The following is a 353,333-nucleotide window of genomic DNA, read 5'->3' on the forward strand; positions in this document are numbered from 1 at the left end:
GCCTCTCTCGTCAGCACACTGCCACGATGCCCTTGTTGTGCAGCCCCTATCTCACCGCACCGCAAAACAAGACGAACGAGGCGTTTGTGACACAGTAAGAAATTTCACCGGTGAAACACCGTCCGCGAAGGCCTTTCAACGGGAGGTCACAAGGCCGCTTCATCGCGCGATCAGCAGCGCGAAAGGCTCGTCCAGTGCCCGCGCCACGAAGGCGCGGTACTTGCCATAGGCCGGATGGCCCTTCTCGACGCGCCCGAAGGACGGCGTTCCCCCCAGCGCCGTCGCGGGCACATAGATGATCGGCGTCGAGACCGGCATCAGGCTCATGCCGCGGCCGGACTGCAAGGTCGTCAGGATCCCGAACATCTCGCCCGCGATGGTCGGGCGCGAGATGATGACGAGGCGGTACTGCCCCATCTTGTTGGTGATGAGATAGATATAGCCCGACTGATGCGGGATCGACACGCTGCCGTCCTGGGTGAAGGCCGCATCGACGCGCTCGCTCTCCCGGAAGACGAGATGCGACTTCTCCTCATGCCAGGCGATCGAGGTACGATAGGCATAGACCGAATCGGGGTTGGAGAAGGATGGCCTGATCGTCACATAGTCGCCCTCGATCCATGACACTGCGGGCCTGGCATAGGAGCCAAGGTCTTCGGGCGCGATGCCGGCGTGGCGCGCGGCGGCCGCCAGCTTCGCCGGGGACGAGCGCCTGAGGGTCACGCCCAGCGCCGCTTCGAGGCGCACGATGCTCGCCAGGGTAAAGGGACGCTGGCCGGACAGCGCCTTCTCCAGGGTCGACAGGCTGATCCTGGCCTGGTCGGCCAGATACTGGCGCGTGATGCGCCGCCGGGCGAGCGCCTCGCGGACGATATCCGCGACGGCGTCATTGTCCTCAGTCGAGAGGGTCTGGTCGGTCATGGTGAGCGATCAACTGTCAAACAGCATGATTGTGGGGGATGAGCAAGACCGTACAAAACCGTACATTTCAGCATCGCCTTGTCCAAAACAAGGCAAGCGCTGCCCTATAGCGGCAACCGGCGGCCAAACAATGGCGGATTGCCCGCTCGCGGCGCAAGGGCAACCGGCCCCACATGGTGGAGCCACGGCCTTCCGATAGCGGGTGGGCCGTTATGGAGCGGAACCCCATGTACCGACTATTGCTCACTCTGCTGGGCGTCATCGCCATGTCGCTCGGCGCCGCCGCGGGCTTTGTCTCGCCCTCGCAAATGGGCACCGGCGCCCTGTTGCTCAACACCACCGAAGCCGGGAAGTTCGTCGAGGCGCCACGGATCGCCACGGATTTCGACATCACCATCACCGGGCCGATCGCCCGCACCCGCCTCACCCAGCAATTCCGGAACCCCACCAATGGCTGGATCGAGGGCACCTACGTATTCCCGCTGCCGGAGAACGCCGCCGTCGACACGCTCAAGATGGTGATCGGCGACCGTGTCATCATCGGCGACATCAAGGAGCGCCGGGAGGCCAGGCAGATCTATGAGGAGGCGAAGGCCAAAGGCCAGAAGACCGCTTTGCTCGACCAGGAGCGCGCCAATATCTTCACCAACCAGGTGGCCAATATCGGCCCCAATGAGACGATCGTCATCCAGATCGAATATCAGGAAGCGATCCGGCAATCGGGCGGCATCTTCTCGCTGCGCGTGCCGACCGTCGTGGCACCGCGCTATGTGCCCGATCCCAAGATCGTCGTGTCGGAGAATGCGCAGTTCTTCACCGTCAAGGACAGCGTGCCCGATCGCGACAGGATCACGCCGCCCGTGCTCGATCCGCGCAAGAGCGCGCCGGTCAATCCCCTGACGCTTGCGGTTCATCTCAATCCCGGCTTCGCGCTCGGCGATGTGATGAGCTCCTTCCATGATGTGACGGCCGAAGAGGCGCCGGGGGGCGGCAAGCTCATCGCCCTCGCCCGTTCCGAATTCGCCGATCGCGATTTCGAGCTCACCTGGAAGCCCAGGCCGGGGGCTGAGCCCGAGATCGGCCTGTTCAGCGAGACCGTGAACGGCAACGACTATGCGCTCGCCTATGTGATGCCGCCGGCACAGCCGGCCGCCCGGAAGCGCATTCCACGCGATGTCGTCTTCGTCATCGACAATTCGGGCTCGATGGGTGGTCCCTCGATGTCGCAGGCAAAAGCCAGCCTCATCTATGCGCTCGACCGGCTCGATCCGGCGGATCGCTTCAATGTCGTGCGCTTCGATGACACGATGGATATCCTGTTCCCCGACACGGTCACGGCGAGCCGGGACAATGTGCAGCTCGCCAAGGGCTTTGTCGGCCGTCTCGAGGCCTCGGGCGGCACCGAGATGATCCCGCCTTTGCGCGCAGCGCTGCGCGATGCCAGGCCCGACGACCAGACCACCTTGCGCCAGGTCGTGTTCATCACCGACGGCGCCATCGCCAACGAGCAGGAGATGTTCGACATCCTGTCCATGATGCGCGGGCGTTCGCGTGTCTTCATGGTCGGCATCGGCTCGGCGCCCAACACCTATCTGATGACGCGCGCCGCAGAGCTTGGCCGCGGCAGCTATGCCATGATCGGCGAAGGCGGGCAGGTCGAGGAGCGCATGCGCGAGCTCTTCGCCAAGCTCGAAAATCCGGCGGTCACCGACCTCAAGGCCAGCTTCGATGCGGCCAGGGCGGAAGTGACGCCGGGCATGCTGCCCGACGTCTATCAGGGCGAGCCGGTCATGATCCTGATGAAGATGCCGGAGCGCACGGGCAAGCTCACGCTGTCGGCCAGGATGGCCGAGCGCAACTGGAGCATGGACCTGCCGCTCGCCCAGGCCGAGAAAGGTGCTGGAATCGCGAAATTATGGGCGCGGCGCAAGATCGATGACGCCGAGGTGGCGCAGACCATGGGCGCGATCTCTACGCCTGAGGCCGACAAGCGGATCCTCGCTTTGGCCCTCGAGCATCACCTGGTCAGCCGGGTTTCGAGCCTCGTCGCGGTCGACAGGACGCCGTCACGTAAGCCCGGCGAACGGCTGACGCAGGCCGATATCCCGCTCAACCTGCCGGCCGGCTGGGATTATGAGAAGGTCTTCGGCAAGGACAGCCCCGGGCCGGCCGCGCTCGAGCGCGATGCGAAGCTCGACGTCACGCTGATCGCGATGTCGAAGCAGCCGGTGAGCGCAGAGCCCCATGCGGTGAAGACCGTCAGCCTGCCGCAGACGGCGACGCCGTCCGGGCTCCTGATGTGGCTCGGCGCCCTGCTCGCCTTGCTGGCGATCGTCCTCGGCCTGCTCGCGCGCCGCACGAGGACCGCATGACGAGCCGGACCGACAGCCTGCCCATCTTCTGCATGCGGCGCTCGCGCCGCGCCCGGCAGGCATTGCAGGACCTGCTGGCCCGCAACCGCATCGCCTCTCCCCCTGCCGGGGAGAGGCATCCTCCCCTCGTCCGCAAGGACGAGGCGGAGGCCGAGCCGTCGGGTGAGCGCGCCCGGTTGCGGCCGCGGCTGCCGACGCTCCTCTCCCTCCTCTGTGCTTCCGCCGCCCTTGCTCTTTTCGGCGAGGGTCTGTGGATCAAGGCAAAGGCCGAGCTTGCCCAGATCCTGCTCGATCGCGCCTTTGCGCAAAGCATCGCCACCGGCCGGCCCGTCAAGCCGTGGCGCTGGGCCGATACATGGCCGATCGCCCGCATCAGCGTGCCCCGCCTCCAGACCACATCGATCGTGCTCGCCGGCAGCAGCGGACAGGCGCTGGCCTTCGGTCCCGGCCATCTCGACCAGACGCCACGCCCGGGAGAGCGCGGCACTGCCGTCTTCGCCGCCCATCGCGACACGCATTTCAGCTTCCTCGGCGAACTGAAAGCCGGCGATGAGATCAAGGTCACCCGCAATGACGGCATCACCTTCACCTATGAAATGACCGGCGCCGATGTCGTGCGCTGGAACGAGACGAATATCGATGCCGGCGCCCATGGATATAATCTGGCGCTCGCCACATGCTGGCCGCTCGATGGGGCGTTCGGCGGGCCCTTGCGCTATGTCGTCCATGCGCGGCTCAAGCCGCAGGTCATGTTCGGCGACACGAAGCCTGGGGTGGCGCTGATCTCGGCGGCGACTTCGTCACCGAACAATCGGCAATCGACAGCGAACAGGGTGATCAGCAGATAGGCTCCCTGATGATACGGAGGATATCCCCTCGACGTTTCACCGGCGCCGTGCGAAACCCTGACCCGGGAAAGATCGGGGAGCGGACATGGCGACGGCGAGGCGTGTGCTTGTCATTCTGCGGGCGGGCGACCAATCATTGCACCCGGAGTGGTTCACGAATGCCCCTTCCGAAAGGCGCAACTGGGATCTCCACCTCAGTTATTTCGGCGACCTTCGCCGTCCATTTCGAAACCGCTACCCCGACATAACGCTCTCCTTCGAGAAGGGCACCAAGTCGGTCGGCACAGTGGCTTGTCTCGAAAAGCTGGGCAGTCGGCTGGACGAGTATGACTGGGTGTGGCTTCCGGATGACGACTTGTGGGCCGATCTGCCGACTCTCAACCGCTTCTTCGAGATCGTCGCGGAGTATGATCTCGATCTGGCGCAGCCGGCGCTCGGCGCCGGGTCCTATGCTGCCTACCACATCACGGCGCAGCGCCCGCACATGTGTCTGCGCTTCACGACTTTCGTCGAAGTGATGGCACCGTGTTTTTCAAGGAAGGCGCTGCGCCTGTGCGCCCCCTATCTTGGCGCTACGCGGTCGTCCTGGGGCATCAACTGGATGTTTCCCAAACTGCTCGGCTATCCGCAGCGGGGCATCGCCATTGTCGATGAGACACCCGTGGTCCATACGCGGCCGCACGGACACGGCCCCAACATAGCCCTGACGCATCAGGCGGGATTCGCTCCGCAGCAGGAAATGACCGACTTCATGAAGCTGCACCAGCTGGAGAAACGGCTCGAGACCTGGGGCGGGATCGATCTTGCCGGACAGTTTGTGTCAGACCCTGCTGAAATCGACAGTGAAGTGGTGATGGTCCGGTGATTTGCATAGAGGGATGTTCGTTGTAGATTGCGGCAACCCGTCCGCTTCCGGAGGATCTGAACCATGCGGCTTCTCGTCTTTCAGCATCTCGCCTGCGAACATCCGGCGGTCCTGCGCACTTTCCTCAGGGAAGACGGCATAGAGTGGGATGCGGTCGAGCTCGACGAGGGCGCGGTCATTCCGAAGCTCGAGTCCTATGACATGCTTTGGGCGATGGGTGGCCCCATGGATGTCTGGGATGTCGAAGAGCATCCCTGGCTCATAGCGGAGAAGCGCGCGATCCGACGCTGGGTGCGCGAGCTGAAGCGGCCGTTCCTCGGCGTCTGCCTCGGCCATCAGCTGCTCGCCGACGCGCTCAACGGCACATGCGGCCCGCAGCGGCCGCCCGAGGTCGGCATTCTCGATATCGAGCTCACCGAGGCCGGCAAGAGCGATCCGGTGTTCGCCGGCCTGCCGCACAGGATGAAGGCCCTGCAATGGCATGGGGTGAAGGTGGCGCAGGCTCCCGAAGACGCAGTGGTGCTGGCGCGCTCCGATGTGTGCGCCGTGCAGGCGATGCGCGTCGGCCGGCATGCCTATTCCATGCAGTATCATGTCGAGCTCGAGCCCAATACGATCCCCGACTGGGGCAAGGTGCCGGCCTATGAGAAGGCGCTCGCCAAAGTGCGCGGACCCAATGCGCTGCGGGGACTGGCCAGGGAGGCCGAACCGCTGATGCCGGGCTTCATCGCCAATGCACGCCAGCTCTATCGCAACTTCATGGCGGTCGCCGTGCCGGTGGCGGCAAAATAGATCCGGCCTAAGCCCAGCCCAGCAGTTCCAGAAGCCGGAGCAAGCCGTAAGCGAGGCCGCCGGCGGCCGGGAAAGTCAGCAGCCATGCCCAGACGATGCGCTCGATCACGGTCCATTTCAGCGCGCGGTCGGGGCGAGGATTCTCATGTTTCCCGTCATCATTGCATCAACTCCATCGCCGGCCGTGCGGCCGCGATATGCCCAGGGGGCGATGCTGCAAGCTTGCGCAGGGCCGGAAGAAACCTGTTGCGTCGCATGCCTTTGTTCAGAAGGGCGGCGGCCGCGCAGTATTTCGAGCAATGCCTGGTAGGGTGCTGGTGCGCCGCGCGCAGCAGACGATCAGCCAGCCCATTGCCATGCGCCGATTTGGTTTCCAGGATGAGGTGATCATCATCGACCGCATAGAAGGATCCCCGATCATAGAAACGCAACCGGCTATCGATCGTCATGCGCTCCCCTCCCGCTTTGGCGACAAGCGTCATGCGGACATAGCGCATGTCGAGGGCACGCAGCAGCTCATAGGGAAAGACCCGGCCATACTGCTCGTAATACACACGGTGGACATGGGTAAGCGCGGTCTCATCCAGCGTGCCGAACTTGGCCGGATCGTAGGGCAGCCGCTTCTTGACCGTCACACCGCGTTTGTCCTTGAGCTTCACCTCGACGAAACAGAGTCCCGCATCGCTGTATTTCCGGATACGCACCTTCACGCGGCGACGACGGCCCTGATGGTGATCGAAATAACTCTGCCGGTCGCTGTTGTCGAAGTAACAGGTTTCGTAAGTGAAGGCGCGCCGCCCGTCGATTTCGAGGATGTCGAAATGCCGGATCAACACCGACGCGGCGGCGCTCAAAACGGCGGCATCAACCACATATTTGTTGTCGAGCCGCTCCAGCATCTCCGCTCTGGAGTTGAGAGCGGCCAGGCTGATCGGATCAAAATCCCTTTCGGGCCATTGATCAGCGCGTGCAATAGTAGACATTGAGCCTCGCCATTTCGGTGATGTAGTCGATCTGAAGAACCTGATAGGACAGAACCGCAACACCCAGCCGCTCCGACAATTCGGCGCGCATGGCCGCCGGGTCGGACAGCAGGGCCACATGGATCTCGTCGAGGGTGACCTTGGCGCCGGAAACCGACTGCAGAACCCTTGGATGGTCGACGACGAAGGCGCCTGCGAGAACGAAGAGCACCGCCATCGCCGCGAAGGGTACCGTGGTTCCCTGCACCGACGAGATGACGGCGATCGCCACGCTGCCGAAGAAATAGGTCATCTCCGCCTTGCTGAGAGGCTCCGAGCGGAGCGTGAAGAGCGCCAGGATGGCAAACAGACCGAAGCCGGCGGCAACGCTGAAATTCACCGACGACAGGATGGTCAGGACCGCGAAGATGAAGATGTTGAACAGAGCCGCGGCGGTGGCAAGCTCCTTGTCGCGGTAGCGCCGATAGTACATGCCGAAGACGAGTGCGCTCATCCCGGCGAGATTCAGGCCTATCCTGGCGGCTTGCGACAACGCGGGATCCTGGAGGATCTGCTGAATGGTGGATATGTTCATTCCAGCTCCTGTTCTTCCCGCGCGTTTCCCGCCACGCTGGAAGAAGAACGGAGGGTTTCCGGTTCTATTCCCGCCGAATTTCGAATTATGACGCCCGCATGACACTTTCTTGAAGATGCATGCCCCGGGCAAAACTGGAGGATTTTCCGCAGCCGCTCAGTACAGCGCCCTGCAGCCTCGCCTGAATGATCGAGCAAATGTCGGGAGCTTCCCGCGAAAATGTTCAACGGGAAGCATCAAAATGCACGTCACGCCTCTGGAAAAGGAGAGGTGACTTTATCGCCCCAATGCGCCCAGGACACGCACCCAGCTTCTGATGCCACGGTGGAAGCTCGAGAGATTGTATTTCTCGTTCGGACTGTGGAGCGCGTCGTCATTCAGGCCAAAGCCGATGAGCACGCTGTCCATGCCCAGCACATCCTTGAAATAGCGCACGATCGGAATTGAGCCGCCGGAGCCGATGAGTGCCGTGTTGCGGCCGAACTCATCCTTGAGCGCTGCGGCGCTCTTGCGGATGAGGGGGGAGGTTTCCGCGATCTCGCTTGCCGGGCTGCCGGGCCCCGAAGAGGAGAATTCGATGCGGCAGTCCTTCGGCACCTGCGCCTTGGCGAAAGCGCGGAAGGCCTTCTGGATCTTCTGCGGATTCTGCTTGCCGACGAGGCGGAAGGTGAGCTTGGCATGCGCCTGGGACGGAATCACCGTCTTGGTGCCGGCACCGGTATATCCGCCCCAGATGCCGTTCACCTCGGCAGTCGGCCGGGCCCAGACCTGCTCGAGCACACTCTTGCCCTTTTCGCCCGCCGGGACCGAAAGGCCGACTTCCTTCAGGAACTTCTTGTCGGAGAATTTGAGCTTTCCCCATTGCGCCTTGACGTCCTTCGGCAGATCGCTGACACCGTCATAGAAGCCGGGGATGGTGACCTTGCCGTTCTTGTCGTGCAGCTTGGACAGAAGCTTCGACAGGATGCGGATGGGATTGGCGGCCGGGCCGCCATAGGCGCCGGAATGGAGATCGACACGGGGACCGGTGATGGTGATCTCGTCCTTCACCATGCCGCGCAGCCGCGTGGTGATCGCCGGTGTCTTCTCGTCCCACATATTGGTGTCGCACACGAAAGCGGCATCGCAGGAGAGCTCCGCCCTGTTCTCCTTCAGGAAGGGAACGAGGCTGGGCGAGCCCGATTCTTCCTCGCCCTCGATCAGGATCGTCGCCTTGACCGGCAGCGTGCCCGTCTCGGCGATCCAGGCCCGCATCGCCTCGATGAAGGTCAGGAACTGGCCCTTGTCATCGGCGGTGCCGCGGCCATAGAGGCGCACGACGCCGTCCTTGCCGGTGCGCTTCTCGGGCTCGAAGGGCGGGGTCGTCCATTTATCGAGGGGATCGGGCGGCTGCACATCGTAATGGCCGTAGAACAGGAAATGCGGGACCTTGCCCGCTTTATCCTTCGGCTCGAAATGCGCCACCACCATCGGATGACCGGGCGTGTCGCGCAAGCTCGCTGAAAAGCCGAGCGCCTCGAGGTCGGCGGCGACGCGCTCGGCCGCCCGGCGGCAATCTGCTTTATAGGCCGGATCCGTCGAAATCGAGGGAATCCGCACCAGGTCGAAAAGCCGGTCGAGGCTGCGCTCCAGCCCCTTGTCCGCCGTGCTGAGGATGTCGTCGATCCTTGTCATGATTTGCCGCGCCCCTGTTGCTCCGCGATGCCGGCGATGATGCGGGTCCAGCTGCGGATGCCTTTGCGAAAACTGGAAAGATTGTATTTCTCGTTCGGGCTGTGGACACTGTCATCCTCGAGCCCGAAGCCTACCAGCAGCGTATCGACGCCGAGAAGCGACTTGAAGGTTCCGACCACCGGGATCGAAGCGCCGTCCGCCATCAGCACCGGCTCCTTTTTCCACTCATCCTTGAGTGCCGCCTGCGCCAGGCGCACCCAGGGGCTCGATTCGGAGACCGTGACCGCCATCGAGTCCCCGCCTTCCGATTTGTAACGGACCTTGCAGTCGGCAGGCAGACGCGCCTTGACGAATTCCCGCAGGCCCTTGCGAATGCGCGCCGGGGCCTGGCGGCCGACCAGGCGGAAGCTGAGCTTCGCCATGGCTTGCGCCGGCAACACGGTCTTCGAGCCGGCGCCGGTATAGCCCGAATAGACGCCATTGATCTCGGCCGTCGGCCGCGACCACATCTGCTCATGGACGGCATAGCCTTTCTCGCCCGCCGGGATCGAAAGCCCCACGCCCTTGAGGTATTTCTTCTCCGGGAATTTGAGCGATTTCCACTGCCGCCTTGTGGCCAAAGGCACCGGATCGACCCCGTCATAGAAGCCGGGAATGGCGACCCGGCCATTGCGGTCATGGAGATCGCCCAGGATCTTCGTCAGCACACGGATGGGGTTGCGGGCCGGTCCGCCGTACAGGCCTGAATGCAGGTCCTTGGAGGGGCCGGAAATGACGATCTCCTCGGAGATGCAGCCGCGCAGCCGTGTCGTGATGGCGGGGGTCTTCGCGTCCCACATGCCTGTATCACAAATGAACGCCACATCGGCCTTGAGCCTGGTCCGGTTCTTCGCGACATAGCGGTCGAGATGGGTCGAATCGCCCTCCTCGTCGCCCTCCAGCAGGACGGTGAGGCGGAACGGAAGGCTGCCTCTGGCCTTGAGCCAGGCACGGCTGGCCTCCAGGAAGGTCATGAGTTGGCCCTTGTCGTCACAGGCACCACGGGCAAAAATCCGAGTCTCACCATCTGCACCCTTGCGCAGTCGGGGCTCGAAAGGCGGGCTTTCCCACAGCTCCAGCGGGTCGGCTGGCTGAACATCGTAATGGCCGTAGAACAGGATGCGAGGCGCATGGGACGGCAAATCCTTGGGCGCATATTCAGCCACTATCACCGGCTGGCCGGTGGTCGCCTCGATTCGCGCCTCGAAGCCCATATCCGCGAGCAGGCCCTTGAGCCATGCCGCAGCGTCACGACAGGCTCCGTGATAGGCCGGATCGGTGGCAACGGTCGGAAATCTGAGCAGCTCGAACAGGCGCGCGAGGCTGTCGTCGAGGGCGGCATCGACGCCCTGCAAAACATCGTCAAGACTTTTCATCTACAAAAACCTGAAGGAATTTCCCCGGTGAGTACCATGCAGTCTCTCATGCGCCATAATCCTTCGGCAAGGGCCGCAGAATGACGCAAGCGGCTGCCACTTTCTCGCTTCCGCGCGACAGCCTGCAGGCGCATGAAGCCAGCCAGCGGCTGACGCGCTTCCAGCGCCGCGGCTACCAGCGCTACCTCATTCTGCGCCAGAATGTCGACCTCAATTTCTTCTGGGCGCGGCGGTGGTTCTTCATCACCATGCTGGTGGGCTTCCTGCTGATCGTCGCGCCGACACCGGATGGCCTGACCGAGGAAGGGCAGATCGTGCTCGCCATGTCGGTCATGGCCACCATGCTGTTCGTGACCGAGGCGGTGCCGCTGCCCACCGTGCCGCTCCTCATCATCATCGGCCAGGTGGTCCTCCTCAAGGTCGACCCCACGAAAGTGGCGCAAAGCCTGATGACCGACTCGGTCCTGTTCATCATGGGCTCGCTGATGCTGGCGGTCGCCATCGTGAAGCAGCGTCTCGACCGGCGCATCGCCTGGTCGATCGTGCAGATGACCGGCACCAACGTCTACTGGATCAGCTTCGGGATCACCGCGGTCTGCGGCACGCTCGCCGCCTTCATCGGCGAGCACACGGTTGCCGCCATGATGCTTCCGGTCGGCGTGACGCTCATCACGCTGACCTCGCAGGAACCGAAGAAAGTGCATAATCTGGCGGCCGTCATCCTGTTCTCGATCGCCTATGGCTGCTCGATCGCCGGCGTCGCCACCCCGTCGGGCGGCGCCCGCAACGCCATCATCATCTCCTACTGGAAAGACCTCCTCTACGATCCGCTCGATCCCGCGACGCGGCGCTATCTCATGGATTACCTGACCTGGGCGGTCTATGCCTTCCCGATGTTCCTGATCCGCCTGCCGATCGTGGCGGCGATCCTCGTCTTCACCTTCAAGCCGGAAACGACCGACATGTCGCGCTCGGTCTCGCGGCTTCGCACCCAGGTGATCATGGACGGCCCGCTCAAGCCTTCGGGCTGGCTCACCATCCTGATCTTCTGCCTGACCATCCTCGGCTGGATATTCCTGTCGCAGCATCTGGGCCTCGGCGTCATCGCACTGATCGGCGTCGCGGCCTTCCTGGTCTTCGGCCTGGTGCGCTGGGAGGATATCAATTCCGGCGTCAACTGGGGTGTCGTCCTGCTTTACGCGGCGGCGATCTCGCTCGGCGTCGAGATGACGGAAACGGGTGCGGCCGACTGGGTGGCGAAGAGCTTCCTGGCCTTGCTGCAGAATATCGGCGCCGGCAGCGGCCTCGGCTTCAATACCGCGATTTCGCTCCTCACCATCGGCGTGTCCAACACGATGACGGCGGGTGCCGCGGTGGCGGTGCTCGGCCCCGTCCTGCTCAACACGGCCCATGTCGCCGGCCAGGACCCGATCATCGTCGGCTTCCTTACCGCGATCTCCTCGGCCTTCGGCTATCTGACGCCGGCCGCGCAGCCCGCTTTCACCATCATCTATGCGTCGGGCTACCTCAAGGGCAGCGACTTCTTCAAGATCGGCTCGCGCATGATGATCGTCTCGGTCATCATCCTGCTCGGACTCGCAAGCCTCTATTGGCCCTTGATCGCGCGTTAGAGCAAATCCCGCCAAGTTCGGCGAAGTGGATTCCACTTCGCCGGGATGCGCGCTAAGATCGAGTCGCGGAAAGGAAACTGCGAGTGTTGAAGAAGCTGTTCACGCGCACCAGGCTCAGCGACCGGCAGGAGCGCGCGGTGCAGAAGACCCTGCAGAACCTGCGCCAGCAGCGGCGCAACCGGTTCCGCATCCTCGCCTGCATCGATGGAACGGAAGAAGCCTTCATCACCGTCCAGTTCGCCGCCCGCCTCGCCCTCAACGACGAGTGCGACATCATCGTCCTCTATGTGCGCCCGATCGACCAGGCTTTGTGGTCGGGCGGCCTGCAATTGCGCATCGCCCGGCAGAACATGATGGATTCGGGCTTCGAGCTGCCAGGGGTGCGCGACCTCAAGCGGGCGCTTTCCATCCTCAAGGAGGAAGGCATCGATGTCGAAAGCTGGCCCAAGGAAGCCAGCCAGCAGGATGCCTGGGGCGACCCCGCCGGCGACACGAAGGTGGAATATATAAGCCCCAAGGGACGCAGCGTCGTGCTCAAGCTCAAGACGGCGCCTGACGCCGCCAACGGCATCCTCGATCAATATGAGCTCGGCCCCTACAATCTGATGATCCTGGGCGAGCCATCGCGCTGGCGCGGCGAGTTCAAGGCCTGGTTCGGAACCGGCGTCGTCCAGGAAGTGGTGACCCATGCCCCCTGCTCGGTCCTGGTAGCGCGTCCGAGCCTCGACAAGGAAGGCTTCTTCATCTGCACTGACGGGTCCTCGCGCTCGATGCAGGCGGTGCGCCGCGCCGCCGTCCTCGCCCATATGATGGGCGCGTCGATCACGCTGTTTTCGGTGGCCCCCGACGAAGCGGCGCGCCCGGCGGCGGAAGAGGCTGTCGCCAATGCCAGAGCCCTGCTCAAGGCCATGAAGATCACGGTCACCGATACGCGCACCGCGGTGGGCGACACGGCGGAGGAGATCATCGAGACCGGGTCCAGCTACCGCATCATCGTGGTGACGGATGAAGGCCGCTCGCGCCTGCAACGCATCTTCAAGGGATCAACGGCAAGCGCCGTCGTTCATGATGCGCGCACCAGCGTCCTCGATGTCAGATAGGCCTTGCGCCAGGCCGGAAGCCGTCAGGACTGGCCCGGCGACATGGCATCGAGATATTCCTCGAGATGCTCGAGATTCTCGAAACGCATCCAGCCATCGTCGGTCTCGGCCTCGACCGTGCCGTCGGACAGGACGCGCGCCGGCCGGCCTCTGATCAGACGCTCCTCGACGACAAAGAGCTGCGTGTCCTCGACTTCAGCCTCTTCCGCGGGCGGCTCCTCGACCGGCGGCGGGGGTGCCGGAGGCTCAGGTTCCGTCACGCCGAGAACGTCGTTGAGCTCGTCCTTGGCCTTGTCCATGGCCGCGATCGTTTCCTTGCTCTCGGCGACGGCCCGGCTGGTTTCCGCTTTCGATTCCTCGATGAGGGCATCGATCTTGCTGACCGATGACGCGGGCTCGACGACGGGGGTCGGAACCGGGAAAGGCGGCGGCGAGTCCGTCACTTCGCTGAACTCGGAAATCGTCGTCGCGGCCGCGACAGCGGGCGCTTGGCCCGCATCCTGGCCCGACAGCCAGGCGCGCAGGTCACGGGTGGCGGCAGCGGTCTTGTCCATTGCGCCGATGACGCCGCCAAGTCCGACAAGACCCAGGCCGCCGACAAGCAGGACCGCGGCGACCTCGGGCGTCAGCCCCAGGACCTGCATCTGGCCTGGTGAAACATAGATCAGTGCTCCAATCACCGCGCCGGCAGCGGCGACGATGATGCCCAGAATGATCATCAGTTTCGACATGGTTGACCTCTTCCCCACTGCACGATTCGCCGATTAAAGCGAACATATGGTAAATCTTGCGTTACTGGCGGGTAAGATCAAGCTTTTATGGGCATTTAGGGTGAACGCCAAGGCTTGGAAAAATCAGTCCTCGATCACGATCCGGGGTGACTTCCGGACAGTTCCGGTCTCGACCTGGGCCCAAACCTCCTCGGCGATCTTGCGGAAAATGGCCGCATGCACGCCCTGCGGCAGGGTCGCCACGACCGGTTCGCCGGCATCGGAGCGGGCGCGCACCTCCATGTCGAGCGGCACTTCACCCAGGAACGGCACGCCCAGACGGTGGGCCTCCTCGCGGGCGCCGCCGTGGCCGAATATCTCATGGCGCTCGCCGCATTTGCCGCAGATGAAATAGCTCATATTCTCGATGATGCCGAGCACCGGGACACTGACCTTGCGAAACATGTTGAGCCCTTTGCGGGCATCGAGCAGCGCCAGATCCTGCGGCGTCGAGACGATCACCGCCCCTGACAGCGGCGTCTGCTGGGCCAGCGTCAATTGTGCATCGCCCGTGCCGGGCGGCATATCGACGATCATGATGTCGATCTCACCCCAGGTGACATCGCGCAGCATCTGCATCAAGGCCGACATCACCATGGGGCCGCGCCAGATCATCGGCGTGTCCTCGGGCACGAGGAAGCCCATCGACATGACCTTGAGACCGTAGGCCTCCATCGGCTGCATGAGCTTGCCCTGCATGTCGGCGGCCTTGGGCTTGCCCATGATGCCGAGCAGCTTGGGCAGCGAAGGCCCATAGACATCGGCATCGAGCATGGCGACGCGCAGGCCGTTGGCCTTCAATGCCAAAGCGAGATTGACCGCCATGGTCGACTTGCCGACGCCGCCTTTGCCGGATGCCACCGCCACGATATGGCGAAGCCCCGGGATGCCGGCGCGCAGATTGGCCGTCTTCGGCGGCGCCTGCTTGCGCTCGGCGGTGAGCGCCACCATGACTTTCTCGACACCGGGCAGGCTTGCGACAACGCGCTCGGCTTCGCGGCGCAAGGGTTCCATCGCGGCCGTGTTCGCGGCATCGGCGGTGATCGCGAACATCACCCGGTTGTTGGCGATGACGATGTCGCTGATGAGCCCGGCCGAGACGACATCTTGCGTTGCGCCGGGCAGCCTGAGGTGGCCCAAAGCCTCCAGTATCTTCTCGCGCGTGATCTTTTCCATCGGCCTCGCTTAGAGCAAATCCTGCCAAAGTTGAAGACTTCGGCGACGCCAAAGTCAGGAAGACCCGTGCGCAGGGAAGAGAGCTGCAATTTCCTGGCGCAGGACCGGCAGAAGCTCATCGGTGAACCATGGGTGCTTCTTCAGCCAGGCATTGTTGCGCCATGACGGGTGCGGCAGCGGCAGCACGCGTGGCCGCAGGGCAAGAGCCAGGCGCCAGTTGCGTACCGCGGCCGTCACATCCGCACCGGCAAGATCGCCCATGTGCCAGAGCTGGGCTGGTCGGCCCAGGCAGACGATGAGCTCGATCGCGCTCAGATGCGACATGAGCTCGTCGCGCCAGGCGGGCGCGCATTCGCGCCTCGGCGGCAGATCGGCGCCCTTGGCATTTTGCCCGGGAAAGCAGAAGCCCATGGGAACGACGGCAACACGGCGTTCATCATAAAAGAGGGTCTCGTCCATCCCCAGCCATTGCCTGAGCCGCACGCCGGAGGGATCGGTGAAGGGCCGCCCCGAAGCATGCACCCTGGTGCCCGGCGCCTGGCCGGCGATCAGGAGCCTTGCCGTTGAACTTGCTTGGAAAACCGGCCTCGGTTCGTGCGGAAGGGGGCGGCCGCGCGGCGCTTCGATGCACAGGCGGCAGGCCCTTATGCGCCGGGTCAGACGCTCAAATTTCCGTGGCATGGTAAACACATAAGATCATTTTTAGCGTTTTCTCGAACAGGGCTTTAAGCCGGCTCGTCTATCCTGCGCCACGGGACGACTTAATGGGCGAAAATTCCGCAGGCCACCATGCTGATGACGGATGCAAAGACAGTTCCCGCCGATGGGATCGAACACGGCGTCGTTCTGGGGGATAGCGAAACCATACCGTGGGAGCGCGACCTGCTCACGCTGTTCGCGCAGAACCAGATCAAAGTCATCCTGGCGCTCCCCCTGTTCGCTGTCCTCTTTGCGTCGATCACCCTTCTGTGGACGCCCTGGCACCAGACACTGACTTGGTTCGCCTCGGCGCTCGGCTGCCAGCTCATCCAGTATTGCCTGTGCCGGTTCTATCTCAGGGCCAAGCCGACGAAGTCCAAGTTCCAGGAATGGCTGGGCATCATGACGGCGTCGGAGTTCCTGACCGCCGCCTGCTGGGCGGCCCCCCTGTTCCTGCTGTGGGACAACGCCACCGACCTGCAGCATGTCTTCATGGTGGCGTGCCTGATGGTCATGATCGCCGCGCGCATCATGATATCGGCCAACTTCATGCCGATCATCGTCGCCGGCACCGGCCTCATGACCTTCGCCCTGGCGCTGCGCTGCCTTGGCGAGTCGGGATATCTTTACGCCGGACTGGGTGCCCTCGCCATCGGTTGCCAGATCTTCTTCGTCTTGCTGGCACGCAAGCTGCAAGAGACGGCGCGCGACATGCTGATCTTCAAGGCGCAGAAGGAGGAGCTCGTCTCCAGGCTCGTGGTCGAGCGCGACCGGGCGGAAGCCGCGAAGGCCGATGCCGAGCGCGAGAAGCAGCGCGCCGAGGAGGCCAGCAAGGCCAAGTCACAGTTCCTCGCCACCATGAGCCACGAGCTGCGCACCCCGCTCAACGCCATTCTCGGCTTCTCCGAGATCATCAGCCGCGAAATGTTCGGACGCCACGAGGTCTCCGCCTACAAGACCTATGCCGATGACATCCACAATTCAGGCAGCTACCTGCTGAGCCTCGTCAACGACATCCTCGATCTGACGCGTATCGAGGCGGGACGCCGCGACGTCCGCGATGAACCGCTCGTCATCGGCGACACGCTTGAAGATGTGCGGAACTTCGTCGCCTTCAGGCTCAAGGAAAGAGCGCAGACGCTCGTCTTCGACATTCCGCCCATGCTGCCTAAAGTGATGGCGGACCGCCGCGCCGTCAGGCAGATCTGGATCAACCTCCTGTCGAATGCCGCGAAGTTCTCGCCGAACGGAAGCGAGATCACCGTCAGAGCCGCCTATCGCGAGACGGGCGAGATCGCGGTCAGCTTCATCGACAACGGACCCGGCATGCCGGAGGAGGAAATCGAGACGGCGATGCAGGCCTTCGCCAGAGGCTCGCTCGCGGTGAAGAAGGCCGTCGACGGCGCGGGCCTCGGCCTGCCCATCGTCAAGGGCCTGATCACCATGCATGACGGCCGCTTCGAATTGCGCAGCAAGCCGGGCCAAGGCACCGAGGCAACGGTCGTCTTCCCGCTTGCCCGCGTGCTCAGCGGACCGCGCGCCGAGATCGTCGCGGATGCCGCCGCCTCGGCCAGCCAGCGCAAGCTGATCGCCATTACGAGCTGATCGCTTTATCAGCTTTCCTTGTCGCTGACGCCGGCGCTTTCAAAGGTCGCCATGCCGTTGTGCAGATCGGCCGCCGCCTTGATCAACGCGGCGGCAAGTGCGGCGCCCGAGCCTTCCCCCAGACGCATGCCGAGATCGAGCAGCGGCTCCTGGCCCAGATGCTTCAGGAGCCGGCGATGGGCGGGCTCGGCCGAGCAATGGGCGGCGATGCAATGGTCGAGCGCCGCGGGTGCGGCGGCATGCAGGATGGCGGCGGCGGCGCTCGCCACATAGCCGTCAATCAGCACCGGAACCTTGGCATGGCGGGCGGCGAGGATGGCGCCCGCCATGGCGGCGAGCTCGCGCCCGCCCAGCCGGCGCAGGACTTCCAGCGGGTCCTTGAGATTGCCGGCATGGAGGGCGACCGCGCGCCCCACCGCATCGGCCTTGCGCTTGAGACCCTCCTGGTCGACACCCGTGCCGGGGCCCACCCAGTCGGCCGGGCTCCCGCCATAGAGGGCATGGCAAATGGCCGCCGCAATGGTCGTGTTGCCGATACCCATCTCGCCAATGCACAAAAGGTCGGCCCCGCCGGCAACGGCCTCCATGCCATAGGCCATGGTCGCAGCGCATTCGGCCTCCTCCATCGCGGCGGCTTCGGTGATGTCCCGGGTCGGCTTCTCGAGCGCCAGCTCGAAGACCTTGAGGCCCAGATCGAAGGTCTTGCAGATCTGGTTCACGGCAGCGCCGCCTGCCTGGAAATTGGCGACCATCTGCTTCGTGACGTCCTGCGGATAGGCCGCGACACCTTGATTCACGACGCCATGATTGCCGGCAAAGACCGCAACCACCGGACGCTCCACCCTGGGGCTGTGGCGTCCCTGCCAGAGGGCCAGCCATTCGGCCAGGTGCTCCAGCCTGCCGAGCGCGCCCGGCGGCTTGGTCAGGCGCCGGTCGCGGGCACGCACCGCCGCGGCAGCCTCCTCGTCCGGTCCCGGCAAATCCCGGAGCAGGCGGCGGATATCGTCAAAGGGCAGGCCGGTCGTCGCGTTCATATTTTTTCCTGAGTTGGCACGGGGGGATGTTGCCCCCCTGATAGCCGCCGCATAATGATCGCGCCATGGCTTCCCGTCGCTCCGGAACCGACATTGTGAAAGGCTGGACCGCCGACCTCGCGGCGTGCGTCGGCTTTCTGACCCGCCTGCCGATGCCGGCCGAATTGCCCTTCGTGCCGCTTTCCGAGGCCATGCGGGCCTTTCCCCTGGCCGGCGCGCTCATCGGTGCCTTGGCGGGATTGGGGCTTGCGGCGCTGGCCGGGCTCGGCCTTCCCCCGCTCGCCGCCGCCGGCCTGATCCTCGCCGCGCTGGCTCTCCTGACCGGGGCCCTGCATGAGGATGGCCTTGCCGATACCGCCGACGGGCTGGGTGGCGGGAAGGACCGCGAAGGCAAGCTCGCCATCATGCGCGACAGCCATATCGGGAGTTATGGGGTTCTGGCCCTGATCCTGGGCCTGCTCGTCAAGGCCGCCTGCCTGGCGGCGCTCACCCAGGGGTCCTGGCTCCAGCTCATGGCGCTGCTTGCCGCAACTGGCGGGTTTTCCCGTGCCCTCATCGTCTGGCTGATGGCCTCGACGCCGCCGGCGCGCAGCGATGGCGTGGCCCATGGGGCGGGCCAACCTTCGGATTTCACCGCCCGGAATGCGCTGCTGATCGGGGGAGGCCTGGCCCTGGCGCTGATCCTCTTCACTTATGGGCTTGTTCCGGCCCTGGTCGTGGCCGGCGCCGGGGCGGTGGCGGCGGGCGCCGTGCGCTTCCTGGCGATGCGTCAGATCGGCGGGCATACCGGCGATATCTGCGGCGCTGTCCAGTTCGCCAGCGAGACGGCGATGATCGCCGCGGCGGCGGCAACCCTTTTTTAACCACGACTGCGGAGCGGGCTTCCGCCTTTACCCCTCCTTGATGGCAGGCTGTGAAGACTGACAGTCCTTAGTCTCATCAGGCAGTCCGAGAATGATGATCTGGATAACCTGCTTTGCCCTGATCGCCGCCGCGCTCATCGCGACGCGCTTGATCAACCGGCCGAGCATCGCCCTTCCGACGCTCGCGGTCATCGCCTTGGCGGCGGGTTTGCAGGCCTATATCGAAGCCCAAACGGTGGAGGGCCTGCGGCCCAGCCTCGATGAACCCCAGCTGTTCAGCGCCACCGAGCTCAAGGCCGACAGCAGCGGGCACTATATCGCCAAGGCCGACATCAACGGCACGACGATCGTCGTCATGGTCGATACCGGCGCCACCGGCGTGGCCCTTTCCTATGAAGATGCCGAGAAGGTCGGCTTGCGGCCGCATGGCCTCGATTACGATGTGCCGGTGAGCACGGCCAATGGCATCGTGAAGGCAGCCCGTGTCCAGCTGCGCCGCGTCGAGGTGGACAATGTCCGGGTGCGTGACGTGGACGGCATGGTCCTGCCGCAAGGCGTCATGCGGGGATCGCTGCTCGGCATGAGCTTCCTCGGCCGGCTGTCGAGCTTCAGGATCGAGAACGGCGTCCTCTATCTCAAAGACTAAGCCCCTTGTCCGGCATGGCGTTTTCCAGCACAACGATGCCGTTTCCATGCCTGCCACACCCCCAGACAAGCCTATTTTGGCTTCCATGAACGCGCTTGCCTCGCAAGAGATCGAAACCCCGTGCATCAAGGTCTGCGTGATCGACCCGGAGACCGGATTTTGCGTGGGCTGCGGTCGCACGCGTGGGGAAATCGGGGGCTGGCTCGCCATGAGCTCGGCCGATCGGCGGCAGATCATGACCACCCTGCCCGAACGGGTCTCGACCCTCACATTGCGCAAGAGGCGCAAAGGCGGCCGACGGGGCCGGCTGGGGCTCGAATAGTATCAAGTTGCACAAGTCTAAAATTTCCTTATCTTAGCGCGGTCGCAGCCGGGTGGCTGTGAAGGAGTGGAGGACGAATATGCCGGTTGGCACGGTTAAATGGTTCAACACCACCAAGGGCTTCGGCTTCATACAGCCGGAGAGTGGGGGCGCTGACGTGTTTGTACATATTTCGGCAGTGCAGCGCTCGGGTTTGACCGGGCTGAATGAAGGCCAGAAAATCTCCTTCGAGCTGCAACAGGATCCCAAGCGGGGCAAGAGCTCCGCCGTCAATCTCAAGCCGCTTTAAGTACCGACTACTGATCGGCAAAGTCCTCGCGCTTTGCCGGATCTTTTGACGCCTCGGGGGCGTCCTTTCCAAAGCGAGACCTAACTAACCCGAAAGCGTGGCTTCTGCGGCAATGATGGGTCGTGCCCATCATGGGAGGTGGATCATGCGTTTCCTGGTGACGGGAGCGACCGGCAAGGTTGGCCAGACCTTCATTGCGCGGGTGCTTGCCCATCCCCTTTTCGCCCAGGCCCGGATCACCGCGCTCTGCCACAATCGCACGGTGGCCCCCCATGAGCGCGTCGACATCATCCGAGGATCGATTGCCGACAGCGCCGTCCTCGCGCGCGCCATGGACGGCGTCACGCATGTATTCCATCTGGCGACGGTGAAGGAAGATCCGGCCCAGGTGATCGATGTCTCGATCAAGGGGCTGTTCCTCCTCCTCGAAGCGGCGCGCACCAGCCGGACGCTGCGCCAGCTCGTGCTGGTGGGCGGCGATGCGGCGGTCGGGCACTGCTTTGTCGACTATCCCGAGCCCGTCACGGAAACCTCGCCGCGGCGCGCTTATCCCGGGGTCTATGCCTTTTCGAAGGTGCTCGAGGAGGAAATGGTCGAGCAATACCGCCATCAGTATGGCTTGAACGGCACGATCCTCAGGGCGCCCTGGATCATGGAGAAGGACGACTTCCGCTATGCGCTTGCCTTTGGGACGGACCAGTTCGGCGGCCCCTTGTGGGACGAGCTGATGCCGCCCGAGGAGAATCTGCGCCATGCGGCGGAGAACCGGGCTCCCCTGTTGCTCGACATCAACAACCGGCCGCTCAAGCGCAATTTCGTCCATGTCGAGGATCTCGTCTCCGCGATGACCATTGTGGTGGACAATGACGCGGCCCGCGGCCAGCTGTTCAATGTCGCGATGACGGATCCGGTCGATTATGGCGAGGCGGCAGCGATCCTGCGCGAGACCCGCGGGATGCAGCCGGTCGAGATCAGGTCTCGCTTCCACTCGAATGCGCTTTCCAATGCGAAAGCGCGCGCGGTGCTCGGCTGGCAGCCGCTATTCGACTTGCGGGCGCTGATCGAAGCGGCCTTCACCTATCGGCGCGCCGCCGATGATCCGCGCAAGATCTGGTATGTCGGATAGCGGCCTTCTCCGCTATTCGCAATGCGAGACGGCGACCCAGCCGGAAAGCCTGGCTTCCGCGACAATGACCGCTTGCGTCTCATAGCATCCGGCCTTCGCCGCCAGCACCTGCTCGGGCGGCCGCAAGCCCTGCACCGGAATGAAGGCCGCCTCTCCCTCGCCGGGCCGGACCGAGCGGCCTTGCGTCGCCGCAAAGGAGGAGATCGTGCCCGCCAGCGCCGAGCAATCATAGCGGCCGCGCGATCCCATGAGGCGGATGACCTCACCGTCTTCGGACATGAAAATGTCAACGACCCGCAAATCGACGTCATCGTCTCGGCCCCGGTCGAGGCAGGCCCGGATGCGCGGCGCATAGTCGGGGATGCGTTCCGACCAGTGCGGCTGGCGGCCCAGCAAGGCTGCAAGACCTGAGAGCTCGCGCCAGGTGAGATCGATCTGGCAGGCGATGACGCCGCCCGCCTCGCCCTGCTCGATCATCGGGCTCTGGCTGAGAGCGGCGCACTCGGCGGTGCGCCAGGCGCGGAAGGCCTCCTCCGCGGTCGACGCCTGGGTGCCGCCATCAGGCGCGGTCGGCGTCTGAATATTGACGGCGGCGAGCGATGTTTGGAAAGCGCGCGCGGTGATCGCATAGACCGTGTCGGCGGCCGCGAAGAGGCCATCATAACAGGCATTGGAGGCGGCACCGCGCGCGGAGCAGGCCTCGACCGCGCTTTGTGGCAGATGCGGTCCGGCAAACAGGCGCTTCAGAAGATCGAATACGGCGATGCGCTGGGTCAGCCGCTTGCCATAGCAAGCCGCCGCATTGGCCGAGGCGGCGCAATCCTCGATCGCCGCCTCCCAGTCTTCATTGGCCTCGGCCAGCTCGCTGCGAAAGGCCGGATGCATCGCCGCCGCCTTGAGCAGCGCTTCGCGGGCGCCAAGATCTTCATTGAGCGCGCGCAAGGCGCTGTCGGTGCAGACGAGCGTGGCCGCGCCATCGCAGGAGACATTGGCGGCAGCCGGCGTCGCCAGAAAGCTGCCCGCCAGCAGCAGCATCGCAAACAGAATTTTCATGTGAGATTGCCGGATGGCTGATGACGCTCAGAACTGAATAGCGAAATTGGCCTGGCCCGCATAGGAGTCGGTCTCATCGACGATAAGGCCCGCCGTCTCGCCCGTGAGGGTCAGTTGCATATTGGTCGCGAGATTGAGGGTCAATCCGGCCTGCAGGCGCAGATCGGCCTGCTCATCGATCGAGTCCGTGCCGAGCCCTTCCGTATCCGTCTCATTGAGGAAGGTGTAGTCGATGAAGGCACCCGCCCAGGGCTCGACGGAGGTGGCGCCGCCGGTTGCGAAAGTATGGCCCAGCACCGTGCCGCCGGTGAGGATCCCGGTCTCGAATTTCTGTGCGGGATTGATGCCGTCGGAATACTCATCCTGCCATTCCTTCGACCAGGCGAGCGTGACCGAGGGCGACAGCCGCGTGGTGCCGAAATACCAGTAGCCGGTGAAGCCGGCCGAGAGCTGGACGCGGTCGGAATCGGTCTCGCCGCTGCTGGCGAGATCGAGATCGGTGTCGATCGCCGCATAGGTGGCAAGGCCACTGAAGACGATATTGGGGGTGACCGTCACGCCGACATAAGCGCCACCGCCCCAACCTTCGGTGGTCTGGCGGATGGGCAATACGCCGCCGGTCTTGAGCCGCGAGGTCTCATAGGTGCCGAGAAGACCGAGCACCGCGCCAGTCGACAGCCGGTAATCGATGCCGATCATGCCGTTGATAAGCGGGCCTTTGCTGTCGTCCAGATCGTTGCTGCCTTCGATCCAGCTGTATTTGCCGTCGATCCAGGCGTTCCACAGGCGCTGCTTGGCGGGCTCTGCCGGCACATCGGCGGTAGGCTCGACCGTGATGCGGCCATCGCCGGCGAGGCGGGCAGCGACATCTTCGGGCCTTTCGAGCATAAGGCCGGCGGGCTCGGGCATATCGCCGCCATTGGCCAGCAGCTGACCGGCGATGACCTTTTGCACGGCATCCGAAACGGCGATCAGCGCCCGCGCGTTGACGACGGGCTTCAGACAGGCATTCACTTCGGAATTGTCGACCTCATTGACGCCCGATATGCCGCTGCAATCCGCCGCAACGGCCCGGGTCCCGGCCGGAAGGCCCAGGACAGGAACCACGATTGCAGAAAAACCCAGTAAGGCACGCAGTTTCATTGCAGCTGGCCCGGCAAATCAGCCCGTCTTGTCTCCATTAACACTAAGTCAGGGTTGCAAGGCAAGCCGCGATGTTCGCGCGCCTATCGCTTCCCGCCGTCCTTCTCGGGCTCGATGATCGGCCGGTTCTTGCGCCGGTCGGGCGGCTCGATCTCGGGACCGGGCAGCGGGCGGCCGGGTTCCGGCGGGATGGGTTGATCCGGCGGCGCCGGTGGTTCCGGCAGGTCGGGTTGTTCGGGCGTGGGGATCGTGGCCATAGATCATGAACGACAAGTGTGGCGCGATTGTTCCCCGGAAACCGTACCGGTGCGATCAACCCGGCGATGACGGCGAGCATCACTTCGGTCTGAAAGCGCCGGTAGCCTAAGCGGAGATATCAAACGCCTGCTCGGCAGCTCACTCCGCCGCTTCGAGGCGATGCACCTGCTCGGCCACCGCCGCCAGCGCCTGGTCCACGATCTCCACACCCGCACCCCGGCGATGCGCATTCTCGGACAAAACGCGGCGCCAGAAGCGCCCGCCCGGCTCGCCATGGAACAAGCCCAGCATGTGGCGCGTGATGCGCGCCAGTCCGGGCGTTCTTGCCAGCTCGGCGGTGATATAGGGCTTCATGCGCGCGACGATGTCGGCGCGCGTCAGCGCCGGCGGCGCCTCGCCGAAGAGGCGGTGATCCACATCGGCCAGAATCCACGGCGTGTGATAGGCGGCGCGCCCCAGCATGACGCCATCGACATGCGGGAGATGGGCCTCCGCCTCATCCAATGAAGCGATGCCGCCATTGATGATGATGGTGAGCCCGGGCCGCGATTTCTTCAGGCGATAGACGCGTTCGTAATCGAGCGGCGGGATCTCGCGGTTCTCCTTGGGCGAGAGTCCTTCGAGCCAGGCCTTGCGGGCATGGACGATGAAGGTCCCACATCCGGTCGCCGCCACGGTGGCGACGAAGCGGTCGAGATCCTCATCCTCGTCCTGGTCGTCGATGCCGATCCGGCATTTTACGGTGACCGGGACGGACACGGCTTCCCGCATCGCCGCGACGCCCTCGGCGACGAGACCGGGCTCGACCATGAGGCAGGCGCCAAAGCGCCCTTCCTGCACGCGATCCGACGGGCAGCCGACATTGAGATTGATCTCGCAATAGCCGAAGTCTTCGCCCCATTTCGCCGCCTCGGCCAGGAGCTTCGGATCGCTGCCGCCGACCTGCAGGGCGACCGGCTGCTCGTCGGGGTCGAAACCGATCAGGCGCTCGCGGTCGCCATGGCGGATCGCCTGGGCGGTCACCATCTCGGTATAGAGCAAGGCATGGCGCGTCATCTGGCGGTGGAAGAACCGGCAATGCCGGTCACTCCAGTCCATCATGGGGGCGACGGAAAATCTGTGAGGCGCAAAATACCTTGTACCGTGAGTTTTATCAATATCTTGTGCCACTTTATTCACGTCTCATTGCCGCTCGTTTTGGACCAAATCCGGCCGTTTTGACCCTAGATTTGGTCCCGTGGACCAAATATAATTCCCGTGGACCAAATCAGAAAGTGGGACATGGGTACCATCTCGCCACGCAAGCGGAAAAACGGCAGCGTCGCCTATCGCGCGCGCGTGCGGGTGATGCGGGATGGCGTGACCTACCATGAGACAGAGACCTTTGACAGGCGGCCGGCGGCAACTGCTTGGATGAAGCAGCGTGAACGCGAGCTCGCGAAGCCAGGCGTGATCGACCGCGTGAAGACGGCCGACGCAACCTTGGCGAAAGCCATCGATCGCTACATCGAGGAATCCGTCAAGCAGATTGGCCGCACGAAGGCCCAAGTGCTGAAAGCGATCAAGAAGTTTCCCATCGCCGATATGCCCTGCTCGACGATCAAGTCGAAAGATATCATCGAGTTCATGCAATCACTGACGGCCCAACCACAAACTGTCGGCAACTACGCCAGTCATCTTGCTGCGATCTTCGCCATTGCACGACCGATGTGGGATTACAGCCTCGATGATCGAGAGATGAAGGACGCGATCAAGGTCGCACGCCGCTTGGGCATTATCTCGCGCTCCGTCCAACGTGATCGCCGACCAACGCTTGAGGAACTGGACAGGTTGTTGGCGCACTTCATCGATAGGCGCAAGCGTGCTCCCCAAGCGATGCCGATGCACAAGGTTATTGTCTTCGCCCTCTTCTCAACTCGCCGCCAAGAGGAAATCACGTGCATTGCCTGGGATGACTTCCAGAAAGAGCACAAGCGCGTGATGGTGCGAGACATGAAGCACCCTGGTGAGAAGATCGGCAATGATACCTGGGTGGACGTTCCGCCGGAGGCCATGCAGGTCATTGAAAGCATGCCCAAGAGGAAGCCGGAAATCTTTCCCTACTCCACCGATGCTATCACCGCCAACTTCACGCGCGCGTGCAAGCTGCTTGGCATCGAAGACTTGCATTTTCACGATCTGCGTCACGAGGGAATTTCACGCCTGTTCGAGATGGGCTGGAATATTCCTCACGTCGCTGGGGTCAGCGGACACCGATCATGGGTCAGCCTCAAGCGCTATACTCACATTCGAGAAACAGGGGACAAATACGCTAACTGGACCGGCCTTCAAATGGCTATCAGCGCGAATTGAGATCGAGGTTCGCGCAAATCTGCTGGGAACCCCGCGCTTCGGCGGAACAAACTTGCTGTGTTCACAACTGGCGCCCGTTTTACCTACAACATCGACGGGAACCTGCGACTCGACTGTCATGTCATCTCCTCCTGCAAGAATGGAGAATAGACATGACCAGAAACCCAGATCGCATTCATATGCTTATGGGCTCATACGAGATCGACAAGCCAGCGGAGCCGCCGAAGCATGCCGGCCCTCCTACAGTTCTATCTGGGCTACCGAGGACAATTCGCCGACACGAGCTGCATATGATCGTTCCGCTTGCCGATACCACTATCTACGAGATGGAGATCAGAGGCGAATTCCCGCGCCGTTACTATCTCACACCTCGATGCGTAGTGTGGGACCTCGGCGAAGTCGAGACTTGGCTTAGGCAGCGCCGCAAGGACAGCGAGGCTGGCCGCATCAGGAAGGCGCCATCCCCAGATGTTCGCTTGCGCAAGACGCGGCCGATGAAGAAGCGTTGAGTCTGCCTCGACAGAGCTATCGCCCCGCATGGCGCGATAGCTCCCGAGCAGCAGTGGCCGCCATTGAAAGCTTGGCCTTGCTGCCTGCCTACTGGCTTTTCTGGCGCCGGCAAGATTCCAAGGACTCAGCGCAAACCCGTGTCGCACTGACCTCGATCCTTGCGGTGATCATCTGGTGGAGCTTCCTAATTGGCCACGTCCTCAACAACATCATGGGCTTTGCATCGTGACGCCGTCGCCCCGCTTCCGCCTTTTCGCTTGCGTATACGGAGTCGCTTTCGCCGTCCTCTACGTGATCGCGGTGAAAGCCGATCTTGCACTCTTCACCGTCTATCCGGCGATCGGCGTGATCCTTCCTGGCACACACCACGCCAGGGATGTTGTCGATCCCGCGGTCGCATTCATCAATCCCGCTATGTACTGGTACGGGTGGACCGCCAGTGCAGCTCTGGGCGCGTTCCTCCTCGCTATCGTGGCCGCTGCGATACCCGCGCAGTGGACGACAAGAGTTTGGGCAGGATTGGTATGGGTCGTCCCGGTAGCTGCGATGATCGCTTGCATATATCTGACCTTGCCATGGTTTCGACTCTAGGCAGGAGAGCATCCAAGCTGACCGCGGCGGCTCACGTTAGGCGACACTTCCGCGAAAGCGCGGCAGGCGCAACGCATTCGCGGTTACCATCACAGTCGGGTTTCGGCCAGGATCGCCATCCAGAGCGTGGTTGCGCTAAACAGCGTGGCGATCAGAACGATCGCTTTTGTGAGGGTGTCGACGCCATCGCGAAACAGCATCTCGCCGAGGTTGATCGCAAGATCTCGGATCTGTCAGCGCTTCGCCGGGAGCTTGCCGACTTCATCGGACGGTGCGGTTGCGGCACTATCGCAGATTGCCGGATCGTTGCGGCTTTAGGCCCACCGCACGCTACGCCGCCCGATCAGATGCAGCGTCAGCTCGGATCGACTTGAGTGCATCGGATGGTCACACATCCGTGATCGACCTTGTCCCGTCGAGGCTTTGCCGTATCCTAGGAGTGCTATGACGCATCGGCCCATTCGGCGGATACTGGCACTATTCCTTGCCGTCTTCGTGACGGTGGGTATGAGCCTGTCGGCTGTACAGGCCAGTGACATGGCGGCCAAGATGACCATGTCCTCCGACATGAGCGGTTCCTCAGACGACGGTTGTCAGGGCTGTCCAGCCGGTGGGGGTGATGATGGCGCCATGGCCTCGTGCCCGCCCAACTGCATGGCTCCCGTCCTTGCCTTGCTGCCCCACGTACCGAGCGTCGCGGGAGTTTTCCTCTCGCCTCTGCAGCCAGCGGCATATCCGGTGCTGAGCGGACGAACCGCTTGGCCTGACCCCTACCCTCCTAAACCCAGCGATCTCGGCTGACGCATTGTCGGCTGTCATAGACGGCTGATCCCTGCGTCATGAGTGCGCCCACGCGTGCTTGAGCACGCAATGGCGCGTCGCGAGCGGCGACGCCGGCATTTCAGCGCTGGCGACCTGCGCCGCGCACCGAGACCGCAGAAGGGTTCGAGAGTGAACAATAGATCAAGTCGTCTCGTCTCGCGTCGGAGATTTCTCCTGGCGAGCGCAAGCATTGCCGTCAGTTCGTTGCCGTTCGTCCGGCCGTCGCGCGCCGCCACGGGAAACGAACTTCGTATCGTCGCCGCGCCAGCAAAGGCCTTGCTCATCGACAGGGATCGCCCACGAACCGCGGTGTGGGCCTATGACGGGACGATCCCAGGCCCAACGCTTCGCCTCAAGCAGGGTGAGGCGGTTCGCATCGTCGTCGAGAACCGGCTCGACGAGGATACGACGGTCCATTGGCACGGCATCCGTCTGCCGAATGCCATGGATGGCGTGCCCGGTTTGACCCAGGCGCCGATCAAACCAGGCGAAACCTTCACCTATGAATTCACGCCACCTGACGCCGGCACGTTCTGGTACCACCCGCATGCCAACAGCCTCGAACAGCTCGGGCGCGGGCTTGCCGGCGCACTGATCATCGAGGAGCGGGAGCCCATCGTCGTCGATCGCGAGATGCTGTGGGTAGTCACCGACTGGCGCCTCACATCAGGTGGCCAGATCGCCTCCGGCTTCGGCAACCGCATGGAAGCCGCAATGTCGGGCCGGATCGGCAACACCGTCACGCTGAACGGCGTCGTCCCCGAAGATCAACCGGTGCGTGCCGGCGAGCGCATCCGCCTTCGCCTCGTCAACGCCTCGCTCGCGCGCATCATGGCGCTTCGCTTCGAGGGCCATCGGCCGGTCGTGATCGCGACCGACGGCCAGCCCTGCGATCCGCATGAGCCTGTGGGCGGCCGCCTCCTGCTCGGTCCCGCCATGCGCACCGACGTCGTCCTCGACATGGTGGGTGAGCCGGGCCGGCGCTATCGGATCATCGACGACTTCTACGAGGGTCTCGCCTACTGGCTCACCCACCTCGCCTACACCGATGACCCGCCGCTGCGCAGCGACCCTCCCGATGCCCCGTTGCGCCTGCCAGCCAACCCGCTGCCCGAGCCCGATCTTTCCAGTGCCCAACGTCACGAGCTGAAGCTCGAGGGCGGCATGATGAGCGGCATGGGAATGATGGGCGGCGGCATGATGCAGGGCATGGGCGGCATGATGGGGCACGGCCGTGCCGTCTGGACCATCAACGGTAACTCCATGACCGGCGATGGGCACGCCGGCATGCCGCCGCTCGTCACGCTCGCGCAAGGGCAAAACCACGTCATCACGCTGCGGAACGACACGGCTTGGTGGCATCCAATGCACCTGCACGGCTTCAGCTACCGAGTGCTTGCCCGCAATGGAGCGCCGGTCCCGCACAACCAATGGGCCGACACCGTGCTCATGGCGCCCAGAGACTCGGTCGACATCGCTTTCGTCGCCGACAATCCCGGCGACTGGATGCTGCATTGTCACGTCACGGATCATCAGACCGCCGGGCTGATGACGGTGCTGCGTGTCGGTGGCGGGAGAAGCAAGACATGAAGCGCTTCATCGCATCCGTCTCCGTCGGCTTTGCTCTCCTTTCGGCGAACAGCGCACCCGCAGCCGACGGCAATGCCAAGCGTGGCGGCGAGTTCTATCGCGCCTGCGTCGCGTGCCATTCGCTGGAACCTGGCGTTCACCTGACAGGCCCCAGCCTCGCAGGACTCTGGGACCGGCCGGCTGGCAGGATCGATAGCTTCGTTCGCTATTCGCCCGGGCTGAAGTCGGCCGACTTCTCCTGGGATGCGGACACGGTGAACGCCTGGCTTGCCGATCCGAATGCAATGGTGCCGGGCACGTACATGGTATTCCGCGGAATTGAGCGTGATCGGGACCGCGCAGATCTCATCGCCTTCCTGAGAATTGCCATGGCCCAGGGTGGGGCGAAGACGGTGGTCGAGCAGAAGCTCGTGCCTCCTGATTATGTCCGTGGTCAGCAACCGGAACCGCTGTCGGGCGCTCTCGAACACGCGCAAGTCACCGCGATCCGCCATTGCGCCGACAGCTACTTCATCGCGACGGCCGACGGCAGAGAGACCCCCTACTGGGAAATGAATGTCCGCCTGAAGGTGGATAGCCGCGGTACCGGGCCTGCACCTCGCAAGCCGGTCATCACCGGCGCCGGCATGATGGGCGACCGTGTCTCCGTGATCTTCTCCAGCATCGACGAGCTCGAGCGGTTCGTCGCGGAAAAATGCTGAACGCAACAACCTCGACCGAAAGGACCTTGTCATGCTTCGACTTCTCGCAATCGCCTCCCTGCTTTTCCTGGGACTTGCCCGCGCACACGCCGAGGACGTGCGCAAAGCCACACTCTACAAGAACCCGCAGTGCAGTTGCTGCGAAGGCTACGCAAACTATCTGCGCGCCAACGGCTTCAAGGTGGAGGTGAAGCCGACCAACGACCTCACCGAGATCAGCCGCAAGGCCGGCGTGCCTGAGGATTTTCAGGGCTGCCACACGATGTTCATCGACGGCTATGTCGTCGACGGCCACGTGCCGGTGAACACTGTCAACAAGCTCCTTAGGGAGCGCCCTGCCATCGCCGGCATCACCCTGCCCGGCATGCCGATGGGCTCGCCCGGCATGACCGGCGCCAAGACCGTTCCCTTCACGATCTACGCCGTCACAAAGGATGGCAAGGCGCCCACTGTCTACGCCACGGAATGAGGGTGCCGTGACACGTCTAGGAAACCTGACGAGATGACACACGATACAACACCGGTGGACTTGACTAATAGCTCCACTCGCGAGGTGGAAGCATCGCGGCGTCGCCTGCTCTACGTCGTTCCGATCGCAGCCTTTACCGCTTTGGCTGTCGTGCTCGCCTGGGGGCTTACGCGCAACGCGCAGGAGATTCCCTCGGCGCTGATCGGCAGGTCCGTTCCGGAATTCACCCTGCCACCGGTCAAGGGCCGAATCCTCGGCCTCTCGAGCGGCGATCTCCGCGGTGAGGTGTCGCTCGTCAACGTCTTCGCCTCTTGGTGCGTGGCGTGCCGCGCGGAGCATCCTCTGTTCATGCGCATTGCCGCGAACAAGACCGTACCGCTGCACGGCATCAACTATAAGGATCGGCCTGACGACGCGGCCAAATGGCTCGACACGCTGCGCGATCCCTACACTCGCACAGGCGCCGACTTCAATGGCCGTGTCGCCATCGACTGGGGCATCTATGGCGTGCCCGAGACCTTCGTGGTCAGCGCAGACGGGCGCATCGCCTACAAGCACATCGGGCCGGTCAGCGAGGAGGCTCTTGCGAACACAATCCTGCCTCTGATCGCTCGGCTCCGGGCGGAAGCGACGGAGGCGCAACGATGAGGTCACTCGCTGTTGCCCTTTTCGCTGTCGTGCTTGCATTCGCCGGACCTGCGCTGGGAGCGGAGGCGCCGCAGAACTTCGTGGTGCATCAGGAGCCGAAGGCCCTCCCGGAGCTGCGGTTCAAGGATGGCGACGGCCGACCCAAGAGCCTTTCCGATTTCAACGGCAAGGTCGTGCTGCTCAATGTGTGGGCGACCTGGTGCGGTCCGTGCCGGAAGGAGATGCCGACGCTCGACCGCCTACAGGCCGGGCTCGGCGGGCCCGGTTTCGAGGTCGTTGTCCTCTCGATCGATCGCGCGGGCATCGATGTCGTGCGCAAGTTCTTCGGCGAGATCGGGATCAAGAACCTTACCCTCTACATCGACGAGGGCGGCAAGGCGCTGCGCGAACTCGGCATTTTCGGCCTGCCGGCGACACTGCTGATCGATCGCGAGGGCCGCGAGATCGGGCGTCTCGTCGGGCCAGCCGATTGGGATACGCCGGAGATGGTCGCGTTTATCCGCGGTCATCTCGGTCAGAACTCCTGTTCTGAGAAGACAGAGCAGCAAAACGTGCCAGCTGCCGACGTCCCGCCTGGGCGCGACCGAGGTTCAGCACCGGCTCCCGAAGGCGGCGCGGCAAAAATCGAAAGCAAGGAGAAAGCCCCATGACAGATACGAGATCACCTGAAGCAACCGAGACCCCGCTCTCCCGCGACATTCTCTATGCGCTCCGCTACTACCTCGGCGGCCGCGGGCTTATCGCCCTGGCGACCATCGCTCTCGCCACCGGCCTCGCCTTCAACTGGAGCTGGCTGGTCGCAGCCGGTATTGCGCCGTTGCTCATCACCGCGCTGCCCTGCCTCGTGATGTGCGCGCTTGGCCTGTGCGTGAACCGAATGGCCGGTCGCTCCTGCGCAACCGAGGCGGCAGCTGAAAAGACGCTCAAGCCTTCGGCCGTCGAGGTCACGGCACCCGTGTCGCTGGCCGAACCGCCGGCGGAGACCGAATGCCAGGCGAGCGTTCTCGTGCAGTTGCCGGCTGCTTTGCGCGAACCCGAATCCGAAACCACCCAAAGGAGTATGCACGATGCGTAAGTCCACGAAGATCCTCGCCGCCACCGCCGCAATCATCGCGGGGCTCGCGGTAGCGCCCGCCCTTTTTGCCCAGGGCTCCGGAAATACCGGTGAGCGCACACCCATGATAGAGAACGGGATCATGGGCCAGGGTGGCATGATGGGCATGATGGGTCGGATGAGCCGAATGATGGAGAGCTGCAACACCATGATGCAGTCCATGATGAACGATCGTGGCTCCGGCGCCCCCAACGACCGCGGCATCGATACGCCGCGCAAGCCGGACAGCAATGGCTGAGGCAGTCCGGTGGGCGACTGAGCGCCGCCACCCGCACTAAAAAAGGAATACAGCCATGCGTAGCTTCCGAGCCCTGCTCGCTACGGTCCTCGCCGCTTTGGCATTCGCAGCGCCGGCGTCGGCTCACCATCCGGGGACCAATCTCGACGAGGTGATGGGCGACAAGGAGAAGTATTTCCAGGCGATCGACAAGCCCGCTCCATCCTTCGAGCTCGCCGATGCCGAGGGTCGACGCGTTCGATTGTCGGACTTCGCCGACAAGATCGTCGTCCTTCACTTCATCTATGCGAGCTGTCCCGACGTTTGTCCGCTGCATGCGGAGAAGATCGCCGAAATCCAGACTCTCATTAAAGACACGCCAATGAAAGGCATGGTGCAGTTCGTCACCATCACAACCGATCCGGCGAACGATACCGCCGAGGTCATGAAGGGATACGGACCGGCGCACGGGCTCGATTCGTCGAACTGGATCTTTCTCACAAAGCAGGCCGGCCAACCCGAAGACGTAACCAGGAAGCTGGCAGGCGAGTACGGGCTCAAGTTCGTGAAGACCGAAGACGGCCTGCAGATGCACGGAATGGTGACGCACATCATCGATCGCGGTGGTCGCCTAGCCGCGAAGTTTCACGGCCTGCGCTTCGAGCCGGTGAACATGGTCCTGTACATCAACGGCCTGACCAATGCCCAAGCACCGAAGCGGGACAGGAGCCTGTGGGAACGGATGAAGGATTGGTTCTGACATGCCCGACCCACGGCCCGTGCGGAGGCGAAAGATCGGCAGCAGGAACGCGCTTCGAAGCCAGGACGTCTTGAGCTATGCCTGAAATCTCCAATATCGGCATCCTGACCGCGTTTGCCGCCGGCCTGATCTCGTTCCTATCGCCTTGCGTGCTGCCGCTCGTGCCTGGCTACGTCTCCTACGTCGCAGGCCGCAGCGCTATTGAGAATTCGACCGGCGGCGCCATCGCGCTCAGGATGCCGGCTTTGGGTCTCAGCCTCTGTTTCGTCCTCGGCTTCTCAACCGTCTTCATCGTTCTAGGCGCAAGTGCGACGGCATTGGGCCAGCTTCTGATTAGCTATCGCTACGAACTCAACATCGTCGGTGGCGCAATCGTCATTCTCTTTGGACTGTTTCTGGCCGGTGTCGTCCGCCCTTCCTGGATGATGCGCGACGCGCGCTTCCATTCCATGCTTCCAAGCGGTCGGCCGATCTCGGCGTACGTGCTCGGGCTTGCCTTCGCTTTCGGCTGGACACCGTGCATCGGTCCGATTCTCGGCGCGATCCTGACCGTGGGCGCGGCCTCGGCAACCGTTGCCAGCGGCGTCACCTTGCTCGCTATCTATTCGCTTGGGCTCGGCGTGCCGTTCCTGCTGGCGGCCCTGTTCACCAACGTGCTGACTGCCCGCCTCAAGGCGATTGGCCGCATCGGGCGTCTACTGCAGATGGCCGCCGGCGGGATCATGATCCTGATGGGGCTCGCCATGATTACGGGTCGGCTATCCGCCTTTGCGTATTGGCTGCTCGACGTCTTCCCGGTGCTGGCCACGATCGGCTGAACCGGCCTAGTTGTAACAGGTCAACCTCCGTCAGAGTCTAGCAGTCAAACCAGTTCAGGCGATTGATGCGGCAGTGCCCGGACAGGGCATCAGTGACCAACATGAGGAGACCACGATGATGGATCGCATGATGGACGGCGTGGGCTGGATGATGGGCGGCATGACGGTGATCTGGATTCTGGTTCTGGTCGCGCTCGTCCTCGGGGTTGCCGCGTTAATCAAGTACTTGAGGACTTAAGGGCGCGTCGGACACGAGCCCCCGCTGCCAGGAATTGAAGGAAGCCAGGCATGGGATTCTACGAGGACCGCATCCTGCCGCATCTCGTGCATCTTTCGATGCGCAACCGCTATCTCGTTCCCTACCGGGAGCGCGTCATTTCGGCGGCAGAGGGCCGAGTGCTCGAGATCGGTATCGGCTCGGGCCTGAACCTTCCATTCTATCGATCAAACGTCACCGAGATCCTCGGGCTCGATCCTTCGCCGCGGCTCATTACCATGGCCGAGCGCGCAGCAAGGGGCTCATCCAAATCTATCACGTTCGTCGAGGGTTCGGCCGAAGCAATCCCCCTGGAAAAGCTTTGCTGACGGAAGCATGGATCGCTTTGGGAAACTGAGCGGCAACGGTTCTCCCTACGCTTCGCGCACCGTCTCTAGGATCCGGCTCTTGGTGATACGGCCGAGATAGGGTGTCGGCCGTCGGTCGCCAACCGGCTTCGACCATGTCGAGTTTGACCGCGCGCGCCAGGCGTTTGCTGCGGACCAAAGTTTGTGCGCCCTCAAGTACGCTGGTGTAACGACTTATAGAATTGCCGCGGCGCGCCGGGACTCGGCTCGAACGTGAAGCACTCACAATATTTATCAATCGACTGCATCACGCCCAGCAGGGATGGACCAGAGAAGCTAAGTGTTTGCCCTGTACCCCAATGACTGAGAAAATTTCCGACGATGGCCGCCATGTTGGCGTTCAGGCCAGCGACCTGCGCCGCGTCAAGCACGAGAGAGTTGGCAGCCTGGTGTAATTTCACCGCCGCTTCAATCGCCTGCAAGAATTCGTGCGCCAACTGCTTGTTGTCATTGAACGCAACGTCGACCGGCACCGGTATGCGCAGCCGGCTGATCAGATCGCTGAGCCGGTATTCGAGATACTGGCGGACTCCTTCTTTGGCAAAATCCACCTGGCCCGCCTGCAGCATCGAGATCGTTTGATCGCGCACCTTGTTAACCGCACCAGCCTGCGGCAAAACGGCGAGCTGCGGAACGCCCTCCAGCCGCTGATGCCACCAGGTTCCTGTGTTGCTGTGTTTGTTGAACAGCTTCTCGAGCATGGTGTCGTGGCTGAGCAAAATGACTTGCAGCCCGCCAACGTTGGCCGGCCGCGCGAATGTCGTTCTCAGCAGCTCCACGAGGAAATTCTGATGGCCCGCGTCGAAGCTTGACGTCACGTCGTCAAGCACGATGAACTTCGGCAGCCCGCCATAAAGAGACGCGGCCGCAAGATAGAGAGAAATCGCAAATGCGTTGCGGAAACTCTCCGAAAGCAACGCCTGCGGCGAAAGATTCGGCAGCCCATGGAAATCCGCGAGCGCGATCTGAAGATCTTCGCTGTTCGCACGTTTCGTCACGGTCGGGACAACGCCGAAGAACGAGAGCTTGTCGAAATATGACCTGAACACCGGATCGACAGCGGTCAACCGCGCCTTACTTAGAGCGCCTTCCGCGGCGCCGAAGCAATCGGAGGCGGAATCAAGGAAGCGCTTCACCCGCGTGACCAGGGCCTCCCGCACCTGTTCGGCGCCGGCGGCTTTTTCAGCCTCGGCAAGCTTGCACCAGTTGGTCTGCAGGCGACGCGCTGCCTCGACTTTGCGCGTAACCTCAACGGAGGATGGCGGCAGCTCCTTCTCAAGAGCGTCTTGTTCGGCAGCGAGATCTTGCTCTTTCTGATCGGCGCGCGAGCGTAACGTTTTCAGCCACTCCGCCAGCTTCCCCGCGTCCTGGGAGGCGAGTTCTCCTTTCTCAGCGCGCGGCCGTGACTTCGCAATTAGCCTGCTATCGGGGCTTTCCTCCAACTTCGACTCCAGTCCGACAAGATCGGACCACCCGGCCTCGCCCCATTCTTTCGCGATCGCCGTGCCAGCTTGCTCCAGGGCATCGAACTGCGAGAGCTTGGAGGCGATATGCGCTTTCAGGTCGTGCGAGCCCTTCTGATCGCAAAGCGGGCACAGGGCCGGATCGCTCCATTCCGGCAGACCAAGCGCCTTTTGCCCGGCCTGGAACAATGTCAACATGAGGTCGCCGGCGGTTTCCGCGAGCGCCTGATCGCGCGCCTTTGCGAGCGCCAAAAGCGCGGTCGCGCGCTCGGGTTTCGGAGCCTCGGCGTTGAGTTTCTTCAACTCCGCCCGCTCCCGAATGCATTCGCTCAGGCGATCCCGCTTGGGACCGCCTTCGGCCGCCTTCACCGCCTCTATGCAGGCATTGACGTCGATGTCGCGAAAAACCTTGTTCTCGCAGAGCGGCTTTAGTGGGCCGATCTGTTCCAGAGCATGGTGGCACTTCGCCTGTGCGTCGGCACCACTTTGTGCCGCCAAAGGCTGCCCTACCAGCACCGCATAATCTGCCGCGATGGCGGCGCGCGCGTCCGTCGCTCCTTTCTCCTCCCGGCCGCGAAGCTGCGCATGCTCGGCTACCGCAAAATGGTTATTGAAGGCCCGCGTGTTCGCGATCGCCGCAAGCGACTGGCGCATGGCGCTGTATTGGGCGAGACCGAGGAGGCCCGAGAAGGTGCGACCGCGATCCAGGGGCTTCGCTGAAATGAAACTTTGGAACGTATGACCGTCGAGAAGGACGAATTCGCGGTTCAGCAATCGCAAAATGCCCTCAGCGTCTGCCGACGGAGTCGATGATACGGTGCGATTGCCTTGCGCATCCCGCTTGACCGTTATGGCTATTTGCTGACCACCCGGCTCGGCGATCAGTTTGAGCGTGATCGTCGCTGTGCCCGACGTGTTGAATTTATTCAGATAGTAATCAGCGCCGCGCTCACTCGCCGGCAAGTCTTCAAGCCACGGAACCGCGCCGCAGATCGCGTACCGGACCGAATCGTAGACAGAACTCTTGCCGACGCCGTTCACCGCCGAGATGCTGTTGACCTTGTCGACATGAAACTTCAGTTCGAGCGGCTTGCCTTGATTGTTGATGCCGCGAAAGCCTTCGATCGAAAGGCCCTCAAGTAACCAACCAGTCGCAGAGATCGCGGCGGCGGCGGCCGCCGTCGCGCTTTGGCCGACAGCAGCCGATCCACTCGCGCTCGCGTTCGTCGCTGGGGATGGTTTCTCGGCGGCAGCAAACAAGTCGTTCAGAATATCCTGCTGGTTGTAGGTGCCCTGTGACAGCGCCTTGAATTGAAGCTGCAGTTCTGCAGCGAGCGCGACGTCCCCTTCCCCCATGTGAATGAAGAAAGCCGCGACATTCGCTTCAAAGATACTGTTCTCGTCGAACGTGAAGTTCCCGCTTGTTGTCGTCATCGCCGCCTCACTGCGCTTCCGACGCCTGCCGCGCGACCGTGCGCGAACGCCGCGGCAAGCTCGCGCAAAGCTGCGCTCTCTCGCTGCCGACCAGGTCAACGACCCATTTCTCATGCTGAGGCAATACACGCATCCGAGCGTTCTGAAGCGCGGCAAACACCGCATCTGCAAGGGCGGCGGCCCCCAAAGCTGCAATCACCGCGTCGTGGCAGAGCACATCGACCGTGCTGGCGACCTTCGTTGCCGGAAACCGCTCTGAGCAAATTCGTCGTGCCTTGCGCTCGTCAATTACGGCAACGGCCTTTCGCTCCACCGCATATGCAAGAGTAGTCGCTTCGCCGTCATCGAGAGTGTCCGGCCCATGACCGATTACGAGATTCTCGAAGTTGGGCTGAGAAAGACCGGATATATTCTCAACTCGAACGACGCCGTCGGCCACCAGCTTTGCCATGAGTTCGCCGTCATTGCGCCCGCTCTGCGAGTCCTCCTGCAGCTCCTCCAAAACAACGTCCGTCACGATCACCTCATTGGGCAAAGTGCGCAAGATTGCCCCCGCGCACCCCGTGGCGTTGAGGTTGATAGCGGTGCTGGCATCCAGCACGAGCTGCGTCTCGGAGTCAGCTAGGCAGGAGAGCCCCATCGGCCTCGCCCCCTTCTGAAATCTCCAGATTGTCGAGCATCTTCCGCAACTCGACTCGATCAATATGCAGCATCCGCATCAATTGGCCTTCACTCAGCAATCCACGACGCCACGCCTCTCCTGCCAATAGCGCAAGCCGCAACGTCGTAGGCCGGCGCGAGTCCGCTTTCTGAGCATCTGGCACGCTCAAATCGCCGAGAACCTGCGCTGCCTGCTGGTCGGTAATCCCATCGTTCGCCTGAAACCACTCCCAGGTGCCCGGCTTGGTGAGCTTTAGTTCCTCAAGTCGACGCACCATTGCCTCGCGCGAGACGCCAAAGGAATGAGCGAGAATGATGACGTGGCGACGCGTAAGCTTGTCCGAGCCCAACGTGACTTCCTTGAATTTCTGCATGACGGCTCGCGCGGGCGTCAAGAATGCGATTCCAAAGGCGGTGGCGTAACGCTCCTCTCGCGAGTTCTCAAAATGATCGAGTTCAAGAACTTCCGGCTGACGGCGCGTCGACACGAGGTGACCAAGTTCGTGCGCCGCCGTCTGAGTTCTTCGTTCGCGAGGATGGTTCGCATTCAGCATGATGCACGCGCCAAGAGCATCATCATAGGCGAATAGCCCGGAAATCTTTCCGTCGAGCCGGCGAATGTAGACCCGAACGCCTAGCTCCATTTCCAACAGTGTAACGATATCGGTCACGGGACTGAGGCCCAGGCCCAGCCATTGCCGAAGCTCAAGTGCATCCTGCTCGGCCTGCGCGCGGACATCGCCTGGCACTATCGAACGCTCAGGAGGATAATTGCGTTGCCGCTGAACGCCGAGCAATCCTTCCAGCTCGACTTCAGCTTTTGCGAGATTGGAAAGTTTCTGGACCGCGTCCTGGATAGGATCCTTATCTTGAAAGAGCTTGCGGAATTTTGGAGTGAGGTCCGCCTTGACGGCTTCCTGCCGCAACATCTCGTTGATGGACGTCTTGTATAGTTTTGCAAGCGAACGCAGCTCTTCCAGCTTGATACGACGCTGTCCTTGTTCGATCGCAACCAACGTCGTCCGCGCAATATTCACCGCACTAGCCGCATCCGCTTGAGTCAAACCAGCCCGATCACGGGCTTCGCGCAGCCGCTCGCCGACTTCCAAAGGCGTCATGCTTTCAAGTGCGCCATTCATTGCGTCCACCCAACCCAGCCGGCTATGAATGATTTTGGTCCGAGTGACGCCATGAATTCCGTCCATTCCCTTTCATGCTGTAAGAGTAAGCGATCGATCTTTGAGCGGATTTCCTTCTCCGGAAGTCCGATGACTTCCGCGAGTTGGAACGCGTGAAAGTCTAACGATTGGTCAAAGTGCGGCGCGCGGCGCAGCGAGGCCAGATGGTCGAGATGCAACGCGCCTGCGATCGCATAGTGACGCTGCGCCCGCGTAATCTTGGTGAACCCCTGAGCTGCGCCATCCGCAAAATCGGCAGCAGCGAGGTTCTCCCAGATATAGATGTCATTCGACTCATCTAGTCCTGCCGCATGAAGGCTCATACGCCGAAGCATACAGGCCGCGCAGATGCCGCACTGACGGCGGTGACCGCCCACGGAGACTTGTCGATTATCCTGCCAACACGAGCGCGTTATACGCCATTCCGACGAGCGGCTATTTAAGGCAGCGTAAGCCGCGAGCGTTTCGCCCTTCGTGTACCACAGGCGCGGAAACTCGAATGCGATGTCGCGGCCAAGCAGCGCTTTGAGGAAGGCCGACATCTTCTTCGTGAAACGCGGATGGTTGCGGAAATCTTCATAGGCTTGCCCTACCGTCACAAGAGCTGGCCCGAGGGCACCCTGCCCGCTTTCCGGAACAAACACTTTGTTCGCCTTCGCGAGATAGGCCGCGAGCCCGCTCAAAACGGCGAATTTAAAACCACGCGAACGCGCGCTGCTTTCCACAAACCGCCGTTCAGATGGACGGACCTTATACGGTACGGCTGTAAACGGCTCTTTCCGACCGTGGCCGTCCTTCGGACGATCCGAAGTCTTTGGTCCAAGACGAACGCGGACAATTTTGTTGCCGTGTTCTTTCGCGAGAAGGGCGCCAACCGCGCGGGAGTCCAGACCATCGCTGAAGGGCACCACACCGAGTGCCTCGGTCGGAAGGTTGAAAAGTCCCTGCTGGGGCGAAGGGGCATCCTTCTTACGATTGACGAACGTTACCTGCCACCGATCCCCGGTCAGCAGCTCCAAGGCATCATGTAGGCTGTCATGAACGGCCTTACTGCGCCAATGCGCAGGATTGTGGACGGGAAGATTGAGGGCGATATCCCGGCCCCAGCCAAGCGCCGGTCGCCGCTGCGTCTTGTCGCAAAACTCAACGGCCGCCGCCAATAGCAGCGCGTCAAAGATGACCGGCTCCCACTCTGCGAAGAAATAGGAAGCTAGCGGCTCAGCCGAGAAAACGAGATTCGTTCCGATCTCGCACTGCGTCCAGCCTGAACGTGCCCGCCGTCCCTTCTCGACGACGCTTATTCTGACCAATGGCAAATCATCTTCATCACTCATGGCAACCTCACGCCGTCATCGAGTTCTTGTTGTTTTTGGGATTGGCGCGACGGGGCACTGGCTTCAAGACCTGCGGCGTGGCGTGCGAATGCGTCGATCGGGGCGCGGGAAACAGCGTCATTGATCCGCGTGCGCACATTTGCTGCACGCGTTTCGTTGCTTTTCCTGATGTAGTGCTCCTCGACTTGAAGCGCTCCCCTCGCCGCGCGTTCACGCAAGGCGTTGGAAATCCCCTGACTGAGAGCGTCGGCACCTTGCTGGCCTTTGGCGAGAGCCTGGATCACATGGTCGACGATCAGCCGCCGTAAGCCGCGACCCGCCGACAGGTCGCGGCGTGCAGCCTCGAGCTCGGCAGCCTTGTTGTTCGCGAGGAAAGACGTTTGCCTGACGTCGCCTAGCAGAGTGCGAATATTGCGGATCAGATCGTCGCACCCATGTTCATGCCAGCCCTCTTCCAAGGCGGGCAAAACTTTCTCTGCCACCTGCTCTACCTCGAAGGCCGTCTGGTCAGCCCGCTCCGCGAGCTTCTTCCAGCCAGCCGTCATGTTCAGACTCTTATGCGGGCCATCGCTCATGACGAATCTCCATGTCAGATGGATATCAAAAAATAGCTGACAATGTCAAATCTCGAGGTTTGCGGTGAATGGACGGCCTATTCACCGCAAAAGAGGCGGTGAATATGCTTGTGTCTGCGGCGAATACAGGCCATAATCACCGCAGGAGATGCGGTGATTATGGCAACGTACTACCATCAAAGGCCGGAATGGCCGAAATTCATTTGGGATTCCAAGGCGCTCGCCGACCAGCTGGCTGCCGTCCGGCACCGCCAAGGACGACTAATCGGCCGCATGGAGGGCCTCGGATTTCCGTTGCGCGACGAGGCCGTGCTCCAGACGCTGACGCAGGATGTCCTCAAGTCTAGTGAGATCGAGGGCGAAATCCTCGACGCCGATCAGGTGCGGTCCTCCATCGCGCGGCGGCTCGGTATGGATATCGGTGCGCTGACGCCCGCCGACCGCGACGTCGAAGGCGTCGTCGAAATGATGCTCGACGCGACGCAGAATTTCGACAAGCCCCTTATAGCCGAGCGCTTGTTCGGGTGGCATGCATCCCTGTTTCCAACCGGCTATAGCGGCATGCACAAAATCACAGTCGGAGCATGGCGAAGCGATAAATCGGGACCCATGCAGGTCGTCTCGGGACGCGTCGGCAAGGAGCGCGTGCACTATGAGGCTCCCGAAGCAGCCCGCCTTGATCAAGAAATGAAAGCGTTTCTTGAGTGGTACAACGCGGAGAGCGACATCGACCCGGTACTCAAAGCCGCGCTCGCGCATCTTTGGTTCGTGACCATCCATCCCTTCGACGACGGCAACGGGCGTATCGCCCGCGCGATCGCCGACATGTCGCTCGCCCGATCAGAGAAAAGTCCGCAGCGCTTCTACAGTATGTCTTCGCAAATCCGCAAAGAACGGAATGCGTATTACGACATGCTGGAGGCGACGCAGAAGCAAGACAACGGCGACGTCACCCCGTGGCTGCAATGGTTCTTGGGTTGTCTCGATCGTGCATTCGAAGGCGCTGAAGAAACGCTCGCGACGGTGCTGAAGAAGGCCAAATTTTGGGAAGCGCATTCGACAGCCGACTTCAATGAGCGTCAGCGCGATATGATCAACCGCCTGTTCGACGGCTTCTACGGCAGCCTGAATACGTCGAAATGGGCAAAGATCGAAAAATGTTCCGCCGACACGGCCTTGCGCGACATCACCGATCTCGTTGAGCGCGGCGTCCTGAAGAAGGACGCCGGCGGCGGGCGCAGCACGAGCTATTCATTAAACGAGACTTGGATCAACGAACCCTGATTGAGAAGCGCATGTTTGATTTTAAAACCTATCTGTCAAAGCTGGACGAGGCATTGCGCGCAAACAATGCCACCGAGCACACACATCGGCCTGCGCTCAAGCAATTGCTTGAAGGCATAAGGGACTTGCGAGCAACCAACGAGCCGTCGCGCATCGAATGCGGGGCGCCGGATTTCATTATCACGAAATCCACGCATACGATTGGATACATAGAGGTCAAGGACGTTGGCAAATCTCTCGATGATGCCGAGCAAGCCGATCAGTTAAAGCGTTATCGAAAGTCGCTGTCGAATCTCATATTGAGCGACTACCTGGAATTTCGTTGGTACGTGGATGGAGAACTCCGGCAGGAAGCGCGCCTGGCAAGCAGACAAAGCAATGGAACGCTCAAAGTTGATAAGGCGGGCGTTGCTAAAGTCGAAGCCCTTCTGAATAACTTTCTCAATCAACCGCCAATCAAAATAAACGCTCCGCGCGACCTCGCGGAAAGAATGGCGCGGCTCACCCATATCGTCCGCGACATCATTGTTACGGCCTTTGAAAAGGATATCGCTTCGGATTGGGTCAAGGGTTGGCGCAAGGCATTCTCCGACGTGCTCATTGCCGATCTTGATCAGGCAAAGAATACGCCGCAGTTCGCAGATATGTTTGCGCAGACGCTTGCTTACGGAATATTCACGGCGCGCGTTATGGCCGATCCCGGGGCGAGATTTACGCGGGAAGAAGCGCAGCGCTTAATTCCTCGGTCCAATCCTTTCTTGAGAAACTTCTTCATCGATATTTCCAATCCCCGGCTCGATGACGAGCCGTTCGCATGCTTTGTCGATGACCTCGTTGCTCTTCTTGGCAACACCGATATGGCCACCGTCCTTGCGAATTTTGGCCATCGCACGAAGCAAGAAGACCCGGTGGTGCACTTCTATGAAACGTTTCTGGCAGCCTACGATCCCAAGCTACGAGAAACGCGCGGTGTCTACTACACGCCGGAACCGGTGGTGAGCTATATCGTCCGGTCCGTCGATAACATTTTGAAGACCCAATTCGATTGCCCGACCGGGCTGGCCGATCAATCGATGATTACGATCAAAAATCTTGATCAGAGCCTACGTGTCAAAGGCAAGAACAGTGAAGTCCGCAAAACAACTCAAAGTCATAAAGTCATTATTCTGGACCCGGCAACCGGCACGGGAACATTTCTCTATTCCGTCGTCGATTTTATCCGCCAACAATTCATTGCGTCGGGTAATGCCGGAATGTGGCCGGGGTATGTAAAACGACATCTGTTGCCCCGTCTCTTTGGATTCGAATTCATGGTCGCGCCATTCGCGGTGGCGCATTTCAAACTGAGCCTGCAACTTGCCGGCCGCGACCTCGCCGAGGATATCCGCGATCAATGGGCAGTGCTTCCTGAAGGTAGCGACCGCCTCGGCGTCTTTTTGACGAATACGCTCGACGAGGCCCACGAGCACACGGCCATGCCGCTCTTTACCCAGTGGGTCGCTCAGGAGAGCGCAGCCGCAGATGCAATCAAAATGCATTCGCCTGTGCTCGTTGTCATGGGCAATCCGCCGTACTCCGGCCACTCTGCAAACCATGGCCAGTGGATTGACGATCTTCTTCACGGGGCGGGTAAGGACAAATCGGTATCCAGCTATTATCACGTCGATGGGCAGCCGCTTGGCGAACGTAATTCTAAATGGCTTCAGGACGACTACGTTAAATTCCTTTGTTTTGGCCAATGGCGTATCGAACGCTCCGGCCAAGGGATTCTTGCCTACATCACCAACCACGGGTTCTTGAATAATCCCACGTTTCGAGGGATGCGCCAGTCATTGATGAATACGTTCTCGGAAATCCACGTCCTCGATTTGCACGGAAGCGTAAAAAAGCGAGCGCGCAATCCGTCCGGTGAAACGGACCAAAACGTCTTTGATATTCAGCAAGGCGTTTCCATCGGAATTTTTATCAAGCATTCAGGAAAATCAGGCCCGGCGAAGGTGTTCCATGCGGACCTTTGGGGAAGCCGCGCCGAGAAATATAATTGGTTGTTTGAAAAGGATCAGGGCTCGACGGAGTGGGAAGAACTCACTCCCCAGGCTCCGTTCTATCTCTTTAAGCCGCTGGATACGACGAGCCTCGCCGTTTATCAGGCGGCTTGGAAGATTACAGATATCTTTCCGGTCAACGTCCTTGGATTCCAAACGCACCGTGATCATTTCGCTGTGGGATTCGATTATGCCGATATGGAGAATCGTTTTCGGGAAATGCGTTCCGCGGCGCTAAGCGACGACGAATATCGGGAGCGATTCAAGCTTCGAGATAATCGAGACTGGAATCTTGCGGATGCGCGCAAGGCTCTGAGGTCGGACGCAGATTGGCAGCAGGGTCTGGTCGATTGCTTGTACCGGCCTTTCGATTGGCGCACGTGCTACTTTAGTGAAGTCGCAATGGACTATCCCCGCCGTGAGATTAGGCAGCACGTTTTGGGTAAGAACAATATTTGCATACTCACCTCGCGCCAGCAGGCCGATGCCGGGTTCATGCATGTTCTTTTGAGCGAAGATCCCGCGGAAAGCTGTGCGGTCTCAAACAAGACCAAAGAACAGAACTACGTGTTCCCTCTATATTTGTATCCGAGCGCAGAGGCCGATGCCGCACCCGAACTTTTGTCGCAGGCATCCGACTGGCCAGCAGACGACAGAAATGGAGGTCGCACTCCAAATCTGAAAAAGGAGTTTGTAGCCGCGATTGCCGAGGCAACCGGGCTGACCTTCGCGCCGGCTGGAGACGTTACGCAGGCCGGTCGGTTCAATCCGCCAGATGTTCTTCACTACATCTATGCCATTCTACACAGCGGCAGCTACCGTGAAACTTACTCACAGTTTCTGATGTTGGATTTTCCTCGGATCCCCGTTCCGAAATCGGCTGATGAATTCATCCAAGTTGCCCAGCTTGGCGGGCAGCTTCGTTCGCTGCATCTTCTAGATGACTCGGTTTCCATACCCAAGGAAGTGCGTTTTCCGGTAGCAGGCGATAACACCGTGGCGCGCGCGCATCCTAAATTTGTCATGGAAGAAGGTTCGCCATTCGGACGCGTCTACATCAATACAAGCCAGTTCTTCGACGGAATAGCCCAGGAAGCGTGGGACTTCGAAATTGGAAGCTACCAAGTACTGGAAAAGTGGCTGAAAGATCGCCAGGGGCGCCAACTGTCTTATGATGACTTGACGCAATATCAAAAAATCCTCGGCGCGATCAATGGCACCCTCAGTGTTATGACTACCTTGGATCAAATTATCGAGTTTTAGATGTGCTGACACTCCTGCAGCTGCCTTGTTGAACCGGTCTCGCGGCGGGCGAACGGCCGACGCTACGCGTTCGTTTTCATGGCATTCTGACCCTTTGTCTCCGCCCTCCGGCTTCGATTCCTCGCGCAAACGCTCTCCGGCGCAGCCGGGGCCAAAGCGCTGCGTCTGCGATTAGATCGGCTGCGCCATCTCCAGATAACGGCAGAAGGCGTTCGCGAGCTGCATCTGCTGCGGCGTGCGGCATTCTGCCTCAAACAGCAACGGCGAGCCGACAAGGATGCAAACGCAGCGCGCTCGCGAGGTGGCAACATTCAAGCGGTTTGCACTGTAAAGAAATTCCATGCCGCGCGGCGCGTCCGCATGACTCGAAGTGGTCATTGAATAGATGACAATCGGTGCTTCCTGCCCCTGAAACTTATCGACGGTGCCGATCCGGGCACCCAGCAAGCGATCTTGCAATTCGAACACTTGTGCGTTGTACGGCGCAATAATCAGGATGTTGTCGAGTGCAACAGGAGCCTCTTTTCCGTCCGGCCCTATCCACGTCGCCTTCGATGCAAGAATCTCTTCGACCAAGGCCTTGATAACGTCCGCTTCCTCGGGGCTGGCGCTTTGATTGCCTTCATGCTCGACAGCCAGGTAGCGCAAGCCAGAGCCATTCACGCGGCCTTGTGACTTGACCGCCTGTTGCTGCAGGCCGGGTTTCGAGCGCAGCCTGTCTTCGTAGAACAGCTCAGAAGTGAACGAGCATATCTCCGGATGCAGCCGCCATGTTTCTTCCAAGAACAGCCCGCGGTCAGCAGTGACAGTGGCATGTTCGCCCAGGATGTGCTTGAGCGCCGATACGTCCGTTCCTTCCGGGTGACTACCCTGCAATGGCTGTTCGAGTTGACGCGGATCGCCTAGCAGCACAATCGTCTTTGCCGCATGCGATACCGCTAGGACGTTCGCGAGCGACATCTGCGCCGCCTCGTCGACGAACAGCACGTCGAGGGTTTCGAAGGCCTCAGGGCGAGCCCAGAGCCACGACGTTCCACCGGCCACCGGACAATCGGGCCCGAGCGAGGAGAAGATTTCAGCGTTGTCGGTTGTAAGCCGAATCCCAGGAACGTCGTCCGCCTTTTCAGACAGCTTCTGGATGCTCTGAATTGGCTTGCCGTTCTGTTTGCAGGCGCGCTGAATCTCATCCAGCAGATTGCGGATGACTTTATGGCTGTTGGCCGTGATGCCGATCTTCTTTCCCGCTGCAACAAGGGCGCAAATCATACGAGCGCCGGTGTGCGTCTTACCCGCGCCTGGAGGACCTTGAATGGGAAATGCACACGCCTCGAATGCCGGCGCGATACGAACCGCTGCGCTAAGCGTCGTCTCGTCCACGTTTCTGATCGGCTGTCCGCCGATTTTCGGCGCCTCCAATAGAAGGAGATCGCGCGCTGCCTGATAGCGTCCCGGCCTCGTCATTCCATTTGTTATGACGTATTCGGCGATGCGGACGAGGGCCTCTGCCTGCTCCTCCGTTCCAATCACCTTGTGCGAGAAAACTGCTTCCGGGTGCAGTGAAGCCGTATCCTTCCGCTTCTTGATGTCTACCGTGCGGTCGTCAAGAGAGATCGCATCGATTTTTCCGAACGGCTTCCCTCCAACCGATCGCAGGTCCTCGTCGCCACGCAATTCCGTTTCCTGCGCCGGGAAACCGTAGCGGTGAATAGGCGCTTTCGCCGTTCCTCCAACGTTGTCGACGAAGATCAGGCCGGAGATCGCAGCCCGCTCGTCGAGCAAATCCTCTGCTGACAAGGCTGACAGGCGGAAATACTCCCACCAGGTCGCCTTTATTTCGCGGCCGTGGAAATCCAGAACGTTGCCCAGAAGCCAGCGTGCATGCTCTTCCGTCGTCCGATCGGCCACATCGACAGGAACCGCCTGCGTCAGGCTTTCGACGAGCGGAGCGATGCGCTGCTGCCATGCGGTCAGCTTTTCGCTTGCGTCACCGCTCTTGGCTTCAGGACGGTCTATCGTCGCGCCTCCTGTGACGAGTTCGGCCCGCAATCCTTCGAGCCAATCACGCAGGGCCCACGCCGACAAACAATCATCTTTGTTGTAGGCGTCGACGGCCTTGCGATCGGCATCTTCTATGCCCTGGACATCGCCGAGCTCAAGGCAGGCCTGGACCTTGGCAAGTATCTTTCCGGCGTCGGACAGATCCTGCGCGCGCTTATATTCGTAAAGCGGCTCCAGCTTCTTGATGGAATAGCTCTCGACGCTGGCGCGGATGCTGTGGCGGATCACAGCGAACAGGTCGACAAGCACGCCGCTACGCAGCAAGCGATCGAGTTCTTCTTCGCGCGTCGCATATCGGCCCATGAGGCGCTTCAAGGCGGCAGGTTCGTACGGCGCGAAGTGATAGATGTGCAGGGCTGGGTATGTTTTGAGCCGATCAAAGACGAAGTCGACGAACCGCTCAAAAGCCGCTCTTTCTTCGGCGGGAGTGAACGACCATTCCGCACGATGCTGCGCTTGTCCGCTTTCGTTCTGATAGGCATAGCCGAACAGGAATTCGAGCCCGCCGCCCCGCACGAAGGGATCGCCTTCAAGGTCGAAGAAGATGTCTCCCGGCGACGGTTCGGGCAGACAACAAAGCCCGAACCCGGGCTGAATCGGCAAGGCTTCATGAATGACCTTACCTTCCGTCCGTCCCTTGACCTGCATCCGCGCCTGCTCGCGAATTTTCTCGTAGCTCTGAGTGGCGCCACGATCCGGTTTCCACGGCCAGGGCAGAGCAACTTCCGCCAGCTTCGCTGTCGTGCCGACATCATGGCGTTTCAGTTCGCCAATCTGGCTTTTCGAGATTCCCGCGACAAGCGAGAGGTGATCGTCCTTGCGTCGTTTCCCATCGCAATGCTGCCGCCACCGGCAAATGTCGCAGTGCGGATTTGGGTCGGGATAGAGATCGCCGCCCGCGCCGTTATCGACGGAGTGTTCGAGGCTGCGGCGCACGCGGCGGTAATAGGCCGAATAATCTGTCGTGCGATAGATTTCCGGTTCAAAGCCCGTCTCGGGCGTAACGACGTAGCTAAATTCGGGTAGCCTCTTCTGCACCGATGAAAGCAGCGCCGCATACAGCGAAAGCTGCAGGACCGTGCCGCCCTTGGTCTCCTTGGCAAGCTTGGTGTCGACGACTTCATAAGACCAGGCGCCGAAGACGCTTGGCTTCTCGACGCGGCGAAGCACGTCAGCCCTTCCGCTCCATCGGCCGTCCTGAAGTGCAGCCTGGACAACAATGGGTACGCCAGCCCTCATGGCCGCGACGGTCTTATCCACGGCATCCGTTTCGACGCCGATTCCGTCGATCGGGATGATCTCATCTCCCTGCCCTTTGAGATGATCGATGTACGCCTTTTCATGCTGCGCGCCGCGTTCCGCCAGGATTTCCAAAACAGGGTCCCAAACCGACGGCTTCACGATTTCGCCGCGCGCGACCGCGAGATCGAGCGCGGTCAGGTAGCGGCAGTTGAGATGCCCTACGAGATCGCTCGCCGTAAGATGGATCGTTTCGCCGCCCTTGCGCATCAACGCCACGCTAGTGCAACCGGGGCGTGCCCCGCAACTCGGCACTGAATTTTTCGGCTAATTTCATGTTCGTGCGCGTCGACCGCACCCGGCCGACCGGGCTCTCGTGAACGGAGCCACGCGAACGCTTTGTCTCCGCCATCTGGCTTCGATCCTTCGCGCAAATTTTCCGACCGCTGCCGGAGCCACCCGCTGTAGCACTTGAAGCGGCCGTATTGGACGCCCCTGATGAAGCCTTGCGAGACCTTCGCCTCCAATCGCCACTACATCAGCCTCCAATCGCCACTACATCAGAAGCAGGGCTCCGGATCGTGCGTCGCGGATCGCCATCGTGCGCCGCTATCGCCTGATCCACGGCCATGTCGAGCCGTTCCGATTCCGACATGGAATTCGGCCCCCGCCGCTTCTGACATTTCGAGTTCCGAATTGACCTTGCTCAGTCAATGTTCTTATTTTGTTCTCATGAAGTCAAGCAACGAAACCCGCAGATTTGCACCTTCCTGGTATCGTTGGAGCGGCTTTTTCAACGCCACCCCACATCTTATTAGCGTTGCGTCGTGCGTTTCTCTTTTGTGAAGCCCTTGTCTGTCGCCATGAAGCGCTGGAGCATCGGCGCGACCAGCTTGGCCGGATCGGGTGGTGCCGCCTCGCCAGAGGTCCGGGCGAGAATCTCCGCGTAGGCGACAAGATCGCGATGAACGGCAGCCGGCAGCTCGATGGTGATCTTGACCGGTTTATCGTCGGGGATGGCAGAGAGTCTCAGCTTGGTCATGACGGCTCCTTCGCGGCGCCGTAGGGCTGCATCACCAAGTCGCGATTCACGATGATGCGGACCGGGAAACCCGGCCGCACCGTGAGCGTCGGCTGGACGTTGAGCTGGCGGCGCACGATCTGCTGGCCGACGTCGGAGGCGGAATCCTGTGCGCTTTCGCGAATGGCGCGCGCGATCTCGCTCTCGTTGTCAATCGAGAGCTGGGTGCCGACACCGAGCAACGTCGAGAGCGCTGCGGCACGGAAGAGCTGACCCCAGTGATAGTCCACCTCGTCCTCGAGCCCGGAATATCCGCCGGCGTCGGCTCCCTGAAGGCGTTCCAGCACGATCGACGTGCCGTTGGGCATGACGACACGATTCCAGACCAAGAGAACCCTGGATTGCCCGAACGCGACCTGACTGTCGTACTGGCCGATGAGCCGCGCACCCTGAGGGATGAGAAGGTGCTTGCCGCTCGGGCTGTCATAGACGTGCTCCGTCACCTGCGCGGTGATCTGGCCGGGCAGATCGGAGTTGATGCCGGTGATGAGCGCGGCGGGAATGATGGTGCCCGCCTGCACGACATGTGGCGAGGCTTTCTCCTGCACGCGGTCGGGACTGACCGTGCGCCGATCGGCCGCTGCGTTGACGAAAGCGAGCTTGCGGTCCTGCATGTTCTGCCTGGCGCCCGGATCGAGCGGCGGCGTCTCGGTCTGCAGCGTCAGGCCGGTCGGATCAATACGGGTGGCATCAGGCGTGGCCGGTCGGGTGTCCGGCGCTTGCGCACCGCGGCTGTCGGTGAACACCTTCGCGACACGCGCCGACTCGATCTCGGCAAGGCGACGCTGTTCTTCCGGGTCGGCGCGTGGTGTTCGAACATCCGGCGCGATCACGGGACGGCCTTGCTCCTGCGCGCGCAGGATCGGTCGGCCGAGGTCTCCCGGCAGCGCCGGGCCAAGCTGCGGAACCCCGGAATAGTCCTTGGGCAGGCCGGCCAGCCCGTCGGCCGCGGTGCGGTTTTCAGTGTTGTAGAGTTCGGTCGTGGGCTGCTTGGCACGACGATTGCTGTCGAGTGCCCAAACGAGCGCGCCGAGGATGGCGACGGCGCTGACGCCGCCCAGGCCGATCAGCACTTTTCGGGAGAGGCGCGTGACGCGCGGCGGCTCCGGCCGCAAGCGGAGCTCGGCGCGGATGTCGCCGGAAGGCGGATTTGGCGCATCGGTCATCGGAACAGCCCCGCGCTGCGTCCCGGCCTGCCGTCCATGCGGACGATCCGTACGCGCCGCTCGCTGTCCTTGTCGCCGAGGCGCAGTTCGGCCGCAGCAAACAGCCGGTCGACGACATAATAGTTCTGGCGCGCGCGGTAGTTGACCAGCTCGGAATTACCGGACGGGCCGATGACGAAGAGCGGCGGCATCTCGCCCTGGCCGATACCGGACGGAAACTCAATATAGACCTTGCTGCCATCGTCGAAGGCGCGGAGCGGCCGCCACGGCGCGCTGTCGCCCTCGATCGCATAGCGAAAGTTGAGTTTGGAGATGTCGACGCCGGTGGCCACCGGCTGCATCAACGCGGCCTGCGTGTTCTGCCGGCGCAGCGCGATCAACTGGTCCTGCGGATACTGCCACGAGACTGACGCCATGTAGGTCTTCTCGGTCGAGCGCAGCTCCATGTGATAGGTACGCAGATTGGTGTTGATCACGAGATTAGTCTGAAGGTCCGGCCGCGTCGGCTTGACGAGGATATGGACCTGCTGGTTTTGGCCGGAGCCGCTGACGGTGTCGCCGACGATCCATCGCACGGTGTCGCCCGCCGCGACGGGACCGGAACCGACGAGCTGCTCGCCGGGCTGCAAGGCGATGTCCGTGACCTGGCCGGGCGCGGCGTAGACCTGATAGAGCGCGCCGGCCGCGAAGGGATAGACCTGCACCGCGTTGATGAAACCGTTGCGGACCGGTTGCATGCGTGCGGCTTCGTTGGCTTGCGCGATGCGCGCCTTAGGATCGGTGGGCTCGGGCTTCTGTTTGGCCGAATCGACTGGCTTCAACTGGCCGGGCAGCGGCAGCGGCTTCGGCAACTCGACCACCTTCACCGGACCGACCGGATCTGCGCTCAGCACGGCGGGCGCCGCGTCGTCGTAGTCGATGTCCGGCGGAATGAATTTGTTGGCACAGCCGCCGAGCGCCGTTGTCGACACCATTAGTGCGATCAACGCGAGTGAACGACGGCCTGCTCTTGCATACCTGCATCTCTTCCCTGCCCCATCCATCATCCCATCTCCTTCGACCAGTTGATTGCATTGACAAACACACCCAGCGGATTGGCGCGCAGCCTGTCGGCGGTGCGCGGCTGCTGGATCACGACGGTGAGAATGGCGGTCCAGCGTTCGGTCGCCGCGAGTTGCCCGTTCTCGTAGCGTCGTTCCTGCCAGGCGATGCGGAAGGAGTCCGGCGAGGCGCGGATGACGCTGGAGATCTCGATCGCGATCTGCTGCTTGCCGACCTTCGTGAAGGGATCGTTGGCGCGCGCGTAGTCGTTCAGCGCGATGGCGCCGCGATCGGTCGCGTAGTCGTAGGCGCGCAGCCAGTTTTGGCGCACGATGACCGGATCGGCCGGAATGCTCCGGACTTGCTCGACGAAGCGCGCGAGATGCCACGCGATCTGCGGATCAGTCGGCCTGTAGTCGGCAACAGCCGACGCCACGGCCTGTGCTTCGCCGAACTTGTCGACCTGCACGACCCAGGGAACGACGGTGCCTTGCGTCGATTGCCAGACCAGCGCGACAGCAAAGCCGCCGGCGAGCGTAAGCGAGCCGAAGGCCATGAGCCGCCAGTTCGCCGCCTGGACGCGGGCGGAGCCGATCCGCTCGTCCCAGGCTTGTGCTGCACGTTGATAGGGGGTCTCGGGTTCGGGCGTGCGCGCGTAACGCACGGAGGGTCGTCTGAAGAGATTCATCGGCGGTCGTCCTGATCGAGTGAGACATTCATGGAGCCGCCGCCGTGATCGCCGGAGCGGATCGCGTGGGCGGCGGCAGTGGCGCCGTGGCTCATGGTCTGGCCGCGCTTCATTCGAGTGGCCCAAGCCGGCGGGGCCGAGGACGCAGAAGCACCAGCAGAGAAAGCATTGCCAGCGGCCGAGGCCGAACCGGCGGCTGGCGACGTGCCGCCGGTTGCGGTCCATGCACCGGCCCGGCCGGCGCGGTAGCTGGAGCGAAGGGAGTCGGCGGCGCGCGACATGGCCTGCCGCACGGGCTGGACCGCAGCCGATGCGCCCGCCTTTGCGACGCCGCCGAGGCCGGCGGCCACGGCGCCCATGCCGCCCTGCCCTGACGTGGATGCCGCAAGGCCATAGGCGGTCGACGTGCTGCCGGCGAGATGCGCGCCGCCGCGCGCGGCAGCCGCTGTCATGCGTGCGCCGGCTCCGGCGACGCTCGCCGCGCCGCCCAAGCCTGCGCTCGCTCCCATGACCCCGGCCGCCCCGATGCCGGCGACGGCGAGGCCGGTGCCAACCGCCGCCCCTGCGCTGAGCTGCGGGGCACCGGAGACGAGGCCGGTGGCGATGCCGGGACCGAAGATCGACAAGCCCATCAGCGACAGGGCGCCGAGCACAAGCGCCAGTGCGTCGGTGATCGTCGGCGATCCGGAGAAGCCGGATGTGAACTCACCAAACAGGCCGGAGCCGATGCCGACGATGACGGCAAGCACCAATATCTTGACGCCGGAGGCGACGATGTTGCCCAGCACCTTCTCAGCGAGGAACGCGGTCTTGTTGAACAGCGCGAATGGGATCAGCACGAAGCCCGCAAGCGTCGTCAATTTGAACTCGATCAGGCTGATGAAGATCTGGACTGCGAGGATGAAGAAGGCGATCAGCACGATCGCCCAGGCGATCATCAACACCATGATCTGCACGAAGTTCTCGAAGAAGGAGATGTAGCCCATCAGGTCGCCGGCGGCCTTGAGGATGGGATTGCCGGCGTCGATGCCGACCTGCGCGACGCGGCCGGGCTGGAGCAGATCGGACGCCGAGAGCGACGATCCACCGGCCTTGAGACCAAGCCCGCTGAAGGATTGGAAGACGATGCCGGCAAGCCGGTTGAAATTGCCGATGATGAACGCGAAGAAGCCGATATAGAGCGTCTTCTTGATGAGCCGCTGAAGCACATCCTCGTCGGCGCCCCAGGCCCAGAACAGGCCAGCGAGCGTGATGTCGATGACGATCAGCGTCGACGTCAGGAACGCGACCTCGCCGCCGAGCAGGCCGAATCCGCTATCGATGTAGCTCGTGAAGGTTTCGAGGAAGCGATCGATGACGCCGGTATTGTTCATGGGCGCGGCCGCTCCCCTGCCCCGCCGAGGAAATGGCGGCGGCTGTCGGACCAGGCTTTCCTGCACGCAGGATCGTCGAGGGCGGCCGCGCCGATGTCGCGGCAGCGAACCAGTTCGCTGGATGCGGGCTCGTCGCCCCGAGGTTGAACGGTCTGGGCGGGAGCATCCTCGGTGCGGTCCGGGCGCAGCGCGATGGCGCACGCGGCCATAACGGCGGCGAATGCGAGGACGGCGAGCATCCGGGTAGCGATCTTCATATCCATGCCCACGCCCTCAATCGTGGAACATGCGGACCGTCGTGGGGCTGTAGGCGCTTCCTGCCATGAAGCGGCCGAACTGCTCGCGCGCCTGCTCCTGCGCGGCCGCCTGCCGTGACTTTTCCAAAGCGTCGGCGCGGCCCTGCGCGGCGAGCATCGCCGTGAGGTCTGCGAGTTGCCGTGCCTGGACGCCGAGAAGCTGGTTGCCGGCCTGCGTCGCCTGGAGCACGCCGACCGCTGACTGGCTGGCGCTGACCAGCGTGCCGGTCTGCGAGCGCGTCCCCTCGATGTTCCCGACCGCGACAGCGCCGGCCTTCAGCGAATGTTCGTAGGCCGACAGCGACTGCTGCCAGCGTTCTCGCGCCGAAACGACGAGCTGCTGGCTGGTCTTGTCGGACGCGAAGTTTTGGAAGGTCGAAGCGAACTGTTGCTCGATGGTCTGGACGTTGTAGGCAAGCCTCTCCGCCTCGCCCATCAGCCGCTGCATCTCCGAGAAGTTGCCTTGAATCTGCGAGAGCATCGACGTTGGTAACCTGGCGAGGTTTTTCGCTTGGTTGAGGAGCATCTGCGCTTCGTTGGCGAGCGAGGTGATCTGGTGGTTGATCTGCTCCAGCGTGCGCGCGGCGGTCAGGACGTTCTGCGCGTAGTTCGACGGATCGAACACGATCAGTGCCGTAGCCGGCGCGGCGCCATACGCAATGCCGACTGCGAGTGTGCCGGCGGCCAGCGCATTGCGCAGACGGGCGGATCGGGACATTTCCTTCATGGCAAGTCCTCCTGTTCGGTCGGATTGACGGGAACGGACCCGCCCGCGGTCGCGGACTGGTCGATGACATTGGTGAGGTCGGGAGTGAGATCGGCCGCCCAGGCGAGGCCGTTGGCGTGAAGCCAGGCTTCGAGAAAGTATGGCCCCGGACCATCGCGCAGCAGCTCGTCGATCAGTGCATGCGCGGCCTTGTCGGACGATGCGCAGAGCGCGAGCGCGACAGACCCAAGGCCAAGCTCGAACAGGCGATTGCCACGTCGCGACTGACAGTAGTAATCGCGCTTCGGGGTCGCCCGCGCGATGATCTCGATTTGCCGGGCGTTGAGTCCGAACCGCTCATAGACGGCGGTGATCTGCGGTTCGATGGCGCGCTCGTTGGCGAGGAAGATGCGCGTCGGGCAGCTCTCGACAAGGACCGGCGCGATCGGCGACGCCTCGATGTCGGCCAGCGACTGCGAAGAAAAGACGACGCTGACGTTCTTCTTCCGCAACGTCTTCAGCCATTCCTTGATCTTGTCGGCGAAGCCGCCGTCATCGAGTGCGCGCCAGCCTTCGTCGATAATAAGTAGGCTCGGCCGTCCGTCGAAGCGGGCGTCGATGCGGTGGAACAGATACGAGAGGACGGCCGGCGCGGCCTTGGTGCCGACAAGTCCTTCGGTCTCAAAGGCTTGGACGTTCGCCGTGCCGAGATGCTCATGCTCGGCGTCGAGCAGCCGGCCGTGCGCGCCGCCGATGCAGTACGGCCGCAGTGCCTGTTTCAGTGTTGAGGACTGCAACAGGACCGTGAGGCCGGTAATGGTGCGTTCTTCAATCGGCGCAGAGGCGAGCGAAGTCAGCGCGGCCCAGATGTATTCCTTGACGTCCGGCGTGATGGTGACGCCTTCGCGTAGGAGAATGTCGACCAGCCAGTCGGCGGCCCACGCCCGCTCGGGGACGTGATGGATGAGAGCTAGCGGTTGGAGCAAGACAGAGGTGGACTCCGCGTCCTCGGCGAGCGAGCCGCCGAGGTCCTGCCAATCGCCGCCCATCGCGAGCGTCGCGGCCCTGATGCTGCCGCCGAAGTCGAAGACGAAGACTTGGCTATTGCGATAACGGCGGAACTGGAGCGCCATCAGCGCGAGCAGCACGGACTTGCCCGCCCCGGTCGGCCCCACGATCATGGTGTGGCCGACATCGCCGACATGGAGCGCGAAGCGGAACGGCGTCGCACCTTCGGTCTTGGCGTAGAACAGTGGCGGGGCGCCGAGATGTTCGTCCCTCGCCGGTCCGGCCCAGACCGCCGACAGCGGCATCATGTGCGCGAGGTTGAGTGTCGAGATCGGCGGCTGACGGACATTCGCATAGGTCTGGCCGGGGATGGAGCCGAGCCAGGCTTCGATCGCATTGACGCCTTCGACGATGCAGGTGAAGTCACGGGATTGAATGACTTTCTCGACCAGGCGCAGCCTCTCGTCGGCGACGGTGCGATCGGCGCCCCACACCGTGACGGTCGCGGTCACATAGCATTCGCTGACCTGATCTGAGCCGAGGTCTTGCAAGGCAGCATCGGCATCGGCGGCCTTGTTGGCGGCATCGGTGTCCATCAACACCGATTGCTCGTTCGTCATCACTTCCTTCAGGATCGCTGCAACGCTCTTTCGCTTGGCGAACCATTGCCGGCGGATTTTCGTGACGAGTCGCGTCGCATCGGTCTTGTCGAGCATGATCGCGCGCGTCGACCAGCGGTACACGAACGCGAGCCGGTTGAGGTCGTCGAGGATGCCGGGGAAGGTCGTGCTCGGGAATCCGATGACGGTGAGCGTACGGACATGAAAGTCGCCAAGCCGCGGCTCCAGCCCGCCGGCGAGCGGCTGATCGGCCAAGATCGCGTCAAGGTGCATCGGCGTCTCGGGCACGCGCACACGATGGCGCTTGGTCGAGATGGTCGAATGCAGGTACGTCAGCGTCTCCGAGTCATCGAGCCATTCGGCTTCCGGCACGAAACCTTCGACCAAATTGAGCACGCGGTCGGTACGATCGACGAAACTCTTCAGCAGCTCCCATGGGTCGACACCGCTGTGCTCGCGGCCCTCGTAAAGCCAGGCTTCCATGCGCGACGCTTCCTCAGCCGGCGGCAGCCAGACGAAGGTGAAGAAGTAGCTCGACTCGAACAGGACGCCTGAGTCCTCGAACTGTTCGCGTCGCTCGATGTCGAGAAGTGCGGAGGCGGAGTCCTGAAACAGGCTCTCCGGATAGTCGGTCGCGGGATGGCGCTGCGCCTCGACGAAGATCGCCCAGCCGGAGCCGAGACGGCGCAGGGCGTTGTTGAGGCGCGCGGTCGTGCCGACCAGCTCGGCCGGCGTGGCGCTGTCGAGATCGGGACCCCGAAACCGCGCCGTCCTTTGGAACGATCCGTCCTTGTTGAGAACGACGCCCGGCGCGACCAAGGCGGCCCAAGGCAGGAAGTCCGCGAGCTGCGCGCTCTTCTTCCGGTATTCGGCGAGGTTCAGCATCGGCGCACCTCACACGTCCATATGCGCCGGGTAGCGCAGGTGCCGGCGGCCGACGTCGACGAACTGCGCGTCACGCTTTGCGGCCCACACGGCGGCGAAGTGCCCGATCGCCCAGATGACGAGGCCGGCGAGCCACAAGCGCAGTCCGAGACCCACCGCGCCAGCAAGCGTGCCGTTGGCGATGGCGACCGTGCGGGGCGCGCCGCCGAGCAGAATCGGTTCGGTGAGTGCGCGATGCACCGGCGAGAAGAAGCCGCGGACGTCTTCCTCCATTAGACCAGCGCTCCGCCGCCAAAGCTGAAGAAGCTGAGGAAGAAGGAACTGGCCGCGAAGGCGATCGACAGGCCGAAGACAATCTGCACCAGCCGCCGGAAGCCGCCCGCGGTGTCGCCGAAGGCGAGCGTCAGGCCCGTCGTGATAATGATGATGACCGCCACGATCTTGGCGACCGGCCCCTCGATGGATTCGAGGATCTTCTGAAGCGGCTCCTCCCACGGCATCGAGGAGCCGGAGGCATGGGCTGGCGCCGCCATCAGCAACGTGATTGTGGCCAGCGCCGTCGCTGCGGCAAGGCGGCGGCGAACACGAGACAAGGCAAGTCGGGTCATTCAGAGTCTCCTTTCGAGGGCTGTGGGGATGGGAGCAGCGCATTGAGCGTGCGGTAGTCGCCGGTGGCCGGATCGAGCCCGTCGACATGGGCAATCTCGGCGAGGCGCCGTTCGGCGCCGCGGCCGGACAGCACAGCGACGATGTCGATGGTCTCGGCGATGAGCGCACGCGGAACTGTGACGACAGCCTCCTGAACGAGTTGCTCCAGCCGCCGCAGTGCGCCGAGCGCTGTGTTGGCGTGGATGGTTCCGACCCCGCCGGGATGCCCGGTTCCCCAGGCTTTGAGCAGGTCGAGGGCTTCACTGCCGCGCACCTCGCCGACCGGGATGCGATCGGGACGCAGGCGCAGCGACGACTTCACGAGATCGGAGAGCGAAGCGACGCCGTCTTTGGTGCGCAATGCCACGAGATTTTGCGCCGCGCATTGCAACTCACGCGTATCCTCGATCAGCACCACGCGGTCGGAGGTCTTCGCCACCTCCGCCAGCAAGGCATTCGTCAGCGTGGTCTTGCCGGTCGAGGTGCCGCCGGCCACGAGGATGTTCTTGCGCCGCTGGACCGCGAGCCGGAGCACGTCGGCCTGCGCCGCCGTCATGATGCCGGCCGCGACGTAATCGGCGAGCGTGAACACGGCGACCGCGGGCTTGCGGATGGCAAAGGTGGGCGCCATCACGACTGGAGGCAAAAGACCTTCAAACCGCTCGCCGGTCTCCGGCAGCTCGGCCGAGACGCGCGGGCTGCCGGGATGCACCTCGGCGCCGACATGATGCGCGACCAGGCGCACGATGCGCTCGCCATCCGCCGGAATCAGCACGTCCTCGGTGGCGACGAGTCCTTCGCGCAGCCGATCAACCCAGAGCCGCCCGTCGGGATTCAACATCACCTCGACGACGGCGGGGTCTTCGAGGTAGCGCGCGATCGCCGGGCCGAGCGCCGTGCGCAGCATCCGTGCGCCGCGCGACAATCCTTCGTTGTTGTAATGATGCGCCGACATCCCGCCCCCATTCCAGCCATCCGCAAGACGGTCGGATGGCGACGGGGACAATCAAGAAAGGCAGGAATGGCACGCGGGCAACAGGATTTATTTGAAAATTCGTACTTCGTCGTAGCTCATCGTAGGGCGTCGAAAAAATACTTGAAGTGTTCGGCGCTGCTAGCGATTTCCGTTACGGCTTGAGAACAGATCACGGCCGAATCAGCATGGCCTCCTTGAAAGCATTGCGTAGCGTATTGAGCACCGGATTGATGTTGTCCGGTTTCCAGCAGACGATATAGCCGAGCCGCGTGGCCCCGTTGCCGTCATGCAGGGGTCGGAAGACGACGCCGAGGCCGGTTAAGCCCGACGCGGATTCGCATTGCAGGCTGATACCCTTGCCGCTGCCGACTTCGCTGAGAATATTGTCGCGGTTGAGACGCAGGGTAACTATCTCGGGATGATCCGACGGCGCCGCCAGATGACGGAGCAGGATGTTCCGGATATCCACGCCGGGATCGTGATGGCTGATGATGAAACGCTCGCCCTTTAGCTCTGGCCAATAGATGACGGGTTTGTCCGCAAGAGGATGGCCTTGCGGCAGCGCGACCACGAGATGTTCCGACCAGAGCGCGAGGGAATCGAAGACGGCGCACTTGCCGGGGTCGCCCAGGATGAGCGCCGCATCGACCCTTCCGGAATGAAGGCCGGCGATTATCTCGGCGAACGGCGCCTCGAGGAGCTCAAGGTCGATGTCACGATAGCGCTCGCGGAAGTCGTCGATGAATGCGCGCAGCGCGCCTTGCGAAAGCGATTTGTATAAACCGACGACGATGCGCCCCAGCGTGCCGGCACCGCTTGCTCTCGTGCGCTCGGCAAGACGGTCGAAGTCCTCAAGAATGCGGCGCGCCTCGATGACAAATGCCTCGCCGGCCGGTGTCAGACGTGCCCCTGCGGTCGAACGAACGAACAGCTTGACCCTAAGTTCCTCCTCGACCTCCTTGATGCGCTTGCTGATGATCGGTTGCCTGACATTGAACTCATGCGCAGCGGCGCTGAAGCTGCCATTGCGGGCGCTGGCAACGATATAGCGGAGATGGCGCAAGTCCATCCTTATCTCCTTGACGGCGTGGCGGCTTGTGGTTTGCCGACCCTTGCTTTTGGTCCTTCTACGATGCTCTCCCAGTTCGGGGACCTAGACGATTTGGCCGCGCCTCTTCGCTACCAGGAGCTTGACATCCCTCGACGATCTGCATGACGAAAACGGCGATGACGAAAGGAATTCCTCGTTGAAACGAGAGCAGGACAGGCTTGCCTCGTCTTCGGCGTCGTTGCCTCCCGATGCGATCACAGCCGCAGGGCATTGTTTGGCCAACAATATGGCTGACCGTCAGTCAAAACAAGCGTATCAATTTCAGACGGCAGCCAGATAAACAGGGATACGAAAGCGCAAGTGCATTCTGAGCGTCGACGCCCTAAGATCATGACCGTCAGTCAATACCGAATTGGTGGAGATACGCATAATGTCCTCGGCGGCAGGTAAGAAGCCCAGAACTAAACCTCCCGAGGCACGCCGTGAGGAGTTGATGGACGCCGCTCAGGCTCTTTTTCTCGAAAAGGGCGTCATGCAGACGACAATTGAGCAGATCACCGTCGCCGCAGGCGTCGCAAAGGGCACCTTCTATCTGCATTTCTCTTCGAAGGAAGATGTGCTGGTAGCGCTCCGGCGCCGCTGGCTCGCGACGTACTCGGCCAGAATCCAAGCGGCGGTCGACAAAAGGCCCAGTGCCGATTGGCCGGGCAAGTTGCGGGCCTGGGTTCGGGCCGCCGTAGACGGCTATTTCGAGACCGTGGAGATCCACGACCTCGTATTCCATGAACCGGTGCCCGCCTCGACGAAGGCGATTCCAGTTGGTGAATCGGCGCAGCAACTCGCGAAGTTGCTCGAATTGGGGAACAGGGCGAATGCCTGGGCGATCGATGATTGTGCATTCGTGGCCGCGTTCTTTTTCAGCGGGTTTCACGGAAGCGTCGACTATGAGACTTCAAAGCAGAAGCCGGTGGGACGATCGGCGTTGGTGAAGCGGCTGCAAGAGTTGATGTTGCGGACGGTTCAGCCAATCGGCGTCACACCGGTCTAGCCTTGGGAGCCGCCAACCTCATGCGCGACCTTTCACGTCGACAACTTAGGCGACCTCCGCCTCGGCCGTCGCCAGGAACCGCGCATAAGCACCTCCGCGCCCGACAAGATCCTCGTGACGGCCATGTTCTGTAACGGCACCGTCTTCTAGGACAATGATGCGATCCGCGCTACGAATGGTGGATGGCCGATGAGCGACGATCAACACGGTTCGATCTCGCTGCAACTGAGCTATCGCGGCCTGGAGGGCATGTTCGTTCTCGGTATCGAGATTGGAGACAGCCTCATCCATCACAAGGATTGGAGCGTCCCGGAGAAAGGCACGAGCGATCGCGATGCGTTGACGCTGACCGCCCGAAAGTCGAGCGCCCCGCTCGCCACATTGCGTCTCATAACCATCAGGCAGCGTGGAAATGAATTGATCCGCTTGAGCCAGCCGGGCGGCCTCGCGAACGGCTTCGGCGGAGGCGTCTGGCCTTCCAAGGCGTATGTTGTCGGCGATGCTGGCGTCGAACAGGTGCACATCCTGCGGAACGACCGCCACTAGTGAGCGCAGCACGCTGATCGGCATTGCGCGAATATCGATGCCGCCGATGGTAATTCTGCCCTGGAGCGGATCCCAAAACCGCATCAGCAGGTTCACGCAACTGGTCTTTCCCGCGCCGGAGCGCCCGACCAGCGCGACGGTCTCGCCAGGTGCGACTGAAAAGCTGACATCGCGAAGCACTTTGCGTTCGCGATCGTAGCTGAACTCGACGCGCTCGAAGCGAATCTCGCTTCCGCCCATCGGCTCCGCCTGCCCCTCATCGCGAACCCGCGACTTCTGGTGAAAGATGGCCAGCACCCGCGTCGCGGCCGCCCTTACCTCGCCCAAGTTGCGCGCGTTTCGCGTCACCTCCGCGATCGGCAGCATGGCGGCGGCGGGGAGGACGATGATCATCGGCAGGAGGTCAATGCTGATGTGACCAGCCTTCACGAGCAGAACGCCGACCGAGATGGTCACCAGGACCGCGCCGGCCAGAAGAAAGTCGTTGGCGGCGTGCTCCAAGCCCGATCGCGTTCCGTAGCGCCGCTGCGCGTGCGCAACCAAGCCCGCCTGCGCCATCAACCGTTGGAGTCGCGATCGGACCTGCCCAAAGATCACGAGCTCACGCAGCCCCTGGATCGTCTCGACAACATCGCCATTGAGCGTGCCGATCGCTTCAGAGACCAGCCGCCCTTGCGCATCGGCCCGCCTGCCCAGCCAAAGCGGAATGGAGGCTAGCAGCGGGAGGAATGGGAGTAGCGCCAAGGCTGCCGCCCAGTGGACAAAGGCCAGGCACACCAACGCGCCGAGCGGAACGACAATGGCGCTCACATAGTCGCCGAGCATGTGCGCGTAGAAGAGTTCAGCGAGGCTGGCGTCGGTGGCCGCGATCGACGCCAGCTCGCCGGAGCGCCGTCCGAGGATTTCCGCTGGGGCTGCCCGCTCCAGGCCATCGAAGACCCCAAGTTGGAGCGTCTCCACGAGCGCGTAAGCCATGTCGTGTGCGACATACATATGGAGCCAGCGCGCCGCGGCCGTCACCACTACGGTCGCGCTCAGGATCACGGTGGTCGGCAGAAGCTGTCCTCCCGTGAGGGCAAGGCCGGCAAGTCGCGCGCCAACAACGAGGCTCGCGACGGTAGCGGCCTGGGCTAGAACGCAGAGCGCGACAGTCAGGATCAGCAGAGTCCTGTGAGACTTCAGCAGTGGGATCAGTCCGAGGATGCCGGTCTGGTCCCGATGTCCAGCAAGGGGTAGTGAGCGAACGGCAACGGTAGAGGTCGTCACGCGGCTTCCTCCTGCATCTGAATGAGCTGGGCGTAGAGGCCGGTCCGTCGGGAAAGTTCGTCGTGGGAGCCGCTTTCTACGACGATGCCTTGATCCAGGACCAGGATGCGGTCCGCGTCGACGACATTGGACAGCCGGTGAGCGATCACCAGTGTCGTTCTTGATCGAGCGAGCGCTGCCAGCTCATCCATGATGGCGGCCTCGCTTGCAGGGTCGACGTTCGACGTGGCCTCGTCCAGAATCAGGATCGGAGCGTTCTTGAGCAGCGCCCGGGCTATGGCGATGCGCTGGCGTTGACCGCCTGAGAGTTGCGCTCCGCGCTCGCCGATCTCCGTCGCATAACCCTTGGGCAGGCTTTGGATGAAATGATCGATGTGCGCCGCCTTGACGGCCGCCTCGATCTCCTCCCGAGTGGCGCTGGGCTTGGCGATGCGAAGATTGTCTTCGATCGTGCCGTGGAAAAGGAACGTGTCCTGCGAGACGACGCTGACCAAGCTGCGCAGGTCGTCCAACGCCATCTGTCTAATGTCCAGCCCGCCGATCCGGATCGTCCCCGCCTCGGGATCGAACAGGCGCAGAAGCAAGGCCGCGAGCGTCGTCTTGCCGGCGCCTGATCGGCCGACTACCGCAATCGTTTCTCCCTGATCGATATGAAAGGACAAGTCACGCAATGCCGGTTCGCTGGTGGCCTCGTAGCGGAATGTCACGCGCTCGAAGGCGACATCCGTGCGGCCTGGACGAGGATGCGTTCCGCCATCGTGGATCGCAGGCTGTTCGGCTAGCAGGTCCAGGATCGGGCCCACGGCACCACTCGCCGACCAGGCCGTATGGAACGCGTTCTCCAGCCGATCGAGCGGCCGAAAGGCTTCTCGCGCGAGCATCAGAGTCATGAACAGAACAGTCGGCGTCACCTGTCCCGACGCCGCACGCCAGGCGTTCAAGCTCAAGACGGCCGCGACGCCCCCTAGCGACAAGAATCCGGTTATCCCGCTGCGCATGAGTGTGAGCGACAAAGATGTCATGGACTCGCGGCGGAGTATTGAGGCGCGTTCGGCCAGGGAGCGACGGCGACGCTCGGCTGCGTCGAATAATTTCAGCGTCACGATGCCTTGCAGGCTATCGAGAAAATAAGCGTTGAACGCGCCGAGCGCGGCGAACACGCCCGAGGACGAAGGCATCCGCCAGCGCAGCCAAGCTTGGTTGGCGAGCACCAGAATGACGATCGAAGCCCCAAGGCAAACCGCGGACTTCCAATCGACAATCAGCAGGCAGAGTACTACCCCGGAGCAGCCGATCCATGCCACGAAGATCGCTGGCAGATAGCGGCTGTAATATGCCTCAAGGGCCTCGACACCGGCGACGATAGTGGCCTGAAGGTCGCCGGTCTGATGGCGGATTAGATGACCGGGTCCAAGCTGCACGAGTTTGTCCAGCAAGCGCTGCCGCACACGTTCTTTGGTCTTGCGGCTGATCTCCTGGGCCGCGAGCTCGGACAACCAGAGAAGAACCGCCCGGATTGCCGCTGCCGCCGCGGCGGCTGCAATCCAAAGGAAAATCTGGCGGAACCCGCGTTGCTGGAACGTTGCCGCCAAAGCGAATGTCAGCGCCAAGCCCTGCGCCACATAGCTGGCGACAACGGCGGTTCCGAGAACAATGCCTGTCACCAGCGAACGGGTGACGTGTGTGGCAAGGGCCAGAATGGGTCGGTTCATACGAGCACCTGACAAAATGCCCAATGATATTGACTGACGACCGGTCATTCGTCAACATAGATGCGAATTGTTCGCAGGTCGCAGCTGCCGCAAATGCGTTCCGACGAGGTGTTGAAGCCTCACTTGAGGCGTCCGTTGCGTTTCCTCGCTGCCTGAGCGGAGAGCGCCCCGTCCAAGTTGACACGCATGCAATGTTATATCATTACATATCCACGATGACTGACTCTCGGTCATAATATTGCTGAGCTACTGGGTCTGTCAGAAGGTTGGGGGCACCATGTTGCGTTTCGTTAGTTCGTCCTGTGCCGTGTCAGCAGCTATCGCTGCATCGACGCTTTCGGCCTTTGGGCAAGATGCGGTGACTCTTCCGGAAATCGTCGTCACGACCAGGCGCGCCCAGCCCGCTCCCGCGCAGCGATCCGCACCCGCCCAGCCCGCGTCGTCGCAGGCACCTTCCGTGCAACCACAAGACGCCGTCGAGCAGGGCGCAAGCCTCGTCATCAATCAGCCGGAAAGCGTCTCTGTGGTGCGGCGACAGCAGATTGAGCAAACACCGGCACAGTCGATTGACGATGTCTTGCGCACAACGACGTCTGTCAATCTTGGGTCTGGGGATGCTGCTTCCTACCAGATTCATCCCCATTCAAATACGATCTCCATGCGCGGACTCGGAGGCACTCGAGCGCTCGTTTTGCTGGACGGGGTGCCATTGAATGACCCGTTCGTTGGTTTTGTGCAATGGAACCGCGTGCCGTTGGAGAACATCGAGCGCGTGGAAGTCGTGCGCGGAGGTGGCTCGCCGCTATGGGGCAACTACGCGATGGGCGGCGTGATCAACATCATCAGTAAGACACCGGATAAGAATGAGGTGTCGGGAGAAGCCGGATACGGCAGCTACGGCACGTACCGTGTCAATGGGGCCGCCTCCTACGTCGCTTCAGATGCTCTCAAAATCAGAGGCAATGTCAGCCAGTGGGGGACCAACGGCTTTCAGCAGGTGGCGCCCAGTTACGGCCCGATTTACGTTCCTACATCGTTCGATGCGTTTAACGCGCAGTTGAGTGCTTTTTTCAATCCTGATCCGAGCCTGCATGGCTATGTGCGGTTCAACGGCCACCGCAACGATCAAACCCTGCTCACAAGGCTCAGCACCAACAATCAGGAGATCTACGATTTTTCCGGCAGCGTGACCAAGACCATCGGCGCCTCCGATGTCACGCTGACCGCCTTCCATCAGCACACCAATTATTCGAACGCCAATACCAATACGCCGTCCGGCGTACCGGCCGGCTTTGGTGAATACGTGCAAAATCGCCATACCAATCCGACGGATTCCACCGGTGCTTCGCTGCTGTGGTCGACGCGGATCAACGACGTGTTCCGACGTGTCACCCTCGGCGCCGATGTCCATAGTATCGCCGGCCAGGATACGGCCGACATATTCGCAGAGAACGGCACGCAGGTTCGAACCGACATCGGACGTGGCAAGCAGCGCTTCCTGGGTACGTTCGCTCAGTTCGATATATTCCCGACTGAACAGTTGGAAATGCTCGCGAGCGTCCGCTACCAGAATTTTTTGAACTACGATGGCTTCAATGGCGTGACCGGCGCTGGGGCCGTGCCAAGCACATCGGCCGACAGCGTCGATCCTCGTCTGTCGGTCCGCTATGCGCTTACGCCGAATTTCGCGTTGCGTGCGGCAGCCTATACGTCGTTTCGCGCCCCGACCCTTAGCGAACTCTATGGCTCGTTCAGCGTGCCATTTGGCATCTTTTCTGGGAACTCACAGCTCAAGCCGGAGAAGTTGAAAGGCGCCGAGGCCGGTTTCGACGTGAAACGGGGACCGATTCTCGGCCAAGTCATCGTGTATACGAACGAGATTACGGATTTCATCACGAACAGGAATCTCGACCCCTCCGAACTGCCTCCGGGATTTTTCTTCGGCTCTCGCAAGATCAACGCGGGAAAAGCCAAGTCGGACGGCCTGGAAGCCAATCTTGAGTGGTTGATCATGCCGGGCCTGAGAGCGAACTTCGGCTACAATCTCTACGACTCCAAGATTGTGGAAAATCAATTCGAGCCGGGGAGTGTCGGCAAGCAGCAGGCCGGCATTCCGCTGCAGATGGCGACCGCTGGCTTGGCCTATAGCGATCCGCGCGGATGGCGCGCCTCGGCGCGCGTGCGCTGGCTCGACAGGTCGTGGGGCGACAACCTCAACACGCTGCCAATCGATTCGCACTTTGTGGTCGACGCTTCATTTGGCTACAAGCTCACAAAACAAAGCGAGTTGTTCTTAAACATACAAAACCTGTTCGATAGGAGATATATCGCAGACAACAGCGGTATCTATCCTCCGCTGTTCGGCACGCCGTTCTCGGTTTTCGGCGGAATGCGGGCCACATTCTGATGTCCCGAGCGCCAACCCGCGGCCAGCTCTATGCCATGTTTTGGCGGTGGCACTTTCTGGCGTCCCTGTTGGTCATTCCCTTTGTGTTGTGGCAGAGCACGACCGGCACGCTCTATCTCTGGTCGGAATGGTGGATGGATGTGAGCCGCCCGGAACTGCGGTTCGTCGAACCGTCGGCTGCGCGGGCACCGCTGCGCGACCAAGTCGCGGCGGCACTTGCAAGCTCGCTGCTTGTACCAGCGACTGCCGCGCGCCCGGCCCACTCTCACGGCGCAACAGATTCATCGCCTGCTGCGGCCGGCGCTGTCGGCGATCCACAGAACGGGATTCCGGTGGACAGCATCATCGTCGCCGACGATCCCCATCGCAGCACGACCGTCCTGCTGCAGAGCAGCAGCGGACTTTCCTACCCGGTGTTCGTCAATCCGTACGACGGGCACGTCCTAGGCACCCTAAAGCCGACCGAATGGTTGCCCGGTCTTAGTCGCTCTCTGCACGGTGGATGGCCATTAGGCAAAGCCGGGAGTTGGCTGCTTGAACTCGCCGCATCTTGGGCGATCGTCATGATCATAACCGGCTTGTACCTCTGGTGGCCGCACGGGCGGAGCCTTCGTCAAGCGCTGTGGCCCCGTTTCAGCGCCGGACCGCGAATCCTTCTCCGCGACCTGCACGCTTGCGTGGCCGTGCTGTTCTCGGTTGTTTTTCTTTTCTTCCTGATTAGCGCGCTTCCGTGGACAGCATTCTGGGGCGAACAAGTGCTGCTGCGCGTGCAGATGGCGCTCGGCCAGGAGAGCCCTGCTGGCTTTTCGCCCGGTGGCGCTTCGGCTACGCAAATTGCGGCTGCTTCCCCTTCCCTTGACGAGGCCGTTGCCACAGCGCGTGCCCGTGGCGTCAAGGGACTCCTTGAAATACGCCTCGCCCCCTGGCCGGGTGCGCCATGGTTCATGACCAATCGGACGGCGAGTCTCGCTGACGATCGGACCGTGCTAGGCGATACCAGAAGCGGCGCGATCGTGGGTGACTTTCGCCACGACGATCATCCGCTCATTCCACGGCTGGTCGCTGTCGGCATTCATGTGCATCAGGGCGACTTTGGCCCGGTCAATCTGTGGCTCAATACCGCGTTCGCGTTATCGCTCGTGTGGCTGAGCATCACGGGGATAGCGTCATGGTGGATTCGCCGGCCGAAACAGGCCTTGGGCGTACCGCCCAAAGTGCGTGTGCGATGGCCCCGCCCGCTGGTCGCTGTCGTCGCGACCATGTGCCTCCTGCTGCCGATCTTTGCGGCATCTGTCCTAGCCGTTGCCGGCATCGAAAAACTCGCGCGGGGATTTTGGAGCAGTCCTGAAGGTGAGCGCTGTTAGGAGTATTACATGCTGTCAACCGAACATCTGACCAAGCGCTTCAACGGCCTAACGGCGGTCGACGATCTCTCTCTGAGCGTCGCGCCCGGTGAAATCTTCGCGCTGCTCGGCCCCAACGGCGCCGGCAAGACGACAACGATCAATTGTTTCCTCGGCTTCCTCACGCCTGACCAGGGTCGGGTGTTGGTTGACGACCTCGATGTTGGAACGCATGCGCTCGAAACCAAGCGACGCCTTGCCTACATTCCCGAGCAGGTCAACCTTTACGGCCATTTCTCCGGCGTCGAGAATCTCGCCTATTTCAGCGAGCTTGCCGGCGCGAGCCATGACGATGCGGCGCTGCGACAATTTCTGTCCGAGGCCGGCCTGCAAGCCGATGCCCATGACCGCCGCGTGAGCGGCTATTCGAAGGGCATGCGACAGAAGGTCGGCATCGCCATGGCGCTCGCCAAGAGTGCGAAGGCACTTATTCTCGATGAACCGACGAGTGGCCTCGACCCCAGCGCGTCGCACGAGTTCACCGTCTTGCTGCGGCGGTTTGCTGCGAGCGGCGCCGCCGTGCTGATGGCGACCCACGATCTCTTTCGTGCCAAGCAAGTCGCAAGTCGGGTCGGCATCGTCCGTCACGGCAAGCTCGTGCATGCGCTCACCGCAGCTGAACTCAGTCACACCGATCTCGAGAAGCTCTATCTCGAGACCATGGAGTCCTGACAGCCATGATCGCGACCATCGCTCGCAAGGAATTCATCGAGCTCATCCGTGACGGCCGGTTCCGTTGGGCCGCCGCTATTGTCTGGGCGCTCTTGGTAACGGCCCTTGTGGCAGGCGGTTACTATCAGCGCGATCTGGTCACGCAGCAGCGCGCGGCGCAAGCCGCCGAACAGGCGCGGTGGTATGCGCAAGACCCGAAGAATCCGCATTCAGCCGCCCACTATGGTCTCTATGCCTTCAAGCCGCGCCTTGCCCCGGCGTTTCTCGACCCAGGCGTCGAGCCCTATACGGGGATCGCGGTCTGGCTTGAAGCGCACAAGCAGAACGAGCTGATATTTCGACCAAGTGAAGACGCGACAATTGCGCAACGCTTCGGCGACATGACAGTCGCCCTCGTGTTGCAAGTTGTGCTGCCGCTCGTCATCATCATGCTCGGATTCAGCGCGTTTGCAGGCGAGCGGGAGCGTGGCACGCTGCGCCAACTTCTCAGCTTGGGGCTGAGGCCGCGCGACCTTGTCACCGGCAAAATGCTGGGTTCTGCCGCCGCCCTGGCGCTCATCGCAGGGCCGGCAGCGCTGCTAGGCGCAGCGACCCTCGCATTGATCGGGCCGGCTGGTGGCGAATTGCGATTTGCCCTGCTGGCAGTCGCCTATCTGCTTTATCTTGGCATCTTTCTGCTTCTCACTCTGGCCGTATCTGCGCGGGCACCCTCGTCGCGCTTTGCACTGGTGGTCCTGCTGGCGTTTTGGGCGGTGAATTGCTTGCTTGCACCCCGCCTGGTGGCCGATTTCGCCGCCGAACGTCATCCGCTGCCGGAGGCGGTCTCGTTCAAGGCCCGAGTGCAAGCGGCGCTGCACGACCCAGCCGCTACGTCGGCAATGATGAAAGCCCGGACCGCTGAACTGCTTAAACAGCACGGCGTGACGCGCGAGCAGGATCTGCCAGTCAATCTCGCGGGCTTGAGCCTTCAGGTCGGCGAGGAGCATGGCTACGAGGTCTTTGACAAATTCTACAATGAACTCTACGCGCCGATGGAAGCGCAAAACCGCCTGTTGCAGCGCGCCGCTGCATTCTTCCCGCAGCTCGGTCTCCAGGCGATCTCGATGGGGCTTGCGGGCACTGATCTCGCCCAGCATCGCGATTTCACTCGCGCAGCGGAAGAGCATCGGCGTGTGGAACTCAAGATCATCAATGATGACATTCTTGAGCATCCCGTAAAAGCCGGAGACATCCATCTCGGCGATCGCGGACTGTGGGCGAAAGTACCGGCCTTCCACTATCAGGCACCCGACATCGGCTGGGTGCTGTCAAACCACGCGCTCACACTTGTCCTCCTCCTTCTCTGGTTTGGATTCGCTGCCTGCCTCGCCTGGACCGGTGCGGTGCGACTCCGCCCGCTATAGGTGATTCCATGTTCAAGACCGTTTTTCGGTGGGAGCTTCGGGCACTGCGACGGGATCCTGCATTTTGGGCAGCGCTGACTTTTGGCATTGTTGCACTTGGCTTCGCGCTTACCAACGGCGAACGCTGGCGTTCGCATTTGGGCGGCGTGCGCGCTGCGGCTGCACAGCAGGACGTCTCGGCGCGCGAAACTGCTCGGGCGACAGCGACTCGTATCAACAGTGGACAGCAACCTGCGTCCTTCTTCGATCCGCGTAACGCTCTTGTTTATGCGAATTACCTCATGTCGCATTACGCAGTCTTGCCGGCGACGCCACTTGCGGCGCTTGCCGTCGGCCAGAGCGATCTCCTGCCGTCGGCTCTGCCGCTTACCCCTGGTCGCCTGCCTTCACTCGCGGACGGTTCTGAGCCGGAGAACCCCCATCGTCTTCTGATCGGCCGTTTCGACCCTGCGTTTGCAGTGATCTTTTTGTTTCCGCTACTGATCATAGGACTGAGCTACGCGTTGCTCGCGGGCGAGCGGGAGCGCGGCACTCTGACGCTCATGCTGGCGCAACCACTGACGCTGCAAGCACTGCTCGTCGGCAAGCTAGTGCCTCGAATCCTGCTGATCGTTGGATTGCTGCTGGTTTTCGCTGCGATTTCGGCAGCTAACGTGCCTGTTTCGGCTTGGCCGCGCCTCGCGATTTGGTTTGCTGTCGCTATCGCCTACACTGCTTTCTGGTTTGCCTTGACTGCGGCAGTCGTGACTCGGCGCGGCAATACGGCCACGCACGCAGTGACGTTGGCGGCCGCGTGGCTGACACTGACGCTGTTGGTGCCCACGCTTGTCAATCTTGTCGTCAAGACGATGGTTCCCGTGCCCTCGCGGGTCGAATTGATCCTTGCGTCGCGTGCCGCGACCGATCAAGCCACTGCCGAGCGTAGCAAGCTTCTCGGCGCCTTTTATGAGGACCACCCGGACCTTGCTCCTGCCGGTGGTGATGGCCTACACGGCGCAGACTTCATCACGCTGCAGTTGGTGACTGGCCAGAGGGTCGAGCGCGATCTTGCGCCTGTCCTGGCTCGTTTCTCTGATCAACTTGCCCGCCAGCAGCGCCTGGTGGAGAAGCTGCAATACCTTTCACCGGCATTGCTCGCGCAATCGGCATTCGCCGATGCAGCAGGAACAGGTCCGGCTCGCTACGCTTGGTTTTTCGAGCAAGCACGCGCACATCATTCGGAACTACGAGCGTTTTTCGAGCCGCGAGCGTTGCGCAAAGAGAAGTTTGCCGCATGGGATGACGTACCTGGATTCTATTACGTGGAGGAACCGATTATCTCTGTCGTCACGCGTCTTGCGCCTGCCGTCGGAGCACTTCTCTTTGTGGCCCTCGGCTTTGGTCTTCTAAGCTGGCTGGCGCTACGCCGCCAAATTGTCGCGTAGTCATGTGCACTTTCCTTATCGATTACGCGGGCTCTACAGCCTTTGTCAAAGGAGCCCACGAGTAATGAAAGGGCGAAAGAAGTTCGGCAGAGCGCTTCTTGCTGCAATGCTGCTCCTCAAAGGCGACGGCACACCGGCCTGGTCGCAAGACCAAACACAAGAGCCGCCCGTCGTTTCCTCGCCTCTTGGACCCGCCGCAGCGACTCTGCCCTCAGAACCCAAGACCGAGCCGCCGGCGAGGCCTGAGCCCCCTGCTACGGCTTCGGCGACGCTGCCCCAGGATCTTTCCCCGTGGGGTATGTTCGTTCAGGCCGACATCATCGTGAAGGCGGTGATAGTGGGACTGGCGTTTGCTTCATTGGTGACCTGGACGATCTGGCTCGGCAAGGGCCTTGAGCTTGCCGGCGCCAAGCGCAAGGCGCGCAGCGCAACCCGAAAGCTGCAGCGCGCCGACAGTCTGTCCGAGGCGCGCCAGGCGATCGATGCGGGCTGGACCCGCTCAGGCCCGGTCGCCAATCTCGTCCACGCCGCTGACCGGGAGGTCGAGCGGTCCCCGAATCTTTCCGCGGAGAGCGTCAAGGAACGCCTTGCCATTGCGCTGTCGCGCATCGAAGCAAGCGCCGGTCGCAGCATGGCGCGCGGCACCGGCTTACTCGCCACCATCGGTGCGACCGCGCCGTTCGTCGGCCTGTTCGGAACCGTGTGGGGTATCATGAACGCCTTCATCGGGATCTCGCAGTCGAAGACAACAAACCTTGCCGTGGTGGCGCCCGGTATCGCCGAGGCATTGCTGGCAACCGCGATCGGCCTCATCGCCGCGATCCCGGCGGTGATCATTTACAATGTGTTCGCTCGTGCCATCGCCGGCTACCGCGCGTTGCTCTCCGATGCATCCGGTGAGGTCCTGCAGCACCTCTCCCGTGATCTTGAACGGGATCACGTGGGGGCGACGCGACAGGCTGCCATCGACCAGCCGTCCCGGCCGACGGCACTACGACCTGCGGAGTAGCGCCATGGCCGTCACGCTCAAAGACCCCCAAGATGGTGACCTCGCCGAGCTCAGCGACATCAATGTCACGCCGTTCATCGACGTGATGCTGGTTCTGCTCATCATCTTCATGGTCGCCGCGCCCATTTCGACTGTGGACATTCCGGTCGATCTGCCGGTGTCCAATACGCAACGGCAGCCGCGGCCGGACAAGCCGGTGTTCCTGACCGTGAAGCCGGACCTGACACTGGCGCTCGGCAACGGAGATGTGCGCCGCAGCGCGCTCCAGGCCACGCTCGATGGGCAGACCAACGGCGATCGCGAGCAGCGAGTCTTTGTCCGCGCCGATGGCGTCGTCGCCTATCGCGAGTTGATGAACGTCATGAACCTGCTGCGGCAGGCGGGATATCTCAAGATCGCGCTGGTAGGCTTGGAGGACACCGGCCAGTCGACACCGCCACCGGCTCAACCTCCGACGCAACCGTGATTGACTGGCGCGATCCAGATAGTTGGCCTGACCGTAAGATTACAAAGCTTTCCATCTTACGCTGGACCGTTGCGGTCGCGCTCGTCATCGCTGTACATGGCGCCGGCGCCTGGCTCGCGCTGCATTGGCGACCGGCGCAGGCCGTCGACGGCGGGCCGCCCGAGGCTGTCATGATCGAGCTCGCCCCGCTCGCGGTTGCACCAGAGCCGACACTGACCGACGTCGCACCCGGACCGCAGGTCACGGAGACGCTCCCCGATCCGACGCCCGATCGGCCAGAGAAGCCCCCTGAAGAGGTTCGTGAGACGCCGGCACCCATCGTTGAGGAAACGCTAAAGCCGATCGAGGAGACGTCCGCGCCGACACCCCCGCCGCAGGTCGAGATCCCAAAGCTGCCCGAAAAGGAAAAGGCTGAAGCCGCGCTCACGCCGCCGCCGAAGGCGCAGAGGCAGGAACGTAAGCAGCCACCGCCGAAACGCACGGCCTCTCCGCGCACGAGCGCGCCGAGCGTCAGGGCGCAACAGCGCGCAAACCATATAGCCGCCCCGACCTCGAGCGCGGCGCAGGTCCCGGCTGCCGCGGTGGCCACCTGGCGAAGCGCGCTAATGGCCCACCTCAACCGCAACAAGCGCTATCCTCCGGGAGCCACACAGGGGGTCGCGTCGGTCGTCTTTACCATCGACCGCGGCGGTCGCGTCGTCGCTGCCCGCCTGGCCCGCTCGTCCGGAGATGGAATCCTCAATGCTGAAGCCGTCGCTCTTGCACGACGGGCCAGCCCTGTCCCCGCGCCCCCTGCAGGAATGGGAGGCGGAACTCTCTCAATCTCCGTGCCAATCAGATTTGATCGACGGTAGAAGCAGAGATGGTAGTGCCTGTGAATGACGGTGCAAACGGCAAGATTGACTTTGGCCTTACGGTGTCTCCGAGACGCTATTGTGGCCATTTTATTGTGGGTGGTCGCGAATAACAGACCTGTTCGGCAGCATGAGCTTCTTGGTCGAAAGCATACGCCGGCCGGCGCAACCATGCAGTAGTCGATCGCGCCCGTTGCGACGTGGGGCCAACCGCGACACGCGCGGCGCGATAGCGATCAGATTCGACGTTTTTCCACCTATTAACCGTTATCTTCAGGAATTTCCTGTCGAAGTTTCGGACCTTTGGCGAGCCGGCGTCCTAGCGCTTCGAGGAATTTATCGTAGCGCTCGCCGCCCTTGGCGTGGGCGGCGGCCTGTGCGCTTTCCGGCAAGGACGCTGTCGATGTCAGCCAGGCGCGAATGAAGATGGCGAAGGCTTCGTTGGTGATGCCGATATCGCGCTCAAGCCTCTGAATGATGCGGTCGATCCGATCGAGACGCTTGGCGATCGCTGCTTCCCGGCGCTCCTCGGCATCGGGCGAGAGGAAGGAGACGATAGCTGCCTCGGCAATCATCGATCGCGACTGCTCACGGCGGTCGGCGTGGTCGTCGAGGCGCAGCGAGATGTCCGGATCGAGATAGACGGACAGCCGCTTCTTCTTGCTGGGCCGCCCCGTCTTCTCGCGATACTGCGACATGAAATCACAACTCCATGCCGTCGCCGGGGTCCAGAGCGATCCGTCGCGCCATCAGTCGCATGTCGCGAGCCAGTGCGCGGTTCGTCACAACCTCACGCTCCGGTTCATCCGTATCGGGATCGAACTCGTTGGCCGGTGGCTTCGCCGACTCCGGCGCGATGTCCTTATGCCTTTCAAGGCCGGGCTCGCGGCGCAGGCCGGCGTTGGCCGGATCGTCCTCCGGCTTCCCTACCCCATCTGTCGCGTGCGCGGCCTGTGGTCCGGCCGTGTCTTTACCTGCCGGCATCGTCGCCGCGACCGGCTTCAGGCCTGACCAGTCGTCGGGTTTCGGCGCGAGGCCCGCTTTCGGATTCTGCGGAACAGGCAGCAGCCGTTCCTTGAACCTCCCATCATCGTAATAGCGCGCCTTCTTGGCGCGAACGGGCGGAACGCCGGCGACCATCACGATCTCGTCCTCGGGCGGGAGCTGCATCACTTCACCGGCCGTAAGCAATGGCCGCGCCGTCTCGGAGCGCGAGATCATGAGATGGCCGAGCCAGGGCGCCAGACGATGACCGGCATAGTTCTGCATGGCGCGCATCTCCGTTGCCGTTCCGAGCGCGTCGCTGACTCTTTTCGCGGTCCTTTCGTCATTGGTCGCGAAGCTCACCCTGACGTGACAATTGTCGAGGATGGAGTTGTTCTGTCCGTAGGCTTTCTCGATCTGGTTGAGCGACTGCGCGATCAAGAATGCTTTGATGCTGTATCCGGCCATGAACGCCAGCGCCGATTCAAAGAAGTCAAGCCGGCCGAGCGCCGGAAACTCGTCGAGCATCAGCAACAGGCGATGGCGCCGATCCTTCCCGTGCAGGTCTTCGGTCAGCCGCCGACCGATCTGGTTGAGCACGAGACGCACGAGCGGCTTCGTCCTGCTGATGTCGGAGGGCGGCACCACGAGATAAAGCGTCGTCGGCTTCTCGCCAGACACGAGATTCGCGATACGCCAATCGCAACGAGCCGTGACGGCAGCGACGACGGGATCACGATAGAGGCCGAGAAACGACATGGCGGTGGAGAGCACGCCAGAGCGCTCGTTGTCGGACTTGTTGAGCAGCTCGCGCGCCGCGCTGGCGATGACGGGGTGCGGTCCCTTCTCGCCGAGATGCGGCGTGGTCATCATGGCGGACAGTGTCGACTCGATGGGTCGCCGTGGGTCCGACAGAAAGGCGGCGACGCCGGCGAGCGTCTTATCCTTCTCGGCATAGAGGACATGGAGGATCGCCCCGACCAGCAATGAATGGGATGTCTTCTCCCAATGGTTCCGTTTCTCCAGCGAACCTTCGGGGTCGACCAGCACATCGGCGACGTTCTGAACATCCCGCACCTCCCACTCGCCCTTTCGCACCTCAAGCAGGGGATTGTAGGCGGCCGAGTTGGCGTTGGTGGGATCGAACAGCAGCACACGACCGAAGCGCGCGCGAAAGCCCGCGGTCAGTTCCCAATTTTCACCCTTGATGTCGTGAACGATCGATGCGCCGGGCCAGGTCAGTAGCGTCGGCACCACGAGACCGACACCCTTGCCGCTTCTGGTCGGTGCGAAGCACAGGACATGCTCTGCGCCGTCATGGCGCAGATAGTCGCGGTCCAGCTTGCCGAGCACGACACCATCGTCGCCGAGCAGGCCAGCAGTTCTGATCTCCTGCCGCTCGGCCCAGCGGGCGGACCCGAAAGTACGGACGTCCTTCGCCTCGCGCGCGCGATAGATCGACATGAGGATGGCGACGACGATCGCAACGAGGCCGCCGGATGCGGCAATGGCGCCGCCCTCCAGAAAGACGTGCGGCGCATAGGCATCGTAGAAGAACCACCACCAGACGAAGGCCGGCGGCGAATAGACCGGGAATCTGCCGAGCGCGAACCAGGGCGCGCCGAGCTGCGCCTGAAAGCCGAGCCGCCACGCGGTCCACTGCGTCGCGATCCAGACCGCGAGAAGCACGATCGCGAACACGACGACGATCTGGCCCCACATGACTCGACTGGCGGACACAGCAAGCAAACCTCTCTGCGCGGTTCAATGCTCCGAAGAAGAGCAAGGAATGGGAAGGTTTCAACTGCGTTCGTGTCAGTTATCGTAGAGCAGCGTAAGCCATCGCAAAAATACTTGTCGCGTGCGGCGCGAACAAATCCGCGCCCGGTCATGGTTTCGGGAAAGCAGTCATGGGGATGACTGTCCCATCGGGCTTGATGGCTTCGAGGACGCATCGGGAACGGATCGCAATGCGCGTGCTTTCACTGAGCAGCCTGAGCAAGCGGCGCTAATCGAGCGGCTCGATTTCCACCCTTGCGATCGGAATCGGTTGTACCGGGTCTCGGCGCCCGTCTCGTAACCGGCGCGCAGTTCGCAGCTTATCTGCGCCGCAGCGCCGCGTGCCTCGCTCCGGTGTCGAAGAACCCGTAGTCATCGTCACCGAACCAAATCGCGTGGAACGTCGTCGAAAGAGTTTCGTGCATTACAGTTCCTCGTGATCGGAGGACGATGAGCAATGCGCGCGATATGCATCCCGTCTTCTTTCACGGGTCATTTCGGAGGCGCGCAGCGGCTTAAGCCGGCGGCAGGTGCTTCAGCGGGTTGAGATGCGGCACGCCAAGCGGCGCGAAATGACGCTCGTTGGCCGTGAGGACGATGAAGCCGCGTGCAGCCGCCGTCGCGGCAATGGCGATGTCCTCAAAGCCGGGATCGTGCGACCGCGCCCGGTCGAGGATCGCGCCGGCATGACGGGCTTCCTCGATGCCGAACGCCAAGATGCGGCCGGCGTAAAAGTGCTCGACCGCGGCAAGCCAGCGGCGCAGGCGCTCAGCCTTCGCCGTCGCACCGATCCTCATGGCGCGGGCAATGCCGGCCTCGATCTCGGCGACGGTCACGGTCGTGATGTAGAGCTGATCGCCATGCTGGCGCACCCACGCCGCGAAAGCATCGGGGCTGATCTGGCGCTTAGCCGGCGCATCGGCCGAGACGATATTGGTGTCGAGCAGGTACACGGTCAGAGGTCAGTGTCGCTCAACGCGCGCGCAGGCTTGCGCCGCCGCTTGGGAATGTCGCCGGGCTCGCCGGGGAAAGCCAGCAGCAAGTCGGCAAAGCTCGGCACCTTTGAGATGCGCTCCCATTCCTCGAATGAGACGAGCACGGCTTCCTTGCGGCCATGTCGCGTGATGACGGTTGGCTCACCTGCCACGGCCCGATCGACCACGGCCGACAAGGTTGCCTTGGCGTCCTTGAGCTGGATTTCCTTCATGGCAGCTTCCTCAATATGACTACCAGTGGTCATATATATTGCTCCTCGGTGAGAAGGACAAGCGCTTTCGAACAGCGATCCGGATCCGGTGTCAGAGCCCCAGTCCCCTGTTACGGCCGAACGACCAGTCCACGCCGCCATCGGCGCGGGCGACGCCGGAGATATGCTGACCGATGTGTTTCTCGATGGATGGCGTCCAGGGCACGAGCTTGAAGCCGAGCCCATCGTCGATCATGGCGAAGCGACCGGAGGCAAGCGCGAAGCGCTGCCGGTAAACGCCGGCGACATAGTCGCCTTCAGCGGATTTCTGGACCGGCATGCCGGTCTCGGCCGCGAGCCTTTTGCCGAGGACGTCCAGCTCACGTTGGCGCAGCGCGCCGATGAGATTTCGGTTGAACACGACGCGTTGACCGTCCCGCCGGGCAAGGCCCTCGGACACGAGATGATCCGCCCGCGCCTCCATCGCCTGTTTCACCTCCAGGCCGAACCCGCCGCCGAGATCGGCCGGATCGCGGGAGACGAGTTGGCGGTCGAGCCAGGTCGCGCCGCTCGCCGTCGTTTGTGCCTCGACGGAAAGATCGGAGCGCACGGCAATCGCCACGCGGCGTTCGCCCCGCGCATCCTCGAAGGAGCGAAGCTCGACGATCGAGCCCGGCGCGCCGTCGCCGGCGGCATCGAGATCGGGGAGCTTGATGTGGTGCGTGCGGCCATCAACGCCATCGACGACGACATAGACCGTGCCACGCAACTCGTCGTCGAGGCCGTGATCGACCAGGCGGCCGATGATCGGTCGACCGTGGGTTTCTCCTGACAGCACATAGTCGGTCAGGCCGCGCTCGATGCCGCGCTCCGTTAAGGCGCGGTGCATACGCTTGATGATGTCGCCCCGCTCGCCCAGTTCGCGCAGCGTCGATTCCGCCCCCTCCGCCATCACCCACTGGCCGGGGCCGATGGTCTCTGCGAGATCAAGGCTTTCGAGGTGGCGCAGCCGGCCGACCTTGAGGGATAGATATTCGTCGGGTTTCTGGTCCGGAACCGGCGCGAGGTCAATGACGCCATTCCGGTCGGTGTCGCGAACAAGCTGGCGATCGAGCTGCGTCCAGCGCTCGGCCGCGACCTGACGCTCCAACGAGCGGCGGATATCGATGTCGGTGCGTGGCCCGAGTTCCTGGGTGATGAGATCCTGTGCGCGGTTGCGCATGCCTTCCTTGATGTAGTCGCGGGCGATCACGAGGTCTTGGCCGTCATCGGCGCGGCCGCGTAGGATGACATGGACATGGGGATGCTCCGTGTTCCAGTGATGGACGGCGACCCAATCGAGCTTGGTGCCAAGGTCTTTTCCCATCTGAGCCATCAACTCGCGGGTGAAGGTCTTGAGATCGCACATCTCCAGCGCGTCGTCGGGCGAGACGATGAAGCGGAAGTGGTGGCGATCGTCCTTGCAGCGCTCGGCGAAGTCCTTGACGTCGGCATCCTCGGTTTCCGGTCCGAACATGCGCGCCTTCTCGCCGTCGCGGGTCACGCCGTCACGGCGGAGATAATTGAGATGAGCGGTAAGCGGCGCGGAGCGTGCGGTGTGCCGGACCACGCGGGTCTTGATGACGACGCCGCGCGAGTGGCTGCTGATGAGGCGGTTGGCGCGGATGCTCGCCACGCGGCCACGCCCGAAGCGCGAGCCGCGGCCCGAACTGATCTTGCCAGAGCGCGAGATACGGCCCCCGGCCCTCTGCGCGGCGGCGAGCGCCTGGGCGACGAAGGGCTTTGCCCGCTGCGCCCTCGACGAGCGAATACGGCCTGGCCGGACGTGGAAATCGTCGTCCCGGCTCATGGGCGATACCGCGATGTGCGATTTGCGTTGAAAGCGTTCAACAAATTGACACCGCGCACCTCGCAGGCACTCTCCGCGATGTGCGCAAAACTCCAGAAATCGCAATCAGAACAACCGCCCGACCGAGCCGCGATGCGCGGCTTTTTATCCCGCCTTCGTGCGGTTGTTGCCTGCGTTGCCCCGCAGCACTTCGCCATCTCTACGATTACGTTTGACGCAAAGCGTGGAAACGCGATGCTCATCGCTGTTCTCCATCGGCGCGTGGCCTTCGCACGAAGATGCCATCGGAGGGCGGCACGAGCGCCGAAAGATCGACGATCGCAGGTGAGCTCGATGGTCGGCCGGAAGGAGGATCGGCCGTCTCGGACTCGCCATCACGGTGGACACTGGATCGTCCGACGAAGATCGGCCCAAGTGACCATGATGCGCGCGACGCGATGCCGGCCAGGCGCATGACGGGGACTTTGCCGTCGATCATCGGCGCGATCCTCACGACGTATTCGACGGTCTCGGCCGGCAGCGCGCGGCCGCTCGAAAGGTGTGCGTCATAGCGCGTCGGGCCTGCATTATAGGCGGCGAGCATCGCGGCGATCGAGCCGTAGCGATCGTGCATTTCGCGCAGGTAAGCCGCGCCGGCCAGAATGTTGGCGCGCGGCTGCCAAGGGTCGCTCCCGAGTGCGTGGCGCGCGCGCAGCTCGTTCCAAGTCTTCGGCATGATTTGCATCAGACCCATCGCGCCCTTGAGCGATCGCGCGGTCCGATCGCCGGCGCTTTCGACGGTCATGACAGCGCGTATCCATCGTTCGGGAATGGCGAAGCGCTTGGCCGCCTCGGCGATGTGCGCCGCCCACGGATCGGATGATGCGATCGTCGAGACGCGACGTGTGGGCGGCGGATCAGCCGACGCGCAAGATGCGGCGGCAGCGATCACGCCGCACACGATCAGCATCGCCATGACCGTGTTCGCGGCGTATGCACTGCTGTCCCGGCGCGCCGTCAGCCTGCCATCGTGCTCGCTTCGGTCAAGGACAAGGCTACGCCGGCCGCGATGCGGCCGCCCTTGACCTGCGCTGCGCGCGACGGCCACCTGACGGGCGATCGGGTCGGAGGGATGATCCGCGATCCGATCGATCAGAGGGATGACGAGAGATGAGATTCGGAGCGGCGCGCGCATTGTCTCAACCGCGCCTTTCCGGCTTTCGCCGACGGTTCGTCTTGCCGTTGGCGAGATCAACGATGAAGCCATTGGTGAGGCGCACGCCGAGTATCACGTCGTCCAATCGGTAGTTGTTGTTGTTGCCTCTGAGGCGATAGCCTGCGTCTTCGACGACGCGCACATCGAACCATTGATGCGGCTCGGTCTGGCCCCAGTATTTGCTCCGTCGTTTGATACGCGCGACGAGTTGCTGATCCATCGTGTCGGTCTCCGTTGGGGTAAAAGCCGGACAGGGATGGTCTCAGCCCTTGTCGTCTCGCTTCGATGGCCGGCTCCACATCAGGTTCCAGACCTTGGCATCGGCCTCGGACTGGAACAGCGCGGCGCGCAGCGGCTGGGTGAAAGTCGGATCGTCGAGGGTGATCGAGAGATAGTCGCCGGCCTTCTCACCGCTGCGATTCCAGGCGGCGCCGACTTCGCGGTCATCGGCGGCGAAGATGCGATGATCCGGCGCGTTCTCGGCGTCGGATTTCTCGACCGGACGAATGGTCAGCTCGACATCGAGCGTGAGCGTGCGAACGCGACCGCTGAAGCCGGCCCTGGTCTTCGTGAAAGTGCCGATCTGGGACATTGCAATGATCCTTTCTTGGCTTGGGAAGCGAGCCATTACGGCTCGTCGGAGACCGGCTCGCGGAGGGCTTCCGCGGCCGGATCGGCGGCATCGGCGGTCCAGACGGGAATGGCGCGACCGATGATGGTGGTGATGGGAAGTGGCCCGAAGTAGCGGCTGTCGAAGCTGTCGGGGCTGTCCCAATTCATGAAGAAGGCTTCGCCGTCATGGAGCGTGCGGCAGCCTTGCCAGTCGGGCAGCGGTCGGCCGCGCGTGTCGCGCGCGAGCGCCTGTCCGTAGATTCCGTCATAGGCGATGATGGCACTGCCGCGCCGGCAGACTCTCGTGCCACCGAGCGCCAGCACGCGCTTGATGAGCGGCAGGCCGCGCGGCAGATAGCGGCGCTCGTCGAGAATCGCTGCGAGTTCGGCAGGCGGCATGACGACGGCGAGATCGGTGACGTCGACACGATTGCCGGGGACGATCCGGTAGAGCCCGATCGGCACGCTGGCGGATCCGTTCCAAATGAAGCGGATATCGGTGCGGCTCCAGGCCGGCGCGACGATCAAGGCCGCGCCGGCGAGCATCGAAACGAGCGTTGCGGGGCGTGTGCTCATCACAGCACCTCGCGGCGGCGCAGCCAGGCGCGGTGCTGCTCGTGGCTGTAGATGCGGATGGGCTCGTTGACGCCGATGCGATGGTTGAGATGCCGCCAGTGTTCCGGCGCAACGTCGACCGGATCGATGTCGAGCGCTTCGATCGCGTCGATCGCGGCAAGCACACGCTGCACCTTTGGCCAACCGCTGATCCGCAACAGGATATCGCCGCCCGGACGGACGAAGGGCAGCGTCTGATAAGGCTCGCCACCTCCGACAGACCGAACGATGTCGATCCGTGAAATAATCGTGCCGTATTCGTTGGCCGCCCAGCGGACGAAGGCGAAAATACTGCCCGGCGCGAAGCTGACGATGCGCCGATGACGGTCGAGACGCTGCTCGTCGACGATCCGGCCGAAGCGAATGCGGTGCTCGATGCGCTTCTCGCGCCACGTCAGTTCAACAAGCGTAAGGTCGCCCGGCTGACTGATCGCGCGCAGCCCCGCCGTCATGGCTGCGCTCCTTCGGCGAATGGCAGCACCGATGCGATGCGCCCTCGCGCAAGCTTGGCCATGCCGGCGTCGATCTCGCAGCCGAGATAGCGGCGACCGGAGAGCCGACAGGCTTCGCCGGCAGCGCCCGATCCGGCAAACCAGTCGCCGACCAGCCCACCTTGCGGGCAGCTCGTGCGGATTAAAATCTCGATCAGGCCGGACGGCTTCTCAGTCGGATGGATCGCCGTGCCGTGGCAATTGCGCGCGTAGATGACGGAGCGCATCAACCGCGGCCCGCCGTCCTCGCTGACATAGTGGCCGGCGTCGATATGACCGGTGTGCGGTGGTCGCATCTTACGCCGCACGGTGCGCGCCGTCGCATCCGGCGTGGTCTGCACGTCGTTGTATACGGCGCGCCACGGCACGTCCGTGCGATGAAACTGCGCGACCAGTTCATGGACGCGCTTGAAGCGGTCGGCGTGGAAGCTCGTGCCGTTCTGCTTCTCCCACACGATTTCCTGCGCATAGCGCAGGCCGGCGTCGGTAAACTGCTCGGCGGTTGCCATGAAGCTGCGCAGCGCGCCGAACACCCAGAGCGAGCCCGACGGCTTCTGCGCGGCGCACGCCAGCGTCAGCCAGCCGTCGACGCGGCGATCCCAGGAGAGCGATGTGTCCCCGTATGGCGAATCGGCCAGGATCAAGTCGAAGGGACCCTGCACCGGCATCAAGACGCGACAATCGCCGGCGATTACGGAAAAGTCGGGGATCGTCACGGCGCGATCTCCGACGTGTGGGCGGCGCGATGCCGCCGCCGTCCACAATTCCGCGACTTGGCGTGCCGCGTTAGCAAGAGTCCGAAGGACTCTGAGTTAGCAGAGTTAGAGGGGGCCGATTCCGGCTTGCTGCGCCAAAGTGTTACGGGGCGCGCGCGTTCCCAATAGTACGGGACTCGCGTTCCCAATAGTGCGGGTGTCGGCGTTCCCAATAGTACGGGTCCATTCACACCTTTTGCACCGGCGCGAGGCATGCTCATCGCACCCCTCCCCACCTGCGCGGCGTGACGGCGCAATCGGAAGCCGTGGGTCGGAAGATCAGGCGCTGGCGCCCATTCGGATTTTCGGTCAGCGCCAGGCGGTAGCCGGGCAACGGCTGGCGCTGGACGATGGCGCGCAACTCGAAGCGGAAACGGCGCAGCGGCGACAAGCTGCCGGACTTCAGATGCAGATGCGGCAGGTCGAAGCTCCAGCCGTGCGTCTGCCGGCCGCCATGCTTGCGCACGAGTCGATACAGCCAACGCTCGAGCCCGCCGGTCAGATGGAAATAGGCGCGATCGATGGTGAGGATCAGCGCGTCGTCGAGGACGCCAGCATAGAACCAGTCCGGCAGGATCAATTCGATACCGAGCGGTCGGCCGGTCGCGTCGAAACGCTCTTTCCATTCGTTGATCCAGGAGAAGCGATGCCGCCGCCGCTCGGACGGTTGGCGGATCGATGTGACGACGGTGGTGGATTGCAGCCGGTCGAGCGCCGCCTTCAGGCGGTCGTAGCTCAGGCCGGAATCGCTGCGACCGACGAAAGTGAGGATCTCATAGGGCGTGGCGGCCATCAGGCGCGAGGTACGTAAGCCGCGGTCGCGCGCATCAACGATCTGACTGGCGGCCCAGATCAGAACGTCGGCGTCCCAGATCGTGGCCATGCCGTGCTCGGCGGTCGCCTCGACGCGGATCGACACTTCGCCCATGCGGAAGTCGATCGGCGTCACGCGGCGGACTTTGGCGAGCGAGAAGAACGGCCAGGACATCAGATCCTGCGCGTCACGCGCGGCGATATCGCCGGCGCGCGCTCGGAAGAGTTCAAGCTGTTGATCGTCGTATGGGCGGCGCGCCGACATGGCGACGATCAGCGCGCTGCGCCGGCCGCATGGGCGGCGGCGGGTTCAGCGGTGGATTGCCGCGCACAAGCGTCGATCCATGCTTCAAGGTCGGCGATGGTGTAGACCACGCGCCCGCCGAGCTTGTGATAGACCGGCCCGGTGCCGTCGCAGCGATACTTCTCAAGTGTGCGTGGGGAGAGACCGAGAAGGCGCGCGGCCTCGGGCGTTCGCACGAAACGCGGCCAAGTCTTCTCGGTCTTCTCCGGCATTGCGGGGCTCCGTCGCAACCGCCGTCATCGCGGCGAGTCGGTTGCGACGATGGCGAAGAATCCGCGGTCCGGCGGAGTGACAAAAATCGGGGGTCTCTAAGTAAATGTCCCCCCTCCCATCAGCGGTCGGCATGGTGCTGCGCGAGCCAGCGCAGATATCCGCCTCCGATCATGGCGCGGCAGGCGTTCAGGATGCGCGCGAGCTGACGCCGTTCCGGCGCATTCTTCCAGTCGATCGCGCGCAGCGCCTCGACGTCCCTGTTGAGAAGGATGCCGGCGACGATGCGACGTGAGGCGCCGGATTCGACACCATCCCATGCGCGCAGCATCAACGCCGCGCGATGAAGCTGGAATTGGGACAGGCGCTGTTCGCGCGGCCAGCGGCCCGCGCGCTTTCCCTCCAGCCGCCGCACCAAGCGTCCGGCATTGCGATGACGCCACCAGAAATGCGGATCGACCGGAAGGACGATCGCCGCATGGACCGGCTCCGCGCCGGTGTCGAACCAGAGTTGGTGATCGCCCTCGCTGTCCGCGGCAACGACGTGCAATCCGTCGCCGGTCAATTCTCCGAGGATGGGCAGCGCGCGCGGATCAGGCAGCGAAGAAGCCGCGAAGCCGGCCGGGGCAGCAGTGACAATCAGCGTGGCAGGGAAACATTGCGCCCGCCACACAGGATGGGCCGTCGCTGCCGATGCAGAAGGGTCGGCCGGGAAACGCCAACCCCCAGCGGCGCGAGAGTCGGACAATGGCTTCCGTCCTCGTCGTGCCGCCGGCGGCGATCTCCGTCAGCGCTGTTGCGTAGTCCTGCCGGTATTGCCTGTTGCGGCGGAGAAACTCGAAACTCACACCACCGCGGTCGAGGTGGCCCAATTCAATCTCGAATTGCGGCGATCGCCAGTCTTGAAGCGGCTCCATATTGTTTCCTTCCACCCCGCTCTTTGGGAATGATTCGTGTATCGGGGCGGTGGGAAGGGCTGGAAGACGGATAATCGGAATGGGAAGCATTCGTCATCAGAACAATCATGAGTTGCATATTTTGAAGAAAACTTTATGAAGAATTTGGCATGCGGCTCACTGCATCCGCGGCTGGAGAAGATGCCGATAGCCGTGCTCTGTCATCCAGCGCGCACGCGCCAAGTGACTATCGTGCATTTGCTTCGCGCGCTGGGGATCGGCGTCAACATCGAGGCCGAAAACGATCTTGACCACCTCGCGCCAATCGGCGCCCTCCTCGGCTGCGTCGAGCAGCCGAAGGTAGGTAGCGAGATGTGCTTCATCGTAGGCGTTCACCCGGTCGGTCAGCGGCGGGCTGTCCTTGAAAGCGGGCTTGTTCATTAGCCGTGTTCCCCGAACCACCGCTCCCCACTCTGACAAATAGATTATTGGCCTGACCCGCAATAGATTTGCGACAGCGCTCCCGTGGCCGAAACGGAATGACGTCATGCCACAAAGGCGATAGCAGGTCGCCTTCCACGGCGAATCTCAGACCAAAGCCAGCCGCCAACCATACCGAATAGGAATGATCGTTCCTAGAACGATCGTTCCGATTCTGGCTCCGATGCGTCATGGACCTAAAGGAGGTCATGGCGATCAACATGCGTCGACTGCGCTATGACAAGAAACTGACGCAAGAGGAGCTGGCCGCGCGGTCGGGGTTGAGCATGCGCTACGTCGGCTCAATCGAACGAGGCGCGGTATCGGCGAGCGTGAGCGTCTTGGGCAAGGTCGCGGAGGCGCTTGGTGTCGATCCCTGCGACCTGATCCGGGTGCAGAAGCGCTGATCATCACGGCCTTAAAGTCCCACATCGGTGTTCGACATTTCCGTTCGGGTGATTGACAAGTTCGTGTGTGGATCGCGAGCCGGGCGCAGCCCGGCGAGCGGCGGCCATATTGCCCATGCACGGCGGCGCCGCCGATCCGGCATTTGCGGATCGGCGAAAAATTCCGAAAAAGAAAGAGCCGCGCCGTCGATCATGACGGCGCGGCCTTATCTGTTTACGCGGCCTTCTCAAGCAACGTCTTCGCCTTCCCCTCCAATTCAAGGCGCCTGTCCTGATGCGCCTTGGTGCGGGCGTGCGCCGTCATGCCCTGCACAAAGTCAAAGATGCTTTCCGGCGGGCGGCCTTCCTCCTGCAAGACGGTCTCGATGATCTTGCCGGTCTCCGCCTTGCTGAACCCGCGCTTGCGCAGGAAGGTTTCGCGGTCGTCGTCGGTGCGGGCGACGATCTTCTCCCGCGCGGCCTTGATGCCGGCCACGAACGGCGCGGGCGAGGAATTGGCGAAGCTCGTCAGCGCGGGCGCTGCTTCATGGGCGAAACGCTGCGCGGCAAACTTGCTGTGCCGGATGGTGATTTCCTCGAAGTTTTCGCAGCCCCACAGATTGCGGTTCATACAAACCGCGCGAAGATAGAAGCTCGCAATTCCGAGGGTCTTCGATCCGACTTCGCTGTTCCACGCATAGAAGCCCCGGAAATACAAATCCGGCTCGCCGCTCGGCAGGCGTCCCGCTTCGATGGGGTGCGTATCGTCGACAAGGAAAAGAAAAACGTCCCTGTCCGACGCGTAAAGCGTGGTGGTGTCCTTCGTGATGTCCACGAAAGGATTGTGCGTCATCGTCGCCCAATCCAGCACGCCCGGCACCTTCCACATCGTGTCACCCGTGCCGTCGCCCGCGATCTTCATCACGGCGGCGACAAGTTCGTGATCCCAGATGCGGCCGTAATCGGGGCCGGTCACGGCGCGCAATTCGATGCGGCCGTCTTCCGCCTCCAAGGTCTTCACAAGCTCGGCGCGATGCGACAGCAAGCCATGCTGCAGGTTGATGCCTGCCAGCGGCGCGGGAAGCTGCCGCATATAGGTCGCGGGCGCGCCGACAAGGCTGCACAACTGCCCGAAACTCCAATGCGTGGGCGCAACGGGCTGCTCCTGCCCCGGCACGATCAACGCAAGCCGCTCCGCATTCTCCCGGCTCGCCTCCACGCGCACGGCGCGGCTCTCCACGGTGCGGGCCTTGGCGCGATCCGCGCGCGTCTTCACGGCGTCGTAAAGCTCGGTGAGCGACAAATAACGCTCGTCATCGGGGCGCGAAAACCACTCCGACGAAACCCGGCCGATGCGCTGCCCTCGCGAGATATCCACGCGGAAACCGCTGTTGACTGGCTGACTATACTGGTTGCTGCTGATGAAGTTCATTGTCCTGTCCTTTCCCGTTAATGCCGAAGGCATGTCCCCCGACATGCCTTCCGGGGGCGCGTGAGCGCGCGGGGATGGAGGGGGCACATGCCGGCGCGCGGGGCCGGGCTGCGGGACGAGCGGAGCGGATGACGATAATGATGCGGGCGTTGTAACGGCCGCTTTGCGAGGCCGCGGCCCTGCCCTGCAACAGGCGGCATTTGCGGGGAGCAAGGGGTAAGACCCCTTGGCTCCCTACTTGATCGGCAAGGCTTCAGCCGCAGCCGATCAGGACAATGGGAGCGCAGCTCGCCGTATTCCTTATCTTGCGGCGGCGGACATGAGCATGACGAAGCCCCGCTTGCGCGGGGCCTCGCGGTGGCCGGTCTTAGTCAGTGGCGCGACGGCGCGACCAGATGAGCGCCAGATCCTCGCCTTCGCTCTCGACCAGGCTCGCGTAGATCGGAGCCGGGAACGACGGATCGTCGAGCTTGACAGACAGGTAGTCGTTACCCTTGTCGGATTTCTTCTTCCACGCCGCTCCGAACTCGGTGGCGCCGGCGAACACCCGGAAGTCCGGACCCTTCTCGTTGTCGCCCTCGGCGGGGACGAACTTCACCGACTTGACGTTGAGGGTGAGCGTCTTGACCGAGCCGCTGTAGCCGTTCTCGGTGCGGGCGAAAGTGCCGATCGTAGCCATGTCGTGGTTTCCTTCTGCTGATCGGGCCGCGCCCATCGCGGCCTCGATGGTGGTCGACAGACCGGGGACGATCGGCCCGCACCCCTTCGGGGCTGGAACGAAGTGGAGGGCGGCCGACGACAGCTTTTTTGTTTCGCGATGCAAAGCCGAAGGCGGCGGAAAAAAGCTGGCGGCGGACGTTGCGGGATTAAGATCGAGGCGACGCCCCTCGTCGCCGGTCTTCGGTCAGACCAAACCAATCGAGGATGCCCGTGGGGGCGGCTTGAAAAAGACAGTCAGAGGAAACCGCGATGTGGCGATAACGATCGGATGCACACTTTCCCGCATCGCGCCGAGAACGGCTGCTCAGGCTCCATCAAGCAATGACCTGAACCCCAACGCCAAGACGATGAATCCTCTACGTCGCCGTCATCGACAACAACGGAAGGAGTCGGACTATCCGGCTTTCGCTCGCATCGCCACCTGTTCGGCCCGGCAAGTAAACAGTTCGACAAGGGCAGCGACGGCCTGCCAACAATCCGTTGCGACGATCCGCCCCCGGTCTCGATCAAACACCGTGCGGGCATGGTCGAGGGGCGAAGGCGAGGACCCGCCTTTGTCATGTCGGATGCCGGCTGCTGACTGACACCGGCCGACGCGAAGTTACGACAAGCCGGGGCGACCGCCAAAATGTCCGCCACTGCCTCTCTTCGCGTCAGGGATCGTGACCGAAGGCGAAGACCCGCAAGGGGCTTCGGAAGCCGCCGCAGGCGGCGCGTAGAGCCCGGCCCGCAGGGCGACGCCACAACTTTCATTGAGAGCGATTCTGATCTGCTCGAAATGAAACAGCCCTCATTCGTCGTTAAGATCGAGTGCATTGCGTAGATGATAAATCGCTCATGCCCGTAAATCTGGACACGACTGATGACCACACTTCCAGATGACGATCCGTTCGCCGTCCTCGAGAACTCCCGCGTCGCGTCGGTGTTACGGCGACTCTACAGCGAAGCCAACCGCCAGCATCTCTCGATCATCCGCCACTTCCTGCCGCATACGTTGTCCTATCTTCGTCGGCGTTTCATGCCGTTCTCTGAGAATGAGATGAGCGGATTCTATGCCGATAAATACATCGCCATCGTCGAAGACCAGGGCGCATTTGCCTATCTGACCGCGCGGGCACTTCGAGCGCGCACAGTGGTCGAGTTCGGCACGTCGTTTGGTCCGTCGACGTTGTGGCTCGCCGCGGCGGTGCGCGCCAATGGCGGCGGCCGCGTCGTGACGACGGAGATCGTGCCCGACAAGGCGCGCATCGCGCGGCAGCATTTTGAGGACGCGGGCCTCGCGGATCTGATCGACGTGCGCGAGGGCAACGCGATCGACAGCCTTGCGACCGATCCATCGGACATCGATTTCGTGCTCAACGATGGTTTTCCGATGCGGGCGCTCGACATCGTGAAGCTGCTGGCGCCGCGCATCCGGCCGGGCGGCGTGGTGCTGACCGATGACGTTGGCGGCTTCCGGGGCAATTATAAGGGCTATCTCGCCAATATGCGCGATCGCGCCAACGGCTTCGATTCTATGTTGATCACGCTCAAGGGAGGCACGGAATATTCCGTGCGCCGATAGCGACGTTCAATGAACCGACTCAGCTTTGTGAACCGGCGGACGCCGCTAGCCTCATCGCGGCGGCCGCGCCGACGAATGCGCCGCCTGCGAGGCAGAAGACTTGCCGCCAGACCGGCGACGGAACGGCCTCGCCGGTCACGCCATGCACGAGCGCATAGCCCGCCACGGCGGCGGGCGCGGCGAATATGAGCGCCAATACGATCCGCAGGATCGGGGAGCGCAACATGGAAAACAGAAGGGTCAGAACGCCGAACGATGCTACGCCAGCGAAAATGCCGACGATACCCGCGCCGATCCATCCGGCTCCGGTGCCGTAGGCGAAGCGCGTCGCCGCGAGCGCCAGCATAAACGGCAGCGCATAAATCGCCAGCGTATAGGCGAGAACGCACATCATGCCGATCAGCATCACGGTGACGACGATCATTGCGGTCATGCCGAGCTTTCCTATTCGAGGAAGACGATCCGGCGCGTCACGACGGCGCGCCGGATCGCGGTTTCAAGCGACGATCATCCCGGCGCTGCGCGCGAGCTTGGCGTAGGTGCTGAGCCGGTGTTCGGCCTTGAAATAGAGGTCGCGCTCGACCGGCAGGCCGAGCTTGCCCCGCACGTCCTGAATCTCGCTGAGCATCAGGTAGCCGAGTTCGGGACAGCCCATGCCGAGGTCACACAAGCCGAACAGATTCACGTCGGAGCCTTCGGGATAGGCTTCCGTCAGCAGCCACGTCGCCGCCGCGTCGGGCGTGAACAGCTTCACCACCGGAAACGGATCGAAGCCGTCACGTTCCTCGCTGGTGCGGCCATTCTCGATCAGTCTGGCCAGCAGTTTGCCGGGGATCAGGACTTCGGTACAGGGAAAGCGCGGTGTCATGACACGCTCTCCCATGCCGGTTCGTTGATCCGGTAGCGGACGCGGAAGGCAGCGATGGCTCCCGCCTGCCGCGCCAGCTTGCGGCTGAGCGCGTCAATCTCGCCGCGCCGCTCGAAGCGCAGCGCCGCGACATTGGCCTGAAAGTCGCGCTCGTCGGCGCGGCTCCAGGTGGCGGACGTGCGGCCGGACTGTCGAGCCTTGACGCGCCTGCTCGTGGTCATGCGTTCCGCGCGCGCTTCGATCTGCCGTTCGATGACGGCAAGGTGGTGTTCGGTCTCGGCATGCGCCGCCTCCATGCGGGCGAGCATCGCCCGCTGCTCTGCATAGGTCTTCATCGTCATGGTTCCTGATGTCGTGCGGTCGAGGTCTCCGGCCGCGCCGATCAGGCGCGGCCGGAAAACTCCCCGTGCGGTGCCGGCAAGCTGGCCGAAGCCGCGCGCGGCGGCCCCGGCCGTAGCGGTTCACTCGGCGGCGACGTTGAAGCCTTCACCGGCGTCGGCCGCGACGGGAACGTCCGCCGCTGCAACCGGCTCTGCATCCGCCTGCGGCGCATCCAACCCGGCGGGCTGTGCGGTGCGCATCTGCGGCGGGAGCCATCCCGTCCCGGCAAGAAGCTGCTCGGCGGCTTCCGCCATCGGCTGCTTCTTCATGCTGGCGATGCGATCCGCCGCCTCATCGCTGACGGCTTCCTGCACGGCGGCGAGGATGTGCGCCTTCGTCACGCGGCCGAGATAGGTGCGCGCCGTGGGCGTCCAATGCGCCGTCATGTCGAGCGCCAACGCGCTCGCCAGCTTGTCCGCCACCTCGTGGGCGCGAGGCTTGCGCTCCCAAGGCAACTTCACCGCGTTGACGGTCTGCGAGGCGCAATGCGCGAACAACGCCATGACGCTCGCATGGTCCAGCCTGGCGATGAAGCCCCACAGGTCCGCCACGTCACGCGGCATGTCCGTCGCCCACCCCGCATGACGATCCGCCAGCGCCTTCGCCACCGCCGTATCCTCGATGCCATCCGCATGCCCGCCAAGGGACGAACTGATGGGGCGAATGTCGAGGCAATGGGCGTCAACGCCGCGATAGAAGGTCTGCGCGGCGAGCGCGTGAGTGACAGCGATCAAGGCCATGTCCGGCTGCTCGCCAAGGGCGAGCCGCAGGCCAAGGGTGCGATGCGCGGTCAGGTCGCGGACAAGAAGGTCCGACAGCGGCTTGCCGTCATCCTCCGGGTCCTCGTCTTCGGCGTCATGCGCGGCTGCGCTGCCGTCTTCTTCGTTGCCGTCCTCGATGATCTCGCCGTCACCGTTGACGCGAGCGCCGTCGATGACAGTTTCGCCATCCTCGGCTTTCTGCGGCTCGGGCTTCTCGTCCTCGGTGCGGATGAAACCGCGCTCGATGCGGGCTTCTCCGTCCGGAGACAGCACGACAAACACGCCGCCCCGCGCGATCTCATCGGGATCGTAAGCGCGGCGCAAGGCGTCGATGCGTTCGATCTCGGCCTCAAGCTCCCCGAAACGCGTGTCCGCATCGTCGGGAAGCTCGTCCGCGCCCTCATGCTCCGACAATAGGCGATCATATTCCTCCTGCGCGGCGGCATAAGCGGCTTCGTCTTCATCGGAAAGCTCCACCGGATGGGCATAGGTCCGGCGCAGGCCGTGAGCGTGGGGATAATCGATATGAGCCGAAACCCACTTCCAGCCTTCTGCCGCCTGAATTTCGGCGGCGATGCCTTCCAGCTTCCCGATCACAAGCCGGTCCAACAGCGCGGCGTCTTCATAGAAGCCGCCACGATCCTCCGTGAACAGGTCGCGGACGATGTTGCCGCCTGCTTCCGTGTAGGCTTCCGCACCGATGAAGATCGCGCGCCGATCCGTTGCCGGAATGTGCGTCTTCATGAGATCGCGGCGGATGAAGGACGGATCGCGGTTATAGGAGAGGTTTTCGTAAACCTGTTCCTGCCGTGCATGGTCCTCGATGATGGCGAAGGCCATCAATTGGTCCAGCGTCAGCCCGCCGTCGCGATAGACCTGTATCAGCTTCGGGCTGACAGCGCCAAGCCGAAGCCGCTGCTTCACCACATGCGCGGTGACGCCGAAGCGGGCCGCGATTTCTTCCGCGCCCCGTCCGCGATTTTCCGCAAGCTCGCGAAACGCCTCGAACTGGTCGGCGGGGTGCATGGCCGTACGCGTGACATTCTCGTCAAGGCTGATCTCGAACGGGTCGTTCGCCGTGTCGATGACGCAGCGGATCGGCTCGGTCTTCTTGATCTGCTTGCGCTTCGCGCGCAGCACCTGCGCCAGCCTGCGGCCTTCGCCGATGGTGACGAAATAGAAGCCGGTCGGCTCGCCGCTCGCGTCAAGCTCCGGCTCCACCACAAGATTTTGCAGGATGCCCTTGGCGGCAATGCTCGCCGCGTAGGCCTCGATGTCGGCCTCGCTGTGCGGCGTCTTACGCGCATTGCGCGGCGACTTCTTCAACTTGTTGAGCGGAATGAAAACCGTCCCACCACTCGCCGCAACCGAAGCAGCTTCCGCTGCGGGCTGCGCGCTGGCGATCCCGGCAGCCGCTTCCTCGATGCTGCGAACGTCAACGTCTGCCTCTGCTTCCGCCGCCGCGACCGTGGCGGCCCTCGTCTTCTTCGATGTCCTAGCCATTGTTCCAATCCTTTCTCTGTTCATGCCGGAGGCATGTCCCCGACATGCCTCCCGGGGGCGCGTGAGCGCTCGGCAGAGAGGGGGGCGGCTGCCGGCGAGCATGGCCGGGCTGCGCGGCAAGCGAGGTGGATTGGAAAGATCGGAAGAGTGAGGACGATGCGCCGCGTTGCGGACGCGCGGCCCTGCCATCGCGCAGGCGGTAGTCGCGGGGGAGAGATGGCCGAGACCATCTCTCCCCACCAGCGATCGGCGAGGCTTCAGCCGCAGCCGATCACGACACAGCGCGCGAAGCGCTCCGAATCTTCGTCGTCGCGATGATGGTTTCAGCGGAGCGACACGCTCTCGCCGCCACATGCCGCAAAGCTCAAGTAATTTTACGAAGGAGCCGCAGTTCTCCGCCGCACAATTAGCGACCAACGTCGCTGCGAATCGACGCCGCACCGTTCGGGCCGCCCATCTTCGTTGGCCTTTCCGCGATTTCGCGTTCACCTCGGACGATGTCCGGCCGTATCTTCATTGGGCGCGGCAAAAGGGTTAGAACCGTGAATACAGCGTTCATGCTGATGGCAATGTATGCCGGCCGGCCGATCATTTCGGCTGATGATGTCGCGAAGGACTTTTTTGGGCTGACGACCGACAAGTTCATGCGCAAGGTGTCAGCAGGTGTTATCGCCCTTCCCCTTGTTCGGATGGAAACATCACAGAAATGCGCGAAGGGGGTTCACATCCATGACCTTGCAGCCTTCCTCGATGAACGGCGGGCCGCTGCGCAGAAGGAATGTCAGCAACTCCAGGGCAAAGGCGGACGCACCTAACTGTTTGCCCCACTGGTCGCTGGCGGCGACCGTCGTGACTGCTTCGATCACATGATCGCATCGGCTAACGTGCCCATGAGCGGCCAAGCCGAATCATCTCTCCATCAATGAAATAGAGATTGCCATCCGAGTTGGCGGCACAGCATGTATGCTGTTGACCGCTTCTCGTGATGCTTACGATTCCTGCGGAGTGCATCAACGCGATGTGCTGCTTAAAAAAATTTGGTACTTGGTCCACGCGCTCGCGGCTATCGAATTGATTTTATTTCTGCTTTCGGCACCAGTTTGTCCAATCCATCATGGGGGCAATGCAAAATCTGCGCGCGGAAAGCGGTGTCTTCGCTTCCATCTCAATTCTTCCTAATCATGCGAGCTTTGTAGCCTGCCTACTCTCCTCTCTCAATTGGGAAACGCGGGAATTGGCGGGAAGTCTGATCGATGGCCTCAACAAGGCCAGATCCCGCGCTCCGACGATTAGACAATAATTCAAAGCCTTGTCACGTTCTCACAATGCATGCCACCGCGACAGCGTCTTCAAGCTTGTTACGCGCAACGTCTCCTACTCGGCCCTTGGTCAGCGGCATCGAGCCAAAAGGCGAAATCCTCGTCTCGGGCGTTCGAGAAGAAGTGCCTCAAGCGCTTCGCGTGCAAAAGCCCGCAATGCTCTGCACGCATATTTTCCTCCCGCTTCATGGAAGCCTCACCACAGAACCGAAATCGGCGCCGCGAAAAGGCGCTCGCCGAAAGGAACCGTCTTGTCATGGTCGTACAGGACCAGGCCGCAGGCGAACTTGTCTCCGCAAGCCGCCTGGAGCTGCCTCAAACCTTTAAAATCCGCCGCCGTCACGGTAGCCGACGCTTTGACTTCCACGCCGACCACGCGCCCGCGCGCGTCTTCGATGACGATATCGACCTCGTTCCTTTCCTTGTCGCGAAAATGCGAAAATCTGAGGCGCGCCGCGTCCGACCAGCTCGCCAATTTGAGCAATTCCGCAAAGACGAAGCTTTCCAGGATCGCCCCAAATGGGCCGCGATCCCGGCGGAGATATTCCAATGTGATGCCGCGCAAACTGGCGAGCAGGCCGGAATCGAGAAAATGCAGCTTGGGCGTCTTGATCAGGCGTTTGAGACGATTCGAATGCCAGGGCGGCAGCGTCCGGATAAGGAACAGGTTCTCGAACACCGCGATATATTTGCGGGTCGTCACGTGACTGACGCCGATGCCCGCTCCAAGCGTCGAATAATTGACCAACTGCCCCGCATGTTCAGCGAGCAGCGCCATCAATTGCGGCATCCGCGCCATATCCTCGATCTGGGCGATGTCCTGCACGTCGCGACCCAAGATGGCGTCCAAATAGTCCAGGTGCCAAGTCTGCCGCCGCGAGGGGCTGGCGCGCCGCACCGCCTCTGCGTAACCGCCCTTGAGTACTGTTTCGACCAGCGCCTCAGCGACGAGAAATTCTCCGCTGGGTGGCGGTTCACCGCGAAAGGCGGGACCGAAAAAGTCCTTCTCATGCCCGCCAATCTCACTTACGGCAAGCGGCAGCAGGCGCACAATCTCCATGCGTCCGGCGAGGCTGTCGGCGACGCGCGGCAAGGTCATCAGATTGGCGGAACCAGTGAGCAGGAACCGCCCCGGCCTGGGGTCGGAATCGACACTTTCCTTGAGCGCGAGCAACAGTTCGGATGCCCGCTGGATTTCGTCGATGACGGCCCGGTCAATCCCGCGCAGGAACCCGACGGGGTCGTTCTGCGCCGCCTCCCGGGTTGTCGCATTGTCGAGGGTGAAGAAAGCCAGTCCTTCTTCACTAGCGATTTGCTCCGCCAAAGTCGTCTTTCCGGCCTGACGTGGTCCGGCAATCAATACAACGCGCGTATCCGCAAAGGCGGCTCTGATCCGACGGGCTGCAAAGCGGGGAAAAAGAGGCATGGGATAGCAGAATCTCAATTCGACTGATTGAAAGTATTATTGTGACCATCTGAAAGTCAATAGGTGTCTCGTTGAAAAGATCTAATCAGCTAATTGAAAGCTTAAGCCGCCCTCACCCGAGCCCCTCCGCACCGCTTTCTCTTTCTTCGCGCCAAGTGAATAGCCGAGGCTCGTGTAGCCCTTGATCCGCTTCTCGCTCATGCGGGCGAGAACAGGTACGGCATCGTCGATATAGTCGTAAACCACGACCTCCTGCTTGTCGGGATGCAGACGATGCAATCGGCCGACATATTGGGCGAGCGTGCCTTTCCACGAGATGGGCATGGCGAGGAATAGCGTATCGAGCCGAGCATCGTCGAAGCCCTCGCCGATATAGCGGCCGGTGGCGACAAGCACCCGTTCCTCTTTAGGCGGGATGTCCGCGAGGCGCTGCATGACAGTCTGACGCTGCCGCACGCCCATACCGCCGGTGAGAAGGATCACATTGCGCGCGAAGCGCGAGAGTCTCTCTGAAAGAATGAGCGCATGGTCCTTGCGCTCGGTTAGAATCACGGGCGAACGTTTTCCTTCGAGCGCCTTCAGCACATCGTCGAAAATCAAATCATTGCGCGCCTCGTCGGCGGCCAGCGCCGCATAGACCTGTTGAATCGGCGGGCGAGGATCTTCCGCCAGAGCCGAGGGTAAAGTGAAGCCCGTCGCGCGCGGGATAACGCGATGTCCGAAGGGATGCGCGGAAGCCTGCGCTCTGGCATCAACGCGATAGCGCGGCGGACCGCACTGCATGAAGATGATCGGGTGATGACCGTCCTTGCGCGTCACGGTAGCCGACAGACCGAGCAGATATTTCGCCTTCGCGCGCCGTGCCACGGCCTCGAAACTGACGGCGGAAAGGTGATGGCATTCATCGACGACAAGGTGCCCGTAATTCGCAACGATGTCGTCTGCCTCGCGTTCACGTGCAAGACTTTGGATCATGGCGATGTCGACGTTCCCCGTCGGTCTGCGCCTGCCGCCGCCGATCTGGCCGATTGCCCTCGGCGGCAGGCTGAGGAAAGTGGCAAGCCGCACCGCCCATTGCTCCATGAGTTGCCGACGATGGACAAGCACCAGTGTATTGACCTTGCGCTCGGCGATCATCGCCGCCGCCACGATCGTCTTGCCGAAAGCGGTCGCCGCCGACAGCACGCCGGTGTCATGGCGAAGCAGCGCCTGGGTGGCGGCTTGCTGCTCATCGGTCAATTTGCCGAGAAACGTCGACTCAATAGCTCGCCCGCCATTGCGCTCATCGCGCCAATGCAAGGGGATGTTCAGAGTGGAAAGCAACGCTTCCATGGGCTCGCGGCAACCGCGTGGTAAGGCGATATGATACGACAGCAATTCGGCGCAGGCGATGACGCGCGGAATGCCGAAGGTCGGCAGCCGCATGGCCTGCGCGCTGTAGAATTCCGGATTCTGAAAAGCCGCGAGCCGAATAAAGCGATTGACGAGGCCGGCGGGAAGCCCGGCGCGGGGGATATAGATCTGATCCGCCAGAACCGCCTCGATACATTCCGGCAGCGGCCCAGCAATCGGTGCCTCCGGCCTGCGCCGCGAGGGTGGCGCGGTCCAGGGTTCCTCGTCGGCTTCATCGAGCGGCAGGCGCAGTCCCAAGACGCGGCACTGCCGACCTGCCTCCTCAGCGATGGCAGTCACCTCCATCAGCGTCATGCGCGGAAGCGTCGAGAGAAACGCCCATTGATCACCATACGGCTCGAAGCGCTCATCAATGAACAGGCTGTTCCATGCCTGACGCGGACCATATTGCAGCGGCAGCGCGATCAGATTGCCGAAACCGCCTGCAGGCATCGTATCCTGGCTCGGAAAGAAGCGGTCATAAGACGAAAATCCGATATCCGGCTTCTGCTCCATCGCCTCCGTGACGAGATGCGCGCCCAGCCGCCGCGCGAGCGCGGCGGGAACCGGCTCGGCGAAGAATATCCATACATGCCCACCATTGCCGGACCGGGAACGCTCCAACGCCGCCAGAACACCACGCGCTCTGCAGGCGGCAAGATAGGCGGCCGCGTCCTCGCGCCATGTCGTCTTGTCGAAATCGGCGGCGAGAAACCAGCAGCTCTCGTCCACTAGCATTGGATAGACGCCGACAGTATGCCGGCCGCGCAAATGCCCGTCGATCAGCGAGTCGGTGACGGACAGAAAGGCACGATGCGGGCAATTGGCGCATTTGATTTTCGGCTTGCCACAAACGCCCCGCACCCATTCATTGGAACAGGCGGGCGCATATCCCGCCTTTCCGGTTTTGGCGCTCTCCCACCTTCTCGGAAACACATCCTCGCGGCCCCGAAACAGTGAGCGGATGAGGGCGATTTTCGCGGCCGGCGGCGAAGCGTTGGTTACGGGCGCATCGGCTACCGGCGGCGCCAAGCGGTTCGAACTGTCGAGTACGGCCTTCTTCACTGCCTCTCGCGCTGCTCGGAGGCGGGCAAGCCTTGCCTCCAACTCCCCCTTCTCAGCGTCGAGCTGAGCCAGCCGCTCACGAATGGCGGCGATTTCATCAGCCTCCATCGTGTCAAGCGGCGTGTTCTTGCGATCCTGCATCGGCACGGCTCATTCTCGGGGATTGTTGTGAATCCCCTTTACTGTCTTTGCTCCGCAACCGGCCAGGAGAGTTCGATTCCTTTATGAATATGCGGCGCCGGGAGCAGCGTGATCAACGACGCGATATCAAGCTGGCCACTAATCTCCTTTTATCACGTTGATGAGAATGACGTTCACTCCTCTTCACGCAAAGCACTGTCGCTTACTGCACACGCTGCGCACACGGAGCCTTCTAACGTATTGATTTCTTTAGATTGTCGCTCCAGTCCATCATGGGGGCCACGGAAAATCTGTGCGCGGAATATTGCGCCTTCGCCTGCATCAAAATCCTTCCTGATGCACGCCTTGTAGCCTGCCTTCTTTCCTTTCTCAATTGGAAATGGCGGGACAACGCGGGCAGCCTGTTCGCCAGTCACCAGCAAAATGACCTTCAAAATCACACGCCACATTCAGGAGATGCCCATTTAGCCAAGACACCGTATCCCACCAGGGCACCATCGAGTAGAAGGCGGTCTCAATTCTTCAGCCCGGTTGGGCAGCCCTTTATCGCCTATCGCGATTGACCGTCAACAGATGCGGATCGCCATCTGGAAGTATGTCGCGAATATAGTCCCGTCAGCCACTTCGGACCCTCAAAGTGTCGCTTGACGTCTATGCCGCATCCTTCGATACCGGCGCAATATCACCAGGCCTCACGATGCTTGCCGACCTCCCCGCCACGCCGCTCTTCGTCAGCAGCGCCTCCCCGTGCGGTGCGAAAAGTGCCCTCACACGCTCTCTGGCGGAATCGACGTAGCTGAAGACAACCGGTACGATGAGGAGGCTCAATGCCGTCGACGTAAGCAGGCCGCCGATGACAGCCAGCGCCATTGACTGCCGGAATGACGCGTCGGCTCCAAATCCCGCCGCCATCGGCGCCATGCCGGCGATCATGGCGACCGTTGTCATGATGATCGGCCGGGCGCGCTTGTGGCAGGCCTCGATCAGGGCGTCGCGGGCAGGCAATCCGCCGTCCCGCATCCCGACAACGGCATACTCCACCAGCAGGATGGAATTCTTGGTCACGACACCGATCAGCATGATCATCCCGATGAGGGACGGCACGTCCAGTTGACTGCCGGAAAAAAGCAGGAAGGCGAGCGCGCCTCCGAGAGACAGAGGTATGGGCGAGAGGATGGTGATCGGCTGCAGGAAGTCCTTGAACAGGACAACCAGCACACCGTAGACGCAGAAGATGCCGGCCACTATCGCCGCGACAAATCCCGACTGAAGATCGCCGGCTACCTCCGCATCGCCCGCCTCGATGACGGAGACGCTCAAAGGCAAGGACGTGACTGACGGCAGCGCCATGACACGCGCCATTACCGCGCCGAACGAGGAACCGCTGAGATCGGCGCTGATCGAGATATATCTTTCCCGGTCAAACCGGTCGATCTGCGTCGGACCGCTTTCGATGGCAATACTGGCGATGCTGGACAGCGGCACCAGTCCCTTAGGTCCCCGGATGCGCATATTGCCGAAAGCCTGCAGGTTGGCCTGGACAGGCCCGGCGAGACGCACCCTCAGAAAGACCTGCCGGTTGTCGAGATTCAATCTGCCGACCACGCCGTCGAAGTCGCCGACGGTCGCCACCCGCATGCTATTGCCGATCTCTTCCGTCGCGATCCCGCGTTCTGCGGCCTTGACGGTGTCCGCCCGAATGACGATTTCGCCCCGCTCCAGGCTGGCGCTGGAGCTGATATTCGACAGACCGGCAAGAGCTTGCATTTCGCGCTCGATGGCGCGCGCGGACTTGCGCAACGCATCCGCGTCCTCGCTCGCCAGCTGCAATTCGACGCCCTGTCCCAGGCCACCGGATCCAACCGAAAATCTCGCACCAGGCACATCGCCCAATGCGTCGCGGATCAGGTCTTCGACAATCACTTGCCGGGGGCGAGCTTCCTCGCCAACAAGGGTCACCAGCAGTTCCGCCTTGTTGCCGGCATCGGCCCCTTCGCCACCGCTCCCCACGATGGCAAAGACATGCTCGATCTCGTTCACCGACTCCAGGACCTCGCGGATTTCCTCCGCCTTCTCTTTCGTGACGTCCAGCGCGGTGCCCGGTGCCATCTCGACATTGATCGTCGTGTAGCCGAGATCGTCCGCGGGGATGAGCCCGGACGGGATCAGGGGCACGAGGAGAACGGAAGCTGCGAAGAACATGGCCGCCGCGAAGATGGTCGAAGCCCGATGTGTCAGGCACCATTCGACCATGGCGAGGTACATACGCATCAGGAGTCCATCGCGCCGTATGAGTTCCGGACCTGGCTTCAGCAACCCCGCCGCCATCATGGGCGTGAGCGTTCTCGCCACCAGCAGGGAGCAAAGCACCGCGATGATCGCGGTCCATCCGAACTGCCTGAACAGCAATCCGGGCACGCCGGGCATGACGACAGTCGGAAGAAATGCACATACGAGGCAGAGCGTGGTCGCCACGACGACGAGCGCGATCTCGACGACGGCATCAGCGGTCGCCTGCTTCATCGGCTTGCCGGCAATCGCGTGCCGCTTGATATTCTCAATCTCGACGATGACGTCGTCGACGAGAACGCCGATGGTCACGGCGAAGGCGAGAAGAGTCAGTATGTTGAGCGAAAAGCCCAGCATGCTCATTCCGATGAACGCCGGAAGGATCGCGAGCGGCAGGGAAACCCCCGCAATGACGGTCGCCCGCAGGTCCCGCAGGAACAGCCACACGACGATCATTGCGAGTATGCCGCCCTCATACAGCATATGCATGGAGCCTTCATATTGTTTCCGCGTCTGATGGACCGAGTTGGACAGAAGCTCGAACTGAAGGTCGTGCCTGGCCGCGGCGAGAGTCGCGATTTTGGCCTCGACGGCACGCGCCACCTTCGTGACGTCGGCGCCTTTGGCGGGAAATACCTTGAAGCCTACGGCCGCCTGCCCGTCCAGGAGAGCCATTTCGCTGCGCTCCCGGACGCCGTCCCGCACCTTTCCGATCTCGCGAAGCTTTACATGGCTGCCGCTAGGCAGGGATATCGCGATGCCCTCCAGCGATTTGACGTCCGACACCAATGCCGAAACCCTTACCGGCTGATCTCCTTCCCCAAGCTTGCCGAGACCGCCTGAAAGCTGCTTCTGCATGGACTCGAGAGCGCGGGAGACGAGCATGGGCGTGACGCCGACCGCTGCCGCGGCTTCGGAATTGATCTCGACGGTGATCTCCCTGTCGGCACCACCGACCCTCAGGAAGCGGCCGACACCAGGCACTTTCGAGATCCTTCTCGCCACGACGTCGTCCAGGAACCAGGAGAGCGCCTCCTCGTCCATTTCCGCCGATTTCACGGCGTAAACCAGGATAGGGTCTCCGCCGATCTTGACGGCACTGATGGCGGGTTCCTCGAGGTCTTTCGGCAGCGTCGACCGGATGCCGTCGACCGCCTCCTTGACCTCCGACAGGGCCTCGGAGAGCGGCTTGCTCAAATCGAACAGAACGGTGATGGCGACCCGGCCCTCGGTGATTGTCGTCGTTATGTGGGCCAGACGATCGAGGGGAGCGATCGCGTTCTCCACCGGACGAGCCACTTCCGTTTCAAGCTGCGAGGCCGTGACGGAGGGCTGGGAAAGGTCCACAGTCACGGTGGGATATTCGATATCCGGCAAATCCTGAATGGGGAGCCGGTTGAAGCTCCACAGCCCGGATATCGTCAGGAGCGCGAACAGTACAATGACCGGAATCGGGTTCCGTATGGACCAGGTCGCGAAATTCACCGGCAGCCCTCACTCGCGCGGCAAGGTCTGCAGCACGCGCACGCGATCTCCATCGTTCAACAGCCCGGCGCCCTCGCCGACAATCGCGTCGTTCGCCGACAGGCCATCCATGATCTCGACCTGGTCGCCGGAATAGCGCCCCACGGCTACCGGAATCATCGAAACCACGGTCCCGCTTGCGGCTTCTCGAATCTTGGCGACGTAGTGTCTTCCATCTTTGACGATCAGGCTGGCGCTGGGCACAACGAGCGCCTCACGCACGCCAAGGTAGATCCGCCCGCCGGTAAACATCTCGGCGCGCGCCGTACCGCCATCGGCAAGATCGGCATAGATCAAGCCGCGGCGCGTCGCCTCGTCCAGAACGGGCGATATCTTCCGAACCATACCAACGGCAACCTGCCCGTCCGGCAAATCGACTTCCACCTTTTGTCCTGGCGCGATCCTGGCAAGGTCCGAAGCCGCAACCTCGCCGCGCCATTCGAGCCGACCCTTCCGTATGATGCGGAACAACTCGGTGCCGAGTTCGCTGACCTGACCCAGCATCGCGGAGCGCGAGACAACGACGCCCGCATCCGGCGCAACTACGGTAGCGTATTTGATTTCGAGGAGCTTCAGCTCAAGAAGCGCTTTCGCGCTTTTCGCTTCCGTCTCCGCATAAAGACGATCCTTCTCGCTGATGCTTCCCTTGGCGCTCAAGGCCGATGCACGCCTCAGATCGGCGGTGGCCCGCTCCAATTTGGCCTCGAGCTCCGCGCGCTGCGCCTCCAGGAACGCTCGATTGAGGACGGCGAGAACTTGCCCCTCCTGCACTACATCACCCACATCTGCGCGAAGCTCGACGATCTGAAAGCCGCCTATCTGGGCGTTGATGATAGCCTCCTGCCATGGCGAGACGATGCCGGAGGCGTCGATCGCATCCTGCCAATCCGTCAAGACGGGCTGGGCGGCAACGACCGCCATCGTGTTGCGCGCGGGCGCCATGCCGTCACCCGTCGTTTCCATGTCAGCCGATGCTATCCTTTGCAGCGCATACACGGCGATGCTGCCGAAGACGGCAAGCGACAGCACGCTGACGATGCACGGGCCAGGTCGCAAGCGGATCATATGCGCATCTCGGCAGCCGCGCCCGGCACTTGCGAATGCCTGGCTCCTCCTCGCAGTGCCGGCGTCAAAACTTGTACCCCAGAATGAACATCGCATAAGGCTGAAGGTTCTCCTGTGAGACCGGGCTGTCGGCCGCGTCGCCAACGAGATAGCCGACACCGGCGTCACCACGCGCCACCCAATGATCGTTGATGAAGTACATGCCCGAAATCTCAAGGTCGACCCGCTTGAACCCCGCTTCCGCATCGAACTCGCGCAGACCGGACTTGACGGATTGCTTGCCTGTCACCCCGAAATAGGTCTCCATGTAGTTGTCATCCGCCCAGGTGACCGACGATCCAATCGAGAACATGAAAGAGTCGAGCGGCATCTTCACGGCTGTCCCGAACTTGGCCAACAGACCGTCGCCGCCGCCAATGTTCTGATCCACAGAAAGATTGAATTCGAGCGGCATCAATTCATAGGTGAGCTCGACGCCCACAACGGCGCTGGCGTCGATATCGCCCAGCCCGTCAAGATGCTTGTCGTCATCGGAATCGCGCCCGAAATCCTGGCCCAGGTGCCCCTTTACCGACAAGCCTTCATATTGCCATGCGTTGACGGTCACCCCCATTGGACTGACGCTGACATACTCCCCGATCTGCGCGGAGATCATCGGAATGGGCACAGCCGTGAAATCCTTGGCACCTTCGAATTTGGGCTCGACTCGAATTCCGGCGCCAAGCATGACATTCCACTCAGCGGCCTGATGGGCGGCAATCTCCAGCCAGGAGCCTCCATCCGGGCCATCCTGGATGGGGTCACCAGCCTCTGCCGTTTCCAAGGGTGCGATCAGGGCGAGAAGGCCGGCGGCCAGCGCCAGGCAATGCGTTAGACGATAGTGATATGGCATTCTTTCAGTCCGTTTGAGTTCGTTTCGATGCGGTTCATTGCCGTCTTCGCATCGTTTTCGCTTCGCGAGGTTGCACCAACATTGCCGGCCACCGCGCAGCCGGGGATTATTTGCGTAATGTTGCTGCAATGTGGGGGGCGGCCCCTGGTCTGATGGACGTGCCGAAGGGATCGGCCAGATAGGCCTTCTCATCGTGCATCAACGCGCCGGGCGGCAAGGCAGCCCATAGCGGTCCCAGAGAGCGCCGCATGCGTTCCATATAGAAATCAGGCAGTTTCCGACTCTCGCCCGCGAAGAACCGGCGGATATCGGCATCCGTGTTCAGAAGGTGACGAACCTTGTCCTGAAATCGAACGCGCTTGGACGAGGTGGCGCGCACCAGATTGAAGATTTTTGTCACGACGCCCCTGTTGGCGGCGAAACGGCGCAGGATACGTGTGCCCGTCATCGCATGACGGGTCGTGTCGACAACCATGTCGTAGAACGGGGCCCATTCATAGTTGAGCGGCCGCACATTCATGGCGTGGTTTCCGTCAAGGAAGAGGAACGGGAACGGCAGCACCCGCCCTGCTCTTTGCAGCTCGAGATTGAGCGGCGCCGCCCTTCCATAGGCCGTGAGCAGCGAGAATGCGGGATACGCGCCGGGCGTCATCTCGAAAAAGCGCTTCGTCAGCTCGAAGGGTTCGCGTCCCGAATCGCTATCGAGGCCGAGCACGAAATTTGTCTGCACGAAGGGGATGTAGCGCAGGATCGTGTTGACGTGATCGGAGATCTGGCGGACCTTCTCCATCCCGACATGCCGGCCGGTCCTGGACTTGTTGCCGAGCTCGAACCAGGACTCGATGCCGGGCAGGATCCCGACGAAACCATTGGCCTTCAGCCGCTTGAGATGCGGCTCCGAAAGGAGCGATAGGCTGCTTTCGGCAACGAAGCGAATGTGGCCCGGCGACACCACATCCTCGATGGCCGACATGTAGTCGTCGAAGCGCACGCCGAAATTCGGATCGTGCCAGCCGACAACGGGACGCTTCAGCTTGCCGAGCAGGAAACGCAGATCGTCACGGATCTGTTCGAAGGCGAGCGGTTGGTAATCGACGACAGAATCGATGCAGAAGCTGCAGGTATAAGGGCACCCCATGCTGCCGATCATGGGAACGAACTTGAATGCCGGCGCTTTGGCAATCGTCTGCTCGATGAACTTCCAGCGCGACGCAACTCCGGGGAGGGCCGTCGGCTGCCGCGCCGCGCTCACGCAACGGCCGAGCGGCCGTTGCGGCGTCCGCTCACGCAGCACCTCGTCGATGATCGTCTTGTCGGTAAAGCCCAGAACATAATCGAAGTAGAGCGCTGCATCTTCGGGATAGCAGCGGGCATGCGGTCCCCCCATGACGGTGACGGCACCTCTTTGCCGATAGAGATTGCTGATGGCATAGGCGGTCTGTGCCGAGCGGCTGAACGCGCCGACGAACAGCACATCGGTGTCTTCCAGGAGTTCCCGGCTCAAATCCTCGAAGCCGGTGTAGCAGACATAACGAACAGTGTGACCGAGCTCCTGGCACCAGGCGGCGACGACCTGGGGCATGATGCTGGCGAGGTTGGCATTCATCAGCCGCGCGAACAGGCCTTTCGCCGGCCCCTTGTTGACAAGATCGAGAACGGTGATTTGCAGACGTTTCGCAGAAGCTCCGACACCTTGCGATGGAGGTCGCGAACTGGCTTGCGCGGAGAGATTCATCCGAGGCATGGCGTATTTGCGGGAAGCGCCTGCGTCACTCATTTCCGTCCGCCACTCTTTGCGAATGCCGCGCGGCGACTGGGATAAGAAGGAAGAACATGTTTTGAGGCGGACAAACCATTGCCGGGAGTGACCAATTCGCTTCGGTCCCGCAATCTTCCAGCCGGACATTGCGCCAACATGGCGTCCGGGCTCGAAATTGCCGATTTTCTCCGTAATGTTCCCGCAATGTTGAAGCCAAATAGCATTGGCTTGGATTCGGGACAGGTGCTTTGAATGCGACTTCTTCTCATCGAGGACGAACTGGATATGGCGAGCGCGCTCAGCGATGCGTTAGCCAAGCACAATATCGTCATCGATCACGTGACATCGATGGCGGATGCGCGAGAAGCCGCGGATATGCGCTCATACGACGCGATCCTCCTCGACAGGCAATTGACGGACGGAGAAGGCCTCAAGCTCATCCCCGAGCTCAGAGCCGGCAATATCGACTCGCCGATCATCGTGCTCACGGCCCACAATGATCATGAAGGCCGTATCCGGGGTCTCGATCTCGGCGCCGACGACTACATGGGAAAGCCGTTCGTCGTCGAGGAATTGATCGCGCGGCTTCGGGCGGTGCTTCGGCGCCCAACACTGCTGTCTTCCGATGTCATCTCCGTCGGCCGCCTCGCCTTCGACGCGTCGCATATGGAGCCGTCGCTCGATGGCAAGCCTCTGATTCTGCCGCGCCGCGAGCTCCTGGTGCTCGCCGCCTTGATGAAGCGGAACGGCCGGACCGTGACGCGCGAAGCCCTCGCTAACGCCGTGTACAGTTTCGATGTGGAAATCCAGTCGAACTCATTGGACGCGCATGTCTCGCGTCTTCGCAAGAAGCTGATGAACCTGAATGCCGGCGTCGCCATTCACACGATCAGGGGCATTGGCTATCTCTTGAAGGTGGCCGAATGACAAGCCGTAGCCTGCGGTGGAGGATCGTCTGGCCGCTGCTTGCCGTCCTCGCCTTGGTCATGATCGCGGTCACCGTGGGGCTGTGTCTCTATGTGATGACCGTGTTCACCAGCAGCCGTTCAGTGGACGAAACCATCCTGCCGCACATCGCGGATTCGATACAACAGGACAGCGCTGGGAGGCTCGTGATCTCGCCCACCCCGCAACTCGTGAGTATCCAGAAAGAAAGTCCAGGACTTTGGTTCATCGCGCTGGGTCAAGGCAGCCGCGAGGTTCGGTATGGGCAGGTCCCGGCCGATCTCGCGGCGATCGCGGCCCGGCTCGGCAGTATCCTGGATAGCGATATCCGCGCTGCGGAAGGTTCCCCACTGACGTCTCAAGTGGCGCGATGGCCTTCCCCGGTCGGCGAAGTGCGGATCATGTTCGGCGGCCGCATGCAAACGGAATCATTCGTGGCCGAAATCATGAGCAGGATGAGGATCATCTATGTGCCCTTCCTCGCCTTCACATTGATCGCCGCGTTCCTGGCGGTGCCGGTTCTGGTCAAGCGCGAGCTGGCAGGCTTGAGCCGCACGACGGATATCGCCGCCAGCATAGACATTGACCGACGCGGCCAGCGCCTCCCCCTGGAGGATGTGCCGGAGGAGATGCTTCCGCTCGTGACCGCCATCAATGCCGCCCTGGAGCGGCTGGATCACGGCTATACGCAGCAAAAGCGCTTCCTGGCCGACGCCGCGCACGAATTGCGGACACCCATCGCCATTCTTTATACGAATCTGGAAGCCATGCCGGATAGCCGGCAGCAGCGGAAGCTCCTGAATGACGTCGGGCGTCTCGCCAACACCGCTGAGCAGCTCCTTGACCTGCATCGGATAGACAACAACATGAAGAACATGCAGGAGGTCGACCTGGTTCAACTCTGCAAGTCTGTCGCCGGAGACCTCGCGCCCAACGCCATAGCCGCGGGATACGAGCTTTCTTTCGCGACCGACCGTGATCGAATGCCTGTTTGGGGAGATGCGGGCGCAATCGAGCGGGCGATCTCCAACCTGGTGAGGAACGCGATCGAGCACGGTGGCGGACAGGGATCAATTAAGGTTGCCGCCGTCCACCCGAAGATCATCGAGGTCAGTGACGAGGGACCGGGAATACCGGCCGACCAAAGGGAGGATGTCTTCGAGCCCTTCTACCGGGTCTCGCCAAAGCGCAGCGGCGCCGGTCTGGGACTGAACCTGGTGAAGCAGATCGTCGAGCGCCATGGCGGCCAGGTAAGCATTGTTCCGAGCGACCGCGGCGCCCATTTTCGCATCGTCCTTTGACAGCTGACGCAGGGCAGAAAGTGACACAGGTCGATCGAGTTGACGCATTAGCTCACGGGTGAATCTCACCGATCTTTCCGCAAAGCGCCCTCTCCTACTGCACACGCCGCGCACACAACGCCTTCCGACTTCTTGATTTCTTTGGATTGTCGTGCCTATCCATCATGGGGGCCACGGAAAATCTGTGCCCGGGAAGCGGCGTCTCTGCCTCCTTTTCAGTTCTTCCTGACATGCGAAACGTTTTAGCCTGCCTGCCCCTTCACTCTCAATTGGAAAACGCGGGAATTGGCGGGCGGCTGGTCTACAGCCTCAACAACTGTTTCTCCAATCCACAATGGGGCGACGCCGACGGTCGTTATGGACGGAAATGGAGCGATGCCGTCAGCCGCCTCATGCGGCGCCTGTCATTTCCGCACGCATCAGCCAGAAGTCTGCCGTCAGTTCGATTTCGCGCGCCAGCCCTTCTGAGAATTCGCGAAACGCCGCGAGATTGGCTCGTGGAACACCTATCAGGACGGGTACGGATAGCTCGATCGCCTTGGCCATCAGTCCCCTGAAACCGCCGCCTTCGGCCTCGGTCCTGCCGAATTTGCACAGGACCAGAAGGTCCGTTTGGCTGGACAGCCCAGCTGCGGCCGATTCGCAGGCGCGGAGCAGCAGGTCGGCATTCAGGACGCAACCACGAGCCTCAGGGCCGCGATCGTCCGATACTCGACCGAGTTGGCCAGTCGCGAGATCCTGCAAAAGAATGTCGTGTTTCAGGTGGCCAGGCTTCAGCCGGCGATGCTGAATGAGGCCGGCCAATCGCATGCCGCGCTCGATCATAAGCGCGGTGACTTCCTGCAGAAAGACCTCGAACTGCACACTGTCGGAATAGGCGATTGCAGTGATGGGACAGGTTCGATCAGCGAGCTGCATGGCCGATTTCCTGCGTGCCTGGATTCTGCGGCAGAGCTTTATCGAGAATGGCGTGCATGGCCGTGAGGCCCGGATCTTCCGCACGGTTCATGATGCCGATGAGCTGGGTCCAGAGATCGTCAGACGCGGTTTCCATAAAATGGCGCACGGCCGAGCCAACGATATCGGCTGGCAAGCGACCGGACTCCTCGGCAGCAGCGGCCAGACGCGTGAGCAAAACAGGCTCGTCGATAGCGGCGAGAAGGCCCATGGCGACCTTCGGATCATCAAGCGAAGCAATGAGGCTTCCGAGCATCGCGTGCCCTCACTGCACCAGCGGCGACGTGGAGCCGTCGATCGCAATTCCCCTGATATCCGCCCGGCCGATAAGCAGAGACAGATATTGCGCCGTCGCTTGCCGCTGCACGTGCTCGAGCAGATAGGAAGCGATGCGCTCCCGCACCGCCTCGAACGGCAGCTGGCGACCGTCGATGCGCCGGGTCAGGCGAATGAGATGGACGCCGTAGCGTGTTTCCACCGGGCCTGAGATTTCGCCAGAGGCGAGATCGACGAGCGCGGCTTCGAACTCAGCCGTCGTGTCGCCCGGCTCGATCTGGCCCAGGCTGCCGCCAAGGGATGCAGACAGGCAATCCGACCAATCCCGGGCCAATGAAGCGAAATGCTCCGGCGCCGTTGCCAGGATGGCTCCGAGCGCCGACGCCCGTTCGCGCGCCGCCGCGAAGGCAGTGTCATCATCGTGCCGCGCGGCGATCAGAATGTGATCGGCTTCATAAAGAGGTGGCGTCACGAAGCGGCGGAGATTGTTCCCATAAAAGCGGCGTAGCGCATCCTCGTCCGCCTCGGGAATGCGGACTTCGCGTTCGATGAGGCCGCGCATTTGTGCGTCCTCCGCCGTCTCGCGGCGCCCCTGCGCATCGACTTTCTGTTCGACGCAGATGTCAAGACGCCGCGCTTCCTGTCGGAGCACTTCCCGGATGACCAGCGCACGGGTCGCCGCCTGCCACCCCTCGCCGGGATTGCGGGCCGGAAAATTCTGCACCTCGGCGGCGACCGCCTTGCGCGATATCGTCACGCCATTGACCGTTACCGGCGGCATCGCCACACGTTCGCCCGAGGGCTTCGTGTCAAGGGTCGCGGGGCGATGTTCGTGCGGATGCTCAGAGGATGGTTTGCGCTTGGCGGCGTGGTTGATGATGAGCGCGGTCATGATCTACTCCGCAGGTTGGCGGACAGGCGCGCCGACGGCGGTCTGCGCCGGCGCATGGGGCCGGGCCGTCGGCACGGGTGTGGGTGATCGGCGCTCCGCAAAGCGGGTGCGCACGACCTGATAGCCGGGGCGGCCGAGATACCAGACCGGCGCACTCCAGACATGCACCAGCCTCGTGAACGGAAAGACCAGGAAGATGGTCATCCCCAGAAGAAGGTGGGCTTTGAAGATCGGATGCACATCAGAGACGTAACTTGCCGCTGAAGGCTGCAAGGTGAGAATGCCCTGTGCCCAGGTCATGAACTTCACCATCTCATGGCCGTCCATGTGCCCGAGCGAGACAAAGATGGTGGAGAGGCCAAGCGCAAGCTGCAGCCAGAGCAGCAACAGAATGGCGATGTCGCCGAAGCTGGACGTGCTGCGGATCCGGGCGTCGAACAGCCGGCGATGGGCAAGAAGGGCTATGCCGATGAAGCAGGCAATCCCGGCAATGCCCCCTACAACGATCGCGAGCCCCTGCTTGAAGCTGTGCGAAATACCGAGCGTGTCGAATATCCAGATCGGCGTCAGCAGGCCCACGAAGTGACCAGCGAAGATCGCGAGAATTCCCACATGGAAGAGATTGGAGCCCCAGCGGAGCTGGCGCCGGCGCAGCAGCTGCGAGGAGCCTGTCTTCCAGGTATACTGCTCACGGTCGAAGCGGATGAGGCTGCCGAGCAGAAACACCGTCAGGCAGAGATATGGGTACCAGCCGAAGAGTACGTAGTTGATCGCGTTGGACATTGCTTTCCCCCGCTAGGTCACGTTGTGCCGCACGTCGCGATTGGCGGCGCGCATCTGGATTCTCAGCCGGTCGACGGAGCATCCGTCGGTCGCATTTCCCGGGCCGAAGGTGACGGCGGTCTCCTCCCAGGCAGCATCGATGGTTGCCAGGTCATCCGGCTCGTCGCCGATTTCGATCGTCTCGTCGGCCAAGGCGACCTCGCCGGCAATCGAGAGTATGGCGGTGAAAACCGCGGCATAGCCTCCATTCCGCTTGGCCAGCCGCTCCTCGAGCAGCGCGAAAATATGAGCGGTCTCCCTGAGAGGACCCCGCGCCTCTTCAATCGGGCTGGTGGAGAGGAATTCCAGGAACAGCGGAATGAAATCCGGCAGTTCGCTGCTGGACAAGAGCATCCCGCTCTTCTGATAATGCTCGACCAGATCGACCATCGCCTGGCCGCGAACGCGGCTTTCACCGTGAATGTGCTCAAAGAGATGCAGCGAATGCCGGCGCGTCTTGTCGAACAGGTCGACATAGCGTTCCTGCAGATCATACAGATCGGCTGTGCCCAGGTCGGCAAGCAACGGCTTCAACCGCTTCGCTGCAGCTTGCGATACGAGCCCCTCGCCCGCGATCACCGCCGCGATTTCCGGAATTGCCATCGTGAGCTCCCTGGTCGGATAGGTAAGGAGCGCCGACAGCGCCTTGAAGGTTCTGTTCGAGAGCTGTCCGGCCATCATGCGATCTCCATGGGATTGGTCGGCCGCTTGACGGGCCTGGTTCCGAAGAGATTCGCCTCCGTGGAGCCGCCCGAGCAGCCATTTCCGAAGGAGAAGCCGCAGGAGCCGCGCATGTCCTGCGCATCTTCGCTCCATTCGCGGTGTGCGGTCGGAATGACAAAGCGATCTTCGTAATTCGCGATCGCCATCACCTTGTACATCTCGTCGATGGCGGCACCCGTCAGGCCGACCCGCGCGGCAATCGCTTCATCGAGGCGGCCGTCGATCGTCTTGGCCCGCATGTAGCTGCGCATCGCGAGCATGCGTTCGAGCGCCAGCGCCACCGGTTCTTCCTTCCCGGCGGTGAGGAGATTGGCGAGGTACTGGATCGGAATGCGCAGGCTGCGTACGTCCGGCATGTCGCCGTCGACACCCATCTTGCCGGCAGCCGCCGCCGACTGGATCGGGGAGAGCGGCGGCACGTACCAGACCATCGGCAGCGTCCGGTACTCCGGATGCAAGGGGAAGGCGATCTTCCATTCCATCGCCATCTTCCAGACCGGCGAGAGCTTGGCGGCCTCGAGCCAGCTGTCGGGGACACCGTCGGCGCGCGCCTGTGCGATGACGGCCGGATCGTTCGGGTCGAGGAAAACGTCGAGCTGGGCCTGATACAGATCCTTCTCGTCCGGCGTGCTTGCGGCGGCCTCGATGCGATCGGCGTCATACAGAATGACGCCGAGATAGCGGATGCGCCCGACGCAGGTTTCCGAACAGACCGTCGGCTGCCCCGCCTCGATGCGGGGGTAGCAGAAGATGCATTTCTCGGACTTGCCCGAAGACCAGTTATAATAGATTTTCTTGTAGGGACAGCCGGAAACGCACATGCGCCAGCCGCGACACTTGTCTTGGTCGATGAGGACGATGCCGTCTTCCTCGCGCTTGTAGATCGCGCCCGACGGGCAGACGGCGGCACAGGCCGGGTTGAGGCAATGCTCGCACAGCCGCGGCAGATACATCATGAAGGTGTTTTCGAACTGCCCGTAGATATCCTTCTGAACACCGTCGAAATTCACGTCCTTCGAGCGCTTCTCGAATTCGCCGCCGAGGATCTCCTCCCAGTTCGGACCCCACTCGATCTTTTCCATGCGCTCACCGGTGATGGCCGAGCGCGGGCGGGCCGTCGGGAAGGCCTTCGATTCCTTGGCTGTGTGAAGGTGCTGGTAGTCGAAGGTGAACGGCTCGTAATAGTCGTCGATCTCGGGCAGATCGGGATTGGCGAAGATATTGGCGAGGATGCGCCATTTCGCTCCCATCCGCGGCTCGATCCTGCCATTGGCCTTGCGCCGCCAGCCGCCGTTCCATTTCCTCTGGTTTTCCCATTCCTTGGGATATCCGACGCCGGGCTTGGTCTCGACATTGTTGAACCAGGCGTATTCGACACCTTCGCGATTGGTCCACACGTTCTTGCAGGTGACGGAACAGGTGTGGCACCCGATACATTTATCGAGATTCAGCACCATCGCGATCTGAGCACGGATTTTCATTCTGCGGCCTCCTTCGGCACGAGCGGTCCCTCGAGCCAATCGACATTGGCCATCTTGCGGACAACGATGAATTCATCGCGGTTGGAACCCACGGTTCCGTAGTAGTTGAAACCGTAGGACTGCTGGGCATAGCCGCCGATCATGTGGGTCGGCTTGAGAACCGTGCGTGTCACCGAGTTGTGGATGCCGCCCCGGTTGCCGGTCATCTCCGATCCCGGCGTGTTCACGATCTTCTCCTGGGCATGGTACATCAGCATCATGCCGTCCTTGACGCGCTGAGAGACGACGGCGCGGGCGGTCAGCGCGCCGTTCGCGTTGAAGACCTCGACCCAGTCGTTGTCGACGATCCCCGCTTTCCCCGCGTCGTTCTCAGATATCCACACCACCGGGCCGCCGCGATTGAGCGTCAGCATCAGGAGGTTGTCCGAATAGGTGGAATGGATGCCCCATTTCTGATGCGGCGTGATGAAATTGAGGACGATTTCCTTGTGTCCGTTCGGGCGCATGCCCTTGACGGCCGCGACCGTCTTGAGATCGACGGGCGGCTTCCAGGTGACGAAGCCCTCGCCGAAAGCCCGCATCCACAGATGATCCTGATAGAGCTGCTGGCGGCCGGTGAGAGTCCGCCAGGGGATCAGCTCGTGGACGTTGGTATAGCCGGCATTGTAGCAGACTTTCTCGCTTTCGATGCCGGACCAGGTCGGCGAGGAGATGATCTTGCGCGGCTGGGCCTGCACGTCGCGGAAGCGGATCTTCTCGTCTTCCTTCGGGATAGCGAGGTGAGCATGCTCACGCCCCGTAGCCTTGGACAGGGCCTCCCAGGCCTTGACCGCCACCTCGCCATTGGTTTCGGGCGCCAGCATGAGAATGACCTCTGTCGCATCGATGTCGCTCTCGATCTTCGCAAGGCCCTTGGCGGCGCCGGCCGTATGCACGCCATTCAAAACCGCGAGCGCATCGACCTCGTGCTCGGTGTTCCACGCTATGCCCTTGCCGCCATTGCCGACCGATTTCATGAGCGGCCCAAGAGCGGTGAAGCGCGCATGGAGGTTCGGATAGTCGCGTTTCACGACGGCGACCGCCGGCATGGTCACGCCGGGAAGCGGAGCGACCTCGTCACGCTTCCAGTCCTTCACGCCGAGAGCCTGCGCCAGCTCTCCCGCTGTGTCGTGCTGGATGGGGGTCAGGACGACATCCTCCTCGACGCCCAGGACTTCCGGCGCGACGTCGGAGAAGGCCTTGGCCAGGTTCCTGTAGATTTCCCAGTCCGAGCGCGCCTCCCAGGCCGGGTCCACCGCGGCCGAAAGCGGATGGATGAAAGGATGCATATCGGAGGTATTGAGGTCGTTCTTCTCGTACCAGGTGGCCGTTGGCAGGACGATGTCCGAATAGACGCAAGTCGTCGACATGCGGAAATCGAGCGTCACCAGGAGGTCAAGTTTTCCTTGCGGTGCCTTGTCGTGCCAGACAACTTCCTGATTGCGAACCCGGCCCTCGGCGCCAAGATCCTTGCCCATGACGCCGTGCGTGGTGCCGAGCAGGTGCTTGAGGAAATATTCATGGCCCTTGCCGGAGGAGCCGAGAAGGTTCGAGCGCCAGACGAACATGTTGCGCGGCCAGTTCGCGGGATCGTCCGGGTCATGGCAGGAAAGCTCAAGTTCTCCGCTCTTCAGCGCTTGGGCGACATAGTCCTTCGTTTCGAGGCCCGCAGCCTTGGCCCTGGCCGCGATTTCCAGCGGGTTCTGCTTCAGCTGGGGAGCGGAGGGCAGCCAGCCCATGCGTTCGGAGCGGACATTGTAGTCGATGAAGCTTTGTCCCCACTCGCCTTCCGGCGCGGTCGGCGAAAGGATCTCGGCCGCCGTGAGCGTCTCGTAGCGCCATTGATCGGTATGGGCATAGAAGAACGACGTCGAGTTCATTTGCCGGGGCGGGCGGCCCCAGTCGAGCGCGAAAGCGAGCGGTGTCCAACCGGTCTGCGGCCGCAGTTTTTCCTGTCCCACATAATGTGACCACCCGCCGCCGGACTGGCCTACGGCACCGCAGAACACCAGGAGGTTTATGACCCCGCGATAGTTCATGTCCATGTGATACCAATGGTTCATTCCCGCGCCGATGATGATCATCGAGCGGCCGTTGGTCTTCTCGGCGTTGGTGGCGAACTCGCGCGCCACCGTGATGATCGCCTCGCGTTTGACGCCGGTGATGCGCTCTGCCCATGCCGGGGTGAACGGGGTGTCATCGTCATAGGAAGTCGCGACATTCCTGCCGCCGAAGCCCCGGTCCAGGCCGTAATTGGCCATCATCAGATCATAGACGGTGGCGACCTTGGTGCTCGTGCCGTCGGCGCAATCAATAGTCCGGACGGGAATGTTGCGCGTCAGGATCTCGCCTTCGCCATGGTCGGTCGCGACAAAGTGCTCGGTTGCACGGCCGCCGAAATAGGGAAAATCCACTGCGGCGATTTCAGTATCTGCGCCCGCCAGCGTCAGCTTGAGGCGCGTGTCGGACCCTTTCCCGTCCTTTTCTTCGAGATTCCACTTCGCCTTTTCGCCCCAGCGGTAGCCAATCGATCCGACCGGCGCCACCAGCGCGTCCGTGGCTTCGTCGATCGCGACGGTCTTCCAGTCCGGGTTGTTCTTCTCCCCCAGCGCCCCCGGCAGTTCCGAGGCGCGCAGCAGCCGATCCGGGACAAACCGGCCATCCCTTTCCGTCAATCGCACGAGGAATGGCATGTCCGTGTATTTGCGCGTGTAGTCCTCAAAATAGGGAATGTTCCGGTCGAGATGGTACTCCCGCAGGATGACGTGACCCATGGCGAGAGCCAGCGCCGCATCCGTGCCTTGCTTCGGGTTGAGCCAGATGTCGCCAAACTTGGTGGCTTCGGCATAGTCCGGGCTGACGACCGCGCTCTTCGTGCCCTTGTAGCGGACCTCGGTATAGAAATGTGCATCGGGCGTCCGCGTCTGCGGCACATTGGAGCCCCAGACGATGATGAAGCCGGCATTGTACCAGTCGGCGCTTTCGGGGACGTCGGTCTGCTCGCCCCAGGTCTGGGGACTGGCCGGCGGCAGATCGCAATACCAGTCATAGAACGACATGCAAACGCCGCCCATCAGCGACAGGTAGCGCGAGCCAGCCGCATAGGAGACCATCGACATGGCCGGGATGGGCGAGAATCCGATGACGCGGTCGGGACCATGGGCTTTCACCGTATAGGCATTGGCCGCCGCGATAAGTTCGTTCGCCTCGTCCCAGGTGGCGCGCACGAAGCCGCCATGTCCGCGGATCGCGGTGTAGGATTTGCGCTTGTTCTCGTCGCTGACGATCGAGGACCAGGCCGCGACAGGCGGCATCGTGGCGCGCGCGGCGCGCCACAGTTTCAGCAGACGTCCCCGGATCATCGGGTATTTCACCCGCGCGCCGGAATAGAGGTACCAGCTATAGGAGGCGCCGCGTGCACAGCCGCGGGGCTCGTGATTGGGGAGATCGGGCCGTGTGCGCGGATAGTCGGTCTGCTGTGTCTCCCAGGTGACGATGCCGCCCTTGACATAGATTTTCCATGAGCAGGAGCCGGTGCAGTTCACGCCATGCGTGGAGCGCACGATCTTGTCGTGCTGCCAGCGCTTGCGATAGGCGTCCTCCCAGGAGCGATCCTCGTTGGTGACGATGCCGTGCCCATCGGAGAACTCGTCCACGGTCTTGCGGAAGAAGGTAAGCCGGTCAAGAAAATGTGACATTGCTGTCCCCTGGTTACTCGGCCGCGGCCGGATGGACGGAACCGCCGCGCCTGGCGCGTTCGATGTCGTGGAGAAGCGCGCCCTTGCGGGCGTAGACGGCCCAGGTGATCGCCAGGCAGCTCACATAGAAGAGAAGGAAGCCCCAGAGAGCGGCCTCCGGCCCGCCGGTGAGGGCGATCGAGGTGCCGTAGCCCTTCGGGATGAAGAAGGCGCCGAAGGCGGCAATCGCCGAGGTGAAGCCGGTGATGGCGGCGGCTTCCTTTTCGGCCTGCCGGCGGCGTGCCTCCGTATCGGCCGTGGGCATCAGGCGGCCGACCTCCTTCGCCATGATCACCGGGATCATCTGGAAGGTGGAGGCATTGCCGACGCCGGTGGCGAAGAACAGCACGAGGAACGCCGCGAAGAACCCAAAGAAGGCGCCGGGCTGATCCTTGATGCCGATGAACCACAGAACCCCCGCAACACCCACCATCATCAGGGCGAAGACCCAGAGGGTGACGCGCGCGCCGCCATATTTGTCAGCGAGCCAGCCGGTACCCGAGCGTGACAAGGCGCCGACAAGCGGACCGAGGAAAGCGAATTGAAGAACATTCACCTCCGGGAAGAGCATCTTCGAAAGGAGTGGAAAGCCCGCCGAATAGCCGATGAAAGATCCGAAGGTGCCGGTATAGAGCCAGCACATGATCCAGTTGTGCTTGCGCTGGAAGATGACGGCCTGCTCGGCGAACGAGGCCTTGGCCGAGGCGATGTCGTTCATGCCGAACCACGCCGCGAAGGCGGAGATGGCAATGAACGGCACGAAGACGAAGCCGGCATTCTGCAGCCAGAGGGGAGCATCGCCTGCCGATCCCTTGACCATTGCCGGATCGCCGCCGAGCCAGCCGAAGATCCCGGTGGTTATCGCGAGCGGCACAACGAACTGGACAACGCTGACCCCGAGATTGCCGAGCCCGGCATTGAGTGCCAGCGCATTGCCCTTTTCCGCCTTCGGGAAGAAGAAGGATATGTTGGCCATCGAGGACGCGAAGTTGCCGCCGCCAAAGCCGCAGAGCAGCGCCAATATCAGCAGGACGATATAGGGCATATCCGGATTCTGCACCGCATAGCCGATGCCGACGGCCGGAATGATGAGCGACCACGTCGTGAGGGTCGTCCACAGCCTGCCGCCGAAGACCGGCACCATGAATGAATAGAAGATCCGCAGCGTGGCGCCTGACAGGCCCGGAAGAGCCGCGAGCCAGAAGAGCTGATCGGTCGTGAAGGTGAAACCGACGAGCGGGAGCTTGGCGACGACGACGGACCACACTTGCCAGACGGCGAAGGAGAGCAGCAGCGCCGGTATCGAGAGCCAGAGATTGCGCCGGGCGATCCGACGCCCTTTCTCCGCCCAGAAAACCGGATCCTCCGGACGCCAGTCCGTCAGAGCACCGCCCGGCCGGCCGCCCAGCGCCGGCTTGGGCATGCCCTGCATCTCCGGGAAGGGCGGGAGCTTGGTCAGGGCTTCGCCGGTAGCTCCGCGCTCCATCTGGCGGATAGCAGCGTGCATCCACAAGAGCGCGCCTGAGACGAGGACAAACAGCGCCATGAAGCAGCTCGTCCACAGGCCGGTCAGGTCAAGCAGCACGCCGAACAGGATCGGCAGCAGAAAGCCGCCCAGGCCGCCGATCATGCCGACAAGGCCGCCGACGGAGCCGACATGGTCGGGATAGTAGGCCGGGATGTGCTTGTAGACGGCAGCCTTGCCCAGCGCCATGAAGAAACCGAGCACGAAGATCGTGATGATGAAGCCGGTGAGGCCCATCTCGAGATGAAAGGAGGTTGGACCCTTGATGCCGTGGACAACGTAGTCGGTCGGGGGGTAGGACAGGATGAAGGTGGCCACGACCGAGACGAGGAACGTCCAGTAAAGCACGCGCCGTGCTCCAAAGCTGTCGGAGAGATGTCCGCCATAGGCACGGAAGATGCTCGCCGGCACCGAAAAGAAGGCGGCGATCATGCCGGCCGTCTTGATGTCGAGGCCATAGACGTTGATGAGATATTGCGGCAGCCACAGCGCCACCGCGACAAAGGCCCCGAAGACGAAGAAATAATAGAGCGAGAAGCGCCAGATCTGCACGTTCTTCAGGGGCTCGAGTTCGAGCCAGGCGCTTTTCGGCTTCTTGCCGGACCGCCTGCGCTCCGTGATGACCGGGTCATCGGCCGTCGTGAACCAGAAAACGACAGCCATAAGGACGAGGCCCACCGCCCAGACCTGCGCCACCGTTTGCCAGCCGAAAGCGACGAGCACGAATGGGGCAAGAAATTTGGTGACGGCGGCGCCGACATTGCCCGCACCGAAGATACCAAGAGCCGTGCCCTGCTTATCCGCCGGATACCAGCGCGAGACATAGGCGACCCCGACCGCGAAGGACCCGCCGGCGATACCGACGCCAAGGGCGGCCGCGAGCATTTGCGGATAGGTATGGGCATAGGACAGCAGGAAGGTCGCAACCGCCGCAGCCAGCATGTTCGCCGTGAAGACGGCACGGCCGCCATAGCGGTCCGTCCAGATGCCCAGCGCAACCCTTATCAGGGACCCGGTGAGGATCGGCGTGCCGACGAGCAGGCCGAACTGCGTTTCGTTGAGACCGAGCTCCTGGCGGATGCTGATGCCGATGATGGAGAAGATGGTCCAGACCGCGAAGCAAACTGTGAACGCCGTCGTGCTCGCGCTTAGGATCACTCCAGGCTTCGGGTGAACGATCGTTTGCATTGGTCGACAGCCTTTTTCGACGACACATGTCAAGGAGCGCGCTCATGCCCGCCCGAGGCCAAATTGGCCGAAGCGGGTGCCTCCTGGCTTTGATCTAAGTCAAGGAGCGGCGTGATATTTGTCCTATATGGGTCCAGCTACTGTCGCAGGAGGCATGTCATTGGACGCACTGACACATGCGGAAATGACGCCGGAAGATTTGCCCTTCTTCCGAGCGCTCTCCGAGTCCAGACGAATGGACTTGCTGCGAAATGCTGTGGTGCACGGAGTAGGCTCCGGCACTGTTTTGTTCGAGCAGGGCGACGCGCCTACCTTCCAGCTCGTGGTGCTGTCAGGGTCGGCCCAATTGTTCGGACGATCCACCGAAGGCCGTGAGGTTTTGATCGAGACCGTTCGCGCCCCGGACTTTATAATTCCGGCCGCTGTCGTAACCGGTGCGCCCTACCTCATGCGCGCCCGAGTGCCGGAACCCTCGCGCTTTCTGCTGATTCACGCAGCGGCGTTTCGCGCGGCGATCGACGCCGATCCTGTCTTGGCGCATGCGGTAATCGGAAGTCTCGCGCAGCAATTCCGGCGCATGGTACGACAGATCAAGAACCTGAAGCTAAGATCATCAACTCAGCGCGTCGGGTGTTATGTCCTGGCCTTGTCGAAGCGCCAGGGAACGCCCGACCGGGTGATCCTACCATATGAGAAGAATCTCATCGCATCCGAACTTGGCATCACCCGGGAATCGTTTTCGCGCGCGCTTTCGAAGTTGGAGAGTTCCGGCATCGAGGTAGACGGCCAGACCATCGCAATCCGCGACCGCGAGCGGCTCGCTGCTCAATGCATGCCCGATCCACTTATCGACGGACCGGATGCCGATGGCCCTGCTGAGGTTTCAGCGAAGATGAGCTGAATTTCACGCGATGCGCTGCACTTCCCATGTGGCTTGGGTCAAGCCGCAATGATGCCCTGCGGGAGATCAGGGCTGGCGCGATTTGAGCCGGACGATGATGTCGAACCGGCAGATTCCCATTTCCGGCGGCGGGTCCGGCAACCCTTCGATGGTTAAATCACCACACGGGATGTCGGACAACCGGCCTTCGTGCTCGACATAGTAGTGAAAGTGGTTGGACGTGTTCGTGTCGAAATAGGTGCGATTGCCTTCGATCGCCACTTCACGCAGAAGGCCCGCGCCGGTGAACTGGTTGAGCGTATTGTAGACGGTGGCGAGCGACACCGGCACCCGCGCGGCGACCGCTTCGGCATACAGCTCCTCTGCGGTGACATGGCGATGGCCGGAAGCGAAAAGAAGCCGGGCAAGCGCCCGGCGCTGGCGGGTCGGGCGCAGATCGGCCGCGCGCAATTTGCTGTCGATCGTTTCCATGCTTGCCGGCATCCCTTCCCTTCTCAATTGAGCGAAAAGCCTTGCGGACCGAAAACCAGCCGATGGCCGCCGACCAATGAGACCTTCAGAACAGGCTTGCTGTCGACATATCCCTGGACAGGCGGCCCTGCGACAAGCGGATGCCGTGTCAGAATCTCCTGCCAGATCGTCGGAAAATCGGCACCTTCCCGCCATGCGACGGTGCATTCGTCGAGGAGATCATGTACAGTCTCGCTAGGTGCCTGTGCCATCCAATCCCCCACAAAGCCTCAGCATTTCCGTCGAGCGTCCGTTCGACATTGATCCAGATCAAATGATCTGCGGCTCCTGGGTAGGGGCCGGCCCGGCCGGCCGCCTTGATCCAGATCAATGCACAATCCGAAACATCCCCTCAGGTTGCTCTATTCTGATGGGAGATCGATCTATGAGTGAAACCGCCTATCTGATCCTGGTGATCGCCGCCTTCCTGGCCTTTGCCGTAACATTGGCAGCCGCCAGCCGGGCGAATCGAGGCTGAGCCCAAGGCCTGGTGCAGTACCCTGCAGAGGCGGCAAGGCCGCGATATTCAGCCTCCCGCTGCACTTGAGAAGGAGATGGGTTTTCACATCCCGGTCGCAATCTCCCTTTGCGCCTCTCTGATGGCGCGAGCCGCCTCGGCTGCCGCGGCACCGATCTCATCAAACATCAATGCCAGCTCTTCGAAGATGGTCCGGTCGCATTCGTGTTCCGATATCTCATCAAGATCAGCGAGATAGGGTAGCCGGCCCGAGATCCAATCCCTTTGGCGGCGGGCATTGCACAAGCTCTCGCGCAGACGCTCCCGGCATTGAATATCCGAGAAACGATTCAGCGCGACATCGAGAGTTGCCCGGCACTGGCAGTCCAACTGGGCAGATGTGAGGATGCGACGCATCTGGTGAACCAAATCGAGAGATGCGGGTGTGGGCATGCGGATCACTCCTGTCGTGCAGCGCCATCCGGCGGCACTGGTTCTCGAGCCCACCATACCGGGATATGGCTGGGCCCTATTTGTCGCAGAACAAACTCACAAAGGCCAAAAAACAGGGGCAGTTCGCACCCCGCGAGCATTGCCCCATCGCTGCCTCCAGGCCGCCCCCCGGCGGTCGCGCATCGCCACAAGCCAAGAAATCCTTCGCGCATGTTTGATCTCTTGATTTAGAGCAATGCAACCGGCTGCGACATGGCCCAGACAGTTTGTATGCCGTCACCGACCTCGCTTCACGAGATAGACTTCCTTTCGGCCCTCCCCCACAAGGAGCGGGAGAAGCTCGCCGAGCAATGCACTTGGCATCGGCTCCCCCCGAACCAGATATTGATCGACGGCGACCCCGAAAACCCGCATGGCGTCTTTCTGCTGAGCGAGGGGGTCGTCGAGCTGTCGCGACGCGACGCCGGCGGCGACAGCGTTCCGATGGGATGGCTGTGCGCGACCGCCTGCCTGGGCGAGTTTGCGGCGATCACGAACAGTCCCGGCACGATATCCATCCGCACCGTCACCAGCTGCGTGTTCGCCGAACTTGCGAGGGAGACTTTCATTCCCCTTTTGAGCAGATATCCGGCGATGTCGCTGAGCCTTCTGAGAAAGACCATATCGATCGTGCGTGCGCTCGAAGACGACATCGTCCGGCTCCACAAGGCAGACGGTGTTCTCGCAACGGCACATCGGAAGGCGATACTGCGTTCGCTATGACGTGCGGGCCGACCGTTAGGGGCTTTTGAATGTCGCAAAGGGATTCGTAGTGTCGTATCCAGCTCATATTTCGGCTATCGGGCTTCTATTGCTGCTGGCTCTTGCGAGCGGTCATGGCGTCGGCAAGGCCGAACCATCGGGCGAGACCGATTTTCGCATCTCCTGCTCGGCCTGTCATGGCGAGGATGGTCGTGGCGGCGGGGGGAAGGTCTTTGGCCTGAGTGTGGAGCCGCCTGACCTGACGACCTTGAGAATTCGTAATGGCGGCGTCTTTCAGCGGGAAAGATTGCGTCGCATCATCGATGGGCGCGAGGATATCAAGCTGCACGGTGACCGCGAGATGCCGGTATGGGGGCAGTTGTTCAAGGTCGACGCCGAAGAGGGCCTGGGAGGAGCTGAGGGCGACGAAGCCACCGTTCGAAGGCGGATAGAAGCTCTCATCGATTTCATCGAGTCGTTCCAGAGATGAGCGGAGACATTGCGTTTCTCTATTTCTGGAGCGTCTCGATATATTTGACGATCGCCATTATCCGCTGCTCGATCTCGCGCTCAGCAGCTCTTGCCGTCTCGAGGGAGGTGCTGTCTTCGACGGCTTCATCCATAAGCCAGTCGCCCCAAATCGGCATCTCACGTGAACCGTGCGCATTGGTCATTTTGAGGCCAATGATCCAGTCGTAAACCGCCTTTTCGTCGAATACGCCATGCGCCCGCGCTCTGATGCGCGTGAGGTCGGGTGGCACCTTGGTCAAATTCCTGGTCAGCGGTCCGTTGCCCCTGGCGTCTGCATTGTGGCAATCGGCGCAAAGATCGAGAAAATCCTGGCGAACGCTGTCGGGCCCAGCAACAGCCGCACCCGCCTGGACAATCACGACCAAGGCAGCGGCTGCGAGGAAACGATGATGGAGACGCATCTTGATCCCTGCCGCCACTAGCCGTCGGGCGAAGCCGCCAAGATGCCGGCAATGATCGCCATGGCGCATAGAGCGAGGTAGGCGACGGATGCGACCGTCAAGCCATGCCAGAAGCTGCCGGTTTCGGACCAGATCGCGGCAATCCAATAGAGCTCGGCAAAAAACGGGACTGCAAAGGTCAGGAGTGCTGAGACATAACCTGAGGCGTGAAATGCCAGGAAGGTTGCATAAAGGTGGATCACTCCTCCCACCAGCGAGCACACCATGATGGACGTTCCTGTCATCGCCAGAGACAGCTCCAGCAGGATCTTGCGAGATCTGCCGCCTCGCGGCTGCACGTCATGCTTTCTTGCGGCGCTCATTCACGCAAGTTACCTCGCGGTGCGCCCGGAACATTTGATTTCGATCAACCGGGAATCATCCCTTTGTGCGGTCCTGGTCCTCGTCAAGAATCCGCCAGGCGGCGCCGTCGAGGTCGTCATACTGCCCTGCCCTGAGGCTCCACAGGAAAGCCACAAGCCAAATTGCGCCAAGGAGCAGAGCGAGCGGTATCAGGAAAATCAGACCACTCATGCGGCCCTCCCCTGCGGCGTGTCCAGGCGAGGCATCGTGATCAATGGCGCCGATGCATCAACCGGCTTCGGCTCCGAAAAGCTCATGCCGAGACGCAAGGCATTTGCGATCACGACCAGGCTCGATGACGACATAGCCACGGCGGCGACGAGCGGTGTCACCAAGCCGGTCATGGCGATGGGCACTGCCAGCAGATTGTAGAATATCGCCACGACGAAGTTCTGCTGCGCAATGGACCGGGCCTTGCGCGCGATGACTCTGGCAAAAGTGACGGCATCGAGCGACTCGCCCATGAAGACAATATTGGCGGCCGTCCGGCCGATATCGCTGGCCGTCGCCGGCGCCATGGAGGCATATCCCGCCGCAAGCGCCGGGGCATCATTGATGCCGTCGCCGACCATCAGGACCTTGCGTCCCATTTTCCGCAGCTCCTCGACGCGGTCGAGCTTCGCCTGCGGTGACAGGCCTGCGTGATAGGTCTCGATGCCGGTCTCCCGCGCGACCCTTCTCACGGCGACCTCCCGATCTCCCGACAGAAGCTCAACCGCCAGGCCTTGCACCCGAAGCTCCGCCACCGTCGCCCTGGCCTGCGGGCGCAACCGGTCCTCGAAGTGGAAGAACACGGGAGAGTCGGACTGCCGGCACAAGGCAATCTCCAGGCGTCCGTCATCATGGTCTCTCGCCGGCACGCCGCACCATGCCCTGCTTCCGAGCCGCAGTGCCTCACCCTTCCACTCACCCTCCAACCCCTGGCCCGGATGCTCGGCCACGCGATCCAGCGCCGTTGCCCCTATGCCGAGCTTATGCAGTCCGGCCGAGAGCGCCTTGGAGAGCGGGTGGCGGCTTTCCCGCGCCAGCCCGTGGGCCAGCGAAAGAATGGTGGCGGGCGCTCTGGGCAACTCCCGCATCTCGGGCGCGCCCAAGGTCAGCGTGCCAGTCTTGTCGAACACAACCGTATCGACTTCAGCGAGCTTCTCAAGCGCAGCGCCGCTCTTGATCATGATGCCCCGCCGGAACAGCATGCCTGAGGCCACGATTTGAACGGCCGGAACAGCGAGCCCCAACGCGCAGGGGCACGTGATGATGAGCACGGCGATCGCCGCCATCAGCGCGTCGTGCCAGCTTTGGCCGAGCATCAGCCAGCCGGCCAGGGTGGAGGCTGCGAGAACATGGACGGCAGGTGAATAGAAGCGGGCAAGACGATCGGCAATCCGCACATAGGCGGACTGATTCTGTTCGGTGGCGGCCATGAGCCGGATGAGATCGGCCAGAAAAGTATCGTTTCCCGTGGCCGTGACCGTCACAAGAAGAGGGCCGGTGAGGTTGAGCATGCCGGCCTGGACTGGATTTCCGCGCGCCACGGCTTCGGGCGCGCTTTCGCCGGTCATGATCGAGCGGTCCACGTCGCTCGCCCCTTGCACGATTTTGCCGTCGGCGGCGAATCTTTCGCCCACCGCGACGGCCATCATCATCCCGGCCCGCAGTGCCGTGGCCTGTATCCGGCGATGGGTGCCATCGGCTTCAACCCGAGTGGCGGCTGCCGGCGTCAGGGTCATCAGCCGGGAAATGGCGCCGCGCGCCCTGGCCCGCATGAGGTGATCGAGATAGCGGCCGACCAGCAGGAAGAAGAGCAGCGTCACCGCCGCGTCGAAGAAGGCGTGCCGCTCACCATTGATGGTTTCATAGAGGCTCATGAGGGATGTCAGGAGGACGCCCAGGGAAATGGGCACATCCATGTTCACCCGCCCATGGCGCAGCGCCGCCATTGCGGAAGTGAAGAAAGGCCGGCCGGCATAGATGACAGCCGGCAGGGCGATGAGCGCCGACAGCCAGTGAAACAGGTCGCGCGTCGCGGCCTCGGCTCCCGACCACACGGACACCGACAGCAGCATGACATTCGAAGCGGCGAACCCGGCAACAGCAAGCGCTCTCAGAAGGGCGCGGCCCTCCCGGTCGTCCTGAAGAAATCCGCTCTCGCGCGGGTCGAACGGGCGGGCGGGATAACCCAGGCCGGCCAGACGCTCGATGAAGGTCTGAGGCTCGACCTCCCCGTCCCGCCAGGTCACCGTGACCCTGCGAGCCGTAAGGTTGACGCGCGCCGAGACGACTCCGGCGATCGCCTGCATGGCCGTTTCGATGTTCCTTATGCAGGCGGCGCAATTCACCCCGGGAACAATGAGCTCGATCCGGCTGAGCCCCGGCCCGGCATAGCTCAACCATCGCTTTGCTTCTTCCGCTTCGAGACGTGGCGGTTCGTTGTCACTCGCGACGGGAGCGGGGCAGCATGTCATTGCGCGTCACCTCCGCGAACCTGGAAACGATAGAGGCGCCGCAAGGATTCCCCGGTCGCGGCGTGCGCTATCGCTTCGGCATCCCAAAGGCCGGGCTGAAGGGCCACGGCTGATTCATAGCTTCCCGGACTCGTCTCGATCAGCGTGAGCTGCCGGTCTTCACGGTCCGTCGATGGCCGCTGTAGTGTGACGGCTACTGTGGCCCTTCCGATCGGGCGCGACTGCGCATCCCTCAGGACCAGGGTCAGCTTGCCGCCCGCATAATCGAAACTCTCCCGCCAGCCGAGTTGCGCCTGGCGGCGCGCCTCCGCGAGATCCCGATTGAAGCCCTGGCTTGCGACATAACCGTTCTCGACCACGAGCCCGGTCCAGCTTCTCATCGCGAAGACGGCCAGCGTCGCATTCACCGCGATAATGATCCCGAAGAAGGTTGCCATGATCGCAAAGACCTGGCGACCAGCTATCGTCTTGACGCGGACGCTCATGGCTCGCCTCCTGCTTTCGAAGGACCGTGGAAGATCGCCGGATACTCGCTGCGTTCGGCATCCTCCGTCACAGTGGCGTCTGTTATGACGAAGGAAAAGCTCATCGTATCGCCCGGTATGGCCGATCTCGGCATGACGACATAGGCCTTTATGCTGCGCAGCTTGTCGGCCTCGACGTCGATGTCAAAGACACGCGAGGACGGCTGTTGAGACCCGGCCAACGTCATGTCCGCCGACGGCGCCCCCTCGATCGAGAGGCGGAAGGTTCGCGGCCGCTGCTCCATGTTGAGGATCTTGATCGTATAGCCGTTGCGGATCGATCCATCCGACAGCGTCACGAACAGAGGATTGCGGTCAGGCACGACATTGATGTCGAGACGCTCGCGCATGGAGAGGGCGATCAGCATGACAAGTCCGGCAGCCAGCCACAATCCCGAATAGACGATCGTGCGCGGCCGGAGCAGCGCATGGCGGAGCAGATCCCGCGGCGTGTAGGATTTCGCCACCTCATAGGCCTTGAGGCTGGAATAGGAAATGAGCCCCCTCGGCTTGCCGATCTTGTCCATGACGGAGTCGCAGGCATCGATGCACAGCGCGCAGGTGATGCAGGCGAGCTGCTGTCCGTCGCGAATGTCTATGCCCATCGGACAGACCGCGACGCACGCATTGCAGTCGACGCAGTCTCCGGCCGACTTTCCTTCCGCCAGAAGCTTCTTGCGATGCAGCGACCGCGGCTCGCCCCGCCAGGCATTGTAGGTAACGACGAGAGAATCCTCATCGACCATGGCCGCCTGGATGCGCGGCCATGGGCACATATAGATGCATACCTGCTCGCGCATGAACCCCGCCAGCACATAAGTCGTGGCGGTGAGGAGAGCGACCGACGAATAAGCGACGGGTGCGGCGTTTCCGCTTACAAGGTCACGGGCGAGTGACGGCGCATCGGCAAAATAGAAAATCCAGGCCCCGCCCGTCGCCACGCCGATCACCAGCCAGATGGCGTGCTTCGCAAGCCGCTTGCGCAGCTTGTCCAGAGACCAGGGCGCGGCATCGAGCTTTATGCGGGCGTTGCGGTCACCCTCCACCCAGCGCTCGATCACGAGGAAAAGATCGGTCCAGACGGTTTGCGGGCAAGTATAGCCGCACCAGGCCCGTCCCACGACGGAAGTGACGAGAAACAGCCCTACCCCGGCCATGATCAGGAGTCCGGCCACATAGTAGAATTCCTGCGGCCATATCTCGATGAAAAAGAAATAGAAACGGCGATGTGCAAGATCGATCAGGATCGCCTGGTCCGGCGCATAAGGGCCGCGATCCCACCTTAGCCATGGCGCGGCATAGTAGATACCGAGAGTTACCGCCATGATCAGCCATTTGAACCTGCGGAAGTCTCCAGAGGCGCGCTTGGGGTGGATCTTCGTGCGCGCCGCATAGAGCGTCACGCGCCGCGGCGCATTGGCGGCATTGACCGCCTCTACATTGTGGCGCTCGACGTCGGTCGATCCGCCATCGACATTCTGGTTCGGCATGGGAGGCGAGTGGTCCATTCAGAGCTCATTGCCGCTGCAGTGTCTCGCCGCCGCCCAGCGAGTAAACATAGATCGCCAGTTCCTTGATCGTGACATCATCCAGGCGTCCGCCCCAGGCCGGCATCACGCCCTGGCGGGGTCGCGTGATCTGCGCGACGATGGATTCCTTGCCGCCGCCATAGAGCCAGATGGCATCATTGAGCCGGGCGCCACCGACATCCCGGACGCCTTCGCCCCGCTCGCCATGGCAGGAGACGCAATTCGCCGCATAGAGCGGAGCGCCCTTAGCCGCTGCCTCGGCATCATGCGGCTGGCCTGACAGGGACAGCACATACTCCGCGGTCGAGCTGATCTCATCCGGACTGAGCATGCCGTCACCGAAAGCGGGCATCTGGGAAAAGCGCGTCTCATTGTCGCCGGCAAAGCGGACGCCGTTCTGAAGCGTCGTATGGATCTCCTCGAAAGTGCCGCCCCACAGCCAGTCGTCGTCATTGAGATTGGGGTAACCCTTGCCACCGGCAGCACCTGAGCCATGGCATTGTATGCAATTGACCTTGAATGCGGCGGCGCCACCGGCACGGGCAAATTCGAAGAGTTTCGGATCCTGCGAGATCTGTCCGAAATCCGCCGCCTTGATCCTGTCGCGCCATTCGCCTTGCGCGCCGGCCGCTTCAGCGATTTCCTTCGCCACCTCCCCCCGGCTCGAATAGCCGAACAAGCCGCTCGTAGCGGAATTGACGAGCGGCCAGGCCGGATAGACAACCGAATAGGCCAACGCCCAGACAATCGTTCCGTAAAAGGTCCACAACCACCAGCGCGGCAGCGGCGTGTTGAGCTCCTTGATGCCGTCCCATTCATGGCCGGTTGTCGACGTTCCGCTGATGTCGTCGCGCTCGATCTTTGACATCGTCATATCTCCTTGTCGTCATCGAGCGGCAGCCTGGCGATCCGTGCATAGACCTTCCCCGCGCCAGGCCGCATCGCGAAAGCGACAATGCCGACGAAGATCATGACCAGCGCCAGGAGACCCCAGCTGTCGGCAAAATGTCTGAGCGTGTCATACGTCATTTCATCACCGCAGATTGGTTTCGGCTTTGTAAGCGTTGAAGTCGACAAGCGTGCCAAGCATCTGCAAATACGCGATGAGGGCATCCATCTCGGTGACGCGCCCGGGCTGTCCGTCGAAGTCGCGCGTCTCGGCTTTCGGATAGCGCTTCTGGAAGGCCTCCACGTCGCCCGCATCCGGATTCGCCTGGACCAGGAAGTCGGTGAGCGCGCTCGCGATCATGTCGTCCGTGTAAGGCACGCCTACATTGGCATTGGCACGCAGATGGCTGGCCATATCCTTGCCGGTGAGCTCCGTCTCGAGCAGGAACGGGTAGCCCGGCATGATCGATTCGGGCACGACACTGCGCGGATCGATGAGGTGATCGCGGTGCCACTCATCGGAATAGCGGCCGCCGACGCGCGCCAGATCGGGGCCAGTGCGCTTTGAGCCCCACTGAAATGGATGGTCATACATGCTTTCGGCGGCAAGGCTGTAATGCCCATAGCGCTCCACCTCATCGCGGAAGGGCCGGATCATCTGACTATGGCAGAGATAGCAGCCCTCGCGGATGTAGATATTGCGCCCGGCAAGCTCGAGAGGCGCATATGGACGCATCCCTTCCACTTTCTCTATCGTGTTTTGCAGGTAGAAGAGCGGCGCGATCTCGACGATGCCGCCGATGGTGACGACGACCAGGCTCAGGATCAGCAGCAGCGTGGCGTTGCGCTCGATGAATTCATGACGGGGGAAGCGGAACATGGAGCTCTCCTAGGCCACGGCCACGGCGGCGGCCGGGGCCCGTTGACGGACATCACCTCTCACCGTGCGGATCAGGTTGTAGGTCATGACCAACGCGCCCGCGAGATAGAGAATTCCGCCCGTCGCCCGGATGAAGTAGTAGGGATGCATGGCGGCGACGCTCTCGGCGAAGGAATAGACGAGAAAGCCCTGATCGTCGTATTCGCGCCACATCAGCCCCTGCATGATGCCGGCGACCCACATGGAGGCGGCATAGAGAACGATGCCGAGCGTGGCCAGCCAGAAATGCCAGTTGACCAGCCTCAGGCTGTAGAGCTCTTGCCTGCCCCAGAGCCTCGGCACCAGATGGTAGACGGCGGCGATGCTGATCATTCCCACCCAGCCCAAGGCGCCCGAATGCACATGGCCGATCGTCCAGTCGGTGTAGTGGGACAGTGAGTTGACGGCTTTGATCGACATCATCGGGCCCTCGAAGGTCGACATGCCGTAAAAGGCGACGGCGAGGACCATGATGCGCAGGACCGGATCGGTCCTGAGCTTGTCCCAGGCGCCGGACAGCGTCATCAGTCCGTTGATCATGCCGCCCCATGACGGCATCCACAGCATGATCGAGAAAATCATGCCGAGCGACTGCGCCCAATCGGGCAATGCCGTGTAGTGGAGGTGATGCGGTCCGGCCCATATATAGAGGAAGATCAGCGACCAGAAATGGACGATGGAGAGGCGGTAGGAGTAGACCGGCCGCTGGGCCCGCTTGGGAACAAAGTAATACATCATGCCGAGGAAGCCGGCGGTCAGGAAGAAGCCGACGGCATTGTGGCCGTACCACCATTGGGTAAGCGCATCCTGGACGCCGGAAAACAGTGAGTAGCTTTTCGCGCCAAGAAGCGAGACCGGCAGGGCCAGGTTGTTGACCACATGGAGCATCGCGATCGTGACGATGAAGGACAGATAGAACCAGTTGGCCACGTAGATATGCGGTTCCTTGCGCTGGATGAGAGTTGCAAGGAAAACCGCCAGATAGGCTACCCAGACGACGGTAAGCCAGAGATCGACATACCATTCGGGCTCGGCATATTCGCGTGATTGCGTGACGCCGAGCAGATAGCCCGTGGCCGCCAGGACGATGAAAAGCTGGTAGCCCCAGAACACGAACCAGGCGAGATTGCCGAGGGCAAGCCGTGTGCGGCAAGTGCGCTGGACGACATAGAAGCTCGTTGCGATGAGGGCATTGCCGCCGAAGGCAAAAACAACGGCCGAGGTATGGAGCGGCCGCAAACGGCCGAAGTTGGTCCAGGGCAGGTCGAAATTGAGTGCCGGAAAGGTGAGCTGCAGGGCGATGACGACACCGACCAGGAAGCCGGCGAGCCCCCAAAAGACGGTGGCGATCATGCCGGCCTTGACGACACCGTCGAGATAGGCGGAAGCGTCGGTCGGGCTCGACTGCCCATGGGGGAAACGGCGGGCATGGAAGACAATCACCGCAGCTGCGGCGAGAAAACCGATCCAGGCATGAACGGCAAAGCCGCTGTCCTTCGCCGTCGCCGCCAACAAGATCATGAGAAATGCGACACCGCCCCACATAGCGGTCTTCGCCAGTTGCTCCGAATCCGACATGCGCCTCGACCCTCTTTGTCGTTACGGCTCCGCTCTTATGGGAGAGACGGTGGGGAGGCTTTGATCTGGGTCAATGCGCCCGAGCGAGGGCTTGCCCATCAATATGAAGACGGAGTTACAAGCTCACAATGCCAACCGAAACAGTCCATTCCGACAACTGGCTGCGCCGCGGTCCGCTGGATCTCATTGAGCACGAGCATCAGGTTCAGGCGCAGCTGTGCGACTCGCTTGAAAGGATTGCCGATGACCTTCCGGACAATGTTGATCGGCGGCTCTGCCTGCAGGTCATAGACTCGCTTCAGTTCGAGATGCCTTTGCATCATCGCGATGAAGAGCTTGGCCTGTTTCCCTTGATCGAAAAGCGGGCTCTTCCCGACGACAACATCCATGACATACTGGCCCGCCTCGCGCTCGAACACGCAACCGATGAGAGCTTCGCCAGCGAGCTTCTGGAGAGCCTGGAAGGCTTGAGCGAAGGCAAGAAGCTGAAGAATCCCGATATGGTCGGCTATATGCTGCGCAGCTTCTTCGAGAGCTACCGGCGGCACATTCTCTGGGAAAATGCCATCGTCCTGCCTCTGGCGCGCGCGCGCCTGACGCATGAGGATATGGACGAGCTCCATCGCACCATGGCCACTCACCGCCAATAGTATAGGCCCGGATTCAGTGAGAGACGAGAACGGGACACCTCATGTCGCGCAGTACCGTGCGCGTGACACCGCCGAGGATGAACTCGCTCAGGCGCGAATGTCCATAGGCCCCAATCACCAGCAGCCCGGCGCCCAGATCCGCAGCCTTCCCCAGAAGCAGGTCGCCGGCATTTTCACCGCCAGCGTCGCGCGACGTGACCACGGCCTTGACCCCGTGCAGGCCCAGCGCCTCGGCGATCCCGGCGCCTGGTGATGCTTCCGACCGCAGGTGTTCGTCCGGCGGATCGATCCACACCACATGGACCGCCCTGGCGCGCCTAAGGATCGGCAGGCTGTCGAATACGGCACGGGCGGCCTCGCGCGAGCCGTTCCAACCGATGACCACGGTTTCCGGAACGACCGCCAGCGGAGCGTTGAACGGCACGACGATAACCGGCCGGCCGGCTGCCACAGCGATGCGCGGCACGAAATCCAATTCGACGCCCAGTTCGGATTTGGTGTCGACATTGCTCAGCAGGATCAGATCGGAGTGGCGGCCATGCTCTATCACACTGTCGCCGATCAAGGGGCTGGCCGAGTTTTCAACTCGCAGGCGGTGGCGAAGGGTGTCATCCGGAAATCCGGCCCGGAAGGCCGCACCGACCGAGGCGGACTGGCGGCGGAAATACTCCCGGTGGGTTTCAAACATCTCCGGTATCGGCTCATATCGGGCTGAAGGATAGACGGGAGCCGCTGGAATGACATAGAGGCCTGTGACATGCGCCTCGAATTCCCGCGCAAGAACGGCCGCCGTGGCTATGACGGCCCCGTTGTTGGATGTCTCATTGAGGCTGGCGAGGATGGTCCTGAAAGACATGGGCGCGGCCTTGAGGAATGAGCCGGTACTCCTGGCATCACAGGACCATGCGCTCCTTGACTTGTGTCAAAGAGCCATGCCCTGACCGGCAACATCGACCAGGGCCGCGATATCCGGCACTTCCAATGTGCGCGTATCGCTCATACCGACAATGCCGGCGGCCTTGAGACGGGTCAGCTGCCGGCTCACCGTCTCTATCGTCAGCCCGAGATAGTCGGCCATGTCCGCACGTCTGAGCGGCAGCTCGAAGCGCGTGAGCGACGGCTTCTCATTCGGGCATGCGACGACAAGGCTCCGACGGGCGAGCAGAAGCAGGAAACTGGCTACTTTCTCTTCCGCCGTCTTCCGCCCGAGCAGCAGCATCCACTCCCGCGCGGCATCGAGCTCGTCCAGCGTTCGCTCGAACAGACGGTGCTTGAGGTCGGGATAGACGTCGATCAGCCTCTCAAAGGCCTCATTCGGGAACATGCAGACTTCGACATCGCTGGCGGCCTCGGCGAAATAGGGATTGTTGCGGCTAAAAGCCCGACCGAGGAAATCGGGCGGAAACAACAAGCCGACGATCTGCTGGCGACCGTCGGCTATCGTCTTGGTGAGCTTGATGGTTCCGGAGATGATATTGGCGAAGAATGTCACAGGCTCCTGGTCGGACATGATCACCTGTCCCACCGAGTATTTCTTGCGATGCGAGATTTCACTGAGACGGGAAAGCTGTTCATCGGTCATTGCCCCGCATACCGCGCGATTTCGTACCGCACAGTGCTGGCAGCGAAAAATCGGAGCAAGGCGGTCGGCGTTTGGCAGGGCTTTTGTCATTCTCCTCAGAGACCGTCCGTTCGAGTTCCGGGCCAGCCTAGTGTGGAAAGCCCTCCCTTCTTTGATCCAAATCAATTGCGGTGAGGGGCTTTGACCGAGATCAAGGCATCGTCCGCCAGAGGAGCAAATCTGTACGAATGGACGAGCATAACACCCCCAAATGCCATCTGAGGCAGACCTGCCATCCCGTCAGCGACCCGCGATCGGCCGGTCTGGTCGACAAATATGACGGCCGCGTGCCACGCTATACGAGCTACCCCACCGCGGTGAACTTCCGCCCGGCGATCGGGCCGAATCAGTACCGAAGCTGGCTTTCGGCCCTCGCACCCGATCAGCCGCTGTCGCTCTATCTGCATATTCCTTTCTGCGAGCGCCTGTGCTGGTACTGCGCATGCCATACCGGTGTCAGCCATAGGCGGCAACCCGTCGCCGACTATCTCCAGTCCCTGTTGAAGGAGATCGACCTCGTAGCAGGAGCTATCCCGCACCGGCCGGTGCTGTCCGCGCTGCATCTGGGCGGGGGTTCGCCGAACGTGCTTTCGGCTTGCGATCTGGCTCAGCTCTTCAACCGTCTTCGCGAGCGATTCGCCTTTGCCGACCAGGCGGTGATCGCAGCCGAATTGGACCCGCGGTCGCTCACCCAGGAATGGATCACGGCGGCAACGGATCTCGGCCTCAATCGCGCAAGCCTTGGCGTCCAGGACCTCGACCCGGCCGTCCAGGCGGCCATCAACCGCATTCAGCCATTTGAGATGGTTGAGTGGTCGATCGGGGCACTGCGCCGCAAAGGCGTCAGTTCAGTCAATGTCGACATCGTCTATGGCCTGCCGCGCCAGACCATTCGTGGATTGGCGCAAACCATCGATCAGCTCGTCGGGCTCGAACCCGACAGGGTGGCGCTCTTCGGCTACGCCCATGTCCCCTGGATGATGCCGCGGCAGAAGCTCATCAAGGAAGATGAACTTCCGGACGTGCGTCAGCGTTACCAGCAGCAGCTGGTGGCCGGCAACAAGCTTCAGGAAGCGGGCTACATCCCCATCGGCCTCGACCATTTCGCGCTGCCGTCCGACGATCTTGCCATCGCGGCGGAGAACGGACTCCTGAGGCGGAATTTCCAGGGCTATACCAGCGACGACGCCAGGACCGTGATAGGCCTCGGCGCTTCCTCGATCAGCACCCTCGAGCATGGCTTCGCGCAGAACAATCCGGACATTCGAAAATGGCGGGAGGATGTGGGCAAAGGCCGTTTCGCCACTTATCGCGGTATCGCATTGTCGCGCGAAGACCGCTTCTGGTCGGACATCATCCAAACGCTCATGTGCGAGCTCGAAGTCGATTTCGTTCCTATCCTGCGGTATTGGCAAATGCCGCCGTCCATCCTGACCCAGGCGATGGCCCGGCTCGGTGAAATGGAGAGCGACGGGCTGATCAGGCTGAGCGGCTCCATCCTCGCGGTAACCCGATTGGGCCGCCCGTTCCTGCGGACAATCTGCGCCAGCTTTGATCAGTACATAGTCGATCACAATTCGAACCTGCGTCATGCCCGGGCGATCTGAGGTTCCGGATCCCCGCAAGCTGATAGCTTGACGCCGGCCAAGGATCGTTTGGCGGCTTCGCCCTAGTCTCGGCTCGGTCAGTCCGCGGCATCGGGGGGCAAAGGAGGATTGCGAATAATGGCCAAGACAAGCATCAGGCATAGCGATCACGTCTTGAATACCGTGCAATCAAACCAGGCCGCCGCCCTGTCGGCCGTTGCGGCATCGTGGCGCCGCTCGGCGCTGCATCATGGCCTGGATCCGGCCGAATCTCTGCGCGGCGAACGCCTGGGCGAAAGCGGGATGGTGCGGCTGCGCGAAGCCAACGGCGAGTTGCTGTCGGTGGCATCTCCCATATTCGACTCGCTGTTCGGCACTCTTTGTCGCGCAGGATGCGGCATCTACCTGGCGAATGAGAACGGCGTCGTGATCGAGAGCCGTTGCACGGCCGGCGATACGGCCCTGTTCGAAACGCTCAACCTCGTCCGAGGTGCATGCTGGAGCGAAGCGGCGGAGGGAACCAACGGGATCGGCACCTGCCTCGTCGAAGCCAGGCAGGTCGCGATCCTGCGCCACGAGCATTTCGCCAGCCGCAATATCGGCGTGAGTTGCATGGACTCTCCGATCTTCGATCCAGAGGGCCGGCTCGTCGCGGCGCTCGATGTTTCGACCTGCCGCTCCGACCATGGCGAAGCCATGGCCGGCGTGATTGCGGCGCTGGTGCATTGTACCGCGCAACAGATCGAGCGCGATTATTTCTGCCTGCGCTACGCCAATGCGAGGATTTTTTTCGCCGAGGCCGACGGCTCGGCAGGAGGGCCCGCGCTGCTGGCCGTTGATCGGGATGATCTCGTCATCGGCGCTACCCGCGCGGCACGCGTGCGGTTTCGTCTCGGATTGCAGCCCCTGATGGCTCCCCGTCCCCTTGCCGATCTGATCGGCATGGCCGACAGGACAAGCTTCAGGGACGGCGAAAGGGCGGTGCTGCATCAGGCGCTGGCGCGCTCGGGCGGCAATGTCACTGCCGCGGCACGACGGCTCGGCATCGGCAGGGCGACATTCTATCGCCGCATGGAGCGCGTTGAGCTGGCGTGCGCGCATTGAGACGCCTTATGTCTCGCCAGTGAGACAGTATGATCTTCCGGCTGCCGCCCCCTCCTTTCCCCGCACAGCCTGGCATGAAAGGCTGATCCGCAGAGGCGAATGATGGATTTCGCCCCTGTATGAAGGAGGACATGCAATGAATATTCACGTGGCTGAGCGCGCCCTCAAGGCGGCGCCGTTCGCCAAGAGTTACGACAACTTCATCGGCGGACGATGGGTAGCACCCAGGGCCGGCCGTTACTTCGACAATATCTCGCCAATCACCGGGAAGCGGGTATGCCAGGTCGCCCGATCCGATGCGGACGACATCGAGCTTGCGCTCGACGCCGCGCATGCGGCCAGGGAGGCCTGGGGACGCACCTCGCCGGCTGAGCGCTCGGTCATCCTCAACCGGATAGCCGATGCGATGGAGGCCAATCTCGACCTGCTCGCCACGGCCGAAACCTGGGACAATGGCAAGCCGATCCGCGAGACGAAAGCCGCTGACATTCCCCTCGCCATCGATCATTTCCGCTATTTCGCCGGCTGCATCCGCGGGCAGGAAGGCTCGATCGCCGAGATCGACCACGACACCGTGGCTTATCATTTCCATGAGCCTCTGGGCGTGGTCGGCCAGATCATTCCATGGAATTTTCCGATCCTGATGGCCACATGGAAGCTCGCGCCCGCATTGGCCGCGGGCAACTGCGTCGTCCTGAAGCCGGCCGAGCAGACGCCCGCTTCCATCTTAGTTCTCCTCGAGCTTATCGCCGACCTGCTGCCTGCCGGTGTGGTCAATGTCGTCAACGGCTACGGGCTGGAGGCCGGCAAGCCGCTTGCCTCGTCCAAGCGTATCGCCAAGATCGCTTTCACCGGCGAGACATCCACAGGCCGGCTGATCATGCAATATGCCAGCGAGAACCTCATTCCGGTATCGCTGGAGCTCGGCGGCAAGTCGCCCAATATCTTCTTCGCCGACGTCGCCGCCCATGACGATGCCTTCTTCGACAAGGCGATCGAGGGATTCGTCATGTTCGCGCTCAATCAGGGCGAGGTCTGTACCTGTCCCTCGCGCGCCCTGATCCATGAAAGCATCTTTGACCGCTTCATGGCGCGGGCCCTGGCCCGGGTCGGGCAGATCATCCAGGGCAATCCGCTCGATCCTGCGACGATGATCGGCGCCCAGGCGAGCGCCGAGCAGCAGGAAAAAATCCTGCGCTATCTCCAGATCGGCCGCGACGAAGGGGCCGAGGTGCTTGCCGGCGGCGGCGCCGCAAAGCTCGGGGGCGATCTCGCCGGGGGCTATTACATCCAGCCGACCGTATTCCGCGGACACAACAAAATGAGGATCTTCCAGGAGGAGATCTTTGGTCCGGTCGTGTCCACCACCACCTTCAGCACGGCGGAAGAGGCTCTCTCCATCGCCAATGAGACATCCTACGGACTCGGTGCCGGGGTCTGGAGCCGCGATGCCAATACCTGCTACCGCTTCGGCAGGGCGATCCAGGCCGGACGGGTGTGGACCAATTGCTATCACGCCTACCCGGCGCATGCCGCTTTCGGCGGATACAAGCAATCCGGCATCGGACGCGAGACCCACAAGATGATGCTGGACCACTATCAGCAGACCAAGAATCTCCTGGTCAGCTACAGCCCGAAGAAGCTGGGCTTCTTCTAGCAGACACTGTCCGCGCTGATCAATAAGAGGGGGCCAGAGCGCCGGGCGTTCTTCGGAGCGTCCCGGCGCTCCGATTGATGGAAATCAAAGCCGCATGCGGATGCGCCGCCTAGGATTGGGCAAAAGGAGGCCCATCATGCGCATGCCGAAAACACTGTACCTGATCGCCGATGGCGGTCGCGCCCGCTATATCGAGCGCACCGGTCCCGGCCGTTTCAATACTTTCCGGAAATTCGTCTCCGCGCACATGCATGAGAAATCATCCGCGCTGTCCCGCGACAGGCCGGGACGTGTACGCGAGAGCGCAACGACCGCTCGCCATGCCATAGAGGCCAGAGGCAATCCCCGCGATAAGGTCGAGACCGGCTTCATACGCGCAATCGCCGCGGATATCAGCGCAGACGCGTCGCTGGCCGATTTCGACATGCTGGTGTTCATCGCACCGGCCAAGCTCCAGAAAGTGCTCCGCGACGCTTTGCCTCCTGCCCTCGCCGGCAAGCTCGCCAAATGCATCGACAAAGATCTGACCAAGGTTCCCGACGACGATCTGTACCGGCATTTGCCTGTGTTTCTCGCAGGGCAAGCGACCAGCTAGTTCCCCCTCACCGCCAGGAGAAGCCCCATGCTTCCGAAAACAGCACACGCCAACGCATCCAGACGATTTCCCAAGGGCTTTGCAAAGGTCAGGCTGCGTCTGGCACGCGAGCCTGGCCATCCACAGGGAAGCCATGAGCATGGCTACGATCTCGTGATGCCGCTGAGCAAAACCGGCCGGATCGACAGTGACCTTTGGAAAGCCCATCGCGACCTGTGCCGCGTCGTGCACTACCGTTCAGGAGAGGAGCACGACCTCGGCCACATGGTCCGCCAGCCTGGCGGCCAGTGGACGTTCCGCTATGACATCAAGGGGGACGAGGGAGACCCCCGGGGATACCACTTTGCGGCCGAGCGGTTCACCGTCGGCGAGTATATTTCGATCACGGAGGACGACGGGCCGCATACCTACCGTGTGGTCACGGTCGAGAGGCTTTGAGCACATCGCGCGCCATGATGCTGGTTGAATATGGCCGGCCATTGGTGATGCGCGAGCGTTCTCCTCCAGTTCCGCGAGCCGGCGAAATTCGCGTCAGGATAGGCGCCTGCGGGGTTTGCCGGACGGACCTTCATGTCGTCGACGGTGAGTTGCCGAAGGTCCCGCTGCCCCTTGTTCCCGGCCATGAGATTGTCGGGCTTATTGAGGAAATCGGCTCCGGAGTCACGCGCCTGGAATTGGGCCAGCGGGTCGGAATTCCGTGGCTCGGCCATACATGCCAACAATGTGCCTACTGTCTGTCGGGGCGCGAAAATCTTTGCGACCGGCCTCTATTTACCGGCTACACGCGCGACGGCGGCTATGCCACCCACGCGGTTGCCGATGCCCGCTATGCTTTTGCGCTGCCGGACGGGAAGCCTGATCCATCGCTCGCCCCCCTGCTCTGCGCCGGGCTAATCGGCTGGCGGTCGCTGCGGATGGCCGGCGACGCAAAATGCCTGGGACTTTACGGCTTTGGCGCTGCCGCCCATATCGTGGCGCAGGTCGCGAAATGGGAGGGCCGGCGGATATTCGCCTTCACACGCGGAGGGGACACGGACAGCCAGACCTTCGCCTTGCGCCTTGGCGCCGAATGGGCTGGCGCGTCCGATCAGGAGCCACCCGAACCATTGGATGCCGCCATCGTCTATGCGCCGGTTGGCACGCTCGTCCCGCAAGCTCTGAAGGCCGTGCGCAAGGGCGGGCGCGTCGTCTGTGCCGGGATACATATGAGCAATATCCCAAGCTTTCCCTATCGATTGCTTTGGGAGGAGCGTCAGGTCGTTTCCGTAGCCAATCTCACGCGCGATGACGGAGAAGGCTTCTTCCGCCTGGTTCCGCAAATGGGCATCGAGACGAAGGTTTCCACATATCCGCTTGCCGAAGCCAATCGGGCGTTGGCCGACCTGCGCCAGGGCAGAGTCCTGGGCGCGGCGGTGCTGTCGATGTGAGGATTTCGACGTGAAGAAGCGGAAGCCGGATGCAAAATCAAGATGTGCGGTCACCGGACTCGCATATCCCGTTCACGACCTCATCCCCATCGAGCTCCTGAGGCAGGCCATAGTCGACAGGGTCCGCAAGGATCATCCCAAACTGCCAAATCATGCGATGATCAGCCGGCAGGAATCCAATCGCTACCGGGCTGCCTATGTCGAGGAGATGCTGATAGCCGAGCGCGGCGAGCTCTCCCATCTCGAGCAGCAAGTTGCCCGAAGCCTTGTCGAAGGAGATCTGATCTCTGCGAATATCGAAAAAGACTATGCTATCCGGCGCAGCTTCGCGGAGCGCGCCTCTGACAATCTCGCCAATTTCGGCGGCAGCTGGATTTTTCTCCTCTTCTTCGCCCTGGGTCTCGGCATCTGGATTCTCCTGAACAGCGCAGGCTCAATCCGCTTCGATCCCTATCCCTTCATCCTCCTCAACCTGCTCCTGTCCTGCGTCGCGGCCGTACAGGCTCCCATCATCATGATGAGCCAGCGCAGGCAGGAGGCCAAGGACCGACTGAGATCCCTGAATGACTACCGGATCAATCTGAAGGCGGAACTCGAGATCCGTCACCTGCATGAGAAAATAGATCACCTGCTGTTCAATCAGTGGCAGAGATTGTCGGAAATTCAGGAGCTGCAGATCGAGATCATGCAAGGCCAGTCGATGCCGCGAAAATGAGACGGATCGTGTCCACGGGCAATTGAGCCAGATCAAAAATTCTCCGGCAGAGATGAAATAGACCTGACGCAAAGGAGTGGGCAATGCGAGAGATCCGCAATATCGAGAACATCCTCATCGGCTTGACCGTCGAGAGCAAGGCGGAACCGACCGCTGCGGTCAGCTATGGCCTCTCCCTGGCAAAGCAGGCTCATGCACAGGTGACCGTGTATGCGCCATCGACGAAGCTCGTCCTGCCGCATGCTTTTGTCAGTGGAACGGCCGCCGGCATAGTGGCGGCGGAGAATCGTCATCTCGAGGAACTTGCGCGCGAGGCCGTCAAGCGCATCGAAGCCGAGGCTCGGGCCGCTCGCGTCGCCGCGTCCGTCCACTCTCCCCAGCTCAAGCGCCTGAAGCTGGTGGAGGACTTTACCAAGGAGGCCCGCCTGCACGACCTCATCATTCTCGACACCGAATCGCAGGCGATCGACATCGATCGCGATCTCATCGAAGCAGCCTTGCTGGACAGTGGCCGGCCTCTCATTGTCGTGCCGGCGGAGCACAAGGCGTTCAGCGCCCGGCATGTGGTCGTCGCCTGGGATGGCAGCAACAAGGCGGCGCGCGCCCTTTTCGATGCACTGCCTCTGCTGCGTGTCGCCCAAACCATCGAAGTCGTGCAGGTTGTGGGGGAAAAGGACCTCACCAACGCGATCCCGGGCTCAGCCCTCGTGGCGCATCTGCTTGCTCATGGCGTCCAGATCGAAGCCAAGACCATCGCCGCGCGCGATGGCGACGTGGCCGATGCTTTGCGTCAGTATGCCGAGCGTTCCGCGGTCGACCTGATTGTCATGGGCGGCTTTGCGCATGCCCGTATAAGGCAGTTGATCCTCGGCGGTGTCACCCAGTCTCTCCTGCGGCATTGCGATGTCCCGCTGTTCCTCTCTCACTAGGAGGAAGAGCAGCCTGCGGAGCCAAAAGAGGCTTCCGGCTTGAACGGATCTGATGCTAGACTCCCAGCGTCATCGATCAAGACAGCCGGTAAAAATGCCCCAGAATCCACTGAGCAAGGGCGCCGAGGTATCCAAGCTCGAGGCCATTCTCAACTCGGCCGTTGCCGCCATCATCACGATAGATACAAGGGGGATCATCGACTCCGTGAACCCCGCAACCGAACGGATTTTCGGATATGCGGCGCGCGAGCTGATCGGGCAGAATGTCCGCATACTGATGCCCGAGCCTTTCCACAGCGAGCACGACGCCTATGTCTCGAGCTATCTGTCCACCGGAAAGCGCAAGATCATCGGCATTGGCCGCGAGGTTATCGGAAGGCGAAAGGATGGCGCGACCTTCCCCATCGATCTGGCCGTGAGCGAGTTCATCGCCGATGGCGAGCGCTATTTTACCGGGATCATCACCAATCTCAGTGACCGCAAGCGGGTGGAGGAGGCGTTGCTGGACAGCGAGCGCAAGCTCGCCCAGGCCCAGAGACTGGAAGCGGTTGGCCAGCTGACCGGCGGCATTGCCCACGATTTCAACAATCTGCTGACCGTGATCACCGGCAACCTCGAGCTGATCGAGATGCGCATGCAAGGTGATGATCTTCGCAAGATGCTGCGTGATGCCCAGGAGGCCGCCGACCTCGGCGCAAAGCTGACGTCCCGGCTGCTCGCCTTTGCTCGAAGGAGTCATCTGGAGCCCGAGATTCTCGATATCAACAATCTGGCCCTCAATGTCACAAGCATGCTGCGCCGCACGCTCGGCGAACACATATCTTTGTCTACCGTGCTGGCTCCCGACCTGTGGCCCGTGAAAACGGATCCTACCCAGGCGGAAAGTGCGCTGGTGAACCTCGCCATCAATGCACGCGACGCGATGCCCAAGGGAGGAAAGCTCTTGGTCGAGACGCGCAACGCTCAAATGAAGGAGATTCGAAGCGGGAACAACGTCGAGTTGCCACGTGGCGACTATGTCCGGATTTCGGTATCCGATACGGGAATAGGGATGCCGGCAGAAGTGAAGGACCGCGCCTTCGAGCCGTTCTTCACCACCAAGACGAGAGGCCACGGCACAGGCCTCGGCCTTAGCATGGTCTATGGCTTTGCCAAACAATCGGGAGGCCATGTTACAATCCACAGTGAAGTCGGCCATGGCGCAACCATCAACATCTATCTCCCGCGCGTAGATGGGACAGCCGCGCCCGGCGCGGCGGGGATCGAGAGCGACACCGGAGCGGGACAGAGCAGAATTGTCCTCGCGGTCGAGGATGACGATGCTGTCAGAAGCTTGACGGTCACGCGGCTCAGAACACTGGGCTACGAGGTTCACGAAGCACCCGATGGGGCCAGCGCCATCAGGCTGCTCGAGAACGGTCTCAAGATTGACCTGCTGTTCAGCGATCTGGTGATGCCGGGCGGACTGTCCGGTTATGACGTGGCCAAGAGGGCCAGGGAAATCGACCCTGCAGTCCGGGTGCTGCTCACGTCGGGATATGCGGAAGACCTTCTTCGCACCGATGACCTGGGCGAGTTCAAGCTGCTCCGCAAACCCTATCGCCTTACCGATCTGCGTCAGGCGCTCGATGCGGCCTTCGGCGACAATGCGTGAGTTCCCGTTGACCTGCGTCAAAGTGGGGCTCCACCGAAACTCCTAACATCAGCACCATTGCGTCAAATGGTGCTGTCATGAAGTCAATTTTCGTCGCCGTCAGTGGAACCAGCTCCGACAATTCCGTTCTCGATGCGGCTCATGCAATAGCAACCCCTCTCCACGCTCATCTCGATTTTGTCCACATCCCGCTTGCCTCAATAGAAGTTGCGGAATTCAATCATCATATCGAATTCGCACGCGGGGGCGCGCTCGAAACCGCGCTCAAGGAACTGCTGCCGAAGAGCGAGGATGCGGCGATGAAAGCACGCATGCATGTAACGGACTTTTGCACGTCCAGGAACATCCTGCGCATGTCGTCGCCAACCGGCATGAGCCAGGTGACTGCCAGTTGGATCGCGAGCCCGCTCGGCCCCGGCATCAACGGGATCATCCGGGCGGCCCGGGCACACGACCTCATTGTCATCGGCCGCTCGGCGGTGAAACGCAGCTGGTCGCAAAGCCTGCTGGAGAACCTCGTAACGGACTGCGGACGTCCGGTTCTCATCATCCCGCCTGGCTCTGCAACACCGGAGTTGAACAAGATCGCGATCTGGTGGAAGGACCATGGCGCCGCTGCCCGTGCCGTGAGCGCTGCTCTGCCCGTCCTCGCCGCGGCGCGCAAGGTTGCGGTGATGAGCGTCCTCGAAAAGGACGATCACGCGGCGGATGGCGCGGTGGATCTGGCGAACCAGCTCCGCTGGCATGGTATGGAAACGACGACCGAAATCCTCAGGCTCGACCACCGGGCGACAATCGACGTGCTGTGGTCGGCAAGCCTCGCCGCAAGGGCGGATCTCGTGGTGATGGGCGGCTTCAGCCGCTCCAGAATCCGGGAGATGGTCTTCGGCGGCTGCACCCAGGCGGTGCTTGAAGCCGGTGCACGGCCGATTTTCCTGTTGCATTAGCTCAGAACCGGCGGAGCGAAATGAGGCTTTCAGCGTTACCTCAGGACCATGGAAGCAAGGCCGATCCGCGCCACAGGAGTTTCAGATGACAATGCAGGCATCGATATCCCGCCATCACAGCTACCTGTCCGAGAACGAATCCCGCGCCATCGATGCCTACTGGCGCACTGCGAACTATCTGACCGTCGGCCAGATCTATCTGCTCGACAACCCCTTGTTGCGCGAGCCCTTGCGCCTGGAGCATGTCAAGCCGCGGCTCCTGGGACATTGGGGCACATCGCCCGGCCTCAATTTCATCTATGCCCATTTGAACAGGGTCATCCGGCAGAGGGACGCAGATCTGATCTATGTCTGCGGCCCGGGTCATGGCGGTCCCGCCATGGTCGCCAATACTTATCTCGAAGGGACCTATAGCGAGCTTTACCCGGATGTGACGCTCGATGAATCCGGCATGCGCAAGCTCTTCCGCCAATTCTCCTTCCCAGGCGGAATTCCGAGCCACGCCGCGCCCGATGTTCCCGGCTCGATCCACGAGGGAGGCGAGCTCGGCTATGCTCTGTCGCACGCCTTTGGCGCGGCTTTCGACAATCCGGACCTCGTCGTCGCCTGCGTCGTCGGCGACGGCGAAGCCGAGACCGGCCCGCTGGCGACGGCGTGGCATTCCAACAAGTTTCTCAACCCGAAGCATGATGGCGCCGTTCTTCCCATCCTGCATCTCAACGGCTACAAGATCGCCAATCCCACGATACTGGCGCGCATCCCGGCCGATGAGCTGCATTCCCTGTTCATTGGCTATGGCTATGAGCCGCTTCTTGTCGAGGGCGACGATCCGGGCTTGATGCATGAGAAGATGGCCACGGCGCTCGATGACGCCTTCGATCGCATCAGGGCCATTCAGATCACCGCCCGGCAGGAAGCGGATATGCGCTCGCGCCCGAAATGGCCAATGATCATCTTGCGCAGTCCCAAGGGCTGGACGGGCCCGAAGCAGGTCGACGGGCTCAAGACCGAGGGCTTCTGGCGGTCGCACCAGGTGCCGCTTTCCGGACTTGCGGAAAATCCGGAGCATTTAAGGCTTCTCGAGCGCTGGCTCAGAAGTTACCGCCCGGAAGAGCTGTTTGACGAGAGCGGAGCCCCCCTCGCTTCCATCCGCGCGACGACCCCCCTGGGCGCGCGCCGGATGAGCGCCAATCCCAATGCCAATGGCGGCCTGCTGCGCAAGCCGCTCCACCTGCCGGATTTGCACCAGCACGCCGTGGTCGTGGAGCAGCCGGGCTCGGCAAAAGCTGAATCTACGAGGGCAATGGGCAGGTTCCTGCGCGATGTGCTGAAGCTGAACGCGCCGACGGGGAATTTCCGCATTGTCGGCCCGGACGAGACCGCTTCGAACCGGCTGCAGGACGTCTTCGAGGTGACGGATAGGGCGTGGATGGCGGAGATCCTGCCTGAGGATGTGGCCCTTGGACGGGAGGGCCGGGTCATGGAAATCCTGTCAGAGCATACCTGTCAGGGCTGGCTCGAGGGCTACATCCTGACCGGCCGGCATGGCATCTTCTCCTGCTACGAGGCGTTCATCCACATCGTCGATTCGATGTTCAACCAGCACGCAAAATGGCTGGATGCCTGCCGTGACATTGCCTGGCGGCGGCCAGTCTCGTCGCTGAACTACCTCTTGTCGAGCCATGTCTGGCATCAGGAGCACAATGGCTTCAGCCACCAGGATCCGGGCTTTATCGACGTCGCCCTCAACAAGAAAGCCGACGTTGTACGCGTCTACCTCCCGCCGGACGCCAACACGCTGCTGTGGGTCACCGACCATGTCCTGCGCACCTGGAACAGGATCAATATCATCGTGTCCGGAAAGCCCCCTTCGTGGCAGTGGTTGTCGATGGATGAGGCCATAGCCCATTGCCAGGCCGGCCTCGGCATATGGGAATGGGCCTCGACCAATCGTGGCGAGGACCCCGATGTGGTGATTGCCTGCGCCGGCGACGCCCCGACGCTCGAAACGCTTGCCGCCGTCCAGATCCTCAAGGAGCACTTGCCGGGATTGAAGATCAGGGTGGTCAATGTGGTTGATCTGATGACACTGCTTCCCAAGGAGGTCCATCCGCACGGACTCTCGGACAACGAGTTCGATCGCATCTTTACAACGAGAAAACCCGTCATTTTCGCGTATCACGGCTATCCTGCGACGATCCACAAGCTGACCTACCGCCGCACCAATCATCGCAATATCCATGTGCGGGGCTATGACGAGGAAGGAACGACGACCACGCCTTTCGACATGACCGTGCTAAACGGTCTCGACAGGTTCCATCTGGTCCAGAATGTGCTCAAATGGCTTCCTGACCTGGATAAAGAGCGGCCGCGATTGAATCTGCTGATGGAGGACAAGCTCGCAGAACATCGCTCCTATATACGAAAATGGGGCCAGGACATGCCGGAAGTCCGTGAATGGCACTGGAACGGTACACGCCGGTAGCAGCACCTGTCTGTGCCCGAGCCACGACTTGGTCAGGCTTTGATCACCTTGCCCGTGAAGCTGTAGCCTGCACCTCTTATGGTCTTGATCAGGCTCGTCGCTTCGGAGTCGCCATCGAGCTTCTTGCGCAGGCGCGAGACTTGGCTATCGATGGCGCGATCATTGGCAGCCCAGTCATGGCCTTTGAGCTGGTCCATGATCGCATCGCGGGAGAGCACATGCCCGGGACGCTTGACCAGCACGGCGAGGAGATCGATTTCAGCCGTGGTCAAGGAACACGGTTTGCCATCCGGTTGATTTAGTTCGCGTCTCGTCAGGTTGAATTCCCAGCCGTCAAACCGGTAGATCACCTCCATGGCGGATGTGGTCGCGCCGCGGTCAGCCTGCGCACCGGAGCGCCGCAGGACCGAGCGGACGCGAGCAAGCATTTCCCTCAGATGGAAGGGCTTTGCGATATAGTCATCGGCCCCGACCTCGAGTCCGACGACACGGTCGATCAGATCACCTTTGCCGGTCACCATGATGATCGGAACCTGCGATTCGGCGCGAATACCGCGTGCAATCTCCAGCCCACTCTCGTTCCCCAGCGTCAGGTCGAGCGTTATGAGACCCACTCCACCGGCCTTCACAAGTTTGGTGAGCTCGGCACCGCTCGCTGCTTCGCTGACCCGGTAACCCTCCGCCTCAAAGCAATTGCGCAGGAGAGTGCGGATTGGCGGCTCATCATCCACGACAGCAATATGAACTGGATTGGCTTTCAATGACGATCCCGCTGGAGCGATGACGGTGAGTGTCACGGCAACGAGTAACACAGGACACAACTTGCCACAAACCGGCACAATCGCGGCAAACGGTGGCGATGCGAGAGGCGTTTCCTGAGCATCACACAACGCTCAGGAGTTTAGCCATGTTGGAGCTTTCAGCAGGTTTGGAATCAGCCCACAGCCTCCCCATCCCGTTCGCGGACGAGCCGTACAACCATCTGAAAACATTCGGTGAAATCATGTCCAGTCAATCCCTGCGCAGGCTGGATGCGGGGCAGCACCTGTTCCATCAGGGGGACAGTGACCGCAATATCTACAAGATCGAATCGGGCCTCGTGCGCCTCTATCGTGTCCTGAGCGATGGGCGGCGCCAGATCATCTCACTGAGATTTGCCGGCGATATATTGGGCTTCGAATCCGCGGCGATGCGTGACTGCAGCGCCGAGGCGGTCACGTCGGTGAGGCTGCGCAGCCTGGATCAGACCAGCGCCTACCGGCGCCTGCGCGATGAACCGGCGCTGGCACCGGAGCTGGTCAGCCTCCTGTCGCAGGAGCTCGAAAATGCGAGAGGTCAGATTGCTGTCCTCAACCGTCGCTCGGCAATTGAAAAGCTATCGGCCTTCATCCTCGAATTGCACCGCCGGCAGGGTGAGTCCGACAGTGTCGAAATCCCCTTGAGCCGGAGCGATATCGCGGACTTCCTCGGGCTGACAATCGAAACGGTCAGCCGGAACCTGACCAAGCTGCGCACCAGGCGGATCATACAGCTTCCGCAGATCCACAGGTTGCTGATCCTTGATCTCGATGGCCTCGAGGCCCTGGCCGCCGGCGAATGTGAGAACTGGTAAGGGCGGCCCATGAATGAAAGAGTCCATAGGCGTTTCGCGGTCGCAGTCGTAGCCAATCTCGAGGATGCGCTGACGATCACCCGGCACCTTATCCAGAGCGACCTCGAGCCGCAGGTCATTTCCGTCATCGCCCAGGAAGCAAACTTCGCCGGCGAGCGGCGCCATGCCTTTGAGCTGGCGCGGATCGTGAGCCGAAGCGCACAAACACCCAGACTGATGATCGATTCGAGCCGCATCGTCGCGCTGGCATGCGATTCCGACGCAATGCCAAAAGTGATCGCCCGCAATGCGGACGCCTTTGGAAAGATGCTGCTGCAATGGCTGCCTCTCGATCATGCCGAGCGCCTGACCAAAGCCCTCGCCCGCGGCGAGTTCCTGCTCCTTGCCGAACTGCACAGCATGGTAGAGGAGCGCATCGCAATGCGCACCATGCTGCGCAACTGCAGCGGATCCGTCGAGGTGCATGACTTCGATCCGACTGCGGAGGAGCTCCGGCTATGATCGCAAGAGAGCTGATGACGAGGGATCCTGTATCGATCTCACCCCAGGCATCCGTCCTCGAGGCGGCCGAGACGATGTTACGCCATCGGATCAGCGGTCTCCCGGTCGTCGATTCGTCCGGGGCACTGGTGGGCATGGTCACGGGAAGTGACCTCATGCGGCGAGCTGAGATCGCGACCGGATTGCGGCGCAGCGGATTCTCCGAGTTCCAGGCAGGTGAAGAACGGCTGGCGGCCGATTACGTCCGCGCTCATGGCAAGCGCGTGCAGCATGTCATGACAGGAGCGCCCTTCGTGGTTCCGGAAAGTGCCTCCCTTGAGGCAATTGTCGACATCATGGATCGGCACAATGTGAAGCGCGTGCCGGTCGTCGACGGCCGGAAGCTCGTGGGAATTGTCAGCCGTACAGACCTGCTGCGTGCCCTGGTGGAGGCCGTGCGGCATGCCCCGAGCGAGTCTTGCGGTGATCGTGAAATAAAGCAGCGGCTGCTGTCCATCTACACGCTCGAATCATGGGCACCGCTGGCGAATATCGATGTGTCCGTGAAAGACGGCAATGTCGAGATCACTGGGACCATCAGCAGCGAAGCTCAGCGCGCGGCATTGATTGCGGCGGCGGAGTCCATCCCTGGCGTGAATTGCGTGACCGACAAGCTGGTCAAGACACAGATATCCTCAGCCAGATCGCCGTTTTAACCGTATCCGATCCCAGGATCATCAGAAGGCCATGACTGCGCGGACTTCCATTGCTCACGCTGCGGCCGGCACAAGCGCGAATATCAACCGGCCACACCGCCTGACCGCCATCTTGCTGATGGCCGCCATCTCCGGCCTCGCCATCGGCCTCCTGTTCAAGCGATGGGACAATGCTCCGGCGGCGGCCGCAAGCTGGGCCCTGACCACCCTGCCGGTACTGCTGTCATTGCTTGTGCAGATCGCGCAGAGCCTGAAGCGGGGAGACGTCGGCCTCGACATTGTCGCCGCTCTGTCGATGTCGGTTGCCCTGCTCCTGGGCGAGGAACTCGCCGCGAATGTCGTCGCCATAATGTATTCCGGCGGCCAATTCCTCGAAAGTTTCGCCGACCGGCGTGCCGGGCGCGAAATGACGGCACTGCTGGCGCGTGTGCCGCGCATGGCCATTCGGCAATCCGGCCACGGACTTGAGGAAGTGGCGGTCGGACAGCTCGCTCCCGGTGATCTGATCGTGGTGCGAAGCGGCGAAGTCCTGCCTGTCGATGGCGTGGCCCAGAACGATGCCATACTCGACTATTCAAGCCTGACCGGGGAAGCCCTGCCGGTCAGATGTCAAAAGGGCGCCGACGTATTGAGCGGGGCGAGCAATATCGGCCAGACCTTCACTCTGGTCGCCCGGCGCAACGCCGATCAGAGCACCTACTCGGGCATCGTGCGTCTTGTCGAGCGTGCCCGGCTGTCGAAAGCGCCCATGACCCGCCTGGCGGATCGCTATGCGATGATCTTCCTGGGCTGTACCGTCGCCCTGGCCGGCGCGGCATGGGCTCTTGCGGGTGATGCCAGCCGCGGCCTCAGTGTCCTGGTGGTGGCAACACCTTGTCCTCTCATACTCGCGGTGCCGGTGGCTGTCATTTCCGGCCTTTCGCGAGCGGCAAGGGCCGGAGTGCTGGTGAAGGGCGGTGCCATTCTCGAGACGATGGCAACCATACGCACCATCGTGCTCGACAAGACCGGCACACTGACGGGCGGCACGCCCAGGCTCGCTTTCGCCCATGTCACCCCGCCACTTTCCGAGAACGAGGCATTGCGCCTGGCCGCTTCCCTCGATCAGGCCTCGACGCATCCGATCGCCAGGGCGCTCGTGGCCGAAGCGAAGTCCCGGCGGCTGGCGCTTGCCTTTCCCCGCCGTGTCGTCGAGACTCCGGGCGAAGGCCTGCATGGGCAAGTCGAAGGCAGGACCATGGCCGTAGGCGGCCTCGGCTATATAAGGGCGCATGCCCGGATGAACCGCCAGCTGCTCGCACTCGAGACTGGCACGCCGGGAATGGTCCTCGCAGCCCTGGCGATCAGCGGCAAGGTTGCGGCCCTGTTCGGCCTGGCGGACAGGCTTCGCGACGGCGTTTCGCCACTGCTCGATGCCATGCGTCGCATGGGCATCCGCCGCATCATTCTCGCCAGTGGCGACCGTCAGGATGTCGCCGAAGCGGTTGCCCGGGATCTGCCGATCGATCTCGTCAGAGGTGGTCTCGATCCCAATGCCAAGGTGACGATCGTCAATGCCGAGGCAAAGCAAGCGCCGGTCATGATGGTCGGAGACGGCATCAACGACGCGCCGGCCCTGGCGGCGGCGAATGTAGGGGTCGCGATGGGAGCGACCGGCGCGGCAGCTTCATCGGAAACCGCCGATGTCGTGATTGTTCAGGATCGCCTTGATGCGCTTCTCCCCGCACTTGAAATTGCGCGGCGCACGCGCACCATCGCCCTGCAGAGCGTCGTGGCCGGCCTCGCCTTGTCGGGAGCCGGCATGATCGGCGCGGCTTTCGGCTATCTGCCCCCTGTCAACGGCGCGATATTCCAGGAGATCATCGACGTGCTGGTCATCCTGAACGCGCTTCGCGTGCTGAGATAGCCTATCATGAGCACCTATCGTCTCGACAAGCTGTTTCGTCCCCGATCCGTCGCGGTGGTGGGGGCCAGTCCGAAGCCGCGATCGCTGGGAAGGGCGGTCCTCGCCAATCTGAAATCAGCCGGCTTCAGGGGCCGGATCCACGTCATAAATCCGAACTATCCGGTTATCGAGGGTATGGCGACCGCCTCGTCGCTGACATCGCTCGGGGAGCTTCCCGACCTGATCGTGGTGACCGCTCCCGCGGCAGCCGTTCCACAGATCATCGGAAAGGCGGGCGAGGCCGGAGTGCCTGCGGCCATCGTCATATCGGCCGGACTGGGCCATGGAGAGGGTTCATTCGCCGGTGAGGCTCTGAAGGCCGCACGTCGGCATGGACTGAGAATACTCGGGCCCAATGGCCTCGGTCTGCTGGTCCCGCCGATCGGGCTCAATGCCAGCTTCGCCGCCCGGCCGGCAAGGTCAGGGAATCTCGCGCTCGTCTCGCAGTCAGGCGCCATCGCCGCAGCCCTGGTCGAGTGGAGCGCCCGGCGGTCCATCGGATTTTCCGCCGTCGCGTCGATCGGTGACGCCCTCGACATAGATTTCGCCGACCTTCTCGATCACTTCGCCCTGGATCCGCAAACCCGGGCCATCCTTCTCTATGTCGAAGCGATAACCAATTCCTCGAAGTTTCTCTCCGCCGCGCGCGCGGCGGCGCGCGTCAAGCCGGTGATCGTCATGAAGGCGGGACGACACCGTCAGGCCTCCATCGCCGCGGCGACACATACGGGCGCGCTTGCCGGCAGCGATGCCGTCTACGATGCGGCTTTCCGCCGTGCGGGCCTGCTCCGGGTGGCCGATCTCGACGAGTTCTTCGTCGCGGCTGAAGGGCTGGGAAGACTGCGGCCGTTTCCGGGCCGCAGACTCGCCATTCTCACCAATGGCGGCGGCCTCGGCGTGCTCGCCACCGATCGGCTGATCGATCTCGGCGGCACGCTTGCGGACATATCGCCGACGGCCGCGGAAAGCCTCGGCCGCATTTTGCCTGAAGGCTGGTCGCATTCAAATCCGGTGGACATCGTCGGGGATGCCGATGCCCACCGCTATGCGGGGGCGCTGCAGGCATTGCTCGACGACGATGGCAACGATGCGGTTCTCGTCCTGAATGTTGAGACGGCGCTTGCGTCATCCGAAGCTTCGGCGGCGCAGGTTGCCCAGGTCATAGACGCGCATCGGACAAGAAAAAGCGCCGGCAAGCCCGTCTTCACCAGTTGGATCGCCGACGACCCCGCTTCGGCCGGGACATTCGAAGCCGGAAACATTCCGCATTTTGCGAGCGAAGCGAAAGCCGTTCAGGGTTTCATGCATTTCGTGCGTTATCGCGAGGCACAGGAGGCCCTGATGGCGAGCCCGCCACAGGCTCTCGAAGACTTCGAACCCGACAGGAAGTCGGCGCATGAGATCATCAAGACGGCTCTTTCCGAGGGCCGCTCCTGGCTGGCCCCCCTTGAAGTGACGAGCCTGCTCACATCCTACGGCATTCCAATGGTGGAAGCGGTCTTCGCCGCCAATCCGGATGAAGCGGCACGCGGCGCATCTCCTCTCCTCGAGAGGCATCCTGCGGTCGTTGCGAAAATCCTCTCACGTGACATCATCCACAAGTCCGATATCGGCGGAGTCCGGCTCAACCTCAAGACACCGCGAGAGGTCCGTGAAGCTACCGCAGAAATCATGGCGGCTGCGAAGGCGGCGATGCCGGATGCGAATATTGACGGCGTCACGCTTCATCCGATGATCACACGCCTGCAGGCACGCGAGCTCATTGCCGGAATCGCCGATGATCAGACCTTTGGACCGATCATCATGTTTGGCGCCGGCGGCATATCCGTCGAGGTGACGAATGACAAAGCCCTGGCGCTGCCGCCGCTGGATTTGGCCATGGCCCGCGAACTCATGTCCAGGACGCGAGTGTTTCGCCTCCTGGGACCATACCGCAATGTCGGTGCGGCAAAAGTCGACGCTGTCGCCGGCATTCTGACCAGGCTTTCCCAGCTCTCCGCGGACTTCCCCGAGATCCGTGAGGTGGACCTGAACCCGCTGCTTGCCGACGCCGATGGCGCCGTCGTCCTCGATGCCCGCATTGCCATAGCCCGGTTCCGGCCGGAAGAGTTTCGCGCCGCACCCAATACGCGCTTTGCGATAAGGCCCTATCCATGGCAATGGGAACAGCAGGAAACCCTGCGGGGCGGCGAGAAGCTGCTCATGCGCCCGATCAGGCCCGAGGACGAGCCGGCTCTGCTGTCATTTCTCGAACGGATAGACCAAGAAGACATTCGCCTCAGATTCTTCTCGCCCATGCGGCACTTCAGCCATCAGTTCATTGCACGGCTCACCCAGCCCGACTATGGCCGCACAATAGCGTTCCTGGCTTTGGACCATGACTCGGGTGAGGTGCTCGGCGTGGTGAGGCTTCACGCCGACCCCGACCACAAGGCGGCGGAGTTCGCCATTCTCGTAAGATCCGACTTCAAGGGCCGCGGCCTGGGAACGCGCTTGATGAATCTCGCGATCCGCTATGGCCGGACCGAAGGATATGGCGCCATTACCGGGCAGGTCCTCCCGGAGAACCAGGCAATGCTTCGGCTGTGCCGGGAGCTTGGCTTCGTGATCGCAGGTCCGGGTCAGGAGAGAGCCTGCGATGTGAGCCTCATATTGGCTGCCGATCCTGCCGCGCGGGCGGCAATTGATCCAGGTCATGGCCGGGAACCCGCCATGCCGTAAGAGGATTGACCAACTGAAACAACCGGCCATGTGCCATGGAACCCAGGCTTCCCGACGTGTCGCAGAAAGAGGTGCTGGACTATCTCGGCACCGCCGATGCTCATGGCCTCGCGAACCCGCCCGTGAGGATCGACACGCACTGTTCGGTAATCTTCCTTGCCGGCGAGAACGGTTACAAGGTCAAACGCGCCGTCAAGCTGCCTTTCCTCGACTACTCCTCTCTTGAGAAGAGAAAGTACTTCTGCGAGCGCGAATTCGCCGTAAACCACGGCTTCGCGCCCAGTCTCTACAAGGGTGTGGTGGCGATCAGAAGGGGGGCGGAAGGATTGCGTCTCTCTGGCCCCGGCACGGTGGTCGAGTGGGCCGTTCATATGCGCAGATTCGATGAGAATCTCACATTGGACCGGTTGGCGGATGCGGGAAAGCTCGATCCGCAGGTCATTCGCGACCTCGCCACCGTCGTCTGCGAAGCGCATGCCGCGGCCAAGGTGGTGAGGAACGGGCATGCGACCGAGGCTCTGGAGGATGTCGTCCACGAGACGATCAACGAGCTCCTCCAGGCGGCCCACATCTTCCCGCACGAGAATGTCGAGGAGTTCAGCCGGGCGGTGCGGATGGCTTTACGAGAGATCCGCGGCCTCCTGGTGATCCGGGAGGCCACCGGCCATGTGCGGCGCTGCCATGGTGACCTGCATCTACGCAATATCGTGCTGCTCGATGGCAAGGCGACACTTTTCGACGCCATCGAGTTCGACGAATCTATGGCGACGACCGACGTCCTCTATGATCTCGCCTTCCTTCTGATGGATCTGTGGCACAGGAACCTCAGGAGCGAGGCGAACGCCATCCTGAACCGCTATTTGTGGCGCACCGGTGATATAATGGAGGAGGCGGAGGGCCTCTCTGCTCTTCCATTGTTCCTGGGCCTCAGGGCGGCGATCAGAGCGAAGGTAGCGGCATTGAATGCAGCCCGAAAGGCAACCGCCAAGCACGCCGTTGCCGATGCTCGGCTCTATTTCGAGACGGCGCGGGAATTCCTGCAGCCGCATCGCCCGACACTGATCGCCGTTGGCGGCCGCTCGGGCACCGGCAAGAGCACACTCGCTGGAGCGCTGGCGCCGTCCATTGGCCGTCCGCCGGGGGCAATCCATCTCAGAAGCGACATCGAGCGCAAGCGCCAGTTCAATGCGCCAGAGACGGATCGCCTCCCTTCCTCCGCCTACCGGCCGGACGTGTCCAACCGCATTTACGAGATGCTTGACCGGCAGGCTGAATCCGCCTTGCGCGCCGGCCAGAGCGTGGTGATCGATGCCACTTTCCTGAATGAGTTCGAGGCGAGCGCCGTGGCCGAGATCGCCACACGCGCCAAAGTCGAATTCCGGGGGATCTGGCTTGAAGCCCCGACCGGCCTCCTGATGCGCCGTCTGTTCAACCGTTCCAACGATGCCTCGGATGCGACAGCCGAGGTTCTCCGCCGGCAGCCGGTTGCCGAAGCGCCACCTGGCTGGACCAGCCTGGACGCTGCCAAGACGCCAGCGGAAATCCAATGCGCCGCCATGCATTGCCTGGGGATCAGGCCGCCCTTCGCGAACAGGCTGGCGAGTTGAAAGCTTGACCTCGGTCAAAGATCGTCCGGCATTCCTCACTATTCTCAGCGCCGGGTCTTTCGACCGAGGAGACGTGCAATGTCCTACAAGACGATCCTTGTCAGCCTGAATGATCTTGGCCGCAACCAGGCCGTGCTGGAGAGCGCCGCCGGGATGGCCCGGGCGTTCGATGCCCATCTGCAGGGCATCTATGTCATCCCCGCCATCGAAGTCTGTGCTGGCATCGGCTTCGAGCCGATCATCTTCGAAGGCAATCGGGAATTGTTCGCGAATTCGGAGAAATCTGTCCGTGCGGAATTCGACAAGGCCAGGCTCGACAATGGCATTCGTGGCGACATCACCGTCATCGATTCGACCAGTCCCGACATTACCGGCCGCGTGATCGACTGCGCCCGCCGGGCCGATATCGCCATCGTCAGCCAGCCGCCCGATGAAACCAGCCTGTCGGTCGTCGGACGCAGCTTCGTCGAACGAATCCTGCTGTCGACCGGGCGGCCCACACTTGTCCTGCCCAGAAACGGCAGAACGAGCCTGGCTGCCGACCTTGTCGTCATGGGCTGGAGCGGCACGCGCGAAGCGACGCGCGCCGCATTCGACAGTGTGCCGCTGCTGCAGAGGGCCAAGAAGGTCGAGATCGTTTGGGTGGATCCGGAAAAGGAATACCCGCATCCAGGCAGCTCGCCCGGCAGCGAACTTGCCGCCGCCTTGTCGCGCCACGGCGTCAATGCCGAGATCGAACCTGTCTCGACGGGCGGGAGGGAGGCAGGTGAGACACTGCTGACCGTGGTCGCCGACAGCGCGGCCGAGCTTCTGGTCATGGGCGCCTACGGCCATTCCCGTCTGAGCGAGATGGTTCTGGGCGGCGCGACCAAGTCCGTCCTCAAGGGCATGAAATGCCCCGTGTTCTTTTCCCACTAGCGCAGCGGTCCTGGAAGCATGGCCATCGCCCGAAATGATCCTGTACAGGATACGATAGAGATCCGGGTCGACGACGTTGTCCAGCTCTTTGATACACTCGACCCATATCCCTTCCCGGAAAGGGATCTGAACCGGGATGCCGAGGAATTCATAGTTGGATGGGCCCGCGAACTGGCACCGCACCGGCCGATCACGATCGCGATTCACTATCCGGACACGACCCGTCAAAGGAGCGCCTTCGAGGCGCTCAAGCAGGCGATGGCGAAATATTTCACGGCGCGGGCGCAATCTGCTCAAAGGGATCTGAATGAGCTGTTTCGTGTCGGGCGTTATTCGCTGGCCGTCGGCGTCGCGACGCTCCTGGGCTGTTTGCTGGTCGCCCAGCTGACGGCGCGTTTCTTCGAAAATCCTCCCCTGGACCGGCTGATCCAGGAAAGCTTCCTGATCCTGGGCTGGGTCGCGAACTGGCGTCCGCTCGAGATATTCCTCTATGAATGGTGGCCGATGGTTCGGAAGCGCAATCTCTATCGCCGGCTTGCCGGGGCCAGAATTGAAGAGTGCCGCTACGATCCGGAAGCAAGCGAGCGAACCTTCGCCCTTGCGCATCGGTCAGAAGTGCTCGCCTGAGCGGAACGGCCCTACCCGTGTCGATGCGGCGACCAGATAGGCTGTCGACCAGCCAATGACCAGGAATCCGTTGACCGCCTCCAATGCGGAAAGGAGGCGCCACCTCTCGGGCGGCAATACATCGCCGAATCCAAGAGTTGAAAACGTCACAGTCGAGAAATAGAGCCCTGTCTCGAGGTCATTGAAGGCGCCGACCAAAAGGTAGCATATGGCCCAAAGCCACACTTCGACGGTCAGAACGGTGAACAGCCCCAGCACCACCGTCACGATCGCCACGACACGGCTCCTGCGGCCATGCATCCGGAAACGGCCGACGAGCCACGTCATGGCGTGGGTAATGCCGATCAGGCCCGCGGTGTGGATCAGGATGGTCGTCAGGATGACAGCCGTTCCGACGGCGAGGTTAAACAGCATTGTGCGCCATGTCCTTTAGAGCCCCTGACGCGGCCTGCGGATCCTCAGCGTGCTCCTGCGACAGCAGACGACATGGCGGCTGCTTCCCGCTGCAATCCCTGGCGCCCTCACCGCGCGATCGTCACCGTGCAATGCGCGCGCCGCGCCACGTCGGCTGCGACAGACCCAAGCACAAGCCGCGATACCAGGCCTTTGTCCCCAGTTCCGACGACGATGTGATCGATCTTCTTCTCATCGGCATATTGCACGATGCCGGAATCCGCTTCGCGGCTGAGAATCACGGCTTCATGCACATCACTGAGGCCAGCCAAACGCGCCCTTTCGGCCGCGCGGCCGGTGATCCGCCTGGCCTCCGCTTCATCATAGGAGTAAAGCACCGGTCCCCTTGCGCCGCCCATCGCCACATTCACCACGACAATCGTCAGTTCCGCCTTGTTCACGATCGCGAGATGAATGGCATAGGCCACCGCAAGCTTCGAATGTTCCGTGTCGTCGGTCGCCACAAGTACATGTCTATCCATGATCAGCTCCCATCAGCAGCAATTTGACAACTAGTGCTCTCATTGCCGGCGCGGGGCTTTGATCCCGGTCAAATGGCTATTGTTCCACAAGCCGCGCGACGACAGCCCTGCCCGGCGGAGGCCGAGGTCGATTTGACAAGGGTCAAATGGGACAGCCGCCTGAAGGCCTAATCTTGGCTGTTGGTTCAACGGACGACCAGGATGCACAGCGAGAAGGTACTTTACGTCCTCGCCGGCGGGGCCGGTGTTCGGTATGTGGAGCGCGTCGGAGGACGGTTCTTCCGGACATTCCGAAGAATAAGGCATCCCGCCATGTCGGCATTTCTGCTGGTCTGTGACGATCCGCGCAAATCGACCGATATGTGTGATCTCCTCGCGTCGGCCATGCAGAATGCGGGCGTGGACAATGACGTCGTCGGGTTCGACAGCCTGATCCTCGTTGCCCCCGCTGCCATTCTCGCGACACTGTTATCTTCTCTGCCCGCCGGCAGCCAGGCGAAAGTCGTCGCCCGTGTCGACAGGGATCTGAGCGGGATTCGTGATCAGGATCTGTCGAGATTCCTGCCGCTGCACCTGATCTGTCGATCATGCTCGGGCTTGATCGCCTGATACCTGTGGCCAGCCATCATGCCCACGACTTTCATCAGAACTTTCCCGTTTCAATGCGAGAACAGAACGGGACATGTCATGCCTTTCAGCACGGACCGGGTTGCTCCTCCCAGGATGAATTCGCGCAATCGGGCGTGACCATAGGCGCCCATGACCATGAGATTGGCTCTGCGAGTCTCGGCGCCTTCAAGCAGGGCCTTCCCGGCTTCACGCGGGCTCTCGAGATCGACGGCGTGCGCGGGTATGCCGTGGCGCAGAAGCGTCTTCTCCAGCTCTTCCCGGCGGGCTTCCAGTCGCGGTTGAAGCTTTGACTCCGCACAAGCATATGCAATCAGGACCTCATCGGCGCGTTGCAGCAGCGGAATGCTGTCGAAGACGGCGCGGGCAGCTTCTCGCGATCCGTTCCAGCCGACCAGTACCCGATCGAGCAGAAGGTCGGTCTGGCCGTTGGCCGGCATGACGAGCGTCGGCCGGCCTGACCCGATGCAGAGCTGCTCGGAGAAATCCGCGCCAAGAGCACGACTGCTGGCAGAACTGGAATGGCCGACAATCACCAGATCCGCCTCCCTAGCCTCTTCCACGACGGTTGCGGCAATATGCGGGTACAGCGCCTCAATGACGCGAAACTCACCCTGACAGCCCGCCTCCAGGACCGTACTCTCGAAGGCGACCCTGACGGTCTTCTCCTGCCGCTTGAAATATTGCTGAAGCTCATCATTCTCCACGGGGAGAACCTGTATCTCGGAGCCAACCTGAAGCTCGATCGCCGGGATGACATAGAGGCCGATCACATGGGCCGCGTCTTTGCGCGCTACGGCGGCGGCGGCACTCAGGACCGAGCGCAGCTGCGATACTTCGTTCAGGCTGGCAAGAATGGTTTTGTAGGCCATGTTTCACCCCTTGAGCTGGCAATTGCACAAGATAGACTCTGTGGCCTCGCGGCCGTTGACTTGGGTCAAACATGACAATCAGGTGCCCTGGGCTTCACGGGAGCTGCCGTGGATCAGCTTTGCTTACCCATCTGCTGCCCAGCTTCACGTATGTCCGCTTGACCGCTGCCCAGGCGATACGGTGCGCCACCTCTTCCTGGCGCGGGTCTCCCGCATGAGCGGCAAAAGCGTGATTGAATGCCGCGCGATAGATGTCTTGCGCATGCTCGGGGAGATTGCGCCTGATGGAGCCTGGAAGATCGGCATTGACCGCATATGGCATCGCAGGCCTCGCTACCGATCGAGCACGAGCCTGATCTCGACGAGATTTGAACGGGCGCGCAAGATATAGAATCCCAAGGCGGTCAGGTGGGAAGGCATCAGCCATCCGGATTCGGCGCCATTCGAGACGATGAAGGGTCTGAGATCGAGCACGCCACGCATCTGACGTTCGGCCGTTCGCCACAGCTCAGTCAGGCCGCGCTGGGCTATGACATCCTGGAAGTCGAGATGAGCGGCCCGCAGAACGCCGGAATAGGCGTAGAGCTGGCCGTAGGCGAACCAGAAACGATCGTCGGCACGGGTATCGAACCAGCCGCTGTCATGCTGCTCCGAACGCTCGCGCAGGATAGCCGAAGTCGCACCTATGTCGTTTGCGACGCGATCGATGAACTGCACGAGATTGTCGGCGCGCGGGTCGAATATTGCCTGACACTTCTCCAGGCGATCGTTGAAGGTGCGCAGATCCCTCATCGCGGACCGGTAGAAACTCGGCGTCGGCGTTTTGGGGCCGAACGGATGGACCCCGAAATACCAGGTGTACTCGTCGAACTGCAGATTGCCGCGGGCATCCTGCAGATTCGGGTCCGGCTGGGACGTGCCACGCACGCGGGCCAGAGTATCGACGAGCTCAATCGTCGTTCGCCTTACCGCCTGGTTTATGCCCCGCTGGAATGCGGCCTTGTTGTCGAAGAACGGCGTTGCGTCCCAGTCGAGCCCGAACAAGCCAATCTTGTAGAGGACCATCGAGGAGACCCAGTCGTTCTGGTTGACATTGAAGTCGATCAGATCGGCGGTGACGTCGACGATGGCGGAACGTCGGCAGGCCTGAATTTCCTGGCCCGTCGTCCCTTCCTTCACGCCGCCGGCGCCGCCCTTTTCAGAGCCGGCGCGAGTGCCGAGCGAGGCATCCGACGATCGCAGGCCGCTGCTGATGGGGTAATCCGGGTTGAAGTTCGTCCAGCGCTGAGTGGCCCAGAAGAAATGGGCGTAAAGCGCAACAAGCACCAGGATCGCGGCTGCAAAGATTCCTATTGCCAGGATTCTCGGCCTCATTATCCTGCTTTGGCCGCCGAGGGGCCTGAGCCAGCGCCTGGCTCCATCCAGGAGTCCTTCAGCCATGCAACAATGCCTTTCCCGACTGCTACCGTAATCGACGCGCAGCCGAACAATCACGAAAATATCGACTTGCGGCGCTCATGAGTTGATCTGCGTCAAGCTGCAACCGGCGCTGAGGCGGCCTGCATTCAGTGCCCATCATTCCCTTTTGACCCTTGTCAATGAGGGCCGGCTCCCCGTGCGACCATGGTTACGTCATGAACAAAGCTTCGACGATCGAGCCCGGGCTGAAGCGCACACTCAGCCTTCCGATGGTGGTCCTCTATGGACTGGGCGTCACCATCGGCGCCGGCATATATGTGCTGATTGGCGAGACGGCCGGGCGCGCGGGAATGTCCGCACCCCTTGCCTTTGTCATCGCCAGTCTGGTCATGGCCTGCCCGGCCGCTTCCTTCGCCGAACTCACGGGCAGGCTGCCATTCGCCGCCGCCGAAGCTCATTTCGTCGATGAAGCCTTTCACATGAACTGGCTGACGCTGGCCGTCGGATTGGCCGTTGCCTCGGTAGGGGTAGTTTCCTCCGCCACCATTGGACTGGGGTCGGCCGGATATATTGCGCAAGTCGTCGATCTCCCGCATGCCGCGATCGTGACCGCCATATTCGTTCTCATGGGGCTGGTGGCGGCCTGGGGCATACGCGAGTCGATCCTGTTCGCAGGCCTCCTGACGCTCATCGAGATCGGCGGCTTGCTTGCCATCCTCGCTGGCGCGGCGGTCAGCGAAGCCGACATCCTTTACAGGCTCGACGAAATTTCAGTGGCATTGGACCGGGCTCATTTGCCCGGACTGGCGGCAGCAAGCCTGATCGCCTTCTTTGCCTTTATCGGGTTTGAAAACATCGATTCGATCGCCGAGGAAACCAAGAACCCGCAGCGGACGATCGGATACGCAATCTTCATCACGCTCGGGCTCAGCACCCTTCTCTATGTGGCGGTCGCGACGGTGGCTGTCCTCGCCATTGACCCTGCGGAACTCGCCTTGACGGAGGCGCCTCTGGCGGCGCTGTTCTCACGTATGACCGGCATGTCGCCCGTGGCGATCACGCTGATTGCGATCGTGGCGACGCTCAATGGCATCATTGTCCAGATCATCATGACTTCGAGAGTCCTCTATGGCCTGGCAAACAAGAAGCAGTTGCCCGCGATCTTCGCTCTTGTCCATTCTGTGACCCGCACGCCGCTCCTTGCCACCGGCATTGCGGCCGGGTCGGCGCTCGTCCTGGCGCTCGCTTTCCCCATCTCGGGCCTCGCGGAATGGACCTCGCGGATTACGCTCGCGATCTTCATCCTGGCTTGTTCCGCCCTGGTCAGGATCAAGCTTCGCGGCACGCCGCCGCCTCCCGGCACCTTCATCGTCCCCTTGTGGGTGCCGGTCCTTGGCGTTCTGTTGTGTGGGGTTTTGTTGGTCGCGGGAGGCTGAGAACCACCGACCGTCAGGAATTTACCAGGAGGATCGGCGCTCCCGCTGCCCGCAACAGCTCACCAGCCCTGACCGAGTCCGCCAAGACGGCGTCGGTGCGGCTCACCACCAACAGACGGGGCCGCAGGCTGCTCAGAACAGCTGCGATCTGTGCGGGTTGCTCCGCTGTCACGCGCGAGAGCTTGTTGATCGGCAAACGTGGTCCGGCCTCTCCTTCCCCTCCACGCGCCACGAGGACAAGGCGCTCTTCAAGCCGCGTCGCCACCCTTGCTGCCATATCGAGAAAGTCATGATCCATGGGATGAAGGACGACGACCGGCCCGCTGCGCCGGCGCAGGAAATCAGGAACGATCAGGTTGGCTCCCGGCATGGCCCTCATCTGCTTGGCGAGCTCCATCTTGGCACGTAGTGTCGTGCTTGCCGTGGTCCCGGTGATCAGGAGGATGTCGTCGTCCTTGACCCGCGCGGCAATAATGCTGGCGGCCTCGCCGTGCTGGATCTCGAATGACCATTGCAGGTGACCTCTTTCCGCCCTCCGTGACAGGGCCCGCCGGCAGGCCTGCGCGCGACCGGCAATGGCCCGGCTGATGGACGCCTTGTCCAGGCCCTGCACGATCTGCCCCTGTGCGCCAATTGCCGACGACGTCGGCAGCTCGCTGATTTGATAGAGCAGTTCTTCCTCAACGAAGAGGCCGGCCAGCTCAACCTCGAGCGCCAGGGCCAAGTCGCCCGCCATGTCGAGATCTTCCGTCCCGGTGCCGGCGCTGCCAAATCCAATGAGCACGCGACGGACCGGCATTATGAGAGCCTGACGATCAGGCGTCGATCTTGTCATCGCCCGTTTTTCCAATTGCCGCGCCGGTGACATAGCGACGGCGCAGTTGGGCATAGGTGCGAAGCTTTTCCTCGATCAAGCCGTTCACGCTGCCGGCCGGAAATGCGCCTTCGCAAGTGCGTTCTCCCGCCGCCCTTCGGGCAAGCAGGGCAATACCCTCGTCCACATGGCGGATGGCGTAGATGCGGAAGCGCCCGTCCGATGCCGCTTTCACGACTTCGCGGCGCAGCATGAGATGCTTTACATTGGAAGCAGGAATGATGACGCCGTGCTGGCCGTTGAGGCCGCGCCCGGCGCAGACGTCGAAGAAACCTTCGATCTTCTCGTTTACGCCTCCGATTGCCTGTATCTCGCCCAACTGATTGATTGACCCGGTCACGGCAAGTGATTGACGCAGAGGGAGGCCGGACAGCGCCGACATCAGCACGAAGAGTTCGGCTGCCGATGCGCTGTCGCCCTCGACACCGCCATAGCTTTGCTCGAAGACCAGGCTTGCCGCCATTGAGATCGGCTCATCAAGAGCATAGCGCGTCGCGAGGAAGCTCGAAAGGATGAGCACGCCTTTCGAATGAATTGGGCCGCCAAGCTCGACCTCACGCTCAATATCGATGACCTTGCCGGTACCCATGCGCACCCTGGCGGTGATGCGCGTCGGCCTGCCGAAACGGAAATCGCCGATCGAAAGCACGGACAGCCCATTGATCTGCCCTATTTTTTCACCTTCGAGATCGACCAGGACGATGCCCCGGGCGACGGCTTCATGTGCTTTTTCGCGGATCCGGTCGGCTCGGCGGGTCTGTTCCGCCACGGCCTTTTCGACATGCTCGCGCGCGCTCGTCGTCGCTCCCGCCTCACCCGCCCAATAGTCGGTCTCGCGTACGAGGTCGGCCAACCGGCTGGTGTGCAGCGACAATCGCTCGCTGTCGTCAGCAATGCGCGAGGCCTCCTCCGACAGTGCCGCCACGGCGCCGGCATCAAAAGGCCTCAGCTTCCAGTCGCGAATGACATTCGCCACGAACCGGGAAAACAGCGCCAGATTTTCAGCGGACCGAACGGTCTCGTCGTCGAACTCGACCTGAACCTTGAAGAGCTTGGGGAAATCCGGATCGAGCCCGGCCAGCAGATGATAAAGCTGCCGGTCGCCGACCAGCACCACCTTGATCGACAGCGGAATCGGTTCGGGCTCAAGAGTCGTCGTGCTCGTGAGACTCATCTGATCCAATGCGGATTCGACCGCTATGACCTCCGTTCGCAAGGCTCGCTTCAGCGCGTCCCAGGCGAAGGGCTGCCGCAGGATGCTCAAGGCATCGATAATGATGTATCCGCCATTCGCCCGGTGCAGGGAGCCCGGCTGGATCAGCGTAAAGTCCGTCAGGAGCGCTCCCATATGGGAGACATGCTCGATACGGCCGATCAGATTGGCCAGGGTCGGGTGCTCTTCGTGAACCACGGGCGCTACACGGGGCGCATCCTTTGAGCAGTCGCCCGATGAGACCATCACATTCACGGCATAACGCCGCAGGCGCGTGTCCCTCGCCGGAATCACCGTCGACGCCGCCGGCTCATCCTCCTGCGTCCCGGTCGGCTTCAAGAATAACTCGACATTCTCCACGAGATCGTGTTCGACCCCCGACAGGAAACTCGTCACCGCTGGAATGTCCTTGAAATGCTCATAGACATCCGCGATCGCAACTTTGATAGCGGACCGCGCCATCTCATTGTTGATCGAGCGAATCTGCTTGCGGCGCTCCTTGTCCATCTGAGGAATCTTTTCGAGAGCGGACCGCAGCTCATCCTGAAGGGCTTCAATCTTCTTGCCGATCTCCTCGCGCCGGTCCCGCGGCAACTTGCGGTAGTCGTCCGGCGTTACGATCTGCCCGTTTTCCTTCGGAGCAAAGGCAAAGCCCATCGGCGTGCGCAGAATGGCGATATCCTGGCTTCCCGCCTTTGTTTCCAGCGCTTCAAGGGCCTTCTCCTGTGCATTCTCGAATGCCTCATCGACCGCGCGACGACGTGATTTGTATTCCTCCGATTCAAACAGGCTTGGAATGGAAATGCCGAGCTCGCCCACCAGTTCTTGCATGTCGTTGCGCAGCAGCTGCGCGCGCCCCGGTGGCAGCCGCAACGCACGGGGGCGGCGACTGTCGTCGAAATTATTCACATAGGCAAAATCGTCAGGCGCTGGCTCGGCACGCGCGCGTTCACACAGGAAGGCGCGAATGGCGCGCTGACCACCGGCGGCGGCAGGCCCGAGCACGAAGCAGTTGTAGCCGGGCTGTCGGATGCCGGTGCCAAATCTGATCGCATGCGCGGCGCGATCCTGGCCGAAGAAGCCGCTTAGCGGCTCAAGCTCCGACGTTGTCGAGAAGCCGAGACAGGCGGGATCGCATTCGACTCGCAGAGCCGTAGGCGGGAGGAGCCGAGGAACCTCAGGCGGCGGGCTTTCCGGCTCGTGCCCGGCATCTCCGATCGTGGCGTCATTTGACATGTCCATTCGCCCAATGATGAATATCAGGCTTCAGTGGCCCAGGCTGTCGATATATGCCGTAATCGCCGCGGCCTGCTCGCCCGTCATCTGGAATTCGGGCATTGCCGGATGTCCGACCACGATTCCTTCCACGAAGGCCTCTTCCAGATCGGATGCTTTGTACATTCGTGCGATGACGCGGAACGGGGGCGCTTCGACGAATGGGCTGTCACCGGTCCGCTCGATGCTATGGCATCGCTGGCAGTTCGCTTCCGCGAGCAATCGGCCCGTATCGATCAGGGAGGTGTCTCCGAATGCCTGTTGAGCTGCCATCGCGAGAAGGAGAAGCGTGGGTATGCCGGCTTTCAGAAGCATGTCTCGTCCCCGGATAGAAACTACATCGCCATTTCCGGCTCGGCCACGCGCTCTTTGGCGGACTCCGGAACCTCGGTCATCGTCGCCTCGGTCAAGAGCAGGACACTTGCGACAGAAACTGCGTTCTCCAACGCAATCCGGACGACCTTCGTCGGGTCGATGATGCCAGCCGCCATCAGGTCGACATATTCCTTGCGGCCCGCGTCGAAGCCAAAACTGCCCTTTCCCTCGATCATCCTGGCGACCACGACACCGCCATCGACCGCGGAGTTCTCGGCAATCTGACGGGCCGGGGCCTCAAGGGCACGCTTCAGGATCTGCACCCCGGTCCGCTCATCCCCCTCGCAGGTCTTTTCTTCCTCGGCGACCTCGGTGATGCATTTCAGCAAGGCAAGACCTCCGCCGGGAACTATACCCTCCGCTACCGCGGCCTTCGTCGCATTTATGGCGTCGTCCAATGCCTCTTTCTTGGACTTCATTTCCGCCTCGGTCGGTGCGCCCGCCCGGACCACCGCCACGCCGCCCGCGAGCTTCGCCAATCGTTCTTTCAGCTTTTCGCGATCATAGTCGCTGGTCGTCTCATCGATCTCGCGACGCAGCTGATCGGCGCGCCCCTTGATGGCGCCCGCGTCTCCGGCGCCACCGATGATTGTCGTCTGGTCCTTACCGACAACCACGCGCTTCGCCCGCCCGAGCTGCTCCACCGTCACATTCTCCAACTTCAGCCCGAGGTCATCGGAAATCACCTGCCCGCCGGTCAGTATGGCAATATCCTGCAATATCGCCTTGCGCCGGTCGCCGAATGCCGGCGCTTTGACCGCGCAATTCCGGAAGGTCCCGCGGACGTGGTTCAGCACCAGCGTCGCCAGCGCCTCGCCGTCCACGTCCTCGGCGATTACGAGGAGCGCCGCACCTGCTTTCGCCGCTGCCTCCAGGAGCTTGATCAGATCGTGAAGCGTCGAAATCTTCCTGTCGACGAGAAGAAGCATGGGGTCTTCCAACACCGCTTCCATCTTTTCGGCGTCGGTGACGAAGTACGGGGACAGGAAGCCGCGGTCGAACTGCATGCCCTCGACGACTTCCATCGTTGTCTCGGTGGTCTTCGATTCCTCGACGGTGATGACGCCTTCCCCACCGACTTTCTCCATGGCCTCACCGACGAGCTTGCCCATCGCCGGATCATTGTGGGCGGAGATCGCGGCGACTTGTTCCTTCTCGAGCCTGGTCTTGACCGGCCGCGAGATATCGCGCAGCGTCTTGGTCGCGCGCAGCAATGCCTTGTCCAGACCCTTCTTTATCTCGATGGCGCTGGCACCGGCGACCACATTGCGCACGCCATCCGCAAATATGGCATGCGCCAGGATCGTCGATGTGCTTGTACCGTCACCGACCATGTCGCCTGTCTTCTCCGCAGCTTGCCGCAGCATGCGGGCGCCGAGATTTTCTTCCGGATCCTTGAGATCGAATTCCTTGGCGATCGTCACGCCGTCATTGCAGACTACCGGTGCGCCCCACTTCTTTTCAATCAGCACGGATTTCGACCGAGGGCCGAGCGTCACACGAACGGCGTCGGCGAGCTGCGTGGCGCCGCGGAGAATCTTCTCTCGGGCGGCCGAACGAAAGAGGACTTGCTTGTGAGTCATGACTCCACCCTCGCGATGCATTCTGCATCGCGATGTTTAGCGAACCCGGATTCGGGACAGGTTGACTCAGATCAAATCCGCCTCGTTTCAGCATTCCCAACGGAGGCTGCCATCCCTGGGCAGATTGATCGAGATCAAAGAAGATTGGACCGAAGGGCATTAATCGTTTCTTCATCCGAGCAAGGAGGACATCATGACCGTAACCAAATTGCCTGTATCGAGAGAAACCAGACTCGGCAAGCCGGAGGTTGCTCCCTGGCATCCGCTGCAGAGCTTGCAACGCGAGATCAACCAGATGTTCGATCAATTCGACCGTGGCTGGCGTCCGGTCTTTCAGCGGTCCATTTTCGACATCGAGCCGTTCACCCGGCTTGAGACGACATCCGCACTGGCTGTCGACATCGTCGACAATGAGAAGTCTTACGAGATCACCGCCGAAGTTCCGGGGATGGCTCCGGACAACCTCGAAGTGAAACTCGTCAATGGCCGGCTGACCATCAAAGGCGAGAAGAAGGAGTTCAAGCAGGAGAAGCATGGCGACACTGAGCTCTCGGAGCGCCGCTACGGATCGTTCGAGCGCAGCTTCCAAATCCCCGAGGGAGTGGATAGCGGCAAGATCGAGGCCAGTCTCAGGGCGGGCGTTCTGACAGTTGTTCTGCCCAAGAGCGCCGAAGCGCAGAAGCCCACCAAAAAGATCGAAGTGAAAGCGGCCTGATCGGCGGCGAACGATCGGACCGCTGACAGCCTGGAGCGCGGGCGAACACCCCCGTTGTCTCGCGCTCCAGGATTGTCAGCTTCCGGAGGCCGACGAAGGCCCGGGGGCTTTCATCAGCAGATAGGAACCGGAACTGAATTCGAATACGAGCGGAGCAAGACCGTCTTGGCCCCGATTTTCCATGATCCTCCGGACCTTCCACCCTGCCAAAGTTACCCTTGAGAAATCATAGTTCAGGGGATCATCCATCAGCTGCAGCCTGTTCGCCAACTCGGCCACGGCATGCCGCGGCCATCGAGTGACGTCAAAGGCCAGGATATCAGGATTCAGGATACTCGAACTCGAGCGCTGGCATGCTCTTGCGCCCGGCTCTTCAAATTTCCGGCACACAGGCGGGACGCCCGCAGGATCGGCATTGCCGAGCCCCGTGCTGTTGCACATCATTCCGGCGGTCACACGTCCATCATCGAAAGATATTGCCAACAGCGCGGTGTTGTAATCTTCGGCATGAACAATGCCTGGCGCCAAAAGCAGAACCACGGCCGATAGCCGGATGAGCATGTTGCCGCGGTTTCGTGTACTATACATAATGTAAGCTTATTCCACGCCCGACCGTGCACTTTGATTTGCATCAAGACCTGCCCCTCCGGAATCGTCGTTTGCCTTGATCTCCGTCAAAGTCGATTACGGAGCAGCGTCTATCGTAATCGGTGATTTGATCTCCCTTAAGGTACCTCATGTCAGTCCGCCCCCAGTCAGGTTACACTGGCTTTCAAATTGCCCTGCACTGGCTCATTGCCGCTCTGGTTCTCCTGCAACTGATTTTTGGAGAGTCGATTGCCGAGGCAATCGACTCCAATGAGAGGGGTACACCCGCATCGCCCCTTGATCAGTTTCTTGCCGACACGCATTATTGGGCGGGGATTGCGATCCTTGCGCTTGTCGCCGCAAGATTGTGGCTGCGAGCCGTCGCTGGCACGCCACCGCCGCCGCAACAGGGATGGATGGCGATGACCGCGAAGCTCAGCCATGGCGCATTCTATGTGCTCCTCATTTTCATGCCCATCTCGGGCCTCCTGGCATTCTACATCGGGGATCCTTATGGCGAGATCCATGAACCAGGGAAGCCGGTCCTGATCGCATTGATAACCCTGCATGTCTGCGCGTCCCTGTATCATCAACTCTGGCTGAAGGACGGAACACTGCGAAGGATGTTCGTTCCCCGCGATTAGGGAAGCAGGATCACCGGCACACTCATCTTCGAGGGGGCGAGGGTCGGTCGCGAGCGAGCATGAAAATGGGAACGGCCCCTTAGCGCGTGACGGGATTGAGACGCGGCCCGGTAAGGATTGCCCAATAGTGGAGGGCAAAGCCGAGAAATGCGCCAGCCCAGGCGAGGCCTGCGACAGGGATCAGCATGGCGGCAAGCTCGGGAACCAGGGATGCGCATATCCGAAGAAGGCCCCCGCCGACAATCATGCCATAAATTACCTGCGTGACCGGCGAGGCGACAAGCGCCCTGCCCGTATGGCCGAGGCTTGCCCGCGACATGATGGCGATCGTCATCGTTCCGATGGCGCCGGCCGTCCAGGCATGGATGCCGGCACCTGGCGGAAATCCCGGCAGGAGCGCGGCTACGCCGACAAGCAGGAGACCGAGCGGGACGAAGGCGTAAGCGACGTGCAGGATAAGAACCAGGCGATCGCGAAGAGTCCTGTCGCCGGCCCAACGAGCGAGGCGAATTGCCTGCATGAGTCCAGCAGCGACAAGCGCCGCACCGGTCGAAGCCGCGTCGGGCATTCCTGTCCAGAGGAGGAGCGCTGCCGCCGTCAGGGCCAGGCAAAGAGCGTCGAACTTTCCGAAGGATGCGGGAAGCCGGCCCGGGTTGACGCGGACAAGCCAGTTGCGCGTGAAGCTCGGCACGACGCGCCCGCCCACAAGACTGACGAGCACGATGGCGGCGGCGATTCCCAGTCTTGTGCCATAGGCGGCCTCGCCAACGCCGTGCGCTTCGACGTGAAAGCTGATATTCCCGGCGGCGAACACCGCGAGGACGGCGAGGATCTTGAGATTATGCCGGCTTGCCCCGGTGATGATCTCCCGCGCCGCGGCGGCAATGACGAGGAGCAGGAACGAGACATCGATCGCCGCGGCGAGGAATGTGCCTAGCCAGGCCGAGGCCGCGATGGCGACACGGCCTGCCAGCCACAAGAGGACGAGCGCAAGAAGCGGCCTGCCCCGAATAGGGAGCCTGCCGGTCCAATTCGGGATAGCGGTCAACAGGAATCCGGTCATTACCGCGGCGAGATACCCGTAGAGCATCTCGTGGATATGCCAGTCGCGCGGTGCGAGCGTTGTCGGCAGGGCGAGACGGCCCTCGAACATCGGCAACCATGCCAGAATGGCGATCCCGGCGAAAAGCGATCCGCAAAGAAAGAAGGGCCTGAAACCATAGGACAGGATCGCCGGCCCAGTATAATTCCGCAGGCGTTGAACAGGAGCCATACCAGATATCCCAAGCCGGTTAGTTTCGGGCCGCCAGCGGGCGGTCCGGATGGGCCAATCGACCGCCGGCTCAGGGCTGCTTCATCGCAGTCTGCTCCGTCGCCAACCTGTCGAACAACTTGGCGAAAATCTGCTTGGCGCGGCCCGGATGGGTGACCGCCTTGGCGTTATCCGTGTTTGCGGGCTCGCCAACGACGATGAGGCCGACCATGCCCATTCCATAATGCGGCTTGCACCTGACTCCGTAGACACCAGGCTTGTCGAAGGTGATCGTGACTTCCTCGTTCAACTTGCCGGCGAAGGATTCCGCGCCCTCAGGCAGCATGCCCTTGATCGTCTCGACATTGTGCCCCCTGTCCGTCGGCATGAACTTCACCGTATCACCAGGAGCGAGCTTGATCAGAGACGGTTCGAAAACCATGACTCCTTCCGCCCCCCTGTTGAGCATCTCGACCTCGATTTCCGCCGCCAACAGGGGACAAGTAGCGAGGGTCATGGCCGTCAGGGCGGCAGCGATCTTGGGGATGGTCCGCATTTTCTCTCTCCGTCTCTTGCACGAGCGGTCTCGCTCGCTTTGTTCGGATCGATGAAATAGCGGGTACCGGTGTCCGGCAATTTGCGCGAGATCAAATGCGAGAACGATATCGATATGGCGGCGGGTGAAGTCGTCGCCTCTCTTTGCGCCGGATCAAGAACAGAAGACGGATGGTCCTTTAGATCGGCGTCATCCGGATTGGCGGTTCCCTCAGATTCGCCAGGCGGCCCAACAAAAGGAGACGTGCCATGAGCACATTGACCATAGGGCGCCGTTCATTGACCGTAACGGTTGCCTTTATTGCCTTCTGCGCTGCGGGCCTTGTTTCAGCACCACTTGATGCGACCGCCGACGATATGATGGCGGCGATGGGAACGAGCCACGATGGGGAAACCCTCGCCGCGCAGCCGGTCACCAATGTCGTTCGCGATCCGACGGACCTCCCCGGCCCGGTGGGCGTCAGAGGGCCGCAGCGGATCAAGATCGGTCTCGAGACCGTCGAAGTGACCGGACAACTCGCGGACGGCGCCATCTTCCACTACTGGACATTCAACCGGAAGGTTCCCGGGCCTTTCGTGCGCGTCCGAGTAGGCGATACGGTCGAGGTTTCCCTCAAGAATGCCGATGACAGCGTGATGATGCACAATGTCGATTTTCACGCCGTGACCGGGCCCGGCGGAGGCGCCAAGGCAACTGAGGCCGCACCAGGCGAAACCCGCGGCTTCGAGTTCAAGGCGACGCAGCCCGGCATCTATGTCTATCATTGTGCCACGCCGATGGTCGCCCAGCATATCGCCAACGGCATGTATGGCCTGATACTGGTTGAGCCGGAAGGCGGCTTGCCCAAGGTCGACCGTGAATTCTACGTTATGCAGGGCGAGATCTATACCGAGCAGGCGTTCGGCACAGGCGGACAGCTCGTGGAAAGCTACGACAAGCTCATGAACGAGCGGCCGGAATATTTCGTATTCAACGGCACGACCGAGGCGCTGAAGAAGACACCCTTGAAGGCAAAGACCGGTGAGACAATCAGGATCTTCTTCGGTGTCGGCGGCCCCAACTACACCTCGTCGTTCCATGTGATCGGCGAGATCTTCGACAAGGTCTATACCATGGGCTCGCTGACCGCGAAGCCGCTCAGCGACGTGCAGACCATCACCACACCGCCGGGCGGCGCCAGCGTGGTCGAATTCAAGCTCGAGGTTCCCGGCAATTATATTCTCGTCGATCATGCCTTGACACGGGTCGAACGCGGACTGGCCGGGATTTTGACAGTCGAAGGTCCCGACAACCCCACTGTCTTCAAGGACTACGACCCGGAGCGCAGCGCCGCAGCCGAGGGTCATTGAGCCACCCGACCGCATGGCAGGCCCGGCTAGAGCCCGTGCCTGCCATTTAAGGGTGTCAGCTCTTTATTTGCCAGGATCGAGGCTATAGGGTTCCACTGTGGCTCACAGAGGTTCACTATGGCTGGCCTTGATCCCTCGCTCGTTGCCGATGTGCCGATTTTCCGGGAACTCACGCGCAGTCAGGTCGAAGATATCCTGGGCAAGGCAAGATCGGCACGCTTCACAAAGAACGCGCATATCTTCGAACAGGGTGCCGAGGCTCAGTCTTTCTTCCTCCTGCTGCATGGGCATGTGCAGGCTCTGAAAGTCACGCCGACCGGTGAGCAGGTCGTGGTCAGATATGTTTCCCCTGGCGAGATATTCGGTGTCGCGCATGTGATCGGCCTGAATACTTACCCGGCAACCGCCGTTGCGGTGGTCGACAGCGTCGCGCTCATCTGGCCGGCCTCCATTTGGTCCGAGCTTGTCCGGAGCTATCCGACGCTCGCATCCGGAACATTGCAGACAGTGGGCACTCGCCTTCAGGAAGCCCATGCGCGCGTCATCGAGATATCGACGGAAGAGGTGGAGCGACGAGTCGCTCGCGCCTTGCTGAGGCTTGCCAACCAGGCCGGGCGCAAGGTCGATCGCGGCATCGAAATCGACTTTCCCATCAGCCGGCAGAATATCGCCGAGATGACAGGGACGACGCTTCATACCGTAAGCCGCATCCTGAGCGCCTGGGAACAGGGCGGAATAGTGGAAAGCGGTCGCCAGCGCGTGGTTCTGCGTGACGCCCATCGGCTGATGGCGATTGCCGAGGCTGTTTCGGATTAACTCATGAGCCTCTTTTCAGGCCGGACCGCTTCGCGCCTGCAGGACAGCCCGCAATGCGGTGAGAAAAAGCTCCTGCTCAACACCATGCGCCCGGCAGGCTTCTTCCAGCGTGTGAAAGGGAGCGACCGGACATCCGACACAGAGCATCCCGTATCTCAGGAATATCGCAATGGCCGGCGGCAGCTCTCGCATCACATCATCGACTATTTGATCTGATCGCACAGGCATGGTCACACAGGTCAGCCATGAAACCGGATTCGATTACTTCTTCCGGCGTGCGGTGTCTTTGCGCTGGCACAATATGGCGGCTTGATGCGGAAATCGTGCTCTGGCTTCCTCGCGGGAGGCCCGCCGTTTCAAGATGCCATATCCGGCCGAAGCGAAACGAAACGCAGTATCGTAGCGACCGTATTATTGCGCAGGCGGGCTTGCGCCGCTTCGCTGTCAAGGTCGCGGTCGAAAATCTTCGCGAAGGTCGCGCGATTGGAGACATTGAAGAAGCAAAGCGCGCTGACCTGCCAGTGCAGATCGACGGGATCTATTCCGGCACGGAACGTCCCGTCGGAAACACCCCGGTGATAGATGCGCGCAATGTGATCTATGGCCGTCTTGTTGACTTCGCGGATGATGTCCGAACGCTCGAGATACTGACCGTGATGGATGTTCTCGATCATCACCATACGGATGAATTCCTCATGCCGACGATGGTGATCGAACGTGAACTCGACAAGCTTGCGCAGCGCCTCCGGCGGCGCCAGGCCGTCGGTATCGAGCTTCGTTTCACCGTCGCGGACCAGCCGGTAGGCATTCTCTAAAGCGTGCAGATAGAGCCCCTCCTTGTCGCCGAAATAATAATAGATCATCCGCTTCGATGACCGGGTGCGCGCGGCAATCTCATCGATGCGCGCCCCCGACAGGCCGTTGAGCGCGAATTCCTTCGAGGCGACCTCAAGGATGTTGCGGCGGGTTCCTTCCGGATCCTGCGGCCGGGTGACCTTTCCCGTCTTGCCCGGCTCCTGCGGTTTCCTTTGCAATTTCATAGCGATCCCCTCGAACCCATACTGGCGGTTGACTAAACTAACTAGTTCGTACATTCTTGTAAGTCCAGTCTGGGCATTATTGTTTCGCCGCCCGGAAATACAAGTGCGCCGGCCAGGCGCCGAACGGACTCAAAAGGTCCAAAGGAGCGAGGCTTGGGAGGATCGGCTGGAGCGATCGGCAAGACGCTCGACCGGGTGATGCCACCGCAGGCGGACCCGGGCCGGCCCCATATGCTCATCGGCCTGATCGGCCGCGGCATCCAGTCCTCACGCAGCCCGAAGATGCACGAGCTCGAAGGCGCGCGCCTCGGCCTCGCCTATCGCTATGTCCTGGTGGATTTCGACCAGCTCGATCTGCCCGATCGCGCGCTTGGCGCGATCCTGGAATCGGCGCGCGCCAAGGGATTTGCCGGACTGAATGTCACACACCCGTTCAAGCAATCGGTGATCGGGCATCTGGATGGGATGACATCCGAGGCGGAGGCCATCGGGTCGGTGAACACCATCGTCTTCGGCCGACCGGGCGCCATTGGTCACAATACCGACAGCTGGGGCTTTGCCCAAAGCTTTCGGGAAGAAATGGCGGACGCCCCTCTCCGGCGCGTCGTTCAGTTCGGCGCCGGCGGTGCCGGTGCCGCCGTCGCCTATGCCTTGATGGATCTGGGCGTCGGCGAGCTTTGGCTGTTCGATACCGACAGCGCGAGAGCGGACGCGCTTTGCGTTGCGGTGGGAAGACGCTTCCCGGGACGCATGCGGGTGGAGGCTGACCCCGCCGGCGCCCTTCGCCATGCCGATGGCCTGGTGAACGCCACGCCTGTCGGCATGATCAAATATCCCGGCATGCCCTTCCCCGAAAGCCTGTTGTCGCATCGCCACTGGGTAGCCGAGATCATCTATTTCCCGGTCGAGACCGAGCTCCTCAGGCGGGCCCGCGCGCTTGGCTGCCGCATATTGCCGGGCACAGGAATGGCCATCTACCAGGCCGCGCGTGCGTTCGAGCTCTTCACCGGCAAGACGCCGGACCGACATGCCATGGCCGCGCATTTCGCAGCCGCGGAACAGGAAAGGATCGATTGCATCTGAGGCCAATCAAGGCCCTGTAAGTTTCAAAATGGGAGGAAGGCAATGACTGTAAGCATCACACGCCGCCATTTCCTGGCAGGAACCGGCCTGCTCGCGACGACGGCCGCATTTCCGGCGCTGGCGCAGGACAAGCCGAAGCTGCGCTTTTCGGCCGTGTTCTCGGAGCAGGATATTCGCGCCGAGATGATGAAAATGTTCGCCGACGCCATCAAGGACGACTTCGCCTTCGAGGGCTATTACGGCGGCAACCTCTTCAAGCAAGGCACCGAACTGGTCGCGCTGCAGCGCGGCAATCTCGAGATGGGCAATATCGCGCCGCAGGACATTTCCAAGCAGATCCCGGCCTGGTCGCTCCTGACCGCCGGATATCTGTTCCGCGACGCGGCACATCTCAAGAGCTTCTTCGCCAGCGAGATGGGCGCCCAGATGAAGCAGATGACCGAGGACCAGCTCGGCGTGAAGGTGCTGGGGCCGACCTATTTCGGCGTACGCCAGGTCGGCCTGAAGCCCGACAAGGAAATCAAGACGCCGGCCGACATGGCCGGGATCAAGCTGCGCATGCCGGGCGGCGATGCCTGGCAGTTCCTGGGCAGCGCGCTGGGCGCAAATCCCACGCCCATGGCCTATGCCGAGGTCTATACCGGCCTGCAGACCGGCGCCATCGACGGCCAGGACAATCCGCTACCCAATGTCGAGAATATGAAGTTCTACGAGGTGATGTCGCAGATCGTCCTGACAGCGCATCTCGTGGGCTTCGACCTGCTGACCGTCGCGAAGAAGACCTGGGACAAGATGGGGCCGGACAAGCAGGCCAAGTTCCAGGCGGCAGCCGACAAGGCCATCGACTTCTCGACGAGCAAGCATCTGGCCCGCGAGAAGGACCTGGTGGAAGTCTTCAAATCCAAGGGGCTCAAGCTCTATGAGCCGGATGTGGCGGCTTTCCGCAAATTCGCGCAGGAGAAATACCTGGCGTCCGATCTTGCCAAGGACTGGCCGCAAGGCATGATCGAGAAGATCAACACGCTTTGAGACCGGACGGGCGCCGGCGGCCGACTGCCGGCACCCGCCTCGCCGCAGATGGGGGCGGAGGCTGAATGGATCCGAGACTTCGCCATACCGGCATGTGGCTCTACCGGCGCGGGGAGAACCTGCTGGCGGCCATGCTGTTCGTCATGTTCGCCGCCTTCATCCTGCAGATCGTCTTTCGCTACCTGCTCAATTTCCCGGTCGGCTGGACCAATGAGATCAGCGTGGTCCTGTGGATCTGGATCGTGCTGTTCGGGGCCGCCTTCGTCGTTCGGGAAGACGAGGAGATCCGCTTCGACCTCCTTTACGCGGCTGCCGGACCCAAGGCGCGACGGATCATCTTCGTGATCTCGGCGATCGTGCTCATCGTCCTCTATGGGATCTCCTTTCCCGCCACCGCCGATTACGTGACCTTCATGAAGGTGGAGAAGACCGCCTATCTGAAGATTCGTTTCGACTGGCTGTTCTCGGTCTACCTCCTGTTCGTGGTCGCGGTCATCGCCCGCTATCTGTGGCTCGCCTGGCAAGCCTTGTTCGGCCGGGCGCCGGCAGATTTCGATCCGACGAAGGCGGCGTCGGGCGTATGAGTCTCGCAAGTCCGTTCTCGCTCTGTGTCGTCGCCATGACGGCGCTGGCCGTCCTGGGCCTGCCTATCGGCCATGCAATGATCGCCGGATCAATTCTCTATCTGGCACTGGCCGGTCTCGACATGGGAACCGCGGCGGAGCAGATCCTCAACGGGATGTATACAAACTACATCCTCCTGGCGGTGCCGTTGTTCATCCTTGCTGCCGAGCTCATGAATATCGGCTCGATGACGGATCGCCTGCTGGCCTTTTGCAATGCCATTGTCGGCCGCTTCCGCGGCGGACTTGCCTATGTCAACATCGTCCAGTCGATCATCTTCGCCGGCATGTCGGGTTCCGCCATCGCCGATGCCGCCGGCACCGGCAAGCTGATGCAGCAGATGATGACCAGGGACAACAGGTATCCCGCGAGCTATGCCGCGGCACTGACCGCCGCCACCGCGGTGATCGGCCCGATCATCCCGCCCTCGATCCCGATGATCATCTATGCGCTCGTCTCCAATGCCTCCATCGGATATCTCTTCCTTGGCGGCGTGGTGCCCGGCCTGCTCATGGCCCTGGCCCAGATGGTCATCGTGTTCCTCGATGCGCGGCGCAAGCAGTTTCCCGTCGAGGAGCCCACGCCCTTGAGAGAACTTCCACTGGTCACGTGGCGCGCCTTCCCTGCCCTGATGATGCCGGTGGTGCTGCTCGGCGGGATCTATTCCGGCGCGGCGACGCCGACCGAGGCCGCGGCGGTCGCCGCCGCTTATGCGCTTCTCATCTCGATCGTGCTCTATCGCAGCGTGAGCTTCGCCGACTTCTACCGCTCCATCCTGGCGAGCGCCCGCACGGCGGCCTCGATCGGCATGCTGATCACCGGCGCCCTCGTGTTCAACTATATAGTGACCGTCGAAAACATCCCCCAGTCGCTCAGCATCATTCTGCGGGCATGGGAGTTGTCGCCGCTGGGTTTCCTGATCCTGGTCAATATCGTCCTGCTCGTCCTCGGCTGCGTGCTCGAGGGAACGACGATCCTGCTGGTGGTCGTCCCGGTGCTCATCCCGACCGCGCAAGCGCTCGGCATCGACATGGTGCATTTCGGCGTGGTGGTTGTGGTCAATATCATGCTGGGCCTGATCACGCCTCCCTATGGCCTGCTGCTCTTCGTCATGACGCGCATCGCGGAAGTGCCGATGCGGGCGCTGGTGCGCGACACCCTGCCCTTTCTCGCGGCCATGGTGGCGGCGCTCGCCTTGATCACCTCATTTCCGGGACTTGTGCTCTGGCTCCCCCGGGCCTTCGGCTACAGCGGGTAGGCAAATGACGAGCAAATCCATCTTCATCCTGAACGGGCCTAATCTCAACCGATTGGGCAAGCGCGAGCCTGAAATCTACGGAACGACGACACTGGCGGAGATCGAGGCCATGTGCGGCATGGCAGCCCGCGGCCGGCCGGTGCGCTTCCACCAGTCAAACATGGAGGGCGAGATCGTCAGCTGGATCCATGATGCGATCGATGAAGGTGCCGGCATCATCATCAACCCGGCCGCATTGACCTTCACATCGCTCGCCATCCTCGATGCTCTGAAGATGTTCAATGGGCCGATCATCGAGCTGCATATTTCCAATATCCACCGGCGGGAAGCCTATTACCACAACTCCATGGTCTCCAAGGTCGCCACCGCCGTCATGGCAGGCTTCGGGGCGCATGGATATGTTCTCGCCCTGCGCGCCATGATCCGGATGATCGACGCATGAAGACCTCGATCGCCACGGTCTCGATCAGCGGCGATTTTTCCGAGAAGCTGTCGGCCATCGCCGCGGCGGGCTTCGACGGTGTCGAGATCTTCGAGAACGATTTCCTGGGTTTCGACGGCTCGCCGCGCGATGTGGGGCGGATGGCGCGCGATCTCGGGCTGGAGATCACTCTGTTCCAGCCGTTCCGCGATTTCGAGGGCCTGCCCGAACCGCAGCGCCGGCGCGCCTTCGACCGGGCGGAACGCAAGTTCGACCTCATGCAGGAACTCGGCACCGATCTGATGCTGGTATGCTCGAGCGTATCGCCTGTCGCGCTCGGCGGCATCGACCGCGCCGCGGCCGATTTTCGCGAGCTCGGCGAGCGCGCGGCCCAGCGCGGCTTGCGGGTGGGTTACGAAGCGTTGGCCTGGGGCAAGCATATCAACGACCATCGCGACGCCTGGGAGATCGTGCGGCGGGCAGACCATCCCGGCATCGGTCTCATTCTCGATTCCTTCCACACGCTGGCGCGCAAGATCGATATCGGGTCCATCCGGGCCATCCCCAAGGAAAAGATATTCATCGTCCAGCTCGCCGACGCGCCGCTGATCGAGATGGACCTTCTCTACTGGAGCCGGCATTTCCGCAACATGCCGGGCGAAGGAGATTTGCCGGTCAAGGACTTCCTGCGTGCCGTCGCGGCCACGGGCTATGACGGCTATCTGTCACTGGAGATTTTCAACGACCAGTTCCGCGGCGGCTCGCCGAAGTCCATCTCCATCGATGGGCACCGCTCGCTGATCTACCTGATGGACCAGGTGAAGCGCGATGAGCCGGCGCTGACGCAGACACTGCCGCGACTGCCCCGGCGCGTCGGCATCGAGGGCATTGCCTTCATCGAATTCACCGCCGACCAGGCGGGCGGGCGGCAGGTTGCGGCGCTCCTGCATGCGCTTGGCTTTCGCAAGGCGGCCCGTCACATTTCCAAGGACGTCACCCTGTTCCGGCAAGGCGACATCAACATCGTCATCAATACCGAGAGCACCGGTCTGGCGCATTCCGCTTTCCTGGTGCGCGGAACCTCGGTCTATGCCTTCGGGCTCAAGGTCGAGGACGCCCGGGCAACGGTCGAGCGGGCCAGGGCGCTTCTGGCCGTTCCCTTCACTCAAACGGTCGGCCCCGGTGAGCTCGAGATTCCGGCCATACGCGGCGTTGGCGGCGGTCTCGTCTATTTCATCGACGGCAAGTCCGATCTTGCCCGTCTCTGGGATGTGGATTTCTCTCTCACGGAGGATGACGCCAGGCGCTCCGATGCCGGACTGACCTGCATCGATCATGTCGGGCAAACGATGGAATACGGCGAGATGCTGACCTGGCAGCTCTTCTACACCTCGATCTTCGAGACGCGGAAGATGCCCATGGTCGATGTCATCGATCCCTCGGGCGTGGTCAGGAGCCAGGTGATCGAAAGCGGCGGCGGCGGCCTCAGACTCATTCTGAACGGCGCCGACAACAGCCAGACGCTGGCCGGGCGTTTCATCGCGGAGAGCTTCGGGTCGGGCGTTCAGCACTTCGCGCTGTCGACAGGCGATATCTTCGCAACGGCGAAAGCCCTGCGAGACAGAGGCTTCGCCGCCCTGGCGATATCGCCCAACTACTATGACGATGTCGAAGCGCGTTTCGGCCTCGCGCCGGAGCTGGCCGACCGGCTGCGGGCGGAGAACATCCTCTATGACCGCGACGAGTTCGGCGAGTTCTTCCAGCTCTACGCCCCGCCCTTCGGCGAAGGTTTCCTGATCGAAGTGGTCGAGCGGAAGGGGCCTTACGGAGGCTATGGCGCGGGAAACGCGCCGTTCCGTATCGCGGCACAGAAGCGGCACTTACGGTCGAAGGGGATGATGCCTCATGTCTGAGTCAATTGCTGGAGAGTCCCCTGCCCGTCCTGCGCCTTGGGCTCCTTGAGGCGGAACCAGGCCACATAGAGAGCGGGCAGGAACAGGAGCGTCAGCACCGTGCCCACGATGATCCCGCCCATCATGGCGTAGGCCATCGGCCCCCAGAAGACCTCACGCGCGATCGGAATCAGAGCGAGGCTCGCGGCCGCCGCGGTCAGCATGATCGGGCGCATGCGATGCTCCGTCGCCTCGATCACCGCCGACCACCCATCCCTGCCCTCGCTGCGCAGCTGCTCGATCTGGATGACGAGGATGACGGAGTTTCGGATCAGGATGCCGATCAGCGCCAGGACGCCCAGAATGGCGACGAAGCCGAGCGGCGCCCCGCTCGGCAGGAGCGCGCTGACCACGCCGATAAGACCCAGGGGCGCCACGACGGTCACGAGGAAAAGCCGCTGGAAGCTCTGGAGCTGGATCATCAGGATCGTCGCCATGACGAGCAGCATCATCGGAACGACGGCGATGATCGGGGCCTGTCCTTTGGCGCTTTCCTCGACCGAGCCGCCGGCGACGATCCGATAGCCGGCCGGCAAGGCGCGGGTGATCTCGTCAATCCGCGGCGCCAGCTCGGCGACGACGGTCGCCGGCTGAACCGCCGTCCCGATCGCGGCCTTGACGGTGATGGTCGGCAGTCGGCCGCGCCGCCAGATCACCGGCTGCTCCGACTCGTAGCGGAAATTGGCGACCGCGGCGAGCGGGACCGGCTTGCCGGCACTCGTCTGGATCTGCAGGTTCTGCAGGGTCTCGATGGACGAGCGCTCGCTGTCGCGGGCCCGGCCCATCACATTCACCAGATAGATATTGTCGCGCACCTGGGTCGCGGTCGTGCCGCCGACGATGCTGTTGAGCGCGGTCGCGATCGTTTCGGACGTGATGCCGAGCTGGGCTGCCTTGTCCTGCAATACATCGACCTTCACCACGCGTCCCGGCTCGTTCCAGTCATAGGCGATATCGGTGAGATTCTCGTTCTTCGAGACCGTCGCCGCAACCGTCTGCGCCAGGTTACGCACGGTCTGCACATCCGGACCACTGACGCGATATTGGACCGGACGGCCGACGGGAGGGCCGATGTCGAGCAGATGCACGAAGGCGTCCGTCCCGACATAATCGCGGGCGATGATGGCCTTGAGCTTGTTGCGCAGGCGGTCCCGCGCCTCGACATCGCGGGTCACGATGACGATCTGGCCGAAATTCGGACTGGCCGGCGGCACGTCGTAGGAAAGCAGGAAGCGGACCGCGCCCTGGCCGACATAGGACGACCAGTGCTCGATGTCCGGGTCGCCTTCGAGGGCGGTCTTCTCGAAGCGGTCCATCTGCGCGCGGGTTTCGGTGATCGACGCGTTCTGCGGAACCGTCCAGTCGATGATCAGCTCGTGCCGGTCGGATGAGGGAAAGAACTGCTGCTGAACGAAGCGCATGGCGCCCACGGAGAGCGCGAATACCAGCACCGTGGCGACGATGGTCAGCCACTTCCAGCGCACACAGGCGCGCAGCAGGACGCCGAAGACGCGCGCGAACCGGCCGGGCTCGCCATGGTGCTTCTGCTTCATCGACCTCGGCAGCAGCGTTACACCGAGCAGCGGCACGAACAGGACCGCGACGATCCAGGACACCAGCAGTGAAACCGCGATGACGACGAACAGCGTGAAGGTGAATTCACCCGCGGCACTGTCGTTCAGTCCGACGGGAATGAAACTCGCGACCGTCACCAGCGTGCCGGTCAGCATCGGGAATGCCGTCGAGACATAGACATGGGTGGCGGCTTTTTCGAGCGTATCGCCCACTTCCAGGCGCGCTACCATCATCTCCACCGCGATCATGGCGTCATCGACCAGGAGACCGAGCGCGATGATCAGGGCGCCGAGCGAGATGCGCTGCAGCGAAATGCCGAGGACCTCCATCGCGATGAACGTAATCCCCAGCACCAGCGGTATCGTCACCGCCACGACAAAGCCGGCCCTGAGCCCCAGGCTGACGAAGCTGACGATGAGGACGATCGCCACGGCCTCGAACAGCGCCTTGGTGAAGCCGCCGACGGCTTCCTCGACGATGGCGGGCTGGTCGGAGACCTGATGCACGCCGATGCCGATCGGAAGGTCGGCCTCGATCCTGGCCATCTCGTGCTTCAGGGCTTCGCCGAAGTTCAGGAGGTTGGCGTTCGGCTTCATGCCGATCGCCAGCCCGATCGCCGGCTTGCCGCCGACGCGGAACAGAGAGGTCGGCGGATCGACGTAACCGCGGCTGATGGTGGCCACATCGCCCAGGCGGAAGAACCGGTCGTTGATCCTGAGATTGATGGCCCGCAGGCTGTCCTCGGAAGTGAACTGGCCGCCGACGCGCACGCTGATCCGTTCGCCCTGGGCCTCGATCGTTCCCGATGGCGCGATCGCGTTCTGCGCCTGCAAGGTCTCGACGACCGCCTGTTGCGTCAGGCCGAGCGCTGCGATCTGGCGGGTCGAGAATTGCAGGTAGATCACCTCGTCCTGCGCGCCGATGAGATCGACCTTGCCGATATCGGGCACGGCCAGGATCCGGGCGCGGATGTCCTCGACATAGTCACGCAGCTGCCGCTGGCTGAACCCGTCGGCGGTGAAGGCATAGATATTGCCATAGACGTCGCCGAAGCTGTCGTTGAATGTCGGTCCGACGACACCTTCGGGAAACTGGCTCTTGATGTCCCCAATCATGTTGCGAATCCTGGCCCAGATCGCGGGGATGTCCCTGGCTTTGGTCGTCTGCTTGAGGTTGACGAAGATCGTCGTCATGCCCGGCATGTTGAGGCTCTTGGCATAGTCGAAGCTGTCGAGCTCCTCGAGCTTCTTTTCGATGCGGTCGGCGACCTGGCCGGTCATGTCCTCCACCGTGGCGCCCGGCCAGCGCGCCTGGATGATCATCGTCTTGATGGTGAAGTCCGGATCTTCAGCCCGGCCGAGATTGAAATACGAGAAGATCCCGGCGACCGTCGCCACGAGCATGAAGTACCAGATGAGCGAGCGGTGGCGCAGCGACCAGTCGGACAGGTTGAAACGCGTCACGGCGAAACCTCTTCATCGAATTTGACGCTCTGTCCTTCGGACAGGCTGTGGACGCCGGCGACGACGAGGCGATCTCCCGCCGTGAGCTGGCCGGTGATGCGCGCCTTGCGGTCGTCGCGCTCTGCCAGCACGACGGCCACGGTGCGCACCGTCTTGCTCTTCGGATCGAGCAGCCAGACGCGGGTTTCGCCATCACGGTCGAGAACCGCCGTGGCCGGGATGTCGAACACCGTCTCCGCCGTCACAGGGGTCGCGGGCAGCGCGGTGATGGTGGCTCCGAGCCTGAATGCCTCGATGCTCTGGTCGAGCGTGATCTTGACCCGGCGCGAGCGTGTCGCCTGGTCGGCCTGCGGGGCAATCTCGCGGATCTTGCCAGTTGCAGTGATCGAGGGGTCGGTCTGCAGCCGGATCGCAAAGGGATCGCCCGACCCCAGGCCCTGCGCCGTCATGTCGGGAATATCGACGACGGCTTCCCTTATATCGGTTTGCGCGATCGTCATGACCTTCTGGCCGGCAGCGACCGTCTGGCCGACCTCGGCATCGACGCTGGTGACGACTCCTGCCGCGTCGGCCATCAGCGTCGCGTAGCCGCGCTGCTCGCGAGCCTTGGCGAGATTGGCCTGCGCTTCCTTCACGCCGGCGGCTGCGGCATCGAGTGCCTGCCGGGCATTGTCGAAATCGGCCTGGCTGGCGATCTTCTTGGCAAAGAGGGTGCTGGTCCTGCCCTCGGCGGCGGTGGCATTGGCCAGCTGCGCCTGCGCCTTGACAAGCTCAGCCTCGCTGGTGCGCACGGCGAAATCCAGCAATTGCGGATCGATCTGCGCCAGCGTCTGCCCTGGCGCCACGATATCGCCGACGTCAACCGGACGTGCGATGAGGCGGCCCAGCACACGGAATCCCCGATCGGTCTGGAAACGCGGCTGGATAGTGCCGGCAAAGCCGATCGACTGATCCTTCTGTGGCTTGAGCACGAGAGAGAGGACAGGCCGCGGCGGACTTTCCGACGCTGCCTCGTCCGTGTCGGGCGTGCACCCCGCCAGCATGCCGGCCAGGACCGCGACAGAGAGAAGAAGGGAGGCTCGGTTCATTTCGCGGCCTCATTATTGGCCTGCTCACCCTCTGTCAGCGGGGTCACGACCTGGCCGGGTGTCAGCTGCTGCACGCCCGCCGTCACGACGATGTCGCCGGCTGCGAGGCCGCTCTTGATCAGCAGCTCACCCGTCCGGTAGCTGTCGACCACGATCGGTTTCAGGACAGCAACGTGACTGCTCGGGTCGACGATCCAGACGGCCGGCTTGCCGTTCTCGATGAAATAGGCACTCCAGGGCAGGCGGAAGACGGTGGTGGGCTGAAACCGGCCAACGCCGGTGACGGCCGCGCCGAGGGTCATCGCGGCGGGAGGCTGGTCAATGGCGATCTTGACGCGCACCGTGCCGGTCGAGGGATCGATGGCGGGGGCAACTTCACGGACCTTGCCGGTCGCCTGAATCTCGGGGTTGTCGACCAGCGCGATCTCAACCGTGTCGCTGGCGGGCCTCTGGGTCAGCAGCCCCTCATAGACGTCGAAGACCGCGTCCCGCTCGCCGTCGCGCGCAACGGTGAAGACGGCTTGCGCGGCATCGACGACCTGTCCGGCCTCGGCATTGCGGGCGATCACGATGCCCGAAGCATCCGCTATCAAGGATGTATAAGTGAGCTGTTGCCGGGCTGTCGCCAGATTGGAGCTGGCGGCGTCGAGCGTCGCCCGCGCAGCCTGGAAGGCTTGCTGGGCGTCGTCGTAATTGCTCCGCGTCGTGAAGCCGCTCTCCAGCAAGGTCTTCTGGCGATCAAAAGCGGCCGCGGTCTGGCGCAAGGTGGCGGCGGCCGACTGGACACTGGCTATCGCGGAAGAAACGTCAGCCGTCTGCTCCTGCGCTTCCAAGGTCGCCAGAACCTGACCGGCCCTGATGTGATCGCCGACCTCGACGAAGCGTTGGGCGATCCTGCCGGTCACGCGGAAAGCGAGATCACTCTGGACGCGGGCCCTGATCTCTCCGGTCAGCGCCACCGACCGGGCATGCTGCGAGGCCGACACGATCTGCGTTTTTACAGGCAACGAAGCCCGCTCTGGCGATTTCTCCTCCTCGCCGCACGCAGTGAGCGCCACAGCGAGACCGCCGAGAAGGAAGACCGTGATGACTCTTTGGGGAAAGCGAGATGCCTGCCGCATGACTATCCGATAATCTAAACTGAACCGTTCAGTTTTTATTTGCACAGGAGAGGCATATGTGTCAATCATAAACTGAACGGTTCAGTTCGGAGCGAGATAATGGTTGCAAGATTGTCGTATGACGGCGGCGCAAATGACCAAGGCGGGGGCGGCACCTCCACCCTCCGCAATAAGAAGACGGTCCTGATCCTTGGCGCAGCGCGCAAGCTGTTTCTCGATCGGGGCTTCGATGCCATCACCATGGATATGGTCGCCAGGGAAACACCCGTATCGAAAGCGACCCTCTATGCGCATTTCGCCAGCAAGGAAGACCTGTTCACCGCCGTTATGGTCGATGAAGCCAACCGCATTTCGGACGAGATCTGGCGGATCGTCCCCCAGGACGGCAACATCGAGGATGCGCTGCGGCACGTGGCCGAGAAATTCGTCGACATCTTTCTATCGGGAGACACCATGTTCCTGCTGCGCGCCGTCATCGGCGTCGTGCCGAGATTTCCCTCGGTGGGGACTGCGATCTTCGAGACAAGCGCGCTGCCTCTGAGGGAGCGCCTCACGACATTTCTTGCTGGCGCGCATGAAAGAGGGGTGCTGAATGTCCCCAATCCGATGCTGGCCGCGGGCCAGTTCCTCAGCCTGGTGAAGGGCGACCTCGACATCCGCCACCTGCTGCTGCCAGCCAAACCGCCAGACCGGGCCGAAATCGAGGCCCAGATCAAAGCGGGGATCGAGCTGTTCCTCAGCTTCTACGCACGCCGCGAGATCTGACGCCTCACAGGACATGCTCGCGCGCAATGCCGCGGCAATCCATCTCGAATTCGAGATCGACGATCGGCGGGCGGGTGTAATGCCAGGTCAGGCCCGAACGGGCGGCGCCCCGAGTGACGATCTCATCCGCCAGGAAAGGATGAATGTCGTGGACCGTATAGGCCTGGACCGCGGTCGTCTCGCTCCAGCCGGCCCCCAGCAGTGTGAGCCGCTGTTCCATCTCGCCCAGAACATAGCGCGCTTTCTCACGCATGCCCTCAGGGCTCACATCGCCGAGCCGCACCGTATGATCGCGATAATTCGCCTTGCCCTCGACCGATTCACCGCTGCCCGCCACAATGAAGCCCGGGCGATCCGTCCGGCGCTCGACCGTGAAGGCAAAGGCATGGAAGGACGGCTCGCGCGGCGGATCGATGGCCGGGCAGACATTGGTGCGCGCCACCGGATTGGCCGTGCCGTCGAAAATGCGCCAGCGCTTCAGCGTTTCGACATAGGCCTGGTTGAAGGCGCGGAAGCCAGCTTCATCGAAGGGAGCGGGCGAACGCAGCTCGCAGGCGCAGAAAGAGGTGAGCGGCCGCCCCTCCCCTGCCAGATATTTCTCGATGCGGGCAAAGCCTTCGGCAAGCGGCAGGGTGTTGCGGAATTGCACCCGCACGATGTCGAATCCGGGTGCGGCGACCACGCCGGCGGAATACTGGAATACGCTGGGGGCATAGTGATAGCCCCCCGATGCGAAGGGGACGATGCTCATCGCGCTCTCCGGAATGCGGTCAGAAAAGCTGCCAGATTATCGCCCAGCACCGGCGACAGATAGCCACCTTCCTGCACCAGCACCGTCGGCAGGCCGATTTCGGCAATCATCCGCGCCATCACGGCAAAACCCTCGGTGGTGACGGCGCCGCCGGCGAGCGGATCGGCCTCATGGGCATCGAGCCCCAGCGCCAGGACGAGCGCTCCAGGGCGGTAATCGGCAATGCACCTGCGCGCAATTTCAAGTGCTTGCGCCCAGACGCGGTCATCGCTCCTGACCGGCACCGGCAGGTTGAGATTGAACCCCTCTCCTGCCCCGGCGCCGACCTGGCTCGCATAGCCATAGTAGAACGGATAATAGGTCGCGGGATCCGCATGGATCGACACGGTCAGCACATCGCCGCGGTCATAGAATATCCCCTGCGTGCCATTGCCATGATGCACATCGATATCGAGGATCGCCACCCGGTCATGCGCCCGGCGCAGATATTGCGCGGCAATGGCCGAATTGTTGAGATAGCAGAAGCCGCCCGACCGCTCGCCATAGGCATGGTGGCCGGGCGGGCGGCACAGGGCATAGGCGGCATCGGCGCCGCCCGCCACGAGGTCGGCGGCCGTGAGCGCGCTCATCGCCGACATGCGCACCGAGCCCCATGTCTCGGCCGACACCGCACCGGCGAAATCCATGATGTGCCACCCGGCGCGGCCAAGGATATTCGAGGGATAATCCGAAGGCGTTTCGACCGGCCGCGCACTGGGCATGATTTCGGGGAAAGCGCCCGGCAGCTTCATCCATTCGGCATGACCGTTGGCGAGGAAGTCGAGATAGCGGCGCGAATGGACCGCAGCCAGATGAGCGTCATCGAAGCTTGCCGGCTGGCGCAAATCGAGACCGGCCTTATTCACGCCTGCGAGGAGCCGCTGCAGCCGCTCCGGACTTTCCGGATAGTCGACCACCGCGCCATGGCGCAGGAAGCGCTGCGACGCGTGCCTGCCCTGAATCTCGCTGAAAACCGCTTCCATCACACCTGCCCGTCGCTGCGAATCACAATTCGATGGAAACATCGCCCATTGGCGTCGCCTGGCACAAGAGCACGTGGCCTTCGGTCGGCTCGATATCCAGATCGGCCGGATAGGCGACGGCAATAACGGCGCGCGTTCCTATGAAATCCAGGCACCCCGGTGGCTGCCCGGTTCGCCGATGCGCTCAAAGGTGTGAGCGCCGAAGAAATCCCGCTGGCCCTGGATCAGATTGGCCGTGCCGCGGGCGCGCCTGTAACTGTCGAAATAGCTGAGGGCCGCCGAAAGGGCGGGAACGGGCGCGCCGTTCAGGGCCGCATCCGCCACCGTCCTGCGCAGGGCCGCCTGGTTGGCCTTCATCATGGCGGCAAAATCACCCGCCATGAGAAGATTGCCTTTGCCCCTGCTCTTCTTGAAAGACGAGGTGATCAGATCGAGGAACTGGGAACGGATGATGCAGCCTTCGCGCCAGATGCTGGCAATGGTGCCCAGCGGCAGGTTCCAGCCCTTCTCGGCCGATGCCTGCTCCATCACGGCAAAGCCCTGCGCATAGGCGGCGATCTTTCCGGCATAGAGGGCGGATTCGAGCTGCTTCAGAAACGCGCCCCGCGATTTGGGTGTGAGCTTCCTGCGGGAAGCGCCAAAGATCTTCTCGGCGCGGCTGCGTTCATCCTTCATCGAGGACAAGACCCGTGCCGCCACGGCGGCTTCGAGCGTCGTGGCCGGAATGCCGAGATGCTGCGCTTCGATCACCGACCATTTGCCGGTGCCCTTCTGGCCGGCGCGATCCACGATCACATCGACCAGCGGCTTCTTCGTCTTGCCATCGACCGTCGCCAGAACCTTCGCGGTGATCTCGATGAGGTAGGAATTGAGCTTGCCCTCATTCCAGCGGGCAAAAACCTTGGCCATCTCGGGCGCTTTCATGCCGAGCCCGTCGCGCATCAGGCCATAGATCTCGGCGATCATCTGCATGTCGGCATATTCAATGCCGTTATGCATCGTCTTGACGAAGTGGCCCGCGCCGTCGGTGCCCATCCAGGCGCAGCAGGGCTGCTTCTTGTATTTGGCGGCAATGGCGGTGAGCACCTTCTCGACACGGTGATAGGACTGCTCCAGTCCTCCCACCATGATGGACGGACCGTGGCGAGCCCCCTCCTCGCCGCCCGAGACGCCCATGCCGATAAAGGCGATGCCGGTTCCGGCCAGGGCTGCATCGCGCCGCACCGTGTCGTGATAGTTGGCATTTCCGGCATCGATGATGATGTCGTCCGGCTTCAGTACCTTGCAAAGACCGGATATCTGCTCATCCACCGCATCGCCGGCCTTCACCATGATGATGACGGGGCGCGGCGGGTGGATGGCTTCTGCGAGGTCAGCCATGCTCCGGCAGGCAATGATGCGGCTTGCCAATGGGCCCGCATTGGCAATGAACTTCTCCGTCGTCTCCCAGGTGCGGTTATAGACAGCGATGGGAAAGCCTTTTTCAGCAATGTTGAGGGTCAGATTGGCGCCCATCACGCCAAGGCCGATCAATCCGATTTCTGCCTGCACCGCTTGCTCCTTCATATGAGGCGTCACATCACATGCCGCCGCGAACATCCGTGTGGAAGATACGGCCTGCGGGCATTTTGACAAGCGCAACGGCCCCCACACGGCCTCTCGCACGCATTTGGCCTTTGCGCCAGATAGGAAATCTGTTACCTGCCCACACTGGGACGCATGCTACGGCCTGGCATTACCTGCAATCTGCCCCACTCTTAGGTTACTTGCGGATCGATGGCGCGGCTGCTCGCTCTCAAGCAGGTTCAGGCGTCACGGTGGTGCGCGGCTTTCCTGTCGTCGGCTCCCGCATTCTGGTACTAGACTTGACTTTCAGGGAGAATTGCCCGGGTTTGCGGAAATCGAGGTCATGGACGTGGTTGCAAGGGTGTGCGAATTCGACGTCAAGGGGACGTTCGGCAAACACGAAAGCGACGGTCGGATGCAATCATGAGAGTGCTGCTTACCGGTGCTGCGGGTTTCATCGGCTTTCATACAGCCAGGCGGCTCATCGAGCGTGGCGATGAAGTCGTCGGGTTCGATGTGGTCAATTCCTACTACGACCCGTCCCTTAAGGAAGCACGCCTCGCCCTGCTCGCCAAAGCGGCAATGACCGCGCAGGGGGACTGGCGCTTCATCCGCGCCGACCTCACGGATGGCGCCGTCGTCAGGAAGGCGTTCGAAACCCGGTTCGACCGGGTGATCCATCTCGCCGCCCAGGCCGGGGTGAGGCACAGCCTCACCCATCCGCATGACTATATCAGCTCGAATATCGTCGCCTTCCTCAATATCCTGGAGGCTTGCCGGGACCAGAAGACGCCGCATCTGACCTATGCCTCGACATCGAGCGTTTATGGCGCGAATCTGAAGATGCCGTTTTCCGAGCATGAGGGCGTCGATCACCCGCTGCAGCTCTATGCCGCGACGAAGCGGTCGAATGAGCTGATGGCCCATGCCTATAGCCACCTGTTCAGGCTGCCGACGACGGCGCTACGCTTCTTCACGGTCTATGGGCCGTGGGGAAGGCCTGACATGGCTCTGTTCCTCTTCACGAAATCGATCCTCGCCGGCAAACCAATCGATGTGTTCAACAACGGCAAGCACTCGCGAGACTTCACTTATATCGACGATATCGTCGAAGGCGTCATCCGCGCTTCCGACCAGATCGCCGAACCGAACCCGGCATGGGATGCGATGAATCCCGATCCCGCGAGCTCCAATGCGCCCTACCGGATATTCAATATCGGCAATAATTCGCCGGTGGCGCTGCTGGACTACATCACCGCCATCGAGGAGGCGACGGGCAAGAAGGCCACGATCCGGTTCAAGCCGCTGCAGGCCGGCGACGTGCCCGATACCTATGCCGACGTGTCATCCCTTATCGAGGCCGTCGACTATAAGCCCGCCACTCCCGTGTGCGAGGGCGTGCGCAAATTCGTGGAGTGGTACAGAACCTATTACTCGGAATGAGGCTGCTGCCTCAGGGCGCCCTGTCCATATCCTGAAAGCGCAACGAAACCCGCCCGAGACTGCCATAGTCCACCGAGACATCGTCACCGGGAGCGATCTCCAGGGGCACAAGACAGGTTCCGGTCGTCACGACCTGGTTCCTGGCCAGCGTCAGGCCGTGCAGCGACAGCTCATTCGCCAGCCAGGTGAGCGCGATGCGGGGATCGCCCAGGACATTGGCGCCGATGCCTTCGCGTGCGTGCCCGGTGCCGACCCGGCCCATCACCCGATGCGCGGCGAGATCGAGGCTGCGCCACAGATGCGGCGCCTCGGGGCCCAGCACGAACTGATGACCGCAGGCATTGTCGGCGATCAGTTGCGGCGCCCCGACCAGCGTGAAGTCGGTGTAGCGGGAATCGGGCACTTCGATCGCGAGATGCAGCGCCGCGACGGCGTCCAGCACTTCGTCCTGACTATAGGCCTGATCGCGCGGCGGCAGGTCGCGCGACATGCGGAAGGCAAATTCGGCTTCGGCCACGCGCATGCGGTTCGGACCGAGCGTCAGGGTGGCGCCATCCGGAAAGACCCTCTCCGCCAGGAGCCGCCCGGCGAGCGGGCCATCGACCGCGATATGGCGCTGGCCGGCCAGGCTCGTTGCGGCGATCTTCCAACCGAAGAGCGGCTTGGCGCTCAGGCTTTCGAGATGCGCCTGAATCAGATAGCCCTCGGCGCGCGTCTTCGGCCGCAAGGACGGGGGCAAGACAGCCAGGGTCGTGCCCTTCCGCCAATGCCCGATCAGTAGTTCCGATGCTTCCTTCGCCTGAGCCAGCTCCACGATCCACCATCCCCGGAAATCCGGATCTATGATCTTCCGATGGCGCCGTCCGGCGCGCAAGCGCCATGACAGGACAAGAAGCTCTCGCAACAGGCCAAATGTCACAGCGAATCAGGCAAGCGCGGCTGGACGTTCGCCGGACGGCCCTGCTAGCATCGGCGTGTCATTAAGCGCGCCGCAAGGGCGCGCTGCAAGAGCAAAGGAGCGGCAAATGACAAAACGTTGGATCTGGGCAAGCGTGTTTCTCGCCATGTCGGCGGCTGCAGCGGAAGCCCATACGGGCGTCGGCAGCACGATGGGATTCGGGCATGGCTTCGGCCATCCGTTCAGCGGTTTCGACCATGTTCTGGCGATGGTCGCCGTCGGCCTGTTCGCGGCCAATCCGGGCGGGCGGGCAATGTGGCTGGTGCCGGCGAGCTTCGTCGTCATGATGGCGGTCGGGGGAACGCTGGGAATCGCGGGCTTCACCATGCCCTTCGTCGAGATCGGCATCGCACTGTCGGTGATCGTGCTGGGTGCCGCCGTGGCACTCAATTGGAATCTCCCGGTCACGGCTGCAATGACGCTGGCCGGCTTCTTCGCCATTTTCCACGGCCATGCGCATGGCGCTGAAATGCCGGTCGACGCCTCGGGCCTTGCCTATGGGGCGGGCTTCATATTGGCAACCGCGCTCCTGCACATCATCGGCATCGGCGCGAGCCTCGGTGCCAGTGTTGCAGCGCGCAACTATTCGCGCCGCATCACGCAGGCGGGCGGCAGCGCCATGGCGCTGGCCGGCGTCGCGATCCTCGCGGGCTGGCTGTGAGGAAGACACGCTAGTCGAGACAAGAATCGGCCCCAATGCCGGATGGCATTGGGGTTCACCATTCAAGCTGCCCGGCGTCGCCTACAGGAACGGCCACTTGCGATGACTGCCATGGCACGAGAGCCCTATGCCGACATACGCGACGCGGTGGCGAAGCTCTGCGTGCAATTCTCCGGCGAGTACTGGCGCGACCTCGATCGCCGGATGGCTTATCCGAGCGCATTCGTGCAGGCGCTGACGCAAGCCGGCTATCTGTCGATCCTGATCCCGGAAGAGTATGGCGGCGCGGGACTGCCGCTCTCGGCCGCGGCAGCGGTTCTGGAGGAAGTCCAGCGCTCGGGCTGCAACGGCGGCGCCTGCCATGCCCAGATCTATACGATGGGAACCATCCTGCGCCACGGGGCGGACGAGCAGAAGCGCCGCTTTCTGCCCGAGATCGCCTCGGGCAGATTGCGGCTCCAGGCCTTTGGCGTCACCGAGCCGTCGAGCGGGACCGATACTTCCGCGCTCAAGACCACCGCGCAGCGCGACGGCGACCACTTCATCGTCAACGGCCAGAAGATCTGGACCAGCCGCGCCGAGCATTCCGATCTCATGCTGCTGCTTGCCCGCACCACACCGCAGGCGGACGGCATGAAGCGCAGCGACGGGCTTTCCGTCCTCATCGTCGACATGCGCGACGCCATCGGTCACGGCCTCGCCCTTCGCCCCATCCGCACGATGATGAACCATGCCACCACCGAGGTCTTCTTCGATGAGCTGCGCGTGCCGGCGGAGAATTTGATCGGCGAGGAAGGCAAGGGCTTCCGCTACATTCTTTCCGGCATGAATGCCGAACGAATCCTGATCGCGGCCGAATGCGTGGGCGATGCCAAGTGGTTCATCGACAAGGCAACCCTCTATGCGAAGGATCGCCATGTCTTCGGCCGGCCGATCGGCCAGAACCAGGGCATCCAGTTCCCCATCGCCAGGGCCTATGCCAATATGCGCGCGGCCGAGCTCATGGTGCGCGAGGCGCTCGGTCTCTATGAGGCCGGCGGCAATCCGGGGCCGGAAGCCAATATGGCGAAGATGCTGGCGGCCGATGCGTCCTTCGAGGCTGCCAATGCCTGCATCCAGACGCATGGCGGCTTCGGCTTCGCCGAGGAATATGACGTGGAGCGCAAGTTCCGCGAAACGCGCCTCTATCAGGTGGCGCCGATCTCCACCAACATGATCCTGTCCTACCTCGCCGAGCATGTCCTCGGCCTGCCAAGATCCTACTGAGGATCGCATGTCCGAGTGTTCCCGCCCCCTGGCCGGACTTCTCGTCGTGTCGATCGAGCAGGCTGTCGCGGCACCTCTCTGCACCATGCGCCTTGCCGATGGCGGAGCGCGGGTGATCAAGATCGAGCGGCCGGAAGGCGAGACGGCACGGCACTATGATGCGGCGGTCGAGGGCATGTCGGCCTATTTCGTCTGGCTCAACCGCGGCAAGGAAAGTGCGGCCCTCGATCTCAAATCCGATGCCGATCTGGCGCTGCTTCACCGCATCGTGGCGAAAGCCGATGTGCTGGTGCAGAATCTGGGTCCCGGCGCCATTGGCCGGCTTGGCCTTGCAAGCGAGACCATCGCTGACAAGTTTCCCCGCCTCATCGCGGTGAACATCATCGGCTATGGCCAGGACACTTCCTATGCGCAGATGCGCGCCTATGACATGCTGGTGCAGGCCGAAAGCGGTGTCTGCGCGGTGACCGGGACGCCGGAGCATCCGAGCAAGATCGGCGTCTCCGCCGCCGATATCGCGACCGGCATGAACGCCCATGCCGCCATCCTCGAGGCGCTGATCGCGCGCGGCAGGACAGGCCGCGGCCGTGTCATCGACGTCGCCATGTTCGACGGCATGGCGGACTGGATGACGGTGCCCTTGCTTCATTTCGAACATGCGCAACGCGAGACCGGCCGTCATGGCCTCGCCCATGCCTCGATCTATCCCTATCGTTCCTATCCCTGCCGCGACAAATCGGTCGTCGTCGCCATCCAGCACAAGGGCGAATGGCAGAGATTCTGCTCATCGGTCCTGCGACGCCCCGATCTACTCACGGATGAGCGCTTCACCACCAATGAAGCACGCGTCGTCAACCGCCATGCGCTCGATGCCGAAATCGAGCCGATCTTCGCAGCGATCGAGCGCCAGGAGGCCATCAGCCGACTGGAGGACGCGCAAATCGCCTGGGGCCGTCTTACCGAAATGCGCGACCTGCCCCATCATCCAGCCCTTCGCCGCATGACGATTGCCTTGCCCGGCGGCAGGACGATCGAGATTCCCCGACCGGCGGCGCGCGATGATGCTGAGAAGATTGTACCAGCCGTCCCGGCCATTGGTACCGACACCGAGCGGATTCGTCGCGAATTCGCATCTTGAGCCTGTCGTCTCAATCCGCGCCAATAACCGTCGTGACGCCCGCCCTTTCGCTACAAATTGAAAGTCAGCAGGCGCAAAGCGCTGGTGGCTTTGTGATGAAGGCCATGGCGCCTTAGGAGGAAAGCCGTCAGAAATATCCGTCCGACGCCGCCGTCGCTTCCTTCGGTATCTCGACGCCATCGACCAGAATCTTGTCGACGAGCTCGTGATGGAAGCAGATCAGGCCCTTGATGCGTTCGGCCTCATGCACCGGATCGGCATAGTACCACACCATGTTCTCGTGGAATTTGCCGTTCACCGTCACATGGTAGTAGCTGGAGATCCCCTTATAGGGGCAGCGCGAGATATACCGGCTGGGCGAGAGCATATCGAGGCGGGTGTCGTTGATCGGAAGATAATGACGGGTCGGATGCCCGGTCTCGAACAGGAAGACGCCGCGCCGTGAATCGGCAACCATCTCGCCATCGAGAATGACCTGGACACGCCTGGACGACGGCAGGCAATCGACCCGCCGGAAGGGATCGCGCGCATGGACGAAGATCTCCTCGTCCTCCTCATGCCAGCTGGTCATCTTGGCCCAGGAGAACGCCATATAGTCGGCGATCGGCGGACAGCCCTTGACGGGATCGAGATAGCGCCAGGCCGCGTCCTCGACGAGAGTGACGCCGGTATTGAGCGAGTAATGGGTCGCGACACCTTTGAAGGGCGTCTCGGTCGTGGTCACGCTGGGCAGCAGGAAATCCTGGCGCACGTCGCTCATCGGAAAATAGTAGACCGGCAGATGGTCGGATTCATAAAGCACCAGCGCCCGCGTGCTGTCGGCGACCACGAGTTCGCCCACCTGCACGCGGATCCGCTTCGGCGAGGGCATGGTGAAGACCACATAGCCCGGCTCGAAGTCATACTGGACGATCTGGTCGAGAATGGGAAAATGCGGTCCGCGACCGCGCAGATGAGGCTTGCGCATGCTGGTATTATCTCGTCTTCTGGTTCTTGGCATTAAAGGCTGGATCAGCCTACCGTCACGCGGTCGAGGAGCAATCCAGCCGCAATCTGGGGAAGCCCGCCGATCGTCTTGCGCACCGGCACGAGGAGATCGGGGAAATAGCTGAAGATGATGGGCACTTCGTCCAGCAGGAATTTCTGTATCTTGGACGCAGCATCGCGCTTCGCCGACAGGTCGAGAGCCTTGAGATAGTCGGCGACGAGCCCGTCATAGTCCGGGTTCTTGAAATGCGCCGCATTCCACGGACCGGTGCTCACCAGCGGGCTTTTGAGGAAGACATCGGGCACGCTGCGGTGGGCATAGTCGGTGATGCCGAGCGGGCTGTCTAGCCAGTCCGACTGGCCGAACACCGCCTTGCCGTAATATTTGTCCTGATCCTCGATATTGAGCGACACGCGAACGCCGATCTCCTTGGCGAAATTCTGGAAGAGCTGGGCATAGGCCGGGATATCGGCATAGCGCAGCGTCGTCAGGGTGATGTCGAAGCCGTCGGCAAGGCCCGCTTCGGACAAAAGCTGCCTGGCTTTGGCGATGTCCTGCTTGCGCTGCGGCACCGATGCGTCGGTGACCGGAAAGCCCGGCGCGAAGGGACTGTCATTGCCCGGCGCCGCCATGCCGCGGCACAGCCCGTCGACCAGCTTGTTGCGATCGATCGAGAGCGCCAGCGCCTGGCGCACGCGCTTGTCGGTGAAGGGTGCGGTGTCGCAGCGCATATGCAGCTGGCGATGCGCGGTCGAGGCCACCCGCAGGATGGTGATGTCCGGATTGGCGGCAACGGCGCGACTGGCATCGAGCGGGATCGCATCGAGGATGTCGACCTCGCCGCCCTGCAGCGCCAGGATGCGCGGCTGCACATCGCCATAGAACTTGAATTCGAGACGGTCGGGCATAGCCTTCTCGCCCCAGTAGTCGGGATTGCGCAGGAAGGACGCCCCGATCTTGGGCTTATAGGATTCAAGCCGGAAGGGCCCGGTGCCGTCGAAGGTCTTCTCGTAATCGCCCTTGTAGTCGGCCGGTAAAATGAGGGCGTTGTAGTTGTCGATCGATACCGAATAGGGAAAGCTGCCATTCGGCGCGTCGAGATGGAAGGCGACCGTGTGATCGTCGAGCTTGCGCGTGCCGCCCTTGGACAACAGCCCCTTGAAGACCGAGAGCGCATTGGATGTGCCGGCGGAATCGGAGAGGCGATCGAAGGTCGCCACCACATCATCGGCCGTGAACAGCTTGCCGCTGTGGAATTTGACTCCGCGGCGCAATTTGAAGGTCCACACGCTGCCATCTTCATTGGTCGACCAGCTCTCGGCCAAAACGGGCCTGAGCGTCAGATCGGGCTCGGTCACGCACAGGAACTCGCTGGCCTGGAAGGCAAGCTGGTAGCTGCCGCTGTCATAAAAAGTGACGGGGTCGATCGCGCCGCCCGGCACCGCTATCCCTGCCCGCACGGTCCCGCCCGGCTTGCCGGCCGCCCGGACGCTGCGAGTGCCGAGCCCGGTTTCGGCCAGAAGTGCCCCCATCAAGGGAAGCGACAGTCCCAGGACGCTGCCATGGCGCAGGAAATCACGCCGGTCGACTTTGCCGGCCAGGAGGAGATCGATGGCTGAGTTTTCGACAGGCCCGAGCTTCCGGCGTACAGCATCGAAAATCCTGAAATGGCTTGCCATCGTCGCGTTCCTTGATAGCATGAGAAAGAGCCCATCTAACGCTGGTTTCTCGACGACCGAAAAGCGATATTTTTTGATGGTCTCCATCGAAATTTTTGATGCTGGGGTGGATTCACTTGGATACTGAGAACCTGCGCAGCTTCATCGAGGTGGCCACCCATGGCAGCTTCACCATTGCCGCCGGCCGGCTCAATCTCGCCCAATCGACGATCAGCGCGCGTATTCGCGGGCTCGAGGAGCAGCTTGGCCGACGCCTCTTCCTGCGCGATCGCGACGGCGTGGCGCTGACCCCGGCGGGCCGGCAGTTCCTTCAACATGCGACAGCGATCACCCGCACCTGGGAACAGGCGCGCCAGGATATCGCCGTGCCGGAAGGCTATGAGCATCTGCTGCGGCTGACGGCGCCCGCTTATTTGTGGGATCCGATCGTGATGCCATGGATGAGATGGATGCGCGAGCAAAGGCCCAATGTGGCGCTCAGGCTGGATGGCAGCTTTTCCGATGCCGCGGTCGATCATCTGGCGGATGGGCTCCTCGATATCTGCATCGTCTACCTGCCGCGTTCGCATCCCGGCATCGCCTTCGAGGTGCTCGCCCTCGACAAGGTCGTCCTCGTCCAGCACATGGCGCAAGCCGGCCACTGGAACGACAATTACATGCTCGTCGACTGGGGCCTCGAATTCCGCATCGAGCATGATCGCGCTTTCGCGAACATGACGAGGCCCGCCATCTCGACGGGCTCGGTTTTCGGCGCGCTGCGCTATGTGCTGTCGCAACAGGCTGCCGCCTATCTGCCGCTCAGCGCGGTCGAGCGCCATATCGAGCGCGGCGAGCTGAAGCGCGTCGACGGCGCTCCCGTCTTCCAGCGGCCGGTCTATCTCTCCTATCCGAGCCATCTCGCCACATCCGATGTCACCGAAACCGCGCTTGCCGGGTTGCGGCTATTGGGCAAGAGCTGGTCCGGCAGCGCCGCCGGCAATTCCCCTGACCCGGAACGCAGATCTTGAGAAACTGATTCAAGCATCGGAGAAGCGATATGAGCGTGCGTGTCGGAATCATCGGGGTCGGGGTCATGGGCAGCGATCACGCCCGCACCCTCATCGCCAATGTGCCGGGCGCGCAATTGCGATCGCTCCATGATGCCGACCCGGCGCGCGCCAGAATGGTCGCCGATGAGACGGGCGCCGGGACGGTCGCCGGCGACCCTCTTGCCATCGTCAATGACAAGCAGATCGATGCGGTGCTCATCGCCTCGCCCGACAGCACGCACCGCAATCTCACGCTGGCCTGCCTCGCGGCCGGAAAGCCGGTGCTGTGCGAGAAGCCGCTCGCCCCCACCGCACAGGAATGCCTCGATGTCATCGCGGCCGAGACACGCATCGGCCGGCGGCTGGTGCAGATCGGCTATATGCGCCGCTTCGATCCCGCCTATGTCGAAATGAAAGCGGTGCTGGGCTCGGGCAGGCTCGGCCAGGCGCTGATGTTCCATTGCTTCCACCGCAATGTCTCGGCCCCGCCCTGGTTCGATTCCAGGATGGCCATCACCAATTCGGCGGTGCATGAATTCGACATCGCGCGCTGGATGCTGGATGGCGACTTCGTGAAAGTGCAGGTGTTCCGCCCAACCGCGACGGCGCCTGACGGAACCGGCGCCCCGGTCTTTCTGGTTCTCGAAACCTCGGGTGGTCAGCTCGTCAATATCGAGACCTTCAACAATGCGGGCTACGGCTATGACGTGCGGGGCGAACTCGTCTGCGAGAAGGGAAGCGTATCGCTCCGGGCGCCCGTCAACAGCGAGACCAACCACGCTCTCGTCCACGGCACCTCATATCCGCCCGACTGGCGAGGACGCTTCGCGGCGGCCTATCGCCTGCAGCTGCAAGCCTGGATCCGGTCGATCGCGGCCGGCAACTCCACCGGCGCCAGCGCCTGGGATGGCTATGCCGCGGGCGCCACGGCGGAAGCCGCATTGCTGTCGCTGGTCGAAGGCCGGCCGGTCGCCATTACGCTCGATGAACGGCCGCGCTTCTACCGATGATCGCGAAGGCATCTGCGGGCGTTCGGCTTTCTTGGCCATGGAATTGAACCGGAGCGCAGATGTGCGAAATCGCACATCCATGCCGTGCATGGCGGACTATGATCCGCAGGATATTCCGGCACGGCTCCTCGCCTTCATTTGACTATGCCTGAATTACCGGGACCCGCGCCATCTGTCCTCATCTGCAACAGCGAGCGGAACGACCATGGCGAAAAAACCGAACCTGGCGAAGGCAATCTCCATAGGCAAGGCATTGGCCGCCCAGACGCTGAAACGCCGGTCGCGCGCCTTGCAGAAGCGCCGCAAGGCGCTCGAGGCCAAGGGCATAAAGGTCGCGCCGGCGAAGAAAGGCGCCGCCGGCAAACAGGCGCTCGCCAAGGCGCCCGTCACCCATGCAAGCGCCGGCGTTCTCATTGCCGAAGGCGATTCCTGGTTCGACTATCCGTTCTACGATGTCCTGAGCGAGCTCGAGGACGGCTTTGGATTCGACATCGAATCCGTGGCGCATCGCGGCGATACGATCGAGGACATGGCCTATACGGGCGGGCAATTGGATGAATTCTCCCGTCTCGTCGAGAAGGTCCTGCGCACCGGCGTCCGGCCGCGTGCGATCCTTCTCTCGGGCGGCGGCAACGATGTTGCCGGCGATGAGTTCGCGATATTGCTCAACCACGCCGCATCGAGCATTGCCGGCCTCAATGATTCAGTCGTCACTGGCGTGATCGACGAGCGCGCGCGGGACGCCTATGCCACCATCCTGAGCGCCATCACGGCGATCTGCACCAACCATCTGGGCCAGCCCCTCCCCATCGTCGTCCATGGCTATGATTATCCCGTGCCGGACGGCCGTGGCTATCTGGGCGGCTTCGGCCCCTTGCCGGGCCCCTGGCTCGACCCTGGCTTCCGCCGCAAGGGATATGCACAGATGACGCAGCGCAAGCAGATCTGCGTCGCCCTCATCGACCGGTTCAATGCGATGCTGAAAAGCCTGGCCGGCAAGCCGCCTTTCGCGCATGTGAAGTTTCTCGACTTGCGCAACACATTGGCGGCAGGGGCGACCTATAAGAATGATTGGGAGAACGAGTTGCACCCGACCGAGAGAGGCTACCAGAAGGTCGCCGCGAAATTCGCCGGCGCCGTTTGACGCGCCAATAAGGGAGGATGATCGTGCAGGACAAGGTTATCGTCACCCATCGCGCGGCTTTGACCGCCAAATATGGACAGGCCGGCATCAAGGCCATTCAGGCCGCGCTGGCGGCGCTGGTCGAGGCCGACAAGGAGCGCGGCCTCGCGGCGCGCATCGTCTATCTCGACGATGCGCCCGCGATGAAGAAGCTGGGCGCGCCCACACTCGCCAATCACAAGGATCGGCGGGGCGCCAAGCAGGCCATCGACGGCGTCTACAAGTCGCTCAAGCCGGACTATCTCCTGATCGTCGGCGCCTCCGACGTCATCCCGCATCAGGACCTCACCAACCCCGCCTTCGAGGCCGGCGATGACGATGATGAATTTGCCTTTGGCGACATTCCCTATGCCTGTGACGAGCCCTATTCGCGCGACCCGGCAAAATTCGTAGGTCCCACCCGCGTGGTCGGGCGTTTGCCGGACCTGACCGGAGCCGGCGAGCCGTCGCATCTCATCGCCCTGCTCAAGACCGCGGCGCAATGGAAGAGCCGCAAGCTCAGCGACTACAAAGGCCATTTCGGATTGTCCGCCGCGGTGTGGCGAATCTCGACCGATCTGAGCCTCGATGCCATTTTCGGCCAGGCGAAGCCCGCCTTGCTCAGCCCGCCCAAGGGGCCGAGCTTCACGCCCAAGGCGCTGGGCGCGCTCATGCATTTTGTCAACTGCCACGGGGCCGTCGCCACGCCCGAATTCTATGGCCAGACCGGCGACAAATATCCGACCGCCCTGACCACCAAATCGCTCAAGGGCAAGATCAGGAATGGAACGGTGGCCTCGGTTGAATGCTGCTATGGTGCGGAGCTTTACAATTCCGTGCTTCCCGGCATCGACATCCCCATCTGCCAGACCTATCTGCGCCAGGGCGCCTATGGCTATCTCGGCAGCACGACGATCGCCTATGGCCCGGCGGACGAGAACGGCGCCGCCGATCTCATCTGCCAGTATTTCCTGCGCAACATCCTGGAGGGTGCTTCCATCGGGCGCGCCGCCTTGATGGCGCGGCAGCAAATCGTGGCCAAGGTCCAGCAGATGGACCCAATGGATCTGAAGACCCTGGCGCAATTCTGCCTCTATGGAGATCCCAGCATCCATCCGATTCTCGAGGCGGTCAGCAAGGCCAAGCCTTCCCTCGCACATGCCGCCGAAACGAACCGCTTCCGCCGCAGCGAGATCCGCGCCAAGCTCAAGCAGACCGGCGACTTCCTGCAGGCCACCAAGCCCACCGCTTCGAAGCCCGAGGCGCGCCGGCGCCCCACCGCGAAAGAGAAGCCGGCACTGGCTAAGATCGCGGCGGCCGGCGGATTGAGCCGGAACCAGCCTTTCACGGCCTACAAGGTCAAAGGCTCTCCCCCGCCCCGGCTGGGCAAGAAGAGCGGCAAGAAGGCCGCACCGGCGCCGACCCGCTATTACCTGACCATTGGGCGGCCGCGCTCGAAGCGCAAGGACGGGCCCAAAATCGCCATCATCGCCAAGGAAGTTCAGGGGAGGATTGTCGATTACCGCATCTATCACCAGCGCTGAGATTTCATGGATTCATCCGATCCCGTCCCGATCAAGCGGTTGCGCGGCCAGGTGACGCGCGGGCCCTATGGCAAGGGCTCCAAGAGCGAAAGGGATGCGGTCTTCGTCGACACCGGCGCCAAGCGCTATATCCTGCGCCGCAAGGCGGGACCCGCCTTTGCCGACAAGCAGCTCGACAAATATGTCGGCCGGATGGTGATCTGCGACGGCTTCCTGATGGGCACGACCCTCCTCGCCGACACGATCGATATCGTCGATTAGCCAGCACAGGATGGCTTTGTAGGCGAATTCTCCCTCCGCCGCCGACCTTGCTCCGCCGAAGCGAAGCCTCGGCTTCGCGAAGGCGAGAGGCGGGGAGGGTGGCGCGCGGAACGCGCGACGGGTGGGGTTTCTCCGCAAGGGAGATCTGTCAGGTAAAGTCGTTCGCAGCGATCAGGTTATTTGTTGAGCACTTGTCGGCTGAGACACCCCACCCGATCTCCGCTTCGCTCCGACCACCCTTCCCGCGCTTCGCGCGGCGGAGGGAGATTACCTGCAAATTGACAGGGATCGGCGGTTGTGCAATCCGCAAAGTACAACAAACACCGCGCCGGGGATCAGGGGAAGCGTGATGCGGGTTCGAGACATGCTGAGCCGGGACGGCCTCGCGCTGACGAAGTCGGAGGCGCGAATCGTGCAGATCCTGCTCACCGACTATCCGATATCGGGCCTCGGCACCGCGACCAGCCTGGCGCGGCGTGCCGCCGTCAGCGATCCGACCGTCATCCGCCTGGTGACCAAGCTCGGCTTCAAGGGCTTTCCCGACTTCCAGGCGAAGCTGCTCGAGGATGTCGAAGCGGGCCTGCGCTCACCCCTGATGATGATGGAGGCCAAGCGGCCGACGGCGGCGCGGCGCAGCGTCGCCGAGGACTATTTGCGCTCCGTCACGCGCGTGATGCAGCAGGCGGCCGACATGACGGTTCCGCAGGCCTATGAGCGCAGCGCCGATCTCGTCCTCGACGCCAAGGGCCAGGTGCTGGTGCTGGGCGGCCGCTTCAGCCGGCATGTGGCGGGCATGCTCGCTTCCTATCTGGCGCAGATCCGCCCGCGCGTCACACCGCTCGGGCCGCTGTCGCCGGAAAGCTTCGACCGGCTCCTCGATCTCGGCCCGCGCGACGTGCTCATCGTCTTCGACTATCGCCGCTACCAGACCGATGTCATCCATTTCGCCGAACAGGCCGGCCGGCGCGGCGTCAGGCTGGTGCTGTTCACCGATCCCTGGCGCTCGCCTTTGGCGGAGAAGGCCGATGTGGTGATCGTCAGCCCGGTCGAGGCCAATTCGCCCTATGATTCGGTGGCCGCTCCGGTGGCGCAGATGGAAGCCCTGGTCACGCATATGCTGGCGCCGAAAACCCAGATCATGCATGCGCGCATGCAGCAACTCGAAAAGATCCGGGAAGCCAACCATGTCACGATCGCCGAGGCGATGGAAAAAGTCCCGCTGCGCAAATCACCGGGAAAGAAGAAGCACCGCTAGGCGGACGATGAATTCAATATATATCGTACTGTACGAATAACTACATTCCAGCCGGAACGGCGGGCGGCGTGTCATCAGACGGTCATCCGGGCCCTGTCTAATGCCGTCCGATGCCCTATCCCCTCGACAGAAGCGTCGCCGCTTCAGTGCCCGTTCTCGCGCTCGAGAATTTCACTGTTTCCGTCAGGACTGGCGCCCATGCGCTGGCGATCGTCCAGGATCTCGATATTTCCATTGCCCGCGGCGAGACCCTCGGCATTGTCGGGGAATCGGGCTGCGGCAAGAGCATCACCTGGCTCGCCGCCTTGCGGCTTGCCGGCGACAAGGTCGCGACCTCGGGCCGCGTCCTTCTGCATGGGCAGGACATTACGCAGCTGAGCGAGCGCTCATTGGCGCGCATCCGCGGCGGGAAGATCGGCATGGTCTTCCAGGACCCGACCAGCTCGCTCGACCCGGTGCAGCGCATCGGCCGGCAGATCGGCGAATCGTTGAAACTGCATCAGGGCCTCAGCGGCTCAGCGGCGCGCGCCGAGGCCGAACGCCTGCTCGACCGCGTCGGCATTGCCGATGCGCAGGCCCGGCTCGACCAGTATCCGCATGAGCTCTCGGGCGGCATGAACCAGCGGGTCATGATCGCCATCGCGCTGGCCGGCCAGCCCGATATACTGGTGGCCGATGAGCCGACCACGGCGCTCGATGCCACCGTCCAGGCGCAGATCCTCGATCTCTTGCGCGACATTGGCCGCGATACCGGCATGGGCCTCGTGCTCATCAGCCACGATCTCGGCGTCATCGCCGATATGTGCGAGCGGGTCGCGGTCATGTATGCCGGACGGCTGGTTGAAACCGGACCGGCCACGGCGCTGCTGGCCATGCCGCGCCATCCCTATACAAGAGGCCTCATCGCCGCTTTGCCCGATCTCGAAGGTCCGCGCATGCGGCTCACGCCCATTCAAGGCACCGTCTCGGCGCCCGATGCCCTACCGCCAGGCTGCGCCTTCGCGCCCCGTTGCCTGATGGCCGGCGCAGCCTGCCGGCGCGCCATTCCGGCCCTCACACAAGTGAGCGATCTCGCCCATAGCGTCGCCTGCTTCCGCAATGACGCCTTCACCGCCACTGCCGTGGCTGAGCAGGCCCGGCAACTCTCGCGCATTCCCGCCTGATGACGCTTCTCATCGTCGATAATATCGTCAAGCACTATGCCGCCGGTGAGCGCCGGATTCTGCAGGCCGTCAATGGCGTGAGTTTCACGCTCGCCGCCAACCGGACACTCGGCATCGTGGGCGAATCCGGCTGCGGCAAGTCGACCACGGCGAAGCTGGCGCTCGGCCTCGTTCCGGCAAGCTCGGGCCGTATCTCGTTCGCGGGCCGCGAGATATCGGCCCTTCGCGACGCGCGCTGGCGCAGCCTCAGGCGATCGATGCAGATGGTCTATCAGGACCCGCTCGCCGCGCTCGACCGCCGGCTCACCGTCGGCGAGCAGGTGATCGAGCCGCTGACTATCCATCGGCTCGAAGCCAATCACGCGGCACGGCGCGAAAAGGCGCTCGCCCTCTTCGCTTCGGTTGGACTGAGATCCGATCTCTTCACGCGCTATCCGCATGAATTGTCCGGCGGCCAGCGCCAGCGCGTGGTGCTGGCGCGCGCCCTCATTCTCGAGCCCCGGCTCCTCATCTGCGACGAGCCCATCTCGGCACTCGACGTGTCGGTCGGCGCGCAGGTGATCAACCTGCTGCAGGACCTCAAGGCGCAGACCGGCATGGCCTATCTCTTCATCAGCCATGACCTCAAGATGGTGCGCCAGATCGCCGATGAGGTCGCCGTCATGTATCTCGGCCGCATCGTCGAGCAGGGCGAGAGCGAGGAAATCTTCCGCAATCCGGCGCATCCCTATACCGAGGCGCTGATTTCCGCCATTCCGAGCATCAGGCGGCGCAGCCGCGACCGCATCGTGCTGAAAGGCGACCCGCCCAACCCGGTCGATATGCCTGCGGGCTGCCCGTTCCATCCGCGCTGCCCGCGCGCCATCGCGCATTGCCGAAGCGAACGGCCCGCGCTACGGCAAGGTCCCGATGGGCGTCTCGTGGCCTGCCACCTGGCGCCGTCGGCCGGCCTGCTGCAGCGGCCGGCAGCGTAAACACCATCCCCTCCGGAGCTCCTCCCGCCATGACGCAGACCGCAAAGCCCCTTGCCGACAAAGTGATCGTCGCGGTGTTCGACGGGCTGAGGCCCGACATGGTGACGCCGGAGCTGACGCCCAACATCATGCGGCTGGTCCGGCGTGGCCGGTGGTTCCGTGAAGCGCGCAGCGTCTTCCCATCGGTGACGCGCGTCGCCACGAGCTCCATCGCCACCGGCGCCACGCCGGCGCGGCACGGCGTGGTCGGCAATGCCTTCTATCATCCGGCGGCTTTTTCCGATGCCGTTCTCATGACCAGCAGGATCGATCACATCCGCCAGGCCGAAGCCGTCAATGGCGGCCGCTTTGTCGCCGTCGACACATTCGGCGATGTGCTTGCGCAAACGGGAAAGAAACTGTGCGTCGTCCATACCGGCACCGCGGGCTCGGCCCATGTCATCAACCCGCGCGCCCGCGCCAATGGCCACTGGACCTTCTCCATCCACGGGCCCGACGCGACGCAGACGCCTGAGGCCGTCACCACGGCGATCCCGCGCATCGGTCCCCTGCCGGAGAAGGAGCTGCCGCGCATCGGCGATGTCCGCTATGCCGGCCGGCTCATGACCGATCACGTCCTTGCCGAGCTCGATCCCGATGTCGCGCTTGTCTGGTTCAGCGAGCCCGACACCTCCTTTCACTACCGGGATATCGGCTCGGCCGATGCGAAGAAGGGCCTGGCCGAAGCCGATGCGGCCTTTGGCGGGATCCTCGACTGGGTCGAGGCGCAGCCTCATGCCGAGCGCATCGCCGTCATCGTCGCGTCCGATCACGGACAGATCTCGACCCGTGCCGCCCATCCGCTTTTCGACGATGCGCGCAAAGCCGGCTTCCCGATCGCCCTCAAGGACGGCTTCGCAGGCTCGACCTTCGTCGCCACCGGCGGCATCAGCGGCGAGATACGCCTGCTCCAGGGCGAGCGCGACAATCTTGCCCGCATCGCCAACTGGCTGATGGAGCAGCCGGAGGTCGGCCATGTCTTCGCGCGCGGGCGCAACGAGGTCGAAGGTGAGATCGAGGGCACGCTTTCCTTCGATCTCGTCGGCAAGGCGCATGCCCGCCAGGCCGACCTGATGTTCGTGCTCAAGTCGGATCTGTCGCAGGACCGCTACGGCCTGCCCGGCCTCGGCCTGATGACGCCGGGCGACGTGCCGGTCGGCGGCGGCATGCATGGCGGGCTCAATCCGCATGAGCTCAATACGGTCCTGGTCCTGGGCCTCGGCGCAGAGGAGCAGCCCGGCCATATCGCCACCTCGCCCGTCGGCATCATCGACATCGCGCCCACCATCCTCGATCTCCTCGGCCTGCCGAAGGCAGCGACCATGCAGGGCCGCAGCCTGGCCCGTGCCGCCGGCGAAGATGCGCGCAAGGCACGCTTCTCGGCCGGCAGGAACGGCTTCGTCCAGCATGTCGACATCATCGAGCAGGACGGCCGCCGTTTCATCCTCGGCGGTGGACAGTAAGAGACTCTACGTCTCAAAGCGGCTCGTGGCGTCACGATCGCGGTCATATCGTCGTGTGATGGGAAAGGGCGGCAGCCAGGACTCGCGGCGGATGATCCAGCTTTCGTAGGTCGGTGTCAGCTGGTCGGGCGCATCCAGGGACCCCAGATTCACTTCGATTTCGTCTCCGGTGCGGGCGAACACCGACGAGCCGCAGCGCGGACAGAAGAACCGTCCGGCATAATCGCGTGTCTCGCCCTCGACCGTCACCGCATGCTCGGGGAAGATCGCGGAAGCGTGAAAAAGCGCCCCGTGATGCTTGCGGCAGTCGAGACAGTGACAAAGGCCGACCCGGTAAGGGCGCCCCGACGCCACAAAGCGGACATTGCCGCAAAGGCAGCCGCCGGTGAACTGGTCCATGCTGCGCCTCCTCTCAAACAAGGGAGAGGATTTCTTACGACGGACAGCACAGTCGCGGCAATTGCTACCCCTGCGCAATCGCATACGGAATTTCGCGACGCAGGCAAGCCATCTCCGATTTCCCCCTCGCCCGTTGCGAAGCAATGGGAGAGGGTGGCCGAAGGCCGGGTGAGGGCTCTTTGCCCGCAACATGCAGTGGCTTTTAAAGTCATGTACGCTTCGAGAAAGAGCCCTCATCCGCCCTATCGGGCACCTTCTCCCATCCTGCGGACGGGAGAAGGGGAACTAAAGAAGCATGAGCGCCAGATCGGGATCAGGCCCGGCTGAAGGACAGATTGTCGGGCCGCAGGTCCATGAAATAGAACGTCGTCGGACGCCAGGCGATGGAGCGCTTGATGGCGTAGGACTCGCTCGGCTGGTAGAGGATGGTGGCCGGCGCCTCGTCTTCCCAGATATCGAGCATCTGGGTGAAGAGCGCCTTGCGCTTTTGGGGATCGGTCTCGGCTTCGAGCGCCCGCCCGGCGGTGTTGAAGGCTTCGGCCGATTTCCAGAAGCTCTGCGTCTGGATCTCGCCCGCCGGGCCCCAGGCCACCCAGATGGCGCCCAGGGGATCGGGCAGGCGCGTCGAGTTCGACCAGTTGAATATCTGGGCGCCGGGCCCGCGCAGCTGCGTCGAGTTCTCGACCACCTGCAAAGCGGCGTTGACGCCGACGGCTTTCCACTGCTCGATCAGGATCTGCGCGGCTTCTACGGCATTGGTGTAGTAATTCGCCATGGTGCGATAGACGATCGGCTCGCCCTTGTAGCCGGCCTCGGCCAGCAGCGCTTTGGCCTTTTCCGGATCATGGGCAAGCTTGCGGCCCTCGACATACATCTGGCCATATTCGGGGAAGTTGTGGCTTGCCGGAACCACGGCCTTGCCCTGCCACAGGCTGTCGACCAGCTTCTGGCGGTCGATCGCCAGGCACAGCGCCTGGCGGATGCGCTTGTCGGCCAGCACCGTGTCGCTCTCGTTGAAGGCGATGACATGGACATTGGCGAGCACCACGGTGCGCACATCGATGTCCTGATAGCCGGCAATGATCTCGGTCTGGTCCGGCGGCACATTGGTGATGAGATCGAAATCGCCGGCGACGAGGCCGGCGACACGGGCCGCCAGTTCGGGAACCCGCTTGAAGGTCACGCGGCTCGCGGTCGGCTGGCCCATGAAATAGTCATTGAAGGCCTCGAGCACCGTCGCCTCGGAGGCGCTGTGCGAAACGACCTTGTAGGGTCCGGTGGCAACAGGCTTCTTGGAATAGGCCTCGAAGCCCATTTCCTCATAAGCACGCTTGTTGACGATCCAGGCGCACCACGAAGCCAGGCGCTGCTCCAGCAGCACGTCGGGCACGCGGGTGCGGAAGCGCACGGTGTAGCGGTCGATGGGTTCGCAGCCGGCAAGAATGCCGAAATAAGGCTTGCCGCCCGGGATCTGCGGCTTCTCACCCCACATGCGGCCTTCGCGGAAAGTATAGGCGACGTCATCGGAGGTCAGCTCGTCGCCATTGTGGAATTTCACCCCCTGGCGCAGCGTGACGATCAGCTCCTGCGGCGAAACCCGTTCCCACTTCACGGCGAGATGCGGCTTGAGACCCGAGCCCCCGCCATCGGCGGCGCCGAGGAAATCGCGCCGGATCAACGTGTCGAAGATCGAATAGGTCACGCGCGTGCCGACATTGGAGAGCTCTCGTGCTGGTTCCAGCGTCGCCGGCAGATCGGCCACCGCGACCGTGAAGGCCGGATTGACGCCGCCGGCGGCGAAAGCCGGTATGGCGTGAAACGCTGCGGGCACCAGAAGCGTTGCTTCGAGAAAACGGCGGCGGGAGAGTGTGAGCATGAGTGTTCCCCAAAGAGAGCGAGGGCCAGCATAAGTACCGACTCGTCGGAAGATCCCGATCTAACCGGGGCAATGTCTCAAACCGATGACATCGCCGTTAAAGGATGCATGAGACGGGGATCATCGAGGAGGATGGCGTCGGGCCTCTGCGCCAGCAGCCCGGCAAGGCCCGACTGGTCGATCCGCCCAACTGCAAAGGGCGGCCATGTTTCGGGCCGCGGCGCATTGCGCGGCTGACCCGTCATCACCGCAAGCCGCAAGCCCGCCTGCCGCACCGCTTTCATGCGGGCCTCGGTGACCTCGCCCTGCCACAGGCGGAACCAGTTGGCGCCGGCGGCTGCGGCCGCCGCCGCGCCATCGGGGTCTGCGAGCAAAGCCAGAACGACGAGGTCATCGTCCTTGCGGCGCAGCGCCTCGATCAGCGCGAGATCGCGCAAGGCCATGATCACGCGCCGGCGGGCGCCCCCCTCCTCCACCGCTTCGATGACCGGCGCGAGGATGGCGGGATCATGGAGCTTGATATCGAGCATGAGGCCCAGCGGCGCTGACGCCGCGATCGCCTCATCGAGAGTCAACAGGCCCGGCACGAGCCGGCGCAATCGGGCAAGCTCGAGATCGACGACTTTTCCCGGGTCATTGGCCAGGCGCATCAGATCATCATCATGAAAGCAGATGAGAGCGCCATCGGCGGTCCGCCTGACATCGGTTTCCACCATATCGGCGCCGGCAGCACCGGCCGCGCGGAATGCCGCGGCAGAATTCTCCGGCCCGAGGAGAGCGCCGCCGCGATGGGCGATGACCAGCGGGCGGCTCTTCATCGGCTCAACCTTTTCCGGCGAGCGTCGGATCGAGCCGATCGCGCAGCCAGTCGCCGAACAGGCTCATCGACAAGGTCGTGAGGAAGATGACGATGCCCGGCAGGACGGCGATCCACCAGGCATTGAGAAGATAGCGCCGCCCCTCGCCCAGCATCAGCCCGAGCGATGTTCCGGGCGGCTGCACGCCGAGACCGAGGAAGGACAGCGAGGTTTCGAGCAGGACCGTGCCGGGGAAATTGAGCGTCGCCTGCACCACCAGCGAGGCGACGATATTGGGCAGCAGATGGCGCAGGATGACGCGCGCGCTGCCGGCGCCCAGCGCCTCGACGGCGGTGATGTAGTCGCTCGCCTGTTCGGAGACGACGAGGCCGCGGGCAAGGCGTGTATAGCGGTCCCAGCCGTCAAGACTGACAATGACGACGAAGAGCAGGATGTTGTTGCCGAAGAAAGCGAGCAAGGTCAAAGCGAGGAAGAGCGCCGGCACGGCGGCCTGGGCATCGACCAGCATCATGACCGTCTGGTCGACGATGCCGCGCAGCCGGCCCGCCGCGAATCCCATGAGCGTCCCGAAGACGGCGCCGATCAGCGTGCCGGCGAAGGCGATGAGAAGCGAGCTGCGGATGGCATAGATGATCCGGCTCAATATGTCGCGGCCGAGATGATCGGTGCCCAGCATGTGCGCCCAGTCGCCGCCCGCGAAAATGGGCGGCCGGAAGCGGGCCGCGAGATCCTGGGTGGTGAAATGATAGGGCGCCAGGAAGCCAGCGATCAGCGCCACCAGCACCATGGCAACGAGGAAGCCCGCCGCCGCCATGATCACCGGCGGCATGGCGAGCGGGGCGCGTCTGACCGGCGCCTGCAGGGAAAGCCGCATGTCCGTCATCAGTGCGCCGGCGCGCTTTGGGCGCCCTCGAAACTGCCGAGCCGCGGATCGAGCCAAATATGCAGGATATCGACCAGGAGATTTGACAGGACCATGATGAAGGTCGCGATGAGGATCACCGCCTGCACCACCGGCAGGTCGCGCCGTGACACCGAATCGACGAGCAGGCGCCCGAGGCCCGGCCAGGCGAAGATCGTCTCGACGACAGCGCTGCCCGAGAGCACGAGGCCGATCTCGATGCCGAGGAACATCAGCAGCGGCACCGCGGCATTGGGCAGCGCATGGCGCAATATCACGCCCAGCGGCGGCACGCCCTTGCCGCGCACCGCGCGGATGAAAGGCTTGCCCAGCACTTCGAGCGTCGCGGTGCGGGCGAAGCGCGCCAGCCTTCCGGCAAGCGGCAGCGCCAAAGTGAGGGTGGGCATGATGAGATGGATGAGCGTCCCGGATCCCGCCGACGGCAAGACGCGCAATTTGAGCGCGAAGAGAAGGATCAGCAGGATGCCCAGGAAGAAGATCGGAATGGAATAGCCGAATACCGCCGAAGCCATGGCCAGCCGGTCGAGCGGGCCATTGTGCCTGACGGCGGCGGAGATGCCGAGCGGCAGGCCGATCAGGAGCGCCAGCATGAGCGCGCTGAGGCCGAGAAGGCCGGTCTTGGGCAGCGTCTCGGCAACAGTGGCAAGAGCCGGACGGTCATCGGCGAAGGAAACACCGAAATCGCCCTGCGCCACGCTCAGGAGATAGCGCCCAAATTGCTCATGGAGCGGCCGGTCGAGCCCCCAGAGTGTCCGGTAATAGGCCTTGACGTCGGGCGGCGTCTCATCTGGCAGCATGATCTCGGCCGGATCACCCGCGATGCGCAGCACCAGGAAGACGGCGGATACGCAGATCAGAAGCGTGAGAACCGCGCGCCCGAAACGCACGGCCAGAAAACGAAGCATCGGTCGGCCTGATGAATGTCTGTGTGACCAGGGTAAGCTCTGACACTTTGGCGACAGGTTGATGACAGGCGCCTCGTGATGTCTCGGGCGATTGGGAACGCATCATTGTCGGCGCCGTCGTGCTGATCGCGATCCTGGTCGATCTGTTCCGAAGGCGATAGAACAAGTTCCGCTACGTAAGTTGGAACCAATTCGCCGCGCAGGACGTTCCCGCCACGGGACGAGCCGTCTCGACAGCGGAGGGAGGATCCAATGGCGCGAAGCATCGGCTTTATCGCGGTTATGGTGGCGTTGCTGGGCGGCTTCGCCACGCCGACCCGGGCGCAAGTCACCCTCTCGATATCCTGCAGCTCGCTCGGCATCGAGCTCGAACTGTGCCAAGAAGGCGCCAATGAATGGGGGAAGCAGACCGGCAACAGCGTGAAGCTGGTCGCCACACCGCCCAATGCCGAAGAGCGCCTCGCCCTCTATCAGCAGCTCCTCGCCGCCGGATCGGCCGATATCGATGTATTCCAGATCGATGTCGTGTGGCCGGGAACGCTGGCGAGCCATTTTCTCGACCTCACCCCCTATATTCCTCCCGAGGATCTCAAGGATCATTTCGAGACGCTCACGACCAATGACACGGTCGAAGGCAAGCTCGTGGCGGTGCCGTTCTTCGTCGATGCGGGCCTCCTCTTCTATCGCCAGGACCTTCTCGACAAATACGGCAAGAAGCCGCCCAGGGACTGGTCGGAGCTGACCGAAACGGCAAAGGCGATCATCGACGGTGAGCGGGCGGGCAATGCGCAGCTGCAAGGCTATGTCTGGCAGGGGCGCGCTTATGAAGGTCTCACCTGCAACAGCATCGAATGGGTGGCCAGCTTCGGCGGCGGCACGATCGTCGAGACCGACGGCAAGATCTCCATCAACAATGCCAGGGCCGCGGCCGCGCTCACGCTCGCCCGAAGCTGGATCGGCACGATCTCGCCGGAAGGCGTCTTGAACTATGCCGAGGAAGATTCGCGCGGCGTCTTCCAGTCGGGCAATGCCGTCTTCATGCGCAACTGGCCTTATGCCTGGGCGCTGGCCAATGCGCCGGACAGCCCGGTGAAAGGCAAGGTCGGCATCGCCGTCCTGCCGCAGGGTGCGGGCGACGGCGCCCGCCATGCCTCGGCATTAGGAGGCCAGCACCTCGCCGTCTCCAAATATTCCGCCCATCCGAAGGAAGCGGCCGATCTGGTGCGCTATCTCACCAGTGCGGGCGAGCAGAAACGCCGCGCCATGAAAGGCTCGTTCAACCCGACCCGCAAGAGCCTTTATGACGATCAGGAATTGCTGCAGGCGCTTCCCTTCCTCAAGGACTTCGAGGCGGTGCTCGAAAATGCGGTGGCGCGGCCCTCGACGGTGACCGGCGCCAAATACAGCCGCGCATCCAGTGAATATGTCCGCGCGGTCCACAACACGCTCACCGGCAAGGGCACGGCGGAGGAGAATCTCGCGGGCCTCGAGAAACAGCTCGAACGGATCAGCCGCGGCGGAAAGTGGTAGGCAGGAGGTGACGGCGCGCCTGTCGATCGCGCAGCAGCGCGCCCGCTCCGCTTGGGCTTATCTCGCTCCCCTGCTGATCGCTCTGCTGTTCGTCGCCGCCTGGCCGCTCCTGCGCACCATCGCCTTCAGCTTCACGGATGCCAATCTCAGCGATCTCACGAGCTGGAAATTCGTCGGCTTCGCCAACTATGTCTATCTCTTCCAGGATCCGCTCTGGTGGCGCTCCGTCGGCAACACGCTGCTCTTCACGCTGGTTTCGGTCGCGCTCGAGACGCTTCTCGGCCTCATCATCGCCCTCACCATCAACGCGCATATGCCGGGACGCGGGCTGGTGCGGGCCGCCATGCTCATTCCCTGGGCCATCCCCACCGTCGTCTCGGCCAAGATGTGGGCCTGGATGCTGCATGATCTCTATGGCGTGGTGAATGTCCTGTTCATGAGCATCGGGCTCATCGGCAGGCCCTGGGCATGGCTTGCCGATCCTGGCCTCTCCATGGCGGCGGTCGTCATGGTCGATGTGTGGAAAGCGACGCCGTTCATGGCATTGCTCACGCTTGCCGCCCTCCAGACCCTGTCGCAGGACATCTATGAGGCGGCCCGCGTCGACGGCCTCGGTCCGGTCAGGTCCTTCTTCCACATCACCTTGCCGCTCATCCGCCCGGCGCTGCTGATCGCCGTCATCTTCCGCAGCCTCGATGCCCTGCGCATCTTCGATGTCATCTATGTGCTGACCGGCAACAATGAGAACACCGCGACGATGTCGGTCTATGCCCGCCAGCAGCTCGTCGACTTCCAGGATGTCGGCTTCGGCTCGACGGCCGCCACCTGCCTGTTCGTGATCGTCGCCATCATCACGGTGATCGTCATCACGCTGGGGCGCGTGCATGTGAGCGCCAGCGGAGGCGATCGATGAGTCCGCTCATTCTCCTGAGGCGGATCGGCTTCTATGGGCTCCTCGCGGCGATCCTGTTCTACACGGTCTTTCCCTTCTACTGGGCGGTCGTCTCGTCGCTGAAGAGCGGCAGCGCCATCTTCAGGGTCGAGTTCCTGCCGTCGGCCCCGACCTTGGAAAACTACCGGGCCTTGTTCGCCGAGCAGTCCTTCGCCCGCAATATCGCCAATTCGCTCATCGTCGCCTCGCTCGCCACCGCCATCTCGCTGGCGCTCGCGGTGACGGCGGCCTATGCGCTGGGCCGCATCAGGTTCCGCGGCCGCTCGGCCGTGCTGTTCGCGATCCTCAGCATATCGATGTTCCCGCAGATCGCCGTGCTGTCCGGATTGTTCGAGCTCATCCGCTATTTCGGCCTCTATAATTCGCTGACCGGCCTCGTCTTCTCCAATCTCATCCTCACTTTACCCTTCACGGTCTGGGTCCTGACCGCTTTCGTGCGCGAGCTGCCGCGCGAGCTCGAGGATTCCGCCCTCATGGACGGCGCCTCCTCCTTCAAGATACTGATCGAGATCTTTCTTCCGCTGATGGCGCCGGCGCTCGCGGCTACCGGGCTCCTCGCTTTCATCCTGGCCTGGAACGAGTTCCTCTTCGCCCTCACCTTCACCTTGTCGAACGAGCAGCGCACCGTCCCGGTCGCCATCGCCCTGATCACCGGGGCCAGCGCCTATGAGCTGCCCTGGGGCCGCGTGATGGCAGCGTCGGTCATCGTGACCGTGCCCCTGATCGCGCTGGTCCTCATCCTGCAGCGCCATATCGTGTCGGGCCTGGTCGCAGGGGCGGTGAAAGGCTAGGGCCTTGCCGCAGCGCCTCGCTTTGCTAGGCTGGGTTTCGATTCAAGACAGGAAAGCCTCATGCTGCTCGGATGCATTGCCGATGACCTGACAGGTGCCACCGACCTCGCCCTTATGCTGACGCGCGAGGGCCTGCGCACCGTCCAGACCAACGGCCTGCCGCAGGACGATCTCGATCTCCGCGATGTCGACGCGCTGGTCGTGGCGCTCAAATCGCGCACCATTCCGGCGGCCGATGCCATCGGGCAATCGCTTGCCGCCGCCGAGAAGCTCATCGCCGCCGGCGCCCGGCGCTTCTTCTTCAAATACTGCTCGACCTTCGATTCGACCGATCACGGCAATATCGGCCCGGTGGCGGAGGCCCTGCTGCAGCGGCTCGATGCCGCCTTCACCATTGCCTGCCCGGCATTTCCCGCCACCGGCCGCTCGATCTATATGGGTCAGCTCTTCGTCAATGGCGTTCCTTTGGCCGAGAGCAGCATGCGCGATCATCCGCTGACGCCGATGCGGGATTCCGATCTGCGCCGGGTGCTGCGCCGGCAGACCAAAGGCGAGGTCGGCCATGTCGCTTTTGCCGATGTCGAGAAGGGCGCCGCCACCATCAAGGATGCCTTTGCGCGCGAAAGATCGGCAGGACGCGCCATCGCCATTGTCGATGCGCTCACCGATGCGCATCTGCGCCAGATCGGCAAGGCTTGCGTCGATCTCAAGCTGGTGACCGGCGGATCGGGCATCGCCATCGGCCTGCCGGCCGCCTATCAGGAAGCGGGCCTCATCCGGCACCTGACGCCACCGCCCCGCACCATCACCGCGCCCAGGGGCCGTGCCGCCGTGCTGGCCGGCTCCTGCTCCACCGCAACGCGCGAGCAGGTGCAGAAGGCGATCGAGGCCGGACTGCCCGCCTTCCGGATCGATCCCATGGCGGTCGCCGATGGCTCGCTCACCGCCGACACCGTTTTTCGCTGGATCGAAAGGCAGGAGGCGACATCCATACCCATGGTCTATTCAAGCGACGCACCCAAGAATGTGCAGGCGGTGCAGGAACGGCTCGGCCGCGATCATGCCGGCCATGTGGTCGAGAAGCTTCTGGCCGAAGTCGCCCGCAAGCTCACGGGGCAAGGCTTCACCCGCCTCATCGTCGCGGGCGGCGAGACGTCGGGCGCCGTCGTCAATGGCCTTGGCGTCAAGGCGCTGTCGATCGGCCCCGAGATCGATCCCGGCGTGCCCTGGACGCGCAGCCGCTCATCGCTCGATGTGGCGCTGGCGCTCAAATCGGGGAATTTCGGTGCGCCCGATTTCTTCCTCAAGGCCTGGAGCTCGCTGCAATGAGCGCCGAAGCGAAGTTGCGCGAGCGCATCTGCCATTGCGGCGCATCGCTGTTCCGGCGCGGACTCACTTTCGGCTCGACCGGCAATGTCTCGGTCAGCCTGCCGGATGGCGGCTGGCTGATGACGCCGACCAATGCCTCGCTGGGCGAGCTTGACCCGGCCGAGCTTTCCAGGATCGACGCCGGCGGGCGGCATGTCAGCGGCGGCAAGCCCACCAAGGAGGCCTTCCTGCATCGCGTCATGTATCGCGAGCGCGAGACCTGCGGCGCCGTCGTCCATCTGCATTCGACCCATTCGGTGGCGGTCTCCTGCCTGCACGGCCTCGACCCGCATGACTGCCTGCCGCCCATCACCGCCTATTATGTGATGCGCGTCGGACGCCTGCCGCTGGTGCCCTATCACCCGCCCGGCGATGAAAGCCTGGCGCTCGCGGTCGAGAAGCTCGCCAACAGGCATCACGCCGTGCTCCTCGCCAATCACGGCCCGGTCGTCGCCGGCACGAGCCTCGATACGGCGATGCATGCGACGGAGGAGCTGGAGGAGACCGCGAAGCTCTTCCTCCTGCTGCGTGGCTCATCGATCCGGCCGCTCGATGCCGGGCAAGTGGAAGAGCTCAGGCGCCGGTTTCCGAGCTAGGCTGTGAACCGCAAGATCGCGATCGAGTGGATTGCCGCCTGTCGGTTTCTTGCGATCGACTGTGCCGATTCTTGCCAGCTCAACTCACCAGCAGACCTTGCCGTTCGGCGATACCGATCGTGGCACGGGTGCCGGCGCTGAATTCGAGGAAATCCGCTTCGATCCCGTCGCTGAAAATGACGCCATTCTCGGGCATCTCCGAAACAATCGTCAGAGGCGCCTCGTTCGAAATCCGCCCCACGACCAGCGAAGTGCCCGTCGTCCGGCTGGGGAAGGGCTCGCGTACGAAGTAATGAAGGGACTCTGCGTCCCATGGGAAGTGCGCATCGAGCGCCTGCTGCGGCGGCTTGACCCCCAGCGTCGCCGCGGCCCCGGCCCAACCGGCATAGAGACTCTTCATCCACCCGGTCGAACCCATACCGGTCGAAACGATCACGCCGCTCGATGACTGATGCTCCTCCACCTTCCCGAGCTTCAACAAGTAGCGCGCCGAGACGTGACTCTTTGCTCCAATGAACAGGTCGTTGACTGCGTAAAGCACGCCGCCCGTATTGAGCGATGCCTTCGCCATCGTCACGCGCTTGACCGGCCGCCGGAACGCGATTTCCTCCGGCATGACCCGCTTGAGGTCGCTTGGCCGGAACGGCAGCAGGACGCCATCCCAGCGCTTCGGGTCCGGATTCACCCCCAGCACATGCTGGCCGTCCAGATATTTTAGCGTATTCGCGACGAGCCCGTCCTGGCCGAGCACGACGATGATGTCGTCGGCCGCGAAGATGAAGTTGCCGAGATATTTCCGGTCGAGCCGCTGAACTCGGCCGAACTGGCGCAGCGCCGTTTCCGCCTCATGAAGGGCGGCGTGATACTGCCGCCGCTCCTCGAGATAATCGCCGAAATCGGCACCCAGATGCTCGACATAAAATTGCGCCTGCTGGATCGTGTTGAACCGGGCGATCAGTTCATCCAGACGCGACTCGCGCAGGATGAGGACGATCTTGCGGTCATCGGCGGAGCGCATGGCTTAGTGCACCTCCTGCGGCTGCATCATCTCGCGCAGCAGATCCGGCGTGACGTTCAGCTGGCCGATTTTGGTCGCGTTGTCGGCGAGGTCGCGGAAGGCCAGCGCCATAAGCTGACCCGTATCCATGCCGACCGACGCCAGGGCCTGAAGCAGCTTGGGATCGGCGCCGCCGAACGACTTCATCATGGCCGAGAGGCCATAGGCCTTGGCATCAGCCTCTTCGCGCGCATTGGCCGTAGCGAGCGCGACCAGCGCCTTGTTCTGCTCCTCGAGGCCGATCTTGCCGGTCATTTCCTCGCGCATGATCTGCAGGCGGCGCTCCTGCACCACACGTTCGGCTTCCATCGCCGCCTCGCGCACTTGGCGCTTCTTGTGCTCGACCGCGATCTCGGTCGAGAGTTCGTTCTCCTTGATCACCCGTTCCTGCTCGACCGCCGCATTCCGTCGGGCATAGATCGCCTCGTCGGAGCGCCGCAGCAACGCCTCGCGCGCCTCGGCCTCCAGCGCCTTCGCAGTTTCGGGCTTGGGCTTGACAGCCAGCAGCGAGAGACCAAGGAGCTCGAGTCCCAGCGCCTCAATCGTCGGATGATGCTCCAGGAGTCCCGCGACGCGCGCCACCAGCGCCTCGCCCGATGCCAGCACGTCCTTCAGTGGCAGGGCCTGGACCTCGGCACGCATCGCCACCTGAACCTGGTCGATTAATCGCTGAGACAGCTTCTCCGGATCCTCGGAAAGATAGTTGCCACGCGAGTCGATCGTGAAATCGAGCAGCGTCGAAGTCCGGCGCGGGTCGGCGATGCGGTAGGTGATCTGGCCCTGAATCGTGACTTCCTGAAAATCCGCAGTCACCTCGGGAAAGATGAAGGGCTCGTTCCGACTCGCCGTCGGTACCACGACGATCGAGCTTGACGGCGCGAAATACCAGAAGGCGAGCCCGGCGCCGTCGCGTAGCGCACGGCCGTTCTTGTACTGGATCACATACTGAGTGGGCTGGGTCTTGATGAAGCGAAACCCTAACATGTTCGTCTCCTTGAGGTATTGGGCGGCCTCGATGCCGTCCATGAAGCCAATAAACCCTACTTAGTGTGTTTTGTCAACTAAGTTCGTAGACACTTTACACTAAGCATGACCTGCTATATTATCCCGCCCATGGATGCGCCCGAAGAAACCTATCCGAAGCCGATCGTATCGGTTGATCTGACGATCTTTGGCCTTACCGAGGTGGGGCTCGAGGTGTTGCTGATGCAGCGAGGGGCCGAACCTTTCGCCAATACCTGGGCGCTACCGGGAGGCTTCATCCATGTGGGAGAGGATAGCGATCTGGAGTCTGCGGCCCGCAGGGTCCTTTATGGCAAGACCGGCGTCGAAACCCCTTATCTCGAGCAACTCCGGACCATCGGCAATGCCGCCCGCGACCCCCGGGGCTGGAGCCTGAGCATTGCCTATTTCGCGCTGATCTCGGCGGACAATGTCAGGCTGCGCCAGGGCACTAACGCGACCGACGTGGCCTGGCGCCCGGTGGACGAGGCGGCCGCGCTCGCCTTCGACCACATGGAAATCCTGCGAAGCGCGCTCACGCGGTTGCGCAATAAGGTCGAATACTCCACGCTCCCGGTGCATCTTCTGCCTGTCCGCTTCACCTTAGGCGAGTTGCAGTCGGTATATGAGCGCATCCTTGGCCGCAGGCTCGACAAGTCGGCATTCCGCAAAAGGATCGCCGAGGCAGATTTCGTAGTGCCGGTCGCCGGCGAGATGCGCCGCGCCAGCAACCGGCCGGCACAGATCTATCGGGTAAGGAAGGGGCATAAGACCATATTTTTCAATCGTACGATTTGAAGAAGAGGCAAAAGTGGCGCCTAGGAGGTCTTCGACCTAACTCCCTTTGGGTTTCGTCATGTCGGCGTGACGCTGGATCATCTTCCAGTCACCGTTGATCTTGCGGAATATCTCCGTGACGCGGATGCGCATACTCTGCGGCGCCGGCATATCACCGATCTGCGCCTCGGCCAGCTGATAGCCGGCCCAGAAGGCAAGCTCTTCATCGGAAGCCCTCTGAAGGACCTCGAAGGCCGATGTTCCGGAAGGGACGAAGGCCTTCGCGTCCTCGGCATGGCGGCGGGCGACCTCGGCCGCGCCAACGACGCTGTCGCCGGTCGGCGCATGAAAGCTCGCTTCGCCCTCATGCGGCACAATGCGGTCGACCGGCTTTCCGTCCCCCGTCACATAGGCTTCCGCCGCCTCTTCCCGGCGCGCCAAGAACGTGTCGAAATCATAAGGTGCCATTTGATCTCCTTTCGCCCGCTCGAAAGGCCAACCTTCCGGCGCCATGATGGTTCCCGGGGCAATTATCCGCCAGGCGTTGAATACGACACTGGCCATGGGCAATAATCACAGTGTCAGGGAGAATCATGAGCCAATTGCGCGATTTCAACGGACCGATCGAGACCGGCCTCACCGGGATCGACCTCATCAACCGGCCGATGCTCAACAAGGGCACGGCCTTCAGCGATGACGAACGGGACGCATTCAACCTGCATGGCCTGCTGCCGCCCCATGTCGGCACGCTCGACCAGCAGGTGGCGCGCCGGCTCAAGGTGCTGCGCGCCTTCGCCACCGATTTCGAGCGCTATGCGTTCCTGCGCGAATTGCAGGATGCGAATGAGACGCTGTTCTATGCCCTCATCACGCGCCATCTCGAAGAGATGCTGCCCTTGATCTACACGCCGACCGTCGGCGAGGGCTGCCAGCGCTTCAGTGAAATCTGGCGCAAGCCGCGCGGCCTGTTCCTGAGCTATCCCAACAGGCACCGCATCCGCGAGATCCTGGCCAATCCCCGGCTCGATGATGTGCGCATCATCGTCGTCAGCGATGGCGAGCGCATCCTTGGCCTGGGCGACCAGGGTGCCGGCGGCATGGGCATACCGATCGGCAAGCTTGCCCTCTACACGGCCTGCGCCGGCATCCATCCCGACCAGACACTGCCGATCCTGCTCGATGTGGGCACCGGCAATGAGGAGCGCCTCCATGATCCGCTCTATGTCGGCTGGCGGCATGAGCGCATGCGCGGCGAGGACTATGACGGCTTCATCGAGGAATTCGTCACCGCCGTCTCGGAACGCTGGCCCAATGTGCTGCTGCAATGGGAGGATTTCGCCGGCAGCAATGCCGGCCGCCTTCTGGCGCGCTATCGCGACCGGCTGTGCAGCTTCAATGACGACATCCAGGGCACCGCCGCCATTGCCGCGGGAACGCTGATGGCCGCCATCAAGGTGACCGGCGTGCCGCTCGGTGCGCAGCGCATCTGCGTGCTGGGTGCCGGATCCGCCGGCTGCGGGATCTCATCCCTGCTACGGCAGGCCATGATCGAAGCCGGCGTCAGCGAAGCCGAAGCCAGAAAGCGGTTCTTCCTGGTCGATCGGCAGGGCCTGCTGCGCGAGGGCATGACGGACCTGACTCCGGCGCAACGGCCTTTCCTGCAGAAGCCGGAGTCTGTCGCGGGCTGGCAACTTCAGAAGGACGGCGAGGTCGGACTCGCCGATGTCGTCAACAACGCGCATCCGACCGTGCTGATCGGCGTCTCGGGCCAGGCGGGCGCCTTCACCGAGCCCGTGATCCGCGCAATGGCGCAAAAGGTTGACCGGCCAGTCATCTTCCCTTTGTCCAATCCCACCTCGCGCAGCGAAGCGACACCAGCGCAGCTCGTCGCCTGGAGCGATGGCCGCGCTCTGATCGGCACCGGCAGCCCGTTTCCAGCGGTGGCGTGGAAAGGCACGTCCCTCAGGATCACCCAGACGAACAATTCCTATATCTTCCCGGGTGTCGGGCTCGGCGTCATCGCCGCGGGCGCGCGGCGCATCACCGATGCCATGTTCATGGCCGCCGGCAAGGCGGTTGCCGATATTTCACCGGTCCGCGAGGAAGGGCGCAGCGGCCTCCTGCCGCCGGTGACGGAATTGCGCGCGGTGGCCCTCGCGGTGGCAAAGGCCGTCGCCCACCAGGCGCAAGCCGATGGCGTGGCGGACCCTTGCGCGGAGCCTGAGCTCGATACGCGCATTGCCCGGAGCGTCTGGTCGCCCCTCTACAGGCCCTATCGCCGCAGGATTTGAACTGGCGGTCAGATCAGAGCAAATCCCGCCGGGATGCGCGCTCTGCCTCAAATTGTGGCATTAATCACATCCCCGTGCCCACGCCCGGATGCATGATTGTTTCGATGCAACAGGCCGTTACAATGTTGCGCTACGATCCGCCTGCGACCTCACCATCAGAGATCGAGACGATGAGAGAGACGTCCAAGCCGCCGCCAGGTACCGCCGCCAAGCTTGTGGCGCCGCGCACCGCGCAGATACTGAGGCGGCCGCGAATATTGAAGCAGATCGACCGGTCGTTGCGCGCCGGCGCGTGCTGGCTGGCGGCGCCGGCAGGCTATGGCAAGACCACGGCCTTGGTCGACTACCTGGAGCATTCGGGCGCGCCCAATGTGTGGTTCCGCATCGATGAGGGCGATCAGGATATTGCGCGGTTCTTCCAGTATCTGGCGCAGTCGCTCGGGCGGCCGGAGGCGATCGCCGGCATGCCGGTATTCGGCGTCGAATATGCCGAGCAGCCGCGCGAATTCGCCCGGCGTTTCTTCCGCGCCTATTTCACGCAGCTGAAGCCCGCAACCATACTCGTCCTCGACGATCTGCATTATGCCGATACGGCGGACTTCCGGGCACTGCTCGCGGTGATGCTCAGCGAGCTGCCCCCGGTTTTGCGCTGCGCCCTCCTCTCGCGCACCTTGCCGCGGGAGGAACTGGGAGATCTGGCGTTGCGCGGACAGCTTACGGTCATCGACCAGTCGGCGCTCGAATTCTCGGAGCCGGAAGCGCGCAGCCTGGTCAAACTGCGCCTGAAGCGCACCGCCGCGGCAATCGATGTGGGCCTCGCCCGCGGCTGGGCGGTCGGGCTGGTGCTGCTGGCGGAGCGCGGCTATGCCCAGCCCCTGAGCGACCAGAGCGGGACCGATGACAAGCGCGCGCTCTTCGACGTGCTGGGCCGAAACCTCTTTTATACCCTGCCAGCGGACGACCAGGACACGCTGCTGAAGCTCAATCTCCTGCCCGAGATCAATTCCGATCTCGCCAATGCCATGATCGGCTCAAAGCAAGCCGGCGAGCTGCTCGACCGGCTCTATCAGCGCCAGCTGCTGACCACGCGCAGCGAGACGGGTGGGCACTATTTCCAGCTGCACGACCTTTTGCGGGACTTCCTCGATGCCCAGCTCGGCTTGCGGTTTTCCAGCGAGGAGCTGGCGAGCTTGCGCCGGAAGACCGCCACCCTTCTCGCTGAGGCCGGCCGTCTCGATGACGCCATCGAGCTGGCGCTGGAAGCGAAAGCCTGGCCCTATGCGCGCGAGCTGCTCCTGCAACGGGCGGGGCCCGTGCTGGCCCAGGGAAAGCGGGCAACCTTCATCGACTGGTGCGCGAAGCTTCCGACCGAAGAGATCGACGCCTGGCTCTACTACTGGCTTGGCGTCGCCCATGTTCCTGATGATGCAGCGGCCGAGCGCTGGCTGTCGCAAGCCTGGAATGGTTTCGAGGCCAGCGGTGACCGGCAGGGCCAGGCTTTGACCGTCGCGCGCGCGGTGCTGGTGAAGACCGACAGCTGGCGCACATATGAGGGGCTTTCCACCTGGACGAAGCGGGCTATGCAGCTGCTCGAGCAGGGACTGCCCGAATTGCCGGCGGAGGAAGATCTTCTGATGCGCATCGGCATGATGCGGGCGCTCGATTTCGGCGATGAATACTACCGCAACAGCCCCGCCGGCCAGTTGCTTGAAAGACAACTGCTCGAAAGGCTGTCGCATCCTCACCCAGATGATACGAGCAGCCTCAGGCTGCTGGCCAGCACATCGCTGATGGAGCATTCCGGCACGACAATGCGTGCCGATCTTTTCACCAAGGCGGTGGACAGCGTCATCGACGATTTCGGCAATCCCGATGCGCTGCCGTGGGTCCTCGGCATGTGGCTGGTCGCCTTCGGTGCGAAGAGCGGGCGCTACTTCTCATATGCGCGACGCGGCTTCCCTTATGCTTCCGCAGAAGAGGCCCTGCGCGCCGCCATTGCCATCGGCGAGCGCGAATCGCTGCGCGGGGTGGAGTTCGGCGGTCTCTATCACCTGCAGATGCAGATGAAGTTCCGCAACGATTTCGCCGAGTTCGGTGAGATCGTCACCCGCCTCGCCGCCATCGCCGACAGCCGCTTCACCACCCAGGTCGCCGTAGTCGCCGATTGTCACGCCGCGCTGCATGCGCGGCAGCGCAACTTCCCGCAAGCCTATCGCGACTGTGAGCGCTTCATGGCGGCCATCGAAGCGGCGAACGAGCCGATGGCGGAACGCTGGCCGCACTACGTCACCCAGTATCAGGTGTCGCTCTCGGACCGAAAGCCGAAGGAGGCCATCGCTCTGATCGCTGACCTGCTGCCGCGACTCGATGACAGCCCGCGCAGGCGCGCCGAAATATTTATTCTGGCCGCAACGGCATGCGAGGCCAAATGGCAGGGCGATCCGCGCTATGCCGATCATTTGCGGGGATTCCTGAGCGAGCTGCGCGGTGCCGACTGGCCGATGATCCTGCTTAACCTCCCGGAACTCCTGGCCGAACTCCTCGCCGATGCGCTCGATCACGGGATCGAGATAGACTATGCCCGATCGCTCATCCAACGGCGCCATCTCAATCCTCCCGACCGGCTATCGCCGCGCTGGCCCTGGCCCTTGAAGATCCGTGTCCTCGGCGATTTCGAGCTGGAGCTTGACGGAGTGCCGCTCGATCTCGGCGTCAAGCCGCCGACCCGCGCCCTCGACATTCTGCGGGCGCTCGCGGTTTCGAAAGATCATAGCGTCTCGGTCGCGAAACTGCAGGACTGGCTGTGGCCCGATCTCGACGGCGACCAGGCCAAGGCCGCTTATGAGCAAGCGCTTCACCGTTTGCGCAAGTTGCTGGGACAGGCGGATTTCATCATCCAGCGCGCGGGCAAGCTGCGCCTGGCGGCGGACAAGGTCTGGGTCGATCTCGGCGCCTGGGAGACCCGCCTCAAGCAGGCGCAGGTGGCGAAGACGGACAGCGAGAAGCTCGAAAGCGTGCTGCTCGATTTCCCCGGCCCGCTTCTTCCCCATGATCGTCTGGCGAGCTGGCTTCTGCCGGTGGCCGAGCGGTTGCGCAGCCAGTTCATCGATCTCACCCTTCGCATCGGCCAACAGCGCCTGGCGCAAGGTGATCATGAGGGCGCCCGCGGCCTCTATCTGCGGGCGCTTGAATTCTACCCGGAATCGGCCGGCATCGCCAAAGCGCTGATCGAGGCGCATCTCGCGCAAGGCGATGCCACGGCCGCCATGGCGGAATATGCACGCTATGAGCGCGTGGCCAGGGCTCTTCCGGATGGCGAGCCTTCGCCGGCGATCCAGGCCCTGATCCATCCCCATCTCGATTCCGCCAGCAGATCACGACGCGTAAGCGATCCGTAAGCCGCCATCCGGCATTCACGAAACGGACTGTGCCGCGACGGGCAATGCCGCCGTGTGGGAATTGCCACAGCCGCCGGATGACAAAGCGGATACCTCAGCGGCGTCCGCCCCATGCAGAGGACTCGTTCTTAGGAGATTGGAGATGGACTGGCATCTGCTGGCGCCCTTCCTGGCCGCGACACTGCTTCTTCTGCTTGTTCCCGGCCCCGTGATGGCCGTCGTCACGCACAACACGTTGCGCGGCGGCGCGACGACCGGGCTTTCCACTGTCGCGGGCGTGGAGATTGGCCGCTTCCTCCAGCTCGGCGTCACCCTGGCCGGCGTCATGGTATCGGCGGAATACTCGCTCTCGCTGTTCCGGTTTCTGTCGCTGGCCGGCACCTTCTATCTCGTCTGGCTGGCGCTCAAAGCGATCTGGCTCAAGCGCCGCCCTGCGCCTTCGCAAACGCAAACCCGTTTCACCAGCCCGGTGACCGATGGGCTGGCGGTCGCCTTCAGCAACCCCGCGACACTGGTCTTCTACACGGCCTTCTTTCCGCAATTCATCAGGCCCGATAGCTCCGTCGCCCAGCAGGCCGTCACCCTGGGCATCCTCTTCCTGTCCACCTCATTTATCTGTGAGACGACGCTCGTCTTCGCCTGCTCGCGCATTCGCCAATCCTGGTCCGGTGGGGAATTTGCGCGGTTTGCCGGCGCCGCGAGCATCGCTCTTCACGTCAGTGTCGCAGCCGTCGCGGTGTTTTCCTTCGCCCGCACGCTCAGCTGAGATTTCGGCATCTCAGTTCGCCCGCAACAGGCCGGAAAGCGACGAGGGTATCTGCGCGACCGGATCCATGTCCCGTGCGGGGATTGGCGGCAGTTTGCGGTCAAGCAACAGCGTGGCGGTCCCGTGAACCAGCGCCCAGACCACCGCCGCCTTGGCCGTCACCTCATCGCGCCGCTCAGGTCCCAGCACCGCGGCAACGCTGTCGCAGAGTTGCTGCCAGGCCGCCGAGGCGGCGGTCTTGAGATGCGGTGACTGCAGCGGGCCGGCGCCGGCGCGGAACATGAGGCCATAGACGGCGGGATTGGCGAGCGCGAAGCCGACATAGGCCTGCCCCATGGCGGCCAGCCGCGCCGCCGGCGATGCATCCGCCGCATCCGCCGCCTTGCCGAGCGCCGCAACGAAACGCTCGAAGCCCCGCGCCGCGATCTCGGCCAGGAGATCGGCGGCGGTGGCGAAATGATGGGCGGGCGCGGCATGCGACACGCCGGCGCGGCGGGCGCATTCGCGCAAGGTGAAGCTCGCTAGGCCTTTCTCCTCCAGCAGCGCGACCGCGGCCGTGACCAAGGCCTCGCGTAGGTCGCCATGGTGGTAGGTCTTGGGTCGCTTGCGGGCCGGCATGGGTTCCCCCTACACCGCAATCCAGACACTGTCAAAATCTATCTTGACAATGACAAGATTTGAGCGCTTCATTCTTGTCACTGTCAAGATCGGAGCCGGGCATGACACTTGAAACGTTGTTTTCGACTGCCAATCTCGCCGCCCTCGCCGGTTGGGCCGTGCTTGCGGCGGGCATTGTCCTCAACAATGGCGCGCTGCGCGATCTTGCTGCCGGGCGGATCGTCCCCGGCCTCCTTGCCGTGGTCTATACCGGGCTCATCCTCCTCTTCTGGCCGGGCTCCGATGGCGGCTTCGGCAGCCTCGGTGATGTCGCCCGCCTGTTCGCCAATCCCTGGCTGCTGCTCGCCGGCTGGGTGCATTATCTCGCTTTCGACCTGGCGATCGGGGCCATGATCGCGCGCAAGGCTTTTGACGAAGGCCTGCCGCGCCTCGTCCTCGTGCCCATCCTGCCGCTGACCTTCCTTTTCGGCCCCATCGGCTGGCTCGTCTTCGAAGCGGTGCGCGTCATCGCGCCGAGGCTTCGTTCCAAAGCAACCGCCTAGGAGTTCGCCATGACCGCAACAGTTTCGAGCGCCAGCCGGCACGCTTTGCCGCAAATCATGCGCCACGCCGGCAGCGGTTCGCCGCTCTTGTGGCGCTCGGCGCTTGTCTTCCTTTTCCTGTTCATCGTCCTCTATGCCGGCACCTTCATCGACGGTCGCCTCTTCAACGGCGTCAGCGTATGGGAGAAGCCGGCCAAGTTCTTCCTGTCCCTCAGCCTGCAGATGGCGACCATCGCCTTCGGCCTGGCGCTGTTGCCGGAAAGAGAGCGCCGGGCACCCGCCATAAAAGCCGCAAGCCTGATCTTCCTCGCCGCCGCCATCGGCGAGATGATCTACATCGCCTTCCGGGCGGCGCGCGGCGAGGCATCGCATTTCAACGAAACGACGACGCTCAACTGGCTTCTCTATCTGCTGATGGGGCTGGGGGCTGCGACACTCGCCGTCACGACCAGCTATTTCGGCTGGCGCATCCTCAGGCGGGCGCCCGCTTCGGCACTCTCCTTCGCGACGGGATGGGGATTCATCCTCGCAGGCGTGCTTGCCCTCATCTTCGGTGGCTATATGAGCGGACAAGGCAGCCATTGGGTCGGCGGCGACCAGAGCGATGCCACGGGCCTTCCCTTCCTCCACTGGTCGACCACGGGCGGCGATCTCAGGGTTGCGCATTTCTTCGGGCTCCATGTGATGCAGGCCCTGCCGGTCTTGGGCTTCCTGTTGCGCGACCTCCCGGCGCTGCAGACCCGCAGCCTCATCTGGCTGGCGGCTGTCGTCTGGATCGGGCTGACTTTCGCGGTCTTTTTCCAGGCTCTCGCCGGAAGGCCGTTCGTCGCCTTCTGACGACAGCCATGGCTCATCGCGGGTCAACCATCTGATTTTGCAAATGCTTTGAGCCCCTCAAAAGCACCTCCCGGAAAATTTCCGACGCGCCTCTTGACGAAGGATGCGTTTTGTAACACGCTTTACTAAAGCGATTTACAAAACCACTTCAGGGAGCCGTCCGGGATCAGATGAGCCGCAAAGCCACCATTGGCGATGTCGCGAAACAGGCGCAGGTCTCGCCGACCGCCGTCTCGCGCTGGCTCAATGGCGGACTGGAACTGCCGGAAGCGACCAGTGCCCGCATCCGCGCCGCGGTGAAGGCGCTCGACTACCAGCCGCATGCCCAGGCGCGCCGCCTGTCGAAAGGCAAGGCCGAGGCCATCGGCATCGTGGTGCCTGACATTTCCAACGCCTTCTTCGCGCTGCTTGCCGGCGAAGCCGAACGCCTCGCCGTCGCTTCCGGCTATGACACGGTGATCTGGTCGTCGCGCAACCGCATCGAGCGCGAGCTCGCCTGTTTCGACCGCCTGCGCGCCGGCTATATTGACGGTCTCCTCCTCATCACCAATCACGAAGATGACGGCAGGCTCGCCGAGCGCATCAAGGCGATGCCGGGCCGCGTCGTCATCATCGATGAGGATGTGGTGGGCGGCGTTGCGCCGGCTTTCTTCGTCGAGAACGAGTTCGGCGGCTATGAGGCGACGCGCCATCTCATCGACCACGGCCATCGCCGCATCGCCCATATCGGCGGACCCAGAGGCGTCATGAGCGCCCATGAGCGGGCACTTGGCTGGCGCCGCGCGCTGGCCGAGATCGGCGTCACCCCCGAGCCCCAATGGCATGTCTTCACCGAATATGAAGTCGAGCCTGCCACCCGCGACGCGGTCCAGCTTTTCGCCATCGATCCCCTCCCCACCGCGATCTTCGCCGGCAGCGATGCCGTGGCGCTCGGCGTCATGACCCAGGCGCGCCGCCACAATGTCGCGATCCCGCAGGATATCTCTTTGGTCGGCTTCGACGGCATGCCGATCAATGACCTTCTGGGCCCGCCGCTGACCTCGATCGCGCAGCCGATCGATGATCTGGGCCGGCGCGGCGCCGAACGCCTGCTTGCCATGATCAATGGCGCTCCTTTCGAGCCCCTCCGCACCAGACTGCCGGTGGAGCTCGTCAGGCGCGGCTCGGTTGCCGCACCACGCGTTGAGAAAGCTCCGGGGTGATGCCCCGCACGAAATCGATGAGCCGGGGCCGTTGCCCTGGCGTCGAACACAGGGAGACTGAAACATGAGTATGACACGCAGAAAAATAATGCTGTCGGTTGCGGGCGCCGCCCTGGCGCTCTCGCTCGGAACGGCCCAGGCGCAGGAAAAGACCATCGCACTGGTGCAGATCAACCAGCAGGCGCTGTTCTTCACCCAGATGAATGAGGGCGCCCAGAAGGCGGCCGATGCGGCGGGCGTCAAGCTCGTCATCTTCAACGCCAATAACGATCCGGCAGCGCAGAACAACGCCATCGAGACCTATATCCAGGAGAAGGTGGCGGGCATCGTCGTCGTCGCCATCGACACCAATGGCATCATGCCGGCGGTCAATGCCGCGGCCGCGGCGGGCATTCCCGTCACCGCGGTCGATGCAGTCCTTCCCGCCGGTCCGCAGAAGGCGCAGGTTGGCGTCGACAATGAAGGCGCCGGCAAGGCCATGGGCGAGTTCTTCAACAAATACGTGACCGACAGCATGGGCGGCAAGGCCAAGCTCGGCATTGTCGGCGCGCTCAACTCGACCATCCAGAATATCCGCCAGAAGGGCTTCGAGGATGTGGTGAAGGGAAACTCGGGCGTCACGACGGCGGGCGTCGTCGATGGCCGCAACGTGCAGGACTCAGCCCTTGCCGCCGCCGAAAGCCTGATCACCGCCAATCCCGATCTCAATGCGATCTATGCGACAGGCGAGCCGGCTCTGCTTGGCGCGGTTGCCGCGGTCGAGAGCCAGGGCAAGCAAAGCCAGATCAAGGTGTTCGGCTGGGACCTGACCGCCCAGGCGATCAAGGGCATCGATGCCGGCTATGTGGTCGGCGTGGTGCAGCAGGATCCGGCCGGCATGGGCGGCGCCGCCGTCGACGCGCTGGTCAAGGTGACCAAGGGCGAGAGTGTGGAGGCCACCATTCCGGTGCCGATCACCATCGTCACCAAGGACAATGTCGAGCCCTATCGCTCCGTCTTCAAATGACCGGCATTCAGGCATCGGGGGCGGCGCAAGCCGCCCCTCATCCCCGCATCGCGCTGTCGGGCATCAGGAAGCGCTTCGGCAGCGTCGAGGCGATCAGGGGCGTCGACCTCGCCCTCTATCCCGGCGAATGTGTCGGCCTGGTCGGCGACAATGCCGCCGGCAAGTCGACTCTCACCAAGATCATTTCCGGCACCTATGTGCCCGATGAAGGATCGATCGCCATCAATGGCGAAACCGTGCGCTTCGCGACGCCGGCCGATGCGCGCAAGCACCATATCGAGATGGTCTATCAGGACCTGTCTCTGTGTGACACGATCGATGTCGCCGGCAACCTTTTCCTCGGCCGCGAGCCGTTGAGCGGCCCCTTCCTCGACCGCAAGGCGATGCGCGAGGGTGCGCGCGCCATGCTGGAACGGCTCGAGATCAAGATCCCCAATCTCGACGCGCTGGTGGCGCAGCTTTCGGGCGGCCAGCGCCAGTCGATCGCCATTGCGCGCGCCGCCGCCTTCGATCCGCATGTGCTCATCATGGACGAGCCGACCTCGGCGCTGGCGGTGAAGGAAGTCGAAGCGGTGCTTTCCCTCATCAACCGCGTCAAAGCCAAGGGCGTCACCGTGGTGCTCATCACCCACCGCCTGCAGGACCTGTTCAATGTCTGCGACCGCATCGTCGTCATGTATGAAGGATTGAAAGTGGCCGAGCGCAGCATCGCCGAAACCGACCTCACCGACCTCGTCAGCCTGATCGTCGGCAAGGGCCATGGCACGGGAGGCAAGGCATGAGCGGCGCCTATTCCTCGAGGCCCCAGGGCTCGCGCTTGGCCGACCTGCTCGGCAGCCATGCCCAGCTTCTCTCGATCGCCGGCTTCTTCCTCATCATGGTGGTGATCTTCTCGATCGCGAGCCCGGTCTTCCTGTCGGCCGGCAATATTCTCAATCTGGTGCGCCAGACGGCGCCGATCCTGATCGTCGCCACCGCCATGACCTTCGTCATCACCACCGGCGGCATCGATCTCTCGGTCGGCTCGGTCGTCGCCCTCATCAACGCCTCGGCCGCCATTCTTCTCCAGGCCGGCATGCCCTGGCCGCTTGCCGTCATCGGTCTCATCCTGCTCGGGGCCGCGCTCGGCGCCACGCAAGGCTGGTTCATCGCCTATCAAGGCATCCAGGCCTTCATCGTGACGCTTGCCGGGCTCTCCGCCTTGCGCGGCATAGCCCTTCTGATGACCGAGGGCTTCTCCATCCCGATCTCGACCGATCTCGGCTTCGTCAGCATCGGGCGCGGCTGGTTCCTGGGCGTGCCGGCGCCGACCTGGCTCGCCTTGATCGTCGCGGTCCTGGGCTTCGTCATCTTCTGGGGCACGCGCTTCGGGCGCTATGTCACCGCCATCGGCGCCAACCAGGAGGCGGCGCGCCGCTCCGGCATCGCGACCAAGCGCATCATCCTGTGGGTCTATGTGCTGACCGGCGTCGCCTCGGCGGTTGCCGGCATCGTCATCGCGGCACGCCTCGGCTCCGGCAGCTCCAATGCGGCGGTCGGCTTCGAGCTCGAGGTCATCGCCGCCGTTGTTCTGGGCGGCACCTCGCTGATGGGCGGACGCGGCTCGATCTTCGGTACCGTGCTCGGCGCTCTCACCATCGGGGTGATCGGCAACGGGCTTATCCTCGCCCATGTGTCGCCCTTCTTCACCCAGATCGTGACCGGTGCCATCATCCTGCTGGCGGTGTGGCTCAATGCGCAGGTGTTCTCGCGCCTGGCCAGCAGCTCGAAACGGGCAAATTGAGGAATATGCCATGACGGAATTGTCTGAGGCCCATATCGGCTCCGGCCTGGTGATGACGGTCAACGGGCCGATCCCCACATCAGAGATGGGCGTCACCTTGATGCATGAGCATCTCGTCAATGACTGCCGCTGCTGGTGGAACCCGCCCAAGGAGCCGGAACGCGCGCATCTCGGCAGCGAGCCCGTCCATGCCGGCATATTGGGCGAGCTTCGCATGGATCCCTTCGTCAACTGGCATAATTGCGCGCTCGACGATCACCGGCTCACCATTGCCGAGCTGGCGCCGCTCAAGAAGGCGGGCGGGCGGACAATTGTCGATCCGACCTGCCGCGGCATCGGCCGCTCGCCCCATAAGCTGCGCGATATCTCCGCCGGATCAGGCCTCCAGATCGTGATGGGCTCGGGCTACTACCTGAAGGCCTCGCATCCGCCCGGGCTCAAGCGCATGAGCAAGAAAGACGTCGCCGATGAGATCGTGCGCGATGCGCTCGATGGTGTCGACGGCACGGACGCCAGGATCGGCCTCATTGGCGAGATCGGCGTGTCGGGCGACTTCACCTCCGAGGAGGAGAAATCGCTGCGCGGGGCGGCTGAGGCGCAGGCGCGCACGAAGCTGCCGATCATGGTGCATCTGCCGGCCTGGTTCCGCCATGGCGGGCGCGTGCTCGACATCATCGCCGAGGAAGGTGGCGATCTATCGCACACCATCCTCTGCCACATGAACCCCTCCGGCTTGGATGTCGACTATCAGACGTCTTGCGCCAGGCGCGGCGCCTTCATCGAATATGACATGATCGGCATGGATTACTGGTATGCCGACCAGCAGGTGCAGTGCCCGTCGGACGAGGACAATGCGCGCGCCATCAAGCGGCTCATCGACATGGGCTTCCTCGAGCGCCTCCTGCTGTCACAGGATGTCTTCATCAAGATGATGCTCACCCACTATGGCGGCTTCGGCTATGCCTATGTCGTCACCCATTTCGCCGAAAGGCTGCGGCGCCATGGCGTGAGCGACCAGCAGATCTCGACCATGCTCATCGACAATCCGCGGCGCGTCTTCAGCGCCTGACAACCATCTCATCTACCAGGAGGCCACATTGACCAAGAAGAATGTACTGCTCGTCGGCGAAAGCTGGGTGAGTGCTGCCAACCACTACAAGGGCTGGGACACGTTTTCGAGCGTCACCTTCCATCTGGGCGCCGAGCCCCTGGTCGCGGCGCTGAAGGACAGCGATTTCAACCTCACCTACATGCCGGCGCATGAGGCATCCGAGCGCCTACCCTTCACCATGGACGGGCTCGCCAAATATGAAGCGATCATCATTTCCGATGTCGGCGCCAACACGCTGCTCCTGCCGCCCGATGTGTGGCTCGCCGGCAAGACGGTGCCCAACCGCCTGAAGCTCATCCGCGACTGGACGCATCAGGGCGGCGGCCTGATGATGATCGGCGGCTATTTCTCCTTCCAGGGCATTGACGGGCGCGCCCGCTGGCGGCGCACGCCGGTCGAGGATGCCCTGCCGGTCACGTGCCTGCCCTATGACGACCGTGTCGAAGCGCCGGAGGGCATCATTGCCGAAGTGCTGAAGCCCGATCATCCGATCGTCGCCGGATTGCCCAAGCCGTGGCCGGCTCTGCTCGGCGTCAATGAAGTGACGCCGAAGAAAGGGTCCGAGATCATTGCCCGCCTGCCCGACGACCAGGGCGGGCATCCGCTGCTGGTGACCGGCACGCATGGCAAGGGCCGCAGTCTGGCCTGGACCTCCGATATCGGGCCGCACTGGCTGCCGACCAGCTTCGTCAACTGGCCGGGTTACGCCAAATTGTGGCGCCAGTCGCTCGCCTGGCTCACCGGCAAATAACGCGCTTGGCCCGCACGTCACCAAAGGTCGTGGTGGTCGGCAATGCCTGCCTCGATGTCGTCTATCATCTGGACAGCTTGCCGAAACCCGGCGAGACATTGATCGCGCAAAAGGTCGAGACCGATCTCGGCGGCAAGGGCCTCAATCAGGCCATCGCCGCGGAGCGTGCGGGTGCGGACGTGCAGCTGATCGCCGTCATCGGCCGTGATGCAGCGGCGGAACGGATCAAAGTCGCGCTTGCCAGCGAAAGCATGGCGGGAAGCGGCCTCATCGTGCATGAGGGCGCAAGCGATTCATCGCTGCTCCTGATCGAGCCTGAGGGCGAGAATGTCATCATCAGCAATACCGGCCAGGCGCTGTCATTGATGCCGGCGGAGATCACACTTTCCAGTGCCGATCTCCTGCTGCTCCAGGGCAATCTGAGCGAGGAGACGACCCTCCACGCCATGGACATGGCCCGGCAGGCAGGCATGCGGGTGGCGCTCAACCCCTCGCCCTTCCAGCACTGGTTCAGGGACTTGCCGCAGGTCGATCTCATCATCGCCAATCAGGTCGAAGCCGATGCGCTCAAGGAAAATGCGGCGCGGCTCAAAGTGGTGACGCTCGGCGATAGGGGCTGTCTTGTGAAACAAAGCGGCGCCGACATCCATATTGCTGCGCCGAAGGTGCGCGCGATGTCTGCCGCCGGCGCGGGAGATGTCTTTGCCGGCACCTTCATCGCCGAATGGCTCACGACCGGCGATGCCGGGAAGGCCGCCCGGCTTGCCGTCCTCGCCGCCAGCGACAAGACGACCCGCCATGGCACGCTCTCGGCCTTTCCCGACAGATCGGCGATCGCAGGCTTTCGCCGTCATGTCGCTTCATCCTGAAAGACCGCTCATGGCAGATGCCTCCACCCTCCTCTCTTCCTCGGCCGTGCGCAGCGCCGCCCATCGCATGCTGGAAGACGGCCTTGCCGGAAAACTCGATCACTGGACGGTCGATCCCGATCAACTGCCCAAGGTCGCCCGCTTCGTCGTCCAGGTGACACGGGAGAATTACCCCACGCTGAAAGTACCCTTCCATTCGCGCTGGCGCCATTTCGAGGCGGGCGGCATCGGTCGCTGGGAAGACGCCATCAGACGGCGTAAATGGGCAGCGGCAGCCGACCAGGCGCGTGCCGCCTTCGATCTCGCCATCGTCTCGGTGCTGCTCGATGCGGGAAGCGGCGGACGCTGGTCCTTCACCGAACCCGGGACGGCCAGGAGCTTTGCTTCCTCGGAAGGCCTTGGCGTCGCAAGCTTCCATTTGGTCGCCCGCGGTGCGTTGTCCAATGATCTTTCCGATCCATGGCGTGTCGACGCGGAACGCCTCGTTCGCTTCACGGAGAGTGATCTCGAAGAGGCTTTCCAGGTCAGTGGCACAAATCCTCTCGCCGGCATCGAAGGCCGGGTGACTTTGCTCAACCGGCTCGGTGAAGCCTGCCTGGCCAGGCCTTCCATCTTCGCGCTTAAGGATACTGCGCGGCCTGGCGGTCTTGCCGACAGCCTCGCTTGCGTATCGAATGGGAAAATCGCAGCACCCGATATCCTGCGCGCACTCCTCGACAATCTGGGCACGATCTGGCCGAGCCGCCTCACTATTGGCGGCGCACCGCTCGGCGATACCTGGCTCTATGAGCGCTGGAAGCGGCCGGTGGAACCGTTATCCGACCTTGTCCCCTTCCACAAGCTCTCGCAATGGCTGACCTATTCGCTGATCGAGCCTCTGAGCGCGCGTGGCCTCGACGTCACCCAGCTCGATGAGCTGACGGGCCTCGCCGAATACCGCAACGGTGGGCTGTTCATCGACATGGACGTGCTGCGCCTGCGCGAGGCGGCGCAAGCAGAACGGCTCCATGACGTGGCTTCACCTCTCATCGTCGAATGGCGGGCGCTCACCATTGCATTGCTCGACAGGCTCGTGCCGCTGGTACGCCAGGAGCTGGGCGTCGGCCCTGAGCAATTCCCCATCACCTCGATGCTGGAAGGCGGAAGCTGGGCGGCGGGAAGGCGCATCGCGCGCGAGCTCAGGCAGGATGGATCGCCACCGCTCAAAATCGCCACTGACGGGACGACATTCTGAGCAGGTTTAGCCCCCTCACAAGTCCAGGGCTTGCGGCAGTATGACGAGATCGCGGATCGCAACATTGGCGGGCCTCGTCAGCATAAACACTGCAGCCTCGGCGACATCTTCCGAGCGGAGACCTGATCGATCCGCGACCTTCTTGTCGATCTCGGCCGGGTCATGAAATCCCCAAAGCTCATTGAGCACCGTTCCCGGCGCCAGCGCGCCGACGCGAATGTTATCCGGAATGAGCTGGCGCCTGAGCCCATGCACGAAAGCATTCACGGCGTGTTTCGAGGCGCTGTAGACAGGCTCGAAATGCAGCGCCTGATAGGCAGAGATCGAGCTGGTCACGATAATGTCGCCGCTCTTGCGCTTCTGCATATGCGGCAGGACGGCGCGGATCGCCCGGAACACCGAGTTCACATTGAGCATCAGGAGATTGTCCCATTCGTCGGGCTCGCCTTCGGCAACCTTGCCGTGGATATAGACACCGGCATTCGCGAACAGCACGTCGATCCCGCCAAGCCGGACAATGCTCTCGGCGACCATCCGATCGACATCGGCCGGCACGGTGAGATCGGCCGCGATCGCGACGGCACCACCGCCAAGCTCAGCGGCAAGCGCATCAAGCTTGTCTTGCGAACGGGCGCTTAGCGCCACCCGCATGCCTTCGCGGGCGAAAGCCCGGGCAGCAGCGCGGCCGATGCCCGAACTCGCCCCCGTCACCAGGACGCTCTTCCCCTGCAGCGATTGCGACAAAATCGTCCTCCTTCTGGAAACAGGGACAGTAAGCAGATGCGCGGATCAATGGCCGGTCGGATCGCCGGAAGAATTGTTCTCACCCTCGAGATAGTGATTGCGCTCGATCGGCCAGATTGCGGAAACGGTCTCGCCGACCTTGCGTGGGCTGGCAAAGTATTCGCCGTCGCTCAGATAGACGAGGAACTCGTCCTTCTGGCAGGTCTTGAGCGCCACTTTGACGAAGGTCCCCTGATATTCGATGTTGCGGATCTCGCCCTTGATGGCGTTGTCGGACCTGCCCTTGCCGCTCGCCAGCTTGGCCCCGTCGCGGCGCACCGCGAAGGCGACCTTCTGGCCCTTGGCGAGCGCCAGCGCCGAATCGAGCTTGTATTTGTTGTCGGCCTCGTCGGTGACCGCGAAACCGTCCTTGCCCTTCGTCCCGACGGTGCCGAAGATCACATTCTGCCCGCCCATGAAGCGCGCCACATAGGGGCTGTGCGGCTGGTCGTAGATCTCGCGCGGATGGCCCGATTGCTCGACGACGCCGTGATCCATGATGATCACCTGGTCGGCGAGCGCGATCGCTTCCGGCTGGGTGTGGGTCACGTGAACGAAGGTGATGCCGAGCTCGGTCTGCAGCCGCTTGAGCTCGCTCCTCATGCGCAGGCGCAGGAACTCATCAAGCGCCGACAGGGGCTCGTCGAGCAGCAGCACCTGCGGGTTGGTGACCAGCGCACGCGCCAGGGCGACGCGCTGCTGCTGGCCGCCCGAGAGCTGCGCCGGCACCCGCTCGGCCAGATGCGAAAGCTGCACCCGCTTCAGCATGTTCATCGCCTGGTCGCGGCGCTGGGCCGTGCCCTGGCCCTGCACTTTCAGGCTGAAGGCCACATTGTCGAGGACGGAGAGATGCGGAAACAGGGCATAGTTCTGGAACATGAGCGCGGTGCCGCGGCTGCCGGTCGGCACGTCGGTGACATCCTCGCCGCCGATCAGTATGCGCCCCGATGTCGGCGTCTCATGGCCGGCGATCATGCGCAGCAAGGTGGTCTTGCCGCAGCCCGAAGGTCCCAGCATGCAGCAATAGGAACCTGCCGGGATCGACAGATCGACATCCTTCACCGCCAGCAGGGAACCGAAGGCCTTGCTGATCTTCTCGATCCTGATTTCACCCTTGGCACTCATCACGCTCGACCCGGACCCTTTCAAGAAGTTGCCATGCGCTTGCTGCGCCGGCGCTGGACGATGGCGATCGCCGAGAAGGCGACGGCGATCACGACGAGGCTGATGACCGTGGTGATCGTGCCGATGGCATAGAGCGCCGGCGTGGTGACGCTGGATGTCATATTGGCGACCTCCAGCGGCAGCGTATTGCGGGTGCCGAGCGTCAGGAGCGAGCGCGGGAATTCGTCATAGGACAGAGTGAAGCCGAACAGCGCCACGGCGATGAGGCCAGGGAACAGGATCGGCAAGGTCACATAACGCAGGATCTGCGACGGCGTGGCGCCGGCATCGCGCGCCGCCTCCTCCCAGGAGCTGTCGAAGCGGTTGAGCACGGCGAACATAATGAGAAGGCCGAAAGGCAGCGTCCAGGACAGATGGGCGCCGAGGCCCGAGATCATCCAGTGCAGGGGCATGCCCGAGAGCTGGAACATCTGGCCGATGCCGAAGCTCAAGAGGAGCCCGGGAATGACGAGGCTGACGATCGCCAGATAGAAGATCGGCCCCGATCCCCAGAAGCGCTTGCGGAAAGCCAGACCGGCAAAGAAGCAGATGACCGCCGTCAGGGCCAGAGCGGCGATCGCCATGATCATGGAACGGCGGAAAGCCCCGCCCAGGTCGCCATAGCGCGTGCTGGTGAAAAGATCGCCGAACCAATGGGTCGAGGCATCGCGCAAGGGGAAGGTCATGCTGCCCTGCACGCCCTGGAAGGACAGGATGAAGATCGACAGCATCGGGCCATACAGAAACAGGATGAAGAGCCCGAAGAAGCCGGCCAGGAGGTAGAAGGAAGTTTTTCGCTTGGGGGATGAGGACTGCATCAGGGCACCTAGCGGGCCAGCTCGGCGCGCACGTCGACGATGCGCAGGATGACGACGATGGGCACCAGCACCGCGATGATGAGGAAGACCGCCATGGCGGCGGCGTCGGGATAATAGAGCTGGTCGATATTGTTCTTCATCGCAGCGGCGATATTGGAGCTCTGGCCGCCGCCCATCACCCGAATGACGAAGAAATCGCCCATCACGAGGGTCACGACGAAAACCGAGCCCAGCGCGATGCCGGTCCGGGTCAAGGGGATGATGATGTCCTTCAGGATCATGAAGGGCGAGGCGCCGGCATCGACTGCCGCCTCGATGACCGACGGGCTGATCTTGGCCATCGAATTGAAGATGGGCACCATCATGAACAAAGTGAAGAGATGGACATAGGTGAGCACCACGGCGAAATCGGAGAACAGCAGGAACTCCAGCGGCCGGTCGATGATGCCCAGCATCATCAGGAAGCTGTTGAACAGCCCCTCCTTGCCGAGAAACGGCACCCAGGAAATCATGCGGATGACATTCGATGTCCAGAAGGGAATGGTGCAGAGCAGGAAGAGCGCGATCTGCAGCTTCAGATTCTTCACATGGAAGACCAGGAAATAGCTGCAGGTGAAGCCGATCACCAAGGTGAAGAACCAGGTGAGGACGGCGAATTTCAGCGTCGCGAGCAGGAGTTTCCAGGTGAGGAAAGAGGTGAGCACGGCCTTGTAATTGTCGAAGGAAAAAGTCGGCGTCAGGCTGATGCCGTCCGACAGCCAGAAGCTCAGAGTCACGAGCACGGCGAGCGGGATGGCGACGAACAGAACCATGAGGATCGCCAAAGGCGCGACCTGAAGATAGGGAACCCAGTCTTTATTGATCATTTGTGGCGGCAACTGCCTGCAGACGAAATGGCCGGCGGTTTCCGCCGCCGGCCCCTTGGCGAATAGTTATGACGCGATGAACTCGTTCCAGCGCTGGACGAGATATTTGTCTTCATCCATGACCGTGTTCCAGCAGGCGAAATTGCCGGTACGCTCGGCATAGGAGCCGCCATCGCGGATGGCGCCCGGCTTCTCCATGAGATTGCCGAAGGGATCCTTGATCTCGACCGTCGCCGGCTTGCCCTCATACCAGTAGTCCCATTCGGCGGGCGACAGCGCAGCCTTGGTGGTCTCGAGCACCATGTTGTAATAGCCCTGGCGCGCGATGAAGGCGCCCTGCCAGCCGGACAGGTACCAGTTGAGATATTCATAGGCCGCGTCGCGCTTCAGATCGGTAAGATGGGAAGCGAGCGCCATGCCGACACCCCAGCCGCGATAGCCTTCTTTGAGCGGCTGATAGGTGCAGGGAACGCCGCGCGTCCGGACCGCGGTCACCGCCGGCGACCACATGGACTGCAGCACCACCTCGCCTGCCGTCATGAAGTTCACCGATTCATCGAAGGTCGACCAGAAGGCGCGGAACTGGCCGTCCTTCTTGGCGGCCATGAGGATCTCGATGGTCTTGTCGATCTCCTCCTTGGTCATATTGCCCTTGTCGCCATATTTGATGTCGCCGCGCGCCTCGATGGCCATGGCGGCATCCATGATGCCGATCTGCGGGATGTTGAGGATCGACGTCTTGCCCTTGAATTCGGGATTGAGCAGCTCCTTCCAGCTTTCGATCTTGCGGCCGATGAGATCGGGCCGGAGCCCCAGCGTGTCGGCATTGTAGATCGTCGGCACGCAGGTCGCGAGCTCGGTGCGCTGCGGCGCGAAGCCCTTGGCATCGGCCGCTTCGACATAGGTCACCTCGAACGGCATTGTCCCCTGCGCCGAGACAGGCTCGCCATTGGCATATTTGCCTTCCCGGAAGATCGGCTCGATCTTCTCCCAGGCCTTGATCTTCTTGACATCGATGGCCTGCAGCTTGCCCGTCGGCCACATCTTGCGCATGCCCCAGAACTCAAGATCGGCGATGTCGATCGTCTCGGGCTGGTTGACGATGCGGGTCATCAGCGCATCGGTCCAGGCATTCTGGATCTCGATCTTGAAGCCCAGGTCCTTCGAGGCCTGATTGGCGATGTCCTGGAATACGGAATAGGCCGGGCCGACCTGAAGAATGGTGACGTCTTTCAGGGCCTGCGCCCAGATCGTGGGAAAGCCGGTGATGGCGCCACTGCCCGCGGCCACGCCGCCCGCCGCAGCTTTCAGAAATGTCCGCCTGGATACACCCTTCTTCACTTTCCGAATTGCAGTCATCCTAACCTCCCGAATTTATCGTTATCAGCCAAAGCCCCATGCATTCGGCCGCCGGTGGGCGGCCAATCGGCAATATCGCAGTACTTTTTTGCCCCTTTGGCAAGCACCGTTTTGATGAGCCTCAAGTTTTGTCGGCGGCAAATTCAGTGATCGAGCGCTGAAGGCTGGACTGATCGAATCCGCGCCCGATGAAGGCCACCCGGTTGTCGAAATCGCCGCCGCCTGCCTGGGTTTCCGGCAGGATTTCGGGCGGCAGAACCGACTTCTGCACACATTGCAGCAGCACCCGCCCGGCGGGCGTGCGGACGACACCCTTGATCCTGAAGATCTCATCGCCCCTGGCATGGAGAAGAGCCGAGAGCCAGAGCGAGAAGACCTCCCAGCCCATGGCCGGATCGATCGCAATATCGGCCGCGACGACCGGCTTTTCCGACTGCCCCGCGAGCGCCGGCAATTCGAAGGCTTCTGCGCCGGCATGATCCGGCAAACGAGCGTCCTCACCTCTGATCGTGCCGGTGACCTGGGCGCCGGGATTGATCGATCTGAGTGTGGCGATGAGGCACGCGACATCGGCCTCCTCCAGCTGGTCGAGCTTGGTGATCAGCAGGCGATCGGCACTCACAAGCTGCCGGCGCACCAGCGGATCACTCTGGAGGCTCGCCCGCGCGTGAACAGCATCGACGGTCACCAGCACATCATCGATCACCATATGGTGAACCAGGACCGGATCGGCGCGAATGGCTTCGACGATGCGCGCAGGCTCGGCAAGGCCGCTGGTTTCGAGCACGATGTCCGGCGGCCGGGCCTGGTCGCAGTGCCGCCGCAGCGCGGCCAGAAACTCGGCCTGCCTGGTGCAGCAGATGCAGCCGCCCGGAATGACGATGACCCGCGCCAGATCGGCGAGCAAAGCGTCATCGATTGCGGCGGCGGCAGCTTCATTGACGATCACCACCCTGCCCCGCAAGGCGCCTTCATGCAGCTGGTGGCGCAGCCACGTGGTCTTGCCCGACCCCAGAAAGCCCGAAAGGATTTTCAGGCGTATCCGGTTCGCCGGAGTGAGGCTCATCGCGCCATGAACCGCGGATCGAGCGGATCGATCGCCTTCCCGACAAGTTTCTCGGCCGCGATCCACACCTCGCCGAGATCGCGCGCCAGAATCACCTGGCCGGTGCGGTCAGCGATCTGGATTCCGGGCGTCTGGCCATCGTCATAGGCCGACAACCCATAGTTCCGAAGAACTTCATTGAGCTTGCGGGCCCGAATGAAACGGGCCCGCAGCCGCTGATGCGCATCCGCGGCTCCCGCCTCGGACCAGTGGCCCTCGGTTGCCGGGAAGCCGCATGCGGAACACATGGCCAGGCACCCTAGATGACAGGCGGGCGCGCTTTTCCACTGAATGGATAGCGCTTGCGGAAATCATCGCAGATCTCCTCGAAGGTCTGCCATTCGACGCCGCTGTGCCTGCTGATGTATTCGATCAGGCGTTCGAGCGCCAACAGCACCTGCGGCCGGCCGCTGACATCGGGATGGATGGTGAAGGCGAAGACCGCGTAATCCATCTCGCGATAGACCCAGTCGAACTGGTCGCGCCACATCTCCTCGATATCGCGCGGATTGACGAAGCCATGGCTGTTCGGCGCCTTCTTCATGAACATCATGGGCGGCAGGTCGTCGACATACCAGTTGGCGCCGATCTCGACGAGATCGATCTCCTTGCCGTGCTTCAGGGGACGCATCCATTCCCCGGCGGTCTTGGAATAGTCGATGACATTCCATTTGTCGCCGACGCGGGCATAGAAGGGCTGGAAATCGCGATAGCCCTGGCTGTGGTCATAGGTGAAGCCGTGCTTCTGCAGGAGGGCCGCGGTCGAGGCCGACATCTCCCACCAGGGCGCCACATAGCCCTTGGGCTTCCTGCCGCTGAGATTCTTGATGATGTCGACGCAATGGACGAGGACATCCTCTTCCTGGGACGGCGTCATGGCGATGGGATTCTCGTGCAGATAGCCATGGGCGCCGATCTCATGGCCGTCCTTCACGATCTGCTCCATCTGCTTCGGGAAGGTCTCGATCGAGTGGCCGGGAATGAAGAAGCTGGTCTTCAGGCCATATTTCTTGAACAGGCGCAGCAGGCGCGGAACGCCGACCTCGCTGGCGAAGATGCCGCGCTGGATGTCGGAGGGAGAATCAGCGCCGCCATAGGATCCGATCCAGCCCGCCACCGAGTCGATGTCGGTGCCGAATGTGCATTTGATTTCCTTCTTGGCCATGTCGGCCTCCCTATGGTTTCGTTGCCGGCGTCAGGGAAGCATAGCTGCCACGTTTTCAGACGCCAATGGGCATATGCTCGGCCGAGCGCGATATCTTTCGCGGCGCGGTCAGCTCCTTCCACACAGTCAGCGCTTTGTTGACGGCCGGGAATGGCTCACGGCGCACAAATTTGCCGCGTCCGGCGCGCGGCACATTGCTGCCATCGCCCCACACGACCTCGCCGCGCGACAGCGTATAGCGGGGAAGCCCCGAGACCTTCACGCCTTCAAAGACATTGTAGTCAATGATCGATTTCTGCGTCGCCGCCGTGATCGTTTTGCTCGCTTTGGGGTCGAAGACAACGATATCGGCATCCGAGCCCGGCAGGAGCGCTCCCTTCTGCGGGTAGATATTGAGGATCCGGGCGATGTTGGTCGAGGTGACGGCCACGAATTCATTCTCGGTCAGCCGGCCGGTCAGGACACCCTTGGTCCACAGGACGGACAAGCGGTCCTCGAGACCGCCGGTGCCATTGGGGATCTTGGTGAAGTCCTTCACGCCGAACTGCTTCTGCGCGGTGGTGAAAGCGCAATGATCGGTCGCCACGACCTGCAGCGAGCCTGCGGCCAGCCCGGCCCACAGGCTGTCCTGATGCGACTTGCCGCGGAAAGGCGGGCTCATCACGCGGCGCGCCGCATGGTTCCATTCCTTGTTGAAATATTCGGTCTCATCGAGGGTGAGATGCTGCACCAGAGGCTCGCCATAGACGCGCATGCCTTTCTGCCGCGCCCGCCTGATCGCCTCATGCGCCTGCTCCGAGGAGGTGTGGACGATATAGACCGGCACGCCCGCCGCATCGGCGATCATGATGGCGCGGTTGGTCGCCTCGCCTTCGACCTCCGGCGGGCGCGAATAGGCATGCGCCTCCGGGCCCGATATGCCGAGCGCCAGGTATTTCTGCTGCAATGCCGCGATCACATCGCCATTCTCGGCATGCACCAATGGCAGGGCGCCAAGCTCGGCGCAGCGCGAGAAGGACGCGTACATCTCGTCGTCATTCACCATCAGCGCGCCCTTATAGGCCATGAAATGCTTGAAGGTGTTGACGCCGCGCCCGACCACCTTGGCCATCTCGTCGAAGTGATCTTTCGACCAGCCGGTGACGCACATATGGAAGGAATAGTCGGAAGCCGCCTGGCGCGCGGCGCGCCCTTCCCACTGATCGAGCGCCGCCAGCATGCCCTCCTTGCCCGGGATGACGAAGTCGACAACGAGCGTGGTGCCGCCGGAGAGCGCGGCAAGCGTGCCGCTTTCCCAGGTCTCCGCCGTCGTGGTCCCCATGAAGGGCATTTCGAGATGCGTATGGGGATCGATGCCGCCCGGCATGATATAGGCGCCTTCGGCATCGACAGTCTTGTCGCCCTTGAGATTGCCGCCGATGCCGGCGATCTTCTCGCCTTCGATCAGGATATCGGCTTTGTAGCTGCGGTCGGCGGCAACGACCGTGCCGCCCTTGATGACGGTAGACATGAACGCGAAGCTCCCTGAAACGGCTTTTCCGGGATCATTTGCCGCTGACAGGCTCTGGTCAAGCAGATTTCCGCCGTGCCGCTAACGCAGGCCTGCCTCGCGACTTGCGGATAAATGCGGTGAGGAGAGTCGGCACGCCTGTAGCAAAAGCTCCATTTTTCCGTGTCACGGCCAAGTCACGCCGTCCCAGCTAGTCCATCAAACAACACACGCCACACCGCGCCTCAGACGGACGGAGGGAATAGATGAACAGACTGGGCATTTCACTTTTTGCGGCCACCGTACTTTTTCAAGGCATGGTGCCGTCGATCGGCCTCGCGCATCAGTCATTTCGGGTTACGTCGCCCGAAGCGATACCCGTCGAACCCGAACCGCCGATCCTCGCCGATACGGCATCGTACAGCGATGCCGACTGCTCGATATACAAAGATATCTCCAGCGCGCAGTTCTATGCACTGCCTACAAAGCTCTCGCGAATTCCCAGTTCGCCCGACTCTCTTCTCGGTGCCGCTCTCGAAAGCGAGCGTCAAGACCATATTGTCGTCGTTCTGGTCCATGGAGTTGATCGGGAACTCCTCGATTTGTGCGTCTCGCGCTTCGCCAAAACTGCAGCCATAAGCACCACGAAAGTGTCCCTATATCCCTTCGAGATCGTCGACGTCTCGCTAATCAGCGACCCGAACGACCACTTGGTCGTCAAATTCAATTTCGCCAAGTCATACCGGCTTTCGTTCAGAAACAATCCCATGCTGATGACCATCATTCAATCTTCCGCGCGCCGGAATGTCCGTACGCTGAAGAACGCTCTCTTTCTGAAGTTCGATGCGGTAGCGGCTGTTCGACTGAGAGTCCAGAACAGCTCGGGAACTATCGAATATCGGACGCTAACCATCCCGATTACGTTGGGAAATATCGGACTTTCGTCACAGGGACTCTAACCACAGGAGGTAGGAATGCTTCTCTTTCATGAAGTTGCTCGTGCAACAAACTATATGACCGTATACAAAGATTCGGATGACCCTCGCCTATTCTACTATATCCCGCAGTTCGCTGAAATTTCGAAGCGAAACGACGGCAAGCTCGCATTCGGCGCCGTGTTTTTCGAAAAGAATCCGAATGACCCCAATGACGGATTTTCCCTGTACAATTTCGGCGTGCGCGGCGTCTATCCTTCAGCGGAGCTTGCCGCGGTCAAGAGCGAGCTCGAAGCGCAGTATGGCGGTCCTGTAGCACTTCAACCCGTTAATCCATCAGTCGCCACACCCTCCCTGCATCCGATCACCGATGGTATCTATCGCTCCATCAAATGCCAATTGAACGGCGGCAATCTGTACACCGATCTGGCGGCCTCCTTCACAGTCGACGAATCGCTTGAGCCTGAACTCTCCAAGCTCATGAAAAGCGGGGGCGTGGGATGGGCCGGATCCATCATGTACAAGGTTCTTACAAAGCGCACGGTCTTCAAATTCAAGATCGTCGCGAACTGGCACCGTGTTTTGGAGCATTTTCGCGCCCAGGTGAGCATCAAATACTGGTTCGTCAGCGCAAACCTCTCTTATGAAACACAGAAACTCATCCAAAACGGAACGATATCGATCACTGTGGATGGCGGGACCCCGTCAGAACGAGAAAAGGTGACAAGCCTTGCCGAAAAGATCGCCGGCCGCCTCTTTGTGCCGACACTTCAGGAGAATCCCATGCCGGGTCATCCTACAGGGTCCGCTCTCTGCCTGAGCGTGAACTACAGCAAAATCGAAGAGGACAAGACCGAGACCTGGACTGGCGAATATAACGACTACGAGGAAAAGGAACTCGGAATGGCGGCATATGTCCGTGATATCCCGGACGAATATTTTGTCAATTTCGACAAGGCAAAGCACTTCATCAACGATCTCGATTCTCCGGATACGCACCAACAGTATGAGAAGCCGCTTTTAGATCCGAAAAAGAAAGAAACTGCACGAACCGCCCGATCCTGAACATCATCACTTTGCGGTGTCGTCTCAGCCACCCGGGCGACACCGCGCGCGGCGAAAGGAGGAGTAATACAATGCGCCCGGCAACGAACTATGCAAGCACCTTTGATGACCTCCAAATCTTTGAGGACGTGCATAAACGATCCGTATTCTATGTCCCAGCATTCATGAGCTCGCAGCTGGGCGAACAGGAGATCGGAAACGTCAAGCATATTCTTCAAGGCACTATCGAGATCGGCATTTCGGAGTTGAAGAAGGCGGCTCTCGTTGCCCAATTTCCCAAAAGCGTCGTCGCCCCGATCGAGATCTCCGGATATCAGTTCAAGGATCCCTTTGCCAGCGGTGTTCCCGGGCATTCCGTCCGTATCCACGTCCTTTCCCAGATTCCATATCCAAAGCTGATACTCTCCGCGACCTTGGATAAGGGCGCAGCCGACTATCTTCCGGTATTGGAGCGCTTGCGCAACAGTTGGGCAGACAAGTCCATCCTGAAGGGCGCGCTTGCCATTGAAGTCCCCGCCGACAGAATACTCCTGAAATACACGATTGGGATCAATAACAATGAAATAAAGCAGATCAGAGAGGAGGAATTGGAGCAAAAGGGACTCACCGAAATTGCCCTCTGCGCATTTATCAAAAGCCTGATTGACCGTGGAGCAATAGAGGGCGCAGTTGAGTTCGGCGGGTCAACCGGCGAACGTATCCGCGATGAGCTGTCGACGAAGAAGCTCCTCTCGGGGCATTTCCTGCCCGAAGATCAACCAACGACGATGGACGATGGAACCGCGATCACCCTTTGGCGACAGTATCAGCATCGGATAGGCGCGCCGACAGAAAATTATCTGGGTGTCAAGACCACGCCGGAAACAATAAACATCGTCTTGAATTGATTCCAGCGCATCCTGCCACATTGCATTGCTGCCAGCGTTAACGATCAATCATTGTCGCTGAGACCTGCGCCCGCGCCGGCGAGACGGGAGTGCTCCGATGCCGGAACATAGGTGAGGATCGCCAGGGCATCGAATCTTTGCCACAGCTCATCGGCAATTGCAACGCCGCCGCTCTGCATTACAGGCGCCGATTCGAGCATATCCGGTGCAGGCAGCGCAGATATCGTCATACCACGTTCCATCTCATGCTCACCGAGCGTGGCCATCACATATGCCGCATCACTGCCGATCGTGATCTCACGCTCCTCCATGCGTAGTCGGAGACGGCACTGCAGACTTACCGCGATGCACGTCAGTGTGGGAGCGAGCAGATCTGGCATCGCTATCGGCGAAGCGATGTGCAGCGTGCCTTCCGCAATATCCTTGATCCGATCGGCGATCGCCGGACCAAGTACAAGCGGGCTGAGCGGAAGAGCCTCCAACGACCGGATGCCTGTGGGATCGGAGATGATGTGCACCGAGTGATCGGCCTCGTGAAGCGCTTCAAGGGAATCCACCAGCCGGCCGAGATGCTCCGGTGTCGATTGTGCCACTCGTCGCGCCATCCGCCCGACATCTTCAGCTAATCCCCAGCTGAGGCCCGCGCCGCGCGCCGCCTTGCGCAGTTCGGCGTCGATTTCATTGAGAGAATAGCCTTCGGGTTCTGCTCGTTTCGACTGAGCGATCCCCGGCGAAGCGTTACTTCTTTCTCTCTCATTCTCATACCGACGATCGAGCGGGGGAATGGCCCAGTCATCGGGCGCGATCTCACTCAATTCGTCGGGGAATGGCGCATAACGGTACAGCGCCACCCTCACCCAGCGATCGGAGCGCGGATCGAAATCCGTGGCGCCGAAGAAAGACAGCTTGCAGCGCAGGATATCGATCGGGCGCAGTTCGGCGCTGGTGAGATTGTCTCTCACCTCGGCGTAGCGCCGGCGCGCCGTCAACTGCACACGCCGGACGGCATGGCGAAATTCCGGATGCGCCGCCAGAAACGCCGCAACAGTCATGCCGGAGGGAAGATCAGCGATCACGCGATGAAGCTGCGCCACATCGCGGGCGATCGTCAGCGGCAACTCGCGCTCGGCTCCCGGCTCCTGCCAGCGCTCGCCAAGCCGCGGCTCGAGTTTTTCCTCCGATACGTACCAGAAGCGCGCTTGCGCCTCGGGCGCGGTGAAATCGATCGTAAGGGCAAAGCCATAGGCGGCCTCTATCTGAGCGCGCAATTGCGAAAGCGCCGCCGCGCCATCGATCGCGGCATCGGGTGCCTCGTCCCCGGCCATCATTTCGCTCAGATCATCGATCAGCGCACCATAGGGTTCGAGCAGCAAGGTCACGAGGAGTTCCTGCGCCTCCAGGCCAAGCTGCGCTTCGGCGAAGGCGAGCAGGCTCCTCCATGCGCCCGATGCGCCAAGGTCAGTCCTGCCGACCTCGACCACAAGGCGGTCGAGATCGAGCAGAAGCGCCCCTATTCGCTCGCCTTGCACGGCATCGTCGGTCCGCCACTCGCTCATTTGACGCCGTGCCCGGCCTAGCCTGTCGCGGAATACCGCGATTTCCAAGGCACCGGCATGCTCGATGGCCAGCACACGGCTCAATGCCGTCTCGCGCGCCTCTATCCAGCGATGAAACAACCCGGGATGATTGACGACGAAGGGCGCCATGCCGAGCCCGGTCGAATTGCCGACACCCAACCGCCGGCGCAGAGCACGATTGAGGCGAACCGCCTTGTCGGGCGATCGAAGCGCGGCCAGATGCTCGACCAGATCGGCGGTGAAGGCGCGGATCAGCCAGACGGTCAGCATCTCAGCCGCGAAGGGACCCGAAAGGCCCGGCCGGCGGGCGATCCTTTCGCGGTCGGCCAGACCGAACTTGCCGCTGCCATAGACTGCCGTCGTGCGCATCAGATAGCCCACGGCATCGAGATCGGCGGCGGCGGGTTGCCGGCCATCCGCCAATCGCGACACGACATGGTCGAACAACCGGACGCTGCGGTTGGCGCGCGCCATGACGAGCTCGCTCGCGCTGCAACGGCCGGCCTCCTGGCGCGGGACATTGCGCGACAGACGCTCGATGTCGGCCCGCGTCACGGCGCCGTCATGCAGGACAAAGGTCGCATCCCATTCCTCGGCAATCACCCGGTCGGTGCGCTTTGCCGGATCGAGATCATGGCCGAAGGCGACCAGGGAATATACCCATCCTTCGCCCTGGACTTCATAGACGGCGACGCCTTCGCCCTTGGCATCGATTTCCCACAAGACCCGCTCGATCCGCCACTGCTTGCGCACCAGGCGCCGCAGCAGCACGCGCATGAAGCTGAGGCGGGTCTGATGGAAGCTGCCCATCCTCGCCAGGCGAAGGACCTGATCGGGCGGGCGCAAGCCGGCAGCCCTGCTCACTTGCCCGGCTCTTGCGTGGAGAAGGACAGGTCGAAGAAGCGCAGCCAGTTCCCGCCCATGATCGCATCGACCTCGGCCTTGGCGAAACCGACCTTGCCGAGCCCCTCGGCGATCGTCGGGAAATCCCTGTTGCTGCGGAACCAGTCGGGCTGCGGCGGGAAGACGACCGGATTGCCGGGATCGGCCGGCTCTTTCGTCCAGCTGCCACGGCGCATCCACTGGACGACCGCGTCCGGCTGGTTCTGGCACAGATCCGATCCGAGCCCCAGGTTTCCGACACCCGTCAGTTCGGCGGTCCGCGCCACCATGGCGCAGAACTCCGCCAGCGTGCAGGCGCTGCCATCCTTCAAATGATGCGGATAGAGGCTGAAGCCCAGCATGCCACCCGTGCCGGCCAGCGCCTTCAGCACATCATCCGGCTTGTTGCGCACCACCGGATGCCAGCGATGCGGGTTGGCATGCGTCACGGCGATGGGCCGGCTTGACAGCTCGATCGCCTCAAGTGTCGAGCGTGGTCCCGAATGCGACATGTCGATGACCATGCCGAGACGATTCATCTCGGCAATGACCTCGCGCCCCATGCGCGTAATCCCGGCATCCACCCTTTCATAGCAGCCCGAGGCCAGGAGACTCTGGTTATTGTAGGAAAGCTGCATGAAGCGCACGCCGAGCGCATGGCAGACTTCCACCAGTCCGATGTCGTCCTCGATCGGCGAACAATTCTGCAGGCCGAAGAAGACGGCAATACGCCCTTCCGCCGCAGCGCGCCTGACATCCTCGCCGGCCCTCGCGTGAAAGATCAGATCCGTATGCGCGGCGAACAGCCCGTTCCAGCGCACGATATTGGCGACGGTCTCGCGAAAATCCTCGTGATAGGCGATCGTCACATGAATGGCGTCGACGCCACCCGCTCTGAGATCGCGGAAGATGGCTTCCGAGTAGTTGCAATATTGGAGGCCGTCGATGACGACGCTGCGGCGCACTTTTCCCATCCCAGCCCTGATCCGTCTGGAGGCAATCTACAGCAAGATCGGAAAAATCAAACCGGCGAAGCGACCGTCAGAAGCGATCGGCGCGGAAGGGCCTCAGATCGATACTGGTCGGCCTGCCCGCCGCGAGCTCGGAAATGAGCTTGCCCGTCACCGATCCGGCGATCAGGCCCTGATGGCCGTGACCGAAGGCGAAGAGCACATTGGGGTGGCGGCGCGAAACATCGATCACCGGAATGCTGTCGGGCGTGCCGGGGCGATGACCCATCCAGCGCTTGACCTCTCCCCCATGCAATTGCGGGAACATCTGCCGGCCCTGACGTAGAAGGATATCCGCCCGCGCATAGTTGGGCGGGGCCTCGAGGCCGGCAATCTCGACGGTGCCGGCGAGGCGCAAGCCCTCTTCCATCGGCGAGGCAACGAATTTGCGCTCGGCCGACAGGGTCTGGATGCGCAACCCCACATCGGCGCCCTTGACCATGACATGATAGCCGCGCTCGGTGTCGAGCGGCACATCTGTCCCGAGCTTCCTCGCGAGCGCGCCCGACCAGGCGCCGGCCGCGAGAACGACGCGCTCCACCGGGCGGCGCCCCTGATCGGTGAGGACCGCGACCGGTCCATGGGCTCCAAGCTCGAAGCCTTCGACCCTCGCCCTGATGAAGCGCACGCCCTGGCGCGCCGCATGCTCGGCGAGGCTCGCCACCAGGCGGCCCGGATTCTTCGCCTGGCCCTGATCCGGCAAATACACGGCGCGCTGATAGATGGGCGCCAAAGCCGGCTCGAGCTGGCGCAGCTCATCCTTGTTCAGCACTTGGAAATTGACCCCGCGCTCGCGCCGCAGCCCCAGGCTGAAGGCGCTTTTCTCCGGGCCTTGCGGATCCTCATAGACGAAGAGCTGGCCGCGCCTGGCGATCAGATCCTCGCAACCGGCCTCTTTCACCAGAGGCTCGTAGCAATCGAAGGTGAGCCGATGCAGCGAGCGCATCGCATCGGCGATCTCGACGACGCGCTCCTTGCGGGCGGAGGCCAGATAGCGCAGCAGCCAGGGCAGCGCCTGCGGCAGATAGGACAGGCGCACGAAAAGAGGGCCCTCGGGATCGAGCAGCCATTTCGGGATGTTCTTCATCAATCCCGGCATGGCATTGGGAATGCACGATCCCGGGCAGATGCCGCCGGCATTGCCATAGGAGCATTGCGCTTCCGAGCCCGGCAGAGCCGGGTCGATCACTTCGACATCGAAGCCTTCGCGCAAGAGGTAGTTCGCCGAGCAGACGCCGATGATGCCGGCGCCGATGACGGTTATTTGCTTGGCCGCATCTGCTGAAACCATGTTCGATGCCCTAGTCCTGCACCATTCCACAACCCGTCATCCCGGCGAAAGCCGCTATTGGATTCACATATCGTAGAAGGGATTGCGACCTTGCCCTCGCCCCGCTTCAGCGGGGAGAGGGAGGGCCCCATTGCGAAAGCAATGGGAGGGTGAGGGGCCTGTCTGAAAGTTGCGCGCAGGCCCCTCACCCTTCCCGCCGCTGCGCGGCGGGCCCCTACCCTCTCCCCGCTGAAGCGGGGCGAGGGTGAAAGGCTCGCCCGCGAATTGTGTGCATATGATAGCGGCGAAAGCCGGGATCCATTGGAACGATGCCACGCGAGCAGCGCTGCCGATACTGCACCGATTTAGGGGATCCCGGCTTGCGCCGGGATGACGGAAGGAATGTAAGCCGCGACGACTTCGCATGTGACGGTCTTCTATGGCACCGAGGGATCCGGCTTGCCGGCGCGCAGGGCGGCGAGGCCCTTGGATGCGATCGTCTGCAGCATGCGGAAGTCGCTCAGATATGAGATGAAGTCATAGCCGGCGGCGATCATCTCGATTCCATATTGCACGGAGCCGACATGGATACCGGCCGGGACCTTGTGCTTCTTCGCCATGGCGCCGACATGCCTGATCGCCTCGAAGACCTTGGGGAAGCGCGGATCGAAGCCGGCATTCTCGCCCATACTGACCGCAAGATCCGAGGGACCGACATAGATCGAATCGAGACCCGGCGTGGTCAGGATGTCCTCGACATTCTTCACGGCCTCGGCCGATTCGATCATCGCCATGGTGATGATGGTGGAGTTGGCGTGTTTCACATAATCGGCGCCGGCATAGAGCGAGGCGCGCAAGGGCCCGACGCTGCGCAGGCCCTGCGGCGCATAGCGGCAGGCGGCGACGAAGGCCTGGGCCTCGGCGCGGTTGTTCACCATCGGACAGATGATGCCATAGGCGCCGGCATCGAGCGACTTGCCGATGATCGCCGGATCGAACCACGGGATGCGGATCAAGGGCGTCGTGTCGGTGGTCGAGATCGCCTGCAGCATGGGCAGCGCGTCGGAATAGTCGATGGCGCCATGCTGCATGTCGATGCAGATGCTGTCCCAGCCCTGCTTCGCCATCAGCTCGGCGGAAATGGAGGACGGGATGGCGAGCCAGCCATTGATGACGGTGCCGCCCCCGGCCCAGATCTTCCTAATCTTGTTCTCTCTCATGGGACGTCTCCTTGCATCAGGGATTGAGGATGAGATCGGCGGCCTTCTCGGCAATGGCGATCGTGGTGATGTTGGTGTTGGCGCTGATCATGGAGGGCATGACCGAGGCATCGACGACGCGCAGGCCCTCGACGCCCCGCACCCGACAGCGCGGATCGAGCACGGCGAGGGGATCGTCAGCAGCACCCATGCGGCAGGTGCCCGACACATGCCAACCCGACCAGACGGATGATTTGATCCAGTCGGCAATGGCCTCATCGTCCTTGACCATGCGGTGTAATTTCTCGGTGGTGCCGAATTTCTGGCGCAGCACGATGTTGCGCGTGACCGGCGTCGCATCGAGCAGGAAGGCGGCGGTCGCCGTCTTCACCCAGTTGGAGGCCTTGCGCACGCTCATGGCGCGCACCTCGTCGGTATAGCCGGCAAGGAACCAGGTGTTGATTAGCGGCCGCACCTCGGGCGACTCCATGATGCGATAGAGCCGCTTGAAGCCGTCGACGAGACGGGCGAGGTCGCGCGCATCGGAAGCGAGATTGAGGTCGATCTCGGGCTCGTCCAGAGCTGAGGCGCTGCGCAGGCGCACCGTGCCTTGCGAATAGGACCGGTTCACGCAGACATTCAGCGCCGCGATGCTGCGCCCCAGCGGATGCCAGCCGGCACGGTTCACCGGCATGATGAGCATGTCGCCTTTGTCACACTGGGCGGCGTTGGACGAATAGCGGACGCCCAGGAAGATGTGGCGGCGTTGCCGGCGCGGCAGGCGGCCTTCCGGCTTCATATGCGCGGCGACCGCGATATGGGGATGATCGGTGAGGTTCTCGCCGACGCCCGGAACATCGGCCACCACCTCGATATTGTGATGCCTCAGATGCCCCGCAGGTCCGACGCCGGAGCGCATCAGCATGGCGGGCGAATGAAGAGCTCCCGACGAGATGATGACTTCGCGCGCTTCGACATGCTGGCGCTTGCCGGCGAGCACGACATCGATGCCGGTGGCCTTGCGGCCGTCGAAGGTGACGCGCTCGACAAAGGCATTGGCGAAGATCGCGAGATTGGGCCGCTTGCGCGTTTCGGCATCGAGATAGCCGATTGCGGTCGAGACGCGCCGGTCATTCTCATTGGAGAGCGGCAAGGGAAAGGATCCGTCCTCGAATGTGCCGTTGTAATCGGGCAAATAGGCATGCCCGTCCTTCTCGACACTGGCGAGCACCGCCTTGGTGAAGCCCGCCCAGTCCGGCGGGAAGACCCGGCGGATCGGAATGCGCCCGTCCTTGCCGTGCATCGGCCCGTCGAAATCGAGATCGCGCTCGAGCTTCCTGAGGAAGGGCAGCATGCCCTCATAGTTCCAGCCTTCGGCGCCCAGCGACTGCCAGTGGTCATAGTCCGAGGGCAGTCCGCGCACGGCGAACTGGCCGTTGATGCTGGAGCCGCCGCCCATCACCTTCGCCTGCTCGAGCTTGGAGGGCCGGGCGGCACCTTCATTGAGCCTGGGGGAGCGCGTATAGACCTTGAGATCGGTCCAGTGATAGCGCGGATCGAAATAGGAAAGACCCGGATAGCTGTCGGCAATGATGTCGGGAATATCGTCGGGCGGCGTGTCGGGGCCGGCCTCGAAAACCGCGACCTTGTTGCGGCTTCCGGCCGAAAGGCGATTGGCCAGTACGGCGCCGGCCGACCCGCCTCCGACGATGACATAGTCGAATTTCATTCTTCTGCCGCTTCACTTATGCGTAGTTGACCCAGACCGCCTTCTTGCGCAGGAAGGCCTCGATGCCGGCGCGCCCCATATCCTTGCCGTAGCCTGAGGATTTGAAGCCACCCGCGGGTGAGGTGAATTCCGGCGCGCGGCCGTGATGGTTGACCCACACGGTGCCGGCCTCGATCCGGTCGGCGGCATGAAGCGCCTTGCTTATATCGGTGGTATGGACGCTCGCCGCCAGGCCGAAGGTCGGATGATCGGCAAGTGCCATGCCTTCCTCGGCATCGTCGAAGCGATGCACCGAAGCGACCGGCCCGAAGAATTCCTCCCTGAAGCCGGTCATGTCCTCGCTCACGCCTTCGAGAATGGTCGGCGCGTAGAAGGCGCCTTCATTGCGGCTCTCCATGAAGCTGCCGCCGGTGCGCAGCGATGCCCCTTCCTTGAGCGTCTGGCGCACCAGGCTGTCGATGCGGTCCGCCTGCCTGCGGCTGATGATCGGCGCGAAATCGGTGTCGGCATTCCAGGTCGGCCCCGGCTTCACCGCCTTGCAGCGCCGCTCGATCCGGTCGAGCAGCTCATCGGCGATCTTCCTCTCGACCACAATGCGCGAGCCCGCGGTGCAGACCTGGCCGGCATTGGCGATGAAGGCCGCGGCGATACGAGCCGACACCTTGTCGAGATCGCCCGCATCGGCAAAGACGAGCTGCGGGCTCTTGCCGCCCAGTTCGAGGGTCAGCGGCTTGATGCCGGCTTCGCGAATGATGGCAAGGCCGGTCGTGCTCGAGCCGGTGAAGGAAATCTTGCGGATATCCGGGTGGCGCACAATGGCGCTGCCGGTCGTAGACCCAAGGCCATTGATGATGTTGAGCAGCCCCGCCGGCAGGCTCGCCCTTGCCGCGAGATCGGCGAGCGCCAGCAGCGAATGCGGCGTCAGTTCCGATGTCTTCATCACCACCGCATTGCCGGCGGCAAGGGCCGGCGCGAATTTCCACGCCGCGGTGATCATCGGGAAATTCCACGGCACGATGGTGCCGACAATGCCATAGGGCTCGTTTTTGACGAGGCTCAGCGTGCCCTCTTCCGTCGCCGTCACATCGCCTTCGAGCTTGTCGCAATATTCGGCGAAGAAGCGGATCACTTCGGCGGTGCGCGCCACATCGCCGACCGCCGTCAGCGAGATGAGCCGGCTCGAACCCGCGGCTTCGAGGCGGGCGAGATATTCATTCTGCTCATCGACGAGATCAGCCCAGCGATGCAGAACGCGGGCGCGCTGGCGCGGCGCAATCCGCGCCCAGCGGCTTTCTTTCAAAGAGCGTCGGGCTTCCGCGACAGCACGCTCGACCGCTTCCGTGCCGCCGTCTTCGATGGCGCCCATCGGCTGATGGTCGGACGGGCGCAATACATCGATATCGGCCTTGCCGAGCTGAACGAATTTGCCGCCAATATGATGGCCGGAAGGAATGGCGAGTTGGGCTGGATCGAAAGTCAGGGTCATCATCAATTCCTCAGGCGACCTTGAGATAGGCCGTGCGCAATTCGGTATAGAAGTCGATGACCGGCCGGCCCTGCTCCTTGACGCCGAGGCCGGAGGCCTTGCTGCCACCGAAGGGCGCCTGGAGTTCGACACCGGCCGTCGGCAGATTTACCGAGGTGACACCGGCCTGGGCCCGGTTCAGGAACTGATGCGCGCTGGCGAGGCTCGTGGTGCAGATCGATGAGCTCAAGCCGTGCTCGGTGTCGTTGGCGAGCGTGATCGCCTCATCGAGGTCCGCCACCGTGAACAATGCCACCACCGGCCCGAAAATCTCCTCTCTGGCGATCTTCGCCTCGGGCTTCACATGATCGAAGATGGTGGGCTCGATGAAATAGCCCGCCCGGTTTTGCCCGCTGTCGCCCCCCAGCAGCAATTCAGCCCCCTCTTCCGCGCCGCTCTTTATATAAGAGCGGATCTTCTCATATTGCCTGGCATCGACGACGGGGCCGACAAAGGTCTTTGCGTCACGCGCGTCACCGACGGCGAGCGCCCTGGCCTTCTCGACAAAGGCCTTCGTGAAGGCCTCCTTGATGCCCTTCTGCACGATGACGCGGCTGGTCGCCGTGCATTTCTGGCCGGCATTGCGAAAGGCGCCCTCGATCGCGGTCAAGACGGCGAGATCGAGATCGGCATCATCGAGCACGATCAGCGGGTTCTTGCCGCCAAGCTCGCATTGCACCTTGGCGCGCCGCGCCGAGGCCGCCTGGTGGACGGCAAAGCCCACTTTCTGCGATCCGGTGAAGGAAATGCCGGCAAGGCCCGGATGGTCGACGATCGCCTGGCCGATATCGAAGCCATCGCCATGCAGCAGATTGAGCACGCCCGCCGGGAGGCCCGCATCGACAAGCGTCTGGGCCATGGCGATCGAGGTGTAAGGCGCCTGCAGGCAGGGCTTCCATACGATGGTGTTGCCGGTGATCAGCGCCGGGCCGATCTTCCAGGCCGGGATCGACATGGGGAAATTCCACGGCGTGATCTGGCCGACGGCGCCCAAGGGCTTGCGCAGCGTATAGGCCACGACGCCCGGGCGGCCGGAGGGAAGATTGTCGCCGGTGAGGCGCGTGCCCTCGCCCGCATAGAACTCCCAGACGCGGGCCGAATAGAGCGCTTCGCCGCGTGCTTCCTCGATCGGCTTGCCGACCTCGCGGCTTGCCTGCTGGGCGATGGCCTCGACGCGCTCGCGCAGGAGGCCTGCCGCCTTGCGCAGGATCTCGCCGCGGGCGATCGGTGTTTCATGGGCCCAGCCGGGCGCCGCGCGGTTGGCGGCGGCCACCGCCTTGTTCACATCATCGATGCTCGACAACGCATAGTCGGCGATCACATCGGCCGTGTCGGAAGGATTGATGGCACGATAGGTCGCCTTGCCGGCTGGCGGCAAGGCCTTGTTGTCGATGATATTGCAGACGGTCATTCGATACTCCTTAATGCGTGGCGGCGGCGGTCTTGCCTTCGAGGAAAGGCCGCAGCAGATCGGCGGTCTCGTGGAACCGGCCGACAAATTGCTTGAGACGCGGATGCTCGGGGTGGAGCAGCACCTGCTCGGGCGGTCCGTCCGCCGCGATCAGCCCCTGGTCGATGAAGATCACCCGATCGGCGATCTCGAGCGCGAAACCCAATTCATGGGTGACGACCATCATCGTCATGCCGCTTCTGGCCAGCGCCACCATGGCCTTCAGCACCTCGCCGACCAGCTCGGGATCGAGCGCCGAGGTCGGCTCGTCGAACAGCATCACCTTGGGATCCATGGCGAGGGCGCGCGCGATGGCGACGCGCTGCTGCTGGCCGCCCGAGAGCTGCGCCGGGCGCTTGTCGACATGCTGGTCGAGGCCCATTTGGGCAAGGAGATCGCGGGCGCGCTTCTCCACCTCCTGCCGGTTCTGCCGCTTCACCGTGACCGGCGCTTCCATGACATTCTGCAGCGCCGTCATATGCGGGAAGAGATTGAACTGCTGGAACACCATGCCGGTCTGGGCGCGGATGCGGTTGACCTGGGCCGGCTTGAGGCCGGCCTTGTCGGCCCCGGACCTGTCGAGATCGAACAAGGTCTCACCGTCGATGACGATCGAGCCCGATGACGGCACATTGAGGAGATTGATGCAGCGCAGAAGCGACGTCTTGCCCGAGCCCGAGCCGCCGATGATGACGACGACCTCGCCCTGCTTCACCGAAAGATCGACGCCGCGCAAGACCTCGGCCTTGCCGAAGCGCAGGCAGATGTCACGGAGCTTGAGGACTTCCTTCGCGTCTTGCATGTGCATGGCGGTTTTCCTCATTTCGTCACCATGCCGGCCTTCTCGAGCTTGCGCGACAGAAGGGTCAAGGGCACGAGGACGACGACGAAGATCAGGCCGATGGCGGTGTAGATCTCCATCGGGCGATAGGTGAAGCTCGATATATAGCTGCCCTGATAGAGGAGGTCGGGCACGGTGATCATCGACAAGAGCGTGGTGTTCTTCATCTGGATGATCGACTGGCCGGCGAGCGGCGGCACCATGCGGCGGAAGGCCTGCGGCAGGATGATGCGGCGCATGCGCTGGCCATAGGACATGCCGAGCGCGGTCGAGGCATCGGTCTGGCCCGGATCGATCGACTGGACGCCGGCGCGCAGGATCTCGGCATAGAAGGAGCCGACATAGAAGCTGAGCGCCAGGAAGCCGGCCCAGCCCTTGGTGATGTTCACGCCGAGAAAGATCGGCAGGGCATAGTAGGTCCACAGGACGATGACGAGCAGCGGGATGTTGCGGAAGAATTCGACATAGAGGCGGCCGAGCCACACCAGCGGCCGGAACGGGCTCAGCTGGATGAGGCCGATGACGAGGCCGATCAGGAGTCCGGCGACGATGGTGGTGACCGTGTAATAGAGCGTGATGAGAAACCCCTGCCAGAGCAGATGGGCGTTGGAAGTCACGACGGTCCAGTCGAAGGTCATGGCACGGCCTCTTCTCGGTTGGCGGCCTGCCGGTCGCAACCGGCAGGCCTGTTTGCAGACGGCTTCAGGTCAGAAGCTGAAGCCCGCGGGCAGGATCGACAGATCGATGCCGCGCGATTCCCAGGACCGCGCCAGCTTGCCCTGGGCCAAGCCCAGAGAGCGCTGCTGCAGCACCCAGTTGGTCAGGAAGTTGATGAAGCCGGCATTGCCGGGCTTGCGCGCCACGGCGAGCGTCGCCGGATTGCGCAGGATGGGCTCGGGCAGCGAGACATCGCCCAATCCCTGCCCGGTGATCTGCAGCGCATCGAAGATCGAGAAGACGATGGCGTCGGCGCGGTTGGCCTGCAATTCGAGCAGCGCCAGGTTGCGGTCCTCGACCGGCGTGATGGTCGCCTTGGGCAGAAGCGCCTCGGCGACGATCTGCATGGTCGAGCCCTTCTGGACGACGACCTTCTTCGCCGGATCATTGAGCTCGGCCCAGGTCTTCACCGGCTTGCCCTTGGGGGTGAGCACCGCCCAGGCATCGGTGAACAGCGCCTCCCAGAGATAGTCGACCACGAGGCCGCGCTTGGGATTGGGATTGACGCCGATGGCGATGTCGATCTTGCCCGACTGGAAGTCGGCGGCGAGATTGCCCCAGGTGGTCTCGACCGGCTCGATCTTCACGCCGAGCGCCTCGGCGATCTCGGTCAGGAACTCGACATAGAACCCGCTCCAGGCGCCGGTGTCCTTGTCCTTGATATAGCCCGGCTCCTCGCCGGTCATCACCGGGATCTTGAGCACGCCGCTGGAGCGGATCTGGTTGAGCACGGCCGAGGGATCGTCTTCGGCCGAAGCCGGCTGTGGCGTCAAGATGATCGCAAAGCAGAGCGCCACCAGCGCTGCCAGCGATTTCAATGTAAGCGACTTCATTTACGCGTCCTCCTTCTTGTTTGAAGCGTAACCTCCCCTGCCGGCAGGATGCCTACCGGCAAAGAAACCCCTCACCGATCGGATCGTCCGCTTCGAGAACGATCGTCGTGTGAGCCGTGATATGGGCCTGCCCCTCGATCTCGGCGATGATGGCGGGAAAGCCATCGACCTTCGTCTCGCCGGCGATGCGGGCGAGAAAGGGCACGCCCAGAATATTCTTCGCCCGGTAGACGCCATTGGCGGGAATGCGGCCCTGGCGCCTGAGCTGGGCGAGCCGCGCCGATGTCCCGGTGCCGCAGGGCGAGCGGTCGAATTTGTTGATATCGAGAACCAGCAGATGCGTGCTTCCTTCCGCGCCGTGATCGGCATGGAAGAGGACGCTGGGCGCCGGGTCGTTGCCGATCAGCGTGTTGCCGGCGAGCTTTTCCTTGAGCTTCGTCTTGATGACGCTGCCGAGGCGCAGCAATTCGCTGACATGGCCGGGCTCGAGCTTCACGCCGAGGGCCGCGGCATCGACAAGCGCATACCACATGCCGCCATAGGCGAGGTCGGCGGAGACAGGCCCAAGGCCTGCCACATCGACAGTGACCTTCTCGATCGCCAGGTAGCTCGGCACGTTGCGCAGGCGCACCGACCGGAGACCGCCGTCCTTGCCCCAGACGAGGCCGACCGTGACGATGCCGGCCGGCGTTTCCAGCGTGAAGCTGTCGCCGGTCGCAGGTGAGATCTGTCCCGAGGCGGCGAGCGTCTTGGCATAGCCAATGGTGCCGTGGCCGCACATATCGAGATAGACATAGGAGGAAATGAAGAAGGCGCCGTAATCGGCGACCCGCGACGGCACCGGCACGAGGCCCACCATCGCCGCATGGCCCCTGGGCTCATGCAGCAGCAGCGTGCGCAGATGATCGAAGCGGCGGCGGAAATCGTCGCGGGCGTCGCGCACCGAATTGCCCGAAAGAGCGGGAACGCCGCTCAGGATCACACGGGTCGGGTGGCCTGCCGTGTGCGAGTCGATGACATCGAAAGAGGACGCAATACGCAGCATTTGGGATCATTCCTTGCCGAAAGTCTCGGCGATGGCCCCCCGCATGAACTGCCAGATGTAGTGAATGATGTATTCGGTGAGTTCCTTGGCGCGCTCGGGCTGCCCGGAAACGATCGCCTCATAGATCTCGGCGGTGCGCGACATGGTGATGTCGACGATCTGTGGATTATGGGCATAGCCGATGAAGCGGTAGCGCAGCGCCTGCTTGTCGAGGCTGGCGAGCAGGCGCTTCAAAGTGCGGTTGTCGGAGAGATCATAAGTGAGCGCGGAACCCCGCACGTCGACCATGAAGAACTCACGGCCATCGCCCCTCGCATGCGCCGCGCGCAGCTCCTCGAGCAGGCCGGCGAACTCCTTCTTGCGCTCGGCATCGGTCGACTTTGCCGCCTGCTCGGCGGCAACGCCTTCGAGCTCGATGCGGCAGGTATAGATCTCGTCGAAATCCTTGAGCGACAGCGGCGCCACCCAGATGCCGCGCCGCGCCGCGCGCAGAACGAGGCCGTCGCGCTCCAGCAGCCGCAATGCTTCGCGCACCGGCGAGCGCGAGACGCCATAACGGGCCGCGACCTCTTCCTCGGTCAGGCGCGCCATCGGCGCCAGCTCGCCCAGGATGATCGCCTTCTCCAGAAGGGCGGCAAGGCCCTCGGGAATGGCGGCGGAAAGATCATGACGAAGAGGTTTGTTCATGTTCCGTATTGTATGGTGTATACACCGTACAATATTAAGATACCGTCCCCTGAGTCAAGGCTTTCCGGGCGGATCCCCGAAGAATCGCGCGCAGACGGCTTAACTATCTGATTTATTTTGAATTTACGCTTGACCAGTCACCAGCGGCCAGACCGGCTTCAACGCTCTATATAATGAGCGGAAGGCTTCGATCCGCGGCCGATAGGCTTCACTCAGGGCCGGGTCCGGCGCGATCACATCTTTTACCGGAGGCGGAATGACGACCGCCCTCGCCTCCTCGCCGGTGACGGCGAGCCGCGCCAGCCGTGCCGCGCCATAGGCAGGTCCGCGGTCGGACGCGTCATAGCGCACCAGGCTGACCTCGAGGATCGAGGCGATGAGCTTCGCCCAGAAGGCCGAGCGCGCGCCGCCGCCAATGAGCGCCAGCGACTGGGGCTTGGCTGATCCCCCCGTCAGAACATCAAGACCGTCGGCGAGAGAGAAGGCGACGCTTTCGAGAATGGCCTGCACCAGGTCGGCACGCGTCGTCGAATTCGTCATGCCGACAAGAGCGGCGCGCGCCAGAGGATCGTTGAGCGGCGTGCGCTCGCCATAAAGATAAGGAAGCGCCAGGAGATAGGACGGTCCGGTGAAACTCGCTTCCGCCTCCTGCAGCAGGGCCGCGATATCGGCCTCTCCCGACCAGCGCGCGAAAGCGGCGAGCGGGCTTGCGCCATTCAACAATGCCGCCATTCGGAACCAGCGATCGGGCAGGCCATGGCAGAAGGCATGCACCAGGCGCTCGGGATCCGGCAGATGTTTCGTGTCGGCGAGAAAGACCTGGGCGGATGTGCCCAAGGACACGAAGCCATCGCCTGGATTGACGACGCCCACGCCGATGCCGCCCGCGGCGACATCACCTGCACCCGCAGCGATCACCACATTCACCGGCAGTCCCCAGCGCCGGGCCAGATCGTCCTTCAAAGGAGCGCCGGCGCTGCGCGATTCGACCAGGCGCGGCAGCAATTGCGCGTCGATGCCGCAGGCGGCGAGGGCCGCTTGCGACCATTGGCGCTTGTCCTGATCGATCAGCCAGGCGCCGGCCGCATCGGTGACATCGGTGAGCTTCTCGCCCGAAAGCTTCAGGCGGATGAAATCCTTGGCGATCAGCAGGGTTCGCGTGCGCTTGACCGCGTCAGGCTCGTGACGCTTGAGCCACAGGAATTTCGGGCCGGTGAAGCCGGGCATCGGCAGGACACCAGTCTCGCGCTGCAGGCCGATGCCCAATGCGGCGAGCTCGGCCGCTTCCCTGGTGGAGCGCCCGTCATTCCACAGAATGGCCGGGCGAACCGGCTGGTCTGCTGCATCGAGGAGAACGGCCGAATGCATCTGGCCGGAAAGGCCGATGCCGCGCACGCCGGACATGGGCTTGGCGTGGTCGCGCGCCAGGCGATCGAGACCCGTTGCCACCGCCTGCCACCACTTCTCCGGATCGTCCTCGGACCACAGCGGCCTGGGTTGCACCGGCGCCAAAGGCTCCTCGGCGCTCGCCACCACCTCCTGCGCCGCATCGACGAGAATGAATTTGACGGCGGATGTGCCGATATCGATGCCGAGATACATGCGGGCCTTTCCGGATCAGAGAGAGGCCAGCACCTTTTGCGCGATTTTCGCGGGCGTCAAGCCAAGCTCGTCATAGACTTGCGGTCCGGGCCCGGAAAAGCCGAAACGGTCGATGCCGATGATATGCGCATCATCCGCCACATAGCGATGCCAGCCGAAGGGCGAAGCCGCCTCGATGGCGAAGCGTGGCGCCTGCCCCAGCACATCGGCGCGGTAACCGGCCGGCTGCCGTTCGAATGCCTCCCAGCACGGCATCGAGACGACCGTCGCCTTGAGGTTCGTGGCGGCCAGAAGCTTCCGGACTTCGACGGCAAGGCTCACTTCCGATCCCGTCGCCAGGAGCGTCACATCGCGATCGCCGGCGTCCCCGGAGATCACATAGGCTCCGCTTCGCGCCGGCATGTCGTCCCGCATTTCGGTGCGCAGCTGCGGCACCTTCTGGCGCGCGACGGCCATCACGCTCGGCCCCTCGCCGGCAACGGCATCATACCAGCATTCGAGCGCCTCGACCTTGTCGGCCGGACGATAGACCCGCAGGCCCGGCATGGCGCGCAACGAGGCCAGCTGCTCGATCGGCTGATGCGTCGGGCCGTCCTCGCCGACGCCGATCGAATCATGACTGAACAGGAAGACCACCTTGATGCCCATGAGGGCGGCAAGCCGCATGGAGGGCCGGCAATAATCGCTGAAGGTGAGATAGGTGCCGCCATAGGGAAGAAAGCCGCCATGCAGCGAAAGCCCGTTCAGTGCCGCCGCCATGCCATGCTCGCGCACGCCATAGGCAATATGCTTGCCCGTGAAGGAGGCGAGATCGAGCGACGGCATTTCGGCGGGCTTGCTCAGCACGCTGCCAGTCAGGTCGGCCGATCCGCCGATCAGTTCCGGCATGAGCCTGGCCAGGACGCCAACCGCCTTCTGGCTGCCCTGGCGCACCGGGATCGCCTCGGGATTGCCGGCGAAATCGTCGAGCGCCGCTATCACGGCAGATTCGAGTCCCTTGGGCAGCCGGCCGGCCATGCGGCGCTCGAATTCCCGGCGGCGATCAGGTGCCGCCTTGGTGAGCCGTCTCTTCCACTGCGCATGATCGGCGCTGCCGCGCTTGCCGGCCGCGCGCCAGGCGGCGATGAGGTTCTGCGGAATATCGAAGGGCGCATGCGGCCAGTTGAGCTTTTCGCGCAGGCCCGTGAGCTCGGCTTCCCCCAGCGGCGCGCCATGGACGATGGATTTGCCTTCCTTGGTGGGCGCGCCGAAACCGATTCGGGTGCGGGCCGCAATGAGGGTCGGGCGATCGGATGCCCGCGCCGTGGTGAGGGCGGTGTCGATCGCCTGGCGATCATGACCGTCGATCTTGAGCGTCATCCAGCCCGAGGCTTCGAAGCGCCTGCGCTGATCGTCCGACGTGGCGAGGCTGGTCGCGCCATCGATCGTCGTGCCATTGTCGTCGAAGATGACGATGAGGCGGTTGAGCTTCATGTGGCCGGCAAGCGAGATCGCTTCCTGGCTGACGCCCTCCATCAGACAGCCATCACCGCAGAATACAAAGGTGCGGTGGTCGACGAGATCGTCGCCGAATTCTGCGTTGAGCATGCGCTCGGCAAGCGCCATGCCGATCGCCGTCGCGATGCCCTGCCCCAAAGGACCGGTCGTCGTCTCAATGCCCGCCATATGCCCGAGCTCGGGATGGCCGGCGGCGCGCGAATGCGCCTGGCGGAAGCGTTTCAATTCATCGAGCGTCGCCGTCTCATAGCCCGTCAGATGCAGCAGCCCGTAAAGCAGCATCGAGCCATGGCCGTTGGAGAGAACGAACCGGTCGCGGTCCGGCCAGCCGGGCGCCGCCGCATCATATTTCAGATGACGGGTGAACAGCACGGTCGCCAGATCGGCCATGCCGAGCGGCATGCCGGGATGGCCCGATTGCGCCTTCTCGACCGCATCGGCGGCGAGGAAGCGCAGGGCATTCGCCATTTGGGGCAGCAGCGAATCCATTCAAGGATGCCTTTCAGGTCAGATGATGAGAATGAAGATCAGTTGAGACGCCGGCCGCTTGTCTCATCGAGGAGATGAACCGCGTCGAGATGCGGCGTGATCGCCAGCTTTTCGCCAGGCCTAGCCGTGGCGCGCTCCCGGCGCAGCTTGAGGGCGAAGCCCATATTCTCCGCAACTGTCTTGTGCGGGCGGAGTGCGTAGTTTTGGAACACCATCGCGATGTCGCGATCCTCAGGCGGCAGGTCATTGACTAATTTTTCGGCAATCCGGATGTCGCCCTTGGTAATGGCCTCCAGGCCGGCGATCATGCGCAGCAGGGTCGACTTCCCGCAGCCCGACGGGCCGACCAGAATCACGAACTCGCCATCCCTGATGCCGATCGACACGCCATGGATCACTTCATGGGCGCCATAGGCCTTGCGCACATCCACGACATCGACAGAAGCCATTGAGATCCCCCTTTACGCCAAGCACTCCTTGCACGGAGCGAACCTATTGCATCATCCGACTTTGGTCGAGATGCATTCTCGCCGAGGACGAATGATCACGGCGATGCACCGAAAATGATCGTAAATGCTCATGTTTTCGCTGCACTGCACCAGCGGTTTCGTCATACAAAACTTGAATCGACAGTTGTGCTTTCTCATCAAGAATGTATGCTCGCCCCGTCAGATCAAACAGAGTGCGTCCGCACGACTGGCAACATGGGAGGAGTCAATCATGCATCCACTGAAGTGGTCGCTTTTTGCTTTGCCCGCATTGGCGTTGCTCGCAACACCGGCCATTGCAGGTCAGAATGTCGAATGGAAGGACGACGGGACCGTCCTCATCAAGCTCGGCGAGGCCTACAACAATCAAGTGATCACCACATCGAGGGAAGAGCTGGGGAGCGAATTCGGCCCCGACAAGCAGCCCTTCAAGGATGTGACGATCACGGTCACCGTCAATGGCGCCGGCCCCAAGGGCGGCATCAGCGGTCCGCTCCATCAGTTCCGCCCGGTCTGGGAAGAGCTGTCGGGCGGCAAGGTGAACATCGTCGAATTGCCCTTCGCCGAACACTATACCAAGATGATGCTCGACCTCAGGAACGGCACCGGCCAGTACGATGCCTTCATGGTCGGCGCCTTCTGGTATGGCGACATCGTGCCTGCGGGCTATGGCTACGCCATCGACGAACTACAGAAGTCCGGCAAATATCCGAAATGGACCTATGATGACATGCCGCCCTCGCTCAAGGCGCTGCATCAATGGAAAGGTGTCGGCTATGGCGTGCTGAATGACGGCGACGGCCAGGTTCTCTATTATCGCTCCGACATGCTGGGCAATGCCGAGCACCAGGCGGCGTTCAAGAAGGAATATGGCTACGACCTGCCCAACCCGCCGCAGACCTGGCAGCAATTGCTCGACATCTCGAAATATTTCAACGGCAAGAACTGGGATGCGGGCGATGCCGATCCGGACAGCGGCACGGTTCTCCACCTCAAGGTCGGCGAACAGGGTCACTATCACTTCCAGTCGCTCTCCTCGTCCTTCGTGATCAATCCGGGCGACAAGGTCACGCGTACGCAGAATGTCTACTGGTTTGATCCGGAAGACATGAAGCCCCTGATCAACAGCCCGGGCCACCTGAAGGCGCTCGAATTCCTGCAGGAGCTGCACAAGACGGGCCCGGCGGCGCAGGTCGGCTGGTCGCTCGGCGAAGCGTGGGACTACTTCCTGCGCGGCAAGTCGGTGTTCGTGTTCTCATGGGGCGACGTCGGCGCGCTCTGCCAGGATGAAAGCCGCTCGAAGATCAAGGGCAAATGCGCCGCGGCGATGATGCCCTCATCGAACGAATACTACGACTTCGAGAAGAAGGAATTCGTCAAGCTCGACAAGCCGCGCCTCGTCGGCAACACCACCGGCGGCTCGTGGCATGGCGTGGTCTCCAACTTTTCGGCCAATCCGGAAGCGACCTATTCCTTCCTGTCGCTGATGGCGATGCGTCCGGTCTCGAAAATGATGGCCACAGTTGGCTGGGATGGCGTCGATCCAGGCTTCTCCTACCAGTTCCTGGAAGAAGACGGCGGCACCGCCAAGATCGAGGACTATGTGAAGGCCGGTTGGGACGCCAATGACGCGAAGACCTATACCCATGCCTATCACGAGGTCTTCTACGCCCCGACGATGCTGACCTATCTGCGCATCCCCGGCTCGTTCGAGTATTGGGATATTCTCGACAAGAACCTGTCGGCGACGATGAGCGGCGGCAAGAGCGCCAAGCAGGCGCTCGACGACACGGCGACAGCCTGGGAAGGCGTCACCGACCGCATCGGGCGCGACAAGCAGAAGGCCGATTATCAGGCGGCCATCGGCTACACGCCGTAACAAACGGCATTGGATCGGGGCGGCCGCGGCCGCCCCGATCGTCTTTCAACCGGAAGAATAGAGATGCGTTGGACCGGTAAAATCCGTTTCATGCTGCTTGCGCCGGCCGTCATCTGGGTGCTGGCCTTCACGGTCTTCCCGCTCGGCTATTCGCTCTATCTCGCCTTCTACAAGATCGAGCAGAAGGTCGAGGTGACGCGCGTCAAGGAGCCTATCCTCGACGCCGAGGGCAAGCCTGTTCTCGACGATCAGGGGCAGCCGCGCATCAAGACGGTGGTCAAGAAGGACCAGGTCAATATCGCGACCTTCATCGGGATCGACAATTTCAAGCGCCTGTTCGGCGATCCGCAAGTTGGCGAAGCTATCCGCGTGACGGCGCTCTTCGTTCTGATCGCGGTACCGCTCGAGCTCATCTTCGGATTCCTGCTCGCGGTCCTGTTCAACCAGCATATTTTCGGCAGGCCGGTGCTGCGCGCCATCATGATTCTGCCGATTTTCGCGACGCCGCTGGCGGTCGGCTATACGTTCTTCACCATCTTCTACGAGGTGGGCGGCCCTCTCGCCTGGACCGGCATTCCTTTCCTTTCCAGCCCGAACGGGGCACTGGCCTCTGTCATCCTCGTCGATGTCTGGCAGTGGACGCCTTTCTGCTTTCTCGTCTTCCTGGCCGGTCTGCAGGGCGTTCCAGACGAGCTCTATGAGGCCGCCCGCGTCGATGGCGCCAGCCCCTGGGACATGCTCAAGGAAGTCATGCTGCCCCTGCTGGTGCCGACGATCATCATCGTGCTGCTGCTGCGGCTCGCCGAATCGCTCAAGCTTTTCGATATCCCGTTCTCGATGACCGGCGGCGGTCCGGGTGTGGCGACCCAGCCCTTCTCGCTGCTGGCCTTCCGCACCGGCCTGCGCTTCTTCGATCTGGGCTATGCGAGCGCCATGGCCTATGCGCTGCTCATCGTGGTCATGATCATCATAACGCTCTTCTTCCGGCGCATGCGGTTCTCCTATGAGTGACAGACCCAACAAGCCCAAATCACGGCTCGGCGATGCCATCGCGTCAATCGTCGCGATAACGGTGGCATTCGTCTTCATCTTTCCGATCTACTGGGCCTTTTCACAGTCGTTGCGCAACCCGCTCGACACATTCACCGTCGCGGGATTGGGCATTCCCTGGATCAATTTCACGCCGACGCTCGACAACTGGATCGACCAGCTCGGCACGCCGGAAACCGGCATGGCGCTCTATAACAGCACCGTGGTCTCGGTGTCCGCCGCCCTTCTGGCGCTGGCGCTTGGCACGCCTGCGGCTTATGCGATCGCCCGCTTCCGATTCGAACGCTGGAAAAACCGCGACATCACCGTGTGGTTCCTGTCGCAGCGCGTCCTGCCGCCGGTCGCCACCGTCATCCCTTTCTATCTCACCATGCGCTATCTGGGGCTGCTCGACACCAAATTCGCCCTCATCCTCATCAACGCCACCTTCGTGCTTCCCTATGTGGTGGTGATCCTGCGCCAGACCTTCCTCGATCTCCCCATCGAGCTCGAGGAAGCCGCCCTCATTGATGGCGCCGGGCATTGGGGTGCCTTCTGGCGCATTGCGCTGCCGCTTGCCGCACCTTCGATGGCGGCGGCAGGCCTTATCATCTTTGCCTTCACCTGGAACGAGTTCCTTTTCGCTGTGGCGATCGGCAGCAACTCCGCCATCATGGTTCCTGTCCACATCGCGGGCGCCATCGATACGCGTGGCGTGCAATTCTGGTTCATGGGCGTGCGAGCCATGACCGCAATCATCCCGCCGGTCATCATCGCGCTCATCGCCCAGCGCTATATCGTGCGCGGGCTGACGCTCGGCGCGGTCAGGGGATAGGCTTTGGCGCTTGAGCCATTGCTGGCGAGCCTCGATCTCGGCACGGGCCGCGTGCGGGCTGTCGCGATCGACCTCAAGGGGCGCATCGTCGCCGAGGCGGCGGAAGCCACGCCGACGCATTTCCCGCAGGCCGGCTGGGCCGAATATCACCCGCAGGAACTGTGGCAGATGGTGTGCAAGGTCCTGCGGGCGCTTGCCCGGTCGGCTGAGGCGCATGGCGTCATCCAGGGCTTCGCCACCGGCAGCATGGGTGAAGCGGGCGTTCTCATCGATGCCGAAGGCCGGGAACTGGGGCCGGTCATCGCCTGGTATTGCGGGCGCACGGTGGCGGATGGCGAAGCGATGTGCCGCGAGCTCGGCGACGACTATGTGTTCAGGACCAGCGGCACTACCGTCGATGCACGCTTCGGCCTCGCCAAGATCCTGTGGTGGCGCCGCACGCATCCCGATGTCTTCGCAAAGGCGCGACGCTGGCTCAATATGGCCGACTGGGTCGCCTTCCGCCTCACCGGCGAGGCGCGCACCGATTTCACCCTGGCATCGCGCACCAATGCCCTCGATCTGGCGGGCCTGCGCTGGGCCGATGAGCTCATCGGCAGGCTCGGCATCGAGCCCTCGCTCTTCGCCCCCCTTATCGCCAATGGCGCGGCGGTCGGGCGCGTGCACAGAACGGGCGCGGCCGAAAGCGGCCTGCCGGAAGGGCTCGTCGTCTCGGCCGGCGGGCATGATCATGTGATCAGCACGGTCGCCGCCGACAGCGAGGCGCCGGGCATCCTGCTCGACAGCATGGGCACGGCGGAAGGCCTGGTCCTCGGCAATGACAAGCCCATTTTCGATGACCGGCTGCGCCGGGGCGGCAATCAGCAAAGCGTGCTCACCCTCGATGCTCCGCATTACGAGTTGATGTGCGGCCTCACCACGTCCGGCGGCGCCATCGAGTGGTTTCGCCGCCTGGTGGGTGGCGCCAGCTATGACAGCCTGATCGAGGAGGCCAGGGGCGTCCCGCCGGGCAGCCACGGAATGTGCTTCCTGCCGCAATTGCGCGGCGGCGATCAGCCCTATCCCAATCCCAATGCCCGCGGCGCCTTTGTCGGCCTCGCCGGCGACAGCACGCCGGGCGTGCTGTTCCGCAGTGTTCTTGAAGGCCTCTGCTTCTATGCGCGCCTTGGCCTCGATCATTTGCGCCGGATCGACGGCGTCGCACCCATCACCCGTATCCGCGTGATCGGCGGCGGCACGCGCAACGCGCTGATGATGAAGACCAAGGCCAGCATCTACGGGCAGCCGCTGGAAGTGACGCCGCTCAGCGAGGCCACGTGCCTCAGCGCGGCGATCCTCGGCGGCCTGGGCGCCGGCCTCTTCCGCTCGGTGGCGGAAGCCCGCCTACAGATGGCGGAAGGGCTCGGCCAGGTGAAGATCGTCGAGCCCGATCCCGAATGGGCGAAGCGCTATGACGAGCTCTATCACTCGGCCTATGCGGGCCTGTCACCGGCGCTTGCTTCCACCCATGACGCGCTCGCTCATTTCCGCAATCGGCAATGACATTCCCCACGCGCGCAACTTCCCGGCCGAAATGGGTGAAAAAGAAGCGCCGGACCTTGAGGGTCCGACGCAGTCCAGGGAGTAACCATATGCTTCTTGTAGAAGGCTTGCGAGACGTCAGGCGGCCTTGAGGGTCGCGCGCTTGAGCGGCTCTTCGGTGATGACGCGGTCTTCCTCGAGCGAGCGGAAGGGTTTCAGGCCCAGCTTCTGCAGCTCGCCGTGATAGGCGCGCACCGCCTCGTCCGGCTGGATCGTGCCGTCGGTGATCTGGCGCATGAAGGTGAGGAGCGTCAGCGGCGCTTCCGCCTGGTTGATCTTGCGGCCGAACAGGGCCACGCGGGCGCCGTAGCGCTCGCCCTGCTGCAGCAGCTCGAAGGTGTCACGCGTCGTGCCGGTGCCGCCGCCCAGAATGCCGATGACGAGGCTCGGATCATAGGTCGCGAGCTCTTCCAGGGCCTTGGGGCCGTTATAGACGATCTTGAGGAACTGCGGGCGATCGGCCTTCATCACGCCGGCAAGGCAGCGCAGGATGCAGTCGTTGATATATTCGCCGAGCGCCTCGCGCTCCATGGTGTGCGGGAGATTCGGGTTGAAGACTTCGAGGAAATATTTGAAGCCGTTATTGGCGGCATCCTGACGGAAGGCGCTGAAGGCCTCCAGCGTGCGCGCATCGGCTTCGACATCGTTCATCATGGTGATGGAATAGAGGCCGAGATCGGTAAGGTAGAGCTTCTTCGCCGTCTTCACCGGCGCCGATGCGTTGTACATCACGCGCGGAAGGCTGGCGGTGCGGAACGGGCGCGAGGCCTGCTTGTGATAGGTGCCGTGGCGGATGAGGCCCCAGCAATCCGTCGTGTCATTGGCGCGGATGACCGGCTTGACCTTGCTCTTCTTGAAGACGCCGCGCTCATGCAGCAATTCGAGATTGGACGCCGACACCAGCATGACATCGACGATGCCCTGCTTCACCACGGCCTGGATGTCGTCGAGATATTCGGCGCGGGTCTTGCCGCGCAGGCGCGTGCCATCGGCCGCGCGCTTCGGTGCCGCACCCAGGACGCCCGACCCCATGTCGCCATCCTTGGCATCGGCAAGGATGAAATCCGTAGGCTTGTATTTGCCGGCCCGGATGCGCGCCAGCTTCTCGTCCAACTTCGTGGTCATAAAACCAATCTCCTGGTGTCTGCTGGGTGGTTCCTTAACATCCGGCCTCAAAATGAGCAAGAACTATCAAAACTTTTCAATATATGTCACACTTCGCACCTGAGCGTCCCCACGATCTAACTCTAATCTATTGATATAACTTAATTATTTAAATCATCTTCAAAAACGCCAAAATCTCTCAATCTGATTGACAGTTCTTGCAATTTGACCCTCTATGAGGCCACTCGCGCGCAACCTGACGAATCTGCGAGCTAAGGGAGAAAAATGGTAGCCGCTGCAGATTGGAGCCGTCTCTACCGGGATCTCATCGCCGATATCCCGCGGATCACAGCTTCCGCGCCGCTGATGCTGTTCGGCCTCAGTGCCTGCGTCGATGCGCGCATCATCGCACATGAGCTTGGCCCCCTTTTCCAGCCAACAGCACCTGAAGCAGCGCAGGCCTTCGGCAAGCTGATCAAGGACCGCGCGGCGCGCGGCATTGGCGGTGAGGTCCGCATCGAGTGGCCGGAAGGTCCGGCGTGGCTCGCCAACCATATCCCCATCAGCTACGCGCTCGGCGGCACCGGTCCGCAGGCCGCCTGGTCGCTGGCGGCGATCGGCGCGCCGGCCCTCATCGCGCTCGAGGACCGCAGCGCGCACAAGCTCGGCCAGGTTCATCCCGGCATACTGATCGCCGAGAATGGCAAGGCGCAGCGCGCCGCCGAGATCACTCCACGCGGGCCGCGCCAGCCGGAAATCTTCATCATCGAATTCACCGCCGGAAAGGCGATCGATGACGTCATGCCGCAGCGTTCGTCGCGCATTATCGTGCGTTTCCACGACCCAGGTCTCGAGCATGACCAGCAATTCGATGCGCTCAGCGTAAAGCTCGCACCGCAAGCGGGCGCCGGGCTTATCTCGGGCTTCAACAGCATTCCCTACGATCGGATCGATGCGGAAGTCGAGGCTGTCACCCGCATGTTGCGCCAGTGGCGGGCGGGTGGCCTCACGACGATCCATCTGGAGCTTGCCGGCTACGACACGCCAGCACATCGCGACCGCGTGATCGAACGGCTCGCAGGCAGCATTACCTCCATCGGCATGAGTCATTCCGAATTCATACAGTTGATGCCCGAGGATTCCGGTCTGATGCGCAGCATGGCCGATCTCGGCGCCAGGCTCTGTCTCGACCGCGTTTGCGTGCATGCGGATCACTGGGCAGCTTCGGTGACGCGGGGCGATGCGGGGGAAGAACGCAAGGCCCTGATGATGGGCTGCCTGCTTGCCGGCACGCGCGCCAGCCATGGCGTGCCGGCCTATCCGCAGGAGATCGACGCGCGCGCGACCTTCACCGATCCGCCCTTCCCGGTGCTGGCGCAGCATGGCTCCTGGTCCTTCGTCGCCTGCGCCTCGCCCCATCTCGACCACCCGACGGCAACGGTCGGACTCGGCGACAGCTTCACCGGCGGATGCCTTCTGATGCTTGGCCGGCACGCGCCGTCCAAAGCGACCGCCGCAACAGGGATGCGCCATGGAAATACAGTCCAAGCGGGTTGAGATCATCCCGGCCAAGCGCCGGGCAATGATCCTCGATCGCCTGCGTCGCGACGGGGCGGCCTCGATCATCGAGCTTTCCGAAGAGATCGGCGCCTCGGCCTCCACCATCCGCCGCGATCTCGAGCAGCTGACCGAAGGCGGCTATCTCGAGCGCACCCATGGTGGCGCCCTGCTGGTGCCACCGTTGCGAGCGACCTTCGAGCATGAGCCCTCCCTCAATGCCGAGCTGCAGCATCCGCAGAAACGCGCCATCGGCGCACTCGCCGCCTTGCGCGTCAATCCGGGCGACAGCGTTATCTTCGATACGGGATCGACGGTGCTCGAAGCAGTGCGCGCCACGGCTGAGCGGCAGATCCCGCTGACGGCGGTGACGAACAGTATCGAGACCGCGCGCCTGTGCGCCGAATGCCCGTCCTGGCGGGTGATCGTGCCCGGCGGCTCGGTGCGGCCCGGTTCGCAGATGATGGTCGGCGAGCCCGGCGTGACCTTCTTCGGCACGATCCATGCCGATATCTGCCTGGTCGGCGCCTATGCCATCACCGGGCGCATCCTCACCGATGCCTCACTCGAGGTGGCCGCCCTCAAACGGGCGATGATCGGCTCGGCGCGCCGCGCCATCCTGCTGATCGACAGCACGAAATTCCGGGCGCCCTCCTTTTCGGCCTTTTGCGATATTGCCGCGATCTCGGAAATCATCACCGATGACGGGGCGAGCCCTGATGACCTGGCCGCCTTGCGGGCGCTCAACGTCAAGGTGACCGTCGCCAACGTGGCGGGAGAACAGCGCTGAGTTCGGTTTTATTGAACCAATCCGCCAGAATTAAATATTTTCCGCCGACTGCCCGCCTCGTCTAGCCTTTACCCCCCTGAACAGCAGCTTGGAAGCCATGATACGGACGGGTGAGCAATATCGCGACGGCCTGCGTGACGGGCGCGAGGTCTGGATCGACGGCGAACGGGTCAGGGATGTCACGCGTCATTCGGCGCTCAAGCCCATCATCGACATCAGGGCGCGCATGTATGACATGCAGCATGACGACGAGCATGCGGCGGTGCTGACCTATGCTGAGAACAATGACAGCCACTCCATCTTCAACCGCCTGCCCAGAGTGCAGCAGGACTGGCATGATAAATGGAAGGCCGTCGACACGGTGCTCTCGGACATCGGCGGCGTCGTCACGCGCGTGGGCGATGAGACCGTAGGCGAGATGTGGTCGCTCTATGACGGCCGTGACGTACTGGACGAGATCGATCCGCAATTCTCCCGCAACATCACCAACCATATCCAGCGCGTGATCGAGACGGATGTCTTCCATGTCTCGGCCAACACCGATCCCAAGGGCGACCGCTCCAAGCCGCCGCAGGACCAGGATCCCGACATGATGGTGCATGTCGTCAAGGAGACCGATAAGGGCATCATCGTGCGCGGCGCCAAGTATGAGACCGCCGCCGGCTATGCCGACCAGGCCTTTCTCAAGCCGACGGTCGGCGCCTGGACCAATGAGAAGCTCTCCGACTATGCGGTGGGCGGGATCATCAAGATGGGGACGCCCGGCGTCAGGATGATCGCGCGCTCCGGCTTCTCGGGGCGCGGCACGCCGGAAGACTATCCGCTCGCGAACAGGTTCGACGAGGTCGACTTCCTGATGGTGCTCGACAATGTGCTGGTGCCCTGGGAGGACGTCTTCTTCTACCGGCACACGCGCGCCGCTTCCTATATCCGCGGCACGCTGCACCGCTATTCCGCCTTCCCCTATACGCTGCGCCTCCTCTATGTGGCCGACATGATGATCGGCGCGGCTTTGTGGAACGCCAAGCAGACCGGCCTCGACAAGCTGCAGGCGGTGCGCGAGAAGCTCGCCGATCTCGTCTGCTACCGCGAGGGCATCAATGCGCATCTGACCGCCTCGATCGCACTGGCGCAGAAAAGCCCCGGCGGCCTCCTGATGCCGCATCAATCCATGCTCTATGCCGGACGCATCCATGCCTGCGCCAATCTTCCGCAGATGATGCATATCGCGCGCGAGCTCTGTGGCGGCCAGATCTGCGTGACGCCCAATGCGGCGGCCTTCAGCAATGGCGATTCAAAGGACTGGCTGGCCAAATTCTACAGCCTCAACGAGGCCTGGCAGGCGGAGGACCGGCGCAAGCTGCTCGCCTTCGCGCGCGACCTTCTCAATTCCGACTATGCCAATCATCGCCTCACTTTCGTGCAGTTCGCGCAGGCCCCGCATTTCAACCATCTGGCCGCCGTCTATGGCGCGTTCGATTTCTCCGGCCCTCTCGATTTCGTGCGCAAGTCGGCCAATCTCTCCGATCGGGTGAAGGGCTCGCTGTGAGACTCGACGCCACTGTCGCTCATCTCGACAGGCTGATCGGCTTTCCGACGGTCAGCTCGGACTCCAATCTCGATCTGGTCGAATATGTCGAGGCCGCGCTTGCAGCCGAAGGCATCAAGGCGCGGCGAATTGCCGACAGGTCGGGGCGGAAAGCATCGCTCCTCGCCACCATCGGACCGCCCGATCGGACAGGCATCGTGCTTTCGGCCCACACCGATGTCGTGCCGGCGGATGAAGCCGGCTGGACGAGCCCGCCCTTCAGCGCGAGCTTGCGCGGCGGGCGCATCCATGGCCGCGGCAGCTGCGACATGAAAGGCTTCATCGCCTGCGTCCTCGCTCATATCGGCGTCTTCAAGCGCATGGCGAGCGCCACGCCCATCCATCTCGCTTTCTCCTATGATGAGGAAATCGGCTGCCGGGGCGCTCCGGATCTCGTCGCCGCCGTGGCGCAGATGGAAGTCCTTCCCGCCTTCTGCATTGTCGGCGAGCCGACCTCGCTCAAGCCGGTATCGGCCCATAAGGGCAAGGTGGCGCGGCGCATCATCGTCAAGGGCCTGACCGGCCATTCGGCCATGCCGCATCGCGCCGCCAATGCGGTGACGGCCGCGGCGCGGATCGTCTCGCTGATCGATGACATCGCGCGCGATTGCGCATCCGGGGCTGCCGCCCTTTCGGCCTTCGATCCGCCCTATACGACGGTCCATGTCGGCTCGCTGCATGGCGGTTCCGCCCTCAATCTCGTTCCCGACCGAGCGGTGATCGAATTCGAGATCCGCAGCACTCCCGGCACGGATGTCGGTGCGCTGCTGACGCAGATCGATGCCGGCGTCGCGGCGCAACGTGATCGCCTGCGCCGGACGGCGCCCGAGGCCGATATCGCCGTCGAGGACATGACGAGCTATCCGGGCCTTGCCACACAAGAAGGCGATCCCGCCCTTTCCATCGTGGCAGGGCTTGCAGCGGCCGAGGACAAGCCGGCGACCGTGAGCTTCGGCACCGAGGCCGGCCTCTACAGCGCCGCCGGCATTCCCACCATCGTCTGCGGCCCCGGCAATATGGCCCGCGCCCACAAGGCCGATGAATGGATCGGCCTCGATGAGCTCGCCGCCGCCAATCGCATGATGGAGCGCCTGGCGCAGCGGCTCGACCGGCCCCTTGCGGAATGGCTGGACAGACCGATCAAGACACTTCGTAATGCATCTCGCCAATGACAGGGGAAACACCGTGATCCACAAGCGCCTTCGTCCGTTCAACACCAAGCAGACCTATCCCGAGCAGAAGCTCGACAACGACCTGTCGCAAGGCGTGGTGGCGCGGGGCACCATGGTGTTCCTGCGCGGCCAGGTGGCGCAGGACCTCGACACGCGCGAAAGCGTGCATATTGGCGATGCTGGCCTGCAGACGCGCAAGACGATGGAGAACATCAAGCTGCTGCTCGAGGAAGCGGGCAGCGAGATGGCCCATGTCTGCCGCATCGTCGTCTATCTGACCGATATCCGCCACCGCGAGGCGGTCTACCGCGAAATGGGCGTGTGGCTCAAAGGCGTGTTCCCCTGCTCCACCGGCCTCGTGGTGACCGCTTTGGCACGGCCAGAATGGCTGGTCGAGATCGAGGTGACCGCCGTCATTCCGGACAAGGCATAGGCCATGACCTTCTCGATCTCGGCGCGCTGCGCCAGGACCGGCATGTTCGGCATCGCGGTGTCGTCCTCGAGCCCCTGCGTCGCGGCGCGCTGCGCCCATGCGCGCGCCCGGGCCGGCGCGGTGGCGACCCAGAACATCACCGACCCGATGCTGGGGCCCAAGGGGCTCGATCTGCTGGCGGGCGGCCTTGGCGCCCGCGACGCCCTCGCGAAGCTTCGCGCCGAGGCCAGGCATATCGACTATCGCCAGCTGGCTCTGGTCGACCGCCAGGGCGGGACTGCCTCCTTCTCGGGCGTCAAGACACTGGGCGTCCATGGCACCGCCGAGGCGGCCAATGTCGTGGCGGCCGGCAATCTCCTGAAGACGCCCGCCATTCCCGACCGGATGGTGGACTCCTTCCTTGCCACTGAGGACGCCCCTCTGGGCGACCGTCTCATCGCCGCGATGCAGGCGGCCCTCAGCGCTGGCGGCGAGGAAGGGCCGGTCCATTCGGCGGGCATGCTGCTGGTCAGGGATGTCGGCTGGCCCGTCGCCGATCTGAGAATAGACTGGCATGAGAGCGACCCGGTGGGCGAGCTTGCCCGCCTGTGGCAGCTCTGGGCGCCGCAAATGGACGCCTATGTCACCCGCGCGCTCAACCCGTCCACGGCGCCCAGCTATGGCGTGCCTGGCGACAAATAGGGCTGGGCATTGAACCGGCCTTCGCAGTTGCCCTAGACTTGCCCGTTCAGGAGATTTGACGGGTGACTAAAGGGGATCCAAGCCGGTCGCCGCTGCGCTTCACATTGCGGCAGCTGCTTTATTTCGTGGCCGCCGGCGAGACCCGCAGCGTCAAGCTCGCCGCCGAACGGCTCAATATCTCGCAGCCTTCCGTGTCGACGGCCATCGCCCAGATCGAGGAAGAATTCGACCTGCAGCTGTTCGTGCGCCACCATGCGCAGGGCCTGTCCCTGACACCCGCGGGCGAGCGCTTCCTGCAGGCGGCGAAGACGCTGCTCGACCAGACGGAAGAACTGCACAATGTCGCCGACGAAGTCGCGGGCTCGATCAGCGGGCCCTTGAATATCGGCTCCTTCCGCACCTATGCGCCGCTCATCATCTCGGAAGTCTGCAAGGGTTTTCTCGATCAGTATCCGCGCGTCAAGCTGCATGTGTCGGAGGGCGATGAGGCCCAGCTCATCGCCAAATTGCGCAAGGCCGAGATCAGCCTCGCCATCACCTATTCGCAGAACCTGACCGAGGATGTGGCCTTCGAGCCCTTGGCGGAGCTGCCGACCTATGCGCTGCTGCCGGCGGATCATGCGCTCGCCCGGGAAGCGCCGGTACACCTGAGCCAGCTTGCCGACCTGCCCTTCATCCTGCTCGACCTGCCGCTCTCCAGAGAATATTTCATGTCGGTCTTCATGCGCGAGAATGTCGTGCCCAATATCCTCGCCCGGTCGGAATATCCGGAGGCGGTGCGCAGCTATGTGGCGAGCGGATTCGGCTTCTCGCTCGCCACCGCGCGGCCGCGCAACAAGGCGGCCCTCAATGGCAGGCCGCTCGCCTATGTGCCTCTTGCCGGCGATCATCCGCCGATGGTTCTCGGCATGGCGACCCTCAGGGGTTTGCGCAAGACCAGCGTCACCCAAGCCTTCGAAAGCCACTGCCGCAAGCTGATTTCCACCGATGAATTGCCGGGCATGGCGCCGCTCGGCTGATCTCTCTATAGAGACGATCCCCCTATACCCAACAAGGAGCACCTATGGCCCGTTTTCTGATCGAGGGCGGTCAGCCGATCTCGGGAAAGATCGAACCCAAGGGCAGCAAGAATGCGGCGCTGCCGGCCATCGCCGCCACGCTTCTCACCGATGAGGCGGTCACCCTGACCCGCCTTCCCGACATTGCCGATGTGCGCGTCATGTCGAAGCTCACCCAGAATCTCGGCTGCACCGTCACCGAGATCATCGGCAACCGGGCCACCTTCACCGGAGCGCCCATTCGCCACAGCGTGCCCGACCGCTCCTTGTCGCAGGCCATTCGCGCCTCGTTCCTGCTGGCGGGGCCGCTCCTCGCGCGCACCGGACAGGCCACCTTGCCGCGCCCGGGCGGCGACCGCATCGGGCGGCGGCCGCTCGATGCCCATATCCTCGCCTTCCAGGAAATGGGCGTCGAGGTGGAAATTTCGCCCGACAGCTACCACCTGTCGGCCCCCAAGGGCCTGAAGCCCGCCGATATCTTCCTGGTCGAGATGAGCGTGATGGCGACGGAGAATGTCGTCATGGCGGCTGTCCTCACCCCCGGCACAACCCATATCCACAATGCCGCCAGCGAGCCTCATGTCCAGGATCTGTGCCAACTGCTCATCGGCATGGGCGCCGATATCGAAGGCGTCGGCTCCAATGTGCTCACCATTCATGGTGTTGCGACATTGCACGGCACCACCCATGAAATCGGGCCGGATTATCTCGAGGTCGGCAGCTTCATCGGGCTGGCCGCGGCAACGGGCGGCGAGCTCCTGATCCGGAATTGCCGGCCGCGCGAGCACCGCATGACCGCGATCGCCTTCGGACGGCTCGGCATCGAATGGGAAGTGCGTGGCGAGGACATCCTCGTGCCGCGGCACAAGCAGCTTCACATCCAGGAAGACCTGCATGGCGCCCTCACCAAGATCGATGACGGTCCCTGGCCCGCTTTCCCGGCCGATCTCGTCTCGATCGCGCTCGTCATCGCCACCCAGGCCGCCGGAACGATCCTGATCCACGAGAAGATGTTCGAAAGCCGCCTGTTCTGGGTGGACAAGCTGATCGCCATGGGTGCCCGCATCATCCTGTGCGACCCGCATCGCGCGGTCGTCGTCGGGCCTTCGCCGCTCTTCGCCCAGCGCCTGTCGAGCCCCGACATCCGCGCCGGCATGGCGCTCGTCATCGCGGCCTTGTGCGCCAATGGCCAGAGCGAAATCCAGAATGTCGAGCAGATCGACCGCGGCTATGAGCGTCTCGACGAGCGGCTGCGGAGCCTGGGCGCCAGGATCGAGCGGATGGATTGAATGATCACTCTCGAGCACGGCAATGCCCGCGCCAGCATTGCGCCGCTCGGCGCCGAGTGGCGCTCGTGGTCGGTCAATGGCCGCGATCTCCTGTGGAACGGCGATCCGGCCTGGTGGTCGCAGACCGCGCCCATATTGTTTCCCCTGGTCGGCTGGAGCCGGAATGGCGAGATCCGGGTCGATGGGCGGCGGATCACGATGCCGGTTCATGGTTTTGCGTCGAAAAGCCAATTCACCGTGGCCGAGCAAGGCCCTGATCATGTTCGCCTCGCGCTTGCCTCCAGTGCCGAGACCATGGCGATCTTTCCCTTCGCCTTCCGCTTCGCCGTCCGCTACCAGCTGGGCGACAACGCGCTCAGGGTCGAGCTTGCGATCGAGAATCCGGGCGAGCGTGACCTGCCCTATGCCTGCGGCCTGCATCCCGGCTTCCGCTGGCCCTTCGCCGGCGGCGACAGTACCGATTACGCGATCCTGTTCGAGGCGGATGAAGATCCCGAGGTGCCGGTCATCGCGCCCGGCGGACTCTTCTCCGCAAAGCGCCGCAAGACCGACCTCGATGGCCGCTGCTTGCGATTGTCTCCCGAAACCTTCGCCGCCGAAGCGCTGTGCTTTCTCAATGTCAGAAGCCGCTCCGTGCGCTTCGAGGCGCCCGATGGATCGGCAATCGCCATGCGGACCGAGGACTTTCCGCATTATGCGCTGTGGAGTCGCGCCGGGGCGCCCTTGCTCTCGATCGAAGCCTGGACCGGCCATGGCGACCCTGAGCATTTCGAGGGCGACATCTTCGACAAGCCGTCTCTGCGCCGCCTTGCCCCAGGCAATGCGGCTGCGCATGCAGCGGTCTTCAGCTTAGAAGGCTAGACGCCGAACAGCTTCTGGAAATTATGAGTTTCCGGACTTCTGCTTCATCCAAACCTAGGCACGGCCGGCTTGGTGCCCAGGCCAAATCCGGTCTAGGCTGGTGATGAAACAGCTGGAGGAACGCCCCGTGAAGCTGCTCGACTCCACCCTTTCCGAACTTGCCGGAACAGCGGCTCGCCCCTTCCCCGATGCACGCGCCATGCCGCCCGGCGTCTATACCAGCGAGGCCTTCCTGGCGCGCGAACTGGAGAAGATCTTCGCCCAGGACTGGATCTGCATCGGCCGCTCGGCGTCGCTCAAGAAGCCCGGCGACTATATCACCTATGATCTCGCCGGACAGCCGGTGGTGGTGCTGCGCGACGGTGACAATATGCTGCGCGCGCTGTCCAATGTCTGCCTGCACCGCATGTCGACGCTGCTTGAGGGGGCTGGCAATACCCGCAGCATCGTCTGCCGCTACCACGCCTGGACCTATAATCTCGACGGGAGTCTGCGGGGCGCTCCCTTCATGAAGGAGACCACCGGCTTCTGCAAGGAAGACTACCGGTTGCCTTCGATACGCTGCGAAGAATGGTTGGGCTGGATCTATATCACGCTCAACGCGCAAGCACCCGCCATCGGCGAGACGCTTAAGCCGCTCGAAGACATGATCGCCCAGTACGGCATGGAGAACTATGTCGAGTGCTTCCGCGAGACGCATGTGTGGGACACCAACTGGAAGGTCCTCGCCGAGAACTTCATGGAGAGCTATCACTTGCCGGTCTGCCATGCGGCGACCGTCGGACCTTATTCCAGGCTCGAGGAGATGGAGTGCCCGCCCGGGCTCCGGGCCTTCAATTATCACTGGATCACCAAGGACGCCTCCTTGCCCATCGGCAATGCGCATCCGAACAACACAAGGCTCGAGGGCAAATGGCGCAAGACGACGGCGCTGCTGGCCATCTATCCGAGCCATCTCATCACGCTCACCCCGGGCTATTTCTGGTATCTGTGCCTCCATCCCAAGGGTGTCGGCAAGGTGCATATGGTGTTTGGCGGCGGCCTGTCGCCCGATTTCATCGACGACCCGAAGGGGCTCGACTATATCACGACGCTGAAGACGCTTCTCGATGAGGTCAATGTCGAGGACCGGCAATGCACCGAGAGGGTATTCCGCGGCCTCAATGCCGAGAAAGCCGCCCCCGGGCACCTCTCCTATCTCGAGCGGCCGATCTATGACTTCATGCAATATATTGCGGAGCGCACCGCCGGCATCGAGCGCTCCTTCGCCGTTGCGGCGGAATGAGCGGAGAGGCCGTTGCCCTTACCCTCGCCCCGCTTCAGCGGGAGGGGCCCATTGCAAAGCAATGGGAGGGTGAGGGGCCTGCGGCAGAGCTCGCTCGGCTCCCATCAAGGGCTTTCTATTAAAAGGGTGAAGAGAACATGGGTGAAGTAAAGTTGTTCCGATACCGATGCCCCTCACCCTTCCCGCCGCTTCGCGTCGGGCCCCTACCCTCTCCCCGCTAAAGCGGGGCGAGGGTTACAGGGATACCGACATTCAGCCCGCACCCGCTCGCGATATCTCGATGACGAAGTCGCGCGGGCTGCCGTCGCCGCCATTGGTCGGGTAGCAGTCATCGGGACAGGCCGAGACGATGATCGTCGCATCACAGCGCATCCGCAAGGCGACGCGGCCATCGGGAAAGAAGGGCGGGCGGGCATATTCGATCGATCCATCCTCCTTCACCCTGGCACGCATGAAGAGATTCCATGGCGACGGCACGAAGGGGATGGCGAGTCCAGCCGACCTGACCGCCGACCAGAAGTTTCCGGCGCAGCTCGGATGATCGGCGGCGCGGCCGAACTTGCGGTACATTTCCGGATTGCAGGGCGCGATCAGCGTGTCATGCAGCCCGCCGGTCGTGTCGGCGACATAATCGAAGACCGGCGCGTAGAGATTGGAGATCAGAACATCGCCGGGCGTGAAATAGATCTTGCTCAGGACTTCGCGGCAATGCTCGAGCGAGAGATATTCCTGCGGCGATGAAACGGGCAGGCACCAGAAATCGACAACCTGCGTGCCGCTCACATTGACGATGGCGACCTGATCGCCTTCGCGCACCGGAACGGCAGCACCGCGTCCGGCCAGTACGGTGATCTTCTTCAATGGAAGTGGCTCCATGATTTCCGATTCAATTCAACCGTTTACAAGCAATCGCTGAGAAATCGATTCAACCCTTCCCCACCTGGCGCGCCGCGTCCACCAGCATGCGCGCCGCCTTGGTCACTTGCGCGATCTCGACATGCTCGTCGAGCGCGTGCGCCTGAACGATATTGCCGGGACCGAAGACGACCGTCGGCACGCCGGATGCCACCATCTTGGTCGAATCCGATCCATAGGGAACGCCTTCCGGCTTCGGATCGATGCCATGCGTGGCGCAGACAGCGGACAGCAGTTTCACGATGCCGGCGTCCTCCGCCACGTCCATCGCCGCTGAATCGATGAAGGGCTCTTCGGTGACGACGCGGATGCCGGGTGAGATATCGGCGAAGTCCGACGCGATCTTGGCGAAAGAGCGCCATACCGCATCGCCCTTCTCGCTCGGCAGATAGCGATAGTCGAAGCGCAGCCGGGCGCGGGAAGGAACGGTGTTAGGGCCTTCGCCCGCCTCGAAGGCAGTGCAGGTCAAGGTGGCGGGACCAAGCAAGGGATGGACCTCGGTGCGCCGGCGCATCTCGTCTTCGAAAATGTCGAGCAGCTTGCGGGCCGCCTTCACCGCATCGACACCTTCATGCGGCTTGGCCGTATGGGCGGCCTTGCCCTGAACCTCGACAAACCATCTGACGCAGCCCTTGCAGGCGCGCACCACGCGCAATTCGGTCGGCTCGCCGGCAATGCCCATGGCATAGGGTTCAGAGCGTTTCATGTGATGAGTGATGCCGGTGAAGCTGAATTCCTCATCCGAAGCGGCAAGGAACGTGACATCCCCCGGCGGCGGATTGCGCGACAGCTCGCGCATCGCCAGCATGAAGGCGGTGAGACAGGCCTTGTCGTCGACGGCGCCGCGTCCATAGAGGCGGCCATCGGCCAGGCGCGGCGTGAAGGGTGCCGCCATCCCCGTCACCTGCACGGTGTCGAGATGGCCTTCCCAGATCATGCCGGGCGCCCCTTTTGTCCCCTTGATGCGGGCGATCACATTGGGTCGCTCGGGCGCCACCGGATCGACCTCGACCGCGAGGCCAGCGGCCTTGAGCCAGTCGGCAACCACCGCGCCGAGCCTTGCTTCGTTGAACCATTCATCCGGATCACCCGCTTGACGGAAGGCGATATTGACGCTGGGTATGGATACGAGGAGCGACAGGAGCTTCGCCGTCTCGGCATCATCGATGCCCGAGGCGGTTGTCTTAACGTCATGATTCATCTGCGTTGCGATTCCCGACCAGAGAGGAGGAGAAGCAATAGAATAAGCGAGCCGAAAAGGATACTGCGCCAGCCGGCCGATGCGTTGACGACGGTGATGAGGGCGGTGATGGTGACGAGGAGAATGGCACCCGGAATGGTGCCGGCGTAAGAGCCCGAGCCGCCGAGGATCGAAGTGCCGCCCAGCACCACTGCCGCAATCGAGGCGAGCAGATAAGGATCGCCGATCCCGACATAGCCCTGCCCGTTCATGCCGAGCACCAGCACGCCGGCCAGACCGGCGGTCAGTCCACTCACAGCATAGACGGCCATGGTGGTCCTCTGCACATTGACGCCCGACAGCGCGCTCGCCAGCGGATTGGCGCCGAGCGCAAAGAGCCTGGCGCCGAAAGGCGTCGCATGCAGGACGGCAAGCGCTGCCGCCGAAACGATCGTCCACAGGATCACGCCTGCCGGAATGCCGATGATGCGGGCATTGCCGAGCCAGGCCAGCAGCGGGTTCTGCGCGGATATGGCAGTGCCGCCCGCAATGAGGATGAGCACGCCTTGCAGGAAGGTCGCCATGGCGAGCGTCATGATCATCGGATGGATGCGCAAATAGGCGACGCCGAGGCCGTTGAGGAGCCCGATGCCGGTCGCCGCGGCGAGAATGGCGATGACAGCGAAAGCTCCCGAGCTGTCGCCCGACAGCGCCACCAGGGGCACGCCGACGGCGCTCACCGTCACGATGGCGCCAACGGAGAGATCGATGCCGCCGGCAATCACCACATAGGTCTGGCCGATGGCGACGAGCCCGATGACGGCAGCGAGTTCCAGCAAATAGCGCAAATGGCCGTAGGAGCCGAAGCCCGGCTTGGCGAAAGCCGCGACGATCCACACCAGCGCCACGATCAGCACGGTGAGAAAGGCGCGGTTGCGCAGCAGCGATGCGGCACGCCAGCGCGGAAAGCGGGTGTCTTCTGTACCGTTCATCGTGCCCTCCTGAAGCGCCTGGTGATCTCGGGCAGCGCCACCGCGCCGATGATGATGAGCCCCTGCGCCACATATTGCGCAACGGGCGGGAAGCCTAGGAAGAACATGACATTGATCATCACGCTGAGCAGCAGGCTGCCGGCAATGGCGCCCCGCATGGTGCCGCGCCCGCCGAGGAAGCCGACGCCGCCCAGAACGGCGGCCGCGATCGAATTGAGCGTGAAGGCGTTGCCGATGACCGGATCGCCCGAGCCCGTCTGCGCGGCGATGAAGAGGCCGGCCAATGTCGAGAGCAGGCCGCTCAAGGCGTAAGCCGCGATGCGCGCCGTATCGACCGGCACGCCGGCGCGATAGGCGCCGACCGGATTCTCGCCCGCGGCATAGAGACTCAAGCCCAGAGGTGTCGCGAGATAGAGCTTCCACAGAAGCGCCGCCAGGATCAGGAGAATGAGCGCCGCCGGCGTGTTGCCGGCGAGGAGATCGGAGAACCAGCCGGGAATGGCGCCGCCCGGACGCGGCAGGATGAGAAGCGCCAAGCCGGCAATGATGAAGGAGGCGGCCAGCGTCACGATGATGGCCGGCAGGCGCAGGCGAATGGCGATGACGCCGCACAACGCGCCGATGCCGAGGCCTGAGAAAGCGACGGCGGCAATGCCGCCCGGCACGCCGAGCGGCCCCATCATGGTTGTCGCCGCGATGACGGCGCCGAGGCTCACCGTGGCGCCGATCGCCAGGCTGATGCCGCCGGTCAGCATCAGGATCGCCTGCGCCATCGAGACCAGCGCCAGAGGCAGCCAGCTCTGGGCGAATTTGGAAATGCCGGCGACGCTCAACAGGCCCGGAAAGAGATAGGCATAGAGGGCCACGAAAGCCGCCACCACGACGAACAGGCCATAGAGGCTGCGGTTGCGCTGGCGTTGCACCGGCCAGTAGAGGCGATCTTCATGCGTGGGTGCAAGATTGCTCATGCCGCCGACCTCGCAGGCTCAGCCCCCATGGCCGCGGCCACGATCGCCTCTTCGCTGAGCTCGCGATGCTCGATCATGCGGGCAATGCCGCCCTCGCGCATCACCGCCACGCGGTCGCACAGATGGACGAGCTCCGGCGTATCCGAGCTCGACAGCACGATGGCCTTGCCTTCGGCCGCGAAACGCCGGAGGAGAACATAGATCTCGCGCTTGGTCTCGACATCGACACCGCGCGTCGGGTCGTTGAGGAGCAGGATCGGCGGGTCGCTCGGCATCCATTTGGCGAGCGCCACCTTTTGCTGGTTGCCGCCCGACAGCGCCTGGACCTGGCGGGTGAGATCGCCCTTGATGCTGAGGCGATCGGCAAGCTGGCGGGCCAGCTCACGCTCGCCGGCGCGATCGCGCAAGCGCAAGGGCGAGGCATGGCCGAAGTGCGGGAGCATCATGTTCCACGCAATGCTGTGGATCAGATGGAGGCCCTCGCGCTTGCGGTCGGCCGGCACATAAGCGAGGCCCAGCGCATTGGCCTTCGAGACGGAAGCGGGCAAGGACTGGGTCCCATTGAAAGCCGCCTGTCGCGCGGAGGCGGGCAGTGCACCGTAAAGGCCAAGAAGCAGGTCCTCCTGGCCCTGGCCGACAAGCCCGCCAATGCCCAGAATCTCGCCACGGCGGATGTCGAGATCGATGTCGCGCAGCAGGCCGCAGGAGAAGCCCGCCACCGAGACGATGGTCGGGCAATCCTTGCCGGGCGTCCATTTCGGGAAGAGATCGCCCGGATCGCGGCCCACCATCAAGCGGACGAGGCCGGCCGCATCTACACCCTGCAACGAGCGGTCGGCCGTCACCTTGCCGTCCTTGAGCACGGTCACATAATCGCACAGTCGCATCACCTCATTCAGGCGGTGCGAGATATAGAGAATGGCAGTTCCGGCCTGGCGCAGCCGGTGCAGCAGCTTCGTCAGCGTGTCGGCCTCATGCGCCGAAAGCGATGAGGTCGGTTCGTCGAGCACCAGCACACGCGGCTCGCGGAACAAGGCCTTGGCGATCTCGACCATCTGGCGGCGGCCGAGCGGCAGGTCGCCGACCGGAGTCGACAGATTCTCATCGAGCCCGACCAGGGCGCAGACCGCGCGCGCCTTCCTGGCCAATGTCGCGTAGTCGACAAGCCCGAAACGGCGCGGAAAGGCGCCAAGGCCGATATTCTCGGCGATGGAGAGCTCGCTCGTCAGGCTCAGCTCCTGCTGGACCACGGCGATGCCGGCACGACGGGCTTCGGAAGGCGTCAACTTGCGCAGCACCTTGCCGTCGATGGCGATCTCTCCCCCATCGGGAGCGAGCGCTCCCGACAGGAGGTTGATCAGGGTCGATTTGCCTGCCCCGTTCTCACCGAGCAGCGCGTGGATGCGGCCGGGCAGCAGGGCGATCGAGACATCCTGGAGCACAGGATTGCCGAAGAACGACCTGGAGACCCCACGAGCCGCGATGATCGGTTGAAGTGTCATGATCGGATTAGAGTGTATTCCGTTTGACTTTATCCACTACTCGCATCGCGAGGCGCGAGCCACGCCCCCGATCGTCAAGGCCGGGTTTAACCCGGCCATCCAGACGTGACACCGTGCAGTTGCTGCACGGATGGGCTGGATGGCCGCCTCGAGGGCGGCCATGACGAGCTGAGTTCACTTCGCGGCGAGCAACTCGCCGAAAAGCTTCTCATCATAGGGCGAGAAGATATAGCCATCCGCCGGGAAGTCCTTGGCGCGGGCGAGATAGCCATCGATATTGCTGTTGTCGATGACCGGCAGCGGCACCTTGACGAAGGCCGGAACATCCTTGCCTTCGAGCGCCTGCACCGCCGTATAGGCGGCAAAGCCGCCAAGCCAGTTCGGCTGCATCGTGGCCCAGGATTTGAGGCTCTTGTCTTTCCACAGCTCGAGGAACTGGCGGGCATTCTCTCCGGTGATCGGCACCATGGGCCGGCCCTGCTTGTCCATGGCGAGGATGGCGCCGGCCGACAACGCGCCGCCGAGCGACAGGATGCCGTCGATCTCGGGATGCGCGAAGAGCAGGCTCGTCACCGCTTCCTGTGCGGGAGCGACATTGTAGGCGGTGTTGGTCTCGGCCAGGATCTCGATGCCGGGATTGGCGGCGAGCGCGGCATTGGCGCCCTTGCGGCGGTCATCGCTGACCGAGATGCCGGCCGGGCCGTTGAGGACGAGGATCTTGCCCTTGCCGCCCAGCTCGTTGATCAGCCATTTGGCGGCGGTATCGCCCCATTCATTGGAATCGGTGTTGATCTTCGCCGTCACCTGGTCGGTGTCGACGAGGCTGTCGAAATTGATGATGGCGATGCCCTTGGCGCAGGCATCGGCGATGACGCGGGCGGGCGCCGTCGATGAGCCGGCAATGAGCAGGATCGCATCGACATCGGCATCGATCATCGACTGGATCTGCTGGATCTGCACATTGGCGTCGCCTTGCGCGTCGGTGATGACCAGCTTGTCGACGAGGCCCTGCTTCTTCAGCTCCTCGACCTCGGCGGCAATGGTGCCCTCCGTCTGCTTCATCCAGGTCGGCACCGAATAGATGTTGGCCCAGCCCAGCGTGTAGGGCGCCTTGCGGTCGCCCTTGATGCATTTGGCGGCGGCATCGGCCTCAGAGACGAACCCCATACAGGTGAACAGGCCGAGGCAGAGGGCGCTGACCGCGGCTTTCACAGAAGATTTCGACATGTCTTTCCTCCGAATACTTGTTTTTTCCACTATAATGGAACTACTATCGGTATAGTGGAAGATGATGCTATCATGTTCCGAAGGCGGCGCAAGTGGATGGCGCCGGAAGTCAGCGGATTTTGTCGATCACGGGAGAAAGCGCATGACGGCAGAGGCAATGGAGTTGGAAACCGGGCGGCGGATGCGCGGCCTCGACCGGGCCGTCGAGATCCTGGATTATCTGCGCAGGCGGCGGCGCCCGGCGCGCCCCAACGAGATCGCGGTGGGCCTGAGCGCACCGAAATCGACGACCTATGAGCTCATCAATCTGCTCATCAAGGCCGGCATGGTCGAGTATGCCGACAAGGAGGGCCGCGTCTTCCTGGGGCGCAAGCTCTATTTCCTCGGCATCGCCTATGAGACGCAGTTCGACCTGACGCGCGAATGCAAATCCTATCTCGATCATCTCGCCCAGGTCACGCACGAGACTTCGCAGCTCTGCATGCTGGACGGCAACAAATACACGGTCGCCATGATGCGCGAAGGCATGCGCCCCTTCCGCATCAGCTCCGATGTCGGCGAGCGGATTCCCATCACCTGGACCGCATCGGGCCGGCTGCTCCTCGCGCATATGAGCGATGCCGAGATCCTCGCCTTCATTCCGGAAGGCGATTTCGTCCTGCCTAACGGGTCGCGGCTGCCGCCGGAAAAATTTCTCGCCGATGTGGCGCGAGCCCGCGCGGCGAAGTTCTTCTCCTTCGATTCACAAGCCGACAATTTCACCCATTGCTTCGCCGCCCCCGTCTATCAGAAAGGCACGACCTGTGTCGCGACGCTGTGCCTGATCGCGCCGCGCGGCGATGCGACGCGCAACTACGAGCGCTATCGCGAGGCGCTCACCAGTTCGGCGCGCGAGCTTTCGGAAAAGCTCGGCGACCGGCCGATAAGGATCAGCAAGGCCGGCGTGGCCTAGAGGCTTCCAGCCCGCCTGCTCTCTCATCGCTTCCCCCTCGCCCGTTGCCTGTGACGAAAACGAGAGCGCGCATCGACGCGCCGTGAGGACACAGCATGCGAAGTTCCTTGGATCAGATTTCCACGAAGGGATTTCCGAGCAAGTTACTCGGCCACTTCGTTTCAGTCGAGAAGCAGCGCTCTCTGCGGATAAAATTTAATGATTGGAACAATTCAATAGCGGCCGTCCCCGTGCTTTGCCACGAAGCGCTTACGCTAGGAAATTGATCGCCCCGATCGTTGCGTGCTGGCGCGCAGGCTGAGTTTGAAGCCGAGGTCGATGCGCGTCGTTTTCGGCCGCTGGCCTGAACCGCGAATGATCTCGAGCACGATCTCGGCGCTCAAGCGCGCCATATCCCGGCGCGGAACCGCAATCGTCGTCAGTGCCGGATGGGTATCGGCGGCGAATTCGAGGTCGTTGAAGCCGACGACGGAAAGCGCATGGGGAATGGCAATGTCCCGGCGCGCGCATTCGAACAATACGCCCAGCGCCAGATCGTCATTGCCGCAGAACACGGCGTCGAGATCGGGCCGGCGCAGGAGCAGCTCACCCAAAAGCTCGCCCCCCATTTTGACCGTCGAGGGGATCGGGCTCACCTCGATCAGGGTCTCGTCATGAAGGCCCGCGGCCTGCATCGCATCGACATAGCCCGCAACGCGCTGGCAGCCGCGCGAATCGTGGTTCGTCCCGATGATGCCGATGCGCCGGTGACCGAGCTCGATCAGATGGCGGGTCGCCAGCACGCCCGCATCATGTTGCGAGATGCCGATATTGATGTCGATGGGTCGGTCGGTGAGCCCCATGGTCTGAATGATGGGAATACCCGAATGCTCGAGGAGCTCGCGCGCATAGGGTGTCTGGTCGACATCGGTGAGGATCAGCGCCTCCGGGCGCTGGCCGAGCAAGGTGACGATCGCCTTTTCTTCCTCTTGCGGAGAATAGGCGCTGTTGAACACCATCACCTGGAAGCCCTTGGGCTGGAACATGTCGTGCAAGGCGCGCAGGTAATCGGCGAAGACGCCGTTGCTGAGCGAGGAGACGACGACGCCGATGACGTTGGAGCGCGACGATGCCAGGATGCTCGCGGCGCGGTTGGGAATATAGGCCAGGTCCTTGATCGCCGTATCGATTCGCTCGCGCAACAGGGGCGAGACCATCTCGGGCCGGCGCAGAGCGCGCGAGACCGTGACCGCGCTCACCCCGGCACGCTCGGCGACATCGGACAATTTGCTGCGCGGCCGGCGCTGCTTCCGCGGCATATCCATCATTCTCCCCTCTTATTATTAATCCGGCGGCGCCGCAATTGACAGCGCTATCATCATATAATACCGTAGTGACAGCTTACCGGATGGCGTGGCCTCTTCGGTCCTGCAATTGCCTCACCAAAGAAGGCGAACCTTCCGGCTTGGGCTGATCAGCCAACCTGAGAGTGGCGTTTTGGGAGGAACCAGCAATGAAATCGACAGTGAAACTGACGTGCCTTGCTTCGCTTGTGGGCGCCTTTGCCTTGAGTCTCACCTACGGCACCGCCTTGGCCGACGGACCCGAAACCGTCGCCGGCCCCGCCTCGGACACCAACTGCTTCGTGCCCTGGACGGACCAGACGAAGTTCTACAAATACCCGAAGAAGGACGGTCCCTATCGCATCGCGCTCGCCAATGGGTATATCGCCAATACCTGGCGCATCCAGATGATCCAGACCGCCAAGGCCTATGCGGCGCAGCCCGATGTCGCCGCCAAGCTGAAGGAATTCAAGGTCGTTTCGACCGGCGAGGACGTGCCGGCACAGATCTCGGCGATCAACAACTTCATCGACTCGGGCTATGATGCGATCGTCGTCAACGCCCAGAACCCGACCGCCTTCGCTCCCGTCATCAAGCGCGCCAAGGAAGCGGGCGTCATTCTCGTCGCCTTCGACAACATCCTCGACACGCAGGATGCGATCAATGTGAATGTCGATCAGAAGGGCCTGGGCGTGCTGTGGGCGAACTGGCTCGCCAAGCATCTGCCCGATGGCGGCAAGATCCTCGAAGTGCGCGGCGTCGCCGGCACCTCGGTCGATACCGACCGGCACAACGGCATCCATGAGACGTTCGGCGCCACCGGCAAGAAGTGGGAAGTCGTCGAAGTGCTCGGCAAATGGGACGACCCGACCGCCCAGAAGGCGACCGCCGACGCGATCGCCGTGCACAAGAAGTTCGACGGCATCACCGCGCAGGGCGGCGATACCGGCGTCGTGCAGGCGATGATCGACGCCAAGCATCCCTTCGTGCCCTTCGGTGGCGAGACCGAGAACGGCTTCCGCAAGTTCTGCGCCAAATTCGCCGGCGAAGGCCTGAAATGCTCGTCCGCCGGCACGGGTCCCGCCCAGGTGGCGGTGGCGATAAAGACCGCCATCGCCGCGCTGGAAGGCAATGTCGTGCCGCAATCGGTCAAGCTGCCGCTCGCCATCGTCGAGGACCCGAACTTCAAGGACGGCCAGGATTACTTCCCGGATCAGTCCGACAACTTCTTCGTCGGCAATTCCTTCCCCACCTGCGGGATCAATTTCTCCGCGCAGGAAATCATGGGACAGTCGAAAGAGAACCAGTAGAGCTCGTTTCGATCCTTGCGCCGTGGCAAGCCTGCCGCGGCGCAGGATTCTGATCGCTGGAAGGTCCCATGACCAGTCCGGAAACCGCAACGGCGCCCCCGCTGCTCAGCATGTCGGGGATCTCCAAATTCTATGGCGGCGTGCGCGCGCTCGAAAAGGCCGAGCTCACCGTCATGCCCGGTCGCATCCATGCCATCCTCGGCGAGAATGGCGCCGGCAAGTCGACGCTTATCAAGATCATGGCCGGCGTCGTGGCGCCCGATCAAGGCCGCCTCCTTCTCGATGGCCGCGAGGTGAGCTTCGCATCGCCCGCCGACGCCGCCGCGTCCGGCATCGCCTGTGTTTTCCAGGAACTGTCGCTGATCCCGGATCTGAGCGTCGCCGACAATATCTGCATCTCCAACCCGCCGCGCCGTTTCGGCCTGATCGACCGCCAGGCCCAGCGCGTCATCGCCGCCGAAGCGCTGGCGCGCGCCGGCGCCGACGACATCCATCCGCGCATCCTGGTGAAGGACCTGCCGCTGTCGCGCCGCCAGATGGTGGAGATCGCCAAGGCCCTTGCCCGCAAGCCCCGCATTCTGATTCTCGATGAGGCGACCTCGGCCTTGACGGCCGGCGACGTCGCCAAGGTCTTCGCCGTGCTGAAGAGATTCCGCTCGGAGGGCATGGCGCTCCTCTATATCTCGCATCGCATGCATGAGATCGCCGAGCTCGCCGATGAATGCACAGTCTTCCGCAACGGGCGCAATGTCGCAACCTACAAGGCCGGCACCCGCAGCGAGACCGAAGTGGTCGAGATGATGATCGGGCGCGAATACAAGAATGTCTTTCCGCCGAAGCCCGCGCATGTTTCCCGTCCTCAACCGCCGGTGCTCGAATGCCGCGATCTGGGTTGGGATGATCGCCTGCGCAATATCTCGCTGACGGTCGGCGAAGGCGAGGTCGTCGGCCTCGGCGGTCTCGATGGCCAGGGCCAGCGCGATCTGCTGCTCGCCCTGTTCGGCGTCTTGCGCGGCACCACGGGAGAGATCCTCATCGACGGCAAGCCGCAAACCATCGCCAGTCCCGCCAGGGCCTGCCACGAAAATATAGGCATGGCGCTCATTCCGGAGGACCGCAAGACCGAGGGTCTCATGCTGCCGATGACGGTGCGCGAGAACCTTTCCTTCGCCGCACTCGACCGCGTGGCGCGCCGCGGCATCATCGACCGCGACAAGGAGGAGGAGCTCATCGACGGGATGGTGCGCCTCCTGGGCATCAAGACCGCCGGGCTCGACATCCCGGTCGGCGCGCTGTCGGGCGGCAATCAGCAGAAGGTCGTCATCGCCAAATGGCTGATGCGCGGCCCGCGTCTGATCCTGCTCAACGACCCCACCCGCGGCATCGACGTCGGCACCAAGCAGGAGCTCTACGCGCTGCTGCGCCGCCTCGCCGATCAGGGTGCCGCGATCCTGTTCTATTCGACCGACTATGACGAGCTGATCGGCTGCTGCGACCGCGTGCTCGTCCTTTACGACGGCAGCGTCATCAACGAGCTCGCGGGCGACCGCCTCACCGAGCGCGCATTGATCGCCAGCGCCCTCAATGTCGATCAGGCGCGAATGACGGAGGCCCGCATATGAAGGAATGGCGCTTCTGGCTGGCCGAGCAGCGCCAGACCCTGATGGCGATCGGCATCTTCGCCGTCATGTTTGCCATCTATGTCACCAATCATCCGGCGGGCTTCACCGCCAATGTCGTGCAGACCGCCGCCAACAAGAGCGTGCTCCTCGCCTTCGTCGCGATGGCGCAGACGCTGGTGGTGATCACCGCCGGCATCGACCTCTCCGTCGGCATGATCTTCATCCTCACCAACTGCCTCGCCTCCTGGCTTGTCGTCGGCGGTGCCGGCGCAACCACGCTGGGCGTGATCGCGGTGCTGGGCTCGGGCCTCGCCTGCGGCATCCTCAACGGGCTGATCGTGATCTACGGCCGGCTGCAGCCGATCGTCGCCACCATCGCCACCGGGGCCGCCTATTTCGGGATCGCTCTGCTGCTGCGGCCCTATCCCGGCGGCTCGGTGAATGAGGGCCTCGCCGATGCCTTGACCGGCAAGTTGTTCGGCGTCATCCCGGCGAGCCTCGTGGCGCTCGCTGCCGTGGTGCTGGTGGTCTGGGTGCCGTTCAGCCGCTCGGTGCTGGGCCGCGCCGCCTATGCCTCGGGCTCGTCCGAGCCCGCGGCCTATATGTCCGGCATGCCGATACGCCGGGCGAAATTCCTGGCCTATGCGCTGGCGGGCCTCCTCGCCTCGATCGGCGGCCTTTTTCTCACCTTCTTCACCTATACGGGCGAGGCCGCCTATGCGAGCGGCAATGCCTACACGCTCTTCTCCATCGCCGCCGTGGTGCTGGGCGGCGTATCGCTCTTCGGCGGCAAGGGCAGCGTCATCGGCGCGATCTTCGGCGCCTTCGCCTTCCGCACCATCGGCGATCTCCTCTTCGTCTTCGATTTCGACCCCCTGTGGCAGCCGCTGTTCCAGGGCGTGGTATTGCTGATCGCCGTCAGCCTCGGTGCCTTCGGTCTGTTCCGTGTCCGCAATCGGCTGGAGTGGTTCGGATGAGCGATATCACGGGAGAACGCGCAATGGAGCGCCGCCTGCCGAAATTCATTCGCCGCATCGATCCGGCGGTCGCCACCGCTTTCGGCTGCATCCTGCTGCTGCTCGTCGTGGGCAGCATCTATTCGACGAGCTTCCTGTCGGTCGAATATCTTCTGCAGCAACTGAAGGTGGCCGCGTTCCTGGGCGTCATCGCCACCGGCATGATGATCGTCATCCTGCTCGGCCAGATCGACCTGTCGGTGCCCTGGTCGGTGGCTGTCGGCGGCATGATGGCCTGCGCCGCCGCCGCTTTCGGTCATGTCGGCGAGGCGCTCGCCATTCCCTTCGGCATCCTGTGTGGCATGGCGATCGGCCTGGCCAATGGCGTTGGCGTCGCCTATCTGCGCATCCCGTCGATGATCATCACGCTTGCCACCAACGCGGTCGCGCAAGGGCTGATGGTCGTCTATACCGGCGGCTTCTCGCCCCAGGATTCAGCCACAGCCGCGATGCGCTACATCGCGACAGGCTTCCTTGTGCCGGGCGTGCCCAATGCGGTGATCATCTGGGCGCTGATCGGCGCCGCGGCGGTCTTCGCCCTGACCCGCACGACCTTCGGCCGCAGCGTCTACGCGATCGGCAATCGCGAGCGCGCCGCCTATCTGTCGGGCATCGACACGCGCCGCGTCGTCCTGATCGCCTTCGTCGTCTCGGGCGGGCTCAGCGCCTTTGGCGGCGTGCTGCTCGCGGGCTATGCCTCCAAGGCGGCGCAGTCGATGGGCGATACCTATCTCCTGCCTTCGATCGCCGCCGTGGTGCTGGGCGGCACCTCGATCCTCGGCGGGCGCGGCTCCTATCTGGGCACCGTGGCGGGCGTGATCCTCATCACCCTCCTGCAATCGATCCTGTCGGTGATGCAGATGCCGGAAGCCGGGCGGCAGATCATCTATGGCGTCGTCATCGTCGCCATGCTGCTGCTCTATGGACGGCAGCGGCGGACCGAGTAACGAGTACGCTTGTGAGAGAATGCGCGGCCACGCTGTCAGGCTCGCTCCATCTGCTTTTCGAGCGCGCGTTCGACGGCCCTCCTTTCGCGCTTGATCACCAGGAGATAGGCCCTGACCGCGCCATCCGGCCGTGAGCGGCCTTGCTCCCAATCACGAATTCTGGCCGGACTGAATCCGAAGCGATGTGCGAACTGCTCCTGTGACAGGTGCATTTCTCTTCGCATGGCCTTCACGTCGATCTTGGTTGGGATGTAAACGTTATAGGTGGCAGGGTCCGCTTCGCCGCGTGCAATAGCCCGCGCCTCCTTCGCCGCTGCAATCAATCTCTTGCCAAGCTTGGTCATCTTCGTCTCCGCATCTTCATCACTTTCGCCTTCACGCTCGCTCTGTAGTCTTCCGCAAGACCTTCAAGCTCCTTCTTCAGCTCGTTCCTCTCCAACCTGGACAAGTTCTCACGTTCGCCTTTCGACAGGGCAGCCAGCAGAAAGACGGGAATGTCATTGCCGCCAAAATATGTGATGACACGATATCCGCCACTCTTGCCTTTGCCGCGGCCCGCAAAGCGGACTTTGCGCGCGCCGCCCGTGCCCTCCATTAGATCGCCCGCTTGCGGGTTTTCGCTGAGGAAGCGTTTGATCGCTGCCCGCTCGACATCAGGTATGCCCGCAATGGCGGCGTCTCTCTGATAGCCCGGCGTTTCTATGACAGCGTGCATTCTCGTATATACGGAAATTCCGTAGTCCGGTCAAGGAAAACCACGGATATCCGTGGCGAGATGCAGGCATATCGGTGCGTCAAACGCAGCAGCTGTGGCGTTTCTCCGTCGGCGGCACGTCGAGCGTCGGGTTGCCATCGAAGAAGCCGTGCGGCTGCAGCATGAAGCCGCACGTCACCGCCGACTGAACCGGAAAATCCTCGGGCCGCACGATGTGATGGTGGCCGAAAACATGCCAGAGCGTGACAGGCCGGTCGGCCACCGAACGATCCGCCTCGGTCCAGCGCGGCAGGCCTTCGCCGGCTTCGCTCTGATTGACATAGTCGCCGGCCGGCCAGCGCTCCTCTTTGCTGGTCGGCGTGACCCAGACATGATTGCGGGTGAAGCCGGCACGTAAATCAAGCTGTGAGCCTTTGCCGCCCAGCTCGGTGATGGCGCTGTGCGCGACAAGCTTGTAGGCGCGGAACCGGCCGAATGGGTTGGTCTTGCCGCGATTGACGATCTTCCAGAAGCGGTGCGATTGAGGCTCGGCGCGCCGGCGCGCCTGCTTCTCGGTCAGGAGCGGCGTCTCGACCGCATGGAAGGCATTATTATGGGGATTGCCGGGCCCCGGCCCGTCCAGCACCGTATTGACCTCGACGACCGTGTTGTCGGGCCCGTCCACCGCCATATCGAGCCTGGCGCAGAAGAGATGCTGGTGGATCTGGCCATAGACATCGGGCTGAACCTCGGTGCTGTAGCCCGCATCCCTGGCCGGCTCCGATCCCGCCGTATTGATGATGCCGGTGAGCTTCACCTCGAGCGCGATCGTGCCGTCGAGATGGAGATTCCAGTAGAAGGCATATTCGTAATTGCCGACGGTCGAGATGAAGGAGACGACGAGGCGGCGCGAGCGCCTGGTGTCGGCCTCCTGGGTGCGGAAATCCGTGTGCTTCCACAGAAGTCCCGCATCCTCCTCATGCAGGCAGACGGCATTGGCGATGGTCATGGAGCCGCCCGCGGTGGTGTTGAGCACGGCGTCGAAATAATGAATGGCGCCCAGGCAGTCGCAGCCCAGAACCAGGCTGTTGGCCAGGGCGCCGATGCCATATTCGCCGCAGTCGAAAGCGTTCTTGCGCGGATGGACGCCATGCGGCGCGCCATAGGGCACGATCATCTCGGCGACCGCGGCGCGCGCGATCAGCGAGCGCCAGCCGCCCTCTCTTTGCCTGATCCTGATATCATGCAGCACCAGCCCCTCGCGCGGCGTGAAGCCGACCCGGAAGCGCCAGCCGCCCCATTCGACGAGATTGCCGGTGACGGTGAAGCTCGGCCCTTCCGGCTGGACGATGTCGATCGGCTTCAGATCGCGCCGCCACAGCTTCTGGAAGCGGGCGCCGTAATTGCCGTCGGTCATGCCGATGGTCCACGGCCCGAAATCCTCGACGCTCACCACCTCGCCGGCATTGATATCGATGATGGCGCTCAAGCCCTCGATCGGATGGGCGAACTGGTTGTCGAAGGGCTTGGCGCGCAGCCAGGCGAAGCTCTGGATCAGCCGCTTGTCGCGCTCGCCCGGAATGCCGAAGCTTCCCGTCGACCAGGGATCGACGCAAACCATCGACATATCGGTGATGCCGCGTTTCCTCAAGCCCGCGAGAAAGCGCTCATCCTTCATGATGATGTCCTCGGCGAGCAGGAAATCGTCGGGGCCGATGCGCGGCTTGGCGCCTGGCCTCTCCTTCCAGGACAGGACCTTGCCGGCGCTCAGCGAGACGATCGCTTCGAACAGCCTGCCCGATGCCATGTCATAGGCGGCGACGAAGGCCCGTCTCTCGATCGCCGTGCCGGCCTCATGCGTGGCAAGCTCGTCGGGCTCCGGCTCATCGAGGATGATGGTCTCGAAGCGCATGCCGGGGCCCAAATCATGCGCGGCGCGGACGAGATCGGCAGCATGGGCGATCTCCGGCGCGCTCAAGCCATCGAGTGGATGCCGGGTGGTGTCGGCCGACCGCGTGGCGATGTCCTGCATGCTGCTTCCCTCCGAAGTGACGCGCTCACGGCAAAGCGTGAGCATGGCAAGAATTCGCCGGAAAAACCATGCCGACCGGTGATCAAGCCTTGACTCACTGCGCAATCCAAGCTTGATTAAAGTGGTCTGACAGCCTGACCGATTAAGAGTCAGGACCAGGGGAGCGCAGCCTTGAAATCCAAGCCGTCATCTTCCGCCCTTCTCAGCCCGGTCAAGAGCCAAACCCTTGATTCGGCTGTGATTGATGCGCTGGCGGCCTATGTGGAAGCGGCCCGGATCGGGCCTGGCGAGCGTCTGCCCTCGGAGCGGATGCTGTGCGACCGGCTGGAGGTCAGCCGGCCCACGGTGCGCGAGGCGCTCAAGCGCTGGGAAGCGCTCGGCATCGTCGAGATGCGCAAGGGCTCTGGCGTCTATCTGCGCAAGGCCGTGGGGCGCAACATCGTGCATGTGCCGCTGGTGCTGAGCCGCTCCTCCAAGGTGAAGGACCTGCTGCATGGTCTGCAGGTGCGCCGCGCGCTCGAAGGCGAGGCCGCCGCCATCTGCGCCGCATCTGCCTCGGCCGACCGCATCGCCATGATCGAGAAGGCGCTCATCCGCATGGAAGCGGCCCATGCCAGGGGCAATTCCTCGGAAGAGGACTGGGAATATCACCAGTCGATCATCGAGGCGACCGGCAATCCGCTCTTCACCCAGATCATCCAGTCGATGCGCGATCTCGTGCACCAGTTCTGGGAGAACCCGCTGCAGCTGCCCAATTTCGCCGAAGCCTCCTTCCCCTTCCATCGCAGCATGTTCGACGCCATTTCGCGGCGCGATCCGCAAGCGGCGCGCGCCGAAGCGCTCAAGATCATCGACAGCGTCGGCAGCGAAATCCGCGAGGCCTATCCAGATGAAGCATGAATCCCGCATCACGGATGCGGCCGACGCCGCCATAGAGGCCGCCTCGCTGATCCTCACCGAGGATGCGCCGCATGTGCATGACCCGGTCGTCGGGCCGATCTACCAGACCTCGCTCTTCACCTTCAAAGACTATGCCGAGATGCGCAATACCTTCGCCGGTGAAGCGAAAGGCTATATCTACAGCCGCGTCGGCAATCCGACCGTGCATGATTTCGAACGTCGCATCGCCGCCCTCGAAGGCGCTGAAGCGGCGCGCGGCTTCGCTTCCGGCATGGCGGCGATCAGCTCGACCGTTCTTTCCATCGTCGCGGCCGGCGACCGCATCGTCGCGGTGCGCAACTGCTATGGCGATGCCTATCGCTTCTTCGAGAAACTCTTGCCGCGCTTCGGCGTTACCATCGACTATGTCGAGGGCTCAGATGCCGAAGCGGTGGAGGCCGCCCTTCCGGGCGCCAGGCTGCTCTATCTCGAAAGCCCTTCCTCCATGGTTTTCGAGCTTCAGGATATTGCGCGACTGGCCCGTGCCGCCCGCGACCGGGGCATCACCACCGTCATCGACAATTCCTGGGCGACGCCGATTTTCCAGAAGCCGATCGCCCATGGGGTCGATCTGGTTCTGCATTCGGCGTCGAAATATATCGGCGGCCACAGCGACACGGTGGCGGGCGTGGTGGCGGGCTCCAAGGCGCTGATCGCCCACATCAATGACCTCACCCATCCCTTCCTCGGCGCCAAGCTGTCGCCGCTCGAGGCCTTCCTGCTGGTGCGTGGGCTCAGAACACTGCCCTTCCGTCTCAAGCGCCATATGGAAAGCGCGCTTCTCATCGCCGAGCGCTTACGCGCCCATGCCCATGTCACCAAGATCCATCACCCGGTCTATTCCAATCATCCGGGCCGCGCGACGCTCATGGGCTTCACCGGGCTCTTCACCTTCGAGGTCGATGACGCGATCGACATTCCGCGCTTCGCCGATCTCCTCAAATTCTTCCGCCTCGGGGTGAGCTGGGGCGGGCATGAGAGCCTGGTGGTGCCGGTCGCTGCGTCGCTGGCTCAGACGCCCGGCGTCAATTCCTTCGATCGCTTCAATGTCAGCCCGCGCGCCATCCGTCTGCATGTCGGGCTCGAAGATCCGGAAATGCTGTGGGCCGACCTGGAGAACGCCCTGGCCAAGAGTGTGAAGATGTAAGTCACGTCAACAAGGGAGGAGTAACCAATGAAAAGACTGATGCAGACCATCATGTTCGGCGCCGGCATCGCGGCCTTGGCGAGTGTCGCCTCGGCCGAGACCAAGGTGCAGCTTGTCGAGGTGATCACCAGCCCGCAGCGCACCGAGTTCCTGCGCAAAGCGCTCGACGAGTTCGAGAAAGCCAATCCCGACATCAAGGTCGAGATCGTGTCGCTGCCCTGGGGCCAGGCCTTCGAGAAGTTCCTCAGCATGGTGCAGGCGGGCGAGACGCCCGATGTCGTCGAGATGCCGGAACGCTGGATGGGCCTCTATGGCAATAACGGCCAGCTCGAGGATCTCGGCCCCTATATGAAGGACTGGGCCGAGATCGGGACGCTGGGCGAGCGCGCCAAGCAGTTCGGCTCCACCGTCAAGAACACCCAATATATGCTGCCCTATGGCTACTATGCCCGTGCCATGTTCTGGAACAAGAAGCTGTTCGCGGAAGCCGGCTTGAGCGAGGCACCGAAGACGATCGATGAGTTCGTCGCGGCCACCCAGAAGATCGCCGGGCTCGGCAACGGCAAATATGGCTATTGCCTGCGCGGCGGGCCGGGCGCCTTCGGCGGCATCCAGATGTTCATGAACATCATGGACGGCAAGCCCGGCTTCTTCAACGAGGACGGCACCTCGACCTTCAACGAGGAAGGCTCCGTCAAGGCGCTGCAGATGCTGCAGGACATGTACAAGAACGGCTGGGTGCCGAAGGACAGCGTGAGCTGGGGTTTCAACGAGATCGTCACCGGCTTCTATACCGGTACCTGCGCGATGCTCGACCAGGATCCGGATGCGCTGATCGGCATCGCCGAGAAGATGAAGGCGGATGATTTCGCCGTGGCGCCGATGCCGGTCGGTCCCAACGGCAAATCCTATCCGACGCTCGGCTATGCCGGCTGGTCGATGTTCGCCGACAGCCCGGCCAAGAAAGAGTCCTGGAAGGTCATCGAGTTCCTGTCCTCCAACAAGCAGAATCTCGAATGGGCCAAGGTGGTGGGCGTGCTGCCGATCCACAATGGCGCCGACCAGGATGCCCATTTCAAGACCGAGCAGTTCAAGGGCTGGTTCGAGGAGCTGTCCAACCCGGACAAATATGTCTTCGTGACGCCGCCGACGCATCTGGAGAATCTGGGCGTGTTCTATGATTCCATGGTGCCGACCGGCTTCCAGGAAATCCTGCTGTCGAAGCGTTCGCCGAAAGAGGTCGCCGATGAGTGGGCAACCTTCCTGACGGGCGAGCAGAAGAAGTGGATGGAGACGAACAAGTAAAAAAATGCCCTCTCCCCGCTTCAGCGGGGAGAGGGAGGGACCCATTGCGCAGCAATGGGAGGGTGAGGGGCATCGGCGTGATCTTCGTCGATACCGACGACTGAAGATTTCGGAGCGAAGGAAGAGCGAGAATGCATGGCGAAGATAACCGTCGACGCCCATGCCCCTCACCCTTCCCGCCGCTCTCGCCTTCGCGAAGCCGGAGTTTCGGTTCGGTGGAGCAAGGTGGCTTCGCTTCGGCGGAGCAAGGTCGCGTCGGGCCCCTTCCCTCTCCTGCGCTTCGCTTGCAGGGCGAGGGTAAGCATGACCGCGATCGCTGAAGACATCGGATCACTGCAGCGGCAAGCCGACCGGCGCCGCTTCCTCGAGCCGTGGCTCTATCTGAGCCCGGCCCTGATCCTGATCTTCACCGTGCTCATCGTGCCGCTGGTCATCGGCATCTCCTATTCCTTCCGCAAATTCTCGGCCTTCCGGTCCGAATATGTCGGGCTCGGCCAATATCGCGCCATGCTCTCCGACACGGTGCTGCATGGGGCGCTGGTCAACACGCTGTGGTGGACGGTGGCGAGCCTTGCCCTGCAGTTCTTCTTCGGCCTCGGCCTCGCCCTGCTCCTCAACCGGCCCTTTATCGGCCAGAGGATCGTGCAAGGCCTCGTCTTCCTGCCCTGGGCGGTGCCGATCTTCCTCACCGGCCTCACCTGGTCGTGGCTGTTCAATCCGGTGATCGGGCCCTTGCCGCATGTCTTCCATGCCATCGGGCTCCAGGCCGAGCCCGTCACCATCCTGGCCGACCCCGCGACCGCCATGTGGGGCCCGATCATCGCCAATGTCTGGTTCGGCATCCCCTTCTTCGCCATCACCTTGCTCGCGGCGCGCAAATCCATCCCTTCAGAGCTCTATGAGGCGGCGGCCATCGACGGCGCTTCACCCTGGCAGCAATTCACCAAGGTGACACTGCCCTTCCTGGCGCCCACCATCGCCATCACCGTGATGCTGCGCACAGTATGGATCGCGACCTTCGCCGATCTCATCTATGTCATGACGGCGGGCGGCCCGGCCGGCTCCACCAACACGATCGCCACCTATATCTATGTCTCGGCCTTCAAGTCGCTGGACAAGGGCTATGCCTCCGCCATCGCGGTGCTGCTCCTCGTCCTCCTCATCGCCTATGCGCTGATCGTCATCCAGATGCGGCGCGCGCTTCTGAGGGATGCCTGACATGCCCGGCCAATCCCGCTTCCAGCGCATTGCCGGCACGATCGGCGTCTATGGGGCGATCGCCTGCTATGTCGTCTTCGCGCTGCTCCCGATCTACTGGACGATCAAGATCTCGGTGACCCCGCAGGACCTGCTCTACAGCGAAGGCATCCGCCTGTGGCCGAGCCGCATGACGCTCGCCAATTATGCCAGCGTGCTCGAGGCCACCGATTTCCCGCGTTATTTCCTCAACAGCATCATCGTCTCGGTCGCGACCGCCGTCATCGTCACCGCGGTCGCGTCCTTCGCCGGCTATGCGTTGTCGCGCTTCCGCTTCCGGGGCAAGGCGCTGGTGAGCCTCGTGCTGCTTCTCACCCAGACCTTCCCGCTGGTGATGGTCATCCCGCCGATCTACCGGATCATGGGCCAGCTCGGCCTCACCGACAATCTCTATGGCCTCATCATCATCTACACCGCCTTCAACATCGCCTTCGCCACCTTCCTGATGCAGTCCTTCCTCGATGGCGTGCCGAAGGATCTCGAGGAAGCGGCGATGATCGATGGTTGCACGCGCTTCGAGGCGCTGAGAAGGGTCATCCTGCCCCTGACGCTGCCCGGCATGGGCGCTACCGTCGCCTTCGTCTTCACCGCCGCCTGGAGCGAATTGCTGTTCGGCCTGATGCTGATCAACAGCGAGAGCCAGAAGACTTTCTCGGTCGGGCTTCTCACCTTTGTCGGCAAGTTCGCGGTCGACTGGGGACAGATGATGGCCGCCTCGGTGCTGGCGCTCATCCCGGTCTGCCTCTTCTTCCTCTTCCTGCAACGCTATCTGGTCACCGGTCTCACCGCCGGCGCCGTCAAGGGATAGATCATGGCCTCCGTATCGCTGCGCAGTGTCCACAAGAAATTCGGACCGATCACGGTTCTGCAGTCGATCGATCTCGACATCGAGGATGGCGAGTTCGTCGTGCTGGTCGGACCGTCGGGCTGCGGCAAGTCGACCTTGCTGCGCTCCATCGCCGGGCTTGAGACCATCAATGGCGGCGAGATCCATATCGGCGAGCGGCAGGTCAATCATGTGGCGCCCAAGGACCGCGACATCGCCATGGTGTTCCAGTCCTATGCGCTCTATCCGCATATGGATGTGCGCAGGAACATGGGTTTCAGCCTCAACTTGCGGAAAAGCCCGACCCGGATGGTCGTCGAGCGCGTCAGCGCCGCCTCGACCAAGCTTGGCCTCAACAGCCTGCTCGACCGCCTGCCGAAGCAGCTGTCAGGCGGTCAGCGCCAGCGCGTCGCCATGGGGCGCGCCATCGTGCGCAACCCGCAGGTCTTCCTGTTCGACGAGCCCTTGTCCAATCTCGACGCCAAATTGCGCGCGACCATGCGCACCGAGATCAAGGCGCTGCACCAGTCGCTCAAGACCACCGCCATCTATGTCACCCATGACCAGGTCGAGGCCATGACCATGGCCAACCGCATCGTGGTGATGAGCGATGGTGTCATCCAGCAAGTGGGCGCACCGCTCGAGCTCTATGATCGTCCCGCCAATATCTTCGTCGCCGGCTTCATCGGCTCGCCGACGATGAATTTCTTCGACGCCGTGATCGACGGGAAGCAGGCCGGCCTCGCCGACGGCTCGCTGCTGGCGTTGCCCGCTTCCGCAGCAGTCACCGAGGGCCAGAAAGTGGTGATCGGCATCAGGCCGGAACATCTGCATTTCACCGATACGGGAATTCCCGGTACGGTCGTGGTCGTCGAGCCCTTGGGCATGAGCACGCAAGTGACACTCGATGCGGCCAGGGAACGCGTCACCCTGCTCGCTCTCGAAAGGCCCGTTCTGGCGCCGGGTGACCGGAAGCATCTCACGGCCAGGCCACAGGACATTCACGTCTTCGACCGCGCCAGCGGGCTCAGGGTGAACTAACACCTCCTACCGTCATCCCGGCGAAAGCCGGGACCCCTTGAATAAGCGCCCGCGGGAGATGTTGCCATGCTGATAGAATTTAATGGGCCCCGGCTTTCGCCGGGGTGACGGTATATTCTCACAGGGTTCCCATTTGCACGCCAATATGCAAATGCTGCGGGTGACAGGAGTAGGCATTGGCGCGCAAACCGGATTCGGAGGCAGACAGGCTCGATGACGCGGCCCGGGCGGGCTGGCTCTATTACATTGCCGGCAACACGCAGGATGAGATCGCGCGCAAGCTTGGCGTGTCGCGCCAGACGGCGCAGCGGCTGGTCTCTCTTGCCGTCAGCGAGAAGCTGATCAAGGTCCGGCTCGACCATCCGATTGGCCATTGCCTCGAGCTTTCGGAAAGGCTCAAGCAGGCCTATGCGATCGATTTTTGCGAAGTGGTGCCGAGCGACCCTGAATCGGCCTCGACCACGATCGGCGTGGCGGAAGCCGCGGCCGCCGAGCTCGAGCGCTATCTCGTCTCGCAGCATCCGGTCATCGTCGCCATGGGCACGGGACGCATGCTGCGCGCCATGGTCGAGCAGCTGACACCGATGGACTGCCCGCAGCACAAGGTGGTCTCGCTGGTCGGCAATATCGCGCCGGACGGCTCGGCCTCGCTGTTCGACGTGGTGAGCCGCATCGGCGACCGGGTGAAGGCGCCGCATTATCCCATGCCGCTGCCGGTGATCGCGACCACCGTGCATGAGAAGTCGCTGCTGCTGGCGCAAAAGCCCTTGCGCAATGTGATCGAGCTGGCGCGCCAGGCGGATGTGACCTTTGTCGGCATCGGCACGGTCGATGAGGACGCGGCATTGCTGCGTGACGGCTTCGTCAAGTCGGATGAAATCCGTGCGCTGATGAGAAGCGGGGCAGTCGGCGAGATCATCGGCTGGGCCTTTGACACCAATGGCAAGCTGATCGACGGGCTCACCAATGACCGCGTGCTCAGCGTGCCCCTGGAGCAGCCCGCCACCCAGCGGATGATCGGGGTGGGCATGGCGATCCCCCGATTCAGGGCGATCAAGGGCGCCTTGCGTGGGAAATTGATCAATGGCCTGATCACCAATGAAAGAATGGCTGAGCTTTTGCTAGAATAACAGGCAAACGCTCAAAATTTATTCCCAAAGAAGAACAATTGCTTAAGCGATATGTTGCATTGCTTTGCTGCGTCGCAACAGGAAATCGGCTTGACTTTGCCTATCCTCCATATTGAGATAATGCCCACTAAGAAAGCAAATGCTCACTATCTAATGGGAGGATCCTGCATGAAAGCCTTTCTGACCGGCATTCTTGGCGCTGTCACCGTCGCCGCTCTGTCGACCTCGGCGCTCGCCGAAACCAGGCTCACCATCGCCACCGTCAATAATGGCGACATGGTCCGCATGCAGGGCATGACCGAGGACTTCACCAAGGCCAATCCCGACATCACGCTCGAATGGGTGACGCTCGAAGAGAATGTGCTGCGCCAGAAGGTGACGACCGATATCGCCACCAAGGGCGGCCAGTTCGACGTGCTGACCATCGGCACCTATGAAGTGCCGATCTGGGCCAAGAAGGGCTGGCTCGTGCCGCTCGACGGCCTGGGTGCGGACTATGATGTCGACGACCTCCTGCCGGCGATCCGCGGCGGCCTGTCGCTCGAGGGCAAGCTCTATGCCGCGCCCTTCTATGGCGAAAGCTCCATGGTCATGTATCGCACCGACCTCATGGAGAAAGCCGGCCTCAAGATGCCGGATGCGCCAAGCTGGGAATTCATCGCCGATGCGGCGAAGAAAATGACCGACAAGGCATCCGAAACCTATGGCGTGTGCCTGCGCGGCAAGGCTGGCTGGGGCGAGAACATGGCCTTCCTGACGGCGACGTCCAATTCCTTCGGGGCGCGCTGGTTCGACGAAAGCTGGAAGCCGCAATTCGACCAGCCGGAATGGAAGAACACGCTCACCTTCTATCTCAATCTCCTGAAGGATGCCGGCCCTCCGGGCGCTTCCTCCAACGGCTTCAATGAGAACCTGGCGCTGTTCAACTCCGGCAAATGCGGCATGTGGATCGACGCCACGGTCGCCGCCTCCTTCGTCACCAACCCGAAGGACTCGAAGGTCGCCGATAAGGTCGGCTTTGCGCTCGCACCCGACAACGGCCTCGGCAAGCGCGGCAACTGGCTGTGGGCATGGTCGCTCGCCGTGCCGGCCGGCTCGCAGAAGGCGGAAGCGGCGCAGAAATTCGTCGCCTGGGCCACGAGCAAGCATTATATCGACCTCGTCGCCGCCAAGGAGGGCTGGGCCAATGTGCCGCCCGGCACGCGCACCTCGCTCTACAAGAACCCCGAATATCTGAAGGCCGCCCCCTTCGCGCAGATGACGCTCTCGTCGATCAACTCGGCCGATCCGACCAAGCCGACCGTCAAGCCGGTTCCCTATGTCGGCGTGCAGTTCGTCGCCATTCCGGAATTCCAGGGCATCGGCACGATGGTCGGCCAGATCTTCTCGGCGGCACTTGCCGGCGAGAAATCGGCGGATGACGCGCTGGCCGAAGCACAGTCGGCGACGACACGCGAAATGACCAAGGCCGGCTACATCAAATAGGGAAGCTTCCTCCCAAAACTGGGCTGCCCGGCCCGCCGGGCAGCTGTTTTTTTCTCCGCGATGACTTCCGTGCACACGAACATCCTTCCCCCTCTGCGGGGAAGGTGGCGAGCACAGCGAGCCGGATGGGGGCAGAGCAAAGCAGCTCAGTGTAAGGCCCCCACCCCGGCCCTTCGGGCCGCCCCTCCCCGCGAAGGGGGAGGGATAAGATGGGAGATAACACATGGCCACGCAGCAAACGCGACTGCTCGGCAAACTGGCCGTAGCCCCGTCGGTGATCGTCCTCTTCCTGTGGATGATCGTGCCCCTGGCGCTGACCATCTATTTCTCGCTGCTGCGCTACAATCTCCTCGATCCCGGCAATGAGAGCTTCGTCGGTTTCTTCAACTACGAATATTTCCTGAGCGATCCCGCCTTCTTCGCGGCCATCGGCAATTCGCTCAAGCTGGTCTTCGCGGTGCTCGCCATCAGCATCGTCGGCGGCACGCTGCTCGCCCTCCTCCTCGACCAGGCCATTGTCGGGCGCAATATCGTGCGCCTCATGGTGATCGCGCCCTTCTTCATCATGCCGACGGTGAGCGCGCTGGTCTGGAAGAACATGTTCATGCATCCGGTCTCGGGCCTCTTCGCCTGGCTGATGAAATCGGTCGGGCTCGAGCCCATCGACTGGTTCGCGCAATATCCCTTGACCGCCGTCATCATCATGGTCGCCTGGCAGTGGCTGCCTTTCGCGACGCTCATCCTCCTCACCGCCATCCAGTCGCTGGACGAGGAGCAGAAGGAAGCGGCCGAGATGGACGGCACGCCGCCAATTTCCTATTTCTACTACATCGTGCTGCCGCATCTGGCGCGGCCGATCACCGTCGTCATCCTGATCGAGACGATCTTCCTCCTCAATGTCTTCGCCGAGATCTATGTCACCGGCTCGGGCGGCCCGGCCGGCAACCTGCCCTATCTGGTCTATTTCCAGGGCCTGCTGAACTTCGATGTCGGCGGCGCCTCGGCGGGCGGCATCGTCGCGGTCGTGCTTGCCAATATCGTGGCCTTCTTCCTGATCAGGATGATCGGCCGGAACCTGGAGGGTTGAGAACATGGCCCGCGCAGTCTCCGTCCGCCGCCGCACCATTGCCACTGCCGCTGCCTGGCTGATCGGCTTCCTCATCTTCTTCCCGATCCTGTGGACCATCATCACCAGCTTCAAGACCGAGCTCGAGGCCTTCTCGACGCCGCCCAAATTCCTGTTCTTCGAATGGACGACGGAGAATTACGGCATCGTGCAGGAGCGCTCGAACTATCTGCGCTTCGTCTCCAACTCGCTGATCCTGTCGATCGGCTCGACGCTCGTCGCCCTGCTCTTCGCCATTCCGGCCGCTTGGGCCATGGCCTTCGCGCCGGCCAAGCGCACCAAGGATCTCCTGATGTGGATGCTCTCCACCAAGATGATGCCGCCGGTCGGCGCGCTCATCCCGGTCTATCTCATCTTCCGCGACATGGGGCTGCTCGACTCGCGCGGCGGGCTGATCGCCGTGCTCTTCCTCATGAACCTGCCGATCATCGTGTGGATGCTCTACACCTATTTCAAGGAAATACCGGGTGAGATCCTGGAAGCGGCGCGCATGGATGGCGCCTCCTTGTGGAAGGAGCTCGTCTATGTGCTGGCGCCCATGGCGGTGCCGGGCATCGCCTCGACGCTCCTTCTCAATGTCATCCTTGCCTGGAACGAGGCCTTCTGGACGCTCAACCTCACCACCTCGGCCGCCGCCCCGCTCACCGCCTTCATCGCCTCCTATTCGAGCCCCGAAGGCCTGTTCTGGGCGAAGCTTTCCGCCGCCTCGACCATGGCGATCGCGCCCATCCTCGTCCTGGGCTGGTTCGCCCAGAAGCAACTTGTCCGTGGCCTCACCTTCGGAGCTGTAAAATAATGGGCACCATCGTTCTGAAAGACGTGCAGAAGCGCTTCGGCGACGTCACCATCATCCCCAATGCCAATCTGGCGATCGAGAACGGCGAGTTCGTCGTGTTCGTCGGCCCGTCGGGCTGCGGCAAGTCGACCCTGCTTCGGCTCATTGCCGGGCTCGAGGATGTGAGCGCGGGCGAGATCATCATCGATGGCAGCAATGCAGCGCAACTCCCGCCGGCCAAACGCGGCCTCTCGATGGTGTTCCAGTCCTATGCGCTCTATCCGCATATGAGCGTGCGCAACAACATCGCCTTCGGCCTCAAGATGGCGGGCCAGCCCAAGGCCGAGATCGACGCCAAGGTCGCCAAGGCGGCGCAGGTGCTCAATCTCGCCGACTATCTCGACCGCAAGCCGCGCCAGCTCTCCGGCGGCCAGCGCCAGCGTGTCGCCATCGGCCGTGCCATCGTGCGCCAGCCCAAGGCCTTCCTGTTCGACGAGCCTTTGTCGAACCTCGATGCCGCGCTCAGGGTCAATATGCGCATCGAGATCATGCAGCTGCACAAGTCGCTCGGCGCCACCATGATCTATGTGACGCACGACCAGGTCGAGGCCATGACCATGGCTGACCGCATCGTCGTGCTCAACAAGGGCAATATCGAGCAGGTCGGCTCGCCGCTCGAGCTCTACAACAGACCGGATTCGCTCTTCGTCGCGGGCTTCATCGGCTCGCCCAAGATGAATTTCCTCACCGGTGAAGCGGCAACGAAACACCAGGCGCACACGATCGGCGTGCGGCCGGAGCATATTGCTCTCTCAGATAGAGCGGGCGAATGGGAAGGCACGATCGCGCTGGCCGAGCATCTCGGCGCCGATACGTTCCTGCATATCGATGCCGGCCGGCACGGCCGTCTGACGGTGCGGGCCGCCGGCGAATACCACCTTGGTCCCGGCTCAAAGATATGGCTCACGCCGGAGAAAGGCCGTATTCATCGCTTCGACGACAAGGGAAGAGCGATTCGGTAATGCGGCTCGAACGCAAGACAGCGGTTGTCACGGGCGGCGCACGCGGCATCGGGCGTGCCATAGCGGAGGGCTATGCGCGTGAGGGCGCCCGGGTCTGCATCGCCGATATCGACGAGGACGCAGCCCGCCAGGCGGCCCGTGACACCGGCGGCGGCGCCTTCGGCCTCCATCTCGATGTAACCCGCATGGACTCGATCAACCGCCTTGTCGGGGAAGTCGAGGCCAGGGCCGGCGGCATCGACATACTGGTCAACAATGCCGCGATCTTCGACATGGCGCCGATTGAGGAGATCACCGAGAAGAGCTATGACCGCGTCTTCGCCGTCAATGTGAAAGGCCTCCTGTTCACGCTGCAGGCGGTGGCCAGAGCCATGATCGCGCGCGGCAAGGGCGGCAAGATCATCAACATGGCGTCGCAGGCCGGGCGGCGCGGCGAGGGGCTGGTCGCGGTCTATTGCGCCTCGAAAGCCGCTGTCATCAGCCTCACCCAGTCGGCAGGCCTCGGTCTCATCAAGCACAAGATCAATGTCAACGGCATCGCACCCGGCGTCGTCGATACGCCCATGTGGGATGAGGTCGACGCCCTCTTCGCCAGATATGAAGGCCGGCCGCCCGGCGAGAAGAAGCGCCTGGTTGGCGAAGGCGTGCCTTACGGGCGTATGGGGAAGCCCGAAGATCATGTAGGTTGCGCGGTGTTTCTCGCCGCACCGGAAAGCGACTATGTCGTGGCGCAGACCTTCAATGTGGATGGCGGTCAATGGATGAGTTGAGAGGACTGGGAACGTGTATCTGGAAAAACTGAAGCTCGACGGCAAGGTGGCGGTGGTGACGGGTGCCGGCCAGGGCATAGGTGCGGCCTGCGCCCGGGCGCTGGGCGAAGCGGGCGCCACGGTGATCGTCGCCGACATGATGGCCGACCGGGTCGAGGCGAGCGTGGCCGAGCTCAAGAAGCTCGGGATCACGGCGCATGGCGCCAAGCTCGATGTCACCAAGTCGGCCGAGGTCGACAGCGTGGCGGCTGACGTCATCAGAAAGCATGGCCGTGTCGACATCCTCGTCAACAATGCCGGTGTCGCCAAAAGCGATGTGAAGGCGGAAGATACCAGCGACGCGCATTGGCGCTTTCACATGGATGTCAATCTCGATGGCCTGTTCTGGTGCTGCCGCGCCTTCGGACGGCAGATGCTGAAGCAGGGCTCGGGCTCGATCGTGAATATCGGCTCGATGTCGGGCTTCATCGTCAACAAGCCGCAGCCGCAATCCTTCTACAATGCGTCCAAGGCTGCCGTGCACCATCTCACCCGCTCGCTCGCCGCCGAATGGGCGAAGAGCGGGGTCAGGGTCAATGCCGTGGCGCCGACCTATATCGAAACGCCGCTCACCTCCTTCGGCATCAAGGAGAGCCCGGAGATGTACAAGACCTGGCTGGAAATGACGCCGATGGGCCGCGTCGGCCAGCCCGATGAGATCGCCTCGGTCGTGCATTTCCTGGCATCCGACGCCGCCAGCCTGATGACCGGCTCGATCGTGCTTGCCGATGGGGGTTATGTCTGCTGGTGACCCGTCATTTCATGAGGATCGGAACGCCGTTCCGATAGGAGCCACCGGGCGGCGGCGGGAACGAGGTCGACGCGACAACAGCGCGGGCAGCGGAATCGAGGCTCGCATTCCCTGAAGATTGCGAGACAGATGCCGATATGACATCTCCGCTCGCGCCAATGGTGAAGAAGATGACGACTCGTCCCTTGGCCCCTCTGGCTCGCGATTGAATAGCGGGGCGCCTTGAAGCCAGGCGCGCATTGACGACCGATCGATATTGGGCGCTCGCCTGCCTGCCCCCCGATTTGACGTCCTGAGACGCACCGACGCGCTTGGCAACCTTGCGCGTGGTCGCGCCGGCCAAGGTGGCGCGACGCTGTTCCTTCTTCTTCACCTTCTTCTGCGCCGACGGCTTCGGTTTGGGCTTGCTGGAGATCGCGGGCGCCTGCGGCGCTTCGATGACAGGTTTCTCCAGTTCAACCGGCGTTGACGTAATCTCCGGCACTTCGGTGGGCTCGGCCAGCGAAGCGACATCCGGTTCGACGGTCGGTTCGATCTCCGAAGGCTGCTTAACCTCCGGCATGTTGTTCGACTGCTCGACCGCCTTAACTTCAGCCGGCGCCACTTCGGCCTTCTCGTTATCGCGTGCCGTCACCTCACCCACTTCCGAGCCGGTGATAGTCTGCGCTGCGCCGATCTCCGATTCCTGTGCTTCTTCGGTCTCCGTCGCTTCCGCCACGACCGCCGGTTCCACCTCATCGGCGGTCTCTGCGGTAATCTCGGCCAGCATTTCGATCTCGACGCTGGGCGGCGGGGGCGGTGGCTGCTTGGCCGGCGCCAGCATGAAGGCAGCGGCGGCGGCGGCATGAACGCCCACCGCAAGAACGATGCTCACCAGCCGCGAACTGAAGGTGAGGCCGCTTTTTGTCATGGTGTGGCCGCCGTTGGCAGAGTGACCTGCGGCGCCGGAGCCTGTGGAACGGCTGCCTGTGGCGTGCTGCTCTTATTGGCGATGAGCGAGAGCCTGGTGATGCCGTTGAGCGCCAGTTCGTCCAGCACGGAAACGATGTCGCCATAGGACGCGGTGCGGTCGCCGCGCACATGCACAATGCGATCCTCCTCGCCGATCATGGAGCGCAGCCGCGGGATCAGATCGGCGCGCTGGACCTCATCGGCGCCGATGGAAATCTTTCTGTCGGCGGCAATGGTCAGCACGATCGGGTTCTTGGGGTCGGTCGGCTCGGCCGACTTGGCCTGCGGCAGGTCGACCTTCATCCCTGAGCTCAGCATCGGGGCCGCCACCATAAAAATGATGAGCAGCACCAGCATGACGTCCACCATCGGCGTCACATTGATCTCGGCCAAAGGGCTCAGACCATCGTCGTCATGATCGGCGGACAGGTTGAAGCTCATGCGATCTTCTTCCGCAAAGGGGCAACCTGGCCATTCCCGCGAGCAAGGCGCGTCCCGTAATCCTCGATGCGCCGGTTCAGCGCCTTCGCCGTGATGCCGAAGGCGGCGGCGAGGCGGTTATAGGCAAAGGCGGCGGGAATGGCGGCAGCAAGGCCGATGGCGGTCGCCGCCAGCGCCTCGGCGATGCCCGGCGCCACGACGGCCAGGCTCGTGTCTTTGGCCGCCGCGATCCCGGCGAAGCTCGTCATGATGCCCCATACCGTGCCGAAGAGCCCGACAAAGGGCGCCACCGAGGCGATGACGGCAAGGTTGGGCAAACCGCGCTGGCAGGATTCGATGAGCTCCTGGGCGCGCCGGCGCATGGCGGCGGTGATGGCGCTGCGGCGATCGGATTCGGCGGCCGAGACCTGCGCCTCGAAAGCCTCATCGCGCCCGGCGGCGAAGATCTTGCCGATGAGCTCGCCCATGCGGCCCTTGCCGCCACCTTCGCTCCTGATGGCGCGGCGCAGGCGGCCGAGGGTCCACAGGGCCTCGAAGATGATGATCCAGCACCAGAAAGATGCCGCAACCAGCATCACGATGACGGCTTTCACCACGGGTCCGGCCTGCAGGAACAGCTCGACCGGAGATATTTCTCCACCTTGCATATCAAAAACTCACTTATAGAAACGGGTGTCGAGGCGCGACGACACAACGAGACGGTCGAGACAGCTTTCCGGCGTCGCCTCGGGCGCGCAGCTCGCGACGTCATTCAGGAGCACGCCGGAAATCTCCGCGCAGGGCACGTCGATCGCGAATATCTTCACGCTGGTCTTGTTGGTCCTGACCGGCCCCATCTCGGCGATCAGCCGCTTGGCGATGCCGCCGTCCTTGCCGAACACGATGAGATCGGCCTTCAGCGATTGGAGCGGCTTGCCGGCCTTCTCCTCGATCAGGAAATAGGCCTGGCACCTGGCGCCCGCCGCCTCGAGCTTGTTGAGCTCGAGCTTCAGGTCGTCCTTGGCTGAAGCCGGGGCCGACATCAGGGGAAGCGCCAGAAAAGCGCCGAGCAGGCCCATCATCAAGGGTCCCGGACGGCGCTGCCTAATGTCGGCTAAGTACATGCCAAACCTTGCGAAAATGATCCGATATCGTCGCTGGGTTTGGGGCCTGGCTATGGCGCGGATACTAAATACCCGACTTGCTGAGTCAAGTTTTCTATTGGTCGCAGGGCAAGACCGAAATCGCCGCTATTTCCGCGGGAAGCGCAGAAGATAAGTGTCCATGATCCAGCCCTTTGCGGCGCGCGCCTCGGCCCGGGCCTCCACGATCCGCGGGGCGACATCCCTGAGCTTGCCGGCAATCAGGATCTCGCTCTTGGTGCCGAGATAAGCGCCCCAGTAGATTTCCGCCTCCGGATCGGCGGTGAGGAAGGCATTCTGGCTGTCGAGCATGATGACGGCGTTATGCACGCCCTGGGGCAGCCCCTCCGCCAGCTTGCGCCCGGTGGTGATGTGGATCGCCTCGCCGATCCGGTTGATCGGCAGCCGGTGGCGCGCCACCAGCGCCTGCACGGCGCTGATGCCGGGAATGACCTTGTAGGTGAAGGCGACGCGATTTCTCGCCTTGATCAGCTCGATGATGCGGATGGTGCTGTCATAGAGCGTGGGATCGCCCCAGACGAGGAAGCCGCCGCACCCGTCCTCGGCCAGCTCGTCCAGCATCATCTGCTCGAAGATCTCAGCCCGCTTCTGGTACCAGTTCTCGACGGCGGAGGCATAGGCCTCGGCCTTGCGGTCGCGCTCGGGATCGGGCGCCTCGACGATGCGGAACGACTGGTCCTCGATATATCGGCGGCACAGCTCCTTGCGCAGCGCCACCAACTCGTCCTTCTCCTCGCCCTTGTCGATGATGAAGAAGACGTCGACCTCGTTCAGCGCGTTGACCGCCTGAATGGTGATGAAATCGGGGTCGCCGGCGCCGATGCCGATGACGAGGAGCTTGCGCATGGGGATGAGCCTTTCAGCCCTTCCTTTGCCGGGTAGCGCCGGTCCTCGTCAACGCCTTCCCTTCTACGAAGACGATGCCGGCGCACCGATCCGCGCCGCCAGCGGCGCGTTGCCCGGCCCCGGATCGGCAGCCGGGGTGATGTCGCGGAAATAGGCGGCATAGCGCGGATCGCCATAATCCATGCCTTCGCTGCCATAGAGCTTGAGCTTCTCCATATCCGCCTTGTTGAGGATGATGCCGAGGCATTTCTTGCCGACGGCCTGGTCGGCAAAGAGCTTCGCCTGCACCGTCGCCCGCGCCGTGCGGCCCCATTCGACCACGCAGGCATAGCCGTCGACATAGGGCGTCACGGCGCGCACATCGACGACCGGCGCCAGCGGCGGCAGGTCGAGAACGATATAGTCGAAGGCAGCCTTGGCCTCCTCGAGCAGGCCTGCCATTTCGCGCGATGCCAGCAATTCGGAGGTCAGCGGAACATCGCGGCGCGAGACCGCCGGCAGCATGGCCAGATGGGTGCGCTCCTCGAACAGAAGCAGGTCCTTGAGCGAGGCCTTGTCGATGACGAATTCGGCGAGACCGGCTTGCGCATTGGGCGCTACCGCGCGGGTGAGCGAGGGATTGCGCAAATCGGCATCGATCAGCAAGGTGCGCGCCTTCTGGCTGGCGAGCAGGCGGGCGAAATTGATGGCGATCGTCGATTTTCCCTCGCCCGGCAGCACCGAGGTGACGCCGATGACCTTGGGCTTCTCGCGGCCGAGCGACAGGTCGGCGGCGATCTTGGCGCTGCGTAATGTCTCGGCAAAGAGCGACAAGGGATTGTTGACGGCGTAATTGGCGACAGGCCGCATGGCGTCGCTGCGCCGCAGCTCCCTGCCCTTGCCGGCATTGCCGGCAATCAACGGCACGAAGCCGAGGAACGGCAGGCCGGTCTCGTCGGTGACCTGCTCGCCGGTGCGGAAGAACCGGTCGCGATATTCCTGCAGCGCGCCAAGGGCCGAGCCGACCCCCAGGCCCAGGAAAGTGCACAGCGCCAGGACCAGCGATTTGCGCGGGCCGCTGGGCTCCTGCGGCACCGCCGCCTCGGCAATGATGCGCGCTTCAGTGACGGGGAAGCTCTCCTGCTGCACCGAATCCTGGTAGCGCTGCAGGAACTTCTCATAGAGGGCCTTGTAGTTTTCGGCCTCGCGATCGAGCTCGCGCATCTGCACCTGGGTCTCGTTCGCCTCGGCGCTGACGCCGGTCGCGTCTTTGACGATGCTGCGCAGCGAGTCCTCGCGCGTCTTGGCCGCTTGATAGTCGGAAGAGTAGCTCTTGGCGATACGGCCGAGCTCGTCGAAAATGAGCCTGCGATATTCGTCCATCGAATTATGCAGGCGCTTCACCTGGAGGTGATCGGGGCCGGCCTTCTCGGCGATCTCGGCGGCCATGCGCGAGGCTTCGAGATATTTCGCGCGCAGGTCATTGACGATGGCGCTGTCGAGCGTGCCGGCGACGATGGCATCGGGATTGCCGCTGTCGATGATCGACTGCAGGCGATCATACTTCACCTTGGCGGTGGCGGTGTCGGTGCGGGCCGTGATGAGCTGGCTGTTGAGCTCGGACAGCTGCTGTTCGCTGACCAGCTTTCCACTGGCGGCGATGAGATTGTTCTCGGCGCGGAACTTCTGCGCCGCGAGGTCGGATCGCAATGCCTCCTGCTGGAGGTCCTTCATGCGCTGCTGGGCCCAGCCGCCGGCGAGCCGCGTCGCCTCATATTTGGCGTTGAGCTGATCGGCGAGATAGGCTTCGCCTATGGCCTTGGCCACCTTGGCGGCGAAGACAGGATCCGACCAGCTGAAGCGGACACTCAGCACATAACTGCGGTTGACGCGCTCGACCACCAGATTGCTCTGTATGTTCTGCAACGCATCGCGGCGCTCCTTCTCCACGGTCGAAGCGGGGCCTGCCGGCTTGAATGCGCGCATCAGGAATCTGACGGCCGATTTTGCCATCTGCACCGGACTGACCGGCGCGTCCGTATAGGCCGGGTCCTTGGTGAGATTGAGCTTGTCGATGACGGCAAGCCCGACCTTGTCGGAAGCGAGGACCTCGACCTGGCTCAGGATCCAGGCTTCGTCCTCCACGGTGCGCTCGAGGGCCGAGCCCTGATACAGGATGCGGTTATTGTCCTGGTCGATCAGGATGTCGGTCTGGGCCGTGTATTTCGGCGGCGCGATGGCCAGGAACAGGACACCCAGCAAGAGGCAGACAGCCACGCTCAGGACTGCGATGCGCCACTGCCGGCGCGCCACGGCGAGCAGCTTGTAGAGATCGATCGGCGATTCGCTCTCGCGGTGCGGGCCTGGATGGGGGAAAGATTCGCGCATCATGATCAACTCCTATCGCGAAGGCGCGTTCCTCAACGCGTAGTAAAGGGAATACCAGAAGGGCTTGGTCTGGAAATTCTCGTCATATGGCAGGCAGCGATTCATCGTGCCGTCGCTGCGCTTCTGGTAAGTGCTCGTATTCAGCCAGGAATACTTGTCGGACAGGCCCCAGGTGAGCACGCCTTCGACGGCGCGTTCCGACAATGCCGTGGTGAGGAAGGCCGTGGCCCTTTCGGCCACCAGGCGGTCCCGCTCGCTGACCGTCTGGCTCAGGCTGCGATCGTCGATGTCGAGCTCGGTGATCAGGATCTTGAGGCCGAGGCCTGCCACATCGCGCAGGAAGGCGGCAAAAACGGAAGGATCAAAGGGTCGCGCGAGGTCGTGATGGCCCTGTATTCCCAGACCATAGATCGGCACGCCCTGCTGCTTGAGCTTCTGCAGAAGGGCAAGCACGGCGGTGCGCCGATCGTGGTCCTTGCTGTCATTATGATAGAGCCCATATTCGTTGTAGAAGCCCTGGATATTCGGATCGGCTTCCGCCGCGATGGTGAACGCGCGGCCGATATAGTCCGAGCCGAGCTGGCGCAGGAAAGGCGTGTTGCGCAACGAATCGGCAAGGCCATCCTTCGGCTCTATCGCCTCGTTCACGATGTCCCAGCTCTTGATCTTGCCCTTGTAGTGCGCCATCAGGTCCTGGATATGCGCCGCCATGACCTCGACGCCTTCCGCCTTCAAGGCAGGCTCGACCCATTTCGGCAGATTGCGATACCATATGGCGGCGTGCCCGCGGCATGTCAGGCCATGGGAAGCGGCAAAGGAGACGACGCGGTCGGCACCGGTATAGTTGCGGGTGCCGCGCGTTCCTTCGATAGCGCCCCATTTCATCTCCCATTCGGGCACGATGGTCCCGCATTGCCGGTCGAATGTCCGGCGCAGGACGACATCCCGATCGGTCTGCCAGGTCGCCATGGCGGCGCCGTAGGTGAGATTCTTGCTGCGCGCCGCGGCGATCAGCGTCTTCTCGACCGTCGTCGTCTGCGCCGACGCCTCCATCGTCCGGGCGACAGCGGCGCCGGAAATCGCAGTCAGAAGGTGGCGACGGGTGATTGCCGTCATCGATCAGTTTCTCCTTCCGCCAGGTGCACTCAATAGGCTTCCAACAAAGAGCAGGCGAGATCGCGATCACGATCCCAATCGAATTTGCGCGCAAAGCACAGGCCGGACGCCGCTATGCGCGGCATGTCCTGGCGCGACAATGTCCTGGGATGGCTGCCGCCCTTCTCCCAATCGACATAAGTGAGCGAGCCCTTGACCCTCCCGGCGAAGGGCGACAGCGAGACGAGCGTCTGGAAATAGCATTCATCGGGTGTTTCGGTGTGCCGGAAGCGCTTGTCATAGGTTGGATTGGCGCGCCGGAACTCCATCGCCCACTCCATGAAGGGCCGCGACAGGCACCACCACATCGACCCGAAACGCGGTTCGCCGAATTCGGCGTCGAAAGCCGGGCGCGTCCAGACCTGTCGTGACAGGCGGTTGAGCGCGCCGAGACAGGGGCGCGGCATGGTCTTGCTGTAGAAGCGATAATGCGCGAGCCGCTTCTTGCGGTCATGGCCCTTCGCTTCGTGATCCGGCATGATGTCGATATATTCGCCCGCCTCGCCGGCCAGCCTTTGCGACAGGCTTGCAGCGCTCAGCACCGGCAGGCAGGCGCCGCTCATCAGAATGAGGTAGTCGGCGCTGCCCCGCGCAAGCGCCGTCTCGATCAGTTCGAGCGCGGCCTCGACAACGCTGAAGCCGCCCCAGCTCACCGAATGGCGCCGGGCGGGGAGGACGGCGTATTTTGCAAGATCATCCCAATGGCCCTCGAAACCGCGGCTGTCGCGGTCGACATGGAGATAGGTTTCACCATGGCGCCGGAAGGCGGGAAGCATGGTCAGGAGATCGTCCGGGGCGCGATGGGCGAGGATGAGATAGGCTATGCGCATGGTCACTGCTCCTCACCGGCTATGACGGCACGCCGTCCCAGCAGACCGGACAGCATCTGCTTCAGCAAAGCGGGCTTCAGGGGCTCGACGAAGGCATGCGTCATGATCGCGAAGAAGATAAGCCCGGCCAGCGTGAGCGCGCCGCCGAGAAGCAGCCAATCCAGCAAGGGCATGGCCGGAAAAAGGAGGCTCGCGGCCAAAGCGATGCCGATGGCGGCCATCGGCCCCAGGAGCGCCATCACCACCTGCCCTCTCGGATAGCCGAGCCGCGCGACCGCGATCATGCCGATGCGCAGGACGGCAACGACTTCCGCCGCGGTCAGCGCCAGAACGAAGACATCGATCGAGGGCACGATCAAGGCGGCAGCCGCGCCGATGCCGAGAGCGATGATCGAGTAGACGGTGCAGGTCAGCATCAGCTTGCTGTTGCCTTGCGCCATGGCGACCGGCGACGGCAGCTGATAGTGGAATTTCACGAACAGATTGAGACCGATCAGCGACATCAGATAGGGCGAAGCGGCATAGGTCTTTCCGAACAGCAGGGGCAGCAACGGCGTGCCGGCGAAAATGAAGCCCATGGCATAGAGAAAGGCGGTCAGCGACAGGACCAGCGTCCAGCGGGCGCAGTTCTTCCTCACCGAGGGATGATCGGGCGGCCGGTTGACGAAGACCGGCACGAACAGGTTGGTGAGGAATCGAAGTATGGCGCCGCGCGGCAAGGTCGCGGTCCCGAAGATGACGCTGTAGAAAGCGAGTGCATGGACGCCGAGCGCCCAGCCTATGAAGATGCGGTCGCCGAGCGAAAGTGCGGCGCTGACGAATCCGTTCGGCACCAGCGGCTTGCCGAAGGCCGTCGCCTCATCGGCGATCGTCCTGTTCCAGCCCAGGCGCCAGGGGAAGCGCGACAGGATATTGGAGGTGATGGTGGAGGCGATGATGCTCGCCACCAGGCCCCAGACCATCGCCCAATAATCCGGCGAGATCCACGCCGCCACGATCACGGTGACGGTCCAGGCCAGCTGGATCATGATCAGGGTGATCGCATTGGGCCAATAGACATAGTCGCGCATCGCCTGCTTGACGCCGAGATTGCCGAAGCCGCGCAGCATCGCGCAGGCGCCGACCACGACATAGGCCCAGGTCGCCTGCGGCGACTTGAAGATGATCGCCAGCAAGGGCGCCATCGCCATGAGCAACGCGCCCACCATGATGGCGCGCGACAGCTGGAGCGTGTGCAGGGTGGCAAGGGCCTTCCTGGGATCGTCGGTCGACGTATAGCGCACCGCCGATACCGGGATGCCGAAATCGAAGCCGATCTCCACCAGCGCCACGATCATGGCCAGCGAGACCGCCACGCCGAAATTCTCCTGCGACAGAAGCCTGGCCAGCAGGATGTTGCGGATGAAGGGGAAGGCCACCTCGGCAAGGTTGGCGAGGAGCAGAACGGAGCCTGATTTCAGCGAATGCCTCACCGGGCGCCCCCCGCATTCTGTCTTATCGCAAAGACGCGCCGGTAGGGTGCCGCAGCCACCTGGGCCGCCACCGTCGCCAGCACCAGCATGACAATCATATTGTCGGCATATTGGAAGAAGCCGCCGGGTTCGGTCATGGTGAACGACAAATAGCAGGCAAGAAGCGCGGCGATGCGCGGGTCGCGCGCTTTGACGGCGACCGCGGCGATCGATGCGATCGGGAGCATGAAGAGCACCAGCCCGACGACTCCACCATAGAGCAGAAGCTGCAGCACCAGATTATGGGAATGCGGGAAGATATAGATGCCGACATCGCCGGCAAGCAGATAGGCTTCGTCCATGAAAATCGTATAGGTCGAATTGAAGCCATAGCCGAGAAGCGGGGCCCTTTTGATGAGACCCCAGGACAGGTCCCAGATGAAGCTGCGGCCCGTCCCTGTCAGCAATTCGTCGGCATCGCCCGAGCGGGCGAAGATGGCGAGTATCTGGCTGTCGAGGCTGACCACGAGGATCGCCGCGATGCCCAGACATATGAGAACCGGGATCAATGTCGCATGCCAGCGGTTCTTCAGCAGGAAGAAGGCCATGCAGCCGACGCCGGTGGCGATCAGGGAGGTCCGGCTTTGCGTCAGGACCAACGTTGTCAGGGCGATCACGATCGCTGCGAACTTGAAGTGGCGCGTGAGAGTCCCGCTGTCGCAGCGCGCATAGAGAGAGACGATGATGAAGGCCGCCAGCACGCCCGTCTGGTTCGGATGGCCGCCGATGCCGGTCATGCGGGCGCCGACCGACCCGTCCCAAAGCAGCATGTGCGAGACGGAGGGGATTGCGAAATAGAGGATGATCGACAGACCCAGGAAAACCGTCTGGATCTGGATCAGCCGGTCGAACAGCAAGGGCAGGCCGCGTTCCTCGGCGAAAGCGAGGTAGACGAAGAAGACCGACAGTAAGGTGCTCACCATGAAGACCGCCTTGAACCGCTCCGGCGAGTAGAGGCAGGTCACCAGCATCCAGGCGAAGAATATCAGGATGTAGCGCATCGGCGGGCGAAGGAGATACGCCGTGTGCCGGCGCAGCAGCCACGCCGCGACGAGCAGGCCGAAAGTCCACAGGGCAGCCTTGCCGATATTCGAGATGTCGAGCTTGGTGGGATCGGTCGCGAGCTTTTCGCTCCCGGTCAGGCGGCGTATGGCCAGCTGCGTCACGAAGACATAGACGAACAACAGCACATCGAGCATGCCGATGCCGACCCGCGCCGGCGCGAAGCGGCGAAGGTCCGACGGCAATGCCTGATGCGCGGCAATCGTCATAGGCGGGCTCCATGCGCCGTCATCAGGCCCATCAGATGAGCGGCGCGGCGCAGCACCTCGGCCGAGGGCGAGCGTGACAAAGCGGACCAGATGAAGCTCAGGGCCTTGCGCGCCTCGCCGGTGACGCGGATATGGAGTTCTGCCCGCTTCAGGTCATGCAACGCCGACAGCCTTCTGCTCCGCTCGGCGCCGTTCTCGGCCGAGATCCGGGCGAAGACCAGCTCATGACCCAGCATCAGCTTCGTCCAGTCGCGCGACAGCTTGTTGTTGGCCTCGTAGGTGTATTCGACCAGCGGTTCCTGCACGACGGGCAACGGCCCGAGCTTGGCAAGCTTGAGCCACAGGTCCCAGTCCTCGCAGGTCGGCAGATCGACGTCGAAGCCCTTCACCGCGCAAAACCGATCCCTGCGGACGAAGGCCGTCGATGTCGTGGCCAGCACATTCGAGACGGCGAGATCGCCTGGACCGACGATCGGCGGCGGAAGCCCGATGCGGGGCTTGCGTTCCGCATAGGCGAAGCGGATGCCGCAGAAGATGGCCGGCGCCTCGGGATGCCGTTCCGCCAAATCCAGCTGCTTTGCGATCTTCTCCTCATGCCAGCGGTCGTCCGAATCGAGAAAGGCAAGCCATGTGCCCGAAGCCTGGGCCGCGCCATCGTTGCGCGCCGTCGAGGCACCGCCGCTCGCGCCGCGACGAATGAGCTTGATGCGGCTTTCGCTGCGCGCGATTTCCATCACGATGTCGGGCGTCGCATCGTCAGACCCGTCATCGACGATAATGATCTCATCGGGCACGGAGGTCTGGCCGAGGCAGCTCTTGATCGCCTGGATGATCAGGGCTGGCCGGTTCTTCACGGGTATCACGGCAGATACGCTCAAGCTGGTTACTCCCTCTTCGCAGTGAGACATCCGGACGATGCCAAAGCATGCACGAGGCCCGGCACGATCACCCGGCTCGTGGTGGCGGGATCGGGATGCGTGCCATCCGGAATCGCCGTGGCTATTTCCTCGTCCGAAAGCCGGGCCCAGGCCGGCCGGTGATCGATGAAGCCGGCGCCGAGCTTCCTGGCGACCGCCGCATGCATCTCTTCATATTGCGCGAGGAACGGCCGGATCATCCCGCGCAGGCCCGAAACCGGCGACATTGCCATCACATAGACGGCAGGCCGTGTCTCACTCTGGCGCAGCCGCGAGACGATCCCGGCCATGTTGCCGACGCTGCGGCCGAGCGACATGAACTCCGTCACATCGGCATCATTCACGGCAAACTCGACCAGGACGACATCAGGGCGTTCGGCGACGACCTTGTCGATCTGCGTCAACCCCCATTCGGACGTCATGCCGCTCTTTGCCAGGTTGACGACGGCGACTTCCTTGTTGAGGCAGGCGCCGAGGGCCCGCCGCAGCGGCTCCTGCCAGCCGCCGCGGGCCGACAGGCTGGTCCCCAATGTGACGACCTTCACCATTTCGCCGGGCTGCGCCATGGCCGGCGCGGCCGCCGTCAGATGCACGGCGAGAGCAGCGACCGTCAGAAGCGAAGGCGAAAGAAATGTCGCGACCGCATGCATCTAGGCAACCTTTCCTCGGGGCGGCGGCGGTCCCGGCGCGAATGTACGCGTCCTGCCGACCATGAAGGCGGCGCGAAGAGCGGTGCGGAACTCCTGCGACGACATGTTGCGGGTCGCCACCAGATAACTGCCGACCATGACCTTGCGCACCAGCAGCGCCACGCTCGCCGGCCGCATGGACGTATGGCGGGTGATCGCGATCAGACTGCCGCGGAAGTAACGGGATCTGAGGCGCGGATTATGATCGCGGTGACCAATGAGCGCCCGGTTGACAAAGCGCGATTTGCGCGATTGCCGATAGGCGCGCAACGCATAGTCGGTGTCTTCGCCGCCATTATTGGCCGTGCCGATGCCCAGTTCCTCATCAAATCCCCCGATCATCTCGGCAATGCCGCCGCGCAGGAATATCGTGTTCGACGACGCGTGCGCCGCGACCTCGAAGACCGACGGCGAACGCATCACGCTGGACAGGCCGCGCGCCAGCGGTTGCGGCGCCGATGCGTAGCGGCAGAACCAGAAGTCCAGCGTCCGGTCGGCCTGGAACAGCTTCAGTATCCGCTCGAGCGATCCTTGCGGATACCAGCAATCGTCATCGGGAAAGGCGACAAGCGGCGCCTCGGCGAAGAGACCCTGCCCACGCGCTTCATCGAGCATGAGATTGCGGGCATGCGACGCCGATACCTGGTTGGGAATGGTCTCGACCTCGACATTCGCCGGAACTCCACCGGCGACGCCCCGGCGCGAAGTGGCATGCTGCACCAGGAGAAGCATCCGCCAGTCCCTGTCGGCGAGCGCTCCTTCGATGGATGACAGCAGGCGCTCGAGCTCGCTGCCGCGGCCGCCGGCGGCATCCGTCGTGGTGATGAACAGGATTTCAGCAGACATGTTCCCTCCCATGGCTGATGATGATGCGACACTTCGATTTGAGCTCAGCGCACTCATCCAGCCTCCCGCGCCGCCAGTTCGACCCCGGGCTCGGGCAGGGCCTGCTCCTCCTGTTCTTTATGCTTGCCGGCGCTGCGCAGACGCCCAAGGCGGCTGGTTTCGATATTGCGGCGGATGACTCGCGCCGGATTGCCGGCCACGATCGATGCCGGCGGCACGTCCTTGGTGACGACGCTGCCGGAGCCCACGATCGAGCCGTCACCGATGCGCACCCCCGGCAGGATGATGCTGCGCGCGCCGATGAAGCAGCGCGACCCGATATAGGTGTCACAATAGAGGCCGCGCGTCATGTCATGCGCCAGCACGGCGACTTCGAAAGCGAGATAGCTGTCGGGCCCGATATGCACGCCCCTGGGATAGGTCTTGTCGAGCCGGACGCTCAGCGACATGACGGTGCTGGGATGGATGTCCATGCCCCAGAACTTGACGAAATAGGCCCAGCGCAGCTTCACCAGCAGGCGTTGGAGCCAGAGGAGCTGGTTGAGACTGCGCATCTAGGCGGCCTCCCTGTTGGAGCGGCGCGGCCCGAAGGCCCAGCCCGTCTTCTCCGAGAAGGCCACGCGCAAGGCGGCGCGGAAATCGGCGGACGACATGCGCCGCGTCGCCACCAGGGCGCTGCCGACCATCAGCTTGCGCAAGAGGAGCGCCACGCTCATCGGCCGCATCGCCGTATGGCGGGCAATGGCGATCAGGCTGCCGCGGAAATAGCGCGACCGCAATTTCGGGTCATGGTCGCGATGGCCGATCAGCGCCTGGTCCGCGAAGCGGCTCTTGCGCGAGCGGGCATAGGCGCGCAGCGCATAGTCGGTATCCTCGCCGCCATTGTTGGCGGTGCCGACCCCCAGCTCCTCGTCGAAGCCGCCGATCGCCTCGGCGATCCGGCTGCGCAGGAAGATGGTGTTGGACGATGCCTTGGCGGCGACCTGAAAGGCCGAGGGCGGCCTTATGTCCATCGAAAGCGCGCGCGCCGGCGATTGCGGTGCGGAGGCATAGCCGCAGAACCAGAAATCGAGCGCCTGGTCGATGCGGAAGAGATTGAGCACTCTTTCGAGCGAGCCGTCCGGATACCAGCAGTCGTCATCGGGAAAGGCGATCAGCGGCGCCTCCGCCAGAAGCCCCTGCTCGCGCGCCTTGCGCAGCATGAGGTTGCGCGCCTTCGAGAGCGATACCTGGTGGGCAATCCTCTCGAGCTGCACATTGGGCGGCAATGCGACCGCAAGGCCGGCCTCCGGAGAAAGGCGCTGCGCCAGGAGAAGCATGCGCCAGCTGCGGCTGGCCAGGGCCCTTTCGATGGACGACAACAGACGTTCGAGATCGCCGCTGCGGCCGCCGGCCGCATCGGTCGTGGTGATGAACAGGATTTCAGATGCCATATTCGCTCAGAGCTCCCATTGCTGATGCCGGCACCTGCTGCGCCGGCTCCACTGACGGCACTTTGCTGCGTACGCCACACACAATCCGGTCGGAGGAAGAGAACCAGTCGCGGTAATAGCGGCTGATCTTGCCGTAGCTGTTGTCCTGGCAGACGATCGGCATATCGAGCAGCGCGCCCAGGATCATCCCATGCAGCCGGTCGGTGTCCACGCGCCCGTAGCCCGCGACGAGCTTGATCGAGCGCCGCAACAGATAATCGCGATACCAGCCCCAGGCGACGTGGTTCGGCACGATGTGCCGGATGGGCGCATCGATGGACTGCGTCTTCCGCAGCAGGCGCAAAAGAAAGAGATCGAGGGGCGAGATCACCTCGTCCCAGTCGAATGTCGCCGCACCATCGGCGAGGCCCGCCACCGCTTCCGGATCGCGCCGGCGGATGTTCAACAACCGCTTGTCGTTGCCGTCATGGCGCGGCAGGCTTCCCCATAAGGCATGGGCCATGTCCGGCATCAGCATCGCATCGCATCCGCAATCGGTACGGGCGAAATCGAGCGACTCCCGGTCGCGGGCGAAAATGAACAGGCGCGAATGGGCCGCGAAGGCCTTGGCCACCGCAGCGCGGTTCGCCGGCTCTCCGAAATGGATCGACTGCGGCAGGATGACGGTCGGCGTGTCGGGATAGCGCGCGATCACCAGCTCGCGGAACATCTGATAGTCGGGATAGATGTCGCCGAGATTGCCGCCGCCATGGAAGACGATCGTGGCGCCGGTGCGGACCAGCGCATCGAGGCGCCGGACCGAGTCCTTGAAGTAGACCAGCGGCTTGCCGGGGCGATGGCACAGGCAGAACTCATGGATGCTGAAGCGTCCGATCACATCATAATTGTAATCGGCGAAGAACCGGTCGGTGCCGGCATGGATGAGGAGATCGCCGATATTCCCGTGCATGGGATAGTCGAGATAGATGACGGGCTTGCTCTTCGGGATGACATTCACGATGCCCCCGAGCTGGCGCCTGAGCTCGTCCATGACCTCGGCATGCGGCCGTTTCGGCGGATTGCCCGGCATATCCATCACTCCACCAGATGCACGATCGAGGCGCCGCGTTTCTTCAGCTCGTCGATCACCATGGGAACCAGGGGCACGGTATTGTCCTGCGCGTCATGCAGCACGATCACGCCGCGATCGGTGGCGTTGAGCCGCTGGCGCAGGCGATGCATGGTTTCCTCGGGCGGGCTGCCGCGCCAGTCCTCGGGCGAGATGTCGTAGCTCGCGATGATCAGGCCAAGCTGGGTCTGCGCCGCATTGATGAGCTCGGATGTGCCGACATTGTTGGGGAAGCGGAAGAACTTCACCGGCGTCATGCGGTTGCCAAAGACGGCGCGCTCGACCGCCGCGACACCCTTCTTGATGTCGTTCAGGGCTTCGTCGAAAGCGAGCGTCGACAGGTTGCGATGGGTGTAGCTGTGGCTGCCGATGCTGTGGCCGCCGAGCTTGACCAGCTTCGCCACGACGGACCTGCGCTCGGCCCGCTGCCCGATCATCATGAAGGTCGCATGCACGCAGGCAGCACTCAGCTCCTCGAGGATCTTCGGCGTCGTCTCGCGGCGCGGGCCATCGTCGAAGGTCAGGACATATTCACCGGCATTCAGGGGAAGCGCCTGAAGTTTCTGCATGGTTCCGAAGCTGGTGATGCCGGCTTGCGACACCGACAGCGTCCGCTCGCTGAGCCCGCCCGGGCACAGTGTCGCGGCATTGCCGACGCCCGCCATGGCGGTCAGAGCCAGAATGGCCGCGACAGCCGACAGAACAAGCCCACGAAATCTCATGCGAAAGCCCTTACCTTGATCAACTCTTCATAGGCCTCGACATATTTGCGGGCCTCGCTGTCCCAGTTGAATTTCTCCTCGGCCAGCCGGCCGGCGCGCGCGCCGAGCTCGCGGCGGTGCGCCATGTCATCGATCAGCGGCAGCGCCGCCTCGGCCAATGCCGCCGGCGTCGGATCCGCCGCGAAGGTGCCGGCGTTTCCCAGGAGCCGGCGCGTCTCGCTCAGATCATAGGAAACCGACGGAACGCCCAGGGCCGAATATTCGAACACCTTGTTCATGCTGATCTTGTCGTTGTATTCGTTGACCGGGTCGGGAATGATGCCGATGTCGAAGGTGCTGAGCGCCGCCAGCAGATCGGGCCCGCGCAAATAGCCGGTGAAGGTCACATGATCGGCGACGCCGAGCGCGCCCGCCAGCTCCCGGACCGAGGCCAGCGCCGGTCCGTCGCCGACGACGACGGCGCGCACGCTTTGCCTGCCATGATCGTGGACAAGGTGATGCATCATGCGGACAAGGTGATCGACGCCATCCTGGTCGGCGATGATGCCGACATAGCCCAGCACCGTTTCAGCCCCGGCGCGCAGCGCCGCATTGGGCTCGACCCGCCGGAGCTTCTGGCGGTCAGGCACGCTATAGACGGTGGTGACGTCGCGCGGATCCTTAGCCCCGCGCGCGATGGCGATATCGCGGTAGGTGTCGTTCGCCGATATCACCCGGTCGGCGCATTTGAAGGTGCCCTTCTCGGCGAGCAGCAGGAGGCGGTGAAAGAAGCCGCGCCGGTCATATTTCGCCGCATAGAGCTCCGGGCACAGATCGTGGTGGTCGAAGACATACTTCTTGCCGAACAGCTTGTAGGGAGCGGCGGCCAGGAAGATGAGATCGGGCGGATTGCAGCCCTGGATCACGTCGAAGCCGCGCGTCAGGGCGATCTTCAGCAGCAGGCGCGTCTCATGGAAGAGCGCTAATGCATATTCCAGGATGAAGCCCATCTTGCCGCGCGCCTCGACCGGCAAGGGATGGCGGTAGATCGCGATCCCGTTGATCTCCTCAAAGCGCTGGGGGTGCTGGTCGTTCATCGGGCAGATGACCGAGACCTCCCAGCCCGCCGATTTGAGGGCATTGGCCTCCTGCCATACGCGCCGGTCGAACGGCACCGGCAGGTTCTCGACGATGATCACGCAACGCGGCGGCCTGTCCCTTGGCGCGAGCAGCGGAAATGTAAGCGACATCTATTCCCCTTCCCTTTCCGGCTACTCGGCGGCCTCGACGAGATGCAGCGGAATGTCGTGGTCGGGCCGGCCGATGCTGAAATAGCGGAAGCCATGCCTGGCGATGTCCTCGCGGCGATAGACATTGCGCAGATCGACGAGGCTCGGTGAGCGCATGATCTGGCCCAGCATCCTGAAATCGAGGGCGCGGAACTCTTCCCATTCGGTCACGATCACCAGCGCATCGGCGCCTTCGGCGACCTCATAGGCGCTGCCGCCGAACTCGACGCCTTCGATCGTGGCGCGCGCCGCATCCATGCCGGCAGGGTCATAGAGGCGCACATGCGCGCCGCCATCCTGCAGCGCCTGGATGATGGCCAGCGCCGGCGCTTCCCTGATGTCGTCGGTATTGGGCTTGAAGGTCACGCCCAGCAGCGCCACCGTCTTGCCGGCGAGATCGCCGCCGCAGGCGGTCGCGATCTTGCGGCCCATGGCGCGGCGCCGGTTTTCGTTGATGGCGACCGTCGTCTCGACGAGACGCAGGGGCGAAGCGAAGTCCTGGGCGATGCGGATGAGCGCCGTCGTATCCTTCGGGAAGCAGGATCCGCCATAGCCCGGCCCCGCATGGAGGAACTTCGAGCCGATGCGGTTGTCGAGCCCGATGCCGCGGGCGACGTCCTGCACATCGGCGCCGGCATGCTCGCAAAGATCGGCGATCTCGTTGATGAAGGTCACCTTCATGGCGAGGAACGCATTGGCCGCGTATTTGGTGAGCTCGGCGGTACGCCTGGAGGTGAACAGCAGTGGCGCGCGGTTGAGATAGAGCGGACGGTAGACCTCGCTCAGCGCATTGCGGCCGCGCTCGTCATTGACGCCCACGATGATGCGGTCGGGCCGCTTGAAGTCGGCAATGGCCGAGCCTTCGCGCAGGAATTCCGGATTGGAGGCGACCGATATGTCGAGTCGCGGATCGGCGGTGCGCATTATGTGCTCCACCTTGTCGGAAGTTCCGACCGGCACCGTCGATTTGATGACGATGACCGTCCCCGGCTTGACGGCACCTGCAAGCTCGCGCGCCGCCGCCTCGACGAAGCTCAGATCGGCATGGCCGTCGCCGCGCCTCGACGGCGTGCCGACGGCAAGGAAGACGACATCGGCCGCGGCCACTCCATCCCTCAGATCGGTCGTGAAGGAGAGCCGGCCGGCCTTGACATTGTCGGCCACGACCTGGTCGAGGCCGGGCTCGAAAATCGGGATGCGGCCGCCTCGCAGCGCATCGATCTTCGCCTTGTCCTTGTCGACACAGGTCACGCGATGGCCGAAATCGGCAAGGCAGGCGCCCGATACCAGGCCGACATAGCTCGAGCCGATCATGGTGATGTTCATTCGATACCCTTTCGTGTCAGGTTCGACCCGCGTCGACACCGCATTCCCATTTTCCGAATTGACCCGCCCGTCCCGGCGGAAAGCACGCCTAGACGGCGTTTGGCCCGGTCAGCGCAAAGACGGTCTGGGCCAGGATCTTCATGTCCAGGAACACCGACCATTTGCTGATATAGAGACGATCGTGGCTTACCCTGTGCTCGATATGCTCGAGCGCCTCGGTCGGCCCGCGATAGCCCGAAACCTGGGCGAGACCGGTGAGCCCCGGGCGCACCAGATGCCGGTCGTTGAAATTGTGGATGACCTCCGCGAAAGCGTCGTCCATCGCGATGGCATGCGGCCTCGGTCCGACGAGAGACATCTCGCCGCGCAGCACATTCCAGAGCTGCGGCAGTTCATCGAGGCTGGTGCGGCGCAGGAACCGGCCGATGCGCGTCACCCGCGCGTCATTGCGGCTGGCCTGGGTGAAATCGCCGCGCGATTCGGTCACGGTCATGCTGCGGAACTTGCAGATATAGAAGGACGAACGGTTGCGCCCGTAGCGCAATTGCCAGAAGAACACCGGTCCCCGCGATTCGATCTTGATCGCCAGCGCAATCAGAAGACCGGCGGGAGCCAACAGGAACAAGGCAAGAGATGCGACCAGCACATCGATCCACCGCTTGACGATCGACCGGTTGATCACGATCGACTTGCTTTGCAGTGCAACGTCCGGGCCCTTGGGCGTGGACAACACTTCAGCGTGCAGAACATATTCGCCGCTAGCGGCTGAATTTGGCCTCACACGAAAGTCCATGGACACCTCCACTCGCTTTCATTGGGTTGCCGCCCACGATGAGTAATGACGAGCTTGACTGATTTTGCAAGCGCGAAGACGCATGTGCAGCAAAATATTTTTTGCTCTGCACAATAATTATTCTTTTTGCTCAAGAAGGTGGCAACAATTAGCTCGCCGCCGAAAAAATTAAGCGTAAAATATTGACCAAGTGTCAGGTCGAACACATCGCGTGTAGAAAATTTTTGAATCATACCGATAGAAATTCCATCTAAGTGACGGCGACATCACATGCAGCAGAAAGACCTAGAGCATAAGGACGATGCGACTACGCACGCATCAAAGTCTCATGACAGAACAATGAAGCGCGATGAAGCAAAGCGCATGGCGGAGCAGCTTATCGCTGAGGAAGCGCAGAAGAATCCGCGTTCCGCAGTGAGCACTTATCTCGTCGCGGCGATCATCGGCCTCATCATCTGGGGCGCGATTTATTTTCTATGGATCAAACTCTGACGCTGGAGCACAGTGGTTCAAAGCGGGACGACCACTGAATTTTTCTCGCGCGAGAAAACGATTCAAATTTTCACAGGCCGCATGAGTGCCGTCGTCGTCTCGATGTCGAAGAGCTGCAGTTGCGACAGATCGTAGTTGAAAACCGTCATCGCGCCCGGCTCCGAGCGGAAATCGCGCGGGCAGCGGATGTGAAGCTCGGCGGATGAGTTCTTCAGAGTGCCGACGAGAATCACTTCCGGGCCCAGAACCTCGGTGGTGACGGACACGACTTCGATCGGCGCAGCGACCGGCGCGGCATCGGCCTTCAGATGAAAATCCTCGGGCCTGAGGCCGACGATCACTTTCCTTCCGGCATGACTCGCGAAAGCACGTCGCAGGCTCTGCGGCAGCGGCAACACTACATCGCCGATCGATATCCTGTCGGAGTCAAGCATGCCATGCAGGAGATTCATCGGTGGTGACGCCAGGAAGCCGGCGACGAAAGTGTTGACCGGATTGCGATAGACTTCCATCGGCGCGCCCACCTGCACGATGACGCCGTCCTTCATGATGCAGATGCGCTCGCCCATGGTCATCGCCTCGACCTGGTCATGCGTGACATGAACGATGGTGGTGCCGAGCGTGCGATGCAGCTTGATGAGCTCGGTGCGCATGGAGGCGCGCAACTTGGCATCGAGATTGGACAAGGGCTCGTCGAGCAGGAACGCCTTGGGCTCACGCACCAGAGCGCGGCCGAGGGCGACGCGCTGGCGCTGCCCGCCCGACAGCTGCGCCGGCTTGCGCGCCAGGAGATCGCCGATGCCCAGCATGCCGGCAATGGTGGCGACGCGGCCTTCGATGATGCGGCGCTCGACATTGCGCAACCTGAGGCCGAAGGACAGATTGTCGGCCACCGTCATATGCGGATAAAGCGCATAGTTCTGGAAGACGATGGCGACGTCGCGGTCGGCCGGATCGACGTCGTTCACGCGGGCGCCGCCGATATGGAGATCGCCCGCCGATATGGTCTCGAGGCCGGCGATCATCCGCAAGGTGGTGGACTTGCCGCAGCCCGACGGCCCGAGCAGGATCATGAACTCGCCGTCCCTGATGTCGAGCGAGACGTCGCGGACCGCGGCATAGCCGTTCGGATAGAGCTTGTGAATGTTGCTGAGCGAGATCGAGGCCATGAATTGCTGTCTCAGGTCAAGGAACGCATATAGCGGTGAAGCCAGGCGGTGAGGCCGAGGATGACGGCGAGCAGTATCGCCGACATGGCCGAGGCCTCGCCGATATTGAGGCTGACGAAGGCGGTGCGATAGATGAAGTAGCTGACGAGGTCGGTCGCGACGCCGGGACCGCCGCGCGTCATGATATAAATGAGGTCATAGGTCTTCACCGCGAAGATCAGCCGGATCAGCAAGGTGACGGCGATGACCGGCCACATCAGCGGCAGGGTGATGTGCCAGAAGGAGCGGAAGATCGAGGCGCCGTCGACACGCGCCGCCTCATAGGGCTCGCGCGGCAGGGCCGACAGGCCGGCGAGCAGGAGCACGATCATGAACGAGACCTGGTGCCAGATATCCACCATGACGAGCGTCCAGAGCGCCACCTTGGTGCTGCCCAGCCAGTTCACCGGCTCGATCCCGACAAGGCTCAGGAGATAGTTCACGATGCCGAGCGAGGGATGCAGGAACATGCGCCAGATGAGGCCGACGATGACCGGATTCATCAGGAGCGGGCACAGCAGGATGGCGTAGTAGACGGATTTGAAGCGCTCGACCGTGTGCAGCATCAAAGCGATGAGAAAGCCCAGCGCGAATTCGAGGATGACGACGGCGGCGACGAAGAAGGCGGTCAGCCGGAGCGTATGGCGGAATTCCGGATCGCCGGCGGCCTTCATATAATTGTCGAGGCCGTTGAAGGTGTCGAAATTGGGCGCGATCAGCGTATAGTCATGGACGCTGGTGAACAGCGCCCAGAATACCGGGAAGAGGATGACCAGGAAGAGAAGACCGAGGCTCGGCGAGGAGATCAGCCAGCCGAACATCCGGTCGCGCCGCTCGACCGCGGTTTGGACAGCGACGGGAGGAGCGGACAAGTGCCTGTCGTCTGCGAGCGTCATAATACTTCTGACACCCCGACCCCTTCAAAGGCTCTTTCCTTCTCCCGTGCGTAGCATGGGAGAAGGTGGCCAAAGTCCGGATGAGGGCTCTTTCGTGAAGCCAGCGAAAATTTCAAAAGCCTTCCCTTTGCAAACAAAGAGCCCTCACCCACCCTATCGGGCACCCTCTCCCATCCTTCGGACGGGAGAGGGGAAATACTCCGAGAGAGGGGATGTTCTCTTACTTCAGCTTGCCGTCCTTCTTGGCGAGCTCGCTCATCTCGGCCTCGATGGCGGCCAGCGCATCGGGCGCTTTCTTTTCGCCGGCGACCGCCAGTGACAGCTCACGGCCCAGCACCTCGACCAGCTGCGGCGTGTAGGTGAAGACCGGGAAATTGTGGCTGGTCAGCAGCATTTCCTTCAGCGCCTTGGCATAGGGGTATTTGGCGTTCACATCCGGGTCATCGAACACATCGCTGCGGGTCGGCGAGCCGCCCTGCAAGGCGCGCTTCTTGGCAATCTCAGGGCTCTCGACCCATTTGAGGAATGTCCAGGCCGCATCGGGATTGGGCGACGATTTGGGAATGGCCCAGCCCCAGGCACCGTTCAGGCTGCCGCCCTTGCCGGCTTCGGTTCCCGGCACCGGCATGATCTCGACCTTGCCGACAACCGCCGATTTCGACGCATCATCGATGCCGGCGCGGAAGAAGTTGTAGGTGATGTAGCTGTAGGCCTTGCCCTGCGCCATCACATTGAAGGCTTCGTCGAAGGAGAAGCTGGCCGAGCCGACGGGACCGAATTTGTTGACATTGGTGGCATATTGCTCGACCGCCTTCACGCCGGCTTCGGTGTTGAGCGTCGGCTTCCAGTTGTCGTCGTGATATTCGCCGCCATTGGCGAAGAGATAGTTCGACCATTCCATGGCGATCGGATCGGGCCGCAAGCCCTGATTGACCACGCCATTGATGCCGTCCTTGGTGAAGAACTCGACCTGCTTGAGATATTCGTCCCAGGTCTTCGGCACATCGAGGTCGAAGCCGTATTTCGCCTTGAAATCCGCCTTGTTCTTCTCGTCCGCCAAGAGATCCTTGCGATAGAGAAGACCCATCGCATAATTGTAGAAGGGCAGCATGTAGGTGGTGCCGTCCACGCGGCCTACGAGATCGATCATCTTCGGCACATAGACGGAGGTGTCGAAATTGTCGGCCTTGATGCGCTCATCGAGCGGCTGCAGCCAGCCGGCCTTGGTGAATTCGCCGACCCAGTAGAAGTCGACGACGATGGCCGAGTAGCTGCCCGTCGGCGCCACCAGCTGCGGCACCAGCTTGGTGTGCATCTCGGCATAGTTCACGACCTCGAGATTGACGTCGATGCCGGTCGCCTGCTTGAACTCCGGCAGCAGCGTCTTGACATATTCGGTATCGGGAACGCCCTCCATGAGGAGGTTCACCGTCTCGGCGAAGGCAGGGCCGGAAAGGCCCGTCACCAGTGTCGCCGCCAGCATCCATTTCTTCAACATGTCTCAAACCTCCCGACGAGCCCTTGTGGCTTCAGGCCATCATCACTTGAGGGCACCAAGTGAAAGACCTTTGATGAGATGTTTGCGCAGGAACGGCAGCAGCGCGAAGACCGGCACCAGCGACACGACGGTCGCCGCGGCAAGCGGGGCTATCTCGACGCCGGCATGCGTCTCGAGTGCCGCGAGGCCGACCGGCAAGGTCTGGCTCGAGGGACCCGACAGCACCAGCGCGAAGAGGAACTCGTTCCAGCTCAGAATGAAGCCGAGAAGGCCCGCGGCAAGGATGCCGGGGGCGGCGACCGGCACCGCGATATGGCGGAAGGCCTGCCAGCGCGTGGCGCCATCGACGCGCGCCGCCTCCTCGAGCCGCGCCACGTCGCCCTCGAAGAACGACACCAGCATCCAGGACAGGAACGGCAACGAGATGGTGAGATGGGCGATGACGAGGCCGGTGCGGCTGTGCATCAGGCCCGCCATCAGGAACATGCCGAACAGCGGCAGCACCAGAATGATGGGCGGCAGCATCTGGCTGGCGAGGACGCCGAGCCGCAGGAAGGTGCCGCCGGTATTGAAGCGGGCAAAGGCATAGGCCAGCGCGGTCGCCAGCGGCAAGGCGATCGCGGTGGCGCCCAGAGCGACGATGAGGCTGTTGAGAAACCAGCTCGCGAACGGATAGCGCTGGAAGATCTCGACATAGTTCATGAGGCCGACGGTGCCGATCTCGGGCGGGATCTTGTAGGCGGTGAGCCGGTCGGTGAAGCTCACCCGCAGGATCCACAGAAGCGGCATCAGGATCATGAGGGAGAAGGCACATAGAATAATGTGCGGCAGAACCCTCTTGACGATCCCTCTCATGCCGAAGGCCGCTCCCTGACTTTTATGATCATTTTCGATCATTATAGTGGCGCATCTCGTCAAAACAAGACAGAATGGCAGAAAATCACCCCGCAACACCTGAGCGGGTCTGAACGATATCGATCATCATGCCGCATCGCTGAACGATCATGCCGCCGCGCGATCCCATTGCCCGCCAGACCCTGCTGGTCGAAAGCCTGAGCCGCCGCGGCTTCATGAGCGTTTCCGATATCGCCGAGGAGACCGGCGTGTCGGAGATCACGATCAGGCGCGACCTGACCGAGCTCGAACGCTCGGGCACGATCCGGCGCACCCATGGCGGCGCCCTCATCGCCCGTAACGGATCGGCCAATATCTATGACATAAGGGAGCCGACCTTCGAGGCACGCCGCCGGCGCAACAGCGACGCCAAGATCCGCATCGCAAGGCGCGCCGCGCAATTCGTCAGGCCCGGCCACACGATCGCGCTCGACACCGGCTCGACGACGCTCGAGCTCACCCGCTTTCTCGGCGATGTGGCCGATCTCAGGATCATCACCAACAATACGCGCGCGGCAAGCCTGCTCGCCGAAACCGCGCATCCGGTCTATCTGCCGGGCGGACGGGTGCGCGGGCGCGAATTGTCGATCTATGGCTCGACTGCCGCCTCCTTCGTCTCCACCTATCACTATGACATCCTGTTCCTCGGCCTGTCGGGCATCTCGGAAGCGGGCCTCTTCGACTATTCGCCGGAGGATTCCGAGATCAAGCGCGTCTTCATCCAGCGCTCCGACCTGGTCGTCGCCCTGTGCGATGCCAGCAAGTTCAACCGGCAGGCCATGGTGCGGATCGCGGCACTTGGCGAAATCCATTATCTCGTCGTCGATACTGCGCCGCCCGATGCCCTGCGTGACGCCATTGAGAAAGCCGGGGCACGGATCATCATCGCCGAGAATCTCCTGGAATAAAGTCCGGTCCTGTCTTTCAGCCCCGCGATGCGACCGCGGGCACGTGAGGGAATCGCCGAATGATCCTAGGGCCTTGACCAGCTATCGGCGCCATTTAAGACCAGCAGTTGCGGCGCGCCGGCGGCTTCGGCTAGTGTGTTCCTTACCTTTCAGCAGCACTGGTAGCACAGCTCATAGAGTACTGCCCTCCGAAGGTAGGTCACAGGCTTTCATCCTGTTGGGTGCGCCATTTCAGGTACATGCGTTTTCTCGATCTAAGAGTTCGGGTAAAGTCAGTACTTAGTAAACACGTGCCTCGGAAAAGGCATTGTCAACCGCGACCTAGTCGATAGGTTGTCTAGACGACAAAGACTAAGGCCACCGGGGTGATCGTGGGCACGATTGAAAGCGAACTTCGCAGATGAAACTCCAGTCATTGCTTAGGTTACTATTTACGAGCACAGGAATGCTCTTAAGACCGTGAAAATGGCATCGGCACAACAACTAATCGGGTTAGTCAAAAGTCACGCTGAAGGTAACAGCGAGCGATTTTTTGATCTCGCAATGCAATTGGCAGCTGCCGAGGAACAAAAAGGCCACAAGGCACTTGCCGAACAGCTTAGGCAATGGGCGGAGGCTGGGCGAATGCCGAAGTCCAATCAATTGCGCGGAGGACCCACGCCAATTGTTAGTCCTCGTGGGGAGCTGTCCGACTTGATCAGGGCCAGTTACCCGACGAACAAACTCGTCGATCTTGTACTGCCCGCTCGACTACAAAAAGAGTTGGAAGCAATCGTAAAGGAGTCTCGCTCAGTTGCACGGTTGGAAGAATCGGGTTTGCGCCCACGGCGACATCTGTTGCTCGCGGGTCCGCCTGGAACTGGGAAGACACTAAGTGCCTCTGCCATTGCCGGAGAACTAAAATATCCACTTTTCACAGTGTTACTACACGGGCTGATATCCAAATTCATGGGAGAGACGGCCCAGAAACTCAGATTGGTTTTTGATTCAATTGTAAATCATCGGGGAGTTTATCTCTTTGATGAGATTGATGCGCTTGCTGGAACGCGTACGAATAGCAACGATGTTGGCGAGGCTAGGCGAGTATTGAACTCCTTCCTCCAGTTCCTAGACGAGAAAGGAGGAGGTTCAATAGTCGTAGCAACAACCAATCTTCCACAGATTCTAGATCATGCGATTCTCAGAAGATTTGATGTCGTTCTAAAATACGAGCTTCCAGATGAGACAGCAATAAAAGCAACATTCAGCCGAAGACTGATCGGCTTTGATATCGGATCAGTCGAGTGGAAGATCGTTACGCAAAGAGCGCTGGGGCTTTCCACTTCAGACGTTGTGATTGCAGCAGAAGATGCAGCACGAGCTGTTGTGCTCCACGGTGGTCGCGGTATTGAAACCGGCGATTTGCTGCTTGCTATAGACAGCCGGCACCTCCTGCAAGAGATAGGAGTGGATTTTGGTGCAAAGAAACCTAAATCACTTAGTCGTTCAAGGAATAGGAAAAAATCGGCCGTTTCGCGCAAAGTCAGGGAGAGGAAAGTCACCAAGCGACGTAATTGACAGAAGCGCTCATGCCCAAGCTCTTCTGACAGCCTTGAGTGCCATTAGATTGAACCTGCCGGAACAGGCGAAAGGCACATACTTAGATATCGAAGGACGACAAGGCCAGCCGATGGCTTTGGAAAGTCTGGACTCAAGTGGGCTTGAACTACTGAATTTCAGGCCCGCAACAACAGAGGAAGGTTCAGCCCATGCAACCGTATTTGCTACAAGCGATGGGTTACGAAAACTTCAGCAGAAAGTTTCAGAGTTTCAGTCGAAGAACAGATTAAAGAAGGATGACACAGTAGGTCGGCCCTATCACGCGAACCTCATACAAGGCATTCACTCGATTGCTGAAGCTGCTTTGAGGTCATTGTGGCGAAGTGAGGCGAATCGCTTTCCCGCTCCGAATATCAATGCTCAGTGGGAAGTTTGGATACGACCGGACTCGGAGACTACATTTCGCTTTGCCGCTCAACAGGCAGGCATCCATTTGAGTGCTGAAACCCTGAAGTTTCCCGAAGACACTATCGTTGTCGCTACCTGCAATAGGGCTCAGATGGCACAACTTGTCGCAGGTCGAGGCGAAGTAAAGGCCCTTGCTGTCCTTGCCACTCTTCCAAGCTTTTTTGATGACCTTCCTCCTGAAGATCAGGCTGATTGGGTAAATTCCCTTACCTCAAATACGCAGTATCAGTTTGGTCACGATCCATCCTTTGTAACTGTCCTCGACACGGGTGTCAGCCGCGCGCACCCCCTTATTAATCCAGTAATCAATCAAGCGGATAGACACTCGGCAAATCTTGAATGGACGGTTGAAGACAACCGTGGTCACGGAACTCAGATGGCGGGGCTGGCTATCTATGGTGATCTCACACTACCGCTTCAGTCGGGACTTCCTCTTTCCGTCCGCCATCGGCTCGAATCTGTCAAAATTTACCCGGATGCTGGCTTGAACCAACACTACCTACTTGGCGCGATCACTGAAAAGGCTGTCGACTTCGCAGAAACTACAGGTGATAGGCGAAGAGTGTTCTCTCTGGCATCGACAACGGACCAGGACACGCCTCACGATGGGGCGCCCACCTCTTGGTCATCGGCAATAGATAAGATTTGCTTTGGGTCAAATGACGGAGAATCTAATAAGCGCCTTCTTGCTGTTTCGGCAGGTAACACCGATCAAAACAAGTTTATGTCGATGAACTATTTGGAGGTCTGTGACTCACAAGAACACGAACTAGAGTCCCCGGCTCAAGCATGGAATGCAATAACCGTTGGAGCATTTACAGAGAAATCCACCCTTTCAGAAGAAAGTGACGGGGTGGCATACGCTCCTGTGGGCGATCTATCACCTAGTTCCAGAACTTCGAGTTGGAACTCCACGTGGCCGCTCAAGCCCGATGTGGTGTTGGAAGGGGGTAACTGGTGCTACTCTGGTTTTTTTCCTCCGCTCAAACACCAAGACCTCCAGGTGCTCACCACACATCACACATTCCCTCAACGCGCATTTTGCACGATCGGTGAAACTAGCGCAGCAACAGCACTTGCTTCGAGGCAATTGGCCATGCTTTGGACAGAATATCCAGAGCTTTGGCCAGAGACTATTCGTGCCCTGTATGTCTCATCGGCGAGATGGACGGGCCAAATGCTGTCTCACCTTCCAGCGAATGCTTTAAAGAGTGACTATGAAGCACTCTTCAGCCGATATGGGTATGGAGTCCCCGACCTACCCAGGGCAACTAAGAGTGCCGCAAACTCACTGACCTTAATTGTGCAAGATTCGATCGTCCCCTATGCAAAGTCTAGCAAGAAGGGAGCGACGAACATTGTCAACAACGAATTGAAGTTATTCGAGTTGCCTTGGCCAGAGGCAGCCTTGCGTGAGTTGGGGAGCACGAACGTTACATTGCGAGTAGCACTCAGTTCATTTGTTCAACCAAACCCCGCCGAGGCAAGTAGAGGAAAAAAATATCTCTATGCCTCTCACAATCTTCGCTTCAAATTGAATAGAGCTAATGAAGACGTGACCCAATTTGTCTCGCGAATAAGCGACGAAGCCCTTGAAGAGGAAGATGAGCAGATAATTGATAGCTCGCCAGACGGCTGGCGGTTTGGAGTTAATCGTCGTGACGTTGGATCGCTCCACATTGATGAGTTGACGTGTCGGGCGTCAGACCTTGCGCGTCGCAATTTCATTGCGGTGCACCCAGTCGCAGGATGGTGGAAATCAAAGAAAGTTGTTGGTACTGAACCAAAAGGAGTTCGTTTTGCTTTGATAGTGGAGATCAATGCAGAAGCAGCCGAAATAGATCTCCATACTGAAGTTGCGAATTCTATCGCCCTTCAAGTTCCAATTTCAGTCGACTCGCAAAGCTGATCTCTTACGCAAAGCTGATCTCTCATCGAGAAAGCCGTGGCACGGATCATCATCGCCGAAACCCTCATGGAATAGAGTCTGCGACGCCATGGCGAGCGGGAAGCATGGCTTTCCTTGACTAAACGGAAGCATAGATTGCACACTGCCGGCTTTCCGGAGGTGTCATGGATACGCAAGTCATCGATGCTTCTTCCTTTGCCGGAGACGTGATCGACCCACGCCATGCGGGTTATGAGAAGCTCCGGATGGTCTGGAATGGTCTGCATGACAGGCGACCCGACCTCATCCTTCAGCCTCGCAACGCGGCAGACGTGCAGGCCGCCATTCGTCTCGCGGTCGACCGGGGGTTGCCGCTCGCGGTGCGCGGCGGCGGCCACAGCCTTCCCGGATTCTCGACCTGCGACAAGGGCATGGTGCTCGATCTGTCACGGCTGAACCATGTCGAGATCGATCCGGCAAAACATTTGGCCGAAGTGGGTGGCGGCGCCCTGCTCGGCGATCTGGACCGGGCCGGCAGCCCCTTCGGGCTCGTGACGCCGGCAGGTGTCGTTTCGCATACGGGTGTCGGCGGGCTCACTTTGGGCGGCGGCATGGGATGGCTCAGCCGGCGTTTCGGCATGACGGTAGACAATCTGATCGCGGTGGAAATCTGTCTCGCCGACGGAACGCTTCTGACCGTCGATGCCGACACTCACCCGGACCTGTTCTGGGCGCTGCGCGGGGGTGGCGGCAATTTCGGCGTGGTAACCCGGTTCCGATTCCGCATGCATCCGCTGGGGCGCGTATGTGTCGGCGCCTGGGATTATGACATTCGCCAGATTAGCACCGCGCTGAAAAAATATCGCGACCTTGCGGCGCTGGCCCCCCGGCAAGTGACCACTTCTTTTGCGGCGACCCGCGATAAATTTTCGATCACCGCCTTCGCTTCGGACGGCCTCGCGCCTGCCGAAATCGAAGCTTTCGGTCAGCTTGCCAATAGTGCGCAAGGCGGGATCACCGGCATGAGTTTTCTCGAATTGCAGTCGCGCGCCGATGATCATGTCGCCTGGGGACGGCGCTATTACACCAAGGGGGGCTTCTTCGCGGAGCTCAGCGATGCCGCCATCGAGACCATTGCCGATTCCGTCGGCAGGACGCCGAGCCCCGATGTGGAAGTCTATGCCCTCCAGCTCGGTGGCGCGGTGAAGGACATCGATGAAGCTGCGACGGCCTATGCGGGCCGGGCGGCGGAGTTCTACTGGATCGCCAATGCGATGTGGAATGATCCGGCTGAGGATAAAGCCTGCATGGCCTGGGGACGCGAGACCGCGCGCCGTCTGGCGCTCCACTCGGCGACGACAAACTATGTGAATGAGCAGTCGGATTCAGGCATCGCCCAGAGCGCCTATGGTGCCGAGAAATTTGCCCGCCTCACCGCGATCAAGCGGCGCTATGACCCGATGAACGTGTTTCGCCTCAACCAGAACATCACGCCCTGACGGCAGCTGGCTGTTCTGACGATGAAACGCGTTTAATGAGGCCTCGTGGAAGGTTGGCAAGGCTGGCGCGAAAAATAGTAAGTCTAAGGGTTCGCTTGAGTAGTATTTGGTTGCGGGGCGGGCGCGGTAGCCGCCGGCGGCGGGTTCACAAATGCTTGTATTCTGGGGGCGATAGCTAAGAGCCCCACAGCGATGCCAAGCGCAACCGTAACCACGGTGATAATGAATCCCTTCCCCGGCAGATGTTTTACCTCCACCTCCAATGCCGTGAGGCGGTCGCGGACATCCTTCATGTCGCCGCGCGTGTCCTTGAGGTCGTTCTGCAGGTGAGTGTAGTCACTCTGCAGCTTCGCTACCTCCGTCAGCAAAATGTCTGACGACCGGGTAGGCGGGGTTCCGACGCCCGGGTCAGGCTGGCCAACTCCGTAAGAGCCTTTTGCCATGTTATTCTGACGAGTTAACCTTCATCCACTCCCACAATTCTTTCTTGTGGTATCCAAAGTAATTCGAGACAGGAAATACCACAAAAAGCCCGGCGACATTGTCTGTTCCAATCTTTTCACCGGCCTGCGTGGCTGTAATCCCAGTCTCCGAGACTACGAACTGATTTGGAGCAAACTCCAGAAACCTAGTAAATGCAGCCTCCACACGGCTTTTCAAGGCAGTATTATCCGGGGGGCCAATTACCGCGAAAATCGTCATTCAGTCAGCTCGTTCCATTGAAAGTGGGAGTTTCACACTACCAGGTCGTCATTTTCAATGATTTTGGTAAAGGCTCGGTTCCGTAGCCTTGGTGCGTCAAGTATGTAATCGCGCCTCAAATGCAAGAACAGAAATAGAACGCTCTCGTCCACAGCTGCAAGAAAAATTTGGTATGAGCGTGCTGCGGGCGCCAATATGACTGCGAGCACGGCTCAGCACGCCGAACTGACGAACTCTTGGCTCTGAAATCCGGTTCCGGTCACAGATTCGCGAACAAGCACCCGTGGCAGGGCCAGTCGCTCCATCACACGACGATCGGGTCCTCGATCTGCTTGAGGAATTGCTCGTAACCGTGCAAGGCATGCCCCATCATCCTCTCAATTCGCTGCTATTTACGACAACCCCATCAAGGTCTGACATCTCGTGACATTCTTGCCGACAAGTCCGCAGCTCGCCCAAGCCCTGGCCGAGCGCAGCTACACCGACCCGACGCCCGTGCAGGCGGCGGTGCTCGCCGATGCGGCCGTCGACCGGGATCTCCTGGTTTCGGCGCAAACCGGCTCGGGCAAGACGGTTGCGTATGGATTGTCGATTGCAAAGAATCTTCTCGGCGAAACGGATCGGTTCGAAAGAGGCACCACCCAGCCTCTGGCCTTGATCGTCGCACCAACGCGGGAGCTTGCCTTGCAGGTGCAGCGCGAGCTCGCCTGGCTCTATCACTATACGGGCGCCCGCATCGTTTCCTGCGTCGGCGGCATGGATCCGCGCCGCGAGCAGCGCGAGCTTGCCCATGGCGCGCATATCGTTGTCGGAACGCCAGGTCGGCTGTGCGACCACTTGCGGCGCGGCCATCTCGACGTTTCGGAACTGAAAGCCGTCGTGCTCGATGAAGCCGATGAAATGCTCGACCTTGGCTTTCGCGAGGATCTGGAATTCATCCTGAAGACCACGCCGGACACGCGCCGCACAGTGCTGTTCTCGGCGACGTTGCCGCGCGGTATCGTCGCGCTGGCCAGGCAATATCAGAGAGACGCCTTCCGCATCGAGGTTGCGGGCGGCGATGGCGGCCATGCCGACATCGAGTATCGCGCCATCAGGATCGTCGCACGCGATGTCGAGCATGCGGTCGTCAATGTGCTGCGCTATTTCGAGTCGCCCGGCGCCATCGTCTTCTGCAATACGAGAAACACCGTCCGGCATTTGCAGGCGGCTCTCCTGGAGCGCGGGTTTTCCGTGGTGGCGCTCTCGGGAGAGTTGACGCAGAACGAACGGACGAACGCGCTGCAGTCCCTGCGCGATGGACGGGCGCGCGTCTGCGTGGCCACCGACGTCGCGGCGCGCGGCATCGATCTGCCGAATGTCGGCCTCGTCATTCATGCGGATCTGCCGAATGATCCGGAAACCCTGCAGCATCGCTCCGGCCGCACCGGCCGCGCGGGCCGCAAGGGGGTCAGCGTGTTGCTGGTGCCACCGGCACGCCGCCGCCGTACCGAAGCAATGCTCGTCCAGGCCGGCATTGAGGCCCTATGGGGCACGGCACCGCAGTCGGAAGACATCCGCAAGCTCGATCAGCAGCGCATGCTGCAAGGTGCGCTCTTCACCGGGGAGTCGAGCGAGGATGACCTGACACTGGCCCGTACCTTGCTCGCCGAGCGGTCGCCCGAGGAAATCGCTACGGCGCTCGCCAGGCTCTATCGCTCACGATTGCCGTCACCCGAAGACATCATCGATCCCGGCCAGGACACTGGCCGATCGCGTAGTGATCGCGGTGAAAGACGGGAGGCTCGCGCGCGTAGCAACGACAATCAAGCCGGGATGGAAGCGAGGAGGACAAGGCCGGAGTTTCGCCGCAGCATGGCGGAGGGCAGCGTATGGTTCCGCCTGAGCGTCGGACGCAAGAAGAATGCCGAGGCGCGCTGGCTGCTGCCGATGATCTGCCGCCGCGGGGGCATCGGCAAGCAGGACATCGGCGCCATCAGAATTTACGGGACCCACTCCGAATTCGAGATCTCCGGGCAGGCGGCGGAGCGGTTTTCAGAAAACCTGAAGCGCCCCGACCAGGAAGAGAACATCCGCATCGAGGCCCTGCCGGGCGGCCCGCAAGGCGAAGCGGCCTTCGAAAAGCCTGCCGGTAAAGCCAGAGGTCCCGGCAAAGCCCACAAGAGCAAGGCACATAAAAACGACAAGCCCCGTCATGAACAACCCCGGAAGCATCATGGCGAGGCCCCCAAATCCGAGACCGTGCCGGGATTAGACAAAAAGCAGCGGCACGGACACAAGCCTGGCGATGGAGGGCGGCCGCCGCGTGACCATGGCCCCCGATTTGGCAAGCCTGCCTTCGGCAAGAAGCCAAAGAAAAAGAAAAACAAGCAGCGCGGTTGAGGCGATCCTGGTTATAACCGTTTCCACAAGGCGAACAGGCTGGCAGGTGACTCCCAAGCGCTGGCGTCATTCCGCCTTCATTTGGGTCGAGGGCTCCGATGATCTAGCCCGGATTTCTCAAACTAAGGAGCGCATCGGAGCGCCGAATCAGCGAAAGTTGTTGTGCTGCAATAACTTCGATGGATTCGAGGAGCGCTCCGATGCCGACAGATTGTATAACG

General features: G+C 62.5%; 327 protein-coding genes and 3 pseudogenes. 152 read left to right on the top strand and 178 right to left on the bottom strand.

Going from position 1 to position 353,333, the window contains the following annotated elements; all coding sequences use genetic code 11:
- Positions 1-159 precede the first annotated feature (159 nt).
- Positions 160-921: a helix-turn-helix domain-containing protein gene (locus DT068_RS14890; protein ID WP_119390662.1), complete on the bottom strand. Its 762-nt coding sequence runs from the start codon at positions 919-921 to the stop codon at positions 160-162.
- Positions 922-1,148: 227 nt separating this feature from the next.
- Here DT068_RS14890 and DT068_RS14895 point away from each other — a divergent pair, with 227 nt between their 5' ends.
- From DT068_RS14895 to DT068_RS14910, 4 genes are all read left to right on the top strand, one after another.
- Complete coding sequence (locus tag DT068_RS14895) at positions 1,149-3,293, top strand: marine proteobacterial sortase target protein (protein WP_368904738.1); 2,145 nt, start codon at positions 1,149-1,151, stop codon at positions 3,291-3,293.
- Positions 3,290-4,141, top strand: coding sequence for a class GN sortase (locus DT068_RS14900; protein WP_368904739.1), 852 nt, complete (start codon positions 3,290-3,292; stop codon positions 4,139-4,141). The genes DT068_RS14895 and DT068_RS14900 overlap by 4 nt, the downstream gene beginning before the upstream one ends.
- A gap of 85 nt (positions 4,142-4,226) precedes the next feature.
- Positions 4,227-5,006: a DUF707 domain-containing protein gene (locus DT068_RS14905; protein WP_119390664.1), complete on the top strand. Its 780-nt coding sequence runs from the start codon at positions 4,227-4,229 to the stop codon at positions 5,004-5,006.
- A 63-nt stretch (positions 5,007-5,069) separates the two neighbouring features.
- Positions 5,070-5,798: a type 1 glutamine amidotransferase gene (locus DT068_RS14910; protein ID WP_119390665.1), complete on the top strand. Its 729-nt coding sequence runs from the start codon at positions 5,070-5,072 to the stop codon at positions 5,796-5,798.
- Positions 5,799-5,956: 158 nt separating this feature from the next.
- Here DT068_RS14910 and DT068_RS14915 read toward each other — a convergent pair whose 3' ends face one another.
- From DT068_RS14915 to DT068_RS14930, 4 genes are all read right to left on the bottom strand, one after another.
- Positions 5,957-6,697, bottom strand: coding sequence for a polyphosphate polymerase domain-containing protein (locus DT068_RS14915; protein WP_368904740.1), 741 nt, complete (start codon positions 6,695-6,697; stop codon positions 5,957-5,959).
- A 61-nt stretch (positions 6,698-6,758) separates the two neighbouring features.
- Positions 6,759-7,355: a DUF4956 domain-containing protein gene (locus DT068_RS14920; protein ID WP_119390667.1), complete on the bottom strand. Its 597-nt coding sequence runs from the start codon at positions 7,353-7,355 to the stop codon at positions 6,759-6,761.
- Positions 7,356-7,631: 276 nt separating this feature from the next.
- Positions 7,632-9,029, bottom strand: a complete 1,398-nt coding sequence (locus DT068_RS14925; protein ID WP_119390668.1) for a M20/M25/M40 family metallo-hydrolase — start codon at positions 9,027-9,029, stop codon at positions 7,632-7,634.
- Positions 9,026-10,444: a M20/M25/M40 family metallo-hydrolase gene (locus tag DT068_RS14930; RefSeq protein ID WP_119390669.1), complete on the bottom strand. Its 1,419-nt coding sequence runs from the start codon at positions 10,442-10,444 to the stop codon at positions 9,026-9,028. The genes DT068_RS14925 and DT068_RS14930 overlap by 4 nt, the downstream gene beginning before the upstream one ends.
- Positions 10,445-10,524: 80 nt before the next feature.
- On the opposite strand from DT068_RS14930, the gene DT068_RS14935 reads away from it, so the two are divergent.
- Positions 10,525-12,075, top strand: coding sequence for an SLC13 family permease (locus DT068_RS14935; protein WP_368904741.1), 1,551 nt, complete (start codon positions 10,525-10,527; stop codon positions 12,073-12,075).
- A gap of 83 nt (positions 12,076-12,158) precedes the next feature.
- Complete coding sequence (locus DT068_RS14940; RefSeq protein WP_119390670.1) at positions 12,159-13,175, top strand: universal stress protein; 1,017 nt, start codon at positions 12,159-12,161, stop codon at positions 13,173-13,175.
- 23 nt (positions 13,176-13,198) lie between these two features.
- Here DT068_RS14940 and DT068_RS14945 read toward each other — a convergent pair whose 3' ends face one another.
- The 3 genes from DT068_RS14945 to DT068_RS14955 all read right to left on the bottom strand — a co-directional run bounded on the left by DT068_RS14945 (position 13,199) and on the right by DT068_RS14955 (position 15,802).
- A complete protein-coding gene (locus DT068_RS14945) occupies positions 13,199-13,906 on the bottom strand; it encodes a hypothetical protein (protein ID WP_119390671.1) in 708 nt (235 codons plus the stop codon).
- 123 nt (positions 13,907-14,029) lie between these two features.
- On the bottom strand, positions 14,030-15,121 hold the full coding sequence (gene apbC / locus DT068_RS14950) for an iron-sulfur cluster carrier protein ApbC (RefSeq protein ID WP_119390672.1): 1,092 nt from the start codon (positions 15,119-15,121) through the stop codon (positions 14,030-14,032).
- 54 nt (positions 15,122-15,175) lie between these two features.
- Positions 15,176-15,802, bottom strand: a complete 627-nt coding sequence (locus DT068_RS14955; protein ID WP_119390673.1) for a uracil-DNA glycosylase family protein — start codon at positions 15,800-15,802, stop codon at positions 15,176-15,178.
- A 108-nt stretch (positions 15,803-15,910) separates the two neighbouring features.
- On the opposite strand from DT068_RS14955, the gene DT068_RS14960 reads away from it, so the two are divergent.
- Positions 15,911-17,425: a sensor histidine kinase gene (locus DT068_RS14960; protein WP_119390674.1), complete on the top strand. Its 1,515-nt coding sequence runs from the start codon at positions 15,911-15,913 to the stop codon at positions 17,423-17,425.
- Between the two features lie 8 nt (positions 17,426-17,433).
- Here DT068_RS14960 and cobT read toward each other — a convergent pair whose 3' ends face one another.
- Entirely contained in the window at positions 17,434-18,459 is a 1,026-nt protein-coding gene (cobT, locus tag DT068_RS14965) for a nicotinate-nucleotide--dimethylbenzimidazole phosphoribosyltransferase (protein ID WP_119390675.1), read from the bottom strand.
- A gap of 65 nt (positions 18,460-18,524) precedes the next feature.
- Between cobT and cobS the strand changes: the two genes are divergently transcribed.
- From cobS to DT068_RS14990, 5 genes are all read left to right on the top strand, one after another.
- Positions 18,525-19,322, top strand: coding sequence for an adenosylcobinamide-GDP ribazoletransferase (gene cobS / locus DT068_RS14970; RefSeq protein WP_119390676.1), 798 nt, complete (start codon positions 18,525-18,527; stop codon positions 19,320-19,322).
- 91 nt (positions 19,323-19,413) lie between these two features.
- Positions 19,414-19,968, top strand: a complete 555-nt coding sequence (locus DT068_RS14975) for a retropepsin-like aspartic protease family protein (RefSeq protein ID WP_119390677.1) — start codon at positions 19,414-19,416, stop codon at positions 19,966-19,968.
- Between the two features lie 46 nt (positions 19,969-20,014).
- On the top strand, positions 20,015-20,290 hold the full coding sequence (locus DT068_RS14980; RefSeq protein ID WP_368904742.1) for a DUF1289 domain-containing protein: 276 nt from the start codon (positions 20,015-20,017) through the stop codon (positions 20,288-20,290).
- Positions 20,291-20,369: 79 nt separating this feature from the next.
- A complete protein-coding gene (locus tag DT068_RS14985) occupies positions 20,370-20,579 on the top strand; it encodes a cold-shock protein (RefSeq protein ID WP_119273608.1) in 210 nt (69 codons plus the stop codon).
- Between the two features lie 145 nt (positions 20,580-20,724).
- On the top strand, positions 20,725-21,705 hold the full coding sequence (locus DT068_RS14990; RefSeq protein WP_119390679.1) for an NAD-dependent epimerase/dehydratase family protein: 981 nt from the start codon (positions 20,725-20,727) through the stop codon (positions 21,703-21,705).
- 12 nt (positions 21,706-21,717) lie between these two features.
- Here DT068_RS14990 and DT068_RS14995 read toward each other — a convergent pair whose 3' ends face one another.
- The 4 genes from DT068_RS14995 to dusA all read right to left on the bottom strand — a co-directional run bounded on the left by DT068_RS14995 (position 21,718) and on the right by dusA (position 25,260).
- Positions 21,718-22,758 (bottom strand): hypothetical protein, encoded by a 1,041-nt coding sequence (locus DT068_RS14995; RefSeq protein ID WP_119390680.1) that lies wholly within the window; start codon positions 22,756-22,758, stop codon positions 21,718-21,720.
- A gap of 27 nt (positions 22,759-22,785) precedes the next feature.
- Positions 22,786-23,865: an autotransporter outer membrane beta-barrel domain-containing protein gene (locus tag DT068_RS15000; RefSeq protein ID WP_162914210.1), complete on the bottom strand. Its 1,080-nt coding sequence runs from the start codon at positions 23,863-23,865 to the stop codon at positions 22,786-22,788.
- Positions 23,866-23,984: 119 nt separating this feature from the next.
- Positions 23,985-24,158 (bottom strand): hypothetical protein, encoded by a 174-nt coding sequence (locus tag DT068_RS28050; RefSeq protein WP_162914211.1) that lies wholly within the window; start codon positions 24,156-24,158, stop codon positions 23,985-23,987.
- Between the two features lie 139 nt (positions 24,159-24,297).
- Positions 24,298-25,260, bottom strand: coding sequence for a tRNA dihydrouridine(20/20a) synthase DusA (gene dusA / locus DT068_RS15005; protein ID WP_119390682.1), 963 nt, complete (start codon positions 25,258-25,260; stop codon positions 24,298-24,300).
- Positions 25,261-25,440: 180 nt separating this feature from the next.
- On the opposite strand from dusA, the gene DT068_RS15010 reads away from it, so the two are divergent.
- The 15 genes and pseudogenes from DT068_RS15010 to DT068_RS15080 form a co-directional block, all read left to right on the top strand.
- A complete protein-coding gene (locus DT068_RS15010) occupies positions 25,441-26,511 on the top strand; it encodes a tyrosine-type recombinase/integrase (RefSeq protein ID WP_119390683.1) in 1,071 nt (356 codons plus the stop codon).
- A 269-nt stretch (positions 26,512-26,780) separates the two neighbouring features.
- Positions 26,781-27,020 (top strand): helix-turn-helix transcriptional regulator, encoded by a 240-nt coding sequence (locus DT068_RS15015; RefSeq protein WP_368904776.1) that lies wholly within the window; start codon positions 26,781-26,783, stop codon positions 27,018-27,020.
- A 53-nt stretch (positions 27,021-27,073) separates the two neighbouring features.
- The gene (locus tag DT068_RS28055; protein ID WP_162914212.1) at positions 27,074-27,250 is read left to right on the top strand and encodes a hypothetical protein; all 177 of its coding nucleotides are present in this window, start codon (positions 27,074-27,076) and stop codon (positions 27,248-27,250) included.
- 511 nt (positions 27,251-27,761) lie between these two features.
- Positions 27,762-27,986, top strand: a pseudogene (locus DT068_RS28380) (MerR family DNA-binding protein); the annotation flags it as partial.
- A gap of 496 nt (positions 27,987-28,482) precedes the next feature.
- Positions 28,483-30,024, top strand: coding sequence for a multicopper oxidase family protein (locus DT068_RS15035; RefSeq protein ID WP_119390687.1), 1,542 nt, complete (start codon positions 28,483-28,485; stop codon positions 30,022-30,024).
- Positions 30,021-30,725 (top strand): c-type cytochrome, encoded by a 705-nt coding sequence (locus DT068_RS15040; RefSeq protein ID WP_119390688.1) that lies wholly within the window; start codon positions 30,021-30,023, stop codon positions 30,723-30,725. Before DT068_RS15035 ends, DT068_RS15040 begins: the two co-directional genes overlap by 4 nt.
- Before the next feature lie 31 nt (positions 30,726-30,756).
- Complete coding sequence (locus DT068_RS15045; RefSeq protein ID WP_119390689.1) at positions 30,757-31,194, top strand: DUF411 domain-containing protein; 438 nt, start codon at positions 30,757-30,759, stop codon at positions 31,192-31,194.
- Between the two features lie 33 nt (positions 31,195-31,227).
- A complete protein-coding gene (locus DT068_RS15050; protein ID WP_119390690.1) occupies positions 31,228-31,842 on the top strand; it encodes a DsbE family thiol:disulfide interchange protein in 615 nt (204 codons plus the stop codon).
- Entirely contained in the window at positions 31,839-32,492 is a 654-nt protein-coding gene (locus tag DT068_RS15055; RefSeq protein WP_119390691.1) for a TlpA family protein disulfide reductase, read from the top strand. The genes DT068_RS15050 and DT068_RS15055 overlap by 4 nt, the downstream gene beginning before the upstream one ends.
- Positions 32,489-32,917: a hypothetical protein gene (locus DT068_RS15060; protein ID WP_119390692.1), complete on the top strand. Its 429-nt coding sequence runs from the start codon at positions 32,489-32,491 to the stop codon at positions 32,915-32,917. The genes DT068_RS15055 and DT068_RS15060 overlap by 4 nt, the downstream gene beginning before the upstream one ends.
- Positions 32,910-33,194, top strand: a complete 285-nt coding sequence (locus tag DT068_RS15065; protein ID WP_119390693.1) for a hypothetical protein — start codon at positions 32,910-32,912, stop codon at positions 33,192-33,194. The genes DT068_RS15060 and DT068_RS15065 overlap by 8 nt, the downstream gene beginning before the upstream one ends.
- A 55-nt stretch (positions 33,195-33,249) precedes the next feature.
- Positions 33,250-33,933, top strand: a complete 684-nt coding sequence (locus DT068_RS15070) for an SCO family protein (protein ID WP_119390694.1) — start codon at positions 33,250-33,252, stop codon at positions 33,931-33,933.
- 77 nt (positions 33,934-34,010) lie between these two features.
- The gene (locus tag DT068_RS15075; protein WP_119390695.1) at positions 34,011-34,751 is read left to right on the top strand and encodes a cytochrome c biogenesis CcdA family protein; all 741 of its coding nucleotides are present in this window, start codon (positions 34,011-34,013) and stop codon (positions 34,749-34,751) included.
- A 115-nt stretch (positions 34,752-34,866) separates the two neighbouring features.
- Positions 34,867-34,989 (top strand): hypothetical protein, encoded by a 123-nt coding sequence (locus DT068_RS28385; RefSeq protein WP_368904743.1) that lies wholly within the window; start codon positions 34,867-34,869, stop codon positions 34,987-34,989.
- A 50-nt stretch (positions 34,990-35,039) separates the two neighbouring features.
- Positions 35,040-35,324: pseudogene (locus DT068_RS15080) on the top strand (class I SAM-dependent methyltransferase); the annotation flags it as partial.
- 203 nt (positions 35,325-35,527) lie between these two features.
- On the opposite strand, the gene DT068_RS15085 reads toward DT068_RS15080, so the two are convergent.
- From DT068_RS15085 to DT068_RS15105, 5 genes are read right to left on the bottom strand one after another with little or no spacing between them, the layout of a single operon-like run.
- Complete coding sequence (locus DT068_RS15085) at positions 35,528-38,272, bottom strand: hypothetical protein (protein WP_119390697.1); 2,745 nt, start codon at positions 38,270-38,272, stop codon at positions 35,528-35,530.
- Between the two features lie 7 nt (positions 38,273-38,279).
- Positions 38,280-38,912 (bottom strand): PIN domain-containing protein, encoded by a 633-nt coding sequence (locus DT068_RS15090; protein ID WP_119390698.1) that lies wholly within the window; start codon positions 38,910-38,912, stop codon positions 38,280-38,282.
- A complete protein-coding gene (locus DT068_RS15095) occupies positions 38,890-40,071 on the bottom strand; it encodes an ImmA/IrrE family metallo-endopeptidase (protein WP_119390699.1) in 1,182 nt (393 codons plus the stop codon). The genes DT068_RS15090 and DT068_RS15095 overlap by 23 nt, the downstream gene beginning before the upstream one ends.
- Positions 40,068-41,444 carry a 7-cyano-7-deazaguanine synthase gene (locus DT068_RS15100; protein WP_119390700.1) on the bottom strand — a complete coding sequence of 459 codons (1,377 nt, stop codon included), beginning with the start codon at positions 41,442-41,444 and terminating at the stop codon, positions 40,068-40,070. The genes DT068_RS15095 and DT068_RS15100 overlap by 4 nt, the downstream gene beginning before the upstream one ends.
- On the bottom strand, positions 41,441-42,019 hold the full coding sequence (locus tag DT068_RS15105) for a hypothetical protein (protein WP_119390701.1): 579 nt from the start codon (positions 42,017-42,019) through the stop codon (positions 41,441-41,443). The genes DT068_RS15100 and DT068_RS15105 overlap by 4 nt, the downstream gene beginning before the upstream one ends.
- A 159-nt stretch (positions 42,020-42,178) precedes the next feature.
- On the opposite strand from DT068_RS15105, the gene DT068_RS15110 reads away from it, so the two are divergent.
- Positions 42,179-43,303 carry a Fic family protein gene (locus tag DT068_RS15110; RefSeq protein WP_119390702.1) on the top strand — a complete coding sequence of 375 codons (1,125 nt, stop codon included), beginning with the start codon at positions 42,179-42,181 and terminating at the stop codon, positions 43,301-43,303.
- Between the two features lie 11 nt (positions 43,304-43,314).
- The gene (locus DT068_RS15115) at positions 43,315-46,611 is read left to right on the top strand and encodes a type ISP restriction/modification enzyme (protein WP_119390703.1); all 3,297 of its coding nucleotides are present in this window, start codon (positions 43,315-43,317) and stop codon (positions 46,609-46,611) included.
- Between the two features lie 171 nt (positions 46,612-46,782).
- On the opposite strand, the gene DT068_RS15120 is transcribed toward DT068_RS15115, so the two are convergent.
- From DT068_RS15120 to DT068_RS15180, 13 genes are all read right to left on the bottom strand, one after another.
- Complete coding sequence (locus tag DT068_RS15120) at positions 46,783-50,178, bottom strand: TM0106 family RecB-like putative nuclease (protein ID WP_119390704.1); 3,396 nt, start codon at positions 50,176-50,178, stop codon at positions 46,783-46,785.
- A gap of 544 nt (positions 50,179-50,722) precedes the next feature.
- Positions 50,723-50,950, bottom strand: a complete 228-nt coding sequence (locus tag DT068_RS15125; protein ID WP_119390705.1) for a DUF2274 domain-containing protein — start codon at positions 50,948-50,950, stop codon at positions 50,723-50,725.
- The gene (locus DT068_RS15130; RefSeq protein ID WP_119390706.1) at positions 50,947-52,155 is read right to left on the bottom strand and encodes a TraB/TrbI/VirB10 family type IV secretion system protein; all 1,209 of its coding nucleotides are present in this window, start codon (positions 52,153-52,155) and stop codon (positions 50,947-50,949) included. The genes DT068_RS15125 and DT068_RS15130 overlap by 4 nt, the downstream gene beginning before the upstream one ends.
- On the bottom strand, positions 52,152-53,129 hold the full coding sequence (gene trbG / locus DT068_RS15135; protein WP_438816437.1) for a P-type conjugative transfer protein TrbG: 978 nt from the start codon (positions 53,127-53,129) through the stop codon (positions 52,152-52,154). Before trbG ends, DT068_RS15130 begins: the two co-directional genes overlap by 4 nt.
- A 68-nt stretch (positions 53,130-53,197) precedes the next feature.
- Positions 53,198-53,884, bottom strand: a complete 687-nt coding sequence (gene trbF, locus DT068_RS15140; RefSeq protein WP_119390708.1) for a conjugal transfer protein TrbF — start codon at positions 53,882-53,884, stop codon at positions 53,198-53,200.
- Positions 53,881-55,257, bottom strand: a complete 1,377-nt coding sequence (gene trbL / locus DT068_RS15145) for a P-type conjugative transfer protein TrbL (protein WP_119390709.1) — start codon at positions 55,255-55,257, stop codon at positions 53,881-53,883. The genes trbF and trbL overlap by 4 nt, the downstream gene beginning before the upstream one ends.
- Positions 55,254-55,520 carry a putative entry exclusion protein TrbK-alt gene (gene trbK-alt / locus DT068_RS15150; protein WP_119390710.1) on the bottom strand — a complete coding sequence of 89 codons (267 nt, stop codon included), beginning with the start codon at positions 55,518-55,520 and terminating at the stop codon, positions 55,254-55,256. Before trbK-alt ends, trbL begins: the two co-directional genes overlap by 4 nt.
- A 10-nt stretch (positions 55,521-55,530) precedes the next feature.
- Positions 55,531-56,280 (bottom strand): P-type conjugative transfer protein TrbJ, encoded by a 750-nt coding sequence (trbJ, locus tag DT068_RS15155; RefSeq protein ID WP_119390711.1) that lies wholly within the window; start codon positions 56,278-56,280, stop codon positions 55,531-55,533.
- The gene (trbE, locus tag DT068_RS15160; RefSeq protein WP_119390712.1) at positions 56,277-58,772 is read right to left on the bottom strand and encodes a conjugal transfer protein TrbE; all 2,496 of its coding nucleotides are present in this window, start codon (positions 58,770-58,772) and stop codon (positions 56,277-56,279) included. The genes trbJ and trbE overlap by 4 nt, the downstream gene beginning before the upstream one ends.
- 9 nt (positions 58,773-58,781) lie before the next feature.
- Positions 58,782-59,045, bottom strand: a complete 264-nt coding sequence (locus tag DT068_RS15165) for a VirB3 family type IV secretion system protein (RefSeq protein ID WP_119390713.1) — start codon at positions 59,043-59,045, stop codon at positions 58,782-58,784.
- The gene (locus DT068_RS15170) at positions 59,045-59,380 is read right to left on the bottom strand and encodes a TrbC/VirB2 family type IV secretion system protein (RefSeq protein WP_119390714.1); all 336 of its coding nucleotides are present in this window, start codon (positions 59,378-59,380) and stop codon (positions 59,045-59,047) included. Before DT068_RS15170 ends, DT068_RS15165 begins: the two co-directional genes overlap by 1 nt.
- Entirely contained in the window at positions 59,377-60,375 is a 999-nt protein-coding gene (gene trbB, locus DT068_RS15175; RefSeq protein WP_119390715.1) for a P-type conjugative transfer ATPase TrbB, read from the bottom strand. The genes DT068_RS15170 and trbB overlap by 4 nt, the downstream gene beginning before the upstream one ends.
- Positions 60,376-60,565: 190 nt before the next feature.
- Positions 60,566-61,465: a LysR family transcriptional regulator gene (locus DT068_RS15180; protein ID WP_119390716.1), complete on the bottom strand. Its 900-nt coding sequence runs from the start codon at positions 61,463-61,465 to the stop codon at positions 60,566-60,568.
- A gap of 475 nt (positions 61,466-61,940) precedes the next feature.
- Between DT068_RS15180 and DT068_RS15185 the strand changes: the two genes are divergently transcribed.
- Positions 61,941-62,495, top strand: coding sequence for a TetR/AcrR family transcriptional regulator (locus DT068_RS15185; RefSeq protein WP_162914213.1), 555 nt, complete (start codon positions 61,941-61,943; stop codon positions 62,493-62,495).
- 45 nt (positions 62,496-62,540) lie between these two features.
- Here DT068_RS15185 and DT068_RS15190 read toward each other — a convergent pair whose 3' ends face one another.
- Positions 62,541-64,307, bottom strand: a complete 1,767-nt coding sequence (locus DT068_RS15190; RefSeq protein WP_119390718.1) for an ABC transporter ATP-binding protein — start codon at positions 64,305-64,307, stop codon at positions 62,541-62,543.
- Positions 64,304-66,019: an ABC transporter ATP-binding protein gene (locus DT068_RS15195; protein ID WP_119390719.1), complete on the bottom strand. Its 1,716-nt coding sequence runs from the start codon at positions 66,017-66,019 to the stop codon at positions 64,304-64,306. Before DT068_RS15195 ends, DT068_RS15190 begins: the two co-directional genes overlap by 4 nt.
- Positions 66,020-66,296: 277 nt before the next feature.
- Between DT068_RS15195 and DT068_RS15200 the strand changes: the two genes are divergently transcribed.
- From DT068_RS15200 to DT068_RS15235, 8 genes are all read left to right on the top strand, one after another.
- Positions 66,297-68,426: a TonB-dependent receptor gene (locus DT068_RS15200; RefSeq protein WP_119390720.1), complete on the top strand. Its 2,130-nt coding sequence runs from the start codon at positions 66,297-66,299 to the stop codon at positions 68,424-68,426.
- A gap of 35 nt (positions 68,427-68,461) precedes the next feature.
- Positions 68,462-69,790 (top strand): PepSY-associated TM helix domain-containing protein, encoded by a 1,329-nt coding sequence (locus DT068_RS15205; RefSeq protein ID WP_368904777.1) that lies wholly within the window; start codon positions 68,462-68,464, stop codon positions 69,788-69,790.
- Between the two features lie 9 nt (positions 69,791-69,799).
- Entirely contained in the window at positions 69,800-70,501 is a 702-nt protein-coding gene (locus DT068_RS15210) for an ABC transporter ATP-binding protein (RefSeq protein WP_119390722.1), read from the top strand.
- 5 nt (positions 70,502-70,506) lie between these two features.
- Positions 70,507-71,904, top strand: a complete 1,398-nt coding sequence (locus DT068_RS15215) for a DUF3526 domain-containing protein (RefSeq protein ID WP_119390723.1) — start codon at positions 70,507-70,509, stop codon at positions 71,902-71,904.
- Between the two features lie 8 nt (positions 71,905-71,912).
- Positions 71,913-73,328, top strand: a complete 1,416-nt coding sequence (locus DT068_RS15220) for a DUF3526 domain-containing protein (RefSeq protein WP_119390724.1) — start codon at positions 71,913-71,915, stop codon at positions 73,326-73,328.
- 64 nt (positions 73,329-73,392) lie between these two features.
- The gene (gene exbB / locus DT068_RS15225; RefSeq protein WP_368904744.1) at positions 73,393-74,337 is read left to right on the top strand and encodes a tonB-system energizer ExbB; all 945 of its coding nucleotides are present in this window, start codon (positions 73,393-73,395) and stop codon (positions 74,335-74,337) included.
- Between the two features lie 4 nt (positions 74,338-74,341).
- Positions 74,342-74,803, top strand: coding sequence for a TonB system transport protein ExbD (exbD, locus tag DT068_RS15230; protein ID WP_119390726.1), 462 nt, complete (start codon positions 74,342-74,344; stop codon positions 74,801-74,803).
- On the top strand, positions 74,800-75,657 hold the full coding sequence (locus DT068_RS15235) for an energy transducer TonB family protein (protein WP_119390727.1): 858 nt from the start codon (positions 74,800-74,802) through the stop codon (positions 75,655-75,657). Before exbD ends, DT068_RS15235 begins: the two co-directional genes overlap by 4 nt.
- 260 nt (positions 75,658-75,917) lie before the next feature.
- Here the strand turns inward: DT068_RS15235 and DT068_RS15240 are convergent, their stop codons facing one another.
- The 16 genes from DT068_RS15240 to DT068_RS15315 all read right to left on the bottom strand — a co-directional run bounded on the left by DT068_RS15240 (position 75,918) and on the right by DT068_RS15315 (position 87,787).
- On the bottom strand, positions 75,918-76,355 hold the full coding sequence (locus DT068_RS15240; RefSeq protein WP_119390728.1) for a CopG family transcriptional regulator: 438 nt from the start codon (positions 76,353-76,355) through the stop codon (positions 75,918-75,920).
- A 4-nt stretch (positions 76,356-76,359) separates the two neighbouring features.
- Entirely contained in the window at positions 76,360-78,381 is a 2,022-nt protein-coding gene (locus DT068_RS15245) for a conjugal transfer protein TraG (protein WP_119390965.1), read from the bottom strand.
- Positions 78,382-78,935: 554 nt separating this feature from the next.
- Entirely contained in the window at positions 78,936-79,373 is a 438-nt protein-coding gene (locus tag DT068_RS15250; protein WP_119390729.1) for a PIN domain-containing protein, read from the bottom strand.
- A gap of 2 nt (positions 79,374-79,375) precedes the next feature.
- The gene (locus tag DT068_RS15255; protein WP_119390730.1) at positions 79,376-79,627 is read right to left on the bottom strand and encodes a type II toxin-antitoxin system Phd/YefM family antitoxin; all 252 of its coding nucleotides are present in this window, start codon (positions 79,625-79,627) and stop codon (positions 79,376-79,378) included.
- Between the two features lie 91 nt (positions 79,628-79,718).
- Positions 79,719-81,455, bottom strand: coding sequence for a relaxase/mobilization nuclease domain-containing protein (locus tag DT068_RS15260; RefSeq protein WP_119390731.1), 1,737 nt, complete (start codon positions 81,453-81,455; stop codon positions 79,719-79,721).
- 238 nt (positions 81,456-81,693) lie between these two features.
- On the bottom strand, positions 81,694-82,629 hold the full coding sequence (locus tag DT068_RS15265) for a lytic transglycosylase domain-containing protein (protein WP_368904745.1): 936 nt from the start codon (positions 82,627-82,629) through the stop codon (positions 81,694-81,696).
- 4 nt (positions 82,630-82,633) lie between these two features.
- Positions 82,634-82,870: a hypothetical protein gene (locus tag DT068_RS15270; RefSeq protein WP_119390732.1), complete on the bottom strand. Its 237-nt coding sequence runs from the start codon at positions 82,868-82,870 to the stop codon at positions 82,634-82,636.
- Between the two features lie 42 nt (positions 82,871-82,912).
- Positions 82,913-83,242, bottom strand: a complete 330-nt coding sequence (locus DT068_RS15275; protein WP_119390733.1) for a DUF736 domain-containing protein — start codon at positions 83,240-83,242, stop codon at positions 82,913-82,915.
- Between the two features lie 35 nt (positions 83,243-83,277).
- Entirely contained in the window at positions 83,278-83,838 is a 561-nt protein-coding gene (locus DT068_RS15280; protein WP_119390734.1) for a S26 family signal peptidase, read from the bottom strand.
- Positions 83,838-84,329, bottom strand: a complete 492-nt coding sequence (locus DT068_RS15285; protein ID WP_119390735.1) for a DUF2840 domain-containing protein — start codon at positions 84,327-84,329, stop codon at positions 83,838-83,840. Before DT068_RS15285 ends, DT068_RS15280 begins: the two co-directional genes overlap by 1 nt.
- Positions 84,326-85,084 (bottom strand): DNA-methyltransferase, encoded by a 759-nt coding sequence (locus tag DT068_RS15290; protein WP_119390736.1) that lies wholly within the window; start codon positions 85,082-85,084, stop codon positions 84,326-84,328. The genes DT068_RS15285 and DT068_RS15290 overlap by 4 nt, the downstream gene beginning before the upstream one ends.
- Positions 85,085-85,340: 256 nt before the next feature.
- Positions 85,341-86,201 carry a replication initiator protein A gene (locus DT068_RS15295; RefSeq protein ID WP_119390737.1) on the bottom strand — a complete coding sequence of 287 codons (861 nt, stop codon included), beginning with the start codon at positions 86,199-86,201 and terminating at the stop codon, positions 85,341-85,343.
- 8 nt (positions 86,202-86,209) lie between these two features.
- Positions 86,210-86,452, bottom strand: a complete 243-nt coding sequence (locus tag DT068_RS15300) for a helix-turn-helix transcriptional regulator (RefSeq protein WP_119390738.1) — start codon at positions 86,450-86,452, stop codon at positions 86,210-86,212.
- Between the two features lie 119 nt (positions 86,453-86,571).
- On the bottom strand, positions 86,572-87,123 hold the full coding sequence (locus tag DT068_RS28390) for a DUF2285 domain-containing protein (RefSeq protein WP_368904746.1): 552 nt from the start codon (positions 87,121-87,123) through the stop codon (positions 86,572-86,574).
- Positions 87,044-87,457 (bottom strand): transcriptional regulator domain-containing protein, encoded by a 414-nt coding sequence (locus DT068_RS28395; protein ID WP_368904747.1) that lies wholly within the window; start codon positions 87,455-87,457, stop codon positions 87,044-87,046. The genes DT068_RS28390 and DT068_RS28395 overlap by 80 nt, the downstream gene beginning before the upstream one ends.
- Positions 87,458-87,523: 66 nt before the next feature.
- Positions 87,524-87,787 carry a DNA -binding domain-containing protein gene (locus DT068_RS15315; protein WP_119390740.1) on the bottom strand — a complete coding sequence of 88 codons (264 nt, stop codon included), beginning with the start codon at positions 87,785-87,787 and terminating at the stop codon, positions 87,524-87,526.
- A 230-nt stretch (positions 87,788-88,017) separates the two neighbouring features.
- On the opposite strand from DT068_RS15315, the gene DT068_RS15320 reads away from it, so the two are divergent.
- The gene (locus DT068_RS15320) at positions 88,018-88,233 is read left to right on the top strand and encodes a helix-turn-helix domain-containing protein (protein ID WP_119390741.1); all 216 of its coding nucleotides are present in this window, start codon (positions 88,018-88,020) and stop codon (positions 88,231-88,233) included.
- Positions 88,234-88,447: 214 nt separating this feature from the next.
- Here the strand turns inward: DT068_RS15320 and DT068_RS15325 are convergent, their stop codons facing one another.
- Positions 88,448-89,644, bottom strand: coding sequence for a DUF932 domain-containing protein (locus tag DT068_RS15325; protein ID WP_119390742.1), 1,197 nt, complete (start codon positions 89,642-89,644; stop codon positions 88,448-88,450).
- A 367-nt stretch (positions 89,645-90,011) separates the two neighbouring features.
- Entirely contained in the window at positions 90,012-90,323 is a 312-nt protein-coding gene (locus DT068_RS15330; RefSeq protein WP_119390743.1) for a DUF736 domain-containing protein, read from the bottom strand.
- 903 nt (positions 90,324-91,226) lie between these two features.
- Here DT068_RS15330 and DT068_RS15335 point away from each other — a divergent pair.
- Positions 91,227-91,928, top strand: coding sequence for an O-methyltransferase (locus DT068_RS15335; RefSeq protein WP_119390744.1), 702 nt, complete (start codon positions 91,227-91,229; stop codon positions 91,926-91,928).
- A gap of 19 nt (positions 91,929-91,947) precedes the next feature.
- On the opposite strand, the gene DT068_RS15340 is transcribed toward DT068_RS15335, so the two are convergent.
- The 4 genes from DT068_RS15340 to DT068_RS15355 all read right to left on the bottom strand — a co-directional run bounded on the left by DT068_RS15340 (position 91,948) and on the right by DT068_RS15355 (position 95,441).
- Positions 91,948-92,361 (bottom strand): hypothetical protein, encoded by a 414-nt coding sequence (locus DT068_RS15340; protein ID WP_119390745.1) that lies wholly within the window; start codon positions 92,359-92,361, stop codon positions 91,948-91,950.
- A gap of 63 nt (positions 92,362-92,424) precedes the next feature.
- Positions 92,425-92,796, bottom strand: coding sequence for a DUF2958 domain-containing protein (locus tag DT068_RS15345; RefSeq protein WP_119390746.1), 372 nt, complete (start codon positions 92,794-92,796; stop codon positions 92,425-92,427).
- Positions 92,793-93,131: a hypothetical protein gene (locus tag DT068_RS15350; RefSeq protein ID WP_119390968.1), complete on the bottom strand. Its 339-nt coding sequence runs from the start codon at positions 93,129-93,131 to the stop codon at positions 92,793-92,795. Before DT068_RS15350 ends, DT068_RS15345 begins: the two co-directional genes overlap by 4 nt.
- Before the next feature lie 126 nt (positions 93,132-93,257).
- Positions 93,258-95,441 carry a ParB/RepB/Spo0J family partition protein gene (locus DT068_RS15355; protein ID WP_119390747.1) on the bottom strand — a complete coding sequence of 728 codons (2,184 nt, stop codon included), beginning with the start codon at positions 95,439-95,441 and terminating at the stop codon, positions 93,258-93,260.
- Between the two features lie 542 nt (positions 95,442-95,983).
- Here DT068_RS15355 and DT068_RS15360 point away from each other — a divergent pair.
- Positions 95,984-96,256 carry a pyocin activator PrtN family protein gene (locus DT068_RS15360; protein WP_119390748.1) on the top strand — a complete coding sequence of 91 codons (273 nt, stop codon included), beginning with the start codon at positions 95,984-95,986 and terminating at the stop codon, positions 96,254-96,256.
- 700 nt (positions 96,257-96,956) lie between these two features.
- Here DT068_RS15360 and DT068_RS15365 read toward each other — a convergent pair.
- The 7 genes from DT068_RS15365 to DT068_RS15390 form a co-directional block, all read right to left on the bottom strand.
- The gene (locus tag DT068_RS15365) at positions 96,957-98,186 is read right to left on the bottom strand and encodes an ATP-binding protein (RefSeq protein ID WP_119390749.1); all 1,230 of its coding nucleotides are present in this window, start codon (positions 98,184-98,186) and stop codon (positions 96,957-96,959) included.
- An 81-nt stretch (positions 98,187-98,267) separates the two neighbouring features.
- Positions 98,268-100,784 carry a TOTE conflict system archaeo-eukaryotic primase domain-containing protein gene (locus DT068_RS15370; RefSeq protein ID WP_119390750.1) on the bottom strand — a complete coding sequence of 839 codons (2,517 nt, stop codon included), beginning with the start codon at positions 100,782-100,784 and terminating at the stop codon, positions 98,268-98,270.
- Positions 100,785-100,957: 173 nt separating this feature from the next.
- The gene (locus DT068_RS28060; RefSeq protein WP_162914216.1) at positions 100,958-101,233 is read right to left on the bottom strand and encodes a hypothetical protein; all 276 of its coding nucleotides are present in this window, start codon (positions 101,231-101,233) and stop codon (positions 100,958-100,960) included.
- A 202-nt stretch (positions 101,234-101,435) separates the two neighbouring features.
- The gene (locus DT068_RS15375) at positions 101,436-104,558 is read right to left on the bottom strand and encodes an efflux RND transporter permease subunit (RefSeq protein WP_119390751.1); all 3,123 of its coding nucleotides are present in this window, start codon (positions 104,556-104,558) and stop codon (positions 101,436-101,438) included.
- A 9-nt stretch (positions 104,559-104,567) separates the two neighbouring features.
- Complete coding sequence (locus DT068_RS15380) at positions 104,568-105,662, bottom strand: efflux RND transporter periplasmic adaptor subunit (protein WP_162914217.1); 1,095 nt, start codon at positions 105,660-105,662, stop codon at positions 104,568-104,570.
- A gap of 64 nt (positions 105,663-105,726) precedes the next feature.
- Positions 105,727-106,554, bottom strand: coding sequence for a MipA/OmpV family protein (locus DT068_RS15385; RefSeq protein WP_368904748.1), 828 nt, complete (start codon positions 106,552-106,554; stop codon positions 105,727-105,729).
- 106 nt (positions 106,555-106,660) lie between these two features.
- Complete coding sequence (locus tag DT068_RS15390; RefSeq protein ID WP_368904749.1) at positions 106,661-108,460, bottom strand: B12-binding domain-containing radical SAM protein; 1,800 nt, start codon at positions 108,458-108,460, stop codon at positions 106,661-106,663.
- A 105-nt stretch (positions 108,461-108,565) separates the two neighbouring features.
- On the opposite strand from DT068_RS15390, the gene DT068_RS15395 reads away from it, so the two are divergent.
- Together DT068_RS15395 and DT068_RS15400 are read left to right on the top strand one after the other, a co-directional pair.
- Positions 108,566-109,240, top strand: coding sequence for a response regulator transcription factor (locus DT068_RS15395; protein WP_119390753.1), 675 nt, complete (start codon positions 108,566-108,568; stop codon positions 109,238-109,240).
- Positions 109,237-110,559, top strand: coding sequence for a sensor histidine kinase (locus DT068_RS15400; protein WP_119390754.1), 1,323 nt, complete (start codon positions 109,237-109,239; stop codon positions 110,557-110,559). Before DT068_RS15395 ends, DT068_RS15400 begins: the two co-directional genes overlap by 4 nt.
- 390 nt (positions 110,560-110,949) lie before the next feature.
- Here the strand turns inward: DT068_RS15400 and DT068_RS15405 are convergent, their stop codons facing one another.
- From DT068_RS15405 to DT068_RS15440, 8 genes are read right to left on the bottom strand one after another with little or no spacing between them, the layout of a single operon-like run.
- A complete protein-coding gene (locus tag DT068_RS15405; protein ID WP_119390755.1) occupies positions 110,950-111,477 on the bottom strand; it encodes a DUF2478 domain-containing protein in 528 nt (175 codons plus the stop codon).
- Positions 111,464-111,772 (bottom strand): hypothetical protein, encoded by a 309-nt coding sequence (locus DT068_RS15410; RefSeq protein ID WP_119390756.1) that lies wholly within the window; start codon positions 111,770-111,772, stop codon positions 111,464-111,466. The genes DT068_RS15405 and DT068_RS15410 overlap by 14 nt, the downstream gene beginning before the upstream one ends.
- 9 nt (positions 111,773-111,781) lie before the next feature.
- Positions 111,782-112,684, bottom strand: a complete 903-nt coding sequence (locus tag DT068_RS15415; RefSeq protein ID WP_119390757.1) for a peptidylprolyl isomerase — start codon at positions 112,682-112,684, stop codon at positions 111,782-111,784.
- Between the two features lie 3 nt (positions 112,685-112,687).
- Entirely contained in the window at positions 112,688-113,467 is a 780-nt protein-coding gene (gene narI, locus DT068_RS15420) for a respiratory nitrate reductase subunit gamma (RefSeq protein WP_119390758.1), read from the bottom strand.
- 12 nt (positions 113,468-113,479) lie between these two features.
- On the bottom strand, positions 113,480-114,187 hold the full coding sequence (gene narJ, locus DT068_RS15425; RefSeq protein WP_368904750.1) for a nitrate reductase molybdenum cofactor assembly chaperone: 708 nt from the start codon (positions 114,185-114,187) through the stop codon (positions 113,480-113,482).
- Positions 114,184-115,710, bottom strand: a complete 1,527-nt coding sequence (gene narH / locus DT068_RS15430; protein WP_119390760.1) for a nitrate reductase subunit beta — start codon at positions 115,708-115,710, stop codon at positions 114,184-114,186. The genes narJ and narH overlap by 4 nt, the downstream gene beginning before the upstream one ends.
- Positions 115,707-119,447 (bottom strand): nitrate reductase subunit alpha, encoded by a 3,741-nt coding sequence (locus DT068_RS15435; RefSeq protein ID WP_119390761.1) that lies wholly within the window; start codon positions 119,445-119,447, stop codon positions 115,707-115,709. Before DT068_RS15435 ends, narH begins: the two co-directional genes overlap by 4 nt.
- 13 nt (positions 119,448-119,460) lie before the next feature.
- Entirely contained in the window at positions 119,461-122,199 is a 2,739-nt protein-coding gene (locus DT068_RS15440; RefSeq protein WP_119390762.1) for a nitrate/nitrite transporter, read from the bottom strand.
- A 160-nt stretch (positions 122,200-122,359) separates the two neighbouring features.
- Here DT068_RS15440 and DT068_RS15445 point away from each other — a divergent pair, with 160 nt between their 5' ends.
- Positions 122,360-123,100 (top strand): helix-turn-helix domain-containing protein, encoded by a 741-nt coding sequence (locus DT068_RS15445; RefSeq protein ID WP_368904752.1) that lies wholly within the window; start codon positions 122,360-122,362, stop codon positions 123,098-123,100.
- A 66-nt stretch (positions 123,101-123,166) separates the two neighbouring features.
- On the opposite strand, the gene irrA is transcribed toward DT068_RS15445, so the two are convergent.
- From irrA to DT068_RS15460, 3 genes are all read right to left on the bottom strand, one after another.
- Positions 123,167-123,571 (bottom strand): iron response transcriptional regulator IrrA, encoded by a 405-nt coding sequence (gene irrA / locus DT068_RS15450; RefSeq protein WP_368904753.1) that lies wholly within the window; start codon positions 123,569-123,571, stop codon positions 123,167-123,169.
- 23 nt (positions 123,572-123,594) lie between these two features.
- A complete protein-coding gene (locus DT068_RS15455; RefSeq protein ID WP_119390764.1) occupies positions 123,595-123,822 on the bottom strand; it encodes a hypothetical protein in 228 nt (75 codons plus the stop codon).
- A 350-nt stretch (positions 123,823-124,172) separates the two neighbouring features.
- Positions 124,173-124,520 (bottom strand): hypothetical protein, encoded by a 348-nt coding sequence (locus tag DT068_RS15460; protein WP_119390765.1) that lies wholly within the window; start codon positions 124,518-124,520, stop codon positions 124,173-124,175.
- Between the two features lie 252 nt (positions 124,521-124,772).
- Here DT068_RS15460 and DT068_RS15465 point away from each other — a divergent pair, with 252 nt between their 5' ends.
- Both DT068_RS15465 and DT068_RS15470 read left to right on the top strand, forming a co-directional pair.
- A complete protein-coding gene (locus DT068_RS15465) occupies positions 124,773-125,282 on the top strand; it encodes a Crp/Fnr family transcriptional regulator (RefSeq protein ID WP_119390766.1) in 510 nt (169 codons plus the stop codon).
- 49 nt (positions 125,283-125,331) lie between these two features.
- On the top strand, positions 125,332-125,751 hold the full coding sequence (locus DT068_RS15470) for a c-type cytochrome (RefSeq protein WP_162914218.1): 420 nt from the start codon (positions 125,332-125,334) through the stop codon (positions 125,749-125,751).
- Positions 125,752-125,770: 19 nt separating this feature from the next.
- On the opposite strand, the gene DT068_RS15475 is transcribed toward DT068_RS15470, so the two are convergent.
- The 10 genes from DT068_RS15475 to ccoN are packed head-to-tail and all read right to left on the bottom strand — an operon-like array spanning position 125,771 to position 134,495.
- A complete protein-coding gene (locus DT068_RS15475) occupies positions 125,771-126,193 on the bottom strand; it encodes a c-type cytochrome (protein WP_162914219.1) in 423 nt (140 codons plus the stop codon).
- 17 nt (positions 126,194-126,210) lie between these two features.
- Positions 126,211-126,555 (bottom strand): hypothetical protein, encoded by a 345-nt coding sequence (locus DT068_RS15480; protein WP_119390769.1) that lies wholly within the window; start codon positions 126,553-126,555, stop codon positions 126,211-126,213.
- Positions 126,556-126,610: 55 nt separating this feature from the next.
- Positions 126,611-126,766 (bottom strand): cbb3-type cytochrome oxidase assembly protein CcoS, encoded by a 156-nt coding sequence (gene ccoS, locus DT068_RS15485; protein WP_119390770.1) that lies wholly within the window; start codon positions 126,764-126,766, stop codon positions 126,611-126,613.
- Entirely contained in the window at positions 126,763-129,057 is a 2,295-nt protein-coding gene (locus DT068_RS15490; RefSeq protein ID WP_119390771.1) for a heavy metal translocating P-type ATPase, read from the bottom strand. Before DT068_RS15490 ends, ccoS begins: the two co-directional genes overlap by 4 nt.
- Positions 129,054-129,542: a FixH family protein gene (locus tag DT068_RS15495; protein WP_119390772.1), complete on the bottom strand. Its 489-nt coding sequence runs from the start codon at positions 129,540-129,542 to the stop codon at positions 129,054-129,056. Before DT068_RS15495 ends, DT068_RS15490 begins: the two co-directional genes overlap by 4 nt.
- Positions 129,539-131,089: a cytochrome c oxidase accessory protein CcoG gene (ccoG, locus tag DT068_RS15500; protein WP_119390773.1), complete on the bottom strand. Its 1,551-nt coding sequence runs from the start codon at positions 131,087-131,089 to the stop codon at positions 129,539-129,541. Before ccoG ends, DT068_RS15495 begins: the two co-directional genes overlap by 4 nt.
- 7 nt (positions 131,090-131,096) lie before the next feature.
- A complete protein-coding gene (gene ccoP, locus DT068_RS15505; RefSeq protein ID WP_119390774.1) occupies positions 131,097-131,978 on the bottom strand; it encodes a cytochrome-c oxidase, cbb3-type subunit III in 882 nt (293 codons plus the stop codon).
- Between the two features lie 2 nt (positions 131,979-131,980).
- The gene (locus tag DT068_RS15510; RefSeq protein ID WP_119390775.1) at positions 131,981-132,139 is read right to left on the bottom strand and encodes a cbb3-type cytochrome c oxidase subunit 3; all 159 of its coding nucleotides are present in this window, start codon (positions 132,137-132,139) and stop codon (positions 131,981-131,983) included.
- A 4-nt stretch (positions 132,140-132,143) separates the two neighbouring features.
- Positions 132,144-132,878 carry a cytochrome-c oxidase, cbb3-type subunit II gene (gene ccoO / locus DT068_RS15515; protein WP_119390776.1) on the bottom strand — a complete coding sequence of 245 codons (735 nt, stop codon included), beginning with the start codon at positions 132,876-132,878 and terminating at the stop codon, positions 132,144-132,146.
- A 9-nt stretch (positions 132,879-132,887) separates the two neighbouring features.
- A complete protein-coding gene (gene ccoN / locus DT068_RS15520; protein WP_438816438.1) occupies positions 132,888-134,495 on the bottom strand; it encodes a cytochrome-c oxidase, cbb3-type subunit I in 1,608 nt (535 codons plus the stop codon).
- Between the two features lie 128 nt (positions 134,496-134,623).
- Here ccoN and DT068_RS15525 point away from each other — a divergent pair, with 128 nt between their 5' ends.
- Positions 134,624-135,145, top strand: a complete 522-nt coding sequence (locus DT068_RS15525; RefSeq protein WP_119390778.1) for a hemerythrin domain-containing protein — start codon at positions 134,624-134,626, stop codon at positions 135,143-135,145.
- 13 nt (positions 135,146-135,158) lie between these two features.
- Here the strand turns inward: DT068_RS15525 and DT068_RS15530 are convergent, their stop codons facing one another.
- Positions 135,159-136,001 carry a universal stress protein gene (locus tag DT068_RS15530; protein ID WP_119390779.1) on the bottom strand — a complete coding sequence of 281 codons (843 nt, stop codon included), beginning with the start codon at positions 135,999-136,001 and terminating at the stop codon, positions 135,159-135,161.
- A gap of 66 nt (positions 136,002-136,067) precedes the next feature.
- Positions 136,068-136,817 carry a Crp/Fnr family transcriptional regulator gene (locus DT068_RS15535; RefSeq protein WP_119390780.1) on the bottom strand — a complete coding sequence of 250 codons (750 nt, stop codon included), beginning with the start codon at positions 136,815-136,817 and terminating at the stop codon, positions 136,068-136,070.
- Positions 136,818-136,954: 137 nt separating this feature from the next.
- On the opposite strand from DT068_RS15535, the gene hemN reads away from it, so the two are divergent.
- The 11 genes from hemN (at position 136,955) to DT068_RS15590 (ending at position 149,865) form a co-directional block, all read left to right on the top strand.
- On the top strand, positions 136,955-138,373 hold the full coding sequence (gene hemN / locus DT068_RS15540) for an oxygen-independent coproporphyrinogen III oxidase (RefSeq protein WP_119390781.1): 1,419 nt from the start codon (positions 136,955-136,957) through the stop codon (positions 138,371-138,373).
- A gap of 117 nt (positions 138,374-138,490) precedes the next feature.
- Positions 138,491-139,456, top strand: coding sequence for a helix-turn-helix domain-containing protein (locus tag DT068_RS15545; RefSeq protein WP_119390782.1), 966 nt, complete (start codon positions 138,491-138,493; stop codon positions 139,454-139,456).
- 136 nt (positions 139,457-139,592) lie between these two features.
- On the top strand, positions 139,593-141,113 hold the full coding sequence (gene adh, locus DT068_RS15550; RefSeq protein ID WP_119390783.1) for an aldehyde dehydrogenase: 1,521 nt from the start codon (positions 139,593-139,595) through the stop codon (positions 141,111-141,113).
- Between the two features lie 136 nt (positions 141,114-141,249).
- Entirely contained in the window at positions 141,250-141,708 is a 459-nt protein-coding gene (locus DT068_RS15555; RefSeq protein ID WP_162914220.1) for a host attachment protein, read from the top strand.
- Positions 141,709-141,735: 27 nt separating this feature from the next.
- Positions 141,736-142,146: a hypothetical protein gene (locus DT068_RS15560; RefSeq protein ID WP_119390785.1), complete on the top strand. Its 411-nt coding sequence runs from the start codon at positions 141,736-141,738 to the stop codon at positions 142,144-142,146.
- A 14-nt stretch (positions 142,147-142,160) separates the two neighbouring features.
- A complete protein-coding gene (locus tag DT068_RS15565) occupies positions 142,161-143,135 on the top strand; it encodes a zinc-dependent alcohol dehydrogenase family protein (protein ID WP_119390786.1) in 975 nt (324 codons plus the stop codon).
- Between the two features lie 10 nt (positions 143,136-143,145).
- Positions 143,146-143,850, top strand: a complete 705-nt coding sequence (locus DT068_RS15570; RefSeq protein ID WP_119390787.1) for a DUF1003 domain-containing protein — start codon at positions 143,146-143,148, stop codon at positions 143,848-143,850.
- 83 nt (positions 143,851-143,933) lie between these two features.
- Positions 143,934-144,779, top strand: a complete 846-nt coding sequence (locus DT068_RS15575) for a universal stress protein (RefSeq protein WP_119390788.1) — start codon at positions 143,934-143,936, stop codon at positions 144,777-144,779.
- A gap of 94 nt (positions 144,780-144,873) precedes the next feature.
- A complete protein-coding gene (locus DT068_RS15580) occupies positions 144,874-146,433 on the top strand; it encodes a PAS domain S-box protein (protein ID WP_162914221.1) in 1,560 nt (519 codons plus the stop codon).
- A gap of 77 nt (positions 146,434-146,510) precedes the next feature.
- The gene (locus DT068_RS15585; RefSeq protein ID WP_119390790.1) at positions 146,511-147,380 is read left to right on the top strand and encodes a universal stress protein; all 870 of its coding nucleotides are present in this window, start codon (positions 146,511-146,513) and stop codon (positions 147,378-147,380) included.
- Between the two features lie 91 nt (positions 147,381-147,471).
- On the top strand, positions 147,472-149,865 hold the full coding sequence (locus DT068_RS15590; protein ID WP_368904778.1) for a phosphoketolase family protein: 2,394 nt from the start codon (positions 147,472-147,474) through the stop codon (positions 149,863-149,865).
- A 32-nt stretch (positions 149,866-149,897) separates the two neighbouring features.
- Here DT068_RS15590 and DT068_RS15595 read toward each other — a convergent pair whose 3' ends face one another.
- The gene (locus DT068_RS15595; RefSeq protein ID WP_368904754.1) at positions 149,898-150,662 is read right to left on the bottom strand and encodes a response regulator; all 765 of its coding nucleotides are present in this window, start codon (positions 150,660-150,662) and stop codon (positions 149,898-149,900) included.
- Between the two features lie 110 nt (positions 150,663-150,772).
- Between DT068_RS15595 and DT068_RS15600 the strand changes: the two genes are divergently transcribed.
- From DT068_RS15600 to DT068_RS15635, 8 genes are all read left to right on the top strand, one after another.
- Positions 150,773-151,477, top strand: coding sequence for a helix-turn-helix domain-containing protein (locus DT068_RS15600; RefSeq protein WP_162914222.1), 705 nt, complete (start codon positions 150,773-150,775; stop codon positions 151,475-151,477).
- Between the two features lie 9 nt (positions 151,478-151,486).
- The gene (locus DT068_RS15605; RefSeq protein ID WP_119390793.1) at positions 151,487-151,978 is read left to right on the top strand and encodes a hypothetical protein; all 492 of its coding nucleotides are present in this window, start codon (positions 151,487-151,489) and stop codon (positions 151,976-151,978) included.
- Positions 151,975-152,673 carry a CBS domain-containing protein gene (locus DT068_RS15610; RefSeq protein ID WP_119390794.1) on the top strand — a complete coding sequence of 233 codons (699 nt, stop codon included), beginning with the start codon at positions 151,975-151,977 and terminating at the stop codon, positions 152,671-152,673. The genes DT068_RS15605 and DT068_RS15610 overlap by 4 nt, the downstream gene beginning before the upstream one ends.
- A 31-nt stretch (positions 152,674-152,704) precedes the next feature.
- Positions 152,705-154,579 (top strand): heavy metal translocating P-type ATPase, encoded by a 1,875-nt coding sequence (locus tag DT068_RS15615; RefSeq protein WP_119390795.1) that lies wholly within the window; start codon positions 152,705-152,707, stop codon positions 154,577-154,579.
- Between the two features lie 6 nt (positions 154,580-154,585).
- Complete coding sequence (locus DT068_RS15620; protein ID WP_119390796.1) at positions 154,586-157,339, top strand: bifunctional acetate--CoA ligase family protein/GNAT family N-acetyltransferase; 2,754 nt, start codon at positions 154,586-154,588, stop codon at positions 157,337-157,339.
- Positions 157,340-157,374: 35 nt separating this feature from the next.
- Entirely contained in the window at positions 157,375-158,946 is a 1,572-nt protein-coding gene (locus DT068_RS15625; protein ID WP_119390797.1) for a bifunctional aminoglycoside phosphotransferase/ATP-binding protein, read from the top strand.
- 78 nt (positions 158,947-159,024) lie between these two features.
- On the top strand, positions 159,025-159,864 hold the full coding sequence (locus DT068_RS15630; RefSeq protein WP_119390798.1) for a universal stress protein: 840 nt from the start codon (positions 159,025-159,027) through the stop codon (positions 159,862-159,864).
- An 18-nt stretch (positions 159,865-159,882) separates the two neighbouring features.
- A complete protein-coding gene (locus DT068_RS15635; protein ID WP_368904755.1) occupies positions 159,883-160,491 on the top strand; it encodes a hypothetical protein in 609 nt (202 codons plus the stop codon).
- On the opposite strand, the gene DT068_RS15640 is transcribed toward DT068_RS15635, so the two are convergent.
- Both DT068_RS15640 and DT068_RS15645 read right to left on the bottom strand, forming a co-directional pair.
- Positions 160,474-160,905 (bottom strand): ion channel, encoded by a 432-nt coding sequence (locus tag DT068_RS15640; protein ID WP_119390799.1) that lies wholly within the window; start codon positions 160,903-160,905, stop codon positions 160,474-160,476. The genes DT068_RS15635 and DT068_RS15640 overlap by 18 nt on opposite strands.
- 107 nt (positions 160,906-161,012) lie before the next feature.
- Complete coding sequence (locus DT068_RS15645; protein WP_119390800.1) at positions 161,013-161,426, bottom strand: universal stress protein; 414 nt, start codon at positions 161,424-161,426, stop codon at positions 161,013-161,015.
- 312 nt (positions 161,427-161,738) lie between these two features.
- On the opposite strand from DT068_RS15645, the gene DT068_RS15650 reads away from it, so the two are divergent.
- The gene (locus tag DT068_RS15650; protein ID WP_162914223.1) at positions 161,739-162,035 is read left to right on the top strand and encodes a host attachment protein; all 297 of its coding nucleotides are present in this window, start codon (positions 161,739-161,741) and stop codon (positions 162,033-162,035) included.
- A 50-nt stretch (positions 162,036-162,085) separates the two neighbouring features.
- On the opposite strand, the gene DT068_RS15655 is transcribed toward DT068_RS15650, so the two are convergent.
- From DT068_RS15655 to DT068_RS15665, 3 genes are all read right to left on the bottom strand, one after another.
- Positions 162,086-162,925, bottom strand: a complete 840-nt coding sequence (locus DT068_RS15655; RefSeq protein WP_119390802.1) for a universal stress protein — start codon at positions 162,923-162,925, stop codon at positions 162,086-162,088.
- A 94-nt stretch (positions 162,926-163,019) separates the two neighbouring features.
- Positions 163,020-163,352, bottom strand: a complete 333-nt coding sequence (locus tag DT068_RS15660) for a ChaB family protein (protein ID WP_438816439.1) — start codon at positions 163,350-163,352, stop codon at positions 163,020-163,022.
- Positions 163,259-164,365: a DUF2333 family protein gene (locus DT068_RS15665; protein WP_119390804.1), complete on the bottom strand. Its 1,107-nt coding sequence runs from the start codon at positions 164,363-164,365 to the stop codon at positions 163,259-163,261. The genes DT068_RS15660 and DT068_RS15665 overlap by 94 nt, the downstream gene beginning before the upstream one ends.
- A 194-nt stretch (positions 164,366-164,559) precedes the next feature.
- Between DT068_RS15665 and DT068_RS15670 the strand changes: the two genes are divergently transcribed.
- Entirely contained in the window at positions 164,560-165,780 is a 1,221-nt protein-coding gene (locus DT068_RS15670) for an APC family permease (protein ID WP_119390805.1), read from the top strand.
- A gap of 13 nt (positions 165,781-165,793) precedes the next feature.
- On the opposite strand, the gene DT068_RS15675 is transcribed toward DT068_RS15670, so the two are convergent.
- Genes DT068_RS15675 through groL form a run of 4 tightly spaced genes read right to left on the bottom strand, consistent with a single transcriptional unit; the run spans position 165,794 to position 171,100 of the window.
- Complete coding sequence (locus tag DT068_RS15675) at positions 165,794-166,615, bottom strand: hypothetical protein (RefSeq protein ID WP_119390806.1); 822 nt, start codon at positions 166,613-166,615, stop codon at positions 165,794-165,796.
- On the bottom strand, positions 166,596-169,103 hold the full coding sequence (locus DT068_RS15680) for a Lon protease family protein (protein WP_162914224.1): 2,508 nt from the start codon (positions 169,101-169,103) through the stop codon (positions 166,596-166,598). Before DT068_RS15680 ends, DT068_RS15675 begins: the two co-directional genes overlap by 20 nt.
- Before the next feature lie 30 nt (positions 169,104-169,133).
- Complete coding sequence (locus DT068_RS15685; RefSeq protein WP_368904756.1) at positions 169,134-169,457, bottom strand: c-type cytochrome; 324 nt, start codon at positions 169,455-169,457, stop codon at positions 169,134-169,136.
- 20 nt (positions 169,458-169,477) lie between these two features.
- Entirely contained in the window at positions 169,478-171,100 is a 1,623-nt protein-coding gene (gene groL, locus DT068_RS15690; RefSeq protein WP_119390808.1) for a chaperonin GroEL, read from the bottom strand.
- Between the two features lie 193 nt (positions 171,101-171,293).
- On the opposite strand from groL, the gene DT068_RS15695 reads away from it, so the two are divergent.
- The gene (locus tag DT068_RS15695; RefSeq protein ID WP_119390809.1) at positions 171,294-171,815 is read left to right on the top strand and encodes an Hsp20/alpha crystallin family protein; all 522 of its coding nucleotides are present in this window, start codon (positions 171,294-171,296) and stop codon (positions 171,813-171,815) included.
- Between the two features lie 75 nt (positions 171,816-171,890).
- On the opposite strand, the gene DT068_RS15700 is transcribed toward DT068_RS15695, so the two are convergent.
- Positions 171,891-172,355, bottom strand: a complete 465-nt coding sequence (locus tag DT068_RS15700) for a hypothetical protein (RefSeq protein WP_162914225.1) — start codon at positions 172,353-172,355, stop codon at positions 171,891-171,893.
- 197 nt (positions 172,356-172,552) lie between these two features.
- Between DT068_RS15700 and DT068_RS15705 the strand changes: the two genes are divergently transcribed.
- Positions 172,553-173,047 carry a cytochrome b gene (locus DT068_RS15705; protein WP_119390811.1) on the top strand — a complete coding sequence of 165 codons (495 nt, stop codon included), beginning with the start codon at positions 172,553-172,555 and terminating at the stop codon, positions 173,045-173,047.
- A 79-nt stretch (positions 173,048-173,126) separates the two neighbouring features.
- On the opposite strand, the gene DT068_RS15710 is transcribed toward DT068_RS15705, so the two are convergent.
- Together DT068_RS15710 and DT068_RS15715 are read right to left on the bottom strand one after the other, a co-directional pair.
- Complete coding sequence (locus DT068_RS15710; RefSeq protein ID WP_119390812.1) at positions 173,127-174,320, bottom strand: NnrS family protein; 1,194 nt, start codon at positions 174,318-174,320, stop codon at positions 173,127-173,129.
- A gap of 70 nt (positions 174,321-174,390) precedes the next feature.
- Positions 174,391-174,855 carry a pseudoazurin gene (locus DT068_RS15715; RefSeq protein ID WP_119390813.1) on the bottom strand — a complete coding sequence of 155 codons (465 nt, stop codon included), beginning with the start codon at positions 174,853-174,855 and terminating at the stop codon, positions 174,391-174,393.
- A 248-nt stretch (positions 174,856-175,103) separates the two neighbouring features.
- Between DT068_RS15715 and nirK the strand changes: the two genes are divergently transcribed.
- Together nirK and DT068_RS15725 are read left to right on the top strand one after the other, a co-directional pair.
- On the top strand, positions 175,104-176,204 hold the full coding sequence (nirK, locus tag DT068_RS15720; protein WP_119390814.1) for a copper-containing nitrite reductase: 1,101 nt from the start codon (positions 175,104-175,106) through the stop codon (positions 176,202-176,204).
- 117 nt (positions 176,205-176,321) lie between these two features.
- The gene (locus DT068_RS15725; RefSeq protein ID WP_119390815.1) at positions 176,322-177,020 is read left to right on the top strand and encodes a Crp/Fnr family transcriptional regulator; all 699 of its coding nucleotides are present in this window, start codon (positions 176,322-176,324) and stop codon (positions 177,018-177,020) included.
- A 15-nt stretch (positions 177,021-177,035) separates the two neighbouring features.
- Here the strand turns inward: DT068_RS15725 and DT068_RS15730 are convergent, their stop codons facing one another.
- The gene (locus tag DT068_RS15730; RefSeq protein ID WP_119390973.1) at positions 177,036-177,248 is read right to left on the bottom strand and encodes a DUF1858 domain-containing protein; all 213 of its coding nucleotides are present in this window, start codon (positions 177,246-177,248) and stop codon (positions 177,036-177,038) included.
- Positions 177,249-177,376: 128 nt separating this feature from the next.
- A complete protein-coding gene (locus DT068_RS15735) occupies positions 177,377-178,060 on the bottom strand; it encodes a TetR/AcrR family transcriptional regulator (RefSeq protein ID WP_119390816.1) in 684 nt (227 codons plus the stop codon).
- 153 nt (positions 178,061-178,213) lie between these two features.
- Here DT068_RS15735 and DT068_RS15740 point away from each other — a divergent pair, with 153 nt between their 5' ends.
- The 6 genes from DT068_RS15740 to DT068_RS15765 all read left to right on the top strand — a co-directional run bounded on the left by DT068_RS15740 (position 178,214) and on the right by DT068_RS15765 (position 184,388).
- On the top strand, positions 178,214-179,143 hold the full coding sequence (locus DT068_RS15740; protein ID WP_368904757.1) for a shikimate dehydrogenase: 930 nt from the start codon (positions 178,214-178,216) through the stop codon (positions 179,141-179,143).
- Positions 179,144-179,185: 42 nt separating this feature from the next.
- Positions 179,186-180,172 (top strand): TRAP transporter substrate-binding protein DctP, encoded by a 987-nt coding sequence (gene dctP, locus DT068_RS15745; RefSeq protein ID WP_119390817.1) that lies wholly within the window; start codon positions 179,186-179,188, stop codon positions 180,170-180,172.
- A 65-nt stretch (positions 180,173-180,237) separates the two neighbouring features.
- Complete coding sequence (locus DT068_RS15750; RefSeq protein WP_119390818.1) at positions 180,238-180,756, top strand: TRAP transporter small permease; 519 nt, start codon at positions 180,238-180,240, stop codon at positions 180,754-180,756.
- Positions 180,753-182,054 carry a TRAP transporter large permease gene (locus tag DT068_RS15755; protein WP_119390819.1) on the top strand — a complete coding sequence of 434 codons (1,302 nt, stop codon included), beginning with the start codon at positions 180,753-180,755 and terminating at the stop codon, positions 182,052-182,054. The genes DT068_RS15750 and DT068_RS15755 overlap by 4 nt, the downstream gene beginning before the upstream one ends.
- 4 nt (positions 182,055-182,058) lie before the next feature.
- Entirely contained in the window at positions 182,059-182,496 is a 438-nt protein-coding gene (locus DT068_RS15760; protein ID WP_119390820.1) for a type II 3-dehydroquinate dehydratase, read from the top strand.
- Positions 182,493-184,388, top strand: a complete 1,896-nt coding sequence (locus tag DT068_RS15765) for a bifunctional sugar phosphate isomerase/epimerase/4-hydroxyphenylpyruvate dioxygenase family protein (protein WP_119390821.1) — start codon at positions 182,493-182,495, stop codon at positions 184,386-184,388. Before DT068_RS15760 ends, DT068_RS15765 begins: the two co-directional genes overlap by 4 nt.
- Here DT068_RS15765 and DT068_RS15770 read toward each other — a convergent pair.
- The 3 genes from DT068_RS15770 to DT068_RS15780 are packed head-to-tail and all read right to left on the bottom strand — an operon-like array spanning position 184,379 to position 189,674.
- Positions 184,379-187,465: an efflux RND transporter permease subunit gene (locus DT068_RS15770; RefSeq protein WP_119390822.1), complete on the bottom strand. Its 3,087-nt coding sequence runs from the start codon at positions 187,463-187,465 to the stop codon at positions 184,379-184,381. The two genes, DT068_RS15765 and DT068_RS15770, sit on opposite strands and share 10 nt — an antisense overlap.
- Complete coding sequence (locus DT068_RS15775) at positions 187,462-188,553, bottom strand: efflux RND transporter periplasmic adaptor subunit (RefSeq protein ID WP_119390823.1); 1,092 nt, start codon at positions 188,551-188,553, stop codon at positions 187,462-187,464. Before DT068_RS15775 ends, DT068_RS15770 begins: the two co-directional genes overlap by 4 nt.
- The gene (locus tag DT068_RS15780; protein ID WP_162914226.1) at positions 188,550-189,674 is read right to left on the bottom strand and encodes an efflux RND transporter periplasmic adaptor subunit; all 1,125 of its coding nucleotides are present in this window, start codon (positions 189,672-189,674) and stop codon (positions 188,550-188,552) included. Before DT068_RS15780 ends, DT068_RS15775 begins: the two co-directional genes overlap by 4 nt.
- Positions 189,675-189,773: 99 nt before the next feature.
- Here DT068_RS15780 and DT068_RS15785 point away from each other — a divergent pair, with 99 nt between their 5' ends.
- Positions 189,774-190,439, top strand: a complete 666-nt coding sequence (locus tag DT068_RS15785; protein WP_119390825.1) for a TetR/AcrR family transcriptional regulator — start codon at positions 189,774-189,776, stop codon at positions 190,437-190,439.
- Positions 190,440-190,443: 4 nt separating this feature from the next.
- On the opposite strand, the gene cnbZ is transcribed toward DT068_RS15785, so the two are convergent.
- From cnbZ to gnd, 3 genes are all read right to left on the bottom strand, one after another.
- Positions 190,444-191,190: a 2-amino-5-chloromuconate deaminase CnbZ gene (gene cnbZ, locus DT068_RS15790; protein ID WP_119390826.1), complete on the bottom strand. Its 747-nt coding sequence runs from the start codon at positions 191,188-191,190 to the stop codon at positions 190,444-190,446.
- Complete coding sequence (locus tag DT068_RS15795) at positions 191,187-192,212, bottom strand: histone deacetylase family protein (protein WP_119390827.1); 1,026 nt, start codon at positions 192,210-192,212, stop codon at positions 191,187-191,189. The genes cnbZ and DT068_RS15795 overlap by 4 nt, the downstream gene beginning before the upstream one ends.
- Before the next feature lie 138 nt (positions 192,213-192,350).
- Positions 192,351-193,778, bottom strand: a complete 1,428-nt coding sequence (gene gnd, locus DT068_RS15800; RefSeq protein ID WP_119390975.1) for an NADP-dependent phosphogluconate dehydrogenase — start codon at positions 193,776-193,778, stop codon at positions 192,351-192,353.
- A gap of 423 nt (positions 193,779-194,201) precedes the next feature.
- Here gnd and DT068_RS15810 point away from each other — a divergent pair, with 423 nt between their 5' ends.
- Complete coding sequence (locus DT068_RS15810) at positions 194,202-195,221, top strand: NAD-dependent epimerase (protein ID WP_119390829.1); 1,020 nt, start codon at positions 194,202-194,204, stop codon at positions 195,219-195,221.
- A gap of 10 nt (positions 195,222-195,231) precedes the next feature.
- On the opposite strand, the gene DT068_RS15815 is transcribed toward DT068_RS15810, so the two are convergent.
- Positions 195,232-196,038: a 2-keto-4-pentenoate hydratase gene (locus DT068_RS15815; protein WP_119390976.1), complete on the bottom strand. Its 807-nt coding sequence runs from the start codon at positions 196,036-196,038 to the stop codon at positions 195,232-195,234.
- 208 nt (positions 196,039-196,246) lie between these two features.
- On the opposite strand from DT068_RS15815, the gene DT068_RS15820 reads away from it, so the two are divergent.
- The 3 genes from DT068_RS15820 (at position 196,247) to DT068_RS15830 (ending at position 199,244) form a co-directional block, all read left to right on the top strand.
- The gene (locus DT068_RS15820; protein ID WP_119390830.1) at positions 196,247-196,840 is read left to right on the top strand and encodes a HupE/UreJ family protein; all 594 of its coding nucleotides are present in this window, start codon (positions 196,247-196,249) and stop codon (positions 196,838-196,840) included.
- A 102-nt stretch (positions 196,841-196,942) separates the two neighbouring features.
- Positions 196,943-198,106 (top strand): acyl-CoA dehydrogenase family protein, encoded by a 1,164-nt coding sequence (locus tag DT068_RS15825; protein ID WP_438816440.1) that lies wholly within the window; start codon positions 196,943-196,945, stop codon positions 198,104-198,106.
- Between the two features lie 7 nt (positions 198,107-198,113).
- Positions 198,114-199,244, top strand: coding sequence for a CaiB/BaiF CoA transferase family protein (locus tag DT068_RS15830; protein WP_119390832.1), 1,131 nt, complete (start codon positions 198,114-198,116; stop codon positions 199,242-199,244).
- 127 nt (positions 199,245-199,371) lie between these two features.
- On the opposite strand, the gene DT068_RS15835 is transcribed toward DT068_RS15830, so the two are convergent.
- The gene (locus DT068_RS15835; protein WP_368904758.1) at positions 199,372-200,211 is read right to left on the bottom strand and encodes a DUF427 domain-containing protein; all 840 of its coding nucleotides are present in this window, start codon (positions 200,209-200,211) and stop codon (positions 199,372-199,374) included.
- Between the two features lie 44 nt (positions 200,212-200,255).
- The gene (locus DT068_RS15840) at positions 200,256-201,911 is read right to left on the bottom strand and encodes an ABC transporter substrate-binding protein (RefSeq protein WP_119390977.1); all 1,656 of its coding nucleotides are present in this window, start codon (positions 201,909-201,911) and stop codon (positions 200,256-200,258) included.
- 116 nt (positions 201,912-202,027) lie between these two features.
- Here DT068_RS15840 and DT068_RS15845 point away from each other — a divergent pair, with 116 nt between their 5' ends.
- The 9 genes from DT068_RS15845 (at position 202,028) to DT068_RS15885 (ending at position 211,810) form a co-directional block, all read left to right on the top strand.
- On the top strand, positions 202,028-202,918 hold the full coding sequence (locus DT068_RS15845; protein ID WP_119390834.1) for a LysR family transcriptional regulator: 891 nt from the start codon (positions 202,028-202,030) through the stop codon (positions 202,916-202,918).
- A 29-nt stretch (positions 202,919-202,947) separates the two neighbouring features.
- Complete coding sequence (locus DT068_RS15850) at positions 202,948-203,949, top strand: Gfo/Idh/MocA family protein (protein ID WP_119390835.1); 1,002 nt, start codon at positions 202,948-202,950, stop codon at positions 203,947-203,949.
- 205 nt (positions 203,950-204,154) lie between these two features.
- Entirely contained in the window at positions 204,155-205,093 is a 939-nt protein-coding gene (locus DT068_RS15855; RefSeq protein WP_119390836.1) for an SGNH/GDSL hydrolase family protein, read from the top strand.
- 23 nt (positions 205,094-205,116) lie between these two features.
- Positions 205,117-206,655, top strand: coding sequence for a C25 family cysteine peptidase (locus tag DT068_RS15860; RefSeq protein WP_162914227.1), 1,539 nt, complete (start codon positions 205,117-205,119; stop codon positions 206,653-206,655).
- 6 nt (positions 206,656-206,661) lie between these two features.
- Positions 206,662-206,916 (top strand): hypothetical protein, encoded by a 255-nt coding sequence (locus DT068_RS15865; RefSeq protein ID WP_119390838.1) that lies wholly within the window; start codon positions 206,662-206,664, stop codon positions 206,914-206,916.
- Between the two features lie 349 nt (positions 206,917-207,265).
- Complete coding sequence (locus tag DT068_RS15870) at positions 207,266-208,171, top strand: MurR/RpiR family transcriptional regulator (RefSeq protein WP_119390839.1); 906 nt, start codon at positions 207,266-207,268, stop codon at positions 208,169-208,171.
- Positions 208,172-208,281: 110 nt separating this feature from the next.
- Positions 208,282-209,334 (top strand): ABC transporter ATP-binding protein, encoded by a 1,053-nt coding sequence (locus DT068_RS15875; protein WP_119390840.1) that lies wholly within the window; start codon positions 208,282-208,284, stop codon positions 209,332-209,334.
- Positions 209,334-210,308: an ABC transporter ATP-binding protein gene (locus tag DT068_RS15880; RefSeq protein WP_119390841.1), complete on the top strand. Its 975-nt coding sequence runs from the start codon at positions 209,334-209,336 to the stop codon at positions 210,306-210,308. The genes DT068_RS15875 and DT068_RS15880 overlap by 1 nt, the downstream gene beginning before the upstream one ends.
- Before the next feature lie 29 nt (positions 210,309-210,337).
- On the top strand, positions 210,338-211,810 hold the full coding sequence (locus DT068_RS15885) for an alkaline phosphatase family protein (protein ID WP_119390842.1): 1,473 nt from the start codon (positions 210,338-210,340) through the stop codon (positions 211,808-211,810).
- Positions 211,811-211,816: 6 nt separating this feature from the next.
- Here the strand turns inward: DT068_RS15885 and DT068_RS15890 are convergent, their stop codons facing one another.
- The 5 genes from DT068_RS15890 to DT068_RS15910 form a co-directional block, all read right to left on the bottom strand.
- Positions 211,817-212,209, bottom strand: a complete 393-nt coding sequence (locus DT068_RS15890) for a GFA family protein (RefSeq protein WP_119390843.1) — start codon at positions 212,207-212,209, stop codon at positions 211,817-211,819.
- A gap of 313 nt (positions 212,210-212,522) precedes the next feature.
- Positions 212,523-214,085 (bottom strand): ABC transporter substrate-binding protein, encoded by a 1,563-nt coding sequence (locus DT068_RS15895; RefSeq protein WP_119390844.1) that lies wholly within the window; start codon positions 214,083-214,085, stop codon positions 212,523-212,525.
- A gap of 77 nt (positions 214,086-214,162) precedes the next feature.
- Positions 214,163-214,903 carry a glycerophosphodiester phosphodiesterase gene (locus DT068_RS15900; RefSeq protein ID WP_119390845.1) on the bottom strand — a complete coding sequence of 247 codons (741 nt, stop codon included), beginning with the start codon at positions 214,901-214,903 and terminating at the stop codon, positions 214,163-214,165.
- A gap of 4 nt (positions 214,904-214,907) precedes the next feature.
- A complete protein-coding gene (locus DT068_RS15905) occupies positions 214,908-215,786 on the bottom strand; it encodes an ABC transporter permease (RefSeq protein WP_119390846.1) in 879 nt (292 codons plus the stop codon).
- Entirely contained in the window at positions 215,786-216,730 is a 945-nt protein-coding gene (locus DT068_RS15910; protein WP_119390847.1) for an ABC transporter permease, read from the bottom strand. Before DT068_RS15910 ends, DT068_RS15905 begins: the two co-directional genes overlap by 1 nt.
- A gap of 252 nt (positions 216,731-216,982) precedes the next feature.
- On the opposite strand from DT068_RS15910, the gene DT068_RS15915 reads away from it, so the two are divergent.
- The 5 genes from DT068_RS15915 to otnC are packed head-to-tail and all read left to right on the top strand — an operon-like array spanning position 216,983 to position 221,967.
- Positions 216,983-218,260 carry an ABC transporter substrate-binding protein gene (locus DT068_RS15915; RefSeq protein ID WP_119390848.1) on the top strand — a complete coding sequence of 426 codons (1,278 nt, stop codon included), beginning with the start codon at positions 216,983-216,985 and terminating at the stop codon, positions 218,258-218,260.
- Positions 218,261-218,267: 7 nt separating this feature from the next.
- Positions 218,268-219,173, top strand: a complete 906-nt coding sequence (locus DT068_RS15920; protein ID WP_368904760.1) for a carbohydrate ABC transporter permease — start codon at positions 218,268-218,270, stop codon at positions 219,171-219,173.
- A complete protein-coding gene (locus tag DT068_RS15925) occupies positions 219,170-220,003 on the top strand; it encodes a carbohydrate ABC transporter permease (protein WP_119390850.1) in 834 nt (277 codons plus the stop codon). The genes DT068_RS15920 and DT068_RS15925 overlap by 4 nt, the downstream gene beginning before the upstream one ends.
- 60 nt (positions 220,004-220,063) lie before the next feature.
- Positions 220,064-221,332, top strand: a complete 1,269-nt coding sequence (otnK, locus tag DT068_RS15930) for a 3-oxo-tetronate kinase (RefSeq protein ID WP_119390851.1) — start codon at positions 220,064-220,066, stop codon at positions 221,330-221,332.
- Complete coding sequence (gene otnC / locus DT068_RS15935; protein WP_119390852.1) at positions 221,329-221,967, top strand: 3-oxo-tetronate 4-phosphate decarboxylase; 639 nt, start codon at positions 221,329-221,331, stop codon at positions 221,965-221,967. Before otnK ends, otnC begins: the two co-directional genes overlap by 4 nt.
- A 79-nt stretch (positions 221,968-222,046) precedes the next feature.
- Here otnC and DT068_RS15940 read toward each other — a convergent pair whose 3' ends face one another.
- Entirely contained in the window at positions 222,047-222,985 is a 939-nt protein-coding gene (locus tag DT068_RS15940; RefSeq protein WP_119390853.1) for a diacylglycerol kinase catalytic domain-containing protein, read from the bottom strand.
- A 3-nt stretch (positions 222,986-222,988) separates the two neighbouring features.
- On the bottom strand, positions 222,989-224,008 hold the full coding sequence (locus tag DT068_RS15945) for an SPFH domain-containing protein (protein WP_119390978.1): 1,020 nt from the start codon (positions 224,006-224,008) through the stop codon (positions 222,989-222,991).
- A gap of 129 nt (positions 224,009-224,137) precedes the next feature.
- On the opposite strand from DT068_RS15945, the gene DT068_RS15950 reads away from it, so the two are divergent.
- Complete coding sequence (locus tag DT068_RS15950) at positions 224,138-224,824, top strand: NUDIX hydrolase (RefSeq protein ID WP_119390854.1); 687 nt, start codon at positions 224,138-224,140, stop codon at positions 224,822-224,824.
- Positions 224,825-224,860: 36 nt separating this feature from the next.
- Here the strand turns inward: DT068_RS15950 and DT068_RS15955 are convergent, their stop codons facing one another.
- A complete protein-coding gene (locus DT068_RS15955) occupies positions 224,861-225,271 on the bottom strand; it encodes a Cif family virulence factor (protein ID WP_119390855.1) in 411 nt (136 codons plus the stop codon).
- A 125-nt stretch (positions 225,272-225,396) separates the two neighbouring features.
- On the opposite strand from DT068_RS15955, the gene DT068_RS15960 reads away from it, so the two are divergent.
- The 3 genes from DT068_RS15960 (at position 225,397) to DT068_RS15970 (ending at position 231,258) form a co-directional block, all read left to right on the top strand.
- The gene (locus DT068_RS15960; protein ID WP_119390856.1) at positions 225,397-227,094 is read left to right on the top strand and encodes an NAD-dependent malic enzyme; all 1,698 of its coding nucleotides are present in this window, start codon (positions 225,397-225,399) and stop codon (positions 227,092-227,094) included.
- 170 nt (positions 227,095-227,264) lie between these two features.
- On the top strand, positions 227,265-230,492 hold the full coding sequence (locus DT068_RS15965; protein ID WP_162914228.1) for an AfsR/SARP family transcriptional regulator: 3,228 nt from the start codon (positions 227,265-227,267) through the stop codon (positions 230,490-230,492).
- Positions 230,493-230,634: 142 nt separating this feature from the next.
- Positions 230,635-231,258: a LysE family translocator gene (locus DT068_RS15970; protein ID WP_119390858.1), complete on the top strand. Its 624-nt coding sequence runs from the start codon at positions 230,635-230,637 to the stop codon at positions 231,256-231,258.
- 12 nt (positions 231,259-231,270) lie between these two features.
- On the opposite strand, the gene DT068_RS15975 is transcribed toward DT068_RS15970, so the two are convergent.
- Positions 231,271-231,876 (bottom strand): TetR/AcrR family transcriptional regulator, encoded by a 606-nt coding sequence (locus DT068_RS15975; protein WP_119390859.1) that lies wholly within the window; start codon positions 231,874-231,876, stop codon positions 231,271-231,273.
- A 101-nt stretch (positions 231,877-231,977) separates the two neighbouring features.
- On the opposite strand from DT068_RS15975, the gene DT068_RS15980 reads away from it, so the two are divergent.
- The 10 genes from DT068_RS15980 to DT068_RS16025 all read left to right on the top strand — a co-directional run bounded on the left by DT068_RS15980 (position 231,978) and on the right by DT068_RS16025 (position 241,211).
- Positions 231,978-232,418: an ABA4-like family protein gene (locus tag DT068_RS15980; RefSeq protein WP_119390860.1), complete on the top strand. Its 441-nt coding sequence runs from the start codon at positions 231,978-231,980 to the stop codon at positions 232,416-232,418.
- A 9-nt stretch (positions 232,419-232,427) separates the two neighbouring features.
- Entirely contained in the window at positions 232,428-233,255 is an 828-nt protein-coding gene (locus tag DT068_RS15985; protein WP_162914229.1) for a hypothetical protein, read from the top strand.
- A 170-nt stretch (positions 233,256-233,425) separates the two neighbouring features.
- Positions 233,426-234,457: a LacI family DNA-binding transcriptional regulator gene (locus DT068_RS15990; RefSeq protein WP_119390862.1), complete on the top strand. Its 1,032-nt coding sequence runs from the start codon at positions 233,426-233,428 to the stop codon at positions 234,455-234,457.
- 70 nt (positions 234,458-234,527) lie between these two features.
- The gene (locus DT068_RS15995; RefSeq protein ID WP_119390863.1) at positions 234,528-235,463 is read left to right on the top strand and encodes an ABC transporter substrate-binding protein; all 936 of its coding nucleotides are present in this window, start codon (positions 234,528-234,530) and stop codon (positions 235,461-235,463) included.
- Positions 235,460-236,245: an ATP-binding cassette domain-containing protein gene (locus tag DT068_RS16000; protein WP_119390864.1), complete on the top strand. Its 786-nt coding sequence runs from the start codon at positions 235,460-235,462 to the stop codon at positions 236,243-236,245. The genes DT068_RS15995 and DT068_RS16000 overlap by 4 nt, the downstream gene beginning before the upstream one ends.
- On the top strand, positions 236,242-237,246 hold the full coding sequence (locus tag DT068_RS16005; RefSeq protein ID WP_119390865.1) for an ABC transporter permease: 1,005 nt from the start codon (positions 236,242-236,244) through the stop codon (positions 237,244-237,246). Before DT068_RS16000 ends, DT068_RS16005 begins: the two co-directional genes overlap by 4 nt.
- Positions 237,242-238,315: a phosphotriesterase family protein gene (locus DT068_RS16010; protein WP_438816441.1), complete on the top strand. Its 1,074-nt coding sequence runs from the start codon at positions 237,242-237,244 to the stop codon at positions 238,313-238,315. The genes DT068_RS16005 and DT068_RS16010 overlap by 5 nt, the downstream gene beginning before the upstream one ends.
- Before the next feature lie 28 nt (positions 238,316-238,343).
- The gene (locus DT068_RS16015) at positions 238,344-239,108 is read left to right on the top strand and encodes a glutamine amidotransferase (RefSeq protein ID WP_119390867.1); all 765 of its coding nucleotides are present in this window, start codon (positions 238,344-238,346) and stop codon (positions 239,106-239,108) included.
- 5 nt (positions 239,109-239,113) lie between these two features.
- On the top strand, positions 239,114-239,977 hold the full coding sequence (locus DT068_RS16020) for a PfkB family carbohydrate kinase (protein WP_162914230.1): 864 nt from the start codon (positions 239,114-239,116) through the stop codon (positions 239,975-239,977).
- Positions 239,978-239,987: 10 nt separating this feature from the next.
- Positions 239,988-241,211 carry a DUF1688 family protein gene (locus tag DT068_RS16025; protein WP_119390869.1) on the top strand — a complete coding sequence of 408 codons (1,224 nt, stop codon included), beginning with the start codon at positions 239,988-239,990 and terminating at the stop codon, positions 241,209-241,211.
- A 15-nt stretch (positions 241,212-241,226) separates the two neighbouring features.
- Here DT068_RS16025 and DT068_RS16030 read toward each other — a convergent pair whose 3' ends face one another.
- The 9 genes from DT068_RS16030 to hydA all read right to left on the bottom strand — a co-directional run bounded on the left by DT068_RS16030 (position 241,227) and on the right by hydA (position 249,981).
- Positions 241,227-241,955: an SDR family oxidoreductase gene (locus tag DT068_RS16030; RefSeq protein ID WP_119390870.1), complete on the bottom strand. Its 729-nt coding sequence runs from the start codon at positions 241,953-241,955 to the stop codon at positions 241,227-241,229.
- Between the two features lie 45 nt (positions 241,956-242,000).
- Complete coding sequence (locus DT068_RS16035) at positions 242,001-243,119, bottom strand: ABC transporter ATP-binding protein (RefSeq protein WP_119390871.1); 1,119 nt, start codon at positions 243,117-243,119, stop codon at positions 242,001-242,003.
- 20 nt (positions 243,120-243,139) lie between these two features.
- Complete coding sequence (locus DT068_RS16040; protein ID WP_119390872.1) at positions 243,140-243,976, bottom strand: ABC transporter permease; 837 nt, start codon at positions 243,974-243,976, stop codon at positions 243,140-243,142.
- Positions 243,977-243,984: 8 nt separating this feature from the next.
- Positions 243,985-244,842 carry an ABC transporter permease gene (locus DT068_RS16045; RefSeq protein ID WP_119390873.1) on the bottom strand — a complete coding sequence of 286 codons (858 nt, stop codon included), beginning with the start codon at positions 244,840-244,842 and terminating at the stop codon, positions 243,985-243,987.
- Positions 244,843-244,908: 66 nt separating this feature from the next.
- Positions 244,909-246,201: an ABC transporter substrate-binding protein gene (locus DT068_RS16050; protein WP_119390874.1), complete on the bottom strand. Its 1,293-nt coding sequence runs from the start codon at positions 246,199-246,201 to the stop codon at positions 244,909-244,911.
- Between the two features lie 121 nt (positions 246,202-246,322).
- Positions 246,323-247,267 (bottom strand): CobW family GTP-binding protein, encoded by a 945-nt coding sequence (locus DT068_RS16055; protein ID WP_119390875.1) that lies wholly within the window; start codon positions 247,265-247,267, stop codon positions 246,323-246,325.
- Positions 247,264-247,554, bottom strand: a complete 291-nt coding sequence (locus DT068_RS16060; protein WP_119390876.1) for a hypothetical protein — start codon at positions 247,552-247,554, stop codon at positions 247,264-247,266. The genes DT068_RS16055 and DT068_RS16060 overlap by 4 nt, the downstream gene beginning before the upstream one ends.
- Positions 247,555-247,565: 11 nt before the next feature.
- Positions 247,566-248,471, bottom strand: coding sequence for a polysaccharide deacetylase family protein (locus tag DT068_RS16065; RefSeq protein WP_119390877.1), 906 nt, complete (start codon positions 248,469-248,471; stop codon positions 247,566-247,568).
- Between the two features lie 55 nt (positions 248,472-248,526).
- Positions 248,527-249,981, bottom strand: a complete 1,455-nt coding sequence (gene hydA, locus DT068_RS16070) for a dihydropyrimidinase (RefSeq protein WP_119390878.1) — start codon at positions 249,979-249,981, stop codon at positions 248,527-248,529.
- A gap of 245 nt (positions 249,982-250,226) precedes the next feature.
- Here hydA and DT068_RS16075 point away from each other — a divergent pair, with 245 nt between their 5' ends.
- The 3 genes from DT068_RS16075 to DT068_RS16085 all read left to right on the top strand — a co-directional run bounded on the left by DT068_RS16075 (position 250,227) and on the right by DT068_RS16085 (position 252,847).
- Positions 250,227-250,919: a hypothetical protein gene (locus tag DT068_RS16075; protein ID WP_119390879.1), complete on the top strand. Its 693-nt coding sequence runs from the start codon at positions 250,227-250,229 to the stop codon at positions 250,917-250,919.
- Positions 250,920-250,934: 15 nt separating this feature from the next.
- The gene (locus DT068_RS16080) at positions 250,935-251,960 is read left to right on the top strand and encodes a hypothetical protein (RefSeq protein WP_162914231.1); all 1,026 of its coding nucleotides are present in this window, start codon (positions 250,935-250,937) and stop codon (positions 251,958-251,960) included.
- A 71-nt stretch (positions 251,961-252,031) separates the two neighbouring features.
- The gene (locus DT068_RS16085; protein WP_119390881.1) at positions 252,032-252,847 is read left to right on the top strand and encodes a hypothetical protein; all 816 of its coding nucleotides are present in this window, start codon (positions 252,032-252,034) and stop codon (positions 252,845-252,847) included.
- 44 nt (positions 252,848-252,891) lie between these two features.
- Here DT068_RS16085 and DT068_RS16090 read toward each other — a convergent pair whose 3' ends face one another.
- The 15 genes and pseudogenes from DT068_RS16090 to DT068_RS16160 form a co-directional block, all read right to left on the bottom strand.
- Positions 252,892-255,288 (bottom strand): DUF3726 domain-containing protein, encoded by a 2,397-nt coding sequence (locus DT068_RS16090; RefSeq protein ID WP_119390882.1) that lies wholly within the window; start codon positions 255,286-255,288, stop codon positions 252,892-252,894.
- Positions 255,285-256,271, bottom strand: a complete 987-nt coding sequence (locus tag DT068_RS16095) for a membrane dipeptidase (protein ID WP_368904761.1) — start codon at positions 256,269-256,271, stop codon at positions 255,285-255,287. The genes DT068_RS16090 and DT068_RS16095 overlap by 4 nt, the downstream gene beginning before the upstream one ends.
- 76 nt (positions 256,272-256,347) lie before the next feature.
- Entirely contained in the window at positions 256,348-257,607 is a 1,260-nt protein-coding gene (locus tag DT068_RS16100; protein ID WP_119390884.1) for an NAD(P)/FAD-dependent oxidoreductase, read from the bottom strand.
- Between the two features lie 416 nt (positions 257,608-258,023).
- The gene (locus tag DT068_RS16105) at positions 258,024-258,806 is read right to left on the bottom strand and encodes an HpcH/HpaI aldolase family protein (protein ID WP_119390885.1); all 783 of its coding nucleotides are present in this window, start codon (positions 258,804-258,806) and stop codon (positions 258,024-258,026) included.
- Positions 258,807-258,822: 16 nt separating this feature from the next.
- Complete coding sequence (locus tag DT068_RS16110; RefSeq protein ID WP_119390886.1) at positions 258,823-260,514, bottom strand: GMC family oxidoreductase; 1,692 nt, start codon at positions 260,512-260,514, stop codon at positions 258,823-258,825.
- A gap of 16 nt (positions 260,515-260,530) precedes the next feature.
- Positions 260,531-262,000: an aldehyde dehydrogenase family protein gene (locus DT068_RS16115; protein ID WP_119390979.1), complete on the bottom strand. Its 1,470-nt coding sequence runs from the start codon at positions 261,998-262,000 to the stop codon at positions 260,531-260,533.
- A 10-nt stretch (positions 262,001-262,010) separates the two neighbouring features.
- Entirely contained in the window at positions 262,011-263,450 is a 1,440-nt protein-coding gene (locus DT068_RS16120; RefSeq protein ID WP_119390887.1) for an aldehyde dehydrogenase family protein, read from the bottom strand.
- Between the two features lie 10 nt (positions 263,451-263,460).
- The gene (locus tag DT068_RS16125; protein WP_119390888.1) at positions 263,461-264,297 is read right to left on the bottom strand and encodes an amino acid ABC transporter ATP-binding protein; all 837 of its coding nucleotides are present in this window, start codon (positions 264,295-264,297) and stop codon (positions 263,461-263,463) included.
- An 11-nt stretch (positions 264,298-264,308) separates the two neighbouring features.
- The gene (locus DT068_RS16130) at positions 264,309-264,968 is read right to left on the bottom strand and encodes an amino acid ABC transporter permease (RefSeq protein ID WP_119390889.1); all 660 of its coding nucleotides are present in this window, start codon (positions 264,966-264,968) and stop codon (positions 264,309-264,311) included.
- Between the two features lie 69 nt (positions 264,969-265,037).
- Positions 265,038-265,880, bottom strand: coding sequence for a transporter substrate-binding domain-containing protein (locus DT068_RS16135; protein WP_119390890.1), 843 nt, complete (start codon positions 265,878-265,880; stop codon positions 265,038-265,040).
- 52 nt (positions 265,881-265,932) lie between these two features.
- Positions 265,933-266,925 (bottom strand): proline racemase family protein, encoded by a 993-nt coding sequence (locus DT068_RS16140; protein WP_119390891.1) that lies wholly within the window; start codon positions 266,923-266,925, stop codon positions 265,933-265,935.
- A gap of 6 nt (positions 266,926-266,931) precedes the next feature.
- Positions 266,932-267,612, bottom strand: coding sequence for a GntR family transcriptional regulator (locus DT068_RS16145; protein ID WP_119390892.1), 681 nt, complete (start codon positions 267,610-267,612; stop codon positions 266,932-266,934).
- A 123-nt stretch (positions 267,613-267,735) separates the two neighbouring features.
- Positions 267,736-269,214: a xylulokinase gene (xylB, locus tag DT068_RS16150; protein WP_119390893.1), complete on the bottom strand. Its 1,479-nt coding sequence runs from the start codon at positions 269,212-269,214 to the stop codon at positions 267,736-267,738.
- A gap of 15 nt (positions 269,215-269,229) precedes the next feature.
- Positions 269,230-271,200 carry a transketolase gene (gene tkt, locus DT068_RS16155; protein ID WP_119390894.1) on the bottom strand — a complete coding sequence of 657 codons (1,971 nt, stop codon included), beginning with the start codon at positions 271,198-271,200 and terminating at the stop codon, positions 269,230-269,232.
- A gap of 65 nt (positions 271,201-271,265) precedes the next feature.
- Positions 271,266-271,649: pseudogene (locus tag DT068_RS16160) on the bottom strand (ATP-binding cassette domain-containing protein); the annotation flags it as partial.
- A 271-nt stretch (positions 271,650-271,920) separates the two neighbouring features.
- Between DT068_RS16160 and DT068_RS16165 the strand changes: the two are divergent.
- From DT068_RS16165 to DT068_RS16180, 4 genes are all read left to right on the top strand, one after another.
- Positions 271,921-273,567 (top strand): extracellular solute-binding protein, encoded by a 1,647-nt coding sequence (locus DT068_RS16165; protein ID WP_119390896.1) that lies wholly within the window; start codon positions 271,921-271,923, stop codon positions 273,565-273,567.
- 63 nt (positions 273,568-273,630) lie between these two features.
- Positions 273,631-274,578 carry a carbohydrate ABC transporter permease gene (locus tag DT068_RS16170; protein WP_368904762.1) on the top strand — a complete coding sequence of 316 codons (948 nt, stop codon included), beginning with the start codon at positions 273,631-273,633 and terminating at the stop codon, positions 274,576-274,578.
- Positions 274,571-275,431: a carbohydrate ABC transporter permease gene (locus DT068_RS16175; RefSeq protein WP_119390898.1), complete on the top strand. Its 861-nt coding sequence runs from the start codon at positions 274,571-274,573 to the stop codon at positions 275,429-275,431. The genes DT068_RS16170 and DT068_RS16175 overlap by 8 nt, the downstream gene beginning before the upstream one ends.
- Positions 275,432-275,434: 3 nt before the next feature.
- Positions 275,435-276,973, top strand: a complete 1,539-nt coding sequence (locus tag DT068_RS16180; RefSeq protein ID WP_119390899.1) for an FGGY-family carbohydrate kinase — start codon at positions 275,435-275,437, stop codon at positions 276,971-276,973.
- A gap of 117 nt (positions 276,974-277,090) precedes the next feature.
- Here DT068_RS16180 and DT068_RS16185 read toward each other — a convergent pair whose 3' ends face one another.
- Complete coding sequence (locus DT068_RS16185) at positions 277,091-278,137, bottom strand: hypothetical protein (protein WP_119390900.1); 1,047 nt, start codon at positions 278,135-278,137, stop codon at positions 277,091-277,093.
- Positions 278,138-278,401: 264 nt separating this feature from the next.
- Between DT068_RS16185 and DT068_RS16190 the strand changes: the two genes are divergently transcribed.
- The 10 genes from DT068_RS16190 to DT068_RS16235 all read left to right on the top strand — a co-directional run bounded on the left by DT068_RS16190 (position 278,402) and on the right by DT068_RS16235 (position 288,830).
- Complete coding sequence (locus DT068_RS16190) at positions 278,402-279,673, top strand: ADP-dependent glucokinase/phosphofructokinase (RefSeq protein ID WP_119390901.1); 1,272 nt, start codon at positions 278,402-278,404, stop codon at positions 279,671-279,673.
- The gene (locus DT068_RS16195; RefSeq protein ID WP_119390902.1) at positions 279,648-280,463 is read left to right on the top strand and encodes a DeoR/GlpR family DNA-binding transcription regulator; all 816 of its coding nucleotides are present in this window, start codon (positions 279,648-279,650) and stop codon (positions 280,461-280,463) included. The genes DT068_RS16190 and DT068_RS16195 overlap by 26 nt, the downstream gene beginning before the upstream one ends.
- A gap of 97 nt (positions 280,464-280,560) precedes the next feature.
- A complete protein-coding gene (locus tag DT068_RS16200; protein WP_119390903.1) occupies positions 280,561-282,012 on the top strand; it encodes a 4-hydroxyphenylacetate 3-hydroxylase family protein in 1,452 nt (483 codons plus the stop codon).
- On the top strand, positions 282,009-283,223 hold the full coding sequence (gene argE, locus DT068_RS28065; protein WP_162914232.1) for an acetylornithine deacetylase: 1,215 nt from the start codon (positions 282,009-282,011) through the stop codon (positions 283,221-283,223). Before DT068_RS16200 ends, argE begins: the two co-directional genes overlap by 4 nt.
- Before the next feature lie 13 nt (positions 283,224-283,236).
- A complete protein-coding gene (locus tag DT068_RS16210; protein ID WP_368904763.1) occupies positions 283,237-283,656 on the top strand; it encodes a RidA family protein in 420 nt (139 codons plus the stop codon).
- Between the two features lie 3 nt (positions 283,657-283,659).
- Positions 283,660-284,337: a DUF1028 domain-containing protein gene (locus DT068_RS16215; RefSeq protein WP_119390905.1), complete on the top strand. Its 678-nt coding sequence runs from the start codon at positions 283,660-283,662 to the stop codon at positions 284,335-284,337.
- Between the two features lie 62 nt (positions 284,338-284,399).
- Positions 284,400-285,356: a LysR family transcriptional regulator gene (locus DT068_RS16220; protein WP_368904764.1), complete on the top strand. Its 957-nt coding sequence runs from the start codon at positions 284,400-284,402 to the stop codon at positions 285,354-285,356.
- A 44-nt stretch (positions 285,357-285,400) separates the two neighbouring features.
- Positions 285,401-286,684, top strand: a complete 1,284-nt coding sequence (gene murA / locus DT068_RS16225) for a UDP-N-acetylglucosamine 1-carboxyvinyltransferase (protein ID WP_119390906.1) — start codon at positions 285,401-285,403, stop codon at positions 286,682-286,684.
- On the top strand, positions 286,685-287,545 hold the full coding sequence (locus DT068_RS16230; RefSeq protein ID WP_119390907.1) for an aldose 1-epimerase family protein: 861 nt from the start codon (positions 286,685-286,687) through the stop codon (positions 287,543-287,545).
- Positions 287,546-287,672: 127 nt separating this feature from the next.
- Entirely contained in the window at positions 287,673-288,830 is a 1,158-nt protein-coding gene (locus DT068_RS16235; protein WP_368904765.1) for an aromatic ring-hydroxylating oxygenase subunit alpha, read from the top strand.
- Positions 288,831-289,082: 252 nt separating this feature from the next.
- Here DT068_RS16235 and DT068_RS16240 read toward each other — a convergent pair whose 3' ends face one another.
- From DT068_RS16240 to DT068_RS16265, 6 genes are all read right to left on the bottom strand, one after another.
- On the bottom strand, positions 289,083-289,691 hold the full coding sequence (locus DT068_RS16240; protein WP_368904766.1) for a DUF1989 domain-containing protein: 609 nt from the start codon (positions 289,689-289,691) through the stop codon (positions 289,083-289,085).
- Between the two features lie 64 nt (positions 289,692-289,755).
- Positions 289,756-290,946, bottom strand: coding sequence for a M20 family metallopeptidase (locus DT068_RS16245; protein WP_119390910.1), 1,191 nt, complete (start codon positions 290,944-290,946; stop codon positions 289,756-289,758).
- Positions 290,943-291,917 (bottom strand): ABC transporter permease, encoded by a 975-nt coding sequence (locus DT068_RS16250; protein WP_119390911.1) that lies wholly within the window; start codon positions 291,915-291,917, stop codon positions 290,943-290,945. Before DT068_RS16250 ends, DT068_RS16245 begins: the two co-directional genes overlap by 4 nt.
- Positions 291,914-292,885 carry an ABC transporter permease gene (locus DT068_RS16255; protein ID WP_119390912.1) on the bottom strand — a complete coding sequence of 324 codons (972 nt, stop codon included), beginning with the start codon at positions 292,883-292,885 and terminating at the stop codon, positions 291,914-291,916. Before DT068_RS16255 ends, DT068_RS16250 begins: the two co-directional genes overlap by 4 nt.
- Positions 292,882-294,387: a sugar ABC transporter ATP-binding protein gene (locus tag DT068_RS16260; protein ID WP_119390913.1), complete on the bottom strand. Its 1,506-nt coding sequence runs from the start codon at positions 294,385-294,387 to the stop codon at positions 292,882-292,884. Before DT068_RS16260 ends, DT068_RS16255 begins: the two co-directional genes overlap by 4 nt.
- 174 nt (positions 294,388-294,561) lie before the next feature.
- Positions 294,562-295,554 carry an ABC transporter substrate-binding protein gene (locus DT068_RS16265; protein ID WP_438816442.1) on the bottom strand — a complete coding sequence of 331 codons (993 nt, stop codon included), beginning with the start codon at positions 295,552-295,554 and terminating at the stop codon, positions 294,562-294,564.
- Positions 295,555-295,756: 202 nt separating this feature from the next.
- Between DT068_RS16265 and DT068_RS16270 the strand changes: the two genes are divergently transcribed.
- On the top strand, positions 295,757-296,566 hold the full coding sequence (locus DT068_RS16270) for an IclR family transcriptional regulator (protein WP_368904767.1): 810 nt from the start codon (positions 295,757-295,759) through the stop codon (positions 296,564-296,566).
- Positions 296,567-296,820: 254 nt separating this feature from the next.
- On the opposite strand, the gene DT068_RS16275 is transcribed toward DT068_RS16270, so the two are convergent.
- Entirely contained in the window at positions 296,821-297,873 is a 1,053-nt protein-coding gene (locus DT068_RS16275; protein WP_368904768.1) for a LacI family DNA-binding transcriptional regulator, read from the bottom strand.
- A 185-nt stretch (positions 297,874-298,058) separates the two neighbouring features.
- Between DT068_RS16275 and DT068_RS16280 the strand changes: the two genes are divergently transcribed.
- The 4 genes from DT068_RS16280 (at position 298,059) to DT068_RS16295 (ending at position 302,783) form a co-directional block, all read left to right on the top strand.
- On the top strand, positions 298,059-299,198 hold the full coding sequence (locus DT068_RS16280) for a sugar ABC transporter substrate-binding protein (RefSeq protein WP_119390916.1): 1,140 nt from the start codon (positions 298,059-298,061) through the stop codon (positions 299,196-299,198).
- 68 nt (positions 299,199-299,266) lie between these two features.
- A complete protein-coding gene (locus tag DT068_RS16285) occupies positions 299,267-300,820 on the top strand; it encodes a sugar ABC transporter ATP-binding protein (protein ID WP_119390917.1) in 1,554 nt (517 codons plus the stop codon).
- The gene (locus DT068_RS16290) at positions 300,817-301,797 is read left to right on the top strand and encodes an ABC transporter permease (RefSeq protein WP_119390918.1); all 981 of its coding nucleotides are present in this window, start codon (positions 300,817-300,819) and stop codon (positions 301,795-301,797) included. The genes DT068_RS16285 and DT068_RS16290 overlap by 4 nt, the downstream gene beginning before the upstream one ends.
- Entirely contained in the window at positions 301,794-302,783 is a 990-nt protein-coding gene (locus tag DT068_RS16295) for an ABC transporter permease (RefSeq protein ID WP_162914233.1), read from the top strand. The genes DT068_RS16290 and DT068_RS16295 overlap by 4 nt, the downstream gene beginning before the upstream one ends.
- A gap of 35 nt (positions 302,784-302,818) precedes the next feature.
- On the opposite strand, the gene DT068_RS16300 is transcribed toward DT068_RS16295, so the two are convergent.
- From DT068_RS16300 to DT068_RS16310, 3 genes are all read right to left on the bottom strand, one after another.
- Positions 302,819-303,127, bottom strand: coding sequence for a helix-turn-helix domain-containing protein (locus DT068_RS16300; protein WP_119390920.1), 309 nt, complete (start codon positions 303,125-303,127; stop codon positions 302,819-302,821).
- Complete coding sequence (locus DT068_RS16305) at positions 303,124-303,378, bottom strand: type II toxin-antitoxin system RelE/ParE family toxin (protein WP_368904769.1); 255 nt, start codon at positions 303,376-303,378, stop codon at positions 303,124-303,126. The genes DT068_RS16300 and DT068_RS16305 overlap by 4 nt, the downstream gene beginning before the upstream one ends.
- A gap of 199 nt (positions 303,379-303,577) precedes the next feature.
- On the bottom strand, positions 303,578-305,509 hold the full coding sequence (locus DT068_RS16310; RefSeq protein ID WP_119390983.1) for a primary-amine oxidase: 1,932 nt from the start codon (positions 305,507-305,509) through the stop codon (positions 303,578-303,580).
- A gap of 237 nt (positions 305,510-305,746) precedes the next feature.
- On the opposite strand from DT068_RS16310, the gene DT068_RS16315 reads away from it, so the two are divergent.
- The 13 genes from DT068_RS16315 to DT068_RS16375 all read left to right on the top strand — a co-directional run bounded on the left by DT068_RS16315 (position 305,747) and on the right by DT068_RS16375 (position 319,122).
- On the top strand, positions 305,747-306,409 hold the full coding sequence (locus tag DT068_RS16315) for a FadR/GntR family transcriptional regulator (RefSeq protein ID WP_368904770.1): 663 nt from the start codon (positions 305,747-305,749) through the stop codon (positions 306,407-306,409).
- The gene (locus DT068_RS16320; RefSeq protein WP_119390923.1) at positions 306,399-307,595 is read left to right on the top strand and encodes an aminotransferase class I/II-fold pyridoxal phosphate-dependent enzyme; all 1,197 of its coding nucleotides are present in this window, start codon (positions 306,399-306,401) and stop codon (positions 307,593-307,595) included. Before DT068_RS16315 ends, DT068_RS16320 begins: the two co-directional genes overlap by 11 nt.
- Before the next feature lie 27 nt (positions 307,596-307,622).
- Positions 307,623-308,900: an ABC transporter substrate-binding protein gene (locus DT068_RS16325; protein WP_119390924.1), complete on the top strand. Its 1,278-nt coding sequence runs from the start codon at positions 307,623-307,625 to the stop codon at positions 308,898-308,900.
- A gap of 303 nt (positions 308,901-309,203) precedes the next feature.
- Positions 309,204-310,118, top strand: a complete 915-nt coding sequence (locus DT068_RS16330) for a carbohydrate ABC transporter permease (RefSeq protein ID WP_119390925.1) — start codon at positions 309,204-309,206, stop codon at positions 310,116-310,118.
- Position 310,119: 1 nt separating this feature from the next.
- Positions 310,120-310,965, top strand: coding sequence for a carbohydrate ABC transporter permease (locus DT068_RS16335; protein WP_119390926.1), 846 nt, complete (start codon positions 310,120-310,122; stop codon positions 310,963-310,965).
- 3 nt (positions 310,966-310,968) lie between these two features.
- The gene (locus tag DT068_RS16340; protein ID WP_119390927.1) at positions 310,969-312,024 is read left to right on the top strand and encodes an ABC transporter ATP-binding protein; all 1,056 of its coding nucleotides are present in this window, start codon (positions 310,969-310,971) and stop codon (positions 312,022-312,024) included.
- A 176-nt stretch (positions 312,025-312,200) separates the two neighbouring features.
- Positions 312,201-313,154 carry a sugar-binding transcriptional regulator gene (locus tag DT068_RS16345; protein ID WP_119390928.1) on the top strand — a complete coding sequence of 318 codons (954 nt, stop codon included), beginning with the start codon at positions 312,201-312,203 and terminating at the stop codon, positions 313,152-313,154.
- A gap of 168 nt (positions 313,155-313,322) precedes the next feature.
- Complete coding sequence (locus tag DT068_RS16350; RefSeq protein WP_119390929.1) at positions 313,323-314,639, top strand: ABC transporter substrate-binding protein; 1,317 nt, start codon at positions 313,323-313,325, stop codon at positions 314,637-314,639.
- 223 nt (positions 314,640-314,862) lie between these two features.
- Positions 314,863-315,726: a carbohydrate ABC transporter permease gene (locus DT068_RS16355; RefSeq protein ID WP_119390930.1), complete on the top strand. Its 864-nt coding sequence runs from the start codon at positions 314,863-314,865 to the stop codon at positions 315,724-315,726.
- A gap of 4 nt (positions 315,727-315,730) precedes the next feature.
- Positions 315,731-316,561, top strand: coding sequence for a carbohydrate ABC transporter permease (locus DT068_RS16360; RefSeq protein WP_119390931.1), 831 nt, complete (start codon positions 315,731-315,733; stop codon positions 316,559-316,561).
- Positions 316,561-317,562 (top strand): ABC transporter ATP-binding protein, encoded by a 1,002-nt coding sequence (locus DT068_RS16365; RefSeq protein WP_119390932.1) that lies wholly within the window; start codon positions 316,561-316,563, stop codon positions 317,560-317,562. Before DT068_RS16360 ends, DT068_RS16365 begins: the two co-directional genes overlap by 1 nt.
- A complete protein-coding gene (locus tag DT068_RS16370; protein WP_119390933.1) occupies positions 317,562-318,332 on the top strand; it encodes an L-iditol 2-dehydrogenase in 771 nt (256 codons plus the stop codon). The genes DT068_RS16365 and DT068_RS16370 overlap by 1 nt, the downstream gene beginning before the upstream one ends.
- Before the next feature lie 13 nt (positions 318,333-318,345).
- Positions 318,346-319,122, top strand: coding sequence for an SDR family NAD(P)-dependent oxidoreductase (locus DT068_RS16375; RefSeq protein ID WP_119390934.1), 777 nt, complete (start codon positions 318,346-318,348; stop codon positions 319,120-319,122).
- Positions 319,123-319,126: 4 nt separating this feature from the next.
- Here DT068_RS16375 and DT068_RS16380 read toward each other — a convergent pair whose 3' ends face one another.
- From DT068_RS16380 to DT068_RS16475, 20 genes are all read right to left on the bottom strand, one after another.
- Positions 319,127-320,032: an energy transducer TonB family protein gene (locus DT068_RS16380; protein ID WP_119390935.1), complete on the bottom strand. Its 906-nt coding sequence runs from the start codon at positions 320,030-320,032 to the stop codon at positions 319,127-319,129.
- Entirely contained in the window at positions 320,029-320,514 is a 486-nt protein-coding gene (locus tag DT068_RS16385) for an ExbD/TolR family protein (RefSeq protein WP_119390936.1), read from the bottom strand. Before DT068_RS16385 ends, DT068_RS16380 begins: the two co-directional genes overlap by 4 nt.
- On the bottom strand, positions 320,511-321,161 hold the full coding sequence (locus tag DT068_RS16390; RefSeq protein ID WP_119390937.1) for a MotA/TolQ/ExbB proton channel family protein: 651 nt from the start codon (positions 321,159-321,161) through the stop codon (positions 320,511-320,513). Before DT068_RS16390 ends, DT068_RS16385 begins: the two co-directional genes overlap by 4 nt.
- 9 nt (positions 321,162-321,170) lie before the next feature.
- Positions 321,171-321,575, bottom strand: a complete 405-nt coding sequence (locus DT068_RS16395) for a hypothetical protein (RefSeq protein WP_119390938.1) — start codon at positions 321,573-321,575, stop codon at positions 321,171-321,173.
- A gap of 168 nt (positions 321,576-321,743) precedes the next feature.
- Positions 321,744-322,502, bottom strand: coding sequence for a precorrin-6A synthase (deacetylating) (cobF, locus tag DT068_RS16400; protein ID WP_119390939.1), 759 nt, complete (start codon positions 322,500-322,502; stop codon positions 321,744-321,746).
- Between the two features lie 63 nt (positions 322,503-322,565).
- Positions 322,566-324,872: a polysaccharide biosynthesis tyrosine autokinase gene (locus DT068_RS16405; RefSeq protein ID WP_162914234.1), complete on the bottom strand. Its 2,307-nt coding sequence runs from the start codon at positions 324,870-324,872 to the stop codon at positions 322,566-322,568.
- A gap of 9 nt (positions 324,873-324,881) precedes the next feature.
- The gene (locus DT068_RS16410) at positions 324,882-325,985 is read right to left on the bottom strand and encodes an endo-1,4-beta-xylanase (protein WP_119390941.1); all 1,104 of its coding nucleotides are present in this window, start codon (positions 325,983-325,985) and stop codon (positions 324,882-324,884) included.
- A gap of 29 nt (positions 325,986-326,014) precedes the next feature.
- A complete protein-coding gene (locus DT068_RS16415; protein WP_119390942.1) occupies positions 326,015-326,854 on the bottom strand; it encodes a beta-1,6-N-acetylglucosaminyltransferase in 840 nt (279 codons plus the stop codon).
- A gap of 2 nt (positions 326,855-326,856) precedes the next feature.
- Positions 326,857-328,326, bottom strand: a complete 1,470-nt coding sequence (locus DT068_RS16420) for an oligosaccharide flippase family protein (RefSeq protein ID WP_162914235.1) — start codon at positions 328,324-328,326, stop codon at positions 326,857-326,859.
- The gene (locus tag DT068_RS16425; RefSeq protein WP_119390944.1) at positions 328,323-329,636 is read right to left on the bottom strand and encodes an O-antigen ligase family protein; all 1,314 of its coding nucleotides are present in this window, start codon (positions 329,634-329,636) and stop codon (positions 328,323-328,325) included. The genes DT068_RS16420 and DT068_RS16425 overlap by 4 nt, the downstream gene beginning before the upstream one ends.
- A complete protein-coding gene (locus DT068_RS16430; protein ID WP_162914236.1) occupies positions 329,633-330,514 on the bottom strand; it encodes a glycosyltransferase family 2 protein in 882 nt (293 codons plus the stop codon). Before DT068_RS16430 ends, DT068_RS16425 begins: the two co-directional genes overlap by 4 nt.
- Before the next feature lie 5 nt (positions 330,515-330,519).
- Complete coding sequence (locus DT068_RS16435; RefSeq protein WP_368904771.1) at positions 330,520-331,203, bottom strand: SGNH/GDSL hydrolase family protein; 684 nt, start codon at positions 331,201-331,203, stop codon at positions 330,520-330,522.
- Positions 331,204-332,088 (bottom strand): glycosyltransferase family 2 protein, encoded by an 885-nt coding sequence (locus DT068_RS16440; protein WP_162914237.1) that lies wholly within the window; start codon positions 332,086-332,088, stop codon positions 331,204-331,206.
- Positions 332,089-332,141: 53 nt separating this feature from the next.
- The gene (locus DT068_RS16445; RefSeq protein ID WP_119390947.1) at positions 332,142-332,642 is read right to left on the bottom strand and encodes an acyltransferase; all 501 of its coding nucleotides are present in this window, start codon (positions 332,640-332,642) and stop codon (positions 332,142-332,144) included.
- Positions 332,643-333,521 (bottom strand): glycosyltransferase family 2 protein, encoded by an 879-nt coding sequence (locus tag DT068_RS16450; protein ID WP_119390948.1) that lies wholly within the window; start codon positions 333,519-333,521, stop codon positions 332,643-332,645.
- Positions 333,511-334,590 carry a polysaccharide pyruvyl transferase family protein gene (locus tag DT068_RS16455; protein WP_162914238.1) on the bottom strand — a complete coding sequence of 360 codons (1,080 nt, stop codon included), beginning with the start codon at positions 334,588-334,590 and terminating at the stop codon, positions 333,511-333,513. The genes DT068_RS16450 and DT068_RS16455 overlap by 11 nt, the downstream gene beginning before the upstream one ends.
- A 5-nt stretch (positions 334,591-334,595) precedes the next feature.
- Entirely contained in the window at positions 334,596-335,351 is a 756-nt protein-coding gene (locus tag DT068_RS16460; RefSeq protein ID WP_119390950.1) for a polysaccharide deacetylase family protein, read from the bottom strand.
- Positions 335,348-336,580 carry a glycosyltransferase family 4 protein gene (locus DT068_RS16465; RefSeq protein ID WP_119390951.1) on the bottom strand — a complete coding sequence of 411 codons (1,233 nt, stop codon included), beginning with the start codon at positions 336,578-336,580 and terminating at the stop codon, positions 335,348-335,350. The genes DT068_RS16460 and DT068_RS16465 overlap by 4 nt, the downstream gene beginning before the upstream one ends.
- Before the next feature lie 21 nt (positions 336,581-336,601).
- Entirely contained in the window at positions 336,602-337,945 is a 1,344-nt protein-coding gene (locus tag DT068_RS16470; protein ID WP_119390952.1) for a UDP-glucose dehydrogenase family protein, read from the bottom strand.
- 88 nt (positions 337,946-338,033) lie between these two features.
- On the bottom strand, positions 338,034-338,627 hold the full coding sequence (locus DT068_RS16475) for a sugar transferase (protein ID WP_368904772.1): 594 nt from the start codon (positions 338,625-338,627) through the stop codon (positions 338,034-338,036).
- Positions 338,628-339,077: 450 nt separating this feature from the next.
- Here DT068_RS16475 and DT068_RS28070 point away from each other — a divergent pair, with 450 nt between their 5' ends.
- Positions 339,078-339,230, top strand: a complete 153-nt coding sequence (locus DT068_RS28070; RefSeq protein ID WP_162914239.1) for a hypothetical protein — start codon at positions 339,078-339,080, stop codon at positions 339,228-339,230.
- Positions 339,231-339,292: 62 nt separating this feature from the next.
- Here DT068_RS28070 and DT068_RS16480 read toward each other — a convergent pair whose 3' ends face one another.
- The 4 genes from DT068_RS16480 to DT068_RS16495 all read right to left on the bottom strand — a co-directional run bounded on the left by DT068_RS16480 (position 339,293) and on the right by DT068_RS16495 (position 343,687).
- Positions 339,293-340,399 (bottom strand): ABC transporter ATP-binding protein, encoded by a 1,107-nt coding sequence (locus DT068_RS16480; protein WP_119390954.1) that lies wholly within the window; start codon positions 340,397-340,399, stop codon positions 339,293-339,295.
- Positions 340,400-340,410: 11 nt separating this feature from the next.
- Entirely contained in the window at positions 340,411-341,334 is a 924-nt protein-coding gene (locus tag DT068_RS16485; RefSeq protein ID WP_119390955.1) for a carbohydrate ABC transporter permease, read from the bottom strand.
- Positions 341,335-341,554: 220 nt separating this feature from the next.
- The gene (locus tag DT068_RS16490; RefSeq protein ID WP_368904773.1) at positions 341,555-342,832 is read right to left on the bottom strand and encodes an ABC transporter substrate-binding protein; all 1,278 of its coding nucleotides are present in this window, start codon (positions 342,830-342,832) and stop codon (positions 341,555-341,557) included.
- Positions 342,833-342,874: 42 nt separating this feature from the next.
- Positions 342,875-343,687 carry a carbohydrate ABC transporter permease gene (locus DT068_RS16495; protein WP_119390986.1) on the bottom strand — a complete coding sequence of 271 codons (813 nt, stop codon included), beginning with the start codon at positions 343,685-343,687 and terminating at the stop codon, positions 342,875-342,877.
- Positions 343,688-343,836: 149 nt separating this feature from the next.
- Here DT068_RS16495 and DT068_RS16500 point away from each other — a divergent pair, with 149 nt between their 5' ends.
- The 4 genes from DT068_RS16500 to DT068_RS16515 all read left to right on the top strand — a co-directional run bounded on the left by DT068_RS16500 (position 343,837) and on the right by DT068_RS16515 (position 350,028).
- The gene (locus DT068_RS16500) at positions 343,837-344,634 is read left to right on the top strand and encodes a DeoR/GlpR family DNA-binding transcription regulator (protein WP_119390956.1); all 798 of its coding nucleotides are present in this window, start codon (positions 343,837-343,839) and stop codon (positions 344,632-344,634) included.
- A 465-nt stretch (positions 344,635-345,099) separates the two neighbouring features.
- The gene (locus DT068_RS16505) at positions 345,100-346,191 is read left to right on the top strand and encodes an AAA family ATPase (protein ID WP_119390957.1); all 1,092 of its coding nucleotides are present in this window, start codon (positions 345,100-345,102) and stop codon (positions 346,189-346,191) included.
- Between the two features lie 49 nt (positions 346,192-346,240).
- Positions 346,241-348,550: a S8 family peptidase gene (locus DT068_RS16510; protein ID WP_368904774.1), complete on the top strand. Its 2,310-nt coding sequence runs from the start codon at positions 346,241-346,243 to the stop codon at positions 348,548-348,550.
- A 164-nt stretch (positions 348,551-348,714) separates the two neighbouring features.
- Positions 348,715-350,028 (top strand): FAD-binding oxidoreductase, encoded by a 1,314-nt coding sequence (locus DT068_RS16515; RefSeq protein ID WP_119390958.1) that lies wholly within the window; start codon positions 348,715-348,717, stop codon positions 350,026-350,028.
- Between the two features lie 444 nt (positions 350,029-350,472).
- Here DT068_RS16515 and DT068_RS16525 read toward each other — a convergent pair whose 3' ends face one another.
- Positions 350,473-350,730, bottom strand: coding sequence for a hypothetical protein (locus DT068_RS16525; RefSeq protein ID WP_119390960.1), 258 nt, complete (start codon positions 350,728-350,730; stop codon positions 350,473-350,475).
- A 423-nt stretch (positions 350,731-351,153) separates the two neighbouring features.
- On the opposite strand from DT068_RS16525, the gene DT068_RS16530 reads away from it, so the two are divergent.
- Entirely contained in the window at positions 351,154-353,112 is a 1,959-nt protein-coding gene (locus tag DT068_RS16530; RefSeq protein WP_119390961.1) for a DEAD/DEAH box helicase, read from the top strand.
- Positions 353,113-353,333 lie beyond the last annotated feature (221 nt).

This window comes from Taklimakanibacter lacteus (assembly GCA_003576695.1).
In the GTDB taxonomy this organism is placed as follows: domain Bacteria; phylum Pseudomonadota; class Alphaproteobacteria; order Rhizobiales; family Aestuariivirgaceae; genus Taklimakanibacter; species Taklimakanibacter lacteus.

Excerpts from the sequence above, each read along its gene's own strand:
- DT068_RS14890 (WP_119390662.1), bottom strand. The coding sequence starts at position 921 with ATGACCGACCAGACCCTCTCGACTGAGGACAATGACGCCGTCGCGGAT.
- DT068_RS14895 (WP_368904738.1), top strand. The coding sequence starts at position 1,149 with ATGTACCGACTATTGCTCACTCTGCTGGGCGTCATCGCCATGTCGCTC.
- DT068_RS14900 (WP_368904739.1), top strand. The coding sequence starts at position 3,290 with ATGACGAGCCGGACCGACAGCCTGCCCATCTTCTGCATGCGGCGCTCG.
- DT068_RS14905 (WP_119390664.1), top strand. The coding sequence starts at position 4,227 with ATGGCGACGGCGAGGCGTGTGCTTGTCATTCTGCGGGCGGGCGACCAA.
- DT068_RS14910 (WP_119390665.1), top strand. The coding sequence starts at position 5,070 with ATGCGGCTTCTCGTCTTTCAGCATCTCGCCTGCGAACATCCGGCGGTC.
- DT068_RS14915 (WP_368904740.1), bottom strand. The coding sequence starts at position 6,697 with ATGCTGGAGCGGCTCGACAACAAATATGTGGTTGATGCCGCCGTTTTG.
- DT068_RS14920 (WP_119390667.1), bottom strand. The coding sequence starts at position 7,355 with ATGAACATATCCACCATTCAGCAGATCCTCCAGGATCCCGCGTTGTCG.
- DT068_RS14925 (WP_119390668.1), bottom strand. The coding sequence starts at position 9,029 with ATGACAAGGATCGACGACATCCTCAGCACGGCGGACAAGGGGCTGGAG.
- DT068_RS14930 (WP_119390669.1), bottom strand. The coding sequence starts at position 10,444 with ATGAAAAGTCTTGACGATGTTTTGCAGGGCGTCGATGCCGCCCTCGAC.
- DT068_RS14935 (WP_368904741.1), top strand. The coding sequence starts at position 10,525 with ATGACGCAAGCGGCTGCCACTTTCTCGCTTCCGCGCGACAGCCTGCAG.
- DT068_RS14945 (WP_119390671.1), bottom strand. The coding sequence starts at position 13,906 with ATGTCGAAACTGATGATCATTCTGGGCATCATCGTCGCCGCTGCCGGC.
- apbC (WP_119390672.1), bottom strand. The coding sequence starts at position 15,121 with ATGGAAAAGATCACGCGCGAGAAGATACTGGAGGCTTTGGGCCACCTC.
- DT068_RS14955 (WP_119390673.1), bottom strand. The coding sequence starts at position 15,802 with ATGCCACGGAAATTTGAGCGTCTGACCCGGCGCATAAGGGCCTGCCGC.
- DT068_RS14960 (WP_119390674.1), top strand. The coding sequence starts at position 15,911 with ATGCTGATGACGGATGCAAAGACAGTTCCCGCCGATGGGATCGAACAC.
- cobT (WP_119390675.1), bottom strand. The coding sequence starts at position 18,459 with ATGAACGCGACGACCGGCCTGCCCTTTGACGATATCCGCCGCCTGCTC.
- cobS (WP_119390676.1), top strand. The coding sequence starts at position 18,525 with ATGGCTTCCCGTCGCTCCGGAACCGACATTGTGAAAGGCTGGACCGCC.
- DT068_RS14975 (WP_119390677.1), top strand. The coding sequence starts at position 19,414 with ATGATGATCTGGATAACCTGCTTTGCCCTGATCGCCGCCGCGCTCATC.
- DT068_RS14980 (WP_368904742.1), top strand. The coding sequence starts at position 20,015 with ATGCCTGCCACACCCCCAGACAAGCCTATTTTGGCTTCCATGAACGCG.
- DT068_RS14985 (WP_119273608.1), top strand. The coding sequence starts at position 20,370 with ATGCCGGTTGGCACGGTTAAATGGTTCAACACCACCAAGGGCTTCGGC.
- DT068_RS14990 (WP_119390679.1), top strand. The coding sequence starts at position 20,725 with ATGCGTTTCCTGGTGACGGGAGCGACCGGCAAGGTTGGCCAGACCTTC.
- DT068_RS14995 (WP_119390680.1), bottom strand. The coding sequence starts at position 22,758 with ATGAAAATTCTGTTTGCGATGCTGCTGCTGGCGGGCAGCTTTCTGGCG.
- DT068_RS28050 (WP_162914211.1), bottom strand. The coding sequence starts at position 24,158 with ATGGCCACGATCCCCACGCCCGAACAACCCGACCTGCCGGAACCACCG.
- dusA (WP_119390682.1), bottom strand. The coding sequence starts at position 25,260 with ATGATGGACTGGAGTGACCGGCATTGCCGGTTCTTCCACCGCCAGATG.
- DT068_RS15010 (WP_119390683.1), top strand. The coding sequence starts at position 25,441 with ATGGGTACCATCTCGCCACGCAAGCGGAAAAACGGCAGCGTCGCCTAT.
- DT068_RS15035 (WP_119390687.1), top strand. The coding sequence starts at position 28,483 with ATGGCGCGTCGCGAGCGGCGACGCCGGCATTTCAGCGCTGGCGACCTG.
- DT068_RS15040 (WP_119390688.1), top strand. The coding sequence starts at position 30,021 with ATGAAGCGCTTCATCGCATCCGTCTCCGTCGGCTTTGCTCTCCTTTCG.
- DT068_RS15045 (WP_119390689.1), top strand. The coding sequence starts at position 30,757 with ATGCTTCGACTTCTCGCAATCGCCTCCCTGCTTTTCCTGGGACTTGCC.
- DT068_RS15050 (WP_119390690.1), top strand. The coding sequence starts at position 31,228 with ATGACACACGATACAACACCGGTGGACTTGACTAATAGCTCCACTCGC.
- DT068_RS15055 (WP_119390691.1), top strand. The coding sequence starts at position 31,839 with ATGAGGTCACTCGCTGTTGCCCTTTTCGCTGTCGTGCTTGCATTCGCC.
- DT068_RS15060 (WP_119390692.1), top strand. The coding sequence starts at position 32,489 with ATGACAGATACGAGATCACCTGAAGCAACCGAGACCCCGCTCTCCCGC.
- DT068_RS15065 (WP_119390693.1), top strand. The coding sequence starts at position 32,910 with ATGCGTAAGTCCACGAAGATCCTCGCCGCCACCGCCGCAATCATCGCG.
- DT068_RS15070 (WP_119390694.1), top strand. The coding sequence starts at position 33,250 with ATGCGTAGCTTCCGAGCCCTGCTCGCTACGGTCCTCGCCGCTTTGGCA.
- DT068_RS15075 (WP_119390695.1), top strand. The coding sequence starts at position 34,011 with ATGCCTGAAATCTCCAATATCGGCATCCTGACCGCGTTTGCCGCCGGC.
- DT068_RS28385 (WP_368904743.1), top strand. The coding sequence starts at position 34,867 with ATGATGGATCGCATGATGGACGGCGTGGGCTGGATGATGGGCGGCATG.
- DT068_RS15085 (WP_119390697.1), bottom strand. The coding sequence starts at position 38,272 with ATGACGACAACAAGCGGGAACTTCACGTTCGACGAGAACAGTATCTTT.
- DT068_RS15090 (WP_119390698.1), bottom strand. The coding sequence starts at position 38,912 with ATGGGGCTCTCCTGCCTAGCTGACTCCGAGACGCAGCTCGTGCTGGAT.
- DT068_RS15095 (WP_119390699.1), bottom strand. The coding sequence starts at position 40,071 with ATGAATGGCGCACTTGAAAGCATGACGCCTTTGGAAGTCGGCGAGCGG.
- DT068_RS15100 (WP_119390700.1), bottom strand. The coding sequence starts at position 41,444 with ATGAGTGATGAAGATGATTTGCCATTGGTCAGAATAAGCGTCGTCGAG.
- DT068_RS15105 (WP_119390701.1), bottom strand. The coding sequence starts at position 42,019 with ATGAGCGATGGCCCGCATAAGAGTCTGAACATGACGGCTGGCTGGAAG.
- DT068_RS15110 (WP_119390702.1), top strand. The coding sequence starts at position 42,179 with ATGGCAACGTACTACCATCAAAGGCCGGAATGGCCGAAATTCATTTGG.
- DT068_RS15115 (WP_119390703.1), top strand. The coding sequence starts at position 43,315 with ATGTTTGATTTTAAAACCTATCTGTCAAAGCTGGACGAGGCATTGCGC.
- DT068_RS15120 (WP_119390704.1), bottom strand. The coding sequence starts at position 50,178 with ATGCGCAAGGGCGGCGAAACGATCCATCTTACGGCGAGCGATCTCGTA.
- DT068_RS15125 (WP_119390705.1), bottom strand. The coding sequence starts at position 50,950 with ATGACCAAGCTGAGACTCTCTGCCATCCCCGACGATAAACCGGTCAAG.
- DT068_RS15130 (WP_119390706.1), bottom strand. The coding sequence starts at position 52,155 with ATGACCGATGCGCCAAATCCGCCTTCCGGCGACATCCGCGCCGAGCTC.
- trbG (WP_438816437.1), bottom strand. The coding sequence starts at position 53,129 with ATGGTGTCGACAACGGCGCTCGGCGGCTGTGCCAACAAATTCATTCCG.
- trbF (WP_119390708.1), bottom strand. The coding sequence starts at position 53,884 with ATGAATCTCTTCAGACGACCCTCCGTGCGTTACGCGCGCACGCCCGAA.
- trbL (WP_119390709.1), bottom strand. The coding sequence starts at position 55,257 with ATGAACAATACCGGCGTCATCGATCGCTTCCTCGAAACCTTCACGAGC.
- trbK-alt (WP_119390710.1), bottom strand. The coding sequence starts at position 55,520 with ATGGATATGAAGATCGCTACCCGGATGCTCGCCGTCCTCGCATTCGCC.
- trbJ (WP_119390711.1), bottom strand. The coding sequence starts at position 56,280 with ATGAAGGAAATGTCCCGATCCGCCCGTCTGCGCAATGCGCTGGCCGCC.
- trbE (WP_119390712.1), bottom strand. The coding sequence starts at position 58,772 with ATGCTGAACCTCGCCGAATACCGGAAGAAGAGCGCGCAGCTCGCGGAC.
- DT068_RS15165 (WP_119390713.1), bottom strand. The coding sequence starts at position 59,045 with ATGGAGGAAGACGTCCGCGGCTTCTTCTCGCCGGTGCATCGCGCACTC.
- DT068_RS15170 (WP_119390714.1), bottom strand. The coding sequence starts at position 59,380 with ATGACCCGACTTGCCTTGTCTCGTGTTCGCCGCCGCCTTGCCGCAGCG.
- trbB (WP_119390715.1), bottom strand. The coding sequence starts at position 60,375 with ATGTCGGCGCATCATTACAACAACGAAGGATTGTCGCGCGGCGCACGG.
- DT068_RS15180 (WP_119390716.1), bottom strand. The coding sequence starts at position 61,465 with ATGGACTTGCGCCATCTCCGCTATATCGTTGCCAGCGCCCGCAATGGC.
- DT068_RS15185 (WP_162914213.1), top strand. The coding sequence starts at position 61,941 with ATGGACGCCGCTCAGGCTCTTTTTCTCGAAAAGGGCGTCATGCAGACG.
- DT068_RS15195 (WP_119390719.1), bottom strand. The coding sequence starts at position 66,019 with ATGAACCGACCCATTCTGGCCCTTGCCACACACGTCACCCGTTCGCTG.
- DT068_RS15200 (WP_119390720.1), top strand. The coding sequence starts at position 66,297 with ATGTTGCGTTTCGTTAGTTCGTCCTGTGCCGTGTCAGCAGCTATCGCT.
- DT068_RS15205 (WP_368904777.1), top strand. The coding sequence starts at position 68,462 with ATGTTTTGGCGGTGGCACTTTCTGGCGTCCCTGTTGGTCATTCCCTTT.
- DT068_RS15210 (WP_119390722.1), top strand. The coding sequence starts at position 69,800 with ATGCTGTCAACCGAACATCTGACCAAGCGCTTCAACGGCCTAACGGCG.
- DT068_RS15215 (WP_119390723.1), top strand. The coding sequence starts at position 70,507 with ATGATCGCGACCATCGCTCGCAAGGAATTCATCGAGCTCATCCGTGAC.
- DT068_RS15220 (WP_119390724.1), top strand. The coding sequence starts at position 71,913 with ATGTTCAAGACCGTTTTTCGGTGGGAGCTTCGGGCACTGCGACGGGAT.
- exbB (WP_368904744.1), top strand. The coding sequence starts at position 73,393 with ATGAAAGGGCGAAAGAAGTTCGGCAGAGCGCTTCTTGCTGCAATGCTG.
- exbD (WP_119390726.1), top strand. The coding sequence starts at position 74,342 with ATGGCCGTCACGCTCAAAGACCCCCAAGATGGTGACCTCGCCGAGCTC.
- DT068_RS15240 (WP_119390728.1), bottom strand. The coding sequence starts at position 76,355 with ATGTCGCAGTATCGCGAGAAGACGGGGCGGCCCAGCAAGAAGAAGCGG.
- DT068_RS15255 (WP_119390730.1), bottom strand. The coding sequence starts at position 79,627 with ATGAAGGAAATCCAGCTCAAGGACGCCAAGGCAACCTTGTCGGCCGTG.
- DT068_RS15260 (WP_119390731.1), bottom strand. The coding sequence starts at position 81,455 with ATGAGCCGGGACGACGATTTCCACGTCCGGCCAGGCCGTATTCGCTCG.
- DT068_RS15265 (WP_368904745.1), bottom strand. The coding sequence starts at position 82,629 with ATGCGCGCGCCGCTCCGAATCTCATCTCTCGTCATCCCTCTGATCGAT.
- DT068_RS15270 (WP_119390732.1), bottom strand. The coding sequence starts at position 82,870 with ATGGATCAGCAACTCGTCGCGCGTATCAAACGACGGAGCAAATACTGG.
- DT068_RS15275 (WP_119390733.1), bottom strand. The coding sequence starts at position 83,242 with ATGTCCCAGATCGGCACTTTCACGAAGACCAGGGCCGGCTTCAGCGGT.
- DT068_RS15280 (WP_119390734.1), bottom strand. The coding sequence starts at position 83,838 with ATGAGCACACGCCCCGCAACGCTCGTTTCGATGCTCGCCGGCGCGGCC.
- DT068_RS15285 (WP_119390735.1), bottom strand. The coding sequence starts at position 84,329 with ATGACGGCGGGGCTGCGCGCGATCAGTCAGCCGGGCGACCTTACGCTT.
- DT068_RS15295 (WP_119390737.1), bottom strand. The coding sequence starts at position 86,201 with ATGTCGGCGCGCCGCCCATACGACGATCAACAGCTTGAACTCTTCCGA.
- DT068_RS15300 (WP_119390738.1), bottom strand. The coding sequence starts at position 86,452 with ATGCCGGAGAAGACCGAGAAGACTTGGCCGCGTTTCGTGCGAACGCCC.
- DT068_RS28395 (WP_368904747.1), bottom strand. The coding sequence starts at position 87,457 with ATGCTTCCCATTCCGATTATCCGTCTTCCAGCCCTTCCCACCGCCCCG.
- DT068_RS15315 (WP_119390740.1), bottom strand. The coding sequence starts at position 87,787 with ATGAACAAGCCCGCTTTCAAGGACAGCCCGCCGCTGACCGACCGGGTG.
- DT068_RS15320 (WP_119390741.1), top strand. The coding sequence starts at position 88,018 with ATGGACCTAAAGGAGGTCATGGCGATCAACATGCGTCGACTGCGCTAT.
- DT068_RS15325 (WP_119390742.1), bottom strand. The coding sequence starts at position 89,644 with ATGAACTTCATCAGCAGCAACCAGTATAGTCAGCCAGTCAACAGCGGT.
- DT068_RS15330 (WP_119390743.1), bottom strand. The coding sequence starts at position 90,323 with ATGGCTACGATCGGCACTTTCGCCCGCACCGAGAACGGCTACAGCGGC.
- DT068_RS15335 (WP_119390744.1), top strand. The coding sequence starts at position 91,227 with ATGACCACACTTCCAGATGACGATCCGTTCGCCGTCCTCGAGAACTCC.
- DT068_RS15340 (WP_119390745.1), bottom strand. The coding sequence starts at position 92,361 with ATGACCGCAATGATCGTCGTCACCGTGATGCTGATCGGCATGATGTGC.
- DT068_RS15345 (WP_119390746.1), bottom strand. The coding sequence starts at position 92,796 with ATGACACCGCGCTTTCCCTGTACCGAAGTCCTGATCCCCGGCAAACTG.
- DT068_RS15350 (WP_119390968.1), bottom strand. The coding sequence starts at position 93,131 with ATGAAGACCTATGCAGAGCAGCGGGCGATGCTCGCCCGCATGGAGGCG.
- DT068_RS15355 (WP_119390747.1), bottom strand. The coding sequence starts at position 95,441 with ATGGCTAGGACATCGAAGAAGACGAGGGCCGCCACGGTCGCGGCGGCG.
- DT068_RS15365 (WP_119390749.1), bottom strand. The coding sequence starts at position 98,186 with ATGCCTCTTTTTCCCCGCTTTGCAGCCCGTCGGATCAGAGCCGCCTTT.
- DT068_RS15370 (WP_119390750.1), bottom strand. The coding sequence starts at position 100,784 with ATGCAGGATCGCAAGAACACGCCGCTTGACACGATGGAGGCTGATGAA.
- DT068_RS28060 (WP_162914216.1), bottom strand. The coding sequence starts at position 101,233 with ATGTGGCGTGTGATTTTGAAGGTCATTTTGCTGGTGACTGGCGAACAG.
- DT068_RS15380 (WP_162914217.1), bottom strand. The coding sequence starts at position 105,662 with ATGATCCGCTTGCGACCTGGCCCGTGCATCGTCAGCGTGCTGTCGCTT.
- DT068_RS15385 (WP_368904748.1), bottom strand. The coding sequence starts at position 106,554 with ATGCCATATCACTATCGTCTAACGCATTGCCTGGCGCTGGCCGCCGGC.
- DT068_RS15390 (WP_368904749.1), bottom strand. The coding sequence starts at position 108,460 with ATGTCCGGCTGGAAGATTGCGGGACCGAAGCGAATTGGTCACTCCCGG.
- DT068_RS15395 (WP_119390753.1), top strand. The coding sequence starts at position 108,566 with ATGCGACTTCTTCTCATCGAGGACGAACTGGATATGGCGAGCGCGCTC.
- DT068_RS15400 (WP_119390754.1), top strand. The coding sequence starts at position 109,237 with ATGACAAGCCGTAGCCTGCGGTGGAGGATCGTCTGGCCGCTGCTTGCC.
- DT068_RS15405 (WP_119390755.1), bottom strand. The coding sequence starts at position 111,477 with ATGCAGCTCGCTGATCGAACCTGTCCCATCACTGCAATCGCCTATTCC.
- DT068_RS15410 (WP_119390756.1), bottom strand. The coding sequence starts at position 111,772 with ATGCTCGGAAGCCTCATTGCTTCGCTTGATGATCCGAAGGTCGCCATG.
- DT068_RS15415 (WP_119390757.1), bottom strand. The coding sequence starts at position 112,684 with ATGACCGCGCTCATCATCAACCACGCCGCCAAGCGCAAACCATCCTCT.
- narI (WP_119390758.1), bottom strand. The coding sequence starts at position 113,467 with ATGTCCAACGCGATCAACTACGTACTCTTCGGCTGGTACCCATATCTC.
- narJ (WP_368904750.1), bottom strand. The coding sequence starts at position 114,187 with ATGATGGCCGGACAGCTCTCGAACAGAACCTTCAAGGCGCTGTCGGCG.
- narH (WP_119390760.1), bottom strand. The coding sequence starts at position 115,710 with ATGAAAATCCGTGCTCAGATCGCGATGGTGCTGAATCTCGATAAATGT.
- DT068_RS15435 (WP_119390761.1), bottom strand. The coding sequence starts at position 119,447 with ATGTCACATTTTCTTGACCGGCTTACCTTCTTCCGCAAGACCGTGGAC.
- DT068_RS15440 (WP_119390762.1), bottom strand. The coding sequence starts at position 122,199 with ATGCAAACGATCGTTCACCCGAAGCCTGGAGTGATCCTAAGCGCGAGC.
- irrA (WP_368904753.1), bottom strand. The coding sequence starts at position 123,571 with ATGGAAACGATCGACAGCAAATTGCGCGCGGCCGATCTGCGCCCGACC.
- DT068_RS15455 (WP_119390764.1), bottom strand. The coding sequence starts at position 123,822 with ATGGCACAGGCACCTAGCGAGACTGTACATGATCTCCTCGACGAATGC.
- DT068_RS15460 (WP_119390765.1), bottom strand. The coding sequence starts at position 124,520 with ATGCCCACACCCGCATCTCTCGATTTGGTTCACCAGATGCGTCGCATC.
- DT068_RS15465 (WP_119390766.1), top strand. The coding sequence starts at position 124,773 with ATGGCCCAGACAGTTTGTATGCCGTCACCGACCTCGCTTCACGAGATA.
- DT068_RS15475 (WP_162914219.1), bottom strand. The coding sequence starts at position 126,193 with ATGCGTCTCCATCATCGTTTCCTCGCAGCCGCTGCCTTGGTCGTGATT.
- DT068_RS15480 (WP_119390769.1), bottom strand. The coding sequence starts at position 126,555 with ATGAGCGCCGCAAGAAAGCATGACGTGCAGCCGCGAGGCGGCAGATCT.
- ccoS (WP_119390770.1), bottom strand. The coding sequence starts at position 126,766 with ATGAGTGGTCTGATTTTCCTGATACCGCTCGCTCTGCTCCTTGGCGCA.
- DT068_RS15490 (WP_119390771.1), bottom strand. The coding sequence starts at position 129,057 with ATGACATGCTGCCCCGCTCCCGTCGCGAGTGACAACGAACCGCCACGT.
- DT068_RS15495 (WP_119390772.1), bottom strand. The coding sequence starts at position 129,542 with ATGAGCGTCCGCGTCAAGACGATAGCTGGTCGCCAGGTCTTTGCGATC.
- ccoG (WP_119390773.1), bottom strand. The coding sequence starts at position 131,089 with ATGGACCACTCGCCTCCCATGCCGAACCAGAATGTCGATGGCGGATCG.
- ccoP (WP_119390774.1), bottom strand. The coding sequence starts at position 131,978 with ATGTCAAAGATCGAGCGCGACGACATCAGCGGAACGTCGACAACCGGC.
- DT068_RS15510 (WP_119390775.1), bottom strand. The coding sequence starts at position 132,139 with ATGACGTATGACACGCTCAGACATTTTGCCGACAGCTGGGGTCTCCTG.
- ccoO (WP_119390776.1), bottom strand. The coding sequence starts at position 132,878 with ATGTTCCGCTTCCCCCGTCATGAATTCATCGAGCGCAACGCCACGCTG.
- ccoN (WP_438816438.1), bottom strand. The coding sequence starts at position 134,495 with ATGTCGGATTCGGAGCAACTGGCGAAGACCGCTATGTGGGGCGGTGTC.
- DT068_RS15525 (WP_119390778.1), top strand. The coding sequence starts at position 134,624 with ATGCCAACCGAAACAGTCCATTCCGACAACTGGCTGCGCCGCGGTCCG.
- DT068_RS15530 (WP_119390779.1), bottom strand. The coding sequence starts at position 136,001 with ATGTCTTTCAGGACCATCCTCGCCAGCCTCAATGAGACATCCAACAAC.
- DT068_RS15535 (WP_119390780.1), bottom strand. The coding sequence starts at position 136,817 with ATGACAAAAGCCCTGCCAAACGCCGACCGCCTTGCTCCGATTTTTCGC.
- hemN (WP_119390781.1), top strand. The coding sequence starts at position 136,955 with ATGGACGAGCATAACACCCCCAAATGCCATCTGAGGCAGACCTGCCAT.
- DT068_RS15545 (WP_119390782.1), top strand. The coding sequence starts at position 138,491 with ATGGCCAAGACAAGCATCAGGCATAGCGATCACGTCTTGAATACCGTG.
- adh (WP_119390783.1), top strand. The coding sequence starts at position 139,593 with ATGAATATTCACGTGGCTGAGCGCGCCCTCAAGGCGGCGCCGTTCGCC.
- DT068_RS15555 (WP_162914220.1), top strand. The coding sequence starts at position 141,250 with ATGCGCATGCCGAAAACACTGTACCTGATCGCCGATGGCGGTCGCGCC.
- DT068_RS15560 (WP_119390785.1), top strand. The coding sequence starts at position 141,736 with ATGCTTCCGAAAACAGCACACGCCAACGCATCCAGACGATTTCCCAAG.
- DT068_RS15565 (WP_119390786.1), top strand. The coding sequence starts at position 142,161 with ATGATGCTGGTTGAATATGGCCGGCCATTGGTGATGCGCGAGCGTTCT.
- DT068_RS15575 (WP_119390788.1), top strand. The coding sequence starts at position 143,934 with ATGCGAGAGATCCGCAATATCGAGAACATCCTCATCGGCTTGACCGTC.
- DT068_RS15580 (WP_162914221.1), top strand. The coding sequence starts at position 144,874 with ATGCCCCAGAATCCACTGAGCAAGGGCGCCGAGGTATCCAAGCTCGAG.
- DT068_RS15585 (WP_119390790.1), top strand. The coding sequence starts at position 146,511 with ATGAAGTCAATTTTCGTCGCCGTCAGTGGAACCAGCTCCGACAATTCC.
- DT068_RS15590 (WP_368904778.1), top strand. The coding sequence starts at position 147,472 with ATGCAGGCATCGATATCCCGCCATCACAGCTACCTGTCCGAGAACGAA.
- DT068_RS15600 (WP_162914222.1), top strand. The coding sequence starts at position 150,773 with ATGTTGGAGCTTTCAGCAGGTTTGGAATCAGCCCACAGCCTCCCCATC.
- DT068_RS15605 (WP_119390793.1), top strand. The coding sequence starts at position 151,487 with ATGAATGAAAGAGTCCATAGGCGTTTCGCGGTCGCAGTCGTAGCCAAT.
- DT068_RS15610 (WP_119390794.1), top strand. The coding sequence starts at position 151,975 with ATGATCGCAAGAGAGCTGATGACGAGGGATCCTGTATCGATCTCACCC.
- DT068_RS15615 (WP_119390795.1), top strand. The coding sequence starts at position 152,705 with ATGACTGCGCGGACTTCCATTGCTCACGCTGCGGCCGGCACAAGCGCG.
- DT068_RS15620 (WP_119390796.1), top strand. The coding sequence starts at position 154,586 with ATGAGCACCTATCGTCTCGACAAGCTGTTTCGTCCCCGATCCGTCGCG.
- DT068_RS15625 (WP_119390797.1), top strand. The coding sequence starts at position 157,375 with ATGGAACCCAGGCTTCCCGACGTGTCGCAGAAAGAGGTGCTGGACTAT.
- DT068_RS15630 (WP_119390798.1), top strand. The coding sequence starts at position 159,025 with ATGTCCTACAAGACGATCCTTGTCAGCCTGAATGATCTTGGCCGCAAC.
- DT068_RS15635 (WP_368904755.1), top strand. The coding sequence starts at position 159,883 with ATGGCCATCGCCCGAAATGATCCTGTACAGGATACGATAGAGATCCGG.
- DT068_RS15640 (WP_119390799.1), bottom strand. The coding sequence starts at position 160,905 with ATGCTGTTTAACCTCGCCGTCGGAACGGCTGTCATCCTGACGACCATC.
- DT068_RS15645 (WP_119390800.1), bottom strand. The coding sequence starts at position 161,426 with ATGGATAGACATGTACTTGTGGCGACCGACGACACGGAACATTCGAAG.
- DT068_RS15650 (WP_162914223.1), top strand. The coding sequence starts at position 161,739 with ATGTCGGCATTTCTGCTGGTCTGTGACGATCCGCGCAAATCGACCGAT.
- DT068_RS15655 (WP_119390802.1), bottom strand. The coding sequence starts at position 162,925 with ATGGCCTACAAAACCATTCTTGCCAGCCTGAACGAAGTATCGCAGCTG.
- DT068_RS15660 (WP_438816439.1), bottom strand. The coding sequence starts at position 163,352 with ATGGCTGATGCCTTCCCACCTGACCGCCTTGGGATTCTATATCTTGCG.
- DT068_RS15665 (WP_119390804.1), bottom strand. The coding sequence starts at position 164,365 with ATGGCTGAAGGACTCCTGGATGGAGCCAGGCGCTGGCTCAGGCCCCTC.
- DT068_RS15670 (WP_119390805.1), top strand. The coding sequence starts at position 164,560 with ATGAACAAAGCTTCGACGATCGAGCCCGGGCTGAAGCGCACACTCAGC.
- DT068_RS15675 (WP_119390806.1), bottom strand. The coding sequence starts at position 166,615 with ATGACAAGATCGACGCCTGATCGTCAGGCTCTCATAATGCCGGTCCGT.
- DT068_RS15680 (WP_162914224.1), bottom strand. The coding sequence starts at position 169,103 with ATGTCAAATGACGCCACGATCGGAGATGCCGGGCACGAGCCGGAAAGC.
- DT068_RS15685 (WP_368904756.1), bottom strand. The coding sequence starts at position 169,457 with ATGCTTCTGAAAGCCGGCATACCCACGCTTCTCCTTCTCGCGATGGCA.
- groL (WP_119390808.1), bottom strand. The coding sequence starts at position 171,100 with ATGACTCACAAGCAAGTCCTCTTTCGTTCGGCCGCCCGAGAGAAGATT.
- DT068_RS15695 (WP_119390809.1), top strand. The coding sequence starts at position 171,294 with ATGACCGTAACCAAATTGCCTGTATCGAGAGAAACCAGACTCGGCAAG.
- DT068_RS15705 (WP_119390811.1), top strand. The coding sequence starts at position 172,553 with ATGTCAGTCCGCCCCCAGTCAGGTTACACTGGCTTTCAAATTGCCCTG.
- DT068_RS15710 (WP_119390812.1), bottom strand. The coding sequence starts at position 174,320 with ATGGCTCCTGTTCAACGCCTGCGGAATTATACTGGGCCGGCGATCCTG.
- DT068_RS15715 (WP_119390813.1), bottom strand. The coding sequence starts at position 174,855 with ATGCGGACCATCCCCAAGATCGCTGCCGCCCTGACGGCCATGACCCTC.
- nirK (WP_119390814.1), top strand. The coding sequence starts at position 175,104 with ATGAGCACATTGACCATAGGGCGCCGTTCATTGACCGTAACGGTTGCC.
- DT068_RS15725 (WP_119390815.1), top strand. The coding sequence starts at position 176,322 with ATGGCTGGCCTTGATCCCTCGCTCGTTGCCGATGTGCCGATTTTCCGG.
- DT068_RS15730 (WP_119390973.1), bottom strand. The coding sequence starts at position 177,248 with ATGCCTGTGCGATCAGATCAAATAGTCGATGATGTGATGCGAGAGCTG.
- DT068_RS15735 (WP_119390816.1), bottom strand. The coding sequence starts at position 178,060 with ATGAAATTGCAAAGGAAACCGCAGGAGCCGGGCAAGACGGGAAAGGTC.
- dctP (WP_119390817.1), top strand. The coding sequence starts at position 179,186 with ATGACTGTAAGCATCACACGCCGCCATTTCCTGGCAGGAACCGGCCTG.
- DT068_RS15750 (WP_119390818.1), top strand. The coding sequence starts at position 180,238 with ATGGATCCGAGACTTCGCCATACCGGCATGTGGCTCTACCGGCGCGGG.
- DT068_RS15755 (WP_119390819.1), top strand. The coding sequence starts at position 180,753 with ATGAGTCTCGCAAGTCCGTTCTCGCTCTGTGTCGTCGCCATGACGGCG.
- DT068_RS15760 (WP_119390820.1), top strand. The coding sequence starts at position 182,059 with ATGACGAGCAAATCCATCTTCATCCTGAACGGGCCTAATCTCAACCGA.
- DT068_RS15765 (WP_119390821.1), top strand. The coding sequence starts at position 182,493 with ATGAAGACCTCGATCGCCACGGTCTCGATCAGCGGCGATTTTTCCGAG.
- DT068_RS15775 (WP_119390823.1), bottom strand. The coding sequence starts at position 188,553 with ATGAACCGAGCCTCCCTTCTTCTCTCTGTCGCGGTCCTGGCCGGCATG.
- DT068_RS15780 (WP_162914226.1), bottom strand. The coding sequence starts at position 189,674 with ATGCGGCAGGCATCTCGCTTTCCCCAAAGAGTCATCACGGTCTTCCTT.
- DT068_RS15785 (WP_119390825.1), top strand. The coding sequence starts at position 189,774 with ATGGTTGCAAGATTGTCGTATGACGGCGGCGCAAATGACCAAGGCGGG.
- cnbZ (WP_119390826.1), bottom strand. The coding sequence starts at position 191,190 with ATGAGCATCGTCCCCTTCGCATCGGGGGGCTATCACTATGCCCCCAGC.
- DT068_RS15795 (WP_119390827.1), bottom strand. The coding sequence starts at position 192,212 with ATGGAAGCGGTTTTCAGCGAGATTCAGGGCAGGCACGCGTCGCAGCGC.
- gnd (WP_119390975.1), bottom strand. The coding sequence starts at position 193,778 with ATGAAGGAGCAAGCGGTGCAGGCAGAAATCGGATTGATCGGCCTTGGC.
- DT068_RS15810 (WP_119390829.1), top strand. The coding sequence starts at position 194,202 with ATGAGAGTGCTGCTTACCGGTGCTGCGGGTTTCATCGGCTTTCATACA.
- DT068_RS15820 (WP_119390830.1), top strand. The coding sequence starts at position 196,247 with ATGACAAAACGTTGGATCTGGGCAAGCGTGTTTCTCGCCATGTCGGCG.
- DT068_RS15825 (WP_438816440.1), top strand. The coding sequence starts at position 196,943 with ATGACTGCCATGGCACGAGAGCCCTATGCCGACATACGCGACGCGGTG.
- DT068_RS15830 (WP_119390832.1), top strand. The coding sequence starts at position 198,114 with ATGTCCGAGTGTTCCCGCCCCCTGGCCGGACTTCTCGTCGTGTCGATC.
- DT068_RS15835 (WP_368904758.1), bottom strand. The coding sequence starts at position 200,211 with ATGCGCAAGCCTCATCTGCGCGGTCGCGGACCGCATTTTCCCATTCTC.
- DT068_RS15840 (WP_119390977.1), bottom strand. The coding sequence starts at position 201,911 with ATGGCAAGCCATTTCAGGATTTTCGATGCTGTACGCCGGAAGCTCGGG.
- DT068_RS15850 (WP_119390835.1), top strand. The coding sequence starts at position 202,948 with ATGAGCGTGCGTGTCGGAATCATCGGGGTCGGGGTCATGGGCAGCGAT.
- DT068_RS15855 (WP_119390836.1), top strand. The coding sequence starts at position 204,155 with ATGGCGAAAAAACCGAACCTGGCGAAGGCAATCTCCATAGGCAAGGCA.
- DT068_RS15865 (WP_119390838.1), top strand. The coding sequence starts at position 206,662 with ATGGATTCATCCGATCCCGTCCCGATCAAGCGGTTGCGCGGCCAGGTG.
- DT068_RS15870 (WP_119390839.1), top strand. The coding sequence starts at position 207,266 with ATGCGGGTTCGAGACATGCTGAGCCGGGACGGCCTCGCGCTGACGAAG.
- DT068_RS15875 (WP_119390840.1), top strand. The coding sequence starts at position 208,282 with ATGCCCTATCCCCTCGACAGAAGCGTCGCCGCTTCAGTGCCCGTTCTC.
- DT068_RS15880 (WP_119390841.1), top strand. The coding sequence starts at position 209,334 with ATGACGCTTCTCATCGTCGATAATATCGTCAAGCACTATGCCGCCGGT.
- DT068_RS15885 (WP_119390842.1), top strand. The coding sequence starts at position 210,338 with ATGACGCAGACCGCAAAGCCCCTTGCCGACAAAGTGATCGTCGCGGTG.
- DT068_RS15890 (WP_119390843.1), bottom strand. The coding sequence starts at position 212,209 with ATGGACCAGTTCACCGGCGGCTGCCTTTGCGGCAATGTCCGCTTTGTG.
- DT068_RS15895 (WP_119390844.1), bottom strand. The coding sequence starts at position 214,085 with ATGCTCACACTCTCCCGCCGCCGTTTTCTCGAAGCAACGCTTCTGGTG.
- DT068_RS15900 (WP_119390845.1), bottom strand. The coding sequence starts at position 214,903 with ATGAAGAGCCGCCCGCTGGTCATCGCCCATCGCGGCGGCGCTCTCCTC.
- DT068_RS15905 (WP_119390846.1), bottom strand. The coding sequence starts at position 215,786 with ATGACGGACATGCGGCTTTCCCTGCAGGCGCCGGTCAGACGCGCCCCG.
- DT068_RS15910 (WP_119390847.1), bottom strand. The coding sequence starts at position 216,730 with ATGCTTCGTTTTCTGGCCGTGCGTTTCGGGCGCGCGGTTCTCACGCTT.
- DT068_RS15915 (WP_119390848.1), top strand. The coding sequence starts at position 216,983 with ATGGCGCGAAGCATCGGCTTTATCGCGGTTATGGTGGCGTTGCTGGGC.
- DT068_RS15925 (WP_119390850.1), top strand. The coding sequence starts at position 219,170 with ATGAGTCCGCTCATTCTCCTGAGGCGGATCGGCTTCTATGGGCTCCTC.
- otnK (WP_119390851.1), top strand. The coding sequence starts at position 220,064 with ATGCTGCTCGGATGCATTGCCGATGACCTGACAGGTGCCACCGACCTC.
- otnC (WP_119390852.1), top strand. The coding sequence starts at position 221,329 with ATGAGCGCCGAAGCGAAGTTGCGCGAGCGCATCTGCCATTGCGGCGCA.
- DT068_RS15940 (WP_119390853.1), bottom strand. The coding sequence starts at position 222,985 with ATGCGCTCCGCCGATGACCGCAAGATCGTCCTCATCCTGCGCGAGTCG.
- DT068_RS15945 (WP_119390978.1), bottom strand. The coding sequence starts at position 224,008 with ATGTTAGGGTTTCGCTTCATCAAGACCCAGCCCACTCAGTATGTGATC.
- DT068_RS15950 (WP_119390854.1), top strand. The coding sequence starts at position 224,138 with ATGGATGCGCCCGAAGAAACCTATCCGAAGCCGATCGTATCGGTTGAT.
- DT068_RS15955 (WP_119390855.1), bottom strand. The coding sequence starts at position 225,271 with ATGGCACCTTATGATTTCGACACGTTCTTGGCGCGCCGGGAAGAGGCG.
- DT068_RS15960 (WP_119390856.1), top strand. The coding sequence starts at position 225,397 with ATGAGCCAATTGCGCGATTTCAACGGACCGATCGAGACCGGCCTCACC.
- DT068_RS15965 (WP_162914228.1), top strand. The coding sequence starts at position 227,265 with ATGAGAGAGACGTCCAAGCCGCCGCCAGGTACCGCCGCCAAGCTTGTG.
- DT068_RS15970 (WP_119390858.1), top strand. The coding sequence starts at position 230,635 with ATGGACTGGCATCTGCTGGCGCCCTTCCTGGCCGCGACACTGCTTCTT.
- DT068_RS15975 (WP_119390859.1), bottom strand. The coding sequence starts at position 231,876 with ATGCCGGCCCGCAAGCGACCCAAGACCTACCACCATGGCGACCTACGC.
- DT068_RS15980 (WP_119390860.1), top strand. The coding sequence starts at position 231,978 with ATGACACTTGAAACGTTGTTTTCGACTGCCAATCTCGCCGCCCTCGCC.
- DT068_RS15985 (WP_162914229.1), top strand. The coding sequence starts at position 232,428 with ATGACCGCAACAGTTTCGAGCGCCAGCCGGCACGCTTTGCCGCAAATC.
- DT068_RS15990 (WP_119390862.1), top strand. The coding sequence starts at position 233,426 with ATGAGCCGCAAAGCCACCATTGGCGATGTCGCGAAACAGGCGCAGGTC.
- DT068_RS15995 (WP_119390863.1), top strand. The coding sequence starts at position 234,528 with ATGACACGCAGAAAAATAATGCTGTCGGTTGCGGGCGCCGCCCTGGCG.
- DT068_RS16000 (WP_119390864.1), top strand. The coding sequence starts at position 235,460 with ATGACCGGCATTCAGGCATCGGGGGCGGCGCAAGCCGCCCCTCATCCC.
- DT068_RS16005 (WP_119390865.1), top strand. The coding sequence starts at position 236,242 with ATGAGCGGCGCCTATTCCTCGAGGCCCCAGGGCTCGCGCTTGGCCGAC.
- DT068_RS16025 (WP_119390869.1), top strand. The coding sequence starts at position 239,988 with ATGGCAGATGCCTCCACCCTCCTCTCTTCCTCGGCCGTGCGCAGCGCC.
- DT068_RS16035 (WP_119390871.1), bottom strand. The coding sequence starts at position 243,119 with ATGAGTGCCAAGGGTGAAATCAGGATCGAGAAGATCAGCAAGGCCTTC.
- DT068_RS16040 (WP_119390872.1), bottom strand. The coding sequence starts at position 243,976 with ATGCAGTCCTCATCCCCCAAGCGAAAAACTTCCTTCTACCTCCTGGCC.
- DT068_RS16045 (WP_119390873.1), bottom strand. The coding sequence starts at position 244,842 with ATGATCAATAAAGACTGGGTTCCCTATCTTCAGGTCGCGCCTTTGGCG.
- DT068_RS16050 (WP_119390874.1), bottom strand. The coding sequence starts at position 246,201 with ATGACTGCAATTCGGAAAGTGAAGAAGGGTGTATCCAGGCGGACATTT.
- DT068_RS16055 (WP_119390875.1), bottom strand. The coding sequence starts at position 247,267 with ATGAGCCTCACTCCGGCGAACCGGATACGCCTGAAAATCCTTTCGGGC.
- DT068_RS16060 (WP_119390876.1), bottom strand. The coding sequence starts at position 247,554 with ATGTGTTCCGCATGCGGCTTCCCGGCAACCGAGGGCCACTGGTCCGAG.
- DT068_RS16065 (WP_119390877.1), bottom strand. The coding sequence starts at position 248,471 with ATGGCCAAGAAGGAAATCAAATGCACATTCGGCACCGACATCGACTCG.
- hydA (WP_119390878.1), bottom strand. The coding sequence starts at position 249,981 with ATGTCTACCGTCATCAAGGGCGGCACGGTCGTTGCCGCCGACCGCAGC.
- DT068_RS16075 (WP_119390879.1), top strand. The coding sequence starts at position 250,227 with ATGAACAGACTGGGCATTTCACTTTTTGCGGCCACCGTACTTTTTCAA.
- DT068_RS16080 (WP_162914231.1), top strand. The coding sequence starts at position 250,935 with ATGCTTCTCTTTCATGAAGTTGCTCGTGCAACAAACTATATGACCGTA.
- DT068_RS16085 (WP_119390881.1), top strand. The coding sequence starts at position 252,032 with ATGCGCCCGGCAACGAACTATGCAAGCACCTTTGATGACCTCCAAATC.
- DT068_RS16100 (WP_119390884.1), bottom strand. The coding sequence starts at position 257,607 with ATGGTTTCAGCAGATGCGGCCAAGCAAATAACCGTCATCGGCGCCGGC.
- DT068_RS16105 (WP_119390885.1), bottom strand. The coding sequence starts at position 258,806 with ATGAGAGAGAACAAGATTAGGAAGATCTGGGCCGGGGGCGGCACCGTC.
- DT068_RS16110 (WP_119390886.1), bottom strand. The coding sequence starts at position 260,514 with ATGAAATTCGACTATGTCATCGTCGGAGGCGGGTCGGCCGGCGCCGTA.
- DT068_RS16115 (WP_119390979.1), bottom strand. The coding sequence starts at position 262,000 with ATGACCCTGACTTTCGATCCAGCCCAACTCGCCATTCCTTCCGGCCAT.
- DT068_RS16120 (WP_119390887.1), bottom strand. The coding sequence starts at position 263,450 with ATGACCGTCTGCAATATCATCGACAACAAGGCCTTGCCGCCAGCCGGC.
- DT068_RS16125 (WP_119390888.1), bottom strand. The coding sequence starts at position 264,297 with ATGCACATGCAAGACGCGAAGGAAGTCCTCAAGCTCCGTGACATCTGC.
- DT068_RS16130 (WP_119390889.1), bottom strand. The coding sequence starts at position 264,968 with ATGACCTTCGACTGGACCGTCGTGACTTCCAACGCCCATCTGCTCTGG.
- DT068_RS16135 (WP_119390890.1), bottom strand. The coding sequence starts at position 265,880 with ATGAAGTCGCTTACATTGAAATCGCTGGCAGCGCTGGTGGCGCTCTGC.
- DT068_RS16140 (WP_119390891.1), bottom strand. The coding sequence starts at position 266,925 with ATGCTGCGTATTGCGTCCTCTTTCGATGTCATCGACTCGCACACGGCA.
- DT068_RS16145 (WP_119390892.1), bottom strand. The coding sequence starts at position 267,612 with ATGAACAAACCTCTTCGTCATGATCTTTCCGCCGCCATTCCCGAGGGC.
- xylB (WP_119390893.1), bottom strand. The coding sequence starts at position 269,214 with ATGTATCTCGGCATCGATATCGGCACATCCGCCGTCAAATTCATTCTC.
- tkt (WP_119390894.1), bottom strand. The coding sequence starts at position 271,200 with ATGGATTCGCTGCTGCCCCAAATGGCGAATGCCCTGCGCTTCCTCGCC.
- DT068_RS16165 (WP_119390896.1), top strand. The coding sequence starts at position 271,921 with ATGCATCCACTGAAGTGGTCGCTTTTTGCTTTGCCCGCATTGGCGTTG.
- DT068_RS16170 (WP_368904762.1), top strand. The coding sequence starts at position 273,631 with ATGCGTTGGACCGGTAAAATCCGTTTCATGCTGCTTGCGCCGGCCGTC.
- DT068_RS16175 (WP_119390898.1), top strand. The coding sequence starts at position 274,571 with ATGAGTGACAGACCCAACAAGCCCAAATCACGGCTCGGCGATGCCATC.
- DT068_RS16185 (WP_119390900.1), bottom strand. The coding sequence starts at position 278,137 with ATGACCACGAAGTTGGACGAGAAGCTGGCGCGCATCCGGGCCGGCAAA.
- DT068_RS16190 (WP_119390901.1), top strand. The coding sequence starts at position 278,402 with ATGGTAGCCGCTGCAGATTGGAGCCGTCTCTACCGGGATCTCATCGCC.
- DT068_RS16195 (WP_119390902.1), top strand. The coding sequence starts at position 279,648 with ATGGAAATACAGTCCAAGCGGGTTGAGATCATCCCGGCCAAGCGCCGG.
- DT068_RS16200 (WP_119390903.1), top strand. The coding sequence starts at position 280,561 with ATGATACGGACGGGTGAGCAATATCGCGACGGCCTGCGTGACGGGCGC.
- DT068_RS16215 (WP_119390905.1), top strand. The coding sequence starts at position 283,660 with ATGACCTTCTCGATCTCGGCGCGCTGCGCCAGGACCGGCATGTTCGGC.
- murA (WP_119390906.1), top strand. The coding sequence starts at position 285,401 with ATGGCCCGTTTTCTGATCGAGGGCGGTCAGCCGATCTCGGGAAAGATC.
- DT068_RS16230 (WP_119390907.1), top strand. The coding sequence starts at position 286,685 with ATGATCACTCTCGAGCACGGCAATGCCCGCGCCAGCATTGCGCCGCTC.
- DT068_RS16245 (WP_119390910.1), bottom strand. The coding sequence starts at position 290,946 with ATGAATCATGACGTTAAGACAACCGCCTCGGGCATCGATGATGCCGAG.
- DT068_RS16250 (WP_119390911.1), bottom strand. The coding sequence starts at position 291,917 with ATGAACGGTACAGAAGACACCCGCTTTCCGCGCTGGCGTGCCGCATCG.
- DT068_RS16255 (WP_119390912.1), bottom strand. The coding sequence starts at position 292,885 with ATGAGCAATCTTGCACCCACGCATGAAGATCGCCTCTACTGGCCGGTG.
- DT068_RS16260 (WP_119390913.1), bottom strand. The coding sequence starts at position 294,387 with ATGACACTTCAACCGATCATCGCGGCTCGTGGGGTCTCCAGGTCGTTC.
- DT068_RS16265 (WP_438816442.1), bottom strand. The coding sequence starts at position 295,554 with ATGGGGTTCGTCTCTGAGGCCGATGCCGCCGCCAAATGCATCAAGGGC.
- DT068_RS16270 (WP_368904767.1), top strand. The coding sequence starts at position 295,757 with ATGACGGCAGAGGCAATGGAGTTGGAAACCGGGCGGCGGATGCGCGGC.
- DT068_RS16275 (WP_368904768.1), bottom strand. The coding sequence starts at position 297,873 with ATGATGGATATGCCGCGGAAGCAGCGCCGGCCGCGCAGCAAATTGTCC.
- DT068_RS16280 (WP_119390916.1), top strand. The coding sequence starts at position 298,059 with ATGAAATCGACAGTGAAACTGACGTGCCTTGCTTCGCTTGTGGGCGCC.
- DT068_RS16285 (WP_119390917.1), top strand. The coding sequence starts at position 299,267 with ATGACCAGTCCGGAAACCGCAACGGCGCCCCCGCTGCTCAGCATGTCG.
- DT068_RS16290 (WP_119390918.1), top strand. The coding sequence starts at position 300,817 with ATGAAGGAATGGCGCTTCTGGCTGGCCGAGCAGCGCCAGACCCTGATG.
- DT068_RS16295 (WP_162914233.1), top strand. The coding sequence starts at position 301,794 with ATGAGCGATATCACGGGAGAACGCGCAATGGAGCGCCGCCTGCCGAAA.
- DT068_RS16300 (WP_119390920.1), bottom strand. The coding sequence starts at position 303,127 with ATGACCAAGCTTGGCAAGAGATTGATTGCAGCGGCGAAGGAGGCGCGG.
- DT068_RS16305 (WP_368904769.1), bottom strand. The coding sequence starts at position 303,378 with ATGGAGGGCACGGGCGGCGCGCGCAAAGTCCGCTTTGCGGGCCGCGGC.
- DT068_RS16310 (WP_119390983.1), bottom strand. The coding sequence starts at position 305,509 with ATGCAGGACATCGCCACGCGGTCGGCCGACACCACCCGGCATCCACTC.
- DT068_RS16320 (WP_119390923.1), top strand. The coding sequence starts at position 306,399 with ATGAAGCATGAATCCCGCATCACGGATGCGGCCGACGCCGCCATAGAG.
- DT068_RS16325 (WP_119390924.1), top strand. The coding sequence starts at position 307,623 with ATGAAAAGACTGATGCAGACCATCATGTTCGGCGCCGGCATCGCGGCC.
- DT068_RS16330 (WP_119390925.1), top strand. The coding sequence starts at position 309,204 with ATGACCGCGATCGCTGAAGACATCGGATCACTGCAGCGGCAAGCCGAC.
- DT068_RS16335 (WP_119390926.1), top strand. The coding sequence starts at position 310,120 with ATGCCCGGCCAATCCCGCTTCCAGCGCATTGCCGGCACGATCGGCGTC.
- DT068_RS16340 (WP_119390927.1), top strand. The coding sequence starts at position 310,969 with ATGGCCTCCGTATCGCTGCGCAGTGTCCACAAGAAATTCGGACCGATC.
- DT068_RS16350 (WP_119390929.1), top strand. The coding sequence starts at position 313,323 with ATGAAAGCCTTTCTGACCGGCATTCTTGGCGCTGTCACCGTCGCCGCT.
- DT068_RS16355 (WP_119390930.1), top strand. The coding sequence starts at position 314,863 with ATGGCCACGCAGCAAACGCGACTGCTCGGCAAACTGGCCGTAGCCCCG.
- DT068_RS16360 (WP_119390931.1), top strand. The coding sequence starts at position 315,731 with ATGGCCCGCGCAGTCTCCGTCCGCCGCCGCACCATTGCCACTGCCGCT.
- DT068_RS16365 (WP_119390932.1), top strand. The coding sequence starts at position 316,561 with ATGGGCACCATCGTTCTGAAAGACGTGCAGAAGCGCTTCGGCGACGTC.
- DT068_RS16370 (WP_119390933.1), top strand. The coding sequence starts at position 317,562 with ATGCGGCTCGAACGCAAGACAGCGGTTGTCACGGGCGGCGCACGCGGC.
- DT068_RS16380 (WP_119390935.1), bottom strand. The coding sequence starts at position 320,032 with ATGACAAAAAGCGGCCTCACCTTCAGTTCGCGGCTGGTGAGCATCGTT.
- DT068_RS16385 (WP_119390936.1), bottom strand. The coding sequence starts at position 320,514 with ATGAGCTTCAACCTGTCCGCCGATCATGACGACGATGGTCTGAGCCCT.
- DT068_RS16390 (WP_119390937.1), bottom strand. The coding sequence starts at position 321,161 with ATGCAAGGTGGAGAAATATCTCCGGTCGAGCTGTTCCTGCAGGCCGGA.
- DT068_RS16395 (WP_119390938.1), bottom strand. The coding sequence starts at position 321,575 with ATGATGGGCCTGCTCGGCGCTTTTCTGGCGCTTCCCCTGATGTCGGCC.
- cobF (WP_119390939.1), bottom strand. The coding sequence starts at position 322,502 with ATGCGCAAGCTCCTCGTCATCGGCATCGGCGCCGGCGACCCCGATTTC.
- DT068_RS16405 (WP_162914234.1), bottom strand. The coding sequence starts at position 324,872 with ATGATGCGCGAATCTTTCCCCCATCCAGGCCCGCACCGCGAGAGCGAA.
- DT068_RS16410 (WP_119390941.1), bottom strand. The coding sequence starts at position 325,985 with ATGACGGCAATCACCCGTCGCCACCTTCTGACTGCGATTTCCGGCGCC.
- DT068_RS16415 (WP_119390942.1), bottom strand. The coding sequence starts at position 326,854 with ATGCGCATAGCCTATCTCATCCTCGCCCATCGCGCCCCGGACGATCTC.
- DT068_RS16425 (WP_119390944.1), bottom strand. The coding sequence starts at position 329,636 with ATGACGATTGCCGCGCATCAGGCATTGCCGTCGGACCTTCGCCGCTTC.
- DT068_RS16435 (WP_368904771.1), bottom strand. The coding sequence starts at position 331,203 with ATGCATGCGGTCGCGACATTTCTTTCGCCTTCGCTTCTGACGGTCGCT.
- DT068_RS16440 (WP_162914237.1), bottom strand. The coding sequence starts at position 332,088 with ATGTCTGCTGAAATCCTGTTCATCACCACGACGGATGCCGCCGGCGGC.
- DT068_RS16445 (WP_119390947.1), bottom strand. The coding sequence starts at position 332,642 with ATGCGCAGTCTCAACCAGCTCCTCTGGCTCCAACGCCTGCTGGTGAAG.
- DT068_RS16450 (WP_119390948.1), bottom strand. The coding sequence starts at position 333,521 with ATGGCATCTGAAATCCTGTTCATCACCACGACCGATGCGGCCGGCGGC.
- DT068_RS16455 (WP_162914238.1), bottom strand. The coding sequence starts at position 334,590 with ATGCCGGGCAATCCGCCGAAACGGCCGCATGCCGAGGTCATGGACGAG.
- DT068_RS16460 (WP_119390950.1), bottom strand. The coding sequence starts at position 335,351 with ATGAGATTTCGTGGGCTTGTTCTGTCGGCTGTCGCGGCCATTCTGGCT.
- DT068_RS16465 (WP_119390951.1), bottom strand. The coding sequence starts at position 336,580 with ATGTCGCTTACATTTCCGCTGCTCGCGCCAAGGGACAGGCCGCCGCGT.
- DT068_RS16470 (WP_119390952.1), bottom strand. The coding sequence starts at position 337,945 with ATGAACATCACCATGATCGGCTCGAGCTATGTCGGCCTGGTATCGGGC.
- DT068_RS28070 (WP_162914239.1), top strand. The coding sequence starts at position 339,078 with ATGAAGCGCGATGAAGCAAAGCGCATGGCGGAGCAGCTTATCGCTGAG.
- DT068_RS16480 (WP_119390954.1), bottom strand. The coding sequence starts at position 340,399 with ATGGCCTCGATCTCGCTCAGCAACATTCACAAGCTCTATCCGAACGGC.
- DT068_RS16485 (WP_119390955.1), bottom strand. The coding sequence starts at position 341,334 with ATGACGCTCGCAGACGACAGGCACTTGTCCGCTCCTCCCGTCGCTGTC.
- DT068_RS16490 (WP_368904773.1), bottom strand. The coding sequence starts at position 342,832 with ATGTTGAAGAAATGGATGCTGGCGGCGACACTGGTGACGGGCCTTTCC.
- DT068_RS16495 (WP_119390986.1), bottom strand. The coding sequence starts at position 343,687 with ATGAGAGGGATCGTCAAGAGGGTTCTGCCGCACATTATTCTATGTGCC.
- DT068_RS16500 (WP_119390956.1), top strand. The coding sequence starts at position 343,837 with ATGCCGCCGCGCGATCCCATTGCCCGCCAGACCCTGCTGGTCGAAAGC.
- DT068_RS16505 (WP_119390957.1), top strand. The coding sequence starts at position 345,100 with ATGGCATCGGCACAACAACTAATCGGGTTAGTCAAAAGTCACGCTGAA.
- DT068_RS16515 (WP_119390958.1), top strand. The coding sequence starts at position 348,715 with ATGGATACGCAAGTCATCGATGCTTCTTCCTTTGCCGGAGACGTGATC.
- DT068_RS16525 (WP_119390960.1), bottom strand. The coding sequence starts at position 350,730 with ATGACGATTTTCGCGGTAATTGGCCCCCCGGATAATACTGCCTTGAAA.